At 64.1% G+C, this 456656-nt stretch carries 425 protein-coding genes, 7 tRNA genes, 1 other RNA gene and 17 pseudogenes (2 of these 450 cut by a window edge); 206 read left to right on the forward strand and 244 right to left on the reverse strand.

The features are described 5' to 3' along the window. Positions 1-281, reverse strand: partial view of an MFS transporter gene (locus HDG37_RS00535; RefSeq protein WP_184043474.1) — the 5' portion only. The gene continues 1153 nt to the left of window position 1, outside the view; 281 of the gene's 1434 nt are visible here — the first part of the coding sequence; the start codon lies at positions 279-281; its stop codon lies off the left edge, out of view. An 84-nt stretch (positions 282-365) separates the two neighbouring features. Between HDG37_RS00535 and HDG37_RS00540 the strand changes: the two genes are divergently transcribed. The 6 genes from HDG37_RS00540 (at position 366) to HDG37_RS00565 (ending at position 6554) form a co-directional block, all read left to right on the forward strand. Beyond that, positions 366-1178 carry an IclR family transcriptional regulator gene (locus HDG37_RS00540; RefSeq protein WP_184043476.1) on the forward strand — a complete coding sequence of 271 codons (813 nt, stop codon included), beginning with the start codon at positions 366-368 and terminating at the stop codon, positions 1176-1178. Continuing rightward, positions 1175-1990, forward strand: coding sequence for a 2-keto-4-pentenoate hydratase (locus HDG37_RS00545; RefSeq protein ID WP_184043479.1), 816 nt, complete (start codon positions 1175-1177; stop codon positions 1988-1990). The genes HDG37_RS00540 and HDG37_RS00545 overlap by 4 nt, the downstream gene beginning before the upstream one ends. Positions 1991-2003: 13 nt before the next feature. Next, entirely contained in the window at positions 2004-2897 is an 894-nt protein-coding gene (locus tag HDG37_RS00550; RefSeq protein ID WP_184043481.1) for a fumarylacetoacetate hydrolase family protein, read from the forward strand. Continuing rightward, positions 2872-3621, forward strand: a complete 750-nt coding sequence (locus tag HDG37_RS00555; protein WP_311540828.1) for a hypothetical protein — start codon at positions 2872-2874, stop codon at positions 3619-3621. The genes HDG37_RS00550 and HDG37_RS00555 overlap by 26 nt, the downstream gene beginning before the upstream one ends. Positions 3622-3717: 96 nt before the next feature. Next, positions 3718-5289 (forward strand): UxaA family hydrolase, encoded by a 1572-nt coding sequence (locus HDG37_RS00560; RefSeq protein ID WP_184044444.1) that lies wholly within the window; start codon positions 3718-3720, stop codon positions 5287-5289. Between the two features lie 80 nt (positions 5290-5369). Then, positions 5370-6554 carry a fumarylacetoacetate hydrolase family protein gene (locus tag HDG37_RS00565; protein WP_184043483.1) on the forward strand — a complete coding sequence of 395 codons (1185 nt, stop codon included), beginning with the start codon at positions 5370-5372 and terminating at the stop codon, positions 6552-6554. Between the two features lie 189 nt (positions 6555-6743). Here HDG37_RS00565 and HDG37_RS00570 read toward each other — a convergent pair whose 3' ends face one another. Both HDG37_RS00570 and HDG37_RS40215 read right to left on the reverse strand, forming a co-directional pair. Continuing rightward, the gene (locus HDG37_RS00570) at positions 6744-7490 is read right to left on the reverse strand and encodes an SDR family NAD(P)-dependent oxidoreductase (RefSeq protein WP_184043485.1); all 747 of its coding nucleotides are present in this window, start codon (positions 7488-7490) and stop codon (positions 6744-6746) included. Between the two features lie 174 nt (positions 7491-7664). Next, positions 7665-7781 (reverse strand): annotated as a pseudogene (locus HDG37_RS40215) (IS30 family transposase); the annotation flags it as partial. A 47-nt stretch (positions 7782-7828) separates the two neighbouring features. On the opposite strand from HDG37_RS40215, the gene HDG37_RS00575 reads away from it, so the two are divergent. Both HDG37_RS00575 and HDG37_RS00580 read left to right on the forward strand, forming a co-directional pair. After that, positions 7829-8935 carry a GGDEF domain-containing protein gene (locus HDG37_RS00575; RefSeq protein ID WP_260332709.1) on the forward strand — a complete coding sequence of 369 codons (1107 nt, stop codon included), beginning with the start codon at positions 7829-7831 and terminating at the stop codon, positions 8933-8935. Positions 8936-9012: 77 nt separating this feature from the next. Then, positions 9013-9285: pseudogene (locus HDG37_RS00580) on the forward strand (LysR family transcriptional regulator); the annotation flags it as partial. Between the two features lie 229 nt (positions 9286-9514). Here the strand turns inward: HDG37_RS00580 and nhaR are convergent. Next, a complete protein-coding gene (gene nhaR, locus HDG37_RS00585) occupies positions 9515-10411 on the reverse strand; it encodes a transcriptional activator NhaR (protein ID WP_184043487.1) in 897 nt (298 codons plus the stop codon). 146 nt (positions 10412-10557) lie between these two features. On the opposite strand from nhaR, the gene HDG37_RS00590 reads away from it, so the two are divergent. Both HDG37_RS00590 and HDG37_RS00595 read left to right on the forward strand, forming a co-directional pair. After that, the gene (locus HDG37_RS00590; protein WP_184043489.1) at positions 10558-11049 is read left to right on the forward strand and encodes a CBS domain-containing protein; all 492 of its coding nucleotides are present in this window, start codon (positions 10558-10560) and stop codon (positions 11047-11049) included. 82 nt (positions 11050-11131) lie between these two features. Further along, the gene (locus tag HDG37_RS00595; protein WP_184043491.1) at positions 11132-12097 is read left to right on the forward strand and encodes a Tim44 domain-containing protein; all 966 of its coding nucleotides are present in this window, start codon (positions 11132-11134) and stop codon (positions 12095-12097) included. Between the two features lie 358 nt (positions 12098-12455). Here HDG37_RS00595 and HDG37_RS00600 read toward each other — a convergent pair whose 3' ends face one another. After that, positions 12456-13577, reverse strand: coding sequence for a YncE family protein (locus HDG37_RS00600; protein ID WP_184043493.1), 1122 nt, complete (start codon positions 13575-13577; stop codon positions 12456-12458). 642 nt (positions 13578-14219) lie between these two features. On the opposite strand from HDG37_RS00600, the gene HDG37_RS00605 reads away from it, so the two are divergent. The 3 genes from HDG37_RS00605 (at position 14220) to HDG37_RS00615 (ending at position 18229) form a co-directional block, all read left to right on the forward strand. Beyond that, on the forward strand, positions 14220-14483 hold the full coding sequence (locus tag HDG37_RS00605; protein ID WP_184043495.1) for a hypothetical protein: 264 nt from the start codon (positions 14220-14222) through the stop codon (positions 14481-14483). A gap of 921 nt (positions 14484-15404) precedes the next feature. Further along, positions 15405-16562, forward strand: coding sequence for an iron-containing alcohol dehydrogenase (locus HDG37_RS00610; protein ID WP_184043497.1), 1158 nt, complete (start codon positions 15405-15407; stop codon positions 16560-16562). Between the two features lie 155 nt (positions 16563-16717). After that, positions 16718-18229, forward strand: coding sequence for a CoA-acylating methylmalonate-semialdehyde dehydrogenase (locus tag HDG37_RS00615; protein ID WP_184043499.1), 1512 nt, complete (start codon positions 16718-16720; stop codon positions 18227-18229). Between the two features lie 113 nt (positions 18230-18342). On the opposite strand, the gene HDG37_RS00620 is transcribed toward HDG37_RS00615, so the two are convergent. The 7 genes from HDG37_RS00620 to gcvA form a co-directional block, all read right to left on the reverse strand. Further along, positions 18343-19350, reverse strand: a complete 1008-nt coding sequence (locus HDG37_RS00620) for an MDR family oxidoreductase (RefSeq protein WP_090805033.1) — start codon at positions 19348-19350, stop codon at positions 18343-18345. Positions 19351-19497: 147 nt separating this feature from the next. Continuing rightward, positions 19498-20337, reverse strand: a complete 840-nt coding sequence (locus HDG37_RS00625; RefSeq protein ID WP_184043501.1) for an ABC transporter permease — start codon at positions 20335-20337, stop codon at positions 19498-19500. A 4-nt stretch (positions 20338-20341) separates the two neighbouring features. Beyond that, complete coding sequence (locus tag HDG37_RS00630; RefSeq protein ID WP_184043502.1) at positions 20342-21604, reverse strand: ABC transporter permease; 1263 nt, start codon at positions 21602-21604, stop codon at positions 20342-20344. 52 nt (positions 21605-21656) lie between these two features. Continuing rightward, positions 21657-22694, reverse strand: a complete 1038-nt coding sequence (locus tag HDG37_RS00635; protein WP_184043504.1) for an ABC transporter substrate-binding protein — start codon at positions 22692-22694, stop codon at positions 21657-21659. 39 nt (positions 22695-22733) lie between these two features. Beyond that, on the reverse strand, positions 22734-23825 hold the full coding sequence (locus tag HDG37_RS00640; protein WP_184043506.1) for an ABC transporter ATP-binding protein: 1092 nt from the start codon (positions 23823-23825) through the stop codon (positions 22734-22736). Positions 23826-24177: 352 nt separating this feature from the next. Beyond that, positions 24178-26676, reverse strand: a complete 2499-nt coding sequence (locus HDG37_RS00645) for a CoA transferase (protein ID WP_184043508.1) — start codon at positions 26674-26676, stop codon at positions 24178-24180. A gap of 287 nt (positions 26677-26963) precedes the next feature. Further along, positions 26964-27872, reverse strand: a complete 909-nt coding sequence (gcvA, locus tag HDG37_RS00650) for a transcriptional regulator GcvA (RefSeq protein ID WP_184043510.1) — start codon at positions 27870-27872, stop codon at positions 26964-26966. Positions 27873-28356: 484 nt separating this feature from the next. Between gcvA and HDG37_RS00655 the strand changes: the two genes are divergently transcribed. The 6 genes from HDG37_RS00655 to HDG37_RS00680 are packed head-to-tail and all read left to right on the forward strand — an operon-like array spanning position 28357 to position 33176. Then, positions 28357-29088, forward strand: a complete 732-nt coding sequence (locus HDG37_RS00655; protein WP_184043512.1) for a succinate dehydrogenase/fumarate reductase iron-sulfur subunit — start codon at positions 28357-28359, stop codon at positions 29086-29088. Beyond that, positions 29085-29417, forward strand: a complete 333-nt coding sequence (locus HDG37_RS00660) for a succinate dehydrogenase (protein WP_184043514.1) — start codon at positions 29085-29087, stop codon at positions 29415-29417. Before HDG37_RS00655 ends, HDG37_RS00660 begins: the two co-directional genes overlap by 4 nt. Continuing rightward, on the forward strand, positions 29414-29833 hold the full coding sequence (gene sdhC, locus HDG37_RS00665; RefSeq protein ID WP_184043516.1) for a succinate dehydrogenase, cytochrome b556 subunit: 420 nt from the start codon (positions 29414-29416) through the stop codon (positions 29831-29833). Before HDG37_RS00660 ends, sdhC begins: the two co-directional genes overlap by 4 nt. 29 nt (positions 29834-29862) lie before the next feature. Further along, positions 29863-30732, forward strand: a complete 870-nt coding sequence (locus HDG37_RS00670; protein WP_184043518.1) for a fumarate hydratase — start codon at positions 29863-29865, stop codon at positions 30730-30732. A gap of 46 nt (positions 30733-30778) precedes the next feature. Next, positions 30779-31390 carry a FumA C-terminus/TtdB family hydratase beta subunit gene (locus tag HDG37_RS00675; protein WP_184043520.1) on the forward strand — a complete coding sequence of 204 codons (612 nt, stop codon included), beginning with the start codon at positions 30779-30781 and terminating at the stop codon, positions 31388-31390. A 34-nt stretch (positions 31391-31424) separates the two neighbouring features. Next, on the forward strand, positions 31425-33176 hold the full coding sequence (locus HDG37_RS00680; protein WP_184043522.1) for an L-aspartate oxidase: 1752 nt from the start codon (positions 31425-31427) through the stop codon (positions 33174-33176). Here the strand turns inward: HDG37_RS00680 and HDG37_RS00685 are convergent. The 6 genes from HDG37_RS00685 to HDG37_RS00710 all read right to left on the reverse strand — a co-directional run bounded on the left by HDG37_RS00685 (position 33116) and on the right by HDG37_RS00710 (position 38847). Then, the gene (locus tag HDG37_RS00685; protein ID WP_184043524.1) at positions 33116-34024 is read right to left on the reverse strand and encodes a LysR substrate-binding domain-containing protein; all 909 of its coding nucleotides are present in this window, start codon (positions 34022-34024) and stop codon (positions 33116-33118) included. The two genes, HDG37_RS00680 and HDG37_RS00685, sit on opposite strands and share 61 nt — an antisense overlap. Positions 34025-34058: 34 nt before the next feature. After that, a complete protein-coding gene (locus tag HDG37_RS00690) occupies positions 34059-34811 on the reverse strand; it encodes a sulfite exporter TauE/SafE family protein (protein ID WP_184043526.1) in 753 nt (250 codons plus the stop codon). A gap of 28 nt (positions 34812-34839) precedes the next feature. Continuing rightward, positions 34840-35760, reverse strand: a complete 921-nt coding sequence (locus HDG37_RS00695; RefSeq protein ID WP_184040199.1) for an ABC transporter permease — start codon at positions 35758-35760, stop codon at positions 34840-34842. Further along, a complete protein-coding gene (locus HDG37_RS00700; RefSeq protein WP_244144794.1) occupies positions 35753-36562 on the reverse strand; it encodes an ABC transporter ATP-binding protein in 810 nt (269 codons plus the stop codon). The genes HDG37_RS00695 and HDG37_RS00700 overlap by 8 nt, the downstream gene beginning before the upstream one ends. Positions 36563-36564: 2 nt before the next feature. Continuing rightward, positions 36565-37584: an ABC transporter substrate-binding protein gene (locus tag HDG37_RS00705; protein ID WP_184043528.1), complete on the reverse strand. Its 1020-nt coding sequence runs from the start codon at positions 37582-37584 to the stop codon at positions 36565-36567. A 477-nt stretch (positions 37585-38061) separates the two neighbouring features. Next, positions 38062-38847: a GntR family transcriptional regulator gene (locus HDG37_RS00710; protein WP_184043530.1), complete on the reverse strand. Its 786-nt coding sequence runs from the start codon at positions 38845-38847 to the stop codon at positions 38062-38064. A gap of 254 nt (positions 38848-39101) precedes the next feature. Here HDG37_RS00710 and HDG37_RS00715 point away from each other — a divergent pair, with 254 nt between their 5' ends. The 5 genes from HDG37_RS00715 (at position 39102) to HDG37_RS00735 (ending at position 44188) form a co-directional block, all read left to right on the forward strand. Next, positions 39102-39371, forward strand: a complete 270-nt coding sequence (locus HDG37_RS00715; RefSeq protein ID WP_311540944.1) for a UxaA family hydrolase — start codon at positions 39102-39104, stop codon at positions 39369-39371. Positions 39372-39454: 83 nt separating this feature from the next. Beyond that, positions 39455-40630, forward strand: a complete 1176-nt coding sequence (locus tag HDG37_RS00720) for a UxaA family hydrolase (protein WP_184043534.1) — start codon at positions 39455-39457, stop codon at positions 40628-40630. Positions 40631-40857: 227 nt separating this feature from the next. Continuing rightward, positions 40858-42192, forward strand: coding sequence for a C4-dicarboxylate transporter DctA (dctA, locus tag HDG37_RS00725; protein WP_184040210.1), 1335 nt, complete (start codon positions 40858-40860; stop codon positions 42190-42192). Continuing rightward, the gene (locus HDG37_RS00730) at positions 42189-43190 is read left to right on the forward strand and encodes a hydroxyacid dehydrogenase (RefSeq protein WP_184043536.1); all 1002 of its coding nucleotides are present in this window, start codon (positions 42189-42191) and stop codon (positions 43188-43190) included. Before dctA ends, HDG37_RS00730 begins: the two co-directional genes overlap by 4 nt. After that, entirely contained in the window at positions 43187-44188 is a 1002-nt protein-coding gene (locus tag HDG37_RS00735; RefSeq protein ID WP_184043538.1) for an Ldh family oxidoreductase, read from the forward strand. Before HDG37_RS00730 ends, HDG37_RS00735 begins: the two co-directional genes overlap by 4 nt. A gap of 33 nt (positions 44189-44221) precedes the next feature. Here HDG37_RS00735 and HDG37_RS00740 read toward each other — a convergent pair whose 3' ends face one another. After that, positions 44222-45268: a substrate-binding domain-containing protein gene (locus HDG37_RS00740; protein ID WP_184043540.1), complete on the reverse strand. Its 1047-nt coding sequence runs from the start codon at positions 45266-45268 to the stop codon at positions 44222-44224. Positions 45269-45463: 195 nt separating this feature from the next. Between HDG37_RS00740 and HDG37_RS00745 the strand changes: the two genes are divergently transcribed. The 8 genes from HDG37_RS00745 to HDG37_RS00780 all read left to right on the forward strand — a co-directional run bounded on the left by HDG37_RS00745 (position 45464) and on the right by HDG37_RS00780 (position 53787). Continuing rightward, positions 45464-46246: an ABC transporter permease gene (locus tag HDG37_RS00745; RefSeq protein ID WP_184043542.1), complete on the forward strand. Its 783-nt coding sequence runs from the start codon at positions 45464-45466 to the stop codon at positions 46244-46246. Further along, positions 46243-47151 (forward strand): ABC transporter permease, encoded by a 909-nt coding sequence (locus HDG37_RS00750; RefSeq protein WP_184043544.1) that lies wholly within the window; start codon positions 46243-46245, stop codon positions 47149-47151. The genes HDG37_RS00745 and HDG37_RS00750 overlap by 4 nt, the downstream gene beginning before the upstream one ends. A 324-nt stretch (positions 47152-47475) precedes the next feature. Then, the gene (locus tag HDG37_RS00755; RefSeq protein WP_018422900.1) at positions 47476-48282 is read left to right on the forward strand and encodes an ABC transporter ATP-binding protein; all 807 of its coding nucleotides are present in this window, start codon (positions 47476-47478) and stop codon (positions 48280-48282) included. Between the two features lie 65 nt (positions 48283-48347). Next, the gene (locus tag HDG37_RS00760; RefSeq protein ID WP_184043546.1) at positions 48348-49406 is read left to right on the forward strand and encodes an ABC transporter substrate-binding protein; all 1059 of its coding nucleotides are present in this window, start codon (positions 48348-48350) and stop codon (positions 49404-49406) included. Between the two features lie 100 nt (positions 49407-49506). Then, positions 49507-50820: a histidinol dehydrogenase gene (gene hisD / locus HDG37_RS00765; RefSeq protein ID WP_184043548.1), complete on the forward strand. Its 1314-nt coding sequence runs from the start codon at positions 49507-49509 to the stop codon at positions 50818-50820. Between the two features lie 43 nt (positions 50821-50863). Then, entirely contained in the window at positions 50864-51631 is a 768-nt protein-coding gene (locus tag HDG37_RS00770) for an SDR family oxidoreductase (protein ID WP_184043550.1), read from the forward strand. 32 nt (positions 51632-51663) lie between these two features. After that, positions 51664-52671 carry a galactitol-1-phosphate 5-dehydrogenase gene (locus HDG37_RS00775; RefSeq protein ID WP_184043552.1) on the forward strand — a complete coding sequence of 336 codons (1008 nt, stop codon included), beginning with the start codon at positions 51664-51666 and terminating at the stop codon, positions 52669-52671. A gap of 507 nt (positions 52672-53178) precedes the next feature. Next, complete coding sequence (locus tag HDG37_RS00780) at positions 53179-53787, forward strand: NAD(P)H-dependent oxidoreductase (protein ID WP_184043554.1); 609 nt, start codon at positions 53179-53181, stop codon at positions 53785-53787. A 327-nt stretch (positions 53788-54114) separates the two neighbouring features. On the opposite strand, the gene HDG37_RS00785 is transcribed toward HDG37_RS00780, so the two are convergent. The 6 genes from HDG37_RS00785 to HDG37_RS00810 all read right to left on the reverse strand — a co-directional run bounded on the left by HDG37_RS00785 (position 54115) and on the right by HDG37_RS00810 (position 62134). Then, on the reverse strand, positions 54115-55590 hold the full coding sequence (locus tag HDG37_RS00785) for a PAS domain-containing protein (protein ID WP_184043556.1): 1476 nt from the start codon (positions 55588-55590) through the stop codon (positions 54115-54117). Continuing rightward, positions 55587-56039, reverse strand: coding sequence for a response regulator (locus tag HDG37_RS00790; RefSeq protein WP_184043558.1), 453 nt, complete (start codon positions 56037-56039; stop codon positions 55587-55589). The genes HDG37_RS00785 and HDG37_RS00790 overlap by 4 nt, the downstream gene beginning before the upstream one ends. A gap of 3 nt (positions 56040-56042) precedes the next feature. Then, complete coding sequence (locus tag HDG37_RS00795) at positions 56043-57605, reverse strand: PAS domain S-box protein (protein WP_184043560.1); 1563 nt, start codon at positions 57603-57605, stop codon at positions 56043-56045. Positions 57606-57936: 331 nt separating this feature from the next. After that, the gene (locus HDG37_RS00800; RefSeq protein WP_184043562.1) at positions 57937-58518 is read right to left on the reverse strand and encodes a hemerythrin domain-containing protein; all 582 of its coding nucleotides are present in this window, start codon (positions 58516-58518) and stop codon (positions 57937-57939) included. A 152-nt stretch (positions 58519-58670) separates the two neighbouring features. Continuing rightward, the gene (locus tag HDG37_RS00805; RefSeq protein WP_184043564.1) at positions 58671-59261 is read right to left on the reverse strand and encodes a rhomboid family intramembrane serine protease; all 591 of its coding nucleotides are present in this window, start codon (positions 59259-59261) and stop codon (positions 58671-58673) included. Continuing rightward, complete coding sequence (locus HDG37_RS00810) at positions 59258-62134, reverse strand: AMP-binding protein (RefSeq protein WP_221311856.1); 2877 nt, start codon at positions 62132-62134, stop codon at positions 59258-59260. Before HDG37_RS00810 ends, HDG37_RS00805 begins: the two co-directional genes overlap by 4 nt. A 457-nt stretch (positions 62135-62591) precedes the next feature. On the opposite strand from HDG37_RS00810, the gene HDG37_RS00815 reads away from it, so the two are divergent. From HDG37_RS00815 to HDG37_RS00825, 3 genes are all read left to right on the forward strand, one after another. Next, the gene (locus HDG37_RS00815; protein WP_184043566.1) at positions 62592-63281 is read left to right on the forward strand and encodes a CBS domain-containing protein; all 690 of its coding nucleotides are present in this window, start codon (positions 62592-62594) and stop codon (positions 63279-63281) included. Positions 63282-64271: 990 nt separating this feature from the next. Then, a complete protein-coding gene (locus HDG37_RS00820; RefSeq protein WP_184043568.1) occupies positions 64272-64616 on the forward strand; it encodes a universal stress protein in 345 nt (114 codons plus the stop codon). 307 nt (positions 64617-64923) lie between these two features. Beyond that, positions 64924-65574, forward strand: a complete 651-nt coding sequence (locus HDG37_RS00825; RefSeq protein WP_184043570.1) for a BON domain-containing protein — start codon at positions 64924-64926, stop codon at positions 65572-65574. Positions 65575-65736: 162 nt separating this feature from the next. Here HDG37_RS00825 and HDG37_RS00830 read toward each other — a convergent pair whose 3' ends face one another. Together HDG37_RS00830 and HDG37_RS00835 are read right to left on the reverse strand one after the other, a co-directional pair. Then, positions 65737-66333, reverse strand: a complete 597-nt coding sequence (locus tag HDG37_RS00830) for a lipocalin family protein (RefSeq protein WP_311540948.1) — start codon at positions 66331-66333, stop codon at positions 65737-65739. Positions 66334-66545: 212 nt separating this feature from the next. After that, the gene (locus HDG37_RS00835; RefSeq protein WP_184043572.1) at positions 66546-66842 is read right to left on the reverse strand and encodes a DUF1488 domain-containing protein; all 297 of its coding nucleotides are present in this window, start codon (positions 66840-66842) and stop codon (positions 66546-66548) included. Between the two features lie 95 nt (positions 66843-66937). Between HDG37_RS00835 and HDG37_RS00840 the strand changes: the two genes are divergently transcribed. Both HDG37_RS00840 and HDG37_RS00845 read left to right on the forward strand, forming a co-directional pair. After that, a complete protein-coding gene (locus HDG37_RS00840; RefSeq protein WP_184043574.1) occupies positions 66938-67147 on the forward strand; it encodes a ChaB family protein in 210 nt (69 codons plus the stop codon). 196 nt (positions 67148-67343) lie between these two features. Continuing rightward, complete coding sequence (locus HDG37_RS00845) at positions 67344-67775, forward strand: Hsp20/alpha crystallin family protein (protein ID WP_184043576.1); 432 nt, start codon at positions 67344-67346, stop codon at positions 67773-67775. Positions 67776-67954: 179 nt separating this feature from the next. On the opposite strand, the pseudogene HDG37_RS00850 reads toward HDG37_RS00845, so the two are convergent. The 11 genes and pseudogenes from HDG37_RS00850 to HDG37_RS00900 form a co-directional block, all read right to left on the reverse strand. After that, positions 67955-68520 (reverse strand): annotated as a pseudogene (locus HDG37_RS00850) (dienelactone hydrolase family protein). A gap of 36 nt (positions 68521-68556) precedes the next feature. Further along, complete coding sequence (locus tag HDG37_RS00855) at positions 68557-69894, reverse strand: erythromycin esterase family protein (protein WP_184044454.1); 1338 nt, start codon at positions 69892-69894, stop codon at positions 68557-68559. Further along, complete coding sequence (locus HDG37_RS00860) at positions 69894-70571, reverse strand: phosphoribosyltransferase family protein (RefSeq protein ID WP_221311874.1); 678 nt, start codon at positions 70569-70571, stop codon at positions 69894-69896. The genes HDG37_RS00855 and HDG37_RS00860 overlap by 1 nt, the downstream gene beginning before the upstream one ends. Positions 70572-70911: 340 nt before the next feature. Continuing rightward, positions 70912-71811, reverse strand: a complete 900-nt coding sequence (locus HDG37_RS40220; protein WP_409259889.1) for a hypothetical protein — start codon at positions 71809-71811, stop codon at positions 70912-70914. Positions 71812-71900: 89 nt separating this feature from the next. Next, positions 71901-73331 carry an MBL fold metallo-hydrolase RNA specificity domain-containing protein gene (locus HDG37_RS00870; protein WP_184044456.1) on the reverse strand — a complete coding sequence of 477 codons (1431 nt, stop codon included), beginning with the start codon at positions 73329-73331 and terminating at the stop codon, positions 71901-71903. A gap of 79 nt (positions 73332-73410) precedes the next feature. Further along, positions 73411-73767 (reverse strand): hypothetical protein, encoded by a 357-nt coding sequence (locus HDG37_RS00875; RefSeq protein WP_311540950.1) that lies wholly within the window; start codon positions 73765-73767, stop codon positions 73411-73413. 178 nt (positions 73768-73945) lie between these two features. Continuing rightward, the gene (locus HDG37_RS00880) at positions 73946-74614 is read right to left on the reverse strand and encodes a SagB/ThcOx family dehydrogenase (RefSeq protein WP_184043578.1); all 669 of its coding nucleotides are present in this window, start codon (positions 74612-74614) and stop codon (positions 73946-73948) included. Between the two features lie 576 nt (positions 74615-75190). Next, positions 75191-75676, reverse strand: coding sequence for a hypothetical protein (locus tag HDG37_RS00885; RefSeq protein ID WP_260332711.1), 486 nt, complete (start codon positions 75674-75676; stop codon positions 75191-75193). A gap of 36 nt (positions 75677-75712) precedes the next feature. After that, positions 75713-76087 carry a DUF3564 domain-containing protein gene (locus tag HDG37_RS00890; protein ID WP_184043580.1) on the reverse strand — a complete coding sequence of 125 codons (375 nt, stop codon included), beginning with the start codon at positions 76085-76087 and terminating at the stop codon, positions 75713-75715. A 59-nt stretch (positions 76088-76146) separates the two neighbouring features. Then, positions 76147-76479, reverse strand: a complete 333-nt coding sequence (locus tag HDG37_RS00895) for a c-type cytochrome (RefSeq protein ID WP_090804947.1) — start codon at positions 76477-76479, stop codon at positions 76147-76149. A gap of 119 nt (positions 76480-76598) precedes the next feature. After that, a pseudogene (locus HDG37_RS00900) lies at positions 76599-77162 on the reverse strand (nitroreductase family protein); the annotation flags it as partial. Positions 77163-77438: 276 nt separating this feature from the next. On the opposite strand from HDG37_RS00900, the gene HDG37_RS00905 reads away from it, so the two are divergent. Then, entirely contained in the window at positions 77439-77714 is a 276-nt protein-coding gene (locus tag HDG37_RS00905) for a DUF1488 domain-containing protein (RefSeq protein WP_184043583.1), read from the forward strand. A gap of 49 nt (positions 77715-77763) precedes the next feature. On the opposite strand, the pseudogene HDG37_RS00910 reads toward HDG37_RS00905, so the two are convergent. The 10 genes and pseudogenes from HDG37_RS00910 to HDG37_RS00955 form a co-directional block, all read right to left on the reverse strand. Beyond that, positions 77764-78066 (reverse strand): annotated as a pseudogene (locus tag HDG37_RS00910) (nitroreductase family protein); the annotation flags it as partial. A gap of 32 nt (positions 78067-78098) precedes the next feature. Continuing rightward, positions 78099-78881, reverse strand: coding sequence for a fumarate/nitrate reduction transcriptional regulator Fnr (fnr, locus tag HDG37_RS00915; protein ID WP_184043585.1), 783 nt, complete (start codon positions 78879-78881; stop codon positions 78099-78101). Further along, entirely contained in the window at positions 78874-79305 is a 432-nt protein-coding gene (locus HDG37_RS00920; protein ID WP_184043587.1) for a response regulator transcription factor, read from the reverse strand. Before HDG37_RS00920 ends, fnr begins: the two co-directional genes overlap by 8 nt. Positions 79306-79494: 189 nt before the next feature. Then, entirely contained in the window at positions 79495-80142 is a 648-nt protein-coding gene (locus HDG37_RS00925; protein WP_184043589.1) for a response regulator transcription factor, read from the reverse strand. Continuing rightward, positions 80139-81512, reverse strand: a complete 1374-nt coding sequence (locus HDG37_RS00930; RefSeq protein WP_409259877.1) for a PAS domain S-box protein — start codon at positions 81510-81512, stop codon at positions 80139-80141. The genes HDG37_RS00925 and HDG37_RS00930 overlap by 4 nt, the downstream gene beginning before the upstream one ends. Before the next feature lie 232 nt (positions 81513-81744). Next, entirely contained in the window at positions 81745-82572 is an 828-nt protein-coding gene (locus HDG37_RS00935) for a universal stress protein (RefSeq protein ID WP_184043593.1), read from the reverse strand. Next, positions 82569-82727, reverse strand: a pseudogene (locus HDG37_RS00940) (universal stress protein); the annotation flags it as partial. The pseudogene HDG37_RS00940 and the gene HDG37_RS00935, both read right to left, overlap by 4 nt. Positions 82728-82767: 40 nt before the next feature. Further along, positions 82768-83604 (reverse strand): universal stress protein, encoded by an 837-nt coding sequence (locus tag HDG37_RS00945; protein WP_184043595.1) that lies wholly within the window; start codon positions 83602-83604, stop codon positions 82768-82770. A gap of 160 nt (positions 83605-83764) precedes the next feature. Then, complete coding sequence (locus tag HDG37_RS00950) at positions 83765-85168, reverse strand: bifunctional enoyl-CoA hydratase/phosphate acetyltransferase (RefSeq protein ID WP_184043597.1); 1404 nt, start codon at positions 85166-85168, stop codon at positions 83765-83767. 125 nt (positions 85169-85293) lie between these two features. Beyond that, positions 85294-85533, reverse strand: coding sequence for a hypothetical protein (locus HDG37_RS00955; protein WP_184043599.1), 240 nt, complete (start codon positions 85531-85533; stop codon positions 85294-85296). A 305-nt stretch (positions 85534-85838) separates the two neighbouring features. Here HDG37_RS00955 and HDG37_RS00960 point away from each other — a divergent pair, with 305 nt between their 5' ends. Both HDG37_RS00960 and HDG37_RS00965 read left to right on the forward strand, forming a co-directional pair. Next, the gene (locus tag HDG37_RS00960; protein ID WP_184043601.1) at positions 85839-86351 is read left to right on the forward strand and encodes a flavodoxin; all 513 of its coding nucleotides are present in this window, start codon (positions 85839-85841) and stop codon (positions 86349-86351) included. Positions 86352-86373: 22 nt separating this feature from the next. Then, positions 86374-86814, forward strand: coding sequence for a hypothetical protein (locus HDG37_RS00965; protein ID WP_184043603.1), 441 nt, complete (start codon positions 86374-86376; stop codon positions 86812-86814). A 62-nt stretch (positions 86815-86876) separates the two neighbouring features. On the opposite strand, the gene HDG37_RS00970 is transcribed toward HDG37_RS00965, so the two are convergent. Genes HDG37_RS00970 through HDG37_RS00980 form a run of 3 tightly spaced genes read right to left on the reverse strand, consistent with a single transcriptional unit; the run spans position 86877 to position 90162 of the window. Then, positions 86877-88178, reverse strand: coding sequence for an NRAMP family divalent metal transporter (locus HDG37_RS00970; RefSeq protein ID WP_184043605.1), 1302 nt, complete (start codon positions 88176-88178; stop codon positions 86877-86879). 12 nt (positions 88179-88190) lie between these two features. Then, positions 88191-89828, reverse strand: coding sequence for an oleate hydratase (locus HDG37_RS00975; RefSeq protein WP_409259878.1), 1638 nt, complete (start codon positions 89826-89828; stop codon positions 88191-88193). Next, positions 89815-90162, reverse strand: coding sequence for a hypothetical protein (locus HDG37_RS00980; RefSeq protein ID WP_184043607.1), 348 nt, complete (start codon positions 90160-90162; stop codon positions 89815-89817). The genes HDG37_RS00975 and HDG37_RS00980 overlap by 14 nt, the downstream gene beginning before the upstream one ends. A 149-nt stretch (positions 90163-90311) precedes the next feature. Here HDG37_RS00980 and HDG37_RS00985 point away from each other — a divergent pair, with 149 nt between their 5' ends. The 12 genes and pseudogenes from HDG37_RS00985 (at position 90312) to HDG37_RS01040 (ending at position 96809) form a co-directional block, all read left to right on the forward strand. Then, complete coding sequence (locus HDG37_RS00985; RefSeq protein WP_260332712.1) at positions 90312-90647, forward strand: hypothetical protein; 336 nt, start codon at positions 90312-90314, stop codon at positions 90645-90647. 57 nt (positions 90648-90704) lie between these two features. Continuing rightward, positions 90705-91163: a universal stress protein gene (locus tag HDG37_RS00990; RefSeq protein WP_184043611.1), complete on the forward strand. Its 459-nt coding sequence runs from the start codon at positions 90705-90707 to the stop codon at positions 91161-91163. A gap of 175 nt (positions 91164-91338) precedes the next feature. Then, complete coding sequence (locus tag HDG37_RS00995) at positions 91339-91866, forward strand: hypothetical protein (protein ID WP_184043613.1); 528 nt, start codon at positions 91339-91341, stop codon at positions 91864-91866. After that, positions 91856-92602: a beta-ketoacyl-ACP reductase gene (locus HDG37_RS01000; protein WP_184043615.1), complete on the forward strand. Its 747-nt coding sequence runs from the start codon at positions 91856-91858 to the stop codon at positions 92600-92602. Before HDG37_RS00995 ends, HDG37_RS01000 begins: the two co-directional genes overlap by 11 nt. Positions 92603-92711: 109 nt before the next feature. Next, positions 92712-92897, forward strand: a pseudogene (locus HDG37_RS01005) (alcohol dehydrogenase); the annotation flags it as partial. A gap of 46 nt (positions 92898-92943) precedes the next feature. After that, a complete protein-coding gene (locus HDG37_RS01010; protein ID WP_184044526.1) occupies positions 92944-93093 on the forward strand; it encodes a hypothetical protein in 150 nt (49 codons plus the stop codon). A gap of 87 nt (positions 93094-93180) precedes the next feature. Then, positions 93181-93612, forward strand: a complete 432-nt coding sequence (locus HDG37_RS01015) for an Hsp20/alpha crystallin family protein (RefSeq protein ID WP_184043617.1) — start codon at positions 93181-93183, stop codon at positions 93610-93612. 74 nt (positions 93613-93686) lie between these two features. After that, the gene (locus tag HDG37_RS01020) at positions 93687-94337 is read left to right on the forward strand and encodes a BON domain-containing protein (RefSeq protein WP_184043619.1); all 651 of its coding nucleotides are present in this window, start codon (positions 93687-93689) and stop codon (positions 94335-94337) included. Between the two features lie 76 nt (positions 94338-94413). Further along, entirely contained in the window at positions 94414-94692 is a 279-nt protein-coding gene (locus HDG37_RS01025) for a UDP-glucose 4-epimerase (protein WP_184043620.1), read from the forward strand. A 14-nt stretch (positions 94693-94706) separates the two neighbouring features. Beyond that, positions 94707-95402 (forward strand): CBS domain-containing protein, encoded by a 696-nt coding sequence (locus tag HDG37_RS01030; RefSeq protein WP_184043622.1) that lies wholly within the window; start codon positions 94707-94709, stop codon positions 95400-95402. A gap of 133 nt (positions 95403-95535) precedes the next feature. Then, positions 95536-96492 (forward strand): DnaJ C-terminal domain-containing protein, encoded by a 957-nt coding sequence (locus HDG37_RS01035; RefSeq protein ID WP_184043624.1) that lies wholly within the window; start codon positions 95536-95538, stop codon positions 96490-96492. Further along, entirely contained in the window at positions 96489-96809 is a 321-nt protein-coding gene (locus HDG37_RS01040) for a chaperone modulator CbpM (protein ID WP_184043626.1), read from the forward strand. Before HDG37_RS01035 ends, HDG37_RS01040 begins: the two co-directional genes overlap by 4 nt. A 33-nt stretch (positions 96810-96842) precedes the next feature. On the opposite strand, the gene HDG37_RS01045 is transcribed toward HDG37_RS01040, so the two are convergent. Next, entirely contained in the window at positions 96843-97355 is a 513-nt protein-coding gene (locus tag HDG37_RS01045) for a hypothetical protein (RefSeq protein ID WP_184043628.1), read from the reverse strand. Positions 97356-97580: 225 nt separating this feature from the next. Between HDG37_RS01045 and HDG37_RS01050 the strand changes: the two genes are divergently transcribed. From HDG37_RS01050 to HDG37_RS01075, 6 genes and pseudogenes are all read left to right on the forward strand, one after another. After that, positions 97581-97760 carry a hypothetical protein gene (locus tag HDG37_RS01050; RefSeq protein WP_184043630.1) on the forward strand — a complete coding sequence of 60 codons (180 nt, stop codon included), beginning with the start codon at positions 97581-97583 and terminating at the stop codon, positions 97758-97760. Between the two features lie 411 nt (positions 97761-98171). Beyond that, complete coding sequence (locus HDG37_RS01055) at positions 98172-98681, forward strand: DUF1269 domain-containing protein (protein ID WP_184044460.1); 510 nt, start codon at positions 98172-98174, stop codon at positions 98679-98681. Positions 98682-98738: 57 nt separating this feature from the next. After that, complete coding sequence (locus tag HDG37_RS01060; RefSeq protein ID WP_184043632.1) at positions 98739-99971, forward strand: molybdopterin-dependent oxidoreductase; 1233 nt, start codon at positions 98739-98741, stop codon at positions 99969-99971. Positions 99972-99981: 10 nt separating this feature from the next. Beyond that, positions 99982-100323: a cytochrome c gene (locus HDG37_RS01065; protein ID WP_184043634.1), complete on the forward strand. Its 342-nt coding sequence runs from the start codon at positions 99982-99984 to the stop codon at positions 100321-100323. Positions 100324-100428: 105 nt separating this feature from the next. After that, positions 100429-100710, forward strand: a complete 282-nt coding sequence (locus HDG37_RS01070) for a hypothetical protein (RefSeq protein WP_184043636.1) — start codon at positions 100429-100431, stop codon at positions 100708-100710. A 267-nt stretch (positions 100711-100977) separates the two neighbouring features. Beyond that, positions 100978-101339 (forward strand): annotated as a pseudogene (locus HDG37_RS01075) (IS110 family transposase); the annotation flags it as partial. Here the strand turns inward: HDG37_RS01075 and HDG37_RS01080 are convergent. Next, positions 101286-102266, reverse strand: a complete 981-nt coding sequence (locus HDG37_RS01080; RefSeq protein ID WP_184043638.1) for an AraC family transcriptional regulator — start codon at positions 102264-102266, stop codon at positions 101286-101288. The pseudogene HDG37_RS01075 and the gene HDG37_RS01080 sit on opposite strands and share 54 nt — an antisense overlap. Before the next feature lie 187 nt (positions 102267-102453). Between HDG37_RS01080 and HDG37_RS01085 the strand changes: the two genes are divergently transcribed. Together HDG37_RS01085 and HDG37_RS01090 are read left to right on the forward strand one after the other, a co-directional pair. Then, positions 102454-103491 carry an SDR family NAD(P)-dependent oxidoreductase gene (locus HDG37_RS01085; RefSeq protein ID WP_311540832.1) on the forward strand — a complete coding sequence of 346 codons (1038 nt, stop codon included), beginning with the start codon at positions 102454-102456 and terminating at the stop codon, positions 103489-103491. Between the two features lie 128 nt (positions 103492-103619). Then, a complete protein-coding gene (locus HDG37_RS01090) occupies positions 103620-103970 on the forward strand; it encodes a YciI family protein (RefSeq protein WP_184043640.1) in 351 nt (116 codons plus the stop codon). A 10-nt stretch (positions 103971-103980) separates the two neighbouring features. Here HDG37_RS01090 and HDG37_RS01095 read toward each other — a convergent pair. Continuing rightward, positions 103981-104502 (reverse strand): annotated as a pseudogene (locus HDG37_RS01095) (LemA family protein); the annotation flags it as partial. Positions 104503-104777: 275 nt separating this feature from the next. Here HDG37_RS01095 and HDG37_RS01100 point away from each other — a divergent pair. The 7 genes and pseudogenes from HDG37_RS01100 (at position 104778) to HDG37_RS01130 (ending at position 109066) form a co-directional block, all read left to right on the forward strand. Continuing rightward, positions 104778-105056, forward strand: a complete 279-nt coding sequence (locus HDG37_RS01100) for a F0F1 ATP synthase subunit gamma (protein ID WP_184043642.1) — start codon at positions 104778-104780, stop codon at positions 105054-105056. Then, positions 105053-105505 (forward strand): hypothetical protein, encoded by a 453-nt coding sequence (locus tag HDG37_RS01105; protein ID WP_311540833.1) that lies wholly within the window; start codon positions 105053-105055, stop codon positions 105503-105505. The genes HDG37_RS01100 and HDG37_RS01105 overlap by 4 nt, the downstream gene beginning before the upstream one ends. A gap of 217 nt (positions 105506-105722) precedes the next feature. Continuing rightward, the gene (locus HDG37_RS01110; RefSeq protein ID WP_184043644.1) at positions 105723-105962 is read left to right on the forward strand and encodes a hypothetical protein; all 240 of its coding nucleotides are present in this window, start codon (positions 105723-105725) and stop codon (positions 105960-105962) included. Between the two features lie 175 nt (positions 105963-106137). Then, complete coding sequence (locus HDG37_RS01115) at positions 106138-106452, forward strand: hypothetical protein (RefSeq protein WP_184043646.1); 315 nt, start codon at positions 106138-106140, stop codon at positions 106450-106452. A 48-nt stretch (positions 106453-106500) separates the two neighbouring features. Then, positions 106501-106698 (forward strand): annotated as a pseudogene (locus HDG37_RS01120) (ATP-binding cassette domain-containing protein); the annotation flags it as partial. A gap of 77 nt (positions 106699-106775) precedes the next feature. Further along, a complete protein-coding gene (locus HDG37_RS01125) occupies positions 106776-107789 on the forward strand; it encodes a hypothetical protein (protein WP_184043648.1) in 1014 nt (337 codons plus the stop codon). Positions 107790-107995: 206 nt separating this feature from the next. After that, a complete protein-coding gene (locus tag HDG37_RS01130) occupies positions 107996-109066 on the forward strand; it encodes a DNA-binding protein (RefSeq protein ID WP_184043650.1) in 1071 nt (356 codons plus the stop codon). Between the two features lie 124 nt (positions 109067-109190). Here HDG37_RS01130 and HDG37_RS01135 read toward each other — a convergent pair whose 3' ends face one another. Next, positions 109191-109598: a hypothetical protein gene (locus tag HDG37_RS01135; protein WP_184043652.1), complete on the reverse strand. Its 408-nt coding sequence runs from the start codon at positions 109596-109598 to the stop codon at positions 109191-109193. Positions 109599-109894: 296 nt separating this feature from the next. Here HDG37_RS01135 and HDG37_RS01140 point away from each other — a divergent pair, with 296 nt between their 5' ends. After that, positions 109895-111247 carry an MFS transporter gene (locus HDG37_RS01140; protein WP_184043654.1) on the forward strand — a complete coding sequence of 451 codons (1353 nt, stop codon included), beginning with the start codon at positions 109895-109897 and terminating at the stop codon, positions 111245-111247. A 54-nt stretch (positions 111248-111301) separates the two neighbouring features. Here HDG37_RS01140 and HDG37_RS01145 read toward each other — a convergent pair whose 3' ends face one another. Beyond that, on the reverse strand, positions 111302-113836 hold the full coding sequence (locus HDG37_RS01145) for a transglycosylase domain-containing protein (protein WP_184043656.1): 2535 nt from the start codon (positions 113834-113836) through the stop codon (positions 111302-111304). A 134-nt stretch (positions 113837-113970) separates the two neighbouring features. Between HDG37_RS01145 and fabV the strand changes: the two genes are divergently transcribed. Next, positions 113971-115167: an enoyl-ACP reductase FabV gene (fabV, locus tag HDG37_RS01150; protein WP_184043658.1), complete on the forward strand. Its 1197-nt coding sequence runs from the start codon at positions 113971-113973 to the stop codon at positions 115165-115167. An 83-nt stretch (positions 115168-115250) separates the two neighbouring features. Here the strand turns inward: fabV and HDG37_RS01155 are convergent, their stop codons facing one another. From HDG37_RS01155 to HDG37_RS01165, 3 genes are all read right to left on the reverse strand, one after another. Continuing rightward, positions 115251-115595, reverse strand: a complete 345-nt coding sequence (locus tag HDG37_RS01155) for a hypothetical protein (protein WP_184043660.1) — start codon at positions 115593-115595, stop codon at positions 115251-115253. A 156-nt stretch (positions 115596-115751) separates the two neighbouring features. Continuing rightward, the gene (locus HDG37_RS01160) at positions 115752-116375 is read right to left on the reverse strand and encodes a glutathione S-transferase family protein (protein ID WP_184043662.1); all 624 of its coding nucleotides are present in this window, start codon (positions 116373-116375) and stop codon (positions 115752-115754) included. An 84-nt stretch (positions 116376-116459) separates the two neighbouring features. Continuing rightward, the gene (locus HDG37_RS01165; protein ID WP_184043663.1) at positions 116460-117359 is read right to left on the reverse strand and encodes a LysR family transcriptional regulator; all 900 of its coding nucleotides are present in this window, start codon (positions 117357-117359) and stop codon (positions 116460-116462) included. A 94-nt stretch (positions 117360-117453) separates the two neighbouring features. Between HDG37_RS01165 and tam the strand changes: the two genes are divergently transcribed. Continuing rightward, positions 117454-118251, forward strand: a complete 798-nt coding sequence (gene tam / locus HDG37_RS01170) for a trans-aconitate 2-methyltransferase (protein ID WP_184043665.1) — start codon at positions 117454-117456, stop codon at positions 118249-118251. A gap of 261 nt (positions 118252-118512) precedes the next feature. Further along, positions 118513-118878 (forward strand): hypothetical protein, encoded by a 366-nt coding sequence (locus HDG37_RS01175; RefSeq protein ID WP_026225375.1) that lies wholly within the window; start codon positions 118513-118515, stop codon positions 118876-118878. 203 nt (positions 118879-119081) lie between these two features. On the opposite strand, the gene HDG37_RS01180 is transcribed toward HDG37_RS01175, so the two are convergent. The 6 genes from HDG37_RS01180 to nirB all read right to left on the reverse strand — a co-directional run bounded on the left by HDG37_RS01180 (position 119082) and on the right by nirB (position 128730). Further along, positions 119082-119447: a helix-turn-helix transcriptional regulator gene (locus HDG37_RS01180; protein WP_184043667.1), complete on the reverse strand. Its 366-nt coding sequence runs from the start codon at positions 119445-119447 to the stop codon at positions 119082-119084. Next, positions 119431-119892: an SRPBCC family protein gene (locus HDG37_RS01185; RefSeq protein ID WP_184043669.1), complete on the reverse strand. Its 462-nt coding sequence runs from the start codon at positions 119890-119892 to the stop codon at positions 119431-119433. Before HDG37_RS01185 ends, HDG37_RS01180 begins: the two co-directional genes overlap by 17 nt. Positions 119893-120010: 118 nt before the next feature. Next, complete coding sequence (locus HDG37_RS01190; RefSeq protein ID WP_184043671.1) at positions 120011-121378, reverse strand: MFS transporter; 1368 nt, start codon at positions 121376-121378, stop codon at positions 120011-120013. Positions 121379-121549: 171 nt separating this feature from the next. Then, positions 121550-125734 carry a bifunctional nitrate reductase/sulfite reductase flavoprotein subunit alpha gene (locus HDG37_RS01195; protein ID WP_184043673.1) on the reverse strand — a complete coding sequence of 1395 codons (4185 nt, stop codon included), beginning with the start codon at positions 125732-125734 and terminating at the stop codon, positions 121550-121552. Between the two features lie 50 nt (positions 125735-125784). After that, positions 125785-126150, reverse strand: a complete 366-nt coding sequence (gene nirD / locus HDG37_RS01200) for a nitrite reductase small subunit NirD (protein ID WP_184043675.1) — start codon at positions 126148-126150, stop codon at positions 125785-125787. A 39-nt stretch (positions 126151-126189) separates the two neighbouring features. Continuing rightward, positions 126190-128730: a nitrite reductase large subunit NirB gene (gene nirB, locus HDG37_RS01205; protein WP_184043677.1), complete on the reverse strand. Its 2541-nt coding sequence runs from the start codon at positions 128728-128730 to the stop codon at positions 126190-126192. A gap of 593 nt (positions 128731-129323) precedes the next feature. Between nirB and cobA the strand changes: the two genes are divergently transcribed. Then, positions 129324-130124, forward strand: coding sequence for a uroporphyrinogen-III C-methyltransferase (gene cobA, locus HDG37_RS01210; RefSeq protein ID WP_184043679.1), 801 nt, complete (start codon positions 129324-129326; stop codon positions 130122-130124). A gap of 38 nt (positions 130125-130162) precedes the next feature. On the opposite strand, the gene HDG37_RS01215 is transcribed toward cobA, so the two are convergent. Continuing rightward, positions 130163-131044 carry an MOSC domain-containing protein gene (locus tag HDG37_RS01215; protein ID WP_184043681.1) on the reverse strand — a complete coding sequence of 294 codons (882 nt, stop codon included), beginning with the start codon at positions 131042-131044 and terminating at the stop codon, positions 130163-130165. 237 nt (positions 131045-131281) lie between these two features. On the opposite strand from HDG37_RS01215, the gene HDG37_RS01220 reads away from it, so the two are divergent. From HDG37_RS01220 to HDG37_RS01245, 6 genes are all read left to right on the forward strand, one after another. After that, the gene (locus tag HDG37_RS01220) at positions 131282-132739 is read left to right on the forward strand and encodes a PDZ domain-containing protein (protein ID WP_260332713.1); all 1458 of its coding nucleotides are present in this window, start codon (positions 131282-131284) and stop codon (positions 132737-132739) included. Between the two features lie 64 nt (positions 132740-132803). Further along, positions 132804-133235, forward strand: coding sequence for a carboxypeptidase regulatory-like domain-containing protein (locus HDG37_RS01225; RefSeq protein WP_090804862.1), 432 nt, complete (start codon positions 132804-132806; stop codon positions 133233-133235). A 134-nt stretch (positions 133236-133369) separates the two neighbouring features. Continuing rightward, positions 133370-133993 (forward strand): ubiquinol-cytochrome c reductase iron-sulfur subunit, encoded by a 624-nt coding sequence (petA, locus tag HDG37_RS01230; protein WP_184043683.1) that lies wholly within the window; start codon positions 133370-133372, stop codon positions 133991-133993. Positions 133994-134089: 96 nt separating this feature from the next. Then, positions 134090-134521, forward strand: coding sequence for a MarR family winged helix-turn-helix transcriptional regulator (locus HDG37_RS01235; RefSeq protein ID WP_184044468.1), 432 nt, complete (start codon positions 134090-134092; stop codon positions 134519-134521). Positions 134522-135672: 1151 nt separating this feature from the next. Further along, entirely contained in the window at positions 135673-136077 is a 405-nt protein-coding gene (locus tag HDG37_RS01240; RefSeq protein WP_184003617.1) for a heme-binding protein, read from the forward strand. An 80-nt stretch (positions 136078-136157) separates the two neighbouring features. After that, positions 136158-138332 carry a malate synthase G gene (locus HDG37_RS01245; RefSeq protein WP_184043685.1) on the forward strand — a complete coding sequence of 725 codons (2175 nt, stop codon included), beginning with the start codon at positions 136158-136160 and terminating at the stop codon, positions 138330-138332. A 71-nt stretch (positions 138333-138403) separates the two neighbouring features. On the opposite strand, the gene galU is transcribed toward HDG37_RS01245, so the two are convergent. Together galU and HDG37_RS01255 are read right to left on the reverse strand one after the other, a co-directional pair. Continuing rightward, positions 138404-139321: a UTP--glucose-1-phosphate uridylyltransferase GalU gene (galU, locus tag HDG37_RS01250; protein WP_184043687.1), complete on the reverse strand. Its 918-nt coding sequence runs from the start codon at positions 139319-139321 to the stop codon at positions 138404-138406. A gap of 284 nt (positions 139322-139605) precedes the next feature. Beyond that, positions 139606-139749 carry a hypothetical protein gene (locus HDG37_RS01255; RefSeq protein ID WP_184043689.1) on the reverse strand — a complete coding sequence of 48 codons (144 nt, stop codon included), beginning with the start codon at positions 139747-139749 and terminating at the stop codon, positions 139606-139608. A gap of 252 nt (positions 139750-140001) precedes the next feature. Here HDG37_RS01255 and HDG37_RS01260 point away from each other — a divergent pair, with 252 nt between their 5' ends. Further along, on the forward strand, positions 140002-141249 hold the full coding sequence (locus HDG37_RS01260) for an acyltransferase (RefSeq protein WP_184043691.1): 1248 nt from the start codon (positions 140002-140004) through the stop codon (positions 141247-141249). A gap of 222 nt (positions 141250-141471) precedes the next feature. Here HDG37_RS01260 and HDG37_RS01265 read toward each other — a convergent pair whose 3' ends face one another. The 9 genes and pseudogenes from HDG37_RS01265 to HDG37_RS01305 all read right to left on the reverse strand — a co-directional run bounded on the left by HDG37_RS01265 (position 141472) and on the right by HDG37_RS01305 (position 151434). Then, positions 141472-141966, reverse strand: a complete 495-nt coding sequence (locus tag HDG37_RS01265) for a hypothetical protein (protein ID WP_184043693.1) — start codon at positions 141964-141966, stop codon at positions 141472-141474. Continuing rightward, complete coding sequence (locus tag HDG37_RS01270; protein WP_260332714.1) at positions 141963-142163, reverse strand: M35 family metallo-endopeptidase; 201 nt, start codon at positions 142161-142163, stop codon at positions 141963-141965. Before HDG37_RS01270 ends, HDG37_RS01265 begins: the two co-directional genes overlap by 4 nt. Before the next feature lie 118 nt (positions 142164-142281). Next, positions 142282-142706 (reverse strand): annotated as a pseudogene (locus tag HDG37_RS01275) (glycosyltransferase); the annotation flags it as partial. 113 nt (positions 142707-142819) lie between these two features. Continuing rightward, the gene (locus tag HDG37_RS01280; RefSeq protein WP_184043695.1) at positions 142820-143551 is read right to left on the reverse strand and encodes a hypothetical protein; all 732 of its coding nucleotides are present in this window, start codon (positions 143549-143551) and stop codon (positions 142820-142822) included. Beyond that, positions 143548-144162, reverse strand: coding sequence for a hypothetical protein (locus tag HDG37_RS01285; protein ID WP_184043697.1), 615 nt, complete (start codon positions 144160-144162; stop codon positions 143548-143550). Before HDG37_RS01285 ends, HDG37_RS01280 begins: the two co-directional genes overlap by 4 nt. Then, complete coding sequence (locus HDG37_RS01290; RefSeq protein ID WP_184043699.1) at positions 144159-144608, reverse strand: hypothetical protein; 450 nt, start codon at positions 144606-144608, stop codon at positions 144159-144161. The genes HDG37_RS01285 and HDG37_RS01290 overlap by 4 nt, the downstream gene beginning before the upstream one ends. A gap of 645 nt (positions 144609-145253) precedes the next feature. After that, positions 145254-147707, reverse strand: a complete 2454-nt coding sequence (locus HDG37_RS01295; protein WP_184043701.1) for a glycosyltransferase family 4 protein — start codon at positions 147705-147707, stop codon at positions 145254-145256. After that, complete coding sequence (locus HDG37_RS01300; protein WP_184033630.1) at positions 147704-149170, reverse strand: flippase; 1467 nt, start codon at positions 149168-149170, stop codon at positions 147704-147706. The genes HDG37_RS01295 and HDG37_RS01300 overlap by 4 nt, the downstream gene beginning before the upstream one ends. 62 nt (positions 149171-149232) lie before the next feature. Next, positions 149233-151434 (reverse strand): hypothetical protein, encoded by a 2202-nt coding sequence (locus tag HDG37_RS01305; RefSeq protein ID WP_184043703.1) that lies wholly within the window; start codon positions 151432-151434, stop codon positions 149233-149235. A gap of 33 nt (positions 151435-151467) precedes the next feature. Here HDG37_RS01305 and HDG37_RS01310 point away from each other — a divergent pair, with 33 nt between their 5' ends. The 4 genes from HDG37_RS01310 to gmd all read left to right on the forward strand — a co-directional run bounded on the left by HDG37_RS01310 (position 151468) and on the right by gmd (position 154921). Continuing rightward, on the forward strand, positions 151468-151734 hold the full coding sequence (locus HDG37_RS01310; RefSeq protein ID WP_184043705.1) for a hypothetical protein: 267 nt from the start codon (positions 151468-151470) through the stop codon (positions 151732-151734). Between the two features lie 258 nt (positions 151735-151992). Next, a complete protein-coding gene (locus HDG37_RS01315; RefSeq protein ID WP_184043707.1) occupies positions 151993-153075 on the forward strand; it encodes an acyltransferase in 1083 nt (360 codons plus the stop codon). Beyond that, positions 153072-153821, forward strand: a complete 750-nt coding sequence (locus tag HDG37_RS01320; RefSeq protein WP_184043709.1) for an SGNH/GDSL hydrolase family protein — start codon at positions 153072-153074, stop codon at positions 153819-153821. The genes HDG37_RS01315 and HDG37_RS01320 overlap by 4 nt, the downstream gene beginning before the upstream one ends. 56 nt (positions 153822-153877) lie before the next feature. Beyond that, entirely contained in the window at positions 153878-154921 is a 1044-nt protein-coding gene (gmd, locus tag HDG37_RS01325) for a GDP-mannose 4,6-dehydratase (protein WP_184043711.1), read from the forward strand. A 42-nt stretch (positions 154922-154963) separates the two neighbouring features. Here gmd and HDG37_RS01330 read toward each other — a convergent pair whose 3' ends face one another. The 15 genes from HDG37_RS01330 to HDG37_RS01400 all read right to left on the reverse strand — a co-directional run bounded on the left by HDG37_RS01330 (position 154964) and on the right by HDG37_RS01400 (position 173456). Next, complete coding sequence (locus HDG37_RS01330) at positions 154964-155329, reverse strand: response regulator (RefSeq protein WP_018418019.1); 366 nt, start codon at positions 155327-155329, stop codon at positions 154964-154966. Between the two features lie 31 nt (positions 155330-155360). After that, positions 155361-156341, reverse strand: a complete 981-nt coding sequence (locus tag HDG37_RS01335; RefSeq protein WP_184043713.1) for a chemotaxis protein CheX — start codon at positions 156339-156341, stop codon at positions 155361-155363. 33 nt (positions 156342-156374) lie between these two features. Further along, complete coding sequence (locus tag HDG37_RS01340) at positions 156375-156914, reverse strand: hypothetical protein (RefSeq protein WP_184043715.1); 540 nt, start codon at positions 156912-156914, stop codon at positions 156375-156377. Further along, positions 156911-157642, reverse strand: coding sequence for a methyl-accepting chemotaxis protein (locus HDG37_RS39955; RefSeq protein WP_184043717.1), 732 nt, complete (start codon positions 157640-157642; stop codon positions 156911-156913). Before HDG37_RS39955 ends, HDG37_RS01340 begins: the two co-directional genes overlap by 4 nt. Before the next feature lie 37 nt (positions 157643-157679). After that, positions 157680-160058, reverse strand: a complete 2379-nt coding sequence (locus HDG37_RS01350) for an ATP-binding protein (protein WP_184043719.1) — start codon at positions 160056-160058, stop codon at positions 157680-157682. Between the two features lie 329 nt (positions 160059-160387). After that, positions 160388-161554 carry a glycosyltransferase family 4 protein gene (locus HDG37_RS01355; RefSeq protein ID WP_184043721.1) on the reverse strand — a complete coding sequence of 389 codons (1167 nt, stop codon included), beginning with the start codon at positions 161552-161554 and terminating at the stop codon, positions 160388-160390. 70 nt (positions 161555-161624) lie between these two features. Then, the gene (locus HDG37_RS01360; protein WP_184043723.1) at positions 161625-162854 is read right to left on the reverse strand and encodes a glycosyltransferase family 4 protein; all 1230 of its coding nucleotides are present in this window, start codon (positions 162852-162854) and stop codon (positions 161625-161627) included. Further along, complete coding sequence (locus HDG37_RS01365) at positions 162851-164353, reverse strand: glucose-6-phosphate isomerase (protein WP_184043725.1); 1503 nt, start codon at positions 164351-164353, stop codon at positions 162851-162853. The genes HDG37_RS01360 and HDG37_RS01365 overlap by 4 nt, the downstream gene beginning before the upstream one ends. 3 nt (positions 164354-164356) lie before the next feature. Then, entirely contained in the window at positions 164357-165517 is a 1161-nt protein-coding gene (locus HDG37_RS01370; protein WP_184043727.1) for a glycosyltransferase family 4 protein, read from the reverse strand. Beyond that, positions 165514-166455, reverse strand: a complete 942-nt coding sequence (locus HDG37_RS01375; RefSeq protein ID WP_184043729.1) for a glycosyltransferase family 2 protein — start codon at positions 166453-166455, stop codon at positions 165514-165516. Before HDG37_RS01375 ends, HDG37_RS01370 begins: the two co-directional genes overlap by 4 nt. 56 nt (positions 166456-166511) lie before the next feature. Continuing rightward, positions 166512-168710 carry a polysaccharide biosynthesis tyrosine autokinase gene (locus HDG37_RS01380; RefSeq protein WP_184044472.1) on the reverse strand — a complete coding sequence of 733 codons (2199 nt, stop codon included), beginning with the start codon at positions 168708-168710 and terminating at the stop codon, positions 166512-166514. A 136-nt stretch (positions 168711-168846) separates the two neighbouring features. Further along, positions 168847-170052, reverse strand: a complete 1206-nt coding sequence (locus HDG37_RS01385) for a polysaccharide biosynthesis/export family protein (protein WP_184043731.1) — start codon at positions 170050-170052, stop codon at positions 168847-168849. Continuing rightward, positions 170046-170501, reverse strand: coding sequence for a low molecular weight phosphotyrosine protein phosphatase (locus tag HDG37_RS01390; protein ID WP_184043733.1), 456 nt, complete (start codon positions 170499-170501; stop codon positions 170046-170048). The genes HDG37_RS01385 and HDG37_RS01390 overlap by 7 nt, the downstream gene beginning before the upstream one ends. 31 nt (positions 170502-170532) lie before the next feature. Beyond that, on the reverse strand, positions 170533-171978 hold the full coding sequence (locus HDG37_RS01395; RefSeq protein ID WP_184043735.1) for a UDP-glucose/GDP-mannose dehydrogenase family protein: 1446 nt from the start codon (positions 171976-171978) through the stop codon (positions 170533-170535). 80 nt (positions 171979-172058) lie between these two features. Then, positions 172059-173456 (reverse strand): undecaprenyl-phosphate glucose phosphotransferase, encoded by a 1398-nt coding sequence (locus HDG37_RS01400; protein ID WP_184043737.1) that lies wholly within the window; start codon positions 173454-173456, stop codon positions 172059-172061. Positions 173457-173615: 159 nt separating this feature from the next. Between HDG37_RS01400 and HDG37_RS01405 the strand changes: the two genes are divergently transcribed. Further along, positions 173616-173873, forward strand: coding sequence for a hypothetical protein (locus HDG37_RS01405; RefSeq protein WP_184043739.1), 258 nt, complete (start codon positions 173616-173618; stop codon positions 173871-173873). Between the two features lie 188 nt (positions 173874-174061). Next, positions 174062-175621 carry a mannose-1-phosphate guanylyltransferase/mannose-6-phosphate isomerase gene (locus HDG37_RS01410; RefSeq protein ID WP_409259879.1) on the forward strand — a complete coding sequence of 520 codons (1560 nt, stop codon included), beginning with the start codon at positions 174062-174064 and terminating at the stop codon, positions 175619-175621. Positions 175622-175690: 69 nt separating this feature from the next. Here the strand turns inward: HDG37_RS01410 and HDG37_RS01415 are convergent, their stop codons facing one another. The 3 genes from HDG37_RS01415 to HDG37_RS01425 form a co-directional block, all read right to left on the reverse strand. Next, entirely contained in the window at positions 175691-176893 is a 1203-nt protein-coding gene (locus tag HDG37_RS01415) for a transposase (RefSeq protein WP_184043741.1), read from the reverse strand. Between the two features lie 581 nt (positions 176894-177474). Next, positions 177475-177774 carry a YciI-like protein gene (locus HDG37_RS01420; RefSeq protein WP_184043743.1) on the reverse strand — a complete coding sequence of 100 codons (300 nt, stop codon included), beginning with the start codon at positions 177772-177774 and terminating at the stop codon, positions 177475-177477. Positions 177775-177904: 130 nt separating this feature from the next. Continuing rightward, on the reverse strand, positions 177905-178183 hold the full coding sequence (locus tag HDG37_RS01425) for a hypothetical protein (RefSeq protein ID WP_184043745.1): 279 nt from the start codon (positions 178181-178183) through the stop codon (positions 177905-177907). Positions 178184-178222: 39 nt separating this feature from the next. Here HDG37_RS01425 and HDG37_RS01430 point away from each other — a divergent pair, with 39 nt between their 5' ends. The 3 genes from HDG37_RS01430 to HDG37_RS01440 all read left to right on the forward strand — a co-directional run bounded on the left by HDG37_RS01430 (position 178223) and on the right by HDG37_RS01440 (position 180185). Continuing rightward, positions 178223-178522, forward strand: coding sequence for a PsiF family protein (locus tag HDG37_RS01430; RefSeq protein WP_184033562.1), 300 nt, complete (start codon positions 178223-178225; stop codon positions 178520-178522). A gap of 239 nt (positions 178523-178761) precedes the next feature. Next, positions 178762-179211 (forward strand): hypothetical protein, encoded by a 450-nt coding sequence (locus HDG37_RS01435; RefSeq protein ID WP_184043747.1) that lies wholly within the window; start codon positions 178762-178764, stop codon positions 179209-179211. Between the two features lie 386 nt (positions 179212-179597). Further along, complete coding sequence (locus tag HDG37_RS01440) at positions 179598-180185, forward strand: YSC84-related protein (protein ID WP_184043749.1); 588 nt, start codon at positions 179598-179600, stop codon at positions 180183-180185. Positions 180186-180390: 205 nt separating this feature from the next. Here HDG37_RS01440 and HDG37_RS01445 read toward each other — a convergent pair whose 3' ends face one another. The 10 genes from HDG37_RS01445 to mltG all read right to left on the reverse strand — a co-directional run bounded on the left by HDG37_RS01445 (position 180391) and on the right by mltG (position 190211). Beyond that, complete coding sequence (locus HDG37_RS01445; RefSeq protein ID WP_184043751.1) at positions 180391-181458, reverse strand: glycosyltransferase family 4 protein; 1068 nt, start codon at positions 181456-181458, stop codon at positions 180391-180393. 258 nt (positions 181459-181716) lie between these two features. After that, positions 181717-183129, reverse strand: a complete 1413-nt coding sequence (gene otsA / locus HDG37_RS01450; protein ID WP_184043753.1) for an alpha,alpha-trehalose-phosphate synthase (UDP-forming) — start codon at positions 183127-183129, stop codon at positions 181717-181719. A gap of 193 nt (positions 183130-183322) precedes the next feature. Then, on the reverse strand, positions 183323-184546 hold the full coding sequence (locus tag HDG37_RS01455) for a mechanosensitive ion channel family protein (protein ID WP_184043755.1): 1224 nt from the start codon (positions 184544-184546) through the stop codon (positions 183323-183325). Positions 184547-184665: 119 nt separating this feature from the next. Beyond that, entirely contained in the window at positions 184666-185022 is a 357-nt protein-coding gene (locus HDG37_RS01460; protein ID WP_090804794.1) for a Rap1a/Tai family immunity protein, read from the reverse strand. A gap of 185 nt (positions 185023-185207) precedes the next feature. After that, the gene (locus tag HDG37_RS01465) at positions 185208-185939 is read right to left on the reverse strand and encodes an ankyrin repeat domain-containing protein (protein WP_184043757.1); all 732 of its coding nucleotides are present in this window, start codon (positions 185937-185939) and stop codon (positions 185208-185210) included. Between the two features lie 52 nt (positions 185940-185991). Then, entirely contained in the window at positions 185992-186783 is a 792-nt protein-coding gene (locus tag HDG37_RS01470) for a TatD family hydrolase (RefSeq protein WP_184043759.1), read from the reverse strand. Positions 186784-186876: 93 nt separating this feature from the next. After that, positions 186877-187392, reverse strand: coding sequence for a GNAT family N-acetyltransferase (locus HDG37_RS01475; RefSeq protein WP_184043761.1), 516 nt, complete (start codon positions 187390-187392; stop codon positions 186877-186879). Positions 187393-187441: 49 nt separating this feature from the next. Continuing rightward, complete coding sequence (locus HDG37_RS01480; protein WP_184043763.1) at positions 187442-188485, reverse strand: DNA polymerase III subunit delta'; 1044 nt, start codon at positions 188483-188485, stop codon at positions 187442-187444. A 95-nt stretch (positions 188486-188580) separates the two neighbouring features. Next, entirely contained in the window at positions 188581-189201 is a 621-nt protein-coding gene (gene tmk / locus HDG37_RS01485) for a dTMP kinase (RefSeq protein WP_184043765.1), read from the reverse strand. Then, positions 189201-190211: an endolytic transglycosylase MltG gene (gene mltG, locus HDG37_RS01490; RefSeq protein ID WP_184043767.1), complete on the reverse strand. Its 1011-nt coding sequence runs from the start codon at positions 190209-190211 to the stop codon at positions 189201-189203. Before mltG ends, tmk begins: the two co-directional genes overlap by 1 nt. A 521-nt stretch (positions 190212-190732) precedes the next feature. On the opposite strand from mltG, the gene HDG37_RS01495 reads away from it, so the two are divergent. The 4 genes from HDG37_RS01495 to HDG37_RS01510 all read left to right on the forward strand — a co-directional run bounded on the left by HDG37_RS01495 (position 190733) and on the right by HDG37_RS01510 (position 194167). Next, positions 190733-191479 carry a hypothetical protein gene (locus HDG37_RS01495; protein WP_184043769.1) on the forward strand — a complete coding sequence of 249 codons (747 nt, stop codon included), beginning with the start codon at positions 190733-190735 and terminating at the stop codon, positions 191477-191479. Between the two features lies 1 nt (position 191480). Next, positions 191481-191777 carry a hypothetical protein gene (locus HDG37_RS01500; RefSeq protein WP_090804775.1) on the forward strand — a complete coding sequence of 99 codons (297 nt, stop codon included), beginning with the start codon at positions 191481-191483 and terminating at the stop codon, positions 191775-191777. A 310-nt stretch (positions 191778-192087) separates the two neighbouring features. Next, complete coding sequence (locus HDG37_RS01505; protein WP_184043771.1) at positions 192088-193155, forward strand: folate-binding protein YgfZ; 1068 nt, start codon at positions 192088-192090, stop codon at positions 193153-193155. Positions 193156-193300: 145 nt separating this feature from the next. Beyond that, positions 193301-194167 (forward strand): NRDE family protein, encoded by an 867-nt coding sequence (locus HDG37_RS01510; protein ID WP_184043773.1) that lies wholly within the window; start codon positions 193301-193303, stop codon positions 194165-194167. A gap of 65 nt (positions 194168-194232) precedes the next feature. Here HDG37_RS01510 and HDG37_RS01515 read toward each other — a convergent pair whose 3' ends face one another. The 5 genes from HDG37_RS01515 to HDG37_RS01535 form a co-directional block, all read right to left on the reverse strand. Next, complete coding sequence (locus HDG37_RS01515) at positions 194233-195192, reverse strand: alpha/beta hydrolase (protein ID WP_184043775.1); 960 nt, start codon at positions 195190-195192, stop codon at positions 194233-194235. A gap of 80 nt (positions 195193-195272) precedes the next feature. Further along, positions 195273-196154 carry an SDR family oxidoreductase gene (locus tag HDG37_RS01520; protein ID WP_184043777.1) on the reverse strand — a complete coding sequence of 294 codons (882 nt, stop codon included), beginning with the start codon at positions 196152-196154 and terminating at the stop codon, positions 195273-195275. Positions 196155-196206: 52 nt separating this feature from the next. Then, the gene (locus HDG37_RS01525; protein WP_184043779.1) at positions 196207-197205 is read right to left on the reverse strand and encodes an NADP-dependent oxidoreductase; all 999 of its coding nucleotides are present in this window, start codon (positions 197203-197205) and stop codon (positions 196207-196209) included. A 28-nt stretch (positions 197206-197233) separates the two neighbouring features. Then, positions 197234-197719 carry a PaaI family thioesterase gene (locus HDG37_RS01530; protein ID WP_184043781.1) on the reverse strand — a complete coding sequence of 162 codons (486 nt, stop codon included), beginning with the start codon at positions 197717-197719 and terminating at the stop codon, positions 197234-197236. A gap of 63 nt (positions 197720-197782) precedes the next feature. Beyond that, a complete protein-coding gene (locus HDG37_RS01535; RefSeq protein ID WP_184043783.1) occupies positions 197783-199288 on the reverse strand; it encodes a PLP-dependent aminotransferase family protein in 1506 nt (501 codons plus the stop codon). Between the two features lie 178 nt (positions 199289-199466). On the opposite strand from HDG37_RS01535, the gene HDG37_RS01540 reads away from it, so the two are divergent. Together HDG37_RS01540 and HDG37_RS01545 are read left to right on the forward strand one after the other, a co-directional pair. Next, complete coding sequence (locus HDG37_RS01540) at positions 199467-199859, forward strand: hypothetical protein (RefSeq protein WP_184043785.1); 393 nt, start codon at positions 199467-199469, stop codon at positions 199857-199859. A gap of 69 nt (positions 199860-199928) precedes the next feature. After that, on the forward strand, positions 199929-200438 hold the full coding sequence (locus HDG37_RS01545; RefSeq protein ID WP_184043787.1) for an LEA type 2 family protein: 510 nt from the start codon (positions 199929-199931) through the stop codon (positions 200436-200438). A 20-nt stretch (positions 200439-200458) separates the two neighbouring features. Here HDG37_RS01545 and HDG37_RS01550 read toward each other — a convergent pair whose 3' ends face one another. The 3 genes from HDG37_RS01550 to HDG37_RS01560 form a co-directional block, all read right to left on the reverse strand. Continuing rightward, positions 200459-201637, reverse strand: a complete 1179-nt coding sequence (locus HDG37_RS01550) for an acetyl-CoA C-acyltransferase (protein WP_018418061.1) — start codon at positions 201635-201637, stop codon at positions 200459-200461. Positions 201638-201784: 147 nt separating this feature from the next. After that, positions 201785-203875, reverse strand: coding sequence for a 3-hydroxyacyl-CoA dehydrogenase NAD-binding domain-containing protein (locus tag HDG37_RS01555; protein ID WP_184043789.1), 2091 nt, complete (start codon positions 203873-203875; stop codon positions 201785-201787). Positions 203876-204017: 142 nt separating this feature from the next. Continuing rightward, positions 204018-205718 (reverse strand): 3-(methylthio)propionyl-CoA ligase, encoded by a 1701-nt coding sequence (locus HDG37_RS01560; protein ID WP_184043791.1) that lies wholly within the window; start codon positions 205716-205718, stop codon positions 204018-204020. A gap of 155 nt (positions 205719-205873) precedes the next feature. Between HDG37_RS01560 and HDG37_RS01565 the strand changes: the two genes are divergently transcribed. The 5 genes from HDG37_RS01565 to HDG37_RS01585 all read left to right on the forward strand — a co-directional run bounded on the left by HDG37_RS01565 (position 205874) and on the right by HDG37_RS01585 (position 209686). Next, on the forward strand, positions 205874-207430 hold the full coding sequence (locus HDG37_RS01565; RefSeq protein WP_184043793.1) for a YdiU family protein: 1557 nt from the start codon (positions 205874-205876) through the stop codon (positions 207428-207430). A gap of 96 nt (positions 207431-207526) precedes the next feature. After that, positions 207527-207949: a peptide-methionine (R)-S-oxide reductase MsrB gene (gene msrB, locus HDG37_RS01570; RefSeq protein WP_184043795.1), complete on the forward strand. Its 423-nt coding sequence runs from the start codon at positions 207527-207529 to the stop codon at positions 207947-207949. A gap of 103 nt (positions 207950-208052) precedes the next feature. Then, entirely contained in the window at positions 208053-208583 is a 531-nt protein-coding gene (locus HDG37_RS01575; RefSeq protein WP_085481354.1) for a septation protein A, read from the forward strand. Between the two features lies 1 nt (position 208584). Further along, entirely contained in the window at positions 208585-208896 is a 312-nt protein-coding gene (locus HDG37_RS01580; protein ID WP_013089413.1) for a BolA family transcriptional regulator, read from the forward strand. A 10-nt stretch (positions 208897-208906) separates the two neighbouring features. Next, positions 208907-209686 (forward strand): peptidylprolyl isomerase, encoded by a 780-nt coding sequence (locus HDG37_RS01585; protein WP_184043797.1) that lies wholly within the window; start codon positions 208907-208909, stop codon positions 209684-209686. A 167-nt stretch (positions 209687-209853) separates the two neighbouring features. Here HDG37_RS01585 and purL read toward each other — a convergent pair whose 3' ends face one another. Beyond that, a complete protein-coding gene (purL, locus tag HDG37_RS01590; RefSeq protein WP_184043799.1) occupies positions 209854-213990 on the reverse strand; it encodes a phosphoribosylformylglycinamidine synthase in 4137 nt (1378 codons plus the stop codon). A 315-nt stretch (positions 213991-214305) separates the two neighbouring features. Between purL and HDG37_RS01595 the strand changes: the two genes are divergently transcribed. From HDG37_RS01595 to pgi, 3 genes are all read left to right on the forward strand, one after another. Then, positions 214306-215601, forward strand: a complete 1296-nt coding sequence (locus tag HDG37_RS01595; protein ID WP_184043801.1) for an FAD-binding oxidoreductase — start codon at positions 214306-214308, stop codon at positions 215599-215601. 178 nt (positions 215602-215779) lie between these two features. After that, positions 215780-217420, forward strand: coding sequence for an NAD(P)H-hydrate dehydratase (locus HDG37_RS01600; RefSeq protein WP_184043803.1), 1641 nt, complete (start codon positions 215780-215782; stop codon positions 217418-217420). Between the two features lie 348 nt (positions 217421-217768). Continuing rightward, positions 217769-219391, forward strand: coding sequence for a glucose-6-phosphate isomerase (gene pgi, locus HDG37_RS01605; RefSeq protein WP_184043805.1), 1623 nt, complete (start codon positions 217769-217771; stop codon positions 219389-219391). Positions 219392-219466: 75 nt separating this feature from the next. Here the strand turns inward: pgi and HDG37_RS01610 are convergent, their stop codons facing one another. Continuing rightward, entirely contained in the window at positions 219467-220153 is a 687-nt protein-coding gene (locus HDG37_RS01610; protein ID WP_026225394.1) for an ABC transporter ATP-binding protein, read from the reverse strand. Here HDG37_RS01610 and HDG37_RS01615 point away from each other — a divergent pair. Further along, the gene (locus HDG37_RS01615) at positions 220152-220856 is read left to right on the forward strand and encodes an arylesterase (protein WP_184043807.1); all 705 of its coding nucleotides are present in this window, start codon (positions 220152-220154) and stop codon (positions 220854-220856) included. The genes HDG37_RS01610 and HDG37_RS01615 overlap by 2 nt on opposite strands. A gap of 117 nt (positions 220857-220973) precedes the next feature. Next, positions 220974-221315 (forward strand): hypothetical protein, encoded by a 342-nt coding sequence (locus HDG37_RS01620; protein ID WP_184043809.1) that lies wholly within the window; start codon positions 220974-220976, stop codon positions 221313-221315. Between the two features lie 81 nt (positions 221316-221396). Here HDG37_RS01620 and HDG37_RS01625 read toward each other — a convergent pair whose 3' ends face one another. From HDG37_RS01625 to tig, 8 genes are all read right to left on the reverse strand, one after another. Beyond that, entirely contained in the window at positions 221397-223331 is a 1935-nt protein-coding gene (locus HDG37_RS01625) for a SurA N-terminal domain-containing protein (protein WP_184043811.1), read from the reverse strand. 86 nt (positions 223332-223417) lie between these two features. Then, positions 223418-223494, reverse strand: a tRNA-Asp gene (locus HDG37_RS01630). A gap of 47 nt (positions 223495-223541) precedes the next feature. Then, positions 223542-223617: transfer RNA gene (locus HDG37_RS01635), tRNA-Val, on the reverse strand. 101 nt (positions 223618-223718) lie between these two features. Then, complete coding sequence (locus tag HDG37_RS01640; protein WP_018418077.1) at positions 223719-223991, reverse strand: HU family DNA-binding protein; 273 nt, start codon at positions 223989-223991, stop codon at positions 223719-223721. 319 nt (positions 223992-224310) lie between these two features. Beyond that, on the reverse strand, positions 224311-226731 hold the full coding sequence (gene lon, locus HDG37_RS01645) for an endopeptidase La (RefSeq protein WP_018418078.1): 2421 nt from the start codon (positions 226729-226731) through the stop codon (positions 224311-224313). Positions 226732-226932: 201 nt separating this feature from the next. After that, positions 226933-228204 (reverse strand): ATP-dependent Clp protease ATP-binding subunit ClpX, encoded by a 1272-nt coding sequence (clpX, locus tag HDG37_RS01650; RefSeq protein ID WP_013089402.1) that lies wholly within the window; start codon positions 228202-228204, stop codon positions 226933-226935. 196 nt (positions 228205-228400) lie between these two features. Continuing rightward, positions 228401-229054: an ATP-dependent Clp endopeptidase proteolytic subunit ClpP gene (clpP, locus tag HDG37_RS01655; protein WP_013089401.1), complete on the reverse strand. Its 654-nt coding sequence runs from the start codon at positions 229052-229054 to the stop codon at positions 228401-228403. Between the two features lie 194 nt (positions 229055-229248). Then, complete coding sequence (tig, locus tag HDG37_RS01660; protein WP_184043813.1) at positions 229249-230595, reverse strand: trigger factor; 1347 nt, start codon at positions 230593-230595, stop codon at positions 229249-229251. Positions 230596-231151: 556 nt separating this feature from the next. Here tig and HDG37_RS01665 point away from each other — a divergent pair. From HDG37_RS01665 to HDG37_RS01675, 3 genes are all read left to right on the forward strand, one after another. After that, positions 231152-232297, forward strand: a complete 1146-nt coding sequence (locus HDG37_RS01665; protein ID WP_184043815.1) for a glycerate kinase — start codon at positions 231152-231154, stop codon at positions 232295-232297. 63 nt (positions 232298-232360) lie between these two features. Continuing rightward, on the forward strand, positions 232361-232810 hold the full coding sequence (locus HDG37_RS01670) for a MarR family winged helix-turn-helix transcriptional regulator (RefSeq protein ID WP_184043817.1): 450 nt from the start codon (positions 232361-232363) through the stop codon (positions 232808-232810). 119 nt (positions 232811-232929) lie between these two features. Continuing rightward, positions 232930-233217, forward strand: coding sequence for a hypothetical protein (locus tag HDG37_RS01675; protein ID WP_184043819.1), 288 nt, complete (start codon positions 232930-232932; stop codon positions 233215-233217). Positions 233218-233337: 120 nt separating this feature from the next. On the opposite strand, the gene HDG37_RS01680 is transcribed toward HDG37_RS01675, so the two are convergent. Then, positions 233338-233424, reverse strand: a tRNA-Leu gene (locus tag HDG37_RS01680). Positions 233425-233654: 230 nt separating this feature from the next. Between HDG37_RS01680 and HDG37_RS01685 the strand changes: the two genes are divergently transcribed. Then, a complete protein-coding gene (locus tag HDG37_RS01685; protein WP_184043821.1) occupies positions 233655-234491 on the forward strand; it encodes a squalene/phytoene synthase family protein in 837 nt (278 codons plus the stop codon). A gap of 42 nt (positions 234492-234533) precedes the next feature. On the opposite strand, the pseudogene HDG37_RS01690 reads toward HDG37_RS01685, so the two are convergent. Both HDG37_RS01690 and HDG37_RS01695 read right to left on the reverse strand, forming a co-directional pair. Beyond that, positions 234534-235271, reverse strand: a pseudogene (locus HDG37_RS01690) (DUF1501 domain-containing protein); the annotation flags it as partial. A gap of 143 nt (positions 235272-235414) precedes the next feature. Further along, the gene (locus HDG37_RS01695; RefSeq protein WP_184043823.1) at positions 235415-235741 is read right to left on the reverse strand and encodes a hypothetical protein; all 327 of its coding nucleotides are present in this window, start codon (positions 235739-235741) and stop codon (positions 235415-235417) included. Positions 235742-235968: 227 nt separating this feature from the next. Here HDG37_RS01695 and ompR point away from each other — a divergent pair, with 227 nt between their 5' ends. The 3 genes from ompR (at position 235969) to HDG37_RS01710 (ending at position 238721) form a co-directional block, all read left to right on the forward strand. After that, the gene (gene ompR / locus HDG37_RS01700; protein WP_006048917.1) at positions 235969-236703 is read left to right on the forward strand and encodes a two-component system response regulator OmpR; all 735 of its coding nucleotides are present in this window, start codon (positions 235969-235971) and stop codon (positions 236701-236703) included. A 43-nt stretch (positions 236704-236746) separates the two neighbouring features. Further along, a complete protein-coding gene (locus HDG37_RS01705; RefSeq protein WP_018418086.1) occupies positions 236747-238096 on the forward strand; it encodes an ATP-binding protein in 1350 nt (449 codons plus the stop codon). A 76-nt stretch (positions 238097-238172) separates the two neighbouring features. Next, positions 238173-238721, forward strand: coding sequence for a peroxiredoxin (locus tag HDG37_RS01710; RefSeq protein ID WP_090804730.1), 549 nt, complete (start codon positions 238173-238175; stop codon positions 238719-238721). Positions 238722-238755: 34 nt separating this feature from the next. Here the strand turns inward: HDG37_RS01710 and ispF are convergent, their stop codons facing one another. Both ispF and ispD read right to left on the reverse strand, forming a co-directional pair. After that, positions 238756-239235: a 2-C-methyl-D-erythritol 2,4-cyclodiphosphate synthase gene (ispF, locus tag HDG37_RS01715; RefSeq protein WP_018432029.1), complete on the reverse strand. Its 480-nt coding sequence runs from the start codon at positions 239233-239235 to the stop codon at positions 238756-238758. Positions 239236-239317: 82 nt separating this feature from the next. Continuing rightward, positions 239318-240031: a 2-C-methyl-D-erythritol 4-phosphate cytidylyltransferase gene (gene ispD / locus HDG37_RS01720; protein WP_184043825.1), complete on the reverse strand. Its 714-nt coding sequence runs from the start codon at positions 240029-240031 to the stop codon at positions 239318-239320. Between the two features lie 122 nt (positions 240032-240153). On the opposite strand from ispD, the gene mfd reads away from it, so the two are divergent. The 4 genes from mfd (at position 240154) to mscL (ending at position 246706) form a co-directional block, all read left to right on the forward strand. Next, on the forward strand, positions 240154-243633 hold the full coding sequence (mfd, locus tag HDG37_RS01725) for a transcription-repair coupling factor (RefSeq protein WP_184043827.1): 3480 nt from the start codon (positions 240154-240156) through the stop codon (positions 243631-243633). Between the two features lie 170 nt (positions 243634-243803). Beyond that, on the forward strand, positions 243804-245036 hold the full coding sequence (gene argE / locus HDG37_RS01730) for an acetylornithine deacetylase (protein WP_184043829.1): 1233 nt from the start codon (positions 243804-243806) through the stop codon (positions 245034-245036). 89 nt (positions 245037-245125) lie between these two features. Further along, entirely contained in the window at positions 245126-246160 is a 1035-nt protein-coding gene (locus HDG37_RS01735; RefSeq protein WP_090804696.1) for a threonine/serine dehydratase, read from the forward strand. A 99-nt stretch (positions 246161-246259) separates the two neighbouring features. After that, complete coding sequence (gene mscL, locus HDG37_RS01740) at positions 246260-246706, forward strand: large conductance mechanosensitive channel protein MscL (RefSeq protein ID WP_184043831.1); 447 nt, start codon at positions 246260-246262, stop codon at positions 246704-246706. Positions 246707-246829: 123 nt separating this feature from the next. Here mscL and HDG37_RS01745 read toward each other — a convergent pair whose 3' ends face one another. The 4 genes from HDG37_RS01745 to HDG37_RS01760 all read right to left on the reverse strand — a co-directional run bounded on the left by HDG37_RS01745 (position 246830) and on the right by HDG37_RS01760 (position 251348). Next, positions 246830-248803 (reverse strand): response regulator, encoded by a 1974-nt coding sequence (locus HDG37_RS01745; protein ID WP_184043834.1) that lies wholly within the window; start codon positions 248801-248803, stop codon positions 246830-246832. A 59-nt stretch (positions 248804-248862) separates the two neighbouring features. Then, positions 248863-249354 (reverse strand): response regulator, encoded by a 492-nt coding sequence (locus tag HDG37_RS01750; protein ID WP_184043836.1) that lies wholly within the window; start codon positions 249352-249354, stop codon positions 248863-248865. A gap of 66 nt (positions 249355-249420) precedes the next feature. Then, positions 249421-251031 carry an ATP-binding protein gene (locus tag HDG37_RS01755; protein ID WP_184043838.1) on the reverse strand — a complete coding sequence of 537 codons (1611 nt, stop codon included), beginning with the start codon at positions 251029-251031 and terminating at the stop codon, positions 249421-249423. Further along, a complete protein-coding gene (locus HDG37_RS01760) occupies positions 251028-251348 on the reverse strand; it encodes a hypothetical protein (protein WP_184043840.1) in 321 nt (106 codons plus the stop codon). Before HDG37_RS01760 ends, HDG37_RS01755 begins: the two co-directional genes overlap by 4 nt. Before the next feature lie 68 nt (positions 251349-251416). Between HDG37_RS01760 and HDG37_RS01765 the strand changes: the two genes are divergently transcribed. Further along, positions 251417-251908, forward strand: coding sequence for a hypothetical protein (locus tag HDG37_RS01765; RefSeq protein WP_184033415.1), 492 nt, complete (start codon positions 251417-251419; stop codon positions 251906-251908). Positions 251909-252057: 149 nt separating this feature from the next. Here the strand turns inward: HDG37_RS01765 and HDG37_RS01770 are convergent, their stop codons facing one another. Further along, a complete protein-coding gene (locus HDG37_RS01770; protein ID WP_184043842.1) occupies positions 252058-254541 on the reverse strand; it encodes an AsmA family protein in 2484 nt (827 codons plus the stop codon). A gap of 170 nt (positions 254542-254711) precedes the next feature. On the opposite strand from HDG37_RS01770, the gene HDG37_RS01775 reads away from it, so the two are divergent. Continuing rightward, entirely contained in the window at positions 254712-255452 is a 741-nt protein-coding gene (locus HDG37_RS01775) for an ATP-binding cassette domain-containing protein (protein ID WP_184043844.1), read from the forward strand. Continuing rightward, the gene (locus tag HDG37_RS01780; RefSeq protein ID WP_184033402.1) at positions 255449-256255 is read left to right on the forward strand and encodes an ABC transporter permease; all 807 of its coding nucleotides are present in this window, start codon (positions 255449-255451) and stop codon (positions 256253-256255) included. The genes HDG37_RS01775 and HDG37_RS01780 overlap by 4 nt, the downstream gene beginning before the upstream one ends. A gap of 49 nt (positions 256256-256304) precedes the next feature. Here the strand turns inward: HDG37_RS01780 and HDG37_RS01785 are convergent, their stop codons facing one another. Next, entirely contained in the window at positions 256305-256853 is a 549-nt protein-coding gene (locus HDG37_RS01785; protein WP_184043846.1) for a DUF6013 family protein, read from the reverse strand. Between the two features lie 233 nt (positions 256854-257086). Next, a complete protein-coding gene (locus HDG37_RS01790; protein ID WP_184043848.1) occupies positions 257087-258103 on the reverse strand; it encodes a zinc-binding alcohol dehydrogenase family protein in 1017 nt (338 codons plus the stop codon). 112 nt (positions 258104-258215) lie between these two features. Here HDG37_RS01790 and HDG37_RS01795 point away from each other — a divergent pair, with 112 nt between their 5' ends. Further along, the gene (locus tag HDG37_RS01795) at positions 258216-259184 is read left to right on the forward strand and encodes a LysR family transcriptional regulator (RefSeq protein ID WP_184043849.1); all 969 of its coding nucleotides are present in this window, start codon (positions 258216-258218) and stop codon (positions 259182-259184) included. Between the two features lie 22 nt (positions 259185-259206). On the opposite strand, the gene HDG37_RS01800 is transcribed toward HDG37_RS01795, so the two are convergent. From HDG37_RS01800 to HDG37_RS01815, 4 genes are all read right to left on the reverse strand, one after another. Further along, positions 259207-259509, reverse strand: a complete 303-nt coding sequence (locus tag HDG37_RS01800) for a hypothetical protein (protein WP_184033394.1) — start codon at positions 259507-259509, stop codon at positions 259207-259209. 87 nt (positions 259510-259596) lie between these two features. After that, the gene (gene ligD, locus HDG37_RS01805) at positions 259597-262413 is read right to left on the reverse strand and encodes a DNA ligase D (protein WP_184043851.1); all 2817 of its coding nucleotides are present in this window, start codon (positions 262411-262413) and stop codon (positions 259597-259599) included. Positions 262414-262461: 48 nt separating this feature from the next. Further along, positions 262462-263481, reverse strand: a complete 1020-nt coding sequence (locus tag HDG37_RS01810) for a Ku protein (RefSeq protein ID WP_184043853.1) — start codon at positions 263479-263481, stop codon at positions 262462-262464. Positions 263482-263682: 201 nt separating this feature from the next. After that, positions 263683-264918, reverse strand: a complete 1236-nt coding sequence (locus HDG37_RS01815) for a cytochrome P450 (RefSeq protein WP_184043855.1) — start codon at positions 264916-264918, stop codon at positions 263683-263685. Between the two features lie 282 nt (positions 264919-265200). On the opposite strand from HDG37_RS01815, the gene serB reads away from it, so the two are divergent. Beyond that, complete coding sequence (gene serB / locus HDG37_RS01820; RefSeq protein ID WP_184043857.1) at positions 265201-266040, forward strand: phosphoserine phosphatase SerB; 840 nt, start codon at positions 265201-265203, stop codon at positions 266038-266040. Positions 266041-266118: 78 nt separating this feature from the next. On the opposite strand, the gene HDG37_RS38950 is transcribed toward serB, so the two are convergent. The 14 genes from HDG37_RS38950 to HDG37_RS01885 form a co-directional block, all read right to left on the reverse strand. Beyond that, the gene (locus HDG37_RS38950; RefSeq protein WP_260321381.1) at positions 266119-266250 is read right to left on the reverse strand and encodes a hypothetical protein; all 132 of its coding nucleotides are present in this window, start codon (positions 266248-266250) and stop codon (positions 266119-266121) included. 51 nt (positions 266251-266301) lie between these two features. Continuing rightward, positions 266302-266751, reverse strand: coding sequence for a hypothetical protein (locus tag HDG37_RS38955; RefSeq protein WP_260332716.1), 450 nt, complete (start codon positions 266749-266751; stop codon positions 266302-266304). Between the two features lie 183 nt (positions 266752-266934). Then, a complete protein-coding gene (locus HDG37_RS01830) occupies positions 266935-268119 on the reverse strand; it encodes a cystathionine beta-lyase (protein ID WP_184043859.1) in 1185 nt (394 codons plus the stop codon). A gap of 84 nt (positions 268120-268203) precedes the next feature. Continuing rightward, positions 268204-268869, reverse strand: a complete 666-nt coding sequence (locus tag HDG37_RS01835; RefSeq protein ID WP_184043860.1) for a hypothetical protein — start codon at positions 268867-268869, stop codon at positions 268204-268206. Positions 268870-268932: 63 nt separating this feature from the next. Then, a complete protein-coding gene (gene bktB / locus HDG37_RS01840) occupies positions 268933-270117 on the reverse strand; it encodes a beta-ketothiolase BktB (RefSeq protein ID WP_184043862.1) in 1185 nt (394 codons plus the stop codon). An 87-nt stretch (positions 270118-270204) separates the two neighbouring features. Beyond that, positions 270205-271155 carry a sugar kinase gene (locus HDG37_RS01845; protein WP_090804664.1) on the reverse strand — a complete coding sequence of 317 codons (951 nt, stop codon included), beginning with the start codon at positions 271153-271155 and terminating at the stop codon, positions 270205-270207. A 3-nt stretch (positions 271156-271158) separates the two neighbouring features. Continuing rightward, a complete protein-coding gene (gene rimO, locus HDG37_RS01850) occupies positions 271159-272553 on the reverse strand; it encodes a 30S ribosomal protein S12 methylthiotransferase RimO (RefSeq protein ID WP_184043864.1) in 1395 nt (464 codons plus the stop codon). Between the two features lie 81 nt (positions 272554-272634). Further along, a complete protein-coding gene (locus HDG37_RS01855; protein ID WP_184043866.1) occupies positions 272635-273678 on the reverse strand; it encodes a tRNA-dihydrouridine synthase in 1044 nt (347 codons plus the stop codon). Between the two features lie 273 nt (positions 273679-273951). Next, complete coding sequence (gene phaR, locus HDG37_RS01860) at positions 273952-274578, reverse strand: polyhydroxyalkanoate synthesis repressor PhaR (RefSeq protein ID WP_184043868.1); 627 nt, start codon at positions 274576-274578, stop codon at positions 273952-273954. A 137-nt stretch (positions 274579-274715) separates the two neighbouring features. Beyond that, positions 274716-275456 carry a 3-ketoacyl-ACP reductase gene (locus HDG37_RS01865; RefSeq protein WP_184003457.1) on the reverse strand — a complete coding sequence of 247 codons (741 nt, stop codon included), beginning with the start codon at positions 275454-275456 and terminating at the stop codon, positions 274716-274718. Between the two features lie 227 nt (positions 275457-275683). Next, positions 275684-276865, reverse strand: a complete 1182-nt coding sequence (locus HDG37_RS01870) for an acetyl-CoA C-acetyltransferase (RefSeq protein WP_184043870.1) — start codon at positions 276863-276865, stop codon at positions 275684-275686. Between the two features lie 196 nt (positions 276866-277061). Further along, positions 277062-278876 (reverse strand): class I poly(R)-hydroxyalkanoic acid synthase, encoded by a 1815-nt coding sequence (gene phaC / locus HDG37_RS01875; protein ID WP_184044478.1) that lies wholly within the window; start codon positions 278874-278876, stop codon positions 277062-277064. A 606-nt stretch (positions 278877-279482) separates the two neighbouring features. Further along, positions 279483-280346 carry a peptidoglycan editing factor PgeF gene (gene pgeF / locus HDG37_RS01880; RefSeq protein WP_184043871.1) on the reverse strand — a complete coding sequence of 288 codons (864 nt, stop codon included), beginning with the start codon at positions 280344-280346 and terminating at the stop codon, positions 279483-279485. Then, entirely contained in the window at positions 280343-281593 is a 1251-nt protein-coding gene (locus HDG37_RS01885) for an RluA family pseudouridine synthase (protein WP_184043873.1), read from the reverse strand. Before HDG37_RS01885 ends, pgeF begins: the two co-directional genes overlap by 4 nt. 38 nt (positions 281594-281631) lie before the next feature. Here HDG37_RS01885 and HDG37_RS01890 point away from each other — a divergent pair, with 38 nt between their 5' ends. Then, positions 281632-282492 (forward strand): outer membrane protein assembly factor BamD, encoded by an 861-nt coding sequence (locus tag HDG37_RS01890; protein WP_090804648.1) that lies wholly within the window; start codon positions 281632-281634, stop codon positions 282490-282492. 93 nt (positions 282493-282585) lie between these two features. Here the strand turns inward: HDG37_RS01890 and rlmD are convergent, their stop codons facing one another. The 6 genes from rlmD to surE all read right to left on the reverse strand — a co-directional run bounded on the left by rlmD (position 282586) and on the right by surE (position 288981). Next, on the reverse strand, positions 282586-284016 hold the full coding sequence (gene rlmD, locus HDG37_RS01895; protein WP_184028916.1) for a 23S rRNA (uracil(1939)-C(5))-methyltransferase RlmD: 1431 nt from the start codon (positions 284014-284016) through the stop codon (positions 282586-282588). A 149-nt stretch (positions 284017-284165) separates the two neighbouring features. After that, the gene (locus HDG37_RS01900) at positions 284166-284942 is read right to left on the reverse strand and encodes a 3'-5' exonuclease (protein ID WP_184028919.1); all 777 of its coding nucleotides are present in this window, start codon (positions 284940-284942) and stop codon (positions 284166-284168) included. 4 nt (positions 284943-284946) lie between these two features. Beyond that, positions 284947-286035 carry an RNA polymerase sigma factor RpoS gene (gene rpoS / locus HDG37_RS01905; protein ID WP_018418126.1) on the reverse strand — a complete coding sequence of 363 codons (1089 nt, stop codon included), beginning with the start codon at positions 286033-286035 and terminating at the stop codon, positions 284947-284949. 11 nt (positions 286036-286046) lie between these two features. Continuing rightward, positions 286047-286997 (reverse strand): peptidoglycan DD-metalloendopeptidase family protein, encoded by a 951-nt coding sequence (locus HDG37_RS01910; protein WP_184043875.1) that lies wholly within the window; start codon positions 286995-286997, stop codon positions 286047-286049. Between the two features lie 5 nt (positions 286998-287002). Then, positions 287003-288226, reverse strand: coding sequence for a protein-L-isoaspartate(D-aspartate) O-methyltransferase (locus HDG37_RS01915; protein ID WP_184043877.1), 1224 nt, complete (start codon positions 288224-288226; stop codon positions 287003-287005). Further along, on the reverse strand, positions 288223-288981 hold the full coding sequence (gene surE / locus HDG37_RS01920) for a 5'/3'-nucleotidase SurE (protein ID WP_184043879.1): 759 nt from the start codon (positions 288979-288981) through the stop codon (positions 288223-288225). Before surE ends, HDG37_RS01915 begins: the two co-directional genes overlap by 4 nt. A gap of 344 nt (positions 288982-289325) precedes the next feature. Between surE and HDG37_RS01925 the strand changes: the two genes are divergently transcribed. After that, positions 289326-290300 carry an NADPH:quinone oxidoreductase family protein gene (locus tag HDG37_RS01925; protein WP_184043881.1) on the forward strand — a complete coding sequence of 325 codons (975 nt, stop codon included), beginning with the start codon at positions 289326-289328 and terminating at the stop codon, positions 290298-290300. Between the two features lie 78 nt (positions 290301-290378). On the opposite strand, the gene HDG37_RS01930 is transcribed toward HDG37_RS01925, so the two are convergent. From HDG37_RS01930 to ffs, 8 genes are all read right to left on the reverse strand, one after another. Then, positions 290379-291203, reverse strand: coding sequence for an ABC transporter permease (locus tag HDG37_RS01930; protein ID WP_090804632.1), 825 nt, complete (start codon positions 291201-291203; stop codon positions 290379-290381). 71 nt (positions 291204-291274) lie between these two features. Further along, on the reverse strand, positions 291275-292087 hold the full coding sequence (locus HDG37_RS01935) for an ABC transporter ATP-binding protein (RefSeq protein WP_090804630.1): 813 nt from the start codon (positions 292085-292087) through the stop codon (positions 291275-291277). 127 nt (positions 292088-292214) lie between these two features. After that, the gene (locus HDG37_RS01940) at positions 292215-293252 is read right to left on the reverse strand and encodes an ABC transporter substrate-binding protein (protein ID WP_184043883.1); all 1038 of its coding nucleotides are present in this window, start codon (positions 293250-293252) and stop codon (positions 292215-292217) included. A gap of 160 nt (positions 293253-293412) precedes the next feature. After that, positions 293413-294654, reverse strand: coding sequence for a CaiB/BaiF CoA-transferase family protein (locus tag HDG37_RS01945; protein WP_184043885.1), 1242 nt, complete (start codon positions 294652-294654; stop codon positions 293413-293415). A gap of 108 nt (positions 294655-294762) precedes the next feature. Then, positions 294763-295359: a recombination mediator RecR gene (gene recR / locus HDG37_RS01950; protein ID WP_018418135.1), complete on the reverse strand. Its 597-nt coding sequence runs from the start codon at positions 295357-295359 to the stop codon at positions 294763-294765. Between the two features lie 170 nt (positions 295360-295529). After that, positions 295530-295856 carry a YbaB/EbfC family nucleoid-associated protein gene (locus HDG37_RS01955; RefSeq protein ID WP_027197578.1) on the reverse strand — a complete coding sequence of 109 codons (327 nt, stop codon included), beginning with the start codon at positions 295854-295856 and terminating at the stop codon, positions 295530-295532. Positions 295857-295929: 73 nt separating this feature from the next. Beyond that, positions 295930-298479, reverse strand: a complete 2550-nt coding sequence (locus HDG37_RS01960) for a DNA polymerase III subunit gamma/tau (RefSeq protein WP_184043887.1) — start codon at positions 298477-298479, stop codon at positions 295930-295932. Between the two features lie 182 nt (positions 298480-298661). Continuing rightward, positions 298662-298760: signal recognition particle sRNA small type (ffs, locus tag HDG37_RS01965), an RNA gene on the reverse strand. A gap of 509 nt (positions 298761-299269) precedes the next feature. On the opposite strand from ffs, the gene trxA reads away from it, so the two are divergent. The 7 genes and pseudogenes from trxA (at position 299270) to HDG37_RS02000 (ending at position 306521) form a co-directional block, all read left to right on the forward strand. After that, entirely contained in the window at positions 299270-299596 is a 327-nt protein-coding gene (trxA, locus tag HDG37_RS01970; RefSeq protein WP_013089343.1) for a thioredoxin TrxA, read from the forward strand. A gap of 281 nt (positions 299597-299877) precedes the next feature. After that, positions 299878-301146 (forward strand): transcription termination factor Rho, encoded by a 1269-nt coding sequence (gene rho, locus HDG37_RS01975; RefSeq protein WP_184028958.1) that lies wholly within the window; start codon positions 299878-299880, stop codon positions 301144-301146. 110 nt (positions 301147-301256) lie between these two features. Beyond that, positions 301257-301814 (forward strand): annotated as a pseudogene (locus HDG37_RS01980) (MFS transporter); the annotation flags it as partial. A 15-nt stretch (positions 301815-301829) separates the two neighbouring features. Further along, the gene (locus tag HDG37_RS01985; protein WP_184043889.1) at positions 301830-302663 is read left to right on the forward strand and encodes a zinc-dependent peptidase; all 834 of its coding nucleotides are present in this window, start codon (positions 301830-301832) and stop codon (positions 302661-302663) included. A gap of 178 nt (positions 302664-302841) precedes the next feature. Beyond that, a complete protein-coding gene (locus tag HDG37_RS01990; protein ID WP_090804621.1) occupies positions 302842-303105 on the forward strand; it encodes a type B 50S ribosomal protein L31 in 264 nt (87 codons plus the stop codon). Positions 303106-303381: 276 nt separating this feature from the next. Further along, positions 303382-305139: a glycosyltransferase family 39 protein gene (locus tag HDG37_RS01995; protein WP_184043891.1), complete on the forward strand. Its 1758-nt coding sequence runs from the start codon at positions 303382-303384 to the stop codon at positions 305137-305139. Between the two features lie 2 nt (positions 305140-305141). Beyond that, the gene (locus tag HDG37_RS02000; protein ID WP_184043893.1) at positions 305142-306521 is read left to right on the forward strand and encodes an MATE family efflux transporter; all 1380 of its coding nucleotides are present in this window, start codon (positions 305142-305144) and stop codon (positions 306519-306521) included. Positions 306522-306641: 120 nt separating this feature from the next. Here the strand turns inward: HDG37_RS02000 and HDG37_RS02005 are convergent, their stop codons facing one another. Then, positions 306642-307052, reverse strand: a complete 411-nt coding sequence (locus tag HDG37_RS02005) for a carboxymuconolactone decarboxylase family protein (protein WP_090804613.1) — start codon at positions 307050-307052, stop codon at positions 306642-306644. Then, entirely contained in the window at positions 306971-307498 is a 528-nt protein-coding gene (locus HDG37_RS02010) for a MerR family transcriptional regulator (protein WP_184043895.1), read from the reverse strand. Before HDG37_RS02010 ends, HDG37_RS02005 begins: the two co-directional genes overlap by 82 nt. A gap of 310 nt (positions 307499-307808) precedes the next feature. On the opposite strand from HDG37_RS02010, the gene HDG37_RS02015 reads away from it, so the two are divergent. Both HDG37_RS02015 and HDG37_RS02020 read left to right on the forward strand, forming a co-directional pair. Continuing rightward, positions 307809-308387: a helix-hairpin-helix domain-containing protein gene (locus HDG37_RS02015; protein ID WP_184043897.1), complete on the forward strand. Its 579-nt coding sequence runs from the start codon at positions 307809-307811 to the stop codon at positions 308385-308387. Between the two features lie 102 nt (positions 308388-308489). Then, on the forward strand, positions 308490-308921 hold the full coding sequence (locus HDG37_RS02020) for a YidB family protein (protein ID WP_018418148.1): 432 nt from the start codon (positions 308490-308492) through the stop codon (positions 308919-308921). A gap of 179 nt (positions 308922-309100) precedes the next feature. Here the strand turns inward: HDG37_RS02020 and clpB are convergent, their stop codons facing one another. Both clpB and HDG37_RS02030 read right to left on the reverse strand, forming a co-directional pair. Next, positions 309101-311698, reverse strand: coding sequence for an ATP-dependent chaperone ClpB (gene clpB, locus HDG37_RS02025; protein ID WP_184043899.1), 2598 nt, complete (start codon positions 311696-311698; stop codon positions 309101-309103). A gap of 170 nt (positions 311699-311868) precedes the next feature. Further along, positions 311869-312399 (reverse strand): Rrf2 family transcriptional regulator, encoded by a 531-nt coding sequence (locus HDG37_RS02030; RefSeq protein WP_184043901.1) that lies wholly within the window; start codon positions 312397-312399, stop codon positions 311869-311871. A 266-nt stretch (positions 312400-312665) separates the two neighbouring features. Between HDG37_RS02030 and HDG37_RS02035 the strand changes: the two genes are divergently transcribed. Continuing rightward, a complete protein-coding gene (locus HDG37_RS02035) occupies positions 312666-313220 on the forward strand; it encodes a group III truncated hemoglobin (protein ID WP_184043903.1) in 555 nt (184 codons plus the stop codon). 72 nt (positions 313221-313292) lie between these two features. Here the strand turns inward: HDG37_RS02035 and HDG37_RS02040 are convergent, their stop codons facing one another. The 6 genes from HDG37_RS02040 to HDG37_RS02065 all read right to left on the reverse strand — a co-directional run bounded on the left by HDG37_RS02040 (position 313293) and on the right by HDG37_RS02065 (position 319710). After that, positions 313293-313769, reverse strand: coding sequence for a molybdenum cofactor biosynthesis protein MoaE (locus HDG37_RS02040; RefSeq protein ID WP_090804601.1), 477 nt, complete (start codon positions 313767-313769; stop codon positions 313293-313295). Between the two features lie 56 nt (positions 313770-313825). Further along, positions 313826-314083 carry a molybdopterin converting factor subunit 1 gene (moaD, locus tag HDG37_RS02045; protein ID WP_184043905.1) on the reverse strand — a complete coding sequence of 86 codons (258 nt, stop codon included), beginning with the start codon at positions 314081-314083 and terminating at the stop codon, positions 313826-313828. Between the two features lie 45 nt (positions 314084-314128). Then, positions 314129-315355 (reverse strand): gephyrin-like molybdotransferase Glp, encoded by a 1227-nt coding sequence (gene glp / locus HDG37_RS02050; RefSeq protein ID WP_184043907.1) that lies wholly within the window; start codon positions 315353-315355, stop codon positions 314129-314131. Between the two features lie 213 nt (positions 315356-315568). Further along, on the reverse strand, positions 315569-317020 hold the full coding sequence (gene thrC, locus HDG37_RS02055; RefSeq protein ID WP_184043909.1) for a threonine synthase: 1452 nt from the start codon (positions 317018-317020) through the stop codon (positions 315569-315571). Positions 317021-317028: 8 nt separating this feature from the next. Then, positions 317029-318360: a homoserine dehydrogenase gene (locus HDG37_RS02060; protein ID WP_090804593.1), complete on the reverse strand. Its 1332-nt coding sequence runs from the start codon at positions 318358-318360 to the stop codon at positions 317029-317031. A 102-nt stretch (positions 318361-318462) separates the two neighbouring features. Further along, on the reverse strand, positions 318463-319710 hold the full coding sequence (locus HDG37_RS02065) for a pyridoxal phosphate-dependent aminotransferase (RefSeq protein WP_311540856.1): 1248 nt from the start codon (positions 319708-319710) through the stop codon (positions 318463-318465). 455 nt (positions 319711-320165) lie between these two features. Between HDG37_RS02065 and HDG37_RS02070 the strand changes: the two genes are divergently transcribed. The 13 genes from HDG37_RS02070 to HDG37_RS02125 all read left to right on the forward strand — a co-directional run bounded on the left by HDG37_RS02070 (position 320166) and on the right by HDG37_RS02125 (position 333245). Next, positions 320166-320540 (forward strand): Mth938-like domain-containing protein, encoded by a 375-nt coding sequence (locus HDG37_RS02070; RefSeq protein WP_090804589.1) that lies wholly within the window; start codon positions 320166-320168, stop codon positions 320538-320540. 111 nt (positions 320541-320651) lie between these two features. Next, complete coding sequence (locus HDG37_RS02075; RefSeq protein ID WP_184043913.1) at positions 320652-322493, forward strand: glycosyltransferase family 39 protein; 1842 nt, start codon at positions 320652-320654, stop codon at positions 322491-322493. A 24-nt stretch (positions 322494-322517) separates the two neighbouring features. Beyond that, positions 322518-322889, forward strand: coding sequence for an SMR family transporter (locus HDG37_RS02080; RefSeq protein WP_184043915.1), 372 nt, complete (start codon positions 322518-322520; stop codon positions 322887-322889). Between the two features lie 176 nt (positions 322890-323065). Then, positions 323066-324217 carry a DegT/DnrJ/EryC1/StrS aminotransferase family protein gene (locus HDG37_RS02085; RefSeq protein WP_090805742.1) on the forward strand — a complete coding sequence of 384 codons (1152 nt, stop codon included), beginning with the start codon at positions 323066-323068 and terminating at the stop codon, positions 324215-324217. A 6-nt stretch (positions 324218-324223) separates the two neighbouring features. Next, entirely contained in the window at positions 324224-325267 is a 1044-nt protein-coding gene (locus HDG37_RS02090; protein WP_184029067.1) for a glycosyltransferase, read from the forward strand. Then, positions 325264-326193 (forward strand): formyltransferase, encoded by a 930-nt coding sequence (locus HDG37_RS02095; protein WP_184043917.1) that lies wholly within the window; start codon positions 325264-325266, stop codon positions 326191-326193. The genes HDG37_RS02090 and HDG37_RS02095 overlap by 4 nt, the downstream gene beginning before the upstream one ends. Then, the gene (locus HDG37_RS02100) at positions 326190-327236 is read left to right on the forward strand and encodes a bifunctional UDP-4-keto-pentose/UDP-xylose synthase (RefSeq protein WP_184043919.1); all 1047 of its coding nucleotides are present in this window, start codon (positions 326190-326192) and stop codon (positions 327234-327236) included. The genes HDG37_RS02095 and HDG37_RS02100 overlap by 4 nt, the downstream gene beginning before the upstream one ends. A 10-nt stretch (positions 327237-327246) precedes the next feature. Beyond that, entirely contained in the window at positions 327247-328140 is an 894-nt protein-coding gene (locus HDG37_RS02105) for a polysaccharide deacetylase family protein (protein WP_184043921.1), read from the forward strand. Between the two features lie 218 nt (positions 328141-328358). Next, positions 328359-328820 carry a peroxiredoxin gene (locus HDG37_RS02110; RefSeq protein ID WP_090804577.1) on the forward strand — a complete coding sequence of 154 codons (462 nt, stop codon included), beginning with the start codon at positions 328359-328361 and terminating at the stop codon, positions 328818-328820. Between the two features lie 117 nt (positions 328821-328937). Further along, a complete protein-coding gene (locus tag HDG37_RS38960; protein WP_260321379.1) occupies positions 328938-329072 on the forward strand; it encodes a hypothetical protein in 135 nt (44 codons plus the stop codon). Between the two features lie 103 nt (positions 329073-329175). Further along, positions 329176-331023 carry a PhoH family protein gene (locus HDG37_RS02115; protein WP_184043923.1) on the forward strand — a complete coding sequence of 616 codons (1848 nt, stop codon included), beginning with the start codon at positions 329176-329178 and terminating at the stop codon, positions 331021-331023. A 212-nt stretch (positions 331024-331235) separates the two neighbouring features. Then, entirely contained in the window at positions 331236-332387 is a 1152-nt protein-coding gene (locus tag HDG37_RS02120; RefSeq protein WP_184043925.1) for an NlpC/P60 family protein, read from the forward strand. Positions 332388-332438: 51 nt separating this feature from the next. Next, complete coding sequence (locus HDG37_RS02125; protein WP_090804571.1) at positions 332439-333245, forward strand: SDR family oxidoreductase; 807 nt, start codon at positions 332439-332441, stop codon at positions 333243-333245. 141 nt (positions 333246-333386) lie between these two features. Here HDG37_RS02125 and HDG37_RS02130 read toward each other — a convergent pair whose 3' ends face one another. From HDG37_RS02130 to HDG37_RS02175, 10 genes are all read right to left on the reverse strand, one after another. Further along, complete coding sequence (locus HDG37_RS02130; protein WP_184029113.1) at positions 333387-334397, reverse strand: inorganic phosphate transporter; 1011 nt, start codon at positions 334395-334397, stop codon at positions 333387-333389. Beyond that, positions 334397-335023: a DUF47 domain-containing protein gene (locus HDG37_RS02135; RefSeq protein WP_184043927.1), complete on the reverse strand. Its 627-nt coding sequence runs from the start codon at positions 335021-335023 to the stop codon at positions 334397-334399. Before HDG37_RS02135 ends, HDG37_RS02130 begins: the two co-directional genes overlap by 1 nt. Positions 335024-335138: 115 nt before the next feature. Next, a complete protein-coding gene (locus HDG37_RS02140) occupies positions 335139-336527 on the reverse strand; it encodes a replicative DNA helicase (protein WP_090804563.1) in 1389 nt (462 codons plus the stop codon). A 169-nt stretch (positions 336528-336696) separates the two neighbouring features. Beyond that, on the reverse strand, positions 336697-337149 hold the full coding sequence (gene rplI / locus HDG37_RS02145) for a 50S ribosomal protein L9 (protein ID WP_184043929.1): 453 nt from the start codon (positions 337147-337149) through the stop codon (positions 336697-336699). Positions 337150-337176: 27 nt separating this feature from the next. Continuing rightward, complete coding sequence (gene rpsR / locus HDG37_RS02150) at positions 337177-337452, reverse strand: 30S ribosomal protein S18 (protein ID WP_013588504.1); 276 nt, start codon at positions 337450-337452, stop codon at positions 337177-337179. A gap of 2 nt (positions 337453-337454) precedes the next feature. Further along, positions 337455-337754, reverse strand: coding sequence for a primosomal replication protein N (gene priB / locus HDG37_RS02155; protein ID WP_008922420.1), 300 nt, complete (start codon positions 337752-337754; stop codon positions 337455-337457). A gap of 69 nt (positions 337755-337823) precedes the next feature. After that, positions 337824-338198 carry a 30S ribosomal protein S6 gene (gene rpsF, locus HDG37_RS02160; RefSeq protein WP_090804556.1) on the reverse strand — a complete coding sequence of 125 codons (375 nt, stop codon included), beginning with the start codon at positions 338196-338198 and terminating at the stop codon, positions 337824-337826. Positions 338199-338389: 191 nt separating this feature from the next. Then, positions 338390-339406 carry an anti-sigma factor gene (locus tag HDG37_RS02165; protein WP_184043931.1) on the reverse strand — a complete coding sequence of 339 codons (1017 nt, stop codon included), beginning with the start codon at positions 339404-339406 and terminating at the stop codon, positions 338390-338392. Further along, positions 339396-340268, reverse strand: a complete 873-nt coding sequence (locus HDG37_RS02170; protein WP_184043934.1) for an RNA polymerase sigma factor — start codon at positions 340266-340268, stop codon at positions 339396-339398. Before HDG37_RS02170 ends, HDG37_RS02165 begins: the two co-directional genes overlap by 11 nt. Positions 340269-340443: 175 nt before the next feature. Next, the gene (locus HDG37_RS02175; protein ID WP_184043936.1) at positions 340444-341358 is read right to left on the reverse strand and encodes a substrate binding domain-containing protein; all 915 of its coding nucleotides are present in this window, start codon (positions 341356-341358) and stop codon (positions 340444-340446) included. A gap of 171 nt (positions 341359-341529) precedes the next feature. Here HDG37_RS02175 and gcl point away from each other — a divergent pair, with 171 nt between their 5' ends. From gcl to HDG37_RS02190, 3 genes are all read left to right on the forward strand, one after another. Further along, positions 341530-343305 (forward strand): glyoxylate carboligase, encoded by a 1776-nt coding sequence (gcl, locus tag HDG37_RS02180; protein ID WP_184043938.1) that lies wholly within the window; start codon positions 341530-341532, stop codon positions 343303-343305. Positions 343306-343434: 129 nt separating this feature from the next. Continuing rightward, positions 343435-344244: a 2-oxo-tetronate isomerase gene (otnI, locus tag HDG37_RS02185; protein WP_184043940.1), complete on the forward strand. Its 810-nt coding sequence runs from the start codon at positions 343435-343437 to the stop codon at positions 344242-344244. 72 nt (positions 344245-344316) lie between these two features. Then, positions 344317-345228 (forward strand): 2-hydroxy-3-oxopropionate reductase, encoded by a 912-nt coding sequence (locus HDG37_RS02190; protein WP_184043942.1) that lies wholly within the window; start codon positions 344317-344319, stop codon positions 345226-345228. 259 nt (positions 345229-345487) lie between these two features. On the opposite strand, the gene HDG37_RS02195 is transcribed toward HDG37_RS02190, so the two are convergent. The 6 genes from HDG37_RS02195 to HDG37_RS02220 form a co-directional block, all read right to left on the reverse strand. Next, a complete protein-coding gene (locus tag HDG37_RS02195; protein ID WP_184029207.1) occupies positions 345488-346534 on the reverse strand; it encodes an asparaginase in 1047 nt (348 codons plus the stop codon). A gap of 178 nt (positions 346535-346712) precedes the next feature. Further along, positions 346713-347639, reverse strand: coding sequence for a CysB family HTH-type transcriptional regulator (locus HDG37_RS02200; protein WP_184043944.1), 927 nt, complete (start codon positions 347637-347639; stop codon positions 346713-346715). A gap of 117 nt (positions 347640-347756) precedes the next feature. Beyond that, a complete protein-coding gene (locus HDG37_RS02205) occupies positions 347757-348815 on the reverse strand; it encodes a sulfate/molybdate ABC transporter ATP-binding protein (protein WP_184043946.1) in 1059 nt (352 codons plus the stop codon). Beyond that, positions 348816-349823 carry a sulfate ABC transporter permease subunit CysW gene (gene cysW, locus HDG37_RS02210; protein WP_090804540.1) on the reverse strand — a complete coding sequence of 336 codons (1008 nt, stop codon included), beginning with the start codon at positions 349821-349823 and terminating at the stop codon, positions 348816-348818. Then, entirely contained in the window at positions 349820-350716 is an 897-nt protein-coding gene (cysT, locus tag HDG37_RS02215; protein ID WP_184043948.1) for a sulfate ABC transporter permease subunit CysT, read from the reverse strand. The genes cysW and cysT overlap by 4 nt, the downstream gene beginning before the upstream one ends. Positions 350717-350875: 159 nt before the next feature. After that, the gene (locus tag HDG37_RS02220) at positions 350876-351922 is read right to left on the reverse strand and encodes a sulfate ABC transporter substrate-binding protein (RefSeq protein WP_184043950.1); all 1047 of its coding nucleotides are present in this window, start codon (positions 351920-351922) and stop codon (positions 350876-350878) included. 311 nt (positions 351923-352233) lie between these two features. Between HDG37_RS02220 and lexA the strand changes: the two genes are divergently transcribed. The 3 genes from lexA to HDG37_RS02235 all read left to right on the forward strand — a co-directional run bounded on the left by lexA (position 352234) and on the right by HDG37_RS02235 (position 354056). Beyond that, complete coding sequence (gene lexA / locus HDG37_RS02225; protein ID WP_026225415.1) at positions 352234-352884, forward strand: transcriptional repressor LexA; 651 nt, start codon at positions 352234-352236, stop codon at positions 352882-352884. A 90-nt stretch (positions 352885-352974) separates the two neighbouring features. Then, positions 352975-353319, forward strand: coding sequence for a hypothetical protein (locus tag HDG37_RS02230; protein WP_184043952.1), 345 nt, complete (start codon positions 352975-352977; stop codon positions 353317-353319). 119 nt (positions 353320-353438) lie between these two features. Further along, the gene (locus HDG37_RS02235) at positions 353439-354056 is read left to right on the forward strand and encodes a DUF2939 domain-containing protein (RefSeq protein ID WP_184043954.1); all 618 of its coding nucleotides are present in this window, start codon (positions 353439-353441) and stop codon (positions 354054-354056) included. Positions 354057-354173: 117 nt separating this feature from the next. On the opposite strand, the gene HDG37_RS02240 is transcribed toward HDG37_RS02235, so the two are convergent. Further along, positions 354174-354641 (reverse strand): universal stress protein, encoded by a 468-nt coding sequence (locus HDG37_RS02240; RefSeq protein WP_090804531.1) that lies wholly within the window; start codon positions 354639-354641, stop codon positions 354174-354176. Between the two features lie 421 nt (positions 354642-355062). Here HDG37_RS02240 and nodI point away from each other — a divergent pair, with 421 nt between their 5' ends. Both nodI and HDG37_RS02250 read left to right on the forward strand, forming a co-directional pair. After that, positions 355063-355977 carry a nodulation factor ABC transporter ATP-binding protein NodI gene (gene nodI, locus HDG37_RS02245; RefSeq protein WP_184043956.1) on the forward strand — a complete coding sequence of 305 codons (915 nt, stop codon included), beginning with the start codon at positions 355063-355065 and terminating at the stop codon, positions 355975-355977. A 19-nt stretch (positions 355978-355996) separates the two neighbouring features. Next, positions 355997-356824 carry an ABC transporter permease gene (locus tag HDG37_RS02250; RefSeq protein WP_184043958.1) on the forward strand — a complete coding sequence of 276 codons (828 nt, stop codon included), beginning with the start codon at positions 355997-355999 and terminating at the stop codon, positions 356822-356824. A 92-nt stretch (positions 356825-356916) separates the two neighbouring features. Here the strand turns inward: HDG37_RS02250 and HDG37_RS02255 are convergent, their stop codons facing one another. Further along, positions 356917-357339, reverse strand: coding sequence for a hypothetical protein (locus HDG37_RS02255; RefSeq protein ID WP_090804526.1), 423 nt, complete (start codon positions 357337-357339; stop codon positions 356917-356919). 280 nt (positions 357340-357619) lie between these two features. Continuing rightward, a complete protein-coding gene (locus HDG37_RS02260) occupies positions 357620-358603 on the reverse strand; it encodes a LysR family transcriptional regulator (protein WP_184043960.1) in 984 nt (327 codons plus the stop codon). Positions 358604-358858: 255 nt separating this feature from the next. Here HDG37_RS02260 and HDG37_RS02265 point away from each other — a divergent pair, with 255 nt between their 5' ends. Next, positions 358859-360283 carry a M20 family metallopeptidase gene (locus tag HDG37_RS02265; RefSeq protein WP_184043962.1) on the forward strand — a complete coding sequence of 475 codons (1425 nt, stop codon included), beginning with the start codon at positions 358859-358861 and terminating at the stop codon, positions 360281-360283. A 104-nt stretch (positions 360284-360387) separates the two neighbouring features. On the opposite strand, the gene HDG37_RS02270 is transcribed toward HDG37_RS02265, so the two are convergent. Continuing rightward, positions 360388-361440 (reverse strand): NADP(H)-dependent aldo-keto reductase, encoded by a 1053-nt coding sequence (locus tag HDG37_RS02270; RefSeq protein WP_184029240.1) that lies wholly within the window; start codon positions 361438-361440, stop codon positions 360388-360390. 168 nt (positions 361441-361608) lie between these two features. Here HDG37_RS02270 and HDG37_RS02275 point away from each other — a divergent pair, with 168 nt between their 5' ends. Both HDG37_RS02275 and HDG37_RS02280 read left to right on the forward strand, forming a co-directional pair. Beyond that, a complete protein-coding gene (locus tag HDG37_RS02275; protein ID WP_184043964.1) occupies positions 361609-361836 on the forward strand; it encodes a DUF3820 family protein in 228 nt (75 codons plus the stop codon). 247 nt (positions 361837-362083) lie between these two features. Then, entirely contained in the window at positions 362084-362329 is a 246-nt protein-coding gene (locus HDG37_RS02280) for a hypothetical protein (protein ID WP_018418199.1), read from the forward strand. A gap of 287 nt (positions 362330-362616) precedes the next feature. Here HDG37_RS02280 and HDG37_RS38965 read toward each other — a convergent pair whose 3' ends face one another. Continuing rightward, positions 362617-362907 carry a sulfotransferase gene (locus tag HDG37_RS38965; RefSeq protein ID WP_311540873.1) on the reverse strand — a complete coding sequence of 97 codons (291 nt, stop codon included), beginning with the start codon at positions 362905-362907 and terminating at the stop codon, positions 362617-362619. 272 nt (positions 362908-363179) lie between these two features. Between HDG37_RS38965 and HDG37_RS02290 the strand changes: the two genes are divergently transcribed. From HDG37_RS02290 to HDG37_RS02305, 4 genes are all read left to right on the forward strand, one after another. Further along, positions 363180-363569 carry a hypothetical protein gene (locus HDG37_RS02290; protein ID WP_184043966.1) on the forward strand — a complete coding sequence of 130 codons (390 nt, stop codon included), beginning with the start codon at positions 363180-363182 and terminating at the stop codon, positions 363567-363569. 124 nt (positions 363570-363693) lie between these two features. Beyond that, positions 363694-364695 carry a tRNA dihydrouridine(20/20a) synthase DusA gene (gene dusA, locus HDG37_RS02295; RefSeq protein WP_184043968.1) on the forward strand — a complete coding sequence of 334 codons (1002 nt, stop codon included), beginning with the start codon at positions 363694-363696 and terminating at the stop codon, positions 364693-364695. 89 nt (positions 364696-364784) lie between these two features. Then, positions 364785-364860 (forward strand) — tRNA-His (locus HDG37_RS02300). Between the two features lie 351 nt (positions 364861-365211). Further along, positions 365212-365481, forward strand: coding sequence for a hypothetical protein (locus tag HDG37_RS02305; RefSeq protein ID WP_018418204.1), 270 nt, complete (start codon positions 365212-365214; stop codon positions 365479-365481). Positions 365482-365704: 223 nt separating this feature from the next. On the opposite strand, the gene HDG37_RS02310 is transcribed toward HDG37_RS02305, so the two are convergent. Together HDG37_RS02310 and HDG37_RS02315 are read right to left on the reverse strand one after the other, a co-directional pair. Next, entirely contained in the window at positions 365705-365947 is a 243-nt protein-coding gene (locus tag HDG37_RS02310; protein ID WP_184043970.1) for a DUF6566 family protein, read from the reverse strand. Between the two features lie 146 nt (positions 365948-366093). After that, on the reverse strand, positions 366094-366291 hold the full coding sequence (locus HDG37_RS02315; protein ID WP_013089281.1) for a hypothetical protein: 198 nt from the start codon (positions 366289-366291) through the stop codon (positions 366094-366096). A gap of 241 nt (positions 366292-366532) precedes the next feature. Between HDG37_RS02315 and HDG37_RS02320 the strand changes: the two genes are divergently transcribed. Beyond that, positions 366533-366793, forward strand: coding sequence for a hypothetical protein (locus HDG37_RS02320; RefSeq protein WP_184043972.1), 261 nt, complete (start codon positions 366533-366535; stop codon positions 366791-366793). A gap of 35 nt (positions 366794-366828) precedes the next feature. Here HDG37_RS02320 and HDG37_RS02325 read toward each other — a convergent pair whose 3' ends face one another. The 4 genes and pseudogenes from HDG37_RS02325 to ssuD form a co-directional block, all read right to left on the reverse strand. Then, a complete protein-coding gene (locus HDG37_RS02325) occupies positions 366829-367044 on the reverse strand; it encodes a molybdopterin-binding protein (RefSeq protein WP_008922916.1) in 216 nt (71 codons plus the stop codon). Positions 367045-367102: 58 nt separating this feature from the next. Next, positions 367103-368123 (reverse strand): annotated as a pseudogene (locus tag HDG37_RS02330) (ATP-binding cassette domain-containing protein). Next, on the reverse strand, positions 368120-368968 hold the full coding sequence (gene ssuC / locus HDG37_RS02335) for an aliphatic sulfonate ABC transporter permease SsuC (RefSeq protein ID WP_184043974.1): 849 nt from the start codon (positions 368966-368968) through the stop codon (positions 368120-368122). The pseudogene HDG37_RS02330 and the gene ssuC overlap by 4 nt, the downstream one beginning before the upstream one ends. Positions 368969-369042: 74 nt before the next feature. Further along, a complete protein-coding gene (gene ssuD / locus HDG37_RS02340) occupies positions 369043-370203 on the reverse strand; it encodes an FMNH2-dependent alkanesulfonate monooxygenase (protein WP_184043976.1) in 1161 nt (386 codons plus the stop codon). Positions 370204-370429: 226 nt separating this feature from the next. Between ssuD and HDG37_RS02345 the strand changes: the two genes are divergently transcribed. Then, the gene (locus tag HDG37_RS02345; RefSeq protein WP_184043978.1) at positions 370430-370630 is read left to right on the forward strand and encodes a hypothetical protein; all 201 of its coding nucleotides are present in this window, start codon (positions 370430-370432) and stop codon (positions 370628-370630) included. A 168-nt stretch (positions 370631-370798) separates the two neighbouring features. Next, positions 370799-371224, forward strand: a complete 426-nt coding sequence (locus HDG37_RS02350) for a hypothetical protein (RefSeq protein WP_184043980.1) — start codon at positions 370799-370801, stop codon at positions 371222-371224. Positions 371225-371288: 64 nt separating this feature from the next. Here HDG37_RS02350 and HDG37_RS02355 read toward each other — a convergent pair whose 3' ends face one another. Together HDG37_RS02355 and HDG37_RS02360 are read right to left on the reverse strand one after the other, a co-directional pair. Then, the gene (locus HDG37_RS02355; RefSeq protein ID WP_184043982.1) at positions 371289-372425 is read right to left on the reverse strand and encodes an enoyl-CoA hydratase/isomerase family protein; all 1137 of its coding nucleotides are present in this window, start codon (positions 372423-372425) and stop codon (positions 371289-371291) included. A 46-nt stretch (positions 372426-372471) separates the two neighbouring features. Beyond that, a complete protein-coding gene (locus HDG37_RS02360; RefSeq protein WP_184043984.1) occupies positions 372472-373320 on the reverse strand; it encodes a TetR/AcrR family transcriptional regulator in 849 nt (282 codons plus the stop codon). Between the two features lie 144 nt (positions 373321-373464). On the opposite strand from HDG37_RS02360, the gene HDG37_RS02365 reads away from it, so the two are divergent. After that, the gene (locus HDG37_RS02365) at positions 373465-374463 is read left to right on the forward strand and encodes an NAD-dependent epimerase/dehydratase family protein (protein ID WP_184043986.1); all 999 of its coding nucleotides are present in this window, start codon (positions 373465-373467) and stop codon (positions 374461-374463) included. 69 nt (positions 374464-374532) lie between these two features. Here the strand turns inward: HDG37_RS02365 and HDG37_RS02370 are convergent, their stop codons facing one another. Together HDG37_RS02370 and HDG37_RS02375 are read right to left on the reverse strand one after the other, a co-directional pair. Further along, entirely contained in the window at positions 374533-374817 is a 285-nt protein-coding gene (locus tag HDG37_RS02370; protein ID WP_184043988.1) for a DUF1488 domain-containing protein, read from the reverse strand. 197 nt (positions 374818-375014) lie between these two features. Then, complete coding sequence (locus HDG37_RS02375) at positions 375015-375302, reverse strand: hypothetical protein (RefSeq protein ID WP_184043990.1); 288 nt, start codon at positions 375300-375302, stop codon at positions 375015-375017. 303 nt (positions 375303-375605) lie between these two features. Here HDG37_RS02375 and HDG37_RS02380 point away from each other — a divergent pair, with 303 nt between their 5' ends. Both HDG37_RS02380 and HDG37_RS02385 read left to right on the forward strand, forming a co-directional pair. Then, the gene (locus HDG37_RS02380; protein WP_184029291.1) at positions 375606-375797 is read left to right on the forward strand and encodes a hypothetical protein; all 192 of its coding nucleotides are present in this window, start codon (positions 375606-375608) and stop codon (positions 375795-375797) included. A gap of 82 nt (positions 375798-375879) precedes the next feature. Beyond that, positions 375880-376269, forward strand: a complete 390-nt coding sequence (locus HDG37_RS02385; protein WP_090805720.1) for a hypothetical protein — start codon at positions 375880-375882, stop codon at positions 376267-376269. 46 nt (positions 376270-376315) lie between these two features. Here the strand turns inward: HDG37_RS02385 and HDG37_RS02390 are convergent, their stop codons facing one another. Together HDG37_RS02390 and HDG37_RS02395 are read right to left on the reverse strand one after the other, a co-directional pair. Next, positions 376316-376654 carry a multidrug efflux SMR transporter gene (locus tag HDG37_RS02390; protein ID WP_184043992.1) on the reverse strand — a complete coding sequence of 113 codons (339 nt, stop codon included), beginning with the start codon at positions 376652-376654 and terminating at the stop codon, positions 376316-376318. Between the two features lie 4 nt (positions 376655-376658). Then, positions 376659-377156: a heme-degrading domain-containing protein gene (locus tag HDG37_RS02395; protein ID WP_184043993.1), complete on the reverse strand. Its 498-nt coding sequence runs from the start codon at positions 377154-377156 to the stop codon at positions 376659-376661. A gap of 223 nt (positions 377157-377379) precedes the next feature. On the opposite strand from HDG37_RS02395, the gene HDG37_RS02400 reads away from it, so the two are divergent. From HDG37_RS02400 to HDG37_RS02430, 7 genes are all read left to right on the forward strand, one after another. Then, positions 377380-377456 (forward strand) — tRNA-Met (locus tag HDG37_RS02400). Between the two features lie 361 nt (positions 377457-377817). Further along, the gene (locus HDG37_RS02405) at positions 377818-378363 is read left to right on the forward strand and encodes an NUDIX hydrolase (protein ID WP_184043995.1); all 546 of its coding nucleotides are present in this window, start codon (positions 377818-377820) and stop codon (positions 378361-378363) included. A 9-nt stretch (positions 378364-378372) separates the two neighbouring features. Then, positions 378373-379110 (forward strand): leucyl/phenylalanyl-tRNA--protein transferase, encoded by a 738-nt coding sequence (gene aat, locus HDG37_RS02410; RefSeq protein WP_184043997.1) that lies wholly within the window; start codon positions 378373-378375, stop codon positions 379108-379110. 101 nt (positions 379111-379211) lie between these two features. Continuing rightward, positions 379212-380057, forward strand: a complete 846-nt coding sequence (locus tag HDG37_RS02415) for an arginyltransferase (protein ID WP_184043999.1) — start codon at positions 379212-379214, stop codon at positions 380055-380057. A gap of 126 nt (positions 380058-380183) precedes the next feature. Beyond that, positions 380184-381206 carry a quinone-dependent dihydroorotate dehydrogenase gene (locus HDG37_RS02420; RefSeq protein WP_184044001.1) on the forward strand — a complete coding sequence of 341 codons (1023 nt, stop codon included), beginning with the start codon at positions 380184-380186 and terminating at the stop codon, positions 381204-381206. A gap of 106 nt (positions 381207-381312) precedes the next feature. Continuing rightward, positions 381313-382107, forward strand: a complete 795-nt coding sequence (locus tag HDG37_RS02425) for a cystine ABC transporter substrate-binding protein (protein ID WP_090805719.1) — start codon at positions 381313-381315, stop codon at positions 382105-382107. A gap of 195 nt (positions 382108-382302) precedes the next feature. Then, positions 382303-382962 (forward strand): amino acid ABC transporter permease, encoded by a 660-nt coding sequence (locus tag HDG37_RS02430; RefSeq protein WP_090804344.1) that lies wholly within the window; start codon positions 382303-382305, stop codon positions 382960-382962. A gap of 34 nt (positions 382963-382996) precedes the next feature. Here HDG37_RS02430 and HDG37_RS02435 read toward each other — a convergent pair whose 3' ends face one another. From HDG37_RS02435 to HDG37_RS02455, 5 genes are all read right to left on the reverse strand, one after another. Continuing rightward, positions 382997-384043, reverse strand: a complete 1047-nt coding sequence (locus tag HDG37_RS02435) for a Gfo/Idh/MocA family protein (RefSeq protein ID WP_221311859.1) — start codon at positions 384041-384043, stop codon at positions 382997-382999. Positions 384044-384226: 183 nt separating this feature from the next. Next, positions 384227-384946 (reverse strand): FadR/GntR family transcriptional regulator, encoded by a 720-nt coding sequence (locus tag HDG37_RS02440; RefSeq protein ID WP_184044003.1) that lies wholly within the window; start codon positions 384944-384946, stop codon positions 384227-384229. 63 nt (positions 384947-385009) lie between these two features. Then, positions 385010-385648 (reverse strand): flavin reductase, encoded by a 639-nt coding sequence (locus HDG37_RS40225; protein ID WP_409259880.1) that lies wholly within the window; start codon positions 385646-385648, stop codon positions 385010-385012. Next, positions 385648-386802 carry a sugar phosphate nucleotidyltransferase gene (locus HDG37_RS02450; RefSeq protein WP_184044005.1) on the reverse strand — a complete coding sequence of 385 codons (1155 nt, stop codon included), beginning with the start codon at positions 386800-386802 and terminating at the stop codon, positions 385648-385650. The genes HDG37_RS40225 and HDG37_RS02450 overlap by 1 nt, the downstream gene beginning before the upstream one ends. Before the next feature lie 136 nt (positions 386803-386938). After that, positions 386939-388789 carry an alpha/beta fold hydrolase gene (locus HDG37_RS02455; protein WP_184044007.1) on the reverse strand — a complete coding sequence of 617 codons (1851 nt, stop codon included), beginning with the start codon at positions 388787-388789 and terminating at the stop codon, positions 386939-386941. 470 nt (positions 388790-389259) lie between these two features. Between HDG37_RS02455 and HDG37_RS02460 the strand changes: the two genes are divergently transcribed. Then, positions 389260-390729 carry an oligosaccharide flippase family protein gene (locus tag HDG37_RS02460; protein ID WP_184044009.1) on the forward strand — a complete coding sequence of 490 codons (1470 nt, stop codon included), beginning with the start codon at positions 389260-389262 and terminating at the stop codon, positions 390727-390729. A 96-nt stretch (positions 390730-390825) separates the two neighbouring features. On the opposite strand, the gene HDG37_RS02465 is transcribed toward HDG37_RS02460, so the two are convergent. Continuing rightward, positions 390826-391359, reverse strand: coding sequence for a GNAT family N-acetyltransferase (locus HDG37_RS02465; RefSeq protein WP_184044011.1), 534 nt, complete (start codon positions 391357-391359; stop codon positions 390826-390828). Positions 391360-391727: 368 nt separating this feature from the next. Here HDG37_RS02465 and HDG37_RS02470 point away from each other — a divergent pair, with 368 nt between their 5' ends. The 7 genes from HDG37_RS02470 (at position 391728) to HDG37_RS02500 (ending at position 400914) form a co-directional block, all read left to right on the forward strand. Next, positions 391728-391979: an acyl carrier protein gene (locus HDG37_RS02470; protein ID WP_090804328.1), complete on the forward strand. Its 252-nt coding sequence runs from the start codon at positions 391728-391730 to the stop codon at positions 391977-391979. Further along, positions 391976-393283 carry an acyl-CoA dehydrogenase family protein gene (locus HDG37_RS02475; protein WP_184044013.1) on the forward strand — a complete coding sequence of 436 codons (1308 nt, stop codon included), beginning with the start codon at positions 391976-391978 and terminating at the stop codon, positions 393281-393283. The genes HDG37_RS02470 and HDG37_RS02475 overlap by 4 nt, the downstream gene beginning before the upstream one ends. Position 393284: 1 nt before the next feature. After that, complete coding sequence (locus tag HDG37_RS02480; RefSeq protein WP_184044015.1) at positions 393285-394352, forward strand: amino acid--[acyl-carrier-protein] ligase; 1068 nt, start codon at positions 393285-393287, stop codon at positions 394350-394352. Beyond that, the gene (locus HDG37_RS02485) at positions 394349-395422 is read left to right on the forward strand and encodes a DUF1839 family protein (RefSeq protein ID WP_184044016.1); all 1074 of its coding nucleotides are present in this window, start codon (positions 394349-394351) and stop codon (positions 395420-395422) included. Before HDG37_RS02480 ends, HDG37_RS02485 begins: the two co-directional genes overlap by 4 nt. A gap of 57 nt (positions 395423-395479) precedes the next feature. Then, positions 395480-398128, forward strand: coding sequence for a glycosyl hydrolase 2 galactose-binding domain-containing protein (locus tag HDG37_RS02490; RefSeq protein WP_409259881.1), 2649 nt, complete (start codon positions 395480-395482; stop codon positions 398126-398128). A 629-nt stretch (positions 398129-398757) separates the two neighbouring features. Further along, positions 398758-399492: a Crp/Fnr family transcriptional regulator gene (locus HDG37_RS02495; RefSeq protein ID WP_184044020.1), complete on the forward strand. Its 735-nt coding sequence runs from the start codon at positions 398758-398760 to the stop codon at positions 399490-399492. A gap of 36 nt (positions 399493-399528) precedes the next feature. After that, positions 399529-400914, forward strand: coding sequence for an undecaprenyl-phosphate glucose phosphotransferase (locus tag HDG37_RS02500; RefSeq protein ID WP_184044021.1), 1386 nt, complete (start codon positions 399529-399531; stop codon positions 400912-400914). 276 nt (positions 400915-401190) lie between these two features. Here the strand turns inward: HDG37_RS02500 and HDG37_RS02505 are convergent, their stop codons facing one another. Continuing rightward, entirely contained in the window at positions 401191-401613 is a 423-nt protein-coding gene (locus HDG37_RS02505; protein ID WP_184044022.1) for a type II toxin-antitoxin system HigA family antitoxin, read from the reverse strand. 494 nt (positions 401614-402107) lie between these two features. Continuing rightward, positions 402108-403337, reverse strand: a complete 1230-nt coding sequence (locus HDG37_RS02510; RefSeq protein ID WP_184044023.1) for a glycosyltransferase family 4 protein — start codon at positions 403335-403337, stop codon at positions 402108-402110. Positions 403338-403679: 342 nt separating this feature from the next. Here HDG37_RS02510 and HDG37_RS02515 point away from each other — a divergent pair, with 342 nt between their 5' ends. Further along, on the forward strand, positions 403680-403937 hold the full coding sequence (locus tag HDG37_RS02515; protein WP_184044024.1) for a hypothetical protein: 258 nt from the start codon (positions 403680-403682) through the stop codon (positions 403935-403937). A gap of 49 nt (positions 403938-403986) precedes the next feature. On the opposite strand, the gene rpiA is transcribed toward HDG37_RS02515, so the two are convergent. The 3 genes from rpiA to rnr all read right to left on the reverse strand — a co-directional run bounded on the left by rpiA (position 403987) and on the right by rnr (position 408416). Further along, the gene (gene rpiA, locus HDG37_RS02520) at positions 403987-404682 is read right to left on the reverse strand and encodes a ribose-5-phosphate isomerase RpiA (protein WP_018418246.1); all 696 of its coding nucleotides are present in this window, start codon (positions 404680-404682) and stop codon (positions 403987-403989) included. Positions 404683-405056: 374 nt separating this feature from the next. Continuing rightward, positions 405057-405800: a 23S rRNA (guanosine(2251)-2'-O)-methyltransferase RlmB gene (gene rlmB, locus HDG37_RS02525; RefSeq protein WP_184044025.1), complete on the reverse strand. Its 744-nt coding sequence runs from the start codon at positions 405798-405800 to the stop codon at positions 405057-405059. A gap of 132 nt (positions 405801-405932) precedes the next feature. Next, positions 405933-408416, reverse strand: coding sequence for a ribonuclease R (gene rnr, locus HDG37_RS02530; RefSeq protein ID WP_184044026.1), 2484 nt, complete (start codon positions 408414-408416; stop codon positions 405933-405935). Between the two features lie 414 nt (positions 408417-408830). Between rnr and HDG37_RS02535 the strand changes: the two genes are divergently transcribed. Both HDG37_RS02535 and HDG37_RS02540 read left to right on the forward strand, forming a co-directional pair. After that, a tRNA-Leu gene (locus tag HDG37_RS02535) sits at positions 408831-408917 on the forward strand. A 226-nt stretch (positions 408918-409143) separates the two neighbouring features. Then, positions 409144-409230 (forward strand) — tRNA-Leu (locus HDG37_RS02540). A gap of 334 nt (positions 409231-409564) precedes the next feature. On the opposite strand, the gene HDG37_RS02545 is transcribed toward HDG37_RS02540, so the two are convergent. Next, positions 409565-410482: a LysR family transcriptional regulator gene (locus HDG37_RS02545; protein WP_184044027.1), complete on the reverse strand. Its 918-nt coding sequence runs from the start codon at positions 410480-410482 to the stop codon at positions 409565-409567. Positions 410483-410590: 108 nt separating this feature from the next. Here HDG37_RS02545 and HDG37_RS38970 point away from each other — a divergent pair. Continuing rightward, positions 410591-410782 (forward strand): annotated as a pseudogene (locus HDG37_RS38970) (glutathione S-transferase family protein); the annotation flags it as partial. 197 nt (positions 410783-410979) lie between these two features. On the opposite strand, the gene HDG37_RS02550 reads toward HDG37_RS38970, so the two are convergent. The 4 genes from HDG37_RS02550 to HDG37_RS02565 all read right to left on the reverse strand — a co-directional run bounded on the left by HDG37_RS02550 (position 410980) and on the right by HDG37_RS02565 (position 414966). Beyond that, entirely contained in the window at positions 410980-411729 is a 750-nt protein-coding gene (locus tag HDG37_RS02550; RefSeq protein ID WP_184044482.1) for an SDR family oxidoreductase, read from the reverse strand. A 432-nt stretch (positions 411730-412161) separates the two neighbouring features. Beyond that, the gene (gene pqqD, locus HDG37_RS02555; RefSeq protein WP_184044028.1) at positions 412162-412443 is read right to left on the reverse strand and encodes a pyrroloquinoline quinone biosynthesis peptide chaperone PqqD; all 282 of its coding nucleotides are present in this window, start codon (positions 412441-412443) and stop codon (positions 412162-412164) included. 159 nt (positions 412444-412602) lie between these two features. Continuing rightward, entirely contained in the window at positions 412603-412677 is a 75-nt protein-coding gene (gene pqqA, locus HDG37_RS40230) for a pyrroloquinoline quinone precursor peptide PqqA (RefSeq protein ID WP_090805708.1), read from the reverse strand. Positions 412678-412980: 303 nt separating this feature from the next. After that, positions 412981-414966 (reverse strand): sigma-54-dependent Fis family transcriptional regulator, encoded by a 1986-nt coding sequence (locus HDG37_RS02565; protein ID WP_184044029.1) that lies wholly within the window; start codon positions 414964-414966, stop codon positions 412981-412983. Positions 414967-415335: 369 nt separating this feature from the next. Between HDG37_RS02565 and HDG37_RS02570 the strand changes: the two genes are divergently transcribed. The 4 genes from HDG37_RS02570 to HDG37_RS02585 all read left to right on the forward strand — a co-directional run bounded on the left by HDG37_RS02570 (position 415336) and on the right by HDG37_RS02585 (position 419455). Then, complete coding sequence (locus HDG37_RS02570) at positions 415336-417063, forward strand: methanol/ethanol family PQQ-dependent dehydrogenase (protein ID WP_184044030.1); 1728 nt, start codon at positions 415336-415338, stop codon at positions 417061-417063. A gap of 116 nt (positions 417064-417179) precedes the next feature. Beyond that, positions 417180-418451 (forward strand): c-type cytochrome, encoded by a 1272-nt coding sequence (locus HDG37_RS02575; RefSeq protein ID WP_184044031.1) that lies wholly within the window; start codon positions 417180-417182, stop codon positions 418449-418451. Positions 418452-418537: 86 nt separating this feature from the next. Next, positions 418538-418852 (forward strand): high-potential iron-sulfur protein, encoded by a 315-nt coding sequence (locus tag HDG37_RS02580; protein ID WP_184044032.1) that lies wholly within the window; start codon positions 418538-418540, stop codon positions 418850-418852. A 192-nt stretch (positions 418853-419044) separates the two neighbouring features. After that, positions 419045-419455, forward strand: coding sequence for a GFA family protein (locus tag HDG37_RS02585; protein ID WP_184044033.1), 411 nt, complete (start codon positions 419045-419047; stop codon positions 419453-419455). Positions 419456-419464: 9 nt separating this feature from the next. Here HDG37_RS02585 and HDG37_RS02590 read toward each other — a convergent pair whose 3' ends face one another. Then, positions 419465-419872: a GFA family protein gene (locus HDG37_RS02590; RefSeq protein WP_184044034.1), complete on the reverse strand. Its 408-nt coding sequence runs from the start codon at positions 419870-419872 to the stop codon at positions 419465-419467. A gap of 30 nt (positions 419873-419902) precedes the next feature. Beyond that, positions 419903-420187, reverse strand: coding sequence for a hypothetical protein (locus HDG37_RS02595; RefSeq protein ID WP_090804206.1), 285 nt, complete (start codon positions 420185-420187; stop codon positions 419903-419905). Positions 420188-420269: 82 nt separating this feature from the next. On the opposite strand from HDG37_RS02595, the gene imuA reads away from it, so the two are divergent. From imuA to HDG37_RS02635, 8 genes are all read left to right on the forward strand, one after another. Then, the gene (imuA, locus tag HDG37_RS02600) at positions 420270-420977 is read left to right on the forward strand and encodes a translesion DNA synthesis-associated protein ImuA (protein ID WP_184029676.1); all 708 of its coding nucleotides are present in this window, start codon (positions 420270-420272) and stop codon (positions 420975-420977) included. After that, a complete protein-coding gene (locus tag HDG37_RS02605; RefSeq protein WP_184044035.1) occupies positions 420907-422376 on the forward strand; it encodes a DNA polymerase Y family protein in 1470 nt (489 codons plus the stop codon). The genes imuA and HDG37_RS02605 overlap by 71 nt, the downstream gene beginning before the upstream one ends. Before the next feature lie 19 nt (positions 422377-422395). Next, complete coding sequence (locus HDG37_RS02610) at positions 422396-425545, forward strand: error-prone DNA polymerase (protein WP_184044037.1); 3150 nt, start codon at positions 422396-422398, stop codon at positions 425543-425545. Positions 425546-425592: 47 nt separating this feature from the next. Further along, positions 425593-426552, forward strand: a complete 960-nt coding sequence (locus tag HDG37_RS02615; protein ID WP_184044039.1) for an SOS response-associated peptidase family protein — start codon at positions 425593-425595, stop codon at positions 426550-426552. A gap of 240 nt (positions 426553-426792) precedes the next feature. Next, the gene (locus HDG37_RS02620; protein WP_184044041.1) at positions 426793-429189 is read left to right on the forward strand and encodes a phosphoketolase; all 2397 of its coding nucleotides are present in this window, start codon (positions 426793-426795) and stop codon (positions 429187-429189) included. A gap of 33 nt (positions 429190-429222) precedes the next feature. Then, positions 429223-431718: a glycogen/starch/alpha-glucan phosphorylase gene (locus HDG37_RS02625; protein WP_184044043.1), complete on the forward strand. Its 2496-nt coding sequence runs from the start codon at positions 429223-429225 to the stop codon at positions 431716-431718. A gap of 16 nt (positions 431719-431734) precedes the next feature. Continuing rightward, positions 431735-433804 (forward strand): glycogen debranching protein GlgX, encoded by a 2070-nt coding sequence (gene glgX / locus HDG37_RS02630; RefSeq protein WP_184044484.1) that lies wholly within the window; start codon positions 431735-431737, stop codon positions 433802-433804. A 116-nt stretch (positions 433805-433920) separates the two neighbouring features. After that, a complete protein-coding gene (locus HDG37_RS02635) occupies positions 433921-434388 on the forward strand; it encodes an SgcJ/EcaC family oxidoreductase (protein ID WP_184044045.1) in 468 nt (155 codons plus the stop codon). 39 nt (positions 434389-434427) lie between these two features. Here HDG37_RS02635 and HDG37_RS02640 read toward each other — a convergent pair whose 3' ends face one another. The 9 genes and pseudogenes from HDG37_RS02640 to HDG37_RS38975 all read right to left on the reverse strand — a co-directional run. Next, on the reverse strand, positions 434428-434733 hold the full coding sequence (locus HDG37_RS02640; RefSeq protein WP_184044047.1) for a potassium channel family protein: 306 nt from the start codon (positions 434731-434733) through the stop codon (positions 434428-434430). Positions 434734-434785: 52 nt separating this feature from the next. Continuing rightward, positions 434786-435799 (reverse strand): DUF2955 domain-containing protein, encoded by a 1014-nt coding sequence (locus HDG37_RS02645; protein WP_184044049.1) that lies wholly within the window; start codon positions 435797-435799, stop codon positions 434786-434788. A 7-nt stretch (positions 435800-435806) separates the two neighbouring features. Beyond that, on the reverse strand, positions 435807-436943 hold the full coding sequence (locus tag HDG37_RS02650) for an HlyD family secretion protein (RefSeq protein ID WP_184044051.1): 1137 nt from the start codon (positions 436941-436943) through the stop codon (positions 435807-435809). Next, positions 436940-438481, reverse strand: coding sequence for a TolC family protein (locus tag HDG37_RS02655; protein ID WP_184044486.1), 1542 nt, complete (start codon positions 438479-438481; stop codon positions 436940-436942). Before HDG37_RS02655 ends, HDG37_RS02650 begins: the two co-directional genes overlap by 4 nt. 29 nt (positions 438482-438510) lie before the next feature. Next, the gene (locus tag HDG37_RS02660) at positions 438511-439632 is read right to left on the reverse strand and encodes an AI-2E family transporter (protein WP_184044053.1); all 1122 of its coding nucleotides are present in this window, start codon (positions 439630-439632) and stop codon (positions 438511-438513) included. A 443-nt stretch (positions 439633-440075) separates the two neighbouring features. Next, on the reverse strand, positions 440076-440477 hold the full coding sequence (locus HDG37_RS02665) for a GFA family protein (protein WP_184044055.1): 402 nt from the start codon (positions 440475-440477) through the stop codon (positions 440076-440078). A gap of 93 nt (positions 440478-440570) precedes the next feature. Further along, positions 440571-440999 carry a nuclear transport factor 2 family protein gene (locus tag HDG37_RS02670; RefSeq protein WP_184044057.1) on the reverse strand — a complete coding sequence of 143 codons (429 nt, stop codon included), beginning with the start codon at positions 440997-440999 and terminating at the stop codon, positions 440571-440573. 183 nt (positions 441000-441182) lie between these two features. Then, a complete protein-coding gene (locus tag HDG37_RS02675; RefSeq protein WP_184044059.1) occupies positions 441183-442115 on the reverse strand; it encodes a hypothetical protein in 933 nt (310 codons plus the stop codon). Between the two features lie 133 nt (positions 442116-442248). Then, positions 442249-442380 (reverse strand): annotated as a pseudogene (locus HDG37_RS38975) (tautomerase); the annotation flags it as partial. 312 nt (positions 442381-442692) lie between these two features. Here HDG37_RS38975 and HDG37_RS02680 point away from each other — a divergent pair. Continuing rightward, on the forward strand, positions 442693-443424 hold the full coding sequence (locus HDG37_RS02680; RefSeq protein WP_184044061.1) for a heme-binding protein: 732 nt from the start codon (positions 442693-442695) through the stop codon (positions 443422-443424). 156 nt (positions 443425-443580) lie between these two features. Here the strand turns inward: HDG37_RS02680 and HDG37_RS02685 are convergent, their stop codons facing one another. Further along, positions 443581-444009 (reverse strand): YciI family protein, encoded by a 429-nt coding sequence (locus HDG37_RS02685; RefSeq protein WP_184044063.1) that lies wholly within the window; start codon positions 444007-444009, stop codon positions 443581-443583. Between the two features lie 106 nt (positions 444010-444115). Then, positions 444116-444289 (reverse strand): hypothetical protein, encoded by a 174-nt coding sequence (locus tag HDG37_RS02690; RefSeq protein ID WP_409259882.1) that lies wholly within the window; start codon positions 444287-444289, stop codon positions 444116-444118. Here HDG37_RS02690 and HDG37_RS02695 point away from each other — a divergent pair. Next, positions 444276-444632 (forward strand): annotated as a pseudogene (locus HDG37_RS02695) (SDR family oxidoreductase); the annotation flags it as partial. The gene HDG37_RS02690 and the pseudogene HDG37_RS02695 sit on opposite strands and share 14 nt — an antisense overlap. 292 nt (positions 444633-444924) lie before the next feature. Then, on the forward strand, positions 444925-445227 hold the full coding sequence (locus tag HDG37_RS02700; protein ID WP_184044065.1) for a DUF4148 domain-containing protein: 303 nt from the start codon (positions 444925-444927) through the stop codon (positions 445225-445227). Positions 445228-445457: 230 nt separating this feature from the next. Here HDG37_RS02700 and HDG37_RS02705 read toward each other — a convergent pair whose 3' ends face one another. The 3 genes from HDG37_RS02705 to HDG37_RS02715 all read right to left on the reverse strand — a co-directional run bounded on the left by HDG37_RS02705 (position 445458) and on the right by HDG37_RS02715 (position 446464). Next, positions 445458-445646: a hypothetical protein gene (locus HDG37_RS02705; protein ID WP_090805701.1), complete on the reverse strand. Its 189-nt coding sequence runs from the start codon at positions 445644-445646 to the stop codon at positions 445458-445460. Positions 445647-445790: 144 nt separating this feature from the next. Beyond that, positions 445791-446093 (reverse strand): hypothetical protein, encoded by a 303-nt coding sequence (locus HDG37_RS02710; protein WP_260332717.1) that lies wholly within the window; start codon positions 446091-446093, stop codon positions 445791-445793. Beyond that, positions 446090-446464: a phage holin family protein gene (locus HDG37_RS02715; protein ID WP_184044067.1), complete on the reverse strand. Its 375-nt coding sequence runs from the start codon at positions 446462-446464 to the stop codon at positions 446090-446092. Before HDG37_RS02715 ends, HDG37_RS02710 begins: the two co-directional genes overlap by 4 nt. Before the next feature lie 224 nt (positions 446465-446688). On the opposite strand from HDG37_RS02715, the gene HDG37_RS02720 reads away from it, so the two are divergent. Further along, entirely contained in the window at positions 446689-447090 is a 402-nt protein-coding gene (locus HDG37_RS02720) for a DUF6566 family protein (protein ID WP_184044069.1), read from the forward strand. Positions 447091-447222: 132 nt separating this feature from the next. Here the strand turns inward: HDG37_RS02720 and HDG37_RS02725 are convergent, their stop codons facing one another. Together HDG37_RS02725 and HDG37_RS02730 are read right to left on the reverse strand one after the other, a co-directional pair. Beyond that, positions 447223-447468 carry a hypothetical protein gene (locus HDG37_RS02725; protein ID WP_184044071.1) on the reverse strand — a complete coding sequence of 82 codons (246 nt, stop codon included), beginning with the start codon at positions 447466-447468 and terminating at the stop codon, positions 447223-447225. Positions 447469-447586: 118 nt separating this feature from the next. Next, the gene (locus HDG37_RS02730) at positions 447587-448996 is read right to left on the reverse strand and encodes a 3-deoxy-D-arabino-heptulosonate 7-phosphate synthase (protein ID WP_184044073.1); all 1410 of its coding nucleotides are present in this window, start codon (positions 448994-448996) and stop codon (positions 447587-447589) included. Positions 448997-449363: 367 nt separating this feature from the next. Between HDG37_RS02730 and HDG37_RS02735 the strand changes: the two genes are divergently transcribed. The 5 genes from HDG37_RS02735 to HDG37_RS02755 all read left to right on the forward strand — a co-directional run. After that, complete coding sequence (locus HDG37_RS02735) at positions 449364-450614, forward strand: MFS transporter (RefSeq protein WP_184044075.1); 1251 nt, start codon at positions 449364-449366, stop codon at positions 450612-450614. 431 nt (positions 450615-451045) lie between these two features. Beyond that, positions 451046-453544 (forward strand): acyl-CoA dehydrogenase, encoded by a 2499-nt coding sequence (locus HDG37_RS02740; protein WP_184044077.1) that lies wholly within the window; start codon positions 451046-451048, stop codon positions 453542-453544. Positions 453545-453687: 143 nt separating this feature from the next. Then, positions 453688-455103, forward strand: coding sequence for a 3-oxoacyl-ACP reductase (locus HDG37_RS02745; protein ID WP_184044079.1), 1416 nt, complete (start codon positions 453688-453690; stop codon positions 455101-455103). A 14-nt stretch (positions 455104-455117) separates the two neighbouring features. Further along, positions 455118-456050 (forward strand): MaoC/PaaZ C-terminal domain-containing protein, encoded by a 933-nt coding sequence (locus tag HDG37_RS02750; RefSeq protein ID WP_184044081.1) that lies wholly within the window; start codon positions 455118-455120, stop codon positions 456048-456050. A 59-nt stretch (positions 456051-456109) separates the two neighbouring features. Beyond that, on the forward strand, positions 456110-456656 hold the 5' end (the start) of the coding sequence (locus HDG37_RS02755) for an acetyl-CoA C-acetyltransferase (protein ID WP_184044083.1). Its footprint extends 755 nt past the window's final position; only the first 547 of its 1302 coding nucleotides appear in the window; its start codon is at positions 456110-456112; its stop codon lies beyond the right edge, outside the window.

Consider the following 456656-nt stretch of genomic DNA (forward strand, 5'->3'; position numbering starts at 1 on the left):
AGGAGCAGCACCGTCTTGCGGCCGTGGCGGTCGCCCCAGTGGCCGAGGACGACGGCGCCCACCGGGCGGGCGATATAGCCGACACCGAAGGTTGCCAGTGAGGCGATGATGGCGACCGTTGGATTATCAGACGGAAAGAAGAGCTGCGGGAACACCAGCGACGCCGCAGTCGCGTAAATGAAGAAGTCGTAGTACTCCAGCGCCGAGCCGATCCAGCCGCTGGCCGCGGCGATCTTCGACTGGCGCTTGCCGTGAGGCTTAACCCGGGTGTTCCGATTCATGCTTGTCTCCATCGTGATTGACTTTCCGGTGCTGTTTGTCTATTGTTGTAACACCGTTCCATTAAGAATCATGTTACGTCAATTATGAGAGTTGTCAAGGGAGCAGTTGACCGGTCGCTGCAGGCAATCGAGTTGCTCGCACGTGAGGCGCGCTGGATGCGCATCTCCGATATCGCCGCCGAACTCGGGCTGGAGAAGGGCCCCGCGCATCGCGTACTCGCGCAACTGTGCGAGCAGGGCTGGGCGGAACAGGATGAACAGACCTCCCAGTACCGTCTGACCTTGAAGCTGTCCCTGCTCGGTCAGCGGTACCTGCATGGGCTTGGTCTGCCGGGTCTGGTGCAGCCGATCCTCGATGAGGTCGCGGGTCAGTGCCGCGAGCTGGTCCGGCTGACGGTGGTCAACGAAGGAACACTCGCGTGGCTGGCAGCGTCCCAGGGCGCGGCACCGGGCCTGATGTATTCGCCGTCCATGCATAGTCCCATCGTCTTGCATGCCACATCGGTTGGCAAGGCGTGGCTGGCTGGAATGCCGAACGACCAGGCGATCGAATACGCCCTGCGTGGTGGACTCGGAAAAGCGTCCGCCGCGGGCGCATGGACGCCGAAGGCCATTACCAGCGTCGAGCAGCTGATTCCGGAGTTGGAGCGGACCAGGCAGCGTGGCTATGGCCTTGTCGTCGAAGAGGCCGAGCCGGGTGTCGTCGCATTGGCGGTGCTGGTGCGTGCGCTGCCTGACGGTGCGGTGCTCGGCACCATGAGCATTGCCGGGCCGGTCACACGGGTTCAGCCGGAGCGTTACGAGGCCTTTTACGCGCTATTGCAGCAAGCGTCCGCGAAGCTGGGTGCCGTATGGCCGCGCCAGAGCGTCGGTGCGGATGTGAGTGAGGCGGCATGAGCACGCCGGATGCAGATCAGGCTGTCGTCGGGCGACTCGCCGCGCTGGATGAGCAGGCAGCACGCCTTCTCGTCACGGCGCGCCAGCGAGGCACGTTCGCGGAGCGCCTTCCCGTCGAACTGCGTCCCCAAAATCTGGATGAGGGTTTCGCGATCCAGCAACAGGTGGGCGATCAGCTCGGTTGGCAGGCCGGCGCCTGGAAATGCGCGCTGCCGACGGCGGGCAAACTCATCGCTGCGCCAATCTATGACGCCGTTATCCATCGAGCCGCCCAATGCTGCACTCGCGCCGGGCTTGCGCAGTCTTCTGTAAGGGCAGAGCCTGAACTCGCCTGTTTGCTGGCTCGCGATCTGCCGCCACGGCGTGAAGCGTATGGCGAAGCCGAGGTGCTCGACGCTCTCGGGAATGTTCACCTCGCGCTCGAACTGCTGGGCAGTCGCTATGCGCATCCGGAATCGCTGACGTTTCCTGAATTGCTGGCAGACGGTCTGTTCAATGCCGGTCTTGTCATTGGGCCACGTGTTGAGTTGCGCGATGGCGCGACGCCGGCCGATCTCCCGGTCCAATTCACCGTCAGTGTGACTCGCGCCGGACACGACACGGTCAGTTTTGCTGGCCGCCACCCTGATCGCAGCGTGCTCGCGCCGATCGTGTGGCTCGTCAATTTTCTCCGCGTCCGCGGCCTTGGATTGCATGCCGGCCAGGCAGTGGTCACGGGCTCTTACGCGGGCGTGCTCGAGTTACCGATTGGTTGTGAGTTGCATATCGGCTTCGGTGATCTCGGCACGTTGCCCATACTTTTTTTGTCTTGATAGGAGTCTTCAAATGCGTCTCGTCCGTTTCGGCCAGCCTGGTCAGGAGCATCCCGGTGTCATCGATTCGAGCGGCGCGATCCGCGATCTGACCGGCGTCGTCGACGACATCGACGGAACGACTGTTTCGCCTGCCGCCCTTGCGAAGCTGAGCGAACTCGATCTGAATCGCCTGCCCGTCGTGGAAGCGGGCACGCGCCTGGGCGCCTGTATCGGCAATGTCCGTAACCTCGTGTGCATTGGTCTGAACTACACCGACCATGCCGCCGAAACCGATACGCCGATTCCGCGGGAACCCGTCGTGTTCAACAAGCATACGGGTTCGATCAGCGGCCCGAACGATCCGGTCATCTTGCCGGCAGACGCGCAAAAGCTGGATTGGGAGGTCGAACTGGGCGTGGTGATCGGCAAACCCGCCTGGCAGATCGACGAAGCTACCGCGCTCGATCATGTGGCGGGTTACTGCCTTGCCAATGACGTTTCCGAACGCGCGTATCAGCTCGAACGCGAAGGCCAGTGGACCAAGGGCAAAAGCGGCTTCTCTTTTGCGCCGCTCGGCCCGTGGCTCGTAACGCGTGATGAAGTGCCCGACCCGCAGGTGCTCGACCTGTGGCTCGACGTCAACGGCACACGTCGTCAGACGGGCAACACACGCACGATGATCTTTAACGTCGCGCATATCGTGGCGTATCTCAGCCGCTTCATGCCACTGATGGCTGGCGACGTCATTATTACCGGGACGCCTCCCGGTGTCGGCCTCGGTCAGAAGCCGCCCGTCTTTCTGAAAGCGGGCGACACCATGACCCTCGGCGGCAGCGGACTCGGCGAGCAGAGCCAGAAGGTCGTGCGGTATGCGGATTCGCTTGGCACGGCATGGGGCCGTGGCGAATATCCGTTGGCACGATAAAACGATTCGATCTGTAGAAGGAGGAGATATGAGCCTTGCTGGAACGGGCGTCGTCGCAATCTGGCATGACCTGCTGCCGGAAGCGAAGGATGAATTCTACGAGTGGCACAACCGCGAGCACATGCCGGAACGCGCCGGAATTCCCGGGTTCAGGCGCGGCCGGCGCTACATTGCGCTGGATGCGGGCCCCGAGTACTTCAATCTGTATGAAGCCGACACCGTGGAGGTGCTCGGCGCGCAGGACTATCTGCTTCGGCTCAATTCGCCGACGCCGTGGACGAAGCAGGTCGTCGCCTCGTTTCGCAGCGTGGCCCGCTCGATCTGCCATGTGGCGTATTCGGAAGGCGTCGGCCAGGGCGCCAGTCTCATGACGGTGCGCTTCGACGTGCCTTCCGCGGCGCGGGCCGATGTCGTGAAGGGATTGCGTCAACGGGTCTTGCCGCCGCTCGCCGACCGGCCCGGGATCACGGGCGTGCACCTGTGTCTGGCCGATGAGGCCGTCAGCAAGGTCGAAACTGCTGAGAAGAAGGCGCGTTCGGAAGGCACCCAGGTGCCGACATGGATCGTGATGATCGAAGGATGCCGTGCCGACTACGTCCGCACAACAGTGGACGCTTTCCTTGCCGGGCTCACTGCTTTGCCAGGGGCCGCTGCGGTTGCGCCGGACGCCACGCTCTATCAACTCGAGTACACGCGCTGCAAGACACCGTGGAGCGCTGGCTGAAACGTCGTTTGAACACGGCGGCACCGCGCGTAATGCGACGTCGTGCAGCCGATCCTGAAACCGTCGTTACGTATTGAGAAACGAAGGAGTAGTTCCATGTCGTCCCCTGTTGCGAGCAAGTCCGTCGCATCGACCGCGGCCAGACCGGTTCGCGTCATTCGACTCAATCCCGCTGACGATGTCGTCATCGCCCTCGATCAGCTCATGTCCGGCACGGTGCTGGATGAGGAAGCGGTGACGGTCTCGGGATTGATCCCGCCCGGTCACAAAGTGGCGACACGCGACATCGGTGAAGGTGAAGCGGTGCACCGTTATGGCCAGATCATCGGCTTTGCGAGTCAGCCGATCCGCGCGGGGCAGCACGTTCACACTCATAATCTCGCGATGGGCGAATTCGCCCGTGACTACGCATTCAGTCAGGGCGTACGTGCCACCGTCCCGTCAACCGAGCCCGCGACATTCCAGGGCATTGTGCGCGAAGACGGGCGCGTGGCGACGCGCAACTACATCGGCATTCTCACCTCGGTGAATTGCTCGGCCACGGTCGCGCGAGCCATTTCCGACTATTTCCGCCGTGACATTCGTCCCGAAGCGCTGGCCGCGTTTCCGAACGTCGATGGCGTCGTCGCGCTCACCCATGGTTCGGGTTGCGCTATCGACTCCGAAGGCGACGGCCTCGCGATCCTCCAGCGCACACTTGGCGGCTATGCGTGCCATCCCAACTTCGCGAGCGTGCTGGTTATCGGCCTGGGCTGTGAAACGAATCAGATTTCGCGGCTGCTCGAAACCCAGGGGCTCAGGGAACACGACCGCTTGCGAACCTTCACGATTCAGGACACCGGTGGCACGACCCTGACAATTGCAAAAGGTATCGAACTGGTTCGGCAGATGTTGCCCGACGCGAATGACGTGAAGCGGGAAACGGTTTCGGCAAGTCATCTCACCATTGGCCTTCAATGCGGTGGGTCGGACGGATATTCGGGCGTCACGGCCAATCCTGTGCTGGGTGCAGCCGTCGATTTGCTCGTGCGGCACGGCGGTACCGCGATTCTCTCGGAGACGCCGGAGATTTATGGCGCCGAGCACTTATTGACCCGCCGCGCGGTAACGCCCCAAGTGGGACAGAAACTGGTCGATCGCATCAGGTGGTGGGAAGCATACGCGCAGCGGCAAGGGGCGCAGATCAACAACAATCCGTCGGCGGGCAATAAGGCCGGCGGTTTGACGACCGTCCTCGAGAAATCGTTGGGCGGCATCGCAAAGGCAGGCTCCACGAATCTGGTCGAGGTGTACGAATACGCCCAGCCGGTTAAGGCGCGCGGTCTCGTGTTCATGGACACGCCTGGCTACGATCCGGTGTCGGCGACCGGCCAGGTTGCCGGCGGTGCGAACCTGATCTGCTTTACGACGGGACGCGGTTCGGCTTACGGCTGCGCGCCCTCGCCATCGGTAAAGCTCGCGACAAACACCGCACTGTGGCAACGTCAGTCCGACGATATGGACCTGAACTGCGGAGAAGTGCTGGAAGGCAGCACAACGATCGAGCAACTTGGCGCAGTGCTGTTCCAACTGCTGCTCGACGTGGCCTCCGGGAAACGCTCTCGTAGCGAGCAGCACGGTTACGGGCAAAACGAATTCGTGCCTTGGCAAATCAGCGCAATCATGTGAGCCGCTGTTGTCCGGCACAAGTAGAGCGTGCACCGCACTGATGCTCAGCAATAACCCAAACCAGGTTGGAAAAAGATTAGATGCCATTGAATGACCAATCCGCGTTGCCTGACGATCTGGAGCAGGCGGTGCTCGTGGGGCGCGCGTGGTGCCCCGATATCGGCGCGCCGTGTCCCGTTGCCGTTATCGGTGGCGAACTGGTGGATGTGTCGTCGTTCGCGCTGACGACCAGCACGCTGCTTGAGCAACCAGGAATCGGCCTTCGGCTGAAGGAGGCCGCTGCGAACCTGCCGAGACTTGCGACACTGGACCTGGTTCTTGCCAATTCCGCCTTCGATCGGCGCGATCCGTCGACTCCTTGGCTCATCGCGCCATGTGACCTTCAGGCGGTCAAGGCGAGCGGTGTGACGTTCGTCGAAAGCCTTCTGGAGCGGGTGATCGAGGAGCGCTCGGGAGGCGACGCGAGCCGGGCCGACGAAGTGCGCGCGCGTGTCATGTCAGTACTGGGCGATCGGCTCGCAAGCGTTCGCCCGGGGTCTGCCGAAGCCGAAGCGGTGCGCCACGTACTTGTTCAGGAAGGAATGTGGTCGCAGTATCTGGAAGTCGGCATCGGTCCCGATGCGGAAATTTTCACGAAAGCGCAGCCCATGTCCGCCGTCGGTACCGGCAGCGAAATCGGAATTCATGAAAATTCGCAGTGGAATAACCCGGAGCCCGAAATCGTGCTGGCGGTGACCAGCCGCGCGGAAATCGTCGGCGCCGCGCTTGGGAACGACGTCAATCTCCGGGATTTCGAAGGCCGCAGTGCGCTGCTGCTCGGTAAGGCGAAGGACAACAACGCGTCGGCCTCGATTGGCCCGTTCATTCGCCTCTTCGACAGTAGATTCGGTCTCGATGATGTTCGGGCTGCGGAGCTTTCGCTACGCGTAGAAGGAACAGATGGATATGTTCTGACAGGGGCGAGCTCCATGAAACGCATCAGCCGGGACCCGACAGAACTCGTTGCGCAAGCGATGGGCTCTCACCATCAATACCCAGACGGAATGATGCTCTATCTCGGGACGTTGTTTGCACCGACCGCGGATCGTAGCGTGCCAGGGCAAGGATTCACGCATCAGATCGGCGATACGGTGACGATATCGAGCCCGCGATTCGGTGCGCTCATCAACACGGTCAACCATTCGCATCGCATTGCGCCCTGGGAGTTCGGGGTCGGCGCACTGCTCGCCAGCATTGTTCGTGGGCATACCGGGAAAGCGGAGTAGTAGTCGCTCCATTGCCCGTGGGTCCGCTGATATTTCATTGACTATCAGCGGACCGGCGGCTGTCAACGCAGTTGTCGAGTCACTTCAAGCAACCTGCTTTAAACGCATCCTCAAACTGGACCGTTTGCGGCTGCGTGGTCCAAGCGGTGCCCATATCGGATCTTGCCCGCGCGCGATGCGGCCAAGGATCTATATGAAGCTTGCGCCTCCGTTGACGGGGATCGTTTGGCCCGTGATGAATGCGTTGCCGACGACCATCAGCACGACCTCCGCGACCTCGCTCGCTTCGCCCAAGCGCCCGACGGGCAGCCTTTCTGCGACGTTGGACGCCTTGAGCGGTCCAGCCATTTCGGTGTCGATCGGTCCCGGTGCAACGGCGTTGACGGTGATCCCTTCGCGGGCGAGCCGTGCCGCATAGCCGCGCGTCAAGCCTTCGAGGCCGGCTTTCGATGCGTTGTAGTGAACGCCGACCAAGCCGGGGCCGCGGGCGGCGGCCGACGAGACGTTGACGATGCGGCCCCAGCGCCTCGCGCGCATGCCGGGCAGCACTGCCTGCGTGCAGAGAAACGCCGATTTCAGATTGACGGCGAGCGTTCGATCGAACTCCGCTTCCGCGAGATCGTCGATGTCGACGATCGTCGCGGTGCCCGCGTTGTTCACGAGCACGTCGATCAGGCCGAGGCGGTTTTCCACCTCGGCGATCATCGCTTCGACGTCGTCTGCGACCGATACGTCGGCGCATACCGCGATCGCGCGGCCTCCGGCGCGTTCGATTTCCGCGACGACGTCGGCCGCGTCGTTCTCGCGTTGCCGATAGTTGACGGCGACTGCTGCGCCGGCTGAGGCAAGCGCGATCGAAATGGCGCGTCCGATTCCGCGCGAGCCGCCGGTCACCAAGGCGACACGATCGTTTAAGTTGAGCGAATGAGCTGGCATCGTGGAACTCCTCAGTTGCGGGGGGCAGAACCGGCTGTGGCCTCGTCTGCGAGGCGTGGTGTCGCCGAGCGAGGCGTTGCCGGAAAGCATCCTGGTTTGCCCCCTTCAAAGCGTCTTCGCCGGAGAGTCGCCCTGCTGCTTTCATCGATCTTTCGGCCGTTCTGGCGTGCGGATTCAACCGGTCGATGCAACAGTTTGATGAAATCGCTCAGCTGGTGTGTCGAAGTTTAGTGTTTTCCGAGGGCGTTCATTGAGCCGCCTTGCTGCTGCATTAAGCCGGGCCTGTGAGTAGACGCAGAGAGCGGCAAGAAGCATTGGTCGCCGGCAAAAGCGATAGAATGCCCGCTGCAAAAGACAATATTGACGGGGTACACGGCATGGAGCGGCCGGGCGCGCAGCGTTGGCATGAGCAAACGTTTCTAGGTGTCTTTCGCGGACAACCTGAGAAGGAGCAGGCGCTCCTCCGGATATGCTTGGGCACGGTCGTGTTGATCGGCTATATCGCCGTCGCCGCGCTCCAGCGCACGGCCGCCGCGTATGACACTCTGGGCGTGGTTTTCGCATACGTGGTATTCGGCGTGGCGACATACGTAGCCGCGGCCGCCGCGACGGTTCGGCCGCGCCTTCGATTGACGGTCACCACCATTGCAGACCAGGCGCTTGTCATGACTGCCTTGGCGCTCGGCGGGCGCGTGGCGCTGCCCTTGCTCTGGGTCGTGTTCTGGTTCCTTGTGGGTGCCGGTTGCCGCCACGGCAAGCGGCCGTTGCTACTTTCATGTGCGGTTGCGCTTGCAGGCGTCGTGATTCTGATGCACGTCGAGCCGTGGTGGAGAGAAAACCTCGCGGTGGGATTGGGCATCATGCTCAGCATCGCGGCGACTTCCGTTTACTTGATGGCCCTCGTGCATCGGCTCGAACGGCAGGCTGCGACGGACCCTCTGACAGGACTCAGCAACCGCACTCGCCTCGAGCAGGCGATCGCTAAAGCGACTGCGGCGCGAGACGACGATAAAGGACAGTCTGTCTTGCTGTTCATCGATCTCGACGGCTTCAAGTACGTCAATGACGCTTATGGGCACGCGGTGGGTGATGAACTGTTGCAGTGCTTCGCCAACGGTCTGCAGACACGCATTCGCCGCGGCGATACGGTTGCCCGCCTGGGAGGCGACGAGTTCGCGGTGCTCGCCCGCCACGTGCATGGCGACGCCGGCGCGCGCGCGATTGCCGACGGTATTCACGACATCCTTCATGGGCTTCGAGAGATCGGCGGTCATCCCGTCGCCGTATCCGCCAGCATTGGCGTGCGCATGCTCGGTGCCAATAGCGCGGACGGACGTCTTGATGCACACGCCCTGATGCGCCAGGCCGATAGCGCGATGTATCGCGCCAAAGCGAACGGGACGGACAAAACCTCATTCTTCGATGAGACGGGTGACGGCGTGTAAGCGGATAGGGTTCCCGGCGGTGCCCTGCTCGTGTTGGCGAGCGCATTTGATGCAGGCGCAGGGCCGCGGACGCGGCCGGGCGCGCGTTGCACGACGAAGTGCGCGAAGCGGCCAGCGGGACCGTCGCGCGCTTCGCGGTCGGCTTGACGGATGGCATTTCGAAGCAGGCCGTCCATGCCATTCTTGCGGGCGTGCTGGACACGCCTTCGCTACGGCTGCTCTGCCACGAAGGCGAAGCGGAAGACCTGCTGGCGGAACTGGCGCATCACCATCTGGATCTCGTGCTGTCCAGCCGGCCCGCGCCGCACAACTCGAATCTGCGTCTATCCAGCGAGCGCCTGTTGTCGAATGACAACGGGTCGATGGGCGACCTTTGCACGGTTCCATTTCTCGGCTCGCAAGGCGCGATCGGCCCAATGGAACTATCGCATTGCGATCATCGTCAGCGCAGCTGTATCGTGGACGACGCCGGCGCCTTAGTCGGGTTCCTCCTGCTGGCCGGGTGCGGCCATCGCCACCCGCCGGCACGCGCTCTCACGAGGACATTCGAACGTCGCGTTCACATCGGAAACGGCCCCGCTAAACGTTGAACAGTTCGCTACGCGCCGCGTCCATGATCATCGCGACAGCCGGGTGGCTGATGTGGCGCTCGATAGAGATTGCAAAAAATTCCTCGACGATCGAATTGATCTGCCCGACTATTGTCAGGTTGTGCTCTGTCTGCAACTGGTTTTCGAGCACGGTTGGCGCGAACAGCAGGCCGCGGCCTTCGCGGCCGAATGCCATAGTCATCGCTCCGTCGTCGAACTCGCCGACGATGCGCGGCGAAATGGCGTGCGAGGCGAGCCAGTGATCCAGCTTGCGCCGCACGGCGGATTCCGTGCCGGGCAGTAGCACAGGCAGCTTGTCGAGCGACATCGGGAAGCGTTTTTTGCTGCTTTGAATCAGCGCCTGGGTTCCGAAGCAGCTTAGCGTCGAACGTCCGAGGCGGTGATTGAACGCCTTGATGTTGACGTCGACGGGAATGGGGGCGTCCGCGATGATCAGATCGAGGCGGTGCACGGCCAGTTGCGCGAGCAGCGCGTGCAGTTTGCCTTCGTGACAGATCATGCGCAGCGACGCCGACGCGCTCAGCGCGGGTTCCAGCAGCCGGTACGCAATCGCCTTGGGGACCGAATCCGCGATCCCGACGCGAAACCGCGTTTGCGCACCGGATTCGCTTTCGCGCCGCACAGCGCTTTCGAGTTCCGAACCTAACGAAAATATCTCGTCGGCGTAATCGAGCGCGAGGCGCCCCGCATCGGTCAGTTCGAGCGTGCGGCCGGTTTTCCTGAACAGCTTCTTATCCAGCGCCTCTTCGAGAAGCTTGATCTGGCCACTGAGCGTTTGCGGCGTGATGTGCAACTGTCCGCCCGCGCGCACGATGCCGCCCGCGCGAGCCGCGACCCAGAAGTAATAGAGATGCTTGAAATTCACGTGCCCTCCGTCGATTACGGAAAGATACGATTTTCTCGAGGTATCGACAATAAAAATACGAATTTTATGTTGGTATGGGTTCAGTTAGATTGAAACCTCGCCCCGAGGTGTCGGCGGCGTTTCATGACAGCTGACAGAGGTGACATATGGCATCGGTTGCAGAATTGCTGCGTGCGAAAGCTTCCCGGACAGTGTGGTCGATCGAGGCATCCGCTTCGGTTTACAACGCGATATCGATCATGGCTCACAGGGAGGTTGGAGCGCTCATCGCCGCGCACGACGGGCGCATAGCCGGCATCGTGACGGAGCGCGATTACGCCCGGAAGATCGTTCTGATGGAACGCTCGTCAACGAATACGCCTGTGCGCGACATCATGTCGACGGCGGTGCGTTATGTCAGTCCGGAGCAGACGACGGACGAGTGCATGGCGATCATGACAGAACATCAGATTCGCCATCTGCCTGTGCTCAGCGCAGGGCACGTGACAGGAATGGTGTCGATCGGCGACCTGATCAAGAACCTGATTTCCGAGCAGGAACACACCATCCGGCAACTGGAGCACTACATCCACGGCAACGGTTTTCACGCCGCTTTTGATGGATCGAAGGCACAACCAGCGGCGAGCTTGCGTAGCTAAAAATATTACTGTTCGTAATGCATTTGCGCGCGCAAATGGAGCGCGTTGCGGGTAGTTTCGCGACTCATCGAAAGAGGTTTTTATGTACACGCAAATCATCAACAAATTACGACGTGCTGCCGGTGCAGTCACGCGCGGGACGGCCGCGCTCGGTCTGGCGGGACTGCTGGCGCTGGGCGCCGTGGCGTCGAACGACGCCGAGGCGAAGCGCGTAGGCGGGAGTCAAAGCATCGGGCGGCAGTCGCAGACGGCGTCGCCGTCTGGACAAGCGCAGCGAAGCCAACAGGCACAGCCGGCACAACAGGCCGCGCAGGCGCCTGCTGCGGCAGCGGGTAACCGCTGGATGGGCCCGCTGGCTGGTCTCGCTGCGGGCCTTGGGATTGCAGCATTACTGTCGTCGTTTGGCCTGGGCGAAGGGCTGGCGCAGATGCTGTCGAATGCGTTGCTGATCGGGGCGGTGATTTTCGCCGGCGTGATGCTGTTCCGCTTTATCGCCAACCGGCGTCGTCCGGATCTTGCCTATGGACACGGTCCCGTGAACCGCCAGCAAACGAACGGCTCACGGTTTCTGAATCAGTTCCCGCAGGCGCGGCCTGAAGCGAACTTGCGGGGCTGGCCGAACGCGGCGATGGGTTCGACGGGAGCAGCGGACGCGGGGAGGACAACGGGACTACCACTCGAGCAAGATCAGGCGGCGTTTCTTGTATCGGCAAAGACCTTGTTCATGCGCCTTCAAGGCGCATGGGACCGGAACGAGCAGGGTGACCTGTTCGAATTGACGACGCCGGAGATGTTCGCGCAAATTAAGCGGGACCTCGAAGCTCGGGGTCGCCAGGTGAGTCATACGGAAGTCACGCAACTTGACGCGGAAGTGCTTGGCACAGAACGCAATGCGGATGAAACGCTGGTTAGCGTTCGCTTTTACGGTCAAATGCGGGAAGACGATGCGCCGACTGCCCAGCCGTTCCAGGAAGTGTGGAACATGGTCAGCGACGCACGTGGCAACCAGGCGTGGCGACTGGCCGGCATTCAGCAAATTGACGGATGAGAGCGTAGTTGAAACCGGCAGCGGCCTGCTGCCGGTTACTCGTGCGGGTGGCGCGCGCCGCGGAACTACCTGAGACCAACCTTTCGCCAGCGACCGTGCGTGAGGAAGTCGAGCGCCACTTGCGGAGTGACAAACGCTGGGCGCATCAGGCGATAGTCGGCCAAAGTGAGCCATGCCGGACGCGCCTGCGAACGACCGTTCCAACTGCGGTGAAGGCCGGTCACCACCGGCGCTCCAGACCCGTAACCCATCGGATCGTGGAGCGTCGGTGGGAGCGCCCCATCCAACCATAGTTGAACGCGTCTGCGGCAATCGTCATCCAATCCGGCTCGCTTGACTATGACCCACATCGGAAAGTTTAGCGGGTCGAGAACACTGAGATGCCCCCGTTGGGAAATCCTGCCGCGCCGGGCTGGAACGGCACGTACACTTGCCCAAGCGCGCTGTCGATGGCGACAGAATGCGCCCCGGTGCCCACCGGAACCTTAAAGAGCAATTGCCGTGAAGCGCCATCGATTACGCCCATCTGCGGGCTAAATCCTGAAGCTGCAGCGGTACCGCTCGTGACGTAGTGCCGAGCCGGCAGGAAATAGCGGTTGGAAGTCGGATCATAATTGACCTGATCCACCCCGCCAAATGGCAGGCTGGCGTGGATTGCGCCACTCGCACGATCGAGGATCAGCGTGACGAGCGGGTCGCCGGCCGGCGGATCGCATCCAACGAGCACGTCGTTATTCGGGCCAAGCACGATCCCCGCCGGTCCGCATTTCCCTAGTGGAAACGATTTGCTGACAGAAGGACTGCCCGCCACTGCAGAACTGGCGGTGATGACATCGAGCTCGCCATCGGGATTGGCAGAGGTCCCGTCATTGTTGATCAAAAAGCTTTTCGAGGCAGGATCGTATGTGCACGCTTCGAGCCCCGACGAACCGTTGAAAGGAAGCTTTACCACCGCCTTTTGTGTCAGCGTGGAAATGAACGTGACAAACGGGGGCGAGTCTGCGGGACTCGCATACATCACGAGATGATCGTCAGGATCGTAGCAGCCCTCATCGACGCGCGATCCGGAATTACTGATGGCGATCGTGTTGACCGTCTTTTGCGCAGCCGTATCGATCACCTTAACTGAGTCGACGTCGCCGACGTAGATCGTGTTCGTGCCGGTGATACCTACAATTCCGTCGGGACCGGACTCATTTGTTGTGGCGCCAGCACCGATGAACGGCCCCGGAATCTGTGCGATCAACGTGTTCGATTTAGTGTCCACGACGTCGACTGCCTTGTTATTGCGGTCGGCAAGAAAGTACTTACCGGTCTCGACGTAGCCAATATCGAAACTGAATGGTGGGCTCGAAGCATTGGGCACGGCGATGTTCGTCAATAGCTTTGGCGGTGTCGGTGCGCTGACGTTATCTCCACCTCCGCAGCCGGCCAGTGCGGCCGCAGCGAGCAAAACCAAGGTCGTTATGCGCTTTCCCATCGATTCGTCTCCTTTCCGTTTATTGGCTCGACCGTCGGTCTAGGGATCGGCTAGAGCACTGAAACTTATATGCACCCCTGAACGAGGAGGATCAGTGAGCAATTCTTAAGAAAGCTTAAGAAATTGTCATCTCAAGAGATAGCCACGTCTCCCACGGATGCGGCCGCGCAGCGCATGAGTTGTGGCTATAGACTGGGTGTCTGGCTCACACAATGGCGGCACGACGAAAAATCGGAAAGTAAAACTTATTTATGGTCTGCATTACGTGGACGCTATACCGGTAATGAATCTGAAGCTTTCCATAGCCGTGGTAGTGACATGCCGGCCGCAATTTTGTGCTGGAGACTTTGCCGGCTCTGCGCGACACGGCCGGAGTTCAGTGAGCCACACATGTTGGGTCACACAGGCGATCGGACCAGCATGATTGCTGCGACTGACTGCTGCTTGTCGCTGTACGGACCTTCGTAAGCGGCGGTCGAATGACGGCAACGGGTCGATGCCGGCCTCTCGTTGCCACGCACGCCGCTCGCTCAACATACGCAATCACCGATCCACGCACGACGCCGACAGCCACGTCGGTCCCGCCGATGCCCCACCTTTCTGGCCTAAAATATTTCAAAAGAGCATCCGCCCGGGGGCATCATGAAAGCACTTATCGTTGCTGCGACGTTGACGGCTGGCTGTTCCCTCGCCTACGCGCAGACTTACCCGCAGGGAGCGCTGGCTGACCAAAGCACGGGGGCCTATAGAGCGCAATTGGAAGAGCAGAAGCAACAGATCGAACTCCAGAACGAACAACTCCAATTACTGAAACAACAGCGCGATTTGGATTTGCTGAGGCAGCAGCGCGAACTGAATTCGCTGAGACAACAGCGCCAATTCGACTTGCTGAGACAGCGGCGCTAGATCGCTGTGAGGCGCGGCACCCGCCTCAAGATCCGGCTTGGCAACGGCCATTGCAGCGCCGAACGCTCAGTCTGTGTGGCGCCACTGGAGGGCATCAGGCGTTGAAGTCCTATACGCAAGTAAAGCATTCCTGCTCGCACCAGCCGAACGTCGCGACCGAGATCGTGTTCGAAGCGGGGAAGAACTGCTTGCAATATCGATCGAGGGCAGCGGGGCGGATCAGCGCAAATGTCCCCGCCGAAGGTCGCTCTCGCGCGCGGCGACCGCTCACATGACGTGGACGAGATTAATGTAACAGCTTCTTCAGATCGCTCAGTTCGGCGGGGGATGGGCAAAAATAGCCTTCCACCTCGCCCCGACGGCCATAGCCATAAGTAAAGCGGACCCATCATCGGCTTTTTTATTGCTTTACCCGCTCCTCGTTCTAACCGACAGTAACCTCAGCGTGCCGCCACGGCAGCTTGCAGCCAAAACGCGATTGATCAGTGCTGACGGCTACCGACGACAATGATGACCTGCATTGCAGCAAATCTGCGGGTCCGAGAGACGAGACGATGAGTCATGTGGAAGCTTAATCAACTATCGGCTTACGAAGTCAGGGCCATTCACTTCGGGCAACGCACGGCCGGTCCGGCCATGGGCATATCACTTTGCCGCTATCTCTGTTAATGACGCTGGATTTATTGCGTCATCGCGATGCACGCCTGCAGGGACCTCTCGAACAGGTGATGCCTAACTGGGAATTAACGAACATCGAAAACTATACCGCTCCGGGCAAGTTTCACCATTCCCAATAGCAAAGATATCGATGTCTGGTTATCTAAATTATCAGAAAGACAAGGCATCGTGATGAAGACTTCAATTAATGATTAGATCCCGGATTGCTTTTTATATTTAACCGACATTAATACTGGATTCGATATGTCTAACCATGTGATTTTGCCGCGCATCCTCCAGGTCGGCGCAAACGCCAGCGAGACAGTTCCCACGGTTCTGGCGACTCTCGGTTGCAGTCGACCTCTGATCATCACCGACAAGATGATGGTGCAGCTGGGCTATGCCGGGCGCATTCAGGAAAATCTCGCCGCCAATGGCATGACAGCCGAAATTTTCGCTGATACGGTCCCCGAGCCCACGGTTGACTCGATTCGAGCTGGCGTGGAGAAGGCTCGCGCAGGAGACTACGACAGTATCATTGCACTGGGCGGCGGCAGTCCGATCGACAGCGCCAAGGCGATTGGCATTCTTGCCAAGCATGGTGGAGAAATGCGCGACTATAAGTTTCCGCGCGTTGTTACCGAGGTTGGGTTGCCCATTATCGCGGTGCCCACCACTGCGGGAACCGGCTCGGAAGTGACCCGTTTCACGATCATCACTGACCAGCAGAACGACGAAAAAATGCTCTGTGTGGGCATCGGCTTCATGCCCGTGGCAGCCTTGGTCGACTATAACCTGACCCTCAGCCTGCCGCCGCGCGTCACCGCCGATACGGGTATTGATGCGCTGACCCACGCGATCGAAGCCTACGTCAGCCAGAAAGCCAACCTGTACAGCGACAGTCAGGCCCTGGCGGCCATGCGCCTGATTGGCCCCAATCTGCGTAAAGCCTATCGATCCGGCCAGGATACAGCCGCCCGCGAAGCCCTGATGCTTGGTTCGACGCTCGCCGGTGTGGCGTTTTCCGCTGCGTCCGTGGCGCTGGTACACGGCATGAGTCGACCGATCGGCGCCTTTTTCCACGTTCCCCATGGGCTGTCCAACGCCATGCTGCTGCCCAGTGTGACCGCGTTCTCGATCCCGGCGGCGGAAGAACGCTACGCTGATTGCGCTCGTGCCATGGGCGTGGCCGACAGGCAGGACAGTACGCAGGCCGCCAACGCCAGGTTGCTCGCTGAATTGCGGTCGATCAACGATGACCTTCAGGTGCCGACGCCCGAACAATTTGGTATCGACCGCGAGCGCTTCTTCAGCTTAATGCCGACCATGGCACGGCAGGCTCTGGCCTCCGGCTCGCCTGGCAATAACCCACGCGTGCCCTCGGTCGAGGAAATGGTCGAGCTCTACCGCGGTCTCTGGTAAGCAAATTCCCCCCTCAAAAAAACCGCATCTGAGCTATCGAAGTGAAGGTCATTCAGATGCGACAACAACTCTTGGCATCGGGAGGCAAAACCCTATTCCCATCGCCCATTTTTGCGGCCCTTAGAGCCTGTTCCGATCCCAGCAAGGAGTATGAAATGCAGCCCTTCAACGACGACGCAGACGTGGTTCACTTCATCAACGGTCGCCGCGTGCCTGGCTCAGGCACTCGAAAGCAGCCGATATTCAACCCCGCGACCGGTTCTCCGGCACGCACGCTGCACCTTGGCGACGCGTCCGACGTAAGCGCCGCCGTAGCGTCGGGGAAACAGGCGTTCCAGGGATGGAGTAATACGCCACCCATCCGTCGCGCGCGCGTCATGCGCCGCTTTCTCGAACTGATGAACCAGCACAAGGACGAACTGGCAGCGATCATGACCGCCGAGCACGGAAAAGTGTTCAGCGATGCGCAAGGCGAAGTGGCACGGGGCATCGATGTGATCGAGTTTGCCTGCGGCATTCCGCAATTGCTGAAGGGCGACCATACGGAACAGGTGTCGACCGACATCGACAACTGGACGACCCGGCAACCACTCGGCGTTGTCGCGGGAATCACGCCTTTCAACTTTCCGTGCATGGTTCCTTGCTGGATGTTTCCGATCGCGATTGCCGCAGGCAATGCGTTCATTCTGAAGCCCAGCGAGCGTGATCCCTCAGCGTCGCTCTACATGGCCCGCTTGCTGCAGGAAGCCGGGTTGCCTGACGGAGTGTTCAACGTCGTGCAAGGGGACAAGATAGTCGTGGATGCTCTGCTCGAGCATCCTGACGTAAAAGCGATCAGTTTCGTCGGTTCGACGCCGATTGCCAACTACATCTACGAGACGGGGGCAAAGTACGGAAAACGGATCCAGGCGCTTGGCGGAGCGAAGAATCACATGGTTGTGATGCCCGACGCTGACATTGATCAAGCCGTCGACGCTTTGGTCGGCGCAGGCTACGGCTCCGCGGGTGAACGGTGCATGGCGATCTCGGTCGCAGTCCTCGTAGGCGACGTTGCGGACAAACTGATTCCGCGGCTCGCTGATCGAGCACGCTCCGTAATAGTAAAGAACGGCACGGAGCCCGACGCCGAGATGGGGCCGATCGTCACACGTCAGGCGCTGGAACGCATTGAAAACTACATTGCGATTGGCGTCGAAGAAGGCGCGTCGCTGGTTGTCGATGGACGTGGCCTCAAAGTTCCGGGGCACGAGGAAGGCTTTTTTACCGGTGCCACGTTGTTCGACCACGTCACGCCCGAGATGCGAATCTATCAAGAGGAAATCTTCGGACCGGTGCTGTCCTGCGTCCGTGCGAAGGACTTTACAGAGGCCGTCGACCTGGTCAACGCGCACGAATTCGGCAATGGCGTCGCCTGTTACACTCGCGATGGACACATCGCGCGCGAGTTTGGCCGGAGAATTGAGGTTGGAATGGTTGGCATCAACGTACCGATTCCGGTGCCGATGGCGTGGCACGGATTTGGCGGCTGGAAGCGTAGCTTGTTCGGTGACACGCACGCGTATGGCGAAGAAGGCGTCCGGTTCTATACGCGTCAGAAGTCAATCATGCAACGCTGGCCGGAGAGTATCGAGCAAGGTGCCGAATTCGCGATGCCGACGGCGAGGTAGTCTTTCCACTGCATAACCCGCTACAGCTCCCGTGCTGCCACATCCCGGCACGGGAGAGCACACCACCGATCCTGAAGTCGCAGACCTTCAAATCCGAACGGAAGCGCCCGACATCATGCGCTGCGGCAAATGTCGACAACCGTGCGACCGCTCAGCTTTCCATCCATCATTTGCACGGCTGCCTCCGGCACGTCGTGCAACGCTATTCGGTGCGTGAGTTCGGCGAGCTTTGCTCGATCCAGATCCGCAGCGAGCCGATTCCACGCTATCTGACGATGAGCGATCGGACACATAACCGAGTCGATGCCCAACAGTTTTATACCGCGCAGAATGAAAGGCGCAACGTTCGCCGGGAACTCCATGCCTTGCGCGAGACCGCATGCCGTTACGGCGCCGCCATATTTCGTCTGTGCGCATGCGTTGGCAAGCGTATGCGAGCCGACAGAATCCACCACCGCCGCCCAGCGCTCTTTCTGCAACGGCTTGCCGGCTGCCGACAGCGAGTCCCGATCGACCACATCGGCGGCGCCGATACGCTTCAGAAAATGCGCCTGCTCCGGCTTGCCCGTCGATGCCACGACCGTAAATCCCCAACTGCTCAATAGCGAGATTGCCACGCTGCCCACACCGCCGCTCGCGCCGGTCACGAGGACTTCACCGTCGGCCGGCTTGACACCGGCCTGTTCCAGCGCAAGGCAGGATAGCATCGCCGTGTAACCGGCCGTCCCGATTGCCATGCTTTCGGCCGTTGATAGTCCCTGCGGTACCGCAATCAGCCAGTCGGCCTTCAGGCGGGCTTTCTCTGCGAGGCACCCCCAGTGTGTTTCGCCGAGGCCCCATCCGTTGACGAGGACAATATCGCCCGCTTTCCAGCGAGAATCTGTCGATGTCACCACCTCGCCGGCGCCATCGATACCCGCGACCATTGGCCAGGCGCGTACGACCGGACCGCGGTTCGTGACCGCTAGCGCGTCCTTGTAGTTAAGCGTCGAGTGCGCGATACGAATGAGCACTTCGCCGGCTGCGAGGGGATGCTCGTCGAGGGTTCGGTCATCGAGTCTGGTAACCCCGGCCGAAAAACCGTTGTCATTCTGCTGCAGATAAAGGGCTGAAAAAGCCATGCTTGTCCTCTCTGACGGTAAACGCAGGCGGTCAGGCGAGGCGAAATGGTACATCCGGACAACATAAACCATGCAAGGATGTACCACTTCGCCCCATGCCTGACGGCTTCCACGGGCATAAGGCGACAGGTGCCGCGGCAAGCAATGTCACGTCGCTATCTGCCGCGCCGCGCTTCTGGACCTCAGCCACTCCATCGTCACCAGAAGCAGGCTCGAAAATACAATCAGAATTGTCGCAAGGGCAGCAATCGTCGGCGTAATGTTTTCCCGGAGGCCGATGAACATCTGCAACGGCAATGTACCTTGTGTCGGACCCGCGATGAACATCGTGATGACGACATCATCGAGCGACGTGGCGAATGCAAACAGGGCTCCAGAAATAACGCCCGGCGCAATGATCGGCAGGGTGACGGAGAAGAACGTCCTGACGGGCGACGCACCGAGGCTCAGGCTCGCGCGCACGTAATTCTGGTTGAACCCGGCAAGGGTGGCGTTGACAGTGACCACCACGAATGGAGCAGCGATAGCGGTATGACCCAAAATCAGACCGAGGTACGACCCGGCTAAGCCCCACTTCGCAAAGAACAGATACATCCCGACGGCAGTGACGATCACCGGCACGATCATCGGCGAGATCAAAATGCCGATCAGCGCGCCCTTGCCTTTGAACGTCGCCTTGTTGAGGCCCAACGCGGCCAACGTCCCGAGGACAGTGGCCAGGATCGTGGCAAGCGGGGTTACGATGAAGCTGTTTTTTCCGGCACGAAGCCAGTCAATGGACGTAAACAGATTGTGGTACCACTTGAACGAGAACTTGTGTATCGGATAGACCAGGAATGTATTGTCCGTGAAAGAAAGCGGGATGATCACCAGTATCGGCAAGACCAGAAAAAGCAGGATCATGACATTGGTCGATCGCAAAAAGTAGTGCCACGCGATCTCGGGAGCCGATGTATAAGGTGCAAAACGCAATACGGTCGTTTTCATGGTCCTAACCTACCTTCAGTTCGTTGCCAACGATCTTTCGATAAACACCGAAGAGTATCAACGTCACGAGAAGCAGAACCGCTCCCAGTGCGCACGCCATGCCCCAGTTCAAGGCCACATTCGTGAAATAGGCGATGTAGTAGCTCACCATCTGGTCGCCGGCTCCGCCCAGCAATGCCGGAGTAATGTAGTAGCCCAAAGCCGTGATGAATACCAGCAGTCCGCCGGCGCCGACTCCTGGCAGCGTTTGCGGAAAGTAGACCTTCCAGAACGCGCCGAACGGGTGACTACCCAGCGAGATCGCTGCCTTCGTATAGCTGGCTGGCACTGATTTCATGACGCTGTACAGCGGCAGAATCATGAACGGCAGGAGGATATGAGTCATCGAGATCAGCACCCCCGTCCGGTTGAACAGCAGTGTCAATGGAGACGATATCAGGTCCAGCGACAGCAACGCCTTGTTGACGAGGCCCGATCCTTGAAGGATGACGATCCAGGCGGAGATCCGCACGAGGATCGAAGTCCAGAAGGGAAGGAGCACCAGGATCATCAGCAGATTTGCTTTACCCGCCGGCAGACTGGAGATCCAGTATGCCAAGGGGTAGCCGAGGAGCAGCGCGGCGAGCGTTACCAGGCCGCTAATCACGAACGTTCGCATGAATACCTCCCGATATGCCGAGGCGCCTGGATCAACCGGAACGATGTCACCAGCAGAATTGCGACGGTAGTCCATCGTCGCGAGGAGATACTGGCTTGTGTATCGGGATGAATCTTTAGCGATTACCTGCCAGTAACCGGGATCTTCCCAACGCCTGTCGATTTCGATCAGCTTTTGTCGCACCTCGTGCGCAGGCAGCGCTGAATCATCGTCGCCGAACGGAAGTGCGCTGGAAGTCTTGTAAAACAGCGAACGGAAACCCTCCTTCTGCCCGTTCAGTCGACCGGCAGCGGTACCCGAACTGTTGTTCCCGCCGTTGCGCTCGATATCCAGCATCAGCCCGCGAAAAGCGTCATCCGGAACTGCCGATTTCCGATCCCAGTTTCGCAGCGCCGCCGTCGTGTCTGGCAACGCGTCAACGACTTCCGGACTCTGAATCGACCGCGAAATCATGGATGCAACGGGCATCACGAATACCAGAAAAATGAAAATAGCAAGAGGAGCGACCAGCGCCAGCGCCGCCATCTGTTTACGTAAATTCACGTTCCTAAGCGATCGCTTGAGCTCACGCAAATGCCAATCCTGCTGCTGAGTAGTTACCGCGCTCATGTCTCTCTCCTTCGCGTACCCTTGCGTTCGAGCGATGGGTACGCGATTCGCGTTATTGCGCTGCCCACGCGGTGAAACGCTGTTCTAGCGCATCACCATGGTCGGTCCAGAACCCTACGTCGTTGGGGATAGCATCTTTGCCATTCTTCGGCGAGTTAGGCAGGTTTGCAAGAGTGGTTGCATCAAGCAACTTTAAGGCGCCCTTGTTGGTTGGCCCGTACGGAATGTGCTGCGCGAACGCAGCTTGGGACTGCGGTTCGAGCACGTAGGCAAGGTACTTCTCGGCTGCGTCCTTATTTTTCGAGCCCTTCGGAATTACGAAATAGTCCAGCTCATAGATGCTTTGGTACCACGAAATACCCAGGTTCTTGTTCCCCGCCCGCATTGCGGCATCGATGCGGCCGTTATACGCGGTGGACATCGAAACATCACCGGCGACCAGGAACTGGGGCGGCTGCGCGCCAGCCTCCCACCACTGAATGTATGGCTTGAGCTCGGCCATCTTCTTGAACGCCCGATTGACGCCAGCCTCCGTGCCGAGCACGGTGTACACGTCTTTCGCCGGAACGCCATCTGCCATCAGTGCGAATTCGAGGTTATAACGCGCCTCCTTTTTCATGCCACGCTTGCCAGGAAATTTCTTGACGTCCCAAAAATCCTTCCAGCCCTGTGGCGTGCCCTTCGTCAGCGTCGGGTTGTATGCCAGCACGGTCGACCACACGAATGTGCCAGCAGCGCAGGGAGTCACCGATCCAGGCACCAGATCACCCTTTTTCGCGATCTTCGACCAGTCGAGCTTCTCGAAGAGTCCGTCCTGACAGCCGCGTCCGATGTCTGCCGACTCGACTTCAACGACATCCCACGTGACATCTTTGGCGTCGACCATCGCTTTGACTTTGGCCATTTCGCCCGTGTACTCAATCGCATTCGTCGGAATACCGCTCGCTTTCGAGAACGGTTCAACCCAGGCAGCCTTCTCGGCGTTCCCCACGGCGCCGCCGTAATTGACCGTCGTAAGGCCGTCGGCCAATGCGAAAGCGGAACAACACATCATGGCAGCCACGCCGATCGTATTTCTAAAGAACCTCATTTCGTTCTCCTTGGCACAAGGTGATTTCGCTACGCGTGGTCAATTGAAAACTCTTAGATGATCTTCATGAAACGACAACGCGATTCGATTTCCCGGTTGGACATGGTCCGCCCCGTCCTGCCCGAGCGGAACCTTCACGAAACACTCTGTTTCTCCGGGGCAGCGGCAGCGTAGCCGGACGTGATCGCCGAAGTAGATCATCCCAAGCGTTTCGCTGTTGATGACATTGCGCTGCTGTTCGGATTGCCGTCCAATCGAGAGCCGCTCGGGACGGATCACCCCTGTGGCGTGGCTGCCGACATTGAGCCCGGCAACATTCAGCGCACGTACGGTCGTACCGTCTGCAATGCGCAACTCGCAATAATTACCATCCCGGCTTACGACGGTGCCTTCCACCCGGTTACTGTCACCAATGAAGTTGGCTACAAACAGATTCCTCGGCGATTCGTAGAGCGAGTCGACCTGGTCGAGCTGTTGGATCACTCCCTGATCAAAGACCGCTACTCGATCAGACATCGTGAGCGCCTCACCTTGATCGTGTGTGACGTACACAAAGGTCAGGCCAAGAGATTCGTGCAATGCCTTGAGCTCTATCTGCATGTGCTCGCGCAGCTGTTTGTCCAGCGCGCCAAGCGGTTCGTCCATCAGCACAAGCTTTGGGTTGAACACCAATGCACGCGCAAGCGCCACTCGCTGTTGCTGACCGCCTGAGAGCTGACCTGGCATTCGCTTACCCAGCTTTTCCATGTGGACCATCTCGAGCGCCCGCTTGACGCGCGCGGCCCGCTCGTCTGGCGGCATCTTGCGAACCTTGAGGGGATACTCGAGGTTCTGTCCGACGGTCAGGTGTGGGAAGAGTGCATAGTTCTGAAATACCATTCCAATGTCGCGTTTATGCGGCGGAATACGATTAAGTAACTGACCATCCAGCCAGATTTCTCCATCGGTTGGGTATTCAAACCCGGCGAGCATCATGAGACAGGTGGTCTTTCCCGAGCCGGACGGACCAAGCAAAGTGAGAAACTCCCCCTTCTGGATGTCGAGATTCAGGTCTTTGACGACGAGTGTTTCTCCGTCGTATGTCTTCCGAACATTGCGGAAGCTCACAAATGTGTTGCCCTGGTCTTGCATGATCGTTACCCTCAATGTCTTTCGGTGCGGAAGGCACCTGGCAGCGCAGGCGGTAGCGCTGTGTCTGCAGATCGGCTGCGGCAACAGGGAGGCGCGCAGGGTACTTCCTTCCCCGTGCCTCGCCATGGGCGTTTTCGCGCCATGTGCTGCGTAGCTCGATTGAGGTTCTCGATAACGATTTCTGCGCCTCGCCGGGTGTTTTCGGTACCCGGGAGCTTGCGGTGTCGTACGTGCATCTTCGTCTCCAATCTTATAAATATTCGAACACCCCTTCGCTACAGCCTTTTTTCTTCCAGGGTGCTTGCTGCTATCGGTCGCGATTTGTTCCGGCTTGCCCGCAACGGTGACGTGTTCAGCTGGGCAAGTACTCCTCGCTCCAGCTCTCGCCGACCGCCCCTCGCGCAATCAACGTCGCAATCTGGGTATCGCTGTAGCCCATCTTGCGCAGAACCCCTCGGGTCGAGGCACCAAACTTTTCTGCTGGCGCCAGTGCGCGGATCGGAGCAACGTGAGGGCGAATCGCAAAAGGATCGAGTTGGATGACGCGTCGTCCACTCGGATGCTCGGCATACACACTGAATGAATAGCTGGCGTTATCGATACCCGGACGATTGTCTGCAGGGCGGCTGTAGCGTTGGCGCAAGTTGTCGATATTGTCCGGAATGGCTGCCGCCACATTGGCCGCTTGCAACCGCGTCTGCCAGGTTTCGGCGGAGGCCGTGGCGAACGCGGAGCTGAGAAACGCTGCGGGATCTGCCGCGTCACGGATGCCCGTCAGCCCCTCTACGGCGTTTAGCTTGTCCAGTTCGTTTTCGCTGGCGTCCACATACAACCAGTCATCCGCGGCCCGAAAGAAGCGTGACAGGTTGCCAAAGCCCTGGGCGCTACGGCCGGAAGGCTCATCGAACGGGGCCCGCCGTGGGTAGTCGTAGCAGAAGGGAATCTGCACCAGGTTGCCGAGCGATGCCAGGGAGGTCCGGGCACGGCTGATCTGGCCGGTTCTGGCTTTGCGATATAACGCGGCGGCAATGCCGAGCGCTGCAGCGAACCCGCAATTCACGTCAATGGTTCCGACGTGAGCGTGTTCCTCTGGCGTAGCCATGCCGCCGCCGAAGCGCAGCATGATGCCGGTGCTGGCCTGGATCAAGTCGTCGTAACCGAGATAATCGGTCCGCGGGCCGCGACGCGGTCCCCCAAAGCAATCCAGTTGACAGAAGATCACGCCAGGGTTGACGGCCTGGAGACTGGCTTCGTCAAGACCCAAAGGTGCCAGTTGACGATCCGGTGCATTCATCACGATCACATCGACCGAACGAACCAATTGGTTAAACACCTCGCGTCCGTCAGGGTGGTTCAGGTCGACCAGGACGCTTTGCTTGCCGCGGCCCGAAGACATGCCAAAGACCACCGTGTTCCAGGGATCATAGTTGGGCGTTACGGGGTCGAGCTTGATAACCTCGGCGCCGAACCGGCCGAGGTAGGAGGTCGAATGCGGACCCGCGATGACATTGGTCAGATCGAGGACACGCACACCGTCAAGCCAGCCGCCAACATGCTGTTCAGATGGGGGCGGCAGTGCCGTGGGCGCGCACTTATCCAGGATGGCCAGGGCTTCTTTGACACTCACCGTGCGGCGCGAGTCGGGCGAGAGCATCAAGTCGGCACTGTCTTCCAGCCAGGCGATCGCGCCGGGCTGTTTCATGTTGCCGTACTGGTGGTCGTCGACATCGACCACCAGACCCGCGGCGTTGGCGTGCTCGTCATGCAACCATTCTTGAGTCGATCGGTGGGGCGCACCGGGAAACCGGCCTTCGCCGAAAATTTTTTCCCACTCGGTCGCTGTCTTGGTCAGGAACACCTCCTTCATGCGTGCCGAAATGCGCCGGGCCCAATGGTCAGTCAACGGGTAGACACCGAGTGAGGCGTCCCCCTCCCACTGAGAGATAGGAAGGTATGGGTCGCTCACTGTCGGCAGCCCGGCAGATAGCATTTCCTCGTACAACCCCATCGCCTGAAGGCAACGCCTGGCGTGCGAGCGGTGTGACGGGCATACCGCATAGAACTTGCGACCGTCCGCGCACTCGTATGTGCGGTAAAAGGGGTCGAGATATTCTTGCAGTTCTTCGTAGCCGAGGTTCATCGGAAGATTTTCCGACCGCCGCCGCTCAATTTCCTTTTCACGCAAGGTCTTGTAGCGTTCGGGATAACCGTCGATCTTGATCGAGTTGTAAGACAGCCCCTCCATCACCGCCGCGGCCAGAGGCACCTCGATTTGATCACCCACTCCCGTGCGCTCCCGCGCTTGCAGAGCGAGTGCCACCGCGGAGACAGCCAGCATGGTGCCGTAGGACGAGGCTAATGGCAGCGGCGAAAAGCTCGGGTTTATCCCCATCAGTACGCGGTTCTGACCCATATCGGTGAATACCCCGGAGGCCGACGCAATAATCGGCTCGAGGGCGCGCCAGTGACGACGCAACTGGTCGTTGCTGGCGAAGCCAGGGATGGACAGCGTAATGAGCTCGGGCCTTTGACGACGCAGCTCGGCGAAGTCCAGGCCCAACCGGGTGATGACGCCCGGCCGGAAGTTCTCGATCACGATATCGGCACGCGCGATGAATGCCATGGCCGCCTCGAGCCCCTGCGCGGACTTCAGGTCAAGCTGCAAGCAATACTTGTTGCGGTTCAGTACGGCATTGGCCGGGCTGTCCCAAAGCGGCCCAGCAGGGGGGGCGATGTGAATGACGGTGGCGCCGAGATCCGCCAGGATCATCGCCACGGCCGGGCCGGCGATGTACTGGCCAAAGTCGATGACTTTCACGCCGCTAAAAGGCAGTTGATCATGCTTTCCCATGGCTCACCGACTCATCTCCAGGACCTGCAGATCTTCCGAAACGCAGGTCATCATTGTGGTGGGTCGCCGCCAGCACCAATCAACCGCATTTCGAATGCGAGGCGAGGGGCCTTGGCGACGAACTGGGGATCACTGTCGGATACAACGGGGAGCCGGTAAAGCAATAAAAAAAACGAGGATGGGGCTATTTTATTTATGGCTGAGGCCGGCGGAGTGAACGCGCAGGAAAATGACCAGTCGATCACTGGCAGCCCGGCGAAATGGACGTGCGATGTCAACCTGCCTGATCAGTTCCGCGCACGCCCCTCCTGAGCCTTCGCACTCAACCAAGCCACGAACGCCGCGGCATCAGGGTTGACGATGCTGTGAGGAGAATAGACCAGGTGGAAAGCTTCACTGGTCGTAAGCCGGGATTTGAAAGGCGCTATCAGTTGCCCGGTGTCCAGCATCGACTGGACCAGCGACGAGCGCGCCAAGGCCACCCCTTGACCAAGTTCGGCCATTCTCAAAGCAGAGATCAAGGTATCGAACTGCATTCCCTTCGAAGAGTCGACCTGTCCCGCGCCTGCTTTCTTCAACCAGTATCCCCAGCCCTCCTCGTAGCCCAGGACGTGGAGTAGTTCGTGGTAACGGAGATCCTTCGGCGTAGCCAGTGGCGCCTGTTCGGAGGGCAAGAATGGGGCGCAGACCGGCAGCAACGTATCCCAGGTCAGCCGCTCGGCCTTGAGTCCCGTCCATTCTCCATGTCCATAGCGGATTTCCATATCGGCTTCGACGTCGGTCACGCTCGAATCGCCCCCCCATATGTTGCTGGTGATACGCAGATTGACCTCGGGGTGGCGTTCACGAAAGTCGGGTAAGCGCATTGCCAGCCAATGGGTAAAAAACACCAGGCTGACCCGAACGGTAAGGACTCTGCCGTGACCTTGCCCGAAGATCTCTTCAGTTGCGGCCGCCAGTCGCTCTACGGCCTCGTGGACAACCGGCATATAGGCTAGCCCGGCCTCCGTGAGCTCGAGTCCTCTTGGCAAGCGCTTAAAGAGGACTGCCCCCAACTGCGACTCGAGTCCCTTCACCTGTTGGCTTACCGCCGCCTGGGTCAGGCTCAACTCGGTCGCCGCATGGGTGAAACTGAGATGCCGGGCAGAGGATTCAAATGCGCGCAACCAGTTAAGCGGAGGTAATCGTTTTCTCATTCTGCAGACCGTTTGACTAAAGCTGTCCGACTTCGTGGATTAGTTGCGTGTTGCGGCAACTCAGGATCCGCCAGACCCGCGGACGCGGCGGCGTTCCCAAGCGTCGACGAGTGCGTACGCACTCCAATTGGGCAATCGAACATATGTTAGCGCGGAATTTCGAACACTCTGAAATGACAAGCCTGGTGGGGCGGTTTCAAGAACGCTGCTTTCGAGAAAGCGATGCGCAGGCGAACGATTGCGCCTACGCTTTCGACGAAATCGGCTCCATATGACGACCGCGTAAGGGGTGGATTGAGGCCTGATCCAGTGTGTTAGCGCAAAACCTGGCTAGGATCGTGGGTACAGGACAGGCGGTAATGGCGGCCCTCGCACGCCCGCGAGCATAAAAAAACCTTGAGCTTGCAACAAGAATCTTTGGCTTTGACGGGCGGCGCGCGCCCCTTAGACTGGCTTCGCAATCATTCGAACCTCAACGGTCACGATGCGAACCACTCCCCCGCAACTCAAGGTCGACGTCTGGCGCGGTAACGACGAAGGCAGCTTTCAGCGCTTCGACGTGCCGCGCATGGAAAGTCAGACCGTGCTCGACGTCGTGATCCACATCCAGCGCCATCTGGATGCGACGCTGTCCTATCGCTTTGCGTGCCGGGTCGGCATGTGCGGTTCATGCGCAATGACCGTCAACGGCCGCGCGCGATGGACCTGCCGCACGCACGTCACCAAAGTCATGAAGCACGCCGGTGACGTGCTCGAAATCGCGCCTCTCAATCACCTGCCCGTCATCAAGGATCTGGCGACGGATATGACCGCCTTCTTCGACAAATGGCGCGACGCGAAGGGCTATTTCAAGGGCGAGCACACGCGTAACGAACCTGCCGCTTGCGTCGATCCCGCTTCCGCCGAACGCAAGGCGGCCGACGCGGGGATTGAATGCATTGGCTGCGGCGTCTGTTATGCGAGCTGCGACGTCGTCGCATGGAACCCCGACTATCTTGGACCCGCCGCGCTCAATCGTGCGTGGACGCTCGTCAACGACGTACGCGACATCCAGCAGCAAACCCGCGTCGCAGCCGTCTCCAACGACGCAGGCTGTCATTCGTGCCATACGCTCGGCTCGTGCACCGAACGGTGTCCCAAGTCGCTGCAGCCGACGGCCAGCATTGCTGGCCTGAAGCGGCTTCGCGGCCATGCGCCGAAAGGAGACCCGCGATGATGAGCGGCTGGCGGTTGCAGCGCCTGTCGGCGATGGTGCTGACCTTATGCGTGGCCGTCCATCTTGCCACCATGATTGTCGTCGTGCATGGCGGGCTGAGCGCGGCGAACGTGATCGCGCGTCTGCACGGCAATACGGCGTGGGCGGTGTTCTATTCAGTGTTCGTGCTTGCGTCGTCCGCGCATGTGCCTGTCGGCTTGAGAAGGATCGCCGAGGAGTGGCTCGGCTGGCGCGGGCGCAGCGTCGGGGTGGCGAGCGTGATCGTCGGCATTGCGCTGGCGATTGCCGGTCTGCGCGCGGTCTTCGCGCTGGTAGGAGGGCCGCAATGAGCGACATGGCACGCGCAGCGAAACCAGCAACAGATACGAACCACGCCCGACACCGCACCCCTGGCCGGCGCGCCGACTCGCGCGCGCGCAACCATCCCGCGTGGTGGGCCTTTCTTGTGCACCGTCTGTCCGGACTCGCGCTCGCCTTCTTTTTGCCGCTGCACTTCTGGGCGCTCGGCACCGCTTTGCACGGCGCAGCATCGTTCGAGTCGTTTCTCGCCGTGACGAGGCAACCCGCCTTCGTATTCGCCGAGTGGGGCCTCGTCACGTTGCTGGCCGCGCATCTGTTCGGCGGCGTGCGCATTCTGCTCATCGAATACCGGCCATGGAGCGGTTTGCGCAAGAACCTGATCGCGGCGACAGCGGGCGGCGCATTGGTCATCGGGCTGGCGTTTGCGCTGTCGCTCACGTTGTGAACGCACGGTCCCCCGAGGGAGATTCATCAATGGACATGCAGCAGATCGAAGAGGTCGCGAAGCAGTTGTACATACGCGCGCTGAAGCATTTGCCGCCCGACATCAAGGACGGTATCGCGCGCCTCGAACGCGCTGAAACCGACGACACCGCGCGCCGCGTGCTGGGCACAATGCGCACCAATATCGCGATTGCCGAAGATCAGGACAACCTGCTGTGCCAGGACACCGGGCTGCCGATCTACAACGTGACGATCGGCACGGGCCTCGCGCTCGACGGCGTCGCGTTGAAAGCAGCGATCCGGCGCGGCTGCGAACGGGCCACGCGCGAGCATCCATTGCGCTCGTCGGTCGTGCATCCGTTGACGCGGAACAACGAACATTCGTCTTGCGGCGTGCTGATGCCCGCGATCCATATCGACTTCGACTCGACAGCCGACACGCTCGTGATCGAAATGATTCCGAAGGGCAGCGGTTCGGAAAACAACTCGTTTCTGAAAATGGCGATTCCGGCGGAAGGTGTCGACGCGATCAAACGCTTCGTGATCGACTGCGTGGTCGATGCGGGCGGCAAGACGTGTCCGCCGACGATCGTAGGCGTGGGCATCGGCGGTACCTCGGATCTGTGCATGTGGCTCGCCAAGCGTGCCGCGACGCGCGCGCTCGGTACGCATTGCGACGATCCGGCGGCGGCCGCGCTGGAGGAGGAACTGTCGGCCGCGGTGAACCGCCTGGGCGTCGGCCCGCAGGGGCTCGGCGGCGACGCGACATCGTTCGCGGTCCACCTCGAACTGGCGGCGACGCATATCACGATGAATCCGGTTGCCGTGAACATGCAGTGTCATTCGGCCCGCCGCGCGCGCGCCATGCTGACGCCGGCGGGCGTCGAGTACGGCTACTGACGCGCGGGCTGTCCGCATCGGCACGCACACCGTCAAGGAACGATCGATGACTCATCACACGCTGTCCATGCCCGCTAGCGAAGCGCAGATTCGCGCGTTGCGCACGGGCGATACCGTTACGTTGACAGGCACGCTGTTCGGCATCCGCGACGCCACGCAGATCCACATGTTCGACCGTGGCCGCACGACTCGCTTCGATCTGCGCGGCCATGCGGTGATTCACACCGCGCCGAACGTGCGCAAGGTGCCACGCTCGGACGCGCATCCGGCGGGCTACGAGCCCGTCTGCGTCGGCACGACGACGTCCGCACGCATGGAGCGCTTCACCGCGGCGCTGATGGCGCAGTACGGCGTGCGCATCGTGATCGGCAAGGGCGGGCTCGGGCAGGCGTCGAGCGATGCGTTCGCAAAATACGGCGGCGTGTATCTCGCGATCGTAGGCGGCACGGCGGCGCTGGAGACGACATGGATCGAACAGATCGAAGACGTTGATCTCGACGACCTGAACCCCGAATCGCTATGGCGCTTCAGGATCGGCGAATTCGGCCCGCTGCTCGTCGCGATGGATAGTCACGGCGGCAGCGTCTACACGAAGGTCCAGCAGAGCACGCGTGAGCGGCGCGAAGCGGTGCTCGCGTCGCTGGGCATCAGAAGCTGAACGAACGCAGCGTCGTTCATCACGGGAACCGACCATGAAACACGTGGATACCGACATCCTGATTCTCGGCAGCGGCGGCGCGGGCCTGTTTGCCGCGCTGCATGCGCAGGCCGACGCGCCGCAGTTGCGCATCACGATCGCCGTGAAAGGACTGCTCGGCAAATGCGGCTGTACGCGCATGGTGCAGGGCGGCTATAACGTCGCGCTGGCACAGGGCGATTCGATCGAACGTCACTTCATGGACACGATCGAAGGCGGCAAATGGCTGTCGAACCAGGAACTCGCGTGGACGCTGGTGACACGCGCGGTCGAGCGGATCAACGAACTCGAAAACGAACTGGGCTGCTTCTTCGACCGCAACCCGGACGGCACGCTGAAGCAGAAGGCATTCGCCGGGCAAACCTTCGACCGCACGGTGCACAAGGGCGATCAGACTGGCATCGAGATCATCAACCGGCTTGCCGAACAGGTGTGGGCGCGCGGGATCGAGCGGCTCGAAGAACATCGCGCGGTGGAATTCATCGAGTCCGAAGACGGCAGCGCACTGGCCGGCGTGCTGATGATCGACATTCGCAGCGGCGAATTCGTCTTCGTGCGCGCGAAGGCCGTGCTGCTCGCGACGGGCGGCGGCCCCACGATGTACAAGTACCACACGCCGAGCGCAGACAAGAGTTGCGACGGCATGGCGATGGCGCTGCGTGCCGGCCTCACGTTGCGCGACATGGAGATGGTGCAGTTCCACCCGACGGGCTTGCTGGCGGGCACTCATACGCGCATGACGGGCACCGTGCTCGAAGAAGGGCTGCGCGGCGCGGGCGGCTATCTGCTGACGGGCGACGGCGAGCGCTTCATGCACCGCTACGATCCGCGCGGCGAGCGCGCGACGCGCGACATCGTCTCGCGCAGCATTTACCGTGAACTGCGCGCGGGCAACACGACGCCGAACGGCGGCGTCTATCTGCGCATGGATCATCTCGGGCCCGACAGCGTGCGCCAGCGTTTCAAGGGCATGGTCGAACGCTGCGCGGATTGCGGCTTCGATCTGGCGGGCGGGCAGGTCGAAGTGGTGCCGACCGCGCACTACATGATGGGCGGCGTGCTGTTCGAGACCGACTGTTCGACGACGCTGCCGGGCCTCTTCGTCGCGGGCGAGGATGCGGGCGGCGTGCACGGCGCGAACCGGCTGGGCGGCAACGGCGTCGCGAATTCGACGGTGTTCGGCGGCATTGCGGGTGAGACGCTCGCGCGCTGGGTGCCGCGCCATGGGCGCCTCGCCACCGCCGATGCCAGTCGGATCGAGCGCGCCATCGAACGTTGCACGCGGCCGCTCGGCCAGCCTGCGGGCGATCTCGAATCGATACGCGACGACCTGTACGAGTTGATGTGGCGCGACGTCGGCATCCTGCGCGACGAGCAGGGCTTGCTGCGCGCGAGAAGCGCATTGATCGACATCGGCGAACGGCTGGACCGCACGGGTGTCGATGGAGGCGATCTGCGCTTCAACCTGTCGTGGCACGACTGGATGAACCTGCACAACCTGACGCTCGTTAGCCGCGCGATCACCGAGTCGGCCTTGCTGCGCGAGAATTCGCGCGGCGCGCATTTCCGCGAAGACTTTCCCGACGCCGGAGATCTGGACACATCCGAGTATGTATGCCTGCGGCTTGAGCAGAACGCCTTCGAAACCAGCCGCCGGCGCGTGCAGTTCACGCGCGTGAAGCCTGGTCAGTCGCTGCTCGACGAATCATTGCCACTGGCGGAAACGTCTGCCGCCGTCGTGAAGTGACGCTTCACGGCGGCCGTGAACGCTTCGCGTCCGTGTTCGCGCCGTTCCAGCAGGCCGACGCGGCGCGGCGCGATCCGCTCGGGCAACTCGGTCACGCGCAGCCCTGATTCGTGATTCCAGTTCGCATTCGCGAGGCGCGGCACTACCGAAACGCCGAAACCGCGCTTCACCATTTCACAGATCGATTCGAGCGAGTTCAGCTCCATGATGTCGTGCACGCAAGCGTCGAGGCCGCGCAGCGCGTCGTCGATCAGCATGCCTGTCCACGTCTGCCGGTCGAAACGGATGAACGGCTCACGAAGCAGCGTGTCGACGTGCGCGTGCGGATTGTCAGCCGACGAGATCAGCACCATCGGCTCGTGATACAGCACCGTCCACTTCAACGCGGCGGGAAAGCCGGTGGGCGACTGCGTGACGATGGCGGCGTCGAGTTCTCCGTTCTCCACGCGTAGCGTGAAGTCACTCGACAGGCCCGTGAAAAGCTTCAGTTCGAGGCGCGGGTAGCGGCGTTTCAGATTCAGCATCGCATCGGCGAACGCGCCCATCAGCGAGGACACCAGCGCGCCGACCCGCACGACGCCCGCCAGTTCGTCGCGGCCCGCCGTGGCCAGAATCCGCCGATAGTTGGCGACCAGCGTTTCGGCGAGCGGCACGATCGTGCGTCCCTGTTCGCTCAATGCGACCGAGCGCGCGCTCCGTTCGAACAGCACCATGTCGAGATCGCGTTCCAGTGAACGCATCTGCAGGCTCACGGCGGCCTGCGTGAGACACACTTCGTCGGCGGCTGCGGCGAACGAGCCGTGGCGCGCGACCGACAGAAACGTGACGAAATAGCGAATCGCACTCATGACGCTCACTCCGCTTGAGGTTGCCGCATCGGCATTACTTTATCGCGTGAACAAGCGATGAGCCCAGCAGCGCCACGCCCGAAGCGAACAGCAGCGCAAGCAGCACCCGCCGAAACGCGGTGTCCGACAGACGCCGATAAAGCCGTGAGCCGAGCCACGCAAACAGCAGCGACGACGGCAGCATCCAGCCGAAGAGTACTAGCGTCTGCTTGCCGATCAGGCCCGTCAGTGCATACGTGACGAGCGTCAGCGATTGCATCGCGATGAAAAAGCTTTGGCAGATCGCGCGCTGCGTATCTTTGTTGTGACCGCGCAGCATGCACCATATGGTCGGTGCCGGACCGACGAGCCCCGCAATGCCGCCCAGAATGCCGCCGACCACACCGACGCCGCCGTCCGCCCAGGCACCGCCTGCCGTCACCGTCGGCAGATCCTTCGCGGCGAGCATCACGCCGCAATAGACGATCATCAGCAGACCGGCGCCGATCCGAAAGCCGACGGGATCGATGAACGGCAGCAGCGTCGCGCCGATCGGCACGCCGACGATGCCTCCTGCGATGAACGGACCGATGATCTTCGGCCGTATCTGCGAGCGCACCGTATGCACGGTTAGCATCTGTCCGACCAGCGAGCCGACCACCAGCATCGGCCCGATCGCTTGCGGCGGCAGCGCCCATGCCCAGAACACCATCGCGACGAGACCGAACGCAAATCCCGCCAGCCCCGACACGAAGCCCGCGACCGCGCTGCCTCCAATCACCAGCAGCGCGATGTCGGCGCCTAGCAACGAGCCTCCCGTGCGTGCACGCCATGCTTCACGACTGCATGCCCCAGCGTTGCACGGTATGGCGTTCGAGTACGCGGAAGATCAGGTTTTCGACGGCGAGGCCAATCAGAATCACCGTGAACAGACCCGCGAACACGTTCGCGATGTCGAGCAGGTTCTTGTTTTCGTAGATGAACCAGCCGAGGCCGCCGGAACCCGAACTCACGCCGAACACGAGTTCCGCCGCAATCAGCGTGCGCCACGCGAAGGCCCAGCCGATCTTCAGGCCGGTCAGAATGCTTGGGAACGCAGCGGGCACCAGAATCGCGGCGACGTAGCGCCCGCCGCGCAAGCCATAGTTGCGCCCGACCATTTTCAGCGTGTTGCTCACCGACAGAAAGCCCGAGTGCGTATTCAACGCGACCGACCATGTCACCGAATGCACGAGCACGAAGATCAGGCTGCCGTTGCCGAGCCCGAACCAGATCAGCGCGAGCGGCAGCAGCGCGATGGCGGGCAGCGGGTTGAGCATCGACGTCATCGTTTCGAGAAAATCGGTGCCGATGCGCGAGGTGATCGCGGCGGCCGTCAGCAACGCGGCCAGCAGCAGACCGCAGCCGTAGCCGAGCAGCAATACGTGGATCGACGCCCATGCCTTGCCGGGCAGTTCGCCGTTTGCGATGCTCGTGCAGAACGCGTCGACGGTCGCGCTGAAAGTGGGAAACAGCAACGGATTGTTGAGCCAGCGTCCGTAGCCTTCCCAGACCAGCGCGAGCAGCGCGAGGATCAGGAACTTGCGCAGCCAGCTCTGGTTGTACAGGCGCTCGAACGGTGACAGCGGCTTTTCGACGACGCTGAAATGCTGGGCATCGCTGGGTTCGCGAATGATCTCGCCGCGCGGCGCGCGCGTGATCATGTCGTCACGGGGCGGATGGACGGATGCGGAGCCGTGTGCGGTAGCGTCAGACATTCTCTGCCTCGTGGATTTCGTCTTCGAACAGCATGTGCTGGATGCGTTTTTCGAGCGTGGCAGCGGATTCACCTGCCGCCGCCGTATCGAGTTCTGCCTTGACCTGCCCCGGGTGCGGCGACAGCAACAGAATCCGGCTGCCGACCTTGATCGCTTCCGGAATCGAATGCGTGACGAATAGCACGGTGAAGCGCGTTTCCTGCCATAGCGTCAGCAGTTCGTCCTGCATCTTGCGGCGCGTGAGCGCATCGAGTGCGGCGAACGGCTCGTCCATCAGCAGGATGTCCGGTTCCATCGCCATGCCGCGCGCAATCGCCACGCGCTGCTTCATGCCGCCCGATAACGTATGCGGATGGCTGTCCGAGAATTTCGTGAGGTTGACCTTGTCGATGTAATGCATCGCGCGCTGTTCCGCTTCGCGCGCCGACAGCCGGTGCGAAGCGAGCAGCGGAAACATCACGTTCTGCTTGACCGTCTTCCACGGCAGCAACTGGTCGAATTCCTGAAAGACCATCATCCGGTCGGGGCCCGGCTTCGTCACCGTCTTGCCCTTCAGCGTGATCGAACCTTCCGTCGGCAGCAGATAGCCGCCGACGCTCTTGAGCAACGTCGACTTCCCGCAACCCGATGGCCCAAGCAAAACGAAACGGTCGCCTTCGAAGACCTGAAAGTCGACGCGATACGTTGCCATCACGAGATGCCGCGGCGTCTTGTATTGCAGCGTTACGCCGGCGACATCCAGTAACGGCATGCCGCTCGGCGAGGATGTGGCGCGGGTGGCTCCAGCACGCGTGCGATGCATGATCAACTCCCTTGAAGCGATTGGGCGGTCGGAAAGAACATGTCCTTCCACGAGGCGGGTTTGGTCTTGATCAGGCCCGTGCGTGCCATGAAATCCGCGTATTTGAGCGTGTTTTCTGGCGTGGTCGTGAAGGCGACATCGGGCGACGAAATCATCTTTTCGATGTCGGCGACATTGCTCTTGTCCTTGCTGATGCGCAGGTAGGCGAGTGCGGCCGCGTGCTTGTCCCTGGTGATCTGCGCTTCGGCATCGTCGAGCGCGGCCATGAAGGCTTGCACGAGTTTCGGATTCTGTTGATAGAACTTCGTCATGCACCAGACCAGATTGAAGGTCGACTTGCCGCCCAGAACGTCATACGAATTCACAACGGTGCGCACGCCAGGGTGGGCCAATTCCTGTTCCTGAAACGGCGGCGAGCCGAAATGCGCGGTCACTTCGCTATTGCCCGACAGCAGCGCCTGCTGCGCATCGGGATGAGCCAGCGAGACAGTGTATTTATCGAGCTGCCCCTGGTTGCCGGCGCCGAAGGCCTTTTCCGCGGCCATTTGCAACGTGATTGCCTGGATCGACACCTTCGCTGCGGGCAGCGCGATCTTGTCCTTGCCGGTGAAGTCTTTCAACGTTTTCACCGTCGGATTGTTGGTGTTCAACAGCAGCGGCATCGAATTGATCGCCGACAGCGCCTTGACCTCGACGGGCGTGCCGCGCGTACGCGCCCACAGCAGCACGAGCGGCGCAACGCCGCCTGAGGCGATCTGCAACGAATCGGACAGCAGCGCGTCGTTCATCACGTTGCCGCCCGCGAATTCGACCCATGACACTTTCAGATTCGGCATGCCCAGTTGCGCGGCGTGCTTTTCGAGCAGCTTCTGATCCTGCATCAGCATCAGCGGCAAATAGCTGACGCCGTATTGGCGCGCGATCCGGATCTCCGACAGTTCGGCGCGGGCGGGCGCACTGGTGAGAGCTGCGCCGAGAGCGAGCAGCGTTGAGAGAAATACGGCAACTTTACGAAGGCTCATTGCTGGACACTCCTTGCGACAGGAACGGCACGGCCAATCTGTTGAAATGCGACACCGGATAAACCGGATGGGTGGGGGCTGCGTGTGCTTATTCGGTCTCGCGTGGCTGCGGCCGGCGCAACGCATGCGTCACGCGGCAAGGCGCGACATGAAGGACATGAGCGGGATGACGATGAGGCGGGGTACGCATCGTGAGTGTCTCCTTGTTGCCGGCCTGCTCGCGACAAAACGGTTTGCGCGACGCGGCCGGAATCAGGTTCACAGATGGTGTGTTGTGAGCAACCGGATCGCGCGTGAAATGCCTTGCTTCGGTGACTGTGGCATTCAGCGAATTCAGCGCCGTGTGATTTAACTCATCTGTATGAGTAGCGAGTGTAGGTGATCGTGCTGTCGATTGCAAATGCGGGAAAACGTGACATGTGCGGCGCGCGGCCGGCGGCTTTTGGCGCTGCGCACCGCGCTTGGCTTCTGGCCTTGTCAAAGCGGCTCTTCGTGCGATGCCGAAGCACCGACGTATTCGTAGCGTGCGGTGTTTGCATGCGAGATCCGCACTTCGACGGGCGCCTGATGATACGAATACGCGACGCGCCGCACTTCAAGAAGCGGCGTGCCGTGCGGCACTTCCAGCAGCTTGCTTTCGAGTTCATTGGCTAGCGCGACGCGCACGCGTTCCTCGGTGCCGAGCACGTTGATGTTGAACGCATCCTGATAGAAGTTGTACAGCGTGCTCGGCCGGCTGCGCAGCGCGGCTTCCGTCAGCCCCGGAAAACGCGCCTCGGGCACGGTGATGTTGTCGATCATCACCGTTTCGCCATGCAGCGCCAGACGGTTGATGAACGTGAACACGCGCGCGCCCGTTTCGACTTTCAGCAGCGTCGCGATATCGCGCGTAGCCTTGGCCTTCCTGAACTGCACGAGCGTTACGCTCGGGTAGGTCTTGTCGCCGTCCTGGCGGACGATGCGGAAGAAGCGGAAGAAATGACGATCACGCTGGTGTTGCGCGACGAAAGTACCGAGCCCCTGATGCCGCACCAGAATGTTGTCGGCCACCAGTTCGTCGATTGCCTTGCGCAGCGTGCCGATCGATACGCCGAAGCGTTCGGCCAGCCGCCTTTCCGAAGGAATCGTTTCGCCGCCCTTCCATTCGTGCGCGGCCAGTGCGGCCAGCATCGCATTCTTCACTTCCTTGTAGCGCGTGCCGCCGATTGCCGGCGTGGTGGCCGCACCGTTCGGTAGATTGATACCCGTCGTCAACGTATTCATCGATCTCATCCTGTCGTTGCATCTTCATTGCGGCTGTCTTTCAATTGATTCTACTTCATACGGTTCATCAAACACATATAGATGATATGGTTGACATATGCAAATGTGCCGCCTAAGATGGGTTCACGCAGGCGAACCAAACCGTACCAACAGACTGGAGACAACTGATGAGCCACACCGCAGCAGGTGCACCGCAACAATCCGGTGAAGGATCTTCCGCCAGCCCTTCGTCAGACCGCAAAACGATTCATATCGTGCTGCACGAAGCGAAAGACACCGTCGGTGTGGCGGTTGTCGAAGGCATCAAGGCGGGGACCCAGTTGAACGCGTGGATCATGGACGACGACGAGGTCGTGACGATCTCGGCGAAACAGGACATTCCGATCGGTCACAAGGTGGCGCTGAAAGACATGGCGGTCGGCGACACGGTGTTCAAGTACGGCGTGGACATCGGCAAGGTCGTTGCGCCGATCCGCGCCGGTGAACATGCGCATGTTCACAACATCAAGACGAAGCGCTGGTAGCCGGCGCGAGCATCGACCAGCTCGCGCCTCGACATTGCGAGCGAGCTTCCCCACTCAACAGAGCCAGACCGAAGAGAGCCACCATGAGCGTGATTGACCAGAACACCACTTTCCGCGGGTTTCGCCGTTCCAATGGACGCGTCGGCGTGCGTAACCATGTGATCATCCTGCCCGTCGACGATTTGTCGAACGCCGCCGCGCTGGCCGTCGAAACGGCCATCAAAGGCACGATGGCGCTACCGCATCCATACGGCCGCCTGCAATTCGGCGCCGACCTCGATCTGCATTTCCGCACGCTGATCGGCGCCGGCTGCAACCCGAATGTCGCGGCGGTCGTCGTGATCGGGATCGAGGAAGGCTGGACCAAACGCGTCGTAGACGGCATTGCGAAGTCAGGCAAGCCGGTGATGGGCTTCGGCATCGAACTGCATGGCGATCACGATACGATCATGCGTGCGTCGAAAGCCGCGAAAGAGATGGTGCAGTACGCCACGTCTCTCGATCGCGAAGAATGCCCGATTTCGGACCTGTGGGTATCCACGAAGTGCGGCGAATCCGATACCACCTCCGGCTGCGGCGCGAACCCGACTGTCGGCAATGCGTTCGACAAGCTCTACGGGTTGGGCACGACGCTCGTCTTCGGCGAGACGTCCGAACTCACGGGCGGCGAGCAGATCGTTGCCGCGCGTTGCGCGAACGACCAGGTGCGCGAGCGCTTCCAGTTCATGTTCGACCGCTATCAGGACATGATCAACCGCTGGAAGACCGACGATCTGTCGGAGTCGCAACCGACCAAAGGCAACATCGCGGGCGGCCTGACGACCATCGAAGAAAAAGCGCTGGGCAATATCCAGAAGATCGGCAAGAAGTGCAGAGTCGACGGCGTGCTCGACAAGGCCGAGGAACCGACGGGGCCGGGCTTGTGGTTCATGGATTCGTCGTCAGCCGCGGCCGAGATGGTTACGCTGTGCGCCGCGTCGGGCTTTGCCGTGCATTTCTTCCCGACCGGGCAGGGCAACGTGATCGGCAATCCGATCGTGCCTGTCATCAAGATTTGCGCGAACCCGCGTACGGTGCGCACGATGAGCGAGCATATCGACGTGGATGTGTCGGGACTGTTGCAGCGCGAACAGAATCTCGATCAGGCTGGCGACAAACTGCTGGAATCGATGCTGCAAACCGCGAACGGGCGCTTTACGTCGGCGGAAGCGCTGGGCCACCGCGAGTTCGTGTTGACGCGCCTGTTCGAAAGCGCGTAATTTCTCCGGGCCCGTCCTCGCGACGGGCCGCGCTGCATAGCGCGTGAATCCTGATCGCGCAGGCGGCTGCGATGACAGTTAGCTTCGCGTCAGCTTCGGATCCCCTGTATTCAATGGAGTTTTCGCAGCAGCGCGCGCACGCGTGACGTCTCGGGCCCGAGAAGCCCGGCACGCGCCGCACGGCGCTGTTCCATTTTCCAGCAGCAGCGAGTGGAGGAGACACCATCTTGCGCGTGCTAAAACATCTTTACGTGCAGGTTCTGATCGGACTTGCGGCAGGCATTCTCGTCGGTTATTTCTGGCCGGATCTCGGCGTCCAGATGAAGCCGTTCGGTGATACCTTTATCCGGCTCATCAAGATGCTGATCACGCTGGTGATCTTCTGTACCGTCTCCGTCGGCATCGCGCGGATGGAGAATCTCAAGCAGGTCGGGCGCGTCGGCCTCAAAACCATCGTGTACTTCGAAGCGGTGACGACGGTGGCGCTCGTCATCGGCCTTGTCGTCGCCAATCTGCTGCACCCCGGCTCCGGGCTGAACATCGATCCGAAGACGCTCGATACGCATGCAGTCAGCCATTACGTGACGGAAGTTCACGCGCAGTCGAACACCAGCTTCCTCGAAGAGATCGTGCCGAATTCGGTCGTGGGCGCGTTCGCGCGGGGCGATCTGTTGCAGGTGTTGCTGTTCTCCGTGTTGTTCGGCATCGCGCTATCGATCATGTCGCGGCGCAGCCGCTTCCTGTCGCGCGTGATCGAACAGAGCGGCGAAGCGCTGATGCGGATCGTCGAAATGATCATGCGCCTGGCTCCCCTTGGCGCGTTCGGCGCGATGGCGTTCACAGTCGGAAAATATGGCATTTCGACGTTGCAGCAACTCGGTCTGTTGATCGTGTGCTTCTATCTGACGAGCATTCTCTTCATCGCCCTGGTGCTGGGCACGATCTGCCGCTGGGCGGGCGTGGGGTTGTGGCCGCTGCTCAAGTATCTGCGTGAGGAACTGCTGATCGTATTGGGCACGTCTACAACGGAATCGGTGTTGCCTCGCTTGATGGAAAAGCTCGAACGGCTTGGGTGTCCGAAGCCGGTAGTCGGGCTCGTGCTGCCGACGGGCTATTCTTTCAACCTCGACGGCGCCGCGATCTATCTGACGATGACCTCGCTCTTCATCGCGCAGGCCACCAATACCCATCTCACGCTACTGCAACAGATCGGGCTGCTGGCGATATTGATGGTGACGTCAAAGGGCGGCGCGGGTGTGGCGGGTGCGGCGCTGGTCGCACTGACGGCGACACTGTCGACGCACAACATCATTCCGGTTGCGGGCATTACGCTGATACTCGGTATCGATCGCGTGCTCAACGAGATTCGCGCGATCGTGAACATGATCGGCAATGCGGTGGCGACGATTGTCGTCGCTCGCTGGGAAGGCGCATTCGATGTGCAGGCCGCGCGCAAACTGCTGGCTGCGCCGCCGGAAGTTCAACGCGGCGAGCCGCAAGCGAACGCAAGCGATGTCAACGACATGGCGCCGCCCGCATATGTACAGGAGCGCTCGAATTGAGCACGAACCTGAATACGAATCCGCGCGCGACGCGCAAGAAGATCGTCATCAGCGAATTCATCGACGCTTGCGCAGTCGCAGCGCTCAGCGAGCGCTTCGACGTGCATGCCGATGCGTCGCTCGTCGATCAACCCGTTGCGTTGAACGCGTTGCTGGCCGATGCCGACGCGCTGATCGTGCGTAATCGCACGCAGGTAAGGGCCGCGCTGCTCGATGCCGCGCCGCGTCTGAGCGTAGTCGGGCGTCTGGGCGTCGGGCTCGACAACATCGATCTGGACGCATGCGCGCAACGCAACGTATCGGTGTTCCCGGCGACGGGTGCGAATGCACGCGCGGTGGCCGAGTACGTGCTCGCCACGGCACTGATGCTGCTGCGCGGTGCATACCGTTCGAGCATGGAGGTCGCGGCGGGCAAATGGCCGCGCGCGGCGCTTTCGAATGGCCGCGAAGCGGCGGGTAGCACGCTTGCCGTCATCGGCTTCGGCGGCATCGGGCAACTCGTTGCGCAGCTCGCGCGCGCGCTGGGCATGCAGGTGCTCGCCTACGATCCGCTGCAGCCGGCCGACGCGGCGTGCTGGGCCGCGACCGGCGCACGCCGCGTGAGCATCGACGAAGCGTTGCGTGCCGCCGATGTGATCACGCTGCATGTGCCGCTCGTCGACAGCACGCGCAATCTGCTCGGCGCATCGCAACTCGCGGCGCTGAAGCGCCACGCGATCATCGTCAACACGTCGCGCGGCGGGATCGTCGATGAAGCGGCGCTTGCCTTGGCGTTGCGCGAAGGCCGCATCGGCGGCGCGGCGCTCGACGTTTTCAACGATGAGCCGCTCGCCGCCCGTTCCCCGCTGGCCGACGCACCAAACCTCATTCTCACGCCGCACATTGCGGGGCTGACCATGCAGTCGAACGAACGTGTCAGCACGCTCGTTGCGGCGCGCGTGACGGAGGCCCTGCTTGCGCAGCGTGATTCACACGTGACCGAAGGAATTTCACGATGACGCGAGTCTCAGCCGACGAACTGCTCGAACTCGCGACGCGCGCCGTCCGCAACGCGGGCGCAACGCCGGAGACCGCGACGGCCACGGCCCGCGCGTTGGTGTATGCGGACTCGTGCGGGTTGTCGTCGCACGGTGTTTCGCGTTTGCCGATGTACGTCGCGCAGTTGCGCAACGGGCGCGTCGATCCGCAGGCGAAGCCCTCCATTGTTGCGACGCGCAACGCCGCCGTGCTCGTCGATGCCGCCGATGGCATGGCGTTTCCCGCCTGCGCGCTTGCTGTCGAGACCTTGATCGGCCGTGCGCGCGAACACGGCAGCGCAGTGGCGAGCGTGACCCGCAGCCATCATTTCGGCGTCGGCGCATATCACCTGGAGGCGATCGGCGCGGCGGGCATGGTGGGCCTTGCGTTCAGCAATTCCCCGGCGGCGATGCCCGCGTGGGGCGGGCGTCATGCGCTATTCGGCACCAATCCCATTGCTGCCGTGTTTCCGCGCCGCAATGGCGACGCATTGATGGTCGACCTGTCGCTGTCGCAAGTGGCGCGCGGCAAGATCATGGTTGCGGCGCGCGATGGCAAGCCCATACCGTCCGGCTGGGCGACCGACCGTGACGGTACGCCGACCACCGACGCCAAGGCGGCGCTCGACGGCATGATGCTGCCGTTCGGCGGCGCGAAAGGCGCGATGCTCGCGCTGATGGTCGAACTGCTGGCGGCGGCGCTGGCGGGCGCGAACTTCGGCTATGAAGCGGGATCGTTCCTGACCGAGGAGGGGGCACGCTCGCGGATCGGCCATCTGTTCTGGGCCATCGATCCGGGCGCGCTGGCGGGCAATGAGATGTACGTAGAACGGGTCGAGGCGCTTGTCGCGGCGATGTTGCAGGATGCGGATGTCCGTTTGCCAGGGCAACGGCGGCATGCGTTGGCCGACGCGGCAAGCCGCGATGGAATCGAGATTCCCGATGCGTTGCTCACCCAGTTGCAGACCTTGGCCGCGTGATGCGCGAATGCGCCGAATGGAAGCAGGCGCACTTCACGCGGGCGCCGGGCCGCTCGTGCCACGCACGATCAGTTCGATCGGCAGACACTCGCGCTGCGGCGGCACGCCGTCCGAGAGCCAGCGCAGCAGTGCGCGCGCGACGCGTTCGCCGAGTTCGTAAGTGGGCAACAGCACGGTAGTGAGACCTGGTGTGATCTGCGAGACGATGGGCAGATTGTCGCAACCGACAATCGATAACTGCTGCGGCACGGCGATACCGGCCGATTGCGCTTCGAACAGGCAACCCAGCGCGAGCACGTCATTGCCGCAGAAAATGGCGGTTGGAGCAGGGCGCAATTGCGTCAGTAGCTTGAGCCCGGCGCGACCGCCTTCGAAGCCGAACGGCTGTTCGATGATGTTCGCATCAGGCAGACGGATATCGTGCTGTGCAAGGATTCGCCGGAAGCCTTCGATCCGCTGACGCGCGCGGTCGTTATGGCGCGTGAAGCCCGAGATCACGCCGAAGCGGCGATGACCGAGTTCGAGCAGATGTTCAGCGGCCAGTTGCCCGATCAACTGGTTGTCGAAGCCAATCGACGGCGGTGTATCTGCGTCGCCGCTGCCGGCTGCGCCGGGGCGCTCGGCGTGCGACCAGGTCAGCAGCAGCGCGACGTGGCTCGCGCGAATCAGTTCATAGGTTTGCGGCGCATGGTCGGTGCCGACCAGAACGATTGCGTCGACAGCACGTTCCAGCAGCGCGCGCACGACTTCGATTTCCGCGGACAGGTTGTACTCGTGCGCGGAGATCAGCAACTGATAGCCGGAATTCGACAGTGTGGTTTGCAAGCCTTGCACCGCACGCGCGAAGATCGCGTTGTCGAGCGTCGGCACGATTGCGCCGACCATTCGCGCACGGCCCAGCGCAAGCGCGCGCGCCGCGCCGTCGGGCACATATCCCAGCGTGGCGATCGCATCACGGATGCGCGCGCGCGTGTCCGCTTTCACCATGTCGGGGTTGGAGAGAGCGCGCGACACAGTTGCCGTCGAGACGCCGGCGAGTGTGGCGACATCGCTGATACGGGCGCGTGGCAAGGTATTCATTGCGGCAGATCAGACCGGTGGATAGGCTCAATTGATTGTAGTGCCCGATTGCAAGCGAGCGACAGTACAACATCATTCGAATCGGTATAAATCCCGATGTGACCCGTGATCATAGCGTCTATATTCGAATGCAAGCGGTTACATTTCATTGCGCGGCGCGTTGCATTTCACGCCGCTGAACAGGCAGGAGACAATGTGTTCCCCGCATTCCGTTCACCGCGCTTCCTGTGCAGCATCGGCACGCTCGCAGCAACGCTCGCCGCGTGGTACGTGCTGACGGCTCTCACAGGCATCGTCGCAGCATCGAGATTCCCCACTCCGTTCGATACCTGGCAGGCGCTTGCCCAGGTGGTGACGGACGGTTATGCCGACGGCCGTCTCGACCAGCACATCGTGCAGAGCGTGAAGCTCGTTCTATGCGGCTTCGCGACGGCGGCGGTGACGGGCGTGCCGCTCGGCCTATGGATGGGCTACTCGCCGCGTGCGCAAGCGTTCTTCAACCCGATCTTTCTGCTGTTGCGACCCATTCCGCCGCTCGCGTGGATTCCGCTCGCGATCGTCTGGCTTGGACTCGGCGACTCCGCGAAGGTGATGGTGATCTGGTTCGCGGCGTTCGTGCCATGTGTGATCAACAGTTTCGCGGGCGTGCGCAATCTCGACGTGCCGATGCTCGAAGCCGCCGAGATGCTGGGTTTGCGGCGTTCGCGCTTCGTGCTGGAAGTGATGATTCCCGGCGCGCTGCCGATGATTTTCACAGGCTTGCGCCTCTCATTGCAGGCTTCATGGACGACGCTCGTGGCGGGCGAACTGATCGGTGCGGTCAAAGGTCTCGGGCATCTGCTGACGCAAGGCTCGCTCGACATCTATCCGGCGATGATCGTCGTTGCGATGCTGACGGTCGCGCTGTGTGGATGGTTGATGACGGTCGCGCTCGGGCAAATCGAACGGCAACTCATGCCTTGGAGAGCGAACAGATGAAACCGGGTCATCTGCGCGGTGTCGCGCATCCTGACATCGAGCCCGTCGGCGTCGATCGCGAGTCCGGCAGTGCGGCACGCACGTTGCGCCAGCGCAAGATGGTCAGCGAGCCTGGGCGTGCTGTGGCTCGACGCAACGTGCCGCTCTGGACGCTGAATGCCGCGGGGCTGATCGCATTCTTCGGCATCTGGTGGCTGGCATCGGCAGCAGAACTCGTCCCCGCGATCTTTCTACCGACGCCGCTTGCAGTCGTTCACAAGTTTGCCCATCTGCTCACGCATCCGTTTGTCGGTTACACGCTCGAAGTGCATCTGTGGTCGAGCTTGCAGCGCTATCTGATGGGCTTTTTGCTGGCCGTCGCGCTGGGCGTGCCGCTCGGTCTGATGATGGGCTGGTTCCGCTGGCTCGACTACTGCGTGACGCCGCTGTTCGAAACCGTGCGTTTCATCGCGCCGATTGCATGGGTGCCGTTTGCCGCATTGTGGTTCGGCACGGGCATCGGTGGCCCGGTGCTGATCATTTTTGCGGGTGCGTTTCCGCCGTGCGTCGTCAATGCTTATCGCGGTGCGCAGCAGGTCGACGCCAGGCTGCTCGAAGCGGCGCGCATGCTCGGCGCGTCGAACCGGATGATCGTCTGCGAAGTGCTGCTGCCAGGCGCGTTGCCGTCGGTGATCGCAGGTGTGCGCGTCGCGGCGGGACTGGGCTGGATGTCGCTGGTCGGCGCCGAACTGATCGTCGCGTCGAGCGGCATTGGCTACATGATGGTCAAGGGACAAGCGGCAATCGACACTGCGACGGTGATGAGCGCGATGATCGCAATCGGTATGGTGGGCGCGGCAATCGACCTGCTGCTTGGACGCATCGAAGCGTACGCGATGCGCAACCGGCGCGTCGCCCGGCACTAGGGTCTGTTTACATATGGAACGCACGTGCGAATGCCCGCTATCGGCCGCAGGGCAAGGAGTAAGGAGCGCTGCGTGGCCGCGCCACGTGAGCGACGCACGACGCCGCCATGCGGCCGATAGCGGGCATTCCCCTGGAATGAAATTCAGAACTGGGGTTGCCGCGAGAAGGGCCGCTCGCTGCGTCATGCTCCTTGCGAATACGTCGAGTATTCGCGGCGTCGCAATCCTTGCGAGCGGCCCTTCTCGCGGCAACGCACGTGCGTTCCATATGTAAACAGACCCTAACACCGTGGCTTCACTCTCTCAACCGTGACGGAGCGCACGATGAGCATGATTCGTTTCAATGATGTGTCCCGCATGTTCAGGCGCGACAAGGCGAGCGTCGTCGCGCTGGAACACGTCGAACTGGAAATCGCCGACAAGGAATTCGTTGCGATCGTCGGGCCGTCGGGCTGTGGCAAGACGACGTGTCTGCGGATGGTCGCGGGTCTCGAGTTTCCGACTTCGGGCAGCGTGACGGTGGCGGGCCGCAAGGTGACACGGCCAGGACCCGATCGCGCGGTCGTCTTTCAGCAGTTCGCGCTGTTCCCGTGGAAGACAGTGTGGGACAACATCGATCTCGGCTTGCGCGCGAAGGGCATGGCCGCCGACGCAAGACGCGAAACGATCGAACGCTATCTGTCGCTGATGAATCTGCGCGGCTACGAGCAGGCGTATCCCCATCAACTATCGGGCGGCATGCAGCAGCGCGTCGCGATCGCGCGCGCGTATGCGCTCGACCCCGGCGTGCTGCTGATGGACGAGCCGTTCGGCGCGCTCGATGCCCAAACCCGGGTCGTCATGCAGGAAGAACTGGTGCGGCTCACCCGCGTGAATCCGCGCACGGTGCTGTTCATCACGCACGCGGTCGAAGAGTCGGTGTATCTCGCGGATCGCGTCGTCGTGATGACGGGCCGGCCGGGGCGCGTGAAAGAAGTGATCGATGTGAAGTCCGTGCGCGAGCAGCATGGCTGGGACGCGTGCAAGCGGATCGAAGACGTGATGGATCTCGAATCGTTCGTCCGGTTGCGCACGCATATCTGGAAGTCGTTGCGCGACGAACACGGCGCTGTCGAACGTGTCGCTGCATGAAGCTGCATAAAACTGCCACCGGTTCCAACGGCTGAGCGCAATACCCCATAAAACAGGAGACCAACATGAAACGTCTGCGTGCGATCCCTTTCATTGCGTTGCTCTGCGCGGGCAGTGCGGCGTTGCCGGGCACCGTGTGGTCCGCCGATCTCACTCCGATCAGGGTCAGCTATCAGCCCGCGCTGTATTGGGCGTTGCCGTTCTATGTCGCAACCGAAAAAGGGTGGTGGGCAGAGGTCGGATTGAAGCCCGAGTTTTCGGTGTTTCCCGCAGGCGTGCCGCAGATTGCGGCGGCGGCGTCGAAATCCTGGGATGTGGGCGGCACGGGTTCCGTGCCGGCGGTGCTCGGCTACAAGCGCTTCGGCATTCAGGTGATCGGCCTGACAAACGACGAATCGCAGGGCAACGTTCTGATGGCGAGCAAGGCGCGTTATGACGCGGTGCGCCGCAATCCGGCGTCGCTGAAAGGCCAAACCATCGTGTTGACGTCCAACTCGACGGGTGATTACGCGGTACAGGCATGCCTGAAAAAGTATGGGCTGACGAAGGCTGATGTGACGCTCAAGAACATGGGCCAGGCCGAGATCATTTCCGCTGTGTCGTCGGGTAATGCTGATTACGCGGGCGTGTGGGCGCCGTATGACTATACGCTCGAAGAGAAGGCGGGCGCGCGCGTGTTGTGCTCCGGTAAGGACGGCGGCGCATCGGTGCCCGGCGCGCTCGTCACGCGTGGCGAATTCGAGAAGCAGCATCCCGATCAGGTGGCAAAGTTTCTCGCCGTCTATCTGCATGCATGGGCGTGGATGAAGGCGCACCCTGACCAGGCCGTCGCGATGATGAAGAAGTTTTACCAGGAGGGCGGCGTCAACATCAGCGACGATTCGATGCGCAAGGAATTCGCGACGCGCCCGACCTTCGACCTGAAGCAGCAACTCGCCGCGATGGACCGCACGAAAGGCGTATCGCAGGCCGACGATTCGTTCACCAAGATCGCGCAGTTCATGCATGCATCGGGCGCGCTCGCGTCGGTCCCCGAAGCAAAAGACTATATCGACGACAGCGCGATGAAGCGTGTGTTGGGCGACCCTAAACTCGCGGCGTTCGCAATGGACGGCAGCAAATAACGCGCGGTCGCGATCGCGCAAAAAGGCCACGGTGTGGCCTTTTAAAAGCCCCTCGCTGCAAGCGCTTGCATTATTTTTAACATCGATGAAGGAGAAGGCGATGAGCGTGACTTACCTGAAAAAAGCAGCCAAGACGCCGGAAACCGAGACCGCGACGGCGCAACAGGTCGTCGGTGAAATGCTTGCGCAGATTCAGGCGCATGGCGAAGACGCCGCGCGTGCGTATGCGAAGAAACTCGATAACTGGGACGGTCCGATCATCGTCTGCGCCGATGAGATCGAACGGCGTGCGCTCGAAGTGCCCGCGCACGTGAAGGCCGATATCGATTTCGCCGCGCAACAGGTATTCGACTTCGCGCTCGCACAGCGGCGCTCGATTGGGGATTTCTCGGTCGAACTGTATCCAGGCGTGACGGCAGGGCAAAAAGTGGTGCCCGTCAACGTGGTCGGCTGTTATGCGCCTGCTGGCAGGTACGCGCATATCGCGTCGGCATACATGGGCGTTGCGACTGCCAAGGCAGCGGGCGTGAAGACGGTGATTGCCTGTTCGAGCCCGTTTCGCGGAGGCGGCATCCATCCGTATGTGCTGTATGCGTTCAAGGCGGCAGGCGCCGATGTCGTGATGACGCTGGGAGGCGTGCAGGCGATTGCGTCGATGGCGTATGGGCTTTTTACCGGCAAGCAGGCGGACGTTGTGGTGGGGCCGGGCAACAAGTTCGTCGCGGAGGCGAAGCGCGCGCTCTTCGGCAAGGTTGGGATCGACGTCTTCGCGGGGCCGTCGGAAGTTGCGGTGATCGCCGACGCCAGTGCCGACCCGGCGATGGTCGCAAGCGATCTGGTCGGCCAGGCCGAGCATGGCCACGAGTCGCCGGCATGGTTGTTCACGACGTCGAAGGCGCTCGCCGACGAGGTCATTGAGCGGGTTCCGCAACTCATCGATGCGTTGCCGCCGACCGCACACGATGCCGCAGGCGCCGCGTGGCGCGACTACGGCGAAGTGATCCTGTGCGACACGCGAGAGGAAGTGGTGGACGTGTCTGACCGCTATGCATCGGAACACCTCGAAGTGCAGGCTGCCGATCTGGACTGGTGGCTCGAACATCTGACGTGCTACGGCTCGCTCTTTCTCGGCGAAGAAACGACGGTCGCATTCGGCGACAAGGCGAGCGGTCCGAATCACGTTCTGCCCACCAAGGGCGCGGCGCGCTATTCAGGGGGGCTCTCGGTGCACAAGTTCGTGAAGACGTTGACGTGGCAGCGCATGACGCGCGATGCGGCGAAGCGCATTGGCGAAGTGACGGCGCGTATCTCGCGGCTCGAAGGCATGGAAGCCCACGCCCGTACCGCTGACGACCGCCTGCAGAAGTACTTTCCCGACGAAGCATTCGTGCGTGGCGAACCGGTACAGGTATGAACGCCATCGGCATGTGCAATCGGTACGACGAAGGAGGACACCGTTGAATATCGCTCGACTATTCGACCTGACTGGCAGAACCGCGCTCGTGACCGGCGGCAACTCGGGCGTCGGCGAAGCGATGGCGCGCGCGTTGGGCGGGGCGGGTGCGCGCGTCGTGCTGGTGGCGCGGCGAAGTGATGCGCTCGACGAAGCGGCAATGCGGCTGCGCGATGACGGTATCGATGTGCACATGCACGCATGCGATCTGAGCGACGCGCATGCGGCGCGCGCCTGCGCGCTCGATGCAGCGGCACAGCACGGCCAGATTGACATTCTCGTCAACGCGGCGGGCGTCAATCTGCGTCAACCATTCGATGAAGTGACGCCGCAAGCGTGGCAACAGCAGCTCGCACTGCATCTTGGCGCGCCGTTCTTCATGACGCAGGCGCTCGCACCCTCGATGAAGGCGCGCGGACATGGTCGCATCATCAACATCGCGTCGCTGCAGTCATACCGTGCATTCAACGATAGCGCGCCATACGGTGCGGCGAAGGGCGGTGTCGTGCAATTGACGCGTGCTATCGCGCAGGCATGGTCACGCTACGGCATCACGTGCAACGCGATTGGGCCGGGCTTTTTCCCCACTGCGCTGACGGCTCCCGTTTTCAACGACGCGCGCGTCGCGGACATGCACGCGCAGAACACGTGCATCGGACGCAATGGACAACTCGACGATCTGTATGGCATCACGGTATTTCTTGCGAGTGACGCGTCCGCGTACGTCACGGGCCAGACCATCATGGTCGACGGCGGGTACACCGCGCGGTAGGCGGTAACGCAATTGCACGACGGAGAACGCTTGTGAAAGCACTTGTCTACACGCAGCCCAATGAGCTCCAGTTGCTGGATCGGCCCGAACCGCTGGCAGCCGACGGCGAGGTGATACTCAGGATCGATGCGGTCGGTATTTGCGGCTCCGATATGCATGCATTCCACGGCCACGATCCGCGACGCAAACCCGGCCTCATTCTCGGTCATGAGTTCGCCGGCACGATCGTGGAGACGCGCGCACCGCATCTGATGAAAGGCTTGCGCGTCACGGGCAATCCGTTGATCACCTGCGGGCACTGTGAATATTGTGTGCAGGGGCGCGACAATCTGTGCGCGAACCGGACGATGGTCGGCATGACGCGTCCGGGTGCATTCGCACAATATATGTCGTTGCCTGCGGGATGCGTTGTCGAAATTCCGCAGGAGATGCCCGCAACGCACGCCGCGTTGACCGAGCCGGCTGCTACGGCGCTGCATGCGCTGAATCTGTCGATGCGCGCGCTGCAAAGACCGTTGCCGGAAACCCGCGCGCTGGTCATTGGCGGCGGGGCGATTGGATTGCTGTCGGCGTTGTTACTGAAATCGTACGGCTGCCGGTCGGTGGAAATGGCGGAGGTCAATCCGCTGCGTCGACGATCGGCGGAGCAGCATGCGCAGTGCGAGACATGGGATCCGTTGGACGCGCCGGCGCCTGAAAGCCGATTTGAGTTCGTGATCGATGCCGTGGGCGCAAAGCCGACACGCGCGCTCGCGTTATCGTCGGTGAAGCCTGGCGGCGTCGTGATGCACATCGGCCTCCAGGACTGGGCAAGCGAAATCGATATGCGCAAGCTGACGCTCGCTGAAATCACGCTGCTGGGTACGTACACCTATACGATGGCGGATCTTCGCGCGACGGTTTCGGCGTTGCACGAAGGCGCGTTCGGTTCGCTTGATTGGCTCGACGTGCGGCCGCTCGATGCCGCAAGCCAGGCGTTCGACGATTTGCAGAACGGCAGGACGGCGTCAGGGAAAGTCGTCTTGACGCCGGGTTTCTAAATTTAGTATCCCGTTCCGCTGATTCGCGAACAAAGTCTTTGTAGCTTGGCGAGGCTGGAATCAGCGGAGGCGGTCCGCGTGAATGGTACCTACGCCATGGCGCGGGTAAGCGCCTGCCGTTTTGCAAGGGTCTCGTAAAGAGCGGAGTACGCGAACGACGAAAGATGTTGAACAGCCAGATCGCTAGACTTGTTCAGGTGCTCGGCCATCAGCCACTTGGCCAACGCATAGTCGCCAGTGCTGATCGCATTGAATATTGACGCGGGCGATCCCTATCACGGTCGAGCACGGCGTGGCGACGCTGGGCAGCACGATGTGGTTGCTGCGCGACCGGCGTGCGGCGCGTGGTCGGCAGGCTGGTTGTCGAATGAGCCGGGGCGCTGGGCACGTTCAGGGCAATCCCCACATTGTTGACGTGTGTCAATCGGGTGGCTGCCGGGACGCGCACGATGATCCCGTCCGTGCGCAACAGCGCCGCGCGGCGCGTTTTTGAAAGGAGCCCCTGCCATGCAGAAACACCTGATCGTGGTCACGCATCCGGTGGAAGACAGCTTCACCATGAGCGTGACGCGCGCCTACCTTGGGGAACTGGTCCGCATAGGCCATGACGTGCGCGTTCACGACCTGTACCGGATGGGGTTCGATCCCGTGCTTTCCGCGCAGGAATTGACCGAGGGAAGCGACGCGCACCTTCGCATGGCCGACGTCTTGATCGCGCAGAAAGACATGCTCGCGGCGGATGTCATGACTGTCGTCTATCCCCTCTGGTGGATGGCGATGCCTGCGATGATGAAAGGCTACATCGACCGCGTGTTCAGCCGAGGTTTCGCGTATGAGACGCAACCGGGCGGCGTGCACGGCCTGCTGTCCGGACGCCGCGCCGTCGTGGTGACCGTCTCCGCCGCACCGTTGGCCTCTTTTGTGGCGGACGGCCGATGGCAAGCGCTGCAGCTGCTGCAGGATACACACGTTTTCCGCGCATCCGGTTTCGACCTGATCGGGCACCTGCATTTCGACGAAGTCGGTCCGGCCATGCCTCCTGCCATGGCCGCCACTCATTTCGCGCAAGTGCGTGAATTCGTTCGCGGGCATTTTGCTTCGGTGCCGGCGGCGTGAATTACAAATGAAACGAACCCGCGGTGGGGCGCTTCAAGTGTTCACCAGCGCGCCAGATCGACGACGGCACGGCCACGTTGACCTGCAATGTTGCCTCGCACGGCGAGCGCCGGCTCGTCTACGGAGCGGCCAAAGCGGCGCCGGGTGTGCGCACGACGGCGTTCTTCTGCACGCCACGATCGTAGCTGCAGCACGGAAGTCGCCCGTTCACGGTGGCCCGTTCTAACGGATAGCGGTTCCGAACGGCCGGGGAAACTGGTTTCGATTGCTTTCACCGTGAAGCGACGAACCGGAGATGCCGCTGCGCTTTTGACGTTCTCGGGCAGCTTACCTTTGTCCTTTGCCCTCGACCATCGCAAGCGGCAATGACAGGGATAGGGCAAAGCCCTGCTCAGGGGCAGTCCGAATCCGTAATTCGCCGCCGAGCGCTACGGCACGCTCGCGCATGCCCAACAAGCCGAACGAATTCCTTGCAGGTCGCCTATCGCTCAAGCACCCTCGACCATTGTCGATGATGCTGACGATACAGTTCGGCCCGTCTCGCACGATTTTGAGCGTCACTTCGGTCGCGCCTGAATGGCGTGCGACGTTGGTCATCGCTTCCTGGACGACTCGGAACACCGCAGACGCGCTCTCGCCATTGAAATCGATGTCGTCCGCGCCGATGTGACGGATGACGCGTACACCATGCCGCGCCGAGAACTGGTCGCTGAACCACTCGATGGCCGGGATCAGGCCGAGATCGTCCAGCATCGCGGGACGCAGGTCCGCAGCAATTCGCCTCACGGACCCAACCAGCTGATCGATCAACGCGTATATGGTGCGCAGATCCGCATCGGCCAATGCCGTCATGGCGGCCTCGGCGCGGTTTTCGATTCTCGCGACCTCAATTTTCAATGCAGCCAGTTGCTGGCCGAGATCGTCGTGCAGCTCGCGCGCGATACGGGTTTTTTCCTCCTCGCGAACGTGCTGGATATTGGCCGAGAGGTGCTGCAATTCTTCGCGCGACTCTCGCAGCGCTTCATCCGAGCGTTTCCGATCCGTCACGTCCATGATCCAGCCAACCATCCGATAGGGCTCACCGGCGCGGTTCCACAACGCCTGGCCGCGAGAGTGTATCCACTGGAACTCGCCAGATCGGGTGCGTACTCGATATTCGACGTCGTAGGCACGCTTGCGTTCGAGATGCGCCGCGAGGCTGGTTTTGACCCGATCGATGTCGTCTGGGTGAATCGACTCAAGTAAAAGCTGCGTTCGACTCGGCAGTTCATCGCCGGCATACCCCAGGATTTCCTTGAAGTGAGGCGAAAGATATATTGCATCGGTTTGCAGATTCCAGTCCCACAAGCCTGCAGTTGCGCCACTTATCGCAAGCTGAAACCGCTCCTCGCTTTCTTTGAGCGCCATGGCTGCGCGATGACGTTCAATCGCGTATCGGATGACCCGGCTCAACTCCGACGGGCGCATCTCCCGCTTGGAGAGGTAATCCTGAGCGCCGTCCTGGATCGCCAGCAGGCCGACCGACAGGTCATCAAGGCCGGTGAGAACCAACACTGGCAACTCGGGCGCCTGCCGGTGGAAGGTTCTAAATGTGTCAAGGCCCTGTGCGTCCGGCAAGCCCAGGTCGAGCAGCACCACGTCGAAATGGCTAGTCTGGGTGCGCGAAAGCGCGTCCGACAAGCACTCTGTGTGTGCCAGCCGGTGCTGAAAATCCAGCACATCCGTGAGCGTCTCGCTGATCAGCAGAGCGTCGGTTGGGCTGTCCTCGACCAGGAGGATCTCGATTTCGGCAAGCGCATTCATGACTTGACGGGAGGTAGGGTGACGACGCTAAACCAGAAGTCCTTGATGCTGCGCACGACATCGGCAAACTTGGCGAAATCAACGGGCTTGGTGATGTAGCAGTTGGCATGGAGGCCGTAGGTTCTGGCCACATCCTCCTCCGACTTGGACGTGGTCAGCACGACCACTGGGATGGTCATGAGTTCTGGGTCTGCCTTCAGTTCCTTGAGCACTTCCCGCCCGCTCTTTTTGGGGAGATTGAGATCGAGGATGATCAGACCGGGGCGAGGCGCAGCGCTATGCTTGCCCTCGCGCCGCACATATTCCATCGCTGCGACGCCGTCTTCCGCGACGTGCAGGGGATTCAGCACTTCGTAGTATTCGAGGGCCTCACGCGTCATCATGACGTCCGTGGGACTGTCCTCGACGAGGAGGATGTGAACCAGATCGTCCGTTGCGTCGGAAAGCATTGGCTACTCCTGCGGAGTGGACTGAGCTTGAACTCTACCGTCCGTCTTGGCATTCAGTGTGAAAAAGAACGTCGTTCCGCTGCCGGGAGCAGACTCGACCCAGATGCGGCCACCATGCTGCCCGACGATTCGCTTGCACAGCGCAAGTCCTATCCCAGTGCCCGGATATTCGACGCGCGAATGCAGGCGCTGAAAGATCAGAAAAATGCGCTCGAAGTATTGGGGATCGATTCCAATCCCGTTGTCTTTCACCGAGATTACCCAATCGTCGCCCTGACGCACGGCATCGATATCGATCTGCGCAGGGCGGTCGCTATGCCGGAACTTGAGAGCATTTCCCACCAGATTCTGAAAGAGCAACGTGAGCTGCGTGGGATTTGCGATCACGGTGGGCAGGTCTGCGCGACTAATCATCGCGCCAGACTCCTGGAGGCCGACGCTCAGGCTTTTCAGGGCCCGATCGAGTGCCTTCCCGCATTCGGTCAGTTGGCGCGCGGCTTCGGATCGGCCTACACGGGAATAGGCGAGCAGGTCGTCGATGAGCGTCTGCATTCGGATCGCGCCGTCCACCGCGTGCGCAATGAACTCGTCGGCACGCGCATCCAGTTGCCCCTGATATCGGCGTTGCAGCAGTTGCAGAGGGCCTGCGACGGCGCGCAACGGTTCCTGCAAGTCATGGGAAGCCACATACGCAAACTGCTCCAGGTCCTGATTGGAACGGGCCAGTTCCTCGGTCCTTCTCACGAGCTCCTGCTCCGCACGCTTGCGCTCCGTAATGTCGACGATCGCAGCGAGCACAAAGACTTCCTCCGAGGTTCGGACCGGGTTGAGTCCGATTTCAACCGGGAATTCCGAACCGTCCTTGCGCAGCCCGTAGAGATCGCGGCCGGTGCCCATCGAACGAGGTTTCAGGTCGTCGAAGTACGCGGCCCGATAGCCATGATGGCCAGCACGGAAGCGCGCAGGTACGAGTGTTTCGATGGTCCGTCCAAAGAGCTCCTCGCGTGCATAGCCAAACAGCTTTTCGGTCTGCGCGTTCACGAGAACAATCCGGCCCTCGCGCTCCACCATCACCATCGCATTGGGTGCCGCTTCCACCACCTGCCGGAAACGCTCCTCCAGCCGTCTGCGCTCGGTAATGTCGACAACGGCCGCCAAAACGAATACGCCCTCATTGGTCGTGACAGGATTGAGTCCAATCTCGACCGGGAATTCGGAGCCATCCTTGCGCAGAGCGAAGAGGTCGCGGCCGATGCCCATCGGGCGACTCTTCAGGTCGTCATAGAACGTACGACGGTATCCCGAATGGGCGGAACGGAAGCGCTCCGGTACGAGTTTATCGACGCCATTCCCGAGTAGTTCGTCACGCGAATAGCCGAAGAGTTTTTCCGTCTGTGCATTCACCAGGACGATGCGGCCGTCGCGGTCGGCCATCACCATGGCGTTGGGCGCAGCCTCCACCACCTGCCGGAAGAGTTCATGGGTCAGGCCGCTCAGTTGCTTGTACGGTTCCAATTCGATCTCCGGATTCGTTTTCGAATTGACTGTCGGAATACAGTCGGCCATTGACTGCTCAGCAAAGGCGCCTGCCTGTCAGCCGAATCATTTACCGCGCAGGATTGCTCCGCCGAACTTGATTTCTGCTTCCACGCAGCGTTCGGCCCGCGCATTCCATTTTATAACCGCGACGCCGGCTCGGGTCTACGGGGGGACGACAGCGGCAACGTACCAGGTCGTCCTCAGGGGGCGACTAGTCGAAGTGAGCGCCAAGAGATCTGTCCAAAGTTCCATCGAATCCGGTCAGTCAAAGCCGCGGGATGGATGACCCAAACTGGCCGCTGTGAGAGGCATCTCTCATACGCACCACAACTCGCCAACTCTGCGAGACGCCAGAGTTTCAGTGGCTGACTTCCCGAATGATGTTCACGATCATGTGGAACAGCTTGTCGAGATCCTCTTCCAGTTCGACACCCTTGAAGGGATCGCGATTCGAGCCGAACGCCGCATCGATTTCCGCCCAGTCGTCTGCGGTTAGGACGTGCAGGGCGACGGGTAAGACTACCTCTTCTTCGATCCGACGGTGATTTGCGCAAAAGCTTGCGTATTGTTCGACCTGGCTGCGAAGGTCAGCGAGCGCGGAGTTCCCTGCCAATTCATAACGGGTTAATGCGTGCTCGAGATTCCGAACCCTCGTCTCGCCTTCGGCATGTTGACGAGTCAGTTCGTCCAAAACGTCATTGAGTTCATTGGTCCGCTCTCGTATCCGCATGAACAGGTGCTGTTCCTCTTTCGGATGATGAACACGTTCTGGATACTCCCGGACGTAGTAAAGCATTGACCGAAAGACCACGAAAGCAGGTGCAGCGCCATCTTGCTCGCGAAGCCGACCAAACTGGAGCATCCCGCCGATCACCGTCGTCAGTTGCTGATGCTCCTTGAGGATGATACTGGGCCCATCCCTGCGTCCCCAGGCGTTCATGGGACATCTCCGTCAAAATTGTATTCAGCGTAACAGCCCAGCACTGCAGAACTGCGGATGCCGCAACTTAGCCAGCTAGCGCCGCTGGTTACAGACTGAACCCGCCAGGACGGAGCGCATTGATCGCGATCAAATCAGCATGCTTGCGGCCCTCAGTCGGTCCTCCGTTCGCGTGGCGTATGCATCCAGTGCAGTAACAGCGTCGCCGCCCCGAGCATGCCGCCAACATGCGCAAAGTGGGCGACGCCGCTTTGTGCGCCGGAAATGCCAAGAACGAGTTCCAGCACGCCATAGCCGGTAGCGAATAGCCACGCGGGCATCGGCACGGGCGGGAAGAGCAGGATCACACGGCGGTGCGGGAACAGCAGTGCGTAGGCGATCAGCAGGCCGAACACGCCGGCCGAGGCGCCGATGGCCGGTACACGCACCGTCGCATCAGCGAGGCTTGCCAGCAACTGCAGCAGCGCCCCGCTCATCACGCTGGTGCCATACAGCAATGCCAGGTGCGTGCGACCTATCGCGGCCTCCACGTCGCGGCCAAACATATACAGTCCGAACATGTTGACGGCGAGGTGCATGAAGTTGCCATGCAGGAAACTGTAGGTCAGCAGCTGCCACACCTGAAATGCCGGCGTACTACTACTGCGCGCCGGCCAGAGCGCGAAGAGTCCGATCAGCCGCTCAGGAGCGAGTTGCTCAACCAGAAAAGCGGCGGCGTTCAGGGCGATTAATAGACCGATCACGATACGGTGCTCGCGAAGTCGTGTTCGTTGTCATGCTCTTGCGCCGTCTTATCGATAGGATGTGCGATCAGAGAAGGTTCGCCGCAACGCGCGAGGATTGCGTTCCGGGCGGCTTCGCGGAGTCGGGCCATTGCGCCGAGGTCGGAGCCGTCGGGAACGATGGGCGGCAAGATGGCGACCTTGATGGACCCCAATCGCGGCAACCAAACGCCGTCCGGCAACACCGCGCGCACTCCGGCCAGTGCCACCGGCACGACGGCGCGGCCGGCGGCGCAAGCCACCCGGAACGCGCCCAGGTGAAATGGCCTTAAGCCCGCGCCGCGACCGAACGTGCCCTCCGGAAAGAAGAGCAAAGGCGAGTCGCCGTCCGCCTGCTGTACGAGCCGCCGCTCGTCGTCGACACTGCCCCGGTATTCCCGTCGCTCCACAAACGAGGTGCCGATCGCGCGCAGAAAACGGCCGGCCAACCAGTGGCGGTCCAGGCCCCGCTTGGCGACGAACCGGACAGGCTGCGGCAATACGGCAAGCAGGATCAAGCCGTCCAGATAGCTGCTATGGTTCGCCACCATGACGAGCTCGCGCATCGCCGCTGACCGCGCATCGATCTCCACGTCGACGCGCAACCCGGTCAGCCGCAAAAACAGACGGCCGACGGCGGCTGCCCGACGCCAGTTGCGCGGCGTGTCGACCGACAGGAAGACCGTGCCTATGAGTGGCGAGAGCATGCCAAGAACCGTCCAGCAGTAGAACCCGTATGCCGCGTGCGAGGCCTGCCGCGCGATCCGTCGCAGAAACGGCAAGAGGGCGCCCACGAGGACGCTCGCGAATTGGCGCCATACAGGACTCGCTGGTGACGGCCTGCCGCCGCGTTCGAACTGGTCGAGGGTGGCGGCGTGTCTGATCTTGCCGCTCGGTGTCTTGAGAATGGTGTCCGGTGTGACGAGGCACACGTGCTCGGCAGGCGCGCCCAGTATTTCGACTGCCGTGGCGCGGACGCGCGCAAGCAGTTGCTCGCGCGCGGCGGCTTGCGTCAATGCCGTTTCCGCGAGGATCACGACGCGCTCGGTGCCGCTCGCGCGATCCGTGCTGCCGCATACGGCCACGCCGCCGGCAGGGATGCCCGGCAGCCTGCCGATCGCCTCCTCGAGTTCGTACGGGAAGATGTGGTGACCGCCGCGAATGATCAGATCTTTGGCTCGACCCGTGATGAAGAGTTCGCCGTCGGCGAGATAGCCGAGATCGCCGGTGTCGAGCCAGCCGTCGTGGATCAGCCGCGCGGTCTGTGCGGGGTTATGAAAATAGCCCATCGTCGCCGACGGGCCACGAAATTCAATGCGACCCACCTGGCGTTGCGGCTGTTCTCTGCCGTCCTCGTCGACTATTCGGATCTCGACGCTGTCCAGCGCTTCGCCGCAGCCCACGACTTCAATCGCGTCTGCGTCAGAGCGGGCCGGCAATGCCTGTCCTGTGGCGCCGAGCGCGTCGCGTTGCACGCGGTCCACATGCAGCCCGCGGCCGGGACGCGGAAAGCTCAAGCCCAACGTGTTTTCCGCGAGCCCGTAGACGGGCGTCACCGCGCGCGCGTCGAAGCCATAGTGGCCGAAACGCGCCGCGAACGCGCGGACAGTAGCGGCGCTGACCGGTTCGGCGCCGCAGAAGGCAAAGCGCAACGACGACAGATCGAGACCCGCCAGGATGGCTTCGTCAAGATGTTGGGCGCAATGCGCATAGGCGAAATTCGGCGCAGCGGTGAGCGTGCCGCGATAGCGCTGGATCAGTCGCAACCACCGCTCCGGGCGCGCCAGAAAAACGGTGGGCGGCATCACGACTAGCGGCATGCCGAAATACATGGGCCCGAACCACGCGCCGATCAGCCCCATATCGTGGTAAAGCGGGAGCCAGCTGACCAGCACGTCGGCGGACGTCACCTGCATGCGCGCGCCCATGGCGCGGATATTGGCAAGCAGGTTGGCATGCGTGAGCATTACGCCTTTCGGGTCGCCGGTGCTGCCTGACGTGTATTGCAGGAGCGCAATGTCACTGGCCGCCAGTGGCACGGACGTTTCATTGCGGTCGACACCGATTTGCGCCGCCGTCAGGACCTGTTGCAAAGCGGGCACATGCAGCTTCAGAAGACGGCCCACGCCGGCAACTTCAGGCGAGGCAATCAGCGCTTTGGCGCCGGCATTCGACAGCACGGCTGCGTGGCGCCGGACGTGCTCTTCTATCTGCGAGACGCGAGCGGGCGGGTAGATCGGAACGGGAACGGCGCCGCTCATCAATATCGCGACAAACGAGACGAAGTAATCCCAACCGGTCGCCAGCATCAGTGCAACCGTATCGCCGGGGCCGATTCCGTGGCGGCGCAGACCCGACGCAGCCGCGGCGGCGCGGCGATCCAGATCGCCGTAGGACAGTTCTGCAGGCGTCATGCCATCTTCGAGAAAAACGATGTGCGAGCGCTGCGGATGCCGGTCGACGTGCCACTGCAATACCTCGATCAGCGTCGTCGCCTCACGCGGTTCTTCGGTCAAAACCGACGCCGGCGCCTGGGCGCGCTGCGCAATCGACGGCTGTTCGCCGCCGGAGGCCGCCGGCGCCTCTGAGCGTTTGATGGCCTGTACGAGCTCGGCGGGCGTTAGTGCGGTGGAAAAGGCATCGAGCGGCGCGCGAACATGAAGCGTCTGCTCAATCCGGTTAAACAGTTCAGCGCGCGCAAGACTGTCGAAACCAAGATCCCGTTCTAACTGCGAGTCGAGATTGACGGATCCTGGGGGGGCCGCGTCGGCGTGGGTTTCCGCGTAGAGCGTTGTGACCACGCCGAGAACTCCTTCGGCCAGGTGCGTGCTGTCGAATAGCTGATCGGTTCCCATCGCGGCTCCCCCGTCGCAGGCACTACCTTGACTTGTCCAGTACGTCCAGGTTGACGAGCGGCACGTACTTCCATGTCCCCGCCGCCTTCGACGTGCCGTCCATGGTTGAGCGCCCGCCCGCGCCATCGAACATGGGAGCGAACGGCGCCATGAAGCGGTGTTCCGCAGAGCGCGCGAGCGGGTGGACGACGTCAGCGCTACGGCAAACGCGAGTTACGCCTGCTATTCGACAGCAGACGGCCGGCGCCCAGTTGATCTGAGTCAAGCGACACAGCGCCGCCGCTACACATCGAGAGAGAACTTCACGCGTCGGTCCCCGGGATGATCCATGTCAAATGAAGCGCTGCCGTGCCGGCTTAATCTCGAACCATACGAGCGCTCGCGGGCAGCGTGGTGCCCACGACCGAGGACGGCCTTTTCCGCCCATTAAACAACCCATCTGTTCAGGAGCGTTGCCATGCGTGCATCCGATGTCATGACCGGTACGGTCATATCGGTCACACCCGACATGACCGTGCGAGAGGTCGCGAAAATATTTGTCGACAACGGCATTAGCGGTGCGCCGGTGCTGGATCCCGACGGCACGGTCGCCGGCATGATCAGCGAGGGCGATCTGCTTCGCCGCGCCGAAATCGGCACCGACGAGCGCCCGCGAACCTCGTGGCTCCATCTCTGGTCCGCCAGTCATGAAGCACGGGACTACATCAAGACCCATGCGCCAAAAGTGCGCGACGTGATGACAAAGGACGTGGTGACCGTTCAGCCCGACACGTCCCTGGCCGAAGTGGCCGCTATTCTGGAGACGCGGCGCATCAAACGTGTGCCCGTGACCAAGGCGGGGCAGCTTGTGGGCATTCTGAGCCGCGCCAATCTTGTGCAGGCGCTGGCGAGCGTCCCGGATGAGCCGACATCGGATGTGACGCTCGCGGATGGCGAAATTCGCGCAATCTTGATGGACGAGCTCGCGGGCCGTAACTGGGCATTCGCCGGACGCAATATCGTGGTCACCAACGGAGTCGTGCATCTGTGGGGCATATTCCATTCGATGGAAGCCGTCGATGCGGTTCGTGTGGCGGCGCAGGCCATACCTGGCGTCAAGGGCGTCGAGGATCATACGGAGCCGTATCCAGCGATGCCCGGCATCTAGCAGGTGGTGGCCGAAACGGCGCGGCATTCAAGACTCGGAGGTATGAAAGCAGGATCGTCGGCGTCGGCGTCGGCGTCGGCTTCGACTTCGACGACGCGCGAGCCAGAGCCAATATGGCAATCTGCCGCTGATGCGGCCATGAATGAGTTCGCCCCCGGTTGTTTTGCTCCGATACCAGAGCTCCGATACCAGATCATGCGTTCCGATCCAGCGTCGAGCACATCGAGCGGTGTTGACTCGCCTGTTGCGCCTGTTGCGCCGGTCGTGGCCGGTGAGGCTGGCGTGCCAACCTCAGGGCCGTTGCCGCGGACAACGGATCAACGGTTGCCGTTTGCCAGCCAGGCTGGTGTGACAAAGGCGCGTCACGGAGAGGGCACCTTCCTCTCTTCTGCGCATTCAGCGCGATGCTATGACGTGAGCCTTACACCATCGGACGGGAGAGGCAGGTGCTATCAAGTAAAGCAATAAACCGGGATGTCGAGCCGACAGTCCATGGAGGGCGCGCGGCATCGACTGCAACTTATCGGCGCATTTTCATTGGTGCGCGGGGTGGTCGTTTCCCGGGCGCTCTGATCGACTATGCATCCGCGTGGGCGGGCCGCGAGACGGTACTGCAAGTCGCCGCGGCGGTAGCGCGGCCCGCCGGTGAGGGCACGCGGTTACGCGACTCGGGCGATGCGCGCCGTACGGCCGAGGAAATGTTGCGGACTGCCCAAGCCCTGCTTGCGATGCGCGGGCTCAACGCAAGCACGGCGCTTCTTGCGTTGTCGCACCCCGACGCGAACAGCGTGCATGCACTGGCCGAGGCGGCTCGCCGTTGGGGCGCCGACTTGCTGCTGACTGACTGCGCCGGACCGGCCAGTCTTGCGCGTGAGGTCGCGAGCGGCAGTCTCCGAAACCATGCGAATCGCCGCCGATCGCGCAGCAGTGCGAGTTGGCTATGTGGCATGTTCGCCGCAGGATCGATGGGACAGGTTATGCCACGAGGCTGTGATTCTTCAGCCGGCGCACGAGGGAGATGACATCGCGCAGGCGATCGGACTGGCCGCTCGGGAATGGCGCGCTGACCTGCTCGTGATCGGCACCCGCGGCGCACGGCTGACGGGCAAATGGCGCTTCGCCAGTGTCGCCGAACAGGTGGCCGCGCTGGCGGTGCTGCCAATGTTGCTGATGTCGTATTCGCCCGCAGACCGATGGAAAGAGAGAGGGACCGGCAGGCTGTGGAGAAGAACCGACAAAGCCGATCTCATGATTCGCGGTAGCTTCATATCGCTGAGGGTGATTCACAGGGTGACCGTCGCGAACGGGAGCGTGGGAGAGCCCCGTAGTGACTAACGTGACTAACACGCCTTGTCGTTGCTGCGCAGTGCGGATATCGACATCGGCGGGGCTGAATGCAAACGAATCCTCATTGCGGTCGACAGTTCGCCGGAGTCGGCGCGTGCAGCACGGCCAGCCCCGGGGGCTTGACGCGACCCGTGGAGGGGAACACCGGGCGCAGCGTCCGACGCGCGGGCCAGCGGTGCGCTCCATGATTGACCTCGGTCAATTGAATCGTGCGGAGGCGCATTAGTCTGAGTGCGTGACGTATCCGCGGCGCGACGCCGTGTCGCGTTGCGACAATTGCTGAGGAGAATTTTCCATGAAGCCGGACAGTCAACTGAAACAGGAAGTCGAGGACGAACTGATGAACAATTCAGCCGTCGACGCAAACGGAATAGGCGTTGCCGTGGTCGACGGCATCGTGACGCTCAGTGGGCACGTTCCGGACTATGCGAAGAAAGTCGCGGCTGAAAAATGCGCACTCAGAATAGCCGGAGTCGTCGCGGTGGTGGTCGGCATCGACGTGAAACTTCACGAGTCCGAGCAGCGCACCGACGAGGACGTTGCCTTGAGCGTGCGCGCCGTTCTCGACTGGATCGCGGGCCTCGAAGAGCAGGCGATCAAGATCAAGGTCGAAAAGGGTTGGGTGAGCTTGAGCGGTGAAGTCGAGGACGGTTACCGCAGCCACATCGCCGAGAAAAACATTGTCCACATGCGTGGTGTGACGGGCGTGACGAACGACATCCGGATTCGTGGCTCTGCTTCCCCGATCGAGATCGAGTACAACATCCGCAAAGCCATTCAGCGCCATACCGATCGTGAGTTGAAGCACGTGGGCGTCGAAGTCGACGACGGCAGGGTGATCCTGTCGGGGCGTCTCAGTTCGTCCATCGAGCGCTCCATCGTATCGGGGGCTGCGCGTTCCACGCCTGGCGTGAAGGCTGTCGTGGACCGTGTGGTGATCGGCTGACGCGGCGAAGCCGGCCGCTGGCGCGTTCATTGCCGTGCATGGCTGACTCTGGCGTGGCGGACAGTGCTACCCCCGAGTCCGGCCATGCCGACCGTCGCGCCGGGACAGCAGGCAGGAGCGGCACCGCCGCCGTGGCTCGGCTCTCCGGTCCTGTCCAGCGACTCATTGAAAACCGGGCTGGCCGATTTGCTCCGTGCTTTGCGGAACCCGCCGTACCCGGTTCAGGTTGACGCCCATGCGGGCAAGACGCGCGCGCATCTTCGCATAGGTGGCTTCATCCATCGCTGGACTACGCGAGAGCAGCCACATCATGTCGCCGTCGGCGACGCAGCGGATCGTGTAATGGTAGTCGGGATCCACATACGCTGTGACGACCACCACTTCGAACGGCCAGATCAGTCCCACGCGCCATTTCGTGTTACCAGTTCCGGGCATCACCTTCGCCACAAAATGGCTTCCCGTGACCGGCGCGTCGAAGTTGTGACGCCGGCCGAGATATTTATCGTCGATCCTTCCATCGCCGCGCAGCGTCCACTCGTCGTAATTGCCGACGTAATCGTGCTCACTGAGAACCGGCGTTTCCGCGATCACGTACCACCGGCCCATGTACCGGTCGAGGTCGATCGGCGGGCCCGACCTACATGCCGACGGGGGCGCTGGCGGGTGCGGCGGGACTGCCGGATCGTACGCGCAACCGGCAACGCAGATGACGAACGAGGCGACGCACGCAAATGATTTGTGCATAGGGGTGTTGGACATCTCTCTGGACGTCAATTGGACGGCGCTGCTGGCGTTGCTTCGGCACGGAGGCGAAGTTGAATACTTCGATCACCACTTTTCTGGAGCGATTCCTGAACATCCCAATCTGAGGGCGCACATCGATACCGCGCCCGAAATTTGCACGAGCGAGCCCGTGGACTGGAATGTAGGAGGAGAACATCGTCTCTGGGCGATCGAGTCTTCATTCATATTCAGACGCAATCGGGGCGCGCACCCAGCCTGAACCTGAAATGGCCGCTGTGCAGCAGCAGTTGCTTTGTGTCCACCAGGTGCAGAAGGTCGCGGGCGATATTCTGTATTTCGGACCGGTGGCGGGTGAACGCGTTTAGCAGATCTGCCGAAGAGGGCGATTTTGCGCCAAAGTGATCTTCCAGCGCTTCGGCTGAAATCGCGCAATCAATGCTTTTTCCGTCGACGCATGCATCGAATCCAATGGTCAGATTCGAGCCGCGATACTCCGGTGCGGTGGGGGGAAAGGTGATGCGCATCGCTATACTCCTTCCGGATCACGAAGTGCCGTCCTGCGTTCATCATCGGCGCGATCTCGCATCAGTTGCTGATCCATATCAAAGGGGGGTGAGGCATGCCCTACTACGCCAACTCAGATCTACCTACGTCCGTGCAAGCTCACTTGCCCCCGCATGCGCAGGACATCTATCGTGCCGCCTTCAATCACTCTTATGCAGCGCATGCCGGGGATGCGCGACAGGAGCAGATTGCTCATCGAATTGCGTGGGCAGCGGTGAAGCGCTCCTACATCAAGGAGGGCGATACCTGGGTGCTGCGGGAGTAGCCAAGGCGTATCAGTTGATACACATCAATTCAGCCTATGTAAGAGCGCCTACCGTTGAGTTTCGTCGACGATGTGAAATCAGTGCAGCAATTCATCACGTCGACGGGTAGTTCGCTCGCACGTCTGCACGGTGCAGCGCGCTGGCCATTCGATATGACATCCATGACGACAATGGATAATGTTAGGAGTATGCAACATGAGCGATTTAAAACGTTATGAACCGTTCTCGATCGACCCTATGTCTGAACTGTTTCATGGGCTGTTTCGCCCGCTCCGAGGTCTTGCGAGTGACGGGACTGCGCTGAGCGACATGAAAATCGACGTAACGGAAAGCGATAACGCTTATACGGTCAAGGCGGAGCTGCCTGGTGTCGAAAAGAAGGACATCGACGTCAAGATCGACGGCAACGTCGTCTCGATCAACGCCAAAGTGGAGCGAGACAAGGAATTGAAGGAGGGTGACAGGGTTATTCGCCGTGAGCGTTATACGGGAGTCGTCAGTCGATCGTTCTCGCTGGCGAGCGACGTGAACGAAGCCACCGCCACCGCACAGTATCAGGACGGCGTGCTATCGCTGACGTTGCCGAAAAAATCATCTTCCGCGCAAAAAAGTCTGCCGATCGGCTAACGGGCGTGGTGACGCAGTGCTCACGGCACTGCGTCACCACGCGTAGCCGGGAAGGCAATCGTGGAGAAGACGGTCGTTGATGCCGCCGCTGGAATGGCTATTTGACGGTCCAAACCGGCTGGCGGCCGCCGGCTCCGAAAATACAGGCATTGCGGCGCCGATGCGCGCGGACGCGCTGTTCATCCACTCGAAGCGTGCGGCGGCAGATAAATCGAGAACCAGGCCGCCGCGAGCCGTGCGACCTCTTCCAGCGTACCTGGCTCTTCAAACAGATGCGTGGCGCGCGGCACGAGGACCATCCGGTGCTCACACGCCAGCCGGCGCGCAGCCCTCTCGTTCAGCTCGATCACCGGTGTATCCAGTGCACCGACGATCAGTAGCGTTGGCGCGCGGCGCCCGCACCGGTGCTGGCACCGAACAGGCCAACGTCGAAGGCCGCGGTTGCCGGGAGCGCCTTGAGCCAGTCGATCGCGTCGGTCAGGCGTCGCGCGAGCAGGGGAATGTCAAAGCGGTAGAGACCCGTTTCAATGTCCTGATCATTTTCATCGGCTGTCAGCAGGTCGAACAGCAGTGTCGCGAGCCCTGCCTGCTGCAGTACCGCGGCAACATCCCGATTGCGGCGGCTGAAGCGGCTGCTGCCGCTGCCATGCGCAAACGCGACCACCCCGCTCGGCTCTTGGGGCACAGCGAGAATGCCGTCCAGCGTGACTCCACCGGACGGTATCGATACATCGCTCATCCGGATCTCATGCATAGGGCGCCTCCGCGTCGCATGGTGTGCTCAGGCCTCCTGCCCGGGCTTTTCGCGCCGATGCCACTGATGCGGCGCATCGAGCGGCTCCACGGCGCTCGTCTCGTCGAGATGGAGCAGTGCGTCGAACTGGTTTGCGAGGGACGTCCAGAAATAGTGACTTTCGCGTTCAGTCTGGGGCAGGTAGATCACGCCGATCGCCCGTTCGAGCATGGCTTCGCGCAGCGGTTCCGACGCGGGCCCGTGCAGCGGCAGGAAAAAGCGGTCCAGTCCGGTGCTGTGAAACAGATATTCATAGCTGTCGCGCAGCGCCGGGCGTACCCACTTGTGCTCGACGTCGCCGCCCCATTCGGACGCGGCCGATACGTGTCCGGTGTAAGTGCTGAAACCGACAAGCAGCGCGCTTGCACCGACTGCTTCACGTACCAGTTGTCCAAGATTCCACTCGCCGCGCAGACGCGATTCTGTCGCGCGCGCATCACCGACGTGGGAATTGTGCGCCCAGACGACGCGTCCCGTTCCGCCGCGCCGGATCCGGTAGGGGGCGAGAGCTGACAAGGTGCGGTACATGTGCGCGTCGCGCAGATTCCAGGTGTTCAGGCGACGCCCGAACATCGATCGATAGTAGTGTTCCGCGTCGACGACGATTTCAGCATTCTGCTGCGCGAAGAACTGCGCATCGATGGCCCCGAGGCCGTCCTGGGATAGATGCAGGAGTGCGTCGGCGCGCATCTGCAGCAACTGTGCGACCGCGCCTTCCCGCGCATCAGGCCGGGCCCCGATAGCGGTCGCGTAGCCGTAGCCCTGCGGTTCGCGCACATGATCGAGCGCGGCATAGCGCTCGCGCGCCATCGCGGCCTGCCGCGGGTCCACCTGTTCGAGATAGTGGATCACCGCGTCGGCTGACTGGTACATGCTGTACAGATCGAGTCCGTAGACACCGACGCGCTCTTGCGGCGGAAGTCCGGCGTTGTGCGCACGCAGCCATACGACGAAGTCGCGCATTTCACGATTGCGCCACATCCAGGTAGGAAAACGCCGGAAATCGTCAAGCGCGGCGTCGGCGCCGACGTCTGTATCGCCTTCGCCTTCGTCTTCGCCTTCGCCTTGCACGAAGCGGTTCACGCGCCACGTATCGGGCCAATCGCCTTCGATCGCGACGGCGTCGAAGCCGCCTTCGGCGATCAGACGCCGGGTAATCTGTGCCCGCATCCGGTAGAAATCCTGCGTGCCATGCGTGGCTTCGCCGAGCAGTACCAGTTGCCGGCCGCGTGTCATCTCCAGCAACGCGTCAAAGTCGGCGTCGTTGTCGTTGAGTCGTTGTGCGAGCTCGCGCACGGCGAGAAATGGGGCGGCGGCGGGGTGCATCACGACACGTCCTGACGCGAGCGTGCAAGGAGGGCACGCACTTCCGCATCGCTTGTCTGCCCGAAGTCCTGATAGTACTGGCTGACACCGCCGAACCGGCGCATGCAGTGGGTACAGACGAAGTCGTCCGCGAGACCGGCCAGACTTTCTGCGCTGCTCTGTGACGCAACCGGCACTGCAACGACAATTCGCGCCGGTTTGCCGGTGGCGCGCATCGCCGCGATTGCGGCACGCATTGTTGAGCCCGTCGCGATGCCATCGTCGACAAGGATGACCGTTCGGCCTTCGACGTTCAGCGGTGGCCGCTGTGCGCGATACAAGGCTTCTCGCCGTGCCAATTCACGGCGCTCGTTATTGAGCACGGTGGCGATTTCGGGTTGGGTAACGCCTGCCATGCGGATCGTCTGCTCGTCGAGATAGAGTGCACTGCCGGAAGCAATTGCGCCCATTGCCAGTTCCGGATAGTGCGGCACGCCCAGCTTGCGCACGACCAGCACGTCCAGCTCGACGCATAGCGCTTGCGCGACTTCATAGGCAACCGGAACGCCGCCACGCGGCAGTGCCAGTACGATCACATCGCGACGTCCCGCATAGCTGCCCAGTTGCCGTGCAAGCATGCGGCCTGCCTCGGCGCGATCGCGAAACGGCGGTTCCACCTCCATCCAGGCCGGACTCATGGCATCACCGCTTTGCCTGGCAGTCCACCTGTCCTGCAATGATAGATGCGCATTTGACGTCTCCCTCCGGATGCTCGGTTCGATATGACGGGCCATAGCGCAACTACCCGATTCCAGATTCTCGACGTCCAGTCGACGCAGGACTTGAGATCGATCAAGAAATTGGTGTGAGGCGAATGTCCGTCGGAAGGTGCAGGCATCCTGGCCCGATCGCTCTGTGTGCAAGCGACACCCTCAGCGCTCCGGCCGAGCGAACATGCGGCTGGACGCGGCCTCGATCTATCGCAAAGCACGACGTCACCGCACCTGACTGAAGTCCGTGACTCGGCCTGAAAAAAAGTCATGGCCGACGCACCGGATAGCGGCGCCGCGGGCGGGCGAGCCGCGCTGAAGTGCGGGACAGCGCGAGCGCGAGCGGTTCCGCGTGAGCAGGCATGCCAGCCGTGCGCTCATGCGCCTGGCGCATCGGCTTCACCTGCACGGCCGGCCATACTTCACGACGGCCACGAACCTTGCTCCGCTTCGGCATGACTTGCTGGCGCCGAGGACGGCGCCGATTCTGCAGATGAGCGATGCTGACGAGCGAGCCGGGTACGTTTGCGCTCCTGTCGTGGCGGGTCATGCGTTCGATCAGCCCCAGCAGGCCCACCACCTTGCGCAGACGCGCCGCGCTAAGCTGTCCGCTGGACAGCGGGGGCAGGTCGTCGACGATCGGCGAGGCATGGCGGATCTCGATCCGGCACATGGGCGCTTTGTCGTCGAGCACGATCAACACTTCATACAGTCTGGGGTCGTGCCGGGCACCCCGGTAATGGAAACTGAAGCGGGTGGGGCCGGACCGGTGGTCCGAAGCCGATGCTGGCGGCGCGGGCATTATGCGCCGCCGTAGAAATCCGACGAGACGCCAAACGGCGAGGTAGCCTCCGCCGCTGGCTGGCTCGCAACCATGCAATCGGTCGTCAGCAGCAACGACGCGACGGAGATCGCGTTCTGCAACGCCGTGCGCGCGACCTTGGAGCCGCTGTCGCCACTGTTCCAGTTCGCGGCGGTAAAGCAATTCCTTCAGGCTCTCTTCGGTCTTCCAGTAGTCGAGCTGCAGCCGCACGCCGCACATCTCGGGGCGTTGCAGGAACGACGCGTCTTCGTCGGCCTGCAGGTATGTCGGGCTTTCGAGAAGATGGCGCACGCGTGGTGACAGCTTTCGAGCGGCTGCGCGCGTGGGTGCAAGCTTACCGGGCATCGTCACGCGCGGCCATGCGGGCCGTGACGGCTTGCCTGTCGCACGCTTGACGGCGCGGCAGCGCGCGAGGTTTTGCGCAGGGCGTGACATCAGCTCTGCGCTGGGCCGGAGATCGAACATGCCGCAGCGGCGGCCGCGGACCGGCCGTCGAGCGCAGACCTTTCCGCCAGCTCGACGCTTTGCTGATACACCGGCACCGTGCAAGGCCAACCAAGCGTGTCGGTAATTCGACGACGCAACGCATCGGCGGCGGCGGGCTCACCGTGCGTAATGAACGTTTGCGCGGGCGCCGGCGATATCGCTGCGAGCCAGTTCAGCGTTTCGCTGTAGTCCGCATGCGCGGACAGCGACGAAATCGTCTCGACATGTGCGCGAATTCGCACGTACTCGCCGTGAATCTTTACCGCTGGCTCGTGTGCGGCAATGGCGGCGCCGCGCGTGCCCGCGGCCTGATAGCCGACCAGCGCGATCGTATTCCTGGGGTCCGGCGCATACAGGCGCAAATGATGGAGCACGCGACCGCCGGTGGCCATGCCGCTGCCAGCGATAATGACCATCGGACCATGATGCGCGGCGATCGCTTTGGACTGCTCGACCGAGCGCACCATGACTGCCGCCTTGTCGATCATGGCCGCCTGCGAAGCCGTCAGGCGGTGCTCGCTCAGATGGTGCCGGTACACCTCCGTGACGCCGGTGGCCATCGGGCTGTCCAGATAGACCGGCACGTTTGCCATGCGCCCGGTCTGCTTCAGATGCGCGATGTAATAAAGGATTTCCTGAGCTCGTCCGACCGCAAAGCAGGGCATGACCACGATGCCGCCGCGCGCGAACGTCCGCTCGAATAGCGCGGCCAACTCCTGCTCGGGATCGGTCGTGGCATGCAGGCGGTCGCCGTAGGTCGACTCGACGACCAGATAGTCCGCGTGCGCGAGCTTCATGGGGGCGCGCATGATCGGATCGTTCGGCCGGCCGAGATCGCCTGAAAAAGCCAGCACCGTATGGCGCCAGCAGAGCACGACGCTGGCCGCGCCCAGGATATGTCCGGCAGGCAGAAAGCGGAAGCACAACTCGTCGTTCAGTGGGGTGGGGACATCGAATTCGCGTGGCACGATGAGCCGCAGCGCGCGCTGTGCGTCGTCGAGCGTGTAAAGCGGCAGAGCCGGCTTGTGCTTCGAGAAGCCATGACGGTTCGCGTAGTCGGCTTCCTCCTCCTGTAGACGCGCACTGTCGCGCAGCATGATGTCGCACAGGTCGGCCGTGCCGGGCGTGCAGTAGACGGGGCCGCGATAGCCGCTGCGCGCGAGCACGGGCAGGTAGCCGCTGTGATCGATATGCGCGTGCGTGAGGATCACGGCGTCGAGCGTGTCGACGGGCATGGGCAGCGGGCTCCAGTTGCGCAGGCGCAGGTTTTTCGTACCCTGAAACAGACCGCAATCGATCAGAATCCGCAAGCCGGCCGCTTCGAGCAGATATTTCGAGCCGGTGACGGTTTCCGCGCCACCCAGAAAAGTCAGTTTCATCATGCCCTCGCGCGGAACCCGCCCATGGCGGCGATAAATACCATTGCACTGCATTGGTCCGGCGCAGCTTTGACATGGATCATCGAATGCGGCCGGGCGGTTCGGCTTTCGCTTCACTATCGCATTCGATCGCGCGCCAGAATTCGCATAACTGGGGATGAACAGCGTCGTGCCAGCGTGGGCCCGTGAAAAGATCGTAATGGTCGCACTGGCCGATGGTCGCGCGCCGATGCCATGGCGCGTCCGGCGCATGACCTAGCACGTGCGCGCAATGAGTCTGATCCGCGCCGGTGATGTCGTCGCGGTCTGCCTCGATCGTGCAAAGCGGGACTTGCCCAAGCGCGCCGGTATTCCAGGCCGACCTGACGCGCGGGATGCGCGGCCAGGACGGCAGCCTGCTGGATGAAGCCCGGATAGACCCGGGGTCCGGACGCAGACGTTGAGCGCGCTATCGGCGAACGCCCTGGCGAGGCGCCGTTGTGTATCGAGCAGGCCGTACCACATGGGTTGCCTCTTCGGATCAGGCATGCTGCCAACGGAACCCTGCCGGCCGCCCGATAACCGCATCGCGCGCGAGGCCCGGGTTGCCGGCCACCGCTGCGCGCCACGCCGCTTCAATCCGCGAGCGAATTCAGTGTCGTTGCCAGCGCGCCTACGGTTTGAGCCAGGATCGGCAATTCGTCCTCGTTCAATTTCAGTGCGTCGCTCAGCGAGCGATGATTGATCCAACCCCGTACGACGCATCCGAGTCCGGCTGAAGCGCAATACAGCGACACGTTCTGTGCCATCGCGCCCGCCGCGACGGCGGAAAAAATATCGCGCTGCTGAGGCGGCATCGTCAGCAGGCGCGACATGTTGACGACATACACGAGATCGAGCGGTGCGTCGCCGACAAAATCCTGGTATCCCGTCATATTGCGCGCGTCGCTCTCGTGTTTGAGTACGAGCCGATGGTTTGGCGCGTCATAGCGATAGACTCCGTTCGGCAGCACCGCATAAAGGTCGATTTCATTGAAGGCATGGGCCGACGGCGCCGTGCGGCCCCCTGTCGCCGGACGGTTGACGCCGTCCGCCGCCCATAGCAGCGCACCAAGCGTCGCGGGCATCAAGGGTGTGTCGGAAAATTCGCGGGTGCTGGCGCGCAGCGCGAGCGCTTTCATCAGCGGCATGCCGCCGGCCATGTCAGGCCTGGGCAGCGTGATCACGGCAGGCGTTTCGCCGCGGGTACGAGCGGGGGCGCGTCCGGGCGCCGGTTCATAGGACAGCAGTTGCATATCGGTCATGATCGACTCCGTTCAAGGTCAGCGCCGCTGCATGCGCAGGTGAACCGGGCGCACGCGTTTTCACCATAACCGCGCTGAACGCCTGTGCTTTGATGCGTGTCAACCGATCCTTCTCGCCGCGTATGAATCGTACGGCGCTCGTGGTTGTCCGGCTCTCGTTGATGCAAATCAACCCGCATCGCAGCCGCGTACGTAGTCTCACTGCTGGTATCAGGGATGCCCGACAGTTGTTCACCGTGCGTCCGCGGTGCCCGGCACGCCGACCAGACGCAGTCGCGACCGGTTGAGCGCTGCTGCGCTTCGATGGCGAAGGGACGTGCCCCGCGCCCGCTCTGGCTCGCATGGCGGCTAGCGCCATTGAGCGCGGATTCGGCCATCAGGCGCGGCATTCATTCACGATGACCTCGACAAGGATGAACCTGAACGTGAGCGATACGGTCGCGTTATATGCGGCGCTGGGTGGGGGATGGGAGAGCGGGCAATGACCGGGCAAGTTTTTGAGTGAGAGTTCGCGGGCATCGCGCCGGGAGGGCGATGCGTGGAGGGCGCGGGATCGAGGCCCGCGCAGCGTGCGCCTCAGACGTTGCGCGCCTTAGGTGCGGAAGCCGTCGACGCCGGCGCGTCACCCGGCTGGTCCCGCTCACAACGTTCGAGCCGCAACGCGCCCCAGCCGAGCGGAGCGAACACGCGGCCGCCAGCAAGCTCGACCTGCTCGACAAACGATTCGAGCGTCACGCCAGCCATGATGTGAATCGGCGCGTTGCTGATGAGATCCTGCGTGCGCAGCCACGGAGCGTCGCCCCGATTGATCTCGATGACGCTGCGCTTCTTGCCGTCGTAGCCCGCATCGGGCGGATACAAGGGACCGTCGAAGGCGACCGTCAGAATCTGCTGCGGCATGTCATCGTAGGGGACGCCGGCATGTTGTTCATACGGCACCTGTTCCCAGCCGTCGCCCCATTGCTGATCGAGTGGCACACGCGTGAAATAGGCCCACGGGGCGCGCACGAAACAGAGTCCATACGCGTGCCGTACGCCGTCCAGATCCGCGGTCAATCCCATGAGCGCACCTCGTTGTCGCGACGGTTCAAATAAGGTTCAGGCAGTGTCGTCATCCGCGAAAATGCCATTTTCAGGCTCCGCGCCCTCGTGGTCGACACATTGAATGTGCCAGTGGCCGCTCATCAGCGTCCTGCCTGCATTGGCGCACCATTGCGCACGCCCGGTCTCACCTTCGAACGGGCCGCCGGACACGTTCAGATCAAGCCCCTCAAGCACACAGCAGGGCACCGAATCGTGCGGGCCGCACACGAGTGTATTGTCGCAGTCGACTTGCAGCGTGCCCCATTCGGGCAGTTCGAGGCCCAGGTGCCCCTCGCGCGACCATTGACGCGTTTCGTTGTCGAGCCACAGGATGGCGAATGCCATCGGATTGACACGGTCGAATGTGTCGAGGTGGATGGTCAGGCGCATGATTTTCTCCATCTGTACCAAGTGCGTCCGCAGTAAGCGGCTAGTCGGTTCGTTGCTGTTCATTGACTCAGGACCCACTGGATCAGCGTGTGGGCGTCTTCGGGCGTAAGCGGTCCGCCGCGGTCAGGTGGCAGCGGCATGGCCATGTCGCCCCAATGCGCCTTGCCGCCGACCCGCAGTTTGTGTTCGAGCATCACCTGCGCATTCGGCTCGTTGCGATAACGTTCCGCGATCTGCTGGAACGAAGGGGCGAGAAACGGCGCGTCGCGGGTATGGCAGAACATGCAATGCTGTTGATCGACGAGGGCGGTCGGCTCGGACTGCGCGAACGCCGCGCCGCTTGCTGTCAGCAGGAGCCCGACTACATGCGCGGCCAGGTACGGCGGAAACATGGCTTTCACGAGACACACTCCACGAAAGGTTGCAGGCTCAGTCTACGTTCGACGACGCGGTTGCAATTGACTCACGTCAAGCCGACGTTTGCCCGCGCTCCATCGACCGTTTGCGTGAGTCATCGGGCGTCGCCGGCGCCAGCGGATAAATCAAAGTGGCCCACCGTTTGAGCGAGCACCGGAACGCTGTCGCGCGGCAGGCGCATTTCGACACTCAGCGCGCTGCGGTTGAGCCAGCCGCGCGCCGCGACAGCGAGTCCTGCGGCCGCGCAGAAGAGATAGACGTTCTGCACGATCGCGCCGGCGCTCGCCGACGCAAAAGGTTCGCGCTGCGACGGTGTGATGTCGTGCATGCGTGCAAGATCGGCGACGTACACCAGATCGAGCGGCGCATCGCCCACGAAGTCCTGGCAGCCCGTCAGCCCGCGCAGATCGCTTGCGACGGCCAGGTCGAGGCGATGTCGGCGTGGATCGTAGCGATACAGTCCGCGCGCGAGCACCGCATAGATGTCGATTTCATGCAGGGCCAGCACCGAGGGCGCGGTTCGCCCGCCGTCCGGCCCGCGATTGATGCCGTTGGCCGCCCACAGCAAATTGCTGAGTATCGTGTCGTCCAGCAAGTCGGCAGCGAAGCGGCGCGTTAGATGTTTCATGAACACGTCGTCCTCGTGCAAGCCGGAACTGCAAACGGCACACCGTCATCGTCTACCACCGCGGCATTTAATGATTGACTCAAATCAACCGGCTTTCGCGAACGTGGGACTGTTCGAGGCCTGCCGTCAGGTGATGTCACTCGTTCGATCCGAGTCAGCCGGGATCGCCACCAAAAAATTGGCGACGTTTCAAGCGGGTCTATTCTGAACACATCGGAGCGCCGAGCGTGGCCGCACTCTGGTTATCCGCGCCGCTTCCGTCGGCTTTGTTCAAGCCACGTACTTTCACTCTCACAGGTACCGGCCATGCATATCCATTTCCCGCAGGAACGTCCCGAGTACTGCGCGCGCGATCTCGTCGTCGCCTTTCCGGCGGAGGTCGACGGTGAGCGCGTGCAGTGCGCCATTACCGCGGAGGCGCTGGAAGACCACTTCGGCGCGCCGTCGTTGCGCGAAGACGATCTGATCGAAGCGTTCGATACACACCGGCAGCCTATCGAGGCCGCCGCGCGAAATTTGCTGAAAGAAGTGGGCGCGAAGCCGGTCATGATGCACAGCGGCTACTTCCGCTTCCGCGATTGAAGCCGCGCGGCCGGGCCGCTGATCGGCGCTTTGACTGCGCCGCGCTACGAGACACCACGTCGGCAAGTGGGCGCCGCGGCGAATGCGGCACGGCGCCGCCGCGGCCAACCCGGATCAGCAGTTGCGGGACGGCGTCCAGATTGAGCGCGGCGCGCAGGCGCTCGCGCAGCGAAGCCACTTCGATCGGTTGATTCAGGTAGGAAGCCGTCATGCCTTCGGAGGCGGCGGTGAGCAGCACCCGTTCGAGCGCCTGCCCGGCCGCGAGCCATGCGGCCGCGTCGTCCGTGCCGGTGCCGATGCACAGCAGCAATGGCGAGCCGGCGACGAGCGTCTGATGCGCTGCGGCGGGCTTGACTCCGATCAAACGGCGGCGAGCGCGCGCGGCTAGACGCGGGCGAGAGCTTCTCTGTCGAGAATCCTGATCTGCTTGCCGTGGGTGTCGAGCAGGCCGTCCTTCTGAAACTTCGATAGCATGCGGCTGACGGTTTCGAGTTTCATCCCGAGGTAGCTGCCGATCTCTTCCCGCGTCATGCGCAGATGAAATTCCGCCTGCGAATAACCGCGCGACTTGAGCTTGCCCGACAGGTTCAGCAGGAACGTCGCGACCCGCTGGTCCGCGGACATCGTGCCGAGCAGCATCATCAGCGTCGCCTCGCGCACGATCTCGCCGCCCATCAGCCTGTGCACATGCTGCTGCAATGCCTTGACGTCGCGGCACATGGCTTCGAGCAAATGGAACGGGATGATGCAGACCTTGCTGTCCTCGATGGCGAGCCCATCGCAGCTATGCTTGCCTGAACCGATGCCGTCGAGACCCAGCACATCGCCCGCTAGATGAAACCCGGTGACCTGTTCACGGCCGTCGCGATGCATCACGACAGTCTTGAACGAGCCCGCGCGAACTGCGTAGATGCTCTGGAACGAATCGCCTGCGCGAAACAGGGATTCGCCATTTTTGATCGTGCGCGAAGGGCAGATCAGCGCGTCGACCCGTTCGGTCTCCGTCGCTGTCAGACCTTCCGGCAAGCAGGAAGCACGCATCGCGCAACTCGGGCAGTTGGCGCCGCCGTGCTTCGGCCGGGCCGGTGCGAATCCGGGATCTTTCAGCGCGTGCAGCGGAATCTGCGCGATGGTCCGGGTCTGGGAATATTCGGCAACGTCAGACATGATGGGCTCCGAGATGGTAGAGACCGCGCGCGCAATGCTCGTGGGCAATTCGCTCGATGGTGTTGCATGCAAGATCGAATTCACTGGTCTTGTCGAAGAAGTACTGCGCGCCGTTGGCGACGCACGCCTGCCTGAACCACGTGCCCGAATGATTCGTGAGCACGATCGTGATCACGGTGGACATGCTCCGCGCGAGGTAGCGCAGCAGGTCGATGCCGCTGCCGTCGCTCAGATGTAAATCCATCACCACGACATCGGCTGCCGTCGCGCCGATGCCGTCCAGTGCCGCACCGGGTTCCTCCGCTTCACCGACGATCTCGACGCCTTCGATCGCACCGAAACGCGCGGCGATGCGTTTCCTGATCGAAATCGCGTCGTCCACGAGGAACACGCGTACGGCTGGGTGTGACGGGCTTGAGTTCATGGCTCGAAGTATCGGCCGCGTCGTCTCAAAATAAAATCAGCGGGGAACGAGCTTCGGGTAGGCGAGCGCGAAGTGTTGTAGGGAATTTCCTACATACACTCTGTGACGGCGAAGCAGCCGCGCGAGGAGCCACGGCTGTGACGGGGGTAACGGCGGAGCGGACCCGGTGGCAGCGGCGCCGTGACGGCGCTAGATTTCGTCGTCTTCCCCGAGCAGCTTGTGGCGCAGCGCGTAGCGCACCAGCGCGGCTTCGTGCGGCATCTGCATTTTCTCGAGAATGCGGGTTTTATAGGTGCTTACCGTCTTGCTGCTGACACATAATTCGGTGGCGATTTCCGTGAGGGTTTGTCCTGCGGCGATGCGCCGGAATACGTCGAATTCGCGATCCGACAGGCGCTGGTGGGGCAGTGTGTCGGCGGACTCGTTGAGGCTTTGCGCGAAGCGTTCGGCCATCGCGAGACTGACATAGACGCCGCCGGAGGCGACTTTGCTCACCGCCGAGACCAGTTCCGCGCTCGCGCTCTCCTTGGTGAGATAGCCCGATGCGCCGGCTTTGAACGCACGCACGGCGTACTGCTGCTCCGCATGCATGGTGAGTACGAGGATGCGCAGCGCCGGCATCTCGTCCTTGATCTGCTTGATCAGCTCGACACCGTTGCGCCCCGGCATCGACAGATCCAGCACCAGCACATCGGCCGGGTGCGAGCGAACCAGAGCAATCGTACCGACGCCGTCGCTGGCTTCTCCGACCACTTCGAAGCCGTTTGTGTTTTGCAAAATATGTCGCAGGCCATCGCGCACGAGCGCGTGATCGTCGGCTATCAGCACGCGAATCATGTTAGCGTCTCCTGCTGTTGCACGGCCGCGGCCGGGAACGTGACGGACAGTGAAAAGCCCTTGCCGCTGGACGTATGTATTTCGACGGTGCCGCCTAGCATATGCGCACGTTCGCGGATCCCGAGCAGCCCGAACGATTTTTCGGCGCGCGCGTCCGAACGGCCCGCGCCATGACCGTTGTCCGCCACTCGCACAATGCAGGCGTCCTCTTCGCGGCGCACCGTCAGCATGACGACCGTGGCCTGCGCGTGGCGGGCGACGTTGGTGAGCGCCTCCTGCACGATGCGGAATAGTGTGGTTGCGCCTGCCGGCGTAAAGGGTGTGTCGCCGACTTCGATGTCACGTTTCACCTCGATGCCGTAGCGGTTCGTAAAGTCGTTGGCGAGCCATTCGATGGCCGGGATCAGGCCGAGATCGTCGAGCATGACCGGGCGCAGGTCGGCCGCGATCCGGCGCACCGACGCGACCGTCGCGTCGATCAGCCGTCGCATGTCGCTGAGTTGTCGCAGAATCCCGGACTCGGCGGTGGCTTCGAGCGCCTGTTCGACCGATGAAAGGTCCATTTTCAGTGCGGTCAACTGCTGGCCGAGGTCGTCGTGCAATTCGCGGGCAATACGGGTTTTTTCGTCCTCGCGAACCATCTGCAGATTGGCCGACAGTTCGCGCAATTCCTCGCGCGATTTGCGCTGCGCGTTCTCCGCTTTGACCCGTTCCGTGATGTCGCGCAGCATGACGGTGTACAGCTTGCTGTCACCGTCGGCCACCTGGGAAATCGACGCTTCGATCGGAAATTCTTCGCCGTTGCTGCGCAGCCCGAATAGCACGCGCTGCTGTTTGCCCATCTGGCGGTCGGACACGCCCGTGACGCCGAACTGGTCGACATGCCGCTCGTGCGCCGCGCGAAAACGTTCCGGAATGAAGCGCGACAGCGAAGCGCCGAGCGCGTCCGCCGCGCTGAAGCCGAATACCTGTTCGGCCATCGGGTTGAAGATGACAATCTTCTGTCGTTCATCGACGGTGATGATGGCTTCCATCGACGAGCGGATGATCGCCATCATGCGTGCCTCGTTGACGCTCGACTGGCTTCGCGCCTCGCTGGTCAAGGTCGAGACGCCGCGTGCGCGGGCAAGCAGAAAGGCCACGGCGGCGAACAGACAGGCAGCGGCGATGCATGCCGTCAGCAAGCTGTTGTCCCGGAGCGGGGCTTCGCGCAGCGACCATTGCGCCAGCCAGCGCCAGATGCCGAGCGCCAGTGTGAGCCCGACCACGAAGGCCAGCGCGCCGACCAACACAGGGTGTCGTACATAGGTCGCGACTCGCGACCGTGAGGACGGCCCGGGCGCGAAGGGCGTTTTATCGCGAAGGGGCATGCGCGCCTCGATGGATAACGGATAACTCACGACGCCGGCCGACGGCAGCCTTTGCGACGGGCGACAGACCATGCTGCGCTGTTTATTTTGCGCGATCCGCACGGATCATGCCAGTAGCTGCGGTTGATGACGCGAAGCGCAGTGTCTGAAAGAGGGTGGTCGGAGCCAGACGCCCGGCGCTTGATCCGCATCACGCGTATTTCGGGTTTGAAACCGCAGAATCCGTTTCGAATCAGTGCGACATCAGCACCGGCACGGTCATCGACTGCAGCATGGTTCGCGTGACGCCGCCGAGCAACCTTTCCTGAACGCGCGCATGCCCGTACGCGCCCATCACCAGTAGATCGATATGACGGTCGGCAAGCATGTTCAACAGCAGCGCGCCGGTCGATACACCGTCCACTCCGGGCGTCCCGGCGAATCCCGCCTCGATGCCGTGCCGCGCGAGCCAGGCGGCGACGTCGATGCCGGCCGGTTCACCGATCTGCGAATGGCGCTGCACCGTCATCACGGTGACGAATTTCGCTTTCTTTAACACCGGCAGTGCATCGGCCACGGATCGCGCGCTTTCGCGGCTGCCGTCCCACGCAATCAACACGTTTTGCCCGAACGACCGGACGGCTCCGGCGTAAGGCAGTACGATGGCCGGGCGGCCCGCACTCATGACCACGTCCTCCACAAAATGGCGGGCGATATAGGACGAAGGCTCCTTCGGATCGGACTGACCGAGAATCAGAAGGTCCGCGTGGCGAGCGTGCAAAGCCGCTGTTTCGACCGCATCACCGGCTGGCGCGCGCCATTCAACGCTCAGGCCGGCGCGCTCGCCGGCCGCCAGGAAGCGTGCCTGGGCGTCCTTCAGATTGGCGTCGCGTTGCGCTTCCTGCGCAGCCACCCAGGCGCCTTCTCCATCCAAAAAGATCGGTCGCGCGAGTTCCTGGCACACCACGTACAAGCCGATCAGATGCGCTTCGTACCGGCGGGCCAGGTCGAGCGCGAATTCGGTGCGCGCGGCGCTATACGGACTGTCGTCCAGATGCACGAGCAGGGTTTTGCAGTTCATGATTGCTCCTTGGCAGCTTCGGCCGTTGGCGATTGTTCGCCTGTAGCCGGGTTCATGCAGTGCGCGGAGATCAGAAGCACAGGGCACTGCGCGATGCGCAGAAAGCGTTCGGCGACGCTGCCGAGCACCATCCGCCGGAAACCTCGGCGCCCATGGAGGCGGCTTAGGGCCGCGCCTGCAAAGCGCATGCGATTGTCAGTGCGACATCAGCACCGGCACGGTCATCGACCGCAGCACCGTGCGGGTTGCGCCGCCCATCACCAGTTCCTGCCAGCGGGCATGGCCGTAGGCTCCCATCACGAGGAGGTCCGCACCGAGCCCGGCTGCTTCCGATAACAGGGTGTCGCCAACCGAGGCGGCCGGACCGGCTTCGACGTCCTTGACTTCGACTTTGATGCCGTGCCGCGCGATCACCGCTGCGATGTCGGCGCCCGGAATACGGGAGCCCGTGTCCCTGCGAGCGCCGTTGACCGCGACGATCGTGGTGAGCCGCGCTGTGCGCATGAACGGCAGTGCGTCATGCACGGCACGGGTGGCTTCACGGCTGCCGTCCCAGCCGACCATCACATGGCCGCCGGGGGATGTGACGCTGCTGGCGTTCGGCACCAGCAGCACCGGCCGGCCCGCGGACATGACCAGGTTTTCAGGGAAATAGTTGCCGACGTACGACTCCGGATCATCCGGATCGTCCTGGCCGGCGATGATCAGATCCGCGCAGCGTCCCCGGTGCGGCACCGCGAGACTGGCTGACTGATCGACGGCGATCCACTCGCCCGCCACCCCGGCCCGGCTCAGCTCCGCATGGAAGAGGCGTTCGAGCGCGCCGCGCCGCTCGGCGCGCAACTGCTCATGCGTCGCGTAGTAGCTGGCGGTGCCGGCCATTACGTCCAGCGAGCGCGGATCGGGACTGAACAGGGCGAACACGCCGGTCAGATGGGCACCGAAGTGCTTCGCGAGGCGCAGCGCGATTTCGAGCCGCGGATGCGCGCGCCGGCTCGTATCCAGATGAACGACGATGGTTTTGTAGCTCATTGCAAAGCTCCCGGAAAGTGAATGCGCGGCGCCCGACCATGTGAACTGAGTCTATGAGCCGATGGCGCTGCGGCGTTGATTCAGATCAACCGTGCGACTGCTGGGGCGAGGACAGTGGAACCTGAAGACGACGGGGCGCGCCGGTCCCCAAACGCCCCGTTCACGGGCGCCCCGAGCCTGCCAGCGCACGTTCCGCCGTCAGCTTGGCGAGTGCGGCGGATGCGAGCCTTACGCGCACGCTGTCGGCACGGCTCGTGACGATGATCGGCAGCCGTGCGCCGAGCACGAGACCAGCCGCGTCGGCGCCGGCGAAGTACATGAGCTGTTTGGCGAGCAGGTTGCCGGCTTCCAGATCTGGCGCCAGCAGGATGTCCGCCTGACCGGCCACGGGCGAATCGATCTGCTTGATTTTCGCGGCCGCCAGGCTGATTGCATTGTCGAAGGCGAGCGGGCCGTCCACCAGCGCGCCCGTGATCTGACCGCGCGCGGCCATGACGGTCAGCGCGGCGGCGTCGAGCGTGGTCGGCATGCGCGAGTTGACCGTTTCGATCGCGCCGAGGACCGCGACCCGCGGGAGTTCGACACCCAGCAGGTGCAACAGGTCGATGGCGTTCTGGCAGATATCGCGCTTATGGTCGAGCGATGGCGTGATATTGACCACGGCGTCGGTGACCACCAGCGGCTTCGAATAGGCCGGCACGTCCATCGCATAGACATGGCTGATGCGCCGCGAAGTGCGTAAGCCGGATGTCCGCGCGACGACCGCGCCGAGCAGTTCGTCCGTGTGCAGACTGCCTTTCATCAACGCGGCGACCCGACCGGCCGCGCCCATTTCCACGCCACGCGCAGCCGCCGCATGACTGTGCTCGACCGCTTCGATCGGCACACCCGCGAGGCTGAGATTGGCGGCCTCGGCAGCCGCGCGGATTCTGGCTTCGGGGCCGATCAGCACCGGTTCGATCAGGCCTTCGTCGCGCGCTTCGATCGCTGCCAGGATGGCTTCTTCCGAGCAGGGATGAACGATCGCCGTGCGCAATGCGGGACGCACGCGCGCCTGCCGCATAAACGCGTCGTAGCGGTCGTGACGTCGCAAGGCGACTTCGGCATTCGCGGTGCACGGCCACACTACCGGCATCGACGGTGCAACGACCGTTGCCGTGCCGAGCAGCACGCTGTCGCCCCTCTGGTTCGTGCAGCAGATGTCGAGCAGGACGATGCGTCCGTCACTGCGCTTTTCCTTCACCTTGACCATCGCGGTGATGCTGTCCCCCGCTGAGACAGGATGACGGAACTGCAGGGTCTGGACGAGGCAGATCGTGCCGGGGCCAGGCAGCCGCTTGCCGAGCAGCGCGGAAATCAGCGCGGCGGTCCACATGCCGTGTACGACTCCATGGCCGGACAGCGCGCCCGCGGCGATCGCCGCATCTTCATGCGCGGGATCGAGATCGCCCGATACGGCCGCAAACAGATCGATATCGTTCTGCAGGGCCACGCGTACGAGCGACGCCGACTCGCCGATTTCGATTTCGTCGAAAGTGCGGTTGCGCAAAAGGTTGTCGTTCACGATGGCTCCGACACGACACGATGCCGTGTGAGTTTCAGGTACGTCGATTAAGTCATGCCGAGGCTCCGGTGAGTTGATCTGCATCATCTGTTTCGGAGACGCGGCTGCTGGCGTCCTGCATTCCGTCAGACCGGCGCACGCTGACCGACGGTGTCGCACAGCGCTTCGGCGAAGCGTTTGAACGCATGCAGCGAGCCCGCGATGCTCTGGTATTGTTCGCGGCCGATCTGTCCGTCGAGCGTAATCAGCAGCCCCGACTCGCGCGCGAGCGCGAGGATGGCATCGAATTCAGGGATCGCGTTGCGCGCGTCCTGTGATGGTTCCGCCGATGTCGCGGCGCGGGCGAAAAAGGCTGTGTTCGACATGGCCGGTCTCCTTACGGGTCTACCTCGGCACGCGCACCGGGCGCATCGCGAGGGCAATCGATTCGGGCTGTCACGAATCCAGTATGGGTCGGCACCCGGCCGGTGCAAATCAGGTGGCACCGAGCTTCAGGTAGGACGTTCTGCATGCTTGTCAGGTTTTTCCTACGCAACAATCCGCCGGTCATGACGGCCAGGTTCGTCGCTTGATATGGATCATGAGAATTCGCTCAAGCGCGCCTATGCTCGTGGCATGCGCTGCGAATCCAGCATGTGAATGCACATCCGCGAGTGATATGGAGGCTGAAATGTCCGAAGCGAAAGTCCTTGTCGTCTATTTCTCACGCACCGGGACCACGCGTCTACTCGCGTCGGCGATTGCCGGAATGCTGGCCGCCGATCTCGAAGAGATCTGCGACTACAGCGATCGCGCAGGGCCGGGCGGCTATCTGCGCTCGCTGATCGATGCGATCCGCAAGCGGCCCACGGAAATCGTTCCGGCCGGCTTGAGCGTGTCGGCCTATGACCTCGTCGTGATCGGTTCGCCGGTATGGGCCGGTTCCGTGTCGGCCCCGGTGCGTTCGTATCTCATCGAGAACCGGGCGCGACTGCCTCAGGTTGCATTCTTCTGCAGCTTCGGCGGACACGGTGCCGACGCGGCGCTTCGCGAGATGGGCGAACTGGCCGGGAAGCCGGCCGTTGCCGAATGCAAGATCACAGCTGCCGCGGCGCGCCAGGGCGCGCAGGCCGCGCTGGCTGCGTTCGTCGGTGGGCTCAAACGGCACCTGGCGCGGGCCGGCGAATTCGAATGGATTTGTTGAGTCGCATGGGGAGCGGGCGAACATGAACTGGCGGCTCTTTCCGATACTCGCCGTCGCGGGACTTGCGGCGTGCAGTTCCGAGGCACGCATTGCCGCATTGCGCGACAGTGAGATTCAACTGCAGCAGGCCCGCACACAGGCGTGGGTGAACTGCTCCGCTGGCGCCGACTGCGATCGCCTTTGGACATTGACGAAAAAATACGTCGCGCAGCGCTCGGTGACGCCGATACGCCGTGCCGACGACACAGCGATCGAAACCACCGAGCCGCATATGTTCGGCGCCGTCTATGTCTGGGCAACCAGGACCACCGATGACGCGGGCGCCTCGACCATCAGGCTCAAAGGCATGTGCCGTGGCATGTATCGCGCCGACGGTAACCCCGGTTGGCTGTACACGAGCTGCGCCCGGCAGATTCGCGCGGTCGAAACCGATTTTCGCGCGTACCTCGGCGCCGCGTCGTAATTCTTCAACTGATCGCACGTTCACTGTGACCGTGTCGCGGCGTGCTTTTTCCTGCTTTTCTCTTATCCGGGAATAAACATCAGCAGCGCGGCCACGCCCATCACCAAGGTGGCGATCGAGCCGAGCACGATCAGCGGTTTGCTGGCCGTGAACGCGCCCATCACCGATTTCCTCGACACGAGGATCATGACGACCACCAACAACGGCACCGCCACCACGCCGTTGATGACCGCGCTCCAGAACAGCGCCTTCATCGGACTGATCGGCGAATACTGGATCGCGAGCGCGGCCAGCACGCTGACGCCGATGATCGCGTAGAAGCCGCGCGCGTCGCGCACCTTGCGCTCGAGCCCCTCATGCCAGCCCATCGCTTCGGATAGCGCATACGCGCCTGAACCCGCCAGCACCGGCACGCCGATCAGGCCGACGCCGAGAATGCCCGCCGCGAACAGGAGGTAAGCGAAGTCGCCGGCGAGCGGTCGCAACGCGCTCGCCGCCTGCGCCGCTGTGGTGATATCGGTCACGCCGGCCGCGTGCAGCGTGACGGCAGTCGCCAGCATGATGAAAAAGGCGGTGAGGTCGGAGTAGAACATGCCGGACCAAGTGTCCCAGCGAATCCGCTCAAGCTCCCGGGGCGCAGCGCCGGCATCCAGGATGAGCGCGACACCGCCGCGATGAGCGTGCATGTCTTCCACTTCTTCAGATGCCTGCCAGAAAAAGAGGTAGGGGCTGATGGTGGTGCCGAACACGCCGACGACCATCGCCGCCGCGTTGCCGTTCAGCGTCAGATGCGGCCACAGCATGCGCCAGGCCACTTCGCGCCAGGGCACCTGAACGGTCAACAGCACGACGGCATAGGCGAGCAGCGAGACCGTCAGCCACTTCAGAAAGAACACGTACCGATGGTACGGAACGAAAACCTGCAGCAGCAGCGTGCCGAACACGAAGCAGGCCGTCATCAGGTGCCGGTCGACGCCGCTCACCAGTTCCGCGACTTCGCCCATCGCGGCGACATCGGCGGCGATGTTCAGCACGTTCGCGACCAGCAGCAACGACACGACGCCCGTCAGCACGACAGGCGGGAACGCGCTCTTGATGTTGGCGGCGAGCCCTTTGCCGGTCACCCGGCCGAGGTTCGCGCACATTGACTGGACCGCGGCCATCAACGGAAAGGCGAGCGACATCGTCCACAGCATGTTCAGGCCGAACTGCGCGCCAGCCTGCGAATAGGTGGCGATGCCGCTCGGATCGTCATCGGCGACGCCCGTGATGAGGCCCGGACCGACATGGGCCAGCGGATGCTCCTTCAGACGCGCGAGCAGCGTCCGCAGGCTTTTGGTATGCCGCAAACTGTCGACTTCCACCCGATCACCTCGCTAATGGCCCCGCAGCGTCGCTAATGCCTTGTAGACGATCCGCGGGTCATGCTGCCCCTTGTAGACAGCCGGTGCCGCCCGATCGAGCCCGAGCAGTGCATACACCGCGTTCTGCGCCGAGCGCACCGAGTATTCGACGGTGAACACGACGTCGTCGGGCAACTCGCAGAATTGCCCGATGAAGGCGAGATTGCGCCATTCGTCAGGTACCACGGCAGGCCGGTCGCCGCGACGGCGCGGCAGAAACTGGCTCGTGATGAACGGCATCATGCAGGGGATGCAAACTGCGTGCTCGATGATTCGGGCCGACTCCGACTGCACCTTCAGGTGACCTACGATCTCCGTCAGGATCTCGCGACCGGTGCAGGCCTGCATCGGCTTATCGACGAAATCGCCTGGCTGATCGACACGCAAGCCGTACCCCCAGAACACCTGCACGTCCGCCGGCTGACCGATGAAATGCGGCTGATGCGGCAGCACGATCGACACGAGCCAGTTCGACTCCGGAAAAGTAATCAGGCCGCCTTCGCCGGGCACATTGCCGGTCAGATCGCGGATCAGCCGGAACAGCGTCGGGTCACGCAGCGTCACCGTGAAGGAGAGCCACTTCGACGCGTCGACATGATCGGCGAAGATGGACGGCTGACCGAATTCCGGCCGGCCCGCGGCGATGTTTTTCCACAGGCTCCAGGCCCCCGTTGCGTCGACCGTATCCAGCGGCGCGGGACGGTCCATGCCGCCCAGGCTGGAGGCGGCCGTCATCGAGCCGAGCGTGACGATCACCTTGTCGGCGGGATCGACCGGCAGATCGAAGCGCCCGTGCGCCGTTTCGCCCACTATTGCGCTGACCCGGTTCAATGGGCCCGTTTCGTCGAAGCGAAGATCGGTGACCCGGGTGTCCTGCCGGAATGCCACGCCGTGGTCGTCGAGCCAGCGGCGCAGCGGCCGGATCATCGAATCGTACTGGTTATAGACCGTGCGCATGATGCCGTGCAACTGGTTGAAACCGGTGGACATATGCGCGAAACGCAGCAGATAGCGGCGGAATTCGACCGCGCTATGCCACGGCTGGAATGCGAACGTCGTGCACCACATCAGCCAGAAATTGGTTTCGAAGAAGGACGTGTCGAAGTGATCGGCAATCCGGCTAGCGCCGAGCATCACTTCCGGTTCGATCGACAGGCGGCCGAGCGTGACCAGATGCTTTTCATCGAGCCCGTAGGCCGGCGCGTCTTCGCGTTTGCCCGCGCGCACGAGCCGCGCTCGCGACGAGGTTCGCATGGTTTCGTTCCAGTCGAAGATTTCCTGCGTCACGCTTTTAGTGCCGTCCAGTGTGGGGATCGACGAGAAGAGGTCATATGTGCACAGATACTTGCTTTCGAGCATGCGCCCGCCGCGCGCGACATAGCCGCTTTCGGGATTGCCCGCACCATCCAGGCTGCCGCCCAGCTTGTCGAGCGCTTCGAAAATCGTGATGTCGCAGCCGCGCACGTGGCCGTCCCGGATCAGGAAGGCTGCGGCCGCCAGCGAAGCGATGCCGCCGCCGACAAGATAGAACTTGCCGTTCTCTGCGGCATGGCCGTCACGGTCGACTTCGGCGCGCGGCGCATGTACGTGAATCGGATCAGAGTTTTGCACGTTGTTTTCCCTTTCGAGGTTCGCTGCGATCGAACTGCAGCCGGACCGCGCTGCCGCGCAGAGCGGGCGTTTGTTCCAACATACGCGAGGCTTGGGTGGTCCGATTGAGTTGGATCAAGCAACGATCGCGGCGGCGCGCTCGGGCGGGCGTCGAACTCAGGTTGATTCGCAAAGGCGACGCGGGCGACGCTGCGACCACCGCGGCGTTGATCGCGGCCATCGCCCGGCGCATCGGCGCTGCCGCAGTTGTCCCCACAGCGGCAGCGCCGCGCCGACCAGCAAAAACGATGGTCCGATCAGGAAAGGCCGGCATCCACTCGATGTCTTGACGCAAGTCAAGTGGCTCAAACCGTCCCAGCCGATGATCCAATCATCCCGCCGGTTGCGTCTCGTCAACTCACCCTTGCCACCGCGGCGGGCGAATTCGCTATGGAACCTGCGCGAAAACGCTGGACGCCTGGGAGAGGGCACATGGGAGTCGGCATGCAAATCGTCTATCTCGGCTTTGCCGGGACGTCGCAAATCGAAGCTGAGGCGGCTTCGCAACTGGTGCGCTTGGAGCGGTTCAGCAGATCCATCGCGGGTTGTGATCTGGTGATCGAATCCGTCCATGCCGCGCTTCCTGACCATCGGGCCAACATGCCGCCAGGCGATGCGCGCGGTCGGCTGTTCGAGGCCCGGCTCGACCTGATCATGCGCAGCGGCGAACTCGTCCCGATCAAACGTTGTGTCGACGCCAACGCGCAAGCAGCGATCCAGGCGGCATTCAATTCCGCCGAGGAGCAACTGGCGTGCAATCCGGTGCGTAGCCGGTCCTGATCATCGCAACGAGTCGTGCGACGGGAGCGCTTTTTAACGCCCTACGAGGAGAAAGCCATGTACCAAAACATTCTGGTTGCCGTGGACGGCAGCGAGGCGTCGAAACGCGCGGTTAGTGAGGCTACCCGCATGGCCAGGCTGGCGCATGCGAAGCTGACCGCAGTGTATGCGATCGACCAGTCGGCGGCCTTTACTTACGCGGGCGCGTGCGACCCGCATCTGTTGACCAATGCCGAGCGCCAGGTCGGACGAAGCCTGCTGGACGACGCACTCGCGAAAATGGAAGTCCTCGACGTGGCCGGCGATTCTGAAATCATCGAAACCCAGGGCATCGCCGAAGACATCGCGAGTTGCATCGCACGCTGTGTCGAGCGGCGCGGCGCGGATCTGGTGGTGATGGGTACGCATGGCCGGCGCGGCATGCGGCGCATGGTGCTCGGCAGCGTCGCCGAGCGTTTCGTGCGGCATTCGCCGTGCCCCGTGCTGCTGGTTCGGGAAAGCGCCGCCGACGCCTGAGCATCGTCCTGACAGGCGCGCCATGTGCGGGACTGCAGCACACTGGCGTGCGTTGATGCAGGTCAACCGCACTTCGACGCCCGGGCCTACATTGAACTGTCTGCTGTGTTGCGCTGACCGGCAGTGTGAATTGCGGGTCCGCCTGCATCCCCACCAAAGCGACTTGAGGACCCTCATGGCAACTGACTCCACCACGCCACTGAATCTGTATCGTGCGAACCTGGGACTCGCATTGCGGATGCTCGGTTGCGGACACGAATACCGCCGGCAAGCCTGCGAGTTCGAGATGTTGCGCATCAAGCGCGATCTTGCCGCGTTGAATGCGACGCGCGACGCGGCAACCGGCGCGCACGACTGGAGCGAACTCGCGGCAGGCTATCAGACGATGCTGCGCGACTACATGGCGGCTACCACGAATCTCTGGCAACAGGGGCTCGTTTCGGCGGCCCGGCACCAAACCGCGTGCAGCGACGACATGCGCGACGCGCTCGCCGGATGGCAGGCCGCATGGACCGGCAACTGGCAGCAGGGCGCCGGCATGAATCTCGCGGCGCTGCCGCTGCAGGACTGGATGCGGCGCTTCGAACAGACGGTCAGGAACGCGCTGGACTGCGGCGCACCATTCGGTCGGCGCACGGATTCGGCGACACCTCCCGCGACGGCACGCCGCTTTGCGCCACCGGGAGAACAGCATGTCGGCTAAGCGCGTTGCCTTCATCACCGGCGGCATGGGCGGACTCGGCGCCGCCATTAGCCGTCGTCTTCACGACGCCGGCATGATGGTCGCCATGTCGCATTCGGAACGCAACGATCACGTCGCCACCTGGCTGGTGCGCGAGCGCGACGCCGGCCGCCGTTTTCATGCCTACGAAGCCGACGTGACCCGTTTCGATTCGTGCGCGCATTGCGCAGAACGCGTGCTCGACGAATTCGGCACGGTCGACGTTCTCATCAACAATGCCGGCATCACGCGCGATTCGAGCTTTGCCAAAATGAACAAGGACGACTGGGATGCGGTACTACGCACCGATCTCGACTCGCTGTTCAATATGACCAAGCCGTTGCTCGGCGGGATGGTCGCGCAACGCTTCGGGCGCATCGTGAATATCGGCTCGGTGAACGGCGCGCGCGGCGCCTTCGGCCAGACCAACTACGCGGCGGCGAAAGCGGGGATTCATGGCTTCACGATGTCGCTGGCGCTGGAGGTTGCGAAACATGGCGTGACGGTCAACACCGTCTCGCCCGGTTACCTCGCGACCGCGATGACCGCGGCCGTGCCGAAGGATGTGATGGAGACGAAGATCTTGCCGCAGATTCCGGTGGGCCGCCTCGGGCAACCCGACGAAGTGGCCGCGCTCGTGGCGTTCCTCTGTTCGGACGACGCGGGTTTCGTCACCGGCGCGAACTTCGCCATCAACGGTGGGATGCATATGGGGTGAAGCGAGGCGGCGACCGACGACTATCGCTTGATACATGTCAATCCATGTGGCGCGAGACGGCCTAAAGTCGGTCGTATGGCAGGCCGGTTTCCCTCAGCGGAGGTAGCACATGAAGGCGCTCGTCTATCACGGTCCCGGCAAAAAATCGCTCGAGGAAAGGCCCGTTCCAGAACTCGCTGCGCCCACCGATGCGATCGTCAAAATGACGCGCACGACGATTTTTGGCATCGATCTGCACATTCCCAAAGGCGACGTTCCGAGTTGCGAGCCGGGGCGAATTCTCGGCCACGAAGGGGCACCCAGGCCGAGTACGTGCGCATTGCGCACGCCGAGACGAGCCGATGCTGCTAAAGACGGTCCGAGCGGGCCGCATCGGTCACGCGCGGCTGATTACGCACCGCTTCAAGCTCGAAGACGTGGCCGGTGCCTACGATACCTTCAGCCGTGCCGCGGACACGCATGCGCTGAAAGTGATTATTGAAGTGTCCTGACCGGCGCGTTGCGCGGACGCATGCGCACCCGCGCCCTTAACCCAGCCCCTATCCATGAGCGTAATGGATGATTCAAGGAGTAACACGATGAGCAACTTGACCCGTTTTGACCCGTTTGCAATCGAACCGATGTCGGATCTCTTTCAGGGCCTGTTCCGCCCACTGCGCGGTGGCGCAGGCGGGGAGGCGCCGCTTGCCGATATCAAGGTCGATGTGACGGAGAGCGATACCCGGTACACCGTGAAAGCCGAACTGCCCGGCGTCGAGAAAGACGATATCGACGTGAAGATCGACAGCAATCTCGTATCGATCAGCGCCAAGGTCGAGCGTAAGCAGGAGCTGAAGGAGGGCGAACGCGTGGTTCGTCGCGAACGCTATTCGGGCGCCGTCAGCCGTTCGTTCTCGCTGCAAAGCGAGATCGATGAAGCCACTGCAACGGCGCAGTACAAGGACGGCGTGCTGTCGCTGACGCTGCCCAAGAAAGCGGCCTCCGCGCGCAAACGCCTGCCGATCAGCTGATTGGCGCGGCGCCGGGCGTACCGCTGTACGTCCCGGCGCCGCGGCAACCCTTGCATGCCAACAAGGAGCAGGCAATGAAGTCAGACATGGAATTACAGCAGCAGGTCGAAGAAGAGCTGGCTTGGGATCCGGCCGTCAGCGTCACGGACATCGGCGTCGAAGTATGCGACCGTGTCGTCACGCTGTCCGGCCACCCGGTCAGTTACGCGGAAAAAGTCGCGGCGGAAAAGGCGGCGCAACGTGTCGCGGGCGTGAAGGCCGTCGTCGTGGAAATGGATGTTCGCCTGCTGCATACGGATGTGCGCACCGACGAAGACATCGCCAAAGCCGTTCGCGCGATCCTGCGCTGGACCGTCGGGCTGAGCGAAGAGTCGGTCAAGGTGCAGGTCGAAAAGGGCTGGGTGACACTAAGCGGCGAAGTCGACAATGCCTATCAGAGTCATGTCGCGACCCGCACCATTTCGCATATGCGTGGCGTGACGGGCGTATCGAACGTGATCCGTATCTTTAGCGACGCGGCCGCGCAGGATATCGGCGAGCAAATCAGCCGGGCCCTGCGGCGTCACACGGACCGTGAAGCGAAGCATATCGCGATCAAGGCGCACGAAGGCACCGTGACGTTGACGGGCAAGCTCGATTCGGCGGCGGAGCGCTCGGCTGTGCGCGGGGCCGCGTGGTCAGCGCCGGGCGTGCATGCGGTCATCGACAATCTGACCGTGGGCTAGCTTGCGGCGTGGCGGCCGGGGCGCATTTGCGTGCGGCCCGCGTCACTTCATCTGGGTGAAACATCAGGAGCGACTCATGGCGCTTTCCGGAAAAGTTGGCGACGGCCATTGGTCGGTATCGGTCGTGACGCATCCGACGGCGGGCGGTTTCAACTGCTCGATCCAGCTCAGTCACACGACACCGGAAGGCGTCTTCACCCACGAGTTCACGCACAGCAGCGTACTTCCGAGCGAACGCGAAGCCGTGCTCGCCGGGCTGCGCGAGGGGATGGTGTGGGTGCAGCTGAAGATGTCAAAGACGTTGTCGCTTCAGGCGGCAGACTACGCTCAACTCAAACCACACTCAACGCAATAGTCAGGAGACCTGCCATGCGTGCTTTCGACATAATGACCCGTAACGTGGTATCCGTCAGGCCCGACATGACGGTGCGCGAAGTCGCGAGGATGTTCGTGGAAAAGAGAATCAGCGGCGCGCCGGTAGTCGATGCGGCCGACGCTATCGTCGGCATGATCAGCGAAGGCGATCTGCTTCGACGCGTCGAGCTCGACACCGATAAACCCGTGCGTTCGTCATGGCTCGACCTGTTCTCCGCGAGCGACGACGCTCGCAACTATGTGAAGTCGCATGGACTGAAAGTCGAAGACGTGATGTCGCGCGAGGTCGTCTCCGCGGACGAAGACACGCCGATCAGCGACGTCGCCACACTTCTCGAAACGCAGCATATCAAACGCGTGCCCGTGACCAGGGCCGGCAAGATGAGCGGCATTATCAGCCGAGCCAATCTGATTCAGGCATTGGCCAGTCTCCCGGAGGAGCCTGCGCGCGACGCCGGCGCCGACGTCACGGACCGGGAGATTCGTGCGATGTTGATGGGCGAGTTGGCCGGCCACAAGTGGGCATTCGCAGGACGCAACATCGTCGTGAGCGACGGCGTGATCCATCTCTGGGGCGTCTTCCACTCGGCGGAGTCCGTTCAGGCGGTTCGCGTGGCAGCCGAGAGCATCCCCGGCGTGAAGGGCGTCGACGACCATACGGAGCCGTATCAGGTCATGCCGGGTATTTGAACGGCCGGCCGTCGGCGAGAGAGCCGCCGCGGCTCTGCCGGGCTGTCCGGATTGGTATAAAGTGAACCGGGCGCCGCCACTGGCGCGTTGGACCCATATTGCCGCCCCCGTTCCTCATCGGTCAGCCTCCAAAATGAAATACAGGGACTATTACGAGATCCTGGGTCTCGAACGCAGCGCTTCTCAGGAAGACGTCAAGCGTTCGTATCGTAAGCTCGCGCGCAAATATCATCCTGACGTCAGCAAGCATGACGATGCGGAAGACCGCTTCAAGGAGTTGGGCGAGGCCTACGAGGTGCTCAAGGACCCCGAGAAGCGCGCCGCCTACGATCGCATGGGCGACAAATGGCGCGACGGTCAGGATTTTCAGCCGCCGCCTAACTGGGACGAAGGCTTCGAATTCCGCGGCGCGGGCAGTCAGCCGGGTGCGCAGACCGACTTCCATGAATTCTTCGAGTCGATGTTCGGCGGCGCGCGCGGCGCGCATGCGCATGCGGGGCCCCGGGCGTTCAACGTGCGAGGCGAAGATCATCACGCGAAAGTGCTGATCGATCTCGAAGACGCGTATCGCGGCGCGCAGCGTTCGATCTCGCTGCAAGTGCCGGTGATCGATGCGCAAGGCCATGTCGCACTGGAATCGCGCACGCTCGACATATCGATTCCGAAAGGGATACGCGCGGGCCAGCATCTTCGGCTCGGCGGCCAGGGCGGCGCGGGCGCCACGCCCGCGGACGCTGGCGACCTCTACCTGGAAATCGGGTTTCGCGAACATCCACGCTTTCGCGTCGACGGCCGCGACGTATCGCTCGAATTGCCGGTCGCGCCGTGGGAAGCCGCGCTGGGCGCGAAGATCGCGGTGCCGACGCCGGATGGCATGGTCGAGATGACAATACCGCGGGGTTCCGCCGGCGGCCGACGCCTGAGACTCAGAGGCAAGGGGATCCCCGCCAACCCGCCTGGCGATCTCTACGTGATACTGAACATCGTTCTGCCGCCGGCGGACAGCGAAACGGCGAAGGCCGCTTACGAATCGATGCAACGGGCCTTCAACTTCGATCCGCGCGCGCACTTTTATGGAGGATCATCGTGAAAGAGACCAGGACGACGACCTGCCTGCAAGGACAGGTTGTCGACGAGAGTGTCGAGTTTACGCTCGTCGAATTAAGTCGGGCGAGCGGGGCATCGGAAGAGGAATTGAGGCTTTGGGTCTCCGAAGGCGTGTTCGAACCCAAGGGGGATCAACCGCAGGAATGGCGTTTCAGTGGTGCGGCGTTTCGGCGCGTACGGACCGCACAGCGGCTCGCACGCGATCTTCAGATCAACCCACCTGGCATCGCGCTCGCCCTCGATCTGCTCGACGAAATCGACGCGCTGCGCGCGCGTGTCAATCGTCCTCGTGCTGGTTAGACGCTGGTGCGCGATGTGTGCAGCGGCGTTGCGTCAGGCTACGCGCAGTGCGTCGTCTTTCGCCGGCCGCGCTGACGCGTCGCTGGGAGATAGCACCGGCAAGGAGGCCTGTACTGCCTCGGCAATGGCAAGCGAGAGTCTGTAGCGACAGAGGTCGCTGGGTCGGCCGGTAGGGTCGTAGGTGCTGTAGGCCAAACTGGATGTGCCATCGTCCGAGTAGTCGCCGGTGTCCGCTACGAGCAGGCTGATCAGAACTTTACCCGGTTTCGTGCCGTCGCCTGGCAAGCACAGTTGAATCCTTGCAAAGAGATCGGGACTGTCGCCAGACCGGTCCAGCACGTGTTCATATACGGGCAGCAAGGTGACGCCGTGGAGGGCGACGGTAAAGCCGGGCTTGTTGCCTAACGCCTTGTACACGATACCTTTGAGTGTGAAGCGGGGCTCATGGCAGGGCGCCTCCAGCGCAACCGACAATGCCCGCGCGGCGGCGTCAAGCGAGGCCGCGCGGTCTAGCAGGTAGGCGACTTCGTCGGCATTGTGGGACATGGCGAACTCCATCTGAAATATGCGAACACCCTGACGAGCCGCCCGGACGATGTTGTCCAGGATCAGTATGGCCGCCAATCTGACGGGCATCACCACAAGCTTAGTGACGTGTCCGCCGCCGCATTTGATGCAAATCAATCTGGCCGAAATGTTCGCTGCCCGTGTGCTGCGCTGGCTGGTCCATTACCGCTTCGGATTTATCGGCGCGGCTTGTAGACGAGCGACATGGCGGCAGAGCGTGTCCAGCCATCGTCGCCCGGCCGTATCCAGCGGATCGATCTCGCCACGGACGAACTGGCGCGGGACATCTCGTTTGCGTCGAGCCATGACATCGGCGTTGCAGAGGTGATCGGACTTGCCCGTGTGCTCGGGCTTGCGCCGCGCGACATGGTCATCTCGCGATAGAAGGCGCCTGCTTTGACGGCGGTGCGTCCATTACGCCGGAAGTCGCTGCCGCGGCGGCGTGGGCCGTTGAGCGCGTGGTGGCCGAGGTTGCCGGCTCAGGTCGACAGGCGGCGATATGACGCCAAAAGGGGCGTGCCGTAGTTCCTCCTGCGCTGCGGCGATGTTGAATGCTCCCGTGGCTTCCCGATGTGAACCGCGTCGACGCTCTGTAGTGCGCGCTGGTCGTCCGCGATGACACTCTCCGAGGATGCCAGCCGGATCGGCTCAGTCTGATCGGTGCGACGAAGGAAGTCAGTCGGAATTGAGACTATATTGAATGACAGAATTTCCATGCACATCGTGCGGGTCGGGTGGCGCACAGTCATGGGTGACCCGGCCGGGGTTCCGGGTATTCCCTACAGGAGGCACGAGATGAGGCGCATCTATTTCCTGTTGCCCAACGTCGAGAGCGCAAAAGGGATCATCGACGAACTCCTTCTCAAGCGCGTCGAATGGCGGCATATCCACGTGCTGGCCCGCCCCGATGTACCTCTCGAAGACTTGCCCGCAGCGACGCTTGCGCAGCGCAGCGACCTGCTTCCCGCGCTCGCGCGGGGGACCGCAGCGGGTGGCGTTACCGGCATGCTCGCCGGCCTCGTCGCGATGGCCTTTCCTCCGGCCGGACTCACCATTGCCGGCGGCGCCGTGGTCTTGATGACATTGGCGAGTGCCGGATTTGGAGCGTGGACTGCGACGATGATCGGCGTCGACGTGCCCAACACCCGTCTGAAGCGCTTCGAAGACGCGGTCGCGAAAGGTGAATTGCTGATGATGGTCGACGTCAGGACCGACCGCGCTGAAGAAATTGAACTGCTGGTCAAGAATCACCATCCGGAGGCGGATGTCGAGGGCACGGATCCGACCATACCTGCGTTTCCTTAATTTCCGCAGACCCGATAGGGACATAAAGAAGCCGATAGGCGTGCACAGGAGACCACAATGAGAGACGAATACGGGACGAAACGCCGACAGTTCGTTCATGCCTTGGCGGCAGGCGGCCTGATAGGCATGGGTGGCGGTTGGGTACGCCGCTCGTGGGCTGCCAATGCAGTGACGCTGCCGTTCGCGAACGGTCTGCGAGAGTTGACGAGTGGGTTTCCGCATAAGGGTGAGATGCTGCTCTTGCGAAGCCGCCCGCCTTTGCTCGAAACACCGTTTTCCGTATTCGACGAAGGCGTGTTCACCCCAAATGACCGGTTTTTCGTGCGTTGGCATCTGGCCGGCATTCCGACCCGGGTCGACGGCGGCGCCTTCCAACTGGTGGTGCGGGGACTGGTCGGCCGCGAACTTAGCCTGAGCGTCAGCGAAATCATGAATGGCTTTGCTCACGTCGAAGTGGCTGCCGTGAATCAGTGCGCAGGCAACTCTCGCGGTTTCTTCAAACCGCGTGTCGCCGGCGGAGAGTGGGGCAACGGCGCGATGGGCAACGCCGTGTGGACCGGCGTGCGGCTCAAGGATATTCTGGATCGGGCAGGGGTTAAGGCGGGCGCCGTTCAGGTTCGTTTCAATGGGCTCGACACAGGGGTGATCGGGGCCACGCCCGACTTCATCAAAACGCTCACTGTCGACCATGCCCGCGACGGCGAAGTGATCGTTGCGTTCGGGATGAACGGCCAGGCGTTGCCGTTTCTGAACGGGTTCCCGTTGCGGCTCGTGGTGCCCGGTTGGTATTCGACATACTGGATGAAGATGCTGAACGACATCGAGGTCATCGACCGGCCGGACGAGAATTTCTGGATGGCCAAGGCGTACCAGATTCCCGACACACCTCACGCGAATGTCGAACCCGGACAGACTGGCGTCAAGACGGTGCCCATCAACCGGATGGTGCCAAGATCGTTCTTCACGAACCTCGGCGACGGTTCCGTGCTCCCGGTGATGCGGACGCAGACGGTCAGGGGAATCGCATTCGGTGGCGACGCGGGTGTGCAGCGGGTCATGTTTTCCTCCGACGGGGGCGGTTCATGGATGCCGGCGCGCCTTGAAAAAAGCTATGGAAAATACAGCTTCCGCCGCTGGGATGCGCAGTTCACGCCCCATTACGCCGGCCAGTTTGTGTTGAAGGTGAAGGCGGTCAACGAGAACGGCGTTGAGCAGCCGGACACACCGAACTGGAACAGCGGCGGCTATATGCGCAATGTCGTCGAATCGGCAACTGTGGTCGTCGCGTGAGGAGGCGAACATGAAAGCGTCTGCTGCAGTGCTGCTGGTATGGGCGAGTTGTGTGAGCGCGTCTGCCATGGCCGGGCCGGACAAGCCTGGAGGCGCCGCCGTAATCCGGACCGTCGACGTCACGCTGCCCAATGGCACCCTGACTTTCCCGCCGGGCGTTGGTTCGAACCTCGCGAACGCGCAATGCGTGATTTGCCATTCAGCCGGAATGGTCACCCGGCAACCGCCATTGTCGTTTCAGGAGTGGAAAGCGGAAGTGGCCAAGATGCGTGCGGTCTACGGTGCGCCGCTGGCTGCCGATGAGGTTGATCAGATCGCACGATATCTGACGGCGATCAACGGGAAGCCTTGAATCCTTGCGCGTCGGATACGCGGTAGTAAGAGCATTAATCACCACAACCCGCTGTCGGCATTGTGTCTGCCATCGCGGCTTTCCAAACTTTCCCCGGAGCAGCAAATGGCAAAGAAAGTACTTACGGCCGAACAAATCCGTGAAGAAGTGCGTAGGCGCATCCATCAGGACAAACCAGCAGGTGAAGACCGGGTGGAAATACCAGTCCCGCTGCCGAAGGTCCACGCGGTAGATGCTCAGACGCGCAACTGGAATATGGAATCGATAGGTCACGCTGGGCACGACGCCTACGTCCGGCGTGTTATCGAGGAGGCGAGGAGAGAGTTCTTTCTATCTGACGCCGCTGAGCACGACGAAAAGTTAGGCGATTCGATCGCGCGCCGCTGAGTACCGCACGTTTCTGACCGAGTACCAGACTGTGCTTGCCGACGAAACGCTGGTCGCGAAGGAGCTCAAACGGTCCCGTGCAGAACTGGAGCGGCGCAGAATGTCGGTGATCCTGAAGGGGCCGCAGCAGGCCAGTCCGCTGCCGATCAGAACTGCGCCCAGTAATGGAATGAACGTGTCCCACCCGTGAACGTGAGAGCAAAGGAAGATGGACCCTCGCAGACAACGGCATCAGTTTGGTCAAGGTGGTAAATACACGGTTTTCCGAGGGTGAGGTTCCTTGAGCGCTTTGCCAACCGGGCTCCGTGCCTGATCGGAATGGAGGCGTGTGGCGGTGCGCATCGCTGGGCGCGGCAGCTGATGAAGATGGGACACGAGGTGAAACTGATGCCTGCCGAATTCGTGAAGGCATTCAACATTCGCAACAAGAGCGACGCGGCAGACGCCCGCGCTATCTGTACGGTGAGGTGATGAGCAGAGGTCGAGCGAAACTGGACAGAGAGATACCAACGGTGCTCGAACGAGTCGCCAAGCGACGACCAGCAGTGCCGATCGATACGCTACGTGACCAGTGTTCAGGAGTCGGTTTTCCTGAGCGCCAAACGCGCGGCCTGCGGCGTCTTCCCCGTCCACGCCTGAAATGCCCGCGCAAACGAGTTGGGGTCCTCAAAGCCCAGCAGAAATGAGATCTCTGCGCCGGACATCGACGAATTGACGAGGTAGTGTTTTGCGAGCGACTCACGCAGGGCGTCCAGCGTCTCCTGGAAACTGGTGCCTTCAGCCTTCAACTTGCGCTGCAGGGTCCGAGTGCTGACACCGAGTTTGCGACAGACGACATCCATCGACAGTTCACCAGCCGGCAGCGCCTCGAGTAGCACGCCGCGCAGTCGTTCCACCATGCTGGCAGCTCGGTCCAACTCCGCCAGTCGCGTGCGCAGAGCAGGCTCGAAATACGACCACATCTTGTGGTTCTCGGTCAGGAAGGGGCGTTCAACGTCCGCGGCAGTAAAAACCAGCGTGGCCAATGCGGTGCAGTCGACCGGTACGCCGAAGTACGCCTCGTATGCACGGAGGTCCGACTCCGATCCCGGCGGCACGGGCAAACCTGCCCGCAACGGTCGCACGTGGCTGCGCGTAGCGAGTCGTGCGAGCTGCACGAAGAACACCAGCTTGAACGCCAGGAACACGCTCGGTGGAGACTCCGTGCGGTCCAGGAAGTCGATGGTGACCGTGCAGTGCGTCGCCGTTCGTGCCACGTTGATCTCGATCGGCGCGACAAGCCTGACGTACTTCGCGATGCGGTGAAGCGCTCCCTCCATGTTGGCGCTGCAGAGCGCGGCAAAAAGCTCCGGGTCGAACCAGTCGGAAGACATCACCTGAGCTACGCGCAATGGAGCCGGACAGTCTGCCTGCACAGCCTCGGCCTCGGCCTCAATGGCCCTCCAGAGTTTGAAGAAGTCCGCCGAGTTCAGACGCACGTTTTCGCGGGCGAACAGATCGCCCGGGAGCTGTGCGCGGCGGAGCACGCTCGGCGTTGCCAATCCTGCGTCCTGCATCAGTAAACGCCAACCCGGCCACACGGCGTACCCCAACGGGGGGCCGCGGTAGCTATTTGGCGGGATTCTCTGTTCTGTAGACATGGACGAAGTTTAAGCGGTCGATCGCGACAGCGCACTCGCCGAACGCGCCAACAACGTACATCATCGTTGGCGCGTTTGGAAGATTCATTGGCGCGTTCGGCGAGTGCGCGCGACGCGACTCAACGGCAAAGTGCTGCTTAAGCCAGTGGTGTCGTCAAAATCAGGTGCGCCAGGCGGGTTATTCATCGTTGCCGACGCGGCGTGGCGTCAATTCGATGCTTTTGCTGGGCTTGTTGCAGCAGCCGTCAGGCTCGACCCTGCCAGCTCCGACCGGGAATTACCCAGCCCGGCCTGCATGGCAGAGACAACATGCCGTATCTTTGGGGAAGTACAAGTGAAAAAGACTGTCCTGATCACGGGCGCATCGTCGGGTTTTGGATTGATGCTTGCCAATCACCTTCATCAACAGGGTTTTACCGTTATAGGTACCAGCCGTGAGCCGGAGAAATACGCGGGTAAGGTGCCATACAAACTGCTACGCCTGAATATCGATGAAGATAGCTCCATCGAGGCGCTTGCCGACGAGTTGTTCCGACACGTTAAACAGCTGGATGTACTGGTTAATAATGCAGGTTACATGGTCACAGGCATCGCAGAAGAAACGCCAATCAAACTGGGCAGGCAACAGTTCGAGACCAACTTCTGGGGCGCGGTCAAGGTGACAAATGCCTTGCTGCCGAAGTTCCGGGCCCAGAAGCACGGGCAGATCATCACCGTGAGTTCTATCGTGGGGTTGATCGGCCCACCGAACCTGTCGTATTACACTGCTTCCAAGCATGCGGTTCAGGGTTTCTTCAAGTCGTTACGTTTTGAACTGAATCAGTTCAACATCAAGGTTAGCATGGTGGAACCGGTCTGGTTCAAAACGAATCTTGGCAACAATGCCGTCTCCGCAGGCAGCGGCAACATCGCCGACTATAACGCATACCGGAAACAGGTGACAGCCGCGACGCAAAAAGGCATTGACGAAGCGGAAGCGCCAGATACGGTTGTCAATTCTATTACCAAGCTGATAAATGCCAGAGCGCCGAAATTCAGCAATCCTGTTGGAAAAATGACAGGCATGATTCTTTTCCTTCAAAACTACGCACCAAAAATATTTGAAGGTTCGATACTTAAAAGCGTAAGAACGGCGAACTGAAGCTCCCGGCGCTCATCAATCTTTCAGGTGAGCGGCACGCTGCCCGACGAACGAAGATCAGTTGGAAAAATCACGTTTGTCGTGGGTTCGGGAATGACAGTCAATGCGCCAAATGAGAGGACTTAACGATGAAATATTATCTTTGCAAATTTATTCCGCCGCGTGCGGATTTCCTCGCGACGATGTCTGCCGATGAAAAGGAATGGATGAGGCAGCATGGAGTCTTCCTGAACGAGCTTCTCGACAAAGGGCTAATCGTCGCCCATGGGCCCGTGATTGATGACGCTGGGGGCTACGGCGTATCGCTCTACCAGATTGCCGACGACCAGGATATTTCCTCGCTGACATCGGAAGACCCGATCGTGAAGAACGGTGTTGGTCATTACGAACACTACACCATGCTTCATTTGACAACGCGCGCAACGCGCCGAAGTCGGTGCGTGGATGACGGTGGACAGGCGTTGGGTCCGGCACCGTGAAAGTCGGCTTGTCGCGCTGCGGATGCATGACATCCGCAAGGTGCAAAGGCAAGCTGTGACGCGCCGCGTTGTAGCGCCGTGCCGCTTCGTCGTAGCGCTCGCGCGCGAAGGCGATCCGGCCGGCCGACGAGGCGAGCCGCGACTGCAGCGCGTGAAACGGCGGGCTCGCGCTCAGACGGTGGACACCCTCGCAGGCGATCAGCAGTTGCGAAATCGCGTCGGTCAGATCGCGTTGCGCGACATCGAAGTGTTCAAAAGAAGCCGGCGAATCGAGCAGCGCGGGCGATGCATGCAGATCCGCGACGGCCGCGCGTGACCTTGCCACTTTCCCGAGCACCGGCGCATCGGGCGGCAGATACCCGCGCGCGAGCGTGAGCGCCTGCGCTGTCAGCTCGAGGCGTGCGTCGTACAGGTCCAGCACGTCGGCGACCGCCGCGGCGAGTTCGTGTTCGGCAGCCGGCGCCGGATCGGTCCCGCATCCGGACATGCAAAGCAGCGCAAACAGAATCGAAACGATCAGAGCCGCTCTCATGTCGTCCTCGCTGCGGGGTGATTACGTGGCCGTGGCCGTGTGCATCGCCAGCGTAAGCGCGTCGCGCAGGTTCGGCTTGATCGTCGTCAATAAAGCGCGGTTCGGCATCGCGACGCGGCTCTCGGCGCGTGTCCCCGGCCGGGGTCGCTTGCGAGGTTTGATCAGGATCAGATTTCATCCGCGGCGTACCGCTATCGTGGGGATTCCAGAACCGATCGTGGAGTGCGCGACGCGAGCGCCGTGGGCGGACGCGACGCAAGCAGATTGGAGCCGCGATGAGCAGCAAACTCAGTGAGATCGAGAGCCGCATTGCCTCGGCGAGACAGCTCGACACGGTGATCGGCGCGATGCGCGGCATCGCCGCCGTGCGCGTCGCGGCGATGCTGGCGGCGAGCCGTCATGTGAAGGACCGGCTGCAGGAACTCACGCGCGACTACCGGATCGTTCGGCAGGACGAGATCACCGCCGAAATCGCCGAAATCGCCGAAATCTCCGAACTGGCCGCGACGGGCGCCTGCGCGCCGATGACTCCGCCGGCGCAGGGGCAGTCGTGAAGCGCGCCGCGTGCTGGCTCTGTGTGTCGATGCTCAGTCCGGTGCTGATCGCCGGCTGTGCGAGCGCGGCGCGCGAAGCGGCCTTCCGTCGCGAGGAGGTCGCGCTGTTCGAGGCGCGCCAGCAGGCCGCCGTGCGTTGCGAAGCACAGGACGATTGCGAGGCGGCGTGGGCGCGCGCACGCGCGTTCGTCGCCACGCATTCGGCGAGCCGGATCGTTCGCGCTGACGACACACAGATCGAAACCGCGCGACCGCATTCGTTCGGCTTCGTGTATCTCGCGGCGCTGAAGGAGCACACCGACGAAGGTAACACGCTGATCCAGCTGAAAGCGATGTGCCGCGGTATGTACGACACCGACGGCAAAGCGAGCCTGCTGTATTCGACCTGTGCGGATGCAATCGTCGCGGTCGAAGGCGAGTTTCGCGCATGGATGCGCTCGGCGAGATGACGCAGGCCGCCGGTGCGCGCGAGCATATCAGTCCGCGCCAAGGTGACGCTGTCGTCCGATCGTTCATCGAGGGTCAGCCGATTCCTACGATCGGTCTCGACGGACTACCCGCGTTTCCGCCGTCGCTGATTTAGATAACGCGGTTCGTTGCCAATAATAGATTCGACGGCACGCCGCATTGCACGGCGTCCACGTCGACGAGACTGAGGAGTAGGCAATGAACGACACTGTCAATCCGCTGCGGACACTGGTCGAGAAATGGCTTGCGCCTACCCGCGCGACACCCGCGCATGTCGTGCGCACCGGCCGCATGGCGATCACGCGGGCGCGTTATGTCCGGCTCGAAGGCGCGATTTCTTCAAGACCCCTGACGATCGTTTTTTTCCGGCACGGCACCGGTTCGTGGAATGTGTTCCCACCCGATGAACAGGTACCTGCGATGAGCGCGCGGTTTTAAGCGCCAGGTATTCGGTGACGCGCGCGAACCAATGACCGCTTGCACCGCTCTTCATCGCGCTTGACTCAGGTCAATGACCACGTTTTGCGTCGTAACACTATAAGCCGGTGGTAACTGGCGCTGACCACGGACGGTTCGCAGAGCGTCCGGACGATATGCGAGAGGGGAGCGGAGGATGGGCATCAGCATGCAGATTGTCTATCTTGGCTTCCCAGGTGCGGCGCAGCTTGAAGCGGAGGCAGGTGCGCAACTGGTGCGTCTCGCGCGGTTCGAAGCGCTCTTGTCGAACTGCCATCTGGCGATCGAGGCATTACGCCCGGACCGCACCAGCCTGCTTTACGACGTGCGGCTCGATCTGATCACGCCCGCGCACGAATTCAAGCCGATCGCTCATTGCGCAGGCGAGAACGCCGAGGCGGCGATTCGTGGCGCGTTCGATCTCGCGGAACAAGAACTCGAAACGATCGCAGCGCGAGCGCGCACGCACTGACCGACGGCGGCCCGACACACGCTTGATTCAGGTCAAGCCGCAAATGGGGAGATCTCCGGCGGCGAGCAGCAGCGTGTTGCCATCGCACGCGCGATCCTCAGCCAGCCCGACATCCTGATCCTCGATGAGCCGACCGCCTCGCTCGATGGCGACACCGGCCGCTCGGTGATCGAATTCGTCAAGCACGAGGTGCTCAACGCGCATCGCTGCGTCTTCATCGTGACGCATGACAGCCGCATCTTCGAGTCTGATTCAGATCAAGGCCGGTGCGCTGGGCTGGGAGTACTTGTGGTGTCGTGACACATTCGATTGGGAGTCGGGAGATGCGAATATTCGGCAGTAATTTGTTGCCTTGGCGGGGGCGCGCGGCTTCCGATGAAGCCAGGCGGACCCGCGAAGCAGTTGCTCGTGTGCTTGCGATGAATCCGGGCTTGAGGTATGCGCCTCACTGCGAAGAGCGGCTCAGCCGCGCGCTGATGACATCACTGGAGTACACGGACAAACTCGTCGCTTCTTTGCCGCCGGCGTGTGCTGCCGATGCCCACGCATGGTCATCCGATCCAGCGATTCGGGCCTTCTTTGCGACGCCCGACGATCTTGCGCGAGCGTTTAGCCGCTCAGAAGCAATGCGCGACTATTTTGAAAGACAGGCCGATACGACGGAAGGCTATGCCGTTCTCGGGATGGCGATGACCGAGCGGCACGTGTTGGGCGTCGCGCAGGAAGGGGGCTCGATCCGTCACGACGTTCCCCAAACCACACTGTGCTTCGGTGACCACCGGGTCAGAATCAGCAGCGACTCCGAAGCGTCGTTACGCGCAGAGATCGGACGCCGGATGGTCGACCAACTGGCGCTGGAGGGTGTGGCGAGTCTTGCTACCAATCGGCGCAAGCTGGTGAAACACTCGCGTGAGTTGCTCGAGAAGCGAGTCGCCCTGCTGGAACGGCAAGGCACGGGTATGCGGGCCGTCCTTGGCGTGCCACCCGTTACCGAAACAGACGGGTTGGCTCGTATTCAAGCCGAGATGAAAGAAAATGCGCAAGCACTTGCCAAGCTCAGGGTGCCCGGGAAGCAAGGCGAACGGGAATTGGACGGCGTATGTGATGTGCTTTCGAAACCGTCCGAACATATCTACGTCAAGAGCAGAAGCATCCGCGTCGACATGATGAATGTCGTGCAGCCCGAAGGCAGTCAGGCGGGGCGGCTAGTCGAGTTTCATTTTGCCTGTATTCCGGGCAATCCCGCTATAACCCGGGCATTCGTGCTAGCGCGTTTCCCGCGTTGCGAATTGCTGCGTGGCGGACTCCACATCGATGCCGCGATGCAGGCTATCTGAAATGCGCTCAGCGGTACCACGGGTGGTCTCCGCGAAGTAGCCGCGGAAATACCCGCCTTCGAACCCGGAGATTGAATAATCCGGATGCCAATACTGAACACGACATTATAGTACTAATGTCGTGTTCAGTATTGAATTGTGTAGGATATGATGCGTTTTACGTTGTATTATCAACACATCCATATTCCCCCAAAGCCGCTTCCACCATGACCCTCGAAGCCGACATCGAAGTCGTCCGTCAAAACGCGTCCGACACGCAGACGCTTTATCGCGAGGTCTGCGCGTTGCTGTTTTTCCGTTACGGCGAAACACCGACCGCGAACCGCCTGTACCAGCTGGTGCGCAAAGGCAGCATGAGCGCGCCGGCCAAAGCGTTGCGCGATTTCTGGACCGACGTGCGCGACAAGACGCGTGTGGACGTCGGCCGTCCGGACTTGCCGCCCGAGGTCGCAGCGGCTGCCGGCGAATTGGCGGCCCAGCTGTGGCGTCTGTCGAGCGACGCCGCGAACGCCGCGCTCGACGTGTTCAGGCAGGACGCGGACGCGCAAATCGCCGCCGCGCAAGAACAGGCCAGGCAACAGGACAAGCAGCGTCAAGACGCCGTCGAGAAAGCCGAACAGGCGGCCAACGATGTCGCGACCCTGCGCGCGCGGATTGCCGGACTCGACGCACGCATCGTCGAGCTGCAGACCGCCAACGACATGCTGACGGCGCAACTGGCGACATCGAAGGAAGAAATCGCGGCAGGAGCCGCCGCGCTCGCCGATGCCCGCCGCGATTTCGCCGACGAACTCGCGAAGCTGCGCCGCTCGCACGAGCAGAACGAGCAGCGGCTCGCCGCGGCGGAAAAGCGCGCCTTGCTCGAAATCGACGGTGAACGAGCGGCGGCGCAACGTCTGCGCAAGGAGCTCCAGGCGAGTCACGAGCGGGCGGCGACGCTCGAAGCCGAATCGCGGGCCGAGCGCGACGCGATTCGGGACGAGCTGGCCGCATCAAAGGCAGAACTGGCTGCCTCCGCTGCGCGGCATGCCGCGACCCGCGGGCAGCTTGCGGAAAAGGATGCGTTGCTGGCTGAACGGGTGGCGGCGACCGACCTGTTGCGCGAGCGTATCGACATGCTTTCGCGGCAGATCGAGACGGCGCGAATAGAAAAAACGTCCGCGCGCCCTGCCCGCCGCGCCCGCGAAACATCGCCCGTGCAGGGCCGCGCGATGGTGGGCTTCTCGGGCGCACCGTTCGTCAAACGTTCGAGCAACGCCAAACCACGCGAAGACTGAGGACTGCCGGCGTCCCGGCGGCATGTCACCACGCGAGTCGCGGTAAGTGGTTACACCTCGTGACGTTCGATAAAAAGTGATCGTCATGGGGCGGCGGCACCCGCCGCCCGCGCGCAACGCTGCGTCAGAACCGCGGATGACACTCGAAACTGACCAACGAGCCGTGCTCGGTCATCGCGCTGACGCCGCTGACCGTCTCCGTATTCACGCTGCTTTGCATACCGAGACGATCGCAGTAGTCGCGCGCCTCGTTCATCGCGAGTTCGTGCGCGCGCGCCCAGGCCATGCGTCCTCCGGTCGCGCTGGCGGCGACCGTGTAGCTGCCGGGCTTGCCGCTCGCGACCACATCCGTGCTCGACGCGCACCCGACGAGACTCGCGCACGCGAGCGCCACCGCCGCCACCGCGCGCATGCGCGTGGGCAGCGGCGCCCTCTTCCTTTGCGTGCTTTCCGCTCGAGCGACGGACGCCACTTCGCGTACCCGCACCGTTTTGCGCGCCTCAGCGAGCATGTCCGAACCCTGATTCGACATCGTGGATCACCTGCATTTTTAACTGATTAGTCAGGCAGCAATTATCCGGAATCGTTCGCCCAAGATCAGCCGATACAACCGAAAACACTGTTGCGCGGGTCCTAACAATGGACGCGAGCGCCACGCCGCGACGGCGTCGGCAATGAGCGGACCACATGGTTCACAAAAGACCTTCCGGAATCCCTTTTGAGCGTCTAGTCTGTAACGATCCCTGTTCGACGGACAGGCATTTCGAACCGCAGACGGACCCCACCACATAGCGGCATACACCGGTCGCCGAACCGGAGGAGACATATATGGATCTCGAGGCACGTACCCTTCAGCGCGTCACGGTTCGGCTCGTGCCGTTCCTGATCCTGTGCTATTTCATCGCCTATCTCGATCGCGTCAACGTCGGCTTCGCGGCCTTGCAGATGAACAAGGCGCTCGATCTGTCCGCGAGCGCGTTCGGCTTCGGCGCGGGTGTGTTCTTTATCGCGTACTTCTTTTTCGAAGTGCCGTCGAACCTGCTGCTCGAACGATTCGGCGCGCGCCGCTGGATCGCGCGGATCATGTTTACGTGGGGTATTCTCGCGGGCGCGATGGCATTCATCCCGGACATCGCGCGCTTCACCGGGCTCTCGCCCGCGCACGTGTTTTTCGGCCTGCGCATTCTGCTTGGCGTCGCCGAGGCCGGTTTTTTCCCGGGCATCATCTTTCTGCTGACCTTGTGGTTTCCGGCCGCGTATCGCGGGCGCGTGGTCGGCTATTTCATGGCGGCGATTCCGCTGTCGACGGTGATCGGCGGCCCGATCTCCGGCGCGCTGCTGTCGCTCGACGGCCGCGGCGGACTCGGCGGCTGGCAGTGGCTGTATCTGATCGAGGCGCTGCCCGCGGTATTGCTGTCGGTCGCGGTGCTGCTCTATCTGACCGACAAGCCCGTCGACGCCACCTGGCTCAGCGCCGAGGAGCGCGACTGGCTGATCGCGCGGCAGAAGCAGGAGCGTGAGCATCGCGAGGCGGTGCGCCACTTCAGCGTGAAGGAGGCGCTGATCCATCCGCGCGTGCTCGCCATCGCGCTGATCTATTTCGGGGCGAACGCGACCAACTACGGCCTGAGCTTCTTCCTGCCGCAGATCGTGAAGTCGTTCGGCCTCACTAATCTGCAGACGGGTTTCGTGACGTCGCTGCCGTACGTGGTCGGCCTCGTTAGCATGATTTTGTGGGGACGGCATTCGGATCGCCATCTCGAACGCCGCTGGCACGTCGCGATTGCGCTGTTCGTCGCGGCGGCCGGCATCGCAGCCGCGGCCGGCCTCGACAATCCGGTGCAGAAGATGATCGCGCTATCGATTGCCGGCTTCGGCATCTTCGGTTGCCTGCCGGTGATCTGGACCTTGCCGGCCGCGTTCCTGTCGGGCGCGGCGGCCGCGGGCGGCATCGCCGCGATCAACTCACTGGGCAACCTGGCGGGTTTCTTCGGGCCGTTCGCGATGGGCTGGATCAAGGACAGTACGGGCGGCTTCGGCGCCGGGCTGCTATGCCTGTCGGGTGCGGGACTCATCGGCATGGCGGCGGTGTTGCTGCTGCATCACGACACGTCGCTCGAGACGACGCATGGCAATCCGCATGCGCGACCGCGGGGTGAAGCGGGGGTCGCGAGGTCTTAGCGCTAGTCCCACGCGCCGTTCAATACGCACCCGGGCAGCCTGCCCGGGTCGCCTTCAATTCGCCCCGCTGCCGTTATTCGACCCTTCTGTGCCCTGACCGCCCGCATCGGGCGGCACGATGTCGTCCGGCGTCGGGGTTGGCGCGAGCGCTGCCGCACCGCCGCCGTGCGCTTCACCGTCGACGGTATTACCCGGCGCCGGCGCGGGAGCCGACCCCGGCGCCGGCAGCAACGGGGGCAACGCGCGCGCTTCGCCCTGCACCGCGGACGCGCCCGCTGCCTCTGACGCCGCCGCCGGTGCCGGTGCCGGTGCCGCCACGGCAGACGTCGGCGGCTGCACCGGCGCCACCGGCGCGCGCCGCGCCGGAGCACGCGCCACGATCTGCTTGTCCGGCTGAGCCGGCGTGCGCGTGAACAGGTGCCCGATCCAGTCGCGCAAGCGTTCGGCGCGCTCGGCGAACCAGCCCGGCTGCTGCGCGGTATCGAACTTCATGTGGCTGTCGACGAGCCGCGAGCGCTGCGCGCGCTGGAAGAAATCGCCGACGATCGGCAGCGCGCTATGCGCACCCTGCCCCCAGTAATCGCTGCGCAGCGTCACGCGGCTGTCGTTGAAGCCGACCCACGCCCCCGCCACCAGTTGCGGCTGCATCAGGATGAACCAGCCATCCGCGTTGCCCTGGGTCGTGCCGGTCTTGCCCGCGACATCGCCGCGCACGCCGAAGCGCGTGCGGATGCTCGCGCCGGTGCCGCGGCTGATCACGTCGCGCATCACGTCGACGAGCGTGCGCGCCGCGTCGGCGGGCAGCTCGCGACTCGGCGTGGCCGGCTTGAATTCGGCGAGCAGGTTGCCGTTGCGGTCCTCGATGCGCGTGACCATCAGCGGCTCGACGTAGCCGCCGAGATTCGCGATCGTGCCGTACGCCGACACCATTTCCTTAAGCGTGACCGGGCTCGTGCCGAGCGCGAGCGACGGCACCGGGTCGAGCTGGCTGTCGCGCACACCCATCGCGCGCGCGAGCTTTGCGACCCTGTTCGGACCCACCGACTCCATCACCTGCGCGGTGATGCGGTTGCGCGAATAGGCGAGCGCGTCGCGCAGGCTGATCATGCGGCCGCTCGGCTCGTCCTCGTCGTTCGGCTTCCAGATTTCGCCGCCGGCGAGTTGGATCTGAACCGGATTGTCCGGCAGTTTGTCGTCCGGCTTCGCGCCGGCCTCGAAGGCCGCCGCGTAGACGAACGGCTTGAAGGTCGAGCCCGGCTGACGGCGCGCCTGCTGCACGTGATCGAACGGATCGACGCCAAAGTCGCGGCTGCCGACCCACGCCTTGATCTCGCCGGTACGCGGGTCCATTGCGAGGAAGTCGGCCTGCACGCGCGTCTTCGTGTCGCACACGCTCTGCACGAGCTTGCGATCGGCGAGCAGGCGTTTCAGCGCCTCGTCGTCGGCGAGGCCCGTGTCTTTGGCCGCGCGGAAGTCAGGCGTTTCGCGCAGGAACGTGCGCAGTAGGTCCTTGTCCGCCGAGCAGCCCGCGCGCGTGCCCCACGCGGAGTTCGCGATGTTCTGCAACTGGTTGCCCTGCAGCGTGACCGCCTGGGTCGCCATCGTCTGCAGACGCGAGTCGATCGTCGTGCGCACGACGAGTCCATCGGAATAGATGTTGTAGTCGTTGCGATCGGCCCACGCGACGAGCCATTTGCGCAGTTGCTGCGTGAAGTGCGGCGCGGGTCCGGGCGGCTCGATCTGGCGCTCGAAGTCGAGACGCAGCGGCTTGCGGGCGAGCGTGTCGTACTGGGCGGGTGTCAGCTTGCCGTACTTGACCAGTTGCGCGAGCACCGTATTGCGCCGCTGCAAGGCGCGCTCGGGGTTCAGCACCGGGTTGTAGTACGCGTTGCCCTTCAGCATGCCGGTCAGCGTCGCCGCTTCGAGCACGTTCAGGTCGGATGCGGACTTGTCGAAATAGGTGCGCGCAGCCATCTCGATGCCGTACGCGTTGTACAGGAACGGGACCGTATTCAGGTAGGTTTCGAGGATCTCGTCCTTCGTGTAGAACGCCTCGATCTTCAGTGCGGTGATCGCTTCCTTCAGCTTGCGCGTCAACGTCGGCGCGCGGCCGATTTCGTCGGGATACAGATTGCGCGCGAGCTGCTGCGTGATCGTCGAGCCGCCCTGGCGGTCGCCGGAGAACGTGTGCAGCGCGGCCGAAGCGGTGCGCCGCCAGTCGATCCCGAAATGCTGATAGAAGCGGTGATCCTCGGTGGCGATCAGCGCGTTCACGACGTTCGGCGAGATGTCCTTCAGCTTGACCCACTCGCGGTTCGACGGCTTGAACTCGGCGAGCAGCTTGCCGTCCGCCGACAGGATCTGCGCAGGCTGCTCGATCTTGGCCTTGCGGATGTCGCCGATGCTCGGCGTGAACGGAATCAGCAGCAGCACGTACAGTACGAATAGCACCGGCAGCGCGGCGAGCCCCCACGCGAACGTGCGACGGGTCGGATGGCGCAGATGCCATGCGGCCTTCGCGCACAGCGGGTTCGCGAGCGTCAGCCCTTTGTCGAGGGCCGCCAGAAAGGAGGAAAAGAGGCGCTTCACTTGCTGTCGTCGGCTGGGAAAGGCGCAATCGTACCAAGATGTGGGGGGTGCGCCGGTTTTTGCCTCGTTCGCGGCATGGAGTGCGGCTCCGGCGGGGCCACTATAATGTCGCCAATTCCGACAAGAGGTGCTTCATGATCATCAAACCGCGTGTGCGTGGCTTCATCTGTGTATCGACCCATCCGACCGGCTGCGAAGCCAACGTCAAGGAACAGATCGAGTATGTGAAGGCACGCGGCCCCATCGCCAACGGCCCGAAGAAGGTGCTCGTGATCGGCGCGTCGACCGGCTATGGCCTCGCCGCCCGCATTAGCGCAGCGTTCGGCTCGGGCGCGTCGACCCTCGGCGTGTTCTTCGAGCGCGCCGGCAGCGAGACCAAAGCTGGCACCGCCGGCTGGTACAACACCGCGGCGTTCGAGAAGTTCGCCACCGCCGAAGGCCTGTACGCGACCAGCATCAACGGCGACGCGTTCTCCGACGAAGTGAAGGCGCGCACGATCGAAGTGATCAAGCGCGATCTCGGCCAGGTCGATCTGGTCGTGTATAGCCTCGCGGCGCCGAAGCGCCAGCACCCAAAGACCGGTGAAGTGTTCAGCTCGGTGCTCAAGCCGATCGGCAAGGCTGTCAATCTGCGCGGCATCGACACCGACAAGGAAGTGATCAAGGAAACCGTCCTCGAACCGGCGACGCCGGAAGAAATCGCGCACACGGTCGCGGTGATGGGCGGCGAGGACTGGCAGATGTGGATGGACGCGTTGGGCGAAGCCGGCGTGCTCGCCGACGGCGCCAGGACCACCGCGTTCACCTACCTCGGCGAGAAGATCACCCACGACATCTACTGGAACGGCTCGATCGGCGCGGCCAAGAAAGATCTCGACCAGAAAGTGCTCGGCATCCGCTCAAAGCTCGCGGCCAAGGGCGGCGATGCGCGCGTCGCGGTGCTGAAGGCAGTCGTCACGCAGGCAAGCTCGGCGATTCCGATGATGCCGCTCTATCTGTCGCTGCTCTTCAAGGTGATGAAGGAAAAAGGCACGCACGAAGGCTGTATCGAGCAGGTCTACGGCCTGTACAAGGACAGCCTCTATGGCAGCCAGCCGCATCTGGACGACGAAGGCCGTCTGCGCGCCGACTACAAGGAACTCGATCCGCAGGTGCAAGGCCGCGTGCAGGAGCTGTGGAACCAGGTGAGCAACGACAACATCTACGAACTCACCGATTTTGCGGGCTACAAGACCGATTTCCTGCGCCTGTTCGGCTTTGAAATGAAGGGCGTCGATTACGACGCGGACGTCAATCCGGACGTGCAGATTCCGAATCTGGTGCAGGTTTGATCCACCGGGGGGGCGGGCCCGTTTCGCGAGTTCGCCCCTGAGGTTGCCCCTCCTCGCCTCCCTCCCCTCACTCCTTCAACACGTCAGCACGGATACGCGCCCTGCAACGCGCGCAGAATCGCGAGCCCGATTGGAAAATCCTCGGAAATGCCCGGATGGTTCGCGAAGAACGCGTCGAGCAACGGATAGACCGTCTGGTTGCCGATCGCGAGCGTTGGTGGCGGACAGAACAGCTGCGGCTGTTTCCTCGCGACCAGATCGCCATTCGCCCAGCCGAGCGCGTTGATCGTGCCGGTGATGTACGCCGCATAGATCGAGTTGTTGTCGGCGTGTGCCCAGCGCTTGTATTGCGCGGCCGTCATCTCGGCGCTCGCGTTCAGAGTGAAGCACGCCGCCAGCAAAGCCAGCGCGAATTTCGTTACCCGCATCGTTGAACCTTCAATGTCGCTAGATGGCCGCCATTGTAGGCGACGCGGGGTGCACCGCGCAGAAGCCGCCGAGCGCGGGAATTCACAAGCAGAGCGTAAGCATTGAAGGCGGATTCTGTAAGCACCGACAGATTGCAGACGCGCGCGAATCAACGATTACGGCGTGCCGTTTCGGCAATGCTTGCGATACCCGTCGCGCCCGGCCAGGCGCGCCATATAAGCGGCCAGCGCCGGCAAATCGTCGTGCTGCTGCGGCGTTTCGAGCCAGCGGTTCGCGGACAGCGCGATCGGAATATCGGCGAGCGAAAACGCGTCGCCCGCGATATACGCACCGGTGCGCGCGAGTTGCTGCTCGACGATCGCCATATGCTTGGACCAGTTCGCGCACGACGCGGCGATCTGGCGCGGGTCCTGATGCTCGGGCGAGTGCCGCACGAGCGCGAGAAACGCGTAGCTCCACGAGCGGTTCAATTCGCTCGCCTGCCAGTCGATCCATTGATCACAGCGCGCGCGCTCGACCGGATCGGCCGGATACAGCCCGTCACCGCGATAACGGTTCGCGAGGTAACGGATGATCGAGTTCGATTCCCACAACACGAAGTCGCCGTCGCGGATCACGGGGACCATCTCGTTCGGGTTCAGCGCGCGGAATTCGGCGACCTCGGTCGAGCGAAAGCCCGAGCCCCAGTCTTCCTGTTCGAACGCAAGCCCAAGTTCCGCGCAGGTCCACAACACCTTGCGCACGTTGATCGAGGTGGTCTTGCCGAGTATCTGCAGCATGAGTCGTTGGGTACCGCGTGGATTGAACGGGTTGAAGGAATGAAACTCGGAAGCCAGCCAGTTTGCCTTGCGCTCGGCGCGCCGTCATCCGGTTTTCAGCGTCGCCTGTTCGCGGATCATGTCGTACAGCGCCTGCGCGGCCGGTGACAACTGCGCGGTCTTGCGCGCGACGAGCACCAGCGTGCGCGACACGGTGGGCTGCGTGAGCTCGACGGTGCGCACGCTCGGATACGCGCCGTTCTGCAGCGCGAGCGCGGGCACCACGGCCGCGCCGACGCGTTGCGCGACGAGTCCGACGGCGGTCGAACTGCGCTGCACCTCGTAGAACGAACGCAGCGCGAGCTCGCTCGATTCCAGCGCGACGTCGAGCAGCGCGCGATTACCGCTGACCTCGCCGGCGAAAATCAGCGGGAACGGCTGCAACTGCCGCCATGCGATGCGCCGCCGCTTCGCGAGCGGATGGTCCTCGTGGCAGATCAGCACGTAGCGGTCTTCGGTGAGCGGCACGGTGGCGAGATCGGGATGATGCTCGCGCGCGATGTTGATGCCGAACTCGGCCTCTCTGCGCAACACGGCCTCCTCCACCGCTGACGACGCGTGATCGAGAATCTTGATGCGATTGTGCGGATAGCGCGCCGAATACGCCTGCAGGATGCGCGGCAGATACTGCACGCCGACGGTCGGCACGCACGCGATCGACACGTCGCCGCGTCGCGCGATGCCCGTTTCGCGGATCTCGACGAGCGCGTCCGCCAGCTCGCCGAGCAGCCGACGCGCCTGCGGCAGAAAATTGCGACCGATTTCGGTGAGCGCCATCGAACGCGTGGTGCGCTCGATCAGCGTGACGCCGAGATAGCTTTCGAGCTTGCGCAGCCGCTGCGTGATCGCGGTTTGCGTCACGTGCAGCGAATCCGCCGCGCTCTGGAAGCTGCCGCGATCGGCAATCGCGACGAAAGCCTGCACGCCGAGCGTGTCGATTTTCATTAGAAAAATGAAGTAATCGGGATCATAAATTCATTTTACTCTGGGCTGTCAGCGGCCGAGAATGACCGCAACGAACCCCGCGAAGGAGCAAAAGATGACCGACAAAACCACCAACGAGCATAGTGATTGGCACGCGAAGCAGTACATGCTGTTCGAGAACGAGCGCACGCGGCCGGTCCGCGATCTGCTCGCGGCGGTGCCCTTGAACGGCGCGCGGCTCGCGGTCGACATCGGCTGCGGCCCGGGCAACTCGACCGAGGTGCTGGCCGAGCGGGTGCCGGGCGCGTCGGTGAGCGGCATCGACCGCTCCGCCGACATGATCGCGGCGGCGCGTCGGCGGCTGCCGCAATTGCGCTTCGACATCAGCGACGTTTCGACGTGGGACGCGCACGGCCCCTTCGATGTGATCCTCGCGAACGCGGTGCTGCAATGGGTGCCGGACCACGAGCGGCTGTTCCCCGCGCTGGTGGCCAAACTTGCCAGGGGCGGCAGCCTCGCCGTGCAGATGCCCGACAATCTCGACGAACCGGCGCACCGGCTGCTGCGCGAAATCGCCATCGACGGGCCTTGGGCGACGAAGCTGAAGGGTGTCGAGCGCACCATGCGCTACGACGCAAACTGGTACTACGCGCTGCTCAAGCCGCTGTGCGCGCGCGTCGACGTGTGGCGCACGGTCTATCACCACCCGCTCGCGGGCGCCGACGCGGTGGTCGAATGGTTCAAGGGCAGCGCGCTGCGGCCGTTTCTCGCCGCGCTCGACGACGCCGAACGCGGCGCGTTTGTGCAACGCTATCGCGACGAAATCGTCAGAGCCTACCCGGCGCTCGCCGATGGCACGGTGCTGCTGCCGTTTCCGCGGTTTTTCATCGTCGCGACGCGCGGCGAACGTTGAAGCCGCGCCGGGAACCGCTGCGAGCCGGTAAATGCCGGCGCTTCGGCTGCGGCGGGTCGTCCCGGGGCAATCGGATCGCCGGCGCACCACGCTGACGCACCGCCCGAAAACCCCACCTGTGGCGGCACCGCACGCTAAGGGTGGTCAGGAATTGCCGCCCGGGAATTCCGCATGCTAATGTTTGTAAAAAGCGTGTGTAAAAAGCGGAGGACGGCGCCCGCCGGCCTCACCGGGAAGCCATTTACTGCAGCGAGCGTCGCCATGAGTGATGTACGCCAACATCTGAGTCCCCGTGACCGCCTGGAGCTGTTGTGCTGGCTCACATGCGGCAGCCTCGGCGCTTATTATCTGAACGAAGACTGGCCCGACGCGGCGTTTCACGTGCAGTCCGCGCACAAGTGGCTCGACCGCCGCGCGCGCGAAGCCGACTGGCTGTGCGTCGCGAAGCTGTCGGCCACCGCGGTCGAAATCGCGCGGCGCCACGCGCGCTTCGTCGATGCCGACTGGGCGCGCGACGCGGTTGAAGAAATTCTCGATACCGACGAACTCGACCCGCAAGCCCGGCTCGTCCGGCAGGTTCTGGCCGACTGCCAGAACGCGCTGGCCGACAAGCGGATCGCCGATTAGTCGCGGGCTCGTTTTTCTTCCTTTTTTACAGCGGATTGGGGGCCAATTTTTTGGCCCCTTTTTGCGTTGTTCCGCACTTCCGTGCACGATGTGCCGCTCGCAGTCGGTAAAAAATGCGGCGCCCGCCGTCGCGTACAGCCTACCGGCAGGCGGCCAATCCGCGTGCCGGCTCGGTTCGTGCAATCACCACGGACGCCCGCCCTTCATTCTTCGACCATCGTCTTCAGCTTCAGCAGCGCTTGATCCCACTGCCGCGAAATCGCGTCGAGCGCGCGGCGTGCCGCGTCGAGATGCGCGGGCTCGAACGCCCACAGGCGCTCGCGTCCGACCTTCACGTCGTGCACGAGGCCCGCGTCGGCCAGCACCTGCAGATGCTGCGTGACCGACTGCCGCGTGATGTCGGTGCCGGCCGTCAGTTGCGCGATCGACATCGCACTGCCCGCGCACAACGCCGCGACAAGCCGCAGACGCGTCTCGTCACCGAGCGCCGCGAACACCGCCGCCGAACTGCGCAGTGTCGCCGCCTTGAGGCCCGCCTTCGCGGGGGCCGCCCTAGCTCGCGCCGACATATCGCTCGACGTTGACCATCTGCTGCTCCCAGCCGCCGTCGTTCAGCCGGAACGCTTGCGCGCGGCGCCCGACCGGCAACTGGTCGAAGCCCGATTCGACGACGCGCAGCAGCGTGCCCGACTCGACGTCGCTCAGATCGAATTCCACGAGCGTGGTCGGCTCAGCCGTGTAGTCGATCGTGATGTCGATCGCGGCCGGATGCCAGCGCCACGACAGATGATGCTCGGGCTCGACACGCTCGACCAGCACGTTCATCAGCAGATGCTCATAGCCTGGATAAGTGATGTGCCCCTGCGTGGATTGCCCCGCGACGAACCGCTTGCCGGTGAGATTCACGCCGAACCATTTGCCGAATTCCTCGGCGTTGGACAGCGCACGCCAGACGCGCGAGCGCGGCGCCTTCAACAGAACCTGCTTTTCGATGCGATCGGTCGATGAGTTCATATGCAGCCTCCTGACTGCATATTAGAAGCACCGCCTCCGATATGCAAGCATTCGACTGCGCTTTGTTCAGAGCGTGATGCGTGCGGCGCCGGCACGACCGGACGCCGCGCGCCGCGCCTTACTCCGTCGCATGCGCGTGCATGACGCCGGTTTGCATCGACCACGCCATCCACGGCCGGCGCAGCGCGACGATCGCAAGGAACGCGCAAGCCGACAGTGTGCCGAACGTCGCGAAGCCCATTTGATAGCTGCCGGTGCTTTCCTTCGCGATGCCCATCACGACCGGCAGATAGAAGCCGCCGATGCCGCCCGCCGCGCCGACGATGCCGGACATCAGCCCGGTGCGGCCGGCCCAGCGATGCGGCACGAGCTGGAACGTCGCGCCATTGCCGAGCCCGAACGCGACATAGAGGCACAGCAGCAACGCAATGCCGCCCGCGAGCGACGGCATCGCCGCCGCGAACAGGAAATCGCAAACCGCGATGATCGCCAGCAGCACGGTTAGCGCGCGCACGCCCGACACGCGGTCGGCAATCAGACCGCCGAGCGGGCGCACCATCGCGCCGGTCGCGGCGAGCAGCGCCATGAACAGGCCCGCGTCGATTTTCGACAGTTGATACAGGTTGGTCAGCAGCAACGACACATACGAGGACATGCCGACGAAACCGCCGAATGTGATGCTATAGACGAGCATGATGACCCACGTATCGCGCTCGGCGAGCACCGAGCGGTAGCGTTGCGGCAGCACCGCGATCGCCAGCAGCGCACCGATCACCGGCAGCAGCAGCACGCCGGTCTTGCCCGCGCCGAATAGCCCCGCTTCGACGAGCAGCACGAGCGCGATCAGGCCGACCAGCGTCGTCGCGAAACTGGCGAAGGCGCGCAGCACGCTGCCGGTTTTGACGCCCGCGTCGTTGGCCCAGAAGTACAGCGTGATCGCGGCGATCGCGAGCAGCGGCAAGGCTCCGCCCGCGGCGAGTTGCCAACCGTAGCGCGTCGCCAGTTGCGGGAACAGAAAGCCGTCGAGCACGGCGCCGATGTTGCCGGCCGCGGCCAGCCCCAAGACGAGGCCCTGCACTTTCGGCGGATAGTTACTGCCGGCCATCGGCAGCGCGACCGCGAAGCTGGCGCCGCCGACGCCAAGGAACACGCCGAGCACCAGCAGCGTTTCGTACGACGGCACCGATTGCAGCAACGGCAGCACGATCGTCGGCACCGCCGACAGCAGCACGCCCATCAACGCAATGCGTTTGCCGTGCGCGGACTGATACAGATTGCCGAGCGTCACGCGCAGAATCGCCGCGGACAACACCGGCACCGCGACGAGCAGACCCTGCTGCGCGGGCGTCATCGCAATGCTCTTGCTGATGAACGGCGCGAGCGGCCCATACAGCACCCAGACGGTGAAGCCCGTGTCGAAATACAGAAAGCAGGCGACGAGTGCGCGCCAATCACCGCTTCGCAGGGAATGCATCACGTTTTTCATCAGAGATCCTCAGTAAATAAAATTCCGGGGTAGTCCAGTTGCTGCGTTACTTCTGTTTTTCGCCGGCATGTCGCCCGGAGTTTTCACTCGGACTCGACATGCAAGCGTCATGCCATCGTGTTGTCTGTTGCGAGGCCTTTTTAAAGGCATCTTCCGAAACGCATCGGCGGCTCAATACACATCGCGTGCATAACGCTTTTCGCGCGTCAAACGGCTCACGTATTCGAGTGCTTTCTCTTCGCTCATGCCACCGTGAGTCGTGATGACGTCCTTCAGCGCCGCATCGACATCGCGCGCCATCCGGTTCGCGTCGCCGCATACATAGAAATGCGCACCGTCTTCGAGCCATGCCCACAGTTGCGCACCGTGTTCGCGCATGCGGTCCTGCACATAGATCTTGTCGGCCTGGTCACGCGAGAACGCGACGTCGAGCCGGGTCAGCAGACCGCTCGCGCGCATCGCTTCGAGTTCGTCGCGATAGTAGAAGTCGGTCGCGGCATGCTGTTCGCCGAAGAACAACCAGTTGCGTCCGCGCTCGCCGCGTGCCTGCCGTTCGTGCAGAAAGCCGCGAAACGGCGCGATGCCGGTGCCCGGCCCGACCATGATCATCGGCGTGTCCGATTGATGAGGAGGACGAAAGTGCGCGGACTTCTGCACGAACACGGGCACGTCGCTGTCGCTTGCGCGATCCGCGAGAAACGTCGACGACACGCCCTTGCGGTGCCGCCGTCCGTTGCTGTAACGCACCGCCGATACCGTCAGATGCACTTCGCCCGGATGCGCCTTCGGGCTCGATGCGATCGAATACAGACGCGGCTGCAGACGTTTCAGCATGCCGGTCAGCTCGGCGGCCGAGAGGCTCACCGGAAACTCGTGCAATACGTCGGCGAGCTGCTGTCCCCATAGCCATTGCTTCAGATCCGCCTTGCGTTCGGGCGCGAGCAGATCGCCCAGCGCGCCGTTGCCGCTGCGCGCGGCGACGAACGCGAGCGCCTCGGCGCTCGGCCGCGCGATCTCGTAGTGCTTGCCGAGCGCATCGGCGAGCCGCATGTCGCCGATACCCGCCACGTGCACCGATGCCTCCGCGTGCAAACCGCTCAGCGTGATCAGTTCGTCGACGAGTTCGGGGCAGTTGCTCGGCCACACGCCGAGCGCATCGCCCGCTTCGTATTCGAGGTTCGTCTCGCCCGTTTGCAGCGACACGTAGCGCGTATCCTTCGCGGCGCCCTGCCGGTTCAGGCGCAGATTGCCGACGACGCGCGACGCGGCCGGCCGCGCCTTGGTCGGCACCGCGCCCACCACCGCGTTGATCATGCCGCCCGGCGGCACCGCGTACAGCGCGGCATCCGCCTGCTTGATGCAGACGATCACGCGTTCGAGCCATGCATCGGCGCTTTGCTGATATTCGATATCGCAATCGACGCGCTCGGTCAGACGCAGCGCACCCTGCGCGGCGAGCCGCTCGTCCAGACGGCGGCCGTGACCGCAGAACTGATCGTAGTTGCGATCGCCGAGCGCGAGCACCGCGAAACGCACGCCGTCGAGGCGCGGCGCCGTGGCGGCGTTCAGTTGCGTCCAGAAGTCCTGCGCGTTGTCGGGCGCATCGCCGTCGCCGAACGTGCTCGTCATCAGCAGTACGTATTGCGCCTTCGCGAGCGTCGCGAACGAATAGTCGGTCATGCACGCGGTGCGGATTTCGAAGCCCGATTCCATCAGACGGGTCGCGTAACGCTCGGTCAGCGATTCGGTGTTGCCGGTTTGCGAGGCCCACAACAGCGTGACCTTCGGCCGCACGCGCACGATGCGCACGCCCGATTCGCGTGGCTCTTCCTGTGCGAGATTCGGCCGCAATGCAGCGGTCGACGTCTGGGTTGTCGTCGCGCTGCGGCTATACAGTCCCGCAAGCAAACCATCGACATAGAGCCGCTTCACCGCATCGAACGGTGCGCTGTGCGGCAGCACCGGCACGTTGGCGAGACCTTGCGCTTCGGCCGAACGCAGGCCACTGACGAAACCCGCCAGATACCCGCGCTCCGCATCGCTGAGCGACGGCATGGGCGCGGGCTCGGGCGGCAGTTGCAGCAAAGTCGTGAGGGCTTCGATACGAGGCATGGGTTGATCCTTGGCGCTTGGCGCTAAAACCGCTGCGTCGGCGGGGGTAGAGAGCGCATCGTAGTCATTGCGAGTGCTCGCGTCGCGATCCACCGTCACCAAACTCAGCGCGACCGCGCAGGCTTTCAGTTCGGGCTGCAGAGAAACCGGATCGACCGCGTCGTTGGTTACCGCATTGATGCACAGTTCGTCGCCGAACACGTCGTTCCAGTGCATCGGCGCGAAGCACTGACCCGCGCTCACACGATCGGTGACGACGGCGGGCAGGACCGCGCGGCCGCGCCGCGAACGGATCTCGACCGCGTCCTTCGCGCGAATCCCGAGTTCGGCCGCGTCGTCCGGATGAATTTCGACGAAGGGTCCCGGGTTCAGCTTGTTCAGCATCGCGACCTTGCCGGTCTTGGTCATCGTGTGCCACTGATGCTGCAGACGGCCCGTGTTCAACACGATCGGAAACTCGCGATCGGGCAACTCGGCCGCGGGCTGATACGCACGCGCGAAAAACTTCGCCCTGCCGCTCGCGGTCGGAAAAGCAATGCGCGGGTGGCCGCCATCTTCCGACTCCCTGAGTGTCTGGCTCACGCCGTCATTCAGATAGCGAAGCGGATTGCGCTCGGACGAATCGGCCGACGCGATCGGCCACTGCAGTGGCGAGTCCTTCAAGCGGCGATGGCTCGCGCCGCGCAGGTCGTAGCCGGTCGCGGGGTTCGCCGCGCGCGTGAGTTCGGCGAACACTTCGTCGGCGCTCGCATAGCTGAACGCATCGCCAAAGCCCATTTCACACGCGATGCGCGCGATGATCTGCCAGTCGGGCAGCGCCGCGCCGGGCGGTTCGATGGCTTGCTGCATCAGCGTCAGATTGCGCTCCGAGTTGACCATCACGCCTTCGGCTTCGGCCCACAACGCGCCGGGCAGCAACACGTCGGCGTAGCGGTTCGTTTCGGTATCGAGGAACGCGTCCTGCGCGATCACGAGTTCGGCCGCGCGCAAACCGGCGATCGCGGTCTGCCGGTTCGCGACGGTCGCGACCGGATTCGTGCAGATGATCCAGCACGCCTTGATGTCGCCCGCGGCCATGCGCGCGAACATGTCGATCGTGCCGTTGCCCGCGTCTGCTTTGAGCGTGCCCGGTGCGATGCCCCACAGTGCTTCGACGAACGCGCGATCTGCGGCGACCAGCGCCGAACGCTGCCCCGGCAGACCAGGGCCCATATAGCCCATTTCGCGGCCGCCCATCGCGTTCGGTTGGCCCGTCAGCGAGAACGGTCCACTGCCGCGCCGGCAGATGCGGCCCGTCGCCAGATGCAGATTGCACAGCGCGTTGGTGTGCCACGTGCCGTGCGTGCTCTGGTTCAGGCCCATCGTCCAGCAACTCATCCAGTCTTTGGCCGACCCGATCATCTGCGCGGCGCGACGGATGTCGTCGGCGGCGAGGCCCGTGATGCGGGCGACGTTCTCCGGCGTGTACCCGGCCAGAAACGCGGGCATCGCGTCCCAGCCTTCGGTGTGTTCGGCGATAAAAGCCGCATCCGTTGCGCCGTTTTCGTGCAGCAGATACAGCAGACCGTTCAGCAGCGCGAGGTCGGTGCCGGGTTTGATCTGCAGGAACAGATCGGCTTTCCCGGCGGTCGTGTTGCGGCGCGGATCGACGACGATCAGCTTCGCGCCCGCCTTCACGCGATCCATCATGCGCAGGAACAGGATCGGGTGGCAGTCGGCCATATTCGCGCCGCTGACGAAAAACAGATCCGCGTGATCGAAGTCTTCGTACGAGCCGGGCGGGCCGTCCGCACCGAGCGACAGCTTGTAGCCGCTCGCCGCGCTCGCCATGCACAGGCGCGAATTCGCTTCGATATTGTTCGTGCCGATAAAGCCCTTCGCGAGCTTGTTGACCAGATACTGCGCTTCGAGCGACATCTGCCCCGACACGTAAAACGACAGCGCATCGGGACCATGCTCGTCGAGCACGCGCCGCAGACGCGCGGCGGTATCGCTCAACGCCTGCGCCATCGGCAGCGGCACCGGGTCTTCGTCGCGCGCACGACGCACGAACGCGCCTTCGAGACGACCCGACTTGCGCAGCGCGACGTGGGCCGACTGCCCTTTGGTGCAGAGCCGGCCAAAGTTGGCCGGATGCTCCTTGTCGCCAGCGATCTTCACGACCTGGCCGTCCTCGACGTGCAGCACCATGCCGCAGCCGACGCCGCAATACGGACACACGCTCTTTACGCTGGTAGCAGACATGCGCGAATGATCGGGTTGAAACATCAGAACGATGGACAAAGGCCGCTACCTCAAACCGCGACCCACACCTGGCCGTTTTCGACGCGCGTGGCAAATGCGCTGACCGAATACGACGGCGTTTCGAGGCATTCGCCGGTGCGCAGATCGAAGTGATGCTTATAGATCGGCGACGCGACGACGATGCGCTCGCCGAGGCTGCCGACGAGTCCCCGCGACAGCACCGCCGCGTGCGAACCCGGATCGAAGTTTTCGATCGCGTAGACCGTGGTCTCGGCCGGCGACTCGACTTCGCCGCCATCGACGTGAAACACGGCCACCTGTTCGCCATTGACCAGCGCGCAAACGCCGGTGTTCGGCACGATGTCGTCGAGTGCGCAGATCGCGGTCCAGGCGCGGGGCAAGCGTTCGTTCTTCATGACTGGGCTCCTTTTGAGTTAAGCGGGAATCGGATGAGGTCAAACCGTCTCGACGACAACGGGAATCTCGATGCGCTGCACCTGCCGCTCGGCGGGCGTTGCCGGCCGGATCTGTCCACGCTCCTCGACGAACGCGACGTTGCTATCGGACTCGCCGCTGTTGACGAAATGGCGGAAGCGCTTGCGCGTTTCGGGATCGGTGACGGCCTTTTTCCATTCGCACTCGTACGTGTCGACCACATGCTGAATCTCCACTTCGAGCTCGTTGGCGACGCCAAGGCGATCGTTGACGATCACGTCGATCAGATAGTCGAGCCCGCCTTCGAGGTTGTCGCGCCACACGCTGGTGCGTTGCAGTCGGTCGGCGGTGCGCACGTAGAACATCAGGAAGCGGTCGATATAGCGCACGAGCGTCGCCTTATCGAGGTCCGCGGCGAGCAGTTCCGCGTGACGCGGCTTCATGCCGCCGTTGCCGCACACGTACAGATTCCAGCCCTTCTCGGTCGCGATCACGCCGACGTCCTTGCCCTGCGCTTCCGCGCATTCGCGGGTGCATCCCGACACCCCGAACTTGATCTTGTGCGGCGTGCGCAGGCCCTTGTAGCGATTCTCGAGTTCGACCGCGAGACCGACCGAATCGCCGACGCCATAGCGGCACCACGTCGAGCCGACGCACGACTTCACCGTACGCAGCGATTTGCCGTACGCGTGGCCCGATTCGAAGCCGGCCGCGATCAGCTCTTCCCAGATCAACGGCAATTGCTCGACGCGCGCGCCGAACAGATCGACACGCTGGCCGCCGGTGATCTTCGTATAGAGGCCATATTTCTTCGCGACCTGCGCGACCGCGATCAGGCCGTCGGGCGTCACTTCGCCGCCCGGCATGCGCGGCACGACCGAATAGGTGCCGTCGCGCTGGATGTTCGCGAGGTAGTAGTCGTTGGTGTCCTGCAGCGACGCGTGCTCCTTCTTCAGCACGAATTCGTTCCAGCACGACGCGAGAATGCTCGCGACCGCCGGCTTGCAGATGTCGCAACCGAGCCCGCGGCCATGCTTGGCGAGCAGCGCGCCGAAACTGCGCACTCCCTCGACGCGCACGAGGTGATACAGCTCCTGGCGCGAATACGGGAAGTGCTCGCAGACGTGGTTGTTCACCGCGAGGCCCTGCTTCTTCATCTCGGCCTTCATCACCTGCGTGACGAGCGGCACGCAGCCGCCGCACGAGGTGCCCGCGCCGGTCGCGCTCTTCAACGCGCCGATGTCGGTCGCGCCCGCGCACACGGCTGCGCACAGCTCGCCCTTCGACACGTTGTTGCACGAGCAGATCTGCGCGGCCGCGGGCAACGCCTCGACGCCGAGCGCCGGCTTCGCGCTGCCGTCCGCTTGCGGCAGGATCAGGAATTCGGGGGACGCAGGCAGCTCGATGCGGTTCAGCATCATCTGCAGCAGCGTGCCGTATTCGCTCGCGTCGCCGACCATCACGCCGCCGAGCAGATGCTTGCCGCAATCGGACACGACGAGCTTCTTGTAGATCTGCTTGCGTTCGTCGCTGAACTGGTAGGTGCGGCTGCCCGGCGTATTGCCGTGCGCGTCGCCGATGCTGGCGACGTCGACGCCCATCAGCTTGAGCTTCGTGCTCATGTCGGCGCCCGCGAATTCGGCCGGGTCGCCGAGCAACTGCTTCGCGACCACGCGCGCCATCTCGTAGCCGGGCGCGACGAGCCCGAACAGCTGGCCGTGCCACAGCGCGCATTCGCCGATCGCATAGATGTGCGGATCGCTGGTGCGGCACGCGTCGTCGATGGCGATCCCGCCGCGCGCGCCGAGTTCGAGGCCGCATGCGCGCGCGAGATCGTCGCGCGGACGGATGCCGGCGGAGAACACGATCATGTCGGTGTCGAGATGGCTGCCGTCGGCGAACTGCATGCGGTGCGTGCCCGCTTCGCCGTCGACGATCGCCGTCGTGTTCTTCTGCGTGTGCACCGTGACGCCAAGCTCTTCGATCCGGCCGCGCAATACGCGGCCGCCGCCGTCGTCGACCTGCACCGCCATCAGGCGCGGCGCGAATTCGACCACGTGCGTTTGCAGACCCATGTCGCGCAGCGCCTTCGCGCATTCGAGACCGAGCAGGCCACCGCCCACGACCGTGCCCGTCTTCGAGCGGGCGCCGCATTCGCGCATCGCTTCGAGATCGTCGATCGTTCGATAGACGAAGCAGTCGCCGCGCTCGCGGCCCGGCACCGGCGGCACGAACGGATAGGAGCCGGTCGCGAACACGAGGCGGTCGTACGGCAGCGTTTCGCCGGTCGCGACCGTCACCGTGCGCGCGTCGCGATCGACCGCGACCGCCCGCGCGTTCAGCTTCAGTTGCACGCCGTGGCGCTCGAAGAAGCCCGGCTCGACGAGCGACAGGTCATCGGCGGTCTTGCCCGAGAAGAACTCGGACAGATGCACGCGATCGTAGGCCGGTCGCGGTTCTTCGCCCAGCACCGTGATGTCGAGATCGTGCGCGGCCCGTTGCGCCAGGCATTCGACCAGTTTGTGGCCGACCATCCCGTGACCGATAACGATGATTTTCATGAGCGCGCCGTCCTCTGGTGTCTGGCGAAAGCGATTGCGGAAATAAAAACGGCGTCCCGCGAATCCAGCCGAGGGGCCGAATTCGGGGGACGCCGTTGTCCTGTTGGGTGCTACGGGCGCGTGCAGTTGTGCTGCAAGCGCGACGAACCCACGTTGGTCCGATGGCAACGCTTATCGCAAGGGCTGTGCCAATTTCGATAAATGCGCCCGAAAGCGCGGTGTGGCGGGGATTTGCGGCAAGTCGCGCGGCTTCGGACCGGCCCCCGCGCGCGACGCGTTTTGAGGCGGCGAGGCACAGGGATGGTGCGACGCAGCACTGTCGACGTGCGAAACGAAGGCGCACGGGCGTGCGATCGCCGTCATGTTTTCCGCGTGAATCGCAATGTGTGGCAACGGCTTGCGCGCCTTGATCGGATCGATGGCGTGGTCCTTGCATTGCTCTTGCGCAACCTCATCGCGACAACGTCGTCGCGACGCGCAGACTCAACCGTCGACAGGCAATGCAACGGACAACGGCGTCCCCTCGTGATCTTCACGGGCGGGCGCCGTTTTCGTTTCGGGCCAACGGAAACCAACGGCATAAGGACACCAACATGAACACCAACACCGGCAAGGTCACGCTGCTGAGCGCGGGCCCGGGCGACCTCGACTTGCTGACCCTGAAGGCCGTCAAGGCGCTCGCGGCCGCCGACGTCGTGCTGCTCGACGACCTCGCGAATCCCGACATCGTGACGCTCGCGCCGCAGGCGCGCGTGATTCGCGTCGGCAAACGCGGCGGCTGCCGCTCGACGCCGCAGGCGTTCATCGAGCGGCTGATGCGGCGTTATGCGCTGAAGGGTCTGCACGTGGTGCGCGTCAAAGGCGGCGAAGCGTTGCTGTTCGGTCGCGCGGGCGAGGAACTCGCGGTGCTGCGCGATGCGGGCCTCGCGGTCGAGATCGTCAACGGCATCTCGTCGGGCTTCGCGGCCGCCGCGGGCCTCGGCATGTCGCTCACGCATCGGCGGCATTGCCACGGCGTGAGCTTCGTCACCGCGCACACCGAAGATCACGGCGAGCCGGACTGGGGCGCCCTTGCCGCGACGCGCACGACGCTCGCGATCTATATGGGCATGCGGCGCATCGACGGCATCGCCGCTGCGTTGCTCGCGCACCTGCCGGCCGAAACGCCGGCCGCGGTCGTGCAGTGGGCCGGCGGCAGCGGCGAGCGGCGCCTGTTGACGCGGCTCGATCGGCTCGCCGCCGATGCGCTCGGCGCCGGTTTCGGCAGTCCGGCGGTGATTCTGGTGGGCAATGCGGTTGGCGAGAGCGCCGAAGCGCCTTGCTGCGAACGCGAAGCTCGCGGCAATCGAGTTGGGCAAACACTACCCGCGTCGGCCATGGCGCGGGCAGCCTGATCGGCGCTCGAAGCGGGCCTCGCCCGCCTTTCATCCCATCAATCGCCGAACCCGAGCTCCGCGTCGACCTGCTGCCCGACGCGCAGCCAGGCCCCCGCCCCGCTCGCGACCAGCGCGTTGTTGCCGAACGTGACCGCGCCGTCGAAGCGCTCGCTGACTCGGTAACCGAGCATCGTGTCGGTCGGCTCGTTCGGCCAGTCGGGATCGGGCGCGCCGCGCGCCTGATCGATGGTCGGCACCGGACAGCGCGAGCACAGCTTGACGAGCCGCAACTCGACGCGCGCGCTTGAGTCCGCATTCGCGCCGACGGCGAGTGTCTCGACATAGTCCTCTTCATAGGCATCGAGGCCGCTGAGCACGATATTGGGCCTGAAGCGATCGATTCTGATCGACGGTGCGCCTTTGCCGTTCAGGCGCGCGTTCAGATCGTCGAGCGAGGCCTGGCCGACCACTAGCAGCGGAAAGCCATCGGCAAAAAAGGTCGTGGCGCCCCCCGTGCTGTCCGTATAGTCCGGATCGACGACGCGTTCCCGCTCGGGATCGAAGCGCAGCAAGCGCGCGGGCAGACCGAGGAACTCCGTGAACCAGGCCGCCGTTTCTTCACCGGTATCGAGCCCGTAGGCCGCGTCGCGCCACACCGCGGTAGCGACCCTGGGTGCCGCGGCGAGCCGCGCGGCATCGAGCGGCGTGCGCAGCTCACGCATGTCCGGCGCGCTGACGATCAGATCCTCTGCGCCGAGTTCGACCTTGATCAGCGCCATGCGCGGATACGCGCGCTGCGTGAACATCGCGCCTTCGGGATCGACGATCATCCAGTTGCGGTCGTATTCGAGGCCCGTCGCCAACAGCCGCGCCTCGGCGAGCGCGATGCCCGCGCAGGATTTGATCGGATAGACGAACAGTTCGTTGATGGTAGGCATGGTTGCACGCGCGCCGGGAGCGCAGTTCCGGCGAAAATCGGGGACTGAAAGTAGATTCGTATAGTACCGAAATTAGCGTTGACGGGGACGTGCGAGCCGGACCCTCTCATCGGGCTTTTTTTAAGCTTGTTTTAAAAGTGGCGACCTAAAGTCGAATCACAGCAGCATGGAGAACGCATCGGACAGACGCGTTACTCCGACTCAACCGACTCAACTGCTCGTGTCGGGGGGCATGTGATGCGACGCGACAACCTCAAGTACTTCCTGATCGTGGAATGTCTGACCGTGGCGGTGTCCGCGGGCTGCATGGCGCAATCCCCTCCGAACAACGCAAGCTCCGGCGCGAATGTGCCGGCTGCCAGGCTTCCAGGCCACGACACGGCGCCCGCGATAGTGACGGACTTCTCGCGCCTCGTCAGCGAAGAAGGCAAAGCAGTCGTCAATATCAGCGTGACAGCGGCTCAACCCGTCGCCACCTTCACTCCCCTCTGGCCGCCGGCCGGCAGCGAAGACGATCCTTTTACCCGGCAGTTCCAGCAGTTCGCCTACGCCCCTCCTGGCGCGGCAGGTCTGGCTTCGCAACGCAGCGGCTCAGGATTCATCATCGCCGCCGATGGATACATTCTCACCGACTCCAGCCTGATAACCAAAGCAACCCTAATCAGCGTGACGCTAAAGGACGGTCGCAGGTTCAAGGCCACGGTGGTCGGCGACGACCCAGCGAGCGGTATCGCGCTGCTCAAGATTCCCGCCACCAAACTGCCGACAGTCAAAATTGGCTCACCGTCCGCGAACAAGGCCGGTCAGTGGGTCGTCTCGATCGGCTCCCCTTATGGACTGAACGACACGGTGACGGCAGGCATCATCAGCAACATGTCGCGGCCTTTGCCAGGCGAGTCGTATGTACCGCTTATCCAGACTGACATGACCGAAAATGCGGGCGATGCAGGCAGCCCGGTGTTCAGTCTGAACGGCAACGTCATTGGGATCGAAATGCCCATCACGAAAGAGATCGGCGACGTTGAAGGAGCCGCGTTCGTGCTGCCGATCGATGAAGCGATGAAAGTTGCCCGACAGTTGCAACTTCACCACGAGGCGGAACACGGACGCCTCGGCATCACGATTCAGGATGTCAGCTGGCCGCTTGCGCAATCTTTCGGTCTGAACCGGCCGCAAGGGGCGCTCGTCAGCTCGGTCGACCCGCGAGGACCGGCTGCCAGGTCCGGTCTCAGACCAGGCGACGTCATCATGAAGATCAATGGCGTTGATATTCCAGATTCGACCCAGTTGCCCGTCACAGTAGCCGATCTCAAACCGGGCACATCCGTCCATCTCGTGTACTGGCGCGATAACGCCACGCACGATATGACAGTCGCGCTTGGCAGTCTGAATGCCACTCCTGCCGAGACCCCGGCCATTGCGCAGGTCGCAGTTCCCGATGGGCTGACCGTGCGTGGTTTGACCGCACAGGAGCGACACGACGCAGGTGTCGAAGGTGGTGTCCTGGTCGAAAAAAGCACGGGGGCCGGCGCGCTCGCCGGCATCGAACCGGGAGACATCATCCTGATGATCGACAGTACTCATGTATCAAGTCCCGCCCAGTTCCGGCGGAAAGCGGCGAACAGCGGTAACGCGGTCGCGCTATTGGTCCAACGCGACGGACAGCGCATGTTCGTCACCATCGACATGGGCTAGGGACAGACCTTGGCAGCGCAGTGGCGGCGCGTACCTCATCGCCACACTTTACGAGGAGCTCGAAATGAACCAGCACGCAATCGTCAAAGTTGGCTTGACGGCACTCGCACTGAGTGCAAGCGTCCAATACGCGTTCGCGGCAACTCAGCCTTTACCCGCGGTACAGCACGAGGGTGAGGTTACGTTCCTGAGCGGCGGGATCGGCCTTGGCCAATCCACCGCTATCAAGGAGGTCATGCCAAGGTATCCACTCACGCTCGAGTTTGCGGGCAAGGCGGCTAGCGGCAACGAGTACCTTGCGAATATCCCGGTGACGCTATCCGACATGCACGGCAATACGATATTGCAGACCACCGCAAAGGGTCCTTTCCTGTTGGCGTCGCTGCCTCACGGCCGGTATAGCGTAAGCGCCACATATAACGGCAAGACGGAGCGCAGGGACGTGAATATCGCTCCGTCGTCGCATGTGCATGAAGTGTTCCTGTGGTCGATGTAGACCGGCGTTTCGCCTTTCTGGCCGCACGCGATCCGATTCGCCGGCTTTCCGGCGCGTGACGACCGCGGCGGTGCATTCGTAACCGGTACTCGTGAAAAGTCGCGATGGGCAACCGAACCGACTCGGAGCTTGCCATGAAAAACGGTTCCAGCGAGCCTCTCGACGAAACCCGCCGCAGATGGCTCATCGCCACATCGGCCGTCGGCGCCATAGGAGGCGTGGCGGTCGTCGTTCCTTTTGTCGACTCGTTTGCGCCGCCGGCGAGTGCGAGGGCAGCCGGGGCGCCAGTCAGCGCCGACATCAGCAGACTCGAGCCTGGCAGCATGATGACCGTGGCGTGGCGCGGCAAGCCGATTTTCATCGTCAACAGAACCAACGAGATGCTGGCGGCCGTGCTCAAGGCCAACCCGATGGTCGCCGACCCGCATACCGTGCATCCGTTCTCGATACCGCTGCCGGCCTACTGCAACAACGAGTACCGGTCGCGCCCGGAGCATCGCAACATACTCGTTGTGATCGGCGTGTGCACCCATCTCGGCTGCACCCCGCTGCCCCGCTTCCAGCCCGGGCCGCAACCCAGTCTGCCCGACGATTGGCCCGGGGGCTTTCTGTGCCCTTGTCACGGCTCGACTTACGACCTGGCCGGTCGAGTGTTCAAAGACAAACCCGCGCCCCAGAATCTGGATGTGCCGCGTTACATGTTTGCGTCGTCGACGAGCGTCGTTATCGGACAGGATGAAAAAGGCGAGGAGGCATAGCCGCGGCATACGGTCGAGGACGCGGGAAGTTCCTGCTACGGTCACGCAATACCAGGTAGCAAAGTGAAGCAAACATCACCGCACATCCGGGTCGGCATGCCCAACAAGCGGGATCTCGAAGCCATGTCGGCATTCCGTTACCAGTTACGCAGGTTCCTGCGGTATTCGGAAGAAATTACTCACGCGGAAGGAGTCACGCCTCTGCAATATCAGATGCTCCTTCACGTCAGGGGATTTCCCGACCGCTCCTGGGCCAGTATCGGCGAACTGGCTGAACGGTTGCAGGCAGCGCCCAACGGCACCGCGGCGCTCGTGTCCCGCTGCGAAGCCGCCGGGCTCGTCGAGCGTCGCCCCGACGCTTCCGACCGGCGACTCGTGCAGGTCCACCTGACGGAAAAAGGCGAGCGGTGCCTGTTGAAACTCGCGATGCTGCATAAGCGGGAAATCGAGTCATTCGGTTGGGCGCTGCGGCAGTTTCAGGTTCAACAGACGCCACTGGTTGGCGGGACTGCTGGATCGTCCAATTGATATTGACGCCGCGGCCCTGCAATGCGGATCGGCCATCGGCGCTCACATCCGCGAGATTCTTCGTTTGCCGGGCCTTCGGCGTATGGATAGCAGGCACCTGCCACAAGGCGTCCCCGCACGGTGGAGAGAACGGGCGATCATCACCGTGCCGACACGGGGAAAGCCTTTAAGCCTGCTTTAATCGCCACTGCATAGATTGAAAGCGTACCAGGCCTGTCGTGCCTTCAACGAGCCAACGTTCGATCCGCCACTGCCGACGCGGAGCAAGGTTGATCGCTGCAGAGCCCCACTGATCGAAGCTGACAGATAGTTGACTGGCACTCTACTGGTTCTCTCGCACAAGGAGGACACACCATGCGTACGCTGCCTGCACTATGCGCTGGAATATGTTTGGGCTTCGCCCACCTTGCCATCGCGCACCCGATCTCGGACGTCGCCCCGAAAACTGGGTGCAAGGATTTCTCCGCGATCGCCATTCATCAACGCCCCCCGATCGCTGACTGGGTCGCACCGCCGAGCCGTCATCGTGTGGTCCGGACTGACAGCGCGATCATAGTCAATGCTGCTGCCCCGGTTGGCCTCATTGTCGGCGAGTGCGGGAAACCGACCTGATAGAGGTCGAACTCAGATCGAACGTTTCTTCGGGCGTATCAGCCAGTTTCGGCGGCCTTCCACCGGTTTCGACCGGTTCGTGGGCGGCTAACCGGTGTTCGCGTCGCCCATGCGCGGGTCTGGATCACTCGTGAAAGCGTGAACCGGGCCTCGTTCGCTTGGCCGCTGTCATCCGACGATGAACCGAAGCCGTAGCCCCCGCTACGGCTCGCGGCACGACCATTGTCTGGCCGCAATGAAGGCTTCGAAAACCAGCTCATCTGCTGGTATACCTCGTTATTTCTGAACCAGGCCGCGCTTGTGGACCGCCCCATGCGTGGCGTTGCGGCGACACTGTCGAGCGCACGGGCAGAGCCGCCTGGGGAGGCCGCCGTTTCGCGCTGCCTCGCGCGGAAGTAAAATCGTCGGATCAGGCGCGCGCCGGAGAGCCGCAAGAAGCTTGCAACGGAGCGCCGAGGATCTTCTGAAGCGCCGCATCGCCGGTTACCGAAAGAAGCTGTAGAAGCCACCTTCCCCATCACCGAGACAGGAAATTCATTATGCTGAGCAAACCCGTGTTGACCGTCGCCGAGACGACCCGCATTGTCGATGCCGCCCGAGCGGAAGCCGAAAAGAACAAATGGCCTGTCGCGATCGTCGTCGCGGACGACGGCGGCCATCCGCTCGCGGTGCTGCGTCTCGACGGCGCGGCACCCTCCACCTCGTATATCGCGACCGAAAAAGCGCGCACCGCGGCGCTCGGCCGGCGCGAAACCAAGGTCTATGAAGACATGATCAACAACGGCCGCACCGCGTTCCTCAGCGCACCGCTGCAGGGCACGCTCGAAGGCGGGGTGCCGGTGATCGTTGACGGCCACGTGGTCGGCGCGGTCGGCGTGTCGGGCGTCAAGTCGGAGCAGGATGCGCAGATCGCGAAAGCCGGCATTCAGGCGCTCGGCGTGTAACGCGCCGAGCGCCAAAGCAATCCTGAGACACAACGCGGACCGATGCCCCCTCGTCGGTCCCATAACAGATGGAGCAGTCGATGACTCAGATGAACCCGCGCGGCGGACTGCAGGTCGCCGCCAACCTCGACCAGTTCGTTGAATCCGAAGCCCTGCCCGGCACCGGAATCGACAGCGCCGCCTTCTGGTCGGGATTCGACGCCCTCGTGCACGAGCTGGCGCCCAAAAATCGGGCGTTGCTCGCCGAGCGCGACCGCCTGCAAAGCGAACTCGACAACTGGCATCGCGCCAATCCCGGCCCGGTGCGGGATCTGCGCGCGTATCGTGCGTTTCTCGATGGCATCGGCTACATCGTGCCCGTGCCCACCAGCGTCCAGGCCACGACCGACCACGTGGACAGCGAAATCTCCGGACAGGCCGGCCCGCAGCTCGTCGTGCCGCTGTCGAACCAGCGCTACGCGCTGAACGCCGCAAACGCTCGCTGGGGCAGCCTGTACGACGCGCTGTACGGCACCGACGCGATCCCCGAAACGGACGGCGCGGAAAAGCAGAAGGGCTTCAACCCGGTGCGCGGCGCAGCCGTGATCGCGTACGCGCGCAAGTTCCTCGATCAGGCCGCGCCGCTCGCGAACGGCTCGCACGCGGACGCAACGCGCTATAGCGTCGAGAACGGCCAACTGGTCGTCGCGCTGAAGAGCGGCGCCACGGCGCTGAAGACACCAGCGCAGTTGGTCGGCTATCAGGGCGACGCGAGCACGCCGTCGGCGGTGCTGCTCAAGCACAACGGCCTGCACGTCGAGATCCAGATCGATGCGAACGATTCGATCGGCAAGACCGATGCCGCCCATGTGAAGGACATCGTCGTCGAAGCGGCCGTCACGACGATCATCGATTGCGAAGACTCGGTCGCGGCCGTCGACGCCGATGACAAGGTGCAGCTCTATCGCAACTGGCTCGGCCTCATGAACGGCGACCTGACCGAACAGGTCACGAAGAACGGCAAGACCTTCACGCGCCGGCTCAATGCCGATCGCGAATACGTCGGCGCCGACGGCAAGTCGCAGGTCAAGCTGCATGGCCGCTCGCTGCTGTTCATCCGCAACGTCGGCCATCTGATGACGAACCCGGCCGTATTGACGAAAGACGGCCACGAGATTCCGGAAGGCATTCTCGACGCGGTGATCACGACGCTGTGCGCGCTGCGCGACCGCCAGAACAAGCTGAACTCGCGCACCGGCTCGATTTATATCGTGAAGCCGAAGATGCACGGACCGGCCGAAGTCGCGTTCGCGAGCGAACTGTTCGCGCGCGTCGAAGACCTGCTGAAGCTGCCGCGCAACACGATCAAGATGGGCATCATGGACGAGGAGCGCCGCACCAGCGTGAATCTGCTCGCCTGTATCGCCGAAGCGTCGGCGCGCGTCGCGTTCATCAACACGGGCTTCCTCGATCGGACCGGCGACGAGATGCACTCGGCGATGGAAGCGGGCCCGATGATGCGCAAGGGCGACATGAAGTCGAGCAAGTGGATCACGTCGTACGAGCGCAGCAACGTGCTGGTCGGTTTGAGCGCGGGCTTGCGCGGCCGCTCGCAGATCGGCAAGGGCATGTGGGCGATGCCCGACCTCATGCACGCGATGCTCGAGCAGAAGATCGGCCATCCGAAGGCCGGCGCGAACACCGCATGGGTGCCCTCGCCGACCGCGGCGACGCTGCACGCGCTGCACTATCACCAGGTCGACGTGCAGGCGGTCCAGCAGGAACTCGAACGCACCGACTATGCGACGGTGCGCGACGAACTGCTCGACGGCCTGCTGACGATTCCGGTCGTCGAAAAGGCGCAATGGAGCGACGACGAAATCCGCGCCGAGGTCGACAACAACGCGCAGGGCATTCTCGGCTATGTGGTGCGCTGGGTCGACCAGGGCGTCGGCTGCTCGAAAGTGCCGGACATTCACAACGTCGGCCTGATGGAAGACCGCGCGACGCTGCGTATTTCGAGCCAGCACATCGCCAACTGGCTGTATCACGGTGTGATCAAGCGCGAGCTCGTCGAGGAGACGTTCAAGCGCATGGCCAAGGTGGTGGACGCGCAAAACGCCGGTGATCCGCTCTACCAGCCGATGGCGCCCGGCTTCGACACGATCGCGTTCAAGGCCGCGCAGGCGCTCGTCTTCGAGGGGCGCCAGCAGCCGAGCGGATATACCGAGCCGTTGCTGCACAAGTTCCGGCTCGAGGTGAAGAAGCGGGGTTGAGGCCGTCCGGCCGAAACGACGACGGGCGCCGTGCAATGCGGCGCCCGTTTTTCCCTCCAGGTCGTGTCACTTCACGCGGCTTCTGCCGCCAATTGCGCCGCCTCGCCACCTGACGCTTCGTTCTTCATAAAGGCTTGCAGATACGCCTCGAATTCAGCCTTCACCTCGGGATGGCGCAGTGCGAATTCGACGGTCGCCTTCAGATAGCCGAGCTTGCTGCCGCAATCGAAGCGCGTGCCGAAGTAGCGATACGCTAGCACCTGCTCCTCGGTCAGCAACGACTGCACCGCGTCGGTCAGTTGCAGCTCGCCGCCCGCGCCCGGCTTCAGCGCGCGGATATGCTTGAAGATCGTCGGCATCAGCACGTAGCGGCCCACCACGCCGAGATTCGACGGCGCCTCATCCGGCGCTGGCTTCTCGACGATGCCCGACAGCTTGATCACGTTGTCTTCCCACTCGCGGCCGTCGACGACGCCGTAAGAGCGGCTGTCCTCGCGCGCGATCGTTTCGACGCCGATCACCGAGCTGTGATAGTGGTTGAAGGTATCGACGAGCTGACTCATCACGGGCTTCGCGCTATGCAGCAGGTCGTCGGCGAGAATCACCGCGAACGGGCTGTCGCCCACCAGTTTTTCGGCGCACAGCACCGCATGGCCGAGACCGAGCGCTTCGGCCTGGCGCACGTAAAAGCAGTCGACGTTGGCCGGCTTGATGCTGCGCACGAGATCGAGCAGCTTCTGCTTGTTGCGCGCTTCGAGTTCGGACTCGATTTCATAGGATTTATCGAAGTGATCTTCGATCGCGCGTTTGCTGCGGCCCGTCACGAAGATCATCTCGGTGATGCCGGCGTCGATCGCTTCTTCGACCGCGTACTGGATCAGCGGCTTGTCGACGATCGGCAGCATTTCCTTCGGACTTGCTTTGGTAGCCGGCAGGAATCGTGTCCCGAGGCCCGCTACGGGAAACACGGCTTTGGTGACTTTCAGCATGGTAGGCATTCCCACATCGGTTAGAAATTGGTGTGTTCGCGGACCTGGCGGCCAATCAACGCCGGCGCAAGACTAGCAGAAAAACTGCGAGGTTCACGCAAGCGTTTTTCTCCGATTTAATTCGGATAATTCACGCATTAATCGCAATTGGATATTGTGACAAATTGAGGAAATTATTACGTATCCATTGCCAGTTGGTGATCGAGCAAATCCGAAAGTCTTACCTTTCGGACGACCCCTGCCACGGGTCGCCTGGCGACCCGATGACCGGCTTCGGCAGCACGTCATTCCTGTTCGTCGACCGGTGGCAGCTCGCCTGGGTTCATCCGGTAACGACGGATCGGCTCGTTGCGCAAGGCATCGCGGTAGGCGGAGGCGGCCACCAGGATCAGCAGGACGGCCACGCCGGCCAGTAAATGCAGGTTCATGACTTCACCTCGGGTCAGAAAATCCTTGCTTTAAATTAGCACGACAAAAGCGATAAATAATTCGATATCCCATACTTCGACGCGCAATTACAATTCGTCACAAAATCGATGTCTGATTCAATGCGAAATGGAATTTTTTAATCATTTTTCAGGATTGCGGTGCTCTAGCATGGATGCGTCGCGGGTGCGCAAGACGCCCGCTCGAACGCCTGTTCCGCGCAATTTTTTTTCCGCTTCAGATAAGGACCGCGTATGAGCGACCCAGCACTGGATGCCGCCGGCTCATCCCTGCCCCTCTCCCCGCTGCCGCGCCCGGAGAAAAACCCGGCCGCGGCGCATGCGCGCAGCGACGGGCGTGTCGATAGCGCCAGCAAGGAGCACGCGATCGACGCGATGCGAGGCTTCGCCGCGCTGCTGGTCGCCTATTTTCATTGCCGCCAGATCGTGTGGGTCGGCATGCAGGCGTTTCATCAGAGCGTCGGACATTCGTTGAGTCCCAGTAGTCTCGCCGCGTATCTGACGTTTCCGATCGCATGGGGCTCGGCCGGTGTGCCGATGTTCTTCGTCATCAGCGGCTACTGCATTCATCGCGGCGGCGCGCTGCGGCTCGCGAGCAATCCCGCTTACCGGCTCGATGCAGGCAACTTCTGGCTGCGGCGCTTCGCGCGCATCTACCCGGTGCTGCTCGCGGCGCTCGTACTGACCTTCGCGCTCGATTCGTTGAGCCTGCAATTGCCGCCCGTCAGTCACAAGATTCGCGACATCGGCTGGCATCCGTTTCTGGTCAACCTGTTTTCGCTGCAGGGTGTGGCGGGTAAAACGTATGGCTCGAACGGCGCGCTGTGGACGCTGTCGCTCGAAGTGCAGTTCTATGCGATCTATCCGCTGCTGTTCGCGCTACGCAGACGCATCGGCATGAACGCCGTGCTCGCGCTCGTCGGCGCGATCAACGTTGTGTCCGCGTACGGGTTGGAGCACCACGATCTGCAGTTCTTCACGTCGTACTGGTTCTCCTGGACGCTCGGTGCGTGGATCGCCGATGCCAAAGCGCGCAGCGCGGTACGCACGCGTGCGCCCGCATTGCTGTACGTGCTCGCGGCGGGATTGCTCGCGGCAGGCTGCGTCGCGTTTCACTTCGGCCAGTACGGCGCGTTCCAGATATGGGCGCTCGGCTTCGCGTGCTATCTGTACAAGGCGCTCGATGGACGTCATGCCCCCCGGCGTGAAACGGGCGGCGTACGCGCGCTGCTTCGTGCCGGGTCGGATGCAGTAGCGCGCCTGCTGTCGCGCGTCGGCGACTTCAGCTTCTCGCTGTATCTGATCCACCTGCCGATCTTCGTGTTGCTGTCGGCGTGGCTGTTTCGTTCGTCGCTGCAGATGTCGATCTGGCCGTCGTTCGGCTATATGCTGGTCGCGGTGCCGGCCGCCTATGTGTTCTATCGGCTGGTTGAGTTGCCTGCGATGAGGTGGTCGGCGAGTTTTAAGCCTGGAAGGCGCTAGCAGAACAAGAGCATCGGGTCATCTCACCGTATTCATGGCGGCATGGCCAGACGGAAAATCAATCGCGGCTTGAGCAAGTTTTGAACACCATCGCTAACGGCTTCATGCTTACCGGCATCGAGTTCATCGGCGATGTCGCCTATGCCAAGTCGTGATGGTGCCGCTTGCCTGCCTGACCTGTCTATGAATGGGCCCCGCTTCGGCGGAGCCCTGTTCGTGTGCTTACGGGTTGATAACCTTGCTGCGCGGCGTCACCCTTGGATCGTCGCACATCCACGCACAGCTACCGTTACAGATCGGCTTGAACTCTACGAAGACCTGACGGTAACTAAGTGTGCCATCAGGACGCTTCACCACCATTTCATCCGTGAAAGTATGCTTCTCGATCAAAATGTTTTCACTTCTTATACCAAGCTGTTGCAAATACACCTTGACGTTTCTAGCTCGGTCTTCCTTCAACTGATCCAGATTACGCTCTACAGTATATGCGCCAGCCATAATAACCGTCTGAATCTGAACGTCGGGCCATTTTTTCGCGTCAATGACAGCATCCGTAATTGCGAGCCTGTTTGCGTTGGTCAGCGCAGTTGTATTGAATGGCAATTCAATCTCCGCTTCTTCCCCGACGGTACATGCGCCAGCCGATCCATAAGAACAAGCCGAAATGGCAAGCGCGACGATCACAACACTGTCCCTCACTTTCAGCTTCTTACTCATCTGATATTTCGCCCATCGAATGTTGCAATATAGCCGGTTATGTTGTCAGCATTTCTGATTGCGAGGTCAGGATGATTTTTCGCAAAATACTTCGCTCCTGACTCGGTATCTTCATATACCTCATCGAACGAATTAAATGTATCCGTATAATGGGTGCACTCGTGAATCAACGTCTTGATCTTGCACTCGTGAAACAACTCGCCATGTGAGATCTTGCAAAACTTCGAGTAGATAGCGATAACGCGCTTTTGGGAATCGGGTTTGCCTATTTCGAATTCGATCTATTGCCCGCGATCCGTTTAGATGATCAATTCGTCGGCTGCTTTCTGAAAGCGAGTCGACAAGAAAGGCGTCGCGCGGCAAATTCAGGCGCTCGCGCAGCACGGCTTGCGGCACCGTGCGCAACGCGTCGAACGGGTCCGCGGCAATCCCGTTGAATACGGCGTCGATGCGCGCGCTGTCGAAACTTGTGAGCTTCGCGAGCGCCTGTGCCGACGCAGCCGAATTGGCGATCACATGCGTGAGGCGGAGCCGCGCGCACCACTTGATGATCGCGAGCTGCTTGCCGCGGAAATGCTCGGCGCTGGCATGTCGCGCAGATGCCAGACTACCGGCCGTCGCGCGAGCTTGCCGGCCATCGCGCCGATCACCATCGCGCGCTGCGTATTCGTGTAGATCAACTCCACGTTGCGCGCGCGTCTGGCGGTGGCGCGCACGAGCGACATGAGTCCTTTCAACGCGCCGTCGGGTCATGGCCGCCGTATTCAGGGCGGCCAGCGCACCATCCATGCAACTCAGCTTTCTACTCATGGAAGACCTGCTCTCCGCGGCAATGACGTAGCAACGTCGATACTTAGTTCTTGTCCTGAATGGAAAATTGAAACGGTATCTCTGGATGCGTAAATCTGAGCCGGAGTTGCTTTAAAGCCGGGACCGGGACAAAGCGCTGATTCTCAAACGTGTAGTACGACACTAGCAGGCCAACGCGGGATGCCTGTGCATCGTCGAAAACGTAACTGTTCTTCGGAAAGGCAAGCTTGCCGTCCTTCGTCGCCACTACGGCCCGACATGAAGAAAGTAGACTTGGCAGATGCAGAAACGTCGGGTTGCGCGCCAGAGGGTTTACCAGGAGGGAGATCTGCTGGTATCGACTTGCGGCTTCGCCCGAACCGCTGCCGTGCCCTTCCACGCAGAGTAGGAGCGGATGGGTATCGGTTCGCGCAGCAATGAATACATTGGCTGATTGCGGAAAGATTTCGGACACATGCTCTCCGGGAAACGTCGTAGCGTCCGCAAAGCGATAGGTTTTGCCGTTGACTGCCAGGCGATTTCCCCAGAGTTCAATATTTAGCGTATTCCGTTCCAGTTTGCCTTGTAGCTTCGTAAAAATGCCTGGCTCGCCTGGCTCGGAATAGACCACGCCGGCGTTTTGCTCGGTCGGGTCACCGTTCTGCCTGATCGGGACGCCAAACACTGCCCCCGGTTGGGCAATGTAGAAGGCTTCGTAGCCGTCGTAAGACTGAGCGGCATCTGCGCTGCTAGATAGGGCGGCCAAAACCGCCACCAGTATCGTTATGATTCTCATCGGTATGCTTTCGCTCCTGTCGCTTTCAGGTAGTCGGGGTTAAGCATCCAAAAAATCGTGCTTCCGTGGGCGGCAGTGGAAACCCAAACCGAGTCGTAACGACCTCGTTCAGCCCCGTCGACAATTTTTCCTGTCTTCTTATTCACAACCCGCCATCGCATGATGAACAAGCGTTTGTTCTCTTGCATCCTGAAGATGTTGTGGGACGGATCGCCCCACTTGAATCCGATTTGGACTTTTGGATGGGTCGCGTAGTCGGTCTTGAAGTCGAGACCGTCCCACCAAAACGCGCCGTTAGACGGGTCCGGGCCTTCGTTTCGCAATGCTTTTCGAGCCCATTCGACGGCGAGCTTCATCCCAGGACCGGCATCGAGTTTTTCGTTGGGGGTGAACATTAGTTTATTGAAGCGCTGGTTCGAACCATTCCACGCGTAAGCATAGTTCGGATCCACTGCGCGCAATTCGGACACCGTTTTCCCACCCCATGCCCGGCACCTGTTGGCGACGGCAAACGCGATTCCTCCGATTTCGTTCGAATCATTCGCTGTGGATGCCTCTCCGTAAGCGATCGCAGCCAACAATCGCATATCGTTACTGATCGGATCACTCATCGGACATTCCCCGCTCGCCAAGCCACGACGATCAGATTCGGATGATTCTTCATCGGAAATGAACGCGTTTTACCATCTGCAAGCGGCGCGTCCTCAACGACCATACGTCCGTTGCTCAATAGCTTGTAGGTCATGCCTTCGACGGGAATCCCGGTTTTCGCGTCAACAAGCTCGAAATAATGTTCGAGAACCTCTTCTGCATTCTGCGGCGCTGGCGCTGCCTTACGTTCGCGACAATCGCACGCCCATGCGTAACCCAGCGCTTCGGCCATGTCGTAACCGTTCGAATACGACTTCAGCCTATCGAACGGAAACCATTCGCCGGTTTCGGCGTTCAGCGCCATTGCGGACGGCATTGGCGGGAAGTTTGAGTAGATTGAATAGGTGATACGGCAGAGCTGGCACTCTTCCTTGGCGCTGGGTTCATCCTGTTTCTGCAGTTCCATTTGACCTCTGCTGATCTTCCAGAAAAAATACCCTGCGAATTAATCATCTAAACGGGTCACGGTCAAGGACTTTAATTTGAGACAAAACCATTTTGACATATATTTACAATGACTCCGGAAATCTGATGTTCATGCACATCCTTCCAGTATCGCGATTCGACAAATAAAGCAGCTCAATACCGCATTTTTGTTGGCTCTCGCCTTCGGGGGCTATAGGCTCCAGCAAGAACTATTGTCAATGTTGTCAAAACCGTCCTATTTCGAATTTAATCTATTGACCGCAATCCGTTTAGATGATCATTCCGTCCGGTGCTTCCTGACAGTTCAGAAAACGGCCAATCGAGCCACAGAAACGTGAAGGCACCGGAACGCCTGTGGCGAGCCGGGAGACTTGGCGGCTTTGCCGGATCACATATTCGATTTCTCATCACTTCCCGGCACGAACATGAGACTGCATGACCCGAATAACAAAAAGCAGGCTTGATCATCTGATCAGGCCTGATACAGACAACTAACGGCCGCTGGCCCCACCACCCGCACAGCGCGACAAAAAAAACGGAGCGAAAGTCGTTCGAGACTTTCGCTCCGCTACGCCAAGCAAGGACTGGCCAAGCCCTCGTCTATCCTCGCGTAAAAATCACCTCGTCACCGCGCTGCCACGCCGGTCAGAATCTGCGCAACCCCATCCACATAGCTGCGCGTGCCGAAGCGCTCCTGCGCCGTCCGATAGCCGTTCCTGACCAGTTTGTCGCGCAAGTCGCCGTTCGAGCGCAATTCGGCGAGCGTATCGGCTAGCGCATGCGCGTCTCCCGGCGTACACAGCACGCCGTTCTCGTAGTCGTCGATGATTTCGAGCACGCCGCCTGCGCGCGACGCCACGACCGGCCGCTGCGCGAGCATCCCCTCGACGATCACGCGACCGAACGGCTCCGGGGTGATCGACGTATGCACGACCGCGTCGACCGCGCACATGCAGGCCGGAATATCGTGCTGGAAGCCGAGAAAATGCACGCGCTCGCCAAGCTTGTGCGCGGCGACGAAGGCGCGTAGTTCGCTCTCGTACTGGTCCTCGCCGAACAGCGCCGCGCCGACCAGCACTGCATGCATCTGCGGATTGAGCACCATCGCTTCGAGCAGCACATGTTGTCCCTTCCAACGCGCAAGCCGGCTGAACGAGCCGACGAGAAACGCGTCGCGCGGCAGATTCAGGCGCTCGCGCAGCACCGCTTGCGGCACCGTGCGCAATGCGTCGAACGGCTCCGCGGCGATCCCGTTGAACACGACGTCGATGCGCTTGCTGTCGAACCGCGTGAGCTTCGCAAACGCCTGCGCCGACGCAGCCGAATTGGCGATCACGTGCGTGAGGCCGAGCCGCGCGCACCACTTGATGATCGCAAGCTGCTTGCCGCCGAAATGCTCGGCGCTGACGATGTCGCGCAAATGCCAGACCACCGGCCGTCTCGCGAGCTTGCCGGCCACGGCGCCGATCACCATCGCACGCTGCGTGTTCGCGTAGATCACATCCACCTTGCGCGCGCGTTTCGCGGTGGCACGCACGAGTGAGATGAGTCCCTTCAACGCCTGAGCTTTCGGCATCGAACCGCCCTGCTTGCGCACATTTTTGAGCGCGCCGGCATCGAGTACAGTGACCTCGACGCCGGTTTTCGCGAGTGCGGTGTTGAACGGCCCGTCGTCGAACAGCACGACCTCGATGCGCGAGCTCAGCGCCTTGACGATTTCGAGCAGCGACAGTTCGGCGCCGCCGAGCACGCCGCTCTGATCGACGGCGAGAATGCGCGGCACGTTCGCGGCGCCCTGCACGGCCGGCCGATACGGCGTATAGGCCGGCAGCGTCGCCGTGCGCAACGCGGGCACCGCCGCGCGCACCTGCGAGAAAAAGCGCTCGCGGAAATGCGCGGCCGAAAACTGCTCGGCGTTGCCGCGGCAATTCTCCGGCAGGAACCGGTGCCCAAGCTCGTCGAAACGATTCACGGCAGCGATGATCGAGTCGGTATCCTGTTCATCGAAGAACATGCCGGTCGGCTTCGGTTCGGACAGATCGCGCACCGTTTCGAGCGCCCCGCCCTTGCCGTACGCGATCACCGGCGTGCCGCAAGCCTGCGCCTCGACCACCGAAATGCCGAAGTCCTCTTCGGCCGCGAACACGAATGCCTTCGCGCGGCTCATGCGGTCCTTCAGCACCTCGAACGGTTGATAGCCCATGATCTCGACGTTCGGCCCCGCCTTCGCGCGGATCTTCGCCATGTCGGGTCCGTCGCCGATCACGACGAGCTTGCGCTCGGGCATCCGCGCGAACGCCTCGACGATCAGATCGATTTTCTTGTACGGCACCATGCGCGAGGCGGTCAGATAAAAGTCTTCCTTCTCCGTGCACAGCGTGAACGCCTCGACATCGACCGGCGGGAAGATCACCTGCGCGTCGCGCTGATACACCTTCTTGATGCGTCGCGCGATGAACGCCGAGTTCGCGACGAAGCCGTCGACCGAGTTGGATGTGCGGATATCCCAGTTGCGCATGTAATGCAGAATCAGCCGCGCGAGCGCCGACTTCGGGCCGTTGGTCAGCTTCGACTGCTGCAGATACTGATGCTGCAAATCCCACGCATAGCGGATCGGCGAATGCACGTAGCTGATATGCACCTGATCGGGACCGGTCAGAATGCCCTTGGCGACCGCGTGACTGCTCGAGATCACGACGTCGTACGCCGACACGTCGAGCTGCTCGATCGCGAGCGGCATCAGCGGCAGATACGAGCGGTACTTGCTGCGCGCGAGCGGCAACTTCTGGATGAACGACGTCGTCACCGGCTTGCCGCGCAGGAAGCTGCGATCGTCGAGAAAGTCCACGAGGCTGAACAGGTCCGCGTCGGGAAAGCACGCGATGATCTGCTCGAGCACTTTCTCCGCGCCCGCGTAGGTGACGAGCCAGTCGTGCACGATCGCGATGCGCACGCTTTTGCTCGCGCGCGGTGCGGTACGGCGCGGTGCCGGCTGGATGCCGGGCACGCTCGTCAGTTCGTCGAGCGCGCTGCGCGTCGCGGGCCTCAACAGTTTTTTTTCAAGGACGTCTTGATTCATGCGCTTTTCCTCGGATTCAGTCGCAATAGCAGTGAACGCGCAAGATTGCGCAAGGCGGGCGTCATCGTGATCGACCATGCGACGTTCGCGCCGACCATCAGCACACCGGCGGCGATCGCGAGCGCGAGGCTCGGCAGGAAGCTGGCGAGCCACAGGCTGGCGAGCAGGAAGGCGAGATGGGCGAGCATGTCGAGCACGATCTGGCGCGCGCGGATCGCGGCGAAACGCAGCAGCACCGCGTAGTCGAACAGCGCGCGGGCAGCGACCGCGACCGCCGCGCCCGTGAGCCCGAAATGCGTGATACCGAGCCACAACGCGCCGGCGAAAAGCGGCAACTCGACGAGGCCGATGCGCGCGGCGGTGGCTGGATTGACTTGCGACTGAATCAGGATGCGCGTCACGTTCGCCTGGCCGACGAGCCACACGGCGACGATCATGATGCGGCCCACGGGCGCCGCGACCGTCGCGATCTCGTTGCCGACCCACAGATGCAGGAACGGTTCGAGCACCAGCATCGCGATAAGCGCGACCGGCGTGAACACGCCGTTCAGAAATTCGAGCGATTGCTGCGTGATCGTGTCGGCGTCGGCGCGGCCGACTGCGGAAAGCCGCGGAAACAGCGTACGTACCAGCGCGGTCGGCACGATGTTCAGACGCGTGACGAGGTTCTGCGGCACCGTGTAGTACGTGACGAAACGCGCGCCGAGCCGTGAACCGAGCATGACGCGATCGAGCGAATCGGCGACCATCGTCGTCACGCTCGCGATCAGCATCCAGCCGCCGAAGTTGAACAGCCCCTTTGCGACGCCGAGCCGTGGCGGCTGAATGCTGCGTATTTCAAGCACTTTTAGCGCGTAGCGGCCGAGCAGCAACGCCGCGAGAATCCGCGCGACGACTGCCGCGGCGAGTACGTTCTGCAAAGTCGCGCCGAGCCACCACGCGGCACCGAGCGGCAGCAGCTGGAACAGGAACGTGCCGATCGTCTGGTTCGTGTTGTAGACGCCGAAGCGTTCCGCGCCATTGATCGCGCCCGCGAACACCCACGACACGTTCGCGATCGGAATCGCGACCGCGAGCCACGGCAGCGCCATATAGACTTCGTGCTGCAACTCGGGCGATACCTTCGTGAAATACGCGGTGTACAGGAACGCGCCGAAGTAGATGATCAGACCGCCGACAACGCCGGTCGTCAGATTGAGCCACGTCGCGCTCCAGAACACGCGCGCGCTTTCCTGCTGATCGCCCGACGCGCGCGCCTTCGAAATATGGTTCTGCGCGGCCATGCTCATGCCGAGATCGAGAATCCCGAAGTAGCCGATCAGCGTCCACACGAGACTGATCACACCGTAGCGCTCCACGCCGAGCAGCCGGATATACGACGGCACGGTCACGAGCGACACGAACGTCGGCAGCACGAGCCCGAAAAAGTTGATTGCCACGTTCCTGAGAATGCCTTTGTCCATCGAATCCCTTCGGTTTTGCGGTTAGATTGCGTGCGGGGCTGCGTCAGCGAGGCCAACGCACCTCAAGGCTTCCAGCGATACATCAGCACCTTGCCGCGCGCGTCTTCCTCGACGAAGACGAGGTACTCGCCATCGCCGCGCTTCGTCGCGCTGATACCGTTCGGCACGTCGACCCAACCCGACGCGCGGCCCACTTCGGGGCCCGGCCGGATCACGCCGAGTTCCTTGCCGCTGTCCTTGTCCCACACGTGCACCGCGCCGACCGGCTCGACGCCGAACACGTATTGCCCCTCGACCGTGACGCCGATGATCGTCGCGATGGGCTTGCTCTGCGTCTGCCACGGCAGCGTGATCGCGTAGCGCTGCACCGGCTTGCCGCTCGACCACTTGTCATAGCGCACCAGCACGCGCCCCACTTCCTTCCAGAAGCCCTGCGCGGTCGGCATATCGGCCGTATAGCCGCTCACGTACATCGTGTCGGTGTCCGGTTCATAGATCGCGCGATGCAGTTCGCTGAACGGTGCCGGCACCGGGTACTGCGTCAGGTTCGAGTACGAGTAGACCGGGTTGCCCTTCGCGTCGATTCCGCCGAAACGGAAGCGATAGATGCCCTTCGTATCCCGGGTACGCCAGATGTCGCCGGCCGTGTCGACCCACCAGCCCCAGCCGCCCGCGAGCTTCGTGCCGCTAGTGTTCAGCGTGTATTCGTCGCGATCGAAGCGCCCGTCGCCATTCGTGTCGCGCCAGATCCAGTCACCGCCCGGCGGTGCATTCGGCACCTTCGCGACCGCGCGCTCGCGACCTGCGATAAATCCCGAGGGAATCGCGGTCTCGCCGTCATGCTGCGGATCGAAGCGATAGATCTTCAGATGATCCGCATACATATCGGTCAGATAGAGGAACGTGTGCCCCTTCAACCGCCGCGCGATCGGCAGACCCGGATACTGGTCGGTATGGAACACCGGATCGTCCGGGTACTTGAACCGATTCGACAGGAACCCCGCGTATTTCCAGTCCTGTCCGGACGGCTTCGACAAATCGAGTTCGAAGCGCTTATTGCCGGTATAGACGCTGTCGGGCCGGGCCGGATCGATCCACGCGCCGTCGACGAACAGCAGCCCCTCGACCTGCCAGTTGCGCTTGCCGTTCGGCGCATAACTTTCGAGCGTCGCGCCGAGGCCCGCGCCGATCGGCTCGTAACGCGGACCGATGCCATTGTTCGACACGTACACGTTGCCGCGCGCATCGACACCCACGCCGGTCAACCCGTTGAATCGCAACGGTCCGGGCTTGCCCGCGACGCCGCTGAAAATGCCGCCGCGCTCGCCGAGCGTGCCCGACTCCGTGTAGCGGCCGTCGCGCTTCGTGAAGAACAGCACCTGCTGGCGCGGCCCGTTATCGGCGATCAGGAGGCGGCCTTGCGCATCGACGGCGAGGCCGACCGCGACCGTATCGGCCGGCAGCGTGATGGTCTCGTCGATGCGCTGACCGGTCGCCGTGTAATGCTCGATACCCGGCGCGCGATCGCCGCGCGTGCCGCTGAGCACCCATAGCGTGCCGTCGGGCGCGAGCGCGATACCTCCAGGCTCGTGCACGTTCCACGTCGCTTTCTGCTGCATCGATTCGGCATCGTAGACTTCGATGCGATTGCGCGCGGTATTGGCCGCGAACAGCGTCGTGTCGTTCGCGGCGAGCCCGCCGATCTCGGCGTTCGTGCCGGTCGGCACTTCGTTCATCATCAGAAAGCCGGCCGCGAGCTGCGCGTGCGGGTCCGCGTTTTTAGCCGCGGGCTGAAACGGTGCCACGCGCTTCGGCTCGTCGATCAGGCGCCGCGAGATACCAAACCATTGCTTGCCTTTGTCCGGCCACACGCCCGGCTCGACCAGATGCCCCTTCTCATTGCCGACCGCGATCGCAACGAATGCATATTTGCGGTTGACCGCGATCGCATTGCCGCCGGCGTTGCCCCAGCCATGCGTGCCGCCCGCGAAGCCGAGCATCTTGCCGTCCTGATAGACGCTCGCTTCGGCGCCGCTTTCGTCCCACGGCGCGTTCGTATAGACCTTGCCGTCGGGCGTGACCGCGATCGCGGTGATATCGATCTGCGTCCATGTGCCATCGCCAAAGCCGAAGCTGTTGCCGATCCATGAGGTCTTCGCGTTCAAAGCGGTTTCGGCGCGCGCCGGCTGACAGGCCGATGCGGCGACGACGCCGGCAGCGCCGGCTGTCAGGGCGAACCAGCTTTTGAACGTGATACGGCGCAAGGCGGAACCTCCAGTCGATGTCCGGTCAACGCGATGCACGCGGACCTGCGCCCGCTCGGGGCGAAATTCAGTGATGTGGCAAAGCGAAACGAAGCGCAACCGATTGAAGCGCGGCGCCTGAAGGCAGCCGTCCGCACGGCTAAGTTACGCGGAAAAAATGCGGTGACGAAAATCGAAAATAATTCAAAAATATTCGTCCGCATATACGTCGCAAAAGAAACGATTTTAAAAATCGATAAAAGCGCAAGCCTCGCCGTCAGTCGCCTCTGTCGCGACGATCCCCCGTTCCTACCGATGTGATATCAGGCAATGCGCACTTATTACGGATTGCCCGATGCTCACCACATAAACATATAAATCTTTCGAGAATGTCTAAAGAAATACCCTGTTTCAATCTGATTCAATTAGCCCATTCCAACGGGTTTTTTCTCGAGTTTCTTTTCCCTAGAATCGATTGCACTTCAGTTGCGACGCGAAGCGCGCGCCCGTTCGCTGGCAATCCGTGGCGAACCGCGCGGCGCTTCGCCCGGCTCATCCGCTTTACACCATGGACGGTTCATGACAGCCAGCGCATTGCCCCTCGCGCCCTCCCATTCCCGCATCGTGCAGCTCGACGGTCTGCGCGCGATCGCCGTGCTCGCGGTGTTCGCGCAGCACGCGTTGAAAGCGCCGCTATGGATGGGCGTCGATCTGTTCTTCGTTTTGAGCGGCTTTCTGATCAGCGGCATCCTGCTCGATCGCAAGTCGCGCCAGCAGTCGTATTTCAGCTATTTCTATGCGCGGCGCGCGCGCCGCATCCTGCCGCCGTACCTGCTGCTGATGGCCGTGTCGTCGCTGCTGTTCGGCCTCGCGTGGGCGCAGCACTGGTACTGGTACGCGTTCTTCGCGACCAATATCGGCGATGCGCTCAATCAAAGCGGTCATGACAGCCTCAACGTGCTGTGGTCGCTCGCGGTCGAGGAGCAGTTTTATATCTTCTGGCCGTTCGTGATCCTGCTCGTGCCCGAGCGTCTGCTTGGGCTGGTGGCGGCCGCGCTGATCGTTCTGGTGCCGCTGCTGCGCGCGCTCGCGACGCCGTGGTTCGATTCGTTCTGGCCAATCTACTACCTGACGCCGTTCCGCATGGATCTGCTCGCAGCCGGCGCGCTGCTCGCGGTTGCCGTGCGGCGCGATCGCAATGCGCTCGAACCGTTCAAGGGACTCGCGGTGCTCGGCGCTCTGGCCGCGCTCGCGGTGCTGGCATGGCTGCATCTGCACTACCCGCGTTTTCGCGCGGCGAATACGCCGTTGTCGAATGCGGGGCTGTATAGCGTGTCGCTGGTGCTGTGTACGTCGATCGTCGTGATCGCGCTGCAGAGCAAGGGCATCGTGAAGCGGCTGTTGTGCAATCGCGTGCTCGTTTATATCGGCACCATCAGCTACACGATCTATCTGATCCACCTGAGCGTGCTGTACATGGTGTGGCCGCTGCATCTGAATCGCTATCTGAGCGCCGCGATCGCGCTCGCTATCACGCTCGTGTACGCGAGCATCACGTGGTTCGCATTCGAGAAGCGCCTGATTTTCGGCGCGCGCGGGTCGAGAAAGACGACCCGCGCCGGCGCCAACGTCGCACGGCAAGCACCGCAAGGCCGCGCATGAACCGCCTGGCCGTTGTTGCTGCCCACGTGCTGGGTGTCGTGTCGGCGCTGATGCTGATCGCGCCGGCAACGCGCGCGGCCGTGGCCGGGCCGGCAGTGTCATCGCCGACGCAACTGCTGATCGACGCTTACGGCGACTCGACCACGCTCGGCATCACCTGCAGCGATGGCCACTGCGGCCCGCAAGCCCGCAACGCCGTCACGTATCTGCAGCAAGCGTTGCAGGCGCGTGACGGCGAGCGCGTGCGCGTCACGAACTATGGCGTCGGCGGCACGATGGCCTGGCAGTTGCGCGACGGCACCGGCAATCGTCGCGCGGGGCCGACGGCGGGACTGCCGTGGCGCGAACGTCTCGCCGCCTCGCCCGCGCGGATCGTGTTGATCAACTACGGCATCAACGAAGTGATGCACAACCAGACGCCCGAGCAGTTTTACGCGGCCGAGACGTCGCTCGTGCAAACCGCGCGAGCGCTCGGCAAGGAGCCTGTTTTGCAGACCTCGAACCCGATGCCCGATGACCGGCTCAACGCCCGGCTCGCCGCGATGATAGCGATGACGCGACGCGTGGCCGCCGAACAGCAGGTGCCGCTCGTCGATCAATACGCGTATGTGAGCAGCCTGCCCGACTGGAAATCGCTGATGTCGGACGGCGCGCATCCAAAGCCGGAGTTGTACCGGCTGAAGGCCGAACAGGATTATCGGGTCGTCGAACCGTTGGTGCGGCGGCTGCTGGACAACGCGCATTGAGCCAGGTTTTTACGCGCGTTCCGTGCTTTTTTTATTCACAAACTAGAAGGCAAGCTATGAGCCAACCACGCAAAGCGATCATCACCGGCGTATCCGGACAGGACGGCGCCTATCTGACCCGGCTGCTGCTCGACAAGGGCTATCACGTGACCGGCACTTACCGGCGCACGAGTTCGGTCAACTTCTGGCGCATGCGTGAGCTTGGCGTGCTCGATCATCCGAATCTGCGTCTCGTCGAACACGACCTCACCGACCTCGGCTCGACGCTGCGCCTGCTTGACGGCACGCAGGCCGACGAGCTGTACAACCTCGCCGCGCAGAGCTTCGTCGGCGTGTCGTTCGACCAGCCGGTGACCACCGCCGAAGTGACCGGCGTCGGCGCGCTGAATCTGCTCGAAGGCCTGCGTATCCTGAGCCCGAAGACACGCTTCTACCAGGCGTCGACCTCCGAGATGTTCGGCCTCGTGCAGGCCGTGCCGCAACGCGAAAGCACGCCGTTCTATCCGCGCAGCCCGTATGGCGTCGCGAAGCTGTTCGCGCACTGGTCGACGATCAACTATCGCGAGTCGTACGACCTGTTCGCGAGCAGCGGCATTCTGTTCAATCACGAATCGCCGCTACGTGGCCGCGAATTCGTCACGCGCAAGATCTCGGACACGGTCGCGAAGATCAAGCTCGGCAAGCAGGACGTGCTCGAACTCGGCAACCTGAGCGCGCAGCGCGACTGGGGCTTCGCACTCGAATACGTCGAGGGCATGTGGCGCATGCTGCAGGCCGACGCGCCCGACACCTTCGTGCTCGCGACCGGCCGCACCGAAACGGTTCGCGATTTCGTGCGCATGGCGTTCACGGCGGCCGGCTATCAACTGGAATGGGCGGGCAAGGACGAGCGCGAGACCGGCATCGACGTCGCGACCGGCAAGACGCTCGTGCGCGTCAATCCGAAGTTCTATCGGCCGGCCGAAGTGGACCTGCTGATCGGCTGCGCGGACAAGGCGCGCGACACGCTCGGCTGGCAACCGCAAACCTCGCTCGAACAGTTGTGCCAGATGATGGTGCAGGCGGACATCGCGCGCAACGAGCACCACGAGACGTTCTAACACGGCATCCGTGTGCGGCGGGGCTCGCCGCACACTGCCCCGTCAACCCGCCAGTTTCCGGAACGTCTCCAGCACCGCATCGCCCTTGAACGGCTTGACGATCCAGCCCTTCACGCCGGCGGCCTTGCCGCGCTCCTTCATCGCGGGGCTGCTTTCGGTCGTCAGCATGATCACGTTGACGGTCTTGTTCGCGAGTTCGCCGCGGATTTTTTCGACCATCGTCAGGCCGTCCATGTTCGGCATGTTCACGTCGCTGACGATCAGGCGGATATTCGAATCCGTTTTCAGCTTCGCAAGCCCATCCTTGCCGTCGATGGCCGTCGCGACGTCGAGACCGTTTTTCGCCAGAAAACCCGCGACTTCATCGCGTACCGTGCTCGAATCGTCCACCACCAGAATCTTTGCCATCACCATTCCCTTGCGTCACCGACGCGTCGTATCAAAACAGATCGAGTTCGCCGGACTCGACGAGATCGTCGACATCCATCGCGTTTTCAGAAAAATCTTCGGGTGACCAGCTCAGGTTGAAAACGAAGCGCTGGTCGATCGACACCGACTGTCCGCTCGCGGCGTCGCTCAATCGATATTGAAACCGCAACTGCGGATTGTCCGAGCCGAACGAGATGTAGCGATGCTTGTGATTGACCAGCAGTGGCACCTGCACCTGACTTGCTTCGCGAGCGTTCTGCTGACCGAGGAAGCGGTTTTTGAATGCCCCCCAGATCAGATTGGTCAATTCGCCGAGCACGTCGTTCAGATCGCGAAAGCCCGGTTGTTCCGCGCCCATGCCGGGCTCGCGTGCCGCGCGATCGCGATCGATCATGCCGAGCAGCGGCTCCTCTTCGGCCTGCATCAACATATAACCGCGACACCAGTTGCCTTCGAGCGGAATCAGGCTGAAGACCTCGCCGAAGATGATTCGATCGCGCACGATACTGGGCGTGTCGCGTTGCACCGTGACGCCGTCGAACAACGCGGCGAGCCGCGCTTGCGTGATCTCCGCGATACCGCGCACGAGCGCGTTCGGGAAGTCGAGGCTGAAGATGTATTGATCGACGGCTTCACGCAGCGCCGTCAGATCGGCGGCATTGAAATGCGCGCATACCGCGTTCGTCAACGGCTTCGGAAGCCGTTCGAGCGGCGCGTGGCCGCTCGAACGCAGGATCACCGGCAGTTCGGGGCGCAAGGCATTGATGCGCGCGGCGCTCGTCGCCGCCTGCTCGACCGAGCCCCCGTAGTTATCCGCCAACAGAACGCCGCCGAGATCGATATTGGTGGCCAGTACCGAGCCGAGGCGGTTGCTGTCGCGCACCTTCAGTGCGATCAGGTTGTGTTCGTCGAAAAAGAGCTTCAGCGCTTGCGCGTGTGCCGGACAGTCGTCGAGCACGAGCACCTTGCTGACGGGCTTGCTGGTATTCATCGTGTTTCAGTCTGCGAATGCAGTGTTGAGGGGCTAGAAAAGTTCGAGCTCGCCTTCGGCCTCGTCGGCCGTGGCGAGTTCAGCCTTGAAATCGAGGGGCGCCTGCGCGCATAGACATAGCGTGACACCCAGCCGGGCCGCACCGCCGATCGTCAGCTCGTACGCCCACACATGATCGGGCCGCAACTCGTCCAGATATTCGACACAGGCGCTGTTCAATTCATACGGCGTCGACATGCCGAGATCGGGGAAATGATCGACCAGTTGCTGGTTCATGTAGCCGCAGCACAGGTTGCCGAGTTCCATCAGCGTTTCCGACAGCGAACGCGTCGTGTCGCCGCTGGCGTAGTAGGCGTGCGTCGCGTCGTCCTTGCCGAAATGCAGCACGAACAGCAGACGAAAGCCGATCGACGAGATCGTCAACGCCATCGCGCAAGGTCCGGCCGGATGATCGCGATCCCACCTCGGCACCGCCGTGATCTCGCACGAATCGCCCGGCGTCGCGGGCAATCTCGCGCGCGCCGCGTGACAGAAGATGTCCGCGATGCTTTGCTTCGCCTGATCGGTAATCACGCTGCGGCCTGCTCGAGCCGGGATTGGAACTGGGTCGCCAGCACTTCGACGCCGCCGAGCGACGCCGTGATCATCTTGCCGCCGGCCTGGATGTCCTGGAACGTCGCCGCCGTCGTCAGGTCGTTGCGATGCAGGCTCTCGCGATAGCTCTTCGACAACTCCTGCGAGCGCGACGCCAGCGAGCGCACTTCGCCCGCGACGATCGAAAAGCCGCGACCCGCGGTGCCGGCGCGCGCCGCTTCGATCGACGCATTCAGCGAAACGATCAGCACGTGCTGCACGATCGCCGACAGCTCCTGGTTCTTCTTGTGCATGTCGCGGTTCTGCGACATCAGCGAAATCATCTGCTCGTGCCAACGCTCGAACGTGATGGTCAGCGTCTTCAGACGGCCCGCCTCGTGCGCGATCCGCGTAGCATGCTGCAGCCATTCGTCGCTTCGCGAACTCGCGGCGTCGAGCGACGCCTGCAACGCTTCGCGATCGTGCGCGCACTGCCCGGCTTGCGCGCGCAGATCGGCGAGCATCGACTCCAGTGCGGCGCGCTCGCTGTTGGCCTGCTCGCCGAGCCGGACCGCCGCGTCGAGTTGCTGCTCGAGGGCCTGCCGCGCGAGCGCGTCGACACGCTGCGCCTGCGCACCCGCGCGAAGCTTCCGACGATAAAAAATTCCCGTCGCGAGTGCGCAGAGGATACCGCCAACGCCTGCGGCCAAAAGATAACTTTCAAGCACAACCTGCTCCCATCGCTTCGTTTAATCCATCAGGCCGTCAGCCTGCTACCGCATCCGCGTCACGCTCGCGCGCTGCATCGGCGGACGCGTCGAGACTGTCCACCGCCCAGTCCTCGGGGAACGACACGACGGTCTGAAAGCGGCGATAGTCCGCGCCGCGACGATCGTCGGTGAAACGCAATTCGATGCGGCCATGCTCGCGCCGCACGAAATCGCGCACGGCATCCATGCCGACGCCGCGGCCCGAAATCTCGCTGACGGTCTGCGCGGTCGAGAAGCCGGAACGGAAAATCATCTCGGCAATCGCTTCGTCGCTGAGCGCGGCATCGGCGTCGATCCAGCCGCGTTCGATCGCGGCCCCGCGGATTTTCGCGAGCGCGAGACCGCGGCCGTCGTCGCTGATGGTGATCTGCAGCGCGTGATGGTCGACGCCCACTTCCAGTTCGATGACGCCGGCCGGGTCCTTGCCGTTCGCGACACGCTCGGCGGCAGGCTCGATGCCGTGGTCGACCGAGTTGCGCAGCAGGTGCGTGAACACATTGCGCAGCGTATGGCTGACCTCGCTGCGCACGCGGTAGCCGTTGTTGTCGATGCTGACGACCGGCGCCTCCTTGCCGAGTTCGGCCGCCAGAGACGGCAGCGAGTCGAACACGCCCGCGAGCGCTTCGTAAATCGATTCGGTGCCCAACAGACGCAGTTCGCGCTGCAACGATTCGCGCATCGACACGAGCGCGTCCCGGTCGGCCGGATCGGCGCTTTCGAGCAGATCCAGCTGCTTCTGGATCGACTCGCGATCGACCATCAGGTAGCGATCCACCACGCCGCTCTGGCCCGGCCCCTTGCGGCCGAGGCTCACTTCGTTGATCGTCGCGTAGGTTTCGAGCGCGGCCTTCACGCGCTGCAGATCCTCGATCAGAAGCTGCTGGTCCCACGCTTCGCTGCTGTCAGCGCGGCGCAATGCGTCGTAGCGCTGTTCGGTTTCGTGGACGATGCCGGTCAGATGCTGAAGGCTGTACGTGCGCGCATTGCCCTTGACGGTGTGCATGTTGCGGAACAGCTCGGCGACGGCTTCGTGACTCGGCTCGTGATGCTGACGGATGATCCGTTCGTTCTCGCTGATGAAGCCCGTCGCGCTTTCGACGAAGTGATGGAACTTCTCCTGACTCACCGCGAGAATCTCGCCGATCATTTCCAGCCGGCGCTTCTGTTCGCCGGCCTCGGCGGCGAGCGCGCGCAGTTCGGTCACGTCGCGCACGCAAAGCATCAAACGCAGCACGACGTCGTGTTCGTCGGTGATCGCCGACCAGCTCAGGTCGAGCGTCTTCACGCGGCCATCGGCCATCGGCTTGGCGATCTCGTTGACGAGCAGGTGCTGATTGAACTCGAAGTTCATGCTGTCTTCACCGATGCATGCCTGCAGCGCCGCTTCGATCTGTGAGAGCGCATCGCTATTGATATCGGTACCGCCGAACACGAGATCGAGCAACGGACGGCCCGCAATCTCGCGCGTCTCGAAGATGGCCTCGAGATAGGCGGAGTACTCCGGATGCACGACCACGCCTTCGACCACCGTCAGAATCCCCTGCTGCATGTTTTGCAGCATCGCCTGGATATCGGCGGTCTTCTGCTTCAGTTGCAGCGAGCTTTGCTGGATCTTCTCGATCATGCCGTTGAACGCGACGATCGAATGACCGATCTCGTCCATGCGTCCGACCGGCACGCGACGCGTGAAGTCCTGGCTTGCCGCGATCTCGCTCATCTCCACCTGCATGCGGCTCAGCGGCCGGGTGATCTGGCGATACAGCAGCGCGCTGATCAGCAACAGCACGACGATGGCCGCGCCGGTCGCGGCGCCGATCGCCGTCGTCGTGGTGGCGAGCGCGCTGTTCAGTTCGTCGATCGCGGCGTCCTTCTGGCGGTTCTTTTCGATTCGCAGCGTCTCGACGATGCCTTCGAGTTCATCGCGGTATTGCGCGACGTTCGCGAACAGATAGGCCTGCGCCAGTTCGTTCTTGCCGTCGGCCTTCATCTTCGCGGTGTCGTTGACCGCGTTGAAATAATTCGCGAGGCTGTCGCGCGCCTGGCTCACGAGCCCGGTTTGGGCCTGACCTTGCGCGGCCTTCGCCTGCACGTCGAGCGCCGCCTGCAACGACGCTTCCTTGCTCTTCAGCAGGTCTTGAGCCTGCGAGACCATGTTCGCGTCAGGCGCATAGACGAGCGTCATCATCGCGAGCTGCACGTCCTTGACCTGCGATACGAGGTCTGCCGACGCGAGCGCGCTCGGCACGACGCCCTGGGTGACCTGCCTGACGTTGGCGGCGCTGTTGCGGGTCTGAAGCACGGCGTATCCGCCAATGGCCGATAGCGCGACAAGCATCAGAATGACGAGAAGCGTGATGCGGTGACGGATGGTCATCTGAGAATCCCCGAGATCTGAAAATACAAGGTCCCCGCTTTCTGGCGGGACGCCCGTGTGTTTTTGTACTTTCGGGCGCGGGGATTATCGTCACGGATGTGTGACGTCAACGTGACGAAGTCGATGCCGGGCGCCACGTTTCAGGGATTTGAAAAATAAGGTCGAAAAATCGCGGCTAAGGGCTGATCCGGGCTCAAGTTCAACAGAAAAGTGCCGTTATTTGTGGCCTGTTTTTTTGCCGCTCTTGCGGCGACATGAACGCGAGGCCCGAACGCAGCGATCCGAGCCTCGCCCCTTTTTTCATTCGTTTGAACCGCCGCCGCTGCGCTTCAATGCAGCACGCTCCCCGCAATCGCTTCGGCATACACCGCCGCGACCCGCTTCGCGATCACCGCGTTATCGAAGCGTTCGCGCGCATAGCGGCGGCATGCATCCGCATCGGGCAACTTCAGCGTACCGTTCAGCGCGCCGGCGAGACCCGCGGCGATCGCAGCTGCGCCGGTCTCCGGCAACACCAGATCGGGCGACAAACCCGCCACCGCCTCCGGCAATCCACCGACCGGCGTCACCAGCACCGGCGTGCCCGACGCAAGCGATTCGACCGTGATGAGCCCGAAGCCTTCCAGCGCGACGGTCGGCACGACGCTGATGTTGGCCGCGCGATACAGCGCCGCCAGATGCTGATCGGGCACGAAGCCGAGCAGCTTCACGTTGTGTTCGAGCCCCGCGTCGACGATGCGCGCCTCCAGCTCACCTTCGAGCCGACCCTTGCCCGCGATCAGCAGCAGCACGTCGGGCGCGCTGCGTTTGAGCAGCTTCACCGCATCGATCAGATCTTCGAGACCCATGCGCCGCACCAGCCGTCGCACCGCCAGCACGATCGGTCGGTCCTGCGGCAATTGCAGACGCAGACGCGCCTCGGCCTGCGTGATCGGCAGATTGAACTGCTCGACATCGACGCAGCCCGGCACCACGCGCACGCGCTCCGGCGAGATGCCGTAGCGCGTCGTGAGAATCTTGCCGAACGCGTCGGACAGGACGATCAACCGCGACGAACGCGCGTATACCGACTGCTCCAGATAACGCTTCGCGCGCTGGCCGAACGAATCGGCGCCTTCGACGTGGCTCTCGTCGGCCCACGGTCCCTGAAAATGCGACACCTGCGGAATGCCGCGCGTCACGTCGAGCCCCGGAAACGTATAGAGCGCGAAGTGCGACGAAATCACATCGGGCCGCGACGTGCGGATTTCGTGGCGTAGCGCGCGGCGTGCCGCCATTAGCCGCAGCGGCAGCGATTGCGCGGCGGGGCCGAAGCCGTTGATCGCGCCACCGGTATCGGCCGCGACTTTCGGCGAGCCGGCGACGACGCCGCGCACCGCGACGCCCGCGCCCGGCAGCGCGCCGACCAGCGAGTAGTACATGCGGTCGAGGCCGCCCGCGCGTTCGGGAAACCAGTGCATCCCGATCTGCAGTGATTTGATTGAGCCAGTCGTCATGATGGTGTGCCCCTGTGCGTTGCTTGCGGTGAGTTGCTATGTGTAGACGTGGATGGCGCGCTTCGCGCGGTCATTCCACGCTCTTCTGTCCGGCGAGATGGTTCAGCGTCAGCGCATCGTTCTGCGCGACGACCGTCGCTTCCGTCTGGCTGCGCCGGCGGTTTTCCTGCTGCCCGGCCAACTGCCGGTACAGCGCGATGTATTGCGCGGCCATGCGCGCCCAGCCGAAGCCGGTCGCGAGCTCGCTCGCGGCTTTGCCCATCGCGTGGCGCGCGCTGTCGTCGCCGGCGAGTTGCGCGACCGCGCGAGCGAGCGCTTGCGGGTCGTCGGGATCGTCCAGCACGATGCCGCACTCGGGCGTGATGATCTCGGCGCCGCCAGCCGTGCGCGCGGTCACGACGGGCAGCCCCGCCGCCATCGCTTCGAGCAGCGACAGACTCATCGCTTCGTAGCGCGACGGGAACACGAACGCGTCGACCGAATGCATCAGCACCGGCATCTCCTTCACGAGCCCGAGAAAATGCACGCGATGCGCGATGCCGAGCGCCTTCGCCTCGTCCGGATACGGGCTGCCCGGCAGAAAGCCGGCCACCGCGATCTGCACATGCTCGGGCAGATGCTTCAACGCGGCGAGCACGGTGCCGAGATTCTTGCGCGGCGTGCGCAGGTCGCCCACGAACAGCAGCAGGAACACATCGTCCGGTAACCGGAACTTTGCGCGATCGCCACTCGCCGCCGCGAAACCCTGCGTGTCGACGCCGTTGTAGATGACGTCCACGCGGTTGCGCGGCGTGAGACCGATCGCGCGGATTTCGTCGGCGACCTTCTGCGACACCGCGGTAATCACCTTCGAGCGCCGGTACGCCCAGCGCTCGAGCAACGCGTTGCAGCGCGTATAGACCGACTGGTACGCGGACCACACGCCCTTCGTGAGACCGAACGGGTAGTACTTGCTCGCGAACCAGCCGCTATGCACGAAATGCGAGGTATTGACGTCGGCGCACATCCAGGTGATGAAGCCGTTCACGTGCAGCACGTCGTAGTCGCGGCGATGCGCGCGCAGCCACAGTGCGCTCTTCGCCGCGAACACCTGCTGGCGCAGCAGATTGGTGGGCCACCAGCGGCCGATCTTCACCGGCGCCCAGCGCACGTTAGGATGCGCGAGCAGCTCGGGCGCCACGTGCGACGCGACCAGCGTCACGCGAATGTTCTCGTCGAGCGCCGCGCGCGCGATCTCGTGGTTGACGCGCCCCTGGCCGTCGTTATGGCGCACTACGTGCGTGACAATGGCGACTCTCAATCCGTGCCTCCGTGGAGAAATAGCGTGCGTGCGCGGTTCATTTTTTCGTGGTGAACCGCGGAAAGAATCGAAAAAGCGCCCATGAAAAGCAGCAGGCCGCCGGTGCCGACCAGCGAGTTCGTGAACACGAGCATCGCGAAGGTCGCAAGACACAGGCTCAGGCACGCGGAGACGAACTTGTCGTCGCGCAGCCTGAACGAGCCGAGCACCGCGCGCGTCAGCAGCCACACGATGCCGGACATGTACAGCAAGGTGCCGGGCCAGCCGAGCACGAACGGAATGTTCATCACGCCGCTGTCGAAGTTGCCGTACTGGCCGAGCTGGCCGCCGTCGTTGGACAGTTTCGTCGAGGTGCCGGTCGCGCCCATGCCCTCGCCCGAGACGTCGGTAAACGCGGTCTTCGCGAAGGTCGCGTAGAACTCGTTGCGCGCCGCGTAGCTCTGGTCGTCGTGCAGATTGACGATCGTGTTTAGCCGCGCCTGCATCCGCTCGGCCACCGGACCCACCGCCAGCAGCGGCACGCACAAGCCGGCGAGCAGTACCGCGCTCGCGACGATGCGCACGCGCACCTTGTTGTTCGACTTCACGAGCTGGATCAGGAGCGCGATGACCCAGCCTCCCCACGTCGAGCGCACGAGGCTCAGCGCGAACGAGAAGAAGCCGAGCGCGGCGGCGATCCAGCGCACGCGATGCTGCGCGGCCATCACGAACACCATCGCGCCCATCATCGCGAACGCGAACGGGCCCGACGAGTTCATCGTGCTGAACACGCGTACGCCCATCGGCACCGGGTCGCCCTGCGAGTTCATCTGCGAGCCGAGCATCCACAGCGCGTCCCACGGCGGCATGATGAAAAACTGGATCAGGCCGTAGCCGCCCATCACCAGCATCCCCCAGATGAACGTGTTGATGATCGTGTCGCGATACTGCGGATACTGGCGCGTGTGCGCCATGATGTGAAAGCCGATCAGGATCGGGTAGAGCCAGTTCGCGAGGTCGTAGGTGGCCGCGAGCGGGCCGCTCGACATCACGCCGATCAGGAACGCGTAGATCAGGCCGAGCAGGATCAGCAGCACCGGCAAACCGCGGCGCTGCGCGAGCAGCCGGTAGTAGCGCAGCAGCGACAGCCCGCTGATCATCGTGACGGCGAGCGGCGCGACCTGGATCAGGCTCGTCGGCGTGAACGCGCCCTTTGACCAGTCGGCGAGACGCCGCACTTCGGGGCTCAGGAACCACAGCCACCACATGAAGCCGATGTAGCGCGCCGGGCTCTTGAAGTAGAGCCACAGGCCCGTCAGGATCGCCAGCACCGGGAACGCCAGCGTGAGCACCGTGCCCTGATGCGCGACGACCAGCACCGCGGCGATCAGCCACAGCAGGAGCGGCGGCAGCCATTCTCGCGGGCCGCCTGACAGCAGCCCGCTCGCGGCGTGTTTTGCAGGGCCGGCGTTGGCCGCGCCTGGCGGCGGCAACGGGTTCGCGCGCGGAATCGTCGACATCGCTTATAGGCCTCCGCGCGATTCGCGCCCGGGTGCGGCGGGCTGCGCGTGCGTGGCCGCGCCGGCATGCGCGCTCGCCTGCCCGCGCGCGCTCAGCATCTCGCGCGTGATCCGCACGTGCTGCATCGCGTAGTGCTGGGTGGTCAGATCGCGCGCGAGCAGACCGGCCGCGGCTGCCTGTGCCTGGCGCAGCGCCTCGTCAGGCTCGGCGGCGAGCCGGTCGAGCGCATCGCGCAGTGCCTGCGGATTGAACGGCGGCACGTAGGCGGCTTCGTCGGCGGGAAAATAATCGCGCAGCGCGCCGACGTCGGTCGCGACCATCGGCTTGCCGAGCGCCGCTGCTTCGAGCATCACCGTGATACCCGAGGCGTGCGAGTTCGGCCGCAGCGGCACGACGATCACGTCGGCCCAGTCGTACAGCTCGTGCTGCTTTTTGATGCCGGAAAACAGCGCGATCTCGACATTCGAAGCGCGCAGCGACGCGGGAATGCGCCGCCGCGTCGCGAGCTTCACCGTGTAGCGCGGATCGTTGCCGAACGCCTTGATCAGCGTCTCCCAGTCGCGGTCGCGATCGTTGCCGATCGCCGCGATGCGCAGCGGCGTGCGCGGCGTCCACTGCGTCGGCGGGGTGACCGGGAAGTCGCGCGTGTTCAGGCCGTACAGCAGCGGCGTCGCGTCGCGATGGAAATAGCGTTGGCACAACCCGGCGTTTTCGCTAGCGAGTGTGGTCAAGCGATCCGCCCGCGTCAACAGCTTGCGATACAACCAGCTGCGCAAGATGCCATACGACGGCCACTTGTCGAGCAGCCACACGCTTTGCGCGAGCAGCAGCGGCGACGCGCCCGGCCCCGCCTTGCGCCCGCACAGCAGCAGCATCAGCGCGGCGGCCAGCCACTCCTGCTCGGTATGCGTCCAGATCACGTCCGAGCGCAGCATCTGCGCGCGATTGCGCCACGTATGGATGAAATCGAAGCCGAGCGCGGCCTTCAGCGCGCGCCGTACGAGCCGCACGGGCCGGCTTTCGCGCGCGTCCTGCGAATAAGTCAGCGCGAATGCTTCGGACTGCGCATGGTGATAACCGTACAGGCAGCCGATATCGTCGCCCTTGCGATAAAAACGCGGATCGGCGCCGTAAAAGAGATGAACGTGAACCTTCGTACTCATGCGGACACTCCGCTCTTCGACAGCGCGCGCCGCGCCTCATGGGCGCCTGCGCGAACCTCGCGCCAGCGCGACAGCTTCAACTGCGCCTGCTTCGACAGCAGCGCGAGCGCCGCATGCGTGAGGCCCGGATAAAGCCGTGTACCGACCAGCGTCCACCACCACCACGCGGCTTCGCGGCGCAGCGGCGGCAACTGGTCGCGCAGGATCAGATGGAAGTTGAACGCGGCGTTGCGCAGCGCGGCCATCGTCTGCGCGTCGCGTTTGTCGTCGTCGAAACGCTCGGCCGGGAAATGATCGACCGCGATCTGCGGGTCGTACACGAGCTTCCAGCCCGCGTTTTTCACCGCGAGGCTGAACGCCATGTCGTTGTGCACCTGCGCGCCCGCGCCGCGCAGACGCGCGTCGAAGCGGATCGTGCGCACCGCTGCGCGCCGGTAGCTCATGTTGGCGCCCTTCAGGATGTCGACCTCGCGCGCCGCACCGACACCCAGATGATGATTGCCGATGATCTTGCCGTGCGCGGTCACCTTGCCGACCAGCGGCCGCTCGCCGTCGAGCACGCGGCCTTTCTCGTGCACCCAGTCGCGCCCGCCCAGCGCGCCGAGGCGCGCGTCGGCTTCGAACGCGGCCGCGATGCGCTCGACCCAGTCGCGGCGCGGCGCGGCGTCGTCGTCGGTGATCGCGATCACGTCGCCGCTCGCGGCGTCGAGCCCGCGATTGAGGGCCGCGACCTGGCCGGGTATGTCCACCGGCGCGATCACGAGCGGCAGGCGGCCGCCCGTGGACGGATCGCGCAGGCACGCATGGGTCGCGTCGTCGTCGACGCGCGCGACCACGATCACTTCGTCGGGCGCGCGCGATTGCCGCTCGAGCGCCGCGAGGCAGCGCGCCAGATCGGCCGGGCGGCGATAAGTCGGTACCAGTACCGTCAGTTTCATCGTGATCTCCTCTGTTCCTGTCGTGCAGAAGTCGGTGCTGGAGTGCGGAGTCCGCGTCACGTACTCAGGTATGCCTGAGTCGCCGCGTAGCCGCGGTCGTAGCCGACCCGCGAGCGCGCCGGCATGCCGTTGAAGATGCCGCCCTGCACGTGGACGCCCGCCGAGCGCAGGCGTTTCAGCGCATCGGCCAGCTCGAGCTCGCTGTGCATGCCCGAGCGCATCACGAAGAACGTCGAGCCCACATACGCGCCGATGATCGACGCATCGGTCACCGCGAGCACCGGCGGCGTGTCGATCAGGATCACGTCGTAGCGCTTCGCGAGGCCGTCGAGATACTGCGGCAGACGCGGCGACATCAGCAGCTCGGACGGATTCGGCGGACGGCGGCCGCACGAGATGAAGCTCAGGCCCTCGATGCTCGAACCGCGAATCGCTTCCTCCAGCGAGATCTGGCCGCTCAGCAGCTCGGACAGGCCGTTTTCCTGCAAGCCGCCCACGTAACGTTCGAGCGTGCCGCGCCGCATGTCGCCGTCGATCAGCAGCACGCGCTTGCCCGAATGGGCGAGCAGCATCGCCAGGTTCACGCTGAGGAAGCTCTTGCCGACGCCGGCCATCGGCCCCGTCAGCATCACGATGCGGTTGCGCGCGTCCATCAGCGTGAACTGCATCGCGGTGCGCAGGCTGCGCAGACTTTCGATCGTCACGTCCTTCGGCCGCGCGTTCGCAAGCACCGGACGCAGCCGTTCGCCGCCCCGCGCATAGCTGTTTTCGAGCTGCACCTGCTCGGCGCTTTGCGGCACGAGGCCGAACACCGGCAGATGGAACGCGCGCTCGACGTGATCGGGGTCGTCGATGCCTTTGAACAGATTGCGGCGCACGAACACGAAACCGGTGCCCGCGATCAGCCCGAGAATCACGGCCGCCGAGATGATCAGCATCTTCTTCGGCTTGACCGGCGCGCCGGGGCGCAGCGCGGCGTCGACGATATGGACGTTGCCGCCGGTGCCCGCCTTCTGCACCGACAGCTCCTGCACGCGATTGAGCAGCAGCACGTAAATGTCTTCGGCCACCTTCGCGTCGCGCTGCAACTGCACGGCCTTCACTTCGGTGGCCGGCAGATTGCGGAAGCGGTCCGCGTATTTGGTGCGCTGCGCCTCCAATTCGGCCATCTGCTGACGCGCGGCGACGAGCGTCGGATGGTCGTCGCCGTAGCGCTCGGCGAGCTGCGTCATCTGCAGACGCAACGCGGCGATCTGCTGCTCGTATTGCACGCTGCCTTCGAGGTAGACCTTCGCCTCGTCGCTCGCGTTGATCGAGCCGGACTGACGTTGATAAGCGGTCAGCGCGGCCTCCGCGCGTTCGAGATCGGCCTTCAGGCGCGGCTCCTCGCTCTTCAGGAAGTCGAGCATCCTGCTTGCGTCGGCCTGCTTGTTCGACACGTGCTCGCGCAGATACGACTGCGCGAGCGCATTGGCGACGAGCGCCGCATGCTCGGGACTCTTATCCTCCAGCGAGATCTGGATCACGCCGGTCTGCTTGCCCTGCTCCTGCACCGTGATCGCCGACTGGAACGCGGTGATCGCATCGAGATCGTTCGAGCGCACGATGGTGAACTCCTGCCCGGGGCGCGCGATCAGCGTGTTGACGACCATCGTCACGCCCCCGCCCTGCGCCTGCTGCCCGACCTGGCCGCGCAGCAGCAGCGAGCCGTTCGGCGCGAACAGTTCATAGTGCTGCGCGTCGATCACGCGCAGCAGCAGCTTCTCGCCTTCGAGCGACGGCGTCACGTCGATCGAATCGACGTCGACTTTTTCTCCGCCCCATGCGTAGGACGTGAGCCCCAGCCACGCGCGCGCGGGCTGGCCCGGCGTCGCGAGGCGCGCGGCGATGTTGCCGAGCAGCGGGATCGTCTTCGGCGTAACGCTGAAGTTCAGCTTCAACTGCTGCACGACCGGCGCGACCACGCCACGACTCTTGATGATTTCGATCTCGGCGTCGGTCGGCAGCGACGTCGAGCCGCTGGTGATCGCTGCGCCGGTCTGCGTTTGCGTGAGCGCCTGCGACATGCTGTCGGACTGCTCGACGCGCACGTGCGCATCGGCCGAATAAGTCGGCCTGGCGAGGTAGCAGTACGCGACCGCCATCGCGACGATGATCGCGGTGATCGCGAGCAGCCACCAGATGTCGTCGAGGATCACCTGCACCAGTTGTCCGAGGACGACGTCTTCTTCTTCGGTCTTGATCGGACCAGCCATGTGTGGAGAGAGTTGATTGCTCACTGTTCCATCCCGTGTCGTTGGCTTCGGCTTTCGCGTCAGCGGTACTTCTGCTTTCGTTGCACGTCCCGCACCGCGCGGACAACAGCGGCGCGGGACGTTACAGGCCAAACGTTCAGCGCGTCAGCTGCTTCAGATAGAACAGCGCCTGCACGCTCGGCAGCACCTGCTGCAACACACGGTTGAACGTGGTCGACGCGGCGGTGCCCACGTACACGACGTCGAGCGGCTGCAACTGGAACTGCGAGGACAGCATGATCGAGTCCGGCTGCGTCATGTCGAGGCGGAACACCTCGGGCGTGGTCGGATGCTCGCGCATGCCGCGCATCACGTAGATCTGGCGCGGATTGGCGTCGGTGTTGAGGATGCCGCCCCCTTGCGTGAGCGCGTCGGCGATCGTCATGCGGCCGCGCACGATCGGCACCTGGATCGGCGTCTTCACTTCGCCCAGCACGAAGATGCGGCTGTCGGTGCGGTCCGGCACGTTGATCACGTCGCCGTTCTGCAGCATCACGTCCTGGGTGGTATCGCCCTGATCGAGCATGCGATCGGCATTGAGCACATAGAGCTTGTGGTTGCGCGTGAGTCGCACGCGCTGGATGTCGGCGTCCGGGTTCGTGCCGCCCGAGCGCGTGATCGCGTCGACCAGCTTCAGCGGCACGTCGCTGACCGCGAGCGGTCCCGGCTGCTTCACTTCGCCCGTGACCTGCACCTTCTGGCCGCGATACGACAGCACGCGCACGTCGACCTGGGGATTGCGGATATAGGGCACGAGGCGGGCGGCGAGCTGATCGCGCAGCTCGGTCGTGGTCTTGCCCGCGGCCTGGATGCGGCCGACGAACGGGAAAAAGATCGTGCCGTCGGCGGCGACGGTCTGGCCGTACGGATCGGCCTGGCCCGGCAGCGCGGCCGTATACGGTTGCTGCAACGCACCCGCGATCGTCTGCGTGGTATTGCCGCCCGAGGACAAGGTACTGCCCTGCGGCGTGGTCAGCTCGGGGTGATCCCACACGGTGATGCCGAGAATGTCCTGCGGCGCGAGGTGGTACACGTACAGCGACGGATCGGACAGCGCCGCTGGCGGCAACGGCTGGGTTTTCGCGGCGGCGGCTTGCGCCTGCGCCATGATCAGGGTCGCGTCGATCAGATGGACCGGATAGGTTTCGCTCGGCGCCTGATCGTTGTCCTTGAGCCGCGACGTGTCGAGGTAATTGCCCGGTGCGCTCGCGCAGGCCGACAGAAAGGACGTCAGCAGAAGTGAGGCGGCGAGCTTCGTGCGCAAGCTCGCGAATGAGTTTTCGATGCGGGGTTTCTTCAGCATATTTTTTTCAGCCATCCCATGACCAGATGTTCGATGAGCACGAGACTCTCCCTGTATTCGTCTTCCGCGCCGCCGTGCGGATCGGCGACGTCCGAATCGGCTTCCCACTTGCCGAGCGGATAGACCTTGCCGCGCGCGGACGGATCGAGCGCTTCGACCTTGCTCACCTGCGCGCGCTCGGTCACCAGCACGAGATCGGCCGCGCGCACGAGCGAGCGCTCGAGGCGCCGCGCGTGGTGAACGCCGGCCGCGACGCCGCGCTCTTCCAGCAGGCGCCGCATCACCGGGTCCATGCCGTGGCCGTTCACCGCACGAATGCCCGCCGAATGAAACGCGATAGGTACGGCCCCCGAGCGCGGCGCGCGCGCCTGGCTCGCCTTGAACAGCATCTCGGCGGCGGGCGACCGGCACACGTTGGCGTGGCACACGATCAGAACGTTGTCGAACATGGCGAACTCTCTCGCGGCGATTGCGGTGGCCTCAGCGGCCGGAGGCTGCCGTCGCGGCGAGGTCCGCCGCCTGCATCGAACCTTTCGCGCCGACACGCGCCGGCGCGTTGCGCAACGCATGCCGCCGGCCGATCGCGTGATACTCGATGCCGAGTTCGAGCAGCACGTCCGGCTCGTACAGATTGCGGCCATCGAAGATCAGCGGCGTCTTCAGAATGCGCTTCAGCGCATCGAAATCTGGACTCTTGAAGACCTTCCATTCGGTCAGGATCACGAGCGCATCGACGCCGCTCGCCGCTTCCATCTCTTCACTCACGAACGAAAGTCGCGCATGCTGCTGCGGCACGTCCTTCAGATCGAGCGCGAGCACGCGCTTCGCTTCGTCGATCGAGACCGGGTCGTAGGCCTTCACGCGCGCGCCGCGGCCCAGCAGCCCGGCGATCAGCTCGCGGCTCGGCGCCGCGCGCATGTCGTCGGTGTTCGGCTTGAAGGCGAGACCCCAGACGCCGAACGTGCGGTCCGACAGATCCTCGCCCAGACGCGCGACGATCTTCTGCGCGAGGATCTGCTTCTGTGCATCGTTGACCGCTTCCACCGCTTCGAGAATGCGCAGGTTCGCGTTGTGGTCGGCCGCGGTGCGGATCAGCGCCTGCACGTCCTTCGGAAAACAGGAGCCGCCATAGCCGCAACCCGCGTAGAGGAAGTCATAGCCGATGCGCGGATCGGAACCGATGCCGCGGCGCACCGCCTCGATATCCGCGCCGACGCGATCGGCCAGATTCGCGAGCTCGTTCATGTACGAGATGCGCGTCGCGAGCATCGCGTTGGCCGCGTACTTGGTGAATTCGGCCGAACGCACGTCCATATACAGCGTGCGCTCGCGATTGCGGTTGAACGGCGCATACAGGCGCTTCATCAGTTCGCGCGCCTTTTCGCCGGGCACGTCCTCGTCGCAGCCGAGCACGATGCGATCGGGCCGCGTGAAGTCTTCGACGGCCGCGCCCTCCTTCAGGAACTCCGGATTCGACACGACCGAGAACATCTGCTCGACGCCGCGCGCGGCCAGCTCGGCGGCCAGCACTTCGCGCACGCGCGATGCGGTGCCGACCGGCACCGTCGATTTGTCGACTATCACCTTGAAGCCGGTCATATGGCGGCCGATGTTGCGCGCGGCCGCGAGCACGTATTGCAGATCGGCGGAACCGTCTTCGTCGGCCGGCGTGCCGACCGCGATGAACTGGATGTCGCCGTGCGCGACCGCGGCCTCGACGTCGGTGGAAAACGTCAGGCGCCTGGCGCGGCGATTGCGCGCGATGATCTCCTGCAGCCCCGGCTCGTGGATCGGCACGCCGCCGTTGTTGAGCACGTCGATCTTGCGCGCGTCGACGTCGAGACAGAACACGTCGTGGCCGATGTCGGCCAGACACGCGCCGGTCACGAGGCCGACATAGCCGCTACCGATGATCGTCAGGTTCATGGATTGCACCTCGGTAAAAAAGTTGATTCAGGAATGCGCTCGCGCGACGCGTGGCATCGGCGCGGCCCGGCGCCCCGCGTTCAATAGGCGTTGCTGCCCGCGAAGCCCTTCCACAGCGTCAGCACGACGATCTTGATGTCGAGCCAGAAGGTCCAGTGCTGCATGTAGTACAGATCGAGCTTTACGCGGCCCATCATCTTTTCGATGCGATCGGTTTCGCCGCGATAACCGTTGATCTGCGCCCAGCCGGTAATGCCCGGCTTGATCCGGTAGCGGTGCATGTAGCCCTTCACCAGATCCTTGTAGATGTCGTCGTGCTCGAGCGCATGCGGACGGGGACCTACCACCGACATCTCGCCGCGCAGCACGTTGATGAACTGCGGCAGTTCGTCGAGGCTGGTGCGGCGCAGGAACGCGCCGACCGCGGTGATGCGCGGATCGCGCCGCGTCGCCTGGGTGATCTTGCCGGCCGCTTCCGTGTGGACCTTCATCGAGCGGAACTTGAAGATCTCGAACTCGCGGCCGTCGATGCCCTTGCGCCGCTGGCGGAAAAACACCGGCCCCGGCGAGCTGAGCTTCACCATCAGCGCGATCGCGAGCATCAGCGGCGACAGCGCGAGCAACGCGCCGAACGCGAACAGGCTGTCGAACACGCGCTTGGGCAGCACGCGCAGATCGGTGATCGGCGAGGCGGCCAGATTGATCGCGGGCACGCCGAGCAGCTCGACCATCGGCTGATTGAACAGCGTCAGGCTGCCGACGTCGGGGATGAAGCGGATGTTCACGAAGTCGTTGCGCAGATCCATCACGAAGCGATGGATCGCCTTCTCCTTCGAGATCGGCAGCGCGAGCCACAACTCGCGGATCGCGCGCTGCCGTACCAGTTCGATCATGCGCTGATAGTCGCGCTCGACCGGCACGCCCGCGACCGCGTGCGCGGCGTCCGGGTCTTCGTAGGGATTGATCGTGCCGTCCTCGTCGAACACGACGACGGGCTTGAAGCCAGCTTCGGGACGGCCGCGCATCTGCTCGATCAGGAAGCGGCCGTACGGCGCGACGCCGACGATCGCGACCGCGCGCTGATTGAAGCCTTCGCGGCGCAGCCCGCGCAGGATCGAATAGACGATCACCTTCGTGACGACCAGCAGCACGATCGACGCGAGCGCCCAGTAAACGAGCCACAGCCGCGACAGGCTGTCGGCGCGGTGCACGCTGAAGCTGATCAGCACGCCGGTCACTTCGACCATCAGCCAGCCGCCCGTAACGCGCGACAGCAGATCGTAGAGCGGCTTGCCGCGCCACGACTGATAGATGCCGAGCGGCGGGAAGAACACCACCACGAGCAGGCAGCCGAACGCAAGCGACACGCTTTGCATATCGTCGAGCCATACCACTCTGCCGCTGTGCACGCCCGCCGCCAGCACCGCGGCGAGCGCGACCATGGCGATGTCGATGATTCTCGCTAGAACGCTCAGCATGCGCCGCCCCTCTGTTCGTCAGTCAAGTGCGATCCGTCGGTTGGTTGAAATGGCTGTTGCATGCGGGCTTCATCGTTGGTCTTTTTTATTTCCGATCTGCCTGACGGCGCGATTGGACTGAATGAGCCTGAATGACCAGACCGCAAAATCCGAATATGAATGAGTGAATACCCTTGTTCATACCTCAATAAAGCGGCATTAAAATTCCCACGACAAGACCGCAAAAAATCTCAAATTGTATCGGTCAAAATTTCGGCATTTTTTATGCATTTTGTGCGGCAATTGTTGCCGCAATGCGGCCCGACAAAAGGTTTCTGGCAGCCCATCTCAGCACTTTCACATGGAAACTTTCGTTTTGCCAACAGTCCTGGCGCGAAGCTCGGCCCCACTCGTGCTGTCATTCTTGCGCATCATTAAGCGAAAAAAATGCTTGCTGATTTTTTTCAGGTAATTTTTATTTATAAATAAATCGACGAGACATTTTTTGGTGAATTTCGAATAAATGCGACGCGCCTTTTATCGGAATTGTATTTAACGCGCTTTTATTGATTCGCGACTTCGTGATAAAACTCGACGCATTCATTCAGCCTCGAGGAGAGTTCACCATGACAGCTCCGGCCCCGGTCACGCCTGCCGGCACCCGGCCCACCCCCGCCCAATCGCCCATGCCCTCAACCGCAACCAGCGTCAAGCTCAAGGTTCATCCCGTGATTCTCGCGGGCGGCTCGGGCACCCGGCTGTGGCCGATGTCGCGCGAGCAGCATCCGAAGCAGCTGATCGGCCTACTCGGCGAAGAGTCGCTGTTGCAATCGACGACCCGCCGTCTCGATGGGCTCGAAGCCGGTTATCCGCTTGCCGGCCAGCTCGTGGTCGTCGCCAATGAAGAACAGCGCTTCACGACGGCCGAACAATTGCGCACGAGCGCCAGGCCGAGCCGGCTGATACTCGAACCCGTGGGCCGTGACACCGCGCCCGCGTTGACGGTGGCCGCGTTGTCCGTCGCCGCGCAGGATGAAGACGGCATCATGGTCGTGATGCCCGCCGATCACGCGGTCACCGACAGCGCAGGATTTCACGCGGCGCTCGCCGCCGGCGTACAGCATGCGGCCGCTGGCCATATCGTCACCATGGGAATCGTGCCGACGCGTGCCGAAACCGGCTACGGCTATATCCGCATCGGCGCGCCGCTCGGTTCTGACGATGTGCAGACCGAAGCAGCGGCTCGCCCGGTCGCGCATCGCCTCGACCGTTTCGTCGAAAAGCCGCATCTGGAACTCGCGCAGCGCTATGTCGAATCACGCGAATACTGGTGGAACAGCGGTATTTTCATCGTGCGCGCATCGACGTGGCTCAAAGCGATCCGCCATTTTCAGCCGGCCATTTACGCAGCATGCGAATCGGCCTTCGCGGGCAGCACGGCGGACGGCGACTTCTTCCGGCTGCAACGCGATGCGTTCAGCGGCTCGCCGTCGAATTCGATCGACTACGCGGTGATGGAAAAGCTCGGCGCCGATCAGAGCATCGCGTCGGGCGTGGTCGTGCCGCTTGCGGCCGGCTGGTCCGACGTCGGTTCGTGGGACGCGATCTGGGACATCAGCGAGAAGGACCCCGATCGCAACGTGAGCCGCGGCCGCGTGATGTTCGAAGGCGCGAACTCCACCTTCGCGCATTCCGAAGGACGACTGATTGCCTGCGTCGGCACGCAGGATCTCGTCGTCGTCGAGACCGCCGATGCGATTCTGGTCGCCGACAAGTCACGCGTGCAGGACGTCAAGAAGATCGTCAGCCGGATTCGCGAGGATGGCGGGCTCGAAGCGGCCAATCATCGCAAGGTGCATCGGCCGTGGGGCAACTACGATTCCGTCGACACCGGCGAGCGCTTCCAGGTCAAGCGGATCGTCGTAAAGCCGGGCGCGCGGTTGTCGCTGCAGATGCATCATCACCGCGCGGAGCACTGGATCGTCGTGCGCGGCACCGCGCTCGTCACGCGCGGCGACGAACGCTTTATCGTGTCCGAAAACGAATCGGCCTATATTCCGCTCGGCGTTACGCATCGCCTCGAAAACCCGGGCAAGATGCCGCTCGAAATGATCGAGGTGCAGTCGGGTTCGTACCTCGGCGAAGACGATATCGTGCGCTTCGACGATACGTACGGAAGGCAATGAGGCGCGAGCGGTCGCAATGACGAAGCGGGAACCTGCGGCGGCGCAAAGCGGCCGCGGGGACCGCCGGGCTCATCCCACGTATGAGATGAGTTCTTTGTAGGTTGCGGATGAGCGCTCCGCGGTGCCGCTGTCGGTCGTCACCGTGGGCGTGCTTGCCCCGCCCGCGGTCGCGGTGTCCGACGGATAGCGGCGCAGCGGCGCGCGCAATGCATTCAGTGATGGCTTTAGCGGCCCGTGCAACGGCGCGCCGTGATTGCCCGGGTGATTCGCGATGCCATTGACCGATGCCGCTTCCGGCGCATGACGCAGGCCTGACAACGAACGGTCCGCGGACCGCTGCGCAAGGTTCGCCGACGCGGGCGCGGCCGTTGCGTGGACCATCGTCGTGGCCGCCGCGTCGGTCGCGCATTCGCGATCGATCCACTGACGCGCCCAGTCGAGCGCGAACTGCTGCGCGTGCTGCGCATCCGCGAAGCGCGGGCCCACTAGGCCGGAGCGCTCGACGCGCTTGCCGTCCCTGATGATCTCCGCCCACCCGCGATACATCGCATTCGGCACTTCCTCGACCACCACGTAGATCAGATAACCGCGCGAATCGGCGACCTGCATGCCGCGCGGGGCGAGGCCCATCGTCGGCGACGGGCGCGGGTCGTCGGCCGCGACGGTCTCGACCGTTTCAAATGCGGCCGGTTCGACGCGCATCTGCGCCGCCGTCGCGGACCTGGCCACCGCGGACGTCGCGAACGCCGATGTCGCCACCGCGCTCGTCGGCGCCGCCGCCGGCGCAAGCCCCGACAATTGCCGCGTGATGTCGCCGATCGGATCGGCCGTACGCCATTGGCTCAACGCGCTCGCAACGCCGGGCGCCTGCCACGACTCGGGACTCTTCCACGACACGCCGCGCAGATTATTGTCTTCGCGCGGGCTCGGGGTTTGCGCAACCGGTGCCACGGGTCTGGCCGTAACGGGCGGCGCCGGTTGGGGAATGTATGCGAAGGTACGCCCGCTCTGCGACAGCAGGCGGACCATCTCCAGCAGTGTGCCGTTCAGTTGCCACTCTTCGAAGCGGCGGCGGCAGGTGGGACCGGACGGATAGCGGCCCGGCAGCTTCGACCACGGCTCGCCGGTGGTCATGATCCACAGCACGGCATTCGTCACGATGCGCGGTTCGGCGCGCGGCCGGCCGCGCCGGTTCAGACGGACGGCCGGCTCGTCGGAGACGAGCGGCGCGAGCAGCGCCCATTCGTCGTTGTTTAGCTCATCGAAAAACATTGGATTTTCTCCACGCGGCCTGGCCTGGCCGCGGCGTTGGGCCTGCCACGGGTTCTCAGCGTTCACGACCCGTGTGCGGCCCTCGGTTGCACAAATTTGTTTGGTCCGTTCGGCTCGCTGGAGCAGCCCGCCCACACGTGGTGCGGCTCTTCCCTATTACGAAGCACAAAACGCGGTCTCACTCGTGCGTGGGAAAATTTGTGCACGAAGCATACCATTCCGATCTTTGCATGAGTACAGTTGAGACAAGTGTTACGGATAGAAACAATCTTGTCGGTTTCGCTGCGTCGATTCTCGTATTGCCGTAACAGAAGCCGCTGTTTATCCGGCATCGGATCTGTCTATTGCAGAGCACAATACCGCATGACAGAACAGAATGGGATTTAGAAATTTAATTGCCGGTCCAGCATGCATTTCTATGCGCTTTGATGGTTGATGGTGAACATCGGTTTCGAGCGTCGGCGAAAGGACTGCGACGCGCACGCGCGGTGACATGGAGGCAACGGGAGGCGCGCACGCGGCGGCCGCGCATGCGCGGAGTTCGAGGCGTGACAGAAGCGATGAAGTCGCTTCGAACGACGTTACGGGCGCACTGGTTTCGATGCGCGCTCGCCGACGACCGTGGTCCATTCGCGCACGCGCCAACGCGTAACCAGTCCGGAGAGTACGTACGGATCGGCGGCAGCAAAGGCCTCCGCCACCGCAGGCGACGCGCCGGTGAAGAGCAGCACCGCACCGTCCGTCGGCTCCGCGAGCGCGCCGGCCAGCAGCAGTTCGCCGCGCTCGGCGGCGGCCCATGCGAGTTTCAGATGCGCATCGCGGTGCTCGCCGCGCCGCTCCAGATAGTCGGGTACCAACTCGTACATCAACAGGTAATGCATGGTGAGTCTCCTCGCGAGGTTGAGGGTTGGCAGGGAGCGGCATGCACCGGCGCGCAGTTGAGGATAACGGCGACTACCGAATTTCATGCCTATTTTCCATTCATTTGCATTCGCAGCAATATGAAAATTCTCATTGCCTGTTTACCATAGACCAAAATAGCGGAAATCGTAATTTCGTTTCAATAAGCTTGAAATAATCGCCCCGGGCAATCTGCATTGCATGACAAAATTCGCGCTCTCGTTCATTCGATTGTTTCAAACGCCGCAGCGCCGGTTGCGCCACGCTGCTCAGGGAAAACGAGCGCAGACCGCTGTCAACCGGAATGCATTTTGAGCCGTTCTGGCAGACGGCATTTGCCATAATGGATGCGCCGATGGGCCCATGGATGCCGTCGTCGCCCGCGCGCATGAACGATCAGAAACGTTTTCACCACCGATGGAGTGTCCCATGAAAATCCAATCCGCTATCGCTACGCTGGTGTTGGGCGCGGTACTCGTATCGCCGGCGTTTGCGCAGAACAGCCAGCAAACCAAGATGGCCGACTGCAACAAGCAGGCCGGCGACAAGAAAGGCGACGAGCGCAAGGCGTTCATGAAAACCTGTCTTTCCGCGAAGCCGGCCGCCGCCGCGCCGATGAGCCAGCAGGACAAGATGAAGGTGTGCAACAAGCAGGCGGCCGACAAGAAAGGCGACGACCGCAAGGCCTTCATGAAGACCTGCCTGTCCTCCTCGGCGCCGGCCAACTGAGCGAAAGGCGTAGCCATCCCCCACGCCGGCGCCCTCCGATCGGAGCGCCGCGCCGGCGCATCGTTGCGCCCACGCGGCGCTCCGATCGAGTCTCCCCGCTTCGTCGTCCACCCGCCGCAACGCGCCGTTTTCTTCTATGATGGCTGCGGAGACGGCCCACCCTCACTCATATAGAACCAGACAACTACGCGGGCCGCCATCTTGTCGTTGGTGCTACTGAGCATCGATCGGAGGCAAGGATGGTATCGAAGCACAAAAACCGCTGGTTAAGGCGGTGGTTGCTGGTCATCATATTCTGGGCCGTGCCTGTGGCGATCGTCGCGGTCAACGAGATCCGCGAGGAAATGTCGTACAACGCGGTCGATCTCGAGCGCGCGCTGACCACCTGGAATTTCACCCAGGCGCAGCGCGCCGCCGGGGCGCCCGCACATTGCCATGGCAAGCCCGACGAGGCCAAGGCGGCCGGCTGCCCGGCCGACGTACTGGCCGCCAACGCGCCGCGCCAGCAGGACGCGATCAACGAATACAGCGTGCGCCGCTCGACGCTATTCGCCTATCTGTGGCATGCGTTTGTCGGCTATTGGATGGTGCCGGCGGCTATGCTGTTCGCGATCGGCGCGATCATCGGCATGGTGCGCCGCGCGCTGCGGCGCCCACCCGCGGTCAAGAGTCCGGCGAATCACGGGTGAGCGGCGGCCGCGCCGCTTGCACTTCGCCGCAATTTGCTGCGCCGAAACAACACTCTCATTGCCATGTCGATGGGCCGCCGCGCGACGCGAAAATCGGTAAAAACCGGCGCATCGTGCGGCCACGCCGAAGCGTCCCCACAATCGCCGCGACTCGGGCGCTGTTTAGCGTCGCCTCTCGGATCGTCGCGCGACGCGTGCCCGGAAGTCGCGCGCAAGGCCGGTCAAATTTACTGGGAAGACCTCTTGCGATCAGGCTCAAACCCTTGTCCCATAAGGCTTTTCGCGTTGTCACGCAACGCACCTTTTGCACCAGCCTGTGTTATAACTCAAAGGCAACCAGGCGACACCACCACGGTTGCGCCCCGGATCCATGACGGAGAAAAACGATGCAAAGACGACACTTCATGTTGAAGACGACCGCTGCACTTGCTTTCGGAGGCCTTGCACTCGCCGGCTGCACGACGACGGGCAACACGCCGGAAAATGCTCATGTCGACGCCTCGAAGCGACAGTCGATCGACGCCAGCGTCGACGGCACGCTGTCCAGGCTATTCACGACCGTGCCGGGCTCGCGCGAGCTGGTGTCGAAGGCGCGCGGCGTGCTGGTGTTCCCGTCGGTGCTGCAGGCGGGCTTGATCGTCGGCGGCCAGTATGGCGAAGGCGCATTGCGGGTGGGCGGCGCGACGGTCGGCTATTACAGCACCGTGTCGGGCTCGTTCGGCCTGCAGGCGGGCGCGCAGTCGAAGGCGATCATCTTCCTGTTCATGACGCAGGATTCGCTCGACAAATTCCGCAACGCGAACGGCTGGTCGGCCGGCGTCGATGCATCGGTCGCGCTCGTGAAGATCGGCGCGAACGGCGCCGTCGACACGACCACGGCCACCGCGCCGGTGCAGGTTTTCGTGTTGACGAACGCGGGCCTGATGGGCGACGTCTCGCTGCAAGGCACGAAGGTCACGCGGCTGAAGATCTGAGCGCGCTCATCGGCGCGCTTCACTGATCACTTGCGCGCATCGCGGCGAAGGCCGCGCGGAGAACCCTGTGCGGGTCGTCGCGCGGCCTTTTTGTTATGGATGCCGATGCCGACGCTCGGGAACGGAAAAACTCGCGCGCAAAAAAAACGGCGCCGCGCATCGCGCACCGCCGTCCTTCGCTTCGACACGTCCCAACGATCCCGCGTCAACGGCCCGACGAATCGACCACCTTGAACCTCGAGCGCTTCTGTGCGCGAATCACCAACTGATAGGCCTCCACATACTCACGCGCCATCCGGTGCGACGTGAAGCGCTCCTCGAAACGCCGCCGCACGCCCGCGCGCGACACCTTGTGCAGCCGGTTCACGGCCGCCACCGCGCCGATCTCGTCCTCGACGATGAACCCGGTCACGCCCTCTTCGAGCACTTCGGGCACCGAGCCGCGGTTGAACGCGATCACCGGCGTGCCGCAAGCCATCGCCTCGATCATCACGAGACCGAACGGCTCCGGCCAGTCGATCGGAAACAGCAGCGCATGCGCGCCCGACAGAAACTCGGCCTTCTGATGATCGGCGATCTCGCCGATGTACTCGACGTACGGCAGGTCGAGCAACGGCCGGATTTCGCGCTCGAAGTACTCGCGATCGGCTGCATCCACCTTGGCGGCGATACGGATCGGCATGCCGCAGCGGCCGGCGATGCGGATCGCCGTATCGACGCGCTTTTCCGGCGAAATCCGGCCGAGAAACGCGAGGTACTTCTGCTCGACCGGTTGCGGCGTATAGAGCTGCGCCGGCAGGCCGTGATAGACCGTGGTGAGCCAGCGCGCCTGCGGCAGCGGATGACGCTGCGCGTTCGAAATGGAGATCACGGGCGCGGTGTTGAATGTGTCGAACACCGGCTGCTGCTCGGGCAGATCGAGCCGGCCGTGCATCGTCGTGACGAACGGCGTGTCCTGCCGCTTGAATACCGAGAACGAGTAGTAGTCGAGGTGGAAATGCAGCACGTCGAACTCTTCGGCCTGGCGGCGCACGAGTTCCATCAACAGCATATGCGGCGCGATGCGGTCGCGAATGCCCGGATCGAGCCGCAGCGCGCGCGGCCACACCGCTTCGAGCTTCGCGCTCGTGACGGAGTCGCCGCTTGCGAACAGCGTCACGTCGTGGCCCTGCTCGACCAGCGCTTCGGTGATGTACGACACGACGCGCTCCGTGCCGCCGTAGAGCTTCGGCGGCACCGATTCGGTCAGCGGGGCGATCTGCGCAATCTTCATGTTGTGTCTCCGTGAGCCGGCGGCTGGCGCGCAATCGCGATGCCGTCGGCGACGCCGAGTATGACAGCGCCGTGACGTCGGAACAATGCACGCGGTCCCTAAGCGCCGCATGCATCGTCGTTACCGGGGAATTATTCCCTGGCATCGGTCGAAAAGCCGCAGGTCTTGCAATTGCTCGGTGCTGTTACAAGCGGCTTACATCCGGTGACACGCGGCCGCGCGCCGGGTTTGCGCGGGCCTTGGGCCGTCGCCGCGCCGTCATTTGTGGCCGCCGCCCTCGCCCGACCCGCGCACTGGCATGCTGCGCAAATCCCTGAGGAAGCTGTCGCGCCACACGCCGAGATCGTTCTTACGCAGCGCGGCCATGTTGATCTCGTGACGCCGCTGGCGCGCGTCGAGCGGCATTTGCAGCGCGCGTTGCAAGGCCTCGCACATGCCGATCGCATCGTGCGGATTGACGAGCAGCGCGCCAGAGAGCTCGGCGGCCGCGCCCGCGAAAATCGACAGCACGAGCACGCCGGGATCGTCGGGATTCTGCGCGGCCACGTACTCCTTCGCGACGAGGTTCATGCCGTCGTGCAGCGGCGTGACGAAGCCGATCTGCGACTCCCGAAACAGCGACATCAGCTTCCAGCGGTCGTACTGCTGGTTCAGATAGCGGATCGGCGTGTAGTCGAGCCCCGAGTAGCGGCCGTTGATGCGCCCTGCCTCGTATTCGAGATCCTGGCGGATCTTCTGATAGGTCGCGACGTCCGAGCGCGTAGGCGGCGCGATCTGCACGAGCGTGACGTTGCCGCGCCATTCGGGCGAGCGTTCGAGCAGCAACTCGAACGCGCGAAAGCGCTCGACCAGTCCCTTCGAATAGTCGAGCCGGTCGACGCTCATGACCAGCTTGCGCCCCTCGAGGCTTTGCTTCAGCTCGAGCACGTGCTGGCGGCTTTCGTAGCGCTTGGCCTGCTCGGCGATTTCGTCGGGGAACACGCCGATCCGGTAGACGCCAGTGCGCAGCTTGCGCCCGAACGCCTCGACGATGCCGTCCGCGCTCACCGAGCCGCGCGCGTGACGCGTCACGTAGTCGTGGAACGCCTGCTGATCGGTGGCGGTCTGGAAGCCGAGCAGGTCGTAGCACGACATCGACTTCACCAGTTCCTCGTGCGGCGGAATGTTGAGCAGGATCTGCGGCGCGGGAAACGGAATATGCAGGAAGAAACCGATGCGGTTCGTCACGCCCTCGCTGCGCAGCGCCTCGGCAAACGGGATCAGATGGTAGTCGTGAATCCAGATGATGTCGTCGGGTTCGAGCAGCTTGACCAGCTTGTGAGCGAGCCATGCGTTGACGCGCCGGTAGCCCGCGTACTCCTCGCGCTCGTAGCGCGCGAGGTCGTTGCGGTAGTGGAATACCGGCCACAGCGTCGCGTTCGAGAAGCCGCGGTAGTACTGGTCGTAGTCCTTGCGCGTGAGGCCGACGGTTGCGAAGGTCACCGCGCCGTCCTGCTCGAGCATCGGCCCCGCGTTGGCGACCGTTTCGCTGACTACGTCGCCGCTCCAGCCGAACCAGACGCCACCTGCATCCTTCAGCGCGCCGAATACGCCGACCGCGAGTCCACCCGCCGATCCCTTGGTCTCCGTCGGCGTCGCGACGCGATTCGACACGACGATCAATCGGCCCATAGTGCATCTCCTCCGTCATTCTTGCGATACGCCGCGACGCCTGAGCAGGCGTGGCGCGCCCGTTAGCAGCAATCGGCGTGCCCGCGCATCGCCGGGCTTGCCGTGGGCGGTCGCCGCACGCCGCTCGCGATACCCAACCCGCAATTTGCCACTCGCCAAACGCCACGCGCGATTCGCGATCCGCAACGCCCGCCTAAGCCTGCTCCTTCGCCTTCTGCGCGACCTCGCCCGCGCCAGTGCGGCCGACGCGGCTCGCCACCGGATCGGCTTCGGTATGCGCGGCGGTGCTGCCGGCTGGCGCCTGCCGGCTGCGCGGCAGCCAGTCGCTCGGGCCAGCGCCACCGGTCTCCAGCTCCGCCGACACCTCGGCACGCGCCCGCGGCAGGTATTCCGGGTAATGCCGATGAACGAAATCGAGCAGCCCTTCGCGCACGCGGCAGCGCAGATCCCACGCAAGGCCGGAATCGGGCGCGCTGACGAGCGCGCGCAACTGCATCGCGCGCTCGGTGCAGTCCGTCACCTGCAGCACCTGCACGCGACGGTCCCACTCGGGCGCGTTCTCGACGATGCGCGCAAGCTCCTCGCGCAGCGGCGCGAGCGGCATCCGGTAATCGACGAACAGGAACACGGTGCCGATGATCTGCGAGCTGCTGCGGGTCCAGTTCGAGAACGGATTTTCGATAAACCATTGCAGCGGCACGATCAGACGGCGCTGGTCCCACAGCCGCACCGACACGTACGTGCCGGTGATCTCCTCGATGCGTCCCCACTCGTTCTCGATCACGACGACGTCGTCGAGGCGGATCGGTTGCGACAGCGCGATCTGCAAACCGGCGATCAGGTTGCCGAGCACCGGCCGCGCCGCGATACCGGCGACCAGACCGGCGACACCCGCCGACGCCAGCAGGCTCGCGCCGATCTGCCGCACGTTGGGCAGGGTCATCAGCGCACCGCCGACACCGATGATCACGATCACGATCATCACCGAGCGCGCGAGTACCCGCGCCTGCGTATGGATGCGGCGCGCCTGCAGGTTATCGGAGGAATCGAGCGGATGGGCGCGGATGATCGCTTCGCCGATCGCCGCGGCCGAGCGCACCGACAGCCACGTCAGCGCGGCGATCAGCGCGATGCCGGTGATGTCGCGCATCGGTTCGATGAAGTTGAGGGTGTCGGGTGCCTCGGACCAGACCCACGCGAACACGAGGATCACGAGGGCGAACAGCGACGGCTTGTCGATGTAGCGCAGCACGACGCTGGTCAGCGCGTGCGGCCGCGCGAGACGCTTCACGACGCGCGCGCCGAAGCGGTGAATGCCGCTCGCCACGATCGCCACGATGGCCGTCACGATCAGCGTGCCGAGCCACGTATGCAGCGGCGCGGCCGCCACGCGGTAGAAGTCGTCGATAGTAGGCATAACGGGCATCTTCCTCCGGGCTCGATGAGCGGCGGCGCGCCTGCGCGACTACTGACATCCGGGGCGCACGACCGCGCCTGGGCGTTACAACGGGTTCTTCGATGCGCCGCGGTTATCGATCAGCCGCCGCTCTTGCAGGGAAACGCCTTGCCGAGACCCAGCGAAATCGCCGTGCTCGCGTTGTAGCCCGCGGCGTTCGGGTTCTCGGCGATGTACTTGCGCACCGCGTCGGTCAACTGCGCCGAGCGCGCATCCGGCGGCAGGCAGAAGTACTGGCCGACGCGCGGACCGGTGGTGCCGCCGATCGCGTCGATCGTGTTGAAGATGCCGTCGGCCGCGCCTTCGATGTAGGCCGCGCAGGCGCTACGCGAAGCCACGTCCGTCTTGGTGCACAGCTTGTTGAGGTCGCCTCCCGTAAACGCGGCTGCCGAAAGCGGCAAGGCAAGCGCGCCGGCGAAAATCAAAGCCCGCAGCATGGTGTTCCTTTCCAGGGTTGTTTATTCACGCGGTCTTTCTGCCGCGTCCGGACGGCGCGCTACGCGGCGCGCCGAAGTCGTCATTCTGCACTGTTTTACGCGGCGACAGCAGGCCGGCAGCCGCGCGGCTAGGACAAAACGGCTGCAAAGCGGCACGGCATGGCGAGGCGCCTGCCGACAAAACGTCATTGCTTCTGCTGCTGCGTCTGCTGCATGCGCGCCGTGAGCCCTTCGACGACGTCCGGCTCCTTGTAGGTCTTGGCGAAATCGAGCGCGGTCATGCCGATCTGGTTTTTCACCGACAGGTCCGCGCCGTTGTCGAGCAGCAGCTTGACGGTGGAAACGTGGCCGCCGCGCGCTGCCATCATCAGCGGCGTGGTGCCGTTCGGCGAGCCCGCGTCGACGTAGGCCGAGTGGTCGAGCAGCACCTTGACGATGTCGTCGTGGCCGTTCGCGGCCGCGTAGTGCAGCGGCGCCCAGCCCTTCTTGTTGACCTCGGCGTCCTTCGCGATCAGCAGATTCACGAAGTTCAGGTCGCCGACCAGCGACGCCATCATCAGCGCGTTTTCGCCGGCCTTGTCCTGAATCTCGATATCGGTCTTTGGATTCGCAAGCAACGCGGCCGCGACCTTGTCGGATTTCTCGCGCGCGGCGATCACGAGCAGCGGGATGCCCTGATTGTCGACGCTGTTCGGGTCCATGCCCTTCGCGAGCAGCTTGTTGACGCCGTCGACGTCGTCGAACTTGACCGACTTGATCAGCGAGTCGATCGGCGCCGCATGCGCGGGCACCGCGACGAGCGCCGCGCACGCGAGCGCGGCGGCGCACGCGAGACGGCGCGCCGGCGCGAGAGCCCGGGCGGCCGACCCGGTGGACAGCGGTTGGAAATCAGCGGACGACGTCGAAATATTTTTCATATGGTACTTTAGGAAATCTTCCTATCCCTTTGATGTTACGCGGCATTTTGGCTCAGATTCCGGCCGGTGCGGCGAGTCCGAACAGTCTGAAGAAGTTTTGCGTGGTGACGGCGGCCAGCGCCTCGTCCGGCATCTCGCGTTGCTGCGCGATGAAGCGTCCGACATAACTGACGTACGCAGGTTCATTCGGTTTGCCGCGATACGGCACCGGCGCCAGGTACGGCGAGTCGGTTTCGATCAGCAGACGGTCGAGCGGTACGCGGCGCGCGACGTCCTGCACATCGGTCGCGCTCTTGAACGTGACGATGCCCGACAGCGAAATGTAAAAATTCTGCGCGAGCGCCTGCTCGGCGATGGTCCACGGTTCGGTGAAGCAATGCATGACGCCGCCCGGCACGCCGGCGCGCTCCTCGGCCATGATGCGCAACGTATCTTCCGACGACGAGCGGGTGTGGATGATCAACGGCTTGCTGGTCGCGTGCGCGGCGCGGATGTGCGTGCGAAAGCGCTCGCGCTGCCACTCCATGTCGGCGATCGAGCGGCCTTCGAGGCGGTAGTAATCGAGCCCGGTTTCGCCGATCGCGACGACCTTCGGGTGCCCGGCCAGCTCAACCAGCTCGGCTACGCTCGGCTCGCGCATGTGCTCGTGATCGGGATGCACGCCGACCGACGCGTACACGTTGTCATAGCGGTTGGCGATGTCCAGCACCGACGGCAGCGTTTCAAGATCCACCGACACGCACAACGCGTGCGAGACCGAATGGCTGCGCATGTTTTCGAGCACTTGCGGCAGACGGTCCGCGAGTCCTTCGAAGTTGATGTGGCAGTGTGAATCGACAAACATGGTCAGGTCCTGCGAAAAAGGGGCTTGCGGCTGGGCGATGGCGTGGCCGGGGCCGCTTGGGACAGCTCAGGTGGCGCTGCTTGCGCAGCGTGCTCAACCGGCGTGCGCAAGACGCTTGCCAAGAATCACCAGATCGCGCTCGACGCCATCAAGCACCGCGACGCGCGGTAGCGTGCCCCATGCATCGAAGCCGAAGCCGCGGAACAGCCGCACGCTCGCTTCATTGTGACCGAACACGAAGCCGAGCACCGTATCGATGCCAAGACCCGGTGCCGCGTCGAGCGACGCCGCCAGCAGTTGCTTGCCGAGTCCCCGGCCGCGCGCGCTTTCGTCGAGATAGATGCTGACTTCGGCGGTGCGCTGATAAGCCGGCCGGCCATAAAAATCGGAAAAGCTGAGCCACGCGATCACGCGGCCCGCCTGCTTCGGATCTTCGACCACCCACAGCGGCCGCTTCTGCGGGCTGTGCGCATGAAACCACCCATGCCGGCTCTCGACGCTGACCGGCTCGAGGTCCGCGGTGACCTGGCGCGACGCGATCGTCGAATTGTAGATGGCGACGATCGCGGGCAGATCGTCGAGCGTGGCGTCGCGGTAGGAAAGGCTCATGGCGGGTTGGCTTGAATGAAAAAAGACGGCAGGCTGTCCGGCTGCGGGCTCACGCAAACAGCGCGCGATAGCCGATGAACAGTTCCTCGAACACGAGCCGCGCGTTCAACGGATGGTTCTCGACCGCGCGCTGGCGCGTGACGGTGCGCAGAAAACGCGCGAATGCATTGGCGTCGGCCTGGGTGGCGCAGCGGGTGAGCGCGGCCGACGCCTGCGGGAAATAGCGCGGCGCGCCGGCGGTGCGCTGCGCGAGCAGATCGTACATCCAGCGCTGCAGCCAGCCGAGCACGAGCGGCACTGGGAGCTTCTGCAGCGCCTCGCCGCACGCGAATGCGTCGCACCCGGCGCCGGCCGCGAGTTGCTTGAGCGTCCAGTCGCGCAGCGGACGGTTTTCGTCGCTGGCGAGCGCGAGCGCGGCGAGCGGCGCGCCACCCGCTTCGGCGAGCAGCGCACGGGCGTCGTCGACGCCTTGCGCGGCCAGCCATTGCGCGGCGCTGTCCGGCGCGGGCACGCTCATCGGCCACTGACGGCAGCGGCTAATGATGGTCGGCAGCAAACGGTCGACGCGCGCCGACACCATCAGGAACACGACGCCCGCGGGCGGCTCTTCCAGCGTCTTCAGCAAGGCGTTGGCGGCCGCGACGTTGAGCGCCTCGGCCGGATACAGCACGACGACGCGCGCGCCGCCGCGATGCGAACCGACGCCGACGAAGTCGAGCAGACCGCGGATCTGTTCGATCTTGATTTCCTTGCTCGGCGTGCGGGTCTTCTTGCCTTCGTCGCCATCGGCTTTTTCGGCCTTGTCGTCGGCGCCGTTCGCGGCGTTCGCGAGGCCGGCTTCGGCGGCGAGTGCCTCCGGCACGACGATGCGGTAGTCGGGATGATTGCCCTGCACGAACCAGTTGCAGGCCACGCACGCGCCGCACGGCTCGCCGTTCGGTTGCGGCGCCTCGCACAGCAGACCCTGCGCGAGGTGCTGCGCGAAACGCAGCTTGCCGATTCCCGCCTGGCCGTGCAGCAACAATGCGTGCGGCCAGTGGCCGTGCAGCTGCCGCAGGCGATTCCAGTCATCGGCTTGCCACGGATAGATCATCGTTTGTCTTTTTTAATCAATCGGTTGTAGGCGCTACTTCAGATGTCGAGTGAACTTCGCACGAGATTATAAGAAGTGTTTATATCTATTTCGAATCAGAGGGTTGCAATCAACTCCTCAAGCTGCTTCTGAATTCGCACGATGCTCTGCGAAGAGTCGATGATAGCGAATCGATATGGCGCTTCTTCGGCGCGGCGCATGTATTCGGCGCGCGTGCGCTCGAAAAACGCCGCCGACTCGCTCTCGAAACGATCCGGATTGCGCACCGCGCTGCGCCGCTCGTTGGCGACGGCGGGCGGCAAATCGAACAGCACGGTCAAATCCGGCTGGAAACCGCCCTGCACCCAGCGCTCGAGCGCCTCCAACTTGTCGCGCGGCAAGCCGCGGCCGCCGCCCTGGTAGGCGAAAGTGGCATCGGTAAAACGGTCGGACAGCACCCAATCGCCGCGCGCGAGCGCCGGCTCGATCACCTCGGCCAGATGCTGACGGCGCAGCGCGAACATCAGCAGCGCCTCGGTTTCGAGATCCATCTTCTGATGCAGCACGATATCGCGGATCTGCTCACCGAGCGGCGTGCCGCCCGGCTCGCGTGTCATCACGACCGAGCGGCCGCTCGGCGCGAGCTTCGCCTCGAGCCGTTCGCGGAACCAGCCCAGATGGGTGGTCTTGCCCGCGCCGTCGATGCCTTCAAACGTAATGAATTTGCCGCGCGCCATCATTGCCCTCGAATGTATTTGTCCACGGCCTTGTTGTGTTCGCCGAGGGTGTCAGAAAAGATGCTGCTGCCGTCGCCGCGCGACACGAAGTACAGCGCGTTGCTTTGCGCCGGGTTCATCGCCGCCTGCAGCGACGCGACGCTCGGCAGCGAGATCGGCGTCGGCGGTAGGCCCATCCGCGTGTAGGTATTGTATGGAGTGTCGGTCTGCAGGTCTTTCTTCCTGATGTGGCCGGCGTAGCTGTCGCCCATTCCGTAGATCACGCTCGGGTCGGTCTGTAGCGGCATGCCGGCGCGCAGACGGTTGGCGAACACCGCGGCGACGAGCGCCCGGTCGGACGCCTTGCCGGTTTCCTTTTCGACGATCGACGCCATCGTCAGCGCGTCGTACGGGGACTTGTACGGCAGGTTCGGCGCGCGCGAGAGCCACGCCTCGTCGAGACGCACGCGCATCAGACGGTAAGCGCGGCGATAGATGTCGAGGTCGCTGGTGCCCTTGTCGAACAGGTAGGTATCCGGGAAAAACAGCCCTTCGCCGTTGCCGATCGACGCCTCGGGCGCGCCGATCGCGCTCATCAGATCGGCGTCGCTCATGCCGAGCGTGTCGTGCTTCAGCGCAGGATTGGCGTCGAGTTCAGCGCGCATATGTTTGAAGGTCCAGCCTTCGATGACCGTCGCCACATATTCGTTGACGTCGCCGCGCGCGATTTTCTGCAGCACCTCGTAGGGCGTGGCACCGCTCTTGAACTCGTAATTGCCGGACTTCAGCTCGCTTTGCAGCCCGAGCAACCGCGTCATCGCGATGAACAGCTCGGGCTCGACCGGCACGCCGCCGCGATTGAGCTGCAGCGCGACGCTGCGCAGGCTGCTGTGCGGCTTGACGGTGACGTCGAGTTGCGCCGGGGTCAATTCGAGCGGGCGGGTAGCCCAGTAGTATCCAGCGGCGATGGCCGCCGCGGCCAGCACAACGACGAGCGCGCCGGCGACGAAACATTTCTTCAGAAGGGACACGACAGGAAAGAATTAGCGTTTAGATGGCAACGAACTGATTTTTAACGGGAAAGTCTTGCGTCGGTCAACATTGAGACTGTGCCGTTTTGCAGCCCTTTCGGCCTTTTGCGACCTGTATTGTATAGATGCGGGCACCAGATGGTCACGGCCGGAAACAACAATATGAAATCCGCCGGCGTCGGGCTGATGCTACTCGAGTCGTACGCTGTCACAACATAGGTCAGAGTTTCAAAGGTTCGACAATTCCCGACCAAACGCCTTTTCGGCTCCCTGCCGCTTTTGGCCGTTGTTGACAGTTTCAAACGATGGTTCAGGGGCGACCTGCACGCCGCCGCGAAAGACCCGAGCACGAGCTGCGGCAATTGGGAGACTCCACGCCCCGTTCCGCTCTGAAAATTCTTGTGGTCGCCAAGGCGGTACGACAACAACAATAGGGTTCGCATCGGAATTCATTCTTTCGGAACGCATGATCGGGTCCCGGCCATAGGTATGCCGGCTGATTTGACGTTACAGAGGGGCGCATGGCGATCGACTTCAAAGTCGGAACCGACTGGGGCTGCACGCTCCACACGCGGCAGGAATATCGCGGCAACGCATTTAGCGACGAAGCGCGAGCCGGCCGGAAGCTCATTGCCTCGGCAAGCGCATGGGAGCTTACGCATGACACGCGCCAGCTACCGCGGCTCGTCGAGTTCATGCGCAATGTGCGCGGCGGCGCGTATGCGAGCGGGGCTGCACCGGATCAACTCGCCCAGGCGCTACGGGCCGCCCTTGAGCGTGGCGATGTGATTGCAGTCGAGCCGAAGCTGCGCGCCTCACGCGGACGCGGCGCGCCTGTCCAACAGCAGATCCGGCCGTACTATCCAACCGTTACGCCGTCGCAGCTATTCCGGAGGGCGCTGCCCTTGGTGCGTGCCGCGCGCTCATTCGAGCGCCCCAAACTGCCGCGGCTGGCCGCGGACGATGGCCTCGCGATCTGGTACGCCCGCCCCGGCGACGTCTTGCCAGATGGAACCATCGCCACGCCAGTATCGACGCCGCTCGGCGATGCGCGGCCGTTTGAGTACACCGAGGATCCGCAGTTCGGCGATGTGCAGGAACTGGCCGCGCGTGGCGTCAGTGAGATGGATGAGGCTGAGTGTTTCGCGGACTACCATTCAGACATGGAGCAGTGTCAGGTGGCCCGAGCAATGTATCAAGATCCACGCACCTATGCGCTCTGCACACAGCGAGCATTCGATAAATTCCAGGCATGCAGGGGATATTGAGATGACTAAACCGGATCGGGCTAGCGTCATTTTTTATGACGCCGATACTCAGCAATTAAAGATGTGCACAGTTTCACGGGTTCACGTGCAAGCGGCGATTGATCGAGCGCTGGCAATCACTATCCCACCGGATGCTCCGGAAAATTCAATGTTGCCAGTGACAGACGAAGACGCTCGGAAGCTTGGAGGAATGGCGATTCTGATTCAGGCAATCGCGCATCCCGAATTGCGCGAACGGCTGAAAATCACGACTGAGCAGCCGATGGACTGGGCACCGGCCAAGCCGCCCACGGAATGACAGTGGCTCGTCCGCCTTACTCAGTGGCCCCGCCGCAGCCTCCCCGGCGGCGGCTCGTCTGTGACCGCGGCAGCGGACAGCAGATCCGGCACGTCGGGTGCCCGCCCATCTTGCGCCGGACCCTCTGGCAGAACACGCCAACATGCTCACAACATGGGCACAGCCGGAGGGTGATAACGTGCAATCCCCTGCTGCGCAAGGCTCTCGGAAAGCCTTCATTCGCCAGGGACTTGCGAAACGCGACAGGGCTGGACTGAATATAATGACTGTTTGCCTTAGCCAAAGTCAGAATTGACTGTTCCCGGAATCCATGAACACACCGCTCGTGAACGCCTCAGGTAACGCTTCCGGTCTCACTTCCGCCGCGGCGGCGCCCGCCGCCCTGCCCATCCTGCCGCGCCCGTCGGCCGAAGAATTCACCGCCGTGCTCGAGCATGGCGCGTACATGCCGCTACCGCAGTTCGGCGTGATCGACACGACCGGCGACGACGCGGCGAGCTTCCTGCACGCCCAGTTGACCAACGACGTCCAGCATCTCGACGCCGCGAACGCGCGCCTCGCCGGCTACTGCTCGGCCAAGGGCCGGCTGCTCGCGTCGCTCCTCAGCTGGCGCAGCGGCGATACGATCCGCCTGCTGGTATCGAAAGACCTGCAGGCCGCGGTGCAAAAGCGGTTGTCGATGTTCGTGCTGCGCGCAAAGGCCAGGCTCGCCGACGCGAGCGGCGAGCTCGCGGCGGTCGGCCTCGCGGGCGACGTGCGCGGCGCGCTGTCCGGCGTGTTCGACGCGCTGCCCGACGGTGTGCACGTGCAGGTCGACGGCACAGCGGGCACGCTGATCCGCGTGCCCGATGCGTTGGCGCGGCTGCGCTATCTGTGGATCGGCCCGAAAGCGCAGATCGAAGCGCTGCTGCCGTCGCTCGACGGCAGGCTAAAGCGCGTGTCGCCGGCCGTGTGGGACTGGCTCGACATCCGCGCGGGCGAGCCGCGCATCACGCAGCCGGTCGTCGAGCAGTTCGTGCCGCAGATGGTCAACTTCGACGTGCTCGGCGCGGTCAATTTCCGCAAGGGCTGCTATCCGGGTCAGGAAGTGGTCGCGCGCAGCCAGTATCGCGGCACAATCAAGCGGCGCACGTCGATCGCCAACGTCGCCGGCGAGCTGGACACGGTGCGGCCCGGCACCGAGCTGTTCCACTCGGACGATCCGGGCCAGCCGTGCGGGATGATCGTCAACGCGGCATCGGCGCAAGGCGGCGGCGTCGATCTGCTGGTCGAGACCAAGCTCACGGCGCTCGACAGCGGCAGCGTACATGTCGGCGCGGCCGACGGCCCGGCGCTGCGCTTCCTGACGCTGCCCTACGGGCTGCCGGCCGAAGTCTGATCGTTGGAGAGGGTAAAAGGCGGCGCAATCGGGCGCCGTTTTTTATTGACTACTTTATTCTCGTCTGTTTTTTGCCGCTTTCGTTTGCCGCCTGCGTCGCTGCATCAGGCGGCCGCCCCATGCTCTGAACGGGAGATGCTCCCCGATGTGCCTGATCGTTTTCGACTGGCGACCTGATGCGCTCGATGGTCCGCTGTTCACGCTCGCCGCGAATCGCGACGAGTTCTTCCGCCGCACCGCCGAGCCGATCGGCTGGTGGCGCGACGCGCCGGAGGTGCTGGGGGGCCGCGACCTCGTGGGCGGCGGCACGTGGCTCGGGTTGTCGCGCGACGGCCGCTTCGCCGCGCTGACCAATTACCGCGCGCCGGGCGAAATGCGCGCCGATGCGCCGACCCGCGGCACGCTCGTCAGCGACTGGCTCACGAGCGCCGCGCGCGACGCCGACGGCAATCCGCACCAGACGCCCCTCGCGTATCTGCGGCACGTCGCGCAATCCGGCGACATCTACAACGGCTTCAATCTGCTGGTCGGCGACTGGACGCGTCGCGAGCTCGCGTGGTACTGCAATCGCGGCGCCGTCGACGCAAACAGCGGTCCCGCGCTGCTCGCGCCGGGCACGCACGGCATCTCGAACGCGGTGCTCGATAGCGCGTGGCCGAAGCTGGTCAAAAAGCGCGGCGAGCTCGCCACGCTGCTCGCGCGCGATCCAATGCAGCCGCTCGAACGCCTGATCGATCTGATGCGCGATCCGCGGCTCGCGCGCGACGACGAATTGCCGTCGACCGGTATTCCGCTCGAACGCGAACGCGTGCTGTCGGCGGCGTTCATCGAATCGCCGGACTATGGCACGCGCAGCACCACCGCGCTGCGCGTCGCCGCCTATGGCGACGTGATCGGCGTCGCGGTCGCCGAGCGCAGCGACGACAACGGCTCGCACCGGATCGTGCGGCCCGGCGATTTCGAGCGCAGCTTCGCGTTCAATGTCGAGCGCGACCGGATGAGCGTGGCGTGATCGTTTGAGCACCGCCTGGCCGGCGCATTCGCCGCCGGCCGCTCATCGCGTCGCGAGCACCGCCCTCACCCGATGCCGAATGCCGCGCGCAACGCCGCCGCGGCGTCCGCGTGCGCCTGCGCGACTTCGGGCACGAAGCCGCCCATCTTGAAGAACTCGTGAATCATGCCGGCGTAGCGTTTGAGCGTGACCGGATTGCCGAGCGCACGGAGTTTCTCCGCATACGCATCGCCCTCGTCGCTGAGCGGGTCGTATTCGGCGGTCGCGATCCACGCGGGCGCGACGCCGCGAAAATCCGGCGCACCGCGCTCGCCGTCGAGCGGCGCGAAACGCCAGTCGTCGCGATCGCCGCCATCTCGCACGTAGTGCTCGAAGAACCACTGGATCGTGTCGCCCGACAGCAGGAAGCCGTCGGCGAGGCGCGAGTGCGAGTCGGTCTGCTGATGGCCGGTCGTGCCCGGATAAATCAGCAATTGCAGCGCGAGCGCGAGGCCGGCGTCGCGCGCGAGCACCGCGCACACCGTCGCGAGCGTGCCGCCCGCGCTATCGCCGCCCGCCGCGAGCCGCGTGCCGTCGATGCCGAATTCGGCCGCGTGCGCGTGTAGCCAGTTGAGGGCGTCGAAGGCATCGTCGACAGCGGTCGGAAACTTGTGCTCGGGCGCGAGCCGGTAATCGACCGACAGCACCGCGCACTGGCCGTCGCGCGCGAACATCCGGCACAGCGCATCGTGCGTATCGACGCTGCCAACCGTAAAGCCGCCGCCGTGGTAGTACACGAACGCCGGCAGCGGCTCGGCCCAACCCGGCTCGACCGGGCAGTAGAGGCGCGCGCGGATCGTCGCGCCGTCGCGCGTCGGCACGCGCAGATCTTCGACGGAGAACATCGGCGCGCTCGCGATCTCGAGGATCGGCGCGCTTTTCTCGTACGACGCGCGCGCCGCTTGTGCGCTCATCTGGTGGTACTGCGGGCGTTTGGCCCGCGCGATCATGTCGAGCACCTGCTCGATCGTGGGATTCAGCGGCATGGTTTCGGCAACGTGGTGCGCGTCGCGCATCGGGCGGCGCGCAGTGCGCCAATGATTGTCAGGAGCCGGCGCACCGGCCGCTACTGCGCATTCTTCACCTCGGGCTTCAGCGACATCGGATCGGACGGCTCGCGCAACTGCTCGATGTCCTCGTGACGCAGCTTCACGGTCGCCATGATGCCCGGATGCGTGATGATATAGAAACGCCGCGCGGCGATCGCCTCGAACGCGATGTCGGCGACATCGTCGGCGGTGAGCTTGCCCGACTGCACCGCGCGCTGCAACTGCTTGCCGGCCGCGATCTGCGAGCGCGTCGGCCGGTCCGCGTTGCGCAACTCGTCGGGACGCGCGCGCTCGGCCTCCGCGATGCCGGTCGGCACGAAGGCGGGACACAGCAGCGAACAGCCGACCTCGCCGCCCGTGCCGGCCTGCGCGAGCTTCAGGTCGTGATACAGCGTCTCGGTCAGCGCCACCACCGCATGCTTGGACGCGTTGTAGATGCCCATTGCCGGCGGCGCCAGCAGCCCCGCCACCGACGCCGTATTGACGATATGCGCGGGCTCCTTCTGCGCGAGCATGATCGGCGCGAACACGCGTACGCCGTGCGCGACACCCATCACGTTGACGCCGAACACCCACGACCAGTCGTTCGCCGAGCTTTCCCACAGGAAGCCGCCGGTGCCGACGCCCGCGTTGTTGAACAGCACGTGGACCTTGCCGAACGCGGCGAGCGCCGCCTGCGCGAGCGCCTCGACCTGCGCGGCGTTCGATACGTCGGTCGGCACGCCGATCGCCTCGGCGCCGGTTTCGCGCAAGGCGTCGACGGTTTGCGCGAGCTGGTCGGCGTTGACGTCCGCGAGTACGAGCTTCATGCCGAGCGCCGCGCCCTTGTGCGCGAATGCGCGGCCAAAGCCGCTGCCCGCGCCGGTGATCACCGCCACCTTGCCCGCGAATTCGAACATTCTGTGACTCCCTGGTTGAGCGGCGGCTTACCGTTGCATGATGACGTCGCGCTCAGATCAGCTTGACCAGTTGCTTGCCCAAGTTACGGCCCTTCAGCAAGCCGATGAATGCTTCGGGCGCGGCTTCGAGCCCTTGCGCGATCGTCTCGCGATAGTGCAGCTTCTTTTGCGCGACGAGCGTGCCGAGCTGCTTGAGCGCCTCGGGCCACACGTCCATGTGTTCGCTGACGATGAAGCCCTGCACGAGCAGCCGCTGCGTCAGCATCAGCGACGGATGCTTGAGCGGCAGCGGCTGGCCGTCATAGCCCGCGATGAAGCCGCACAATGCGATGCGCCCGAACGCGTTCATGCGCGCGAGGGTCGCGTCGAGCCCGTCGCCGCCGACGTTCTCGAAGTAGCCGTCGACACCGTCGGGCGTGACGGCCTTCAGGTCCTGGTACAGGTTACCGGCCTTGTAGTCGACGCACGCGTCGAAGCCGAGCGTCTCGACCACATAGCGGCACTTGTCCGCGCCGCCCGCGATGCCGACCGCGCGCGCGCCCGCCGCCTTCGCGAGCTGGCCGACCACGCTGCCCACCGCGCCGCTCGCCGCGCTGACGACCACCGTCTCGCCGGCCTTCGGCGCGATGATGCGGTTCAGCCCGTACCATGCGGTGACGCCCGGCATGCCGACCGGCCCGAGATACGCCGACAGCGGCACATGCGTGTCGTCGACCTTCTGCATGCCCGTGCCATTGGAGGTGCCGTACTCCTGCCAGCCGAACATCGCGACGACCTTGTCGCCGACCGCGAACTTCGGATTCCTCGTCTCGACGACCTCGCCGACCGTGCCGCCGATCATCACTTCGTTCAGCGGCTGCGGCGCCGCGTATGACTTGCTGTCGTTCATGCGTCCGCGCATATACGGATCGAGCGACAGATAGTGGTTGCGCACCCGTACTTCGCCGTCGGCGAGCGGCGCGAGCGGCGTTTCGACGAGCTTGAAGTTATCGGGCGTGGCTTCGCCTTGGGGGCGCGAAACCAGCAGCAATTGGCGATTGATCTGGGCCATGCGGTCGTCTCCTTGGGTTGTTGGGTGCTCAGTCGCTCGGACCGGGCTTCGCCGCCGGGTCGCTGCGCAGACGCTGCCGCGTGACGTCGCGGCCCACCGCGAGGCGGCGCATGTATTTGAAGGTGCCGAGCGCTTTCGCGACGAAGTGGCCTTCGCTGTCGCGGATCTCGCCTTCGCAATAGGCCATCGTCGTCGAGCGATGCAGCACGCGGCCGGTCGCGCGCAACTCGCCGCGTCCCGGCTGCATGAAGTTGACCTTCATCTCGACGGTGACGACGCCGACGCCGTCGCCGGCGAGACTGCGCGCGGCCATCGCGAGCGCGACGTCGGCGAGCGTCATCGTGACGCCGCCATGCGCGACGTCCCACGTGTTCATATGATCGCGTTGCAACGGCAGCACGACTTCGCTGACGCCGTCGGCGGCCGACAACAACTGTGCGCCGAGACGGTCGACGAAGGGACTTTCGGGCAACGATGCATGGCCCGTTCTGGATGAGGTGGATGGATCGGTCATAGCTCAGATATCAGATTTCGTAGCGACGGCGCGTGTCGAGCCTTCGGCGGGAAATGATACCCGCTATCGCATTGGCGCATGAGCTGCCATCCGTGCCGCGAGGCGCCCTAGTCTGCGCACCGCTTCGTCGGTCAGATCCAGATCCGCACTCGGACAGCTGAGCCGAATGAAGTGATCGAAACGCCCGGCGTTCGAAAATACCGTGCCCGGCATGATGCGAATACCGTCATGCAACGCGGCGTCGAATAAAGCCGACGAAGATACGTGACGCGGCAATTCGATCCAGAAAAACATCCCGCCGCGCGGCGGCGTGAACCGCGTGCCGTCGGGAAACGATGCCGCCACCGCCGCGGCCATCCGCTCGCGCCGCAGCTGCAAGCTCTCGCGCAATCGCCGCAAATGGCGCTCGTACGCGCTCGTCTCCAGGAACCCGGCGAGCACGACTTGCGACAACTGCTCGTTGTGGCGCGACTGCGCGAACTTCAGCATGCCGATGCGCGGATGCCACCGGCCGCCGTTGATCCAGCCGACGCGCATGCCAGGCGCCAGCGTCTTGTTGAGCGATGTGCAATGGATCACGGTGCCATCGGTGTCCCAGGCCTTCAGCGAGCGGGGCGGCTGCGCGGCATCGACGAGCTCGCGGTAGGGATCGTCCTCGATCAGCGCGATGCCGGCGCGCGCGCACAGTTCGACGAGGCTCGCCTTGTGCGCGTCGGGCATCACGCTGCCGAGCGGGTTTTGCAGGTTCGGCACCACCACGACCGCCTTGATGTCGGGATGCGTGTGCAGCGCGAACGCCAGCGCCTCGATCGCGAGGCCGGTGCTCGGGCTGGTCGGAATTTCGAGCGCGCGCAGACCGAGACTTTCGAGCGCCTGGAGCAAACCGAAGAAGCACGGCGATTCGACCGCGACCGTGTCGCCCGGCTGCGTCACCGCGCGCAACGCGAGGTTCATCGCTTCGACGCCGCCGTGCGTCATGATGATGTCGTCCGCGCCGATCTGGCTGCCGGCCTCGAGCGCGCGCCGGGCGATGATCGCGCGCAACGCCGGATCACCCTGATCGGGCCCGACGGCGGTCAGCAAGGTGGGCCGCCGGCGCAACGCGCGCACCGCGGCCTTTTGCAACGCATCGGTCGGATAGAGATCGGGCGACGCGGTCGCGCCGCCGAGATTCAGCGCGTGCGGATAGCGCTGAAGTTTCGACACGAGCGCCGAAATCTCCGAGTGAATGCCGACGAACTGCGCGGCGGCGCCGGGCTGCATCGCGAGATCGGGCTCGGCGGCGCAGGGCAACGCAGCCGTCGGCGGCACGCGCACGAAATAGCCGGCGCGCGGCCGGGCGTCGATCAGCGCGGCGCGTTCCAGTTCGCGATAGCTCTCGGTCGCCGTCGCGAGGCTCACGCCGTGGCGCTGCATGAACGCGCGCATCGACGGCATGCGGTCGCCCGGGCGCAGCGCGCCGTTGCCGATCGCGCGGCGATATTGGTCGGCCAGTAGCCGGTAAAGCGGCTGGCGCTCGGCAGGCCGGTCCGTCGAGGGACCTTGCGGTGTGAAGACGGGTTCGCTCATGAACCGATGGTGCGGATAGTCCGCGCGCCGCGACAGATACACATCGACGTGATTCGGACCGATACAGCGTGACGAAACGCATCACTGTACCGGTTCAGATTGTCGACAGCTGCGCCTGTTTTCATGCGGACGGATTCCCTAAGCTGTGTGACACGAAGACGGTTTAAAGGAATCGGTCATGCCTGTGCGTCCATACCACGATCGCTTGTTACCCGGTGCAGAAGTGGATTGCACCGCGGCGTCGCGTCTTGCCGCCGGTCAGATGGCCCTGCACGACTTGCGCGCGCGCAGTTCGATCATCGCGGTCGAAGGTGCATTGCAACTCGTCTTCCGCGATCATTCGCTGGCCTGGCTCGGCAACGACGCCCCGCTCACGTCGCTCACGTTGCACGAAGGCGAGCGGTTTGTGACCTCGCAACGTGGCGTCGTGTCGATCCGCGCGACGCAGGCCGATCGCGCCGCGTTCATCGTGCTGCCTGCACGCGCTGAACACAGCGCGCGCGGTTTCATTCTGCAAGCCGCTCAGCGTCTCGCTTGCGTCATGCGCACACGGTGGCGGCGCGCCGCCTGAAACGTCGCTGCGCGCGCCACGTGGCCCGTTACAATGCATGACCAACCCGCTTCGTTCGAGGTGCAGGTCATGTCATTCTTTCGCGCGCTGCAGCCGGGCCTGGTCTCACGGGTGTGGCGCCTGTTCGCCGCCGGCGTCGCTGTCACGCTGACACTCGCTGGCTGCGCGGGCCTGTTCGGCGCCGACCCGTTGCGCGTCAATGTGGCGGGCATCGAGCCGATCGCTGGCCAGGGCATGGAGATGCGCTTCAACGTCAAGCTGCGCGTGCAGAATCCCAACGACTCCGCGGTCAGCTTCAACGGCGTGTCGCTCGATCTCGAGCTGAACGGCAAGCCGTTCGCCAGCGGCGTCAGCGACCAGAGCGGCACCGTGCCGCGCTTCGGTGAAACCGTCGTCACCGTGCCGCTGACCGTGCCGGCTTTCGCCGCGGTTCGTCAAGCCTTTGCGCTAGCCGGCGCCGCGCAGTCGGGACAGGTTCCGTACGTTCTGCGCGGCAAGCTCGCGGGTGGCGTGACCGGTACGACGCGATTCACCGATCAGGGGACGCTGAGCCTGCCGTCGTCGAACACGGGCTGGTAATGACGCCGGCCCACGCCCGCTCAAACCACTTCGAACAAACCCGCCGCGCCCTGCCCGCCGCCGATGCACATCGTCACGACGACGAACTTCACGCCGCGCCGCTTGCCTTCGATCAGCGCATGGCCGACGAGCCGCGCTCCCGACACGCCGTACGGATGGCCCACCGCGATCGCGCCGCCGTTCACGTTCAGGCGGTCGTGCGCAATGCCGAGCTGGTCGGCGCAATAGAGCACCTGCACCGCGAACGCTTCGTTCAGCTCCCACAGGCCAATGTCCTCGACCTTGAGGCCGGCTTTCTTCAACAGCTTCGGCACCGCGAACACCGGCCCGATGCCCATCTCGTCGGGCTCGCAGCCGGCCACCGCGAAGCCGCGGAAGATGCCGAGCGGCTGCAGCCCTTCGCGTTCGGCCAGCGTCGCGTTCATCACGACGCAAGCGGATGCGCCGTCCGAGAACTGGCTCGCATTGCCCGCGGTGATCACGCCGCCCGGCTGCGCGGTGCGGATCTTCGACACGCCTTCGAGCGTCGTGTCGGCGCGGATGCCCTCGTCGCTGCTGACGGTCACTTCCTTCGTGTAGAGACGGCCGCTCGCCTTGTCGGCGACGCCGGCGAGCACCGTCAACGGCACGATTTCGTCCTTGAATTTACCGGCTTCAAGCGCGGCCGCCGCGCGTTGCTGCGAGCGCACGCCGTATTCGTCCTGGCGTTCCTTCGAGATCGAGTAGCGCTTCGCGACGTTCTCGGCGGTCTGCAGCATCGACCAGTAGATTTCCGGCTTGTGCTCGGTGAGCCAGCCGTCGGTCATCATGTGGCGGTTCATCTCGTTCTGCACGCACGAGATCGACTCGACGCCACCCGCGACGTACACGTCGCCCTCGCCGGCGATCACGCGCTGCGACGCGAGCGCGATCGTCTGCAATCCCGACGAGCAGAAACGGTTCACGGTCATGCCCGGCACGCTGACCGGCAAGCCCGCGCGCAATGCGATCTGCCGCGCGATATTGCCGCCCGTCGCGCCTTCCGGATTCGCGCAACCCATGATCACGTCCTCGACGCGCGCCGGATCGAGCTTCGCGCGCTCGACCGCAGCCTGCGTCACGTGGCCGCCGAGCGTCGCGCCGTGCGTCATGTTGAAACCGCCGCGCCACGATTTGGCGAGACCCGTGCGGGCGGTGGATACGATTACGGCGTCAGTCATGCATGTCTCCAATTGCAGTGTCAAAAGTGGCGCGCCGGCTCACTGCCGCGCGTTCAAAAGCGCATCACCGCGCCGCCTCTGTCGTTTGATGCGAGCGATGCTGGGGAAACCCGCACCGCTCAATTCGTGGGCTGAAGCCGGCCGCGCTCAGCCGTTGAACCCGCGGCCTTCGGCCGCGAGTTTCGCGATGCTCGGCGCAAGCTTCCACGCGTCGCCGTTCGGCCGCGCCGCATAGCGGCGAATCGCGCGCTCGACGTTGTAGAGCCCCACCGTGTCCGCGTACAGCATCGGGCCGCCGCGATGCAGCGGGAAGCCGTAGCCGGTCAGATAGACCATGTCGATATCCGACGCCTTCGACGCGATGCCTTCCTCGAGAATCTTCGCGCCTTCGTTGACGAGCGCGAACACCAGACGCTCGACGATTTCCTCGTCGCTGATCTTGCGGCGCTCAGCGTTGGTTTCCTTCGAGTACTCGCCGATCATTTCGTTGACCACGCCCGAAGGGTATGCGGTGCGATCGCCCGCCTTGTAGTCGTACCAGCCGCCGCCGGTCTTCTGGCCGAAGCGGCCTATCTCGCACAGACGGTCGGCGATCTTCGAGTAGTGCATGTCGGGGTGTTCGAGATAGCGGCGCTTGCGGATCGCCCAGCCGATGTCGTTGCCGGCGAGGTCGCTCATGCGGAACGGACCCATCGCGAAGCCGAACTTCTCGATGGCCTTGTCTACCTGCGCTGGCAACGCGCCCTCTTCGAGCATGAAGAGCGCCTGACGAACGTATTGCTCGATCATCCGGTTGCCGATAAAGCCGTCGCACACGCCCGACACCACCGCGGTCTTCCTGATCTTCTTCGCGAGCTTCATCACGGTGGCGAGCACGTCTTTTGCGGTCTCCTTGCCACGCACGACTTCGAGCAGCTTCATCACGTTGGCCGGGCTGAAGAAGTGCATGCCGACCACATCCTGCGGACGTTTCGTGAATGCGGCGATCTTGTCGAGATCGAGCGTCGACGTGTTCGACGCGAGGATCGCACCGGGCTTCGCGACTTCATCGAGCCGGCGGAACACCTGCTCCTTCACGCCCAGCTCTTCGAACACGGCTTCGACGATCATGTCTGCGTGCTTCAGGTCGTCGTAGGAGAGCGTCGAGCTCAGCAGCGCGAGGCGCTGTTCCATCACCTCGGGCTTCAGCTTGCCTTTCCTGACGGTCGCCTCGTAGTTCTTGCGAATCGTCGCGAGACCGCGGTCGAGCGCTTCCTGCTTCGTTTCCAGCAGCGTGACCGGAATGCCCGCGTTGAGGAAGTTCATCGCGATGCCGGCGCCCATCGTGCCGGCGCCGATCACGGCCACCCGCTCGATGTCGCGCACCGAAGTATCTGACGGCACGTCGGGAATCTTGCTCGCCGCCCGCTCACCGAAGAACGCGTGACGCAGCGCGCGGCTCTCCGGCGTCTGCACGAGCGCGATGAAGCATTCGCGCTCGAATGCGAGGCCCTTGTCGAAGCCGTCCTTCACACCGGCTTCGACCGCGTCGATGCATTTATGCGGCGCCGGGAAGTTCTTCGCGATTGCCGCGACGCTATTGCGCGCGAACTGGATGAAACCGGCCGCATTCGGATGTTCGATCTTGCGCTCGCGCACCTTCGGGTGCGGGCCGGCCGCGGCGCCGACCTTGCGCGCGAACGCGAGCGCGGCTTCGGCCAGTTCGGCGGGATTCGCGACGACTTCGTCGAACAGCCCCGAATCGGCGAGCTTTTCCGCGAGCACCGGCGCGCCCGACACGATCATGTTCAGCGACGCTTCCAGACCGATGGCGCGCGGCAGACGCTGCGTGCCGCCCGCGCCCGGCAGGATGCCGAGCTTCACTTCGGGCAGCGCGATCTGCGCGCCGGCCGCGGCGACGCGGTAATGCGCGCCGAGGGCAAGTTCGAGGCCGCCGCCCATCGCGACGCTGTGGATCGCCGCGACGACCGGCTTCGCGCTGCCTTCCACGGCCTTGATGACGGTCGCGAGCGTCGGCTCCTGGGTCGCCTTCGCCGTATTGAATTCGGTGATGTCGGCGCCGCCCGAAAAGGCCTTGCCCGCGCCCGTCAGCACGATGGCCTTGATGGCCGGATCGTTCTGCGCGCGCTCGAGCCCTTCGACGATACCCGCGCGCGTCGACAGACCGAGCCCGTTGACGGGCGGATTGTTCAGCGTGAGGACGGCCACGCCGTCATGAGTTACGTAGTCCACTGCCATCTGCGTGCCTCCGTGCGATCCATGCATTGAGGCGGCGCATGATGCGCCGCCCGTCCGGTTCATCGAGCCTGCTTATGGTCAGACTTTTTCAAGCGACGGTTCCGGGGTCAGCAGGCACGATACACCAAAAAAGAACGAACGTTCAATTTATTCCAGAGTGGGGTTTCCCCTGGGACTCGGGGGTCAGCGGACAGTTGCGGCCGTCTTCGAGCGCGGACGGCAGCACATGGTCGCGGAACAGATCGCGCAGCTTCAGCTTCTGCAGCTTGCCGGTCGCCGTGTGCGGAAGGTCGTCGACGAACACGACGTCGTCGGGGATCCACCACTTCGCGACCTTGCCATCGTAGTACGCGAGCAGTTCGTCGCGGGTGACGTCTTGCCCCGCGCGTTTGACGACGACGAGCAACGGGCGCTCGGTCCACTTCGGATGCGCGCACGCGATGCACGCGGCTTCCGCGACCGCCGGATGCGCGAGCGCGACGTTCTCGACGTCGATCGAGCTGATCCATTCGCCGCCCGACTTGATCACGTCCTTCGAGCGATCGGTGATGTGCAGGAAGCTGTCGGGGTCGATCGTCGCGACGTCGCCGGTCGGGAACCAGCCGTCGATGAGCGGCGAGTCTTCCTTGCGGAAATACCGGTCGATGACCCACGGCCCGCGCACCTGCAGATCGCCGAACGCGACACCATCCCAAGGCAGCTCGCGGCCATCCTCGCCGACGATCTTCATGTCGACGCCGTAGATCGCATGACCCTGCTTTTCGAGCAGTTTGCGCTGATCGGCGAGCGGCCGCTGGCTCTGTTCCCAGGTCAGCTTCGACAAGGTACCGAGCGGCGACATCTCCGTCATGCCCCATGCATGGATCACCTGCACGCCGTAGTCGTCCTCGAGTATCCGCAGCATCGAGGGCGGACAGGCGGAACCGCCGATCACCGTGCGCTCGAGCGACGAAAACCTCGCGCCCGTTTCGCGCAGGTGGTTCAGCAGACCGAGCCACACGGTCGGCACGCCGGCCGAGCACGTGACGCGTTCGCTCTCCATCAGTTCGTACAGCGACTTGCCGTCGAGATCCTTGCCGGGGAACACGAGCTTCGCGCCGGTCAGCGGCCCCGCGTGCGCGAGGCCCCATGCGTTGACATGGAACATCGGCACGATGGGCAGCACCGAGTCGCGCGCCGACAGGTTCATTGCGTCGGGCAACGCCGCGCCGAACGCGTGCAGCACCGTCGAGCGATGGCTATACAGCGCGCCTTTCGGATTGCCGGTCGTGCCCGACGTATAGCAGAGATACGACGCCTGGCGCTCGTCGAGCGCGGGCCAGTCGAAGCGGCCGTGCTGCCCGTCCATCAGCGTTTCGTAGCACAGCACCGACGTTTGCATCGGCGGCCGATGCGCTTCATCGCATAGTGCGATCCAGCCGCGCACGCGCGGGCACTGCGGCGCGAGCGTGTCGACCAGCGCGGCGAACGTCGTGTCGAACAGCACGTACGCATCGTCGGCATGATTGACGATGTAGGCGATCTGGTCGGGGAAAAGCCGCGGGTTGATCGTGTGACACACGGCGCCGAACCCGGTGGTGCCGTAATACGCTTCGAGATGCCGGTAGCCGTTCCACGCGAGCGTCGCGACGCGTTCGCCCGGTTCGACACCGAGCGCGATGAGCGCCTGCGCGAGCTGCTTCGCGCGCTGCTCGCAATCGCGATAGGTGTAGCGATGCAGGTCGCCTTCGATGCGCCGCGACACGATCCCGGTGCTGCCGAAATGCCGCGCGGCATGCGCGAGCAACGATGACACGGTGAGCGGCACGTCCATCATCTGGCCCAGCAGCGGCGGCGGCGTCATAAGGCGGGGTCTCCTCGGGTTGTTAGTGGGTCGATGGGTTGGCGCAAGATCGTGGCGGCGTAGAGCGCAGCAGTATGGTCCGAACGATGAGGGCGGCCGCCCAGCAGCGCCGCGGGCGCGGACTTACAATATCGGCTAATCCAGAGGCGCTCAACATGTCGTTTTCCCCAAGCTTTGCAGGGCTATCCGCAGCTTTCACGGATCTTTCCAACACACTCGCCACTCCCCCAGCCAACGCGTTCGCGCGGCTCGGCGGCACGTTCCTCACGCGCCTGCCCGCCGCGCCGCTCGACGCACCCTATCTCGTCGGCTTCTCGGCCGAGACCGCCGCGCGGCTCGGGATGCCCGTGGGCATCGAGCGCGATCCGGGCTTTATCGAGCTGTTCTGCGGCAACGCGACGCGCGACTGGCCGGCCGACACGCTGCCTTATGCGTCGGTGTACTCGGGGCATCAGTTCGGCGTGTGGGCCGGCCAGCTCGGCGACGGCCGCGCGCTCGGTCTGGGCGAGCTCGAATACGACGGCGAGCGCAACGAACTGCAGCTCAAAGGCGCGGGCCGCACGCCCTATTCGCGCATGGGCGACGGCCGCGCGGTGCTGCGCTCGTCGATCCGCGAATATCTGTGCTCTGAGGCGATGCATCATCTCGGCATTCCGACCACGCGTGCATTGTGCGTGATCGGCTCCGACCAGCCGGTGCGGCGCGAGACGATCGAAACCGCCGCGGTGGTCACGCGCGTCGCGCCGAGCTTCGTGCGCTTCGGCCACTTCGAGCACTTCTACGCAAACGATCGTGTCGACGCGTTGCGCGCGCTCGCCGATCACGTCATCGAGCGCTTCTATCCGCATTGCAAGGAGGCCGACGATCCGTATCTGGCGCTGCTCGCCGAGGCGGTGCGCTCCACCGCGGATCTGATGGTCGACTGGCAGGCGGTCGGTTTCTGTCACGGCGTGATGAATACCGACAACATGTCGATCCTGGGCCTGACGATCGACTACGGCCCGTTCGGTTTCATGGATGGCTTCGATGCCGGCCACATCTGCAATCACTCCGATACGCAGGGCCGCTACGCCTACCGGCTGCAGCCGCAAATCGCGTACTGGAACCTGTTCTGCCTCGCGCAGGGACTGCTGCCGTTGTTCGGCGAGAAGCACGACGAAAGCGTGCGCGCCGACGAGGCGGTCGAAGATGCGCAGCACGTGCTCGCCGGCTTCAAGGATCGTTTCGCGCCGGCGCTCGAAAACCGCATGCGCGCGAAGCTCGGCCTCGAACAGGCGCGCGACGGCGACGACGCGCTGGTCAACCGGCTGTTCGAAGTGATGCACGCGAACCGCGCCGATTTCACGCTGACGTTCCGCAATCTCGCGCGCCTGTCGAAACACGATGCGAGCGGCGACACGCCGGTGCGCGACCTGTTCCTCGATCGCGTTGCCTTCGACGCATGGGCGAACGACTATCGCGCGCGGCTCGCCGAAGAGTCACGCGACGACGTTGCGCGCGCCATTGCAATGAATCGCGTGAACCCCAAATTCGTACTTCGCAACCATCTGGCGGAAACGGCGATCCAACGCGCGAAGGAGAAGGATTTCTCCGAAGTGGAACGGCTCGCGGCCGTGTTGCGTCACCCGTTCGACGAGCAGCCCGAATACGCGTCGTATGCGGGCCTGCCGCCCGACTGGGCGAACTCACTGGAAGTGAGCTGTTCGTCATGACGCGCCGGCGCGGTCGAATCGCCACGGCCGTGCCTCCAGAAAACCGGCACGAACCAGCACAAACCCGCGAGACAAACCCGAGACAGGAACCCGACCATGAGCAACCCCGACGATCTCAAGCATGACGCCCCAGCCGTACAGAAAAGCGACGCCGAGTGGCGCAAGCAGCTGACCGATATGGAATACCAGGTGACGCGCCATGCGGCCACCGAGCGCCCGTTCACGGGCCGCTACGACGATCACTGGGAACGCGGCGTCTACGACTGCGTGTGCTGCGGCACGCCGCTGTTCGAATCGGACACCAAGTTCGACGCCGGCTGCGGCTGGCCGAGCTATTTCCGCCCCATCAACGGCGAGGTGATCGCCGAGAAGACCGACCGCTCACACGGCATGCTGCGCATCGAGGTGCAGTGCAAGAACTGCGGCGCGCATCTGGGCCACGTCTTCGAGGACGGACCGGCGCCGACCGGTCTGCGTTACTGCATCAATTCGGCTGCGTTACAATTCGAGCCCAAGTAACGCGGCGCGGCACCATCCCTGCCCGCCTTCGGCGCCGCGCACCTTGCACGCCAGGCGGGCGCGCTTCAACGTTCGACTCACTCTCCGACTTCCCGATCAGATAATGAAATTCCTGTTCGATCTGTTCCCGATCATCCTGTTCTTCGTCGCCTTCAAGATCTGGGGCATTTTCACGGCGACGGCAGTGGCGATCGTCGCCACGCTGGTGCAGATCGCGTGGGTGGCGTTCCGCCACCGCAAGGTCGACCCGATGCTGTGGGTGAGCCTCGGCGTGGTCGTCGTATTTGGCGGCGCGACGCTCGTGCTGCACAACGACACCTTTATCAAATGGAAGCCGACCGTGCTGTACTGGGCGTTTTCCGTCGCGCTGATCGTGTCGCAGCTCGGCTTCAACAAGAACCTGATCGAAGCGATGATGGGCAAGCAGATCACGCTGCCGCACGCGATCTGGGGCAAGCTGAACCTGATCTGGGCGGTGTTTTTCGTGCTGCTCGGTCTGTTGAACCTGTTCGTCGCGTATCACTACACGACCGATCAGTGGGTCAATTTCAAGCTGTTCGGCGCGACCGGCTGCCTGCTCGTGTTCATCGTCGGACAGAGCCTGTGGCTGTCGAAGTACATGAAGGAGGAATGACATGAGCGACCTGTTCATGCACGCCACTACCGCCGAGCGCGCCGCGCTGATCGAGGCGCGCCTCGCGGCCGCGCTCGCGCCCGTCGAATCGATCCGCATCACCGACGACAGCGCGCAGCACGCGGGCCACGCTGGTGCCGCCGCCGGCGGTCATTTCAGTGTCACGATCGTGGCCGTCGCGTTTGCCGGCAAGCCCCGCGTGGCGCGGCATCGCATGGTGTATGATGCGCTGGCCGATGCCATGCAGCGCGGCATTCATGCCCTTGCCATCACGGCGTATACGCCCGAAGAATTTGCTTTGTTGCCCCGCTAGGAACCTTTCGATGACCTTGAAGAAAACCCGCCACTGGGTATTGCTGGCTGCGTTCGCGGCCGCACCTGCATTCGCACAGAACATCGCCGTGGTGAACGGTACGCCGATTCCGAAGTCGCGCGCCGATGCATTGATCCAGCAACTGGTTCACCAGGGACAGCAGGACACGCCGCAACTGCAGCAGGCCGTGCGCGAAGAGCTCGTGAATCGCGAAATCCTGATGCAGGAAGCGCTGCGTCGCGGGCTGCCGAACCGTCCGGACGTCAAGGCGCAAATCGCGGTCGCGCAGCAAACTGTCGTGCTGCGCGCGCTGATCGAAGACTTCGTAAAGAACAATCAGCCGACCGACGCCGAAATCACCGCGCGCTACAACGCGCTCGTCAAGGATGCGGGCGGCAAGGAATATCACCTGCACCATATCCTCGTCGACAACGAGCAACAGGCGAAGGACCTGATCGCGAAGATCAAGGCCGGCGCAAGCTTCGAGGCCCTGGCCAAGCAGTACTCGAAGGACCCGGGATCGGGCAAGAACGGCGGCGATCTCGACTGGTCGGATCCGAAGGCCTACGTGCCTGAATTCGCGGACGCGGCCACGCATCTGCAGAAAGGCCAGATGACCGACACGCCGGTGCATACGCAATTCGGCTGGCACATCATCCGTGTCGACGACATCCGCGCCGTCACGCCGCCGCCGCTCGAACAGGTGCGCACGCAGATCGTGCAGCAGATCCAGCAGGAAAAGCTGCAGGCGTTCGAAGAGAATCTGCGCAAGAACGCGAAGATTCAGTAAGGGTCGGCGGGCAGATTGTCTTCGGATAGTCCGCCTGGCTCTGAAGCCTGAATGCGATAAAGCCGCCCGTGGGCGGCTTTTTTGTTGCTGCAAGATTTGCAGCGGCGGCGTGCGAGGCTGCCGCGAACAGGAGCCGCCGCACGCGGGCGGCAGCCCCTCTCGACTCATCAACCGAGCCAGCGACGCGCGTTCTGGAACACGCGCAGCCACGGGCTCGCGTCCGTGCCGATCTCGCCCCAGCCCTGCGGATGCCAGCTCATCTGCACCGCGCGATGCACGCGCTCCATGTGCGGCATCAGCACCGTGAAGCGGCCGTCGGCCGTCGTGACCGACGTGATGCCCTCGGGCGAGCCGTTCGGGTTGAACGGATACTGCTCGGTCGCCTGACCACGGTGATCGACATAGCGCATCGCGACCGCAACCTTCGACTTGTCGCCCTGCTGCGAGAAGTCCGCAAAGCCTTCGCCGTGCGCGACCGCGACCGGAATGCGCGAGCCTTCCATGCCGGCGAAAAAGAGCGACGGCGATGCCTGCACCTCGACGAGCGAGAAGCGCGCCTCGAACTGCTCCGACTTGTTGCGCGTGAACTTCGGCCATGCTTCGGCGCCGGGGATCATCGACGCGAGGCTGCTCATCATCTGGCAGCCGTTGCAGATGCCGAGCGCGAACGTGTCGCCACGACTGAAGAACGCGGCGAACATGTCGGCCAGTTGCGCGTTGAAGCGGATCGTCTTGGCCCAGCCTTCGCCGGCGCCCAGCGTATCGCCGTACGAGAAGCCGCCGCACGCGACCGCACCCGCGAAATCGGCGAGGTTCGCGCGGCCCGCGAGCAGGTCGCTCATGTGCACGTCGTGCGCGTCGAAGCCGGCGCGATCGAATGCATAGGCCGTCTCCAGATGCGAGTTCACGCCCTGCTCGCGCAGGATCGCGACGCGCGGACGCGCGCCCTTGCCGACGCCCCGAAGGAAGTCCCCTTGGGGGGCGCCCCGAAGGAAGTCCCCTTGGGGGACGAACGGGGCGGCGACGTCGTCGGCCGGATCGAAGCTCAGCACCGGCGTGATGCCAGGGTCGGCCGCGTCGAGCAGCGCGTCGTATTCGGCGTCGGCGCAAGCCGGGTTGTCGCGCAGACGCGCGATGCGCCAGCTCACTTCGCTCCACGTGCGATGCAGTTCGGCACGCGGCGCCTCGTAGAGCTTCTTCGCGTCGCGATAGATCTCGATCACGTCGCGCTCGTTGGTCTTGCCGATCACGTGCGAGCAGGCCGACAGATCATGCTCGCGCAGCGCGGCGAGCACCGCGTCGCGATCGGCCGCGCGCACTTGCACGACGGCGCCGAGCTCTTCGTTGAAGAGTGCGCGCAGCGTGCGGTCGTCGCGGCGGCCGCTGGTCTGCTTCGCCCAGTCCTTCGCGTCGCCGTAATCGGATTCGTGGTGCGCGTCGAGCACGAGCATGTCGACGTTCAGCGACACGCCCGCGTGACCCGCGAACGCCATTTCGCAAACCGTCGCCCACAGGCCGCCGTCCGAGCGGTCGTGGTACGCGAGCAGCTTGCCGTCGCTATTGAGCGCCTGGATCGCGTTGAAAAAGCGCTTCAGATCTTCCGGATCGTCGACGTCCGGCACCGTGTCGCCGACCTGCTGCGTGACCTGCGCGAGAATGCTGCCGCCCAGACGCTGCTTGCCGCGGCCGAGATCGATCGCAATCAGCACCGACTCGCCGACTTCGCTCACGCGCTGCAGTTGCGGCGTCAGATGCTTGCGGACGTCTTCAACCGGCGCGAACGCGGAGATGATCAGCGACACCGGCGCGACCACTTCCTTCGCGACGCCGCTCTCTTCCCAGCGGGTGCGCATCGACAGCGAATCCTTGCCGACCGGAATGCCGATACCGAGCGCCGGGCACAGTTCCATGCCGATTGCCTTGACCGTGTCGTAGAGCGCGGCGTCTTCGCCAGGCGCGCCGCACGCGGCCATCCAGTTGGCCGACAGCTTGAGTTTGTCGAGCGACGCGATCGGCGCCGCCGCGATGTTGGTGATCGCCTCGCCGACGGCCATACGGCCGGAGGCCGGTGCGTTGATGACGGCGAGCGGCGTGCGCTCGGACATCGTCATCGCTTCGCCGCTGAAGCCGGCGTAATCCATCGTCGTGATCGCGACGTCGGCCACCGGTACCTGCCACGGACCGACCATCTGATCGCGCGCGGTCGTGCCGCCGACCGAGCGGTCGCCGATCGTGATCAGGAACGACTTGCTCGCGACCGTCGGATGACGCAGCACGCTCTGCGCGACGTCCTGCAGCGCGAGGCCGGTCACGTCGACCGGTTCGAGCCTGCGCCCGGCACGCTTTACGTCGCGGTGCATACGCGGCGCCTTGCCGAGCAGCACTTCCATCGGCATATCGACTGGCTGGTGCGCGCCTTCCTGCAGTTCGGAATCAATGAGCTTCAGCTGACGCTCGGCGGTGGCCGTGCCGATCACGGCGAACGGGCAGCGCTCGCGCTTGCACATCGCCTCGAACACCGGCAGATCGGCCGGCGCGATCGCCAGCACGTAGCGCTCCTGCGCTTCGTTCGACCAGATTTCGCGCGGCGACAGACCGCTCTCTTCGAGCTGGATCTTGCGCAGTTCGAACAATGCGCCCTTGCCCGCACCGTCCACCACTTCGGGGAACGCGTTCGACAGACCGCCCGCGCCGACGTCGTGAATACTGAGGATCGGGTTCTTGTCGCCGAGCTGCCAGCACGCGTTGATCACTTCCTGCGCGCGTCGCTCGATTTCCGGGTTGCCGCGCTGCACCGAGTCGAAGTCGAGCTCGGCGGTGTTGGTGCCGGTCGCCATCGAGCTCGCGGCGCCGCCGCCCATGCCGATGCGCATGCCCGGGCCGCCGATCTGGATCAGCAGCGAGCCTTCCGGCAGATCGTGCTTGTGCGTGTGCTGGTCGGAGATATTGCCGATGCCGCCCGCGATCATGATCGGCTTGTGATAGCCGCGCACGAGACCCGCGACGTTCTGCTCGTAGGTGCGGAAGTAGCCGCCGAGGTTCGGCCGGCCGAATTCGTTGTTGAACGCGGCGGCGCCGAGCGGGCCGTCGATCATGATCTGCAGCGGCGAGGCGATGCGGTCGGGGCGGCCGTACGCTTCGTGCCGGTCGGCCGGATTGCGCTGCGCGAGCGGCTGAGCGGTGTCGCGGGCGTTTTCCCACGCCTCGACGCCGTCCGGCAGTTCGAGGTTCGATACCGTGAAGCCCGCGAGGCCCGCCTTCGGACGCGCGCCGCGTCCGGTCGCGCCTTCGTCGCGGATTTCGCCACCTGCGCCGGTCGCGGCGCCCGGGAACGGCGAGATCGCGGTCGGATGATTGTGCGTTTCCACCTTCATCAGCGTGTGCGTGAGCTCGACGCTGCGGCCATAGTGCTCGGGCAATTCGCTCGCGCCGAGGTCGGCCGGCGTGCGCGGGAACCAGCGCTCGGCCATGCCGCCGACCATGATCGCCGAGTTGTCCGAATACGCGACGATCGTGCCCTGCGGGTTCAGCTTCTCGGTGTTGCGGATCATGTTGAACAGCGACATGTCCTGCTTCTCGCCGTCGATCGTCCAGTCCGCGTTGAAGATCTTGTGGCGGCAGTGCTCGCTGTTGGCCTGCGCGAACATCATCAGCTCGACGTCGGTCGGATTGCGGCCGAGCTTCGTGAATGCGTCGACCAGGTAGTCGATTTCGTCGTCGGCGAGCGCGAGGCCCAGTTCCGCGTTGGCGGTTTCGAGCGCGGCGCGGCCGCTCGCGAGCACATCGACGGTTTGCAGCGGCTTGGCCGGCAATTCGTCGAACAGATGCAACGCGTGGTCGCGCGACGGCGCGACGCTCTCGGTCATGCGATCGTGCAGCGCGGCGGCGACGGCCGCGCGCGCTTCGTCCGACAGCGTCTTCTTGCCGCCGAGCAGGCCGCTTTTCAGCGTCACCGAGTACTCGACGCCGCGCTCGATGCGGCGCACCCGCGTGAGCCCGCACAGATGCGCGATGTCGGTTGCCTTGCTGGCCCACGGCGACACGGTGCCAAAGCGCGGCACGACGAGGAAGGTCTCGACCGCGCCACGCTCGTTGCCCTCTTCGAACGGATTGCCGTAGTGCATCAGCGCCTCGATCTTCGCGCTGTCTTCAGCGGACAGTTCGGTCTGGGCATTGACGAAGTGCAGATACTGCCCGCGCACGCCGGTGATATTCGGGTCGATGCGCGTGAGCGTGTCGAGCAGGCGGGTTTGACGGAAATCGGAGAGGGCCGAAGCGCCGGGGAAACACGAGAAGTGGGCCATGGGACTTGACGTTGCGTCGCTCATTGATGCCGGGGAGCCGCGCATGCAGAGGCGACGTGAGGCGGAAAGGAAGTCCGGGATTATACCCCGGGAACGGGCTTCCAGCGGGCTCCGGGGTGCGTGGGCGGCGGGCCGCGCCGGCCCGCGCGAGGCGTCGCCGCGGTGCCCGTCGCGTCGCCGCGCGGGTGTTTTGACTGCTATCATTCGCGTTTCACCAGATCGGCGCACGCGACCCGGGTTTCACCCGGCGGCGCGCCGCATGTCACAGCCAGCGGGAACGCGCGCGAGCCGCCCGCCGGCACATCGAATCAGAGCATGGATGTCATCGTCATTGGCGGCGGGATAGCGGGCGTCGCCACCGCTTATCACCTGCGCGCGGCCGGCCACCGGGTATGCGTCGTCGAGCGTCACGCGACCGTCGCGCAAGGCGCCACCTACGGACAAGGCGGCAACGTGCTGCCGACGCCGCTCGACGTCTGGTTCGGCCCGACCTTCATGGCGAGCCGCCACAACGCGAAAAATGGCGTGATCAGCAAGACCGGCTTCAACGGCGCCGCGCGGCAGTTCATCAAGCAGCTCGGAGCATGGCAGGAACCCGAGGCGTTCGCGCGCCAGTACGCGCTGCTGCGGCCGCTGATCGAATCCTCGCGCGATGCGATGGCCGACGTCGAAGCCCGCTTCGGCCTCGAATTCGAACAGGCGAGCGGTCTGCTGTACCTCGTGCGCAGCGCGCACGAATGGGAGCTGTACGCAGCCGCGCTCGATCTGCTGCACCGGTTCGAGGTGTCGCATCACGTGCTGAGCCCGGCCGAATGCGCGGCGTTCGAGCATGCGGTCCCCACAGATCCTGAATTCGCCGGCGGCGTGCTGTTCGAGCACGAGCGCACCGCGAACTGTCCGCTTTTTACCAAGCTCGTCAAACAGGTGCTCGATACCCAAGGCGGCGTGCAGTTCATGCCGAACTGCGAGGTGACCGGCATTCGTCTCGACAGTCAGCGCGCGGCGGTCGAACTGGCGCCGCGCGACGGCGCGCCCCGCTCGCGCGAGATCGACGTGGTCCAGGCCGACGCGGTCGTGGTCGCCGCCGGTTACGGCAGCCTCGCGCTGCTCGAACGCGCGGGGCTCAGGCTGCCGCTGCATCCGCTGCGGCTGCATGCGCTGGTCGCGCCGATCGCGCACGAGGAATGCGCGCCGCACGTCGCGATCGTCGATGCGGTCAAGCGCATCGGCATCAGCCGCATGAACCATCGGCTGCGGATCGCGGGCGGCGCGGTGCTGCAAAGCGCGAGCCAGATCGACAAGCCGCTCGGCGAAGCGCTGACCAAGGAGGCGCTCGCGTTGCTCGGCCAGGCGACGCACGACTGGATTCCGGGCGCCGCGCGCATTTCGGCGGCGCTGCCGTGGGAAGGCGTGAAACTGCTGTCGCCCGATGGCTTGCCGCTGATCGGCAACGCGCTGCATCCGCGGCTGTTCATCAACGTCGGGCATGGCCCGGCCGGCTGGGGCCTCGCCTGCGGCGCGGGCAAGCTCGTTGCACAGCTGATGTCGGGACAGACGCCGACGTTGCCGCAAGACACGCTCGCCGCATTGAGGCCGGAGCGGTTCCAGTAAGGTTTCGTGCGGTTCCTGGCGAGTATGGCGGGCTGAGAGCCCGCCGTCGATACCGCGCGTTCATCGCGCCGCTTCCGCCGCACGCACCGAAACAGCCGCACGCGGTGCGCCTATCGGCACTAACATAGCGATTCCAAAGTCTGCCCGCCGCGCCGCGGGCGCACCGCCAGGTTTCGCCATGACAGACGCAGAAAACTCGCTGCTCTCCCTTTTCGATCCGCTGACCGACTCGCAGCCGCTTGCGCTGCCGCTGCTGACGCTGACCGACTTGCGGATCGCCGAATCCCAGGCCGCCGCGGCCCTGCCCGAGCACACGCTGATGGCGCGCGCCGGTCATGCGGCCGCGCGCTGGCTGCTCGAACGGATCGCCGCGGATACGTCGGTGACGAAGTCGCAGCAGCGCGCGTGGCTGGTCGCCGGCCCCGGCAACAACGGCGGCGACGCGCTGGTCGTCGCGACGGAACTGCACAAGGCCGGCATCGCGGTAGAAGTCTGTATGCCGGTTGAAGTGAAGCCCGCCGACGCGCGCTGGGCGCTCGACGCCGCGCGCGCCGCCGGCGTGCCGATCGACGCGGCGCCGCCCGCCTCGCTCGACGGCTATGGCTGGCTCGTCGACGGTATGTTCGGCATCGGTCTCGCGCGGCCGCTCGACGGCGTCTTCGCGACGCTCGCGCGGCAGCTGTCGCAGCGCACGAAGGCGCGCCCGACACAAGGCGCCGTGCTCGCGCTCGACGTGCCCAGCGGGCTCGACAGCGACACCGGCGCGGTGATCGGCGGCAACGGCGCGGCGGCGGTCCATGCGACGCACACGATCACGTTCATCGGCGCGAAGCCGGGGCTTTTCACCGCGCAAGGCCGCGATCTCGCCGGGCGCGTGACGGTCGCACCGATCGGGCTCGTGGCAGGGATCAACGGCGGGGGCAGCCAGGACGCTGCCACCAGCGCCTCACGTGCGGCGATCCAGCTCAGCGCGCCCGATCTCTTCGGCCCCTTCATGCCCCCACGCAACTTCGCGACCAACAAGGGCACCTTCGGCAGCCTCGCGGTGGTCGGCGGCGACACCGGCATGTGCGGCGCGCCGATTCTCGCGGCACGCGCGGCGCTCTACACCGGCGCGGGCAAGGTCCACGTCGCGCTGCTCGGCGAAGGCGCCCCGCCCTACGATCCGCCGCACCCCGAACTGATGCTGCATCCGATCGACACGCTGCCGCTCGATTCGATGGACGCACTCGCGATCGGCTGCGGCATGGGGCACGGCGAACGCGCGACGCGGGTACTGCACGACGTGCTGCAACTCGACGTGCCCAAGCTGTTCGATGCCGACGCGCTGAATTTGGTCGCCAAGGATCCCGCGCTCGCCGCGGAAGTCACCGCGCGCGGCGTGCAAGGCGATCCGTGCATTTTCACTCCGCATCCGCTCGAAGCGGCGCGCCTGCTTGGCAGCGATGCGGCGAGCGTGCAACGCGACCGTCTCGCGGCCGCGCGCGCGCTCGCGGCGCGTTTTGCGAGCGTCGTCGTGCTGAAGGGCGTCGGCACGATCATCGCCGCGCCCGACGGCCGCCTCGCGCTGAACCCGACCGGCAACGCCGCGCTCGCGACGGGCGGCACCGGCGACGTGCTCGGCGGCATCATCGGCGCGCTGCTCGCGCAGCATCTGCCACGCTTCGAGGCGGCGCTCGCGGGCGTCTATCTGCACGGCCTTGCCGCCGATACGCTGACCGCGCAGGGCCACGGCCCCGCCGGGCTGACGGCCGGCGAGCTGGCACCGATGGTGCGTGCCTTGTTGAACCGGCTGTTCTATTCGGCGCCGCTTGCTTGACGCGCGCGATTGCTCTGAATACGAATCGCGTTCGCGGCGCTCGTTCACACCGATGAAACATCGCGATCCCAATCATCGCGAGCGCGCGCAACGCCCTGCTGCCCGTCGCGCATCCCCGCTATACTGATTGCCTGTGCCGCGCGTCGGGTCAATCGCGGGTCGCGGCGATTACTCCAGCGGGCGCGGGCGCCGCCTCGCGTTGTCGCGAAGTTCACCCGCTTCGCGAAGTATCGTCGGCACCTGTCCCGACCCGGGCCGCGTGGCATCGCTCTGACTGCATCGCCGCATCATTCTCGGCCACGCTTCATGCGCGCGCCTTCCTTCGTGCCCCTTGGTTAGACGGACGCTATGACCCAGAACTCGCTCCCCTCCTGGTCCTCGCTGCAGACGCATTACGACACGATTCGCGATGCGCATCTGCGCGACTGGTTCGCCCCCGAGAACGATCCCGCTCCCACGCGCGCCGAACGCTTCACGTTCGCGGGTGGCGGTCTCTCAGCCGATTTCTCGAAGCACCGCATCACCGACGAAACCCTCCAACTGCTCGTGCAACTCGCCCGCGAAGCCGGCGTCGAAAAGCGCCGCGACGCGATGTTCGTGGGCGAGGTCGTCAACCCGACCGAAGGCCGCGCCGCGCTGCACACGGCCTTGCGCGCAACCGACCCGAAGGCGCCGTTCTTCGCCGAAGTGCAGGCCGAGCGCAAGAAAATGGCCGCGTTCGCCGAGCAGGTCCGCAGCGGCGCATGGACCGGCTACACCGGCAAGCGGATCCGTCATGTCGTGAACATCGGCATCGGCGGCTCGGATCTAGGGCCGAAGATGGTCGTGCACGCGTTGCATCATCTCGCGACGCCCGAGATCTCGACGCACTTCGTGTCGAACGTGGACGGCGCCGATCTGTACAACGTGATGCAGCAGATCGATCCCGAAGAGACGCTCGCGATCATCGTGTCGAAGACTTTCACGACGCTGGAGACGATGACCAACGCGCGCTCGCTGCGCGACTTTTTCATCCAGAAAGGCTGCCCGGAAAGCGCGCTGGCGAAGCACTTCGTCGGTGTGTCGGCGAATACGGCCGAAGTCGTCAAGTTCGGCATCGCGCAAGAGAACGTGTTCTCGATGTGGGACTGGGTCGGCGGACGCTACTCGCTGTGGTCGGCCGTCGGTCTGTCGATCATGATCGCGGTAGGTCAGCAACAGTTCGACGAGTTGCTCGCCGGCGCCAACGAGATGGACCAGCACTTCCGCACCGCGCCGCTCGACAGGAACCTGCCGGTGCTGCTCGGCATGATCGGCATCTGGTATCGCAACTTCTTCGGCTCGCAGAGCTATCTGGTCGCGCCGTATTCGCAGGCGCTGCATTTCCTGCCGTCGTATCTGCAGCAGCTCGAAATGGAGAGCAACGGCAAGTCCGCGCGTCTCGACGGCGCGTTCGTCGACTATGCGACTTCCGCAGTCACATGGGGCGAGCCGGGCACGAACGGTCAGCACGCGTTTTTCCAGATGCTGCACCAGGGCCCGACGATCGTGCCGATTGATTTCATCGCGCTGCTGACGCCCGAGCATCCGCTCGCGAGCCATCATCCGAAGCTGCTCGCGAACTGCTTCGCGCAGAGCGAAGCATTGATGCTGGGCCGCACGCTCGAGGAAGCGAAGAAGGTGGCCGGCCCCGACAAGCCGGAACTCGCACCGCACCTGGCGTTCCCCGGCAACCGCCCCACCGCGACGCTGCTGCTCGACGCGTTGACCGCGCGCACGCTCGGCGCGCTGATCGCGCTTTATGAGCACAAGGTGCTGGTGCAAGCGTCGGTGTGGAACATCAACCCGTTCGATCAGTGGGGCGTCGAACTCGGCAAGATCCTCGGCAAGGTGGTCGAGGCCGATCTGGGCGCGGCGAGTGCCGACGTGAAGAAGCATGACTCGTCGACGTCGGCGCTGATCGCGCGGGCCCGGGCTGCGTTGAAGCGCTGAATGGAAGTCTGGAGCGCACGATAGCGGGCTACGGCCCGCTTTGTTTTTGCTGCAAGCCCGCGATCCGCCGGATCATCAAGCGAGCCGCCCCGCTTCGATCGTCACCGTCGTATCGCAACGCCGCGCGAGTTCGATGTCGTGTGTCACGAGCACGAGCGTCGCGCCGTGCGCGCGATTCATCTCGAACATCAGATCGATCACCGCGTGGCCGGTGGCCGCGTCGAGACTGCCGGTGGGTTCGTCGGCGAACAGGATCGCCGGGCGCGTGACGAACGCGCGCGCGAGCGCGACGCGCTGCTGCTCGCCGCCCGACAGCAGCTTCGGATAATGACCGGTACGCTGCCCGAGCCCAACCTGTTCGAGCAGTTCACGCGCACGCGCGGCGGCCTCGCGTGTGCCGATGCCGCCTTGCAGCTCGAGCGGCAACGTGACGTTTTCGAGCGCGGTCAGATGCGGCATCAACTGAAACGACTGGAACACGAAGCCGACCGCGCCACTGCGCAACGCGGCGCGGCCGTCTTCGTCGAGCTCGCCGAGTTCGCGCCCGAGCAGCCGAACCGAGCCCGCGCTAGCACTGTCCAATCCCGCGAGCAAGCCGAGCAGCGTAGACTTGCCCGACCCGGATGCACCGACGATCGCGACGCTGCTGCCGGCATCGATGGCAAGATCGATGTCATCGAGAATCGTCAGTTCGCCCGCAGCATCCTTAACCCTCTTGCACAAACCCCGCACTTCAATGACTGGATCAGTTCTGTTTGGCATGGTGAAGCGTAGGTTGAAAGTGCGCGCCATCGCCCCTCGCGCCGCGGCGCTGTCTGCGGCATTCGGCGCGACCATGATGGCCGCCGCGCTGGTTTCGTTACCGTTGCGGGCTCACGCGGCGAATACGCCCGAACCCGTGAAGCCGGTGATCGTCGTGCTCGGCGACAGCATCTCCGCCGAGTACGGGCTGCCCCGCGATACGGGCTGGGTCGCGTTGATGCGTCAGCGTCTGGCCGAAGAGCGCATCGATTATAGCGTCGCCAATGCGAGCATCAGCGGCGACACGACGAGCGGCGGACGCGCGCGTCTGCCCGCGCTGATGGAACGGCTCAAACCGAGCATCGTGATCGTCGAGCTCGGCGCCAACGACGCGTTGCGCGGCGTGCCGCTCTCGACGACCGAGGACAACCTGCGCACGATCATCGAACAGGCGCAGCAAGGCCACGCGAAGGTCGTGCTCGTCGGCATGTACGTGCCGCCCAATTACGGCCCCGACTATACGCAAAAGTTCCACGGCCTCTACGGCCAGTTGTCGAAGGAGTTCCATGTGCCGCTCGTGCCGTTTCTTCTCGCCGGCATCGCGGATAAACCGGACATGTTCCAGGCCGATCAGATCCACCCGACGCAGCAGGCACAACCGCTGCTACTCAACAACGTGTGGCCCGCTGTCAAGCCACTTCTTCGCACAAGTTCGCCGCACTGAAAGACCTGCTAACGACTTGTTTCCGGAACCTGGGGGAACACGGATCGCCGAGCCGTTCGACATATGGGCAATCCCTGCCACCCGGCTCATTCTTGAGCGACTTCTGAGGAGATAACGTTGAAATATTTACCGTTAATCGCTTTGACCATTGCCATCTCGGCCTGCGCGGCTCAACCGCCGGCCGGCGTTCAGTCGGTGGGTCAAAGCCAGCAGCCGCCTCGCGCCGTCGCAACCTGCATCGCGCAGAAATGGGCGGATAGTTCGCAACAACAGGTGATCTCGCAAAACATCCTCGCCAACGATCAGGCCATGGACGTCTACGTCCCGGGCCAGCAGCCGCCCAACGGCGCGGCCGCGGTGGTCCGTCCTTCGTATAGCGGTAAGGGCACGTGGGTCGGCTTTCGCGCCGGCAGCGCTGGCGGCGGCAACGCCACCGGCGCGATCAGCGGCTGTCTGTAAAGCTGCCACCTGGCTGTAGATAAAGAAAGCCCCGCAAATGCGGGGCTTTCTTTTGGACGAGCAGGCAATGCTTACTGCGGCTTACTGATCGGCCGACTGGGCGGCGTTGTCGAGCGTACCGTAGAACTTCACCTTCGAGCGCTCGCGCAGCGCTTTCAGATAGGCTTCGGTCTCCGATTGCGCGTCCACCTGCGCGATCTGCTGCTGCGCGACAGCGAGATGCTGCGCGTCGGTGGCCGCGGGCTGCACGATCTGGTTCACGCGATAGATCGCATAGCCGTCGTCGCCGAGATCGACACCGACGTAGGCCGGCAACTTTTGCGCATCGACCTTGTAGATTGCGCTCAGTGCGGCAGGCGGCACGCCCTGCGCGTCATTGCGCGACACCTTCAGCGGCGACGAGAAACCAGCGGTCGCCTTCGACTTCTCGAACTCGGCCAGTTTCGCGACGCCGTCCTTGTGCGCTGCTTCGTTCGCCTGCACGGCGATCACCTTCTGACGCACCGCGTCCTTCACCGCGTCGAATGCGGGCACGGCAGCGGGCTTGTAGTCGGTCACACGCGCGGCGATCAGCGTGTTGTTGCCGACGTCGATGGCCTGCGTATTGTTGTGCGCCGATACCGAGTCGTTCGCGAACACGGCTGCGAGGAACTTCGGGTTGTTCAGCGGGCTTTCGGGCGGCAGCTTCGGATCCGGCTGCGGCGTGACCGTCGCGGTCTGGATCTGCAGCTTGAATTTGTCAGCGGCCGGCTGCAGGCTCTTGGCCTTTTCATAGACGAGCGACGTGAAACCTTCCGAACTGTCGGTGAATGCCTTGCTCGCCAGTTGCGTCTTCAGCTCCCTGGCGATCTGGTCTTTCACTTCGTCGAACGACTTCGTGACCGCCGGCTTTACATCGGTGACCTTGATGATGTGGAAACCGAAGTCGGTCTGGACGATGCCGCTGATTTCGTCCTTCTTCAGCGCGAACACCGCGTCGTCGAACGCCTGGCCGCCCGCGATCATGCCGCGGCCGAAGTAACCGAGATCGCCACCCTTCGATGCCGAACCCGGATCCTGCGAGTTCTGCCGCGCGATCTGCGCGAACTGGTCCGGATGCGCCTTGAGCTGCGCGAGCAACTCCTCGGCCTTCTGCTTCGCTTTGGCCTTGTCGGCCGCGCTCGCGTCCTTCGGTGCCGCGATCAGGATATGGCTCGCGCGCACTTCCCCTTCGGTGCGGAAGTGGGCGATGTTGTCGTCGTAGTACTTCTTCAGGTCCGCGTCGCTCGGCTGCACCGATGCGCTCAGCGCGGCCGGCGACATCACCAGGTACTGGATCGTCGCCGTAGCGGGCGTCGCAAAGTCGTTGCGATGCGCGTCGTAGTACGCTTGCAGTTGCGCATCGGTCGGCTGGATCTTCGCCGCGTAATCGTGCGGATGGAACGCGATGCCCTGCACTTCACGCTGCTGCTGCGCGAGCTCGGTCAAGTGCTGCGCAAGCGTCTTCGACGTGAACGCGCTCGCCTCGATGCTCGCGGGCAGTTGTTGCATAGCGAGGTTGTAGCGCACGCGCTCGTCGTACTGATCGGGCGTCATGCCCTGCATCGCGAGCAGTTGCTTGTAGCGGTCGAGGTCGATCGACCCGTCGGGATTCTTCAGCGACGAGATCACCGGATCGGACAGCAGCGCGCGGCGCACCGCTTCGTCCGATGCGCTCAGATGCAGACGCTGCGTTTCGTCGGCAAGCACACGCTGTTCGATCATGCCGTCGAGCATCTGGCGACGGCGCTCCGGCGTGTCGAACGACTTCATGTCGAACTTCGCGCCGAGCATCTGACGCCCGCGGTCGATCTGCTGGCGCATCGCGTCGTCGTATTCGACACGGGTGATCTTGTGACCGTTGACACTCGCGACGTTTGCACTTTCGTCAAAGAAGCCGCGGAAACCCTGAATACCCACGAAACCCAACCCCGGCAAAATGACGAGGATGAGCATGAACATCATCAGGCGTTGGTGATTGCGGAAAAAATCGAGCATGCGTGAGGGGTGCCAAAAACAGAACGCCCGATCTTACAACAGCGGGCAACAAAAAAGGCGAACCGGAGTTCGCCTTTCGTGGATACTGGCGGAGTGGACGGGACTCGAACCCGCGACCCCCGGCGTGACAGGCCGGTATTCTAACCGACTGAACTACCACTCCTTATACTGCACTTTTGCGACTGGAAACACTGCAGCCGAATCTGAAACTGGTGGGTGCTGAGAGGCTCGAACTCCCGACCTACGCCTTGTAAGGGCGCCGCTCTACCAACTGAGCTAAGCACCCGTTTCGTGATTCAGTGCTTGATGTGTTTTCTGCCTTGCCGCTGGCCTCCCCGTGAATCGTTCATGCAGTCGGGTTAAGCAATTCCTCAAGCAGCAAGCCCGCTAGTTTAGCGCATCCTTCAGAGCTTTGCCAGGCCTAAATTTAGGAACTTTTGCTGCCTTGATTTTGATCGCGGCGCCCGTGCGCGGATTGCGTCCGGTGCGCGCGGTGCGCTTGCCGACCGCGAACGTGCCAAAGCCGACCAACGTCACAGATCCGCCTTTCTTCAACGTGTTTTTGACGCCCGCGATGACTGCATCGAGCGCACGGCCCGCCGCGGCCTTCGAAATGTCGGCTTGCTGTGCGATGTGATCGATCAATTCCGTCTTGTTCATTCAAACCCCCGTGAATGTTTATTGGCAATCGTGACAGTGCTTTCCAGCACCTCCCGCCACGCGGCCGGCGCGAACGCCAGGCCGCCTCATTAGAAGCGGCCGAAACCCTTGTGTCAACCGGGGTTGAGCCTGATCGGCGTTATTTTAGAGGGGCGCTTTTGTCACAGTATGTTGCAGCGGAAAGACTGGCGATGCGGCCTGGCGACGAAGCCGCGCGGGCAAAAAAAACCCGCGGCTCTTGACCGCGGGTTTTCTGCTTTAGCGAACGACACCGCTGCAGAATGCTTTGGCGTTAGCGCATTCTGATGCGCATCGAACCTTAGTGCTTGACGACGTCCGTCGCGGCATCCTTGCCTGGCTCAGCCCCAACCGGCGCCGAGGGCTTCGGTTCTTCTTCCGGTAAGGCCTGCGGTACACGCTCGAGCGCAAGTTCGAGCACCTTGTCGATCCAGCGGACCGGCACGATTTCGATCGCGTTCTTCACGTTGTCCGGAATCTCCGTCAAGTCCTTGACGTTTTCTTCCGGAATCAGCACCAGCTTGATGCCACCGCGATGCGCTGCCAGCAGCTTTTCCTTCAGGCCGCCGATCGGCAGAACTTCGCCACGCAGCGTGATTTCGCCCGTCATCGCGACATCGGCGCGCACCGGAATACCGGTCAACACCGACACCAGCGCGGTCGTCATCGCGATACCAGCCGAAGGACCATCTTTCGGCGTCGCGCCTTCCGGCACGTGGATGTGAATGTCCTGCTTCTCGAACGCTTCGTCCTTGATGCCAAGACGACGCGAACGCGAACGCACGACCGAGCGCGCCGCTTCGACGGATTCCTTCATCACGTCGCCGAGCGAACCCGTGCGGATCACATTGCCCTTGCCCGGCATCACCGCGGCTTCGATGGTCAGCAGATCGCCGCCCACTTCCGTCCACGCGAGACCCGTGACCTGGCCCACCTGATTTTCCTTCGCGGCCAGACCGAAGTCGTACTTGCGCACGCCGAGGAACGTGTCGAGGTTGCTGCCGTCGACCTTCACCGCGCCTTCCGCCTTCTTCAGCAGAAGCATCTTCACGACCTTGCGGCAGATCTTCGAAATTTCACGCTCGAGCGAGCGGACGCCCGCTTCGCGCGTGTAGTAACGAATGATGTCGCGGATCGCAGTTTCCGTCACATCGACCTCGCCATCCTTGAGGCCGTTGTTCTTCTTCTGCTTCGGCAGCAGATAACGCTGCGCGATGCTGACCTTCTCGTCTTCCGTATAACCGGACAGACGAATCACTTCCATCCGGTCGAGCAGCGGCGGCGGAATGTTCAGCGAGTTCGACGTCGCCACGAACATCACGTCCGACAGATCGAAGTCGACTTCGACGTAGTGGTCAGCGAACGTATGGTTCTGTTCCGGATCGAGCACTTCCAGCAGGGCCGACGACGGATCGCCGCGGAAATCCTGACCCATCTTGTCGACTTCGTCGAGCAGGAAGAGCGGATTGCGCACGCCGACCTTGGTCAGGCTTTGCAGGATCTTGCCCGGCATCGAACCGATGTACGTACGACGGTGGCCACGAATCTCGGCTTCGTCACGCACGCCGCCCAATGCCATGCGCACGAACTTGCGGTTCGTCGCGCGCGCGATCGACTGACCGAGCGAAGTCTTACCGACGCCCGGAGGCCCCACGAGGCACAGGATCGGCGCCTTGACCTTGTCGACACGTTGCTGGACCGCGAGATACTCGAGAATGCGTTCCTTCACTTTCTCGAGACCGAAGTGGTCTTCGTCGAGCACGCGCTCCGCATTCGACAGGTCGTTGTTGACCTTGCTCTTCTTGCGCCACGGCAAGCCGATCAGCGTGTCGATGTAGTTGCGCACGACCGTCGCTTCCGCCGACATCGGCGACATCAGCTTGAGCTTCTTCAGCTCGGCGTCGGCCTTCTTCTTCGCTTCCTTCGGCATCCGGGCGGCCGTGATGCGCTTCTCGAGTTCTTCGAGATCCGCACCTTCTTCGCCTTCGCCGAGTTCCTTCTGGATCGCCTTGACCTGTTCGTTCAGGTAGTACTCGCGCTGACTCTTCTCCATCTGACGCTTCACGCGCCCGCGGATACGCTTTTCGACCTGCAGGATGTCGATCTCGGCTTCGAGTTGCGCGAGCAGATGCTCGAGCCGCTCGATCACCGGGAACATCTCGAGGATGTGTTGCTTCTGGTCGAGCTTGAGCGGCAGATGCGCCGCGATCGTGTCGGCGAGACGCCCTGCCTCGTCGATACCCGACAGCGAGGTCAGGATCTCCGGCGGAATCTTCTTGTTCAGCTTCACATACTGGTCGAACTGCGACACGATCGCGCGACGCAGCGCTTCGGTTTCAGCGCTGTCGGCATGGTCGGGTTCGAGCGGCATGACTTCGCACGAGAACTGCGTTTCCTGTTCTTCGATGGAAAGCGTCTTCGCGCGCTGCAAGCCTTCGACGAGCACCTTCACGGTACCGTCGGGCAGCTTCAGCATCTGCAGGATGTTGGCGATACACCCTACTTCGTACATGTCCTTTTCGGTCGGCTCATCTTTCGCAGCCGTCTTCTGGGCGACGAGCATGATGTGCTTGCCGCCTTCCATCGCTGCTTCGAGAGCCTTGATCGACTTCGGGCGGCCTACGAAGAGCGGAATCACCATGTGCGGGAAAACGACTACGTCGCGCAGCGGGAGCAGCGGCAGCGTAATGCGTTCCGGCGGGAGGAGTTGGGTTCCTGACATTTCATTTCCCCATGAGTGGAATCAGTTCGTTCGATAGGTGAGGCCAGCAGAAAATATTGCAAGCCTCCGCGTGTGGGAAAAGTTCAGTGACTCCGAAGGTTCAGTGACTCCATAGTTGAGAACAACCAGCCTGACCACACGATAAACGAAAAAGCCGTTCACGTCGCCATGAACGGCCTTTTTGCAGAACTCGAAAGCCGATCAGTTCGAACCCGCGACCTTCGGCGCGTCTTCGTAGATCAGCAGCGGTTTGCCGTCGCCGTCGATAACGTTGTCGTCGATGATGACCTTGCTGACACCTTTCATTTGCGGAAGGTCGTACATGACATCAAGCAACGCCTGTTCCAGAATCGAACGCAGGCCCCGCGCGCCAGTCTTGCGGCGGATCGCCTTGCGCGCCACGGCCTGCAACGCGGCCGGACGGATTTCGAGCTCGACGCGCTCCATGCTGAACAGCTTGTGATACTGCTTGACCAGCGCATTCTTCGGTTCGACGAGAATCTTCATCAGCGCCGCTTCGTCGAGCTTGCCGAGCGTGGCGACCACCGGCAGACGGCCGATCAGCTCCGGAATCAGGCCGAATTTGATCAGATCTTCCGGCTCCACTTCGCGCAGCACTTCGCCGGCGTCGCGGTCCTGCTTGCTCTTCACGCTCGCGCCGAAACCGATGCCGGTCTTCTCGGTGCGATCGACGATGACCTTCTCGAGGCCGTCGAACGCACCGCCGCAGATGAACAGGATGTTCGTCGTATCGACCTGGATGAAGTCCTGGTTCGGATGCTTACGGCCACCTTGCGGCGGCACCGACGCCATCGTGCCTTCGACCAGCTTCAGCAGAGCCTGCTGCACACCCTCGCCCGACACGTCGCGCGTGATGGACGGGTTGTCGGACTTGCGACTGATCTTGTCGATTTCGTCGATGTAGACGATGCCGCGCTGGGCCTTGTCCACCTCGTAATTACAATTCTGCAGCAGCTTCTGAATGATGTTCTCGACGTCTTCGCCGACATAGCCGGCTTCCGTCAGCGTGGTCGCGTCGGCAATCACGAATGGCACGTTCAGAAGGCGCGCGAGCGTCTGCGCAAGCAGCGTCTTGCCGGAGCCGGTCGGGCCGATCAGCAGGATGTTGCTCTTGGACAACTCGATTTCGTCCTTCTTGTCGAGATGCTTGAGGCGCTTGTAGTGGTTGTAGACCGCGACCGCGAGGATCTTTTTCGCGCGCTCCTGACCGATCACGTACTGGTCGAGAATTTCGCGGATTTCCTGCGGGGTCGGCAGATCGGACTTGGACAAGCCGGCCTCGATGCCCGCGCCTGCAGCCTCGTCACGAATGATTTCGTTGCACAGATCGATACATTCATCGCAGATGAATACCGACGGGCCAGCAATCAGTTTCTTGACCTCATGCTGGCTCTTGCCGCAAAACGAGCAATACAACAGCTTTTCGCTGTTAGAACCTTTCTTGTCCGCCATAGATGTGTGAGCCTCCGGACACCGGATTAGATAATACGCCGTTTGCCCCCGCCACGCAGTTTGGGCGCGGCAGGGCTAGTGAGCACGATAACGGCGCTTGCCGCAGACGCCCGGACGGAAGTTGAACATTCACAACCGACCCGATGACGGTTTTGCCGCAACAGTGGGCAAAACAGCATGGCAAAACCGTACCAGATCAGGGACGCTTGTGCGCCACCTGGTCGACGAGGCCGTACGCCTGCGCGTCATCGCCGGACATGAAATTGTCACGGTCGGTGTCACGCGCGATACGTTCGACCGGCTGACCGGTGTGGTGCGCGAGCAGATGATTCAGCCGATCCTTCAGGTACAGGATTTCACGCGCCTGGATTTCAATGTCCGATGCCTGGCCGCGCGCGCCGCCGAGCGGCTGATGAATCATCACGCGCGAATTCGGCAGCGCGAAACGCTTGCCCTTAGCACCGGCCGCGAGCAGGAACGCGCCCATGCTCGCCGCAAGCCCCATGCACAGCGTCGAGACGTCCGGCTTGATGAACTGCATCGTATCGTAGATCGCCATACCGGCAGACACGGAGCCGCCCGGACTGTTGATGTAGAAGTAGATGTCCTTGTCCGGATTCTCGCTTTCCAGAAACAGCATCTGCGCAACCACCAGATTGGCCGTCTGGTCGTTCACTTCGCCCACGAGGAACACGATGCGTTCCTTCAGCAGACGCGAATAAATATCATAGGAGCGCTCGCCCCGGCCGCTCGTTTCCACGACGATCGGCACCAGACCGAGTGCCTGCGCTTCGAGATCCCGGGACGACTGGGAGGTCAACGTGTCCAGCATTTGGGCGCGAAAGGTCATGCAATGGATCCTTGTCTGGAAATATTCTGAATATTAGCTGCTGGACACAGGTTGGTGCGACGAGCCCGTATTCAAGTGCCGTCTTCGTGTGCGCCGCACGACCGGATCCGGTACGTCACACAGATTCATGGCACAAAAAAACGGCGTGCCGGCCGTCGGTCGCTCCGACAGCCGGCACGCCGTTGCAGCGACGCTTACGCTTGCGCCGTTGCGCTTGCCAGTTCCTCGAAGCTCACTTCCTTGTCCGTCACCTTGGCCTTGCTGAGGACGAAGTCGACGACGTTGGCTTCAACGACATACGCTTCCATTTCAGCAAGACGTTGCTGGTTGGAATAATACCAGCGGACGACTTCCTTCGGGTCTTCGTAGCTTTTCGCGAATTCATCGACTTCGGCACGGATCTGCTCCGGCTTCGCCTGCAGTTCGTTCGCCTTCACGAGTTCGGCCAGCACGAGACCCAGCTTGACGCGGCGCTCGGCCTGCTCCTTGAACATCGCGGCCGGGATCGGCGCGTCCTTCGCGTTCGGCACGCCGCGCTGTTCCAGATCCTGGCGAGCCATCGCGACGAGGCGCTCCTGATCCTGCTCGATCAGCGCGTTCGGGACATCGAGCTCCGAGATTTTCAGCAGTGCGTCCATCACCTGGTTCTTGACGATGGCTTGCGTGCGGCGCTTCGCTTCGCGCTCGAGGTTGTCCTTGATTTCAGCGCGCATCTTGGTGAGATCGCCGTCTTCGATGCCGAGCGATTTCGCGAATTCGCCGTCGATTTCCGGCAAATGCGGCCATTCGATCTTCTTCATCGTGATCGTGAATTGCGCCGTCTTGCCCGCCACTTCCTTGCCGTGGTAGTCGTCCGGGAACTTCAGGTCGAATTCCTTCGCTTCGCCGACCTTCAAGCCGAGCGCCGCTTTTTCGAATTCCGGCAGCATGCGGCCTTCGCCGAGGATGAAGCCGAAGTCTTCGGCGCTACCGCCCTGGAATGCTTCACCGTCGATCTTGCCGACGAAGTCGACCGTCACGCGGTCGCCGTCTTTGGCGGCCGTGTCCGCGCCGCCGTCGCCGTGCTCGCCTGCCTCGCCGCGAGCGTGGAAGTGCACGCGCTGTTTGCGCAGGATGTCCAGCGTGCGGTCGATTTCCGCTTCGCTGATGCTGGTCATGGTGCGCTCGATTTCAGCCGTGGCGACGTCGCCCAGCTTCACCTCCGGATACACCTCGAAGGTCGCGTCGAACGCGTAGCTGCCTTCACCAGCGTCGGTGTTCGGCGCGAAGCTCGGCTGACCCGCGACACGCAGGTTTTCGGTGCGGCTGATGTCGAAAAATTCCTTGCCGACCTTGTCGCTCAGCACTTCGGCTTCCACCTGGCCCGAATACTGTTGCGTCACCATCTTGAGCGGCACCTTGCCCGGGCGGAAACCCGGCATGCGCACGTTCTTCGCGAGTTGACGGATACGCGAATCCACTTCCTTCTGCACGGCATCCTTCGGCAGGGAAATCGTCACGCGGCGTTCGAGCTTGCCGAGGTTTTCAACAACGTTAGCCATGGCTTCAATCGTCCTAAAATTATTCGAGCGAATCAGTTATCTTCTCCGTGCTGCCCGTCGGTGTCGCTTCGCATCGATTTGCGCCGATTGCATCGCGCCGATTGCATCGATCACGCACCTGCGCCGCGGGCTTGCAGGCCGTCGGCAGCACGGTTGAGTCCAAAGAGCCGAATATTTTAGCAAACTATTTGCGCGCCTAGCCGGGATTCGATGATTGCATCGAGTTTTCCCTGCATTCCGGGCGTTTTGAGGGCCATTTTCGGTTAGTTTTGACACAGCGAACGCGATTTGCCGCTGGCATCGCTATCCGGTTAGCGTCGTGCGTTCCTCGGCGCTCTTTCGTCATGCAACAGAACGTCCGCATGGACGCTCGCACCCGCTCGCGGCCGACGTGTCGTGGCCGCGATCCCGCCTATGCCTTTCGACATATTCAGCCGACGCCCCCATGCTGATAAGCTAACGCACTCGGTCGGGCCGCCACCGCCGGTCACCAGCAGCCGGTCGCTTCATCCGCTCCAGCAACCGCTTACAACGACTCAAACCTCTCAGAGACACCATGCCGAATTCGTCGTCCTCGCCTGTCGTCGTCATCGCTCCCGATTCATTCAAAGGCTCGCTCAACGCGGAACAGGTCGCGCAGGCGATCGCATCCGGCGTCCAGCGCGCACGCCCCGACGCGAGCGTGCGCATCTGTCCGATGGCCGACGGCGGCGAAGGCACGCTCGACGCAATGCTCACGAGCGGCGGCGAGCGCCGCACGCTTAGCGTGCGCGGCGCGGCCGGTCCGACGCGCGCAGCGCTGACGGGCCTGCTCACGGACGGCAGCGCCATCATCGAAACGGCGGAAATCGTCGGCATTACGGACCCCGTCGGCATGGGCGTGCCGGTCGAGGCGCGCAGCACGCGCGGCATGGGCGAAGCGATTCGCGCGCTGCTTGATGCCGGCGTGCGGCGCTTTTTCGTCGCGCTCGGCGGCAGCAGCACGAACGACGGCGGCGCCGGCCTGCTGACCGGCCTCGGCTTGCAACTGTTCGACGCGCAAGGCAACGTACTCGAAGGCACACCCGAGCAGCTTGCGCGCGTGGCGCGGGTCGATGCGTCGCTGCTCGACGCGCGGCTTGCCGACACGCAGTTCGTCGGCATGTCGGACGTCGACAATCCGTTGAGCGGCGAGCACGGCGCGACCGCGATCTTCGGTCCGCAAAAAGGCGTGAAGCCAGAACAGGTCGCGCCAATCGACGCGGCGCTCGCGCGCTTCGCCGATCTGCTCGAAGCCGCGCTCGGCCGCACGGCGCGTGACCTACCGGGCGCGGGCGCAGCGGGCGGCCTCGGCTTCGCATTGCACATGCTCGGCGCGCAGTTCGAGCCGGGCGCGGAAACCGTCGCGCGGCAAATCGGCCTCGACGCCGCGCTCACGGGCGCCAACTGGCTGATCACCGGTGAAGGCCGTTCCGACGTACAGACGCTGCACGGCAAGGCGCCGTTCATCGCCTGCGCGCATGCGCGCGCGGCGGGCGTGCCCGCCACGCTGCTGTCCGGCGCGGTCGACCCCGCCGCGCTGCCGCGTCTTGCCGAATACTTCGGCGGCTGCTTTTCTCCGGCGCCGGGGCCGATCACGCTCGACGTCGCGATTCGCGACGCGGCGCGCCTGCTCGCCAACGAAGCCGAGCAGCTGACGCGCCTGAAATACGGCGTGCGTTGACCCGCGAAACGGTTGCCGCAACAATCACAGCGCCACGACCGTTCCACTCATCACGGGGTGACCATGAAGGACTCCGCCAAAGCCGGGCTCGAGCAGTTCCTCACGTATCGTCTGCATGTACTGAACAAACTGGCCGAGCGCGGCATCAGCGCGCGCTACGCGGCAAAGCTCGACGTGACGCTGCCCGAAGCGCGGGTGATTGCGACGGTGGGATCGTTCGGACCGTTCTCGATCATGGAGTTGGCACGCCATGCCAATCTCGACAAAAGCCAGGCGAGTCGCGCGGCCGAAGCGCTGATCCGGCAGGGACTCGTGCAGCGCGAAGCGAGCGCCGCGGACGGCCGCGTCGTGCTGGTCTCGCTGACGCAGGAAGGCCGCGCGCTGTATCGCAAAGTGATGCCGATCGCGCGCAAGTGGAACGGCGATATGTTCGACTGCCTCGACGAAGAGGAAAGGGCCGCGTTCGGCGCGGCGCTCGACAAGGTGATCCGTGCCATGAACGCGCGGGAGTGATAGCGCGCGGCGAACCGGCCGTGTTTGAAAAGCGCCGTTTCACGGCATTGGGCGGCGCGTGTCAAAATTGAGCCTCGGCCAACGCGCCTTCACCCTCTTTTTCATCCAGGGACGCTTCAGTGGACATCAACAAACAGGTCGCGGCACTCACCGCGTCGGAACTCCAGACCGCCGGCGCGAGCCAGGCGAGCGCGATCGCGCTCAGCGTCGTGCTGCGTCATCTTCGTTCGCCGGAACTGGCGAAACTGCTGTCGTCGGCATTTGAAAATCATCAGGCGGTGATGCTGCAAACGCCGTGGCCGGACCAGATGCTGCAGGCGTTCGAGTCGACACGCCGTTTCCTCGAAGGCGCCGCGCAAGCGGAATTACCGGGCTCGCAGGAAGCGCCGGGAACGCCGGGTGCCTGAGTCGCGCGGTCGCGATGAAAGGCAGCGGAGCAACACTGAGGCCTTTCAGAAGACCGCGCAAAAAAGAAAAAACCCCGTCGGTCCAAAGACTTGACGGGGTTTTTCTCGACTACCAATAAGTGGTGCGAGGGAGGGGACTCGAACCCCTACACCCTTGCGGGCGTCAGGACCTAAACCTGGTGCGTCTACCAATTTCGCCACCCTCGCAGCCGGGTACGCCGCAATGCGTCGCGCCCGATTTTCCTGTGCGCTCCCAAGCGCGCTGAACACGTGCCCGAAAGCGTAAGCGCGAGATTCTAACCGATTGATTCGCGCTTGTCTGCACCCGGCGGTATCTGCGCGCGCGACGCCGATGCTACAATTTTCGGCTCGTCGAGAAGGGCACCGCGACGGACGTCGACACCCTTCTCGCCAGTCCTTCCCCACACTCTCATCCCGTGAATTTCGACGACTATTGCCAGCAGAAAGCGGCGCCCCCAGGATCGAGCACCTACTATGCGCTTCGCCAGGCGCGCGCCGCCAGTCAGCCGCTGTTGACGGCGCTCTTCGCATTGCGTCGCGAGTTCGAGGAAACGGTCAAGGAGACGAGCGATCCGGCGGTCGGCCGCACGAAGCTCGCGTGGTGGCAGAAAGAAATTGCCGCGCTGGCCGCGGGCTCGCCGTCGCATCCGGTGTCCAAGGCACTCGCGGCCTATCTGCCCGACGCGCAGGCCGAATATCGGGCTATGCAGGAACTGCTCGCGGGCTTCGAGATGGATCTCGACCAGGCACGCTATCTCGACTATCCGAACCTGCGGCGCTATGTGCATGGTGTCGGTGGCAATTTTGCGTCGCTGGTGTCGCGCGCGGCTGCAACCGGATCGGCCGACGATGCCGCGCATGCGTCGGCGTGGGCCGCTCCGCTCGGCGAGGCGCTGATGCTCGCGCAGTTCGTCGCCGAAACCGGCAACGATGCCCGGCACGGCCGCATCTACGTTCCGATCGACGAGATGCAGCGCTACAACGTCACCGCCGCCGATCTGATCAACCGCAAATACACCGACGCTTTCACCGAGCTGATGCGGTTCGAAACGAATCGCGCGCGCGACGCTGTGCAGACCACGCTCGCCGCGGTGCCCGCCAGCGCGCGGCGCGCGCAGCGCACGCTGCTCGCGCTCGCGGCGCTCGCGTTGGCGTTGCTCGATGAAATCGAGCGCGACGGTTATCACGTGCTGCATCAACGCATCGCGTTGACGCCGATCCGCAAGCTATGGATCGCGTGGCGCGCGAAGTAGCCTGAGCGCCGGGCGCGTCGATTCGCGCCCAGCGCCCAGCGCTCACGCCCGCAGCAACGGCTGCGGCTCGAACCGCTGCTGCAGAGTCGCAGGCGGGTCCAACCCCCACCAGGGCCCGAGCACCGTCGCATAAAGCTGGCGAAAATCCACGCCGACCGGCAGGTTGCCATTCCCATCGAGCCGCGCAAGCATCGGCGGCACGCCAAACAAACCGCCCTGCGCGCGACCGCCCGTCACGAAGTGCGGCGCCACCGTGCCGCGATCGGTGCCGTTGCTCTGGTTCTCGCGCAGACGGCGCCCGAATTCCGCGCACGTCATCACGAGCGTATCGTTCCACCGGCCCAACTCGACGAGCGCGGCCTGCATCGCCACCATCCCTTCCGCGAACTGTTAGAGCAACTCGGCCTGTTGTCCCGGCTGGTTCTGGTGCGTATCGAAACCGTTCAGCGTTAGCCGGATCACGGCCACGCCCTGCCCGCTCAACGGCTGCTCCAGTGGCGCGCGTCCGGCGCCAGCTATCTTCAGCGTGTCCGATGCGGCCAGCACCTGCATTGCCGTTTTGATCGAACTGCCGAACGCGCCGCCCGCAAACGCGGTCTGCAACTGAGGCTGCCCTAGCGTCGCACGCAGACGACCGGCCGGTTTCACGATGTCGTTTTCGACGTCGAGAATAGGCGCGAGCGCGGGATTGCGCTCGTGCAAGGACACTGGCGTCGCGAGTCGAGAGGCCCTGACGAACTGCGCGGGATTGACCAGCGCGATCGCGCGCTCGTGAGTGGCGTGACATCGTGAGCCGAGGCGCCTGTATGCACGAAGACGCGCACAAAAACGCGCCGGCGCTGGCGACTCAACGGAGCAGCGGATCAGAAAGTGGACGCTGAAGATGCAACGGGATTTTTCACGCGGCAATGCGCGCGCTGGGATTAACGCTTGTACAACTCGCGCACGGCGTCTTCGATGTGCTGCCGCAACAGCCGACGCTCTTCGGGCGTCATATGCCCGTCGCGGCGACGTTGATCGAGATCGGGGGGAACCGCGGTGCGCAGCATCGCATCAGAGGCAGAGCGATCGATGCTCGGGTTGTGGCGGCTGGTTCTGCCATTGTCCGAGCGGTGCGCATGCTCGCTCGCTGCTCTATCCGCGGACGGCTGCGCATGAGCGAGCGTCGGGCCCAGTGTGCCTGCCAGCGTACCGGCAACCGCCAGTGCAATCACACTCAGGCGCACGTTTGGCCAAACCCCTCCCTTCATGTTGTTCCCTTCGTGGCGCGGCAACCGGCTACCTCAGATGCGTATACAAACCCCGGTAACAGCCGGGTGCGAGAGTTTTGTCGAGTGAAGTATCCACCGAACAGCCGCATTCAGTAAAGCAGTCTAAACGCGCATACTTTACGTCGCGCCACACCGCGGGTAAATTTTGTAACCGACTGTAACCCCAGAAATGGTGTAACCGCGCACCACTTTCTAATCGCGCTAAGATGCCGACCATGGAAACCAAAAACCCTTCGAAAATCCTCGTCGTCGACGACGATCCACGCCTGCGCGATCTTCTGCGCCGCTACCTCGGCGAACAAGGCTTCAACGTCTACGTCGCCGAAAATGCGCCGTCAATGAACAAGCTCTGGGTGCGCGAGCGCTTCGATCTGCTGGTGCTCGATCTGATGCTGCCCGGTGAGGACGGCCTGTCGATCTGCCGGCGACTGCGCGGCAGCAACGACCGCACACCGATCATCATGCTGACGGCCAAGGGTGAGGATGTCGATCGCATCGTCGGCCTCGAGATGGGTGCCGACGACTATCTGCCCAAGCCGTTCAATCCGCGCGAACTGGTCGCGCGCATTCACGCGGTGCTGCGTCGCCAGTCGCCGTCCGAGTTGCCGGGTGCGCCGTCCGAGACCACCGAGGTCTTCGAGTTCGGCGAGTTCGCGCTGAACCTCGCCACCCGCACGCTGACCAAGGCCGGCCAGGAAATTCCGCTCACCACCGGTGAGTTCTCGGTGCTGAAGGTATTCGCGCGTCATCCGCGTCAGCCGCTGTCGCGCGAAAAGCTGATGGAACTCGCACGCGGGCGCGAATACGAGGTCTTCGACCGCAGCCTCGACGTGCAGATCTCGCGTCTGCGCAAGCTGATCGAACCGGATCCGGGCAGCCCGCGCTTCATTCAGACCGTGTGGGGCCTCGGCTACGTCTTCATCCCCGACGGTGCAGCCTGAGTTTGTGCTCCGTTTTCGTTTCTGTGTCACATAAGAAGGGCCCATGCGGATCGACCGGCGCCTCCTGACGCTCGCGTTCGGCGGCCTTTTCTGGCGGACCTTTCTGCTGATCGCGCTGTTGATCGCAGTCAGTCTCGCCGCGTGGTTCCAGAGCTTTCGCGTGATCGAGCGTGAGCCGCGCGCGCAGCGCGTGGCTCTGCAACTCGTCGCGATCGTCAAGCTCACGCGCACCGCACTCCTCTATTCCGATCCCGACCTGCGGCGCGCGCTGCTGCAGGATCTGGAGAGCAACGAAGGGGTGCGCGTGTACCCGCGCGAAGCCACCGACAAATACAAGCTCCAGCCCGACGAATCGTTGAATCGCCTGATCGAGCACGACATCCGCGGCCGTCTCGGCGACGACACCATAATCGCGCAGAGCGTCAACGATATCAACGGCGTATGGATCAGCTTCAAAATCGACGACGACGATTACTGGGTCGCGCTCGACCGCGATCAGCTCGACAACGCCACCGGCCTGCAATGGGCCGGCTGGGGCGTGTTCGCGCTCGCGCTGTCGCTGTTCGGCGCGGCGTTCATCACGAGTCTGGTGAACCGGCCGTTCGCGCGTCTGGCGATGGCCGCGCGCCGGGTCGGCTCGGGGCAATCGCCCGAGCCGCTGCCTGAGCGCGGCATGGGTGTGGCCGCCGAAACCAATCGAAGCTTCAACCAGATGGTGCGCGACCTCGAACAGCTCGAGGCGGACCGCGCGCTGATGCTCGCGGGCATCTCGCACGATCTGCGCACGCCGCTCGCACGGCTGCGGCTCGAGACCGAAATGAGCCCGTCCGATCAGGCCACCAAGGACGCGATGGTCGACGACATCGAGCAGATGGACATGATCATCGGCCGCTTCCTCGACTACGCGCGTCCCGTGCAGCGTGTGCCGGAACCGGTGGACCTCTCGGTGATCGCGAGCGAACTCGCCGCACGCATGCAAAGCGAGGACAGCATGCGGCTGATCACGCGGCTCGCTCCGTCGGCGGTGATCGAGGCCGATGAAACCGACATGCGTCGCGTGGTCGGCAATCTGCTCGAGAACGCGCGCAAATATGGCCTCAGCGACGGCGACGGTGTGCCGCACGTGATTCTCGAAACGCGCGTGTCGCACTCGCGCGTCGAACTCTCGGTGGTCGACGAAGGCCCCGGCATTCCCGAAGACCAGCTCGCGCTCGTCACGCGGCCGTTCTATCGTGTGAATTCGGCGCGCACCCAGGCCAACGGCACGGGCCTCGGCATGGCGATCGTGCAGCGGCTCGTCGCCCGTTATCGCGGCGCGCTGCGGCTGCGCAACCGCTCGCCCGGACCCGGGCTTGAAGTGACGATCGAGTTTCCGCTCGCGAAAAGCGCGTGAGCCGACGACGCGCGGCACCGCGCGCCGTCGCCATTCGAAACACGCCGCTTGTTGCGACTTCCGAAGGAGCCTTTGCATGAAAACCGTTGGCGATAAACTCGAAGCGTTCACCGTCATTGCCGCCAAGCCGGGCTTCAACCATCACGAAGAACACGGCGTCTCGGCGTTCGAATACATCACCGAGCAGTCGTTTCCAGGCAAATGGAAAATCATTTACTTCTATCCGAAGGATTTTTCGTTGGTCTGCCCGACGGAAATCGTCGAATTCAGCAAGCTCGTCAAGGAGTTCGAGGACCGCGAGGCCGTGCTGCTCGGCGGCAGCGTCGACAATGAATACGTGAAGCTCGCATGGCGCCGCGAGTACAAGGAGCTCGACAGGCTCAACCACTACTCGTTCGGCGACGTGAAAGGCGAGCTGATCGACCAGCTCGGCGTGCGCGACAAGGAAGCGGGCGTCGCGCTGCGCGCGACCTACATCGTCGATCCGGACAACACGATCCAGCACGTGTCGGTCAACAACCTGTACGTGGGCCGTAATCCCGAAGAAGTGCTGCGCATCCTCGACGGCCTGCAAACGGACGAGCTGTGTCCGAGCAATCGGACGATTGGCGGCGCGACGCTGTAAGCGGCACCGCCCGTCACCCAAACAAAAATCCCGTTCAGCTCCTGACCAACAACACCGCGGCCTGCGCCTCGATGCCCTCGCCGCGGCCGAGATAACCGAGCTTCTCGTTCGTCTTCGCCTTGACGTTCACGCGCTCGATCGGCAGACCGAGGTCCGCCGCGATATTGGCGCGCATCCCTTCGATATGCGGTGCGAGCTTCGGCGCCTGCGCGATCACGCTGCTGTCGACGTTGCCGATCGCAAAGCCGGCCGCCTTCACGCGCGCCACGCATTCGCGCAGCAGCACGCGGCTGTCGGCGCCGGCGAACTTCGCGTCGGTATCGGAGAAGTGGCGGCCGATATCGCCCAACGCGGCCGCGCCAAACAGCGCGTCGGTGATCGCGTGCAGCAGCACATCCGCGTCCGAGTGACCGAGCAGCCCGCGCTCGTACGGAATCGTTACGCCGCCGATGATCAACGCGCGTCCCGGCACCAGCGCATGCACGTCGTAGCCCTGCCCAATTCTGAAATCCATGTGCGTCACGTCCTCAAGTGCTGAAGCTTTTAAGGCTTCTTTAAAGCCTTTCTAAATCTTTCCAATGTGCCCAGGCGCGGTATCACGAACCGGCGGGGCGGCTCAGAATCGCCTCGGCCAGATCGAAATCTTCCGGATACGTGACCTTGAAGTTACGCAGGCTGCCTTGCACGAGCTTCGGCGCGTGGCCCGACCATTCGATCGCGCTCGCCTCGTCGGTCAGATCGTGGCCGTCGGCCTGCGCGCGCAGGATCGCCTCGCGCAGCATGCCGATGCGGAACATCTGCGGCGTCTGCGCCTGCCACAAGCCGTCACGCGATTCGGTTTGGGCGATGCGGCCATCGGCCGACGCGCGGCCGATACGCTTCAAGGTATCGGCGACCGGCAACGCCATGATGCCGCCGACCGCATCGTCCTTGAGCGAACCGATCAGCGTGCGGATCAGCGCCGGCGTGATGCCCGGCCGCGCCGCGTCGTGCACGAGCACCCAGTCGGCGTCGTGGGCGCCGAACTCGGCGAGCGCGTGCAGACCGTTGAGCACCGACGCCTGGCGCGACGCGCCGCCCACGCGACGCACCGCGAAGCGCAGATTGCCGAAGCGGCGGGCGTCGAAGTGCTGGTCGTCGGGCGCGATGACGACTAGCGTCTGCGTGAATTCGCTGCACGCGTCGAACGCGGCGAGCGAGTAATGCAGCATGTCGCGGCCGGCGACAGTGCGGTATTGCTTGGGCATCGCGGCGCCGGAACGGCTGCCGGTGCCTGCGCACGGGATCAGGGCGAAGAGACGGGAAGTCACGAGTGCGGATGCCGCCAGGTCAAAGTAAAGGACGGATTTTATAATAGGTCCTTCGCATCCACGCCCGTACACGCGTAAACTTGGCCGTCGCGTGAGCCCCGAGCCGCCCCTTTTTCTCCTTTATGCCAGACATCGCCGCATCCTCGCAGTCCTCCCCGCCCGTCGCGCTCGTCAAGGCCGGCCAGCGTTTCGCCTTCGACGGCACGCGCGGTTCGTCCGACGCGCTGCTGATCGCCCGCTACCATCTCGCGTATCGCGAGAAGATGCCGCTGCTTGCGGTGGTCTGCGAAAGCGCGCTCGACGCGCAGCGGCTGTCGCAGGAAATCGGCTTCTTCGCGCCGGACGCGCGCGTGCGCCTCCTGCCCGACTGGGAGACGCTGCCTTACGACACGTTTTCGCCGCACCAGGACCTCGTCTCCGAGCGTCTCGCGACGCTGCACGACCTCGGCGAAGGCCGCTGCGACATCCTGCTCGTGCCGGCCACGACGGCCTTGTACCGGATGCCGCCCGCGTCGTTTCTGGCCGCCTACACGTTCTCGTTCTCGCAAGGCGAGCGGCTCGACGAAGCGAAGCTGAAGGCGCAGCTGACGCTCGCCGGCTACGAGCACGTGAGCCAGGTGGTGCGTCCCGGCGAATATTGCGTACGCGGCTCGCTGCTCGATCTGTTCCCGATGGGCTCGCCGCTGCCCTACCGGATCGACCTGTTCGACGACCAGGTCGACTCGATCCGCGCGTTCGACCCCGACACGCAGCGCAGCCTCTATCCGGTCAAGGACGTGCGCCTGCTGCCGGGCCGCGAATTCCCGTTCGACGAGGCCGCGCGCACCGCATTCCGCAGCCGCTGGCGCGAGACTTTCGAGGGCGATCCGAGCCGCGCGTCGATCTATAAAGACATCGGCAACGGCGTGCCGTCGGCGGGTATCGAATACTATCTGCCGCTGTTCTTCGAGGAGACGGCCACCCTCTTCCATTACCTGCCCGACGGTTCGCAACTCGCGTTCGTCGGCGATCTGGACGCGGCGATCCGGCGCTTCACCAACGACACGAAGCAGCGCTTCAATTTCCTGTCGCACGACCGCGACCGGCCGATTCTCGAACCGCAGAAGCTGTTCCTGTCGGACGAGGATTTCTTCACGTTCGCGAAACCGTTCGCACGGCTCGTGCTGCCCACCAACGGCGACGGCGCCTGGTCGATCGCGCTGCCGAACCTCGCGATCGATCGTCACGCCGACGATCCCGTCTCGGCGCTGCGCGCGTATCTGAGCACGACGCCGAACCGGGTGCTGTTCGCCGCCGAATCGGCGGGCCGCCGCGAGACGTTGCTGCAACTGCTCGCCGACAACCAGCTGAAGCCCGCCTCGGCCGACAGCTTCGCCGACTGGCTCAAGAGCGACGCGCATTTCTCGCTCGGCGTCGCGCCGCTCGCGAACGGCTTCGCGCTGCCGGGCGACGGCATCGCGATCATCACCGAAACCGAGCTGTACGGGCCGCTCGCGCGTCGCGCGGGACGCCGCCGCCAGGAACAGGCGAGCAACGTCGATTCGATGGTGCGCGATCTGTCCGAGCTGAAGCTCGGCGACCCGGTCGTGCATTCGCAGCACGGTATCGGCCGCTATATGGGTCTCGTGACGATGGATCTCGGCGAAGGCGAAACCGAGTTCCTGCACCTCGAATACGCGGGCGACAGCAAGCTCTACGTGCCGGTCGCGCAATTGCACGTGATCTCGCGCTATAGCGGCGCCGATCCGGAAAGCGCGCCGCTGCATTCGCTCGGCTCGGGCCAATGGGAAAAGGCCAAGCGCAAGGCCGCGCAGCAGATCCGCGACACCGCCGCCGAGTTGCTCAACCTGTACGCCCGCCGTGCCGCCCGCGAGGGCCACGCGTTCGCGCTCGAACCGAAGGACTACGTGAAGTTCGCCGAAAGCTTCGGTTTCGAGGAAACGCCGGACCAGGCCGCCGCGATCGCGGCCGTGATCGGCGACATGACGAGCGGCAAGCCGATGGACCGGCTCGTGTGCGGCGACGTCGGCTTCGGCAAGACCGAGGTCGCATTGCGCGCGGCGTTCATCGCGGTGATGGGCGGCAAGCAGGTCGCGCTGTTGTCGCCGACCACGCTGCTCGCCGAGCAGCACACGCAAACCTTCAGCGACCGCTTCTCCGACTGGCCGGTGCGCATCGCCGAGCTGTCGCGCTTCAAGTCGACCAAAGAAGCCAACGCGTCGATCCGGCAGATCAACGAAGGCTCGGTCGACATCGTGATCGGCACGCACAAGCTGCTGTCGTCGGACGTGCAGTTCAAGCGGCTCGGCCTCGTGATCATCGACGAGGAGCATCGCTTCGGCGTGCGTCAGAAGGAGGCGCTGAAAGCGCTGCGCGCGGAAGTCGACGTGCTGACGCTGACCGCGACGCCGATTCCCCGTACGCTCGGCATGGCGCTCGAAGGCCTGCGCGATTTTTCGGTGATCGCAACGGCGCCGCAAAAGCGCCTCGCGATCAAGACCTTCGTGCGGCGCGAGGAAGACAGCGTGATTCGCGAAGCAATGCTGCGCGAGTTGAAGCGCGGCGGCCAGGTCTACTTCCTGCACAACGAAGTCGAGACGATCCAGAATCGCCGGCAGATGCTCGAAGAGCTGGTGCCCGAAGCGCGCATCGCGGTCGCGCATGGACAGATGCACGAACGGGAACTGGAGCGGGTGATGCGCGACTTCGTCGCGCAACGCGCGAACGTGCTGCTGTGCACGACGATCATCGAAACCGGCATCGACGTGCCGAGCGCGAACACGATCCTGATCCACCGCTCCGACAAGTTCGGCCTCGCGCAATTGCACCAGCTGCGTGGCCGCGTCGGCCGCTCGCATCACCAGGCGTACTCGTATCTGCTCGTGCACGATCCGCAGGGGCTCACCAAACAGGCGCAACGGCGGCTCGAAGCGATCCAGCAGATGGAGGAACTCGGCTCGGGCTTCTATCTCGCGATGCACGACCTCGAAATTCGCGGCACCGGCGAGGTGCTCGGTGACAAGCAGTCGGGCGAGATTCACGAGATCGGCTTCCAGCTTTATACCGACATGCTCAACGACGCAGTGAGGGCGCTCAAGAACGGCAAGGAGCCAGACCTCACCGCGCCGCTCGCCGCGACCACCGAGATCAACCTGCATTCGCCGGCGATCCTGCCGTCGGACTATTGCGGCGACGTGCAGGAACGTCTGTCGCTGTACAAGCGCCTCGCGAACTGCGAACACAACGATTCGATCGACGCCATCCAGGAAGAGCTGATCGACCGCTTCGGCAAGCTGCCGCCGCAGGCGCATGCGCTGGTGGAGACGCATCGACTGCGGCTCGCCGCGAAGCCGCTCGGCATTTCGAAGATCGATGCCGGTGAAGCGGTGATCGGCCTGCAGTTCATCCCCAATCCGCCCGTCGACGCAATGCGGATCATCGAGATGGTGCAGAAGCACAAGCACATCAAGCTCGCGGGTCAGGACAAGCTGCGTATCGAAACGCGCAGCCCGGATCTCGCGGTGCGCGTCGCGACCGTCAAGGAGACCTTGCGCGCGCTCGGTTCGCCGAGCCGCGGCACGGCGGCGGCGCCGGCTCGCTGAGCGCGGCACGCTGGGCGCACAGGCTCGTGAAAACCGCAGAAAACGGGGGGACGTCCCCCGTTTTTTGCATCGATGCTGCACTGCGCCAACGCGAGCCCGGCTTTTTGGAGATCCTTACGAAAATGCAATTTGGGATATGATCGATAGACACGAAATGCTGGAGTCATGTCATGTCTCAAGTCGCTGAAACAGCGCAATCGTTGCAGTCGTCCGCCTCCTCCACGTCCCCCGCTTCTCCGATATCTCTGCCCTGGGTGACCCGTCTCGTGTCGATGGACACGGTGAGCCGCAATCCGAACCTCGGCCTGATCGAAACCGTGCGCGACGAGCTGCGCGCGGTCGGTATCGACGCGACGCTGACGCACGGCAAGGGCGGCAAATGGGCGAACCTGTTCGCGACCATTCCCGCGCACGACGGCGAAACGAACGGCGGCGTCGTGCTGTCGGGCCACACCGACGTCGTGCCGGTGGACGGCCAGCAATGGGACAGCGATCCGTTCAAGCCGGAGATTCGCGGTGACAAGCTCTATGGCCGCGGCACCTGCGACATGAAGGGCTTCATCGGCGCGGCGCTCGCGCTCGTGCCGGACATGCAGCGCACGAAGCTCGCGAAGCCGATCCACTTGGCGCTGTCGTTCGACGAGGAAGTGGGCTGCGTGGGCGCGCCGCTTCTGATCGCCGATCTGATGAAGCGCGGCGTGAAGCCGGACGGCTGCATCGTCGGCGAGCCGACCAGCATGCGCCCGATCATCGCGCACAAGGGCATCAACGCGTATCAGTGCTGCGTACGCGGCCAGGCCGCGCATTCGTCGCTGACGCCGAAGGGCTTGAACGCGATCGAGTACGCGGCTCGCCTGATCTGCTACATCCGCGACATGGCCGACCAGTTCCGCGCGCAAGACCCCTTCGACGAACTGTACGACGTGCCGTTCAGCACCGCGCAGACCAGCACGATCACGGGCGGCAACGCAATCAACACGGTGCCGGCCGAATGCCAGTTCCAGTTCGAGTTCCGCAATCTGCCGACGCTCGATCCCGAGCAGATCTTCGCGCGCATCGACAGCTACGCGCGCGAAACGCTGCTGCCGAAAATGCTGCGCGAGCATCCGTCGGCCGCGATCGAGATCACGAAGATCGCCGCGGCGCCCGGACTCGATTCGTCTGAACAGGCCGCGATCACGCAGCTCGTCCGCGCGCTGACGGCCGACCAGGACAAGCGCAAGGTCGCATACGGCACCGAGGCCGGCCTGTTTTCGAACGCGGGGATTCCGAGCATCGTTTGCGGCCCCGGCGACATCCAGCAGGCGCATAAGGCGAACGAATTCGTCGAGCTCGAGCAGCTCGTCGCGTGCGAGCGCTTCTTGCGCAAGTTCATCCACAGCATGTCGGTCGAGGCCGCTTAGCCCGTTTCGTTGCAGCGGCGCGCAGCCGCAGTGAACCTGCGCGCCGAGCCACGGGCCTCAGCGACTTCGACGACTCCGGAGCGACCGCCATGTCCAGCGCCATGCCGCAGCACACGGATCACACGATCGACGGTGAGCCGATCCCCACGCTCGACGACATCGCCGCGCAGCACTTCGCGTTGACGCCCTGGGTCGCGCGCACGCCGGTGTTCGACCGGCTCGACTTCTCGTCGCTGCGCGGCACCGTCGTCAATTTCAAGTTCGAGCTGCTGCAGGCGGGCGGCAGCTTCAAGGCACGCGGCGCCTTCACGAACCTGCTCGCGCTCGACGACGCGCAAAAGAGCGCGGGTGTCACCTGCGTGTCGGGCGGCAATCACGCGGTGGCAGTCGCCTATGCGGCGATGCGGCTCGGCGTCAGCGCCAAGGTCGTGCTGTTCAGCGCGGCGAATCCGGCCCGCGTTGCGTTGTGCCGCGAGTACGGCGCCGACATCGTCTATGCGGAAGATCTCGCCGAAGCGTTCGAACTGGTGCGCCGCGTCGAGGCCGAGGAAGGCCGCTATTTCGTGCATCCGTTCAACGGCTATCGCACGGTGCTCGGCTCGGCGACGCTCGGCTACGAATGGGCCACGCAAACGCCCGACCTCGAAGCGGTGATCGTGCCGATCGGCGGCGGCGGACTCGCGGCCGGGGTCTCCACCGCGCTGCGGCTCGCGAATCCGAACGTGCACGTGTACGGCGTCGAACCCGAAGGCTCGGACGTGATGAGCAAGAGTTTTGCCGCCAACCATACGGTCAGAATGGGCCACATGCACAGCATCGCCGATTCGCTGATGTCGCCGCATACCGAGCAATACAGCTACGAGCTGTGCCGCCGCCATGTCGATCGGATCGTCACCGTGTCCGACGACCAGTTGCGCGAGGCGATGCTGATCCTGTTCAATCAGCTGAAGCTCGCGGTCGAGCCGGCTTGCGCGGCCGCCACGGCCGGATTGCTCGGACCGCTGCGCGAACAGTTGCAGGGCAAACGCGTGGGCGTGCTGCTGTGCGGCGCCAATATCGACCCGGTCAGTTTTGCCGCGCATCTGGAGCGCGCGCGCCATAGCGAGTCACAGTTTCCTCATTAGCGACGCGCAGCAGATGCGCTTGTTGCCTTGCGGCTAAAGCACTAGCCTATCCGCTTCAGGTTGGTATGATTCGGCTATTCACATGAGGGAGGTGTAGGTATGAGCATGATCCAGGAATTTAAAGAATTTGCCCTCAAAGGCAACGTGATGGATCTGGCGGTCGGTGTGATTATCGGCGGCGCGTTTTCCACCATTGTCAATTCCGTGGTTAAAGACCTGATCATGCCGGTTGTCGGGGTCGCTACCGGCGGCCTCGATTTCTCCAATATGTTCGTTCGCCTGGGCCATATTCCGGCCACTTACAAAGGCAACCCCGAATCGTATAAAGACCTGCAGACGGGTGGCGTGGCGGTGTTCGGTTACGGTTCGTTCATTACCGCGACGATCAACTTCATCATTCTCGCGTTCATCATCTTTCTGATGGTCAAGTTCATCAACAAACTGCGCAAGGAGCCGCAAGCCGCGCCGGCGGAGCCGCCGCCGCCGCCGGAAGACGTGCTGCTGCTGCGCGAGATCCGCGATTCGCTGAAGAACCAGCAGCGTTAATCGTCGAATCAAGCTCGGGTTGGACGGCCTGAGCCAGTGAAATCAAAAGGCCTGTTGCGATCGGCGTCGCGACAGGCCTTTGTGTTTTCACGCTGCCTTCAGCGCGCCGCGCTTTATCGAGCCTTACCCTTCCTGTTGCGCCTTCAATTGCGCCGCGCTTTCGATCATCGCTTCGAGCTGGCCGAAATTGACAGGCTTCGTCAGATGCGATGTAAAGCCCGCGCTCAAACAGCGGCGCACGTCCTCGTCGGTGCCGAAGCCGGTCAGCGCGACGGCTGGCACGTCGGAATGTTCGCGAAACGCCTTGACGAAATCAAGACCGGTGCCATCGGGCAATCCGACATCGCTGACAACCAGATCGAACCTGTGCAACTGCGTCGCGGCAAGCGCATCGTCGACGCGCCCGACCACCGTCACCTGATGACCCAAGCCGCGCATCAATTGGGCCATCACGTCGGCGGTGTCGGCATGGTCCTCGATCAGCAGCACGGACAGCGAACTCGCCGGCTGCACGTTGCTCGGCACGATGACCGGCGGCGCGGCGGCCCGCGCGGCGGCGGTCGGCAGCGTGATCGTGAAGGTCGCGCCGCAATGCGGACCGGGACTCTGCGCGGTCACAGTGCCGCCGTGCACGTCCGTCAAAGCCTTCGTGATCGCAAGACCGAGACCCAGGCCGCCGAACTGCCGCGTCGTGCTTTGGTCGCCCTGCTCGAACGCATTGAACAGCTTGCCGATCTGCTCCGGCTCGATGCCGATGCCGGTGTCTTCGACCGAGATCTGCACCTGCATGCGTTCGTCGCGTGTGCGCACATAGATATGGCCGCCGTCCGGCGTGAACTTCGCGGCATTGCGAATCAGGTTCCACAGCATCTGTTGCAGCCGCGCGCGATCGGCGAGCACGTAGTGATGCGTCGCCTGCTTCTCGACATGCACGTCCTGCTGCTTGACCTGGATTTCGCTGCGAAAGAGTTCAAGCACGCTGTCGATCACCTCGTGTACGTCGACGGTCTCCAGCGACAGCCGCAGCTTGCCGTTCGCGACGCGCGTCAGATCGAGCAGATCGTCGATCAGCCGCGCCTCCAGTTCGACGTTGCGGCGGATCATGCGCACGCTCGCACGCGCCTGCTCCGGCAGTTCCGGGATCATCTCGAGCACGCTCGCGCCCGCGAGCACCGGCGTGAGCGGTGTGCGCAATTCGTGCGACAGCATCGCGAGAAAACGGTCCTTCGCGCGATTCGCTTCTTCGGCGGCCTGGCGCGCGGCCTGCTCGGACTCGAGCAGTCGCTCGCGCTCCTCGATCGCCTCGCGCTGCGAGTGGATGTCGGTGCAGCTACCGAACCATTTGCTGACGTTGCCATCGGCATCGCGCATCGCGACCACGCGCACGTCGAACCAGCGGTACTCGCCGTCGTGGCGGCGAATCCGCATCTCGTGCCGATAGTCGCCGCTGCGGCTCGCGACGGCCTTCAGCCAGCTTTGCCGGATCTGCTCGCGATCGTCGGGATGCACGGCGTCGAGCCACGCGAGACCATGCGAGCCATGTTCGGGCAAGCCGGTGTAGTCGTACCACTGCTTCGACAGGAAGTCGCAATCGCCGGCCGCGTCGCAGGTCAGCACGAGATGCGGCAACGTCTCCGACAGCGTGCGGTAATGCAGCTCGCGATCGCGCAGCAGCAGCGCTTCGTCGGACGCGCGTTGCAGCCGCACCTGCGACAACACGCGCTCCACGGCCTCTGGCAGATAGTCGAGATAGTCGCCGGACTTCGGCACCACGTCGGACACACCCGCGCGCAGCGCTTCGATCACGCGCGACTCGTCGGTGAAGCCGGTCACGAGGATCGCCGGAATGCGCACGCCCTCCGCGCGCAGACGGCGGAAGAAATCGAGCCCGGTCTCCGGTCCGCTCAGTTGATAATCGAGCACGAGCAGATCGGGGGCGCGGCTCGCGAGCCGCTCGCGGGCCGCCTCGACGCCGGCGCAGATCGTCACCCGGCAGCCGGCGCGTTCGAGCGACTTGCGCGCGAGCCGCAAGATGCCCTCGTCGTCATCGACGACGAGCACATAGGCGGCATGCGGGGTGGACACTTCTTCGATCATGCAGGTGCTCTCCGGCTCGGTACGGTGCTCATCTTGTCATGAACGGCTTTCGGACAGCTTCAAGGCGGCGCGAGTCGATGCCCCGGCGGCAGTTTGACCACTTGCAGGAAAAAGCCGAGCCGGCGCACGGCCTCGATGAACGCATCGTATTCGACCGGCTTGCAGAGATAGACGTTGCAACCGAGTTCGTAGCAGCGCGCGATTTCGCGCGGATCGTCGGTCGTGGTCAGCACGATCACGGGCACGGCGGCGGTCTCGGGGGCTTCCTTCAGACGCCGCAACACCTCGAAGCCGTCGACGCGCGGCATCTTCAGATCGAGCAGCACGACGAAATTCGCCAGATTCTCGCGCGGCGGATAGGGCTGGCCGTCGGCGTCGGTCAACGGCTCAGCGGCCGCGGGGCCGAAGAAGTAATCGAGCGCCTGCTGGCCGTCGCGAAAGCGCACGAAGCCGTTCGAAATGCCGGCGCGGCGCAGATTCCGCTCGACGAGCGTCGCGTGGCCGTCGTCGTCTTCGATCAGAACGGTGCTGACCGCTTGCGCGTGATTCATAGGCTCTCCGTGCCAACGATTCGTCATCCATGCCGCCGCGAGAAGGGCAGCGACGGTGCGCCGCGCTCAGAGGCGCGCCGGCTGCTCGGGCAGCACCACGAAAAAGGTCGATCCGGTGCCTTCGGCCGATTCGACCCAGACGCGCCCGCCGTGCCGCTCGACCGCGCGCCGCACCACCGCGAGGCCGATCCCCTCGCCGCTTGCAACGTCCCCGTGCAGACGCTGGAACGCGCGAAACACCTTCGACAGATACACGGCCGGAATGCCGAGCCCATTATCGCGGACGTAATAGGTGCGCATACGGACCGCGCGCGGCTCGCTTTCGTCGACGGGTTCGGGCGCGAGCGCGCCGACCTCGATGCGCCCGCGGCGCGCCGGATCGAGGAAAGTCAGCGCATTGCCGATCAGGTTGCCGAAGATCTGCTCGACCGCCGCCGGATCGCCCCATGCGGGCGGCAGCTCGCGCACCGTGACGCTCGCGGCGCGCTGGTCGATCGTGCCTTGCAGCCCATCGACGACTCGCGCCACCGCGCGCTCGACGCTGACCCGCTGCCACTGATATTCGAGCCGTCCCGCGCGCGAGATGCGCAACAGCGCGTCGATGATCGCCGCCGCGCGCGCGACCGCGGTGCGCAAATAGTGCAACGACTCGCGCACGTCGCCATCGAGGATCTGCGTCATGCGCCGTGCTTCGTTCTCCGACAGACGAGCCTGTCCGACGAGCACGTCGAGTTCGTCGCACGACACGTGCAGCTCTTTCGAAAACCCCTGCAGATTGACGAGCGGCGAGCGCAGATCGTGCGACACGCTGTAGATGAACATCTCGTTGTCCTGCGTTTCCTGGCGCAATTCCTCATTGACGGCCGCCAGTTCGCGCGCGCGTGCTTCGAACTCCGTCTTCAGCGCCTCCTGCCCGGCTTCCGCCTCGCGCAGACGCGCATCGGTCTGATGTAGCACCGTGTCGAGCGCGGCGATTTCGTCGCTGCCCGACAACGGCGCCGCGAGCGGCCGGCCGCTGCCGAGCCGCTCGGCGTTATCGGTCAGCACTTCGAGGCGTTGGCCGATGCCGCGCGCGAACACGAAGGCGGTGACCGCCCAGATCAGCATCGAGCCGAACACCGCGGCAATGAGTGCGCGCTGCTGAAGCTCGCGCCGCTCGCCGAGCGCGCTCGAGCGCTCGACGTCGAGCTCCGACGCCGCCGCGCCGAACTGGGCCAACTCGTCGCGGAACACGGCGATCTGCTCCGGCAACTCGCCGGTTTCGAGCGCGATATAGGGGCGTAGACTGCGCCCCTCGTGCAACGCCTGCGAGATCGCGACACTCTGTTCGCGATACGCGTCGATCGCGCGCCGCATGCTGCGCACGCGCTCGGCCTGGACCGGCGTTTCGGCGACGAGCGCATCGAGCTTCGCGAGCCGGTCATTCAGGTCGACCCACACCGCATGGCGGTCGATCAGCGAGGCGCTGCCCGTCACCATCGCCGTGCGCACGCGCGCGGCCTGACGCAGCAGCGGATCGACGATGGCCGACGACTCGTAGAGGATCTGCTTGCTGTTGTCGACCCATCGCGCGGCCTGCGCGGTCCGCTCCTGGGTATCGAAGACGACCCCGAGCAGCGCGAGTTCGACCACGCTCGGTATCGCGATCAGCAGCAGACCTTTGGTGAATAGTTTCATGGTTCCGTCAGGGCGTTCAGGCTGTGGTTCAGGCTGTCACTCGAACGGCGGGGCTCGCGCTCACCCGTCGCGCCCTGCAAGGCGGGCGCCGCGCGGCTGGACGGGCCATTATCGACGTGAATCAGAGATATTTCAACGACGCGCCAGCAAGCGCTCGACCACACAAAAATGACTTTTTTATTGGGATGGGATGTTTTTTCCGCGCCGCCTGCGTCTATGATGGAGACAAGGTGTGCTGGGATGCGAATGCGCGCGGCGAGGCGGTTCGGCATGATTCGTGCGGGAGGCGGTGGGGCGATGCGGTAGCGTCGAATCATCGTGAATCCGGCCTTGTCGTATGCTATAAAACATCGACGTGCGGCGCGCGAAAGCCGGGAGTGGTCGCATGAGGACGCAGCGATTCTTGCAATTCTTTTTCAGGCGAATTTTTATGTCCTTCCCGAAAAAGCGTAGACGCGCGAAGGTGGACGGCGACGAGTCGTTCCTCGCGGTTCTGCGGCATTTCAAGCCGTTCGGTCAACTCGACACCAAGATTGCGCGGGCTCGCGCGCAGGACGAACCGGTGCTCTATGCACACGTGCTGCCCGGACTCGACGTGCTTCTATGCAGTGTGCGCGGCGCACAGCCGCCCTACCCCGCACCAGCCGAATTGCGGCGGCGCTGCCTCGAATCCATTACCAACGCGCTGGAGCAGCCGCTCGATGGTCTCGAGAACGGCGGCTACTGGTATGAGGCCGACGGCTTCGGCTTCCTCGTGTTCGCGAGCCGTGCGCGCGGCAAGATTCTGACGGAGTTCGGCGCGACACGAATCGGTACCCGGCGCGGCGTGCGTCGCCAGGATGCGTCGGGCGATGCAACACCACGTTCGCTCAGATAGGCCAATCGGGCACCCTGAAGTTCAGGGCTGCTGACAGGTCGTTCTCTTCGCTTCATCGAAACCCTGGCTCGACGGCAACCGCGCGCAGTTCCTCACGCGGCATCATGCCGTTGATTCGGCGATCGCATCATCGACGCGCTCGCCGCGCCTCAACTGCCCTTGTATTCGGCCGCGCTCGCCGGCGACTGCGTCGCGGGCTTACGATCCGCCGCGGCTGGCGACGACGCGCCGCCCGAAGACTTGTTGACCGGCGCGCCCTCGAGCGATATCGGCGCCTTCGGCTGCTGCTTGACGCCCGGCGGCGGCGCCTTCGGCATCTGCCGCGCTTGCGCGAGCAATCGCGCGCACGGCAGCGGCTTGTTGTTGCTCGGCGCGAGCAGCGGGATCAGCGCCGCGAACGGATTGATCAGCCCGAGCCCGACCGCCGCGCCGCCGCGCAACGCGAGCGCGGCCGCATTGACGCCGACGTGCGGATCCTTGAAGGTGCCCTTCACGTAAAGCGGCGAGCGCAGCGAAAAAACCCGAAAGCCCTTCGTATGCGGATGCACGCCCAGGTCCATCGTCTCGTCGCGCAGATTCACGTGACCGTCGATGTTGATCACCGCGTCGCCGGTGTCGAGCGCGAACACGCGCGCTTCGAGCACGCCGTCGGTCGCGACGAAATCGGCAGCCGCGCAATTGATCTTCACGTCGCTAGTGCCGAACAGCTTTTCATAGACGACGTTCGCGACGTTGAGCCCGGCCGCCTCCATCAGCAGACGGCTCACGGTGCCGTCGGTCACGAGCGCCTTCAACTCGCCGTTCGAAGTCGCCGCGAGCGCCGCCGGCGAATTACCGGTCGCGGACAGCGACGCATCGCCGTTGATCTCGCCGAGCGCGTTCTGCATCGTCTTGAAGTTCGGGAACAATTGCTTCAGCTTGACGTGCCGCGCGGACATCGCGAAGCGGCCCTTCAGCGGCGCCGCGCTGCCATCGAGATGAATGTCCGACGCGAGCGAGCCGCCCGCGACGCCGAACTTCAGCGGCACGAGCGACAGCACGCCGTCGGTCATCACGACGTGCGTGTACAGATCCGTGATCGGCAGGTTCGAGTTCTTGATGATGCGCCGGCCGGTGAACTTGACGTCGGCGTCGATCGCCTTCCAGCGCTCGGTGCGGAACTCCTCGACCGGCAGCGCGCGGTTGCCCGGCTGCGCGGCCGCGTCGCCGCGCCTCGCCTTGCTCGCGTTCGAATCGGCGCCGATCACCGGCGCGAGATCCGAGAACTGCAACAGATGCGACTCGAGTTCGCCCTGCAGCAGCGGACGTGGCTCGCGCCCGGTATAGGTCAACGAACCGTTCAGATCGCTGCCCCCGACCCGGCCTGTGAAGTTTTCATACGTGAACACGTTGCCGCTCGCTTTGAACTGACCGATCAGACGCCCCTCGGTCGCGTACGGCGGGGTCTCGGGCAAGGTCACGCCGGTCAGCGAATACAGGCGCGCCAGGCTGTTGCCCTGCAGCCAGAGACGCAGATCGAGCGCCGCGAGATGCGCCGGATCGGTGAGCGTGCCGACGAAGGCGATATGCAGATCGCCGGCTTTGACATCGGCCTGCACCGGGAACGGCCGGTTCGCGTCTTGCAGCGCGAGCACGCCGCCGAGCTTGCCGCTGCCCGACACCGGCGTGCGGTTGTAGGTGCCCTTGACGGTCCAGCCGATCGCATAAAGCGGCGTCGCGCGCCTGGCGCCAGGCGAGGTGCCGCTCGCCCCCGAGACAGCCGCGGCCGGGCTGGCGCTCCCGCTGGTGGTTTCGGCTGGGGCGGCGGCGCCGCTCGCCGCGAGCACGCCGGAACTCGCGGCCACGCCCGACGTTGCGGATGCGCCCGATGCGCCCGACGCCTGCGCCGCCGCTTCATAAGCCGCCGCTGCGGAAGCCGCCTTCGCCTCCGAGGCCGCCTGTGCCTCGGCCTGCGCGGCGAGTTGGCGCGCGCCCGCCCGGCCGACGGCCTGAGCCGACGCGCTGCGCGAGGCCGCTTCCTGCTGCTTCAGCGCGTCGCCGATCGGGATCGGCTGCCCGAGCGTATCGACGACCATCTGCACCTCGACCTTCTTCTGCTGATCCGACAGCGCGATGTTGCCCTTCGCGAACGCGATATCGTGCAGATCGAGCTTCCACTCGGTGGGTCCGCTCGACGACGGCAGCTTGAAGGTCCAGTTCTTGCGCCCGTCGACAAGACGTTCCAGATCGACCGACGGATTCACGAGGTTGATCGCCGGAATCACGATGTCGTGCGCGAGCAGCGGCAGCACCTCGACCTCGAAGTCGATTTCGTCGAGCGTCGCGAACTGCGGCTGTTTGGTCCAGTCGGGATTGCCGATCGTGATGTTGGCCGCCGAAAAGCGCGGCCAGGGCACCCAGCCGCGCCAGCCGGTCTCGCCGACCGCATGACGCCAGCCCACCTTCAGGTCGCCGTTGATCGCAAACGGCCGGCCGATCGCCTGGCTGACCTTGTCGTCGATGTAAGGCCGCGCGCGGTTCCAGTCGAAGCTCAGGATGAAGATGACGAGCGCGACGATCAGGATCACGAGCGCCGCCAGCAGCCATGCAAAGACTTTTCCGACCCGTCGTCCGGTGCCGCTCGACCCTGCCATTGAAAAGCTCCGCGTGTTGTTCCACGTTGTGCACCGTGCAGCAGTTATCGTACCTGGCGCGCGAGCATGAATCGCCGCGTTGGTCGTGCGCTGTTGCGCCTCGTCGTTTTATCATGGCGCACGCTTTACCGACAGCCCCACCGGCACACCCTCCCCACGACGTTCCAACCATGACCGATGTTCCCTTCGTCCTCGCCGACGGCATCGTACGGCGCGATGCGCAGCGCGGCCAGACGCTGTTGCAGCCGACCACCTTCGCCCTGCGCGCCGGCGAGCGCGTCGCGATTACCGGACCGTCCGGCTCCGGCAAGAGCGTGTTTCTGCGCGCGCTCGCGCTGCTCGATCCGGTCGATGCGGGGCGCATCCTGTGGCATGGCGCGCCGCTCGAGCGTGCGCGGATTCCGCGCTACCGGCGCGCAATCGCGTATATCCGGCAGCGGCCCGCGCTCATCGACGGCAGCGTCGAAGACAATCTGCGCTATCCGTTTGAGCTGCGGGCATATCGCGACGCGCGCTTCGATCGCGCGTGCGCGGCCAGGCTCGCAATGCAGGCCGGCCGCGGCGAGGACTTTCTCGGCAAGCGCGCAAGCGAATTATCGGGCGGCGAAGCGCAGATCGCCGCGCTGATCCGCGTGCTGCAACTCGCGCCCGAAGTGCTGCTGCTCGACGAGCCGACCGCCTCGCTCGATCCGGCGTCGTCGCGCGCGATCGAAGCGCTCGTGCAGGCGTGGTTCGACGCCGCGCCGGGCGCTCACGCATCGATGTGGGTGTCGCACGATGTCGAGCAGGCGGCACGCATGAGCGAACGGCATCTCACGATGCGCGCCGGCGTACTGGCCGAACACACTCCCGTGCGGCGCGATGCGGACCAACGCGCTCCCGCGGACCAGCGTCGGGAGCCCCGCCAATGAGCCTGCAGAATCTGAGCTTGTGGGACGTCGCGATCGCGACGCTGCTGATCGTCGTGAATGGCGCGGTGTCGGTCGCGCTGAAGCTCGATCTCGAGCGCAAGCTCGCATGGGCGGCGGTGCGCACCGTGGTCCAGTTGCTCGCGATCGGCTATGTGCTCGGCTGGGTGTTCAGTTTCGCTCGCTGGTACGTGGTGCTGCCGCTGATGATCGTGATGACGCTGATCGCCGGTTTCGCCGGCGCGCAGCGCGGCAGCCACACCTATGCCGGACAACGCGCCGACAGCGTGCTGTCGATCTGGGTCAGCTCGTGGCTCGTGGCCGCGGTGGGACTGTTCGTCGTGATCCGCATCCATCCGTGGTACGCGCCGCAATATGCGATTCCGATTCTCGGCATGATCCTCGGCAACACGCTGACCGGTGTATCGCTCGGCATCGAGCGGATGACCGAGGAGCTGACCGCGCGGCGCGACCGCGTCGACATGGCGCTCGCGCTCGGCGCGACACGCTGGGAGGCCGCGCAGGCGCCGGCGCGCCAGGCGGTGCGCGCGGGCATGATGCCGACGTTGAACCAGATGGCGGTGGTCGGCGTTGTCAGTTTGCCGGGCATGATGACCGGTCAGGTGCTGGCCGGGCAGTCGCCATTGCAGGCGGTGCGCTATCAGATCGTCATCATGTTTCTGATCGCGGCGGCGTCGGCGCTGGGGACCGTGGGCGCGGTGCTGCTCACGTACCGGCGGCTCTTTTCGGCCGAGCATCAGTTCTTGCCGACGCGGCTCGTCGAGCGTGAGACACGCAAAGGATGACGCACAAGGATGACGCGCTAGCGCGTGCTACGGTCGCACGCTCGAACCTTCAACGCTTCGCGGTGACGGCGATCTCCGTGCCGTCGGTCAGCGTCAGCGTTTTCGTCGTGCCGTTGACCGGCATCGTGAAACGCACGATCTGACTCACGCGCACATCGTTCGGACACTTGAGCGTCTTGCCGCCGCTCGTCACGGTTTTCACGCCATGCGGCGTCTGCGCCTGGAAGCTCAGCTGGACGGCCGCGATGCCGTCGCTCGACACCACCGGCGAGAAGCGGATCTGCGTCTGGCGGATCATCGCGCCATTCTCGTCGACCGGCAGCGACGCATAGTCCGGGCATGCGTCCGTCGCGGCCACCGGACCGCCGGGCGGCACGGTCTTCCACGTGAAGTCGTCCGATTCGCCCGAGCGGATCGTGCGGGTCTCGTGGGAATTGCCGAACTGTTTCGACGTGACGCGAACTGTGTAGCGGATCGGACCGTCGAGCGCGGCCTTGTTGGTCACCGTGATCGGCGTGGCTGCGCGAGCAGCCGGCACGAGCGCGCAGGCGAGAGAAGCGACAACGGAAACGGCGGAGAGTTTGAAGCTGAAGCTCATACTGTCACCTCCTTGTTGTGCCGCTGCGCGCTCGCGTCGACGCGACTGCCTGTGCACTGTTCACGCACTGCCGAGGGCCGGCCGGTTCATACCGGCTGGCCTCGCCGCAAGACACGCAACCGTTTTGGCATGCTGCGTCGTCAGTCTAACGCCAAGCGCGCTGCCGCGCGTGTCGTGTCGGCCCGGGTGTTAACCCGCTTGCGGCGACGCGCTTTCTGCGCGTCGATTTCATCTCAGAAGCCGGTCAGCACCAGCTTGCCGATCGCGTGTCCTGCTTCGAGCAACCCATGCGCGCGACGCAGATTCTCCGCGTTGATGCGGCCGAGGTCCTGGCCGAGCGTCGTGCGCAACGTGCCCGCATCGACGAGCCGCGCGACCTCGGTCAGCAGCTTGTGCTGCTCGATCATGTCGGTCGTGCCGAACATCGAGCGGGTGAACATGAACTCCCAGTGAAACGCGGCGCTCTTCGCCTTCAGCAATTCGACGGGCACGGCGGCGCTGTTCTCGACGATCGTGCAGATGCCGCCTTGCGGCTTGATCAGTTGCGCGGCGGCCGGAAAATTACGGTCGGTGTCGTTGAAGATCAGCACGTAGTCGACCTGCTCGATGCCGATCTCCTTCATCTGCGCGGGCACATCGCCGAAATGATCGACGACGTGATCCGCGCCGAGCTCCCGTGCCCATTTCGCCGATTCGGGCCGCGACGCGGTCGCGATCACCTGCAGCTTGCCGAGCTGCTTCGCGAGCTGGATGCCGATCGAGCCGACCCCGCCCGCCCCGCCGAAAATCAGCACCGTACGGCCTGCGTCGGCGCCCTGCGGCGATACGCCGAGGCGATCGAACAATGCTTCCCACGCAGTGATCGCGGTCAGCGGCAACGCGGCCGCGTGCGTGAAATCGAGCGACGCCGGCTTGTGTCCGACGATCCGTTCGTCCACCAGATGAAACTCGCTGTTGGCGCCCGGCCGGGTAATGCTGCCCGCATAGAACACCGGATCGCCGACCTTGAACAGCGTGACCTCGGGCCCGGCCGCGACGACGGTGCCGGCCGCATCCCAGCCGAGCACGCGCGGCGTCTTTTCGACGGCGTCTTTCGGCGCACGCACCTTGGCGTCGACCGGGTTCACGGAAATGGCTTCGACCTTGACCAGCAGATCGCGGCCGGTCGCTTCGGGTTTTGGGATCTCGACGTCGACGAGCGCTTCTGCGTGATCGATGGGCAGATAACGGTAGAGTCCGACGGCTTTCATGGCTGCTCCTTGTGGGTTCGGTTGATGTGCACGCATGACTCGTATCGTAGGATGGTTCTTATTCTGATAAAACAGTCATAATCACTGAAACATTTTTTGGTTTTTCAGAATAATGGACGATTCAAGCCCGGCCGGCCGGTCCGTGCCCAGCGAACGCGAACGGCTCGATCTGCTCGACGTCGCGTTGTTCGTGCGTGCCGCGCTGCTCGCCAACGTGTCGGCGGCCGGGCGCGAGTTCGGTTTGTCGGCGGCGGTCGCGAGCGCGCGGATCGCACAACTCGAAAAGATCCTCGGCGCGCGTTTGTTGCATCGGACCACGCGCCGCATCAGCCTCACCCAGGACGGTGAAGTGTTCATGACGCGCGCCGAGGCGCTGCTCGACGCGGCCGCGGCAGCGCGCGCATCGGTCGGCCGCGCGCAGGCCGCACCGCAGGGCCGGCTGCGCGTGTCGATGCCGTCGTCGTTCGGGCGTCAGCACGTGTCGCCAGTGATCAGCGAGTTTCTGCGCCGCTATCCGGGGGTCAGCGTCGATCTGCGCCTGACCGATCAGGTGGTCGATCTGGTCGACGCGGGAATCGATGTCGCGCTTCGCGTCGGCGTGCTGAAGGATTCGTCGCTGGTCGCGCGGCGGCTCGCGGTCAACCGCCGCGTGCTGTGCGCGGCCCCCGCCTATCTGGCCGCGCGCGGCACGCCGCATCATCCGTCGGATCTCGCGGGGCACGAGTGCATCATCCTGTCGGAGCAGCGCGACTGGCGCTTCGTGACGCCCGCCGGTCCCCTCGACGTGCGCGTGAGCGGCCGCCTCGTCACCGACAACGGCGAGGTGATTCGCGACGCGCTGCTCGCGGGCTTCGGCATCGCGCTGAAATCGACATGGGACGTGGCGCCCTATCTGCGCAGCGGCAAACTCGTCAGCGTGCTCGCCAGCTATCCTCTCGCGGACGACGTCGCGATCTGGGCCGTGTACCCAAGCCGCGCGTTCGTGCCGCCGAAAACGCTCGCCTTCATCGACTTCGTCGCCGCGCATTTCGGCGATCCGCCGTACTGGGATCGCGAGCCGGTTGGCCGGGCGGGCGCGTAGGCGCGATGCCCGCTACGCCGCGTCAGCGCTTGCCGACCTTTGCGCCGCCCTGCTTGCGATCCGAGTTCACATCGGCATGCGCGTCGTTCTGCGTGCGTTGCTGATACTCGCCGCCGCCGCGGCGGTCGGTATCCTGCTGCCCATGCTCGATGTCGTCATGCGCCTGCTTGCCGACATGGCGCGGCTCGTCCTCGTGCTGCGACTCGGGATGCTGGTCGGCTTCATGCGGCAGCGGCGCCGCGGCTTCCTGCAGCGACTTCGGATCCTTGTTCGCGTGCGGGTCGGCTTGCGGGTCGCCATCGGTCGATTGCGGCAGGGTCTTCATTGCATTGCTCCTTCGCGAAGCGCGTTCGCGCGCCAAGTACGCACGGCGCATTCGCGGGTTGGATTCAGCCACCCGGACGCGCGCTCATCACGCGACGTCCAGACGCTTTTTCATCGCCGCGGTGATGCGCTGACGCGTCTTTGCGTAGTCGGCCCACGGGTCGTTTCCGAGGCCGTCCACACGCTCGTGGACGTTGCGGATGCCCCATTGATCGCCGCTCGTCGTGCTCTCCAGTTCGTCCCACGCGAGCGGCACCGACACCCCGAGCCCCGGCCGCGCGCGCGCCGAGAATGCGGCCACCGTGCTCGAGCCACGGTTGTTGCGCAGATAGTCGATGAAAATCTTTTTCTTGCGATTCTGCGCGCCCATCTTGGCGCTGAAGTACTGCGGCAGCGTCGCCGCCATGTGCTGCGCGACCGCCTGCGAGAAATCCTTCACTTCGTCCCAGCCGGCCTGCTTCGCGAGCGGCACGACCACGTGCAAGCCCTTGCCGCCGCTCGTCTTGCAGAACGACTTCAGGCCCAGTTCGTCGAGCAGCGAGCGGGTCAGTTGCGCGGCCTCGACCATGCGTTCCCAGCCGAGCGACGGGTCCGGGTCGAGATCGAACACCATGCGATCTGGCTTTTCGATGTTCGACGCGACCGCATTCCACGTATGAAATTCGACGGTGCCCATCTGCGCGGCGCCGACCAGCGCGGCGAGCGTGTCGATCGTGATCAGCGGAGGATGGCCCGGATCGAGTCCCTCGTGCTGCGTGACGTGGGGAATCGACAGCTTCTGGCTGTGCTTCTGGAAGAACAGCTCACCGCCGATATCCTCGGGCGCGCGCACCAGCGCGACGGGCCGCTCGCGCAGATGCGGCAACATCCATTCGGCGATTGATTCGTAGTACTGCACCAGTTCGAGCTTGCTTACGCCGCTGCTCTTGTCGATCACGCGATCGGGATGCGAGATGCGCACGCCGGCGATTTCGCTCTGTGCACGCGAGCGTGTTGCCGTGGTTCGGGCGGGCGCGCTTTCCTTGGCGGCGGGCCTGGCGGCACTGGCGGTCTTGCTGGTTGCGCGCTTTTTCGGCGCGCCTGTTTGCGGCGTAGCGGCGGTGGCGGTTTCGGTTTGCTGTTGCACGTCGACTCCTTGTCGGGCGGTTTCCCTGACGATCTGGCGGGCCGGCTTGTCGTCGCGCAGGCTGACGAACGACGCCTGGCGCACGATGCCGTCGCCCGTCCATTCGGCGAAGTTGCATTCGGCAACGAGCACCGGCTCGACCCAATGCACGGGCGTGCGGCTGCGCTCGCGCGGCGTGCTCGCGAACGGCATGCGCTTGCTCGCGTGCGCGTCGAGCCCCTGTTTGACCGAGCGCAGCAGCGCGGCGTCGAAGCCGGTGCCGACGCGGCCTGCGTACTGCAGCCGGCCATCGGCGTCGTAGACGCCGAGCAGCAGCGCGCCGAACGCCGAGCGGCTGCCGCCCGGCTCCGAATAGCCGCCGATCACGAACTCCTGGCGGCGCCGGCACTTCAGCTTGATCCACGACGGCGAGCGGCCCGACACATAGCTGCTGTCACGCCGCTTGCCGATGATGCCTTCGAGCGCCATGTCGCACGCGCTCTTGAGCAGCTCGTCGGCGCTGAACGCGAAGTCGTTCGAAAAGCGCAGCACGCGATCGTCGACGCCTTCGAGCAGCGCCCGCAAAATCGCGCGGCGCTGTTCGAGCGGCACGTCGCGCAGGTCGTAGCCGTTCAGAAACGGCAGATCGAACAGATAGATCACGATGTCCTGCGGGCGATGCGCATCGAACGCGTTTTGCAGCAACTGGAAGTTCGGCACGTCGCGTTCATCGAGCACGACCGCCTCGCCGTCGAGCCACGCGCTTTGCACATCGAGTGCCGCGAGAGCCTCGATCTGCTTGCTGAACTTTGCGGTCCAATCGTTGCCGTTGCGCGTGAAAACGCTGACGGCACCGCCCTTCGCTTTCGACGCGTGGTCGATGCGCGCGAGCACGCGGTAGCCGTCGAACTTGATTTCGTAGAGCCAGTCATCGCCTGGCGGCGCGCTGTCGACGAGCGTCGCCAGCTCCGGCTTCAGGCTCGCGGGCAAGGCCGCTGCGACCGCGCCTTCGATCGATGGCGATGCGGCGAGTTCGCGTAGCGACTGCGCGCTGCGCGTCGCGACGATGTCGGGGCGTTTGGGATCGGCTGCGCGGCGCGAGGATGCGGATTTTGCCGGCTTGCCCGCGCTCGTGGCCTTGCCGTCGCGCGAGGTTTTCGTCTGCGCTTTCGATTGCTTCGTTTTCCTGCCTTTCGAAGCCCCGTCGGCCAGCAGGCTGCCCGGCAGCTTCTTCAGCACGTCGTAGTCGCTTTCGTCGCGCGCTTCCTCGTCGCGCTCCTTGATCAGCAGCCATTGCTCCTTGTCGCCGCTGCCGCGCATGTGGCTCCGCACGAGCGTCCAGCCGCCATGCAGCTTCTCGCCGTGCAAGTGAAACTTGAGCTTGCCGGCCGCGTACGACCGCGCGGCTTCGGCCGCGCCGCCCGCCGGCTCCCACGTGCCGCGATCCCACACGATCACGGTACCCGCGCCGTAGTTGCCGGGCGGAATCTCGCCCTCGAAGGTACCGTATTCGACCGGATGGTCCTCGACGTGCACCGCGAGCCGCTTGACCGCCGGGTCGAGGCTCGGCCCCTTCGGAACCGCCCACGACAGCAGCGCGCCGTTCAGTTCGAGCCGGAAGTCGTAGTGCAGACGCCGCGCGTCGTGCTCCTGGATCACGTAGGAGAGCGTATCGGGCGCGGCACGCGTCGCGCGCTTGCCGGTCTTGCTCGCGGCGCGCTTGCGGGTCGTCGCGCCGGCAGGCTCCGGCGTGTCCTCGAAGCGGCGCTTGCGATGATAGTGCTCGAGCCGGTCGTTCATGGCGATGACTCCGGTGCGCTTGGTGCCATAGGCGGCTCGGCCGCGCGCTCAGGCCGCCGCGCGCCGTTTGCGGGACGTTGCGGTGGTTTTCGACGTCGCGCGCCCGCTGCCGCCGCTGCCGCCGCTACCGCTGCGACTGCGCGCCGTGCTTGCCGCGCGCGGCTTTTTGCGCGCGGGCGCGGCCGCCTCTTCGTCGGACTCGGCCTCGCTATCGCTCTGATCCTCGTCCTCGTCGGCGGCGCGCTTGCGGCCCGTGGCGGCCTGCTTGCCCTTGCCGCGGCCAAGACTGCGGCGCAGCAGATCGGACAGGTCGAGAATGTCGGCGGACTTGCGCGACTCGTGCGGCGTTTCGACCTCGACGACCTCCTCGGTCTTGCCCGCCTGAATCTTGCGCTCGACGAGCGCCATGATGTCGTCGCGAAACGTATCGTGATACTGCATCGGGTCCCACGTCTCGCTCATGTCCTCGATCAGCTTTTTCGCCATGTCGAGTTCTTTCGCCGACACGCCGGCGGCCTTCATGCCTTCGGGCGGCACGTTGAATTCGTCGAAATTGCGCACCTCGTCGGCCCAGCGCAGTGTGTTCAGCGCGAGCATCGGACCGAGCGGAATCAGCGCCGCCAGATGCTGCTTGTTGTGCAGCACGACACTCGCGACGCCGATCTTGCCCGACGCCGTCATCGCCTCGCGCAACAGCGCATAGACTTTTTCACCCTTACGGTCGGGCGTCAGGAAGTACGGCGTATCGAGATAGAGAAACGAGATGTCGGGGGCGTCGACGAACGCGAGGATGTCGACCGTCTGCGTCGACTCGGGGTTCGCCGAGCGGATTTCGTCGTCCGACAGCACGACGTAGTGATCCTTCTCGTACTCGAAGCCGCGCACGATGTTGTCGCGGGTCACGTCCTTGCCGGTCCGCTTGTTGAACTGCTTGTAGCCGATCGGATCGATCGTGCGCTTGTCGAGCAGATTGAAGCCGACCTTCTCCGACTGCGTCGCCGGATAAAGCTGCACCGGTACGTGGACGAGCCCGAAACTGATTGCGCCCTTCCAGATCATGTGTGCCATCGCGCGCCCCCCTGTCCCATGGCCCTGAGATATCAGGCGAAGCAGCAAGCGTGCCCGCGTTTCGGCGCGCTCGACACTGCTGCCACGCGTAAAGCAGGAGCGGGTCGGCTCGGCGGCGTGCTGTCATGGGGTTGTAAGTCTTGCGACGAGGCGGCAAAACCTACGGTTTTCCTGGTGCGCGCGGTCTACGCGACGCCCGCATCAAGGCTCGAGCAGGACCGGTACCGACGCAAACCCGCGAAACCGCACGCGAGCGCCCCGCGTCGGCTCACCATCGACGCGATACGCCGGGAAGCGCTGCACGAAGCGCCCGATCGCAATCCGCGCCTCCAGCCGCGCCAGCGACAGACCCGCGCACTGATGAATCCCGAACCCGAACGCGAGATGCCGGTTCGGGTCGCGGCGGATATCGAAGCGGTCCGGCTCGGCAAACTGCTCGGGATCGCGATTGGCCGCGCCGATGCACAGCGTGAGCGGCGTGCCGCGCGCGAGCGCGACGCCGCCGATCTCGGTATCGACGGTGGCCATGCGATTGCCGAGCTGGTTCGAACTCTCGAAGCGCAAGCACTCCTCGACCGCGGTGCCGATCAACTCCGGCTCGCGCAGCAGCGCGGCACGCTCGTCAGGCCACTCGCTCAGCGTGACGAGCCCGTTACCGATCAGGTTGGTGGTCGTTTCATGCCCGGCGTTCAGGATGAAAATGCAGTTCTGCAGCAGTTCGGCTTCAGATAGCTGCTCGTCCGGCCCCTCCCCCTGGATCAGCCGCGTCAGCACGTCGTGCTGCGGATCGCCCGGCTCGCGGCGGCGTCGTGCGACGAGGCCGCGCAGATAGTCGACGAATTCGCTGACCGCGCGATTGCCGCGCTCGAACTGCGCGTCGGTCAGCGACGGCTCGAGCGCGCCCAGTATCGCGAGCGACCAGTCGCGCAGCGGCGCGCGTTCATCGTGCGGCACCTCGAGCAGATTGCCGATCACCTCGACCGGAATCGCCGACGCGAATTCGCCGATCAGATCGATACGCCCGCGCTGCGCGGCCGCATCGAGCAGGCCGTCGACGAGCCGGATCAGGGCGGGCTCCATCGCCGCGATCGCGCGCGCGGTCAGCGCGCCGGCGATCAGCTTGCGCACCCGCGTATGGCGCGGTGGATCGTTGAACACGAGACTCGTGGTGTGATGCGCGTAGAGGAGAGAGTCGCCGTATTTCGGGCGGAATTCGACGGTCTTGTCGGAGCTGAAGGTCTTGGGGTCGCGGTAGACCGCCTGCACGTCGCGAAAGCGCGTCAGGAACAGCGAGCCGTCGGGCATGCGCCGGATTGGCTCATAGCTGCGCAGTGCGTGATAGACCGGATAGGGATCGGCGTAGAACGCCGGGCTCAGATGACGCAGATCGAAGTCGCGGGCAAGGGAGGATGCCTCGCGGGTGGTTGCCGGGGTCATGCGTTGTCTCCGTGGGGCGTCTTGTTGCGCCCGTGTGGGGTGGTGGGTTCGTGTGACCGTATTCGTTCGGCCTGCTGCGTTACGGCGATGCGCCGATCGCCGGCTTCAGCCAACGCGACGACTGCATCACATGATTCGATGCGCCAGTATGAACCGCACGCCGCCGGAGCGCACGGCAAGGCGCGGCATAGCCGCCGGCGACGGGCCAACGCACAGAACCGATACAATAGCGGGATTTTCCGCGCGCCACGCGCCTCTTTCTTCCCGCGTCACCGGTCGTTTATGAACCTCGTCATTCAAAGCGTCGCCCCCCTTTGCGCCGACCACCACAAAACGCTCGTCGCGCTCGCACGCGGCTCGCACGCCGCCGTCATCGACGAGCACGCGATTCGCATCGCCGACGCGAACCTCGCGCAACGCGCCGACGTCGAAGCGTATTGCTATGCGCATCGACTCGACTACGCGTTTGTCGAAACCGGCCGCCAGTTGAGCGACTTCGGCCTCGTCGCGATGGACATGGATTCGACGCTGATCACGATCGAGTGCATCGACGAAATCGCCGATTTCTGCGGACTCAAAGCCGAAGTCGCGGCGATCACCGAGGCTGCGATGCGCGGCGAGATCAAGGACTTCAACGAGAGCCTGATTCGTCGGGTCGCGCTGCTGAAAGGGCTCGACGCCAGCGCGCTCGAGCGCGTGTACGAGGAGCGGCTGCGGTTGTCGCCGGGCGCCGAACGCATGCTGGCCGGCGCGCAACAGGCGGGCCTGAAAACGCTGCTCGTGTCGGGCGGCTTCACGTTCTTCACCGCGAAGCTGAAGACGCGCCTTGGGCTCGATTTCACGCGCGCGAACACGCTTGAAATCATCGACGGCAAGCTGACCGGCAATGTGATGGGCGAGATCGTCAATGCCGAGGTGAAAGCGCGCACGCTGCGCGAAACCTGCGCGACGCTCGGCCTCGAACCGTCGCGCGCAATTGCGATGGGCGACGGCTCGAACGACCTGAAAATGATGGCCGAAGCGGGACTCTCCGTTGCATTCCGGGCGAAGCCGGTGGTGCGGGAAGCAGCCAGCGTGTCGTTCAATTTCGTTGGACTGGACGGTTTGTTGCGGTTGGTTTGAGGCTGGCGCTCGAGGGATCCGTTATCGCTCGCGTCGGCACAACGACCGACGCGCTGGCGAGCCGCGCAAACCGTTGCGTTATCTGTTGAAAATGGCCGGCAGGAACAGAGCGAACATGCCGATGGAAATCAGGATGCTGAAGATCAATACGCCCTTCATAATGCGATCGTGATTTTTGCCTATTTCCAATGACAGGATAAATTGTTTCATAAGCTCCTCCACAAGACAGAACAAGTATAAGAGCTGCACTATCCAATAAAACTAATTGAGGTAAATGTGCAGGGCCGCGGATAGAAGCGCCGCCAGGCAGGTCATGAAAATTGACGTGCCTATCGCCCCACGTGATTGCGCGCCAACCACGGACTCGGTCTGCCGGTGATCGATAAGTGTGACGAAGCCGTCCCGCCGCACCTTGAGTAAGCACGCCATCACGGCTATGGAACAGGCGAACGCCAACCCCCAGAACCCAACGATCCCCAACGCAAGCATCGACGTCTCCCCGCTGCCCTGCTCCAAGGCCATCACCGCCTCATAAATCGCGGCGGCGCAAAGTCCGATCGCACACCAGAACAGTTGCCCGTCCTTGACCGACGCCGCAATCATCGTCCTGGCAACGCGCCAGCCATACGCGGGCGCGACGAGCGCGAGCGTAAAGATCGGCCCGGCAATCGGCACCGCAAGGTTCAGCAACAGCCAGAAGAAAAGATTCATCCAAGCCCCTCCCCTGAGCGCCGCAACGTTATCCGGCAAGCACACGATCGTAGCGTCGCGCCGCGACATCGAACATTCGGCCGAACGGTCGGGTCTGCCTGATACTCAGGGCAACAAAAAAGCCCGCCGGGAACACATCCCGGCGGGCTTCTCGAACAACGTGTCGAACAGGGCTAACGCGCGTTAAGCCAGCTTGGCCAGGCTCTGCTCGATATCCGCACGCAGGTCCGCCTCGTCTTCCAGACCGATATAGAAGCGCACCAACGTGCCGCGATGCGGCCACTGCGCCGCAGTGCGCATCGACGCGATGTCGTACGGCATCGCGAGGCTATGCGCGCCGCCCCAGCTCCAGCCGAGCGAAAACAGTTCGAGCGACTCGCAAAACGTGTCGATCCGCGCCGCGCTGTACCGTTCGTCGAACACCACCGAGAACAGTCCGCCCGCGCCGCTGAAATCGCGCTTGTACACTTCGTGCCCCGGACAGTCGGCGAGCGCCGGATGCAACACCGCGACGATTTCCGGCCGGCTCTTCAACCACGTCGCGAGCGACAGCGCCACCCGATCGTGCTGCGCGAAACGCAACTGCATGCTCGGCAGGCTGCGCAGGATCAGCGAGCAGTCGTCCGAGGACACGCCGATGCCCATGCGCATGCGCGCCGCCTTCAGCTTCACATGCACGTCGCGCTCGACCGTGATCGTCGCGCCCATCAGCACGTCGCCGCCGCCCGACTGGTATTTGGTCAGCGCCTGCACCGAGATGTCGACGCCGTGCTCGAACGGCCGGAACGCGAGGCCCGCGGACCACGTGTTGTCGATCGCGGTGACGACCTTGCGCGCGCGCGCCGCAGCCGTGATGGCCGGTACGTCGGGCACTTCCATCGTCACCGAGCCGGGCGCCTCGATCCAGATCAGGCGCGTGTTCGGCTGGATCAGACTGGCGATGCCCGCGCCGATCAGCGGATCGTAGTAGCGCGCCGTGATACCGAAATCGCGCGCGAGCCAGTCGCCGTGGTCGCGGTTCGGCGAGTACACGTTATCGGGAATCAGCACGTCGTCGCCGGCCTTCACGAGGCCGAAGTAGACGTTCGAGATCGACGACAGCCCCGACGGCTGCAGCAGCGCATGATTGCCGCCCTCGATCGCGGCGAGGCGCTGAGCGAGCGCGATCTGCGTCGGCGTCGCATGCAGGCCGTAGCGCCATTGCGCGTCGTTTTTCCAGTCGAGCGCGCGCATCGCGGCGAGGTCGGGAAACACCACCGTCGACGCGCGCGTGACGGGCGTCGAGAACGATTCGAAGCCCGGCGTGATCTGGTCCTCGGCACGCACGATGCGGGTCTGCAGGCCATGTTTGAATTTGGATTCAGTCATGTGAAGCTCGGTGAAAAACATGGTGAAGCGAGCCTGAAGCAACGGCCGCGCTGCGCGATTCCGGATGCCCGGCGCGCGCGCGCATCAGTAGCCCGTTTGCAGGTTGCTGACGCCGCCCACTGGGTGCCCGCCGGCAGCGGGTGCCGGCGCGGGAGCCGCCGCGCCGTTGGCCCCGGCCGGTTGCGGTGAGGGGGCGGCAGGCCTCGTCGCCGCACCGCCGGCCGAGCCGGCCAACGGCACCGCCTGCCCTGCCGCCAGCGGCTTCAGGTTGAATTCCTGCGGGTTCGAATCGTCGACGTTCATGCGGTCGCCTTCGAGCGAGCCGTCCGCCGCGAACTTGCCGACCCAGTTGCCGGTGATATGCGTGCCGTCGTTCGATTCCTCGACTTCGAGCGTATCGCCGTCGCGATCGCCGGCGATCAGAATCACCTCGCCGCTATCGGTGTACTGATACTCGCCGTGCACGCCAGATGGATCGTCGGTCTTGGGCCCGAGCCGCAGCACGATCGGCCGCGCGCCGAGCGTGCCCACGTAGCGCGGAAACTTCGCGAACTCGGGGCTCGGTTTCAGCGGCAGCTGGATCGGCGGCGGCGCGGCCAGTGCCTTGACCGCATCGCTTTCCGCCCACGCCTGCGACGGCATCCACAGCACCGTGCCCGTACACAACAGCGCGGCGGCGCTCACCACCACGCCGGCGCGCCGGCGCAAGGCGCGCGTTGCCGAACCCTTCGTCACTTTCGCTTCCTGCATCCCGTCGATCCCTGTTGCTGGTTCCTGCTTGCTACCTATGTCGCGCCGGCCTGCCGTGCGCGCTCACAGACGCTCGAAAACCGCCGCGATCCCCTGCCCGCCGCCGATGCACATCGTGACGAGCGCATAGCGCCCGCCGATGCGCTGCAGCTCGTACAGCGCCTTCACGGTGATCAGCGCGCCGGTCGCGCCGATCGGATGGCCGAGCGAAATGCCCGAGCCATTCGGATTGACCTTGGCCGGATCGAAGCCGAGCTCCTTGCTGACCGCGCAGGCCTGCGCGGCGAATGCCTCGTTGGCCTCGATCACGTCGAGATCGGCGACCGTGAGACCCGCCCGCTCGAGCGCCTTGCGACTCGCCGGCACCGGGCCGATGCCCATATACGCCGGATCGACGCCCGCATGCGCGTACGACACGAGTCGCGCCAACGGCTTCACGCCGCGCCGCTCGGCGACGCCACGCTCCATCAGTACGACGGCCGCGGCCGCGTCGTTGATGCCCGAGGCGTTGCCCGCCGTCACCGTGCCGTTTTCCTTCGCGAACACCGGCTTCAACTTCGCGAAGTCGTCCGCCGTTGCGTTCAGCCTCGCGTGCTCGTCCGTGTCGAACACGACGTCGCCCTTCTTCGACGCAATCGTGATCGGCAGAATCTGTTCCTTGAAGTAGCCGCTCGTGATCGCGTGGGCCGCGCGACGATGCGACTCGAGCGCGAGCGCGTCCTGCGCGTCGCGCGAGATCTCGTATTTGCGCGCGACGTTCTCGGCGGTCACGCCCATGTGGATCGACTGGAAAGGATCGTTGAGCGCGCCGACCATCATGTCGACGAGACGCGCGTCGCCCATGCGCTGTCCGAAGCGCGCGGCCGGCATCGAGTACGGCGCGCGGCTCATGTTTTCCGCGCCACCGCCGATCGCAATGTCGGCGTCGCCTAGCAGCACGCTCTGCGCGGCCGAAACGATGGCCTGCAAGCCCGAGCCGCACAGCCGGTTCACGGTCAGCGCGGGCGTATGCTGCGCGACCCCGCCGTTGATCGCGGCGACGCGCGCGAGATACATGTCTTTCGGCTCGGTGTGCACGACGTTGCCGAACACGACGTGTCCGACTTCGTCGCCCGACACGCTCGCGCGCTCGAGCACTTCGCGCACCACGCGCGCGCCGAGATCGGTCGGCGCGAAATCCTTCAGGCCGCCGCCGAACGTGCCGATTGCCGTGCGCACACCACTTACCACCACTACGTCCCGTTGCATCGCCTGTCCCTCCTGTTGTCTCTCCAGTCTGCCTGGATGATTGCACCAGCGCGGGCCATGCTGCGCCGCGCGCGGCTTACGTAAAACCTAGTTCGCCAGCCGCCGCTCGACGGTCTCGCGCGACGGAATCGGCGCGACCGCGCCATAACCTTGCGTGGACAGCGCGGCGGCAACGTTCGCGTAGCGCGCGGCGGCAAATGGATCGTCGCCCGCGACGATGCGCGCGATGAAGGCGCCGCCGAAGCAGTCGCCGGCGCCGGTTGCATCGACCGCGTCGACGACATGGCCCGGCACGACGCGCCGCTCGTTGGGTGTCGCGATATACGAGCCGTCCTTGCCGAGCTTCAGCGCGACCACGCCCGGCCCATGCGACAGCAGAAAATCGACGATCTCGTCACGGCCGGTCAGCCCCGTCAGTTCGGTCACATCGTCCCAGCTCGGCAGGCAGATGTCAGTCTGGCGGATCGCCTCGAGCATCACCGCGCGCGCCCGCGCCAGCGGCCACAGCTTAAGACGCAGATTGGTGTCGAAGCTCACGCGCGCGCCGTTCGCGCGCGCATGCGCGATCGCTTCGAGCGCGGCGTCGCAGGCGCTGACGCTGATCGCGAGACTGATGCCGGACAGATGGACGACCTTCGCCGCCGCGAGCGCGTCGCGCGGCAGATCGGCGGGTGCATAGCGGCTCGCCGCCGAGCCCGCGCGCAGATAGTCGAACGCGTGGCCGTTGGGGCCGTGAGACACGAAATAGACGCCGGTCGACGCCTGCGCATCGATGCGCACGAACGACGTGTCGACCTGCTCGCGCTCCCACAGATCGACCAGCAGGCGTCCGAAATGATCGGCGCCGACCGCCGACACGAAACCGGTCCTCGCACCCTGGCGCGCGGCCGCGATGCAGAAGTTCGACGTATCGCCGCCGAAGCCTTGCAGGTAGTTCGGTTGATCCTTCGCCGACTGGTTGAATTCGATCATCGCCTCGCCGAGCGCGAGGATGTCCGGTGTGTGAGCTTCAGGCTGTGCGGCCGCGCTGTGCGTCATCGCTTAGACCTCGCCCCACAAATCGTGGCCGTCCGCGCCGGTGATCTTCACCGATACGAAATCGCCGACCTTGTAGCGCTTCGACGCCTTGGCGGACGGCGCGATATAGACGACGCCGTCGATCTCCGGCGCATCCGCCGCGGTGCGGCCGATGCCGCCGTCCGCGTTGATTTCGTCGACGAGCACCTTCAGCGTCTTGCCGACCTTCCTCGCGATGCGCTTGGCCGACACCTGCTCGGCCACTTCCATGAAGCGCGCGCGACGTTCCTCACGCACTTCATCGGGCAGCGCGCCGTCGAGTTCATTCGCGCTCGCGCCTTCGACCGGCGAATACGCGAAACAGCCGACGCGATCGAGCTCCGCCTCGCGGATGAAATCGAGCAGCGTCTCGAACTGCTCTTCGGTCTCGCCCGGAAAGCCGGCGATGAACGTGCTGCGGATCGTCAGATCGGGGCAGATCTCGCGCCAGGCCTTGACGCGCTCCATCACCTTCCCGGCGTTGGCCGGGCGCTTCATGCGCTTCAGCACTTCCGGATGCGCGTGCTGGAACGGCACGTCGAGATACGGCAGCACATGGCCCTTGTACGGACCCTCGGCCATCATCGGAATCACTTCGTCGACGCTCGGATACGGATACACGTAATGCAGGCGCACCCACGCACCATATTGCGCGGCGAGTTCGCCGAGCGCGGCGACCAGATCCGTCATGCGCGTCTTGATCGGCTTGCCGTTCCAGAAACCGGTGCGGTATTTGACGTCGACGCCATATGCGCTCGTGTCCTGCGAGATCACGAGCAGTTCCTTCACGCCGGACTTGAACAGGTTCTCCGCTTCGAGCATCACTTCCGCGACCGGGCGCGACACCAGATCGCCGCGCATCGACGGGATGATGCAGAACGTGCAGCGGTGATTGCAGCCTTCGGAAATCTTCAGGTACGCGTAGTGGCGCGGCGTGAGCTTGACGCCCGCGGCGGGCACCAGATCGACGAACGGATCGTGCGGCTTCGGCAGATGGCTGTGCACCGCCTGCATCACCTCGCCGAGCGCGTGCGGGCCGGTTACGGCGAGCACCTTCGGATGCACTTCCTCGATCAGCCCCGAGCCGCTCGCGCTCTTCTTCGCGCCGAGGCAACCGGTGACGATCACCTTGCCGTTTTCGTTGAGCGCTTCGCCGATCGCGTCGAGGCTTTCCTGCACGGCTTCGTCGATGAAGCCGCAGGTGTTGACGACCACGAGGTCCGCGCCGTCATAGGTGCCGGAGATTTCGTAGCCTTCGGCGCGCAACTGGGTGATGATCTGCTCGGAATCGACGAGGGCCTTGGGGCAGCCGAGAGAGACGAAGCCGACTTTCGGCGTGGCGCCCGGCACGGCCGGAGCGTTCGAGGGGGTGGAAGACATGGGGAACCGCTTGAAGACGTTAAACCCTGAATTGTAGCGGTTCGCCACCGCCACCGCTCGTAAGTCTTTGAATTCTAGCCTTCAAACGGGGATGGGTTCGGCAGGACCGGGTTGATTCAGCTCGCTGTTTTCGTCGCTGGAAACGTGCCGACGCGTCGGCGCCGACGCGGCTCCGGCCGCCAGCGCCTGGCCGATTACCGTAAGAATTTCGTCAGAGTCCTGCACTCGCCGGATCGCCGCATGCAGTTCGGCGGCTTGCGGCCAGGTCCGCTGCAGGTAGCTGAGCCACTTCTTGACGCGGCCGTGCTCATGGGTCAGCGTGCCATGCGCCCGCAGCTTGTTCATGTAGCCGACGATCGAACCCAGCACCTGCTGCCATTCGTCGGCAGATGGACACGGGTCGATGAGCCCGCGGATTCGCTGCGCGAGGAACGGATCGGACACGGCGCCGCGCCCGATCATCACGTCCGCGCAGCCGCTGACCGAGCGGCAACGCTGCCAGTCCCCCACCGTCCAGACTTCGCCGTTCGCGACGACGGGCACGTCGACGGCGTCGTCGATGCGCGCGATCCACTCCCAGTGCGCAGGCGGCCGATAGCGGTCGTCGCGCGTGCGCGCATGCACGACGAGCGAGGCCGCGCCGCCGTCCGCGAGCGCCTGCGCGCATTCGATCGCCCGCGACGTGTCGGACACGCCGAGGCGCATTTTTGCCGTCACCGCGATATCGGCAGGCACCGCGGTGCGCACGGCCGAGACGATCTGGTTCAGCAACTTCGGGTTCGCGAGCAGCATCGCGCCGCCGCCGTGCTGATTGACGACTTTGGCGGGACAGCCGAAGTTCAGGTCGATACCGTAGGGCGACAGCGTGGCCGCGCACGCGGCATTGCGTGCCATCCACTCGGGATCGCTGCCGAGCAGTTGGATCACCATCGGCGTGCCGCTGGCGGTCACGCTCGCGTGCAGGATTTCGGGCGCCTCGCGCTCGTAGACGCGGGTTGGCAGCAGCGAGCCTGTGATGCGGATGAACTCGGACACGCAGCCGTCGAAAGCGCCCGCGCTCGTCAGCACGTCGCGCAGCACATAGTCAGCGAGCCCTTCCATCGGGGCGAGAAACAGCCGGCTCATGAGCGGTGTGGGTGAACGGGGAGTCAGAGCAGAATGATCCGCGCGGCCTTCGCAACGGAAGACGCTGACGCGATCAGGGAGACGGTCTGAAACATAGGACGGGTCCAGCGGAAGAAACGGTAACGGCGCAAGCAGCGGTGTGCCGGCAGTGGACGCAACGGATATCGAGCCGCGGCCGGAATCCGGTTCCGACGGAAAAGCGTCCCCACGCGCGGGCCGCCATTGTAGCGCGTCGGCGGCTGCACTCCCGCGAGCTCGCCGCCATTCACTCCTTCACTTCTTCTCCGTCTCCGGATTGGCCTGCGGCGTGGCCGGCGCATTGCTCACATTGCTCACATTGCTCGCATTGACCGCGCCGCCCGGCGTAAACGGGAACGTGGCGAACATGGTCTTCGCCTGATTCTGCATCTGCTCCTGCATCTGCACGAACATGTTCTTCGATTGCTCGATGTAGCTGGTCATCATGCCCTGCATCATCGGCGCCTGCATGTTCATGAACTGCGACCAGACTTCGGGGTTCATCGCCTTGCCTTCATAGAGATTCTTCGACTGGTCGGCAAGCTTCGCCTGAATGTCGATGAAGGCCTGGATGTTCTTTTCCAGATACGTGCCCATCATGCCCTGCATCGCATGACCGTAGAACCGGATGATCTGCGACAGCATCGACGACGAGAACATCGGCAGGCCGCCGCTCTCCTCTTCGAGAATGATCTGCAGCAGGATCGAGCGCGTCAGGTCCTCGTTGCTTTTGGCATCGATCACCTTGAAATCTTCCTGATCGAGCACGAGTTGCTTCACATCAGTCAGCGTGATGTAGGTACTCGTCTCGGTGTCGTAGAGCCGACGATTCGGATATTTCTTGATCAGTCGTTCGGCCGTTTTCTTTGTAGTAGTAGTCATGTAACGCCTTTAAGCTCGAGTTAAGCAAACGCGGAAACGGCGTCCGGGCTGTGCAACGGCATCCATTGCGCAGCCCGGACGCCGGCAAAACCCTCTGAGCCGAAGCGCGCCGCCTTCCGGTCCGGCGCGCCAATGGCTCAGCCCATATGCAAGCCGCCGTTCAGCGAAAAATCGGCGCCCGTAGCGAAGCCCGATTCTTCCGACGCAAGCCACGCGACGATCGAGCCGATTTCGCCCGGCTGACCGAGGCGGCGCACCGGAATCGTCGCGACGATTTTTTCCAGCACGTCCGGGCGGATCGCCTTGACCATGTCGGTGCCGATGTAGCCCGGCGACACGGTGTTGACCGTCACGCCCTTGGTCGCCACTTCCTGCGCGAGTGACATCGTAAAGCCATGAATGCCGGCCTTCGCGGTCGAATAATTGGTCTGGCCGAACTGGCCCTTCTGGCCGTTCACCGACGAAATGTTGATCACCCGGCCAAAGCCACGCTCGACCATGCCGTCGATCACCTGCTTGGTGACGTTGAACAGGCTGGTCAGATTGGTGTCGATTACCGCCGTCCAGTCTTCGTGCGTCATCTTGCGGAACACGACGTCGCGCGTGATGCCGGCATTGTTGACCAGCACGTCGATCTCGCCGACTTCGGCCTTGACCTTGTCGAATGCGTCCTTGGTCGATTGCCAGTCACCGACGTTACCCTCGGAGGCGACGAAGTCGTAGCCGAGTACCTTCTGCTCGTCGAGCCACTTCGCACGGCGCGGCGAATTCGGGCCGCAGCCGGCGATCACCCTGAAGCCTTCCTTGTGCAGACGCTGGCAGATGCTGGTGCCGATGCCGCCCATGCCGCCCGTTACGTACGCAATTCGCTGTGTCATAAACCACACTCCGTTATCGTTGTCGAGGCACCTGCCGGCGACCTCGTGCCTCGCCTGATGCTGGTTCGCGTTGCCGCCGGGCGACCGTCTGGCAACGCGCACTGCCGACACGAGTCACCTGTTGCAACGCGCCGCACCGCCAGTTGGCGTGCCGCGCGGCCAGATGCCTGTGCCGGCGAAGACCGCGCGCGACCGGTCGCGAGTGCGCGCGGCGTACCCAGCGTACTTTAAACGCGCTCGACCGCGAGCGCGACACCCATGCCGCCGCCGATACACAGCGACGCCAGACCCTTCTTCGCATCGCGCTTCTGCATTTCGTGCAGCAGCGTGACGAGAATCCGGCAACCGGACGCGCCGATCGGGTGCCCGATCGCGATCGCGCCGCCGTTCACGTTGATCTTCGACGTGTCCCAGCCCATCTGCTTGTGCACGGCGAGCGCCTGCGCGGCAAACGCTTCGTTGATTTCCATCAGGTCGAGGTCGGCCGGCGTCCAGCCCGCGCGCTCGAGGCAACGGCGCGAAGCCGGTACCGGGCCCATACCCATCACCTTCGGATCGACACCCGCGTTCGCGTATGCCTTGATGCGCGCGAGCGGCGTGAGGCCGAGCGCTTCCGCTTTTTTCAGCGACATCACGAGCACCGCGGCTGCGCCGTCGTTCAGACCCGATGCGTTGGCCGCCGTGACCGTGCCTTCCTTCGAGAACGCCGGCTTCAGGCTCGCGAGTGATTCGGCCGTCACGCCATGACGCACGAATTCGTCGGTGGTGAAGCGCAGCGGCTCGCCCTTGCGTTGCGGAATCTCGACCGGCACGATTTCGTCGTTGAAGCGCCCCGCCTTCTGCGCGGCTTCCGCCTTGTTCTGCGACAGCGCCGCGAACGCGTCCTGCTGTTCGCGCGTGATGCCGTGCTCCTTCGCGACGTTCTCGGCCGTCACGCCCATGTGGTACTGGTTGTAGACGTCCCACAGGCCGTCGACGATCATCGAGTCGATCAGCTTCGCGTCGCCCATGCGGAAACCGTCGCGCGAACCCGGCAGTACGTGCGGCGCGGCGCTCATGTTTTCCTGGCCGCCTGCCACGACGATGTCCGCGTCACCGGCGATGATCGCGTTGGCCGCGAGCATCACGGCCTTCAGACCTGAGCCGCAGACCTTGTTGATCGTCATGCCCGGCACGGCGGCCGGCAAACCCGCCTTGATCAGCGCCTGACGCGCGGGGTTCTGACCGGAGCCCGCCGTCAGCACCTGGCCCAGAATAACTTCGCTCACCTGTTCCGGCTTCACGCCTGCCCGTTCGAGCACGGCGCGCACCGCGAGCGCGCCGAGTTCAGGTGCGGCAATCTTCGCCAGCGACCCACCAAACTTGCCCACTGCAGTACGAGCGGCCGATACGATCACAACATCAGTCATTTCCATATCCTCCGGGCATCCCGGCCAACTGCGCCACAGCCCGTTACGTTAAAAATTGCGTTGCAACTTGCGTTGCTCTCACGCCTTCATCAACCAGACGCTCATTCACCTGCCAAACACCTATGCACCGGCCGACTGCGCACTATGCCGACGTCGACAGCAATGCCGTACGCGCGCGTCGAGCCTGCGCGTAAACCTACTCCCGCTGCCGCACGTAGCGGCCCGGCGCCGGCTCGATGACCGGGAATTCGTCGGAGCCCAAATTGGCGCGCGGCTTCACTTTCTTGCCGCCGTACTGATCGAGCCAGTCGGTCCATTCCGGCCACCAGCTGCCGGGCACTTCGGTCGCCGCGTCGAACCATTCGTCCGCGCTTTCGGGCAGCGTCTTCGCGTCGGTATCGAGCTTCCAGAAGCTGCGCTTTTTCTTCGCGGGCGGATTGATCACGCCGGCGATATGGCCCGACGCGCCGAGCACGAACTTTAGCGGCCCGGTGAGCAGCGGCGCCGACGCATACGCGGTTTGCCACGGCACGATATGGTCTTCGCGCGAACCGTAGATGAAGGTCGGCACGTCGATCTTCGACAGATCGATCGGCTCGCCGCAGGTGGTCAGCGCACCGGGCTCGCGCAGTTTGTTCTCGAGATACGTGTTGCGCAGATACCAGACGTACATCGGCCCAGGCAGACTGGTCGAGTCGCTGTTCCAGTACAGCAGGTCGAACGGTACCGGCGTGCGGCCCTTCAGGTAACTGTCGACGACATAGTTCCACACGAGGTCGTTCGGGCGCAGGAACGAGAACGTGTTCGCGAACTCGACGCCGCGCATCAGTCCCGGCGGCGCGCCGTTCTTGCCGCCGATGCTCTGCTCGCGCATCTGCACGTGCGCCTCGTCGACGAACACGTCGAGCACGCCCGTGTCGGAGAAGTCGAGCATCGCGGTGAGCAGCGTCATCGACGCGGCCGGATGTTCGCCGCGCGCCGCAGCCACCGCGAGCGCGGTGGCGAGCATCGTGCCGCCGACGCAAAAGCCGAGCGTATTGATCTGCTCGCGGCCGCTGATCTTGCGCACGGTGTCGATCGAGGTGAGCACACCCTCGCCGATGTAGTCGTCCCACGTCTTGTGCGCGATGGACTGATCCGCGTTGCGCCACGAAATCAGGAACACCTGATGGCCCGAATCAAGCCCGTGCGCGACGAGCGAGTTTTCGGGTTGCAGGTCGAGAATGTAGTACTTGTTGATGCACGGCGGCACGATCAGGAGCGGCCGCTCGCGCACGGTCGCCGTGCGCGGCTTGTACTGGATCAGTTGCAGCAGATCGTTCTCGAACACGACCGAACCTTCGGTGTTCGCGAGGTTCTCGCCGACCGCGAAACGCGATTCGTCGGTTTGGGAAATCTTGCCGCGCTGCATGTCGGCGAGCAGGTTCATCACGCCCTGGCGCAAGCTCTCGCCTTTGCTGTCGAGCAGCGTTTTCTGCGCTTCGGGATTCAGCGCGAAGAAGTTGCTCGGCGAGGCCGCCGCGGTCCACTGCTGGACCGCGAAGCGAATGCGCTCGCGGGTTTTCGGCTGGGTGTCGAGCGCGTCGACCATCTGCTGCAGATAGCGAGCGTTCAGCAGATACCACGCGGCAGTGAACGCGTAGGCGGGCGCCGCGCTCCAGGCGTCTGCGCTAAAGCGCCGGTCCTTGAGCTCGGGCGCCTTGATCGCCGACGTGGTGGCCTGCTGGATCAGCTCCATCGCCTCGCGCGAATAGTCGGTCTGCAGCTTCTGCAAACGCTCGGGCGGAATCGCGGCGTTGGGAATGCTCAGCCCCGGCAACGACGGCAACGCACCGGCGGCCAGCTTGCTGAAGTCGGGCATGCCGGGAAACGCCGGTATTTGCGGGAAGCCCGCCGCTATCTGTGCAAGGTCCGGCATCTGCGGCATTGAGGGCATCTGAAATGCCGTGCCATCGGGCTGCGCGCCGAACGAACGCCAGGCGTTCATCCAGGCGTCGAGAAATTGCAGCATGCCTGCGGCTGACGATGCACCGCTCGTACCGGCCTGCTGCGTCTGCTCCTTCGAGGAGTCGGTGCTGGGGGAAGCTGAGGAATGAGATGCTGCCATACCTGCTTTTGACCGGTAAGTCCTTGCGGACGGGTTAAGAGGCAGGTCCGTGCGCATGTGGCGATTGCTCGCGACTTCGTCACGCCCTGTCCCATGAACGACGAGGAGCTTAGAAGGAACATTCTTGCTCCCCATCACAAGGCATGTCAATGCTTGCTCCCGATTTTGCCGCAGTGCGATAGTTTTTTAATTATCGTTTTCCCTGTATGGCAAATCGCGCTTTAACGCACCAAATGATGCCTGCCGCGGGTAAATCCGAAAAACTCCTATGGCGCATGGCACTTAAGCATATTTATTCGTTCGGTCGCCCACACAGCCGGCGGGCGATTCGCGCTATCGGCGGGCCTTCCGGCAACGCAACAAAAAATGCGTGTGAAGGCCGGGGAACGGGCCGTCAGCGACGGGTCGGCAGTGGGATTCGCGAATAACGACCCGGTGCGCATTCACGCGAAATAAAACCACGGCTCGATTTTAAAAGTATGACAAGATGCGCCCGCGCGCCATCCCGAATTAATCGGCAATTGATTGCGCCTGTTCGTCGATCCAGATCAACGCGGCCATGCGACCGGTCTCGCGATCACGGCGATACGAATAAAAACGCTCGCGCAACGTGACCGTGCACAGATCGCCGCCGCTGATGCGCGTAAGGCCGAGCCTCTGCAGGCGCAGGCGCGCCAGCGCCGGCAGATCGGCGAGATATTTGCCGGCATTCGCGGGATGCGCGACGAACGCCTGCGCGGTCGCGTCGCGTTGTGCATCGTCGGCACCGGTCATGAAGGCGTCACGCACGTCTGCGCCGACTTCGAATGCGGTGGGCCCGATCGACGGGCCGAGGTACGCATGCAGCTCGCTCGCCCGCACACCCGCCAGCGCCGCGACCCGCGCGGCGGTCTGCTCGACGATGCCCGCCGCGAGTCCGCGCCATCCGGCATGCGCGGCGCCGACCGCGCGCCCCGCTTCGTCGCACAACAGCACCGGCATGCAATCGGCGACCATGACGACGCACGCGATGCCCGCGCCATCGGTGACGCTCGCGTCGGCGCGCGCCGGCGCACCATGCTCGCGCGCGTGCGCGATCACATCCTCGGCGCGGACGATGCCGGCGCCATGGATCTGTTCGAGCCACGCGGCCTCGCGAACACCGGCAAGCGCGACGAGCCGTGCGCGATTGCTCGCGACCGCGGCGGGATCGTCGCCGGTCTTCATGCCCAGATTCAGCCCGCCGGGCTGGTCGGCACCGTCGCGCCAGCGGCCGAACGGCGCGTCGCTGACGCCGCCGTCGCGGGTGGTCACGAGCGCGCGCACGCGCGGCGACACGTTCCATGCGGGTTGCACGACATCGGCAAAACCCAGCTCCGGCAGATTGGTGCTCATGCGTGATCGTCCTCGTCGTGGTCGCTGTCTTCATCGTACGCGCCGTCGTCGAACGATGCATCGTAGTCCGCATCCTCGCCATACGCATCGTCGAACTCGCCCGCGTCGTCGCGACCCAGACCGAGCGCGGCCGACAACGCCTCGATGTCGGCCGGCACCTCGGCGCGCCATTGCATCGAGCGGCCGGTCTTCGGATGAATCAGGCCGAGCCGCCACGCGTGCAGCGCCTGGCGCGCGAAGCCGTCAGGCAGCGGCGTGACCGAGCGCTTGCCGCGCGCGCGTCCGTACACGGGATCGCCGAGCAACGGATGACCGATGTGCGCGCAATGCACGCGAATCTGATGCGTGCGCCCCGTCTCCAGATCGCAGTGAATCGCCGTGACCGGCTGACGCTGCCAGATCGCCGAGGCCACGCGCCGGAAATGCGTGCGCGCCGGCTTGCCGGCCGCGCCCGTCACCACGGCCATGCGCGTGCGCTCGCGCGGATCGCGGCCGATCGGCGCGTCGATCGTGCCTTCGTCGGGCAGGTTGCCCCACACGAGCGCGAGGTAGCGGCGCTTGACCGTGCGCGCCTGCAACTGGCGCACGAGGTCGGTCTGCGCCTCGAGCGTGCGCGCGACCACCATCAGCCCCGAGGTCGCCTTGTCGAGCCGATGCACGATGCCCGCGCGCGGCAGACCCGCCGCGGACTCGCCATAGCGGTAGAGCAGCCCGTTCAGCACGGTGCCGCTCCAGTTGCCAGCCGCCGGATGCACGACCATGCCGGCCGGCTTGTTGATGACGACGAGCGTGTCGTCCTCGTAGACGATGTCGAGCGGCACCGGCTCGGGCGTGAAGGCGAGCTGCTCGGGCAGCAGATCGGGCACGAGCTCGATCGTCGCGCCAAGCGGCACCGGCTGGCGGATCTTCGCCGCCTTGCCGTCGACGCGCACCCGCTGCGCCTCGATCCAGCTTTGCAGACGACTGCGCGAGAACTCCGGGAATACTTTGGCGAGCACCTTGTCGAGTCGCTCGCCGGCCAGTTCGTCGGGTACCACGACGCTGCGCGGCGCTTCGTCGGCCGAGCGCACGGGCACGGGTGCCGCCGCGGCCGCAGAGCCTTGCGGGCTGCTTGCGGCGAGCGCGTCGCCGGAGAAATCGTCGTCGACGGAATCGGCGCCCAACGCGTCGGCCGGGTCGGCGCTTACGCTATAATCTTCGTTGCTATTCCCGGAGCCTGCGGCGCCTGGAGTATTTGAGCGGGTCATTGAATCTGGGTCACCTGGACGTAAAGCTAGACTGGAAAATGCGAGCCTTGAACACCATCACTGAAGCGGCGATCAATTTGGCGGCCATCAAGAAGGCGGCCCGGAAAGTGGCCGGATACATTGCGTGCGCCGCGGCCGTCGTCGCTGTTGCGGCTTGCCACGGCCTGCCGGAGAAGACCGACGAAACGGCCGCGTGGAACAACAACAAATTATATACGGAGGCGAACGACGCCCTGACCGGTGGCGACTGGGGCAAGTGCGCGAAGTATTTCGAGCTGCTCGAGGGCCGCGACCCGTTCGGCCACTTCGCCCAGCAGGCGCAGATCAACGTCGCGTACTGCAACTGGAAAGACAACGAAAACGCCGCCGCCGACCAGGCCATCGACCGCTTCATCCAGCTGCACCCGGATCACCCGGACATCGCCTACGCGTATTACCTGAAGGGCATGATCCACTTCAACGACGACCTCGGTCTGTTCGGCCGCTTCTCGGGCCAGGATATGAGCGAGCGCGATCCGAAGTCGCTGCGCGAGTCGTATGACGCATTCAAGGTCGTGGTGGACCGCTTCCCGAACAGCAAGTACGCGGCGGACGCCGCGCAGCGCATGCGCTACATCGTGAATGCGCTCGCATCGCACGAAGTTCACGCCGCGGACTACTACTATCGCCGCGGCGCCTATGTCGCCGCGATCAACCGTGCGCAGCTCGCATTGCGCGAGTACAAGAACGCGCCGGCCATCGAAGACGCGCTGCACATCATGATCCTGTCGTACGAGAAGCTGAACAACCAGCAACTCGCCGACGACACTCGTCGCGTGCTGGCCGGCACCTTCCCCGACAGCCCGTACGTGACCGGCCACGCACGGCCCGGCACGGCGAAGTCGTGGTGGCAGTTCTGAGCCCTCACGCGCCGACGGCACACTGACCTTCGTCTGAAAACGAAAACGCCACGACCTCGGTCGTGGCGTTTTCGTTTATGCGCGCCGCGAGACTCAATCGCGCTCGAACAGCGCAATCGATTCCACGTGCGACGTATGCGGGAACATATTGACGACGCCCGCGCCCACCAGACGATAGCCGGCCTCATGCACGAGCAGCCCGGCATCGCGCGCGAGCGTGGCCGGCGCGCACGACACATAGACGATGCGCGTCGGCAGCGGCCCGTTGCCGCTCTGCGCGATCTCCGCGAGCGCCTTCGCGATCGCGAGCGCGCCTTCGCGCGGCGGATCGACGAGGAACTTGTCGAAGTGGCCGAGCGCGCGCAAGTCGTCGGCGGTGACTTCGAACAGGTTGCGGCACGCGAACGACGTATGCCCGGCGACGCCATTCAGCTCCGCATTCGCGAGCGCGCGCTGGGTCAGCACTTCGCTACCCTCGATGCCGACCACTTCCCGCGAGATTCGCGCGAGCGGCAGCGTGAAGTTGCCGATCCCGCAGAACAGGTCGAGCACGCGGTCGGTGCGTGCCGGCGCCAGCAGGCGCAGCGCGCGGCTCACCAGCACGCGGTTGATCGCGTGATTGACCTGGGTGAAATCAGTTGGCTTGAATGGCATACGGATGCCGTATTCGGGCAGCGTGTAGTCGAGCTGCACGTCGAGAGGATAAAGCGGCGTGACCGTGTCGGGACCGCCCGGCTGGATCCAGAACTGCACCTTGTGCTCGTCCGCGAACTCGCGCAGCACCTGCTCGTCCCCGGCCGTCAGCGGTTCGAGGTTGCGCACGACGAGCGCCGTGACCGACGAGCCGACCGCGAGCTCGAGCTGCGGCATGCGGTCGTAGATAGACAGCTTGCGGACCATGAAACGCAGCGGCATCAGCATCGCCGACACATGCGGCGGCAGCACCTCGCAGGTCTTCATGTCGGCGATATAGCTGCTCTTCTTCTCGTGAAAGCCGATGCGCATGCCGCCGCGCTCCGGCAGGTAGCGCACCGCGAGCCGCGCGCGATAGCGATAACCCCAGGACGGCCCGTGAATCGGCCGGAACACCGTTTCGGGGCGCAGCTTCGCCAGATGCTGCAGGCTGTCCTCGAGCACGCGCTGCTTGACCGCCACCTGCGCGCGCATGTCGAGATGCTGCATCGAGCAGCCGCCGCAGATGTTGAAGTACGTGCATTTCGGCGTCGTGCGGATCACGCTTTCGCGGAACACCTGAACGACTTCGGCCTGCTCGAATTTCGGCTTGCTGCGATGCGTCGAATAACTGACGAGTTCACCCGGCAGCGCGCCTTCGACGAACACGACCTTGCCTGGCGTGCCGTCTTCGCTCGTGGTGCGGCCCACGCCGCGCGCTTCCATATCGAGCGAAACGATTTCGATCAGCGGTTCGTTGCCGGTAATGACGGGCGCCGGCGCCGGGGCGTGCGCCCTGGCATGCTTCGATGAGCGCCGCGGCGAGCGACGTGGGGGGGCAGTTCGGGACACCTGCGGACTTCCTGACAAACTATGGGGGAAAGGCGAGATTGTAGACGAAGCGCCGGGCTTGCCTGCGATGCGGTGCGGACCACACGCGGAGCGAGTGCGGATCGCGGCCCGGATTGCGGCTCCCCGGCGCAGGCTCTGCTCGCGCGCGCTTACTGCACGAACGCCGCCAGATACTCGGCCCACTGCGGCGCGCTTTCCAGCGCGAGCGCGTTCTTCACGAGGTTGATCTCGTCAGCATACTCCGACGGCGAAAAGCCACCGCGCATCAGTTGGAAGCGGCAGTACAGCAGGTACGTATTGACGACGTCGGTCTCGCAGTAATTGCGGATTTCTTCGATACGCCCTTGCTGGAACGCCTGCCACACCTGACTGCCGTCCATGCCCATCTTGCCCGGAAAGCCGCACATCTTCGCGAGCGCGTCGAGCGGCGCGTTCGCGCGCGCCTGGTACATCGCGAGCACGTCCATCAGATCGGTGTGTCGCGCGTGGTAGCGGCTGATGTAGTTGTTCCACTTGAAGTCGCGGTCGTCCTCGCCGAGATCCCAGAACCGGTAGGCGGGGATGCCGTTGACGAGCGCGCGGTAGTTGAGCACCGGCAGATCGAAACCGCCGCCGTTCCACGACACGAGTTGCGGCGTGTACTTTTCGATCACGCGATAGAACGACTGCACGAGCGTCGCCTCGCCGTCCTCGGGCGTACCGAGCGAGCGCACGCGAAAACCGTTGTTGTCACGGAACACGCAGGAAATCGCCGCGACCCGCTGGAGGTGATGCGGCAGAAAATCGCTGCCAGTTTTTTCGCGGCGTGCGGCGAACGCGTGCTCGGCGACGTCGGCATCGCTCATCGACGCGGGCAAATCTTCAAGCCGGCGGATGCCGGCGACATCGGGAATCGTCTCGATGTCGAAAACAAGAATCGGTGTCATCAGGTCAGAGAACGGCGTCTTTGCGGACACCGTTTGAGGCAAAGAAGCGCTTCAGTCGCACCAGCGCTTCCTGTTGGATCTGGCGCACACGCTCGCGCGTGAGGCCCATTTCGTCGGCCAGCTCCTCGAGCGTGGCGGGCTCGATGTGATTCAGACCGAAGCGCCGCTCGATCACATGGCGGTGCTTGTCCGACAAACGCGCGAGCCATGCGCGTGTCAGTGTTTCGAGCTCGCGATGCTGCACTTCGGCGTCTGGCGACTGGCTCTGGTCGTCCGACAGCAGATCGAGCAGGCTGCTCGCCGGATCGAGATCGAGCGGCGCATCGAGCGAGGCGGTGTGCTCGTTCAGCGCTAGGATGTCGGTGACTTCGTCGGTGGTCTTGCCGGTCAGATAAGCGATGTCGTCGATGCTCGCGTCGCGGCGCTCGGCCGCCTCCCCCGAATTCATCGAGTTCTTTTCCAGATGGCGCTTCGCGCGCAACACCTGGTTGAGCTCACGAATCACATGCACGGGCAATCGCACCGTACGCGCCTGGTTCATGATCGCGCGCTCGATGCTCTGGCGGATCCACCACGTCGCGTAGGTCGAGAAACGGAAGCCGCGCGTCGGATCGAATTTTTCGATTGCGTGCATGAGGCCGAGGTTGCCCTCCTCGATCAGATCGAGCAGCGGCACGCCGCGATTCAGATAACCCTTGGCAATGCTGACGACCAGCCGCAGATTGCGCTCGATCATCACCTGCCGCGCTTCGAACTCGCCGGCCTTGGCAAGGCGCGAATATTTCTGCTCTTCCTCGACGGTGAGCAACGGCTTCACGCTGATGCGATTCAGATAATGCTGGATCGTGTCGGCCGTGAGCTCGGCCTGCAGCAGTGCGCGGAAATCGTCGGCGTCGGGCGGCGCCTCGCCGGTGGTTTCGCGCGCGTCAGCGCTCTCGCTGTCGTCGAGGCCGCTCTGGCGTTCGTCGAGATCGCGCTCCTCCGCGACCTCTTCTTCCACTTCCGAAGCGCCGCTTTCGTCCACTGCGGCAGACGTGACTTCGCTGATCGTCTCAGACTCGGCTTGCGGCGGGCGGCGCTTCGATTTCGGCATGGTCGTATCGCTTATTGCGGCGGCAAATACTTCAGTGGGTCGACTGGTTTACCCTGTCGGCGAACTTCGAAATGCAACATCACACGGTCGGAATCGCTATTGCCCATCTCTGCGATCTTCTGCCCCTTCGTAACCGCGTCCCCCTCTTTTACCATCAAAGCGCGGTTGTGTGCATACGCGGTGAGATAAGTTGCATCATGCTTGATGATAATGAGATTGCCGTAACCACGCAGCCCATTTCCGGCATAGACGACGCGACCATCGGCTGACGCTTTAACCGGCTCGCCCGCGGAGCCGCCGATATTGACGCCCTTGTTGGTCGAGTCGTTGAACGTGTTGAGCAGCGGACCGCGCACCGGCCATGCAAATGCTACGTTGCCTGCCGCGGCGCTGCCGATGTCGGCGCTCGCGGCAGAGGGATTGGCCGGAGGCGCAGCTACCGCACCATTCGCGGGCGTACCGTTCGTCGCGCCGCCGTAGAGAGGCGGCATCGCGGCGCCGACCACGGCCGGCGCGTTGTTGTTCAGCGGCGCGCTTTGCACCGCGCCCGAGCTGCCGATCGGCGCGGTCGACACGCCCGGCGTCATGGCCGCGGTATTCGCGCCCGGCGGCACGACGCGCAGCAGCTGGTCGACTTCGATCTGATTCGGGTTGGTCAGGTTGTTCCACGTCGAGATGTCGCGGTAATTCTGGCCGTTTTCGAGCGCAATGCGGTACAGCGTATCGCCCGGCTTCACGCGATAGTAGCCGGGCGGCGGCGGGCCGAGCGGCACCGCCGGTTGCGCCGCGCCCTGCGCGGTGGCGAGTGTGCCGCCGCCGGAGCGGTCGACGACGGGCGCCTGGTCGAGCCGGGATGCACAGGCCGTCATCAACAGGGACAAGGCGAGCACGCACACGCTGCGCTGGGTTACGGTCAGGGGGGTATTCGGGGTGGTTCTCTGCATCGCGCGCAACATACTCATCGGTGTCAAATCACTCCGGATTTTAAGGGTACAAAGAAAACGCGATCAAGCCGCGACTCGCGCCATTGCGCGGGGCCGAGGCGCTCGATCAGCGTCAGCACCTGGCTTTGTCCTTCCTGCGAGCCGACCGGCGCAACCAGACGTCCGCCGATCGCAAGCTGCTCGAGCAACGCCTGCGGCACGTCGAGCCCGGCCGCCGCGATCACGATCGCGTCGAACGGGGCCGCCGACGGCAAACCGAGCCGCCCGTCGCCGTAATGCAGCCGGATATTCGGAATGCGCAGCGGACGCAGATTCGTCTTCGCGCGCTCGGACAGCGGCTTGATGCGTTCGATCGAATAAACCTCGCGCGCGACCTGGCTCAGCACCGCCGCCTGATAGCCGCAACCGGTGCCGATTTCGAGCACCGTGTTCAGCGCGCGCCCGGCCGCCGCGAGTTCGATCATTCGCGCCACCACCGACGGCTTCGAGATAGTCTGGTGATGACCGATCGGCAGCGCGGCATCTTCGTACGCCTGGGCCGCAAGACCCGGATCGACGAACATGTGGCGCGGCACCGCCGCCATCGCGTTCAGCACACGCTGATCGCTGACGCCATTGGCTCGCACGCGTTCGACCATGCGTTCGCGAACCCGTTCCGAGGTCAGCGCCAAGGCGTTGTTCATCGCGCCGCTGGTCGCGCCGCCGAATGCGCCGCCGAATGCGCCGCCCATCGCACCGGCCAACGCGGCGTTCAGCGCGGGTTTCGCGCTTTGCTGCAGTTGCGACTGGAGTGGCGATGGCGTCGCGCGTGCGCTGTGGCCAGACGCATGCGTCGAGTTTTTGCCTGGCTTGACCGACGACTTTGGTGCTTGCTTGACAGGCTGCCCCGCCAATGCACCAGCCAACGAGTTCGCCGTTGTCTTTGCGACTGGCGCGGCCTGCGGCTTTGGCGGCATTGCACCGGTCGCCGCCGTTGACGTACCGAACGAAGCGCTTTGCGTCTTCGCCTGGGGAATCACCTGGGGTCGCGTCGACGGCGTAGATTGCGCAGCAGCTGAGGTCCTCGCTTGCGCCCGTGCGGCCGCGCCGCCCTGCGTCGGTTTCGCCGACTGCTGCCGTGCGTTCAACGCCGCGCTCGCCGCGAGCGCCGCCGCGCGCATCTCGCCCGGACGTCCCTCGGGCCGGCGCGGTTCGCGCACCAGGTCCTCGAGACCTAACGGAAAGCGCTTCGCGCGCTCGCCGGTCATGAACTGCCGCTCCCGGCGCGCAGCCAGTCGCGCGCCGCGGGCAGCATTTGCGTGTAGGTCAGATCGAGCTGCAGCGGCGTGATCGACACGGCGCCGTTGGCCACCGCATGGAAGTCCGTGCCTTCGCTCGCGTCGCGCGCCTGGCCCGAGGCGCCGATCCAATAGATCGGTTCGCCGCGCGGATTGGTCTGGCGGATCACCGGCTGCGACGGATGACGTTTGCCGAGTCGCGTGATCTGCCAGCTGCGCAGTTCGTCATACGGCAGGTTAGGGATATTGACGTTCAGCAGCGGATGTCCCGGCAACGGCCGCGCGAGATAATGCGCGACGATTTCGGCGGCAACGCGGGCCGCGTCTTCGAGATGCGCCCAGTCCTTGTCGACGAGCGAGAACGCGATGGCCGGCACCCCGAACATGATGCCTTCGGTGGCGGCTGCGACGGTGCCGGAATACAGCGTGTCGTCGCCCATGTTCTGGCCGTTGTTGATACCCGACACGACCAGGTCCGGTGTATGGTCGAGCATGCCGGTCAGTGCGATGTGCACCGAGTCGGTCGGCGTGCCGTTCACGTAGTAGAAACCGTTCGCCGAACGCAGGACCGACAGCGGCCGCCACAGCGTCAGGGAATTCGACGCGGCGCTGCAGTTCTGTTCGGGAGCCATCACGGTGACGTCGGCGATCGGCTTCAGCGCTTCGTAAAGCGCGGCGAGGCCCGGCGCCAGATAACCGTCGTCGTTGCTGAGTAGGATTCGCATGCGCCGATTGTAACCGAGGAAGGATGGCACGCGAACGACATGGACGGCGTGTCTGCGTGGCGTGCACAAGCGTCGTGCGAGCCAGTATTTTCCAGGTGCGCGGATGCTTGTATCGAACGCAAAGATGCTGCTTCGCACTGAACGCGCGGCCGTGCGCGCTCGTCGATGAATCGGCATCCTGTGCGTACTTCGCGCTGTGCAATGCAATACGGCTTGCGCGAGGAGCGCGCGCGACGCATCAAAAGCGCGCTGCACGTTGTAACCCGCAGCGCAATAAATCGCACGGTCGTGCGCTTTGTTTTACACTCGAAAACACTGCCAACCCTGAACGATACGGAGACACGATGCGCGCGATTCGCTGCAAGCAGTACGGGCCGCCCGAGAGCCTGGTCGTCGACAACCTGGCGGATCTCGAAGCGCCGCCTGGCCACGTCGTGATAGACGTGAAGGCCGCGGCCGTCAATTTTCCCGACGTGCTGATCATCGAGAACAAATACCAGTTCAAGCCGCCGCTGCCGTTCACGCCCGGTTCGGAAGCCGCGGGCATCGTGCGCGCGGTGGGCGAAGGCGTCACGCAGTTCAAGCCTGGTTCCCGCGTGGCCGCGTTCACCGGCTCCGGCGGTTTTGCCGAGCAGGCGCTTGCGCCCGCCGCGGCCTGCGTGCCGCTCGACGATGACGTGTCGTTCGAACTCGCGGCCGCGTTCACGCTCGCGTATGGCACCTCGCATCACGCGGTGGTCGATCGCGGCGCGCTGCAGCCGGGCGAGACGATGCTCGTGCTCGGCGCGGCCGGCGGAGTCGGGCTGGCGGCGGTCGAAATCGGCAAGGCGCTCGGCGCGCGCGTGATCGCGGCGGCATCGAGCGACGAAAAGCTCGCGACCTGCGTGAGGCACGGCGCGGACGCGACGATCAACTACAACACCGAGGATCTGCGCGAGCGCATCAAGGCGCTCACCGACGGCAAAGGTCCGGACGTGATCTACGACCCGGTCGGCGGCGTGTATGCGGAGCCGGCGTTTCGCAGCATCGGCTGGAGGGGGCGTTATCTGGTGGTCGGCTTTGCGAATGGCGAGATTCCAAGGCTGCCGCTGAACCTGATGTTGCTCAAGGGCGCAAGCGTGGTCGGCGTGTTCTGGGGCGACTTCGCAAAGCGTGAGCCGCAGCGCAATCGCGCGGCATTCGAGCAGATGACCGGCTGGATTCGTGAAGGCAAGCTCAAGCCCTACGTGTCGGCCCGCTACTCGCTCGACGACACCGGCCGCGCGTTGCGCGACATGGCCGAGCGCCGCGTGATCGGCAAGGTGGTCATCACGCCGTAGCACGACCAATAAAGCAGCATCAAAAACGGCGCGGCGGCCGACTGCGATTTCGGCCGCCGCGCCGCTTGCGATCCACGTTCACAGCTTCTCGGTATCCCCGGTGCGCGGCTGCCACTTCATCAAACGCCGCTCCGCGGTCCCGACGATCGCATCGAGAATCAGTGCGAACGCGGTCAACACCAGAATTCCCGCGAACACCGTGTTGATATCGAAGGTGCCCTCGGCCTGCAGGATCAGATAGCCGACGCCGCGCGCCGAGCCCAGATACTCGCCCACCACCGAGCCGACGAACGCAAGCCCCACCGACGTATGCAGGCTCGAAAACACCCAGCTCATCGCGCTCGGCAGATAGACGAAACGCAGCAGCTGTTTGCGGTTCGCGCCGAGCATGCGCGCGTTCGCGAGCACGACCGGGCTCACTTCCTTCACGCCCTGGTAGACGTTGAAGAACACGATGAAGAACACCAGCGTGACGCCGAGTGCGACCTTCGACCAGATGCCGAGGCCGAACCACACCCCGAAGATCGGCGCGAGAATCACGCGCGGCATCGAGTTCGCGGCCTTCACGTACGGATCGAACAGCGCGCTCGCGGTCGGCGCGAGCGCGAGCCACAGGCCGACGCCGAGTCCGATCGTGGTGCCAAAGACGAACGCGAGCACGGTCTCGACGAGCGTGATCCACAGATGCAGATAGATCTCGCCGCCCGTGAACCATTCCCAGATCCGCTGCAGTACTTTCTGCGGCTCGCCAAAGAAAAACGCCGCCTTGTTCGGATCGTCGAAATAGAACGGCGGTATCAGCGTCGGGCTCGTCAGCACGTACCACAGCACGAAGCACAGCACGAGCAGCAGCCACTGCCAGATCACCAGATTCGCCCGGCTCGGGCGCAACGTCTTCCACATGACTTGGTTTGCCTTGGACGATTATTGAACACGTCTTCTTTTCGATGCGCAGGCGGGGATGCGCTGCACATTCAAACAGCGGTCAGTTGCTGCTGATAACCCTTGAGCACCTCATCGCGCAGCACACCCCAGAGCTGTGCATGCAACTCGACGAAGCGCGGATGCGAACGGATTTCGGCGACATCGCGCGGCCGCGGCAGATCGATCCGGAACTCGCCGATCGGATGCGTCGCAGGCCCGGCCGACAGTACCACCACGCGGTCCGACATCGCGATCGCTTCGTCGAGATCGTGCGTAATGAACAGCACGGCCTTGCGCTTCGCGGCCCAGAGATCGAGCAGCTCGTTTTCCATCAGCTGCCGCGTTTGAATATCCAGCGCGGAAAACGGCTCGTCCATGAGGATGATGTCGGGGTCGAGGATCAGCGTCTGCGCCATCGCGACGCGCTTGCGCATGCCGCCCGACAGCTGATGCGGATAGCGGTCGCCGAAGCCGCCGAGACCGACACGCTTCAACCACTCTTCGGCCTTCGCGCGCGCTTCCGAGGCCGGCACGCGGTGAAACGACAGGCCGGCCATCACGTTGTCGAGCGCCGAGCGCCACGGCATCAGCGCATCTGCCTGGAACATATAGCCCGCACGGCGATTCAGGCCGCTGAGCTGTTCGCCGAACACGCTGACGCCGCCCGTCGACGGCTGGAGCAGCCCCGCGCCGATGTTCAGCAGCGTGGACTTGCCGCAGCCAGTCGGCCCGACGACCGACACGAACTCGCCGGGCTCGATACGCAGCGTCGTGTCCTTGACTGCCGTGTAGCGCTGTGCGCGGTTGTCACGCGCGGCGAACGTGCAGGTGATGTTTTCGAGCGCCAGGGCAGCAACGGTCATCGTACGGCTCGCTTCGGGAATCGGGTTAGCGGGGAGTTGTCGCGGCGACGCTGGGGCGACGGCTGTGGACGCGGCGAAACGCCTTGCCCACGTCCCATTCGATGCGCCTGTGCGCGCGCCGCGTCGTTTATGCCTTGACGGTCGCGAGCGCCTTCTTCACGAAGTCGTTGGTCCACGTCTTCGACAGATCGATCTGCGCGTTCTGGATCACCGGATCGAACGCTTTCAGCGTCTTCAGCGACGTCGCGGGACCGTCGGCGGGCATCAGGCCGTCGGGCGACATCGCTTCGCGCACGTGCTGCCACGCGTCGAGATAGAGCGCGCGGTCGCCGAGCAGATAGCTCTCCGGCACCGTGTCGATCAGTTCGCCGCCGCTCGCGTTCTGCAGCCACTTGAGCGCGCGCACCATCGCATTGGTCAGCGCCTGCGTGGTGTTCGGGTTCTTCGTGATGAACGACTGCGATGCGTACAGGCAGCCCGCCGGCATGTCGCCGCCGAACACGATGTGCGTATCGGTGAGCGTGCGGGTATCCGATACGACGCGCACGTCGCCGGCGCGCTCGAGGCGCGTGACGACCGGATCGAGATTGGCGATCGCGTCGATCTGCCCGGACTGCAGCGCGGCGATCGCGCCGGCACCGGCGCCCACGCCGATGAACGCGACGTCCTTCGGACTGAGCCCCGCTTTCGCGAGGACGAAGCTCGCCATGATCGACGTCGACGAACCCGGCGCGGTCACGCCGATCTTCTTGCCCTTCAGATCGGCGATCGACTTGTAGTTCGGCATCGTCTTCTTCGACACCGCGAGCACGATCTGCGGCGCGCGGCCCTGCAGCACGAATTCGCGGAACATCTGCTTTTGCGCCTGCAACAGCAGCGTGTGTTCGAACGCGCCGGAGACCACGTCGGCGCTTCCGCCGACTGCCGCCTTCAACGCCTGCGAGCCGCCCGCGAAGTCGGAAATCTCGACTTCGAGCCCCTCGTCCTTGAAGTAGTTGCGGCGCTCGGCGATCGTCAGCGGCAGGTAGTAGAACAGGTTCTTGCCGCCGACCGCGATGGCGACCTTGGTGGTCTCGGGCTTGCCCTGCGCGAAAGCGAACGGCGTGGCCGCGAGCGAGGCGCCCGCGAGCGCCGCACCGCCGGCGAGGAAGGTTCTGCGTTGCATGGTCCGTTGTCTCCAGATTTTTTGTCGTCCGGCTTTTTGACCGCCCGTGCGCGCGTGGCGCAAGCGCTTGGCCACGGTGTGGGGCTGCCGGTCGCGCGGCGCGAATCGTGCATCAGCGCCGCGCTTTACGCGCCTTTCTCTATGCGTTGCGCTGTGCGCATCAGACGATCTGTTGCGCCCGCAACCGCGCGATGCCGTCAGCATCATAACCTAGCGATTGCAGGACTTCATCGGTATGTTCACCCAGGTCTGGCCCGAGCCAGCGCGTCTCACCGGGCGTCGCCGACAACTTCGGCGTAACCGCGGGCAGCGTGATTTCCTTGCCGTCCTGCCACTTGAACCGCTGGATCATCTGCCGCGCGATGAACTGCGGATCGGTGAACATATCGGCGACGCTGTAGATGCGGCCCACCGGCACGTCGGCCGCGTTCAGCACCGCGAGCGCTTCGTCGATCGTGCGCGTGGACAGCCACGCGCCGATCGCGGCGTCGATTTCCTGCGTGCGCGGCACGCGGCCATCGTTATGCGCGAGCGCCGGATCGTTGGCGAGATCGTCGCGTTCGATCGCGATCATCAGGCGCCTGAAGATCGGATCGCTATTGCCGCCGATCACGATGCTGCCGTCGCGGCACGGATACGTATTCGACGGCACGATGCCCGGCAGAGACGCGCCGGTACGCTCGCGCACCATGCCGTAGACGCCGTATTCGGGCACCACGCTTTCCATCATGTTGAAGACGGCCTCGTACAGCGCGACGTCGACGACCTGCCCCTTGCCGCCGTTCACCTGCTTGTGATGCAGCGCCATCAGCGCGCCGATCACACCGTGCAGCGCGGCGATCGAATCGCCGATCGAAATGCCGATGCGCGGCGGCGGCAGATCCGGATAGCCGGTGATATGGCGCAGACCGCCCATCGACTCGGCGATCGCGCCGAAGCCGGGCCGGTCGCGATACGGGCCCGTCTGGCCGTAGCCCGACAGACGCACCATCACGAGGCCGGGGTTCTCGGCGGACAGCACGTCGTAGCCGAGCCCGAGCTTTTCGAGCAGACCGGGCCGGAAATTCTCGACGACGATATCGGCCTCTTTCGCGAGGCGCCGCACGATCTCCTTGCCCTCTTCGGCTTTCAGGTTGATCGTGACGGACTTCTTGTTGCGCGCCTGCACGGCCCACCACAGCGACGTACCGCCGACTTCCGGATACAGCTTGCGCCATTTGCGCAGCGGGTCGCCGCCTTTGGGGTCTTCGATCTTGACGACGTCGGCGCCGAATTCGCCGAGAAAACGCGCGGCGAACGGCCCGGCAATCAGCGTGCCGAGTTCCAGCACCTTGACGCCGGCGAGCGGACCACACGCGTCATGCGGTGCGGCGCTCGCGCCTGATTCGGGGGTGGCGCTCATGAGTCTCCCTGGTTCTACATCGTTGTGTACCCGGTCTGTTTGGTTTGCAACGACTTGCGACGATGCGTGCCCGGACGGATATGGCGGCGGCCAACGAAGGCCGCGTGGCTACATCGAACGACGGTCGAGCATCGCGCGCGCGATCGTGCCCGCGTCGACATACTCGAGCTCGCCGCCCACCGGCACGCCGCGCGCGAGGCGCGTCACGGCAAGGCCGCGCGCCTTCAGCGTCTGTCCGAGGTAATGCGCGGTGGCCTCACCCTCGTTGGTGAAATTGGTGGCCAGCACGACTTCCTTGACGACGCCATCCGATGCGCGCTTCACGAGCCGGTCGAAATGGATTTCCTTCGGGCCGATGCCGTCGAGCGGACTCAACCGCCCCATCAGCACGAAATAGAGGCCGCGATAGGTCATCGTCTGCTCGAGCATGATCTGGTCGGCCGGCGTTTCGACGACGCACAGCAGCGACGGATCGCGCTCCTCATCGAGGCAGACCTCGCAGATCTGCGCTTCGGTAAATGTGTTGCACTTTTCGCAGTGACGCAGGTGCTCGGTCGCGAACAACAGCGAGCGCCCGAGCTTTTCGGCGCCTTCGCGATCGTGCTGCATCAGGTGATACGCCATGCGCTGCGCGGACTTCGGCCCGACACCGGGCAGTGCGCGCAGCGCTTCGACGAGCGCCGACAGGGCGGAAGGTTGTTTCATGCGGATCGGCGTCGACGTGGGTGGTGCTCGGGTGGGCGAATCGGGATGCGGGGGTGTTTCGATGTTGCCAGCCTGCGCGCGGCGCGCGGCGGCGAGCGTCTGCGTTCGCGCCGCGGCAATGAACCGCCGCGGCGCTCACCCGCTTCAACCCGTTCCCAATCAGAGCAGGTTCAGAACGGCAGCTTGAAACCCGGCGGCAGCGGCAGGCCGGCGGTCATGCCGCCCATCTTTTCCTGCGCGGTCGCCTCGGCCTTGCGCACGGCGTCGTTGAACGCGGCGGCGACGAGATCTTCCAGCATGTCCTTGTCGTCGGCGAGCAGGCTCGGGTCGATCGACACGCGGCGCACGTCGTTCTTGCAGGTCATCGTCACCTTGACGAGACCGGCACCCGACTGCCCCTCGACTTCGATCAGCGCGAGTTGCTCCTGCATCTTCTTCATGTTTTCCTGCATCTGCTGGGCTTGCTTCATCAGCCCGGCGAGTTGGCCTTTCATCATGGACGTGCTCCTTCTAGATAGCGTGAAATCTGGCATTCCGGCGCCGCGCTGCGACGACGCCGCGAACGATGGATCAGTGGGCCGGCGACGCGCCGTTCGGGGCGGCGTCCGGGGTAATCGGGCAGATCGAGCCCGGCACGATGCTCGCGCCGAACTCGCGAATCAGCGACTGCACGAACGGATCGGCGCTGATCTCGCGCTCGGCTTCCTGCTGGCGCTGCGCGCGCAGCTTCGCGTCGTGCGCGGCGGCGGTACGGCGCGCCGGGCCGACTTCGACCTGCACGTCGACGTTCTGGCCGAGCCGCTCGACGAGCGCTGCCTTCAGTTTAGCGACCTGCGACGCTTCTGCGTATTGCGGCACCGGCACGTTGAGCTTCAGCGTGCTGCCGTCGAGCGCCATCAGTTCGCTGTTGAACGCAAGCTGATACGAGATGCCCTTCAGCGGCAGATCGACGGCGAGCGCCGGCCAGTCGCCGGTGAAACCTAGCGGATCGAGCGGCACGGCAGGCGGCAGCGGGCGCGTATCGGCGAGCGGCGCCGGCGCGGCGGCCTGCGCGGCCGCGCCGTCCATGCGGACGTCGTCGGGGCCGCGGTCGAACACCGGCACGAAGTCGTCGTCTGGCGGAATGAAGTACGCGTCGTCCGCGGCCGACAACGGCAGGTAGTCGTCGGGCGGCATGTCGTCCCATGGTGGGATCGACGGGCTGTTCTGCTGCGCATTGCTGCTCGCGCCGCTGTTTGCGTCGCGAGCGGGCGCAGCCTGCGCGGCGGTGTCCTGCGACTCGCGGCGTGACGCACCAGGCGTCGGCGCCGGCACAACCACACGCGGCGCGGCGGGTTTCGGTGCGGCCGGCTTCGGTGCGGCCGGCTTCGCGGGCACGGCCGTGTTAGCGCGGCCACGGTCGGACGATACTTTCATGCCGGCGTTGCGCAGCACGTCGAGCGCGGCGCTGGCGCCGCCCGCGCGGCGCGGCACGGAGTCGGCTGCGGCCGCCGGTGCCGCCGTTGAAGCGGGCGCCGCCAATTCCGGCTGCGCTTCCGGTTCCGGTGACGTGGCCTCTTCCGCTCGACCAGGCGCGGCAGTTGCAAGCGCGCTCGGTGCGGACGAAGGTGCGATGTCGGAAACTTCGTTCGAGACCGGCGCGCTCGAGCTGGCGATCGTGGCGACGGCATTCGCGGGCGCGTCTTCCCACGGCGCCAGCTGGGGTGCTGTAATGGCAGGCGCGTCTGTCACGCGGGCGACTTCGGCGTTGGGCGATTGCGGTGCTTCTTCAGATTGCGCGGAGTCGGCTGCGGGTTTCGCGATCGGCTTTGCAGTCGGCGCGGTCGATTTCATCGCGTCGCCCTGCTCCTCGCCGGCAACGCTTACCTGAGGTCCACGAACGGGCGCAGCAGCTGCCATGGCCGTCGCGGACGACGGTGACAGCGCGCGCAGCGCGGCAACCGTCGGTGCACCCGAGCGCTGCGCACCGGCGCCGGCTCCGCCCGCACCGCTCTGCGTGCCAGCGGCTCCCGCCGCTCCGCCACCGCCGCCTGTCGGCGCCGGCTCGAACGCGAGCATGCGCAGCAGCGTCATCGTGAAGCCCGCGTATTCGTCGGGCGCGAGGCCCAGTTCGCTTCGGCCGATCGTCGCGATCTGATAGAACAGTTGCACCTGCTCGGCGCTCAACGCGTCGGCGAAACGGCGCAAGTCGGCCGCCTCCGGCCATTCGTCGAGCACCGACGAAGGCGCGAACTGCGCCCACGCGATCCGATGCAGCAGGCTCGCCAGATCTTGCAGCGCCGTCGAGAACGACAGGCTGCGCAAGGCCATCTCGTCGGCGACCGCCAGCACCGCCGCGCCGTCGCCCTGCGCGAGCGCGTCGAGCAGGCGGATCAGATAGCTTTGGTCGAGCGCGCCGAGCATGCCGCGCACCGCGTCTTCACTGACCTGGTTCGCCGAATAGGCGATCGCCTGATCGGTCAGCGATAGCGCGTCGCGCATCGAACCGTCGGCCGCGCGCGCGAGCAGGCGCAACGCCTGCGCCTCGTGAGGCACGCTCTCTTCGCCGAGAATGCGTTCGAGATGCGACACGATATGGCCGGCCGGCATCTGCTTCAGATTGAACTGCAGACAGCGCGACAGCACGGTGACCGGAATCTTCTGCGGGTCGGTGGTCGCGAGGATGAACTTGACGTGCGGTGGGGGCTCTTCGAGCGTCTTCAGCATCGCGTTGAACGCGTGGTTCGTCAGCATGTGCACTTCGTCGATCATGTAGACCTTGAAGCGCGCGTCGACGGGCGCGTACACCGCGCGCTCGAGCAGCGCGGCCATTTCATCGACGCCACGATTACTCGCCGCGTCCATTTCGACGTAATCGACAAAGCGCCCTTCGTCGATCTCGCGACACGCACGGCATACGCCGCACGGCGTCGACGTCACGCCGGTCTCGCAATTGAGCGCCTTCGCGAAGATGCGCGACAGCGTGGTCTTGCCGACGCCGCGCGTACCTGTAAACAAATAGGCATGGTGCAGACGGCCGCCGTCGAGCGCATGGGTGAGCGCGCGCACCACGTGCTCCTGTCCGACGAGCGAAGCGAAATCCTTCGGCCGCCATTTGCGTGCGAGAACTTGATAGGTCATCCGGAAATTGTATCAGTAACAATGGCGCGCAAAACCGATTCGGGAAGACGCGTGAAATGCGCGAAACGGCCACGACGACGCTCCATCCGAAGACGGCGAACGATCAATACAAAAGCTCGGAATGACTGAGGAGAAACTGCGGAGAAGCCGTGAAAACGGCCACGGAGAAAAAAGCAAGGAAAGGTGACGAGCCCAACCCTCGGCACTGGTGGAAAACGGCTGTGGCTGCTTCGTTCCCGACCTGACCAGGTTGACCATCCCTCCATGCGAGGAGGCCCGTCACGAAGGATTCTATCATTGCCGCGCGCATTGTGCGACTGTTGGCACGAGCAAAACGCGAACGACGCTCCGCTTCGAACGGCTTCGCGCGGTTTGCGGCCGCTTTCTGCACGCCGCCAGACGCCCTCCCGGCCACCGCGGCGACGCGCGCCACGCGCCGGAACTTGAGTTCGCCGCGCGCGACACCATTTAGATTGCAACGCGGTCGCCGTGAGCCGCAGAAACCGGCCGACGCTGCGGCGGCGGCCTATTAGCCCCACTGCCTTGATGAGTACTATCGCCATCGGCAACGCATAGCGAATTAAGCTACACTGCCAGTTGAAAGACCCGCATACGCGACTCTTTCCGCGCATTGCGTGAAAATCCGGCGTTTTTTCAGGCGGTTTTTCTGATTTTCACAGGCATGCGCGGCGAGGCTCTGGATGCGGCAAAGCGAACGGAGTTTTCCCAGTTTTTGACGTATCGTGGCGAGCAATTCAGGCGGGCCTCGAACCGACAGAGGTATTCATAAATGAGCGAACAAATCAAGCATATTAGCGACGCATCGTTCGAACAGGACGTCGTGAAATCCGATAAACCCGTGCTGCTCGATTTCTGGGCCGAATGGTGCGGTCCGTGCAAGATGATCGCGCCGATCCTCGACGAGGTCGCGAAGGATTACGCCGATCGCCTGCAAGTCGCGAAGATCAATGTCGACGAGCATCAGTCCACGCCGGTCAAGTTTGGCGTGCGCGGCATCCCCACATTGATCCTGTTCAAGAACGGCGCCGTTGCCGCTCAGAAGGTCGGAGCTCTGTCGAAGTCGCAACTCACCGCGTTCCTCGACGGCAACCTGTAAAGCAAGCAGTACGCCGCGGCGCTCGCGGCTCCATCGCGCGCCGCAGGCAGTTGGAGAATCGGGCGCATCGGGTGTGCAAACCGCCGCGCCCGCCGGTCAAGCGTGTTGTCAGCCGGCAACACGCTTTGCAACAAAGATGCCGCGCTGCCGGACTGGCTTAAATTGGCGTGTGCTATGCTAGAATCCACAAAACGTCGAAAAGACGTGTAAGTCTTTGAGCGGCTCCGCTCACCCTCCTCCCAGATTTCATTTCGTCGCACCTTCTCCTGCGGGTTCTCCGTATGCATTTATCCGAGCTTAAGACTCTGCACGTGTCCCAATTGATCGAGATGGCCAATGGCCTCGAGATCGAAAGCGCGAACCGCCTGCGCAAGCAGGAATTGATGTTCGCCATTCTAAAAAAACGAGCCAGAGCGGGCGACACGATCTTCGGCGACGGCACCCTCGAAGTGCTGCCGGACGGTTTCGGCTTCCTGCGTTCGCCGGAAACCTCCTACCTCGCCAGCACGGATGACATCTACATCAGCCCGTCGCAAATCCGCCGCTTCAATCTGCATACGGGCGACACGATCGAAGGCGAAGTGCGCACGCCGAAAGACGGCGAGCGCTATTTCGCGCTGGTGAAGGTGGACAAGGTCAACGGCCAGCCGCCGGAGGCCTCGAAGCACAAGATCATGTTCGAAAACCTGACGCCGCTGCACCCGAACAAGGTGCTGCTGCTCGAACGTGAAATGCGTGGCGAAGAGAACGTGACCGGCCGCATCATCGACATGATCGCGCCGATCGGCAAGGGCCAGCGCGGCCTGCTCGTCGCGTCGCCGAAGTCGGGCAAGACCGTGATGCTTCAGCACATCGCGCACGCGATCAAGCAGAACCATCCCGACGTCGTGCTGTTCGTGCTGCTGATCGACGAGCGTCCGGAGGAAGTGACGGAAATGCAGCGTTCGGTGGCCGGCGAAGTGATCGCCTCAACGTTCGACGAACCCGCCGCGCGTCACGTGCAGGTCGCCGAAATGGTGATCGAGAAGGCCAAGCGCCTCGTCGAAATGAAGAACGACGTCGTGATTCTGCTCGACTCGATCACGCGTCTCGCGCGCGCTTACAACACGGTGGTCCCGGCGTCGGGCAAGGTGCTGACGGGCGGTGTCGACGCGAACGCGCTGCAGCGCCCGAAGCGGTTCTTCGGCGCGGCGCGCAACATCGAGGAAGGCGGATCGCTGACCATCATCGGCACGGCGCTGATCGAAACCGGCAGCCGCATGGACGATGTGATCTACGAAGAGTTCAAGGGCACCGGCAACATGGAAGTGCACCTCGAGCGCCGTCTCGCCGAGAAGCGCGTCTACCCGTCAATCAACCTGAACAAGTCTGGCACGCGCCGCGAAGAGCTGCTGATCAAGCCCGAAGCGCTGCAGAAGATCTGGGTACTGCGCAAGTTCATTCACGACATGGACGAAGTCGAGTCGATGGAATTCCTGCTCGACAAGATCCGCCAGACGAAGAGCAATTCCGAGTTCTTCGACATGATGCGTCGTGGCGGCGGCAGCTAACGCGCGACGTTCGTGCTGGCCGTATTAGTCGGCAACTGCAACGCATGAAAAACCGCTCGCAAACTGCGAGCGGTTTTTTTTCGTCCATCGTCCGCAGAGACAATGCGCCGCGTTTTGCGAAGCTGCTGCCGCGCGAGAAGTGGATCATCGTGCCGGGCTTCGGGGTGGCCGCGTTCGCCGCCGGGTGGATGACACGCATGTCGCCGGACGTCGGCGAAGCGGCGCTCGCCCTGCCGCTGCTGCTGCGCGGCCTGCTGTTGCTGTTCATCGTGCCGTCGGTCGCGAATCTGACGTGCCGCATCTTCTCGATCGAGGAGGCGTTCACGCACGGCTACCGGCTGAAAAACATCGTCCGGCAGTTGACCATCTCCTTCGCGACCGCCTCGGCGATCATCGTCGAACAGCACCGGCTCGCGCTGCATCAAAGTCGCCTCGCGGAGTCCGTGAATCCGTACAATCCGGTCTACCAGAACACGCTCGCGACGCTGGCGCGCGGCTCCGCCGCCGGTCATGCGGCGAGCGAAGCGCACGCGCTCGCGATCGCGTCGATCAGCCGGTCGATTGCGCAGCAAGCCAGTTTGCTCGCGTCGCTCGACGGTTTCTATTTTCTGATCGGCGTCGCGATATGCGGCGGCCCGTTCGCCGCGTGGCAAAAACAGATCGACTGAAGGTGGGCTCCAAGCATGCTGTCGAAACTCACGAACTGGCTGGGCGCACGGCGTCGCGAGCGCGCGCTGCGCGACTACGCGATCGACGATTCCTTGTGGCAGGCGACACTCGCCGGCCTACCCTTTCTCACGCATCTGGAAGCGCCTGATCTCGCGCGGCTGCGCGAGAAGACGAGTCTCTTCCTCGCGCAGAAGGAGTTCTCGACCGCGCACGAGCTCGAGCTGACCGATGCGATGACGGTCGGCATCGCCGCGCAGGCGTGCCTGCCGGTGTTGAATCTGAGCCTCGATCTGTATCGCGGCTGGGTCGGCGTGATCGTCTATCCGGGCGAGTTCGTGATCCGCAAGACCGTTGAGGACGAAGATGGCGTCGTGCACGAGATCGAACACGACGCCAGCGGCGAGGCGTGGGAAGGCGGCCCGGTGGTGCTGTCGTGGGAAGACGCGCAGATGACCGATGGCAGCGACGCATACAACGTCGTGATCCACGAGTTCGCGCACAAGATCGACATGCTCAACGGCGAAGCGGATGGCCACCCGCCGCTGATGCGCCGCTGGCACGCGCCGCTCGATGCGCAGGCATGGGCCGATGTGTTCGACCATGCATACGATCACTTCTGTGCGAAAGTCGACGCGGTGCCCGAGCGACGCTGGGCGCGTTTCGAACGCGAGTCGCTGATCGATCCGTATGCGACGGACCATCCGTCGGAATTTTTTGCCGTATGCAGCGAGGCGCTGTTCGTGCGGCCCCAAGCGTTCGAGGCGGAGTATCCGGAACTGTACCGACTGCTCGCGCGCTACTACCGGCAAGATCCAGCGCGCGTCGGTTTGACGTTCACGCCCATTTGAGACGCCGCGAATGGGCGCCGCTTGCGCCGCAATAGAATCCGCTGGCAGAAAAATCGCCAAGCGACTGATTTTCTGGCATAATCGCGGTTTTTCGACCGTAGGCAAGTGGCTCGCGCCTGAAGGCAGTCCCATTCGAGGCTGCACGCGGGTTGGCTACCGCCAGATTAAAGGAAAGACCATGAAAGAAGGCATTCACCCGAATTACCGCGAAGTCCTGTTCGTCGACATGTCGAACGACTTCAGGTTCGTGACGCGCTCGACCATCCAGACGCGCGAAACCGCGGAATTCAACGGCAAGACCTACCCGCTCGCGAAGATCGAAGTGTCGTCGGAATCGCATCCGTTCTACACCGGCCAGCAAAAGATCATGGACACGGCCGGCCGCGTCGAGAAGTTCAACAAGAAGTTCGGCGCACGTGCTTCGGGCAAGGCAGTAAAGTAATACCGCAACGGTGCCGGCTGCCGGCCGGCAACGGAGCAAACAGAAAGGGCAGCGCGAGCTGCCCTTTTTTGTCGCCTGCGCTTGTGCGCCCGCTGGGTCGCACGCCGCGCTGTCGCGACACTGTGTTACAGCTTGTCCATTGACGTTGCCGGGCGTTACCGGCCGTGACGTGCATCGCACGGCACGACTACAATGCCGGATGCTCGAAACGGGCCCTCGCGCCCTGACCTGCCGGGCCGCTCCGGCTGCATCGTTTATCCAGACTCCACACACTGCATGAGACCTGTCGTTCGCCTCACTGCCTCTGCGACCAGTGCGTTGCCGCGCTGGCTGCTGCTGGCCATCTGTATCGTCTACGCCTCGTTCGGCCTGTTCGGCCGCGATCCGTGGAAGAACGAGGACGCAGCCGGCTTTGGTGTGATGTGGACGATGGCGAACGGCGGCGCGCACGATTGGCTGCTGCCGAATCTGGTCGGCAAATATCTGACCGAGGACGGCCCGCTCGGCTACTGGCTCGGCGCGAGTGCGATCCGCGTCCTCGCACCGTGGGTCGACGCGAGCAACGCGTCGCGCGTGTTCACGGGCCTGCTGTTCTGCGCGGGCTGTGCGTTCGTCTGGTACGCGGCGTATCTGCTCGGCCGGCGTGCCGAAGTGCAGCCATTCAAATATGCGTTCGGCGGCGAGCCGGAACCGCGCGACTATGGCCGCACGCTCGCCGATGGCGCACTGCTGATCCTGCTCGCGTGCTTCGGCCTCGCCGAGCGCGGTCACGAGACCACGCCGCAGCTCGCGCAGTTCGTCTGCATCGCGATGCTCGTGTACGGCCTCGTGCGCATGATCGACAAGCCGATTCAGGGCGCGCTGATCTGGGGTCTCGCGATCGGCCTCGTCACACTCGCGAGCAGCCCGGTGCTGGTCGGCGCGCTGCTGCTCGGCACGCTCGCGATGACGCTGATCGTACGCGAAACGCGATCGCGCTGGCTGCTGCTCGCGGGTCTGCCCGTGGCGCTCATGCTCGCGGTGTCGTGGCCGATCATCGCGCTCACAGCGTTCCCGGACGACGCTGTCTGGTATCTGAACCAGTGGCTGCACGTGAGCCTGAGTTCGTTCGCGGGCCCGCCCGGCTCGGTCGCCGCGTATGCGCTGAAAAACCTGCCGCTCTTCACGTGGCCCGCCTGGCCGCTCGCGCTGTGGTCGTGGTTCAGCTGGCAGGGACTGCGGCGCGCGCCGCACGTGGCGATTCCGCTGTCGGTGATCGGGCCGCTGTTCGTGCTCGTCGTGCTGCAAAGCCATCAGTCGAACCGACTCTACATGCTGCTGCTGCCGCCGCTTGCGGTGCTCGCCACTTTCGCGCTGCCGACGCTCAAGCGCGGCGCGATCAATGCGATCGACTGGTTCGCGCTGCTGAGCTTCACGATCCTCGGCAGCTTCGTATGGCTCGTGTATGTGGCAGGGCTGACCGGCTTTCCGCATCCGCTCGCGCGCAATCTCGCGCGACTCGCGCCCGGCTTCGTGCCGCAGTTCAAGATTCTGTCGTTCGTGTGCGCGGTCGCGGTGACCGTGTGCTGGTTCCTGCTGGTGCGCTGGCGCCTCGCGCGTCATCCGAAGGTGCTGTGGCGCAGCGTCGTGCTGTCGAGCGCCGGCACCACGCTGATGTGGGTGTTGCTGATGACGCTGTGGCTGCCGGTCGTCAACTACAGCCGGACCTATCGCGACGTCGCACAGCAGATCGCCGCCCATTTGCCCGATGACTACACGTGCATCGCGCCGGTGCGCCTAGGCAATGCGCAGATCGCGACGTTCGCGTATTTCGGCGACATGCACTTTTCGTTCGACCAGGACTGCGACGTGATCCTGCGTCAGGACTCGCAGGACTACGGCGACCCGAGCGCGATGCCCGACTACATCTGGAAGCTCGTGTGGGAAGGCCGCCGCGCGGCGGACCGCGACGAGCGCTTCCGCCTTTACGTGCGCATCGACCGTCCCAAGCCGCCGCCCGGCAAGCGCCGCAACTGGCACAAGAAGCGCGACTGACCATGTTCGCCGACGTACGGAAGATCGCCGCGCTCGCGTGGCCCGTATTGATCGGCCAGTTGGCCATCATCGCGTTCGGCGTGATCGACACGGCGATGGTCGGGCGCTACTCGGCCGTCGATCTGGCCGCGCTCGGCCTCGGCTCGTCGATCTACGTCTCGGTCTATATCGGCCTGACCGGCATCCTGACCGCGCTGCAGCCGATCACCGCGCAGCTGTACGGCGCGCGTCGCTACGGCGAGATCGGCGAAGAGGTCCGCCAGTCATGGTGGCTTGCCGCCGCGCTGACCGTGATCGGCTTTCTGATCCTGTTCTTCCCCGGACCGTTGCTGGCGTTGTCGCGGGTGCCCGACGCGCTGCACGAGCGCACGCTCGCGTACCTGCGGATTCTCGCGTTCGGGCTGCCCGCCGGCCTCGCCTTCCGGGTCTACGGCTCCGTTGCCAATGCGCTCGCCAAACCGCGGCTCGTGATGTTCCTGCAGATCGCCGCGCTGCTGCTGAAAATTCCGCTCAATACCTGGTTCATCTTCGGCGGCCTCGGCGTGCCCGCGCTGGGCGGTCCGGGCTGCGCGCTCGCGAGCACGCTGCTCAACTGGGCACTCGCGGCGCTCGGCATGCTGCTGCTCGCGCGCATCGACGATTTCAAGGCACTCGGCATCTTCACGCACTTCTGTTGGCCGGTCTGGAAGCGCCAGGCCGCGCAACTGCGGCTCGGTATTCCAATGGGGCTGTCGTATCTGATCGAGGTCACGTCGTACACTTTCATGGCGCTTTTCATCGCGCGCTTCGGCACGACGACGCTCGCCGGACATCAGATCGCCGGCAACGTCGGCGCGGTGCTCTATATGACGCCACTGTCGATCGGCATCGCGTCGTCGACGCTGGTCGCGCAGGCGCTCGGCGCGCATCGGCCGCAGGCGGCGCGCACGCTGTCGCGTCACGGCATCGCGATGGCGGTTGCGATCGCGTGCTGCTATGGCGCGCTCGTGCTCGTGCTGCGGCCATATATCGTCGCCGGCTATACGACGAACGCGCAGGTCGCGGCGAAGGCGTTGCCGCTGGTGCTGATCGTCGCCTGCTACCACCTGTTCGACGCGTTGCAGATCTCGACCGCGTTCGTGCTGCGCGCCTACAAGGTCGCGGTCGTGCCGACCATCATCTATGCGGTGGCGCTGTGGGGAGTCGGGCTCGGCGGCGGCTATGCACTCGGCTTCGATACGACCGGCCTCACGCCGCCCTGGCTGACCGGCGCGCGCGGCTTCTGGGTCGCGAATACCGCAAGTCTCGCGATTGCCGGGCTCGGCTTGCTCGTGTACTGGCGATTCGTGAGCCAGCGCTATTTGCGCGAGGCTGCGGCGGCGCTGGTTGATTCGGCTGTTTGAGGGGATGGAGGGTTGGGAAGGCCGCGAATAGCACCGACCGGACCGTCAGTTGCGCCCAAGCCAGGGTGAGAGACGACCTGTTCTGCATCCGCCTTTCCGTCCCCACGCAGCTCAGCCCGCTCACGCCGCGTATGCGGCCTGCCCCTCCCGATCCTTGGCCTCGAAAATTTCCCGCGCCGCGAACAGCGCATTGAGCGCGGCCGGAAAGCCCGCATAAAGTGCCATCTGCATGAACACCTCGACGATCTGCTCGCGCGTGCAGCCGACGTTCAGCGCCGCCTCGATATGTACCTTCAGCTGCGGCTGCGCGCAGCCGAGGGTCGCGAGCGACGCGATCGTCGCAATCTCACGCGTGCGCAGATCGAGCTGCGGCCGGCTGTAGATGTCGCCGAAGCCGAATTCAATCAACAGGCGTCCGAATTCCGGCGCGACGGGCGCGAGCGCGGCGATTACCTGCTCGCCCGCCGAACCGTCGATTTCCCTGAGCTTATCCCAGCCCCGCGCGTAGCGGTCGTTGTGTGCGTAGTCCATTGCGAGTCCTTATCGGGGTGTGAGGGCGACGAGGCTTCGTCGTCCTGTCGTGCCGGATCGGGCTCAAGCGCGCCGCTCGAGGCCGCCTCGTAGTACGCGATCTTGTCGTCGATCGCGCCGAGGTTGCCCTGCAGATCGGCGATCCGCGCGAGCAACGCGGTGCGATGCGCAACCAGCAGGTCGCGGCGTGCGCGCATCGTCGGATGGCCTTGCGCGCGCAGCGCGGCGATCTGTTGCATGCCGGAGATCGACATGCCCGTTGCCTTCAGACGCATCACGAAGCGCAACCAGTCGAGATCGGCCGGCGAGTACAGCCGGTGCCCCGTCTGCGTGCGTCCGACCGGCTGGATCAGGCCGGCCTGTTCGTAATAGCGCAGCGTGTGCGTGGACACGCCGATCGTTTCGGCGACCTGACCGATGGTGAGCGCGGTTGAGTGTTTCGACATGACGGACTCAGGTTAGGACTTCGAGTGCACTCTAAGTCAAGCGTCGGACGCTGTCATTCCTTTGCGTTGCTCATTCTTTATCGCAGACGAGTTATCGCGATCGATATCGACCGATAAATTCACCGGCACTGCATGCCGCCAAAAGCTTTAAATATTGTGTGGTGGATTTACTTGTCATCGATCGATCGGTATAAATCGTCCGCTATCTCAAATCGGGCCTGCGATTTGTCCTATGCTTAAACGCAGCGCCCGCTGACAGGATAGGTCGTCCGTTCCCGGCTAACTTTTTGCCCTCAATGGAGTGCTTGCCATGCTGAAGAAGCTTTTCATGCTTTGCGTCGCTGTGGCTTTGTCGCTGTCGGCCGGATTTGCCGCGGCCGTGGAAGTGAATACCGCCGATCAGGCCGCGCTCGAATCGGTCAAGGGCATTGGCCCCGTGCATGCGAAAGCGATTCTCGACGAACGCGCCAAAAACGGCCCGTTCAAGAGCGCCGACGATCTCGCCGTGCGTGTGAAGGGCATCGGCCAGAAATCGGTCGAGAACCTCGAAGCGGCCGGACTGACGATCAACGGCTCGTCGGCACCGCCGACCGGCGCGAAGACGTCCACCAAGCCGGCCACGAAGACCACACCGGCGGCTCCCGCGGCAACCACCGCCGCCGCGCCCGCTGCCACGACGGCAGCGCCGGCCGCGGCTGCGCCTGCCTCGGCCGCGAAGCCGTCGAAGTCGAAGAAGAAGGACAAGGCCGCAGCATCCGAAGCGGCAACCGCTACGGCTGCGGCCGCCGCGGCAGCCAGCGCACCGGCCGACGCGTCCGGCACCAAGGCTTCGAAGAAGAAAGCGAAGAAGAGCAAGGCGGCATCCGCCGCGGCTGCGTCCGGCGCTTGAGCCCGGCGGGGCTGCCGCCCTTGCGTTTCACCGCGACGCGCAACCGCGCGTCGACGTCACCCGCCCGGCCGTCATACGCGCCGGCATTGAAGAGAGACCGTCATGAGCCTACTCGACACCATCGGTTCCCTGCTTGGCAAATCGCCAGAAGGCGGCGGCCAGCAAGCGCTGATCGCCGCCGCGCTCGAATTCGTCAACAACCAGCCTGGTGGCCTGAACGGCCTGATCCAGCGCTTCCAGGAAAAGGGCCTCGGCGACGTCGTGTCGTCGTGGGTCGGCAATGGCGAAAACCAGCCGATCGCACCCGACGCGCTGCATAACGTGCTGGGCTCGGAAGCCGTGACCGGTCTCGCCGCCAAGGCCGGCGTCCAGCCGGATCAGGTGACGGGTCTGCTGTCGCAGATCCTGCCGCACGTCGTCAACGCGGCCACGCCGGAAGGCGAAGTGCCGGCCGATGGCAAGCTGAACGCGACCACGGTGCTCGGCGCGCTCGGCGGCCTGTCGGCGCTGCTCGGCAACAAGGGCAACGCTTAAGCACGCTGTGCGCCATGCGCTGGCGGCTTGCAGAGACCTTCGCTCCACGGTGATGCCACCGGTTTGAAATCGGCGAACAAAAGAAAACCGGCAACGAAGTCACCTTCGTTGCCGGTTTCTTAACGTTGGCGGGAACGACTCGCCTGCTATCGTCCCTTCGCATCGTCAAGCCATCGCCTTCAGTGCACGACGCGCTCGAACAGCAGCTTGCCGTCGTCCACTTCGACCGGAATTACATCCTTCGGACCGAACTTGCCGGCCAGAATCAGCTTCGCGATCGGGTTCTCGATCTCCTGCTGGATCGCCCGCTTCAGCGGCCGCGCACCGAACAGCGGGTCGTAGCCGACCTTGCCGATGTGCTCGAGCGCCGCGTCCGACACCACCAGTTGCATGTCGAGCTTCGCGAGCCGCTCGTGCAGACGCTGCAGTTGGATCCGCGCGATCGACTGGATGTTCGAGCGATCGAGCGCATGGAACACGACGACGTCGTCGATCCGGTTCAGGAACTCGGGCCGGAAGTGCAGCTTCACCTCTTCCCACACGGCGTCCTTCACGGCTTCCTGCGGCTCGCCGACCATCGCCTGGATGACCTGCGAACCGAGGTTCGAGGTCATCACGATCACCGTGTTCTTGAAGTCGACGGTGCGGCCCTGGCCATCGGTCATGCGGCCGTCGTCGAGCACCTGCAGCAGCACGTTGAACACGTCCGGATGCGCCTTCTCGATTTCGTCGAGCAGGATCACGCTATACGGCTTGCGGCGCACGGCCTCGGTGAGATAACCGCCCTCCTCGTAGCCGACGTAACCCGGCGGCGCGCCGATCAGACGCGCGACGCTGTGCTTCTCCATGAACTCGCTCATGTCGATACGGATGAGATGCTCTTCCGAATCGAACAGGAACGACGCCAACGCCTTGCACAGCTCGGTCTTGCCGACGCCGGTCGGCCCGAGGAACAGGAACGAGCCATACGGACGGTTCGGGTCCGACAGACCCGCGCGCGAGCGGCGAATCGCATCGGCGACCGCGCTGATCGCCTCGTCCTGGCCGACCACGCGCTCATGCAGCTTCGACTCGATCTGCAGCAGCTTTTCGCGCTCGCCCTGCATCATGCGCGACACCGGAATACCGGTGGACCGCGACACGACCTCGGCGATCTCTTCCGCGCCGACCTGCGTGCGCAACAGACGCGGACGCTTCGGACTGTTCTGCTCCTCGGCTTCGGCGCGCGTGACTTCCTTCAGTTGAGCCTCGAGACCCGGCAGCTTGCCGTACTGCAATTCAGCCACCTTCTCGAGCTTGCCCTCACGCTGCAGACGCACGATTTCCGCACGCGTCTTCTCGATCTCTTCCTTCAGCTGCGCGCTGCCCTGCACCGCCGCTTTTTCCGCGGTCCAGATTTCATCGAGGTCCGAATATTCGCGGTTGAGCCGCTCGATTTCCTCTTCGATCAGCTGCAGACGCTTCTGCGACGCTTCGTCCTTCTCCTTCTTCACCGCTTCGCGTTCGATCTTCAGCTGGATCAGACGACGGTCGAGCCGATCCATCTCCTCCGGCTTCGAGTCGATTTCCATCTTGATCTTCGACGCGGCTTCGTCGATCAGATCGATCGCCTTGTCGGGCAGGAAGCGGTCCGTGATGTAGCGATGCGACAGCTCGGCCGCCGCGACGATCGCCGGGTCGGTGATGTCGACGCCGTGGTGCAGCTCATAGCGCTCCTGCAGACCGCGCAGGATCGCGATGGTCGCCTCGACCGACGGTTCGTCCACCAGCACCTTCTGGAAGCGGCGCTCGAGCGCGGCATCCTTTTCGATGTATTTGCGGTATTCGTCGAGCGTGGTCGCGCCGACGCAATGCAGCTCGCCGCGCGAGAGCGCCGGCTTCAGCATGTTGCCCGCGTCCATCGCGCCTTCGGCCTTGCCGGCGCCGACCATCGTGTGAATCTCGTCGATGAAGACGATGGTTTGCCCTTCGTCCTTCGCGATGTCGTTGAGCACCGCCTTCAGGCGCTCCTCGAACTCGCCGCGATATTTGGCGCCCGCCAGCAGCGCGGCCATGTCGAGCGACAGCACGCGCTTGTTCTTCAGCGTTTCCGGCACTTCGCCGTTGACGATGCGCTGCGCGAGCCCCTCGACGATCGCGGTCTTGCCGACGCCCGGCTCGCCGATCAGCACCGGGTTGTTCTTGGTGCGGCGCTGCAGGATCTGAATGGAACGGCGGATTTCGTCGTCGCGGCCGATCACGGGGTCGAGCTTGCCTGCGCGGGCGCGCTCGGTCAGGTCGATCGTGTATTTCTTCAGCGCTTCGCGCTGGCTTTCGGCGTCCTGGCTATGCACCTGCGAGCCGCCGCGCACCGCGGCGATCGCGGTTTCGAGCGCCTTGCGCGACAACCCATGCTCGCGCGCGAGACGGCCGGCCTCGCCTTTGTCGTCGGCGACTGCGAGCAGGAACATTTCGCTCGCGACGAACGTGTCGTTGAGCTTCTGCGCTTCCTTGTCGGCCTGGTTCAACAGACCGGTCAGTTCGCGGCCGATCTGCACGTTGCCGTCGGTGCCCTGCACTTGCGGCAGCCGCGTGACCGCGTCGTTCAGTGCGGTTTGTAGAGGTTGTACATGCACGCCGGCGCGCGACAGCAGCGAGCGAGCGGAGCCGTCCTGCTGCGCGACGAGTGCCGCGAGCACGTGGACGGGTTCGATGTACTGATTGTCGCGGCCAACCGCCAGACTCTGGGCGTCCGCAAGCGCTTCCTGGAATTTAGTGGTGAGTTTGTCGATTCTCATCAAGAGACCTCCAATTTCGATTACCACCAAAATGAGGCGTTTTATTAGGGTTTCAAGCGCTTTTTTGGCCTCGGTCGCAACTATTTAACATTTGAGCGCAAGAACTGCCGCGATCCTTCCCCAGTGGCGCGGCGGGGCGGGTTTGCGCACCCCGGAGCCGGCCGGATGTTCTAGTTCTTGTGGCCCAGCGTCGCCGGACTGCCGCCGCGCGTGCTATCCGATACCACCGTAATCGGCAGCGGCACCATCTGAATCGTGGAGCCTAACCCGAGCAACGCCGCGAGCGGACTTTTCGGTTGCGCGACTTCGCCGATCGTAAAACGATCGAGCTCGGCGAGAAAAGCGAGGTTCGCCGCCTGCAACGCGCCACGCAGCCGGCACTGCGTCGTGATGACGCAAGGCCGCTGTTGGCCCTGCCGGTCCGGCAGACAGCCGACCAGCGCAAAGTCGCTTTCCGTGACCCGCACCACGTCGCCGACGGTCAGCGACAGCGATTGCGCGCCGAGCCGCAAGCCGCCGTTGCGGCCGCGCACGGTTTCGACCCAGCCGAGCTCGCCCAGCTGCTGCACGACCTTCATCAGATGGTTCTTCGAGATGCCGTAGGCTTGCGAAATGTCCTGAATCGTCGATAATCCGTCGCCCCGTACCGCGAGGTACAGCAGCACGCGCAGCGCGTAATCCGTATAGTCGGTAAGTCTCATAGGTCCCGGTATAGCTTGAAAGGCTGCGAGCACGTGCCTTGAATGTCCCGATAACCGCGTCGAGACAAGGGTTGCCGGGAACGAGCGCTACGCCCTAACATGACTGGCTGGCATGACTGGCCGGCGGGCGTCGTTCCCCGAATCGCGCTGCAAAACTGTTTCGGATAGCAATAGTAGCTTTTTCCGCATCAACCGTTTGTTAGAAAAACGGGGGGGTCAAGGTTCAGTTCAGCCGTCATCGGCAACCGCAATTTTCTGGAATCCGCATGAATCCGTCTTTCCCCGCCGCGCCGCCGGTCGAACGCGCGGCCGAACCCACCGACGCCAATATCGGCGACCTCGTCCATGGCTTTTACGATCGCGTGCGTGCCGACCCGCTGCTCGGTCCGGTCTTCGACGCGAAGCTCGCGGGCCGCTGGGACGACCATCTGCCGAAGATGTGCACATTCTGGAGCAGCCTCGTGCTCGGCGCGAAGCAGTATCGCGGCAACGTGCAGCAGGCGCATCAGCCGCTCGAAGGCATCGAGCCGCAGCATTTCAGCCGCTGGCTGTATCTGTTCCTCGATACGGTCGAATCGCGCTATCAGCCGGCCGCGGCGGTCCGTTTCATGGAGCCGGCGCTGCGGATCGCGCAGAGTCTGCAGCTGAGCCGTTTCGGCTGGGATTACAAGATCCCGCCGGAGCAGCAGGCGCTGCTCGAGCGGGTGGCGCCGAAGCGTCGGCCGCGAGTTGGCGACGTTGACGACGATGGCGAGCATCCGTCGCGGCCGGCTGGGGAGCCGTTCCCGGTGCCGATCATCGGACGCTCGCGGGACGAGTGAACGTCGACGCGCCGACGCCCCTCACACAAAGACGCCGCGTGCGCCGTCGCAACTCCGCGGCCCGCGACTCGTTTACTCCGGAGTCCGATTTCCCGAATCGATTCCCCAGCGCGCGAGCGCGGCATCGTCGGTCACGCGCGCGTCGACCCAGCGCTCGCCCGCGTCGGTTTTCTCCTTCTTCCAGAATGGCGCTTCGGTCTTCAGATAGTCCATCACGAATTCACACGACGCAAACGCGTCGCCGCGATGCGCGGCCGTCGTCGCAACGAGCACGATCTGATCGAGCGGATACAGCTTGCCGACGCGATGCACGATCAGCACCTCGATGCCCGGCCAGCGTTCGCGCGCACGCTCGACGATCGCCTCGAGCGACTTCTCCGTCATGCCCGGATAATGCTCGAGCTCCATCGTCTCGACCGCGCTGCCCTCGTTGAGATCGCGCACGGTGCCGACGAAGCACGCGAGCGCGCCGATCCTCGGATTGCGCGCGCGCAGCGCGGCCACCTCGGCGCTGAGGTCGAAGTCTTCGGTCTGGACGCGAACGGGCATGGACGGCTCCTGAGGGCTTTTGTCGCTGGCGTGAACGTGATGGACGAGAGCGCGGTTCAGCCGCCGGTGACGGGCGGAAAGAACGCGACCTCGCAGCCCTCGGTGATGCGGGCGCTCGCGCCGGTCATCACGTGGTTGCAGGCCATGCGCAGCGCGCGGCCTTCGGCGAGCGTCTCGGCCCAGATGCCGCCACGCACGCGCAGCCACGCGCGCACATCGCCGACGGTCGCGATGCCGTCGGGCACCTCGACGCTTTCGTCGGACGTATTGAGCGCTTCACGCACGCTCGCAAAGTATCGGAGTTCAATCTTCATCGGGATATCGCCGGTCTACGCCGCGCATGCCGCGGACGACCGGCCTCAGTTCAACAGTTCGGAAAACGGAATGAAGCGCACGGTTTCGCCTGCGCTGATCGCGTGGTTCGGCGGATTGTCGATCAGACCGTCGCCCCACACGGTCGACGTCAACACGGCCGAACTCTGATTGGCAAACAGATCGAGCCCTCCCGCCACGTTGACGCGCGCGCGCAGGAACTCGTTGCGGCGATCGGCCTTGCCCTGCGTGAAGTCCGCGCGCAGCGACAGCGCGCGCGGCGCGACCGCCTGCACGCCGGCCAGCCGCAGTACGAACGGACGCACGAACAGCAGGAACGTCACGAAGCTCGACACCGGATTGCCGGGCAGGCCGATGAAAAACGTTTCGGCCGGCTCGCCCCCATTTGCACCACCCGCACCACGCCGCACCGCGCCGAACGCGAGCGGCTTGCCCGGCTTCATGGCGATCTGCCACATCGACAGACGCCCTTCGGCCTCCACCGCCGGCTTCACATGATCCTCCTCGCCGACCGACACGCCGCCGCAGGTGAGAATCAGATCGTGCGCCTCGGCGGCTGCGCGCAGCGTCGCGCGGGTCGCGTCGAGTTGATCGGCGACGATGCCATAGTCGGTCACGTCGCAGCCGAGCTTCTCGAGCAGGCCGCGCAGCGTGAAGCGATTCGAGTTGTAGATCGCGCCGGGCTTCAGCGGCTCGCCGGGCATCGTCAGTTCGTCGCCGGTGAAGAATACGGCGACTTTCACGCGGCGGCGCACCTCGAGCCGCGCGCATCCGACCGACGCGGCAAGCCCCAACGCCTGCGGCGTGAGCCGCGTGCCGGCCGGCAGGATCACCGAGCCCGCGCGAATATCGGCGCCCTGTGCGGTGATCCACTCGCCCGCCTGCGGACGATGCACGATCGTCACCTCGTCGCCAGCCGCCTCGGTCTGCTCCTGCATCACGACCGCGTCCGCGCCGGCGGGCACCGTCGCGCCGGTGAAGATGCGTGCCGCGCTGTTGGGCGCGAGCGGCGTCGGCGCATGGCCGGCCGGAATGCGTTGCGAGACCGGCAGGCGGCTGCCGTGCGCGAGATCGGCGATGCGGACCGCGTAGCCGTCCATCGCGCTCGTGTTCATCGGCGGCACGTCGAGCGGCGACGTGACGTCGGTGGCGAGCACGCGATTCAGCGCGTCGAGCGTCGGCAGCGTTTCGATACCGTCGAGCGCGCGCGCGGCGTCGAGCAGGATCGCCAGCGCATCGGCAGTGGCGAGCATCGGGGCGCGGGGCGTGGGTGTGGACATCTGGAGGGTGGAAGCCGCAGGTTAAAAGAACATTGTAGCGGCCGATGCCGTTAGCCTGGGCGGCCGGGCGTTATGGGGAGCTTTTGATGTTTTTCGGTGCGTGGCCGCGGAGGGTGCGGCCAGCGTTTTCTCGTAGTGCGGGCGTGAGCGTCGATCAACGCGAAGCGACACGCGGCCCGCTCGCCCTTATTCGCCGGTATTCGCGACGATGAAGTCCTTCACCCGCTGCGCATCGGCGGGCACGACCTCGAAGCGCTGCGGCAGCGACTCGAGCCCCGAGAACGCCGCCGGGCGCTCCGGCTCGCGCAGCAGCGCCTCGCGGATCGTCTCGCCGAACTTGATCGGCTGCGCGGTCTCGAGCACGATCATCGGAATGCCGGGTTGCAGATGCTCGCGAGCGACCTTCACGCCGTCGGCCGTGTGCGTGTCGATCATCGTGTCGTAGCGCTGGAACACGTCGCGGATTGTGTCGACGCGGGTGTCGTGGCTGCTGCTGCCCGACACGAAACCGAACTCCCTTACGCGCGCGAAGTCGCCACTTGCCGCGAGATCGAAACCGCCCTTCTCCTCGACGTCGCGGAACAGTTGCAGCACGCGCGCCGGATCGCGGCCGAGCAGGTCGTACACGAAGCGCTCGAAGTTCGATGCCTTCGAGATGTCCATGCTCGGGCTGCTCGTGTGATACGTCTCGGCCGCCCTGCGTACACGGTAAATACCAGTGCGGAAGAACTCGTCGAGCACGTCGTTCTCGTTGGTCGCGACGACGAGCTTCTCGATCGGCAGACCCATCATGCGCGCGATATGACCCGCGCACACGTTGCCGAAGTTGCCCGACGGCACCGTGAACGACACGCGCTCGGCGTTCGACTTCGTCGCGGCAAAGTAGCCCTTGAAGTAGTAGACGACCTGTGCGACGACCCGCGCCCAGTTGATCGAATTGACCGTGCCGATCTTGTACTTCGCCTTGAACGCGTGATCGTTCGACACCGCCTTCACGATGTCCTGCGCGTCGTCGAACACGCCTTGCACCGCGAGGTTGAAGATGTTCGGGTCTTGCAGGCTGTACATCTGCGCGGTCTGGAACGCGCTCATCTTTTTGTGCGGCGACAGCATGAACACGCGGATGCCCTTCTTGCCGCGCATCGCGTATTCAGCGGCGCTGCCGGTGTCGCCCGACGTCGCGCCGAGAATGTTCAGCGTTTCGCCATGCTTCGCGAGCGCGTACTCGAACAGGTTGCCGATCAGCTGCATTGCCATGTCCTTGAACGCGAGCGTCGGACCGTTCGACAGTTCGAGCAGCGACAGCGGCGCGCCGTCTTCGACGCCGAGCGTCTTCAGCGGCGTGATCTGCGCGGCGCTTTCGTCGTCGCGCACGTTGCAGTAGGTCGCGGCCGTATAGGTCTTGCGCGTCAGTGCGCGCAGGTCGTCGGCGGGAATGTCGTCGCAGAACTTCGACAGGATCTCGAAGGCGAGATCCGCGTACGGCAGCGTGCGCCAGCGCGTGAGTTCGTCCGCGGTGACGCGCGGATAGTCGGCCGGCAGATACAGGCCGCCGTCTTTCGCGAGACCGCCGAGCAGGATCTCGGAGAAGGTATGGCGCTCGCCGGCACCGGCGCCGCGCGTGGAGAGGTAGTTCATAGTTCGGCCTAGTTCAGCGCTTCCATGCGCAGCTTCGTGACTTGCGAGACGACGGTCTCGAGCGCCTCGATCGACCTGATCGCGGCGTTGACCTGCTTTTCGACCGTCTCGTGCGTGATCAGCAGAATGTCGGTTTCGCCCTTGCCGTTCGCGTCGACGAGCTCCGATTCCTTTTGCAGCAGCGCGTCGATTGAAATGCCGGTGTCCGCCAGAATGCGCGTGATGTCGGCGAGCACGCCGGTCACGTCGGCGACGCGCAGGCGCAGGTAGTAGCCGCTCGTGACTTCTTCGATCGGCAGGATCGGGGTGTTCGACAGGCTGTCCGGCTGGAATGCCAGATGCGGCACGCGGTGCTCGGGGTCGGCCGTGTGCAGACGCGTCACGTCGACGAGATCGGCGACCACGGCGGAAGCCGTCGGCTCGGCGCCCGCGCCCTTGCCGTAGTACAGCGTCGTGCCGACCGCGTCGCCGTGCACGACGACCGCGTTCATCGCGCCTTCCACATTCGCGAGCAGGCGCTTTTCCGGAATCAACGTGGGGTGCACGCGCAGCTCGATGCCCTTGTCGGTGCGGCGCGTGATGCCGAGCAGCTTGATGCGGTAGCCGAGCTCCTCGGCGTATTTGATGTCGATCGCGGCGAGCTTGCTGATGCCTTCGACGTACGCGCGGTCGAACTGCACCGGCACGCCGAACGCGATCGCGCTCATGATCGTCGCTTTGTGCGCCGCGTCGACGCCCTCGATGTCGAAGGTCGGGTCGGCTTCCGCGTAGCCGAGCTCCTGCGCGGCCTTCAGCGCGGTCGCGAAATCGAGCCCGCGGTCGCGCATCTCCGACAGGATGTAGTTCGTCGTGCCGTTGATGATGCCCGCGATGTACTGGATGCGGTTCGCCGTCAGCCCTTCGCGCAGTGCCTTGATGATCGGAATGCCACCCGCCACCGCCGACTCGAACGCGACCATCACGCCGTTCGCGCGCGCCGCCTCGAAAATCTCCGTGCCATGCACGGCGAGCAGCGCCTTGTTGGCGGTGACCACGTGCTTGCCGTTGTTGATCGCGCGCAGCACGAGGTCGCGCGCGATGCCGGTGCCGCCGATCATTTCCGCGACGATCGCGATCGAAGGATCGTCGACGACCGCGTTGAAGTCATCGGTCAGCGCCACGCTGCCGGCTTCGCCGCCAAGCGCCGCGGTCGCCTTGGCCGGGTTGCGCACGGCAATGCGCGCAATCTCGATGCCGCGACCCGCGCGACGTTTGATTTCTTCCTGATTGCGGCGCAGTACCGTGAAGGTCCCGCTGCCTACCGTGCCGAAGCCCAGCAGTCCAACTTTGATCGGTTCCATGCAGCGTGTGTTTCTAGTAGAGGTTTGAAAAGGGTGTCGGGGGTGGCACGAGCGGCGCGCCTCATTTGACACATCAGGCGCCACATCGTACGCGACCCCGGCTCAGGCTGTGTGACGTTTGCGGTAGCCGTCGAGGAAGCGCGCGATCCGGTTGATCGAATCCGCGAGGTCGTCGACGTTCGGCAGGAACACGACACGGAAGTGATCCGGCGTCTTCCAGTTGAAGCCGGTGCCCTGCACGAGCAGCACGCGCTCTTCGAGCAGCAGGTCGAGGATGAACTGCTGGTCGTTCTGGATCGGATACACCTTCGGGTCGAGGCGCGGGAACATGTACAGCGCCGCCTCGGGCTTCACGCAGCTCACGCCGGGGATCGCCGTCAGCATGTCGTAGGCGAGCTCGCGCTGCTTGTACAGGCGCCCGCCCGGCACGATCAGGTCGTTGATGCTCTGATAGCCGCCGAGCGCGGTCTGGATCGCGTACTGGCCGGGCACGTTCGGGCACAGCCGCATCGACGCGAGGATGCCGAGCCCCTCCAGATAGTCTTTCGCGAGCCGGCGGTTCTCGCCGGTCAGGCCCGAAATGGCCATCCAGCCGGCGCGATAGCCGCACGAGCGGTAGCTCTTCGACAGGCTGTTGAACGTGACGGTCAGCACGTCTTCGGACAGCGACGCCATCGACGTGTGCGTCTTGCCGTCGTAGACGATCTTGTCGTACACCTCGTCGGCGAAGATCACGAGGCCGTGCTGGCGCGCGATCTCGATCAGGCCGAGCAGCAGTTCGTCCGAGTACAGCGCGCCGGTCGGGTTGTTCGGGTTGATCACGACCAGCGCGCGCGTGTTCGGCGTGATTTTCGCGCGGATGTCATCGAGGTCGGGCATCCAGCTATTCGACTCGTCGCAGATGTAGTGCACCGGCGTGCCGCCCGCGAGGCTCACGCCGGCGGTCCACAGCGGGTAATCGGGCGCGGGCAGCAGCACTTCGTCGCCGTCGTTGACGAGGCCCTGGAGCGCCATCACGATCAGCTCGGACGCGCCGTTGCCGATGTAGACGTCGTCCAGCTCGACGCCGTGCGCGCCCTTTTGCTGCGTGTAGTGCATGATCGCCTTGCGCGCGGCGAACACGCCCTTCGAGTCGGAGTAGCCCGACGAGCTGGGCAGGTTCAGGATCATGTCCTGAATGATCTCGTCGGGCGCCTCGAAGCCGAACGGCGCCAGATTGCCGATGTTCAGCTTGATGATGCGGTGACCCTCTTCTTCGAGCCGCTTCGCATGTTCGAGGACGGGCCCGCGAATGTCGTAGCAGACATTCAACAACTTGTTGGATTTGAGAATCGGTTTCACGGCGGGCACTTCATCCTGGTTGATGGCTGGGGCAGACCTTGGGCAAACGGGGCCTGGCTGACGACGCCGGGCCGCGCGGATTCACCGCTACGGGGAATTCGGACGCGGCGGCGCCGGCGACGGCGGCCAGCCGCGAAATGGGGTCGAACTGTCGAGCGGCCCCGGCTTTCCGGGTTCCGGCGTGGAAAAAACGCAGCGAAAGCGGGCGATGCCAACCCAGGTGGCCGGTGGGCCACGGCGATGCGCCCAGCGCGGCTTGTGGCGGCACTTGAGCGAGGGGCGCCGCAAGGCGGCTAAAAAGTTATAATTTAGCGGATTTTGGCCGACTTCCGCAATGCACCACCCGCATCGGCAAGCCTTTTCGGCCTTCTCGTGTGTCACACGCGTCGAACCGCGCGGCCTGTGCGACGTGCAGCCAGGCCGGCAACACGCATGACGTCTCACGACGACTTCGGAAAACCAATTTGAAATTACATCAGGATTCCAGCGGCGCGCTCAATACCGTTACCGGCTACGGCGCCGACTACGTCGAAATCAATCTGGTGCGTCACGCGGGCAGTATTCTCGTGCTGCCGGACGCGCCGGTCATTCCCTGGCCCGTCTCGTCGTTCGAGCAGTTGAGCGCCGAGCATTTCGCGATGCTGGTCGACGCCGCGCCCGAAGTGGTCGTGTTCGGCAGCGGCGAGCGGCTGCGCTTCCCGCACCCGCGCCTGACCGCCGCGCTGACCGCGAAACGCATCGGCGTAGAAACGATGGACTTCAAGGCCGCCTGCCGCACCTACAACATTCTGATGGCCGAGGGCCGCAAGGTCGCGGCCGCGTTGCTGATCGAGGCCTGAGCGTGCCCGGCGCCGGCGCATCCCGCGCCGGCGCACCCCGGCCGGCCCGGTTCTGGCCCCCCGCGTCGCGCCCGTGCGCGCGCCGTCGATAACAAGAAGGGTTGATATTTCATGAACGATACGCCGTCGAGGCTACCGCTCAATCGCACCGCGATCCTGTTGCTGGTGCTGGTTCTCGCCGTGATCTGGTTCGTGCCGCTCGGTTGGCGCCATCTGCTGCCGAGCGACGAAGGCCGCTACGCCGAAATGGCGCGCGAAATGTTCCTGACCGGCGACTGGATCACGCCGCGCTACAACGGCTACAAGTACTTCGAGAAGCCGCCGCTGCAAACCTGGGCGAACGCGCTGACGTTCGCGTGGTTCGGCATCGGCGAATGGCAGGCGCGCCTCTACACCGCGCTGACGGGCTTCGCCGGCGTGCTGCTGATCGGCTTTACCGGCGCCCGCGTGTTCAACGCGGCGACCGGCGTGTTCGCGGCACTCGTGCTCGCCTGCTCGCCGTACTGGAACCTGATGGGCCACTTCAATACGCTCGACATGGGCCTGTCGCTCTGGATGGCGCTCACGCTGTGCGCGCTGCTGCTCGCCCAGCGCCCGAACCTGCGGCCCCCATGCGTGCGCGGCTGGATGTGGGTGTGCTGGGCGTCGATGGCGCTGGCGGTGCTCTCCAAGGGCCTGGTCGGGCTGATCCTGCCGGGCGCGGTGCTGGTGCTCTATACGCTGATCGCGCGCGATTGGGCGCTGTGGAAGCGTCTGCATCTGGTGAGCGGGCTGATCGTTTTTTTCGCGATCGTGACGCCGTGGTTCGTCCTCGTGCAGCAGCGCAATCCGGAATTCCTGAACTTCTTCTTCGTCGTTCAGCAGTTCAAGCGCTATCTGACGCCCGAGCAGAATCGCCCCGGCGCGTTCTACTACTTCGTGCCAGTGCTGCTGGTGGGCTTCCTGCCGTGGCTGTCGGTAACCGTGCAAAGCGTGCGCCACGCGTGGCGCCAGCCGCGTCAGCCGAATGGCTTCGCGCCGGTCACGCTGATGCTCACGTGGATCGTCTTCATTTTCCTGTTCTTCAGCGCGTCGCACTCGAAGCTGCTGTCCTACACGCTGCCGATCGCGCCGCCGATCGCGATGCTGATCGGCATGTATCTGCCGCTCGTCACGCGCGAGCAGCTGCGCCGGCATCTGGCGGGCTACGCGCTGTTTTTCGTGGTCGCCGCGTTCGCGGCGCTGTTCCTGCCGCGCTTCGGCACTGCGCGCAATCCGGCCGAGCTGTACGCCGAATACCGCGTGTGGGTGCTCGCCGCGCTAGCCGTCGCGTTCGCGCTCACGCTGTTCGCGCTGTGGCTGAACCGCCGCGGCCAGGGCGGCGTGGGCGCCAACGCGCGAGTCGGTCTCGGCAGCCTCGCCGCGTTCGGCGCGGGCTGGCTGCTGCTCGGCACCATCGCGGGCACCGGCCACGACGTGTTCGGGCGCCTGAGTTCCGGCGCGCCGCTCGCGCCCGCGATCAAGGCCGAGCTCGCGAAGCTGCCGCCCGACACGCCGTTCTACTCGGTCGGCGTGCTCGACCACACGCTGCCGTTCTACGTCGGCCACACGATGATCATGGTCGCGCACCCGGACGAGCTCGCATTCGGCGTGTCCGTCGAGCCGCAAAAATGGGTGCCGACGGTCGACGCGTGGATCGCGCGCTGGAAGGCCGAACGCTACGCGCTCGCGCTGATCCCGCCGCCGACCTACGACCGCCTCGTGAAGCAAGGCGTGCCGATGCAGGTGATCGCGCGCGATCCGCGCCGCGTGGTGGTGATGAAGCCGCTCGCCGACGCGGCTGCCGCCGCCCCGGCCGCAGCCGCGGCAGCAGCACCCGCTACCCCCGCTAACGCCGCCTCGGCAGTCGTGGAAGTGAGGCCCGCGGCATCGGCCACGCCGGCCCCCGTCTCCACGCCCGCGGCAAAGCCCTAACCCTTTCGAGAACCAGACCGTTCGATGAACCCGATTTCCCTGTTCTGCATCCTGGCCGGCGTCACGCTGAATGCCGGCGCGCAGCTGCTGCTCAAGGCCGGCACGAATGCCGTTGGACACTTCGAATTCACCCGTGCGAACATCCTGCCCATCGGCTTCAGGCTGGCAACCCAGCCGCCGATCATCGGCGGACTCGCCTGCTACGTGATCAGCGTGGCGGTGTGGATCATCGGGCTCTCGCGCGTGGACGTGTCGATCGCTTATCCGATGCTGTCACTGGGCTACGTCGTCAACGCGATCGCCGCGTGGTACCTGTTCGGCGAAGTGATGTCGGTGCAGAAGCTGGTCGGCATCGGCATCATTCTCGTCGGCGTGGTCGTGCTCGCGCGCAGCTAGGCGCGGCGCCCCGCGTAGGAACCCGCGCGGCACACGCGCCGCCTAAGCGAGACGTAAGGTAGGCCGCGGTAAGCTGTGCGGTTGCGTTTTTTAAGCCGCGGCCTTGGGTTTGCGGGTAGTTTGTGGTTTACTTCGCGCCCGTCGGGCCGCGCCCCTTTCAATCGAGCGATGCATTCATGAGCCAGTCACAAGTCCCGTTTTTGCCGTTTGTCAAACCCGAGATCGACGAGGAAACGATCCAGGGCGTCGCCGACGTGCTGCGTTCCGGCTGGATCACCACCGGCCCGCAGAACCAGAAGTTCGAGGCCGCGCTGTCCGAGTTCTGCGGCGGCCGCCCGGTGCGCACCTTCAATTCCGGTACCGCGACGCTCGAAATCGGCCTGCGCATCGCCGGCGTCGGTCCCGGCGACGAAGTGATCACGACGCCGGCCACCTGGGTGTCGACCTGTAACGTGATCCTTGAAACCGGCGCGACGCCAGTGTTCGCCGACATCGACCCGATCACGCGCAACATCGATCTCGACCTGCTCGAAAAAGCGATCACGCCGCGCACCAAGGCGTTGCTGCCGGTGTTCCTGTCGGGCCTGCCGGTCGACATGGACCGTCTGTACGGGATCGCCCGCGCGCACGAGCTGCGCGTGATCGAAGACGCCGCGCAGGCATTCGGCTCCACCTGGAACGGCGAGCGCATCGGCAAGCTCGGCGACATCGTGTCGTTCAGCTTCCACGCGAACAAGAACCTGACCTCGGTCGAAGGCGGCGCGCTGGTGCTGAACAACGAGGAAGAAGCGGTGCTCGCGCAGAAGTACCGGCTGCAGGGCATCACGCGCACCGGCTTCGACGGCATGGACTGCGACGTGCTCGGCGGCAAGTACAACCTGACCGACGTCGCCGCGCGTGTCGGCCTCGGCCAGTTGCCGCATCTCGAGCGCTTCATCGCGCAGCGCAAGAAGCTCGTGCGCGCGTACTTCGCGCAACTCGAAGGCGGCGCGGCCGTTCAGCTCGGCGTCGGCCTGCCGCCCGCGGACTTCGAAAACAGCAACTGGCACATGTTCCAGATCACGCTGCCGCTCGAAAAACTGTCGATCGACCGCGCCGGCTTCATGGGCGAGCTGAAGGAGCGCGGCATCGGCTCGGGCGTGCACTACCCGGCGCTGCACCTGTTTTCCCTGTACCGCGCGCGCGGCTTCAAGGAAGGCATGTTCCCGCACGCGGAGCGCTTCGGCGCCACCACCGTCACGCTGCCACTCTTCACGCTGATGAACGAAGGCGACGTCGAGCGCGTGTGCCGCGCGGTCAACGAAATTTGCGAACACTACGGAAAATAAGCGGACATGACTTATTCGGAACATCGCGCCGTCGCACCGGAAGTGTCGATCATCATTCCGGTGTACAACGAGGAAGCCGGACTGGCTGCGCTGTTCGCGCGCCTCTATCCGGCGCTCGACGCGCTCGGCACCGGTTATGAAGTGATCTTCATCAACGACGGCAGCCGCGACAAATCCGCGGCGCTGCTCGCCGGGCAGTTCCGCGCGCGCCCCGACACCACGCGCGTGATCCTGCTGAACGGCAACTACGGCCAGCACATGGCGATTCTCGCGGGCTTCGAGCAGTCGCGCGGCGACATCGTGATCACGCTCGACGCCGACCTGCAGAATCCGCCCGAGGAAATCGGCAAGCTCGTCGCGAAGATGCGCGAAGGTTTCGACTACGTCGGCACGATCCGTCGGCAGCGCCAGGACAGCCTGTGGCGCCGCAAGGCGTCGCGCGCGATGAATCATCTGCGCGAGCGCATCACGCGCATCAAGATGACCGACCAGGGCTGCATGCTGCGCGCCTACAGCCGCCATATCGTCGATACGATCAACCGCTGCGGCGAAATCAACACGTTCATCCCGGCGCTCGCGTACACGTTCGCGCAAAATCCGGTGGAAATCGAGGTCGCGCACGAGGAACGCTTCGCCGGTGAGTCGAAGTACTCGCTGTACTCGCTGATCCGTCTGAATTTCGACCTCGTCACCGGCTTCTCGGTGGTGCCGCTGCAATGGCTGTCGTTCATCGGCGTGATCCTGTCGCTAGGGTCTGCGGCGCTGTTCGTCCTGCTGCTGATTCGCCGTTTCATCATCGGCGCGGAAGTGCAAGGTGTGTTCACGCTGTTCGCCATCACGTTCTTCCTGCTCGGCGTGATCATCTTCGCGCTCGGCCTGCTCGGTGAATACATCGGCCGGATCTATCAGCAGGTGCGTGCGCGGCCGCGTTATCTGGTGCAGACCATTCTCGAGCAACGCGACGGCGGGGCCGTCGCCGAAGCGCCGCGTCAGACCGTCGTGCAAGGCGTGCAGCCGGTGCCGGTCGCCGACCAGGGACACCATCCATGAAGCCGCGCGCCGTCGTATTCGCGTATCACAACGTCGGCGTGCGCTGCCTGCAGGTGCTGCTCGCGCGCGGCGTCGAGGTCGCGCTCGTCGTGACCCACGAAGACAACCCGAGCGAGAACATCTGGTTCGACAGCGTCGCATCGGTGGCAGCCGGGCACGGCATTGCCGTCGTCACGCCGGCCGATCCGAAGAGCCCCGAACTGCGCGCCGCGGTGAGCGCCGCGCGGCCGGACTTCATCTTCTCGTTCTACTACCGCCACATGTTGCCGCTCGACCTGCTCGCGATCGCCGCACGGGGTGCTTACAACATGCACGGCTCGCTGTTGCCGAAGTATCGCGGCCGCGTGCCGACCAACTGGGCGGTGCTCAACGGCGAAAACGAAACCGGCGCAACGCTGCACGAAATGGCCGCGAAGCCCGACGCCGGCGCGATCATTGCGCAAACACCGGTGCCGATCCTGCCCGACGACACCGCCGCGCAGGTCTTCGACAAGGTCACGGTCGCCGCCGAGCAAACGCTGTGGCGCGTGCTGCCGGCGCTGCTCGCGGGCGAGGCGCCGCATCTGCCGAACGATCTCGCGCATGGCAGCTACTACGGCGGGCGCAAACCGGAAGACGGCCGCATCGACTGGAATCAGTCCGCGCAACAGGTCTACAACCTGATCCGCGCGGTCGCGCCGCCGTATCCGGGCGCTTTCACCGAGCTGAACGGGCGCCGTTTCATCGTCGCGCGCGCGCGTCTGGCCGCGCCCGGCGCGCTCCGCTCGGATTTGCCCCCGGGCCTGCACGTAAGCGATAATGCCGTTTTCGCGATCTGCGGCGACGGCCGCGCGATCAACATCCACGAATTGCGGCACCAGCACGACGGCGGCGAGTCTGCCGTCAGTCCGGCGGAGTTCGCCCAGCTCATCCAATCTCATTCATGAAAAAAGTCCTGATTCTGGGTGTGAATGGCTTCATCGGCCATCACCTGTCCAAACGCATTCTCGAAACCACCGACTGGGAAGTGTTCGGGATGGACATGCAGACCGAACGTCTCGGCGACCTCGTCAATCATGAGCGGATGCACTTCTTCGAAGGCGACATCACGATCAACAAGGAATGGGTCGAATATCACGTCAAGAAGTGCGATGTGATTCTGCCGCTCGTCGCGATCGCCACGCCCGCAACGTATGTGAAGCAGCCGCTGCGCGTGTTCGAACTCGACTTCGAGGCGAACCTGCCGATCGTGCGTTCAGCCGTCAAGTACGGCAAGCATCTGGTGTTTCCGTCGACCTCCGAGGTCTACGGCATGTGCACGGACGAGCAGTTCGATCCGGAAGAATCGCAGCTGTCGTACGGCCCGATCAACAAGCCGCGCTGGATCTACGCGTGCTCGAAGCAGCTGATGGACCGCGTGATCTGGGGCTACGGCATGGAAGGCCTGAACTTCACGCTGTTCCGTCCGTTCAACTGGATCGGCCCGGGCCTCGACTCGATCTACACGCCGAAGGAAGGTAGCTCGCGCGTGGTCACGCAGTTCCTCGGCCACATCGTGCGCGGCGAGAACATCAGCCTCGTCGATGGCGGCGCGCAGAAGCGCGCGTTCACGGACATCGACGACGGCATCAGCGCGCTGATGAAGATCATCGAGAACAAGAACGGCGTCGCCACCGGCAAGATCTACAACATCGGCAACCCGATCAACAACTTCTCGGTGCGTGAGCTCGCGCACAAGATGCTGACACTCGCGGCCGAATTCCCCGAGTACGCGGACTCGGCCAGGAAGGTGCAACTGGTCGAAACGTCGTCGGGCGCGTACTACGGCAACGGCTATCAGGACGTGCAGAACCGCGTGCCGAAGATCGACAATACGAAGCAGGAACTCAGCTGGGCACCCACGTCGACTTTCGACGAAGCGCTGCGCAAGATTTTCGAAGCGTATCGCGGCCACGTCGCGGAAGCCCGCGCACTCGTCGAACAGCAATAAGGGCGCGTCCTTGGCTCGCATCGTCCTGAAGATCGACGTCGACACGCTGCGCGGCACCCGCGAAGGCGTGCCGCATCTCGCGCGCATCTTCGACCGCTTCAAGGCGCGCGCCACCTTCCTGTTCAGCCTCGGGCCCGACCACACCGGTTGGGCGATGCGCCGTGTGCTGCGGCCGGGCTTTCTGAAGAAGGTGTCGCGCACGTCGGTGCTCGAGCATTACGGCGTCAGGCAGTTGATGTACGGCGTGCTGCTGCCCGGTCCGGACATCGGCGCGAAGGCCGCGGCCGAGATGCGCGCGATCCACGAAGCCGGCTTCGAGTGCGGCATCCATACGTGGGATCACGTGTACTGGCAGGACAACGTGCGCGCCAAAGATCGCGCGTGGACCGTCGCGCAGATGCAGCGGAGCCACGCGCGGTTCATCGAGATATTCGGCGCGCCGCCCGTCACGCACGGCGCCGCGGGCTGGCAGATGAACGGCCACGCGTTCGAGCAGATCGACGCGTGGGGCATGCGCTACGCTTCCGACGGCCGCGGCCACTCGCCATATCTGCCGGTGGTCGACGGCAGGACGCTGAAGCACGTGCAGCTGCCGACCACGCTCCCGACGCTCGACGAAGTGCTCGGTGTCGATGGTGTCGATACGCACAACGTCGCCGCGTGGATGCTGAAACAAACTGAAAAAAATCCGCACGACCAGGTGTTCACGCTGCACGCCGAACTCGAAGGACAGAAACTCGCGCCGGTTTTCGAACAGTTGCTCGAAGGCTGGCGCGCCCAGGGCCACACGTTCGCGACGATGGGCGATTACTACGCCACGCTAGACCGCGAGACGCTGCCATCGTACCCTGTCGCGTGGGGCGAGATTCCGGGACGCTCAGGCGAACTGATCGTCCAGCCCTGAAGGCCCGCGACGCGGGAGTCGTTGGAAGGCGCGCCGCTTGTTGCGCGCCCGTTGCCCGCCCGTTGCCCGCCCGTTGCCCGCCTGTTGCCCGCTTCCTGCCGGGTCTGACGATCGGACAACCGCGCGCCGACCGTATTCCCGAACAACAACAACCTCGACGACAGACCGGCCGACGCCGCGGCACCTAGCGACGCCAGCCCCAATAACCGGAGAACCTCGTGTCCATCGCAGTCGACCAACCCATCCCCGACTTCACCGCCGCCGCGACGGGCGGCGAAATCACGCTGTCAAAGCTGCGGGGCAAGAAGGTGGTGCTGTATTTCTATCCGAAGGACAACACGCCGGGCTGCACGACCGAAGGGTTGCAGTTCCGCGATCTGTATCCGAAGTTCAAGAAAGCCGGCGCGGAAGTGATCGGCGTGTCGCGCGACAGCCTGCGTTCACATGACAACTTCAAGGCTAAGCTCGAACTACCCTTCCCGCTGATTTCCGACCCGGAAGAAACGCTGTGCGCCCTCTTCGCCGTCATCAAAATGAAGAAAATGTATGGCAAAGAGGTACGGGGAATCGAGCGCTCCACGTTCCTCATCGACGCCGATGGCGTGCTGCGCCACGAGTGGCGCGGCGTTAAAGTGCCGGGCCACGTCGACGACATTCTGGAGGCTGTACAAGCGCTTTGATGCGCGTTATATTGGCCCGCAATGAGTGCCTGTCCACCCCACATTGTTCTCCGCAGCGCCAGCCCTGACGGCCGCCTGACCGGATCCACCGGTGCCGTTCGGAGCGTGAGGCGCAACGTGAGCATCATCGTCGAGCCGCTTGCCCCGAATGCCGGGGCGGCGGCTTTTTTAATTGCGCGCGACCGTTCGTTCATCGGTTCACGCGCTTCCGTCAAGGAGCCTATCGAAAACCAGGCGAACCGGCATCTCTAGACCGAATGCGCGCCTCCTCGCGCAGACTCGATGTCCCGTGAGGGCATCGTCAGAATGCGACGGGCGGCGCACGATATGTGACCCGATCATTTCGAGGGAAACCATGCCTTTGCCTACTCCCCCCAACAAGCTCGGCAATCTTTTGTCGGCTGACGAATACAAGGCCAAAGCCGTCACGCCCGCGCGCTCCACCACGAAAAAACAGGCGCGTGAAGGGGAATCCGCAGAGTCGGCCGATTACGGCCGCGCCAATGTCGCCACACCGATGGCGCAGGCCGCCAACGCCGCCACTACGTTGTGGCCCGTGCCCGCCGTCGAGTCGCCGCCCGCCGCGCAACCCGCGCCCGCGCGCGGCCGCAAGGCCAGGCAGACCGCCGCTCTGTTGCAGCCGGTTCCGTCCGCGCGAGCGCAGCTCGAAGCCGACGCGGCCGAAGCGCAGCCGGTCGTCGCACGCGCGCCCGCCGCGAAGCAGCGCACGGACGAAACAGCCGCCGCGCCCGCCGCAGCGAGCCCTGCGGCCACGCGCAAGAAACGTGGCACGGGCGCCACGCCAGCCGAGGTGCAGAAGCTTTTCGTGCTCGACACCAACGTGCTGATGCACGATCCGAGCTGCCTGTTCCGCTTCGAGGAGCACGACGTCTATCTGCCGATGATGACGTTGGAAGAGCTCGACAACCACAAGAAGGGAATGTCGGAAGTCGCGCGTAACGCGCGTCAGGTGAGCCGCACGCTCGACGCGCTCGTCGCGAACGCGGGCGACATGGCCGACGGCATTTCGCTCGCGCGTCTGGGCAGCCGCGAGGCGTCCGGGCGGCTGTACTTCCAGACCCGGCTGACCGCGATCGAGCCGGTCGAAGGTCTGCCCGAAGGCAAGGCCGACAACCAGATCCTCGGCGTCGTGCGCGCGCTGCAGCGCGATCGCGCGGATCGCCAGGTCGTGCTGGTGTCGAAAGACATCAACATGCGCATCAAGGCGCATGCGCTCGGTCTGCCCGCCGAAGACTACTTCAACGACCAGGTGCTCGAGGACAGCGACCTGCTGTACACGGGCATCCGCGCGCTGCCGCAAGACTTCTGGACCCGGCACGCGAAGGGCATGGAAAGCTGGCAGGACACGAAAACCGGCACCACGTACTACCGCGTGACGGGTCCGCTGTGCGCATCGATGCTGGTCAACGAGTTCGTTTATCTGGAGCCGCAGAACGGCGAGCCCGCGTTTCATGCGCTGGTGCGCGAACTGAACGGCAAGACCGCGCTGCTGCAAACGCTGCGTGACTATGGCCACCACAAGAACAACGTGTGGGGCATCACGGCGCGCAATCGCGAGCAGAACTTCGCGCTGAACCTGCTGATGAATCCGGACATCGACTTCGTCACGCTGCTCGGCCAGGCCGGCACCGGCAAGACGCTGGTCGCACTCGCGGCGGGTCTCGCGCAGGTGCTCGACGACAAGCGCTACAACGAGATCATCGTGACGCGCGCGACGGTGCCGGTCGGCGAAGACATCGGCTTTCTGCCGGGCACCGAAGAGGAAAAGATGCAGCCGTGGATGGGTGCGTTCGACGACAACCTCGAAGTGCTGCAGAAAACCGACGACGCCGCCGGCGAATGGGGCCGCGCCGCGACCCAGGAGCTGATCCGCTCGCGCCTGAAGATCAAGAGCATGAACTTCATGCGCGGCCGCACGTTCGTCGACAAGTATCTGATCATCGACGAGGCGCAGAACCTGACGCCGAAGCAGATGAAGACGCTCGTCACGCGCGCGGGTCCGGGCACGAAGATCATCTGCCTTGGCAACATCGCGCAGATCGATACGCCTTACCTGACCGAGGGCAGTTCGGGCCTGACCTATGTGGTCGATCGCTTCAAGGGCTGGGCGCACAGCGGACACGTGACGCTCGCGCGCGGCGAGCGCTCGCGCCTCGCTGATTACGCGTCGGAGATTCTCTAGCGGTTTGCCGGTTTTTTTTGGCGTTTGATCGCAGGCCGCGTCCGGTTCGTTCTGGACGCGGCCCTTTTTATTGCGTGGGCGTTCCACGCAGGCAACACTTAGCGCACAAACTTCAAGTAATTTATCAACAATTCTTGCCGCAGCCTTGTTGGGCGGCTACCATCCCGACATCGTCAGTGAGTAAACGGGCGCTTACCGCCCGTGCCGTCTTCATGCGCCGACTCGCCTTATCGCTGCTGCCCGTCCTGCTGCTCGCCGCCTGTGCCGGTGCGCCGCAGAAGACGTCGCGCGGGTCAGGCGGCAGCGTCGTCGCGAACGGCGCCTATCGCGCGCCGCCGCCCGACTTTCCCCACTTCGTCGATCACAGCATCGGCCGCGAGGAAATCTCCATTCAGGCGATGAGTCTCGTCGGCGTGCCCTACCGTTGGGGCGGCAATACGCCCGACAGCGGCTTCGATTGCAGCGGGCTCGTGCGGTACGTCGTGCTGCGCGCGGCGTCGGTGAACCTGCCGCGCACGACGGCCGAGATGAGCGGGCGCGGCGAGTCGATCGAACCGGACGAAATCGCGCCAGGCGATCTGATCTTTTTCAACACGACGGGGCGCGCGCATTCGCACGTCGGCATCTACGTGGGCAAGCTGCGCTTCGTCAACGCGCCATCGACGGGCGGCACCGTGCGGCTCGACTATCTGACCAATCCCTACTGGGCGAAGCGCTTCGACGGCATCCGCCGGATGGCGGGACCGGCGGCAACGCCGGCGCCGTTCGATACGCCGAGCTATCAGGCTGCGGCGCCGCAAACCGAGCGAGGTGCTGCGGCCGCGGCGACGGGCACGGCAACAACCGTGGCAGCTCCGGCAGCGTCGATCTACGCGGGCCCGACGGCGCTGTCCAGCCCGGCGTCGATGGCAACGGCCCGGCCGGTCGCGAGCGCGCCGCCGGCGACCCGTGCAGGCCGCGGCACGCCCGTCGTGCAAGCCGATCAATTCGAGCCGCCGCCGTCGGGCCTCGGCGCCGCGCAGTTGCAGGCACGCTCAGCGGGCGCCGTGGCAGCGACGATGGTCCCCGCGGCTCAGACGAGCACGTATGAAAGCGGCGCTCGTTCGCCCGCTCAACCGATGCAGTCCGCGACGACCGCTCGCACCCTTGCCCAACCTTCACCCGACCCGATCGACGCCGCCGCCGATGCCTTCGAACCGCCGCCACCCGCCTCCATCGCGGAACGCCAGGCGCGGCAGATGCAGCAGACCGAAGGCACTGGATCCGTGCAGCTCATGCGTGCGTCGACGGCTTCCCACGGCGTGCCCGCACCCACGCAAAGCAGCGACGACCCGATCGCCCGTTTCGCGAACGGCAACTTCTGACGCCGTGATCTGCTATCGTCATCGATATTCTTTCGACGGCGGGTAACGACCATGGAACTCGGGCTCAGAAATAAGGTGGTGCTCATCACCGGCGGCAGCAAAGGCATCGGTTTCGCGTGCGCGCGCGCCTTCGCACAGGAAGGCGCGAAGGTCGCGATCGTGTCGCGCGACCCCGCCAACCTTGCGCGCGCCTACGAACAGCTGAAACAGGAAGGATTCCACGTGCACCGCACGCGCGCCGACCTGCACGAAGCGCACAGCGCCGCCGATATCGTCGAGGAAGTCAGCACCGCCGTGGGCCCGATCGACGTACTGATCAACAGTGCCGGCGCCGCGCGCCGGTACGACCCCGAGACGCTCGATGCCGACGCATTCCGCGCGACGATGGAAGCGAAGTATTTCCCGTATATCTATCCGCAGCAGGAAGTGCTGCGCCGTATGGCCGAGCGCGCGAAAGCCAACGGCGGTGCCGAGCCGGGCACGATCGTCAACATCATCGGCATGGGCGGCAAGGTCGCGAGCGACATCCATATCGCAGGCGGCGCGGCCAACGCGGCGCTGATGCTCGCGACCGTCGGCCTCGCGCACTACTACGCGCGCTATGGCATCCGCATCAACGCGATCAATCCGGGCTCGACGCTGACCGAGCGCGTCGAGGAAGCGGTCCGGCTGGAAGCGGCGCAGCAAGGCATTGGCAACGACGAAGCGCTGGCGCGCGGCCAGGCCCGGATGCCGCTCGGGCGCTATGCAAAGCCGGAGGAAATCGCCGACGTGGCGCTGTTCCTCGCGAGCCGCCGGGCGAGCTATGTGACGGGCGCGATCATTCCGATGGATGGTGCGAATGCGCCGCTGATCTGAACGCGTCGTGCAACGCGCTTTTTAGTCGAACTGCGTAGGGACACCGGTGCGATGCCATGGGCGGCATGTAGCCGAAGCCCGCGCGTGCTGTTCAGCCAAACTCAGCCGAACCCGGCAGCGCAGGCCTGCATCGCATGGTGATTACAGGAAGTGGTGGCCCAGCCACCAGGCCCCGCCGGACAGCACCGCGGAAGCCGGGATCGTCAGAATCCAGGCCCAGACGATGTTGCCGGCGACACCCCAGCGCACCGCGCTCAGCTTCTGCGTCGCGCCGACTCCGACGATCGCGCCGGTGATCGTATGCGTGGTAGAGACGGGAATGCCGAGCGCCGAGGCGGTAAAAAGCGTGATCGCTCCGCCCGCCTCCGCGCAGAAGCCGCCGACCGGCTTCAACTTCGTGATTTTCTGGCCCATCGTGCGCACGATGCGCCAGCCACCGAACAGCGTACCGAGACCCATCGACAGATAGCAGCCGCCGATCACCCACAGCGGCGGCGCGTCCGCCTTCATCGACGCGAAGCCGGTGGCGATCAGTAGCATCCAGATGATGCCGATGGTTTTCTGCGCGTCGTTGCCACCGTGACCCAGGCTGTACAGGCCGGCGGAGAACAATTGCAGACGCCTGAAGCGACGGTCGACCTTGCTAGGCGGCGTGCGGAAGTACAGCCACGACACCAGCAGCATGAAAAACGAGCCGAGCACGAAGCCGAGCAGCGGTGAAATGAAGATGAACGCGACGGTCTTCATCAGGCCATCCCAGTTCAGCGATCCCCAGCCAGACTTCGCGAGCGCCGCACCCACGAGGCCGCCGATCAGCGCGTGCGACGAACTGGACGGAATGCCGTAGACCCAGGTGATCACGTTCCACGCGATCGCGCCGACCAACGCGCCGAAGATCACGTAGTGGTCGACTATGTCGGGGTCGATCGTGCCCTTGCCGACGGTCGTGGCCACCTTCAGGTGAAACACGAAATACGCGATGACGTTGAACGCCGCCGCGAACGCCACCGCCTGCTGTGGCTTCAGCACGCCGGTCGACACGACCGTGGCGATCGAATTCGCCGCGTCGTGAAAGCCGTTCATGAAGTCGAACACCAAAGCAATGGCAACCAGGCCGGTGACGACCCAGATAGCGAGTTGTATCGATTGCATTATGCGTTTTCCAGCACGATGCCTTCGATAATGTTGGCCACATCCTCACACTTGTCCGTGATCGTTTCGAGCAGCTCGTAGATCGCCTTGAGCTTGATCAGGACCTTGACGTCGTCTTCCTCGCGGAACAGCTTCGACATCGCCGCGCGCAGCACGCTGTCGGCTTCCGATTCGAGCCGGTCGATGTCCTCGCAGGCCTTCAGGATCTGGCTCGCCTGCTTCATGTCCGACAGCAGGCTGACCGCGAACTGCACGCGCTCGCAGGTCGCCGTGCAGATATGCGCGAGCTGGCTCGCCTCCGACGTGACCGCTTGCACGTCGTACAGCGAGATCGCGGTGGCGACGTCCTCCATCAGGTCGAGGATGTCGTCCATCGTCGTGATCAGCTTGTGGATCTCGTCGCGGTCAAGCGGCGTGATGAAGGTCTTGTGCAGCAGGTCGATGGCTTCGTGCGTGAGCTTGTCGGCCGCTTTCTCGGCCTTTTGTACGTTCTGCTTGTGGGTTTCGGCGTCCTGCAGATTGTCGATCAGGAGTTCGAGTTCGCGGCTTGCCGAGATGATGCACGTTGCGTGCGCATTGAAGATTTCAAAGAACTTGCCCTCGGTGGGCATGAATCGACCGAACATTGGGATCCTGGAAATGGGTCACGTTATGGCTGACATAAAACCGCCATATTGTACCGTTCCGCCATCATTGCCGCACTCGCGACAGCGCCGTTACAACAGCCCACGGCGCCTCGCGTCACTCGCCGCCGTAGAAGTTCTGCGCGCCCGCAAAGTTGTCGAACTTCGTGTATTGGCCGTGGAACGTGAGCCGAACGGGACCGATCGGACCGTTCCGCTGCTTGCCGATGATGATCTCCGCGGTGCCCTTGTCGGGGCTGTCCGGGTTGTACACTTCGTCGCGGTAGATGAACAGGATCACGTCGGCGTCCTGTTCGATAGCGCCCGATTCGCGCAGGTCCGACATGATTGGCCGCTTGTTGGGCCGCTGCTCGAGACCGCGGTTCAGCTGCGACAACGCGATCACCGGCACGTCGAGCTCCTTCGCGAGGCTCTTCAGCGAACGCGAGATTTCCGAGATTTCGGTCGCGCGATTTTCGCCCGACGACGAACCGCTCATCAGCTGCAGATAGTCGATGATGATCAGTCCGAGCTTGCCGCACTGGCGCGATAGCCGGCGCGCGCGCGAGCGCAGTTCCATCGGGTTCAGACCGCCGGTTTCGTCGATGAAGATCTGTGCCTCGCTCATTTTCTGCACCGCGTGCGTGAGCTTCGGCCAATCCTCGTCGGTCAGGCGCCCGGTTCGCATGCGATGCTGGTCGAGCCGGCCGACCGAGCCCAGCATACGCATCGTGAGCTGCGTGCCCGGCATTTCCATCGAGAACACCGCGACGGGTAGTCCGTACTCGACCGCGACGTATTCGCCGACGTTCATCGAAAACGCCGTCTTACCCATCGACGGACGGCCCGCGACGATGATCAGCTCGCCGCCGTGCATGCCCGAGGTCATACGATCCAGATCGACGAAACCGGTCGGCGTGCCGGTCACGTCGCTCGGATTGGCGGTGTGATAGAGCGTGTCGATCCGCTCGACCACCTGGGTCAGCAGCGGCCCGATCTCGAGAAAGCCCTGGGTGCCGCGCGCGCCGTCTTCGGCGATCGAGAACACCTTCGATTCCGCTTCGTCCAGCAATTGCCGGACTTCCTTGCCTTGCGGGTTGAACGCATCGGCGGAGATTTCATCGGCGACCGACACGAGCCGGCGCAGCACCGCGCGGTCGCGCACGATTTCCGCATAGCGGCGGATGTTGGCCGCACTCGGCGTGTTCTGCGCGAGCGCGTTCAGGTAAGCGAGGCCGCCGACTTCTTCCGCCTTGCCCGAGGTGCCGAGCGCTTCGTAGACGGTGACCACGTCGGCCGGCCGCGTGGCCGCAATCAGCTTGCCGATGTGCTCGAAGATGATGCGGTGGTCGTAGCGGTAGAAGTCGCTTTGCGCGAGGAAGTCGGCGATGCGGTCCCAGGCCGCGTTATCGAGCAGCAGGCCGCCCAGCACCGATTGCTCGGCTTCGATCGAATGCGGCGGGACTTTCAGCGACTCGAGTTGGGGATCTTTGGACGGTGCGTTCATGGGGAGGAATTATCGGGCAATCCGGCGACGGCTGCGAGCGGAAAAAACGCAAATACGGGGATATACGAGAGATAGTCGGGCACAAAAAAAGCAGGGGCCGGTTTCCCGGCCCCTGCTCTTCACCAGCAATACGCTGGCTGATCCTGCTTGATGCTTGGATGCGGTCGGCTTAGACGTGCTCGCCGATCACGGCCACCGTCACATCGACGAGAACGTCGGTGTGCAGCGAAACCTGAACCGGGTGCTCGCCAACCATCTTCAGCGGGCCTTCCGGCAGACGCACTTGCGCCTTTTCCACTGCGAAGCCTTGCTTGCCGAGCGCTTCGGCGATGTCAGCGTTCGTCACCGAGCCGAACAGACGGCCGTCGACGCCAGCCTTCTGATTGACCTGAACGGTCTGGCCTGCCAGCTTTTCGCCTTGAGCCTGAGCGGCTGCCAGCTTTTCAGTGGCGTGCTTTTCGAGTTCTGCGCGGCGCACTTCGAATTCAGCGAGGGCTTCCTTCGTTGCACGGCGAGCTTTCTTGTTCGGGATCAGGAAGTTACGTGCGTAACCGTCCTTGACCTTCACGATGTCGCCGAGGTTACCCAGATTGACGACTTTTTCCAGAAGAATGATTTGCATTCGGATGCTCCTTATCGCGTCGTCGGGTTAGGCCTTGTGCTGGTCGGTGTACGGCACCAGCGCGAGGAAACGTGCGCGCTTGATAGCCGTATCCAGCTGGCGTTGATAATGCGCCTTGGTACCCGTGAGACGTGCCGGCGTGATCTTGCCGTTCTCGCCGATGAAGTCCTTCAGCGTTTCGATGTCTTTGTAGTCGATGTACTCGACGCCAGCAGCCGTGAAACGGCAGAACTTCTTGCGCTTGAAGAGCGGGTTCTGTTGCTGACGACGCTTGTCGAATTTCTTACCAGTCGGGCGGGGCATGATTAGTCCTTTCCAATGTCCTGCAATGCTGTGATGTGAAATACCAGAGTTCGCGCGTTACGGTGCTTTTTAGCCAGAAAACCTGTGAAGAGCGTTTCGACGCCCATCTGACAGTTTTCGAGCTTACCGCTCGCTTCGCCCGCGGCGACCGCCTGCATGGTCAGTTCGACCTGACGGGCAATGCCCGCCTCGACGACTTCCGTGCGGTGGTGCAACGTGCAGCTTGCAATCGGAACGCCGGCGGGGGTGTACCGCACCGGTTCGCGTTCGACGACGCTCGCCGTAAGTTGCAGCCGGTTCATGTACCTGTTTATGTCTTCGTGTACGAGAGCGGAGCGACGCTGCGTGTCTGGCAGCTTAAATAATGAGTCTTAAGCCTGCGCTTCGGTCGGCTGAGCTGCTGCCGACTTCTTGGCTTCTTCGCGCTGCACTTCCTTCATCATCGGCGACGGGCCGGTTTCGGCCTTCTTCATCTTGACGATGAGGTGACGCAGAACGGCGTCGTTGAACTTGAACGCGTGTTCCAGCTCGTCGAGCGTGGTCTGGTCGCACTCGATGTTCATGCAGACGTAGTGAGCCTTCGCGAGTTTCTCGATCATGTAGGCCAGTTGGCGACGGCCCCAGTCTTCGACGCGGTGGATCTGACCACCGTGCGACGTGATCGTGCCCTTGTAACGCTCGATCATGGCGGGCACCTGCTCGCTTTGATCGGGATGCACGATAAAGACGATTTCGTAATGACGCATTACACACTCCTTGTGCTGACTTTTGGATAGAAGCCGCCCGGGCGTCGGAACCGGTGCGGCAAGTGAGAAGCCCAAGAGTCTAACCCGAATGGGGACGGGTTGCAAGGAATTCCGCCGATTCGGCGGGGGAATCGGATGTGTTTTCAAGAGCTTAGGGTGGTGGGTCGCGGAAGTCGGGCCGTCCTTGCCCCTCAACCCGCTTCCGTGCGCTGGCTGCCGCTCTGCAAACGCGCTCTGAGCGCCGCTTCGAGTCCCTTGAGCGCATCGGGCGCGGCGTCCGAGATCGCCCACCAGGTCATGCCCGCCGCGTCCCAGTGCGCGATCGAATAGCCGTCGTGGGCGGGCGATGCCGGCGCCGCGCCGTCAATGCCACGCGTCGTGGACTGCGGAAACACATACAGGTCGATCACGTGCTTGCCGTAGCGGTACACGAGCACCGCGACCCGCTGGTGCGCGAGGTAGTCGAGCCGCCCCCCCTCCAGCGCGAAGCCGGCCGCCGCGAGGTCCTCGACCGGCGGCGAATAGTCGAGCCGACCGTTGAACCATGGCTTGACCGTGTGACGGTCGGTCGAAATTACGTCGATGTCGCGGCCGGAAACCTGCGCGCGCACATGGCTTTCGATGAGTTCGTCGGTGAATGGCGTGAATTCGGCGGGACCGCGCAGCGTCAGCGTCAGGACAGCGGTGGCCACACACAGCGCGATCACGAGCACCGCGAGACCGCCGCGCGCGACCACGCGGTTGGCACCCCCGGCGGCATGCGGTCCGTTGACGCCGATTAGCCGGCCGCGTGAATCGCCCGAGCGACCCGGACCGCTGAAGCCACTGAGCCACCGGTCGAGCCACGCGGGCCGCCGCGCCCAGCGACGCTGACGCTGAGGTTCGTACGTCGCCATGTCGGTCATCCCGGCGCTAGCGCTGCCGGTAGACTCCTCCTCCGCATCTTCAGGCGCCGCCGTCGTGGCCAACCCCGCAGTTCCTCCCTCTACCGCGCCGGGCAAGCCCGCCACGATCCGCGCCCGCAACGACTGCGGCGCCCGATGATACGGCGCCGCGCGCAGCGCGCCGCTCAGCGCGCGCAGGTTGTCGCTCGCGCGCCGGCAGTCGTCGCAGCTCTCGATATGCTGCTGGACCCGGCGCGCATCGGGTGCCGGCAGTTCGTGATCGGCATTCGCCTCGAGGAGCCGCCGAGCTTCGTTACAGTCCATCCGGCGTCTCCTGAGCGGGGTCGGCGGCAGCGCCGGGAATGTTGAGGGGCCGGCCGTCGGCAAACGCCCGGAGTTGCGTCACTGTTGCGGTGGCGGGCACGACCGCCGATGATGCCGCGCGGCCGTCGCCGGAACTTCGCGGTGCCCGGTCGGAGGGCGCGCAGGGCGTGGACGACCCCGAGGGCGCGACTGCCGCCGACTGCACGACTCGCCCGGACTGCGCCCCCTGCTTCAGCGGCGCTTGCGTCGACCCGCGCCGGTCACCCTGCCCGCCTTTGCGCCCCCCGCCAACCGACTCCCCCCCGCCTCGCTGCTGCGCCATCAACGCCTCCGCCAGCTTGCGCCGCCCACGCGCGAGCCGCGACATCACCGTACCGATCGGCAGATCGGCCACCACCGCGATCTCCCGATATCCCATCTCCTCGAGCTCGCGCAAGATCAGCACCTCGCGATACTCGACCGGCAAACGCGCCAACGCGTCGTGTACCTGGCGTGCATCCTCGTCGCGGATCAGCAGCGTCTGCGGATCGTCGCCGCCCGCGCTCCAGCCGTCGAGGGTCGCGTCGTCCATCGTTTCGTCGAATTCGAGCATGTCGTGCAATGGCGCGCGACGGCGCCATTCCGTGTACCAGGTGCGGCGCACGATCGCGAGCAGCCACGGCCGCGCGGAGTCGCCGCGAAACGTATCGAAGAAGCGGAACGCGCGCATGAACACTTCCTGCACGACGTCCTCGGCATCGTTCGGATTGCCGCACAGCCAGCGCGCGAGGTTGTACGCGGCGTCGAGATGCGGCAACGCCAGCTGCTGGAAGCGGCGGCTTTTCGCTGCATCGGCATCGGCGTCTGAATCGGTCTGGACCACGTGGGCCCCTCCAAGGGCATGGCGGCTGCGTCGTGCGGGTCGCTGTCGCGCGTCCCGCGTGGTGTCGTTCCTGACGTGTCTTTCACAGCAGAACTGGCCATAGCCCGAGTTTATTCCCGACTCAGGCGAGCATTCGCAAGAAAGACCGCGATCGCCTGCGCGCGCCGCTCGCCAGCTAGTACGATGGCCGGTTCCAGTAGTCGTCGCTCGCGTACACGTCTTTCAGATAGTCGATGAAATAGCGTACGCGCGCCGGCACGAAGCGCTGCTGCGGATAGACCGCAAGAATGTCGTAATCGGGCAGCGCATATTCGTCGAGCACGGTTTCGAGCTCGCCGCGCGCGAGCTGCCGCTGGATTTCCCACGTCGAACGCCAGCCGAGTCCGAGCCCCTCCGAAACCCAGCGATGCAGCAGTTCGCCATCGTTGCAGTCGAGCGAGCCGCCCACCCGCACCGTCGCGAGCTTGCCGTTGCGGCGGAAATACCAGCCGCGGTTCTGCCCGCCTTGCAGATTGAACGCGAGACAGTTGTGGGCCGGCAGGTCCTCGAGCGTCTTCGGCTTGCCGTGACGGCGAAAATAGTCGGGCGTACCGCACACCACGCGCCGGTTCGACGCGAGCTTCACCGCGACGAAGTTCGGATCGACCGCGCCGCCGATGCGGATCGACAGATCGTAGCCCTCGCGCACCAGATCGACGACCCGGTCGGTCAGATTGAACGACATCTGCAACTCGGGTTTGTCGCGCAGAAATGCCGGCGCGAGCGGCGCGACGTGCTTACGCCCGAACGCCGCGGGCGCCGACACGATCAGATGGCCGTTCACCGCGCGGCGCCCCGCGCTCAGTTCGTTTTCCGCCTGATCCCATTCGCTGAGAAGCCCGCGGCAGCGTTCGAGAAACGCGGCGCCGTCCTCGCTGACGACGAGCCGCCGTGTCGTGCGATACATCAGCTTCACGCCGAGGCGCTTCTCGAGCGCGTCGATGCGCCGCCCGAGAATCACCGGCGACACCCCTTCCTCGAGCGCCGCCGCCGCGAGACTGCCCGCATCGGCGACCCGCACGAAGGTTTCGATCTGTTTGAAGCGGTCCATGTTCGTCTCCCACCTGTCTCTTGCCGGGCTGATGCCGGCCGTGCGCCGGGCTTCACGTCATTCCATACTCTTTGTTTCGGAATAAGCGACCCGGACTGATCTTATCAAACCTTTGGCGCAGGCCTACAGTGTCCCTCAACCGACGTAATTCCCGACCTTGAGGAGACATTCATGGCCAAAATGAGAGCCGTCGACGCCGCCGTTCTGGTGCTCGAAAAAGAAGGCATCGATACCGCGTTCGGCGTGCCGGGCGCCGCGATCAACCCGTTCTACTCGGCGATGCGCAAAGCCGGCGGCATCAGCCACGTGCTCGCGCGCCATGTGGAGGGTGCGTCGCACATGGCCGAGGGCTACACCCGCGCGCAGCCGGGCAACATCGGCGTGTGCATCGGCACCTCGGGCCCCGCCGGCACCGACATGATCACCGGTTTGTACTCCGCGCAGGCCGACTCGATTCCTATTCTGGCTATCACAGGCCAGGCGCCGCGCGCGCGTCTGTACAAGGAAGACTTCCAGGCCGTCGATATCGAATCGATCGCCAAGCCCGTCACCAAGTGGGCCGTGACCGTGCGCGAGCCGGCGCTGGTGCCGCGTGTGTTCCAGCAGGCGTTCCATCTGATGCGCTCGGGCCGCCCGGGCCCGGTGCTGGTCGATCTGCCCATCGACGTGCAGCTCGCCGAAATCGAATTCGACATCGACACGTACGAGCCGCTGCCGGTCTACAAGCCGAAGGCGACCCGCAAGCAGATCGAAGCCGCGTTGACGATGCTGAACAACTCGGACAAACCGCTGATCGTCTCGGGTGGCGGTGTGCTGAACGCCGCCGCTGAAGATTTGCTCGTGACGTTCGCCGAAACCATCGGCGTACCGGTGATCCCGACGCTGATGTCGTGGGGCGCGATTCCCGACGATCACCCGCTGATGGTCGGCATGGTCGGTCTGCAGACCTCGCATCGCTATGGCAACGCGACGATGCTCGCGTCCGACTTCGTGCTCGGCATCGGCAACCGCTGGGCCAACCGTCACACCGGCAGTGTCGATGTCTATACGAAGGGGCGCAAGTTCGTGCACGTCGACATCGAGCCGACGCAGATCGGCCGCGTGTTCGGCCCGGATCTTGGCATCGTGTCGGACGCGAAGGCCGCGCTCGAACTGTTCGTCGAAGTCGCCAGCGAATGGAAGGCCGCGGGCAAGCTGAAAGATCGCGCCGCGTGGGTTGCCGATTGCCAGCAACGCAAGCGCACGCTGCAGCGCAAGACGCACTTCGACAACGTGCCGATGAAGCCGCAGCGCGTCTACGAAGAGATGAACCAGGTGTTCGGCCGCGACACGTGCTACGTGAGCACGATCGGCCTGTCGCAGATCGCCGCCGCGCAATTCCTGCACGTGTACAAGGCGCGCAACTGGATCAACTGCGGCCAGGCCGGCCCGCTCGGCTGGACGATTCCGGCGGCGCTCGGCGTGCGCGCGGCCGACCCGCAACGGCCGATCGTCGCGCTGTCGGGCGACTACGACTTCCAGTTCATGATCGAGGAGCTCGCGGCCGGCGCGCAATTCAAGCTGCCGTACGTGCATGTCGTCGTGAACAACTCGTACCTCGGGCTGATTCGCCAGGCGCAGCGCGCGTTCGAGATGGACTACTGCGTGCAGCTCGGCTTCGAGAACATCAACTCGCCGGAGATGAATGGCTATGGCGTCGATCACGTCGCCGTCGCCGAAGGTCTCGGCTGCAAGGCGATTCGCGTGTTCAAGCCGGAAGAGCTGAAGCCGGCGCTGCAAAAAGCGCAGTCGATGCTCGCCGAGTTCAACGTGCCGGTGATCGTCGAAGTGATTCTCGAGCGCGTGACCAACATCTCGATGGGCACCGAGATCGACGCGATCAACGAGTTCGAGGAACTCGCGGAAAAGCGCGAGGACGCGCCGACGGCGATCAGCCTGCTCGATTGAGCGTTGCGTCTTCGCGGTATTCGCAGCATTCGGCGTGCTCGATGCGCGAGGGCCGAGTTTATGCTCCGCGCCCTCGCCTCATCACGACCAGCGCGCCACTCCCTGACCGACCTGAGAGACAAAAGCACCATGCCTAAATTCGCAGCGAACCTGACGATGCTGTTCAACGAAGTGCCGTTCCTCGACCGTTTCGCGGCAGCGGCCAACGCCGGCTTTCATGCCGTCGAATTCCTGTTTCCCTATCCGTATTCGATCGCCGAATTGAGCGAACGTCTGCAACAGAACCACCTCAAGCTGGTGCTGCACAACTTGCCGGCCGGCAACTGGGAAGCCGGCGAACGCGGCATCGCGTGCCTGCCCGATCGGGTCGCCGAGTTTCAGGAAGGCGTGGGCCGCGCGATCGAATACGCAAGCGCGTTGAAGGTGCCGCAACTGAACTGCCTCGTTGGCATTCCGGGCGCGAACGTCGACGCCGACACCGCCCGCGCGACGATCGTCGACAACCTGCGCTTTGCCGCGCGCGAGCTCAAGAAGGCCGGCATCCGGCTGCTCGTCGAGCCATGCAACTCGTACGACATTCCGGGCTTCGCGCTGAACCGTTCGCGCGACGGACTCGACGTGATTCGCGAGGTCGGCTCGGACAATCTGTTCCTGCAATATGACATCTATCACATGCAGCGGATGGAAGGCGAACTCGCGGCGACGATCGAAAAGAACCTCGCGCAAATAGCGCATATCCAGCTCGCGGACAACCCCGGGCGGCACGAACCGGGCACCGGCGAGATCAATTATCCGTATCTGTTCGCGCTGCTCGACTCGCTCGGCTACGACGGCTACGTCGGTTGCGAATACAAGCCGCGCACGACGACCGATGCCGGCCTCGGCTGGGTGCAAAGCGTGGCAGGTCAGGCGCGTGGCGCGGCGCATGCGGCGGCTTGAGGCGCCTTGGGGTTCCTGATGGAACCCCGAAGCCTCAACGCACGCCCCCTATAACCCTGGAGATACACACACATGGCAAAGATCGGCTTCATCGGACTCGGCATCATGGGCGCGCACATGGCGCGCAACCTCATCAAGGGCGGACACGCGCTGTTCGTGAACGGCGCGTATCCGGTGCCGGACGACATCGCGAAGAGCACGAGCGTGGTCGCCAGTTCGACCGCGGTCGCGCAGGCCGCCGACATCGTCATCATCATGGTGCCGGACACGCCGGACGTCGCCAACGTGCTGTTCGCCGACGACGGCGTCGCCGCCGGCCTCACCAAAGGCAAGCTCGTCATCGACATGAGCTCGATCTCGCCGCTCGACACCCAGGCGTTCGCGAAGAAGATCAACGCGCTCGGCGTCGACTATCTCGATGCGCCGGTGTCCGGCGGCGAAATCGGCGCGCGGGATGCGTCGCTGACGATCATGGTCGGCGGTCCCGAGAAAGCCTTTGCGCTGGCCAAGCCGTTGTTCGAGCTGATGGGCAAGAACATCTCGCTGATCGGCGACAACGGCGCGGGTCAGACCTGCAAGGTCGCGAACCAGATCATCGTCGCGCTGAACATCGAGGCGGTCGCGGAGGCGCTGCTGTTCGCGTCGCGCTCGGGCGCCGATCCGGAGCGCGTGCGCAAGGCACTGATGGGCGGCTTCGCGTCGTCGCGGATTCTCGAAGTGCATGGCGAGCGCATGACGAAGCGCACGTTCAATCCAGGTTTCCGGATCGAGTTGCATCAGAAGGACTTGAATCTCGCGCTCGATGGCGCGCGTAAGCTCGGCATCGCGCTCCCGCATACCGCGAGCGCGCAGCAACTGTTCAGCGTCTGCGCCGCGAACGGCGGCAAGGCGTGGGATCACTCGGCGATGGTGCGCGCGCTCGAAATCATGGCGAATCATGAAGTCGCGCAGGCGCCGGATAGCGAGGAAGCGAAGGCGGCTTGAGGTCTTCGTGCTTCCTCTTCAGTTCAGCTCGCCGTTGATTCCGCCGGTTGCCGCTTCGGCATCGGCGAGCTCACGGTGAACACAGGTGGGGCGCCCGTTCGTTGCACGGCAGCTTGGCTTGCCGGCGCGGCGTAACGGGCAAATCGCGCCGCTCTGGGCTGAGAGCGGCAAGTGGGGTCCGCAGCGGCACCCGTCGGTGACGGGGAAGCCTTGGTCGGTCAGACGTCGTCGTCGGGTGTCCGGCTGTCGGATTCGCCAATCAATACGTATCGAACACCTTCTGCAACGCCGCCGGCGCAGTGTGGCCCGCGGCCAGCGCCAGCATCAGCAGCACCCTCGCCTTGTACGGATTCAGCGAACCCGCGCTGACGAAACCGAGCGCATCGTCGGCCGCCGCGCCGTTGCGCATCACATGCCCCGAACCCACGCGCGACGAGCGCACCACCGCCACGCCGCGCAACGCGGCATCCGCCAGTGCCTGCTGCAACGACTGGTGGATCGAGCCATTGCCCGTTCCCGCCACGACGATGCCGCGCACATCCGCGGCGACCAGCGCATCGATGGCGATCCGCGACACGCCCGCATAGCTCGTGACGATCTCCACCTGCGGCCACGCCGCATCGATTGCGAATTCGCTCGCGACCGTATGCGCGCGCACCACGCCGCGCTGGAACTCGACGCGGCCATCCTGCACCCAGCCGAGCGCGCCGATTTCGGGCGACTGGAACGCATCGACCGCATAGGTGCTCGTTTTCACGACGTCGCGCGCGCTATGAATCCGGTTGTTGAACGCGACCAGCACGCCCTGCCCGCGTGCCGCCGCGTGCGCGGCGACCGTCACCGCGTTTAGCAGGTTCAGCGGACCGTCGGCGGACAGCGCCGACGCTGGGCGCATCGCCGCGGTCAGCACGACCGGCTTGTCCGACTTGACGGTCAGATGCAGCAGATAGGCGGTTTCTTCGAGCGTATCGGTACCGTGCGTGACCACCAGGCCGTCGACGTCGTCCGTCGCGAGCAGCGCGTTGATGCGTTGCGCGAGTGTGGTCCACAGCGGCAGCGACATGTCCTTGCTGTCGACGCTGGCGATCTGCTCGGGCGCAATCCGCGCGACCGTAGACAACGCCGGCACCGCCGCGAGCAGCTGATCGACGCCGACGACGCCCGCCTGATAGCCCGACGTATTGGCCGCGTCCGGGGCCGCGCCGGCGATCGTGCCGCCGGTCGCGAGCACCGCGATGCGCGGCAGCGTCGGCGCGGTGCTATGGCCGGGGGGAATCGGGAGAGAGGGAGAAGTCGAGGTATTCATGGCGGCGATTGTAAGCGATGCGCTTCGCGTCGCCATGCGTGGAAAACCGGACGCGGATTCGGCTTGCGCGAGCGTGCGCAACGCGCAAGCGGGCTTAAATCTCATGCGGTGCCCAATTGCACTCATCACCACAAGTATTGACGACGGGTGCAAGTCCCATCCTAAACTGGTCGCGGCTCTAAGCCGCCTCGCGCAACTGCGCCGCGATGTCCGCCTCGCTCAACTGCGGCGCGAACATCTCGAGCAACCGATAGGCATACGCGCGCAGGAACGCGCCCTTGCGCAAGCCGACACGCGTCGTGCTCGCCTCGAACAGATGCTGCGTGTCGAGCGCGACGAGTTCGCTGTCGCGCTTCGGGTCGTAGGCCATTGCCGCGACCACGCCGATGCCCATGCCGAGTTCGACGTAGGTCTTGATCACGTCGGCGTCGATCGCGGTCAGCACGACGTCGGGCAACGCACCCGCTTTCGCGAACGCCTGATCGATATGCGAGCGGCCGGTGAAGTCCTGGTCGTAGGTGACGATCGGGAATTCGGCGATCTCGTCGAGCGTCAGATTCGCACGGCCGACGAGCGGATGATCCTTCGGCACCACCACGACGTGATGCCACGAATAGCACGGGAACGTGACGATGTCGGGAAAACGGTCGAGCGCCTCGGTCGAGATGCCGATATCCGCCTCGCCGTTGATGATCATCTGCGCGATCTGCTGCGGGCTGCCCTGACGCAGCGCCAGATGCACTTTCGGGAACACCGACGTGAACTGCCGAATCACCTTCGGCAATGCGTAGCGTGCCTGCGTGTGGGTGGTCGCGACGACGAGGTGGCCGCTGTCCTGATCCGCGTACTGACGCGCGACGCGGCGCAGATTCTCCGCATCGAGCAGCATCCGCTCGATCAACTGATGCACGGCCTTGCCCGGTTCGGTGAGCCCGGTCAGACGCTTGCCACGGCGGATGAAGATGTCGACCCCGAGTTCGTCCTCGAGATCCTTGATCTGCTTCGATACGCCCGACTGCGAGGTGTAGAGCACGTTCGCCACTTCGGTCAGGTTCATGTTCTGCCGCACGGCTTCGCGCACGAAGCGCAATTGCTGGAAATTCATCGTTGTGTCTCGGTTCTGCCAGAGTTGAGTTATTGGAGCCGCACATGCCAGGCGAACCACGCGGTACGGCTGATACGTTCTCTCCTGTCCTCAGCGCCGCACAGCGGCGCCGCCACCTCACTGCGCCGGAAACACCCGCAGCGCGCGCGGCACCACGGTGACGCCGTCGCCGACCGCGAGTTTTAGATCACGCCACGTTTCGCGATCGAGTTCGGCTTCGAGCAGATTGCCCTCGCGACCGGCGAGCTCGACGCGCACCGAACCGCCGAGCGTCACCACGCGCCGCACGTCGACGACAATGCCCTCGCGATGCCCCGTCGCCTGCGGATACAACTGCAGATCGTGCGGCCGCACATAGGCGAACGCCGGGCCCTTAAAACCCGCCGCGATCGCGACCGGCAGCGCCGCGCCATCGACGACGAAACCTTGCGCATCGACGCTGCCGTGCAGGCGGTTCGCCGCGCCGAGAAACTCGTAGACGAACGGCGTCCGCGGATGGTCGTACACGTCCTGCGGGCTCCCTTCCTGCTCGACATGCCCGCGATTGAGCACGACGATGCGATCCGCCACTTCGAGCGCTTCTTCCTGATCGTGCGTGACGAAGATCGTCGAAATATGCAGATCGTCGTGCAGGCGACGCAACCAGCTTCGCAGTTCCTTGCGCACCTTCGCGTCGAGCGCGCCGAACGGCTCGTCGAGCAACAGCACCTTCGGCTCCACGGCCAACGCGCGTGCGAGCGCGATGCGCTGGCGCTGGCCGCCGGACAGCTCCGACGGATAGCGCTGCGCGAGCCAGTCGAGTTGCACGAGCTTCAGCAACTCATGCACCTTCTCACGAATCACCTTCTCGGACGGACGTTCCTTGCGCGGCTTCACGCGCAGCCCGAACGCGACGTTTTCGAACACCGTCATATGCCGGAACAGCGCGTAGTGCTGGAACACGAAACCCACCTCGCGCTCACGCGCGCCGACCGCCGCGACATCCTGGCCTTGCAGTTCGACCCGGCCGCCGTCCGCGTATTCGAGGCCGGCGATCACACGCAGCAACGTCGTCTTGCCGCAACCGGACGGCCCGAGCAGCGCGACGAGTTCGCCCGGAGGAAAGTCGAGCGACACGTTGTCGAGCGCGACGAAATCGCCGAAGCGCTTTTGCAGGTTACGAACGGTGATACCCATTTACAGCTCTCCTTGCTTGAGCGGATGTCGCTGCGACGCAGGCGTGGCGTTGACGAAAAACGAATGCGAAGCGGACTGCGCGCTATTGGCCTGCGAAGCGCCGGACGGCGACACGGGCCCCGCGTACGCAGGCACTTCGCGCGCCGCCGACAGTTCCGCCGACATATGACGCTCAGCCAGCAGCTTGAGCCCCAGCGTAACCAGCGCCAGCAGCGCGAGCAGCGAGGCCACGGCGAACGCGGCCGAGAAGTTGTACTCGTTGTAGAGGATTTCGACGTGCAGCGGCATCGTGTCGGTCTGCCCGCGAATATGGCCCGACACGACCGACACCGCGCCGAACTCGCCCATTGCGCGCGCATTGCACAGAATCACGCCGTACAGCAGACCCCACTTGACGTTCGGCAGCGTGACGCGACGGAACGTCTGCCAGCCCGATGCGCCGAGCACGTGCGCGGCTTCTTCCTCGTCGTTGCCCTGCGCCTGCATCAGCGGAATCAGCTCGCGCGCGACGAACGGGAACGTGACGAAGATCGTCGCGAGCACGATGCCCGGCACCGCGAAGATGATCTGCACGTTGTGATCTTCGAGCCACGGGCCAAACCAGCCCTGCGCGCCGAACATCAGCACGTAGATCAGACCGGAGATCACCGGTGACACCGAAAACGGCAGATCGATCAACGTGGTCAGCAGCGCCTTGCCGCGGAATTCGAACTTCGCGATACACCACGACGCCGCAAGGCCGAACACGAGGTTCAGCGGCACCGCGATCGCCGCGGTGAGCAACGTCAGTTTGATCGCCGACAGCGCATCCGGATCGGCGAGCGCTTCGAAGTAAAAACGCAGCCCCTTGTTCAGCGCCTGGTAGAACACCGCGGCGAGCGGCACGGCCAGAAACAGCGCGAGAAACAGCAGTGCGAGGCCGATCAGCAGCCAGCGCACGAGCGCCGGCTCGCTGACCGGATCGGGGCGACGCGCCACGCTCGCCGGGTGGGTCGGAACGCGGCTCATTGCACACCTCCACCGATAGCGGCGACGCTCGTGGCCACTGGCGCCGATCCCGTCTTGCCGCGGCTCGTGCGCCGCTGCAGATACCACTGCAGCGTGTTGATCGACAGCAGCATCAGGAACGACACGACCAGCATCACGACCGCGAGCGCCGTCGCGCCCGCGTAGTCGTATTGCTCGAGCTTCGTGATGATCAGGAGCGACGTGATCTCCGACTTCATCGGCACATTGCCGGCGATGAAGATTACCAAGCCGTATTCGCCGAGCGCGCGCGCAAAGGCGAGCGCGAAGCCGGTCAGCAGCGCCGGCAACACGGCCGGCAGCACGACGCGGCGAAACGTGAGCCAGCGCGATGCGCCGAGACACGCGGCCGCCTCCTCCTGCTCGCGCTCGAACTCCTCGAGCACCGGTTGCACGGTGCGCACGACGAACGGCAGGCCGATGAACGTCAGCGCGACCAGCACGCCCGCCGGCGTGAACGCGATCTTGATGCCGAGCGGCGCGAGGAACTGGCCGATCCAGCCGTTGCCCGCATACACGGCCGCGAGCGAAATGCCCGCCACCGAGGTGGGCAGCGCGAACGGCAGATCGACGACCGCATCGACGATACGCTTGAACGGAAACGTGTAGCGCACCAGCACCCACGCGACGAGAAAGCCGAACACCGCGTTGATCAGCGCGCCGCCCAGCGCCGAGAAAAACGTCAGCCGATACGACGCGAGCACACGCGGCGACGTGACCGCGCGCACGAACTGATCCCAGTCGAGCGTCGCGGTTTTCAGAAAGGTCGCCGCCAATGGAATCAGCACCACGAGGCTCAGATAAGCCACCGTGATGCCGAGTGTCAGGCCAAAACCGGGCAATGCGCTCGGCTTGCGGAAGGTCAACGTGGTCATGCTGGATACTCGTTCATGGTTGATGCTCGCGCGGTTGTTCGTTTTGCCGTGCTGCCGTACTGCGGTACTGCCGCACTGCTGGCCACCGGACCCCGGTTAGCGGAAAGCGCGCCCATTGGGCGCGCCCTTTTTCCCTGGCTGTGATTCAGGCGGTGGTTCTTACTGCGGCTGATAAATCGAATCGAACACGCCGCCGTCCGCGAAATGCGTCTTCTGCGCGTTGGTCCAACCACCGAACGAATCGTCGATCGTGTACAGCTTCAGCTTCGGAAACTTCGCGGTCAGCTCGGCGGGCACCTTGCTGGAACGCGGACGATAGAAATTGCGCGCGGCGATCTCCTGACCTTGCTCGCTATACAGGAAGTTCAGATATGCCTCGGCCAGCTTGCGCGTGCCGTGTTTGTCGACGACCTTGTCGACCACCGCGACCGGCGGCTCGGCCAGAATGCTCACCGACGGCACCACGATCTCGAACCTGTCCGGACCAAACTCCTTCAGCGACAGGAACGCCTCGTTTTCCCACGCGATCAGCACGTCGCCGATACCGCGCTGCACGAAGCTCGTGGTCGCGCCGCGCGCGCCCGAATCGAGCACGCCGGCGTTCCTGTACAGCTTGCCGACGAACTCCCTGGCCTTCTGGTCGTTGCCGCCCGGTTGATGCTCGGCGTACGCCCACGCGGCCAGATAATTCCAGCGCGCGCCGCCCGAGGTCTTCGGATTCGGCGTCACGATCGACACGCCCGGCTTCACCAGATCGTCCCAATCCTTGATGTGCTTCGGGTTGCCCTGGCGCACCAGAAACACGATCGTCGACGTGTACGGCGATGCGTTGTCCGGCAGACGTTTTTGCCAGTTCTTGTCGACGAGCCCCTTGTTCGCGAGCGCGTCGATGTCATAGGCGAGCGCAAGCGTCACGACGTCGGCCTGCAGTCCGTCGAGCACCGAGCGAGCCTGCGCGCCCGAGCCGCCGTGCGACTGCCTGAAGGTGACGGCTTCGCCGGTGCTGGCCTTCCATTCCTTGCCGAATGCCTGATTGATGTCCTGATACAGCTCGCGCGTCGGATCGTAGGACACGTTCAACAGCGTGGTGTCGGCGTGCGCGACGCCGCTTGGGCCCAACATGCCAAGCGCGCCCGCCGCGCCGACGGCGAGCGCCGCGATCAGTTTTCTGGTTCGAGCCGCAAGCCCCGTATACCGATCGTTCATTTCAATTTTTCTCCGCGTGATGGTCCGCTGATGAGCGTCTGGTGTTGTTCTGCGTCGCTCTCACGTGCACATGAGCGCCAACCGGAGGCCAGTCTATCGAAGCGCTTTCATGATTAAAAATAATGTTTCTTCATTTTTTAATGCTCAAAAGTGGTAACGACAGATGCGCCGGCGGTTGGGACACCGACAACGCCGTCATGTCGCCGATAAACGACGCCCCAGCGTGGCCCTTGCGACGAACTTAAAGTAAAGCTTGAAAAGCGCCGAATACTGTATAAAAATACAGTCACCTGTTCATACATACAGTGGCCATGACAAAACTCACCGCACGACAGCAGCAGGTTTTCGATCTGATCCGCCGCGCGATCGAACGCACGGGCTTTCCGCCCACTCGCGCGGAAATTGCCGCCGAACTCGGGTTCAGCTCGGCCAATTCCGCGGAAGAGCATCTGCGCGCGCTGGCGCGCAAGGGCGTGATCGAACTCGCGGCCGGCGCGTCGCGCGGCATCCGCCTGCTGTCCGGGCAGGAGGACGCGCCGTATCAGTTCACCCTGCCGCATGCGGGCCTGATGCAGTTGTCGTTGCCGCTGATCGGCCGGGTCGCGGCGGGTAGCCCGATCCTCGCGCAGGAACATATCTCGCAGCACTACGCGTGTGACCCGGCGCTGTTCTCGAGCAAGCCCGACTACCTGCTGAAGGTGCGCGGCCTGTCGATGCGCGACGCGGGCATTCTCGACGGCGACCTGCTCGCGGTGCAAAAGCGCACCGAAGCGAAGGACGGCCAGATCATCATTGCGCGGCTTGGCGACGACGTGACGGTCAAGCGTCTGAAGCGCCGGCCGAACGGCATCGAACTGATCGCCGAAAACCCCGATTACGACAACATCTTCGTGGAAACCGGCAGCGCCGATTTCGCGCTCGAAGGGATCGCGGTCGGGCTGATCCGCCCCAGCGAGTTCTGATCTTTCGCTGTCGCCAGAACGCTTGCGCCGGTTTGTCCGACCCAAGCCGCATTTACGCCTGCATCTATGCCGCATCGCCTGGAGAGACTCATGGAACGCCTTGCCCGCCTGTTGCCCTTTCGCCAGTTCGGCCGTCTGCGCCATCTGCGCAAGCTCACGCCCTGCGCGCTAATCGAGGCGCCCGCTGCGCGCACGCCGTCGCTGTTCGACGCGGCTGCCGAAGCTTCCGGTCTGCCGTCGTCGTTGCCGGCGTTCGCGCGCGTGTCGCTGAATTCGGCGCTGAACATCGCCGAGCCCGCGCGTCGCGCGCCGGTGCGGGTCTATCATGGACCGTCGCGACTGATCATGGTCGGCACAGTCGACGCCGTATGCCGTATGATCGATCGCTGCATAGCCGACGAAGCCAACGTGCACGGCGCGGTGTTCGAAGCCTGAGCGAATCCTGAGTACGCATGCAACAAGCACTTCGGATGTTCAGAGATTCGCGTGGGATGGGATCGTTTCGACCTCGCCGTGGTCGACGTTAGATCATCACTGACGTGGAGCCCCATTCGATGACAATTCGGAAACGCATACAGGGCAGCGCCACCCGGCCGCTGCTGATCACGCTGATCGTGGTGATCGTGATTGCCGCGCTGGGCTTTATTTATGCGTCACCGTATCTCGCGGTGAACAATCTCAAACGCGCCGCCGATGCGCGTGACGTGCAAACCGTCAATCAGTACGTGGACTTTCCCGCGCTACGCGATAGCCTGAAGCAACAGGTGGGCGCCATGCTGACACGCCGGCTCGAGGCGGATGCCGGCAACAAGATGGCCACGATCGGCGCGGTGATCGGCGTGACGCTGATCGGCCCGCTCGTCGATGCCTATGCGACACCCGACGGCGTCGCGGCGCTGCTGAACGGCATGCCGCCGCGTGGCACGCCGGGCGAGCAACCGTCCGCGCCGCCAGCCGCGGGCGGCGAAGCGCCGGCCGCACCAGCCGCGGGCGACACCACCACGCAGGCAAGCGCACCGCCGCCCGGGCGTCAAAGCACAGCCGGCTATCGCAGTCTCAACGAGTTTGTCATCACGTACCGGCGTGGCGAAGGTAACGCGAATTATTCGGCAATCTTTCGTCGCGAAGGTCTGGTCACGTGGAAGCTCGCGGCGATCAATCTGAACGAGTGAGATCGAAGCCTGGCCGGATGGGATGCGTGGCTGGCCATCGGGGCCGGCCACGCGACAGGTCTATCCACATCTGGGCTAGATGACGGGGCGCGCGGCTTCGCGTCCCTCACTAGCCCATTACGCCGCAGCCGCCTGCTGCTGCTCCTGCGCGGACGAGCACGCCACCAGAATGCTGCACGACACGCGGTCGAGCAGCGGCGTGTTGCCCGCCCCCATCCACCACCGCGACAAACCAGTCCGGCAGCGATGACCCACCACCACGAGGTCGACCTGCAACTCGTTAGCAAGATTGGCGATCTCGTCGATTGGATGACCGAATGCGAAATGCCCTTGCGCGCTCACGCCTCGCTCGGTCAGCCAGTTCACGCCCTCCTGCAGAATCTCGCGGGCCGTTTTTTCGAAGCTGCTGCAGGCGACGTCCGTCAACAGGCCCGCGCTCTGCGCGATGCTCGAACGCATGTCGACGACCGACAGCAGATGCGTTTCCGCCTTCAGTTCCAACGCCAGATCGGCACCGCAACGCAGGGCTTTGCGGCCTTCGCGCGAGCCGTCGTAGCACAACAGGATTTTCTGGTAGCTCGCCATCTGTTTTCTCCATTCGCGCGGAAAGCGCGGTCTGAATCAATCATGGTGCGCCGCAATTCGGCTTGCAAGGGATGGAAAACGCTAAGTGCATACTCGGTGCATGCCGATCCAGTCTGCACAAGCGTTGGGCGACCCGACGCAGCGTTTGCACACGGATGCCGCAATGCAAAACTTCGTTTGCGAACGCTGCGTCGACACACTGCGGGCCGGTTGACGTGCCAGTCGTGCCACCGCCAATCAGCGGCGCCAACCGACACCGAGAAGCGCATCGCACCCCACGCATGACGCGTTCCCGGACACCCGCTCGCATCAGCGATCCGATACCCGGAGTAAGCGGCTTCGCGTGCGCAATGCGTGCATCGCAGGTATGTTGTGTGTCTTGCGCGTACGTTGTGTCTTTTTCCGGAGCCTTGCTCGAGCCATGCCCACCGCCCCCATCGAATTCCATCAGGTCAGGAAAAGCTACGGCGAAAAAACGGTCGTCGACGGATTGTCGTTTCATGTGAACACCGGCGAATGCTTCGGGCTGCTCGGCCCCAACGGCGCCGGTAAGACCACGACATTGCGCATGCTGCTCGGCATTGCGGCGCCCGACGCCGGCGCGATCCGGCTGTGCGACGAGCCGATCCCGGGCCGCGCGCGCCTCGCGCGCTCGCGCGTCGGCGTGGTGCCGCAGTTCGACAACCTCGATCCCGATTTCACGGTGCGCGAAAATCTGCTCGTATTCGGTCGCTACTTCGGTCTGAGCGCCGCGCAGTGTCGCGCGGCGGTGCCGGGTCTGCTCGAATTCGCTCGCCTCGAGAACAAGGCGGACGCGCGCGTGAGCGAACTGTCGGGCGGCATGAAGCGGCGCCTCACGCTCGCGCGCGCGCTGATCAACGATCCCGACGTGCTGATCATGGACGAGCCGACCACCGGTCTCGATCCGCAAGCGCGCCATCTGATCTGGGAGCGGCTGCGCTCGCTGCTCGTGCGCGGCAAGACCATTCTGCTGACCACGCACTTCATGGAGGAAGCCGAACGGCTCTGTCATCGCCTGTGCGTGATCGAGGAAGGCCGCAAGATCGCCGAAGGCGCGCCGCGCGAGTTGATCGAGTCCGAAATCGGCTGCGACGTGATCGAGATCTACGGCCCCGATCCGTTTGCGTTGCGCGACGAACTCGCGCCGCTCGCCGAGCGCACCGAGATCAGCGGCGAGACGCTGTTCTGTTATGTGAACGACGCGCAGCCCGTGCATATGCGCCTCAAGCAGCGCGCCGATTTGCGCTATCTGCATCGGCCGGCGAATCTCGAGGATGTGTTTCTGCGGCTCACCGGTCGCGAAATGCAGGACTGAACCCATAGCGAGACACTTGATGGACGCACGTACTTACGAAACCCACGACGGCACGCCATCGGCGCAAGAACCGTTCGGTGCCTTTCCCGCCAATGCCACGAACTGGATCGCGGTGTGGCGCCGCAATTACCTGGTGTGGAAAAAGCTCGCGATCGCGTCGATGTTCGGCAACCTCGCCGATCCGATGATCTATCTGTTCGGTCTCGGCCTCGGGCTCGGGCTGATGGTCGGGCACGTCGACGGCGTGTCGTATATCTCGTTCCTCGCGGCGGGCACGGTGGCGTCGAGCGTGATGATGTCGGCGAGCTTCGAGTCGATGTATTCGGGCTTTTCGCGCATGCACGTGCAACGCACGTGGGAGGCGATCATGCATACGCCGCTCACGCTCGGCGATATCGTGCTCGGCGAGGTGGTGTGGGCCGCCAGCAAATCGGTGTTGTCGGGTGTGGCGATCATGCTGGTGGCGGGCGCGCTCGGCTATGCGAGTTTTCCGTCGATGCTGCTCGCGCTGCCGGTCATCGTGCTGGCCGGTCTCGCGTTCGCGAGCCTCGCGATGATCGTGACGGCGCTCGCGCCGTCATACGACTTTTTCATGTTTTATCAGACGCTCGTGCTCACGCCGATGCTGCTGCTCTCCGGCGTGTTCTTTCCGATCTCGCAACTGCCCGGCGCGGCGCAAGCGGTGACTGCGGCGCTGCCGCTCGCCAATGCGGTCGATCTGATGCGCCCGGCGATGCTCGGTCGGCCGATGGAGCACGCGGCGCTGCATGTGAGCGTGCTGGCCGCTTATGCGGTCGGCGGCTTCATCGTGTCGGCGATCCTGTTTCGGCGTCGCATGATGAAGTAAACCGAACGCGCGGGCGGCGCGTTGCGCCTGCACCCGCGCAAGACGACGCCGCGTCGGTCGTCGCACGGCGTGTTTGCTATCGTTGTGCGCGCTCAGTCCTCGTCGTCGGTCCACGGAATGTCGACGTCGGAGATGAACGCGACCGTCGCGAACGGGCCGCCCTCGTGACGCCCGATCTTGCCATCGGCGCGCTGCCATTCCACCCGGAACACGGTGACCGGATCATCCGCGATCAGCCGCACCGTGCGCAATTCGTCGGGATCGGCGTCCTCGACCGGACCGTCGAGCGAAATCAGCAGCGCCTGTGGCCATAGACCATCGGCGGGATCGTAGATCTTGTCGCCGTCGTGAATCAGCGTGAAGGCTTCCACGCCGATGGTCGCCGACGCATCGACGATCATCTTGGCGAGCGCACGCAACAAGGCGGTCGCTCGCGCCGAGTTCGCCTGACGGATCGCGAGATCACCGCGCGTGAGAGCCTGCTCGAGTTTTGGATTGGTTTTCTGTTGCGCCATGGCTGTGTTGGTCCTATCGCTCTGTCGTGGGCAACGCGCCATCGGGACGACGCGCCGCGTTTCTATTTGGGTCCATCTATTGCCGCTTGTGTGCATTGCAGCATCGCGGGCTGAGCGGCAGGTCCGCGGTTCGACTGTCATTGTTCCGCGTTTCCCCTGATCGTGGCGCGCACCATCAGGGTCGTTTTCTCAGGGCCGTCCTTGCCGTCCACCACAGTTTAGGTCGTGATTCGGATTCCGGGAGAACATTTGCCGCTTGGTGCGTGGCATGTGTCGCATTTCATGCATCGGCTCGCGGGCGCCGCGGCGTACGTTTACCGCGTCCACCGGTGACCTTCGAAGCCTGTGCCCCAGCCGGCTTCGCATCCGCGATCCGCGCGATCAGATGGTCGCGAAACGTGCGCACCGACGGGGGCAACTCGCGCCCCGCCATCGTCTGCACCTGGATGCTGCGCTGGCGCATCTGCGGGTCGGTGAGCGGAATCACGACGAAGCCGTCGCCGGCATAGCGGTCGCGCACCGACAGCAGCCCCGTGAACATGATCGCTCCGGACCGCTGCGCGTAGCGATAACTCGCGCCGCTGTTGTTGCAGATCAGATCCGGCTCGAGGAGGATGCCTTCGAGCGCGCACGTGATGTCGATCAACTGGCGAATCGTGGTGCCCGTCTCCGACAACACGAGCGGATAGCGACTCACCTCGGCGAGCGACAGTTTCGCGCGCGCCGCAAGGGGATGATCGGCGCGCAGCAGCACGAACACCGGCGCGCGTTCGGTGTGCTCGACCTTCACGCCCTTCTCCGGCGCGAGGCTGAACGACAGCGCGATATCGACGTCGCCGTCGCGCACGTGGCGAGTGGCGTCGGCCGGCGACATCACGGTCAGCGTGAAATCGATGCCGGGGTGCTCGGCGCGGAAACCCGCAATCGCGGCGGGCAGGAAGTCGACCGCAAAACCCTCGGCGGTCGCGATCTTGATCCGGCTGCCGTGCAAGCTCGCGAGGCCGCTAATCTCTTTCATCACGTGCTCGGCTTCGAGCAGGCTGCGTTGCGCGTACGCAAGCAGCCGCTCACCGGCCTCGGACAGCGTCATGCCGCGCGGACGCCGCTCGAACAGCGTCACGCCGAGCTCGCTTTCGAGCCGCACGATTTGCCGGCTGATCGCCGATACCGCGACGTGCAGCCGCTCGGACGCGTCGCTCAGCGAGCCGCCGCGCGCGACTTCGACGAAATAACGCAACGCGATGCCATGCAGTGAACGTGCCATCCTGGACGCCTCGATCGAATCAGTTGCAACGGTGCCCTGGGTGGGCGGGTGCCGCGGTTCGCGCCGACGCGCGACGCTTTGCTTTTCCGGCAAGGCAAGCTTCGAAACATGATCATTGTGACAAAAATGGCGCCCTTCTAGAATCGATCGCAATCACGTTGCAGGCGATTCGCCTGAACGCCGCGCCGAGCATCGAGCCATCGAGCCTCGCGGCCCTCCGCCCCTTCACCCGTCCCCCGCATCGGAGACATCGACATGAGCCGCAACCAGGCCATCGAGCTTGCCACCCGGCACTTCGAATCCGGCGCTTTTCTCGCCGATCTGAACCGTCGCGTCGGTTTTCGCACCGAAAGCCAGGAAAGCGATCGCGGCGCACTGCTGCTGTCCTATCTGACCGACGAAATCCAGCCCGAAGCGGAGCGCCTCGGCTTCAGCACGCGCATCGTCGATAACCCGGTCGATGGCTTCGGTCCGTTCCTGATCGCCAACCGTCACGAAGGCGATCATCTGCCGACCGTGCTGATCTACGGCCACGGCGACGTCGTGCGCGGCTACGACAGCCAGTGGCGCGCGCCGCTGACGCCGTGGGCGGTGACCGTGGAAGGCGAGCGCTGGTTCGGTCGCGGCACCGCCGACAACAAAGGCCAGCACTCGATCAACCTCGCCGCGCTCGCGAGCACGCTCGCCGCGCGCGACGGCAAGCTCGGCTTCAACACGAAGCTGTTGATCGAGATGGGTGAGGAAACCGGCTCACCGGGGCTCGACGCGATCTGCCATGCGCATCGCGACGAACTCGCCGCCGACGTGCTGATCGCCTCCGACGGTCCGCGTCTCGCAGCGCGTCGTCCGACCGTGTTTCTCGGCTCGCGCGGCGCGGTCAATTTCAGGCTGTCGCTGAACCTGCGCGACGGCGCGCATCACTCGGGCAACTGGGGCGGCTTGCTGCGCAATCCCGCGACGGTGCTCGCCAACGCGCTCGCGAGTCTCGTCGATGCGCGCGGCGTGATCGCAGTCGACGGCCTGCGTCCGCCGCCGATCCCCGAGGCCGTGCGCCGCGCACTTGCCGACCTCACGGTGGGCAACGGTCCGGGCGACCCCACCGTCGATGACAACTGGGGCGAGCCGGGTCTTTCCGCGCCCGAGCGCGTGTTCGGCTGGAACAGCTTCGAAGTGCTGGCCTTCAAGGCGGGTAATCCGGAGAACCCGGTCAACGCGATTCCGCCGTCGGCGTTCGCGGTCTGCCAGTTGCGTTTCGTGGTCGGCACCGATTGGGAAAACCTCGGCAAGCATCTGCGCGCGCATCTCGATGCGCACGGTTTTCAGCTGGTCGAAATCGACGTCGAACGCGGCGCGCCGGCCACGCGGCTGGATCCCGACGATCCGTGGGTCAGGTGGGCGATCGCGTCGCTCGAAGCGACCACCGGCAAGAAGACCGCGCTGCTGCCGAATCTCGGCGGCACGCTGCCCAACGAGGTATTCGCCGACACGCTCGGTCTGCCGACGATCTGGGTGCCGCATTCCTATCCGGCCTGCTCGCAGCATGCGCCGAACGAGCACCTTCTAGCACCGGTGGTGCGCGAGGGCCTGCAGATGATGGCGGGACTGTTCTGGGATCTCGGCGAGAATTCGCCGCTTGCGGCGAAGCGCGAGACGGTGGATACGGCAAAGGCCGCGGGTTGAGTTCGGCCGACGCCGAGTGATTCACTTGATTCGCTGCGCCTTGCGCGGCCGCCCCGGCAATCGACCGGGGCCACCGCGGCAAGCGCGTCGCGCTTACCTCGACATCAAGGCGCCGGATTCGGCTGCAGCTCGTGCAGCCTGTCGATTTCCGCCAGCACTTCCGGCGACAGCTTCACGTCCGCGCTGGCGATGTTTTCCTTCAATTGTTCGAGCGAGGTCGCGCCGATCAGATTGCTGGTCACGAACGGCCGGCTATTGACGAACGCGAGCGCGAATTGCGCGGGGGTCATGCCGTGGCGCTTCGCGAGCTCGACGTAACGCGTGGTCGCCTGCACGGCTTGCGGCTTGCTATAGCGCTGGAAGCGCTCGAACAGCGTGATGCGCGCGCCGGCAGGACGCGCGCCGCCTTCGTACTTGCCCGACAGCCAGCCGAACGCGAGCGGTGAATACGCGAGCAGACCGATGTTGTCGCGATGCGCGTACTCGGACAGACCCACTTCGTACGTGCGGTTCAACAGGCTGTACGGATTCTGGATGCTGACGATGCGCGGCAAGCCGAGTCTTTCGGCCGCGCGCAGAAACTGCGCGACGCCCCACGGCGTTTCGTTCGACACGCCGATATGGCGCACCTTGCCAGCCTTCACGAATTCGGCGAGTACCGTCAGCGTTTCTTCGATCGGCACCGTGTACGCGTCGTCGACCCACGGATACGACGGACGGCCGAACGTCATCGTGCTGCGATCGGGCCAGTGCAGCTGATACAGATCGACGTAGTCCGTTTGCAGACGTTCGAGGCTGTCGTTGAGCGCCTCGGTCAGGTTCTTGCGATCGAACTGGTTGCCCTCGCCGCGAATATGACGCGGATTGTGCGGCTGACGCGCGGGGCCCGCGATCTTGGTGGCGAGCACGATCTTCTCGCGCGCGCTCTTGTGCTGCGCGAGCCACGTGCCGATGTAGCGCTCCGTCGAGCCCTGCGTTTCGGCGCGCGGCGGCACCGGATACATTTCCGCGGTGTCGATCAGGTTCACGCCGTGATCGAGCGCGTAGTCGATCTGCGCGTGCGCTTCCTGCTCGGTGTTCTGCTCGCCCCACGTCATCGTGCCGAGACCAATCAGGCTAACCTGCACGTCGGAGTCGCCGAGTCTGCGGTATTCCATCTAACTTGTCCTGTTGAAGAGGTGAACGGAAAGCGCAGACGTTACCACGCCGACGCATTACCTGCAGCAAGGCTAGAATGCGGGGCCATGCGTTGCAGCGCGCCGCCTGGTGCTTGCGCGTTGCGCGCTTTGCGTTCTCGACGCGCGTTTCATCATGACTTCGTTGCCATGAATCACGAACACCTCGAATTGCTGGTCACGCGCGTGATGCCCTACGGGAAATTTAAAGGCCGCGTGATCGCCGACCTGCCCGGCCACTATCTGAACTGGTTCGCGAGCCAGGGCTTTCCGCCCGGCGAGATTGGCCGTCTGCTCGCGTTGATGCACGAGATCGATCACAACGGCTTGAAACCGCTGCTCGACCCCTTGCGCAAACCGAAGCCCCTGGAGCGTTGAGACCGTGGCCGTGAAAGCGTTGCCAGGCCGGCTGAAAGTCGCGGCGCAGGCAAACTGCAAGCAATGTAGGACAGTACAAATTCATACAGGTTTTTTCTTGCGGATCGCGCTTGCGTGGCCTTTAATCGGCATAGGTCGTCGCGCTGTGAAACGTCGCGAGTGAAGCGGATCAGTCGTCATTCGCTGAACAATATCGATGTGTTCCGGCGCCGTGCGATCCCCCGCCTTCGTGACTCCCTGCATGTCCATGTCGCAATTCAGCCTGTCGGCGTTGCTCGAATTCATCGGCCACGATCTGTCGCCGGTGCGCGCGGTCATCCTGTTCTTCGTGATCGGCTACGTCGTGGTCGGACTGCCTGTGCATTTTCGCCAGGGCGCGGCCTCGCGCGACATCTGGGGCACGGCCGCCGGCGTAACGATGGCCGCCATCTACGCGGCGTTCATTGCCGGCGTGTACCCGTGGCTGCATCACGTGTCGGTGATCGCGCGTTGAGCGTCGACCGCCGTCAGGTGGGGTCCGAGACCTTCCCATAGCGGTTCACGCAATTCGCCTCGCGGCTGCCAGCGCCGCATCGACGTTCGATACAACGGTCGGCGCATCTGTGCGGAACTCGCGGTACTGACACGCCGCATCGTCTCGCGAGCGAGGCAACGTTCGTCTCACTCGAGCCCCGCAGTGCGCGAGCATGCGACGCACGTTCGCCTCGCAAGCGTCGACCAGCTCCTCGTGCTCGATCTCGATCATCACGCCCGCGTGTAGAACGCGCCGCCAGTGCGTTATCAACGCATCGTACGCGCGCTGACAGCGGCCCAGCTCGCCGAGGTGGCAGCCGAACGACACGTCGTAAAAATGCGCGAGAAAATCGATAGACAGGTCTGCGATGGCGAGCGGCGGCCATGATTGATGCGCGCGTTCGGCAGCGCGAGATGAATGAGGCCAACGTTGATGAAGTTGAACGGGTATTTGTCGGCAAAGCGCGCGAGCGCGCCAAGCGATTCCGCCTCGTTGTCGCGCGTGCTCTCGCGATACAGCACGTTGCCTTTGAGCAGATGATCGAACGGGGCGGGCACGCGAATCGTTTCCGACTTAAACGACGAATCGTCCGATGGAAGTTAGCAGCCACGCCCTTCAGTAACGTATCAGATTATTAACGAAGTGTTACCGCAACGCCGCTCGGTAATGCGCGAGAAGATTGGCGAAACGGTCGAGCGTCGCGGCAACGGCTCGCGTGGTCGAAGCCCCGAGCGCGCACCGCCGCGCCGGCGCCGGTAACGCTCGGACACAAACGCGGCTGAACTCCGTTGCGCGCGGTTTTTCTGAGGTTTACGTGAAGGAGAAAATCGTGACCAGGCTCATTGCATCGATGACGCTGCTGGCGGCCGCGGCAGCGAGCATCACTGGATGCGTCGTCGCGCCGCCAGCGGACTACGGCTATGCGCAACCCTACTATCCCTACGCCTATGGACCGCCTTACTACGGCCCGGCGTACGGCTCGGTTGGTATCTATGGCGGTTTCGGAGGGTCGTGCTGCTATTACGGACATGGGTATTGGCACGGGCGCGGCGGATGGCATGGCGGTGGCGGGCACGGCGGGCACGGCGGGCACGGCGGGCACGGCGGCTGGCATGGCGGGGACGGCGGATGGCACGGTGGCGGATACGGCGGCATGCACGGCGGCGGCAGCTCATGGAGCAGTGGTGGCGGGATGGGGGGACATGGGCATGGGCATTGAGGCATTGAGATTGAGCCATTGACGAACCGGTGGCCGCCTCTGTCGCGATATGGCTCCAGCGCGCCCGGCGGTTTCTGGCCTTGCGGTAAAATTATTGTTTTGATTCAAGCCGCCTGGCCGCTCCATGTCTTTACCTAGCACTCCCAGCCCCCGCCGCGTGTCCGTTGCCCCGATGATGGATTGGACGGATCGTCATTGCCGCTCGCTGCATCGAATGATTTCGCGCCATACCTGGCTTTACACGGAAATGGTGACGACCGGCGCGCTGCTGCACGGCGACGTGCCGCGTCATCTCGCATTCACGCCCGACGAAGCGCCAGTCGCGCTGCAACTCGGCGGCAGCGAGCCCGACGATCTCGCGCGTTCGGCCAAGCTCGGCGAGCAATGGGGCTATGACGAAATCAACCTGAATTGCGGCTGCCCATCCGAGCGCGTGCAACGCGGCGCGTTCGGCGCATGCCTGATGAACGAGCCGCAACTCGTCGCCGATTGCGTGAAGGCGATGCGCGACGTCGTATCGGTGCCAGTCACGGTCAAGCACCGCATCGGCGTCGATACGGTCGAGGAATACGGCTTCGTCCGCGATTTTGTCGGCACGATCGCGCAAGCCGGCTGTGAGGTCTTTATCGTTCATGCGCGCAACGCGATCCTGAAGGGCCTGAGCCCGAAGGAAAACCGCGAGATTCCGCCGCTCAAGTACGACTACGCGTATCAGTTGAAGCGCGATTTTCCGCAGCTGGAAATCGTCATCAATGGCGGTATCAAGACGCTCGACGAAGTCGACGCGCATCTTCAGCACGTCGACGGCGTGATGCTCGGGCGCGAGGCCTATCACAACCCCTACCTGCTCGCCGATGTCGACGCGCGCTTCTACGGCTCCGCGCAGGCGCCGCTGACGCGCGAGCAGGTCGAAGCGAAACTGATCGAGTATTGCGCGACCGAAATGGCGCGCGGCACCTATCTCGGCGCGATCATGCGTCATGCGCTTGGGCTGTATCGCGGCGAAGCGGGTGCGCGTGGTTGGCGTCGAGTTTTGTCCGACAGCAAGCGACTTGCGGCCCGTGATCTGACCATCTTCGACGAAGCAAGACAGCATCTGCGCGAGCCCATCGAAATTTTTGAATAAAGGACTAGGCAAACCACTATCTAGTCCCTATAATCTCGTTTCTTCGTCGGCGAGACAGGTTTTTAGAGCATGTCAAGCGGATGTTAGTGGTGGCTGTAGCTCAGTTGGTAGAGTCCAGGATTGTGATTCCTGTCGTCGTGGGTTCGAGTCCCATCAGCCACCCCAAAGAATTCAAGCAAACGGCGTTGTGAGCAATCACAACGCCGTTTTTGTTTTGCTGACGGCCTTCTGCATTTTCCACGATGTCTGTGCGGTTTTCCGCCCCGCAATCACTCCTTCCCGCCTTCTCCCGCCTCTCAAAAACCGCTTGGCCAACAGGGCCGGATCACCGGTCCGCCTTGCGGCGCGTACGTCTGAACGATTGTTTCTTCGTCGGGAATAGTAATTTCAGATTATCGGCACAAATTTTCAATAGTAGGGGTATACACTGGCTTCCATCGACGTTGCAGACACCTGGTTCACTGGCTCCTGCAACATCTTCCTGAAATGCAGTCGAAACGTTATCGGAGTCCTACCATGAAGACCAAGTTTATCGCCGCCCTGCTGGTTGCCGCTTCTGCCTCTATCGCCGCTCCCGCTTTTGCCAGCGGCTATGGTCCGGCACCGTACTACCGTCCGTCGGTTGGCGCGCCGGCTTCGCAACAAGGCCAGAACGCGCAGACCGTCGCTGCTGAACGCGCCAACGCGCAATCGAATGCATACGGCGGCGTGAATAGCGTGTCGACGCAATCGGGCACGCGCAGCGAACCCACGTCGGGTCCGCAATCGGTGTTCTTCGGCCACTAAGCCGCCAGCAGTACCGTCAGATCCGCTGCCTCTGAGGCAGCGATCAAACTGGGCGCCGCGCATGCAGTATCGATGCCGGCGCCCAGTTGCATTTACGGCAGCCGTGGTACCCGGTACGTTGCCCGGGTAGCGTTCGGTTTGCAACCGTTGTCTCGTGCGCCTGCCGCTTCCTTGCCTCATCCGAACAGGGCGTCCCCTTCCGTCGCGACGCGGCTATCCGCGTCTAACTCGCCAGCCCCGCATCGATCAATTCGCGCGCCGCGCGAAAAGCCGCCTCGGCGGCCGCATGCTCGGTGGACCACAAGCTATCGATATGCACGAGCTGCCAGCCGACCACCGTCGAATCGTCGCGCAGCACCCGGAAATGCGCCTTGACGCCGGTCAGTACCTGTTCCACCGCCACCTCGATGTCGTAGTCGCCATAGCGCGCCTGATAGTCGCCCATGTCGACGCCCTTCGGCTCCATGCTCATCTCCGTGGTTTCGCTGATCGCGGGTAGGCGGACGCGCGCGTCCGCTGGCGTCGCGCTGGCCAATCACCTGCTCGCGACTCAGCCGCGACGCGCCGCCTCGCTCTACACACCGGCCGTGCGGCCGGCCGCCGATCAGCGGATCAGTTGCAATCGCCGGAAAGATACTGCCGGCCGTTGCAGTTGATTTCGACCCCACCGCTGCCCGCTTCGGCAACCAGGTCGCATGCCAGCAACTCCGCCGCAACGGACTGCGCGACTTCGGGCGCCGTCTGTCCGACGCCGACGTCGTTCAGACGCCGCAACGCTTCGACCGCTTCAGGACTCAAGGACTTCGACATGGCCGTCTCCGTCGGAATGCTCAATTCATCGTAGCAAGTTTCATCGGCGGATGCAGGTGTGCGCGCCTGACGAGCCCGCTCCCCGGAGCGTCGAGCCTGGCAATTGGCGTCTGAAACCGGCGTGACCGTCAGGAGCACGCCTCAACGCGCCAGCAGCGGCCCCGGAACGCGGCCTGCTACTAGCTAATCGTGCACACAGCCGCGTGTCTGCAGACGGCACGCGACATCGAAGGAGAACGACATGAAGCGAGGCAATTGGGCCACGTTGACGGCCACCGCCGCCGCGCTGGCGGCGCTCTTCGCGAGCGGCGCGAGCGCCGTCGCGCAGACGGCGCCCAGCGCGCCGCCGGACAGCCATGCGCCGATGGCCAAACGGCCCGAGGCGGCCTCGGGCGCCGGCGGTTCGAGCAACCCGGACAACATGCCGATCAAGCGACCGGCGAAGCCAACCAACGACCACATGTCGCACGAGCCGCCCGCAAGCGGCGCAAACGCGAAATAGCCGCTGCGCACGCCGCTCGCATTGGCGGAGCGTCATCAAAGCCGCGCGATCGACACCTCGGTCGACTTCACGAGCGCGACCACCTCCGAGCCGACTTTCAGTTCGAGTTCGTCGACCGAGCGCGTCGTGATCACCGACGTGACGATGCCGAACGGCGTCTCTACGTCGACCTCGGACACCACCGAGCCGCGGATGATTTCCTTGACCTTGCCTTTGAACTGATTGCGCACGTTGATGGCGGAAATGCTCATTTCAGATCACTCCACAGAAGCAGTTGATAACGGAATCGGATCGATTTGCCAGGAAAACTCAGACGGCCCAGCGCACTTCGGTCGGCCGCGTGAGACGGCCGGGTTCGGGCAAGCCATACGGGTCATAGGGCCTGATACGCGCGATGCGCCAGCGTGTCGTCGTTCGGCGCGTTGTTCAGCACGCGTTGCAGCACGTGGTCTTCGAGTGCGGCGAAGCCCGCCGACGCCCGCGCGCGCGGACGTGCGAGCGCGACCGGCTGATCGAGCGCGATGCGGCCTTCCTCGATCAGCAGAATCCGGTCGCCGAGCGCGACGGCTTCGTGCACGTCGTGCGTGACGAGCAGCGCGGTGAAGCGATGCTCGCACCACAGCCTTTCGATCAGCGCGTGCATTTCGATGCGCGTCAACGCATCGAGCGCGCCGAGCGGCTCGTCGAGCAGCAGCAATTGCGGACGATGCACGAGCGCCCGCGCGAGCGCGACGCGCTGCCGCTGACCGCCCGATAGTTGCGCGGGCCAGTCGTTCGCGCGTTCGAGCAGGCCGACTTCGGCGAGCACCGCGCGTGCATCGTCGCGCGCGCCGCGGCCGAGGCCGAGCATCACGTTTTGCAGCACGCTTTTCCACGGCAGCAGACGCGCATCCTGAAACATGATGCGGGTGTCGAGCGGACCGCCGTTGCCGGCGCGCTTTTCGAGCACGCCCGAGCTGGCTTCTTCGAGACCCGCGACGAGCCGCAGCAAGGTCGACTTGCCGCAACCGCTGCGGCCGACGATCGCGACGAAGCTGCCCCGCTCGATCGACAGATCGAAGCCCGACAGCACCTCGCGCTCGCCATAGCGCTTGCCGACGCCGCGCGATTGCACCGCGTAGTCGCTCGCGGGGCGCGCGTCGCTGCGGGCCAGGGCGGTGGCGGGTTGCAAGCCGGCTTGCGAGCCGTGATGAGTCCCGCCCGCCCCGTCCCGCTCAACCAGCGCAGCCTCGTTCGCGTCGTGGTCCGCGAGCCGCGGCTGCGCGAGTTCGGTCTCGAGATCGCTGCCCGCGATGCCGCCGAACGTCGTCGATAGCGTCGTTGCGCTCATACTTTTGCTCCTCGCTGATAGGCCGGATGCCAGCGCAGCGACACGCGCTCGAGGCTCTTCGCGAGCATGTCCGCGAGTTTGCCGAGCGCCGCGTACAGCAGAATGCCGACCACGACCACATCGGTTTGCAGGAATTCGCGCGCGTTCATCGTCATGTAGCCGATGCCCGATTGCGCGGAAATGGTCTCGGCGACGATCAGCGTGACCCACATCAGACCGAGCGCGAAACGCACGCCGACCAGAATCGACGGCAGCGCACCCGGCAGAATCACGTGGCGGTACAGTGCGAAACCTTTGACGCCATAGCTTCGCGCCATCTCGGTCAGGTTCGCGTCGACCGAACGGATGCCGTGAAACGTGTTCACATAGACCGGGAAGAACACGCCGAGCGCGACGAGGAACACCTTCGCTTGCTCCTCGATGCCGAACCACAGGATCACGAGCGGAATCATCGCGAGCGCGGGAATGTTGCGGATCATCTGTACGGTCGAATCGAGCACGATTTCCGCGGGTTTGAAGAGACCCGTCGCGAGTCCGAGCACCAGACCGATGCCGCCGCCGATCGCGAAGCCCGACACCGCGCGCCAGGTGCTGACCTTCACGTCGGCCCACATTTCGCCGGACTGGATCAGCGACCATGCGGCCTTCACGACCGCGAGCGGCTCGGGCAGCACGCGCGTCGAAAGAGCACCGCTGCGCGCGGCGATTTCCCACGCGAGCAGGATCGCGATCGGCGCGAGCCACGGCAGCAGGTGCGCGCCGAAACGGCGCAGCGCGGCAGCGCGCGCCGTGGACGCGGGCTGCTGGGTTACCGCCGTTCCCGCGCTCAAAGTGATGTCACTCATGTTGGCTTTTCTCCTTGCCTGTCGATCGTCGTGCGCGTGTCGCGCAAGCAGCGCGACCCATGCTATGCGCGCGCTCAACTCGCGCTCGCCGCCTTCGGCAGATAGCTGGTGCCGACGATTTCGCCGAACGGCCCCGACAACGGCCCGTTGGCAACCTTGCTGAAGCGTTGCGGCAGCAGCGGAAACACGAGTTCGGCGAAGCGGTAGGATTCCTCGAGATGCGGATAGCCCGACAGGATGAACGTCTCGATGCCGAGCGCCGCGTACTCCTTCATACGCGCGGCCACCTGCTCCGGACTGCCGACCAGCGCGGTGCCCGCGCCGCCGCGCACGAGCCCCACGCCCGCCCACAGGTTCGGATAGATCTCGAGCTGCTCGCGCCCGCCGCGCTTGCCGCCGTGCAGCGCGGCCATACGGCGCTGCCCTTCCGAATCCATCTTCGCGAACGACGCCTGCGCACGCGCGACCGTGTCGTCGTCGAGCTTGCTGATCAGCTTGTCGGCCGCGGCCCACGCTTCCTCCTCGGTCTCGCGCACGATCACGTGCAGCCGGATCCCGAAGCGGATCTGCCGGCCGCGCGCCGCGGCGCGTGCGCGAATGTCGGCGATCTTCTTCGCGACCGCTTCGGGCGGCTCGCCCCACGTCAGATAGGTGTCGATGTGCTCGGCCGCGATATCGTGCGCGGCCGCCGACGAGCCGCCGAACCACAGCGGCGGATGCGGGTTTTGCACCGGCGGATATAGCGCCTTGCCGCCCTTCGACCGCAAATGCTTGCCGTCGAAATCGATCGCTTCGTTGCTGTGCGACGCGGCGAGCAGCTTGCGCCAGATATGCAGGAATTCGTCGGTGATTTCGTAGCGCGTGTCGTGATCGACGAACACGCCGTCGCCGGCCAGTTCGGCCGCGTCGCCGCCCGTCACCACGTTGATCAACAAACGCCCGTTCGAGAGCCGGTCGAACGTCGCCGCCATACGCGCGGCGAGTCCCGGCGACGACAGCCCCGGGCGAATCGCGACGAGGAACTTCAGCCGCTGCGTCACGGCAATCAGGCTCGACGCGACGACCCAGGCGTCCTCGCACGAGCGGCCGGTCGGCAGCAGCACGCCCTCGTAGCCGAGCGTGTCGGCGGCGACGGCGATCTGCCGGAAGTAGTCGTAGTCGGCTGCGCGTGCGCCTTGGGACGTACCGAGATAGCGGCTGTCGCCGTGAGTCGGAATGAACCAGAACACATTCATGTTGTTACTCCTGCCTTTTCCTGACGTAATGAAAACGGTGAGCGCGAGCGCCGGCCGCGCGCATCGAGCCGGCAACCGGCAAGGCGCTGCGGCGCGTTGAAGGATTGAGAAACGGACGATGGACTCAGGCCATCGGCAACTGCGTCAAATCGATGAAGGCTGTGCGCCTGGCGGACGACACCGCGAACACGACCGCGCGCGGGCCCTGCGACAACGGAGATTCGGCGTGAGGCTCGACATTGCGACGGCTTTCCTCGACCAACGTGCGCGTGAACGGAGATTCGGCGTGAGGCTCGACATTGCGACGGCTTTCCTCGACCAACGTGCGCGTGATGCGCTCGATTTATCGGACGACGGCGACACCCGAGCCGTCTGCATGAGGAACCAGTCTATGGAGCGGTCCGCGGCTTTTGAACGATTTTTTTGAGCTTAGGATTTGCGCTTTCGCGATTAGCCCGGTTCTACCGCATACGGTTGTTGCGCTTTATACACGCGGCCCCGGCCGCCCAACCCCGGTCGATATAATGGCGCTCGTTTCCAATCACCCGGTACAGGTCTTGCGATTCGCGTCGCCTGTACGTTGCCGGTGCCATGCATGCAAAAAATTATTCTGCCGTTCGTCGCCGGCTTTCTGGCTTCTTTGTTCTTTCGCGAATCGACGCTGGCGCTGATGCACGCTGCCGGCATGATCGACCCCAGCGGTTTTTCGACCGCGCCGTTTTTGCCGCTCGGCCTGCCTGAGTTCATCGCGAACGCAATCTGGAGCGCGTGCTGGGCCGTGCTGATGGCCTGGCTGCTGCGCGTCGCGCCGCATCGGCGCGCGCCGTGGGCACCCGCGTTCGTGTTCGGCGGCATCGTGCTGACGGCGGCGAGCGTGTTCGTCGTCGATCCGCTGCGCGGCATCTGGCCGAGCGGCAACATGCTGCCGCGCCTCGCGGTGGGCTTCACGGCGAACGCGATGTGGGGCTGGGGTGCGCTCGTGTTCATGCGCGCGTTCATGGCGAGCGAGGCAGAGGAATAAGCGCGGCGAACATGAATTCGCGCAACGCGTAGATTCGCGCGGACGGGTTCGAGAGGCCGCGCGTTCAGCCGCGCAGAGCGCCCAGCGGGTGCTCGTTCGCCGGCCACGGGCTGTCGAACATCTGCTCCACATCGGCCCGGTTGACGTCCTCGATGCGCGCGAAACGCCAGCGCGGCGCGTTGTCCTTATCGATGATGCGTGCGCGAATGCCTTCCACCGTATCGCCGCGCAGAAAGCTCGAGCGTGTCAGATCGAGATCAGTGCGCAGCACGTCGGCCATCGACCCTTCCGCGCGCGTGACCACTTCGAGCGAGACCGCCATCGACAGCGGCGAGCGCTCGCGCAGCACCGCGATCGTCTGCTCGGCCCACTCCGCCGTGTCGCCACCGCGCTCGCGTTCCTGTTCGAGCGACTTGAGTATCCGCGCGACGTCGGGCAGCGCGAAATGCCGGTCGATCAACGTCCGCGCCTTCGCGAGCGCGCTCTCCTCGGGCCGCGGCGCGACCTGATACGCGAGCGTCTCGCGCTCGACGCACGCAACCACATCAGCACCGCGGTCGAACGGTTCGCGGCTCAACCTATCGACGAGCGCGGGCAACCCCGCGTCGTCGATGTAGGCATCGGCGAGGCCCGCGTACAGCGCGTCGGCCGCGCCGATCGTCTCGCCGGTCACCGCCAGATAGCGGCCGATCGCGCCAAGCGTGCGCGCGAGAAACCAGCTCGCGCCGACATCCGGAAAGAGGCCGATACGGGTTTCGGGCATCGCCATCTTCGTTGATTGCGTGACGACGCGCAGGCCGCCGGTGCGATGTGCGCCCTGCGAAATGCCCACGCCGCCGCCCATCACGATGCCGTTCATCAACGCGATATACGGCTTCGGATACACGAAGATCGCGTGATTGAGCCGGTATTCCTCGCTGAAGAACGTATCGCGCGCCTCCTGGTCGCCGGTTTGCGCCGCTTCGTACATGAAGCGGATGTCGCCGCCCGCGCAGAACGCGCGCTCGTGCCGGCTGCGCACGACGACGGCCAGCACCTCGGGGTCCTCGCGCCACTGGTCGAGCGCCGCGTGGATCGCGCGGATCATGCCGGTCGACAGCGCGTTCAGCGCTTTCGGCCGCTCCAGTTCGATGAGACCGATGCGGTTGGCTACGTGGGTCGCGATTTCGTCGCTAGTGGCGGGCAAGGCGGACGTGGACATGGAGAACTGGGCGCGGCGGCGCGGCATGAGGTGGAACCGAACGTTATCACGGGCCTGCCGCTTTGCGTTTGGTGGGGAGTTCGGGGGCCGGGTCCGTGGAGCCGGCCGACTTGGCGTGGCGCCGCGCGACGGTTTTCTTGCCGCGGACTGCGGCGCTGTTCGATGCGCCCGCCGCCACGGCCTGCGGCACACCGAGCCATGCGTCGAGTGTTACGCCGACGAGCGTCTCGAGCGGCGCGCTCGGAAACACCGGGCACGTGAGATTCAGCGCGACGATGCCATGCAGACTCGCCCACAACGCCTCGGCCCAGATGGCGGGCTCCATCGATGCGACCGACGCCGACAGACGCCCCGCTGCTCGCAATTCGTCGAGCGCGTCGATCATGATGTGCAGCGCGGCCTCGTCGGGGTCGTCGTCGGCAACGCCGCCGGCGGCGTTGCCCAGGGAGGCGGTCGAACCACCGGTCCCGGCGTTCGCGCTTTTGTCGCCCGTGTTGCCGTCGTGTTTGCCAGTGCCAACCCCGCCCCTGAGCGCCGCGCCGGTATAGCTCGGGTCCTCCATGAAAATCAGCCGGTACGTTTCAGGATGCTCGACGCCAAACGCGACGTACGCGCGCCCGAGCGCCTTCAGCCGTTCGGCGGGATCCGCGATCTGCACGAGCGGCACGAAGGTCGCGAGCAACTGCGCGTAGCCTTCGGCGCACAAGGCCCGCGCGATGTCGTCGCGACTCGCGAAATGCAGATACAACGTGGCGGGCGAATATTCGATCGCGTCAGCGATCTTGCGCATCGACAGCGCGGCAAAGCCCTCGCCCACGACGATGCGCCGCGCGGCATCGAGGATGCGTTCGCGCAGTGCCTGCTTCTGGCGGTTTTTTCGTTCGGCGATTCCCATGACTCGCAATTTTCAGATTGACAAACTGAAAAGTCAATTTAAACTGAACATCGTTTACTGAACGATGTTCAGTACATTTTCACCTGTCAAATCGAGCAGCCACGAGCGCGCGACGATGTCGCGGCGCCATCTGAGGGAGTCGTCATGCAAGCCACGGGAAAGGTCGGTTTATTCGGTGCAGCGGGCGCTGCGGGTCAAAGCATCGCGACGGCGCTTGGCGCGGCGGGCCGCGATTACCGGGTGGTCGGCCGCTCGCGCGAGGTATTGCAACGGACTTTCGGAGACGACCCGCACGCGGAGATCGTCACCTGGAACCCCGACGACCCCGCCTCGATCCGCGCCGCGGCCGCCGGTCTGCAGACCGTGATCTACCTCGTCGGCGTGCCCTACGACCAGTTCGCGCAGCACCCGCCGTTGATGGAGAAAACGCTGGCTGGCGTGACGGCCGCCGGTGTCGAGCGCTTCATTCTGATCGGCACCGTGTATCCGTATGGCCGCGCGCGCGGCAACCCGGTCCGGGAAGATCATCCGCGCGAGCCGCACACGTTCAAGGGCCGCATGCGGCTTGAACAGGAAAAGCTCGTGCTGGCCGCGCATGGCCAGAAAGGTCTCGAAACGCTGGTATTGCGACTGCCCGATTTCTACGGACCGGGGGTCGAGCGCAGCCTGTTGCACGGTGTCTTCGTTGGCGCCGCTACCGGCAAGCGCGCGCAGCTGCTCGGTCCCGTCGACGTACCGCACGAATTCATCTATCTGCCGGATGTCGGTCCCGTGGTCGAACGACTCACGCGCACGCCCGAAGCCTACGGCCGCTGGTGGCATCTCGCGGGCGCCGGCACGATCACGCAGCGCGAGGTGGCTCGCGAGGCCTACGCGCTCGCGGGCTCCGGGCCGAAGCTGATGGTGGCCGGCAAGGGCATGCTGCGCGTGCTCGGGCTATTCAATCCGCTGATGCGCGAGTTGGTCGAGATGAACTATCTGATGACCGAGCCGGTCGTGCTCGATGATTCGGCGCTGGCGACGTTGATCGGGCCGCTCAGGAAGACGTCGTATCAGGAAGGGATCAGGCGGTGCTTCGAAGCGGCGCGCGAGGTGGTGCCGGCACGCGACATGAATCAGCGGCAAGGCGTTGGCGATGCGTAGGTGAAGTGAAAACCGCAGAGATGGACCTGCACCCGGCCTCTGGCACCGACGGTCCGTAGGCAGGTCCGCTTAGCCTGCCATCTGCCCCGGCGGAAAGTGGCCACTCTTGAGCAGCACGGGTGTGCCGTTACTCATCTGCAGATGCTCACGCGCAACGGCCTCGATGCGCGGCCGGCCCGCATCGAACGCGCGCAACCAGCCGTCGAGGTTCTCGCTGTAAGCGCCGAAATGATCCTCGAGCGCTTCCACCGAGATCGCGCACGGCACCGGCTCACCGTCCACCAGCGCGGAAAACACGACGGTCAGGTTGGAGTCGCGGTAAGCAGGCGCGTCTTCGGGAAAACGGATTTTCATGGTCGCCTCGTCAGAAGTTGGCGGCGGGAACGTAGCTCGCACGGAAGGCCCTGCGCGCCGCCGATCCTCGCAAGTCCCGCTATGGTACTCGCGCCGCCGGATCACGGTCCAGCGCACGCGGGGGCCTGATTCAGGGCATCGCGCGCTGCCTTGGCGAGCCCATCGGCGGGCCCTTTGCACGGAAATCGCCGACACGCTCACGGCCCATCCAGCAATCGGTCGACATACTCGCGGGCCGCCCGTTCGACGAACGCGAGCGCCACTTCTTCACTGTCGAAGCGTTGCCGGTCGCCGAGCTCGAGCAGCGTTTCCATCCGGTGCGGATCGTCCGGGCCGAGCTCGGCGAGGCTGACCGTGCCGACGTAGGTACCGTCCGCTTTGGTGTGCGCGTCGCCCGACGGGCCCGACGTGCTGCCCCCTGGCACGAGGCGCGCGGCGGCGCTGATGTAATAGCCGCGATAAGGGCCACTGACCCGTTCAGCCATCTTCGTCCTCCTGTTGCGGTTGCAGAGCTGGCGCCAGTCGCAACGGCGCCGCCCTATTGCTTCAGCATGCGGCGCGCCGCTGCACTGGGTGTGTGCGGGCGGCCCGTCCCATAACGATAAGGCGCGTTGCAGCGCGATAAGTTCTGCTCGCGAGACGCGCCCCCCGCGCCGCGCCAAAAGAGCCGCGCCAAAGAGCCGCGCCGCACTTCAGCCGCGCGCGCTGGTCGAACGGTCCATACCGGCATGCTCCATGCTGTCGCACGGTACCTGTTACGACGCCATTTCGAGGCCAGCGAGCGCAATATGGGAAAATATTTTCTGCAGGATCATGAACTGCCCGAGCCGGATGCGGCGAACCGCTGGTTCGAGTACGCCGAAAGTCACGGCATCGACATCCCGAAAGCGATCGGCATCTGGGAAGACGCAGCCACTGAAGAAGGCGCGGAAGCCCGGCGGCTCCTCAACGCGGCGGGCATCACGGTCGAAATGACCTGAGCCGTGACGCGCGCCCTCGCGCTCCACAGCGACCGACCCGACCCGGCAGACCCCCTCTATCTGAACGAAAGGACACAACACGATGCAATTCACGACGCAACCGCGACGCGCCGGCCGATTCCACCGCCTCCGATCCAGCGCCGCGCTTGCCCTCGTGCGTCGCGCGTCGCTGTCGGCCGCCTTGCCCGCCGCGCTGCTGCTCGCCGCGGGACTGGGCGGCTGCGCGTCGTCGAACACGACCACGCTGATCAATCTGCCCAACGGCCAGACCGGCTTCGCGGTCAACTGCAGCGGCGCCGACGCCGGCTCGAGTTGGGCCTCGTGCTACGTGCAAGCGGGTAAGGCCTGCGGCGCGACCGGCTACGACATCGTCTCGAAAGACAACGACGAAGGCGGCACCGCCGGCGGCAGCGTCACGAACGTGGCGTCGGCGAACGTGAAGGGCCGCTCGATGATCGTGCGCTGCAAGTAAGCCGATTTACGTGCCTGGCGGCAATCGCGGCGGCTGGCGCGGGCGCTCAATGCGCCTGCATCTTCGAGAAGAGATTCAACACCGCGACGCCAGCGACGATCAATCCCAGCCCGATGATCGCCGGCACGTCGGGTACCTGCCGGTACAGCACTAGCGCGACCAGCGTGATCAGCACGATGCCCGCGCCGGACCAGATCGCGTAGACGACGCCGACTGGAATGCTTCGGAGCGTCAACGACAGGCAATAGAACGCGATGCCGTAGCCGAGCACGACGACCATCGACGGCAGCAGGCGTGAAAAGCCGTCCGAGGCCCGCATCGCGGAAGTCGCGATCACTTCGGCGACGATCGCGATCGCGAGCAGCGCATACGGGGGTACGCGCATCGCGTCAGTTTTTCGCGAGCGCGAGCTTGCCGTAGTCGTGACCGAGATGCGCGCACAGCGCTTCGACCACGAGTTCATGATCGGCGCGCTGCGGCAGACCGGACACCGTGATCGAACCGATCACGCCCGCCCCTTCCACCGCCAGCGGAAACGCGCCGCCGTGCGATGCGTACTCGGTGGCCGGCAGTCCGTGCTTGTCGGCGAGCGTCGCGCCCGCGAGCTGCATTTTCAGACCGATCGCGTACGAGCTACGGCGAAATTGCGCGACGGTGTTGCCCTTGCGGCGCGCCCAGTCGACGTTGTCGGGCGTCGCGCCGTCGAGCAGGCTGAAGAATAGCGGCTGGCCGAACGTGCGCACGTCGATCGCAGCGGCAATGCCGCGCGCTTTCGCGACTTCGTGCAGATACGCGCCGACTTGCCACGCGCGGTCGGCATCGAAGCGGGGAAACACGAGGGTCTTTTCCTGAATGGCGATGACCTGCAGGTCGTGAGCGATATCCATGGGGTTCAGAACGGGTCGGGGCATCAGAGTCAAAGGGGCCGCCGTCGTGAAGATCCGGCGAGCCGCGTGGAGAATCTGAATTCTAGCGCAGCGTCCGCGCACGGCTTTCCAGAGCCTTTCCGATAGGCGACGTCGCGCGGGCAGAGCGAAGCGCAATGAAGCCAATTCTTACATGGCTATTGCGCTGGCCGTCTGGCTGGTCTATAATCTTTTCTTCGACGGACGCGGGGTGGAGCAGTCTGGCAGCTCGTCGGGCTCATAACCCGAAGGTCGTAGGTTCAAATCCTACCCCCGCAACCAACCGAAATCATTGAAGGGTTACAACGCATTGGCGTGTAACCCTTTTTTGTTTTTGTGGCCTTGGTCTGGCGATCCCCTTGACCGCCCCACCCTCAGGCGAAAAAAAAGCGCGTCAACTGAATGACGCGCCAAGCTACGAGGCAATGTACAAGAGAGAAAAGATGACTGCGGTGGACGCGGTGGCCTCCATCGCAACCATCAGGACCGATGCTATCAGCGCATCTAAAAATCGACTGTCAATCAATGTCAGACACGACGGTGCTCGCCGCCTTGGACGTCGTCTCGCGCAGCCCCTGTCGGCTCCTCAGTAATCCCCCGCCCCGGTGATAAACTCCTATCACCCTTTCTCGTCCCCTTTCCAATGAAATTCTGTTCTGTCTGCGGCCACGGCGTCAGTCTGAGCATTCCGCCGGGCGACAATCGCGAGCGCTTCGTATGCGGCAGTTGCGGCACCGTGCATTATCAGAATCCGCGTAACGTGGTCGGCACCGTTCCCGTGTGGGACGACAAGGTGCTGCTATGCCGTCGCGCGATCGAGCCGCGCTACGGTTACTGGACACTGCCCGCCGGCTTCATGGAAATGGGAGAAACGACGGCCGAAGCCGCCTCGCGCGAAACGCTCGAGGAAGCCGGCGCCCGCGTCGAGGTGCAGAACCTGTTTTCGCTGCTGAATGTGCCGCACGTGCATCAGGTGCATCTGTTCTACATGGCGCGGCTGCTCGATCTCGACGTCGTCGCCGGCGAGGAAAGCCTCGAAGTGAAGCTGTTCGAGGAGTACGAGATTCCGTGGGACGAGATCGCGTTTCCGACCGTCGGCCAGACGCTGCGCTTTTTTTTCGCCGACCGCGCGGCCGGCAGTTTCGGCCTGCATACCGGCGACATCTTCCGCTCCCTGCGCGAAGGCTGAGCGGCGCGCATGGTTCCCTGGCTCGGAGCTGACGACCCGTTTCCGCCCGTCGAGCGCGCGCTCGGCGCCGCGAGCGGCGCGCCCGGTCTGCTGGCGGCAAGCGGCGATCTGCTGCCGTCGCGCCTCATCGACGCGTATCGGCGCGGCATCTTCCCCTGGTATTCGGACGGCCAGCCGGTGTTGTGGTGGAGCCCCGATCCGCGCATGATCCTGCGCCCCGCCGAGTTCAAGGTGTCGCCATCGCTGCGCAAGACGCTCAAGCGCGTGTTGCGCGACGACGCGTGGGAAATCCGCGTCGATCACGATTTCGCCGCCGTGATGCGCGCCTGCGCGCAGGCGCCGCGCCACGGTCAGCGCGGCACGTGGATCACCGCCGACGTCGTCGAAGCCTATTCGTCGCTGCACCGCCTGGGCGACGCGCACAGCATCGAAACCTGGCTCGGGGGCAAGCGTGTAGCGGGATTGTATGGCGTGTCGCTCGGGCGGATGTTCTTCGGCGAATCGATGTACACCGACGTCACCGACGGCTCGAAAATGGCGCTGGCCGCGCTGGTCGGCCACTTGCGACGTCACGAAATAGAAATGATAGACTGCCAGCAGAACACGTCGCATCTGGCGTCGCTCGGCGGCCGCGAGATAGCGCGCAAGGCGTTTGTCGCGCATGTTCGCGCGTCTGTCGGCGCGCCGGCCATCCCGTGGCGCTTCGACAAGACCGCCCTGCTCGACATCCTCGCGCGGGCGGCGTAGGAAAAATCAGGCCGAATCCGGTCCGCCGCCCATCGAATAGCGGCATCAACCGCCGGGCGTGCCGGGTTTGCATTACCAGAGACGCTTCGAGAGCTGCCAACGTGACTCATCCCAACGAGCTGCCTCTTTCTCCGCTTTCCGCGCTGCAATTTTATGCAACGGCTCCCTATCCCTGCAGTTACCTGGACGGCCGCATTGCGCGCTCGCAGGTCGCCACACCCAGTCACCTGATCAATTCGGACGTCTACACCGACCTCGTCAAGGCGGGCTTCCGGCGCTCGGGCGTGTTCACGTATCGCCCGTATTGCGACGGCTGCCGCGCGTGCGTGCCGGTGCGCGTGCCGGTCGAGCGTTTTCAGCCGAACCGCACGCAGCGGCGTGTATGGAGAAAGCACGGCGACCTGATCGCGACCGTCGCGCCGCTGCACTACGACGAGGAGCATTACGCGCTGTATATGCGCTACCAGTCGGCGCGCCACGCGGGCGGCGGCATGGATCGCGACAGCCGCGACCAGTACGAGCAGTTCCTGCTGCAAAGCCGGATCAACTCGCGGCTCGTCGAGTTTCGTGAGCCAGCGCCGCTGCAGCCCGATGGGCGACCTGACGGGCCACCTGACGCGCGGGGCGCGCTGCGCATGATCAGCATGATCGATATCCTCGGCGACGGGTTGTCGTCGGTGTACACGTTCTTCGAGCCGAGCCTGCCGCACGCGAGCTTCGGCACCTACAACATCTTCTGGCAGATCGAGCAGGCGCGCAGCCTGAACCTGCCGTACGTGTATCTCGGCTACTGGATTCGCGAAAGCCCGAAAATGGCGTACAAGGCGAATTTCCGGCCGCTCGAAGGCTTGATCGACGGCGCGTGGCGCGTGCTCGATCCGGCCAGCATCGACCTGCCCCCGGTCGATTTCTCGATGCATGGACGACGCGGGCCGCTCAGGCCGTAGTCGAGGCGCCGTCCGTCGAGTCGTTGCCGGGTCCTGCTCGTCGCCGGCAACGCCCCATCAGTCTCATCGGAGCCCAAAGCCGGTAAAATAGCGGGTTCCCATTTTCCGGCCGTCCGGCTTCATCCCGTGCTCAGCTCCCTTTATCCGCTCGTTCGCGCCCAACTCTTTCGCATGGACGCGGAAGACGCTCACCATCTGACTTTGCGCATGCTCGGCGCCGCCGGTCGCACCGGCCTCGCCGGCGCGCTCGCGTCGCGCGTGCCGGATTCGCCGCGCACCCTGATGGGCCTGACGTTCCGCAACCCGGTCGGACTCGCGGCGGGCCTCGACAAAGACGGCGCGTGCATCGACGGTCTGGCGGCGCTCGGCTTCGGCTTCATCGAAGTGGGCACCGTGACGCCGCGCGCGCAGCCGGGCAATCCGCGTCCGCGCATGTTCCGGCTGCCGCAGGCGAACGCGGTGATCAACCGGATGGGCTTTAACAACGCCGGCGTCGACCAGTTCGTGAAGAACGTCCAGGCCGCGCGCTATCGCGGCATCCTCGGTCTTAATATCGGCAAGAACGCCGACACGCCGATCGAGCGCGCCGCTGAAGACTATCTGTACTGCCTCGAGCGCGTGTACCCGTTCGCGAGCTACGTGACGGTCAACATCTCGTCGCCGAATACGAAGAACCTGCGCCAGCTGCAGGGCGCCGACGAACTCGACGCGCTGCTCGCCGCGCTGAAGGACAAGCAGCAAAGACTCGCCGACATGCACGGCAAGCTCGTGCCGCTCGCGCTGAAGATCGCGCCCGACCTCGACGACGAGCAGGTCAAGTCGATCGCCGACACCTTGCTGCGCCACAAATTCGAAGGCGTCATCGCGACCAACACTACGCTGTCGCGCACCGCCGTCGCCGGCATGCGGCATGCTGACGAAGCCGGCGGCCTGTCGGGCAAGCCGGTGTTCGACGCGTCGAACGAGGTGATCCGCAAGCTGCGCGCCGAAGTCGGCGAGGCCGTGCCGATCATCGGCGTCGGCGGCATTTTCTCGGGCGACGATGCGCGCGCGAAGCTCGCGGCCGGCGCGTCGCTGGTGCAGCTTTATACTGGTTTCATCTACCGCGGTCCGGCGCTCGTCGCCGAATGCGCGCAGGCGTTGCGCTAGGCATCCGCGCCGCCGCATATAGACATAAACAAACGGTATTTAGGTTGCGATAGGCTCGTTTGCTATGCTCTCGACCGTCAAAACATCAGACGTACAAAGGAACACGATGAAATTCGGCCTGTTGAAGAAGCTCCTCGCCACCGCGCTGATCGGCGCGTCGCTGAGTGCCGTTACCGCGCATGCGGAAGACCTGCTCGACCAGGTCAAGCAGCGCGGCACGCTGCGTATCGGTCTCGAAGGCACCTTCCCGCCGTTCAACTCGAAAGCGCCGTCGGGCGAGCTGGTCGGCTATGACGTCGACATCGCCAAGGCGGTCGCGGCCAGGCTCGGCGTGAAGCCCGAGTTCGTCACGACCGAGTGGAGCGGCATCATCGCCGGTCTGCAGGCGGGCAAGTTCGATGTGATCGTCAACCAGGTCGGCATCACCGACGCGCGCAAGCAGACGCTCGACTTCTCCCCGGCGTACACGTACTCGGCGGCGCAACTGATCCAGCGCAAGAACGACACGCGCCAGTTCACCTCGCTCGAAGACCTGAAGGGCAAGAAGCTCGGCGTCGGTCTCGGCACGAACTACATGGACATGGCGAAGGCAGTGCCGGGCATCGACGTGAAGACCTACCCGGGCGCACCCGAATACCTGCGTGATCTGGCCGCCGGCCGGCTCGACGCGGCGCTGAACGACCGTCTGATGCTCGCGTACCTGCTGAAGAACTCGAACCTGCCGCTGCGCACCGGCGCGAACGTCGGCCCGGGCAACCCGTCGGGCATTCCGTTCAGAAAGGGCAACCCGAAGTTCGCGCAGGCGATCGACGACGCAATGACCCAGCTCGAAGCGGACGGCACCTTCACGAAGATCTCGGACAAGTGGTTCGGCATCGACGTCAGCAAGCCGATCAAGTAACACGCGTGGAGTCGAACGAAGGGCGGCATCGATCACGATGCCGCCCTTCGCGCTTTTTGCGGCCCACGCGAGCTGCGGGAGCCGCGGGAGCCGAACCGCGCGCCGCGTATACCCCAAGCCGCATCGCGCGGCCCGCGCCTGAGTGCGCGCCAAAGTTTATGATGTGCGCTTTGTGCGTCAATAAGAACACTGCCCATGTCCATCACATCCCTGCTGCTCCAATCGGTGCCGGTGCTCGCACAAGGCGCGCTGCTGACGATCAAGTTCGCGATCCTGTCGATGATCTTCGGCCTGATCGGCGGCGCCATGCTCGCGCTGATGGGTATCAGCCACAGCCGTCCGCTGAACTGGATCGCGCGCGTCTATGTGAGCGTGATGCGCGGCACGCCGCTGCTCGTGCAGATCTTCGTGATTTATTACGGTCTGCCGAGCTTCGGCATTTCGCTCGATCCGACGCCGGCCGGCGTGATCGCGCTGTCGGCGAACGTCGCCGCGTATCTGTCCGAGAGCATGCGCGGCGCGATTCTGGGCATCCACCAGGGCCAGTGGCTCGCCTCGTACAGCCTCGGGCTGTCGCGGCGTCAGACGCTGCGCTACGTGATCGCGCCGCAGGCGCTGCGCATCGCGGTGCCGAGTCTGTCGAACAGCCTGATCAGCCTGATCAAGGACACCTCGCTCGTGTCCGTCATCACGGTGACCGAGTTGCTGCGCAGCGCGCAGGAAATCATCGCGTCGACCTACCAGCCGCTGCCTCTTTATCTTGCGGCCGCGGCCGTGTACTGGGTGCTGTGTCAGGTGCTCGAGTGGGCGCAGCGCTGGTACGAGCGGCGGCTGTCGCTGCCGACGCGGCACTGAGCGCCGCCCGCTCCTTTTCGTTGCCCCCAGCGGCTCATTCCCCAGCGAACTTGAGCCCCAACGCCGCGCGCGCCGCGTCGGCCATTGCGATCATCTGTCGCGACGTGTCGTGCGGCATCAGCGGACTCTCCAGCACACCCGCGCGAATCAGCTCGCAAAAGTGCGCGGTCTCGTAGTTCAAGCCGCCGCCTTCGAACGGTTCGTCGAGTTCGACGACGCGGCCATCCGCATAACGGATCGTCGCGCGCGACGGGTTCCACCACGGCTCGTGCAGCGTCACGTGACCGCCTTGGGCCATCAGCAGCGCATCGCCCTTGCCATGCAGATCGAGCCCGCAGAATAGCTGCGCGATACCACCGCGCTCGTGCCGGCTGTTCAGACTCGCGAACGTATCGACGCCGGTCGCGCCAAGCCGGCCGAAGGTCTGCACGTCGCGTGGCGCGCCGAGCCAGTCGACCGCGAGAAACATCTCGTAGATGCCGATATCGAGCAGCGCGCCGCCCGCATGCTCGAACGACAGCGACGGATGATCGGCCGGCACGCCCGGCACCGAGCAGCCCGCGCGCACGAGCCCGACCTCGCCGATCGGCTCGGCCGCGAGGTGCTCGCGCAACCTTCTGTAGAGCGGATAGAACGGCGGCTTCATCGCTTCCATGAAGAGCCGTTGCGAAGCGCGCGCGGTGTCGAGCACGCGCTCGAGCTGCGGAAGATTGATACACGCGGGTTTCTCGCACAGCACGTGCAGCCCGGCTTGCAACGCGGCGATCGCATAGTCGGCGTGACTGTCCTGCAGCGTCGCGATATAGAGCGCGTCGATGCCGCTCGCGAGCAGAGTGTCGAAACTGTCGCAGACGGCGCCGCCGAATTCATCGGCGAACGCCTGGGCCGGTTCCACGCGACGCGACCACAGCGCCGCGAGCCGCGTCCGCGGCACGAACGCGAGCCCTTGCGCGAAGCGGCGCGCAATCCGGCCGGTGCCGACGATCCCCCAGCGGATCTCGCGCGCTGAAGTGGTGTCCTGCTTTGCCCAATCGGTCGGTTGGGTGCTGGCTGCGTGCGGTGCCGCTGTCGTATCTGTCATCGTGTGTGCAAAGGTCCATGCGGTTCGGAACAGCCGCTATTGTCACCGATGCCGCTTGCGAACGCGGCGAACCCGGCCAATCGAACCATGCGGCATCACTGCCGCGCACCGACCTTCGACACCCCACCTCGCCGCTCCCGCCGGACATTGACAGATACGCTCAGCCCGCGCTCGCAATCACGCTCAAACCCGCGCCGGCGGCTCCGCGGAAAACCGCCCGCCGAGCTCCTCGGCCGCGTAATCGATCATCGCGAGCGCAGCGATCTCGGCCTCCTTCGGATCGCGCCGCTCGATCGCTTCGATGACGCGCTGATGCGATGCGATCGCACTCTCCCACAGCCCTTCCCGGTCGTGCACGATCGGATTGAGGGTCGACAGCGCGCCGCGAATGATCGCCGCCATCTGCTTAAAGAACTGGTTGCCGCTCGCGATCACGATGCGCGTATGGAACAGCTCGTCGGCTTCCTGATAGCCGGCCTCGCCCGGACGGATCATGCGAAACGCCTCGAACGCCTCGCGAATCGCCGCGACGTCCGCGGCACTGCCGCGCGCGGCCGCCTGCGCCGACGCGCGCGGTTCGATCAGCATGCGAAACTCGATCACGTCACGCAGAAACATCGGATCGGGCTTTGCGCGGAAACGCCAATTGACGACGTCCTCGTCGATCATGCGCCAGTCGCTCATCGGCCGGATGCGCGTGCCGATCTTCGGCCGCACGTCGAGCATGTCGCGCGCGAGCAGCATCGATAGCGCCTCGCGCATCACGGTGCGGCTCACATCGAATTCCTTCGACAGCACATCCTGCGGCGGCAGAATCGCGCCGTATTTTTCCTCGACGATGCCGCTGACGAGCCCGTCCATGACTTTGCTCACCAACGAGCGATCCTTGTTTGCGTGTTCCATGACATATCCCCGAAGCGGTGTTGACCCCGCGTGGCCTGTTGATGAAGGGCCCGTACGTATCTGTTATGCAAGTCGGATCGTTTTTCGATACGTTGCGAGCTTCGAAACGGATGCGCCAGTGGGACACTTCCTGACAGGGTTATCCCTCTGAAGATTTGTTTCGTTCGTGTAACGCCATCTGTTTCGCCAGGCACAAAGCTCGCTCGTCAAAGCCTGCCTGCGTTGTGGGGTTTGAATTGTGCGCATTCGCACGTTGGCGCGATGAAATTGTCTGATTTGCACGGACGTGGTCGGACGCCTGCGTGTTCCGGCGAACAAAGATGTCGTGCGAAGCGCAAGCGGCGCAGCTGGGTCCGCGGCGCGCGGACGCCGCATCACGCCGAGTCTTCGTTCGACGGCGCTCGCCGCGACCGACGCATAGCGGCCGCCGAAGAACAGCAGCGGCGCGTGCTCGTCGAGCGAGAACACCAGCACCTCTTTGACGAACAGCGTATGGTCGCCGCACGGATGGCGGTCCACCACGCGCGCGGCGAAGCGCGCGGCCGCATGCTCGAGCAGCACGACGCCGGCGAGGCCGGCGACCGCCGCGAAGCGCGGTGCGCAAGGCGGCGCGAAGCGGCTCTGCGCCTCGCCCGCGAAATGCCGGCTGTGCGGCTCCTGCGCCTCCGACAGCACGCTGACGCCGAACAGCTCGGCGTCCATCAGCCGTGCAAGCGCACGATGTCGTCTTTGCCGGGATCGCCGTCCGAATGCACCTCGATGATTTCCAGCGGCGTCTTGCCAGCATTTTCGAGCCGATGCCTGACGCCCAGCGGAATCAACGTCGACTGATTCTCCGACAGCAGGAAGCGCTCGTCGCCGTCCTTGCTCGACGCGTCCCACACCGAGTCCCAGGCGCCGGTGTCCGACCAGCCCGCGTCGAGCGGCACCGTCACGCCGACGAGACGCGCGTCGGTGCCGATGCGCTCCATCACCGCATAGTCGACTGAGTCGGACGGACACGCGGCGAACGCGTCGCGCGCGAGATGCAGCGCGCCGGCCTCGTCGATGCTCGCGCCTGCGAATGCGTCTTTGCAGGCCGCCGCGATCAGCGGACGGCACAGGCCGATCGCGTCGAGCCACACCGACGCGCGCACCACGAACATGCCGCTGTTCCACCAGTACTCGCCCGACGCGAAGTAGCGCTCGGCCAGCTCGGCATCGGGCTTCTCGACGAAGCGCTCGATCGTCCGCGCGCCCCGGTTTCCCAAGGCCGCGGCGGTGCGGATATAGCTGTAGCCGGTCGCCGCGCGCTGCGGCGGCACGCCGAGCGTGACGATCGCGCCCCGCGAAGCATGCGCGAGCGCTTCGTTGAGCGCCGCGCCGAACTCCGCTTGATCGGCGCTCGAATGATCGGCGGGCAGCGCGACCAGCATCGGATCGTCGCCGGCCGCGGCCGACGCGCGCGCGGCGAGCGCCGCGACGGTCAGCGCCGGAGCGGTGTTGCGCGCCATCGGTTCGAGCAGTATGCGCACCGGCTTGCGGTACTGCTCGACGCGCTCGAGCGTCGGCAGCCGCAGTTCCTCGCAGCAGACCACCAGCGGTGCGGCGGGCGGCGTGGTGCGGGCCGCGTCGGGCGCGGCCGGGTCGAACGCGTCGTCGAGCCGGCGCAGCGTCGCTTCGAGCAGCGACTGGTCGCCCATCAGCCCGATCCGCTGCTTCGGATCGCGTTCGCGCGACAGCGGCCACAGCCTCGCACCGGAGCCGCTCGCGAGAATCACCGGTTGCACGGTCAGTTCGCGCAGCGCGGCGGCGGTCCCAGCCTGCGGCGCGGGCGGATTCGCGGGCGGATTACCTGGTTCTACCATTCGATTCATTTGCGATCCTGTCGAATCCAGATCCTGTTCACGGGCCGACATGACGCCAGCAAGTGCCTCGTGGTCGCAAGCGTGTTCAGTCGTATGCGCGCGACACACAGTGCGGCCTGGGCGCCCCTGTCTGTCCGCGTGCTCCCTATGCTTCTCCGAACGGACGCAACGCCCCCGCGGCGCGATGTTCATCGTGCCTGTGCAGCTCGCCGTCGAGCGCCGCGCTGTCGGGCTGACGCAGCTTCGTGAAGCCGCCGCGATAGACGTTCTCGACGTACGACATGATGTTTTCCTGCGCCACCGACGACAGGATCGCGTGATCGGTGTGCTTGCAGAAGGCCACGTGAATGCGCGTGAAGCGCGCGAGCCGCGTGCCGCGCACGCCGAAGTAGCGCTCGAGCTCCTCGACGCCTTCGTCCAGCACACCGAACACCAGGTGCGTGTCGACGCCCCGTGCTTCGAGGTTCGCGAACAGATGCCGCTCGTCACGCGCGCCGAATTCGAGGCCACACAGTTGCTCGATCCGGTCGGCCAGCGTTTCGCCGGTCCGCGCGAGCTGGCGTACCACCAGCTCGCGCACGAGGCCCCAGCCGCCCGTCTCGCCCTTGAGCACGCGCAGCCATTTGCCCGGCTGCTTCATCGAGCGCATGTAGTTGCGCGTCGAGCCGAACGCGGACACCGGAATCATCGGCTTGCCGTGTTCGTCGCAGACGTTATGCCATCTGAACTTCTGCACGTTGACGATCACCGCGCCCACCACCGCCGCTTCGCGCATCGCCGCATGCAGCCCGGTGTAGGCGCCCGAGCAGATGCCGAGCAGCAGCGCGCCCGCATGACCGCGCGCGGCAAGCCAGCGCGACGCGTACGCGGCGTCGCCGGCACTCGACTGAGAGTACAGCGCGTCGAGGCTCAACGTGTCGCACGACGGCATGCTGTCGCCGACACCACGGACGTCGATGCGCAGCGACGCGATCCCCTGCCGTGCGAGACGCCGCGCGAAATGTACGCCGAAACGCCCATTGCCGATTCGCGACACCGCGCCGGTATTGAGCAGCAGCACCGCCGGGGCGCGCGCCGCCGCGGCGCCGTCGGGCCGGCAGTAGATGCCGAACACCTTGCCCTCGTTCAGCCACACCGGCGTCTCGTGCAGCCTCGGCGCGACATAGTGGCCGCCCGCCGGCTCTTCGCCTCGCTCGGGCACGCGCGCCACCGTTTGGGGCGTTTGTGCGCTCCCCGCCAGCAGCCAGTTCTCGATGGTCTCGAACGCGGCGTGCGGTATTTCGCTTTCGAGCGGTTCCATCATGAAGCGGCTGTATTCGTCGAACGGGTGACGCTCGAGCTCGACGCCATGTTCGCTGTAATGCGCGGCAAGCGCACCGGCGCGAGCCGGGTTCAGTGAATCGAGCAGCAGCACGCGCGCGGCCGGCCGGCTCGTCGCGCGATACAGATCCGCCGCGAGCAGGCTTTGCAGCGTGTCGCGATACATGCGAAAGCCATACGCTTCGACGAACTCGTCGGTATCGGGCTCGACCACGCAATCCATCGCGGCCGGATCGTTCAACCACTGCCGGTAATGCGCGCGCAATTCGCGCTGGTAAGTCTTGCCCGACAGCACCGGCGACATCAGCACGAGACCGTGCACATCGCCAAGTTCCTGCGCGGCAAGCGCGGCCAGCATGCCGCCGAGACGCAGACCGCACACGCTGACACGCTCGACGCCGGTCGCCTCGCGCAGTTGCGCGACCGCCTGCTTGACGCTGTCGATCCATGCGCGCCACAGGCCGGCGTCGGTCGGGTCGCCGGCTGAATCGCCGGTCGCCGGGTAGTCGAAGCGCAGCACCGGCATGCCGCGCGCGGCGAGGCGCTCGGCGAGCCGGCGCATGCCGCGATACGTGCACAGCGTGTCGTAGCCGAACGGGGAACACATCACAACGCCATCCGGGCCGTTGGCTGGATGCAACCAGCCGAATTTGCCGTCGAAGACGATGGGTCTCACGGTCCGCTCCTTACTCTTCCTTTTCAAATGATTACAACAAAGGTGCTCTCGCGCATATGTGCGTCGCGCCACATTAGTTTGGGTTCCGAATCGCGCTGCGCTGGCGTGTGTGTCGATGAGCGTGCTGTGCAGTGCAGCATGCCCCGCGCGTGGACCGACGCGCGGCGGATCGCGTCGGTCATGCGCTGTGGTCGATGCCCGCGACTGCGTGCAGCGTGCCGCGAGCATTACGTGATGGAGACGGCGCGGGCGCGCTTAGGAATGCTCCGCAATGCGGTGCGCGCGGCCGGCTCGTGGCTAACCACCGCGCTACCCTATGAGCTTTGCCATTTAACCCCCTCCCGATCGCGGCTATCTGTACGGCCACCCACACAGTCACGCGGCGCCCGGGGGCAAGATGCAAGACCTGCGACGCGTTGATGCCGCCGCGTATGTCCGCGCGGCCCTTCTCACCGGCCCGGCAATGGAACATGGAACGAAGCATCGTCAGGAACATCTTCATCAACCTTGCCGGCGCCGTCGCGCCGACCTTCGTTTCCCTCGTGACCGTGCCCACCTACATTCATCTGCTGGGCGCCGAGCGTTACGGGGTGATCAATCTGGTGTGGGCGCTGATCGGCTACTTCAGCGTCCTCGATCTGGGCACCAGTCTGGCGACCGAAAACCAGATCGCCAAGGCTCGCGCGGCCAGCGACGATTCGATCGAACCGATCTTCTGGAGTGCGTGGTTCATGAATCTCGGTACCGGCATCATCGGCGGCGCGCTGATCTATGCCGGAGCCATCGTCTACATCACCTACGGCGTGAAAATCGAGCCGACGTTCCAGCATGAAGTGATGGCGAGCCTGCCGTGGATCGCGGTCGCTGTGCCGATCGCGAACGTGACCTGGGTGTTCGCGGGCGCGATTACCGGCGTCGAGTGCTTCACGAGCTACAACATCAACCAGACGCTCGGCACCGCGCTGTTCCAGTTGCTGCCGATCGCGGCGGTCCTCTGCTTTTCGCCGTCACTGGCGATCGCGATTCCAGCCGCCGTGATCGCGCGTTTCGTCGGCGGCCTGATGCTGGGCGTGGCCGCCATTCGCGCGCTCGGCATTCGCCGTATGCGGATGCCGCAATGGCGCTTGATGATCGGGCTGTTCCGCAACGGCCGCTGGCTGCTGATGTTTTCCGGCGCGAACATGATCGCGTCGACGCTCGACCGCGTGTTCATCGGCGGACTGCTCGGCGCGCGCTTCGTCACTTACTACGCGACGCCGCAAAACCTGATCAATCGATTGAACCTGCTGCCGCTCGCGATGGTGCGCACCCTGTTTCCGCGACTGTCGGCGGCGTCGCGCGAGGATGCGGATGCGCTCGCGCACAACGCGCTCGCGTTTCTCAATGGAGCATTTACGCCATGCGTGATCATCGCGCTGTTCGCCCTGAAGCCGTTTTTGCTGCTGTGGCTCGGACCGCAGCTCGCCGCCGCGGCGCCGGTCGCGAGCGTGCTGATCCTCGGCGTGTGGCTGAGCGGCCAGTCGAGCATCCTCGGCAGCCTGTTGCAGGCGCAGACCCATCCCGTGGCAGTGGCGAGCGTCAGCTGGCTTCAGTTGCCGTTCTTTACCGGCGCGTTATGGTGCGGCATCCACTGGTTCGGCATCATGGGCGCGGCGGTCGTCGTCGTGCTGAAGGTGCTGCTCGATTACTCGGTGTTGCTCGCGTTCTCACGGCTGCATGCACGGACGATCGTGCGCAACATGCTCGCGCATCTCGCGTTTCTGCTCGTCGCGCTCGCGCTCGCGGATTCGATCAGCGCGTTGCTGTTGGCGATCGTCGTCGCGCTCGCGTTGAGCGCGGCGAACTTCGGTATGTCGCTGCGCGGGTCGAGCGAGTTGCGCGACGCGCTGTACAGGCTCTGGCTGCGTTGCGCGCCGTCGTCCGGACGGGCACGAGGCTGAGTCCCGGCGCGCGCAATCAATGACGCCGGTCCACCGCTCGTTCACGGTCGGGACCTGAATGCCAAGGCTGAAAACACGTACCCAGCCGACCCGGCATCACAACAGTTCGAACGTATTGACGAACGGTGCGCCGTCGCGCTCGCGGCGCCTCGGACCGAAGCGCGCCTGAGCGCCGCGCACCTGACGCGTGAGACCGATGAACGGCATACCGTGTTCGAGGTACGGTCCCTCCGTCTTGCGAAAGCCGAACTGCTCGTAGAACCCGCGCAAGTCAAGCGGTGCGCTCACGCGCGTGGCGCGGCCCGGCCAGCGTTGGGCGACCGCTTCGAGCACACGCTCGATCAGCATCTCGGCGGTGCCGTCGCCGCGCCGCAGCGGACTCGTCAGCACCTTGTCGATCGTCACTTCCGGATCTTCGGAATCGCCGGGCTGCACCCGCGCATAGGCGAGCACCGGCATCGGCCGCGCCATGTCTTCGACCGCGAACACATGCAAGGCCTGCTCGTCGCGACCGTCCGCGTCGAGGCACACATGCGACTGCTCGACGACGAATACCGCACTGCGCGCACGCAGCACGACATACAACTCACGTGCAGATAGCTGATCGAACTCCAGCGTTTTCCAGTTCATCACGCCCCCGGCTGTCAAAATTTTCGGCGGGTCCGGCTATGCCTGCCGTGCGCGACGGCAGGCCGATCCATGACGGTCCCTCATCATCGACTACACGGTAACGTGCGCTAAAGATGTGCTTCCGTGCGCCATCGCACTGACGCTCGGGGTTGACGATCTTTAAATACGAGCCAACGAAGCGCAGTCTTGCCAAGTTCGCCCGGTATCGCGGATGGCTTCACGCAGGCCCGCCTGCAACACCGCACTGCACCATCGCGAACGCACGCCGCGGTCTTCGCACCGCACGAAACTACACACGAAAATCAGGTGCCGACGTCATTCGACCTCGGCACCCATCGGCAGACCTTCGACCATAAGGGGAGCACTGCATGAAAACTGCATTGAGACGCATCCTGTCCGAATCCGCACGCCTGGATGTCCCGCTGGAAAGCCTCGCCGACGACGCCGACCTCTATGCTGCCGGACTCTCATCGCTCGCGACCGTGCATCTGATGCTTGCCATGGAAGACGAATTCAACGTCGAAATTCCTGACCGTATGCTGACGCGCCGCCTGTTCTCGAGCATCGACTCGATGGCCGCCGCGATGACGGAGTTGCAGCAGGCCAAGGCGGCGGCATGAGTGCGCCGCTGCTGGGTCAGGCCGCCGCAGCGGCCTGCGGGGCGGCCTCGAACTCGACTACCGACGCCCGGACCGGCGACGGCCAGGGCGCTGCCACCGGGGCGCTGAGCGCGCTCGATACCGGTCCCGAATGGCGTGCTGCAGCGCATCGTTGTGCGGCGATCGCCGCGCAGTACGCGGACGCCGTGGACCGCGAGGCGCGCTTTCCGGTCGAGGCGTTCGACGCGCTCAAGGCCGAGCGTTTGCTGTCGGCGATGGTGCCGACCGCTTTCGGCGGCGCGGGCCTGTCGCTTGCCGATATCGGTGCGATCTGCGAAACGCTGGCGCAGGGCTGCGCATCGACGGCGATGATCTATGCGATGCATCAGATCCAGGTCGCGTGCATCGACTCTCATCGCGGCGCCTCCGCCTGGCAAGCGAGCCTGCTTGCACAACTGGCCGAGCAGCAATGGCTGCTCGCGTCGGCGACGTCCGAAGAGACGATCGGCGGCAACATGCGCACGAGCGCGTGCTCGGTGGAGCTCGATGGCGCGCGTTTTCGGATCGAAAAGCTCGCACCGACGATCTCGTACGGCGCGCACGCCGACGGCATCCTCGTGACCGCGCGGCGCACCGCCGACGCGGCCGCGTCCGACCAGGTGCTGATCGTCGCGCTGCGCGCCGATACGCAGCTCGAGCGGCGCGGCGGCTGGGACGCGATGGGCATGCGCGGCACCTGCAGCGAGGGCTTCCGGCTCGTCGCGACGGGACTGGCCGAACAGATCCTCGCGACGCCGTTCGCCGACATCGCCGATCAGACCATGCTGCCCGTGTCGCACACGCTGTGGGCGTCGGTATGGACCGGCATCGCCGTCGACGCGGTCAATCGCGCGAAAGCGTTCTTCCGCGCGCAGGCGCGCGCGAAGCCCGGCACGATGCCGCCGGCGGGCCTGCGGCTCGCCGAAGCGGTCGGGCTGCTGCAGATGATGCAGGCGCGTCTATCGGTCGCGCTGGAGGCCGCGCGCGCCGCGCATCAGGCACGCGAGGGCGCGACCCAGGCGGACGCCCCGCTCGCGGCGATGCTTGGTTTCGCGTCGGACATGAACACGCTCAAGACCAGCATTTCGACCACCGCGCTGCAGGTCGTCCAGGAAGTGCTGATGATCTGCGGCATGGCGGGCTACAAGAACGGCACGCCCTATAGCGTCGGCCGCCATCTGCGCGACCTGCACTCGGCGCCCTTGATGATCAATAACGACCGTATCGCGCAGAACACCGCGAGTCTGCTGCTCGCGCAACGTCCTGCCGCGCCGGGGAGACCCTGAAATGAAGCTGATGACCGATACCGCCGCTGTCGCCGCGGCCGCCGCCGCCGCGGAGGTGGGGCCTTCGCTCACGCTGCGCGACGAGATGCTGGCCGCCGGCCTGCTGATCGATACTGGTGAAAACGGACTGTATGGCCGCAGCCAGGTTTTCGAGGACGTGATCGAGCGACTGAACCTCGCGATTACGCAGCTGGGTAAAGATCAGCAAGCCGAAGTATTGCGTTTTCCGCCCGCGATGCGCCGCACCGACTTCGAGGATAGCGAATACCTGAAGAGCTTTCCGAATCTCGCGGGCACCATCCATTCGTTTTGCGGCGACGACCTGGGCCACCACCGTCTGCTGCGCGCGCTCGACGATGCGATGGCCGACAGCGACGACGACCGCGGCGACGCGTGGCTCGCGCAACAGAAACCGACGCGCGTCGTGCTGACGCCGGCCGCCTGCTATCCGATCTATCCGGTGATGGCGCGGCGCGGCGCGCTGCCCGCCGACGGCCGCACCGTCGACGTGCTGTCGTACTGCTTCCGTCATGAGCCGTCGCTCGATCCGGGCCGCATGCAGATGTTCCGTCAGCGGGAATACGTGCGTCTCGGCAGCCCCGAGCAGGTGATGGCGTTCCGCCAAATGTGGATCGAGCGCGGCTCGCTGCTGGTGAAGCTGCTAGGCTTGCCGGTCGAAGTCGATCTCGCGAACGATCCGTTCTTCGGCCGCGGCGGCAAGATCGTCGCCGATAGTCAGCGCGCGCAGGCGCTCAAGTTCGAGTTGCTGATCGCGCTCGCCGATCCGCGCGGCAAGACGGCCTGCCTGTCGTTCAACTATCACATGGACCACTTCGGCGCGATCTGGAAAATCGCCTGCGAAGACGGCGCGACCGCGCATACGGGCTGTGTCGGCTTCGGCATGGAACGCATCACGCTCGCGCTGTTCCGTCATCACGGGCTCGACGTCGACGCGTGGCCCGACGAGGTGCGCGCGCTGCTGTGGGGCGATACCGAGACCCGCGTCGCGGATGCGCTGCAGGCGGCGCAATCGACGCAAACCGCGACCGTCGCCGGGGAGCGCGCATGAATCCATCGCCGACTTCGGCGCTTGCCGGCGCGCTCGCCAACTCGTCGCTGCCGCGACGCGCAGGCGATCCGCCGACGCATCAGCAGACCCACGCGGTGCCCGGTCCCGGCACGCAGTTGCGCGAGCACGTAGCGCACGCGCTGCATCAGGGCGAACGCGTGTGGCAGGAGACCAACTGCTATGTCGATCTGTGGATCGAGCTGCTGCACGGCTTCGGGCTCGATCCGCGCGCGGCGCTCGCGTTCACGGTCACGCAGGATTTCGAAGGCGATCAGTTCACGTTCTTCAAGTTTCCGCTCGATGATCTCGAACGTCTGTATGGCACCCAGGTGCAGGAGCTCGCGATCTACGACTCGCTCGAAGAACGCGTGCTCGCGCAGACGCTGCGCGGCCACACCGTGCTCGTCGAGGTCGACGGCTACTACCTCCCCGATACGCGCGCGACCTCGTATCGCCGGGAGCATCCGAAGACCACGATCGGCATCGACTTCGTCGACACCGTCGCGCGCCGCCTCGGCTATTTCCACAACACCGGCTACCACCGGCTCGAGGGCGACGACTACGACGGCGTGTTTCGCAAGCTGGCGCATTTCACCGCGCAGCCCGATCTGCTGTTTCCCTACGTCGAGTTCGCCAAGCAGGCGCGGCCCGCGCTCGAAGGCACCGCGCTCGCGGAGGCGTCGGCGGAACTGCTGTGCGCACATCTGGAACGGCGTCCGTTGACCAATCCGATTTCGCAATGGCGTGCCGCGTTTCCCGCGCATCTCGATACGCTGTTCGAGCGCGACGAGGCGTACTTCCATCTGTACTCGTTCAATCTGATGCGGCAGCTCGGCGCGAACTTCGAGTTCCTGTCGAAGTATCTGCAGTGGCTGTTCGCGCAAGGCTTCGAGATCCCGCCGACGATACCGGCCGCCGCGCAACGCATCGCGTCGGAGTCGATGGTGATGCAGTTCCGGCTCATTCGCGCGATCGCGCGCGGCCGTCGCGATACCTGCGAAGACTGCTTCGACGTGCTTGAAAGCGCTTATGAAAAAACGCTGCCACCGCTGGCCGCTCTGGTGCGCTAATACGGTGATGCGTGGTTGCGCGCACTTCGTGCCGCGCGGTTTTTCCGGGAATTGACCGTGGATGTGTCGACACTCGATCCGCCCGCTGACGAGGGCGATGCTGGCCGTGCGCGCGCGCCCGGCGCGATCGCGCAAGCGCATGATGCAGGCACTGCCCGCGCCGCGCCCTCGCTATGGCCGCAACGGCTCGACACCGGCTGGGCCTGTCTGAGCACCCCGCCGCACGCCTATGAGTCGCCGGCCGATCTGCCCGCGCAAGGCTGGCTCGCCGCGCAGGTGCCCGGCACCGTCGCGAGCGCGCGGCTCGCCGCCGGTCTGCTCGATATCGATCACCCGCCACCGCTCGCATTCGACGATCACTGGTATCGCGTCACGCTGATCGGTACGGGGCGGCGCCGCTTGCGTTTTCTCGGACTCGCGACGCTCGCGCAAGTGTGGCTCGACGATGTGAAGCAGCTCGATTCCGCATCGATGTTCATCGCCCATGATCTCGATATCGACCTGGATGGCCGCGCGACGCTCGTGCTGTGCTTTCGCTCACTGACGCCAGCGTTGGCAGCCAAACGCTCGCGTGCGCGCTGGCGGCCGCGGCTCGTGTCGCCGCCGACGCTTCGCAGCGTGCGCACCACGCTGCTCGGCCATATGCCCGGCTGGTGTCCGTCGATTCAGACGGTCGGCCCGTGGCGTCCGATCGAAATGCTCGGCGACGCGCCGCACGCATTCGACACGATTGATCTGACCAGCCGGCTCGAACAAGAGGATGGGGTTGTTTCGTTGACTTTACGTTTCGTACGCCCCCACGACGTCGTGGCCTGCCGTGCGACACTTTCTTGCGGCGACCATGTTTCGTCTTTGCAATGGCACGATGCATATACACTCACCGGCGACGTGCGCGTGCCCCACGCGAAACGCTGGTGGCCGCATACGCATGGAGAGCCCACTTTATATCCTCTGACGTTGCAGCTCGTCGACGGCAACGTGATCTCTCAGTCTCTGGGCTCGATCGGCTTTCGTCGTATCGAAGTGGACCGCGGTGCCGATGCTGCGGGTTTCGCCTTGCGCGTGAACGAAGTGCCCATATTCTGTCGCGGCGCGTGCTGGACCAGTGCCGATCTCGTCACGCTAGCAGGCACCGAAACGCAATTGCGCCATACGATCGAGCTCGCGCGCGCCGCTGGCATGAACATGCTGCGCGTCGGCGGCACGATGCTCTATGAGTCCGATCTGTTTTATGCGCTCGCCGACGAGTACGGCCTGCTGATCTGGCAGGACTTCGCGCTGGCGAATTTCGACTATCCGAACGATGCCGCGTTCAGCGCGCTGATCGAGCGCGAAGCGAGCCAGTTCCTGAGCCGCACGCGTCGCTTTGCCTCGCTCGCGGTGCTGTGCGGCGGCAGCGAGGTCGACCAGCAGGCGGCGATGTTCGGACTGCCCGCGGCGCAGCGCGCGCAAGCGTTGTTTACCGAGCTGCTGCCCGCGCTCGTCGCGCGCGAACGTGAGGACGTGCCCTATGTCAGCAATTCGCCATCGGGCGGCGCGTGGCCGTTTTCGACTAACGAGGGCGTCACGCACTACTACGGCGTCGGCGCGTATCAGCGCCCGCTCGCCGACGTGCGCCGCGCGCAGGTGCGCTTCGCGGCCGAATGCCTGGCATTCGCCAACGTCCCCGACGAGGCGACGCTGTACGACGCGCTCGGCACGATCCACACGCACGATCCGCGCTGGAAAGCCGCCGTGCCGCGCGATCCTGGCGCAGGCTGGGATTTCGACGACGTGCGCGATCATTATTTGCAGGCGCTTTACGGCGTCGAGCCGGCGCGCTTGCGCTATGAAGATGCGGCGCGTTATCTGGATCTGTCGCGCGCGGTGGTTGCCGAGCTGATCGGCGACGTGTTCGCCGAGTGGCGGCGCGCGGGCTCGTCGTGCGGCGGCGGCCTCGTGTGGCAGTTGCAGGATCTGCGCGCGGGCGCGGGCTGGGGCGTGATCGACGCGACGGGACGGCCGAAAAGCGCGCTGCACGGCTTCGCGCAGACACTGCAGCCGTTGCAGATCACGCTCACCGACGAAGGCCTGAACGGCCTCGATATACATCTGATCAACGAGCGCGCACAAACGTTTTGCGGCGAACTCGAGCTGGTCTGTCTGCGCGACGGCAGCGTGAAGGTCACGTCCGCGCGACGCGCGCTGACGCTTGCCCCGCGCAGCCTGCAACGCATCAGTGCGGCCGCGCATCTGGGCCAGTTCTTCGATTTCACGCATGCGTACCGCTTCGGCCCACGCGCGCACGATGTCACGATTGCAACGCTCTACGATGCCGCGAGTGGCGAGATCGTGTCCGAAGCGTTTCATCTGCCCCAGCGTAGCGTGCACGCGCGTGATGACCTCGGTATGACCGTCGAGGTCGAACGTCGTGGCGACGGCAGCGGCTGGCAGCTTGCGATCGAAACGAAGCGCTTTGCGCGCTTCGTTCATATCATTGACCCCCGTTATCGCGCGGCGCGCGACTGGTTCCATCTCGCGCCGAACCGGCGCTGTATCGTGCCGCTGCATGCGCTCGAACCGCTGCTGCCGACCGCCTTCGCGGCGTCGCCGCAAGAACTCGTTGCTCCTGCATCAAACGCGGCCTTTAAAGTGGATGAAACATGCGGGGCACCCCAGGGGGAAGTCCGCGCGATCAATGCGCTATCCGCCATCTTCTACGGCTAGTGGTCATTCCGAACTAGTCGCACGTACGCGAAGCGCCCCAAAGCTCGCTTCGCAGGTCTCGAACTGTCTGCCCGGCTCGCTCACTGTTGGCTCGAACGCGACTGTTGCCTGCTTTGAGAGGCCTTACGTGCGACAGCGCACGCACTCCACTTAACACTTCTGAATCATTTCCGGCACTTCACGAGGAGCGCTTCAAAACGTGCATGCGGCGCCAGGTTCAAATCTGAGACAACTTCGACAGCACCCCCGTTTTTGGCCGTGAAGCCTTTGATATCAAGGGATTCGCCCAAACACAAAGCTTTCATACGATGCATTCCCCAACTCGCGGGGGTGTGCATAACTGAAACAAAAAGCCGCTTTTACTCTCCCCACGCGCTGCAGGTTTCTTCGCTGCGCCGCATCAGCAGGCGTTTTCCCTAACGTTGGCACGGTCCTCGCTACTACCTCCACGCAACAGAGTGTCACCGCACACGAGCGCAACAACAGAGGCGGTGGCAGACAGGCCTAAAACGGGGCCGATGCTGTTCATCCAGGCTGTTCGCCGGGCAGCCCACTCCCGAGGATGCGGGCATCGGATCAAATAAACGGAGAGAGTCGCGCGAGGCGCGACTTTCATGCGAGGACCGATCATGTTAACACTTCAATCCGATTTGCACGGTAACCATCTGCTGGGCGCAATGCCGTCGCACGAATGGCAGGCACTAGCTCCCCACCTCGAACTGGTTCATCTGCGCACCGAGCAACTGCTATGCGACTCGGGTCAACGGATCCATCATGTGTACTTCCCCACCACCGCGATCATCTCGATGCTCTCGACGATGGAAGACGGCAGCTCCGTCGAGATCGCCGCGGTTGGCCGCGAAGGCATGACCGGCGTGCCGGTCCTCACGGGCGGCGAAACCATGCCCAACCGCGTACAGGTGCAATGCGCGGGCTTCGCCTACCGGATGAGCGCACAGGCGCTCAAGCAGCAGTTCGCGCGCTCCGACTTTCTGCGCCGCCTGATGCTGCTGTATATGCACGCTCTTCTGACCCAGGTCGCGCAGACCGCCGCGTGCAATCGCCATCACGCGCTCAACAAGCAACTGTGCCGCTGGCTGCTGATCGAGGTGGACCGCGTGGCGTCGAACGATCTGACCGTCACGCAGCAGCTGATTGCCGACATGCTCGGCGTGCGCCGCGAAGGCATCACCGAAGCGGCAGGCAAGCTGCACGACGAAGGCCTGATTCATCATAGCCGCGGTCATATCAAGGTGCTCGACCGCAAGGGCCTCGAAGCCCGCGCGTGCGAATGCTACGGCCTCGTGAAACGCGAATTCGATCGTCTGCTGCCGCGACTGCGCCAGGCCGAGACCGTCGAATAAGCGGCACGCGGCTCGATGACCGGGGTCGATTTTCCTATGTTCAGGATTACTGCTCGATGTCTCGATGCACTGTTCGTGATTGCAGGCGGTCTGCTCGCCCACTGGATGCGCTTTTCCGCACCGATCGCGTTGGCCGATACCGAGCGTCTTCTGATCGCGTTCAAGTGTGTGCTGGTTCTGTTGCTGTTTCCGGGCTTCGGGGTCTATGAGACGTGGCGCGGCAAGGCGCTCGCGCCGGTGCTCGCGCGAATCGCCGCCGCGTGGCTCATGGTGGTCGCGACCGCGCTCCTGCTCGCGTTCACGCTGCATCGGACGGATGCGGTGTCGCGCCTGTGGCTCGGCTACTCGACGCTGATCTCCGGCGCGTTGATCATCGCGACACGCTGCATCATGCACGTGGTGCTGCGCTTCGTACGTCGCCGCGGCATGAACGCGCGCACCGTCGCGCTCGTCGGCGCACCGGGCTTTGCGCGCACGCTGCTCGCGCATCTCGAGCATGCGCCGCAAGCGGGCTTCAAACCGGTGTGCGTGTTCGACACCAGCGTGCAAGGCCACGACGCGTATGGCGCGCGTCTGACCCGCCTGCCCGTGCTGACGGATCTGGAAGCGTTCGCGACGAAGGTACGCCATGACCGCGTGAACGAAGTGTGGCTCGCGTTGCCGCTTTCCGAGGAACACACGATCTACCGCTTCACGCGCACCTTCAGACACGACTTCGTCAATCTGCGCTTCATTCCCGACGTGCGCAGTCTGTCGCTGTTCAATCATGCGATCGTCGATGTCGTCGGTTTGCCGACGCTGAATCTGAGCGCGACGCCATTCTCGTCGCCGCAGATGTGGCCCAAGCTGATGTTCGACCGCCTGTTCGCCGTGCTCGCGCTCATCGTGCTCGCGCCGGTGTTCGCCGTGCTCGCGATCGGCATCAAGCTCACGTCGCCGGGACCGGTGTTTTTCCGGCAGATCCGCAAGGGCGTCGACGGCCAGCCGTTCGGCATCTACAAGTTCCGCTCGATGACCGTGCACGAGGAAGAGCGCGGCCAGATCACGCAGGCGACCCGCAACGACTTGCGCGTGACGAAGCTCGGCAGCTTCATGCGCCGCACGAGTCTCGACGAGCTGCCGCAGTTTCTGAACGTGCTGCTCGGTCAGATGTCGGTGGTGGGTCCGCGTCCGCATGCGGTCGAACACGATGATCTGTACAAGGACCAGGTATACGGCTACATGCACCGTTACCGCATCAAGCCCGGCATCACCGGCTGGGCCCAGGTCAACGGCTATCGCGGCGCGACCACCAAGGTCGAGAAGATGGAAGCGCGCGTGAAGTTCGATCTCTTCTATATCCAGAACTGGTCGTTCTGGTTCGACATGAAGATCGTCTTCATCACGATTTTCAAGGGCTTTGTTGGCCGCAACGCGTTCTGATCATGCCATCGAGGCAATCGCATCCGGGAGTGTCGGTCATCGTGCCGGCACTGCGGCGCATGCGAAGTGCGGGTACTGAAGGCGGTGCGCTGAAGGATCGCCGGAATGCGCCTGCGTTCCATTCGAGAAAAACACCCAACCGGGCAACAACGCGTACACGCCGCTGCGAATAGAAGCGCCAACGCCGGCGGCCCGATCGACAGCCGCCGTGGTTGACGCAAGATGAGCAGCCGCGACGGACCACGTCATGGACGGGTCCGCCGCGCGACCCCGCCTCTACAGGAACGCGCTGACATCGGTCTGAAACCGTACCGCGAGCGCCTTGGCGACTTTCTTGCTGATCGCGCGGCGCCCCGCGAGAATATCGCTGACCACGGTCGGCGACGCGATGCCGGCCAGATCCTTCTGCTTGAGACCATGCGTGATCAGCAGATGGCGCAGGACCTCGCGCGGCTCCGCTTTTGGAATCGTCAGGTTGCGCGCTTGCCAATGACCGACCAGTTCCGTCACGATCGCGTGCAGATCGGTGAGCGGATCGTTGTCGTTGCCGCTTAGATGATCGGACAGCGAATTGGCGACTCGCACCATCTGGTGATAATCCTCTTCGGTGCGAATCGGCGTGATCGGCAACTGGCTCTTCAGCGCAGCCCACGTTGCGGAGATGTCGGGAAAGGGTCCCGGAAGGCGATCGGCATTCATGAGTTTTAATTCGTCCTCGTCCAAAAGCCGTCGGCGCGTTAATCGGTGACGCGCGAATGACGACTGCCTGTTGTAGTGAATCGCCGTGACACGCCGAATTGCCGGCACGGCGAACTTCGCAGTGAGGAAATTCAGCGATCACGATAGCGAACGTCTGCTTCAGGTCGTTATGGCCACGCGAGGCATGCCGCGCCGGCGAATATCTCGCCCACAGCGCGTGGCGCGCACCCCGATGTCGTTTTTTGAAGTCCAATACTGCTTGCTTGACAATGACCCGCCGCGGCTGGCCTTGCACGCGCGGCGCCTATCGCGCGATACGCGATACGCGCTGCCGACACAAAGCGCGAAGCGGACGCGCCCACACCAAGAGCCGCCCGGACGCGTTGGTCAGAACGGCTCGTTACTGCCCGTTGCGAAATCACTGCATGACGACGAAAACCTCTTTCTCTCCTATCGAAAACTCCACGAGGCGAGAACAGCGAAACACCCTCACCTCATTGCCTCCACCTGCTTTTCGGTGCCGTGTCGCTGGCGATGCCGAGTTCCCGGGTCGCGAGATCGGGCTGCGCCCACCTCACCTGCTCCCCCGGCTCCATCGCCGGCAGACCCTGAGCGACCGCCGCAATCGTGCGCGTGACCTCGGCCATGAACGCCCGCCGGAACACCTGAGCCGAAAACCGCTCGGCATTCGCGCGACAGGCCGCCGGCGTGATGTACGCGCTCAGCCGCTCGAAGCGGTCGATCGCGTCGAGCATTGACACCGCCGTCTGACGCGCGAAGAAAACGCCGGTCGGATGCGGGTCGCCGACCGGCACTACCGTTTCGAGCGCCCCGCCCCTGGCGAACGCAATGACCGGCGTTCCGCAGGCCTGCGCTTCGAGCGGCACGATGCCGAAATCCTCCTCGGCGGCGCACACGAAGGCTCGCGCACGCGCCAGATACTCCTTCAGTACCCCGAATGGCTGATAGCCGAGGACCGTCACGTTCGGTCCTGCCTTCGCGCGGATCGACGCCATCTGCGGCCCGTCGCCGATCGCGATCAGCTTGCGCTGCGGCGTGGCGTTGAACGTCTCGACGATCAGATCGATGCGTTGGTGCGGCACCATCCGCGACACGGTCAGATAGAAATCGTCTTTTTCGGTGCGCAGTTCGAATTCGTTCACGTCGACGGGCGGCGGAATCACCGCGGCATCGCGCCGATAGGTTTTCATCATGCACCGCGCGACCGATTGCGAATTCGCGATCAGACGATCGACACCATTCGTCGACTGCGCGTCCCAGCCGCGCAGGTAATGCAGCAATACCCGCGCGGCCCACGACTTCGGCCCGCGCAGCAGATTCGCTTCGCGCAGATACTGATGCTGCAGATCCCACGCATATCGCATCAGCGAGTGCACGTAACTGATGTGCGTCTGATGAGGGCCGACCAATACGCCCTTCGCGACTGCGCAAGAACTGGTGATGATCAGGTCATAGCTCGACAGATCGAACCGTTCGACGGCGAGCGGCATCAAGGGCAAATAGGCGCGATAACGGCTGCGCGCAAACGGCAGGCCTTGAATGAACGACGTGGTGACCGGCTTACCGGCAAGCGGCGTGCGATCTTCGAGGAAATCGACGACGCTGAAAACGTCGGCGTCGGGAAAGCACTCGATGATCTGCCCGAGCACTTTCTCGGCGCCGCCGGGAGCGACCAGCCAATCGTGCACGATCGCCACTTTCATATTCCGTCCTATCTGTCACGAATCGCCACCTGGCCTCAGAGAAGAGTGTATGTGCCACGTTCCTGACTGTGCGTGCGCGTGCCCACATTCGACGTGCGACAGTACGCGAGTAATTCGCAGAGTCCGTTCGCGTCTGCAAAATCACGGCTTCATTCCGGCGCTTTCGTACGTGCACTACGCCTGACATATCGCCCCACGCCTGCTCGCCAGTCCAGCCCACACCTTTACGATCGGAGCGCTGCGCGAGCGACGGGCGCGCGACCTCGACGGCCGCTGTGCCTCGCGTGCCTCGCGTGCCGTTTGGCGATCGGAGCAGTCAGTTGGGAGGGCCGGGTTCGGCCCTTGGGGGAATTCGCCGTGCGCTGCACGGCGCGCGACGCAGTGGTGCTGCTGTCGGACGGCCCGTTGCGCGTGCGCTTCGAAGCGCCTGGCGCGCGGATGATCGGCGACGCGCGCGTGTCGGGCATCGCGCGGCGGGCATCGACGGCTAATTGTCTGAGCACGGTGCCAGGCATTTTCCGCCAGGTGCGCGCGATTGCCGCCGCGGCGGGCGGTATAAGCGGGATCGTGCGGCACGACCGCAACAAAAAACGCGTGTGAACCGTTGGAGCGGCTCACACGCGTCAGAGCGAACAGAAACGCAATTCGCTTAATTCTGGCCGTACGTGATCGTTTGCACGCCGGTGTCCGTGCCGAGCAGGCAAAGGTTCGCGCCGCGGCCCGCGAACAGGCCGACCGTGACGACGCCGGGCCATGCGTTGATATGCGCCTCGAGCGTGCGCGGGTCGCTGATGCTCAAGCCCTTCACGTCGATGATCTCGTTGCCGTTGTCGGTGATGAACGGCACACCCTCTTTCGTCACACGCACGACGGGCACGCCGCCGAGCGCCGTCACGCGCCGGCCGATCGCGGTGCGCGCCATCGGCACGACTTCGATTGGCAGCGGGAAATGGCCCAGCGTCTCGACGACCTTGCTCGCATCCGCGATGCAGACGAATACTTCCGACACCGACGCGACGATCTTCTCGCGCGTGAGCGCGCCGCCGCCGCCCTTGATCATCGCGCCGCTGTGATCGATTTCGTCTGCGCCGTCGACGTACACCGGCAGCGAGTCGATCTCATTCAGGTCGAGCACCTTGAAGCCGTGCGATTGCAGACGCGCGGTGGTGGCGAGCGAACTCGACACCGCGCCGCGATAGCGGGATTTGGTGGCGGCCAGCGCGTCGATGAAGCAGTTCGCGGTGGAGCCCGTGCCGACGCCGATCACCGAGCCTTGCGGCACGTTGGCATTCACGTAATCGGCGGCGGCCTGGCCGACCAGTTGCTTGAGTTCGTCTTGAGTCATGGGAGAGGCGGGAAAAGCGTGAAAAACCCGTAGTTTACCGGAGTGGCGCGGAGAAGGCCGGGTTTGGGTGGCTTTGTGCCGCGGACCACGCTTGTTTGCCGGACACGATTGGACACATTGAGACACAGGAATCATCCATCGCCATCACGAATTGATCGGCGAAATTGCTCTATTCATGAATGCGCACCCGATGGACCTTGATCCTGCTTTCGAAAGGGAATACGACACTGGCTTTTGCGCCAAATCGTGGGGCTACACTAAAGCGCCTCCTGCGCAAATAGCTGTATTTTCCGCACTCAAAGCAAAACGCCCGGAACCACCACCGCGTTCCGGGCGCCCACAATCGGCCAACAACAAGAACGACGACAGAAAAACTACTTCTTCACCGCCCGCTGCCGCACAGCCTCGAACAGACACACTCCGCTAGCCACGGATACATTCAAACTCTCCACCGTCCCCGCCATCGGAATGTTCATGACGACATCGCAGGTTTCACGCGTCAGACGTCGCATGCCCTCGCCTTCGGCCCCCATCACGAGCGCCACCGGCCCGTCGAGTTCCGTTTCGTAGACACTCTTTTGCGCGTCGTCGGCCGTGCCGACCACCCAGACACCCGCGTCCTTCAGTTCGCGCAGCGCGCGCGCCAGATTCGTGACCGTGATGTACGGGACCGTGTCGGCCGCGCCGCTCGCGACTTTCGCGGCGGTCGCGTTCAGTCCCACCGCGCGATCGCGCGGCGCGATCACCGCGTGGGCGCCGGCCGCGTCGGCGACGCGCAGGCAGGCGCCGAGATTGTGCGGATCGGTCACGCCGTCGAGCACGAGGATCAGCGGCGAGCCGCTGATGCCGTCGAGCAGTTCGGCGAGATTCTGCGCAAGCGGCAGATCGCCCGCGCGCGCGACCACGCCCTGATGACGTTCCGTGCGCGCGAGGCCCCACAGACGCGTTTCGTCGGCGGCGATCAGACGCACGCCCGCGTCCTTCGCCGCATGCAGGAAATCGGTCATACGACGGTCCTTGCGCGTCGCGTCGTAATAGACATCCTCGACCGTCGACGCATCGTGCCGGATACGCGCGGTCACTGCGTGGAAACCGTATAAGACCTTATGACGTGCCATGACTGAACAACCTTTGATGGGGCGCGCATTCAACGCGCGCCACTGTGATGAATATGAAACCAAAAGGCAGACCGCGCGCAACCGGCACGTGCTCACGTGCCCGCTGCGCGCGGTCCCGGCGCTGTGAAAGCCTCAGCGCTTCTTGCGTGCCTGCTTCGACGCCGCCTTGGTCGCGACACCGTGCTTCCTCGCCACGCGCGCTTCCTTGACCGCCGCGCTCTGCGCGGGCGCGGCCTTCTTGCGCCGCGGACCCGGCACCGACGCGCCACTTTCCACCGGCGGCATCACGCGCACGCGCGGGCCGGCGCCTTCTCCCTTGTCCGCCGCGATGCCACGTGCCGCAGGCGGCTTGATCGGCGTATCGCGCACAAGGCGGAAGTCGATCTTGCGCGCGTCGAGATCGACGCGGCTCACCTGCACGCGCACGCGATCCGACAGCCGGTAGCGAATGCCGGTGCGCTCGCCGCGCAGCTCGTTCTTGATCTCGTCGTACTGGAAGTAGTCGGAGCCGAGTTCGGTAACATGCACGAGGCCTTCGATGAACAGCGAATCGAGCTGCACGAAAATACCAAACGACGTGACGCCGTTGACCATGCCGCCATACTCTTCGCCGAGCTTGTCGCGCATGAAATAGCACTTGAGCCACGCTTCGACATCGCGCGATGCTTCGTCGGCGCGGCGCTCGTTCGCCGAGCAGTGCAGCCCAAGTTCTTCCCAGATCGCCACGTTGTTCGCGCGCCCGCGGGCGCCCCGCTTTTCCTCGTCGGCCTGTTGCATCGCGCGGGCGCGCGGCGACAGTGCGGTATTGAGCTCGACGCCGTGCGGCGGCTGCGGCTGATACTTGCGGCCCTGCAGGATCGCGTAGATCGCGCGATGCGTGAGCAGGTCGGGATAACGGCGGATCGGGCTCGTGAAGTGCGCGTAGGCCTCGTAGGCGAGGCCAAAGTGGCCGATGTTGTCGGGGCTGTAGACCGCCTGCTGCATCGAGCGCAGCAGCATCGTCTGCAGCATCGAGGCGTCGGGCCGGTCGCGGATCTGCGCCATCAGTGCGGCGTAGTCGCTCGCGTGCGGCGTGTCGCCGCCGCCGAGCGTCAGGCCCATGCCGCGCAGGAAGGTACGCAGGTTCTCGAGCTTTTCCGCGCTCGGGCCCGCATGCACGCGGAACAGGCCCGGATGCTTGTTGCGCTTGAGGAAGTCCGCCGCGCACACGTTCGCGGCCAGCATGCATTCCTCGATCAGCTTGTGCGCATCGTTGCGCGTGCGCGGCACGATCTGCTCGATCTTGCCCTGCGCGTTGCAGACGATGTACGTCTCCGTCGTATCGAAGTCGATCGCGCCGCGCTTCTGACGCGCCGCGAACAGCGCCTTGTAGACGCCATACAGATTCTGCAGTTGCGGCAGCAACGCGGCGCGGCGGGTCGCTTCCGGGCCTTTGGTGTTTTTCAGCACCGCGGCGACTTCGGTGTAGGTGAGCCGCGCGGCCGAATGCATGACGCCCGGATAGAACTGATACGCCTTCACGTCGCCACGCGCGGTGACGATCATGTCGCACACGAGCACGCAGCGGTCGACTTGCGGATTCAGCGAGCACAGTCCGTTCGACAGCTTCTCCGGCAGCATCGGGATCACGCGGCGCGGGAAATACACCGACGTGCTGCGCTCGATCGCGTCGGTATCGAGCCCGCTTTGCGCAAGCACGTAATGCGACACGTCCGCGATCGCGACGATCAGGCGGAAGCCGTCGCCGCGGCCCACCTGCACCGGCTCGCAATAGACGGCGTCGTCGAAGTCGCGCGCGTCCTCGCCGTCGATCGTGACGAGCGGCACGTCGCGCAGATCGACGCGATGGCGAATGTCGGCCGGGCGCACCTCGTCGGGCAGCTTCGCCGCTTCGGCCAGCGCGGCCTCGCCGAACTCGTGCGGCACGCCGTACTTGCGCACCGCGATTTCGATTTCCATGCCGGGGTCGTCGATATCGCCCAGCACTTCGACCACGCGGCCGAGCGGCTGCGAATGACGGCTCGGAAAATCGGTCAGCTCGACCACCACGACCTGGCCAACCTTCGCCTTGCGGGTGTTCTGCGTGATCAGGATGTCGTGGCCGATGCGCTTGTCTTCGGGCGCGACGATCAGCGCGCCGTTCTCGTTGAGCAGACGGCCGATCACGCGCTTGTTCGCGCGGTCGGTGACCTCGACGATGTGCCCTTCGGGCCGCCCACGCCGGTCATAGCCGACGATGCGCGCGAGCACGCGGTCGTTGTGCATGACCTTCTGCATCTCGCCGTTGGGCAGGAACAGGTCGTCCTGGCCGTCGTCGCGAATCAGGAAACCGTAGCCGTCGCGATGGCCCTGGACGCGGCCCGCGACGAAGTTCGACGGATGGGTCAGTTGATAGAGATTGCGCTGATCGAGCCGGATCTGGCCGTCGCGCTCCATTGCGCCGAGACGCTTGAAAAATCCTTCGCGCTCCTGGCGCTTGATCGACAGGGCTTCGGCGATGTCGTTCGCGGCAAGCGGCATTTCGCTCGTGCGCAGCACGCCGAGGATTTCTTCGCGGCTTGGAATCGGATACGGAAATTTGCTCAAGGGCTTGTCGATGATTTTTTCTCGTTGCATGGACGTCGGTCGGCGATGTGGTCCGGCCTAGAAGGCGTTTGCGTAATGCGCGCAGTCGCGCTCGGCTGCATCTGCACGGCGGCTGCGCTGGCTCGGTCATTGCACCTGCTGCTTTCTGCTCTTCTGCTCCACTGCGATTTGCACCGGAAACTGCCTGGGTCCGGCTCGTTCGACGCCAGCCGACGCGCGTCTGCCTGATCGCATGTCGACACTCGCGTCGGGACGCCGGATGTGCATCGTGCCAACGAACTACTGCGAGGCATTCTAACACCCGTGTCGGGCGCCACGCGGGCCTGCGGCGGTGGTTGGGACGCATAGTGCGCCGGGCTCGCCGCGAGGTTGAATCGCGTTCGGCAAATCGCTTGACAGGTCGGAATCTGTCGCTATAATTGCGGTCTTTGCTATTCATCACCTGCCCAGGTGGCGAAATTGGTAGACGCACTAGGTTCAGGTCCTAGCGGTGGCAACACTGTGGAGGTTCGAGTCCTCTCTTGGGCACCAGATTCAAAAGTAGAGCCGCCTTTTGGCGGCTCTCTTTTTTTGTAAGGACCGGTAGTCGAAATCGTTGTTTGTGTTTCGATTGCCGGATCAGCAGGACGGTGGTTCAGTAGCGATTGCATTACTTCGCTGCGCGTTCAACCGAGCGGATGAGAAAAGCAAGTTTGTTTGAAGCAGGAATTGACAAACTTAATCATCTTGCTAAAATAGCGGTCTAGCTTGAAGACGTGCCCAGGTGGCGGAATTGGTAGACGCACTAGGTTCAGGTCCTAGCGGTGGCAACACCGTGGAGGTTCGAGTCCTCTCCTGGGCACCATCAGTAGTTCCGGCGTAAGCCGATGTAGTCCGAGAAACCCCGTAAGATCAAAGTCTTACGGGGTTTTTTTGTTTTACGCGGTCCGATCTATACCGCTGGCATCGGCGATTTTTGCGTATACACGAATCGAAGGGGCACACCATGCCCTGACGCTCAAGCGCAAGGAATTGGGCAATGAAACGAACCTTAAAGCGGAACTTGTCGCGCTCACCGGCGGCGATTATGTGTTTCCGTTCTGCAACGACTGCCCCATCCGCTATCTCCCACCCGATCGTACAGGGTCGACCGAACGCGAATTCCAAGGGAAAGATTCCCATGGAGCTATGCCGGTCGTTTACGCAAACAGATCGAGACCATTCACCAGTCGTTTTGCCAGACGCGGTTGACGCAATTGTTCCAACCACCATTGAAGCGCGCGCCCTTCGTGGTCGCCACGCCACGCAACGTAGAGTATGTTGGGCTCACGGGGATCGGCCGTGGCTTTCTCGACGAGTTCACCTCGCGTGAGCAGCGCCGCAATCCTGCGTCTCGGCAGCCAACCAACCCCGAGCCCGTCGCGCTGGGCCAGAATCTTCGCGCGCATGCTGGGAACGGCAAGCGACGCCTGGCCGCCAACGACGCCGTAGGCACGTCCGGACGTCGTTCTCGACGAATCGGCCACGACGACGGCACGATGGGCCGAGATATCTTCGCGCCTGAGCGGACTTTTGCCTGCCGCCAGCGGATGATGCGGCGCAACCGCGAACACCCATTCCATCACACCCAGTTCGAACCACCGCAGACCGGGTATCGCCGGGGGTTCGTTCGTCGCCCCAACAACCAGGTCGCCTCGACCTTCGCGAAGCGCCTCCCACGTACCGCTCAGCACTTCATTCGTAAGCCGGAGCTTGACCCCGGACTGCAACGCGTCAAACGTACGGACGACCGGCATGAGCAGTTCGAACTCGATGATTTCGTCGGTCACGATCCATAACCGGTCCTCCCACCCGCTCGCGATCTGCCGAACCCGCTGAGTCATGCGGGCCACGTCCTGCATGAGCCGGCCTGCCTCCTCCGCCAGCACATGCCCAGCCGGGGTCAGCTGCAACCGGTAGCGCCGGCGATCGAACAACAACGCGTCGAAGCGGCTCTCGATCTGGCGCGCTGCATGCGAGACAGTTGAAGGCGCCTTGCCCAGTTGCGCGGCCGCGCGCGACAGGCTCCCGGTTTCCCGAATCGCTTCCAGCAATGCAAGCTCTTCCGCCGACAACATGTTCCACTCCATCGAACGGGTACATCGTGCCGATCGTACGGCAATACCATGCTGCTGATCCAGCATGTTGTAACGAATCTGAACGTCTCGCGAACAGGGAGCATCGACATGGGTCTGCTGGTCAATGGTAAATGGCAAGACCGCTGGTATGACCCGGCGTCGACGGGTGGTCGTTTTGTCCGTAGGGATGCCGCGTTTCGCAACTGGGTGACAGCCGACGGCGCGCCAGGGCCCAGTGGTCGTGGCGGCTTTCGCGCTGAAGCTGGCAGATACCACCTGTACGTCAGCCTGGCTTGCCCCCCGGCGCTCAACCTTGTTGCGCGATCCGGAGGGGAGCCTGATTCATATCTTCGGCCCGATGTTGCGCCACACTTGAGACCGCATCAGGGCGGGGCCACCGACGAAATGCCGGAGGCCCGCTGGCGACAATCTCGCGAAGCTCTCTCACGACGGCGCCGGTACGGCGCACGGATTGCAGGCTGTCGCGATCGCGTCGTTTAAAGCTGACTCATGCCACCATCAACGATGATCTCCGTGCCGACGATAAACGCCGATTCGGGTGACGACAGATGCAAGACGGTGGCGGCGATTTCCTCGGGCGTGCCGAAACGTCCCAGGGGAATCTGATTGAGAATTTGAGCGGCAGTGGCTTCGAGGGTCGCTGCATCCATGCCGAGCTTGCCGTACAGCGGCGTTTGCACCGGCCCGGGGCTGACGACATTCACCCGCACGCCGCGCGGCAATAGCTCCGCGGACAAGGTCTTGGCGAGCGAGATCACGGCAGCCTTGCTGGCCGCATAAACGGATGAACCCGGCATGCCGATGTGCGCGTTTATCGAGCCATTGATCACTACCGAAGCACCCTTATTCAAATACGTCAGCAGCGACTGGATCTGAAAATAGGCGCCCTTGACGTTGGTATTGAAACTCGCGTCCCAGAGCGCTTCGTCCACGTCACTGAAAGGCGCAAACTTTGCAGCGCCCGCGTTGATGAAGAGCGCATCGAGCTTGATGCCCGCCTTGCCGATCGCAATGGCGAGTTCGCGCGCCGCCGCAACCGAGCCTGTGTCGTTACGAACTGCCACCGCGTCCGCGCCAAGCACCCGTCTCGCCTCTTCGAGAGCCGCGCTGTCACGGCCCGTGATGACGACTCGCGCACCTTCCGCGGCGAACGCCTTTGCTGCGGCGAGACCGATCCCGCTGCTACCGCCAGTGATCAATACAGATTTGCCATGAAATCGAGCCATGTTTTTCTCCAATGAGCCAGGTGAGTTACTGCAATTCAATGATGCGCCGCCTCAATTGAAATGCCGTACGATCCGGGCGATGCAATCGTTCGGGATTATCGAACATTTGATCAGACGCTCGCGTGGTCCGTGCGGCGTTTTATAACGATTAGCAGCCTCGATGCTGGGCTTAAATGACATTTTCTGGTTATCGGCGGTGAACTTTATCGCGATCATTCCGCTGACCAAACCGCACAAAGGTGCCGACGCAGGCGCAACGGGAGCCGCTGGTCATTGATTGGCGCGCCGAGTGGCACCGTGAGCAACTCCATCCGGCGCAACGCCAGAAAACACCGAGCCCCAGCCCTTCATGCACGGCCTTCGGACGCACCGTTACGTCAATTCGGCGAGCCGCCGCACACGCACGGAATGACGGGGTGGTCGTGGGCTAGGTCAGGCTAGCCAGCCGCGCAGCCGCGCGTGATCGAGAAAGCGATAGACGTCGGGCGCCAGTTCGGACGTGCCGAAAAGCCGTTCGAGTTCGCCGATGATGTCGTCGAGCTCGTGTTCTCCGTCGCAACGCGCGAGGATCGCGCCGGCGCTAGTGTTGAGCTTCACCATCCCTTCGGGATAGAGCAGCACGTAGGCGTCCTGCGCCGCTTCCCACTGCAGGCGGAAGACGCTCCGCAGCCGGGGGCGCAGCGGCACGCCGCTATCGGCGTCACGCGTGTTCATAGGGGTCAGGCCTTTTCGAGCGCATCGAGGATCGACCAGAGAATTATCGAGTTTGAACCGCAGGATATCGAGCGCGCTGCTGCGCCTCGGGCGTGCCCGGCGTTGCGAGCGCCGCCCGCGGCGCCACTACGGCACTGCGGGCGGCATACCGCAGCCCGCTCAGCGATTGGCGATATACATCGTGACTTCAAAGCCGAAACGCACCTCGGCGTACGACGGGGTGATCCATTGCATGGCATGTCTCCTTGTTTGCGATGGGACGGAAGAACCGCACTCGATGCGCGGCCGTTCCCTTCAAAGCAAAGGACATGCCGATATCGCCACGCGAGGCTCGTTTGGCTCGCGCACAAGCCTTCGCCTGGGTATGGGCATCGACATCGTCGATTCGCTGACGTAAGCGGGACAAACGCGTCGCCATACGACGCGTTCGGGAGATGGGCAGTGTTGATTTTTGGAGCACCACTGCTGCGGGATGCAACAACGGTGTGACAGCACGTGGGCGAAACAGAAGTGCTGATGAAAGCGGCGCGGTGGGGTTCAGAAGTCATCCACCTCACGATCCGGCTCGACCGCGGGCATCTTGCGATAGATCGTGTTGCGCGACACGCCGAGCTCGCGCGCGGCCGCCGAAACGTTGCCGCCATGCCGCGCGAGCGCGGCGGCGATCACCGACACGGTCACGTCCCGCAGGCGCGCGCACTCCGGCGCGAACGCATTGCCCGAGCCCGGCGTATCCGCCGCGCCGCTCGACGAAACGCCGCAGCGCAGATCATCGAAGAAGTCATCGGGCAAATGCTCGCGCCGGATCTCGCCGTCCGCGTCGACCATGGCCGCCGCGGTGCGCAGCAGGTTGCCAAGCTGCCTGAAGTTGCCCGGCCATGGACAGCGCTCGAACATCGCCATGACATCGGGTGCGACGTGAAGCGGCCGTCCGCTCGCGCTGGCGATCGATTCGCGCAGCAACATCTTCTGGATCACGACCGCGAGGTCGGTACGGTCGCGCAGCCGCGGCAGACGCACCACGAGGCCATTGAGCCGGTAGTAGAGATCCTCGCGGAAGCGGTTTTGCGCGATCATCTCGCGCAAGTCCCGGTGCGTCGCGCAGATGATCGCGACGTCCACCGCAATGCTCCTCGTCGAGCCGAGCGGGTTGACGACGCGTTCCTGCAGCACGCGCAGCAGCCGCACTTGCAGCGAGTACGGCATGTCGCCGATCTCGTCGAGAAACAGCGTGCCGCCGTTTGCCTGCAGCAGCTTGCCGATCGCGCCTTTGCGCCGCGCCCCGGTGAATGCGCCCTCCTCATAGCCGAACAGCTCGGATTCGATCAGCGTCTCGGGAATCGAAGCACAGTTGACCGCCACGAACGGCCCGGCGCAGCGCGGCGAATCGTTGTGGATCGCCTGCGCGAGCAGTTCCTTGCCCGTGCCGGTCTCCCCATTGATCAGGATCGGAATGTCCTTGCCGATCACCCTCCTGACCTTCGCAATGACCGCGGCGACCTGCGGGTCACCCGTGTCGAGATAGCTCAGACGCGAGAGTCCGGCGGCCGCCTGCGGCGGCTCCTCGCGCGCCACCGCGCGGGCGCCGTCGTGCACGGCGACCGGGCGGTTGCCCTCGGCCAGCGACGCCCGCCTGAACTGCACGCGCGCGCAGACGACCGCGCCGCTGCTCAGGTTGAGCATCAGGTGCGGGTCGAGGCTCACGCGCGCGCGATCGATCAGTTGCGCGCTCGTGGTCTGGAACAGCGACGACAGCGTATGCGCGCGCAGCCCGGCGAGCGACATGCCGAGCTGGAACTGGGCGCTCCGGTTGGCCGACAGAAAGCGTCCGTCGCTCGTGAACGCCACGATGCCTTCCATCAGCGTGCCCAGAAACTCCGGACGACTATGGAAGGACACTTGCAGCGTTTCGTGAAAGGTGGTCGTAAAGAGATGATTCTCGATCATCTGCACCGACATTTTGGCGAGCGCCATCGTGTGCTGATGGTAGCTGCGGTAGTCGCCCGTCACGTCGAGCACCCCGATCGCGTCGCCATACGGATCGAGAATCGGCACGCTCGAGCAGGTCAGGAAGCGGTTTGCCGCCAGGTAGTGCTGGTCGCCGTGCACGACCATCGCGCAGCGCTCGGCCAGCGCCGTACCGATCGCATTGGTGCCCTGGCGGTCCTCGGCCCAGTTCGCGCCGGGCCGCAGCGCGACTTTCTCCGCGCGCGCGAGGAAGTCGTCGTCGCCGATCGAATGCAGGATCAGCCCTTCGGCATTGGTCAGCACGATCATGCTTTGCGTGTCGGCGATCTGCTCGTGCAGCGACTCCATCACCGGCATCGCATGCGCGCACAACACCCGGTTCTGCTCGCGTTTGAGCACGAGACCCGCGTTCGAAAGAACCTCGTATTCCGGCCGCGCCGACGCGCACAGACCAAACGTTTCGGAGCGTTCGTGCGCTTTCTGAATTGCCGGCACGGGAAAGTCATTGGACCGTATGGCAGTCTGAGCCACGGCCCGGTGAACGTCATCGCGCATTGTCTCCCTCCTGGAAAGCCTGGTACCTTGCCGGACTTTTCTTCGTCCTCTTAAGCAAGCTCCGGGCCATCCATTTCAGCGACAGCTTCGCCCGCGATCCTGGCGTCGCCCTCGACCCGAGCGATGCGCGCCAGCGCTGCAACTGTCCTGTTTCTCAACACTCGATCGCCCGGCGTTGTACCGGGATGCAACACATGGAGCGCTCTACGCGCGATATGTGCCGCCGCACGTTTCAGGCGTGCCGCCCTTTCGGACTCGCCCACAAAAATGGCATGTGACTTGCAGTAACGGCACCGCAACCGGATCGACACGGAACAAAGGGGCGACGCCTCTGCCGGCACTGCATCGACAAACACTCAGGAGACGACCATGAAGAACCGTTCGCCCGCCGCAGGCCGGCCGGCTGTCCTTGGAGCGAGCATCGCGATCGCGATGGCACTGAACGTGGCTCCGGTGCACGCCGCCCCGGACTACCCCGCCGTGACCTACGAGCGCCTCGCTCAAGCACAGAGCGACCCGGGCTGGCTCACCTACTACCGCAGCTATAGCGGCCAGTCACATTCGCCACTGAAGCAGATCGATGCATCGAATGTCGCCGGGCTCAAGGAGGCCTGGAGCTATCGGTTCCCCGCGGAACTCAAGCAAGGCTTCGAAGCAACCCCGATCGTCAACGGCGGCTACCTTTTCGTCAGCACGCCGAAAGACAACGTCTATGCATTCGATGTCAGGAGCGGCACGAAGCTCTGGAAATACGAGCCGAAGCTCGGCGCGGAATCGTTCAGGACCGCATGCTGCGACGTAGTGAATCGCGGCGTCGCGCTGTATGGCAAGAACGTCTACGTGGCCATGCTGAGCGGCGAGGTAGCCGCGATCGACGCGCAGAGCGGCAATGTCGTGTGGAAGAAGCAGATGTTCGAACCGGGTCTCGGCTACGCGTTCTCGCTCGCGCCGCTCGCGCTCGACGGCGCGATCGTGGTCGGTACATCAGGCGGCGAGTATGGGATTCGCGGCTATATCGCCGCACTCAACCCCGACGACGGCTCGATCATCTGGAAGCGCTATACGATCCCGAATGCCGGCGACAAGGGCGGCGATACGTGGCCCGACGGCATGCAGGAACATGGCGGCGGCGCGGCGTGGCTGACCGGCACCTACGACGCCGCCACGCGGACGCTGTACTGGGGCGTCGGCAATCCGGGACCGTGGCTCGCCGCGCTGCGTCCCGGCGACAATCTGTACTCCGATTCCCTGCTCGCGCTCGATCCGAAGAACGGCGACCTGAAGTGGCACTATCAGTACACGAGTAACGACACGTGGGACTACGACGGCGTCAACACGCCGGTTCTTGCCAACATCAGCTACAAGGGCAAGCAGTATGACGCCATCATCCATGCCGACCGCAACGGCTTCTTCCACGCGATCGATCGCAAGACCGGCAAGCTGATCTACGCGGAGCCGTTCGTCAAGGCGCTGTCGGTGACGGGCTATACCGCCGACGGCAAACCAGTTCAGGACGCCAGCCGGTTTCCCAAGGCCGGCACGACGATCAACACCTGTCCGAGCTTTCTCGGCGGCAAGAACTGGTGGTCGACTTCCTACGATCCCGAGCGGCACATCGCGGTGGTGCCCTCGCTGCATGCGTGCATGAGCCTGTCCGGTAAGTCGGTCAGCTACATGGAGGGTCTGCCCTATCTCGGCGAAGGCTTCGAGATCCAGCCTGAACCGGGCAGCCAGGGTTATGGCGAGCTTCAGGCCATCGATGTCAATACCGGCAAGAAGCTGTGGGGTCACTGGACCAGGATGCCCTGGAACGGTGGCGTCGCCACCACGGCCAGCGGCCTCGCCTTCAGCGGCTCGCTCGACGGCCATCTGTACGCGTTCGACGTGACGACGGGCAAGGTGCTGTGGGAGAGCCCACAACTCGCGAGCGGCATCGTCGCGCAACCTTCCGTGTTCGAAGTCGACGGCAAGGAATACGTGGCCGTGCTCGCGGGCTACGGCGGTGCGAATCCGATCTGGGGCGGCCCGATGGCCGACGTCGCGAAGGACGTTCCGCGCGGCGGCACGCTGTACGTGTTCGCGCTCGATCGCAGCTAGGCGCAGCCACCGCACCCGCATCGTTCCGCCCATCCGGCCTTCGCAGCCGCATCTTTCCGCGCCCGCACGCAGCCCATGCGGGCGCGGTGTTCCCGCCATCAGAGGAACGCACCATCATGAACATTCGATTCACTCACCTTGCTCTCGCCGGCGCGCTCGTCGCCGGCGCCGCACATGTTGCCGCCCAGGCGGCCGCGCGGACGTCGTCCAGCGTCCGCGTGTGCACGATGCCCGGCAGCCCTTCGGCCGAGCTGGACAAGTCCGTTGCACGCGCGGTGTTGAGCGCGGCGGGCATTACCGCGAAATTCGCGCCGCGCGGCATCGACGACGACGGCGGCGACGACGGCATCTCCGCTCGCGAGCTCTCGGCATCGCTGCAGCGCAACTGCGACGTGATCGCGGGCTTTCCGCGTTCGAGCGTGGCCGACGGCTCCGACTCGCACCTGCTCTTTTCCGGGAGCTATCTGCACTCCGGTTACGTCAGCGTCACGCTGCGCGGCGCCCATGCGGCCAACACCCCCGTCACGGCGCCGGACGGCAAGATCACCATTGCCGCCACCTGGTCGAGCCCGTCGCAACTGATCGCGGTTCAGCAGAAGAACGCGCGCTTCGATCTGGAAACCACCTCCGAGCTGACCGTCGACGCCCTCGCGAAAGGGCGCGCCCAGCGCGCGATCGTCTGGTATCCGGCCGTGGTGGCGTATCGGCATGCGCACCCGCAGCAGCACTTCGACGTTGCCGTCGCCGAGTCGCCCTATGCCGACTGGAATCTGGTGTTCGCGTCGGGGCCCGACACGCAGCCGCTGCAAAAGCGCATCGATGACGCGCTCACGCGTCTGCGCAGCGATGGCCGGCTCGCAGCGCTCACGCGCAACTGGGCGCTGCCAACCACCATCGCGAGCGGTTCGGCGACCGCGGCCAGCACTCACGCGAATCTCGCGCGCTATCTCGACGGCCCGATCCAGGCGTCGCCGCGTGCGGACCTATGGCGCGTGGGCGGCATGCCCGCCGCCGGCGGCTTCATCAAGGTTGCCGCGACGACCGAGACACCGTCGTTCGATCACGATCAGGTCACCCACGGTGAACATCTGTATACGGATTCGTGTGCGAAATGCCACGGCGAGAAGCTCGAAGGCAACACCGCGCCGTCGTTGATCGGACCGGCCTTCGCGCCAGCGGCGAACTCGCATCTGACGATCGGCGGCATTTACCAGTACATGTCGACCAACATGCCCGCGGATCATCCCGGCAAGATGAGCGACGAGGAGTACGCCGATCTGATGGCCTTCCTGCTCTATACGAATGGCTACGACACCGGCAGCGCGAAGCTGACCGCGCAAGCCGCGCAATCCTCGACCACACCGCTGAACGCCGGACCGCGCCACTAACACGTTGCTTCGCACCGCATTACGACGCCACGCCGCTTCAATCGAATGCGGCATGGACGACCCATTTCTTTTCTCAGGGCATCATCATGGTCTCTCACAACCGCAGACACTTCATTCTCCAGGCCGCGGGCCTGTGTGCCGCGCTCGCCAGCGCCGAGCTCGCGTTAGCCGCGCCGCCCGCCGTCGATGAAAACGACGCCACGGCCAGCTCGCTCGGCTACCGTGCGAAAGCGAGCAGCGTCGACGCAGCGAAGTTCCCCAAGTACCACGCGGGCCAGACCTGCGCGAACTGCCGTTTCTACACTGGCGCAGCGGGCGAGGCTTCAGGACCGTGCCCGATGTTCCCCGGCAAATCGGTTGCCGCTGACGGCTGGTGCAACGTCTATGCGCCACGCGTTTGAGCGCTGGTCCGTGGGTGCGCCGCGAAGCGGCGCACCCACGACGGCAGGCGAAGACACGTCGCCCCCGGACCCTTCGCTCGCTGATTCGATGCGATAGCTGAACGACGTTCGAGCTCTGCTAAGCTACGGTCCGCCGCACCTATTCTTAGGCTCCCGAACAAACCGCGAGATCATTTGAACCGGAGAAGATCGATGTCGACGCCCTGGCTGGGGCGCTGCCTGTGCGGCGCGGTGCAATACGAAGCTCGCGGTGATTCACTCGCGCAACTGATCTGCCATTGCCGCGATTGTCAGCGCGCTTCAGGTTCCGCGGGGTTGCCGGTCGTCGTAGTGAGAGCCGCCGGCTTTTCGTTCAAAGGCGACGTCAGGCCTTATACGAAGATCGGCGGCAGCGGAATGCCCACGACGCGCAACTTCTGCGCTCATTGCGGCAGCCTGCTATTCGCTACGCCGCATCATGCGCCGGACATCGTGACCCTCTATGCCGGCACGCTCGATGATCCTGCGCGGTTCAAGCCCGAGTTCGCCCAGTTCACGTCCGAACGCCATCAACTGGATGCCCACCAGCCTGACATTTCCCACCATCCGCGAAGAGCGTCCTGACCGGTGCAATCAAAGATGCCGTGTTTGCGCGGGCGGACTGCCCCAGTCGTCGTGCAGCCCATCGCGATAGGTGACTGGCGCATTCAGCGCGGCATCGAGATCGAGTTCATCGAGGCACATGATGTTCACGTTGATATACGGATACCCCGTGCCGTTTGGCATATCGATGCGATCGAATACGTGAACCCCGCAGCGTTTGCAGAACGGGTGATGCGCGACCGCATTGTGCCCCTGATATTCGCTGAGCGCGGCTTCATCCGAAAGAAGACGAAAATCTTCCCGGCGAACCTGCACGTGCCAGAATCGCAGCCTGCTGCAGTAGCTGCAATTGCATTTCGACGTGCCCTCGTCGAAATCGATGCGAGCCTCGAACTTCACGAATTGGCAATGGCAACTTCCGAGGTACGTGCGCAACATGGGGTTCTCCGGGGTTGAGGGCCGCTGCCATTATGGACGGCACGACTTCGCGCTGCCAATGCACGAGCCGTCGCAACCCTCGCAGTAATGGCGGTCGCGCACCGCGCGATCCACGCGCCAGACGTTCGCCGCAACCGGCGCCGCCGTCCCCGCCGAGCGCCCGTTTTCCCGCGCATGAAAGGTCGGCTCGCCCGCCTTGCCGCGGCGAATCGCTTCATCGATGTCCGGCTCGCCGAACACCGCTTTCAGTTCGGCCACGAACGCCGCGATCTCCGGCATCGGATGCCCGGCTGGCTTGCGCACTCGCATGTCCATGAACCCGCCCCCAAAAAAGTGCCTGTTCGCTATCTCATAAAACCATGTAGGATACTGTATATCCATACAGGTATTTTCGCAAATGACAGCCGCCCTGCCAGCACCGGAAGCCATTCACCCGTCCTTGTGGCGGGCGTCCCAGCTTGGCGCTGGCCGCGGCCGCAGCGTCGATACCGGCTATCCGGCCCTGTCGGCGGAGTTGCCCGGCGGCGGCTGGCCGCTCGGCGCGCTGGTCGATCTGCTCGTGCAGCAGGCCGGCGTCGGCGAACTGCGGCTGTTGCAGCCGGCGCTCAGCGCCGTCGGCGAGCGTCCGCTCGTCTTCGTGCAACCGCCGCATACGCCGGACGGCCTCGGGCTCAACTACATCGGCCTGTCGCTGCAGCAGGTGCTGCGGATCAATGCGCCGAAAACCGCCGACGCGCTGTGGTCCGCCGAGCAGATCCTGCGCGCCGGCAGTTGCGGCGCGCTGATTTTCTGGGCGCAGTACGCGCAGGCGTCCTCGCTGCGCCGTCTGCATCTCGCCGCGCAGTCGTCGGAGACGCTTTTCATCATGGTGCGGCCGCTCGCCACCGCGCAGGAGGCATCCCCCGCGCTGCTGCGGCTCGCGCTCAGGCCATCGGCCGAAGGTCTCACCATCGACATCGTGAAACGACGAGGGCCCGCTCGCGCAGAGCCCCTGTCGATTCCCCTTCAACCCACTCCCGTTCTGCTTTCCCGACATGCGCGTCTTTCTCGCCGTTCATCTGCCAAAGTTGCCGCTCGAGGTCTTCAGACCGAAGTGGTCGCCTGAGCCCGCGCATGGCTGCGCGGTGCTGGAGAAAGACAAGGTGGTCATGGCCGACCCCGCCGCGCGCTCGGCGGGCGTGCGTCCGGGCATGAAGCGCGGCGGCGTGCTGACGCTGTCGCCGCAGACCGAGATGTATGAGCGCGATAGCGGCCGTGAAACGGCAGCCCATCGCGAGGTGGGTATCGCGCTGATGCGCTTCTCGCCCGAAGTCGCGCTGCTCGATGAGGCGACGGTCGTCGTCGAGATCGGCGCGAGTTTGCGGCTCTTCGGCGGCCTGCTCGCGCTGTGCCGCGATACGAAAGCCATCCTCGACGCGCTCGGCTTCACCGCGCGCATCAGTGCCGCGCCGACCGGCCAGGGCGCGTGGCTGCTCGCGAAGTTCGGCAACCGCCGTGTGCTGAAGCTCGCGTCGCTCGACCAGCGCCTGTCCGCCCTGCCGATGCTCGCCGTGCCCGAAGTCCGCCCGTTCGCCGACTGGTTCACGGGCCTCGGTTGCGAGCGCATCGCCGATCTGCGCCGCCTGCCCCGCGCCGGCTTGCAGCGCCGCTGCGGCGAACATCTGCTCGACTCGCTCGACCGCGCGTTCGGGACCGCGCCCGAACTGTTCGACTGGCTCGAACTGCCGCCCACGTTCTCGGCGCGCATCGAGATGCCGGACCGGCTCGAACACGCGGATGGCGCGGTGTTCGGCGCGCAGCGCCTGATCGTGCAACTGTGCGGATGGCTGTGCGCAAAACAGCTCGCGCTCACCGGCATTCGCCTGTCGCTCGAACACGAGCGCGGACGCGCCGCGATCGAGCCGACCACGATCGAGGTCGCACTTGGCGAGCCGAGCTGGCGCGAAGAACATCTGATGCGGCTGCTCAAGGAGCGGCTGCATCGTATCGAGCTCGCCGCGCCCGTGATCGCGTTGCGGCTCGACGCGTCGAACGTCGAGTCGGCCGCGCCCGCGTCCGACACGCTGTTTCCCGAACCTGGCGGCTCGCAGGAGGATCACGCGCGGCTGCTCGAACTGCTGGTCGCGCGGCTCGGCGAAGAGAACGTGCTGAAACCCGCGCCGAGCGCCGATCATCGTCCGGAGATCGCGAACCGCTGGCTGCCGGTGTCGCAGCCGGTCAAGCCCGGCCCGCTGCCGCAGAATCTGCCCCGCCCGACGTGGATGCTCGACACGCCCGTGCGTCTGCTGATGCGCCAGCACCGCCCGTTCTATGGCTCGCCGTTGCGCATGGTGTCGCCGGGCGAGCGCATCGAGAGCGGCTGGTTCGACGGCGAGCTCGTCACGCGCGACTACTTCGTCGCGCAGGCGGACAACCAGAGCTGCTACTGGATCTACCGCGAGCGCGTGAGCAGCCGCGACGCGGAAGAAGAGCAACGCTGGTTCCTGCATGGCCTGTTCGGCTGATATGCGCGGATGAGCGGCCATGGACACCACCTTCACGATGCTGCCGGCGTATGCCGAGCTGTTCTGCTTTTCCAACTTCACGTTTCTGCGGGGCGCGTCGCACGCTGAGGAACTGGCCGGGCGTGCCGCGCAACTCGGCTACTCCGCGCTCGCGATCACCGACGAATGCTCGCTCGCAGGAGTCGTGCGCGCGCATGTCGCGGCGAAAGAAGCGAAGCTGCCGTTCATCGTCGGTTCGTATTTCCGGCTCGTCAACGCCGATGGTTCGCCGGCGTTCGGGCTGATCCTGCTCGCCCGCAACCGCAACGGCTACGGCAACCTGTCCGAGCTGATCACGCTGGCGCGCATGCGCGCGCCCAAGGGCGAATACCGGCTCACGCCGCAGGATCTGTCGCGGCCGGAGAAGGAGTATCGCCACCTGCTCGGCATGCCCGACTGCCTCGCGATTCTCGTGCCGGATTTCCCGGCCAGCGAAGACGCGCTCGATGCGCAGGTCGAATGGCTCGACGAAACGTTCACCGGCCGCGCATGGGTCGGCCTCGTGCTCCATCAACGCGCGATGGACGACCTCCATCGCGGCGCGGTCGAGTTCGTCGCGCGCAGCCGCGACGTGCCCGTCGTCGCGCTCGGCGAAGTCGTGATGCACGTGCGCTCGCGCAAGCCGCTGCAAGACACGATGACCGCGATCCGGGTCGGCAAACCGGTCCATCAGTGCGGTTATGATCTGGCGCCGAACGCGGAGCAGCATCTGCGCTCGAGGTTGCGGCTCGCCAACCTGTACCCGCAAGACGCGCTGGCCGCGACGGTCGACATCATGAGCCGCTGCACGTTTTCGCTCGACGAGCTGCGCTACGAGTATCCCGACGAGCTGGTGCCGGCCGGCCATACGCCGGCCTCGTATCTTCGTCAGGAAACCTATGTCGGCGCGCAGCGGCGTTTTCCCGCGGGGATTGCGCATCACGTGCAGCAGCAGATCGAGCACGAACTCGAACTGATCGCGGACCTGCAGTACGAGCCGTATTTCCTGACCGTCTACGACATCGTCCGCTTCGCGCGCAGCCAGCACATTCTGTGTCAGGGGCGCGGGTCGGCCGCGAACTCGGCGGTCTGCTATTGCCTCGGCGTGACCGAGGTGGACCCCGCGCGCGGCAACATGCTGTTCGAGCGCTTCATCAGCAAGGAGCGCGGCGAGCCGCCCGATATCGACGTCGACTTCGAGCACCAGCGGCGCGAAGAAGTGATCCAGTACATCTATCGCAAGTACGGCCGCGACCGGGCGGCGATCGCGGCGGCGGTGTCGACCTATCGTCCGCGTGGTGCGCTGCGGGAAACGGGCAAGGCACTCGGCGTCGATCCGCAGATCGTCGATGCGGTCGCGAAGTCGCATCACTGGTTCGATACCAGTCGGGATCTGCTCGCGCGTTTCGCGGAATCCGGCCTCGATCCGAACCAGCCCCTGATTCAGGCCTGGGCGAAGCTCGCCTCGCAACTGCTGAATTTTCCGCGCCACCTGTCGCAGCATTCGGGCGGCTTCGTGATCAGCCGCGGCAAGCTTACGCGGCTCGTGCCGGTGGAAAACGCGGCGATGGCCGACCGCTCGGTGATCGAGTGGGACAAGGACGACCTCGAATCCTTGGGCTTGCTGAAGGTCGACGTGCTCGCGCTCGGCATGCTGTCGGCGATCCGGCGCACGCTCGACCTCGTTTCGGAACAGCGCGGAGAACGCTTCGAAATGCAGGACATCCCCGCCGAGGATGAGGCGACCTACGCGATGATTTCGGCCGCCGATACGGTCGGCGTGTTCCAGATCGAATCGCGCGCGCAGATGAGCATGCTGCCGCGCATGCAGCCGCGCAAGTTCTACGACCTCGTCATCGAAGTCGCGATCGTGCGGCCCGGTCCGATTCAGGGCGGCGCCGTGCATCCCTATCTGCAGCGCCGTCAGGGCTTCGAGCCCGAGACCTATCCGAGCGACGCGTTGAAGACCGCGCTGGGCCGCACACTCGGCGTGCCGATCTTCCAGGAGCAGGTGATGCAGGTGGCGATTCTCGCGGCCGGCTTCACCGCCGGCGAAGCCGACCAGTTGCGACGCGCGATGGCCGCGTGGAAACGTAAGGGCGGACTCGAAAAATACTATGACCGCATCGTGCTCGGCATGCAGGAGCGCGGCTACGACCAGGCCTTCGCCGAGGCGATCTTCGAGCAGATCAAGGGTTTCGGCGAATATGGCTTCCCCGAAAGTCACGCGGCCAGTTTCGCGCTGCTGGTCTATGCGAGCAGTTGGCTCAAGCGTCACGAACCCGAAGCCTTTCTCGCCGCGATGCTGAACAGCCAGCCGATGGGCTTCTATTCGCCGTCGCAACTGGTTCAGGATGCGCAGCGGCACGGCGTCAAGGTGTTGCCGGTCGATGTGACGATCAGCGGTTGGGACTCCTCGCTCGAACACCGTGCGGAGGCGACGCGCCCTGCCGTGCGTCTCGGTCTTTCGCTGCTGCGCGGCATGAAGGACGGCGCCGCCGAACGGATCGAGAACGCGCGCGCGGTTCGCCCGTTCGCGAGCGTCAACGATCTCGCGCGCCGCGCGCAGCTCGACCGCAAAGACCTGCATGCGCTCGCGGATGCGAATGCGTTGGCAGCGCTCGCGGGAAACCGCCGCGAAGCGCTGTGGCAGTCGGTCGTCGCGGTGCCGGACAAGGATATGCTCGCGGCCGCGGCGACTCAGGACGAAACGCCCGAACTGGGCGCACCGAGCGAAGCGAACGACATCGTCGCCGACTACCGTTCGCTCGGCCTGACGCTCAACCGCCATCCGCTGGAACTGCTCCGGCCGCAGTTGCTCGCGAACCGGCTGATGCCGGCCTCGACGCTGCGGACCTATCGCGACGGCCGCCTCGCGCGCGGCTGCGGACTGGTGACGGTGCGTCAGCGTCCCGGCACGGCCAAGGGCGTCGTGTTCGTCACGCTCGAAGACGAGACCGGCAACGTCAATGTGATCATCTGGCCGAGTCTGCTCGAAAAACAGCGCAAAGAAGCGTTGGGCGCCGCGCTGCTCGCCGTATACGGCACGTGGCAATGTCAGGGAGAAGTACGGCACCTCGTCGCGCAGCGGCTCGTCGACATGTCTCATCTGCTGGGCGAGTTGCAGACGACGAGCAGAGACTTCTGCTGACGCGAGCGCGCAAATGCGTATCATCGGAACAGCAAACGGAGGCATCCATGTGCTATTCGGCTCAGATTCTGGCGGACTACCGGCGCTACGTCCGCATGTTCGGCGCGCACATGAGCATCGAGGAATTCGCGCGTCTTTTCTTCGAACGCGCAGAGGACGGTCAGGCCAGGATTCCCAAAGCGATGGAAGACGCCTTCTCGGAACCGCAGTCCGACGCGCAACGGGAAGTCTGGGCGCTGATCGAGCGCTTCAGATCGCAGCAGACCGTGAAGCTCGAACAGGAACTGTTCAAACAGCGCACCCGCTTCGCCGATGCCGAGCGCTCTTTGCAGACCAAAGCCACCAAGGCGGCGACCGAGAGCAAACGGATCGCCAAAGACAAGATCGACCGCACGCTCGAGCGACTCGACGACCTCGGCCGAACCGCTCCCAAAGCAGGCGACTCGCGCATCTTTCCAGGCTACTACGCGCCGGTGATGGTGATGGAGAACGGCCAGCGCGTCGTCAAACCGATGCGCTATCAGTGCCGCCTGGCCGGCAAGCCCGCATCGTACGACACCCGCTATCCCGGCACGTACAACGCTCGTCGGGACAGTCTCGAAAGTTTCTGGAAAGCGCTATTCGGCTATTCGCATGGACTCGTGCTGGCCAGTTCTTTCTATGAGAACGTCTCGCGCGCGCGAATGGAAGGCCGCGAACCGGCGCCCGGCGAGAAAGATGAAAATGTCCGGCTCGAGTTCCGGCCCAATCCGCCTCACGACATGCTGATCGCATGCTTATGGTCCCGCTGGAGTGGCAAAGGCGAGCCCGATCTATTGTCCTTCGCGGCCATCACCGATGATCCGCCACCCGAGGTGGCCGCTGCCGGCCATGATCGCTGCATCATTCCGATCAAGCCTGAGCATATCGACGCGTGGTTGAATCCCGATCCGCGCGATCTGGCAGCGTCGTACGCGATTCTCGATGATCGGGACCGGCCGTTCTACGAACATCGGATCGCGGCCTGAATACCTGAATACAAGACGCGGTTTCGCGGGCCGCGCGAGACGGTGTCGGATCATCCTTGCAATCTTCGCGCAGTAACATATTCTGCGTTATGGATGTTCATCGGCTGGCGAAGAATACCCGGTTGCAGAGGTCCGCCGACAGGCGCGATTCGGACCCCATCAATCATCGAAGCGCCTGCGCAGCGGGCCCGACACGATCCACACCCTCGGGTTGCGGCTGCAAGCACAGGAGACGTCGGTATGGGCAAACATCCCGCGGCGGACGCTTCGCAGCAGACCGCGCTCGGCAGCGACGAACTTCAGCTGATCGATGCGTGGTGGCGCGCATGCAATTATCTTTCGGTCGGCATGATCTATCTGCTGGACAACCCGCTGCTACGGGAGCCGCTGAAAGTCGAACACGTCAAGTATCGCCTGCTCGGACACTGGGGCGCGAGCCCGGCGTTATCGTTCGTCTGGGCGCATCTGAACCGCGTGATCAAACGCGACGATCTCGACGTCGTCTTCATGGCCGGTCCCGGACACGGCGCACCGGGCGTGCTCGGCCCCACCTATCTGGAAGGCACCTACTCGGAGATCTATCCGGACAAGAGCGCGGATGCCGAGGGCATGCAGAAGTTCTTCAAGCAGTTCTCGTTTCCCGGCCATATCGGTTCGCATGTGACGCCGGAGACGCCCGGGTCCATCCATGAGGGCGGCGAGCTCGGCTACAGCCTGTCGCATGCGTATGGCGCCGTGCTCGACAACCCGGACCTCATCGTGGCCTGCGTGGTCGGCGATGGAGAAGCGGAGACCGGGCCGCTCGCCACCGCGTGGCATTCGAATAAATTCATCAACCCGGCCCGCGACGGCACCGTGCTGCCGATCCTGAATCTGAACGGCTACAAGATCGCCAATCCGACCATCCTGTCGCGCATCAGCAGCAGAGAACTGGAAGCGCTCTTCGTCGGCTACGGCTACACCCCGCATTTCGTCGAAGGATCGGATCACGCGGAAATGCATCGGAAGATGGCGCACACGCTCGATACCGTGCTCGGCGAAATTCGCGCAATCCATCAGCAGGCGCGCGCGAACGGCAATCTCGAGCGGCCGCTCTGGCCGATGATCGTGCTGCGCACGCCCAAGGGCTGGAGCGGACCGAAGCAGATCAACGGGCACAAGGTCGAAGGCTCGTGGCGCTCGCATCAGGTGCCTTTTTCCGATGTGCGCAACAACTCCGCGAATCTCGAAGTGCTCGAAGAATGGATGCGCAGCTACCGGCCCGCCGAACTTTTCGATGCCGAGGGCCGGCTGATCCCCGAACTCAAGGCGCTGTCGCCCGAAGGCCCGCGCCGCATGAGCGCCAATCCGCACGCGAACGGCGGCGTGCTGCGCCGCGAACTGAAGCTGCCCGACATCCGCGCGTACGCGGTGGATGTTCAGCACGCGGGCAAGGTGCTGCAGGAGAACACGCGGCCACTCGGCGAATTTCTGCGCGACACGATGCGCGCGAACATGAACACCTTCCGCGTGTTCGGCCCGGACGAAACGGCCTCGAACCGTCTGCAGTCGATCTACGAGGTCAGCAAGAAGGTGTGGATGGCCGAGATGCTCCCCGAGGACGAGGACGGCGGCGAACTGGCGCGCGACGGCCGCGTGATGGAGATGCTGTCCGAACATACGCTGATGGGATGGCTCGAAGGCTATCTGCTGACGGGCCGCCACGGCTTCTTCCATACCTACGAAGCGTTTGCGCACGTGGTGGATTCGATGTTCAACCAGCACGCGAAGTGGCTCGACATCAGCCGCAATCACGTGCCATGGCGCGCGTGGGTGTCGGCGGAAAACATTCTGCTGTCGTCGACCGTGTGGCGGCAGGATCACAACGGCTTTTCGCATCAGGACCCCGGCTTCATCGATCTCGTCACCAACAAGAGCCCCTCGGTCACGCGCGTCTATCTGCCGCCCGACGCGAACACGCTGCTGGTGGTCGTCGACCACTGTCTGCGCACCACCGACTGCATCAACGTGATCGTCGCCGACAAGCAGAAACACCTGCAATTCACCACCATCGACGAAGCCGTCGTGCACTGCGCCAAAGGCATCGGCGTGTGGCGGCGCGCGAGCAACGACGAGGACGCCGAACCGGACGTGGTGATGGCCTCGTGCGGCGACGTCGCCACCCAGGAAGCGCTGGCGGCGACGGCGATCCTGCGCGAACGTCTGCCCGAACTGAAGCTGCGTTTCGTCAACGTGGTCGACCTGTTCAGGATGCAGCCGGCGAGCGAGCACCCGCACGGCTCGACCGAACGCGAATTCGACAGCCTGTTTACGACCAACAAGCCGGTGATCTTCAATTTCCACGGTTACCCGTGGCTGATCCACAAGCTCGCCTATCGCTTTCGCAATCACGAGAATCTGCACGTGCGAGGCTACAAGGAGAAAGGCAACATCAACACGCCGCTCGAACTGGCGATTCTCAATCAGGTGGACCGCTTCAATCTGGTGATCGACGTGCTCGACCGCGTGCCGCGCTTGCAGGGCAGATCCACGCATCTCAGGGAAGACATGAGGAACGCGATCGTCAGCAACCTGAACTATGCGCACACGCATGGCACGGATCGCGCCGAGGTCGCCGACTGGGTCTGGCCCTTCTGAACGTCACGCGCAGCATGCACCGAGGAAAGCATCATGGCCGACGCTCCCACCACGACCTCGCAGCAAAGCGCGGATGCAGCGCGCACCGGCCTGAGCGCCGCCGCGCTCCAACGCGGCGTGCTCGACAATCTGCTGTGCCTGCGGGGCCGCTATCCGGCGATCGCTTCCCCGCATGACTGGTACATGGCGCTCGCGTATAGCGTGCGCGACCGGCTGCTGGCCCGCTGGGCAACCTCCGTACAGACCTACGCCGGAAGCGATGTGCGGGTCGCCTGCTACCTGTCCGCCGAGTTCCTGATCGGCCCGCAACTCGGCAACAACCTCGTCAATCTCGGCATCGAGGCCAACGCACGCGAAGCGCTGCGCGCGCTCGGCGTCGACCTCGACATGCTGCTCGAACTCGAGGAAGAGCCGGGGCTCGGCAATGGCGGGCTTGGCCGCCTCGCGGCCTGCTATCTGGATTCGCTCGCAAGTTTGGAAATACCGGCCATCGGCTATGGCATCCGCTACGAGTTCGGCATCTTCGACCAGCAGATTCGCGACGGCTGGCAGGTCGAAACCACCGACAAGTGGCTGCAAAAGGGCCATCCATGGGAGATCGTGCGCCCGGAGGTTGCGTACTACGTGGGGTTTGGCGGCAGCACCCACAACGAAACCGATGCACGCGGGCACCTGTGCGTGCGCTGGACACCCACACGGCAGGTCAAGGGCGTGGCTTGCGACACGCCGATGCCCGGCTATCACGTCAACACGTGCAACACCTTGCGGCTGTGGAAGAGCGAGGCAGTCGAGTCGTTCGACCTGCAGGACTTCAATGCCGGCGACTATTACGAGGCCGTCAACGAAAAGGTCATCTCCGAGACGCTGTCGAAGGTGCTGTATCCGAACGACGAACCCGAGATCGGCAAGCGCCTGCGTCTCGCGCAGCAATACTTCTTCGTGTCGTGCTCGCTGCAGGACATGCTGCGCCTGCTCGAAATCAGGGGCGAACCGGTCGGACACTTCGCGCAGTTGTTCAACGTGCAGTTGAACGACACCCACCCGTCGATCGCCGTCGCCGAGCTGATGCGTCTGCTGGTGGACGACAGGCAGGTGCCGTGGGACGAGGCCTGGGACATCACGCGGCGCGCGCTCGCGTACACCAATCACACCCTGCTGCCCGAAGCGCTTGAAACCTGGGGGCTGCCGCTGATGCGCGACCTGCTGCCGCGCCTGCTCGAAATCATCTACGAGATCAACCGCCGCTTCCTCGACGAGGTCCGGCAGCGCTATCCGGGCGACGACGCGCGCATCGAACGCATGTCGCTGATCGACGAGCGCGGTGACAAGCTCGTGCGCATGGCGCATCTGGCGACGGTCGGCAGCCACGCGATCAACGGCGTCGCCGAACTGCATTCCGGGCTGCTCAAGCAGACCGTGCTGCGGGACTTCGCCGAATTGTGGCCCGAGCGCTTTCACAACGTCACAAACGGCGTCACGCCGCGCCGTTTCATGCTGCTTTGCAATCCGGCGCTCGCGCGGCTGCTCGACGAGACCATCGGCGCTGGCTGGGTCACTGATCTCGCGCGACTGCGCAAGCTCGAAGCCTATGCCGACGACGCCACGTTTCAGCAGCATTGGCGCAGCGTGAAGCAGTCGAATAAGGCCGTGCTCGCCGAGCATATCCGGAGCGTCACGGGCATCGGCGTCGACACTGCCGCGCTGTTCGACGTGCAGGTCAAGCGCATCCACGAATACAAGCGGCAACATCTGAACGCGTTGCTGATCGTCACGCTGTACCGGCGCCTGCTGCGTGATCCGCAGCTCGCGCTGACACCGCGCTGTTTCGTATTCGGCGGCAAGGCGGCGCCCGGCTACGCGACGGCCAAGCTGATCATCCGTTTGATCAACGGCATCGCCGAAGTCGTGAATAACGACCCGGTGGTGAACGGGCGGCTGAAAGTCGTGTTCTATCCGGACTTCAATGTGAAGAACGCGCACTTCATCTACCCTGCCGCCGACCTGTCCGAGCAGATTTCGACGGCCGGCAAGGAAGCATCGGGCACCGGCAACATGAAGTTCATGATGAACGGCGCGTTGACGATCGGCACGCTCGACGGCGCCAACGTCGAAATCCGCGAAGAGGTCGGCGACGAAAACTTCTTCCTGTTTGGCCTGACCGCCGACGAAGTGGAACGTGTGAAGCGCGCGGGTTATCGCCCCGCGGACTATGTGAAGGACGACGCGGAACTGAGCGAAGTGCTGCAACTGATCGCCGACGGTCATTTCTCGCGAGGAGACCGCGAGATGTTCCGCCCGCTGATCGACAATCTGACACACGCGGACCCGTTTCTCGTGCTCGCCGACTACGCCGCCTACGTGGCGCGTCAGGACGACGTGAGTGCCGCCTGGCAGGACACGCGGCGCTGGACCCGGATGTCGATCCTGAACACCGCGCGCTCGGGCAAGTTCTCTTCCGACCGCGCCATCGGCGAATACTGCGACAAGATCTGGAAGATCCGCCCGATGAGGATCACCCTTGATCAATGACGCTGAAACGGGATCGGTGCGTGCTCATGCGGTTCGCTCCGGGTCGCGGTTTCCCGTGGGCGCGTCGGCTGTGCCCGGCGGCATCAATTTCTGCATCTTCTGCCGTCACGCGACGCGCGTCGAGCTGTTGCTGTACGACGCGGCTGACAGCCCCGAGCCGTTCCAGATCATCACGCTCGCCGCCGCTTGCAACCGCACCTTCTACTACTGGCATGTGATGGTCGAAGCGCTGCCGTTCGGCACCTACTACACGTGGCGGGCGGACGGTCCGCGCGATACGCGCTCTAGCGGCCACGCATTCGACCCCGACCGCGAACTCCTCGACCCGTATGCCCGCGCGGTCAGCGACGTGCTGTGGACGCGGCCTCCAGTCGGCCAGCCGAATCCCGACGGGCACAAAACCCACCGCGCGATCGTAACGGAACCCCTGCCCTCGTCCCCTGGGCGTATCCCGCGCGGACTCGACGACGCGATCATCTACGAGCTGCATGTCGGCGGCTTTACACGTGATCCGTCGAGCGGCGTGCAGCATCCCGGTACCTTCGCCGGCCTGAGCGAAAAGATTCCGTACCTGACGCAGCTTGGCGTGACCCACGTCGAGCTGCTGCCGGTGATGGCCTTCGACGAACAGGACGTTCCGCCCGCCACGGCGGCCCTCGGCCTGAGCAACTACTGGGGTTACAGCACGCATAGCTATTACAGCCCGCATCCTCGCTACTGCCGCGATCCCGCGCGCGCGCCCCAGGAGTTTCGCGAGCTGACCGACGCCATGCACGCCGCGGGCATCGCCGTGCTGCTCGACGTCGTGTTCAACCATACGGCCGAAGCGGGCGAGACGGGCCCCGTCATCAACTTCAAGGGCCTCGCCAACGATATCTTCTACCACCTCGACGCGGCCGACCGGCGCCGCTACCGGGACTACACCGGCTGCGGCAACACGATCAATTGCAACCATCCACTGGTGACGACGTTCATCGTGCGCTGCCTCGAATACTGGGTGGAAGAACTCGGCGTCGATGGCTTCCGGTTCGATCTGGCGAGTGTCTTCGCGCGCGACCAGCGCGGCGAGCTGATGGTCGATCCACCGCTGCCCTGGGCGATCGAGTCTTCGCGTGTGCTGTCGCGCGTGCCATTGATCGCGGAGGCGTGGGACGCCGCCGGCATGTATCAGGTCGGCGCCTTTCCCGGCATGGCATGGGCCGAGTGGAACGGCCGCTATCGGGACGTGATTCGCCGTTTCGTGCGCGGCGACCCGGGGCTCATCGGGGCGATCGCGACCTGCATCGCGGGCAGCTCGGACCTCTACGCGGACGACGGCAGGCTGCCCAACAACAGCATCAACTTCGTGACGTGCCACGACGGTTTCACGCTGATCGATCTCGTCAGCTACGAAGCGAAGCACAACGAAGCCAACGGCGACGAGAATCGCGACGGCAGCTCCGACAACCTGTCGTGGAACTGTGGCGCCGAGGGCGGGACCGGCGACGCCGGGATTCTCGGTCTGCGACACCGCCAGGCGCGCAACGTGATGGCCATCCTGTTCCTGAGTCTGGGTGTACCGATGACGCTCGCCGGCGACGAGGTGCTGCGCAGCCAGCGCGGCAACAACAACGCCTATTGTCAGGACAACACGCTCAGCTGGTTCGACTGGACACCCACTGAAGCCGGCTCGGCCATGTCGCGCTTCGTGCGCGAACTGATCGCGCTGCGCAAGCGCCACGCAAGTTTGCGGCGGCGGCATTTCCTGACCGGCCGGCCCCCGCCGGGGCAGACGCGGCCGGATGCGGCATGGCACGGCGAGCGCCTGAACGAGCCGGGCTGGCACGATCCAGGCGCGCGGCTTCTGGCCGTCACGCTGGGCGGCGAAGAGCCTGGCGAGCCGGCACTGCACGCGGTGTTCAACATGGACGATTGCGCCCGCACGGTCCAGTTGCCCGCGCCCAACGGGCGGCGCTGGCGGCGTCTCGTCGATACCGCGCGCGACAGTCCGCATGACATCGTGCAAGCGGCGCAACAGGCCGCTATCGAAAGCGATCAGTCGCGCGTGGAGGCGCGCAGCGTCGTGGTTCTGGAAGAAGCGAGTTGAACCGACGCAAATGACCCGGGTTCTTGTCCTCTAACGTCGATGCTGTGGCGGATATGCCGTGCGCAGTTTCGATTTACTGGCGGAACCATCCACCGGCAACGATCGCGGAGGGCATCATGAGAATCAGCGTAGACGGGCCGTCCGTCGTCTTTGCGATGGTTGCGGTCGTGGCCCATGGCAGCGCATTCGCGAGGTCCGAAGCCTGCCATCCCACCTCCGAAAAGCGGATTTCCGCACTGTTCGATCGCTGGAACGACTCGCTGAAAACCGGCGACCCGCAGAAGGTCGTGGCGAACTACGCGCCGAACTCGATCCTGCTGCCGACCGTCTCGAACAAGCCGCGTTTGACCGCCGACGAAAAGCTCGACTATTTCAAACACTTCCTCGAAAACAAACCGGTCGGCACGATCGACTTCCGCGACATCATGATCGAATGCAACACGGCGATCGACTCGGGGCTCTACACTTTCAAGTTCGCGGACGGCTCGGTCGTCAAGGCGCGCTATACGTTCACCTACGCGTGGAATGGGCACAAGTGGCTGATTACCAGCCATCATTCGTCGAAAATGCCGGAAGGCAATTAGCCGATGTGGTTTAGAAAAAGTCAGGCTGGGACTTGAACCTCATTCACGAATGACCTGAATGCATGCGGCGTCGAGCCGGCCGAACGCCGAAGTGGGCACGACATCGCCGTACCCGATGGTGAGCGCCGTGATCGCGCAGAAGTACACGGTTTCACCCAGCAGCGACGGTGTCCGGTTCGCTGTCTCGACGGGCGCGCCCCAATAGTCCATGCCAAACGTCAGCAGGACGAACAGTAGAAGCAGACCGATCAGAATCGCTCTCAGATACCACAGGGTTATCGCCATTTCCTTCAGGATCTCACCAGCCCGAGGACGGACCGCGCCATCGCCTGTCGCATTTCCCATTGCACGCTCCTGTTGCGATCACCGGATCGGCTTTGCAGCATGCCGCGCCGCCTCACTCCGCACGGCGGTGCTGCTCGAAAAGCAGAAGCATCAAATACGCATAGGCCGTTACGGCCAGAAAGAGCCCCATTCGCACGGCAAACGCGGTGTAGACATCCTTGCCCGCCACGCTGTCCTGCACCGATTGCCCGAGCAGAATGATCATCGTCACGAGACTGTTCAGCCAGAAGCCCGGCGAACAACGCGTGGGTTGCAGGCCGTACAGCTTGCGTCCCACCAGCAGGCCGAACAACAGCATCCACAGAAAGAACATCCACAGATGCACGAACAGCCTCAGCGCAAACCAGAACGCGATGGCGAGCAGACCGCCGAGCAGCGTCGAGCCGATCAGATCGCGTGCCGCGCCGCGGGCCGAGGTCGTGCAGGTTTGTCTGCCGAGGCTGACGGACTTCATGATGATCGGCATGTAGTTCGCCGGGTCGGTCATCGCGAGCAGATAGGCCGGCATGACGACGAGCACGGCACGCAGCGCGACATAGGCCGCCTCGTCTTCCGCCATCGCTGCCGCGGCGGGCTGTTCTCGCGCGCCCATGCTTTCAGGAAAAAATCTGTGCGCCAGCGTCGACGCCAGCACGGCAAGCAGAAGTCCCTTCGCCAGCGCGCCGACGACCGTCAGGGCCAGTTCGAAGTCGGCCGTGCCCGCGGCGGAAATCATCGTCAGTCCCGCGACCAGAAAAGTCGCGACGAGATTGTTGCCGCCACGCAGCCCGTAACGAAACGCGAAGAACAGCATGAGGCCGACGATCATGACGCCGGCCAACGCATAGTGACGAAGCAACGGAACGAGGAGCAGGCCGCTGCCGGTGGTCGACGCCACGACCAGCGAAAGAATCACGCCGGCCTTCAACGATAGCGGGCGATTCTGCGTGGCCAGTAGAAAAACCGTGAATACCGGCGCGACGACGGGTATCGGGAAATCGAGTCCAAAGCTGACGGCAAGAGCGATCGCCGTTCCGATGGCCACACGTATCGCGCGATAACCGAGGCGCCGGATCACGGGCTGCATGGGCTTCTCAATAGACGTAGGAAAGCCAGCTCATCAGCCGGATGAACGCGTGTCCCAGCGGATTGAGCGGATTGCCCTGGGTCGGAAACGCCATCACTTCGGCCTGCCCGCCCACCCGCAGATCGCGCAGACGCGCGCGCTCGCTGTCGTCGAATTCGACGATTACCGGGAAGCGCTGCGCGGGACGCAGCCAGTCGCGGCTATTCTGCACGGTGGGCAGGCTGCCCGCCGGCGTGCTCTGCCCCACGCTCACGCCATAGCCGATACTGCGAACCCGCCCGCCGAACACTTCGCCGGGCAGCACGTCCAAGGCGATCTCGACGCGCGTGCCGGGTTTGAGATGGCCCAGATTGTTCTCCGTCATGTCGGCGCTGACCCACACGTCGCGGATCGCGATCAGCGTCATGACCGGATTGCCCGCCGCGGCGAACTGACCGACTTCCGTGCGCAGATCGGTCACGACGCCGCTCGAGCGGGCTCTGATCCGCGCGTTGGCGAGATCGAGTTCGGCCTTCTCCAGCGCGCCAGCGGCGCTGCGCAACTGCGCATTCTCCGCCTCGCTTCCGCCCTGCTGCTCCCGCGCCCGCTCGACTTCGGCACGGGCCCCGTCGACCTGGCTTAGCGCCTGTTCATGCGTCGCCCGCGCGACCTCGAGGCGTCGCAGGGAGACGGTGCCCTCGTCTTCACGATAGAGCCGCTCGAGACGATCGCTGTCCTGGCGCGCCTTGACCTCGTTCGCGATGGCGGCCCGCAACGCCGCGAGTGCCGACTCGATACCGGCCGTGCTGGCACCGAGCTGCCGGCGCGTGGACTCCAGATCGGCGCGCGCGCGGTCAGCGGCAATGCGGTAGGGCTCGCTATCGACTTCGAACAGCACGTCCCCCGCGTTGACATCCTGGTTGTTATGGACGAACACCCGCGTCACGCGTCCCGACACCTCGGCGGCGACGGGCACGACATAGGCCTGAATCCGCGCCTGCTGCGTATACGGCGTGAAACGGTCGGCGAGCAGATACCAGATCAGGCTCAGCACGATCAGACAGACGACCCATTTGACCGCCCTGCCCGAAGGGTCGGCGGCAGGCGTCGACGACTTCGGCGGGGCGGCGGTTCGAGGCTCGCGGGTATCCTGGGTATCGCTCATCGTGACGCCCCTTCGGCTTGCCCCGGCGTACCGGAAGACGGCGCCGTTTGGTCGAGCAGGTCGCCCCAATCGGTGCGTTGCCGCATCTGCGCGCGCGTCGCCGCGTCGATGAGCGGCTGTTCGGTTTCCCAGCCGCCTCCGAGCGCCTTGTAAAGCGCGATCACACTGCCGAGCGCATTGCTGCGATTGACCACGTACGCGTCCTGCTGCGCGAACAGCGCGCGCTGCGCATCGAGGACCCGCTGGAAGTCCGAATACCCTTCCCGATAGATCGTATTGGCCAGCGTCAGCGAGCGCCGCGCCGCGCCCTGCGCGTCATTCAGAATGGTGTCGCGCTGCAAGGCGGCGAGCAGCGCCGTCGCGGCATCGTCGGCCTCGCGCGCCGCCTCGCGCACCGTGTTCTGATAAGCGAGCGTCAACTCTTGCAGCCGTGCGTCCTGGACGCGCACGTTGTTCGTGATCCTGCCGTAATCGAACACGTTCCACGTCACGCTCGGGCCCGCGGCAAAGAGCAGTGTGCTCGGTGCGCCCGCGAGCGAACTGGCGGTCCACGTCAGCGTGCCGAGCAGCGATACCGACGGGTACAGATCCGCTTTTGCCACGCCGATGAGCGCCGACTGCGAAGCCATCTGATACTCGGCCGCGCGAACGTCAGGGCGGCGCAACAGCAGATCGGCCGGCACGTCCTGCAGCACCGCATGATCCACCAGCGGCACCACGCCTTCCTTGCCCGCCTGCACGTCGAGTTCCGGCAGCGGACCCGGCGCTCGCCCGATCAGCACCGACAGCGCATGACGCGCAAGCACGATCTGGCTTTCGAGATCGGGGATGCTGCTCAGCGTCCCAAGGTACTGCGTCTTCGCCTGCTGGAAGTCGAGTTCATCGGATTCGCCAGCCTTGAAGAGCTTTTGAGCGATGTCGTAGCTGCGTTTTTGCAACTGGGCGTTCTCACGAGCGATGCGTAGCCGCGCCTGCGCGACCCGCAGCGTGAAATACGTATCCGCGACCTGCGCGTGCAACAGAACCAGCGCATCGTCGCGGTTGGCTTGCGCGGCGAAGAACGCGGCGTCGGCCGATTCGATCGCGCGGCTGAAACGCCCCCAGAAATCGAGTTCCCAGCCGATGCTGAAGCCCGCGCCGTACTGCACGAAGGCGCCCGAGCGCGGATTGGAACCATCCGAGCGCTTGCGCGCCGAAGCCAGTACATCGGCACTCGCCTGCTGCACCTGCGGATAGCGTCCCGCGAGCGCGATGCCGAGCTGTGCGCGCGCCTCGAGCACGCGCAGTCCGGCGATCTTCAGGTCGCCGTTGTTCGCGTCGGCTTCGGCGATCAGACGTTCGAGATTCCTATCGCCGAAGATCAGCCACCACTGGCGCACATCGGGCTGTGCACCCGGTTGCGTGACCCGCGTGATCGATTCGCTACTCCAGTGCTCGCTCCACGCTTCATGCTGCGGCTTGAAGTCCGGGCCCACCCGCATGCATCCGCTCAGGCCAACCGCCGCCCCGAAAAGCACTGCGATCCCGTACGGACGCATCAACGGTGACACGGAGCCATCCTCGAGCTTCAGGTCTGCTTCTGTTCGTGGGTCTGCGTGGGTTGCGTGGGTTGCCTGGGTTTAGGCTGGTCTCGGACCCAGCGCCAGAACAGCTGATAACCGACGGCCAGCATCACGGGCCCAACGAATAGCCCGATGACGCCTCCCGTCACCATGCCGCCGAGCGCTCCGATCAGCACGACCGGCATCGGCACCGCGACGCCACGGCCCAGCATCAATGGCTTGAGCACGTTGTCGGCGAGGCCCGCGACGAACACGTAAACCGAGAAGATGATGTTTGCGGTGTTCACGCCGTCCGTGACGATCACGAAGGCGATCACCGGAATGGTGATCAGCGTGGCCGGCAATTGCATGATGCCGAGCAGCAGCACGGCCAGCGCGAGCAACCCCGCGCCGGGTATCCCCTTCACGACGAAGCCGATGCCGATCAGCAGCATCTGGATAAACGCGATGCCCACCACCCCCTGGGCCACCGCGCGAATCGTCGCGGTACACAAGTCGGCGATCTGAGCGCCGTTCTCGGGGCCCGAGATGCGCGAGGCGATCTGCACCGCGCTGTGATAGCCCTTCTCACCGTGGGCCATCAGGATGCCTGCGACGATCAGCGCGACGAAAAAAATCACCAGGCCGGCACCGAGACCCGTCACCGTTGCAAGCACAGCGAGCCCGGCCTCCTTCAACTGCGGGGCGAATTTATGCGCAAGACCGGTCAGGTCCGTCGATGCCTGTTGCCAGAAGTCGTACACACGCTGGCCGACCAGCGGCCAACTCGCCACCGAGTCCGCGGGAGGCGGAATCCGGAAGCTACCGCTCCTGGCAATCGCTATCGATTTCTCGACCGAATCGGCTACCGCGAGACCCAGCGCATACGTTGGCACCAGAATCACGACAAGCGCGACAAGGACGATCAGCGTGGCGATCAGGCCATCCTTGCCGCCGAGCATGGAGCGAAGCAGGACCTGCAGCGGATAGAGCGTGATCGCAAGAATCACCGACCAGGCCATCAGGTTAAGAAACGGCGCGAAGATCCGAAAACAGAATACGGCCAGGACCGTGATGAGTCCGGCGCGGATCAGGACGTCGAGCATCTCTCGGGACGGAGTCCGTTGGGGAATCGGTGTGAGCAGCATAAGTTGTTCTCCCGCCAGGTCGCGTCGCGATTCGGCGGCGACACCGTGATAGGCCTGCAATCGCGAAAACTCAAACCCACTGGAACGTTCTTGACGCCAATACCAAGGCCTGCCCGCAATTCCGGCATTTTAGGAAGAGGATCGCGCCGGCTTTGTCGTCGACAGAACGCGGCGTTTCACTACTATTGAACCCGCGCCTGAAATATTCAATTGGACTTTGGTCTCATAGACCTCGAGCCGTCCGGAGCTCAGCCCGCCGAGCCGCCGCTCACTGCCGGAATCTGGTATCCCACCGATGCGCCGGCCACGCCGCACGCCTTGGGCGACCCAGACCGTCGCGGCCGGCGCGCCGATAGCAGGCCATCACCTGCCGCTGATCGTGCTGTCGCACGGCGGCGGCTGGTATGGCGCCTTTCGAGTCGATGTTGCGATAGGAAAGAGACTCACCCGAATTCGTCGTGTTGCGGCAATTGGTCGGTGATCGAATACCACGGTGCCTTTGAACCCACGAAAATGTGGGCAGTGGGAGACATGGCGGGCGAGTCTGTGAGTGTTCCCAGCGTGACGTGAACGTACTGCCCCTGACGAACCACTGAGAAAATCAGGCTTCCACATATTTTGCAGCGCACATCATGCGCCGCTCGTTCATCGCCGAAAATCAACAGGCTGTCTTCGCCCCGAGTGATGCGCAGCTTGTCGCGCTCGATTCCCGCGAAGGGTTTGAACGCCGAGCCGGTCGCGCGCCGGCAGTTTGAACAGTGGCAGTTCAACGCATAGACGAATTCGTCCTTCACCGAGTAGTGGACGGCACCGCAAAGGCATCGGCCGGCAAGCAATGGTTTCATGGCTGCTTTTAAACAGAAGGTACGTCGCAAATTGGAAAGTCACGCAGCCGTGATTATTCGCGAGCCCACGCGCGATGTCGAACCGCCAGACCGCTAGCGCCTGAAAATTACCTGCGCCGTGCCGACCTCGATCGGAGAGGAGGTGTGCTGGTGGACAATTTTCCATCCGTCGGCCTGCTGCCTCAGCGTCATGGTCAGGCGATTGTCCATGGAGCGCAGTTCCGATCCGTCGGCGTCGACGGCTTTATATGTCGCGAAGGCGTGAACGACGGCGAGGTCCGCGGCGACGATCGTTTGCGCCGCGCTGAAATCGACTATCACACGTTCCGTACCCAGCGAACCGAACCAGCCCTCCACCATCGCGCGCCACGATGCGATGCCGTTGTACGACCATGTCCCCCACATGTCGAAGACCACCGCGTCGCGGTCGTATAGCGCAACGAACGCATCCACGTCTTTTGCCAATACCGCGGCTTTGTAGCCCTCCAGGACTTGCAGGATCGGATTGTCGAGTCGGTTCACAGGGTGCTCCCAGGTCGGATGACGATGGCGGCCAGACTTGGCGCAAAACGGCAGATCCAAGGTTCCTGACCAATTGTCTTACCAGGTAACGACGATCGACGCACCATCGGATCGACATCCCCCCGAAAAAACCTTCAACACGATATTGCGTTGCATTGATCAGATCCCCACCCGCTGCGCGGATCACTGGGCGATCTGCTGACGTTGATACTCGTCGTGCTTCATTTGCATATAGTCGGCGCGGCTGACCTCGTGCAATTGCCGCGGATACTGCTCGGTGGCATCGAACCAGTCAGCGAGGCGTTTGTCGAGGCGGGCGTTGGGCGGGCTGGAAAGCGCGTCAAGATAGGCATCGATGGCGAGGTAGTAGCGCATCGTATTGCGTTCGACCAGGCCGCGCACGCCGCCGATGTATTGCGGCTCGCTCGTCGACGAATCGGGCGTAGCGGAAAAGCCGACCTTGTTGCTGCCGATCGTCGCCAGGTAGGTTTTCATGGCAAACCGTCCCGCCGTGCCATATCCGTACGCGTAGGTCAGGTGAATAAAGGTGCGGTTATCGCCCACCGGTATCGCTTCCAGCACGATACGGTAGTCTTTCGTGCTCAGCGGACCCGTGGCGGCAGTGAGCTCGACGCGAAAATAATCAGGGGTGCTCGCTACCGCACGAAAGTTGAATTGCACGCGGTACGACGACGAAAGCGATTCCTCGGTTTTCTTGCCGATGTTCACGGTGAGGATCGTACCGCTGTCGCTGGTCGACGCGTGGCAGTATTTGGTGTTCAGATGCAGGATCAGCACGTCGCACCAGTTGGCCGGGCCCTGAGTCGGGTCGTTGAGCGCGCCGCTGACCACCGCGAAAGGATAGTTGAGCACCCCGTAAATATCGCCCTTGAGCGCCGACGGCAACTCCTGCGATTCGAGGTACAGCGGTCGCTGAAACTGGTTGTGCGCGAGTTGCTGCGTCAGACTTTGATATTTCGCGTGCAGGCGAGCGGCGCCGTCGTCCGCTTGCGCGACGACGCTCTGGCATAAGAAACAGAACACCGTCGTGATCAAGACAATCCACCACGGTCGCGTCCGCCGATTACCTGCCAGGTATGTTGCAAGCCTGCTCATGGACCTCCTCCTACTTTGGCTCAGGTTGTGGCGCAACGCAGGCGGATCCGATCCTGGCGCCCCTCGTGGTTCCCGCATATCGCCGACGTCACACGGCCATGCGCAAATACAGGCCGCGGAACCTGGACCCTCATCGCTCGCCTACGCTGATTCGCCTGACGTGCACCGACATCATCCGAGCATAGGTCTCACTCATTTTCGCCGCGAGCAGTCTTTTGCTCTCGACAGAGTAGTGATCGTTTACATCAAGCTGTAGATAAGGTATTGCGCCGATCTCCGATGAGAGTGTTGCGCACGCGCCAACTATATGCCGCGCCATCCAATCGATCAAAACCGTAGCAGTGTCGAACGCCAGGCAGGCATGGCTGACGGGCACTCTGTTTTGGCCAATAGCCCTTTCATAATGGTCTTCACTATTTACACGAAGTCCCGGATCAACGAGGTACGTTCGCTGCCGGGAACTCGCCACCGACATTGAACAGCGATGAGTTGTTTATTTCATTGGCTGTCCTTCTTGTTTGTTCGCGTTCTCGCCCACAGCGTGCCTGTTGTCAAATCGATCGTCAGGAGAATCGTCATGCGTAAGATGCTTACCGTCGCTGTCGCAGCGTTTTGTATTGCGTCCTTTTCGCACGAAAGTCGTGCCTCTGGCGATGATGATGTCCCACAAGCCCGATGCACGCTACCTCAAGGTACGGTCGCATTGGTGGAAAAGCAGTTGCGTACGGTCGTGAACCTGCCCGATGCGAACGGCGGGATCTTCAAGCCTAACCGGATGTGGGCGGCCATTGTCGATCGGCAGGGGCATCTGTGTTCAGTGATCGTGACCGGCGACGCCTGGCCCGGTAGCCGGGCCATTGCAATCGCGAAGGCTTATACCGCGAACGGTTTCAGCAACGACGCACTCGCCCTATCGACGGCAAATCTCTATGCGGCCGCCCAGCCGGGCGGCTCCCTTTACGGCCTGAATAATTCGAATCCTTTTGACGCGCGCTTCCTCGAACAGGGCAGCGGCATCGGACACACGCTTGGCGGCGTCATTACCTTCGGCGGCGGCGTCGCGCTTTATGCAGGAGGGAAAGTCATCGGAGGATTGGGCGTGAGCGGCGATAGCGCCTGCGCCGATCATGCGATCGCCTATCGCATGCGCAAGCTCGCGGGGCTCGGCACCGTACCCGCCGGCCAAGGCCCGAACAACACGGATAACATCGTCTATTCAACGAGCGGATCTCCGATGGGCTTTGAGCATCCTCATTGCTTCCCGAGCGACCTGAGCGCCGATAAGATCGAGCAGATACCTTCGCACTGACCGGCTTCGAACGGTTGGCCGGCGACACCCACTGACGACGGCAATCATCGACCCGTGGCATCGGGCTTCCGGACAATGTATCGGAAGCCCGCGTAGCGTCCCGGACAGTCGGATCTGGATTGTGTTCGTACCCGCAGACTGATGCGGTGAAAATCGTCAGCGCATCTGCCCGTCAATTTGCCTGCGCAGACGATTTTCCTCGTCTTGAAGCTCGGGCGTAAAAGCTTCGCCAAAGTCCGCAGGCTCAAAGAACGGGCGAATCTCGATCTCTGAATCACTGACCATCGGATTCGGGCAGCGCTTTACCCATTCAATCGCTTCGTCCATCGATTGAACCTGCCAGAGCCAGTACCCGGCGATCAATTCCTTGGTTTCCGCAAACGGGCCGTCAATGACGGTGCGGTCCCTCCCTGAGAATCTCACGCGAGCGCCGGCCGAACTCGGCTTCAACCCGTCGCCGCCCTGCATGATGCCGGCCTTGACCAATTGCTCGTTGTACTGCCCCATCGCCGTGAGGAGTTCGGTACTCGGCATTTGCCCGGCTTCCGATTCGGGGGTTGCCTTGATGATGACCATGACGCGCATTTGGGTTTTCCCTTAGAAGACGAAAGTGTCTGGAGGCAACGGCGCCTCCAGTGACTACGACGAATGATCATAGGGGAAATCGACACGCGCCAGACACGATTGCTGGTCACGGCACTGCGAACGCTTTGTGCACCGACTTTTCGCCTGTATCGGCGGGCCATTGTGCGCGGATCTTCGTCACGACCGGCTCCGGAAGCGCTATGTAATCCAGCGCGTCGACCGTCGGCCCACCATGACTCAACGCCCATTCGAAAAACTTCAAGGTGGCGATCATCTTCACGTCGACGTTCGTCGGCTACTCGTTCGCCTTCCCGGGGACCGCCGCCTATGCCGCGAGCAAAGCCGGGCTGATCGGACTGACGCAAGCGCTCGCGGCTGAATACGGCCCGCAAGGCGTGCGCGTCAACGCGATCCTCCCGGGCGCGGTGGACACCGAGATGTATCGCGGTATGAACGATACGGCCGAATCGCAGACGTTCGTGACCGGGCTGCACGCGCTCAAGCGGGTCGCAAAGCCGGAAGAGATTGCCCGCTCGGCGCTCTACCTTGCTTCCGACGATTCGTCCTTCGTGACGGGTACCGCTTCGTTGGTGGACGGTGGGGCTTCGATTACGCGCACCTGAGCTTTCTTGACGACGGCACCCGCGGGAATGCGGATGTTCGACGGCGACCCGCGAACGGCTGCTTGACCCACGCTTCGATGATGTCGGCTCGTGTCCGGAGGTACGGTCCCGGATGCGCGGCCGACATCGGAGCGTTCGGGCGCGAGCGTCGACCAGCGTCGGCTGATGGACGAACCCCCTACCATGAAAAATAAACGACCACTGTACGGTTCCTCACCTAATCTTTGATCAGTTGAACCGCGAAAAGCAAAGCGCGAGTCAGCCGGAGTAACCAACAAGGAGGCGGGCCATCATGAAGACGTTAGTCCACACAGCTTGCGCGGTCGCGGTCATGGCTGTGTCAGTTGCATCGCTGGCGCAGTCGGACGGGGCGCTGACGCACGCGCAAGTGCAGGCAGAAATCGCTCAGCTCGCGCAAGCCGGCTTCAATCCGGCCAATGCGAATACCGTCGACTTTCCTACCAACATGCCGACCACCAACGCCACTGCCGCAGGCCAGAGCAGCGGCTACGGCCCTGCGACCAGCGGTACGCAGCAGATGGGTAATCCGGCCAGCACGAGTGGGATGAAGCCGGTGTTCTTTGGCGGATCGTAAGCCTGCCCGTCTGACCAGTTCGACGATGCAGACATGCCGTCCCCGCCGGGGACGGCGTGGAGTGTCGTGCTATGCGCGCTTGCAGAGTGGTTTCGGCCGCCGCCTGAATGCCCGAAGCCGTCATGACGACGCGATTTCGGACGCACCCGGTCGAGCGCCATATTGCATGGCGCCTGTTGAATTGCCTGCCTTGTTTCGCTGAGCGCCTAGCGCGAACAGCTAACACCTCGTCAGCGTTTCTTAACGTCGATGGTCAGGATTTCGTATCCGGGGTCGGCGTGCTCGTTCGCGACTTTATTCGCTTCCTCATACGAGCGAAAGGACGTGGCTTCCTTAATCTCCGGTGCCATGCCGATATCGCCGTCCTCTGCGGTGCAGAGGAACTTTTCGCCGGTCTTTACGACGTAGACGGTCGTCATATCTCCCTCCATGGCTTGCAGGGGAACTTCCAGTCTAGCAGGCTGGTAGGGTTGCACATGGTTCGCTGAGTCGATGGTTGAAACGGAAGCGAGGAAAAGGCGATTCTGCTTTGCCTGGTCCGATCGCTGCATTCGCTCAGGGCGTCACTGCGCGATCGACCGCCGCACGTTGCGGGCGAGCCACGCCGCAAGACCGGAACGGCCCGCGATCGACAGCGTGCGGCGCGGCCCAAGCACGATGCCGCCGATCACCAGCGCGAGAAGCAGCGCAACATGCGGCGCCTCGGCGAGCGACGCGAGCACATTGCCGGCGGAGGAGCGCGAGGCTGCCCGCACCGCCGGCAACGCGGCAGTCTGGTTCGCCGCGACCAATGCGGCTCGCGATGCCTCCATGCGTTCCAGAATGGTGACCCGGGCAAGCTCATTTGCGTGATGTGGCTGACTCATTTGAGCGACTCCCTGAGAGCGTCGAGATCGGAGTGAATCTCGGCCTTGAGCACGTGAAGCGATTGCGCCGGTTTCTGCGCCCGCAAGACGAGCAAGGACACGATGCACACGAGCAGCCACGCGGCGGCCACGCCCCAGACCACCGCAAGGAAGTAAGGCGTCTGCCACGCGGTGGCGATGATCGCGATGCAAATGAAGGACAGCGTGAACAGGCCCGCGACTGCCAACGCCATGAGTGCGCTCAACTCGCGCACCAGACGCTTTCGCGTCTCCTCGACTTCCAGCGCGAACAGTTCGCTATAGTCGGTTACACGTTCGACGCAGAATCGCCCGGCGTTGCGCCACTTCGTGACCTTCGCATGGATCGACATTCCGTCCTCCTTACGATTCATTTGCGGCGGACGCCATCAGCAAAGACTTCGCCTCTCGACCGACAGAGCGAAGCGACGCCAGCGTTGAACGCAGCGCAAGAGCCGGGCCCGCGCTGAGCGATTGCACGCCGCGGGCCCGTTCATGGACGGATTCCTGCACGCGTTCGCCCTGTCGGCACAGCGCTTGCTCGAATCAGGCAGATCATTCGCTCGCCGAGGACAGCATGACCCCGCTCCCCCCAACCGATCACACTGACCGCACCGCCGGCGCAAGCATCGGCGAGACCGGCTCCGATATGGCTAGCGCGGACGGACGCGCGATGCCGGCCGCGCACGCCGAGCCCGGCTCCCACCACGCGATGCATGACGCGCACCGCGGCGCGCTGATCACGGTGACCGCGCATCGGAACTCGCGGGGCGCCTGGATCGCCGACGTGTCGATTTCCCGCGAGGGCCGGCCGCTGGAGATACCCGCCAATCTGGCCAACGTGGAGCCCGTGACGCCGGAATGGCTCACCGAGGCGGAAGCGTTGCGCGCCGGCGTCGAACAGGGCCGCTATCTGATCGACCGGACGCTGGGCGGCGGCTCCGCACCTCTGTCGGCGTCGCTGGGGCCGGTGCGCTGACGCGCGCGTCGCAATACGCGCATGTCGCAAATGTCGTGATTGCAGGTTCGACGGATTGCCCGGGTCGAGATTGTCTTTCTGATCGCCGAGGCGTTAGAACCGTGCCCGCGCCGGCGATCCGGCGCAAACGCGTTACTCGTCGCTATCGAGCCCGCCCGGCGGCGGCCCGATCGTCATGCCCGCGCCCGGCCCTGTGCGGGTTCCGGCGGGATAGGCATCGGCTGCTGTCTCGGGCGGAACGTCCGCGACGCAGCGGCTCGCGTCGCCGTCGCGCAGACATTGCACGAAACGGTCCGCCTCCTGTGACGAACGAAATCCGTAGATCTTGCTGGCAACCTGCACCTGTGTGTCCGACAGTCGCTTCGACGGCGTTTCCATCACCACTCCTTTTTGCTCGAAGATCTATCGCTACGAGCAACGCGCGCGCCACCTCCAATGCAATCGCGCCGCGACTGCGGCACAGCGCTCGCGTTGGCCCTACGCAGACCTGGCAGGCCTAGCGCGCCGCGCTCAACCGTCTTGCGTCGGCGATGCCGACGGCGGCCCGCAAGTCGTCCGGATGGACCATCAATTCGCGGACCTCGCGCAGCGTCGCGTATTGGTCGAGCGCCGTCCGCCATCTCGGCGATTCGAGCAACTGATGCCACACCGGTTCCAGCACCGCGCAATCGGCGTCGCGCCCGTCCGCCAGTGCGGCCGCGAAATCGAGGCTGGCGTGCGCCGACAGCAGCTGCATCCGGCTCGCAGGGCCCAGCACGCGCGGCGCCGCTTCGACGGGTGCGTCGCAGCAATAGAGCACGGTCCTGCGAAGACCGGCCCCGTCGCTCGTCAGCGCGGCGAGCGACGCGCCGCTCAAACCCACCGTCCCCTGCTGCGTCCGAAACGGGTAGACGGTGTGCGGGTCCGCATGCGCCAGCAGCGTCAGTCCACGCACGAGCCGCGGCAGATCGGTGGTGGCCGCATCGACCGATGCCTTCGCTTCGACGAGCAGGCAGACGTCCCACGCCGCCGCGTCGGCCGGAGGCTGTGCCTGGCGCAGCAGCACCACGTCCCATTCGGTTTTCGCGCGCTCGTGGCTCGCGGGTATCGCGGCCGGCACGCGCATCGAGTTCACGACACGGTACGAGGCGAGCGCACCCTGCGCGTCATTGAGGCGCCGCGCGAGCGCGTCGAGCGCATCGGCGGCCGATGCCTCGACCGCGGCGCCGCGCTGCTTCGAACTCAAGCCTCGTGCCACGGCAGTCGAGCTTCCCGGGCGCGGCCCCTGGCGCTCCCACAGCGTCTGGTACTGACGCACGCGCTCGTCGGACGCGAGCGCGTAAAGACGGCGCAAGCGCTGCAAAGCGGCACTCTCCAGCAATTGCGCGAGACCGCGTTGCAGCGCGGCGTCGTGCGCGATTTGCGGCGTATCGATGCAAGCTTGCACGGCTTCGGCCAGCTCGGGCCACGCTTCGGCGAACGCCAGCGCGTGCAGACGCGCCAGCGCGTCGCGTTGCTGGCCGGGTAGCAGCCGCTGCTGTTTGGCCGGATGTGCGATCGCATTGACGGCCGCGTAGATCAGCCGGCGATCGACGCTCGCGTGCGCGGCCAGCGACGCGTACTCGCGCACCACCGTGCTGCGATGCCGTAGCAGCGTCGCCTGAAACACCGGGTCGCCGGCTTCCTCGCGCATCGCCTCCCGAATCATGCGCGCAAGCGCCTCGACGAAGAAGCGCTGGTTCGCCGCATCCGGCGCTTCGCCACGCGCGCGCGCCTCGCGAGCCTGCTCGATCGCGAGCGCGAGCACGGTGGCGGGTCTAGCTTGCTGCGTCGGCGCGCAGACGGCCGCAAGCGCCGGCAGGCGGTAGCGACGCGCGACAGCGTCGAGCATCTCGTCGAGCAACGAAGGCGATGGCGTCAAGGACATAGCGATATGTCGATCAGTTGGCGAAATAACTGTACATGAAGGTTCGATGCGGCGCGCGGACCGCGGGCCGCCCCGTCAAAACGCCATTGCCATAAACTTCATAAAAAATAGGCGCTGGGAAATCCGATAAACATTACAAAATACAAACATGAATCGAACCGGCAATTACATTTTTCCGACATTAAACATGCATGACGAATTCAGCACGAAAATTGCTCTCCGGATTAACACGGAGAAAACCGGCTTCAACCAGGCAGACGCTTAATGCTCGGCGTACACTCGCCGGGAAGCGCTTGCCATAAGGCGCAAGGGCTACGGTGCCGTCCGCGATCAAACGCGGTTTTGTGGAGACTCAGGAGAACAATCAATGAGCTGGACTCGGGAACAGAGAAACGTCACGATCGCCGCCTATCTAGGCTGGACGCTCGACGCATTCGATTTCTTTCTGATGGTGTTCGTATTGAAAGATATTGCGCAGGAATTCAATACGGACATTCCGTCGGTCGCGGTCGCGATCATGCTGACCTTGATGATGCGCCCGCTCGGCGCATTGATTTTCGGCTGGCTCGCCGACAAATACGGCCGCCGTCCGACGCTGATGCTCAACATCGCGTGTTTCTCGCTGCTCGAACTGCTGTCCGGTCTGTCGCCCAACCTGATGACGCTGCTCGTGCTGCGCGCGCTGTTCGGTATCGCAATGGGCGGCGAATGGGGTGTCGGCGGCGCGCTGACCATGGAAACCGTGCCGCCGAAGTCGCGCGGCATCGTCTCGGGTCTGCTGCAGGCCGGTTATCCGAGCGGCTACCTGCTCGCGTCGGTCGTGTTCGGCTTGTTCTATCAATACATCGGCTGGCGCGGCATGTTCTTCGTCGGCGTGCTGCCCGCGTTGCTGGTGCTGTACATTCGCGCGCACGTGCCGGAGTCGCCCGCGTTCCAGACGCTCGAAAAGAAGGTACGACCCGGCCTCGTCGCGACGCTCAAGAAGAACGTCGGCCTGTCGATCTACGCGATCATCCTGATGACCGCGTTCAACCTCTTCTCGCACGGCTCGCAGGATCTGTATCCGACCTTCCTGCGCGTACAGCACCAGTTCGACGCGCACACGGTGTCGTTGATCTCGATCACACTGAACATCGGCGCGATCTGCGGGGGTCTGTTCTTCGGCTGGGCATCGGAGAAGATCGGCCGCAAGCGCGCGATTTTCATCTCCGCGCTGATCGCGTTGCCGGTGCTGCCGCTGTGGGCGTTCTCGAGCACGCCGATGCTGCTCGCGCTCGGCGCGTTCCTGATGCAGATCTCGGTGCAAGGCGCCTGGGGCGTGATCCCCGTGCACCTGAACGAAATTTCGCCCGATGAAATCCGCGCGACCTTCCCCGGTCTCGTCTATCAGTTGGGCAATCTGATCGCGTCGGTCAACGGTCCGCTGCAAGCGAAAATCGCCGAAATGCACAACAACGACTACGCGCTCGTGATGGCGGTCGTGATCGGCATCGTCGCGCTCGTGATCTGCGCGCTGATTCCGTTCAGCCGCGAGCGCCGCGGCATCGACATGACGCAGTCCGCGCGTGAAGTCGTCGGCGCGGAATCGACGGGCGGCGCGGTCGGAGGACCAGTTTAAGAGCTTGAGGCTTTCGAACCAGACGGCTAGCCAATACGCGTCAACGCGTGGGAGCCGGGTCAACCCGGTCGTCGAGCGCAAGGCCAGATTACATCGCAACACGACACGAGGCCGTTCCGATTCGTTCGGAATGGTCTTTTTATTTTCCGCGCGGCATGACGCGCCGCGCTTCGCCAGCATGGCTCCCCGACAGGTCTTCTAGAGGAGTTCGTCGAGCCCGTCCCTTGATCGCACCGACCATCTCATCACTCGACGTAACCACCACACGTCGTACATGGAACCCGAACGAGTTCGCTTAACCGAGCAGGACATCTACGTTGCGCACCTGCGCCGTGCCCGTCAGTCGAATCGGTAAGACGCGGTAACGCCCGACGCAACAGCGCGACTCGCAGCGGGCCCGGCGATTGCGTCACCCCAGAGGAGGAAACGTCATGCCGTGGTTCATCCTGGCGCTCGTCATCGCCGCATTCGCTCTCGTCTACGTTCAGGCCCGCGCCTCATGGTGGCTCGCGGCGCTGATCGTCTGGGTCGCGGCCGCGCTCGTGAGCGGCGCGGCCGGCCCACTGCTGACGACGCTGCTCGCGATCGTGTTCGTACTCCCCGCCCTCGTGCTGACGATCAAACCGCTGCGCCGCGCATGGCTCGCGAAACCGGTGCTCGACACGTTCCGCAAGATCCTGCCGCAGATGTCGTCGACCGAGCGCGACGCGATCGAGGCGGGCACGGTCTGGTGGGACGCCGAGCTGTTCTCGGGCCGCCCGCACTGGGACACGCTGCTCGGCTATGGCCCGGCCATGCTCAGCGCCGAAGAGCAGACGTTCCTCGAGGTCGAATGCGAGCAGCTGTGCGACCTCGCGAACGACTGGGAAACCACGATGGTCTGGCAGGACCTGTCGCCGCCAACGTGGCAGTTCATCAAGCAGCACGGCTTTCTCGGCATGATCATTCCGAAGCAGTACGGCGGCAAACAGTTCTCCGCGTACGCGCATTCGCAGGTGATCATGAAGCTCGCGACGCGCTGCTCGGCCGCGGCCGTGTCGGTGATGGTGCCGAACTCGCTCGGCCCGGCCGAGTTGCTGATGCACTACGGCACCGACGCGCAGAAGAACTACTATCTGCCGCGTCTCGCGCGCGGCGAGGAAATCCCCTGCTTCGCGCTGACGAGCCCGTATGCCGGGTCCGACGCCGCCGCGATTCCCGATGTCGGCATCGCTTGCCAGGGCCTGCACGAGGGCCGCGAGACGCTCGGCTTTCGCGTCACGTGGGACAAGCGCTACATCACGCTCGGGCCGATCGCGACCGTACTCGGCCTCGCGTTCCGCGCGCTCGACCCCGACCATCTGCTCGGCGCGAACGACGAACCGGGCATCACCTGCGCGCTGATTCCGACCGACCACCCTGGCGTCGATATCGGCCGGCGTCACTGGCCGTTGAACGCGGTATTCCAGAACGGCCCGAACTCGGGCAAGGACGTGTTCATTCCGCTCGACTGGGTGATCGGCGCACGCGCCCAGGTCGGCAACGGCTGGCGCATGCTGATGGAGTGTCTGGCGGCGGGCCGCGCGATCTCGCTGCCGTCGTCGAACGTCGGGATGGCGAAGATTGCCGTGCGCGGCACCGGCGCATATGCCGCGATCCGGCGCCAGTTCCGCAGCGCCGTCGGCAAGTTCGAGGGCGTGCAGGAAGCGCTCGGCCGCATGGGCGGCAACCTGTACGTGATGGACGCCGCGCGCCGCCTGTCCGCGCAGGCGGTCGACCTCGGCGAAAAGCCGTCCGTCATTTCGGCGATCGCCAAATATCACATCACCGAGCGCGCGCGCATGGTCATCAACGACGGCATGGACGTCGTCGCCGGCAAGGGTATTTGCATGGGGCCGTCGAACTTTCTGGCGCGCGCGTATCAGCAAATGCCGATCTCGATCACCGTCGAAGGCGCGAACATTCTGACGCGCTGTCTGATCATCTTCGGCCAGGGCGCGATTCGCTGCCATCCGTACGTGTTGAAGGAAATGACGGCGACGCGCGAGCCCGATCGCGCGAAAGCCTTGCGCGAGTTCGACGCGGCGTTCTTCGGTCACGTGAATTTCACGGTGTCGAACGTGGTGCGCAGCGCCGTATATGGGCTGAGCGGCGGCGCACTGATCGCGAAGCCGCGCCGCGCGTATGCGCCGCTCCATGCGTACTATCGCGCGGCGACGCGTCTGTCGGCCGTGTTCGCGTTGCTCGCCGACGTGTCGATGTTCGTGCTCGGCGGCGATCTGAAGCGTCGCGAACGCATCTCGGGACGCCTCGGGGACGTGCTGTCGCAGCTGTTCCTGATCTCGGCGACGCTGAAGCGTTTCGAGGACGAAGGCCGACAGCACGACGACTTGCCGCTCGTGCGGTGGGGCGTCGAGGATGCGCTGTACAAGGCGCAGCACGCGCTCGACGGCGTGCTCGCGAACTACCCGAACCGGGTCGCCGCGACGCTCGTGCGTGTGCTCGCATTCCCGTTCGGCCTGCCGCATCGCGAGCCGTCGGACCGGCTCGGCAGCGAGATCGCCGAACTGATGCAAACGCCCGGCGCCGCGCGCGAGCGGCTCGTCGCCGACTCGTACGTGCCGCACCCCGACGTCGATGCGCTCGGCTATGGCGAGCTCGCGTTCGCGCTCAATCCGCGGTTCACGCAGATCGAGCAGAAGCTGCGCGAGGCGGTGAAGCAGGGTCTGCTCGAACCGCTGCCGCAAAGCCTGCCGCAGTTCGCCGCATGGACCGATGCGGCGCAACGCCAGGGCCTCGTCGACGCAGACGAGCGGCACGTGCTCGACGACTACGCGCGCTACGGCGCGCAGGTCGTCAAGGTCGACGATTTCCCGGCCGACTTCGACCTGCTCGCGAGCTTGCAACAGCGCAAGCAGGCGCTCGAAAAGGCGCTGGAACTGGTGGGCTGATGCGCGCGCTCACGCAGAAAAAACTACCGACCCGGCGCGGCAAACCGTACCCGAGTCACGCAACTCAAGGCACACTGACACACGTCCGGCGCCCCTGAAAATCACGGGGCTGCCGCCGCGCGTCCAGCGGAGCAACCGATAACATGAACGACTCCTACCTGAAGTTCGTCAACTCGCCGTTCGGCGGCCGTCTCGCGCGCTCGCTCGGACTGCCGAAGCCCGAGGTGCTGCGGCGCTATCGCGCGGACCGGCCCGAGTTCGACGGACTGATCGCGATTGGCGCGGGCCGCGAGCCGCGCCTGTTCGACGCGCTCGGGAGTCTGATCGCCACCATCGGCATGACGAGCGTCGCGCACGAAAGCGCCGGGCTGTGGGTGCCGCTCGCCCATCGCCACGGCTTGATGACCGGCCGCTTCGAGCCGGCCGAAGCCGGTGCGCCGGGCAAGCTTGCCGCGTTGATGTTCGATGCGAGCGGTATCGACGACAGCAGCCTGCTCGAACCGCTGCACGGCTTTTTCCACGACACGCTGCGCTCGCTCGGCAAGTGTGGGCGCATCGTCGTGCTGGGCCGGCCGCCCGAGGCCTGCGCGAGCCCGCGTCAGTGGACTGCCCAGCGCGCGCTCGAAGGGCTCGTGCGCTCGCTCGGCAAGGAAGCGCGGCGCGGCATCGCCGCGAATCTCGTGTACGTGGAGGAAGGCGCTGAAAACGCCATCGAGGCGACGCTGCGCTTTTTCCTGTCGCCGCGCTCGGCCTATGTGTCCGGTCAGGTGGTGCGGATCGCGGCACATGGCGCGCCGCCGCACGACGCGCCCGCGTTCGATTGGCGCCAGCCGCTCGCCGGCCGGCGTGCGCTGGTCACGGGCGCGGCACGCGGCATCGGCGCGGCGATCGCGAGCGTGCTCGCGGCCGAGGGCGCGCATGTGATCGGCCTCGACATTCCGTCCGCGCGCGACGCGCTCGATGCGACGATGCGGCGGCTGAACGGCAGCCCGCTCGCGTTCGACATCGCCGCACCCGAAGCGCCCGCGCAGATCGCCGCCGCGCTCGACGAGCTCGGCGTCGACATCGTCGTGCACAACGCCGGCATCACGAAGGACAAGACCATCGCGAAGATGACCGACGCCGTCTGGCAAAGCGTGATCGACATCAACCTGAGCGCGCAGGAACGCATCGACGACGCGCTGCTCGCGGGCGGCATCTTGCGCGACGGCGGGCGCATCGTCGCGGTGTCGTCGATCAGCGGCATCGCGGGCAATCCCGGCCAGACCAACTACGCCACGTCCAAGGCTGGCGTGATCGGCCGGGTGCAGAGCATGGCGCTGCCACTGCGCGCGCGCGGCATCACGATCAACGCGGTCGCGCCCGGCTTCATCGAAACGCAGATGACCGCGAAGATTCCGCTCGCGATCCGCGAGGCCGGCCGCCGCATGAACTCGATGAGCCAGGGCGGCCAGCCCGTCGACGTCGCGCAGACCATCGCGTGGCTCGCGCATCCGGGCTCGGCCGGCGTGACGGGCCAGGTCGTGCGCGTGTGCGGTCAAAGCCTGATTGGCGCCTGAACGGGAGCATGGGTATGGACGAACCGCGTGATCCGTTCGGCAGCCGTCAGCTCGCTCCCGCGCCGGGCGACGGCGCGCGGCCGAAAACCGTCGTCATCGAAACGCTGCCCGCGCCGGCAAAGCTGTACGGGCGCGCGCTGACGGGCATCGTCAAGCGCGGCCGCGACACGCGGCTGCCGCCGTTGCGGCTCGTGCGCCCCGCCGTCGTGCTCGAGCCCGGCCCCGTGTGGCGCTATGCGCGCGTGTGCGGCTTCATCCCCGAGCACGGCGTGCCGCTGACCTACCCGCATCTGCTCGCGTTTCCGCTGCATCTGCTGATGCTGACCGACCCCGCGTTTCCGTGGCCCGCGCTCGGTCTCGTGCATCTGGCCAATCACGTGCGGCTGCGCCGCCCGCTCGCCTACAAGGACCTGCTGCGCATCGAGGTCGAATTCGGCGCGCTGCTGCGTCACGACAAGGGCCAGGCGTTCGTCGTGCATACGCGCATCTATCGGCGCGGCGAGGCGGTGTGGGACGGCGACAGCGTCTACTTGAAGCGCGCGGTGCCGGCGCTCGGCCATCCGCTCGAAGCGTTGACGCTCGGCCCCGATGCGCTGCAACGGATCGCGCGCTGGCAGCTCGCGCCGCAACTGGGCCGCGACTACGCGAGCGCGTCCGGCGACTACAACCCGATCCACCTCAGCGCGCTGTCGGCGAAGGCGTTCGGCTTTCCGCGCGCGATCGCGCATGGCATGTGGACGCTCGCGCGCGCGGCGTCGTCGCTACAGCCGCCGAAGCCGCTCGCCGAAGCAACGCTCAGCGCCGAGTTCAAGGTGCCGATGCTGCTGCCGGGCGAAGCGTCGCTGTGGAGCGCATCGCCTTCGCTGATCGAGCGCGATCTCGAGGTGCGCGATATCGCCGGGGAAAAGCCGCATTTGCGCGGGCGCATGCAGTGGCGGCTGCTGTGAACCGCGAGCGCGCCGTTCGCATCGACCAATAATCTCGGAACGACCCAAAGGAGCCGAGCATGTCCCACCCGCAACCTGCCGTGCGCCGCGTCGCCGTCATCGGGGGCAACCGGATTCCGTTTGCCCGCTCGAACACCGCGTACGCGAGCGCATCGAATCAGGACATGCTGAGCTTCACGCTGCAAGGGCTGATCGATCGCTATGACCTGCACGGCGTGCGTCTCGGCGAGGTCGCGGCGGGCGCCGTCATCAAGCACTCGCGCGACTTCAACCTGACGCGCGAGTCCGTGCTGTCCACCACGCTCGCGAAGGAAACGCCCGCCTACGACGTGCAGCAGGCCTGCGGCACCGGCCTCGAAGCCGCGATCCTCGTCGCCAACAAGATCGCGCTCGGGCAGATCGACGCGGGCATCGCGGGCGGCGTCGATACCACGTCCGACGCGCCGATCGGCGTCAACGAGCGCATGCGCAAGATCCTGCTCGAAGCGAATCGCGGCAAGAGTACCGGTCAGCGTATCGCCGCGCTCAGCAGGCTGCGGCCGGGCATGTTGTTCAAGCCGCTGTTGCCGCGCAACGGCGAGCCCCGCACGGGGCTGTCGATGGGCG

The organism is Paraburkholderia sp. MM5384-R2 (assembly GCF_014201025.1).
Lineage (GTDB): Bacteria > Pseudomonadota > Gammaproteobacteria > Burkholderiales > Burkholderiaceae > Paraburkholderia > Paraburkholderia tuberum.

Excerpts from the sequence above, each read along its gene's own strand:
- HDG37_RS00540 (WP_184043476.1), top strand. The coding sequence starts at position 366 with ATGAGAGTTGTCAAGGGAGCAGTTGACCGGTCGCTGCAGGCAATCGAG.
- HDG37_RS00545 (WP_184043479.1), top strand. The coding sequence starts at position 1,175 with ATGAGCACGCCGGATGCAGATCAGGCTGTCGTCGGGCGACTCGCCGCG.
- HDG37_RS00550 (WP_184043481.1), top strand. The coding sequence starts at position 2,004 with ATGCGTCTCGTCCGTTTCGGCCAGCCTGGTCAGGAGCATCCCGGTGTC.
- HDG37_RS00560 (WP_184044444.1), top strand. The coding sequence starts at position 3,718 with ATGTCGTCCCCTGTTGCGAGCAAGTCCGTCGCATCGACCGCGGCCAGA.
- HDG37_RS00565 (WP_184043483.1), top strand. The coding sequence starts at position 5,370 with ATGCCATTGAATGACCAATCCGCGTTGCCTGACGATCTGGAGCAGGCG.
- HDG37_RS00570 (WP_184043485.1), bottom strand. The coding sequence starts at position 7,490 with ATGCCAGCTCATTCGCTCAACTTAAACGATCGTGTCGCCTTGGTGACC.
- HDG37_RS00575 (WP_260332709.1), top strand. The coding sequence starts at position 7,829 with ATGCCCGCTGCAAAAGACAATATTGACGGGGTACACGGCATGGAGCGG.
- HDG37_RS00590 (WP_184043489.1), top strand. The coding sequence starts at position 10,558 with ATGGCATCGGTTGCAGAATTGCTGCGTGCGAAAGCTTCCCGGACAGTG.
- HDG37_RS00595 (WP_184043491.1), top strand. The coding sequence starts at position 11,132 with ATGTACACGCAAATCATCAACAAATTACGACGTGCTGCCGGTGCAGTC.
- HDG37_RS00600 (WP_184043493.1), bottom strand. The coding sequence starts at position 13,577 with ATGGGAAAGCGCATAACGACCTTGGTTTTGCTCGCTGCGGCCGCACTG.
- HDG37_RS00605 (WP_184043495.1), top strand. The coding sequence starts at position 14,220 with ATGAAAGCACTTATCGTTGCTGCGACGTTGACGGCTGGCTGTTCCCTC.
- HDG37_RS00610 (WP_184043497.1), top strand. The coding sequence starts at position 15,405 with ATGTCTAACCATGTGATTTTGCCGCGCATCCTCCAGGTCGGCGCAAAC.
- HDG37_RS00615 (WP_184043499.1), top strand. The coding sequence starts at position 16,718 with ATGCAGCCCTTCAACGACGACGCAGACGTGGTTCACTTCATCAACGGT.
- HDG37_RS00620 (WP_090805033.1), bottom strand. The coding sequence starts at position 19,350 with ATGGCTTTTTCAGCCCTTTATCTGCAGCAGAATGACAACGGTTTTTCG.
- HDG37_RS00625 (WP_184043501.1), bottom strand. The coding sequence starts at position 20,337 with ATGAAAACGACCGTATTGCGTTTTGCACCTTATACATCGGCTCCCGAG.
- HDG37_RS00630 (WP_184043502.1), bottom strand. The coding sequence starts at position 21,604 with ATGAGCGCGGTAACTACTCAGCAGCAGGATTGGCATTTGCGTGAGCTC.
- HDG37_RS00635 (WP_184043504.1), bottom strand. The coding sequence starts at position 22,694 with ATGAGGTTCTTTAGAAATACGATCGGCGTGGCTGCCATGATGTGTTGT.
- HDG37_RS00640 (WP_184043506.1), bottom strand. The coding sequence starts at position 23,825 with ATGCAAGACCAGGGCAACACATTTGTGAGCTTCCGCAATGTTCGGAAG.
- HDG37_RS00645 (WP_184043508.1), bottom strand. The coding sequence starts at position 26,676 with ATGGGAAAGCATGATCAACTGCCTTTTAGCGGCGTGAAAGTCATCGAC.
- gcvA (WP_184043510.1), bottom strand. The coding sequence starts at position 27,872 with ATGAGAAAACGATTACCTCCGCTTAACTGGTTGCGCGCATTTGAATCC.
- HDG37_RS00655 (WP_184043512.1), top strand. The coding sequence starts at position 28,357 with ATGCGAACCACTCCCCCGCAACTCAAGGTCGACGTCTGGCGCGGTAAC.
- HDG37_RS00660 (WP_184043514.1), top strand. The coding sequence starts at position 29,085 with ATGATGAGCGGCTGGCGGTTGCAGCGCCTGTCGGCGATGGTGCTGACC.
- sdhC (WP_184043516.1), top strand. The coding sequence starts at position 29,414 with ATGAGCGACATGGCACGCGCAGCGAAACCAGCAACAGATACGAACCAC.
- HDG37_RS00670 (WP_184043518.1), top strand. The coding sequence starts at position 29,863 with ATGGACATGCAGCAGATCGAAGAGGTCGCGAAGCAGTTGTACATACGC.
- HDG37_RS00675 (WP_184043520.1), top strand. The coding sequence starts at position 30,779 with ATGACTCATCACACGCTGTCCATGCCCGCTAGCGAAGCGCAGATTCGC.
- HDG37_RS00680 (WP_184043522.1), top strand. The coding sequence starts at position 31,425 with ATGAAACACGTGGATACCGACATCCTGATTCTCGGCAGCGGCGGCGCG.
- HDG37_RS00685 (WP_184043524.1), bottom strand. The coding sequence starts at position 34,024 with ATGAGTGCGATTCGCTATTTCGTCACGTTTCTGTCGGTCGCGCGCCAC.
- HDG37_RS00695 (WP_184040199.1), bottom strand. The coding sequence starts at position 35,760 with ATGTCTGACGCTACCGCACACGGCTCCGCATCCGTCCATCCGCCCCGT.
- HDG37_RS00700 (WP_244144794.1), bottom strand. The coding sequence starts at position 36,562 with ATGCATCGCACGCGTGCTGGAGCCACCCGCGCCACATCCTCGCCGAGC.
- HDG37_RS00705 (WP_184043528.1), bottom strand. The coding sequence starts at position 37,584 with ATGAGCCTTCGTAAAGTTGCCGTATTTCTCTCAACGCTGCTCGCTCTC.
- HDG37_RS00710 (WP_184043530.1), bottom strand. The coding sequence starts at position 38,847 with ATGAATACGTTGACGACGGGTATCAATCTACCGAACGGTGCGGCCACC.
- HDG37_RS00720 (WP_184043534.1), top strand. The coding sequence starts at position 39,455 with ATGAGCGTGATTGACCAGAACACCACTTTCCGCGGGTTTCGCCGTTCC.
- HDG37_RS00735 (WP_184043538.1), top strand. The coding sequence starts at position 43,187 with ATGACGCGAGTCTCAGCCGACGAACTGCTCGAACTCGCGACGCGCGCC.
- HDG37_RS00740 (WP_184043540.1), bottom strand. The coding sequence starts at position 45,268 with ATGAATACCTTGCCACGCGCCCGTATCAGCGATGTCGCCACACTCGCC.
- HDG37_RS00750 (WP_184043544.1), top strand. The coding sequence starts at position 46,243 with ATGAAACCGGGTCATCTGCGCGGTGTCGCGCATCCTGACATCGAGCCC.
- HDG37_RS00755 (WP_018422900.1), top strand. The coding sequence starts at position 47,476 with ATGAGCATGATTCGTTTCAATGATGTGTCCCGCATGTTCAGGCGCGAC.
- HDG37_RS00760 (WP_184043546.1), top strand. The coding sequence starts at position 48,348 with ATGAAACGTCTGCGTGCGATCCCTTTCATTGCGTTGCTCTGCGCGGGC.
- hisD (WP_184043548.1), top strand. The coding sequence starts at position 49,507 with ATGAGCGTGACTTACCTGAAAAAAGCAGCCAAGACGCCGGAAACCGAG.
- HDG37_RS00780 (WP_184043554.1), top strand. The coding sequence starts at position 53,179 with ATGCAGAAACACCTGATCGTGGTCACGCATCCGGTGGAAGACAGCTTC.
- HDG37_RS00785 (WP_184043556.1), bottom strand. The coding sequence starts at position 55,590 with ATGAATGCGCTTGCCGAAATCGAGATCCTCCTGGTCGAGGACAGCCCA.
- HDG37_RS00790 (WP_184043558.1), bottom strand. The coding sequence starts at position 56,039 with ATGCTTTCCGACGCAACGGACGATCTGGTTCACATCCTCCTCGTCGAG.
- HDG37_RS00795 (WP_184043560.1), bottom strand. The coding sequence starts at position 57,605 with ATGGCCGACTGTATTCCGACAGTCAATTCGAAAACGAATCCGGAGATC.
- HDG37_RS00800 (WP_184043562.1), bottom strand. The coding sequence starts at position 58,518 with ATGAACGCCTGGGGACGCAGGGATGGGCCCAGTATCATCCTCAAGGAG.
- HDG37_RS00810 (WP_221311856.1), bottom strand. The coding sequence starts at position 62,134 with ATGGGAACCGATCAGCTATTCGACAGCACGCACCTGGCCGAAGGAGTT.
- HDG37_RS00815 (WP_184043566.1), top strand. The coding sequence starts at position 62,592 with ATGCGTGCATCCGATGTCATGACCGGTACGGTCATATCGGTCACACCC.
- HDG37_RS00825 (WP_184043570.1), top strand. The coding sequence starts at position 64,924 with ATGAAGCCGGACAGTCAACTGAAACAGGAAGTCGAGGACGAACTGATG.
- HDG37_RS00830 (WP_311540948.1), bottom strand. The coding sequence starts at position 66,333 with ATGTCCAACACCCCTATGCACAAATCATTTGCGTGCGTCGCCTCGTTC.
- HDG37_RS00835 (WP_184043572.1), bottom strand. The coding sequence starts at position 66,842 with ATGCGCATCACCTTTCCCCCCACCGCACCGGAGTATCGCGGCTCGAAT.
- HDG37_RS00840 (WP_184043574.1), top strand. The coding sequence starts at position 66,938 with ATGCCCTACTACGCCAACTCAGATCTACCTACGTCCGTGCAAGCTCAC.
- HDG37_RS00845 (WP_184043576.1), top strand. The coding sequence starts at position 67,344 with ATGAGCGATTTAAAACGTTATGAACCGTTCTCGATCGACCCTATGTCT.
- HDG37_RS00855 (WP_184044454.1), bottom strand. The coding sequence starts at position 69,894 with ATGCACCCCGCCGCCGCCCCATTTCTCGCCGTGCGCGAGCTCGCACAA.
- HDG37_RS00860 (WP_221311874.1), bottom strand. The coding sequence starts at position 70,571 with ATGAGTCCGGCCTGGATGGAGGTGGAACCGCCGTTTCGCGATCGCGCC.
- HDG37_RS40220 (WP_409259889.1), bottom strand. The coding sequence starts at position 71,811 with ATGCCCGGTAAGCTTGCACCCACGCGCGCAGCCGCTCGAAAGCTGTCA.
- HDG37_RS00870 (WP_184044456.1), bottom strand. The coding sequence starts at position 73,331 with ATGAAACTGACTTTTCTGGGTGGCGCGGAAACCGTCACCGGCTCGAAA.
- HDG37_RS00880 (WP_184043578.1), bottom strand. The coding sequence starts at position 74,614 with ATGACCGATATGCAACTGCTGTCCTATGAACCGGCGCCCGGACGCGCC.
- HDG37_RS00885 (WP_260332711.1), bottom strand. The coding sequence starts at position 75,676 with ATGGGATTGACCGCGGATCTGGACGGCGTACGGCACGCGTATGGACTC.
- HDG37_RS00890 (WP_184043580.1), bottom strand. The coding sequence starts at position 76,087 with ATGCGCCTGACCATCCACCTCGACACATTCGACCGTGTCAATCCGATG.
- HDG37_RS00895 (WP_090804947.1), bottom strand. The coding sequence starts at position 76,479 with ATGTTTCCGCCGTACCTGGCCGCGCATGTAGTCGGGCTCCTGCTGACA.
- HDG37_RS00905 (WP_184043583.1), top strand. The coding sequence starts at position 77,439 with ATGCATATCCATTTCCCGCAGGAACGTCCCGAGTACTGCGCGCGCGAT.
- fnr (WP_184043585.1), bottom strand. The coding sequence starts at position 78,881 with ATGTCTGACGTTGCCGAATATTCCCAGACCCGGACCATCGCGCAGATT.
- HDG37_RS00920 (WP_184043587.1), bottom strand. The coding sequence starts at position 79,305 with ATGAACTCAAGCCCGTCACACCCAGCCGTACGCGTGTTCCTCGTGGAC.
- HDG37_RS00925 (WP_184043589.1), bottom strand. The coding sequence starts at position 80,142 with ATGATTCGCGTGCTGATAGCCGACGATCACGCGCTCGTGCGCGATGGC.
- HDG37_RS00930 (WP_409259877.1), bottom strand. The coding sequence starts at position 81,512 with ATGCCCCTTCGCGATAAAACGCCCTTCGCGCCCGGGCCGTCCTCACGG.
- HDG37_RS00935 (WP_184043593.1), bottom strand. The coding sequence starts at position 82,572 with ATGAACTGCAAAACCCTGCTCGTGCATCTGGACGACAGTCCGTATAGC.
- HDG37_RS00945 (WP_184043595.1), bottom strand. The coding sequence starts at position 83,604 with ATGAGCTACAAAACCATCGTCGTTCATCTGGATACGAGCCGGCGCGCG.
- HDG37_RS00955 (WP_184043599.1), bottom strand. The coding sequence starts at position 85,533 with ATGTCGAACACAGCCTTTTTCGCCCGCGCCGCGACATCGGCGGAACCA.
- HDG37_RS00960 (WP_184043601.1), top strand. The coding sequence starts at position 85,839 with ATGTCCGAAGCGAAAGTCCTTGTCGTCTATTTCTCACGCACCGGGACC.
- HDG37_RS00965 (WP_184043603.1), top strand. The coding sequence starts at position 86,374 with ATGAACTGGCGGCTCTTTCCGATACTCGCCGTCGCGGGACTTGCGGCG.
- HDG37_RS00985 (WP_260332712.1), top strand. The coding sequence starts at position 90,312 with ATGCAAATCGTCTATCTCGGCTTTGCCGGGACGTCGCAAATCGAAGCT.
- HDG37_RS00990 (WP_184043611.1), top strand. The coding sequence starts at position 90,705 with ATGTACCAAAACATTCTGGTTGCCGTGGACGGCAGCGAGGCGTCGAAA.
- HDG37_RS00995 (WP_184043613.1), top strand. The coding sequence starts at position 91,339 with ATGGCAACTGACTCCACCACGCCACTGAATCTGTATCGTGCGAACCTG.
- HDG37_RS01000 (WP_184043615.1), top strand. The coding sequence starts at position 91,856 with ATGTCGGCTAAGCGCGTTGCCTTCATCACCGGCGGCATGGGCGGACTC.
- HDG37_RS01010 (WP_184044526.1), top strand. The coding sequence starts at position 92,944 with ATGCTGCTAAAGACGGTCCGAGCGGGCCGCATCGGTCACGCGCGGCTG.
- HDG37_RS01015 (WP_184043617.1), top strand. The coding sequence starts at position 93,181 with ATGAGCAACTTGACCCGTTTTGACCCGTTTGCAATCGAACCGATGTCG.
- HDG37_RS01020 (WP_184043619.1), top strand. The coding sequence starts at position 93,687 with ATGAAGTCAGACATGGAATTACAGCAGCAGGTCGAAGAAGAGCTGGCT.
- HDG37_RS01025 (WP_184043620.1), top strand. The coding sequence starts at position 94,414 with ATGGCGCTTTCCGGAAAAGTTGGCGACGGCCATTGGTCGGTATCGGTC.
- HDG37_RS01030 (WP_184043622.1), top strand. The coding sequence starts at position 94,707 with ATGCGTGCTTTCGACATAATGACCCGTAACGTGGTATCCGTCAGGCCC.
- HDG37_RS01035 (WP_184043624.1), top strand. The coding sequence starts at position 95,536 with ATGAAATACAGGGACTATTACGAGATCCTGGGTCTCGAACGCAGCGCT.
- HDG37_RS01045 (WP_184043628.1), bottom strand. The coding sequence starts at position 97,355 with ATGTCCCACAATGCCGACGAAGTCGCCTACCTGCTAGACCGCGCGGCC.
- HDG37_RS01050 (WP_184043630.1), top strand. The coding sequence starts at position 97,581 with ATGGCGGCAGAGCGTGTCCAGCCATCGTCGCCCGGCCGTATCCAGCGG.
- HDG37_RS01055 (WP_184044460.1), top strand. The coding sequence starts at position 98,172 with ATGAGGCGCATCTATTTCCTGTTGCCCAACGTCGAGAGCGCAAAAGGG.
- HDG37_RS01060 (WP_184043632.1), top strand. The coding sequence starts at position 98,739 with ATGAGAGACGAATACGGGACGAAACGCCGACAGTTCGTTCATGCCTTG.
- HDG37_RS01065 (WP_184043634.1), top strand. The coding sequence starts at position 99,982 with ATGAAAGCGTCTGCTGCAGTGCTGCTGGTATGGGCGAGTTGTGTGAGC.
- HDG37_RS01070 (WP_184043636.1), top strand. The coding sequence starts at position 100,429 with ATGGCAAAGAAAGTACTTACGGCCGAACAAATCCGTGAAGAAGTGCGT.
- HDG37_RS01080 (WP_184043638.1), bottom strand. The coding sequence starts at position 102,266 with ATGCAGGACGCAGGATTGGCAACGCCGAGCGTGCTCCGCCGCGCACAG.
- HDG37_RS01090 (WP_184043640.1), top strand. The coding sequence starts at position 103,620 with ATGAAATATTATCTTTGCAAATTTATTCCGCCGCGTGCGGATTTCCTC.
- HDG37_RS01100 (WP_184043642.1), top strand. The coding sequence starts at position 104,778 with ATGAGCAGCAAACTCAGTGAGATCGAGAGCCGCATTGCCTCGGCGAGA.
- HDG37_RS01110 (WP_184043644.1), top strand. The coding sequence starts at position 105,723 with ATGAACGACACTGTCAATCCGCTGCGGACACTGGTCGAGAAATGGCTT.
- HDG37_RS01115 (WP_184043646.1), top strand. The coding sequence starts at position 106,138 with ATGGGCATCAGCATGCAGATTGTCTATCTTGGCTTCCCAGGTGCGGCG.
- HDG37_RS01125 (WP_184043648.1), top strand. The coding sequence starts at position 106,776 with ATGCGAATATTCGGCAGTAATTTGTTGCCTTGGCGGGGGCGCGCGGCT.
- HDG37_RS01130 (WP_184043650.1), top strand. The coding sequence starts at position 107,996 with ATGACCCTCGAAGCCGACATCGAAGTCGTCCGTCAAAACGCGTCCGAC.
- HDG37_RS01135 (WP_184043652.1), bottom strand. The coding sequence starts at position 109,598 with ATGTCGAATCAGGGTTCGGACATGCTCGCTGAGGCGCGCAAAACGGTG.
- HDG37_RS01140 (WP_184043654.1), top strand. The coding sequence starts at position 109,895 with ATGGATCTCGAGGCACGTACCCTTCAGCGCGTCACGGTTCGGCTCGTG.
- fabV (WP_184043658.1), top strand. The coding sequence starts at position 113,971 with ATGATCATCAAACCGCGTGTGCGTGGCTTCATCTGTGTATCGACCCAT.
- HDG37_RS01155 (WP_184043660.1), bottom strand. The coding sequence starts at position 115,595 with ATGCGGGTAACGAAATTCGCGCTGGCTTTGCTGGCGGCGTGCTTCACT.
- HDG37_RS01160 (WP_184043662.1), bottom strand. The coding sequence starts at position 116,375 with ATGCTGCAGATACTCGGCAAGACCACCTCGATCAACGTGCGCAAGGTG.
- HDG37_RS01165 (WP_184043663.1), bottom strand. The coding sequence starts at position 117,359 with ATGAAAATCGACACGCTCGGCGTGCAGGCTTTCGTCGCGATTGCCGAT.
- tam (WP_184043665.1), top strand. The coding sequence starts at position 117,454 with ATGACCGACAAAACCACCAACGAGCATAGTGATTGGCACGCGAAGCAG.
- HDG37_RS01175 (WP_026225375.1), top strand. The coding sequence starts at position 118,513 with ATGAGTGATGTACGCCAACATCTGAGTCCCCGTGACCGCCTGGAGCTG.
- HDG37_RS01180 (WP_184043667.1), bottom strand. The coding sequence starts at position 119,447 with ATGTCGGCGCGAGCTAGGGCGGCCCCCGCGAAGGCGGGCCTCAAGGCG.
- HDG37_RS01185 (WP_184043669.1), bottom strand. The coding sequence starts at position 119,892 with ATGAACTCATCGACCGATCGCATCGAAAAGCAGGTTCTGTTGAAGGCG.
- HDG37_RS01190 (WP_184043671.1), bottom strand. The coding sequence starts at position 121,378 with ATGAAAAACGTGATGCATTCCCTGCGAAGCGGTGATTGGCGCGCACTC.
- HDG37_RS01195 (WP_184043673.1), bottom strand. The coding sequence starts at position 125,734 with ATGTCTGCTACCAGCGTAAAGAGCGTGTGTCCGTATTGCGGCGTCGGC.
- nirD (WP_184043675.1), bottom strand. The coding sequence starts at position 126,150 with ATGAAGAACGAACGCTTGCCCCGCGCCTGGACCGCGATCTGCGCACTC.
- nirB (WP_184043677.1), bottom strand. The coding sequence starts at position 128,730 with ATGAAAATCATCGTTATCGGTCACGGGATGGTCGGCCACAAACTGGTC.
- cobA (WP_184043679.1), top strand. The coding sequence starts at position 129,324 with ATGAACACCAACACCGGCAAGGTCACGCTGCTGAGCGCGGGCCCGGGC.
- HDG37_RS01215 (WP_184043681.1), bottom strand. The coding sequence starts at position 131,044 with ATGCCTACCATCAACGAACTGTTCGTCTATCCGATCAAATCCTGCGCG.
- HDG37_RS01220 (WP_260332713.1), top strand. The coding sequence starts at position 131,282 with ATGCGACGCGACAACCTCAAGTACTTCCTGATCGTGGAATGTCTGACC.
- HDG37_RS01225 (WP_090804862.1), top strand. The coding sequence starts at position 132,804 with ATGAACCAGCACGCAATCGTCAAAGTTGGCTTGACGGCACTCGCACTG.
- petA (WP_184043683.1), top strand. The coding sequence starts at position 133,370 with ATGAAAAACGGTTCCAGCGAGCCTCTCGACGAAACCCGCCGCAGATGG.
- HDG37_RS01235 (WP_184044468.1), top strand. The coding sequence starts at position 134,090 with ATGCCCAACAAGCGGGATCTCGAAGCCATGTCGGCATTCCGTTACCAG.
- HDG37_RS01240 (WP_184003617.1), top strand. The coding sequence starts at position 135,673 with ATGCTGAGCAAACCCGTGTTGACCGTCGCCGAGACGACCCGCATTGTC.
- HDG37_RS01245 (WP_184043685.1), top strand. The coding sequence starts at position 136,158 with ATGACTCAGATGAACCCGCGCGGCGGACTGCAGGTCGCCGCCAACCTC.
- galU (WP_184043687.1), bottom strand. The coding sequence starts at position 139,321 with ATGCTGAAAGTCACCAAAGCCGTGTTTCCCGTAGCGGGCCTCGGGACA.
- HDG37_RS01255 (WP_184043689.1), bottom strand. The coding sequence starts at position 139,749 with ATGAACCTGCATTTACTGGCCGGCGTGGCCGTCCTGCTGATCCTGGTG.
- HDG37_RS01260 (WP_184043691.1), top strand. The coding sequence starts at position 140,002 with ATGAGCGACCCAGCACTGGATGCCGCCGGCTCATCCCTGCCCCTCTCC.
- HDG37_RS01265 (WP_184043693.1), bottom strand. The coding sequence starts at position 141,966 with ATGAGTAAGAAGCTGAAAGTGAGGGACAGTGTTGTGATCGTCGCGCTT.
- HDG37_RS01280 (WP_184043695.1), bottom strand. The coding sequence starts at position 143,551 with ATGAGAATCATAACGATACTGGTGGCGGTTTTGGCCGCCCTATCTAGC.
- HDG37_RS01285 (WP_184043697.1), bottom strand. The coding sequence starts at position 144,162 with ATGAGTGATCCGATCAGTAACGATATGCGATTGTTGGCTGCGATCGCT.
- HDG37_RS01290 (WP_184043699.1), bottom strand. The coding sequence starts at position 144,608 with ATGGAACTGCAGAAACAGGATGAACCCAGCGCCAAGGAAGAGTGCCAG.
- HDG37_RS01295 (WP_184043701.1), bottom strand. The coding sequence starts at position 147,707 with ATGAATCAAGACGTCCTTGAAAAAAAACTGTTGAGGCCCGCGACGCGC.
- HDG37_RS01300 (WP_184033630.1), bottom strand. The coding sequence starts at position 149,170 with ATGGACAAAGGCATTCTCAGGAACGTGGCAATCAACTTTTTCGGGCTC.
- HDG37_RS01310 (WP_184043705.1), top strand. The coding sequence starts at position 151,468 with ATGCACGCGGACCTGCGCCCGCTCGGGGCGAAATTCAGTGATGTGGCA.
- HDG37_RS01315 (WP_184043707.1), top strand. The coding sequence starts at position 151,993 with ATGACAGCCAGCGCATTGCCCCTCGCGCCCTCCCATTCCCGCATCGTG.
- HDG37_RS01320 (WP_184043709.1), top strand. The coding sequence starts at position 153,072 with ATGAACCGCCTGGCCGTTGTTGCTGCCCACGTGCTGGGTGTCGTGTCG.
- gmd (WP_184043711.1), top strand. The coding sequence starts at position 153,878 with ATGAGCCAACCACGCAAAGCGATCATCACCGGCGTATCCGGACAGGAC.
- HDG37_RS01330 (WP_018418019.1), bottom strand. The coding sequence starts at position 155,329 with ATGGCAAAGATTCTGGTGGTGGACGATTCGAGCACGGTACGCGATGAA.
- HDG37_RS01335 (WP_184043713.1), bottom strand. The coding sequence starts at position 156,341 with ATGAATACCAGCAAGCCCGTCAGCAAGGTGCTCGTGCTCGACGACTGT.
- HDG37_RS01350 (WP_184043719.1), bottom strand. The coding sequence starts at position 160,058 with ATGACCATCCGTCACCGCATCACGCTTCTCGTCATTCTGATGCTTGTC.
- HDG37_RS01355 (WP_184043721.1), bottom strand. The coding sequence starts at position 161,554 with ATGACGACTGGCTCAATCAAATCACTGCAGATCGGGATGCACTGGTTT.
- HDG37_RS01365 (WP_184043725.1), bottom strand. The coding sequence starts at position 164,353 with ATGTCGACGATTCCGCGCGCGAACCCGTTGCCGCCGCCAGGCGCGGCC.
- HDG37_RS01370 (WP_184043727.1), bottom strand. The coding sequence starts at position 165,517 with ATGAGTACGAAGGTTCACGTTCATCTCTTTTACGGCGCCGATCCGCGT.
- HDG37_RS01375 (WP_184043729.1), bottom strand. The coding sequence starts at position 166,455 with ATGAAACTGACGGTACTGGTACCGACTTATCGCCGCCCGGCCGATCTG.
- HDG37_RS01380 (WP_184044472.1), bottom strand. The coding sequence starts at position 168,710 with ATGGCTGGTCCGATCAAGACCGAAGAAGAAGACGTCGTCCTCGGACAA.
- HDG37_RS01385 (WP_184043731.1), bottom strand. The coding sequence starts at position 170,052 with ATGCTGAAGAAACCCCGCATCGAAAACTCATTCGCGAGCTTGCGCACG.
- HDG37_RS01390 (WP_184043733.1), bottom strand. The coding sequence starts at position 170,501 with ATGTTCGACAACGTTCTGATCGTGTGCCACGCCAACGTGTGCCGGTCG.
- HDG37_RS01395 (WP_184043735.1), bottom strand. The coding sequence starts at position 171,978 with ATGAACCTGACGATCATCGGTAGCGGCTATGTCGGCCTCGTGACCGGC.
- HDG37_RS01400 (WP_184043737.1), bottom strand. The coding sequence starts at position 173,456 with ATGCTGAGCGTTCTAGCGAGAATCATCGACATCGCCATGGTCGCGCTC.
- HDG37_RS01405 (WP_184043739.1), top strand. The coding sequence starts at position 173,616 with ATGAGTGAATACCCTTGTTCATACCTCAATAAAGCGGCATTAAAATTC.
- HDG37_RS01410 (WP_409259879.1), top strand. The coding sequence starts at position 174,062 with ATGACAGCTCCGGCCCCGGTCACGCCTGCCGGCACCCGGCCCACCCCC.
- HDG37_RS01415 (WP_184043741.1), bottom strand. The coding sequence starts at position 176,893 with ATGTTTTTCGATGAGCTAAACAACGACGAATGGGCGCTGCTCGCGCCG.
- HDG37_RS01420 (WP_184043743.1), bottom strand. The coding sequence starts at position 177,774 with ATGCATTACCTGTTGATGTACGAGTTGGTACCCGACTATCTGGAGCGG.
- HDG37_RS01425 (WP_184043745.1), bottom strand. The coding sequence starts at position 178,183 with ATGCGCGCGGGCGACGACGGCATCCATGGGCCCATCGGCGCATCCATT.
- HDG37_RS01430 (WP_184033562.1), top strand. The coding sequence starts at position 178,223 with ATGAAAATCCAATCCGCTATCGCTACGCTGGTGTTGGGCGCGGTACTC.
- HDG37_RS01435 (WP_184043747.1), top strand. The coding sequence starts at position 178,762 with ATGGTATCGAAGCACAAAAACCGCTGGTTAAGGCGGTGGTTGCTGGTC.
- HDG37_RS01440 (WP_184043749.1), top strand. The coding sequence starts at position 179,598 with ATGCAAAGACGACACTTCATGTTGAAGACGACCGCTGCACTTGCTTTC.
- HDG37_RS01445 (WP_184043751.1), bottom strand. The coding sequence starts at position 181,458 with ATGAAGATTGCGCAGATCGCCCCGCTGACCGAATCGGTGCCGCCGAAG.
- otsA (WP_184043753.1), bottom strand. The coding sequence starts at position 183,129 with ATGGGCCGATTGATCGTCGTGTCGAATCGCGTCGCGACGCCGACGGAG.
- HDG37_RS01455 (WP_184043755.1), bottom strand. The coding sequence starts at position 184,546 with ATGCCTACTATCGACGACTTCTACCGCGTGGCGGCCGCGCCGCTGCAT.
- HDG37_RS01460 (WP_090804794.1), bottom strand. The coding sequence starts at position 185,022 with ATGCTGCGGGCTTTGATTTTCGCCGGCGCGCTTGCCTTGCCGCTTTCG.
- HDG37_RS01465 (WP_184043757.1), bottom strand. The coding sequence starts at position 185,939 with ATGAAAAATATTTCGACGTCGTCCGCTGATTTCCAACCGCTGTCCACC.
- HDG37_RS01470 (WP_184043759.1), bottom strand. The coding sequence starts at position 186,783 with ATGTTTGTCGATTCACACTGCCACATCAACTTCGAAGGACTCGCGGAC.
- HDG37_RS01475 (WP_184043761.1), bottom strand. The coding sequence starts at position 187,392 with ATGAGCCTTTCCTACCGCGACGCCACGCTCGACGATCTGCCCGCGATC.
- HDG37_RS01480 (WP_184043763.1), bottom strand. The coding sequence starts at position 188,485 with ATGATCTATCCGTGGCAAGCCGATGACTGGAATCGCCTGCGGCAGCTG.
- tmk (WP_184043765.1), bottom strand. The coding sequence starts at position 189,201 with ATGGCGCGCGGCAAATTCATTACGTTTGAAGGCATCGACGGCGCGGGC.
- HDG37_RS01495 (WP_184043769.1), top strand. The coding sequence starts at position 190,733 with ATGGCGATCGACTTCAAAGTCGGAACCGACTGGGGCTGCACGCTCCAC.
- HDG37_RS01500 (WP_090804775.1), top strand. The coding sequence starts at position 191,481 with ATGACTAAACCGGATCGGGCTAGCGTCATTTTTTATGACGCCGATACT.
- HDG37_RS01505 (WP_184043771.1), top strand. The coding sequence starts at position 192,088 with ATGAACACACCGCTCGTGAACGCCTCAGGTAACGCTTCCGGTCTCACT.
- HDG37_RS01510 (WP_184043773.1), top strand. The coding sequence starts at position 193,301 with ATGTGCCTGATCGTTTTCGACTGGCGACCTGATGCGCTCGATGGTCCG.
- HDG37_RS01515 (WP_184043775.1), bottom strand. The coding sequence starts at position 195,192 with ATGCCGCTGAATCCCACGATCGAGCAGGTGCTCGACATGATCGCGCGG.
- HDG37_RS01520 (WP_184043777.1), bottom strand. The coding sequence starts at position 196,154 with ATGTTCGAATTCGCGGGCAAGGTGGCGGTGATCACCGGCGCGGGCAGC.
- HDG37_RS01525 (WP_184043779.1), bottom strand. The coding sequence starts at position 197,205 with ATGGCCCAGATCAATCGCCAATTGCTGCTGGTTTCGCGCCCCCAAGGC.
- HDG37_RS01530 (WP_184043781.1), bottom strand. The coding sequence starts at position 197,719 with ATGACCGATCCATCCACCTCATCCAGAACGGGCCATGCATCGTTGCCC.
- HDG37_RS01535 (WP_184043783.1), bottom strand. The coding sequence starts at position 199,288 with ATGAGCGAACCCGTCTTCACACCGCAAGGTCCCTCGACGGACCGGCCT.
- HDG37_RS01540 (WP_184043785.1), top strand. The coding sequence starts at position 199,467 with ATGCCTGTGCGTCCATACCACGATCGCTTGTTACCCGGTGCAGAAGTG.
- HDG37_RS01545 (WP_184043787.1), top strand. The coding sequence starts at position 199,929 with ATGTCATTCTTTCGCGCGCTGCAGCCGGGCCTGGTCTCACGGGTGTGG.
- HDG37_RS01550 (WP_018418061.1), bottom strand. The coding sequence starts at position 201,637 with ATGACTGACGCCGTAATCGTATCCACCGCCCGCACGGGTCTCGCCAAA.
- HDG37_RS01555 (WP_184043789.1), bottom strand. The coding sequence starts at position 203,875 with ATGGCAGTGGACTACGTAACTCATGACGGCGTGGCCGTCCTCACGCTG.
- HDG37_RS01560 (WP_184043791.1), bottom strand. The coding sequence starts at position 205,718 with ATGACGCCGCCGCCGCTGCTGGGCCAGATGATGGACGTGCCGCTCACC.
- HDG37_RS01565 (WP_184043793.1), top strand. The coding sequence starts at position 205,874 with ATGTCGTTTTCCCCAAGCTTTGCAGGGCTATCCGCAGCTTTCACGGAT.
- msrB (WP_184043795.1), top strand. The coding sequence starts at position 207,527 with ATGAGCAACCCCGACGATCTCAAGCATGACGCCCCAGCCGTACAGAAA.
- HDG37_RS01575 (WP_085481354.1), top strand. The coding sequence starts at position 208,053 with ATGAAATTCCTGTTCGATCTGTTCCCGATCATCCTGTTCTTCGTCGCC.
- HDG37_RS01580 (WP_013089413.1), top strand. The coding sequence starts at position 208,585 with ATGAGCGACCTGTTCATGCACGCCACTACCGCCGAGCGCGCCGCGCTG.
- HDG37_RS01585 (WP_184043797.1), top strand. The coding sequence starts at position 208,907 with ATGACCTTGAAGAAAACCCGCCACTGGGTATTGCTGGCTGCGTTCGCG.
- purL (WP_184043799.1), bottom strand. The coding sequence starts at position 213,990 with ATGGCCCACTTCTCGTGTTTCCCCGGCGCTTCGGCCCTCTCCGATTTC.
- HDG37_RS01595 (WP_184043801.1), top strand. The coding sequence starts at position 214,306 with ATGGATGTCATCGTCATTGGCGGCGGGATAGCGGGCGTCGCCACCGCT.
- HDG37_RS01600 (WP_184043803.1), top strand. The coding sequence starts at position 215,780 with ATGACAGACGCAGAAAACTCGCTGCTCTCCCTTTTCGATCCGCTGACC.
- pgi (WP_184043805.1), top strand. The coding sequence starts at position 217,769 with ATGACCCAGAACTCGCTCCCCTCCTGGTCCTCGCTGCAGACGCATTAC.
- HDG37_RS01615 (WP_184043807.1), top strand. The coding sequence starts at position 220,152 with ATGGTGAAGCGTAGGTTGAAAGTGCGCGCCATCGCCCCTCGCGCCGCG.
- HDG37_RS01610 (WP_026225394.1), bottom strand. The coding sequence starts at position 220,153 with ATGCCAAACAGAACTGATCCAGTCATTGAAGTGCGGGGTTTGTGCAAG.
- HDG37_RS01625 (WP_184043811.1), bottom strand. The coding sequence starts at position 223,331 with ATGCTCGATTTTTTCCGCAATCACCAACGCCTGATGATGTTCATGCTC.
- HDG37_RS01640 (WP_018418077.1), bottom strand. The coding sequence starts at position 223,991 with ATGAACAAGACGGAATTGATCGATCACATCGCACAGCAAGCCGACATT.
- lon (WP_018418078.1), bottom strand. The coding sequence starts at position 226,731 with ATGTCAGGAACCCAACTCCTCCCGCCGGAACGCATTACGCTGCCGCTG.
- clpX (WP_013089402.1), bottom strand. The coding sequence starts at position 228,204 with ATGGCGGACAAGAAAGGTTCTAACAGCGAAAAGCTGTTGTATTGCTCG.
- clpP (WP_013089401.1), bottom strand. The coding sequence starts at position 229,054 with ATGACCTTTCGCGCCCAAATGCTGGACACGTTGACCTCCCAGTCGTCC.
- tig (WP_184043813.1), bottom strand. The coding sequence starts at position 230,595 with ATGGCTAACGTTGTTGAAAACCTCGGCAAGCTCGAACGCCGCGTGACG.
- HDG37_RS01665 (WP_184043815.1), top strand. The coding sequence starts at position 231,152 with ATGCCGAATTCGTCGTCCTCGCCTGTCGTCGTCATCGCTCCCGATTCA.
- HDG37_RS01670 (WP_184043817.1), top strand. The coding sequence starts at position 232,361 with ATGAAGGACTCCGCCAAAGCCGGGCTCGAGCAGTTCCTCACGTATCGT.
- HDG37_RS01695 (WP_184043823.1), bottom strand. The coding sequence starts at position 235,741 with ATGAAGGGAGGGGTTTGGCCAAACGTGCGCCTGAGTGTGATTGCACTG.
- ompR (WP_006048917.1), top strand. The coding sequence starts at position 235,969 with ATGCCGACCATGGAAACCAAAAACCCTTCGAAAATCCTCGTCGTCGAC.
- HDG37_RS01705 (WP_018418086.1), top strand. The coding sequence starts at position 236,747 with ATGCGGATCGACCGGCGCCTCCTGACGCTCGCGTTCGGCGGCCTTTTC.
- HDG37_RS01710 (WP_090804730.1), top strand. The coding sequence starts at position 238,173 with ATGAAAACCGTTGGCGATAAACTCGAAGCGTTCACCGTCATTGCCGCC.
- ispF (WP_018432029.1), bottom strand. The coding sequence starts at position 239,235 with ATGGATTTCAGAATTGGGCAGGGCTACGACGTGCATGCGCTGGTGCCG.
- mfd (WP_184043827.1), top strand. The coding sequence starts at position 240,154 with ATGCCAGACATCGCCGCATCCTCGCAGTCCTCCCCGCCCGTCGCGCTC.
- argE (WP_184043829.1), top strand. The coding sequence starts at position 243,804 with ATGTCTCAAGTCGCTGAAACAGCGCAATCGTTGCAGTCGTCCGCCTCC.
- HDG37_RS01735 (WP_090804696.1), top strand. The coding sequence starts at position 245,126 with ATGTCCAGCGCCATGCCGCAGCACACGGATCACACGATCGACGGTGAG.
- mscL (WP_184043831.1), top strand. The coding sequence starts at position 246,260 with ATGAGCATGATCCAGGAATTTAAAGAATTTGCCCTCAAAGGCAACGTG.
- HDG37_RS01745 (WP_184043834.1), bottom strand. The coding sequence starts at position 248,803 with ATGATCGAAGAAGTGTCCACCCCGCATGCCGCCTATGTGCTCGTCGTC.
- HDG37_RS01750 (WP_184043836.1), bottom strand. The coding sequence starts at position 249,354 with ATGAATCACGCGCAAGCGGTCAGCACCGTTCTGATCGAAGACGACGAC.
- HDG37_RS01755 (WP_184043838.1), bottom strand. The coding sequence starts at position 251,031 with ATGAAACTATTCACCAAAGGTCTGCTGCTGATCGCGATACCGAGCGTG.
- HDG37_RS01760 (WP_184043840.1), bottom strand. The coding sequence starts at position 251,348 with ATGATTCGACGCTACCGCATCGCCCCACCGCCTCCCGCACGAATCATG.
- HDG37_RS01765 (WP_184033415.1), top strand. The coding sequence starts at position 251,417 with ATGAGGACGCAGCGATTCTTGCAATTCTTTTTCAGGCGAATTTTTATG.
- HDG37_RS01770 (WP_184043842.1), bottom strand. The coding sequence starts at position 254,541 with ATGGCAGGGTCGAGCGGCACCGGACGACGGGTCGGAAAAGTCTTTGCA.
- HDG37_RS01775 (WP_184043844.1), top strand. The coding sequence starts at position 254,712 with ATGACCGATGTTCCCTTCGTCCTCGCCGACGGCATCGTACGGCGCGAT.
- HDG37_RS01780 (WP_184033402.1), top strand. The coding sequence starts at position 255,449 with ATGAGCCTGCAGAATCTGAGCTTGTGGGACGTCGCGATCGCGACGCTG.
- HDG37_RS01785 (WP_184043846.1), bottom strand. The coding sequence starts at position 256,853 with ATGAGCTTCAGCTTCAAACTCTCCGCCGTTTCCGTTGTCGCTTCTCTC.
- HDG37_RS01790 (WP_184043848.1), bottom strand. The coding sequence starts at position 258,103 with ATGAAAGCCGTCGGACTCTACCGTTATCTGCCCATCGATCACGCAGAA.
- HDG37_RS01795 (WP_184043849.1), top strand. The coding sequence starts at position 258,216 with ATGGACGATTCAAGCCCGGCCGGCCGGTCCGTGCCCAGCGAACGCGAA.
- HDG37_RS01800 (WP_184033394.1), bottom strand. The coding sequence starts at position 259,509 with ATGAAGACCCTGCCGCAATCGACCGATGGCGACCCGCAAGCCGACCCG.
- ligD (WP_184043851.1), bottom strand. The coding sequence starts at position 262,413 with ATGAACGACCGGCTCGAGCACTATCATCGCAAGCGCCGCTTCGAGGAC.
- HDG37_RS01810 (WP_184043853.1), bottom strand. The coding sequence starts at position 263,481 with ATGGCACACATGATCTGGAAGGGCGCAATCAGTTTCGGGCTCGTCCAC.
- HDG37_RS01815 (WP_184043855.1), bottom strand. The coding sequence starts at position 264,918 with ATGACCCCGGCAACCACCCGCGAGGCATCCTCCCTTGCCCGCGACTTC.
- serB (WP_184043857.1), top strand. The coding sequence starts at position 265,201 with ATGAACCTCGTCATTCAAAGCGTCGCCCCCCTTTGCGCCGACCACCAC.
- HDG37_RS38950 (WP_260321381.1), bottom strand. The coding sequence starts at position 266,250 with ATGAAACAATTTATCCTGTCATTGGAAATAGGCAAAAATCACGATCGC.
- HDG37_RS38955 (WP_260332716.1), bottom strand. The coding sequence starts at position 266,751 with ATGAATCTTTTCTTCTGGCTGTTGCTGAACCTTGCGGTGCCGATTGCC.
- HDG37_RS01830 (WP_184043859.1), bottom strand. The coding sequence starts at position 268,119 with ATGACTGAATCCAAATTCAAACATGGCCTGCAGACCCGCATCGTGCGT.
- HDG37_RS01835 (WP_184043860.1), bottom strand. The coding sequence starts at position 268,869 with ATGCAGGAAGCGAAAGTGACGAAGGGTTCGGCAACGCGCGCCTTGCGC.
- bktB (WP_184043862.1), bottom strand. The coding sequence starts at position 270,117 with ATGCAACGGGACGTAGTGGTGGTAAGTGGTGTGCGCACGGCAATCGGC.
- HDG37_RS01845 (WP_090804664.1), bottom strand. The coding sequence starts at position 271,155 with ATGACGCACAGCGCGGCCGCACAGCCTGAAGCTCACACACCGGACATC.
- rimO (WP_184043864.1), bottom strand. The coding sequence starts at position 272,553 with ATGTCTTCCACCCCCTCGAACGCTCCGGCCGTGCCGGGCGCCACGCCG.
- HDG37_RS01855 (WP_184043866.1), bottom strand. The coding sequence starts at position 273,678 with ATGAGCCGGCTGTTTCTCGCCCCGATGGAAGGGCTCGCTGACTATGTG.
- phaR (WP_184043868.1), bottom strand. The coding sequence starts at position 274,578 with ATGACTACTACTACAAAGAAAACGGCCGAACGACTGATCAAGAAATAT.
- HDG37_RS01865 (WP_184003457.1), bottom strand. The coding sequence starts at position 275,456 with ATGACACAGCGAATTGCGTACGTAACGGGCGGCATGGGCGGCATCGGC.
- HDG37_RS01870 (WP_184043870.1), bottom strand. The coding sequence starts at position 276,865 with ATGACTGATGTTGTGATCGTATCGGCCGCTCGTACTGCAGTGGGCAAG.
- phaC (WP_184044478.1), bottom strand. The coding sequence starts at position 278,876 with ATGCTGCAATTTCTCGACGCCTGGATGAACGCCTGGCGTTCGTTCGGC.
- pgeF (WP_184043871.1), bottom strand. The coding sequence starts at position 280,346 with ATGAGCACCAATCTGCCGGAGCTGGGTTTTGCCGATGTCGTGCAACCC.
- HDG37_RS01885 (WP_184043873.1), bottom strand. The coding sequence starts at position 281,593 with ATGACCCGCTCAAATACTCCAGGCGCCGCAGGCTCCGGGAATAGCAAC.
- HDG37_RS01890 (WP_090804648.1), top strand. The coding sequence starts at position 281,632 with ATGCGAGCCTTGAACACCATCACTGAAGCGGCGATCAATTTGGCGGCC.
- HDG37_RS01900 (WP_184028919.1), bottom strand. The coding sequence starts at position 284,942 with ATGACACCGATTCTTGTTTTCGACATCGAGACGATTCCCGATGTCGCC.
- rpoS (WP_018418126.1), bottom strand. The coding sequence starts at position 286,035 with ATGCCGAAATCGAAGCGCCGCCCGCCGCAAGCCGAGTCTGAGACGATC.
- HDG37_RS01910 (WP_184043875.1), bottom strand. The coding sequence starts at position 286,997 with ATGAGTATGTTGCGCGCGATGCAGAGAACCACCCCGAATACCCCCCTG.
- HDG37_RS01915 (WP_184043877.1), bottom strand. The coding sequence starts at position 288,226 with ATGACCGGCGAGCGCGCGAAGCGCTTTCCGTTAGGTCTCGAGGACCTG.
- surE (WP_184043879.1), bottom strand. The coding sequence starts at position 288,981 with ATGCGAATCCTACTCAGCAACGACGACGGTTATCTGGCGCCGGGCCTC.
- HDG37_RS01925 (WP_184043881.1), top strand. The coding sequence starts at position 289,326 with ATGCGCGCGATTCGCTGCAAGCAGTACGGGCCGCCCGAGAGCCTGGTC.
- HDG37_RS01930 (WP_090804632.1), bottom strand. The coding sequence starts at position 291,203 with ATGTGGAAGACGTTGCGCCCGAGCCGGGCGAATCTGGTGATCTGGCAG.
- HDG37_RS01935 (WP_090804630.1), bottom strand. The coding sequence starts at position 292,087 with ATGACCGTTGCTGCCCTGGCGCTCGAAAACATCACCTGCACGTTCGCC.
- HDG37_RS01940 (WP_184043883.1), bottom strand. The coding sequence starts at position 293,252 with ATGCAACGCAGAACCTTCCTCGCCGGCGGTGCGGCGCTCGCGGGCGCC.
- HDG37_RS01945 (WP_184043885.1), bottom strand. The coding sequence starts at position 294,654 with ATGAGCGCCACCCCCGAATCAGGCGCGAGCGCCGCACCGCATGACGCG.
- recR (WP_018418135.1), bottom strand. The coding sequence starts at position 295,359 with ATGAAACAACCTTCCGCCCTGTCGGCGCTCGTCGAAGCGCTGCGCGCA.
- HDG37_RS01955 (WP_027197578.1), bottom strand. The coding sequence starts at position 295,856 with ATGATGAAAGGCCAACTCGCCGGGCTGATGAAGCAAGCCCAGCAGATG.
- HDG37_RS01960 (WP_184043887.1), bottom strand. The coding sequence starts at position 298,479 with ATGACCTATCAAGTTCTCGCACGCAAATGGCGGCCGAAGGATTTCGCT.
- trxA (WP_013089343.1), top strand. The coding sequence starts at position 299,270 with ATGAGCGAACAAATCAAGCATATTAGCGACGCATCGTTCGAACAGGAC.
- rho (WP_184028958.1), top strand. The coding sequence starts at position 299,878 with ATGCATTTATCCGAGCTTAAGACTCTGCACGTGTCCCAATTGATCGAG.
- HDG37_RS01985 (WP_184043889.1), top strand. The coding sequence starts at position 301,830 with ATGCTGTCGAAACTCACGAACTGGCTGGGCGCACGGCGTCGCGAGCGC.
- HDG37_RS01990 (WP_090804621.1), top strand. The coding sequence starts at position 302,842 with ATGAAAGAAGGCATTCACCCGAATTACCGCGAAGTCCTGTTCGTCGAC.
- HDG37_RS01995 (WP_184043891.1), top strand. The coding sequence starts at position 303,382 with ATGAGACCTGTCGTTCGCCTCACTGCCTCTGCGACCAGTGCGTTGCCG.
- HDG37_RS02000 (WP_184043893.1), top strand. The coding sequence starts at position 305,142 with ATGTTCGCCGACGTACGGAAGATCGCCGCGCTCGCGTGGCCCGTATTG.
- HDG37_RS02005 (WP_090804613.1), bottom strand. The coding sequence starts at position 307,052 with ATGGACTACGCACACAACGACCGCTACGCGCGGGGCTGGGATAAGCTC.
- HDG37_RS02010 (WP_184043895.1), bottom strand. The coding sequence starts at position 307,498 with ATGTCGAAACACTCAACCGCGCTCACCATCGGTCAGGTCGCCGAAACG.
- HDG37_RS02015 (WP_184043897.1), top strand. The coding sequence starts at position 307,809 with ATGCTGAAGAAGCTTTTCATGCTTTGCGTCGCTGTGGCTTTGTCGCTG.
- HDG37_RS02020 (WP_018418148.1), top strand. The coding sequence starts at position 308,490 with ATGAGCCTACTCGACACCATCGGTTCCCTGCTTGGCAAATCGCCAGAA.
- clpB (WP_184043899.1), bottom strand. The coding sequence starts at position 311,698 with ATGAGAATCGACAAACTCACCACTAAATTCCAGGAAGCGCTTGCGGAC.
- HDG37_RS02030 (WP_184043901.1), bottom strand. The coding sequence starts at position 312,399 with ATGAGACTTACCGACTATACGGATTACGCGCTGCGCGTGCTGCTGTAC.
- HDG37_RS02035 (WP_184043903.1), top strand. The coding sequence starts at position 312,666 with ATGAATCCGTCTTTCCCCGCCGCGCCGCCGGTCGAACGCGCGGCCGAA.
- HDG37_RS02040 (WP_090804601.1), bottom strand. The coding sequence starts at position 313,769 with ATGCCCGTTCGCGTCCAGACCGAAGACTTCGACCTCAGCGCCGAGGTG.
- moaD (WP_184043905.1), bottom strand. The coding sequence starts at position 314,083 with ATGAAGATTGAACTCCGATACTTTGCGAGCGTGCGTGAAGCGCTCAAT.
- glp (WP_184043907.1), bottom strand. The coding sequence starts at position 315,355 with ATGCTCGCCACTGCCGATGCGCTGGCGATCCTGCTCGACGCCGCGCGC.
- thrC (WP_184043909.1), bottom strand. The coding sequence starts at position 317,020 with ATGAACTACCTCTCCACGCGCGGCGCCGGTGCCGGCGAGCGCCATACC.
- HDG37_RS02060 (WP_090804593.1), bottom strand. The coding sequence starts at position 318,360 with ATGGAACCGATCAAAGTTGGACTGCTGGGCTTCGGCACGGTAGGCAGC.
- HDG37_RS02075 (WP_184043913.1), top strand. The coding sequence starts at position 320,652 with ATGAACGATACGCCGTCGAGGCTACCGCTCAATCGCACCGCGATCCTG.
- HDG37_RS02080 (WP_184043915.1), top strand. The coding sequence starts at position 322,518 with ATGAACCCGATTTCCCTGTTCTGCATCCTGGCCGGCGTCACGCTGAAT.
- HDG37_RS02085 (WP_090805742.1), top strand. The coding sequence starts at position 323,066 with ATGAGCCAGTCACAAGTCCCGTTTTTGCCGTTTGTCAAACCCGAGATC.
- HDG37_RS02090 (WP_184029067.1), top strand. The coding sequence starts at position 324,224 with ATGACTTATTCGGAACATCGCGCCGTCGCACCGGAAGTGTCGATCATC.
- HDG37_RS02095 (WP_184043917.1), top strand. The coding sequence starts at position 325,264 with ATGAAGCCGCGCGCCGTCGTATTCGCGTATCACAACGTCGGCGTGCGC.
- HDG37_RS02100 (WP_184043919.1), top strand. The coding sequence starts at position 326,190 with ATGAAAAAAGTCCTGATTCTGGGTGTGAATGGCTTCATCGGCCATCAC.
- HDG37_RS02115 (WP_184043923.1), top strand. The coding sequence starts at position 329,176 with ATGCCTTTGCCTACTCCCCCCAACAAGCTCGGCAATCTTTTGTCGGCT.
- HDG37_RS02120 (WP_184043925.1), top strand. The coding sequence starts at position 331,236 with ATGCGCCGACTCGCCTTATCGCTGCTGCCCGTCCTGCTGCTCGCCGCC.
- HDG37_RS02125 (WP_090804571.1), top strand. The coding sequence starts at position 332,439 with ATGGAACTCGGGCTCAGAAATAAGGTGGTGCTCATCACCGGCGGCAGC.
- HDG37_RS02130 (WP_184029113.1), bottom strand. The coding sequence starts at position 334,397 with ATGCAATCGATACAACTCGCTATCTGGGTCGTCACCGGCCTGGTTGCC.
- HDG37_RS02135 (WP_184043927.1), bottom strand. The coding sequence starts at position 335,023 with ATGTTCGGTCGATTCATGCCCACCGAGGGCAAGTTCTTTGAAATCTTC.
- HDG37_RS02140 (WP_090804563.1), bottom strand. The coding sequence starts at position 336,527 with ATGAACGCACCGTCCAAAGATCCCCAACTCGAGTCGCTGAAAGTCCCG.
- rplI (WP_184043929.1), bottom strand. The coding sequence starts at position 337,149 with ATGCAAATCATTCTTCTGGAAAAAGTCGTCAATCTGGGTAACCTCGGC.
- rpsR (WP_013588504.1), bottom strand. The coding sequence starts at position 337,452 with ATGCCCCGCCCGACTGGTAAGAAATTCGACAAGCGTCGTCAGCAACAG.
- priB (WP_008922420.1), bottom strand. The coding sequence starts at position 337,754 with ATGAACCGGCTGCAACTTACGGCGAGCGTCGTCGAACGCGAACCGGTG.
- rpsF (WP_090804556.1), bottom strand. The coding sequence starts at position 338,198 with ATGCGTCATTACGAAATCGTCTTTATCGTGCATCCCGATCAAAGCGAG.
- HDG37_RS02165 (WP_184043931.1), bottom strand. The coding sequence starts at position 339,406 with ATGGACTGTAACGAAGCTCGGCGGCTCCTCGAGGCGAATGCCGATCAC.
- HDG37_RS02175 (WP_184043936.1), bottom strand. The coding sequence starts at position 341,358 with ATGGACCGCTTCAAACAGATCGAAACCTTCGTGCGGGTCGCCGATGCG.
- gcl (WP_184043938.1), top strand. The coding sequence starts at position 341,530 with ATGGCCAAAATGAGAGCCGTCGACGCCGCCGTTCTGGTGCTCGAAAAA.
- otnI (WP_184043940.1), top strand. The coding sequence starts at position 343,435 with ATGCCTAAATTCGCAGCGAACCTGACGATGCTGTTCAACGAAGTGCCG.
- HDG37_RS02190 (WP_184043942.1), top strand. The coding sequence starts at position 344,317 with ATGGCAAAGATCGGCTTCATCGGACTCGGCATCATGGGCGCGCACATG.
- HDG37_RS02195 (WP_184029207.1), bottom strand. The coding sequence starts at position 346,534 with ATGAATACCTCGACTTCTCCCTCTCTCCCGATTCCCCCCGGCCATAGC.
- HDG37_RS02200 (WP_184043944.1), bottom strand. The coding sequence starts at position 347,639 with ATGAATTTCCAGCAATTGCGCTTCGTGCGCGAAGCCGTGCGGCAGAAC.
- HDG37_RS02205 (WP_184043946.1), bottom strand. The coding sequence starts at position 348,815 with ATGGGTATCACCGTTCGTAACCTGCAAAAGCGCTTCGGCGATTTCGTC.
- cysW (WP_090804540.1), bottom strand. The coding sequence starts at position 349,823 with ATGAGCCGCGTTCCGACCCACCCGGCGAGCGTGGCGCGTCGCCCCGAT.
- cysT (WP_184043948.1), bottom strand. The coding sequence starts at position 350,716 with ATGACCACGTTGACCTTCCGCAAGCCGAGCGCATTGCCCGGTTTTGGC.
- HDG37_RS02220 (WP_184043950.1), bottom strand. The coding sequence starts at position 351,922 with ATGAACGATCGGTATACGGGGCTTGCGGCTCGAACCAGAAAACTGATC.
- lexA (WP_026225415.1), top strand. The coding sequence starts at position 352,234 with ATGACAAAACTCACCGCACGACAGCAGCAGGTTTTCGATCTGATCCGC.
- HDG37_RS02230 (WP_184043952.1), top strand. The coding sequence starts at position 352,975 with ATGGAACGCCTTGCCCGCCTGTTGCCCTTTCGCCAGTTCGGCCGTCTG.
- HDG37_RS02235 (WP_184043954.1), top strand. The coding sequence starts at position 353,439 with ATGACAATTCGGAAACGCATACAGGGCAGCGCCACCCGGCCGCTGCTG.
- HDG37_RS02240 (WP_090804531.1), bottom strand. The coding sequence starts at position 354,641 with ATGGCGAGCTACCAGAAAATCCTGTTGTGCTACGACGGCTCGCGCGAA.
- nodI (WP_184043956.1), top strand. The coding sequence starts at position 355,063 with ATGCCCACCGCCCCCATCGAATTCCATCAGGTCAGGAAAAGCTACGGC.
- HDG37_RS02250 (WP_184043958.1), top strand. The coding sequence starts at position 355,997 with ATGGACGCACGTACTTACGAAACCCACGACGGCACGCCATCGGCGCAA.
- HDG37_RS02255 (WP_090804526.1), bottom strand. The coding sequence starts at position 357,339 with ATGGCGCAACAGAAAACCAATCCAAAACTCGAGCAGGCTCTCACGCGC.
- HDG37_RS02260 (WP_184043960.1), bottom strand. The coding sequence starts at position 358,603 with ATGGCACGTTCACTGCATGGCATCGCGTTGCGTTATTTCGTCGAAGTC.
- HDG37_RS02265 (WP_184043962.1), top strand. The coding sequence starts at position 358,859 with ATGAGCCGCAACCAGGCCATCGAGCTTGCCACCCGGCACTTCGAATCC.
- HDG37_RS02270 (WP_184029240.1), bottom strand. The coding sequence starts at position 361,440 with ATGGAATACCGCAGACTCGGCGACTCCGACGTGCAGGTTAGCCTGATT.
- HDG37_RS02275 (WP_184043964.1), top strand. The coding sequence starts at position 361,609 with ATGAATCACGAACACCTCGAATTGCTGGTCACGCGCGTGATGCCCTAC.
- HDG37_RS02280 (WP_018418199.1), top strand. The coding sequence starts at position 362,084 with ATGTCGCAATTCAGCCTGTCGGCGTTGCTCGAATTCATCGGCCACGAT.
- dusA (WP_184043968.1), top strand. The coding sequence starts at position 363,694 with ATGTCTTTACCTAGCACTCCCAGCCCCCGCCGCGTGTCCGTTGCCCCG.
- HDG37_RS02305 (WP_018418204.1), top strand. The coding sequence starts at position 365,212 with ATGAAGACCAAGTTTATCGCCGCCCTGCTGGTTGCCGCTTCTGCCTCT.
- HDG37_RS02310 (WP_184043970.1), bottom strand. The coding sequence starts at position 365,947 with ATGGAGCCGAAGGGCGTCGACATGGGCGACTATCAGGCGCGCTATGGC.
- HDG37_RS02315 (WP_013089281.1), bottom strand. The coding sequence starts at position 366,291 with ATGTCGAAGTCCTTGAGTCCTGAAGCGGTCGAAGCGTTGCGGCGTCTG.
- HDG37_RS02320 (WP_184043972.1), top strand. The coding sequence starts at position 366,533 with ATGAAGCGAGGCAATTGGGCCACGTTGACGGCCACCGCCGCCGCGCTG.
- HDG37_RS02325 (WP_008922916.1), bottom strand. The coding sequence starts at position 367,044 with ATGAGCATTTCCGCCATCAACGTGCGCAATCAGTTCAAAGGCAAGGTC.
- ssuC (WP_184043974.1), bottom strand. The coding sequence starts at position 368,968 with ATGAGTGACATCACTTTGAGCGCGGGAACGGCGGTAACCCAGCAGCCC.
- ssuD (WP_184043976.1), bottom strand. The coding sequence starts at position 370,203 with ATGAATGTGTTCTGGTTCATTCCGACTCACGGCGACAGCCGCTATCTC.
- HDG37_RS02350 (WP_184043980.1), top strand. The coding sequence starts at position 370,799 with ATGCAAAAAATTATTCTGCCGTTCGTCGCCGGCTTTCTGGCTTCTTTG.
- HDG37_RS02355 (WP_184043982.1), bottom strand. The coding sequence starts at position 372,425 with ATGTCCACGTCCGCCTTGCCCGCCACTAGCGACGAAATCGCGACCCAC.
- HDG37_RS02360 (WP_184043984.1), bottom strand. The coding sequence starts at position 373,320 with ATGGGAATCGCCGAACGAAAAAACCGCCAGAAGCAGGCACTGCGCGAA.
- HDG37_RS02365 (WP_184043986.1), top strand. The coding sequence starts at position 373,465 with ATGCAAGCCACGGGAAAGGTCGGTTTATTCGGTGCAGCGGGCGCTGCG.
- HDG37_RS02370 (WP_184043988.1), bottom strand. The coding sequence starts at position 374,817 with ATGAAAATCCGTTTTCCCGAAGACGCGCCTGCTTACCGCGACTCCAAC.
- HDG37_RS02375 (WP_184043990.1), bottom strand. The coding sequence starts at position 375,302 with ATGGCTGAACGGGTCAGTGGCCCTTATCGCGGCTATTACATCAGCGCC.
- HDG37_RS02380 (WP_184029291.1), top strand. The coding sequence starts at position 375,606 with ATGGGAAAATATTTTCTGCAGGATCATGAACTGCCCGAGCCGGATGCG.
- HDG37_RS02385 (WP_090805720.1), top strand. The coding sequence starts at position 375,880 with ATGCAATTCACGACGCAACCGCGACGCGCCGGCCGATTCCACCGCCTC.
- HDG37_RS02390 (WP_184043992.1), bottom strand. The coding sequence starts at position 376,654 with ATGCGCGTACCCCCGTATGCGCTGCTCGCGATCGCGATCGTCGCCGAA.
- HDG37_RS02395 (WP_184043993.1), bottom strand. The coding sequence starts at position 377,156 with ATGGATATCGCTCACGACCTGCAGGTCATCGCCATTCAGGAAAAGACC.
- HDG37_RS02405 (WP_184043995.1), top strand. The coding sequence starts at position 377,818 with ATGAAATTCTGTTCTGTCTGCGGCCACGGCGTCAGTCTGAGCATTCCG.
- aat (WP_184043997.1), top strand. The coding sequence starts at position 378,373 with ATGGTTCCCTGGCTCGGAGCTGACGACCCGTTTCCGCCCGTCGAGCGC.
- HDG37_RS02425 (WP_090805719.1), top strand. The coding sequence starts at position 381,313 with ATGAAATTCGGCCTGTTGAAGAAGCTCCTCGCCACCGCGCTGATCGGC.
- HDG37_RS02430 (WP_090804344.1), top strand. The coding sequence starts at position 382,303 with ATGTCCATCACATCCCTGCTGCTCCAATCGGTGCCGGTGCTCGCACAA.
- HDG37_RS02435 (WP_221311859.1), bottom strand. The coding sequence starts at position 384,043 with ATGACAGATACGACAGCGGCACCGCACGCAGCCAGCACCCAACCGACC.
- HDG37_RS02440 (WP_184044003.1), bottom strand. The coding sequence starts at position 384,946 with ATGGAACACGCAAACAAGGATCGCTCGTTGGTGAGCAAAGTCATGGAC.
- HDG37_RS40225 (WP_409259880.1), bottom strand. The coding sequence starts at position 385,648 with ATGGACGCCGAGCTGTTCGGCGTCAGCGTGCTGTCGGAGGCGCAGGAG.
- HDG37_RS02450 (WP_184044005.1), bottom strand. The coding sequence starts at position 386,802 with ATGAATCGAATGGTAGAACCAGGTAATCCGCCCGCGAATCCGCCCGCG.
- HDG37_RS02460 (WP_184044009.1), top strand. The coding sequence starts at position 389,260 with ATGGAACGAAGCATCGTCAGGAACATCTTCATCAACCTTGCCGGCGCC.
- HDG37_RS02465 (WP_184044011.1), bottom strand. The coding sequence starts at position 391,359 with ATGAACTGGAAAACGCTGGAGTTCGATCAGCTATCTGCACGTGAGTTG.
- HDG37_RS02470 (WP_090804328.1), top strand. The coding sequence starts at position 391,728 with ATGAAAACTGCATTGAGACGCATCCTGTCCGAATCCGCACGCCTGGAT.
- HDG37_RS02475 (WP_184044013.1), top strand. The coding sequence starts at position 391,976 with ATGAGTGCGCCGCTGCTGGGTCAGGCCGCCGCAGCGGCCTGCGGGGCG.
- HDG37_RS02480 (WP_184044015.1), top strand. The coding sequence starts at position 393,285 with ATGAAGCTGATGACCGATACCGCCGCTGTCGCCGCGGCCGCCGCCGCC.
- HDG37_RS02485 (WP_184044016.1), top strand. The coding sequence starts at position 394,349 with ATGAATCCATCGCCGACTTCGGCGCTTGCCGGCGCGCTCGCCAACTCG.
- HDG37_RS02495 (WP_184044020.1), top strand. The coding sequence starts at position 398,758 with ATGTTAACACTTCAATCCGATTTGCACGGTAACCATCTGCTGGGCGCA.
- HDG37_RS02500 (WP_184044021.1), top strand. The coding sequence starts at position 399,529 with ATGTTCAGGATTACTGCTCGATGTCTCGATGCACTGTTCGTGATTGCA.
- HDG37_RS02505 (WP_184044022.1), bottom strand. The coding sequence starts at position 401,613 with ATGAATGCCGATCGCCTTCCGGGACCCTTTCCCGACATCTCCGCAACG.
- HDG37_RS02510 (WP_184044023.1), bottom strand. The coding sequence starts at position 403,337 with ATGAAAGTGGCGATCGTGCACGATTGGCTGGTCGCTCCCGGCGGCGCC.
- rpiA (WP_018418246.1), bottom strand. The coding sequence starts at position 404,682 with ATGACTCAAGACGAACTCAAGCAACTGGTCGGCCAGGCCGCCGCCGAT.
- rlmB (WP_184044025.1), bottom strand. The coding sequence starts at position 405,800 with ATGGCACGTCATAAGGTCTTATACGGTTTCCACGCAGTGACCGCGCGT.
- rnr (WP_184044026.1), bottom strand. The coding sequence starts at position 408,416 with ATGCAACGAGAAAAAATCATCGACAAGCCCTTGAGCAAATTTCCGTAT.
- HDG37_RS02545 (WP_184044027.1), bottom strand. The coding sequence starts at position 410,482 with ATGTTGTCGGCGGAAGAGCTTGCATTGCTGGAAGCGATTCGGGAAACC.
- HDG37_RS02550 (WP_184044482.1), bottom strand. The coding sequence starts at position 411,729 with ATGGCTCGATTTCATGGCAAATCTGTATTGATCACTGGCGGTAGCAGC.
- pqqD (WP_184044028.1), bottom strand. The coding sequence starts at position 412,443 with ATGAACACGCGTGACGCCGATAGCGGCGTGCCGCTGCGCCCCCGGCTG.
- HDG37_RS02565 (WP_184044029.1), bottom strand. The coding sequence starts at position 414,966 with ATGCGCGATGACGTTCACCGGGCCGTGGCTCAGACTGCCATACGGTCC.
- HDG37_RS02570 (WP_184044030.1), top strand. The coding sequence starts at position 415,336 with ATGAAGAACCGTTCGCCCGCCGCAGGCCGGCCGGCTGTCCTTGGAGCG.
- HDG37_RS02575 (WP_184044031.1), top strand. The coding sequence starts at position 417,180 with ATGAACATTCGATTCACTCACCTTGCTCTCGCCGGCGCGCTCGTCGCC.
- HDG37_RS02580 (WP_184044032.1), top strand. The coding sequence starts at position 418,538 with ATGGTCTCTCACAACCGCAGACACTTCATTCTCCAGGCCGCGGGCCTG.
- HDG37_RS02585 (WP_184044033.1), top strand. The coding sequence starts at position 419,045 with ATGTCGACGCCCTGGCTGGGGCGCTGCCTGTGCGGCGCGGTGCAATAC.
- HDG37_RS02590 (WP_184044034.1), bottom strand. The coding sequence starts at position 419,872 with ATGTTGCGCACGTACCTCGGAAGTTGCCATTGCCAATTCGTGAAGTTC.
- HDG37_RS02595 (WP_090804206.1), bottom strand. The coding sequence starts at position 420,187 with ATGGACATGCGAGTGCGCAAGCCAGCCGGGCATCCGATGCCGGAGATC.
- imuA (WP_184029676.1), top strand. The coding sequence starts at position 420,270 with ATGACAGCCGCCCTGCCAGCACCGGAAGCCATTCACCCGTCCTTGTGG.
- HDG37_RS02605 (WP_184044035.1), top strand. The coding sequence starts at position 420,907 with ATGCGCGTCTTTCTCGCCGTTCATCTGCCAAAGTTGCCGCTCGAGGTC.
- HDG37_RS02610 (WP_184044037.1), top strand. The coding sequence starts at position 422,396 with ATGGACACCACCTTCACGATGCTGCCGGCGTATGCCGAGCTGTTCTGC.
- HDG37_RS02615 (WP_184044039.1), top strand. The coding sequence starts at position 425,593 with ATGTGCTATTCGGCTCAGATTCTGGCGGACTACCGGCGCTACGTCCGC.
- HDG37_RS02620 (WP_184044041.1), top strand. The coding sequence starts at position 426,793 with ATGGGCAAACATCCCGCGGCGGACGCTTCGCAGCAGACCGCGCTCGGC.
- HDG37_RS02625 (WP_184044043.1), top strand. The coding sequence starts at position 429,223 with ATGGCCGACGCTCCCACCACGACCTCGCAGCAAAGCGCGGATGCAGCG.
- HDG37_RS02635 (WP_184044045.1), top strand. The coding sequence starts at position 433,921 with ATGAGAATCAGCGTAGACGGGCCGTCCGTCGTCTTTGCGATGGTTGCG.
- HDG37_RS02640 (WP_184044047.1), bottom strand. The coding sequence starts at position 434,733 with ATGGGAAATGCGACAGGCGATGGCGCGGTCCGTCCTCGGGCTGGTGAG.
- HDG37_RS02645 (WP_184044049.1), bottom strand. The coding sequence starts at position 435,799 with ATGCAGCCCGTGATCCGGCGCCTCGGTTATCGCGCGATACGTGTGGCC.
- HDG37_RS02650 (WP_184044051.1), bottom strand. The coding sequence starts at position 436,943 with ATGAGCGATACCCAGGATACCCGCGAGCCTCGAACCGCCGCCCCGCCG.
- HDG37_RS02655 (WP_184044486.1), bottom strand. The coding sequence starts at position 438,481 with ATGCGTCCGTACGGGATCGCAGTGCTTTTCGGGGCGGCGGTTGGCCTG.
- HDG37_RS02660 (WP_184044053.1), bottom strand. The coding sequence starts at position 439,632 with ATGCTGCTCACACCGATTCCCCAACGGACTCCGTCCCGAGAGATGCTC.
- HDG37_RS02665 (WP_184044055.1), bottom strand. The coding sequence starts at position 440,477 with ATGAAACCATTGCTTGCCGGCCGATGCCTTTGCGGTGCCGTCCACTAC.
- HDG37_RS02675 (WP_184044059.1), bottom strand. The coding sequence starts at position 442,115 with ATGAGCAGGCTTGCAACATACCTGGCAGGTAATCGGCGGACGCGACCG.
- HDG37_RS02680 (WP_184044061.1), top strand. The coding sequence starts at position 442,693 with ATGCGTAAGATGCTTACCGTCGCTGTCGCAGCGTTTTGTATTGCGTCC.
- HDG37_RS02685 (WP_184044063.1), bottom strand. The coding sequence starts at position 444,009 with ATGCGCGTCATGGTCATCATCAAGGCAACCCCCGAATCGGAAGCCGGG.
- HDG37_RS02700 (WP_184044065.1), top strand. The coding sequence starts at position 444,925 with ATGAAGACGTTAGTCCACACAGCTTGCGCGGTCGCGGTCATGGCTGTG.
- HDG37_RS02705 (WP_090805701.1), bottom strand. The coding sequence starts at position 445,646 with ATGACGACCGTCTACGTCGTAAAGACCGGCGAAAAGTTCCTCTGCACC.
- HDG37_RS02710 (WP_260332717.1), bottom strand. The coding sequence starts at position 446,093 with ATGAGTCAGCCACATCACGCAAATGAGCTTGCCCGGGTCACCATTCTG.
- HDG37_RS02715 (WP_184044067.1), bottom strand. The coding sequence starts at position 446,464 with ATGTCGATCCATGCGAAGGTCACGAAGTGGCGCAACGCCGGGCGATTC.
- HDG37_RS02720 (WP_184044069.1), top strand. The coding sequence starts at position 446,689 with ATGACCCCGCTCCCCCCAACCGATCACACTGACCGCACCGCCGGCGCA.
- HDG37_RS02725 (WP_184044071.1), bottom strand. The coding sequence starts at position 447,468 with ATGGAAACGCCGTCGAAGCGACTGTCGGACACACAGGTGCAGGTTGCC.
- HDG37_RS02730 (WP_184044073.1), bottom strand. The coding sequence starts at position 448,996 with ATGTCCTTGACGCCATCGCCTTCGTTGCTCGACGAGATGCTCGACGCT.
- HDG37_RS02735 (WP_184044075.1), top strand. The coding sequence starts at position 449,364 with ATGAGCTGGACTCGGGAACAGAGAAACGTCACGATCGCCGCCTATCTA.
- HDG37_RS02740 (WP_184044077.1), top strand. The coding sequence starts at position 451,046 with ATGCCGTGGTTCATCCTGGCGCTCGTCATCGCCGCATTCGCTCTCGTC.
- HDG37_RS02745 (WP_184044079.1), top strand. The coding sequence starts at position 453,688 with ATGAACGACTCCTACCTGAAGTTCGTCAACTCGCCGTTCGGCGGCCGT.
- HDG37_RS02750 (WP_184044081.1), top strand. The coding sequence starts at position 455,118 with ATGGACGAACCGCGTGATCCGTTCGGCAGCCGTCAGCTCGCTCCCGCG.